Origin of the sequence: Shewanella inventionis, assembly GCF_019931735.1 — a bacterium.
GTDB lineage: Bacteria > Pseudomonadota > Gammaproteobacteria > Enterobacterales > Shewanellaceae > Shewanella > Shewanella inventionis.
The window spans coordinates 1787816-2249188 of record NZ_CP082926.1; the positions used below are offsets into that span (position 1 = coordinate 1787816).

General features: G+C 42.9%; 387 protein-coding genes, 7 tRNA genes, 1 other RNA gene and 5 pseudogenes (1 of these 400 running past the window's edge). 267 read left to right on the forward strand and 133 right to left on the reverse strand.

Annotated features, from left to right (window positions below):
- Positions 1-2029, forward strand: the 3' portion of a protein-coding gene (locus K8B83_RS08095) for a conjugal transfer protein TraG N-terminal domain-containing protein (protein ID WP_223419541.1). It extends 1541 nt beyond the left edge of the window; only the last 2029 of its 3570 coding nucleotides appear in the window; its start codon lies beyond the left edge, outside the window; the stop codon is at positions 2027-2029.
- A 32-nt stretch (positions 2030-2061) separates the two neighbouring features.
- On the opposite strand, the gene eexS is transcribed toward K8B83_RS08095, so the two are convergent.
- From eexS to K8B83_RS08130, 7 genes are read right to left on the reverse strand one after another with little or no spacing between them, the layout of a single operon-like run.
- Positions 2062-2493 carry an entry exclusion protein EexS gene (eexS, locus tag K8B83_RS08100; protein ID WP_223419543.1) on the reverse strand — a complete coding sequence of 144 codons (432 nt, stop codon included), beginning with the start codon at positions 2491-2493 and terminating at the stop codon, positions 2062-2064.
- Between the two features lie 54 nt (positions 2494-2547).
- Positions 2548-3081: a FlhC family transcriptional regulator gene (locus K8B83_RS08105; protein WP_000566753.1), complete on the reverse strand. Its 534-nt coding sequence runs from the start codon at positions 3079-3081 to the stop codon at positions 2548-2550.
- A complete protein-coding gene (locus K8B83_RS08110) occupies positions 3078-3377 on the reverse strand; it encodes a flagellar transcriptional regulator FlhD (protein WP_000210563.1) in 300 nt (99 codons plus the stop codon). The genes K8B83_RS08105 and K8B83_RS08110 overlap by 4 nt, the downstream gene beginning before the upstream one ends.
- The gene (locus tag K8B83_RS08115) at positions 3374-3922 is read right to left on the reverse strand and encodes a lytic transglycosylase domain-containing protein (RefSeq protein ID WP_223419544.1); all 549 of its coding nucleotides are present in this window, start codon (positions 3920-3922) and stop codon (positions 3374-3376) included. Before K8B83_RS08115 ends, K8B83_RS08110 begins: the two co-directional genes overlap by 4 nt.
- Positions 3909-4571, reverse strand: coding sequence for a DUF6475 domain-containing protein (locus K8B83_RS08120; RefSeq protein WP_032081042.1), 663 nt, complete (start codon positions 4569-4571; stop codon positions 3909-3911). The genes K8B83_RS08115 and K8B83_RS08120 overlap by 14 nt, the downstream gene beginning before the upstream one ends.
- Complete coding sequence (locus K8B83_RS08125) at positions 4558-5427, reverse strand: hypothetical protein (protein WP_223419546.1); 870 nt, start codon at positions 5425-5427, stop codon at positions 4558-4560. The genes K8B83_RS08120 and K8B83_RS08125 overlap by 14 nt, the downstream gene beginning before the upstream one ends.
- Before the next feature lie 55 nt (positions 5428-5482).
- Positions 5483-5734, reverse strand: coding sequence for a helix-turn-helix domain-containing protein (locus K8B83_RS08130; protein ID WP_000451746.1), 252 nt, complete (start codon positions 5732-5734; stop codon positions 5483-5485).
- Between the two features lie 117 nt (positions 5735-5851).
- Here K8B83_RS08130 and K8B83_RS08135 point away from each other — a divergent pair, with 117 nt between their 5' ends.
- The 9 genes from K8B83_RS08135 (at position 5852) to deoD (ending at position 16658) form a co-directional block, all read left to right on the forward strand.
- The gene (locus tag K8B83_RS08135; RefSeq protein WP_000854920.1) at positions 5852-6499 is read left to right on the forward strand and encodes a LexA family protein; all 648 of its coding nucleotides are present in this window, start codon (positions 5852-5854) and stop codon (positions 6497-6499) included.
- Positions 6500-6755: 256 nt separating this feature from the next.
- Positions 6756-8342, forward strand: coding sequence for a peptide chain release factor 3 (gene prfC / locus K8B83_RS08140; protein WP_188738637.1), 1587 nt, complete (start codon positions 6756-6758; stop codon positions 8340-8342).
- 246 nt (positions 8343-8588) lie between these two features.
- A complete protein-coding gene (locus tag K8B83_RS08145; RefSeq protein ID WP_188738640.1) occupies positions 8589-9350 on the forward strand; it encodes a TatD family hydrolase in 762 nt (253 codons plus the stop codon).
- A 177-nt stretch (positions 9351-9527) separates the two neighbouring features.
- Complete coding sequence (locus K8B83_RS08150) at positions 9528-10787, forward strand: NupC/NupG family nucleoside CNT transporter (RefSeq protein ID WP_188738642.1); 1260 nt, start codon at positions 9528-9530, stop codon at positions 10785-10787.
- Positions 10788-11147: 360 nt separating this feature from the next.
- Entirely contained in the window at positions 11148-11987 is an 840-nt protein-coding gene (locus tag K8B83_RS08155; protein ID WP_059746464.1) for a nucleoside-specific channel-forming Tsx family protein, read from the forward strand.
- Positions 11988-12365: 378 nt separating this feature from the next.
- Complete coding sequence (gene deoC, locus K8B83_RS08160) at positions 12366-13139, forward strand: deoxyribose-phosphate aldolase (RefSeq protein ID WP_188738644.1); 774 nt, start codon at positions 12366-12368, stop codon at positions 13137-13139.
- Positions 13140-13284: 145 nt separating this feature from the next.
- On the forward strand, positions 13285-14616 hold the full coding sequence (gene deoA / locus K8B83_RS08165; protein WP_188738646.1) for a thymidine phosphorylase: 1332 nt from the start codon (positions 13285-13287) through the stop codon (positions 14614-14616).
- Between the two features lie 11 nt (positions 14617-14627).
- Positions 14628-15845, forward strand: a complete 1218-nt coding sequence (locus K8B83_RS08170) for a phosphopentomutase (RefSeq protein ID WP_188738648.1) — start codon at positions 14628-14630, stop codon at positions 15843-15845.
- A gap of 102 nt (positions 15846-15947) precedes the next feature.
- Positions 15948-16658: a purine-nucleoside phosphorylase gene (gene deoD, locus K8B83_RS08175; protein ID WP_188738650.1), complete on the forward strand. Its 711-nt coding sequence runs from the start codon at positions 15948-15950 to the stop codon at positions 16656-16658.
- A gap of 358 nt (positions 16659-17016) precedes the next feature.
- Here deoD and K8B83_RS08180 read toward each other — a convergent pair whose 3' ends face one another.
- Entirely contained in the window at positions 17017-17700 is a 684-nt protein-coding gene (locus K8B83_RS08180) for an AhpA/YtjB family protein (RefSeq protein WP_188738652.1), read from the reverse strand.
- Positions 17701-17863: 163 nt separating this feature from the next.
- Here K8B83_RS08180 and serB point away from each other — a divergent pair, with 163 nt between their 5' ends.
- Both serB and K8B83_RS08190 read left to right on the forward strand, forming a co-directional pair.
- Entirely contained in the window at positions 17864-18850 is a 987-nt protein-coding gene (serB, locus tag K8B83_RS08185) for a phosphoserine phosphatase SerB (protein WP_188738800.1), read from the forward strand.
- A gap of 164 nt (positions 18851-19014) precedes the next feature.
- Complete coding sequence (locus K8B83_RS08190) at positions 19015-19923, forward strand: alpha/beta fold hydrolase (protein ID WP_188738654.1); 909 nt, start codon at positions 19015-19017, stop codon at positions 19921-19923.
- Positions 19924-19948: 25 nt separating this feature from the next.
- Here the strand turns inward: K8B83_RS08190 and K8B83_RS08195 are convergent, their stop codons facing one another.
- A complete protein-coding gene (locus K8B83_RS08195) occupies positions 19949-22342 on the reverse strand; it encodes a PilZ domain-containing protein (protein WP_188738656.1) in 2394 nt (797 codons plus the stop codon).
- A 377-nt stretch (positions 22343-22719) separates the two neighbouring features.
- On the opposite strand from K8B83_RS08195, the gene radA reads away from it, so the two are divergent.
- Positions 22720-24099 (forward strand): DNA repair protein RadA, encoded by a 1380-nt coding sequence (gene radA / locus K8B83_RS08200; protein WP_188738658.1) that lies wholly within the window; start codon positions 22720-22722, stop codon positions 24097-24099.
- Between the two features lie 235 nt (positions 24100-24334).
- Here radA and K8B83_RS08205 read toward each other — a convergent pair whose 3' ends face one another.
- The 4 genes from K8B83_RS08205 to ubiU all read right to left on the reverse strand — a co-directional run bounded on the left by K8B83_RS08205 (position 24335) and on the right by ubiU (position 28541).
- Positions 24335-24700, reverse strand: coding sequence for a PilZ domain-containing protein (locus tag K8B83_RS08205; protein ID WP_188738660.1), 366 nt, complete (start codon positions 24698-24700; stop codon positions 24335-24337).
- A gap of 166 nt (positions 24701-24866) precedes the next feature.
- Positions 24867-26219 carry a YjiH family protein gene (locus tag K8B83_RS08210; protein ID WP_188738662.1) on the reverse strand — a complete coding sequence of 451 codons (1353 nt, stop codon included), beginning with the start codon at positions 26217-26219 and terminating at the stop codon, positions 24867-24869.
- A 391-nt stretch (positions 26220-26610) separates the two neighbouring features.
- Positions 26611-27522, reverse strand: a complete 912-nt coding sequence (locus K8B83_RS08215) for a U32 family peptidase (protein WP_188738664.1) — start codon at positions 27520-27522, stop codon at positions 26611-26613.
- Between the two features lie 17 nt (positions 27523-27539).
- On the reverse strand, positions 27540-28541 hold the full coding sequence (gene ubiU, locus K8B83_RS08220) for a ubiquinone anaerobic biosynthesis protein UbiU (protein WP_188738666.1): 1002 nt from the start codon (positions 28539-28541) through the stop codon (positions 27540-27542).
- A 140-nt stretch (positions 28542-28681) separates the two neighbouring features.
- On the opposite strand from ubiU, the gene ubiT reads away from it, so the two are divergent.
- Entirely contained in the window at positions 28682-29191 is a 510-nt protein-coding gene (ubiT, locus tag K8B83_RS08225; protein WP_223419548.1) for a ubiquinone anaerobic biosynthesis accessory factor UbiT, read from the forward strand.
- Between the two features lie 44 nt (positions 29192-29235).
- On the opposite strand, the gene K8B83_RS08230 is transcribed toward ubiT, so the two are convergent.
- Together K8B83_RS08230 and trhP are read right to left on the reverse strand one after the other, a co-directional pair.
- Positions 29236-29484, reverse strand: a complete 249-nt coding sequence (locus K8B83_RS08230; protein ID WP_188738669.1) for a YfhL family 4Fe-4S dicluster ferredoxin — start codon at positions 29482-29484, stop codon at positions 29236-29238.
- A 5-nt stretch (positions 29485-29489) separates the two neighbouring features.
- The gene (gene trhP, locus K8B83_RS08235; RefSeq protein WP_223419550.1) at positions 29490-30854 is read right to left on the reverse strand and encodes a prephenate-dependent tRNA uridine(34) hydroxylase TrhP; all 1365 of its coding nucleotides are present in this window, start codon (positions 30852-30854) and stop codon (positions 29490-29492) included.
- A 240-nt stretch (positions 30855-31094) separates the two neighbouring features.
- Here trhP and K8B83_RS08240 point away from each other — a divergent pair, with 240 nt between their 5' ends.
- Together K8B83_RS08240 and K8B83_RS08245 are read left to right on the forward strand one after the other, a co-directional pair.
- The gene (locus K8B83_RS08240; protein ID WP_188738672.1) at positions 31095-31937 is read left to right on the forward strand and encodes an HDOD domain-containing protein; all 843 of its coding nucleotides are present in this window, start codon (positions 31095-31097) and stop codon (positions 31935-31937) included.
- Between the two features lie 190 nt (positions 31938-32127).
- Positions 32128-33549, forward strand: coding sequence for a putative bifunctional diguanylate cyclase/phosphodiesterase (locus K8B83_RS08245; protein WP_223419552.1), 1422 nt, complete (start codon positions 32128-32130; stop codon positions 33547-33549).
- Here the strand turns inward: K8B83_RS08245 and K8B83_RS08250 are convergent.
- From K8B83_RS08250 to ettA, 10 genes and pseudogenes are all read right to left on the reverse strand, one after another.
- The gene (locus K8B83_RS08250; protein ID WP_188738676.1) at positions 33537-33986 is read right to left on the reverse strand and encodes a thioesterase family protein; all 450 of its coding nucleotides are present in this window, start codon (positions 33984-33986) and stop codon (positions 33537-33539) included. The genes K8B83_RS08245 and K8B83_RS08250 overlap by 13 nt on opposite strands.
- Before the next feature lie 23 nt (positions 33987-34009).
- Complete coding sequence (locus tag K8B83_RS08255; protein ID WP_223419554.1) at positions 34010-34711, reverse strand: substrate-binding periplasmic protein; 702 nt, start codon at positions 34709-34711, stop codon at positions 34010-34012.
- A 271-nt stretch (positions 34712-34982) separates the two neighbouring features.
- Positions 34983-38777 carry an EAL domain-containing protein gene (locus tag K8B83_RS08260; RefSeq protein ID WP_188738682.1) on the reverse strand — a complete coding sequence of 1265 codons (3795 nt, stop codon included), beginning with the start codon at positions 38775-38777 and terminating at the stop codon, positions 34983-34985.
- A 167-nt stretch (positions 38778-38944) separates the two neighbouring features.
- The gene (locus K8B83_RS08265) at positions 38945-39418 is read right to left on the reverse strand and encodes a LabA-like NYN domain-containing protein (protein WP_188738684.1); all 474 of its coding nucleotides are present in this window, start codon (positions 39416-39418) and stop codon (positions 38945-38947) included.
- Positions 39419-39435: 17 nt separating this feature from the next.
- Positions 39436-41922 (reverse strand): annotated as a pseudogene (locus K8B83_RS08270) (efflux RND transporter permease subunit); the annotation flags it as partial.
- A 6-nt stretch (positions 41923-41928) separates the two neighbouring features.
- Complete coding sequence (locus tag K8B83_RS08275) at positions 41929-42960, reverse strand: IS630 family transposase (RefSeq protein WP_188741280.1); 1032 nt, start codon at positions 42958-42960, stop codon at positions 41929-41931.
- Positions 42961-43018: 58 nt separating this feature from the next.
- Positions 43019-43639: pseudogene (locus K8B83_RS08280) on the reverse strand (efflux RND transporter permease subunit); the annotation flags it as partial.
- Positions 43639-44739, reverse strand: a complete 1101-nt coding sequence (locus K8B83_RS08285) for an efflux RND transporter periplasmic adaptor subunit (protein WP_223419555.1) — start codon at positions 44737-44739, stop codon at positions 43639-43641. The pseudogene K8B83_RS08280 and the gene K8B83_RS08285, both read right to left, overlap by 1 nt.
- A 246-nt stretch (positions 44740-44985) precedes the next feature.
- A complete protein-coding gene (locus tag K8B83_RS08290; RefSeq protein ID WP_188738690.1) occupies positions 44986-46224 on the reverse strand; it encodes a hypothetical protein in 1239 nt (412 codons plus the stop codon).
- Positions 46225-46545: 321 nt separating this feature from the next.
- Positions 46546-48213: an energy-dependent translational throttle protein EttA gene (gene ettA / locus K8B83_RS08295; RefSeq protein WP_188738693.1), complete on the reverse strand. Its 1668-nt coding sequence runs from the start codon at positions 48211-48213 to the stop codon at positions 46546-46548.
- Between the two features lie 249 nt (positions 48214-48462).
- Between ettA and glyA the strand changes: the two genes are divergently transcribed.
- The 9 genes from glyA to K8B83_RS08340 all read left to right on the forward strand — a co-directional run bounded on the left by glyA (position 48463) and on the right by K8B83_RS08340 (position 55951).
- Positions 48463-49716 carry a serine hydroxymethyltransferase gene (glyA, locus tag K8B83_RS08300; protein ID WP_188738696.1) on the forward strand — a complete coding sequence of 418 codons (1254 nt, stop codon included), beginning with the start codon at positions 48463-48465 and terminating at the stop codon, positions 49714-49716.
- A 109-nt stretch (positions 49717-49825) separates the two neighbouring features.
- Positions 49826-50275 (forward strand): transcriptional regulator NrdR, encoded by a 450-nt coding sequence (gene nrdR / locus K8B83_RS08305; protein ID WP_188738698.1) that lies wholly within the window; start codon positions 49826-49828, stop codon positions 50273-50275.
- A gap of 78 nt (positions 50276-50353) precedes the next feature.
- Positions 50354-51499: a bifunctional diaminohydroxyphosphoribosylaminopyrimidine deaminase/5-amino-6-(5-phosphoribosylamino)uracil reductase RibD gene (gene ribD, locus K8B83_RS08310; protein WP_188738700.1), complete on the forward strand. Its 1146-nt coding sequence runs from the start codon at positions 50354-50356 to the stop codon at positions 51497-51499.
- 64 nt (positions 51500-51563) lie between these two features.
- Positions 51564-52220 carry a riboflavin synthase gene (locus tag K8B83_RS08315; protein WP_188738703.1) on the forward strand — a complete coding sequence of 219 codons (657 nt, stop codon included), beginning with the start codon at positions 51564-51566 and terminating at the stop codon, positions 52218-52220.
- Between the two features lie 64 nt (positions 52221-52284).
- Entirely contained in the window at positions 52285-53388 is a 1104-nt protein-coding gene (gene ribBA / locus K8B83_RS08320; protein WP_188738705.1) for a bifunctional 3,4-dihydroxy-2-butanone-4-phosphate synthase/GTP cyclohydrolase II, read from the forward strand.
- A 123-nt stretch (positions 53389-53511) separates the two neighbouring features.
- Positions 53512-53988 (forward strand): 6,7-dimethyl-8-ribityllumazine synthase, encoded by a 477-nt coding sequence (gene ribH, locus K8B83_RS08325; protein WP_160053672.1) that lies wholly within the window; start codon positions 53512-53514, stop codon positions 53986-53988.
- A gap of 13 nt (positions 53989-54001) precedes the next feature.
- Positions 54002-54406, forward strand: a complete 405-nt coding sequence (nusB, locus tag K8B83_RS08330; protein WP_188738707.1) for a transcription antitermination factor NusB — start codon at positions 54002-54004, stop codon at positions 54404-54406.
- A gap of 87 nt (positions 54407-54493) precedes the next feature.
- Complete coding sequence (thiL, locus tag K8B83_RS08335) at positions 54494-55450, forward strand: thiamine-phosphate kinase (RefSeq protein ID WP_188738709.1); 957 nt, start codon at positions 54494-54496, stop codon at positions 55448-55450.
- 9 nt (positions 55451-55459) lie between these two features.
- The gene (locus K8B83_RS08340; RefSeq protein WP_188738712.1) at positions 55460-55951 is read left to right on the forward strand and encodes a phosphatidylglycerophosphatase A family protein; all 492 of its coding nucleotides are present in this window, start codon (positions 55460-55462) and stop codon (positions 55949-55951) included.
- A gap of 100 nt (positions 55952-56051) precedes the next feature.
- Here K8B83_RS08340 and K8B83_RS08345 read toward each other — a convergent pair whose 3' ends face one another.
- The 6 genes from K8B83_RS08345 to barA form a co-directional block, all read right to left on the reverse strand.
- Positions 56052-57188 (reverse strand): hypothetical protein, encoded by a 1137-nt coding sequence (locus tag K8B83_RS08345; protein WP_188738714.1) that lies wholly within the window; start codon positions 57186-57188, stop codon positions 56052-56054.
- Positions 57189-57254: 66 nt separating this feature from the next.
- Positions 57255-58913: a DNA repair protein RecN gene (recN, locus tag K8B83_RS08350; protein ID WP_188738717.1), complete on the reverse strand. Its 1659-nt coding sequence runs from the start codon at positions 58911-58913 to the stop codon at positions 57255-57257.
- A gap of 127 nt (positions 58914-59040) precedes the next feature.
- On the reverse strand, positions 59041-60009 hold the full coding sequence (locus K8B83_RS08355) for an AEC family transporter (RefSeq protein WP_188738720.1): 969 nt from the start codon (positions 60007-60009) through the stop codon (positions 59041-59043).
- A gap of 151 nt (positions 60010-60160) precedes the next feature.
- Entirely contained in the window at positions 60161-60334 is a 174-nt protein-coding gene (locus K8B83_RS08360) for a DUF3319 domain-containing protein (protein ID WP_188738721.1), read from the reverse strand.
- 93 nt (positions 60335-60427) lie between these two features.
- Entirely contained in the window at positions 60428-61024 is a 597-nt protein-coding gene (locus K8B83_RS08365; RefSeq protein ID WP_188738723.1) for a YjaG family protein, read from the reverse strand.
- Positions 61014-63869, reverse strand: coding sequence for a two-component sensor histidine kinase BarA (gene barA, locus K8B83_RS08370; protein WP_188738725.1), 2856 nt, complete (start codon positions 63867-63869; stop codon positions 61014-61016). The genes K8B83_RS08365 and barA overlap by 11 nt, the downstream gene beginning before the upstream one ends.
- A gap of 102 nt (positions 63870-63971) precedes the next feature.
- Here barA and rlmD point away from each other — a divergent pair, with 102 nt between their 5' ends.
- The 13 genes from rlmD (at position 63972) to rpoS (ending at position 78236) form a co-directional block, all read left to right on the forward strand.
- Positions 63972-65339, forward strand: a complete 1368-nt coding sequence (rlmD, locus tag K8B83_RS08375) for a 23S rRNA (uracil(1939)-C(5))-methyltransferase RlmD (protein WP_188738727.1) — start codon at positions 63972-63974, stop codon at positions 65337-65339.
- A gap of 182 nt (positions 65340-65521) precedes the next feature.
- The gene (gene relA, locus K8B83_RS08380; protein ID WP_188738729.1) at positions 65522-67729 is read left to right on the forward strand and encodes a GTP diphosphokinase; all 2208 of its coding nucleotides are present in this window, start codon (positions 65522-65524) and stop codon (positions 67727-67729) included.
- Between the two features lie 95 nt (positions 67730-67824).
- Entirely contained in the window at positions 67825-68637 is an 813-nt protein-coding gene (gene mazG, locus K8B83_RS08385) for a nucleoside triphosphate pyrophosphohydrolase (RefSeq protein ID WP_188738801.1), read from the forward strand.
- Between the two features lie 114 nt (positions 68638-68751).
- Positions 68752-70389: a CTP synthase gene (locus K8B83_RS08390; RefSeq protein ID WP_188738731.1), complete on the forward strand. Its 1638-nt coding sequence runs from the start codon at positions 68752-68754 to the stop codon at positions 70387-70389.
- A gap of 276 nt (positions 70390-70665) precedes the next feature.
- Complete coding sequence (eno, locus tag K8B83_RS08395) at positions 70666-71967, forward strand: phosphopyruvate hydratase (protein ID WP_223419557.1); 1302 nt, start codon at positions 70666-70668, stop codon at positions 71965-71967.
- A gap of 100 nt (positions 71968-72067) precedes the next feature.
- Positions 72068-72367, forward strand: coding sequence for a cell division protein FtsB (gene ftsB / locus K8B83_RS08400; protein WP_188738735.1), 300 nt, complete (start codon positions 72068-72070; stop codon positions 72365-72367).
- A gap of 61 nt (positions 72368-72428) precedes the next feature.
- Positions 72429-73133 carry a 2-C-methyl-D-erythritol 4-phosphate cytidylyltransferase gene (gene ispD, locus K8B83_RS08405; protein ID WP_188738738.1) on the forward strand — a complete coding sequence of 235 codons (705 nt, stop codon included), beginning with the start codon at positions 72429-72431 and terminating at the stop codon, positions 73131-73133.
- A gap of 32 nt (positions 73134-73165) precedes the next feature.
- Positions 73166-73651 (forward strand): 2-C-methyl-D-erythritol 2,4-cyclodiphosphate synthase, encoded by a 486-nt coding sequence (gene ispF / locus K8B83_RS08410; protein ID WP_188738740.1) that lies wholly within the window; start codon positions 73166-73168, stop codon positions 73649-73651.
- Between the two features lie 22 nt (positions 73652-73673).
- A complete protein-coding gene (truD, locus tag K8B83_RS08415; protein WP_188738742.1) occupies positions 73674-74768 on the forward strand; it encodes a tRNA pseudouridine(13) synthase TruD in 1095 nt (364 codons plus the stop codon).
- 3 nt (positions 74769-74771) lie between these two features.
- Positions 74772-75521 carry a 5'/3'-nucleotidase SurE gene (gene surE / locus K8B83_RS08420; protein ID WP_188738743.1) on the forward strand — a complete coding sequence of 250 codons (750 nt, stop codon included), beginning with the start codon at positions 74772-74774 and terminating at the stop codon, positions 75519-75521.
- On the forward strand, positions 75518-76153 hold the full coding sequence (locus K8B83_RS08425) for a protein-L-isoaspartate(D-aspartate) O-methyltransferase (RefSeq protein WP_188738745.1): 636 nt from the start codon (positions 75518-75520) through the stop codon (positions 76151-76153). Before surE ends, K8B83_RS08425 begins: the two co-directional genes overlap by 4 nt.
- Positions 76154-76254: 101 nt before the next feature.
- Entirely contained in the window at positions 76255-77187 is a 933-nt protein-coding gene (locus tag K8B83_RS08430) for a peptidoglycan DD-metalloendopeptidase family protein (protein ID WP_373284893.1), read from the forward strand.
- Between the two features lie 77 nt (positions 77188-77264).
- Positions 77265-78236 carry an RNA polymerase sigma factor RpoS gene (gene rpoS, locus K8B83_RS08435; RefSeq protein WP_188738749.1) on the forward strand — a complete coding sequence of 324 codons (972 nt, stop codon included), beginning with the start codon at positions 77265-77267 and terminating at the stop codon, positions 78234-78236.
- 86 nt (positions 78237-78322) lie between these two features.
- Here rpoS and mutS read toward each other — a convergent pair whose 3' ends face one another.
- Complete coding sequence (mutS, locus tag K8B83_RS08440; RefSeq protein ID WP_188738751.1) at positions 78323-80899, reverse strand: DNA mismatch repair protein MutS; 2577 nt, start codon at positions 80897-80899, stop codon at positions 78323-78325.
- A gap of 286 nt (positions 80900-81185) precedes the next feature.
- Here mutS and recA point away from each other — a divergent pair, with 286 nt between their 5' ends.
- The 18 genes and pseudogenes from recA to K8B83_RS08535 all read left to right on the forward strand — a co-directional run bounded on the left by recA (position 81186) and on the right by K8B83_RS08535 (position 97331).
- The gene (gene recA, locus K8B83_RS08445) at positions 81186-82250 is read left to right on the forward strand and encodes a recombinase RecA (RefSeq protein WP_223419558.1); all 1065 of its coding nucleotides are present in this window, start codon (positions 81186-81188) and stop codon (positions 82248-82250) included.
- Positions 82251-82924: 674 nt separating this feature from the next.
- Positions 82925-85549 (forward strand): alanine--tRNA ligase, encoded by a 2625-nt coding sequence (gene alaS, locus K8B83_RS08455; protein WP_223419560.1) that lies wholly within the window; start codon positions 82925-82927, stop codon positions 85547-85549.
- A gap of 445 nt (positions 85550-85994) precedes the next feature.
- On the forward strand, positions 85995-86192 hold the full coding sequence (csrA, locus tag K8B83_RS08460; RefSeq protein WP_188738756.1) for a carbon storage regulator CsrA: 198 nt from the start codon (positions 85995-85997) through the stop codon (positions 86190-86192).
- Positions 86193-86438: 246 nt separating this feature from the next.
- Positions 86439-86530: transfer RNA gene (locus K8B83_RS08465), tRNA-Ser, on the forward strand.
- Positions 86531-86552: 22 nt separating this feature from the next.
- Positions 86553-86629: transfer RNA gene (locus K8B83_RS08470), tRNA-Arg, on the forward strand.
- A gap of 26 nt (positions 86630-86655) precedes the next feature.
- Positions 86656-86732: transfer RNA gene (locus K8B83_RS08475), tRNA-Arg, on the forward strand.
- A 25-nt stretch (positions 86733-86757) separates the two neighbouring features.
- Positions 86758-86834, forward strand: a tRNA-Arg gene (locus K8B83_RS08480).
- 7 nt (positions 86835-86841) lie between these two features.
- Positions 86842-86933 (forward strand) — tRNA-Ser (locus tag K8B83_RS08485).
- Between the two features lie 67 nt (positions 86934-87000).
- Positions 87001-87077, forward strand: a tRNA-Arg gene (locus K8B83_RS08490).
- A gap of 967 nt (positions 87078-88044) precedes the next feature.
- Complete coding sequence (locus K8B83_RS08495) at positions 88045-88287, forward strand: OadG family protein (protein ID WP_188738758.1); 243 nt, start codon at positions 88045-88047, stop codon at positions 88285-88287.
- Positions 88288-88300: 13 nt separating this feature from the next.
- Entirely contained in the window at positions 88301-90100 is a 1800-nt protein-coding gene (gene oadA / locus K8B83_RS08500) for a sodium-extruding oxaloacetate decarboxylase subunit alpha (RefSeq protein WP_223419562.1), read from the forward strand.
- A gap of 9 nt (positions 90101-90109) precedes the next feature.
- Positions 90110-91240 carry a sodium ion-translocating decarboxylase subunit beta gene (locus K8B83_RS08505; protein WP_188738762.1) on the forward strand — a complete coding sequence of 377 codons (1131 nt, stop codon included), beginning with the start codon at positions 90110-90112 and terminating at the stop codon, positions 91238-91240.
- Between the two features lie 387 nt (positions 91241-91627).
- Positions 91628-92827 (forward strand): annotated as a pseudogene (locus K8B83_RS08510) (CmpA/NrtA family ABC transporter substrate-binding protein); the annotation flags it as partial.
- A gap of 57 nt (positions 92828-92884) precedes the next feature.
- Positions 92885-93916 carry an IS630 family transposase gene (locus tag K8B83_RS08515; protein ID WP_188741280.1) on the forward strand — a complete coding sequence of 344 codons (1032 nt, stop codon included), beginning with the start codon at positions 92885-92887 and terminating at the stop codon, positions 93914-93916.
- On the forward strand, positions 93876-94115 hold the full coding sequence (locus K8B83_RS08520; RefSeq protein ID WP_223419565.1) for a hypothetical protein: 240 nt from the start codon (positions 93876-93878) through the stop codon (positions 94113-94115). The genes K8B83_RS08515 and K8B83_RS08520 overlap by 41 nt, the downstream gene beginning before the upstream one ends.
- 18 nt (positions 94116-94133) lie before the next feature.
- Positions 94134-95117 carry an ABC transporter permease gene (locus K8B83_RS08525; protein WP_188738766.1) on the forward strand — a complete coding sequence of 328 codons (984 nt, stop codon included), beginning with the start codon at positions 94134-94136 and terminating at the stop codon, positions 95115-95117.
- Positions 95118-95127: 10 nt separating this feature from the next.
- Positions 95128-95997 (forward strand): ABC transporter ATP-binding protein, encoded by an 870-nt coding sequence (locus tag K8B83_RS08530; RefSeq protein ID WP_188738768.1) that lies wholly within the window; start codon positions 95128-95130, stop codon positions 95995-95997.
- A 62-nt stretch (positions 95998-96059) separates the two neighbouring features.
- Entirely contained in the window at positions 96060-97331 is a 1272-nt protein-coding gene (locus K8B83_RS08535) for an alginate export family protein (protein ID WP_223419567.1), read from the forward strand.
- A gap of 66 nt (positions 97332-97397) precedes the next feature.
- Here the strand turns inward: K8B83_RS08535 and K8B83_RS08540 are convergent, their stop codons facing one another.
- Entirely contained in the window at positions 97398-98654 is a 1257-nt protein-coding gene (locus tag K8B83_RS08540) for a dicarboxylate/amino acid:cation symporter (RefSeq protein WP_223419569.1), read from the reverse strand.
- 312 nt (positions 98655-98966) lie between these two features.
- Between K8B83_RS08540 and K8B83_RS08545 the strand changes: the two genes are divergently transcribed.
- Entirely contained in the window at positions 98967-99386 is a 420-nt protein-coding gene (locus K8B83_RS08545; RefSeq protein WP_188738775.1) for a YqaA family protein, read from the forward strand.
- An 87-nt stretch (positions 99387-99473) separates the two neighbouring features.
- Positions 99474-102329, forward strand: coding sequence for a M16 family metallopeptidase (locus K8B83_RS08550; protein ID WP_398410642.1), 2856 nt, complete (start codon positions 99474-99476; stop codon positions 102327-102329).
- 118 nt (positions 102330-102447) lie between these two features.
- Here the strand turns inward: K8B83_RS08550 and K8B83_RS08555 are convergent, their stop codons facing one another.
- On the reverse strand, positions 102448-103209 hold the full coding sequence (locus tag K8B83_RS08555) for an IS5 family transposase (protein ID WP_223417353.1): 762 nt from the start codon (positions 103207-103209) through the stop codon (positions 102448-102450).
- A 361-nt stretch (positions 103210-103570) separates the two neighbouring features.
- Here K8B83_RS08555 and gshA point away from each other — a divergent pair, with 361 nt between their 5' ends.
- The 3 genes from gshA (at position 103571) to K8B83_RS08570 (ending at position 106384) form a co-directional block, all read left to right on the forward strand.
- Entirely contained in the window at positions 103571-105196 is a 1626-nt protein-coding gene (gene gshA / locus K8B83_RS08560) for a glutamate--cysteine ligase (RefSeq protein WP_223419571.1), read from the forward strand.
- A gap of 50 nt (positions 105197-105246) precedes the next feature.
- Positions 105247-105648, forward strand: coding sequence for a hypothetical protein (locus K8B83_RS08565; protein ID WP_223420029.1), 402 nt, complete (start codon positions 105247-105249; stop codon positions 105646-105648).
- 136 nt (positions 105649-105784) lie between these two features.
- Complete coding sequence (locus K8B83_RS08570; RefSeq protein WP_188738779.1) at positions 105785-106384, forward strand: transglycosylase SLT domain-containing protein; 600 nt, start codon at positions 105785-105787, stop codon at positions 106382-106384.
- A gap of 68 nt (positions 106385-106452) precedes the next feature.
- Here the strand turns inward: K8B83_RS08570 and purK are convergent, their stop codons facing one another.
- The gene (gene purK / locus K8B83_RS08575) at positions 106453-107535 is read right to left on the reverse strand and encodes a 5-(carboxyamino)imidazole ribonucleotide synthase (RefSeq protein ID WP_223419573.1); all 1083 of its coding nucleotides are present in this window, start codon (positions 107533-107535) and stop codon (positions 106453-106455) included.
- The gene (gene purE / locus K8B83_RS08580; RefSeq protein WP_188738783.1) at positions 107535-108026 is read right to left on the reverse strand and encodes a 5-(carboxyamino)imidazole ribonucleotide mutase; all 492 of its coding nucleotides are present in this window, start codon (positions 108024-108026) and stop codon (positions 107535-107537) included. The genes purK and purE overlap by 1 nt, the downstream gene beginning before the upstream one ends.
- Positions 108027-108314: 288 nt before the next feature.
- On the opposite strand from purE, the gene K8B83_RS08585 reads away from it, so the two are divergent.
- The 4 genes from K8B83_RS08585 to K8B83_RS08600 all read left to right on the forward strand — a co-directional run bounded on the left by K8B83_RS08585 (position 108315) and on the right by K8B83_RS08600 (position 115051).
- Positions 108315-110138 carry a vWA domain-containing protein gene (locus K8B83_RS08585; RefSeq protein ID WP_223419574.1) on the forward strand — a complete coding sequence of 608 codons (1824 nt, stop codon included), beginning with the start codon at positions 108315-108317 and terminating at the stop codon, positions 110136-110138.
- A gap of 91 nt (positions 110139-110229) precedes the next feature.
- A complete protein-coding gene (locus K8B83_RS08590; RefSeq protein WP_223420031.1) occupies positions 110230-110775 on the forward strand; it encodes a sigma-70 family RNA polymerase sigma factor in 546 nt (181 codons plus the stop codon).
- Positions 110775-111632: a hypothetical protein gene (locus K8B83_RS08595; RefSeq protein WP_223419577.1), complete on the forward strand. Its 858-nt coding sequence runs from the start codon at positions 110775-110777 to the stop codon at positions 111630-111632. The genes K8B83_RS08590 and K8B83_RS08595 overlap by 1 nt, the downstream gene beginning before the upstream one ends.
- A gap of 134 nt (positions 111633-111766) precedes the next feature.
- The gene (locus K8B83_RS08600; RefSeq protein WP_223419579.1) at positions 111767-115051 is read left to right on the forward strand and encodes a S41 family peptidase; all 3285 of its coding nucleotides are present in this window, start codon (positions 111767-111769) and stop codon (positions 115049-115051) included.
- A gap of 126 nt (positions 115052-115177) precedes the next feature.
- Here the strand turns inward: K8B83_RS08600 and K8B83_RS08605 are convergent, their stop codons facing one another.
- Positions 115178-115618: an OsmC family protein gene (locus K8B83_RS08605; RefSeq protein ID WP_188738788.1), complete on the reverse strand. Its 441-nt coding sequence runs from the start codon at positions 115616-115618 to the stop codon at positions 115178-115180.
- A gap of 442 nt (positions 115619-116060) precedes the next feature.
- On the opposite strand from K8B83_RS08605, the gene K8B83_RS08610 reads away from it, so the two are divergent.
- Entirely contained in the window at positions 116061-119021 is a 2961-nt protein-coding gene (locus K8B83_RS08610) for a TonB-dependent receptor (RefSeq protein ID WP_223419581.1), read from the forward strand.
- Between the two features lie 84 nt (positions 119022-119105).
- The gene (gene pulA, locus K8B83_RS08615; RefSeq protein WP_223419584.1) at positions 119106-123443 is read left to right on the forward strand and encodes a pullulanase-type alpha-1,6-glucosidase; all 4338 of its coding nucleotides are present in this window, start codon (positions 119106-119108) and stop codon (positions 123441-123443) included.
- A gap of 79 nt (positions 123444-123522) precedes the next feature.
- Here pulA and K8B83_RS08620 read toward each other — a convergent pair whose 3' ends face one another.
- Positions 123523-124173: a DsbA family oxidoreductase gene (locus tag K8B83_RS08620; RefSeq protein WP_223419587.1), complete on the reverse strand. Its 651-nt coding sequence runs from the start codon at positions 124171-124173 to the stop codon at positions 123523-123525.
- 415 nt (positions 124174-124588) lie between these two features.
- On the opposite strand from K8B83_RS08620, the gene hpf reads away from it, so the two are divergent.
- Positions 124589-124945: a ribosome hibernation-promoting factor, HPF/YfiA family gene (hpf, locus tag K8B83_RS08625; protein ID WP_188738792.1), complete on the forward strand. Its 357-nt coding sequence runs from the start codon at positions 124589-124591 to the stop codon at positions 124943-124945.
- Between the two features lie 74 nt (positions 124946-125019).
- On the opposite strand, the gene K8B83_RS08630 is transcribed toward hpf, so the two are convergent.
- A complete protein-coding gene (locus K8B83_RS08630; RefSeq protein WP_188738793.1) occupies positions 125020-125745 on the reverse strand; it encodes a YebC/PmpR family DNA-binding transcriptional regulator in 726 nt (241 codons plus the stop codon).
- Between the two features lie 414 nt (positions 125746-126159).
- Between K8B83_RS08630 and K8B83_RS08635 the strand changes: the two genes are divergently transcribed.
- Positions 126160-126408 carry a TIGR02922 family protein gene (locus K8B83_RS08635; RefSeq protein ID WP_188738794.1) on the forward strand — a complete coding sequence of 83 codons (249 nt, stop codon included), beginning with the start codon at positions 126160-126162 and terminating at the stop codon, positions 126406-126408.
- A gap of 60 nt (positions 126409-126468) precedes the next feature.
- On the opposite strand, the gene K8B83_RS08640 is transcribed toward K8B83_RS08635, so the two are convergent.
- Positions 126469-127053 (reverse strand): TetR/AcrR family transcriptional regulator, encoded by a 585-nt coding sequence (locus K8B83_RS08640; protein ID WP_223419590.1) that lies wholly within the window; start codon positions 127051-127053, stop codon positions 126469-126471.
- Positions 127054-127198: 145 nt separating this feature from the next.
- Between K8B83_RS08640 and K8B83_RS08645 the strand changes: the two genes are divergently transcribed.
- From K8B83_RS08645 to K8B83_RS08660, 4 genes are all read left to right on the forward strand, one after another.
- Positions 127199-128242: an alkene reductase gene (locus tag K8B83_RS08645; RefSeq protein WP_223419593.1), complete on the forward strand. Its 1044-nt coding sequence runs from the start codon at positions 127199-127201 to the stop codon at positions 128240-128242.
- Positions 128243-128469: 227 nt separating this feature from the next.
- Positions 128470-129795: a protein kinase gene (locus tag K8B83_RS08650; protein ID WP_223419596.1), complete on the forward strand. Its 1326-nt coding sequence runs from the start codon at positions 128470-128472 to the stop codon at positions 129793-129795.
- A 134-nt stretch (positions 129796-129929) separates the two neighbouring features.
- The gene (locus K8B83_RS08655; protein ID WP_188738798.1) at positions 129930-130121 is read left to right on the forward strand and encodes a ribbon-helix-helix domain-containing protein; all 192 of its coding nucleotides are present in this window, start codon (positions 129930-129932) and stop codon (positions 130119-130121) included.
- Positions 130122-130320: 199 nt separating this feature from the next.
- Entirely contained in the window at positions 130321-130665 is a 345-nt protein-coding gene (locus K8B83_RS08660; RefSeq protein WP_188738799.1) for a zinc ribbon domain-containing protein YjdM, read from the forward strand.
- Positions 130666-130920: 255 nt separating this feature from the next.
- On the opposite strand, the gene K8B83_RS21635 is transcribed toward K8B83_RS08660, so the two are convergent.
- On the reverse strand, positions 130921-131052 hold the full coding sequence (locus tag K8B83_RS21635) for a hypothetical protein (RefSeq protein WP_263283591.1): 132 nt from the start codon (positions 131050-131052) through the stop codon (positions 130921-130923).
- 1653 nt (positions 131053-132705) lie between these two features.
- Positions 132706-133101, reverse strand: coding sequence for a phage integrase (locus K8B83_RS08665; RefSeq protein WP_449618989.1), 396 nt, complete (start codon positions 133099-133101; stop codon positions 132706-132708).
- Positions 133102-133642: 541 nt separating this feature from the next.
- On the opposite strand from K8B83_RS08665, the gene K8B83_RS08670 reads away from it, so the two are divergent.
- Both K8B83_RS08670 and K8B83_RS08675 read left to right on the forward strand, forming a co-directional pair.
- Positions 133643-133822, forward strand: coding sequence for a hypothetical protein (locus K8B83_RS08670; RefSeq protein ID WP_223419600.1), 180 nt, complete (start codon positions 133643-133645; stop codon positions 133820-133822).
- The gene (locus K8B83_RS08675; protein WP_223419602.1) at positions 133816-134349 is read left to right on the forward strand and encodes an acetyltransferase; all 534 of its coding nucleotides are present in this window, start codon (positions 133816-133818) and stop codon (positions 134347-134349) included. Before K8B83_RS08670 ends, K8B83_RS08675 begins: the two co-directional genes overlap by 7 nt.
- A 13-nt stretch (positions 134350-134362) precedes the next feature.
- On the opposite strand, the gene K8B83_RS08680 is transcribed toward K8B83_RS08675, so the two are convergent.
- The 3 genes from K8B83_RS08680 to smpB form a co-directional block, all read right to left on the reverse strand.
- Positions 134363-135250: a BRCT domain-containing protein gene (locus K8B83_RS08680; protein ID WP_223419604.1), complete on the reverse strand. Its 888-nt coding sequence runs from the start codon at positions 135248-135250 to the stop codon at positions 134363-134365.
- A 492-nt stretch (positions 135251-135742) separates the two neighbouring features.
- Positions 135743-136098, reverse strand: a transfer-messenger RNA (tmRNA) gene (ssrA, locus tag K8B83_RS08685).
- A 136-nt stretch (positions 136099-136234) separates the two neighbouring features.
- Positions 136235-136732, reverse strand: a complete 498-nt coding sequence (gene smpB / locus K8B83_RS08690; protein ID WP_188741221.1) for an SsrA-binding protein SmpB — start codon at positions 136730-136732, stop codon at positions 136235-136237.
- 265 nt (positions 136733-136997) lie between these two features.
- On the opposite strand from smpB, the gene K8B83_RS08695 reads away from it, so the two are divergent.
- On the forward strand, positions 136998-137435 hold the full coding sequence (locus K8B83_RS08695) for an SRPBCC family protein (RefSeq protein ID WP_188741222.1): 438 nt from the start codon (positions 136998-137000) through the stop codon (positions 137433-137435).
- Positions 137425-137760, forward strand: coding sequence for an RnfH family protein (locus K8B83_RS08700; RefSeq protein ID WP_188741223.1), 336 nt, complete (start codon positions 137425-137427; stop codon positions 137758-137760). The genes K8B83_RS08695 and K8B83_RS08700 overlap by 11 nt, the downstream gene beginning before the upstream one ends.
- A 71-nt stretch (positions 137761-137831) precedes the next feature.
- On the opposite strand, the gene K8B83_RS08705 is transcribed toward K8B83_RS08700, so the two are convergent.
- Complete coding sequence (locus tag K8B83_RS08705; protein ID WP_188741224.1) at positions 137832-138335, reverse strand: outer membrane protein assembly factor BamE; 504 nt, start codon at positions 138333-138335, stop codon at positions 137832-137834.
- Positions 138336-138766: 431 nt separating this feature from the next.
- Here K8B83_RS08705 and K8B83_RS08710 point away from each other — a divergent pair, with 431 nt between their 5' ends.
- From K8B83_RS08710 to K8B83_RS08735, 6 genes are all read left to right on the forward strand, one after another.
- The gene (locus tag K8B83_RS08710) at positions 138767-139600 is read left to right on the forward strand and encodes an SAM-dependent methyltransferase (protein WP_223419607.1); all 834 of its coding nucleotides are present in this window, start codon (positions 138767-138769) and stop codon (positions 139598-139600) included.
- A 43-nt stretch (positions 139601-139643) separates the two neighbouring features.
- Positions 139644-139853, forward strand: coding sequence for a hypothetical protein (locus tag K8B83_RS08715; protein WP_188741226.1), 210 nt, complete (start codon positions 139644-139646; stop codon positions 139851-139853).
- 42 nt (positions 139854-139895) lie between these two features.
- Complete coding sequence (locus K8B83_RS08720) at positions 139896-141629, forward strand: tetratricopeptide repeat-containing diguanylate cyclase (RefSeq protein WP_223419610.1); 1734 nt, start codon at positions 139896-139898, stop codon at positions 141627-141629.
- A 1056-nt stretch (positions 141630-142685) separates the two neighbouring features.
- Positions 142686-144332 (forward strand): malate synthase A, encoded by a 1647-nt coding sequence (aceB, locus tag K8B83_RS08725; protein WP_223419613.1) that lies wholly within the window; start codon positions 142686-142688, stop codon positions 144330-144332.
- Positions 144333-144422: 90 nt separating this feature from the next.
- Complete coding sequence (gene aceA, locus K8B83_RS08730; RefSeq protein WP_223419616.1) at positions 144423-145739, forward strand: isocitrate lyase; 1317 nt, start codon at positions 144423-144425, stop codon at positions 145737-145739.
- A 349-nt stretch (positions 145740-146088) separates the two neighbouring features.
- The gene (locus K8B83_RS08735) at positions 146089-147552 is read left to right on the forward strand and encodes an HDOD domain-containing protein (RefSeq protein WP_398410662.1); all 1464 of its coding nucleotides are present in this window, start codon (positions 146089-146091) and stop codon (positions 147550-147552) included.
- Between the two features lie 68 nt (positions 147553-147620).
- Here the strand turns inward: K8B83_RS08735 and K8B83_RS08740 are convergent, their stop codons facing one another.
- The 4 genes from K8B83_RS08740 to K8B83_RS08755 all read right to left on the reverse strand — a co-directional run bounded on the left by K8B83_RS08740 (position 147621) and on the right by K8B83_RS08755 (position 150374).
- Positions 147621-148220, reverse strand: a complete 600-nt coding sequence (locus K8B83_RS08740) for a nuclear transport factor 2 family protein (protein ID WP_188737348.1) — start codon at positions 148218-148220, stop codon at positions 147621-147623.
- 64 nt (positions 148221-148284) lie between these two features.
- Positions 148285-149109 carry a M90 family metallopeptidase gene (locus tag K8B83_RS08745; protein WP_223419618.1) on the reverse strand — a complete coding sequence of 275 codons (825 nt, stop codon included), beginning with the start codon at positions 149107-149109 and terminating at the stop codon, positions 148285-148287.
- A 157-nt stretch (positions 149110-149266) separates the two neighbouring features.
- Complete coding sequence (locus K8B83_RS08750) at positions 149267-149668, reverse strand: CopG family transcriptional regulator (protein WP_188737344.1); 402 nt, start codon at positions 149666-149668, stop codon at positions 149267-149269.
- Positions 149628-150374 carry an AAA family ATPase gene (locus tag K8B83_RS08755; protein WP_188737342.1) on the reverse strand — a complete coding sequence of 249 codons (747 nt, stop codon included), beginning with the start codon at positions 150372-150374 and terminating at the stop codon, positions 149628-149630. The genes K8B83_RS08750 and K8B83_RS08755 overlap by 41 nt, the downstream gene beginning before the upstream one ends.
- Positions 150375-150834: 460 nt before the next feature.
- Between K8B83_RS08755 and K8B83_RS08760 the strand changes: the two genes are divergently transcribed.
- Entirely contained in the window at positions 150835-151008 is a 174-nt protein-coding gene (locus K8B83_RS08760; RefSeq protein WP_188737340.1) for a DUF3820 family protein, read from the forward strand.
- A 51-nt stretch (positions 151009-151059) separates the two neighbouring features.
- On the opposite strand, the gene K8B83_RS08765 is transcribed toward K8B83_RS08760, so the two are convergent.
- The 4 genes from K8B83_RS08765 to K8B83_RS08780 form a co-directional block, all read right to left on the reverse strand.
- Positions 151060-151575: a GNAT family N-acetyltransferase gene (locus K8B83_RS08765; RefSeq protein WP_188737338.1), complete on the reverse strand. Its 516-nt coding sequence runs from the start codon at positions 151573-151575 to the stop codon at positions 151060-151062.
- Positions 151576-151632: 57 nt separating this feature from the next.
- Positions 151633-151935 (reverse strand): NrfJ, encoded by a 303-nt coding sequence (locus tag K8B83_RS08770; protein WP_188737336.1) that lies wholly within the window; start codon positions 151933-151935, stop codon positions 151633-151635.
- A gap of 112 nt (positions 151936-152047) precedes the next feature.
- The gene (locus tag K8B83_RS08775) at positions 152048-153790 is read right to left on the reverse strand and encodes a bifunctional metallophosphatase/5'-nucleotidase (protein WP_188737334.1); all 1743 of its coding nucleotides are present in this window, start codon (positions 153788-153790) and stop codon (positions 152048-152050) included.
- Between the two features lie 116 nt (positions 153791-153906).
- Positions 153907-154965 carry a CNNM domain-containing protein gene (locus tag K8B83_RS08780; protein ID WP_188737332.1) on the reverse strand — a complete coding sequence of 353 codons (1059 nt, stop codon included), beginning with the start codon at positions 154963-154965 and terminating at the stop codon, positions 153907-153909.
- Positions 154966-155324: 359 nt separating this feature from the next.
- On the opposite strand from K8B83_RS08780, the gene K8B83_RS08785 reads away from it, so the two are divergent.
- The 9 genes from K8B83_RS08785 (at position 155325) to K8B83_RS08825 (ending at position 164579) form a co-directional block, all read left to right on the forward strand.
- Positions 155325-156446 (forward strand): bifunctional tRNA (adenosine(37)-C2)-methyltransferase TrmG/ribosomal RNA large subunit methyltransferase RlmN, encoded by a 1122-nt coding sequence (locus tag K8B83_RS08785; protein ID WP_188737330.1) that lies wholly within the window; start codon positions 155325-155327, stop codon positions 156444-156446.
- A 31-nt stretch (positions 156447-156477) separates the two neighbouring features.
- Entirely contained in the window at positions 156478-157263 is a 786-nt protein-coding gene (gene pilW, locus K8B83_RS08790) for a type IV pilus biogenesis/stability protein PilW (RefSeq protein WP_188737328.1), read from the forward strand.
- On the forward strand, positions 157263-158354 hold the full coding sequence (locus tag K8B83_RS08795; protein ID WP_188737326.1) for a RodZ domain-containing protein: 1092 nt from the start codon (positions 157263-157265) through the stop codon (positions 158352-158354). The genes pilW and K8B83_RS08795 overlap by 1 nt, the downstream gene beginning before the upstream one ends.
- A gap of 31 nt (positions 158355-158385) precedes the next feature.
- Positions 158386-159501, forward strand: coding sequence for a flavodoxin-dependent (E)-4-hydroxy-3-methylbut-2-enyl-diphosphate synthase (ispG, locus tag K8B83_RS08800; RefSeq protein WP_188737324.1), 1116 nt, complete (start codon positions 158386-158388; stop codon positions 159499-159501).
- Between the two features lie 91 nt (positions 159502-159592).
- Positions 159593-160867 (forward strand): histidine--tRNA ligase, encoded by a 1275-nt coding sequence (gene hisS / locus K8B83_RS08805; protein ID WP_188737321.1) that lies wholly within the window; start codon positions 159593-159595, stop codon positions 160865-160867.
- 14 nt (positions 160868-160881) lie between these two features.
- Positions 160882-161502 (forward strand): tetratricopeptide repeat protein, encoded by a 621-nt coding sequence (locus K8B83_RS08810; protein ID WP_188737320.1) that lies wholly within the window; start codon positions 160882-160884, stop codon positions 161500-161502.
- 11 nt (positions 161503-161513) lie between these two features.
- Positions 161514-162746, forward strand: coding sequence for an outer membrane protein assembly factor BamB (gene bamB / locus K8B83_RS08815; protein WP_188737318.1), 1233 nt, complete (start codon positions 161514-161516; stop codon positions 162744-162746).
- A 103-nt stretch (positions 162747-162849) separates the two neighbouring features.
- Positions 162850-164316, forward strand: coding sequence for a ribosome biogenesis GTPase Der (gene der / locus K8B83_RS08820; protein ID WP_188737316.1), 1467 nt, complete (start codon positions 162850-162852; stop codon positions 164314-164316).
- Positions 164317-164372: 56 nt separating this feature from the next.
- A complete protein-coding gene (locus K8B83_RS08825; RefSeq protein WP_188737314.1) occupies positions 164373-164579 on the forward strand; it encodes a DUF3565 domain-containing protein in 207 nt (68 codons plus the stop codon).
- Here the strand turns inward: K8B83_RS08825 and K8B83_RS08830 are convergent.
- Entirely contained in the window at positions 164572-164976 is a 405-nt protein-coding gene (locus K8B83_RS08830) for a hypothetical protein (RefSeq protein WP_188737311.1), read from the reverse strand. The genes K8B83_RS08825 and K8B83_RS08830 overlap by 8 nt on opposite strands.
- 137 nt (positions 164977-165113) lie before the next feature.
- Here K8B83_RS08830 and K8B83_RS08835 point away from each other — a divergent pair, with 137 nt between their 5' ends.
- The 7 genes from K8B83_RS08835 (at position 165114) to K8B83_RS08865 (ending at position 170918) form a co-directional block, all read left to right on the forward strand.
- Positions 165114-165680 (forward strand): cytochrome b/b6 domain-containing protein, encoded by a 567-nt coding sequence (locus K8B83_RS08835; RefSeq protein WP_188737309.1) that lies wholly within the window; start codon positions 165114-165116, stop codon positions 165678-165680.
- A 162-nt stretch (positions 165681-165842) separates the two neighbouring features.
- Positions 165843-166280, forward strand: a complete 438-nt coding sequence (locus K8B83_RS08840; protein ID WP_373284874.1) for a TlpA family protein disulfide reductase — start codon at positions 165843-165845, stop codon at positions 166278-166280.
- Between the two features lie 4 nt (positions 166281-166284).
- Positions 166285-166524 carry a DUF4266 domain-containing protein gene (locus K8B83_RS08845; RefSeq protein ID WP_188737307.1) on the forward strand — a complete coding sequence of 80 codons (240 nt, stop codon included), beginning with the start codon at positions 166285-166287 and terminating at the stop codon, positions 166522-166524.
- The gene (locus tag K8B83_RS08850) at positions 166515-167813 is read left to right on the forward strand and encodes a DUF3570 domain-containing protein (RefSeq protein WP_188737305.1); all 1299 of its coding nucleotides are present in this window, start codon (positions 166515-166517) and stop codon (positions 167811-167813) included. The genes K8B83_RS08845 and K8B83_RS08850 overlap by 10 nt, the downstream gene beginning before the upstream one ends.
- A gap of 75 nt (positions 167814-167888) precedes the next feature.
- Positions 167889-168764 (forward strand): FAD:protein FMN transferase, encoded by an 876-nt coding sequence (locus K8B83_RS08855; RefSeq protein WP_223420034.1) that lies wholly within the window; start codon positions 167889-167891, stop codon positions 168762-168764.
- A 6-nt stretch (positions 168765-168770) separates the two neighbouring features.
- A complete protein-coding gene (locus tag K8B83_RS08860; protein ID WP_188737303.1) occupies positions 168771-169430 on the forward strand; it encodes a response regulator in 660 nt (219 codons plus the stop codon).
- A 99-nt stretch (positions 169431-169529) separates the two neighbouring features.
- Entirely contained in the window at positions 169530-170918 is a 1389-nt protein-coding gene (locus tag K8B83_RS08865; protein ID WP_188737300.1) for an ATP-binding protein, read from the forward strand.
- Between the two features lie 81 nt (positions 170919-170999).
- On the opposite strand, the gene K8B83_RS08870 is transcribed toward K8B83_RS08865, so the two are convergent.
- The 4 genes from K8B83_RS08870 to K8B83_RS08885 all read right to left on the reverse strand — a co-directional run bounded on the left by K8B83_RS08870 (position 171000) and on the right by K8B83_RS08885 (position 174997).
- Positions 171000-172496, reverse strand: a complete 1497-nt coding sequence (locus K8B83_RS08870; protein WP_188737298.1) for a DUF3300 domain-containing protein — start codon at positions 172494-172496, stop codon at positions 171000-171002.
- A 151-nt stretch (positions 172497-172647) separates the two neighbouring features.
- Positions 172648-173976, reverse strand: a complete 1329-nt coding sequence (locus tag K8B83_RS08875; protein ID WP_188737296.1) for an ATP-binding protein — start codon at positions 173974-173976, stop codon at positions 172648-172650.
- The gene (locus K8B83_RS08880; protein WP_188737294.1) at positions 173969-174652 is read right to left on the reverse strand and encodes a response regulator transcription factor; all 684 of its coding nucleotides are present in this window, start codon (positions 174650-174652) and stop codon (positions 173969-173971) included. The genes K8B83_RS08875 and K8B83_RS08880 overlap by 8 nt, the downstream gene beginning before the upstream one ends.
- 3 nt (positions 174653-174655) lie before the next feature.
- Entirely contained in the window at positions 174656-174997 is a 342-nt protein-coding gene (locus K8B83_RS08885; RefSeq protein ID WP_188737292.1) for a PepSY domain-containing protein, read from the reverse strand.
- A gap of 259 nt (positions 174998-175256) precedes the next feature.
- On the opposite strand from K8B83_RS08885, the gene K8B83_RS08890 reads away from it, so the two are divergent.
- Positions 175257-176132 (forward strand): choice-of-anchor H family protein, encoded by an 876-nt coding sequence (locus K8B83_RS08890; protein WP_188737289.1) that lies wholly within the window; start codon positions 175257-175259, stop codon positions 176130-176132.
- Between the two features lie 86 nt (positions 176133-176218).
- Positions 176219-176896, forward strand: coding sequence for an OmpA family protein (locus tag K8B83_RS08895; protein WP_188737287.1), 678 nt, complete (start codon positions 176219-176221; stop codon positions 176894-176896).
- A gap of 99 nt (positions 176897-176995) precedes the next feature.
- On the opposite strand, the gene xseA is transcribed toward K8B83_RS08895, so the two are convergent.
- Positions 176996-178342 (reverse strand): exodeoxyribonuclease VII large subunit, encoded by a 1347-nt coding sequence (gene xseA, locus K8B83_RS08900; protein WP_188737285.1) that lies wholly within the window; start codon positions 178340-178342, stop codon positions 176996-176998.
- Between the two features lie 118 nt (positions 178343-178460).
- Here xseA and guaB point away from each other — a divergent pair, with 118 nt between their 5' ends.
- From guaB to tadA, 3 genes are all read left to right on the forward strand, one after another.
- Positions 178461-179927 carry an IMP dehydrogenase gene (gene guaB / locus K8B83_RS08905; RefSeq protein ID WP_188737283.1) on the forward strand — a complete coding sequence of 489 codons (1467 nt, stop codon included), beginning with the start codon at positions 178461-178463 and terminating at the stop codon, positions 179925-179927.
- A 92-nt stretch (positions 179928-180019) separates the two neighbouring features.
- The gene (gene guaA / locus K8B83_RS08910) at positions 180020-181597 is read left to right on the forward strand and encodes a glutamine-hydrolyzing GMP synthase (protein ID WP_188737281.1); all 1578 of its coding nucleotides are present in this window, start codon (positions 180020-180022) and stop codon (positions 181595-181597) included.
- Positions 181598-181695: 98 nt separating this feature from the next.
- A complete protein-coding gene (tadA, locus tag K8B83_RS08915; RefSeq protein ID WP_188737279.1) occupies positions 181696-182268 on the forward strand; it encodes a tRNA adenosine(34) deaminase TadA in 573 nt (190 codons plus the stop codon).
- Between the two features lie 294 nt (positions 182269-182562).
- On the opposite strand, the gene mltF is transcribed toward tadA, so the two are convergent.
- Positions 182563-183999, reverse strand: a complete 1437-nt coding sequence (mltF, locus tag K8B83_RS08920; protein ID WP_188737276.1) for a membrane-bound lytic murein transglycosylase MltF — start codon at positions 183997-183999, stop codon at positions 182563-182565.
- 360 nt (positions 184000-184359) lie between these two features.
- On the opposite strand from mltF, the gene purL reads away from it, so the two are divergent.
- The 4 genes from purL (at position 184360) to cydX (ending at position 192396) form a co-directional block, all read left to right on the forward strand.
- Entirely contained in the window at positions 184360-188241 is a 3882-nt protein-coding gene (gene purL, locus K8B83_RS08925; RefSeq protein WP_188737381.1) for a phosphoribosylformylglycinamidine synthase, read from the forward strand.
- 1315 nt (positions 188242-189556) lie between these two features.
- On the forward strand, positions 189557-191113 hold the full coding sequence (locus K8B83_RS08930; protein WP_223419624.1) for a cytochrome ubiquinol oxidase subunit I: 1557 nt from the start codon (positions 189557-189559) through the stop codon (positions 191111-191113).
- Between the two features lie 15 nt (positions 191114-191128).
- Positions 191129-192268 (forward strand): cytochrome d ubiquinol oxidase subunit II, encoded by a 1140-nt coding sequence (gene cydB, locus K8B83_RS08935; protein WP_188737274.1) that lies wholly within the window; start codon positions 191129-191131, stop codon positions 192266-192268.
- Between the two features lie 17 nt (positions 192269-192285).
- Positions 192286-192396 (forward strand): cytochrome bd-I oxidase subunit CydX, encoded by a 111-nt coding sequence (cydX, locus tag K8B83_RS08940; protein ID WP_059747876.1) that lies wholly within the window; start codon positions 192286-192288, stop codon positions 192394-192396.
- An 87-nt stretch (positions 192397-192483) separates the two neighbouring features.
- Here the strand turns inward: cydX and K8B83_RS08945 are convergent, their stop codons facing one another.
- Entirely contained in the window at positions 192484-195555 is a 3072-nt protein-coding gene (locus tag K8B83_RS08945; protein WP_188737273.1) for an efflux RND transporter permease subunit, read from the reverse strand.
- On the reverse strand, positions 195552-196673 hold the full coding sequence (locus tag K8B83_RS08950) for an efflux RND transporter periplasmic adaptor subunit (protein ID WP_188737270.1): 1122 nt from the start codon (positions 196671-196673) through the stop codon (positions 195552-195554). Before K8B83_RS08950 ends, K8B83_RS08945 begins: the two co-directional genes overlap by 4 nt.
- Positions 196674-196898: 225 nt before the next feature.
- Between K8B83_RS08950 and K8B83_RS08955 the strand changes: the two genes are divergently transcribed.
- Positions 196899-197549, forward strand: a complete 651-nt coding sequence (locus tag K8B83_RS08955) for a TetR/AcrR family transcriptional regulator (protein WP_188737268.1) — start codon at positions 196899-196901, stop codon at positions 197547-197549.
- A 93-nt stretch (positions 197550-197642) separates the two neighbouring features.
- Complete coding sequence (locus K8B83_RS08960) at positions 197643-198569, forward strand: TonB-dependent receptor (protein WP_188737266.1); 927 nt, start codon at positions 197643-197645, stop codon at positions 198567-198569.
- Between the two features lie 83 nt (positions 198570-198652).
- Here K8B83_RS08960 and K8B83_RS08965 read toward each other — a convergent pair whose 3' ends face one another.
- Positions 198653-199102, reverse strand: coding sequence for an LPP20 family lipoprotein (locus tag K8B83_RS08965; protein ID WP_188737265.1), 450 nt, complete (start codon positions 199100-199102; stop codon positions 198653-198655).
- Entirely contained in the window at positions 199099-199809 is a 711-nt protein-coding gene (locus K8B83_RS08970; protein ID WP_188737263.1) for a FlgO family outer membrane protein, read from the reverse strand. The genes K8B83_RS08965 and K8B83_RS08970 overlap by 4 nt, the downstream gene beginning before the upstream one ends.
- Positions 199810-200091: 282 nt before the next feature.
- Between K8B83_RS08970 and K8B83_RS08975 the strand changes: the two genes are divergently transcribed.
- The 6 genes from K8B83_RS08975 (at position 200092) to K8B83_RS09000 (ending at position 205693) form a co-directional block, all read left to right on the forward strand.
- Positions 200092-201297: a flagellar assembly protein FlgT gene (locus tag K8B83_RS08975; protein ID WP_223419627.1), complete on the forward strand. Its 1206-nt coding sequence runs from the start codon at positions 200092-200094 to the stop codon at positions 201295-201297.
- Between the two features lie 158 nt (positions 201298-201455).
- Positions 201456-201531, forward strand: a tRNA-Arg gene (locus K8B83_RS08980).
- A gap of 329 nt (positions 201532-201860) precedes the next feature.
- A complete protein-coding gene (locus tag K8B83_RS08985; RefSeq protein WP_223419630.1) occupies positions 201861-202586 on the forward strand; it encodes a hypothetical protein in 726 nt (241 codons plus the stop codon).
- 59 nt (positions 202587-202645) lie between these two features.
- Positions 202646-204247 carry a hypothetical protein gene (locus K8B83_RS08990; RefSeq protein ID WP_223419633.1) on the forward strand — a complete coding sequence of 534 codons (1602 nt, stop codon included), beginning with the start codon at positions 202646-202648 and terminating at the stop codon, positions 204245-204247.
- A 336-nt stretch (positions 204248-204583) separates the two neighbouring features.
- Positions 204584-205063 carry a DUF2947 domain-containing protein gene (locus K8B83_RS08995; RefSeq protein WP_188737255.1) on the forward strand — a complete coding sequence of 160 codons (480 nt, stop codon included), beginning with the start codon at positions 204584-204586 and terminating at the stop codon, positions 205061-205063.
- Positions 205064-205132: 69 nt separating this feature from the next.
- Complete coding sequence (locus K8B83_RS09000) at positions 205133-205693, forward strand: chalcone isomerase family protein (RefSeq protein WP_188737254.1); 561 nt, start codon at positions 205133-205135, stop codon at positions 205691-205693.
- 172 nt (positions 205694-205865) lie between these two features.
- Here the strand turns inward: K8B83_RS09000 and K8B83_RS09005 are convergent, their stop codons facing one another.
- From K8B83_RS09005 to flgA, 3 genes are all read right to left on the reverse strand, one after another.
- Positions 205866-206291 carry a flagella synthesis protein FlgN gene (locus K8B83_RS09005; protein WP_188737251.1) on the reverse strand — a complete coding sequence of 142 codons (426 nt, stop codon included), beginning with the start codon at positions 206289-206291 and terminating at the stop codon, positions 205866-205868.
- Between the two features lie 96 nt (positions 206292-206387).
- Positions 206388-206717 carry a flagellar biosynthesis anti-sigma factor FlgM gene (flgM, locus tag K8B83_RS09010; protein ID WP_223419636.1) on the reverse strand — a complete coding sequence of 110 codons (330 nt, stop codon included), beginning with the start codon at positions 206715-206717 and terminating at the stop codon, positions 206388-206390.
- Positions 206718-206791: 74 nt separating this feature from the next.
- On the reverse strand, positions 206792-207499 hold the full coding sequence (gene flgA / locus K8B83_RS09015; protein WP_188737247.1) for a flagellar basal body P-ring formation chaperone FlgA: 708 nt from the start codon (positions 207497-207499) through the stop codon (positions 206792-206794).
- Positions 207500-207852: 353 nt separating this feature from the next.
- Between flgA and K8B83_RS09020 the strand changes: the two genes are divergently transcribed.
- From K8B83_RS09020 to K8B83_RS09265, 50 genes are all read left to right on the forward strand, one after another.
- Positions 207853-208773, forward strand: coding sequence for a chemotaxis protein CheV (locus K8B83_RS09020; RefSeq protein ID WP_188737245.1), 921 nt, complete (start codon positions 207853-207855; stop codon positions 208771-208773).
- A gap of 62 nt (positions 208774-208835) precedes the next feature.
- Positions 208836-209669 (forward strand): CheR family methyltransferase, encoded by an 834-nt coding sequence (locus tag K8B83_RS09025; RefSeq protein ID WP_188737243.1) that lies wholly within the window; start codon positions 208836-208838, stop codon positions 209667-209669.
- 136 nt (positions 209670-209805) lie between these two features.
- On the forward strand, positions 209806-210204 hold the full coding sequence (gene flgB, locus K8B83_RS09030; protein ID WP_188737241.1) for a flagellar basal body rod protein FlgB: 399 nt from the start codon (positions 209806-209808) through the stop codon (positions 210202-210204).
- A 2-nt stretch (positions 210205-210206) separates the two neighbouring features.
- A complete protein-coding gene (gene flgC / locus K8B83_RS09035; protein WP_223419639.1) occupies positions 210207-210623 on the forward strand; it encodes a flagellar basal body rod protein FlgC in 417 nt (138 codons plus the stop codon).
- A gap of 23 nt (positions 210624-210646) precedes the next feature.
- Positions 210647-211426 (forward strand): flagellar hook assembly protein FlgD, encoded by a 780-nt coding sequence (gene flgD / locus K8B83_RS09040; RefSeq protein ID WP_188737237.1) that lies wholly within the window; start codon positions 210647-210649, stop codon positions 211424-211426.
- 59 nt (positions 211427-211485) lie between these two features.
- Positions 211486-212859: a flagellar hook protein FlgE gene (flgE, locus tag K8B83_RS09045; RefSeq protein ID WP_223419642.1), complete on the forward strand. Its 1374-nt coding sequence runs from the start codon at positions 211486-211488 to the stop codon at positions 212857-212859.
- A gap of 247 nt (positions 212860-213106) precedes the next feature.
- A complete protein-coding gene (gene flgF, locus K8B83_RS09050; protein WP_188737233.1) occupies positions 213107-213850 on the forward strand; it encodes a flagellar basal-body rod protein FlgF in 744 nt (247 codons plus the stop codon).
- 11 nt (positions 213851-213861) lie between these two features.
- Complete coding sequence (gene flgG, locus K8B83_RS09055; RefSeq protein ID WP_188737231.1) at positions 213862-214650, forward strand: flagellar basal-body rod protein FlgG; 789 nt, start codon at positions 213862-213864, stop codon at positions 214648-214650.
- Between the two features lie 9 nt (positions 214651-214659).
- Positions 214660-215337, forward strand: a complete 678-nt coding sequence (flgH, locus tag K8B83_RS09060; protein WP_188737228.1) for a flagellar basal body L-ring protein FlgH — start codon at positions 214660-214662, stop codon at positions 215335-215337.
- A gap of 10 nt (positions 215338-215347) precedes the next feature.
- Positions 215348-216445, forward strand: coding sequence for a flagellar basal body P-ring protein FlgI (locus tag K8B83_RS09065; RefSeq protein WP_188737226.1), 1098 nt, complete (start codon positions 215348-215350; stop codon positions 216443-216445).
- A 17-nt stretch (positions 216446-216462) separates the two neighbouring features.
- Positions 216463-217599, forward strand: coding sequence for a flagellar assembly peptidoglycan hydrolase FlgJ (gene flgJ / locus K8B83_RS09070; protein ID WP_223419645.1), 1137 nt, complete (start codon positions 216463-216465; stop codon positions 217597-217599).
- Positions 217599-219521 (forward strand): flagellar hook-associated protein FlgK, encoded by a 1923-nt coding sequence (flgK, locus tag K8B83_RS09075; RefSeq protein ID WP_223419647.1) that lies wholly within the window; start codon positions 217599-217601, stop codon positions 219519-219521. The genes flgJ and flgK overlap by 1 nt, the downstream gene beginning before the upstream one ends.
- A gap of 10 nt (positions 219522-219531) precedes the next feature.
- Positions 219532-220737: a flagellar hook-associated protein FlgL gene (gene flgL / locus K8B83_RS09080; protein WP_223419649.1), complete on the forward strand. Its 1206-nt coding sequence runs from the start codon at positions 219532-219534 to the stop codon at positions 220735-220737.
- A gap of 240 nt (positions 220738-220977) precedes the next feature.
- Positions 220978-222519 carry a flagellin gene (locus K8B83_RS09085; RefSeq protein ID WP_223419652.1) on the forward strand — a complete coding sequence of 514 codons (1542 nt, stop codon included), beginning with the start codon at positions 220978-220980 and terminating at the stop codon, positions 222517-222519.
- 217 nt (positions 222520-222736) lie between these two features.
- Complete coding sequence (locus tag K8B83_RS09090) at positions 222737-224275, forward strand: flagellin (protein ID WP_223419654.1); 1539 nt, start codon at positions 222737-222739, stop codon at positions 224273-224275.
- A 223-nt stretch (positions 224276-224498) separates the two neighbouring features.
- Complete coding sequence (locus K8B83_RS09095) at positions 224499-224915, forward strand: flagellar protein FlaG (protein ID WP_223419657.1); 417 nt, start codon at positions 224499-224501, stop codon at positions 224913-224915.
- Positions 224916-225015: 100 nt separating this feature from the next.
- Entirely contained in the window at positions 225016-226377 is a 1362-nt protein-coding gene (gene fliD / locus K8B83_RS09100; RefSeq protein ID WP_223419660.1) for a flagellar filament capping protein FliD, read from the forward strand.
- 125 nt (positions 226378-226502) lie between these two features.
- Positions 226503-226823 (forward strand): flagella biosynthesis chaperone for FliD, FliT, encoded by a 321-nt coding sequence (locus tag K8B83_RS09105; RefSeq protein ID WP_223419663.1) that lies wholly within the window; start codon positions 226503-226505, stop codon positions 226821-226823.
- Between the two features lie 8 nt (positions 226824-226831).
- Entirely contained in the window at positions 226832-227236 is a 405-nt protein-coding gene (gene fliS / locus K8B83_RS09110) for a flagellar export chaperone FliS (RefSeq protein ID WP_223419666.1), read from the forward strand.
- Positions 227237-227854: 618 nt separating this feature from the next.
- Positions 227855-229288 (forward strand): sigma-54 dependent transcriptional regulator, encoded by a 1434-nt coding sequence (locus tag K8B83_RS09115; RefSeq protein WP_223419669.1) that lies wholly within the window; start codon positions 227855-227857, stop codon positions 229286-229288.
- 222 nt (positions 229289-229510) lie between these two features.
- Complete coding sequence (locus K8B83_RS09120) at positions 229511-230707, forward strand: sensor histidine kinase (protein WP_223419671.1); 1197 nt, start codon at positions 229511-229513, stop codon at positions 230705-230707.
- Positions 230700-232049 (forward strand): sigma-54-dependent transcriptional regulator, encoded by a 1350-nt coding sequence (locus K8B83_RS09125; RefSeq protein ID WP_223419674.1) that lies wholly within the window; start codon positions 230700-230702, stop codon positions 232047-232049. Before K8B83_RS09120 ends, K8B83_RS09125 begins: the two co-directional genes overlap by 8 nt.
- 187 nt (positions 232050-232236) lie before the next feature.
- Positions 232237-232578, forward strand: coding sequence for a flagellar hook-basal body complex protein FliE (fliE, locus tag K8B83_RS09130; RefSeq protein WP_188737203.1), 342 nt, complete (start codon positions 232237-232239; stop codon positions 232576-232578).
- Positions 232579-232650: 72 nt separating this feature from the next.
- Positions 232651-234330 (forward strand): flagellar basal-body MS-ring/collar protein FliF, encoded by a 1680-nt coding sequence (fliF, locus tag K8B83_RS09135; RefSeq protein WP_188737375.1) that lies wholly within the window; start codon positions 232651-232653, stop codon positions 234328-234330.
- A complete protein-coding gene (gene fliG / locus K8B83_RS09140; protein WP_188737201.1) occupies positions 234323-235369 on the forward strand; it encodes a flagellar motor switch protein FliG in 1047 nt (348 codons plus the stop codon). Before fliF ends, fliG begins: the two co-directional genes overlap by 8 nt.
- An 82-nt stretch (positions 235370-235451) precedes the next feature.
- On the forward strand, positions 235452-236522 hold the full coding sequence (gene fliH, locus K8B83_RS09145) for a flagellar assembly protein FliH (RefSeq protein ID WP_223419676.1): 1071 nt from the start codon (positions 235452-235454) through the stop codon (positions 236520-236522).
- Positions 236519-237859: a flagellar protein export ATPase FliI gene (gene fliI, locus K8B83_RS09150; protein ID WP_188737197.1), complete on the forward strand. Its 1341-nt coding sequence runs from the start codon at positions 236519-236521 to the stop codon at positions 237857-237859. The genes fliH and fliI overlap by 4 nt, the downstream gene beginning before the upstream one ends.
- A gap of 3 nt (positions 237860-237862) precedes the next feature.
- Positions 237863-238309: a flagellar export protein FliJ gene (gene fliJ, locus K8B83_RS09155; RefSeq protein ID WP_188737195.1), complete on the forward strand. Its 447-nt coding sequence runs from the start codon at positions 237863-237865 to the stop codon at positions 238307-238309.
- A 234-nt stretch (positions 238310-238543) separates the two neighbouring features.
- Positions 238544-240310, forward strand: a complete 1767-nt coding sequence (locus K8B83_RS09160) for a flagellar hook-length control protein FliK (protein WP_223419679.1) — start codon at positions 238544-238546, stop codon at positions 240308-240310.
- 98 nt (positions 240311-240408) lie between these two features.
- A complete protein-coding gene (gene fliL, locus K8B83_RS09165) occupies positions 240409-240933 on the forward strand; it encodes a flagellar basal body-associated protein FliL (protein WP_223419682.1) in 525 nt (174 codons plus the stop codon).
- A gap of 29 nt (positions 240934-240962) precedes the next feature.
- On the forward strand, positions 240963-241991 hold the full coding sequence (gene fliM / locus K8B83_RS09170) for a flagellar motor switch protein FliM (protein WP_188737191.1): 1029 nt from the start codon (positions 240963-240965) through the stop codon (positions 241989-241991).
- Positions 241992-242001: 10 nt separating this feature from the next.
- Positions 242002-242385 carry a flagellar motor switch protein FliN gene (gene fliN / locus K8B83_RS09175; RefSeq protein ID WP_160054621.1) on the forward strand — a complete coding sequence of 128 codons (384 nt, stop codon included), beginning with the start codon at positions 242002-242004 and terminating at the stop codon, positions 242383-242385.
- Between the two features lie 81 nt (positions 242386-242466).
- Complete coding sequence (gene fliO, locus K8B83_RS09180; protein ID WP_373284873.1) at positions 242467-242859, forward strand: flagellar biosynthetic protein FliO; 393 nt, start codon at positions 242467-242469, stop codon at positions 242857-242859.
- Positions 242859-243620: a flagellar type III secretion system pore protein FliP gene (gene fliP / locus K8B83_RS09185; RefSeq protein WP_223419688.1), complete on the forward strand. Its 762-nt coding sequence runs from the start codon at positions 242859-242861 to the stop codon at positions 243618-243620. The genes fliO and fliP overlap by 1 nt, the downstream gene beginning before the upstream one ends.
- A 9-nt stretch (positions 243621-243629) precedes the next feature.
- Positions 243630-243899, forward strand: coding sequence for a flagellar biosynthesis protein FliQ (fliQ, locus tag K8B83_RS09190; protein ID WP_188737186.1), 270 nt, complete (start codon positions 243630-243632; stop codon positions 243897-243899).
- 2 nt (positions 243900-243901) lie between these two features.
- Positions 243902-244705 (forward strand): flagellar biosynthetic protein FliR, encoded by an 804-nt coding sequence (gene fliR, locus K8B83_RS09195; protein ID WP_188737184.1) that lies wholly within the window; start codon positions 243902-243904, stop codon positions 244703-244705.
- A gap of 9 nt (positions 244706-244714) precedes the next feature.
- Positions 244715-245848, forward strand: coding sequence for a flagellar biosynthesis protein FlhB (gene flhB / locus K8B83_RS09200; protein WP_188737182.1), 1134 nt, complete (start codon positions 244715-244717; stop codon positions 245846-245848).
- Between the two features lie 105 nt (positions 245849-245953).
- Complete coding sequence (gene flhA, locus K8B83_RS09205) at positions 245954-248053, forward strand: flagellar biosynthesis protein FlhA (RefSeq protein WP_223419690.1); 2100 nt, start codon at positions 245954-245956, stop codon at positions 248051-248053.
- Between the two features lie 29 nt (positions 248054-248082).
- Complete coding sequence (flhF, locus tag K8B83_RS09210; RefSeq protein ID WP_188737178.1) at positions 248083-249471, forward strand: flagellar biosynthesis protein FlhF; 1389 nt, start codon at positions 248083-248085, stop codon at positions 249469-249471.
- Positions 249472-249475: 4 nt separating this feature from the next.
- The gene (locus K8B83_RS09215) at positions 249476-250357 is read left to right on the forward strand and encodes a MinD/ParA family protein (protein ID WP_223419693.1); all 882 of its coding nucleotides are present in this window, start codon (positions 249476-249478) and stop codon (positions 250355-250357) included.
- On the forward strand, positions 250350-251069 hold the full coding sequence (locus K8B83_RS09220) for an RNA polymerase sigma factor FliA (RefSeq protein WP_188737176.1): 720 nt from the start codon (positions 250350-250352) through the stop codon (positions 251067-251069). Before K8B83_RS09215 ends, K8B83_RS09220 begins: the two co-directional genes overlap by 8 nt.
- A 45-nt stretch (positions 251070-251114) precedes the next feature.
- On the forward strand, positions 251115-251498 hold the full coding sequence (gene cheY / locus K8B83_RS09225; RefSeq protein WP_115134899.1) for a chemotaxis response regulator CheY: 384 nt from the start codon (positions 251115-251117) through the stop codon (positions 251496-251498).
- A gap of 13 nt (positions 251499-251511) precedes the next feature.
- Positions 251512-252249 (forward strand): protein phosphatase CheZ, encoded by a 738-nt coding sequence (locus K8B83_RS09230; protein WP_188737174.1) that lies wholly within the window; start codon positions 251512-251514, stop codon positions 252247-252249.
- A 15-nt stretch (positions 252250-252264) separates the two neighbouring features.
- The gene (locus K8B83_RS09235; RefSeq protein ID WP_223419695.1) at positions 252265-254508 is read left to right on the forward strand and encodes a chemotaxis protein CheA; all 2244 of its coding nucleotides are present in this window, start codon (positions 252265-252267) and stop codon (positions 254506-254508) included.
- 27 nt (positions 254509-254535) lie between these two features.
- Complete coding sequence (locus K8B83_RS09240; protein WP_223419697.1) at positions 254536-255741, forward strand: protein-glutamate methylesterase/protein-glutamine glutaminase; 1206 nt, start codon at positions 254536-254538, stop codon at positions 255739-255741.
- Positions 255734-256189, forward strand: a complete 456-nt coding sequence (locus K8B83_RS09245; RefSeq protein WP_317846453.1) for a membrane anchored protein in chemotaxis locus — start codon at positions 255734-255736, stop codon at positions 256187-256189. Before K8B83_RS09240 ends, K8B83_RS09245 begins: the two co-directional genes overlap by 8 nt.
- Before the next feature lie 37 nt (positions 256190-256226).
- Complete coding sequence (locus tag K8B83_RS09250) at positions 256227-257021, forward strand: ParA family protein (protein WP_188737167.1); 795 nt, start codon at positions 256227-256229, stop codon at positions 257019-257021.
- A complete protein-coding gene (locus K8B83_RS09255; RefSeq protein ID WP_223419700.1) occupies positions 257005-258063 on the forward strand; it encodes a chemotaxis protein CheW in 1059 nt (352 codons plus the stop codon). The genes K8B83_RS09250 and K8B83_RS09255 overlap by 17 nt, the downstream gene beginning before the upstream one ends.
- A 2-nt stretch (positions 258064-258065) precedes the next feature.
- Positions 258066-258560, forward strand: a complete 495-nt coding sequence (locus K8B83_RS09260; RefSeq protein WP_160054647.1) for a chemotaxis protein CheW — start codon at positions 258066-258068, stop codon at positions 258558-258560.
- Positions 258561-258642: 82 nt separating this feature from the next.
- On the forward strand, positions 258643-259041 hold the full coding sequence (locus K8B83_RS09265; RefSeq protein WP_188737162.1) for a DUF2802 domain-containing protein: 399 nt from the start codon (positions 258643-258645) through the stop codon (positions 259039-259041).
- Between the two features lie 117 nt (positions 259042-259158).
- On the opposite strand, the gene K8B83_RS09270 is transcribed toward K8B83_RS09265, so the two are convergent.
- Positions 259159-260520 (reverse strand): RsmB/NOP family class I SAM-dependent RNA methyltransferase, encoded by a 1362-nt coding sequence (locus K8B83_RS09270; RefSeq protein ID WP_223419702.1) that lies wholly within the window; start codon positions 260518-260520, stop codon positions 259159-259161.
- Positions 260521-260655: 135 nt separating this feature from the next.
- Positions 260656-261327 carry a DUF2461 domain-containing protein gene (locus K8B83_RS09275; protein WP_188737158.1) on the reverse strand — a complete coding sequence of 224 codons (672 nt, stop codon included), beginning with the start codon at positions 261325-261327 and terminating at the stop codon, positions 260656-260658.
- A gap of 888 nt (positions 261328-262215) precedes the next feature.
- Here K8B83_RS09275 and K8B83_RS09280 point away from each other — a divergent pair.
- From K8B83_RS09280 to K8B83_RS09295, 4 genes are all read left to right on the forward strand, one after another.
- Positions 262216-262647: an ATP-dependent zinc protease family protein gene (locus K8B83_RS09280; protein WP_223419705.1), complete on the forward strand. Its 432-nt coding sequence runs from the start codon at positions 262216-262218 to the stop codon at positions 262645-262647.
- Positions 262648-262651: 4 nt separating this feature from the next.
- Positions 262652-263557, forward strand: coding sequence for a 30S ribosomal protein S6--L-glutamate ligase (rimK, locus tag K8B83_RS09285; protein ID WP_188737155.1), 906 nt, complete (start codon positions 262652-262654; stop codon positions 263555-263557).
- Positions 263557-264567 carry a succinylglutamate desuccinylase/aspartoacylase family protein gene (locus K8B83_RS09290; protein WP_188737153.1) on the forward strand — a complete coding sequence of 337 codons (1011 nt, stop codon included), beginning with the start codon at positions 263557-263559 and terminating at the stop codon, positions 264565-264567. Before rimK ends, K8B83_RS09290 begins: the two co-directional genes overlap by 1 nt.
- Positions 264568-265166: 599 nt before the next feature.
- The gene (locus tag K8B83_RS09295) at positions 265167-266750 is read left to right on the forward strand and encodes a methyl-accepting chemotaxis protein (RefSeq protein WP_223419707.1); all 1584 of its coding nucleotides are present in this window, start codon (positions 265167-265169) and stop codon (positions 266748-266750) included.
- A gap of 77 nt (positions 266751-266827) precedes the next feature.
- Here the strand turns inward: K8B83_RS09295 and K8B83_RS09300 are convergent, their stop codons facing one another.
- On the reverse strand, positions 266828-268858 hold the full coding sequence (locus tag K8B83_RS09300) for a methyl-accepting chemotaxis protein (RefSeq protein ID WP_449618990.1): 2031 nt from the start codon (positions 268856-268858) through the stop codon (positions 266828-266830).
- A 202-nt stretch (positions 268859-269060) separates the two neighbouring features.
- Between K8B83_RS09300 and K8B83_RS09305 the strand changes: the two genes are divergently transcribed.
- The gene (locus tag K8B83_RS09305; protein WP_223419713.1) at positions 269061-269750 is read left to right on the forward strand and encodes a fumarylacetoacetate hydrolase family protein; all 690 of its coding nucleotides are present in this window, start codon (positions 269061-269063) and stop codon (positions 269748-269750) included.
- A gap of 75 nt (positions 269751-269825) precedes the next feature.
- Here K8B83_RS09305 and K8B83_RS09310 read toward each other — a convergent pair whose 3' ends face one another.
- From K8B83_RS09310 to K8B83_RS09335, 6 genes are read right to left on the reverse strand one after another with little or no spacing between them, the layout of a single operon-like run.
- The gene (locus K8B83_RS09310; RefSeq protein ID WP_188737146.1) at positions 269826-270083 is read right to left on the reverse strand and encodes a hypothetical protein; all 258 of its coding nucleotides are present in this window, start codon (positions 270081-270083) and stop codon (positions 269826-269828) included.
- Positions 270084-270110: 27 nt separating this feature from the next.
- Entirely contained in the window at positions 270111-271739 is a 1629-nt protein-coding gene (gene pfaD, locus K8B83_RS09315) for an eicosapentaenoate synthase subunit PfaD (protein ID WP_223419715.1), read from the reverse strand.
- 18 nt (positions 271740-271757) lie between these two features.
- Positions 271758-277538, reverse strand: coding sequence for a hotdog fold thioesterase (locus K8B83_RS09320; RefSeq protein WP_223419720.1), 5781 nt, complete (start codon positions 277536-277538; stop codon positions 271758-271760).
- Entirely contained in the window at positions 277535-279610 is a 2076-nt protein-coding gene (locus K8B83_RS09325; protein ID WP_223419723.1) for a PfaB family protein, read from the reverse strand. Before K8B83_RS09325 ends, K8B83_RS09320 begins: the two co-directional genes overlap by 4 nt.
- Positions 279607-287427 (reverse strand): type I polyketide synthase, encoded by a 7821-nt coding sequence (locus K8B83_RS09330; RefSeq protein WP_223419726.1) that lies wholly within the window; start codon positions 287425-287427, stop codon positions 279607-279609. Before K8B83_RS09330 ends, K8B83_RS09325 begins: the two co-directional genes overlap by 4 nt.
- Entirely contained in the window at positions 287411-288268 is an 858-nt protein-coding gene (locus K8B83_RS09335; RefSeq protein WP_223419729.1) for a helix-turn-helix domain-containing protein, read from the reverse strand. The genes K8B83_RS09330 and K8B83_RS09335 overlap by 17 nt, the downstream gene beginning before the upstream one ends.
- A gap of 319 nt (positions 288269-288587) precedes the next feature.
- Between K8B83_RS09335 and K8B83_RS09340 the strand changes: the two genes are divergently transcribed.
- Complete coding sequence (locus K8B83_RS09340; protein ID WP_223419731.1) at positions 288588-289181, forward strand: class I SAM-dependent methyltransferase; 594 nt, start codon at positions 288588-288590, stop codon at positions 289179-289181.
- 450 nt (positions 289182-289631) lie between these two features.
- Here the strand turns inward: K8B83_RS09340 and K8B83_RS09345 are convergent, their stop codons facing one another.
- The 15 genes from K8B83_RS09345 to K8B83_RS09415 form a co-directional block, all read right to left on the reverse strand.
- Positions 289632-290606 carry an AgmX/PglI C-terminal domain-containing protein gene (locus K8B83_RS09345; protein ID WP_223419733.1) on the reverse strand — a complete coding sequence of 325 codons (975 nt, stop codon included), beginning with the start codon at positions 290604-290606 and terminating at the stop codon, positions 289632-289634.
- A gap of 1 nt (position 290607) precedes the next feature.
- A complete protein-coding gene (locus K8B83_RS09350; RefSeq protein ID WP_223419736.1) occupies positions 290608-291141 on the reverse strand; it encodes an ExbD/TolR family protein in 534 nt (177 codons plus the stop codon).
- Positions 291138-291692 (reverse strand): biopolymer transporter ExbD, encoded by a 555-nt coding sequence (locus K8B83_RS09355; RefSeq protein ID WP_223419739.1) that lies wholly within the window; start codon positions 291690-291692, stop codon positions 291138-291140. Before K8B83_RS09355 ends, K8B83_RS09350 begins: the two co-directional genes overlap by 4 nt.
- Before the next feature lie 5 nt (positions 291693-291697).
- Positions 291698-292351: a MotA/TolQ/ExbB proton channel family protein gene (locus K8B83_RS09360; protein ID WP_223419742.1), complete on the reverse strand. Its 654-nt coding sequence runs from the start codon at positions 292349-292351 to the stop codon at positions 291698-291700.
- Positions 292352-292459: 108 nt separating this feature from the next.
- Positions 292460-292807: a hypothetical protein gene (locus tag K8B83_RS09365; RefSeq protein WP_223419745.1), complete on the reverse strand. Its 348-nt coding sequence runs from the start codon at positions 292805-292807 to the stop codon at positions 292460-292462.
- Entirely contained in the window at positions 292808-293593 is a 786-nt protein-coding gene (locus K8B83_RS09370; RefSeq protein ID WP_223419748.1) for a tetratricopeptide repeat protein, read from the reverse strand. It abuts the gene before it with no gap.
- Positions 293580-296600: a tetratricopeptide repeat protein gene (locus K8B83_RS09375; RefSeq protein ID WP_223419751.1), complete on the reverse strand. Its 3021-nt coding sequence runs from the start codon at positions 296598-296600 to the stop codon at positions 293580-293582. The genes K8B83_RS09370 and K8B83_RS09375 overlap by 14 nt, the downstream gene beginning before the upstream one ends.
- Positions 296600-298693, reverse strand: a complete 2094-nt coding sequence (locus K8B83_RS09380; protein WP_223419753.1) for a tetratricopeptide repeat protein — start codon at positions 298691-298693, stop codon at positions 296600-296602. Before K8B83_RS09380 ends, K8B83_RS09375 begins: the two co-directional genes overlap by 1 nt.
- Before the next feature lie 48 nt (positions 298694-298741).
- Positions 298742-299293 carry an AraC family transcriptional regulator gene (locus K8B83_RS09385; RefSeq protein ID WP_188737120.1) on the reverse strand — a complete coding sequence of 184 codons (552 nt, stop codon included), beginning with the start codon at positions 299291-299293 and terminating at the stop codon, positions 298742-298744.
- Between the two features lie 65 nt (positions 299294-299358).
- A complete protein-coding gene (locus tag K8B83_RS09390) occupies positions 299359-300513 on the reverse strand; it encodes a DUF3570 domain-containing protein (protein WP_223419755.1) in 1155 nt (384 codons plus the stop codon).
- Entirely contained in the window at positions 300500-300760 is a 261-nt protein-coding gene (locus K8B83_RS09395) for a DUF4266 domain-containing protein (protein WP_188737361.1), read from the reverse strand. The genes K8B83_RS09390 and K8B83_RS09395 overlap by 14 nt, the downstream gene beginning before the upstream one ends.
- Before the next feature lie 7 nt (positions 300761-300767).
- A complete protein-coding gene (locus tag K8B83_RS09400; RefSeq protein WP_223419757.1) occupies positions 300768-301286 on the reverse strand; it encodes a TlpA family protein disulfide reductase in 519 nt (172 codons plus the stop codon).
- A 57-nt stretch (positions 301287-301343) separates the two neighbouring features.
- Positions 301344-302006 carry an outer membrane beta-barrel domain-containing protein gene (locus K8B83_RS09405; RefSeq protein WP_223419759.1) on the reverse strand — a complete coding sequence of 221 codons (663 nt, stop codon included), beginning with the start codon at positions 302004-302006 and terminating at the stop codon, positions 301344-301346.
- The gene (locus K8B83_RS09410; protein ID WP_188737115.1) at positions 301976-302716 is read right to left on the reverse strand and encodes an outer membrane beta-barrel protein; all 741 of its coding nucleotides are present in this window, start codon (positions 302714-302716) and stop codon (positions 301976-301978) included. Before K8B83_RS09410 ends, K8B83_RS09405 begins: the two co-directional genes overlap by 31 nt.
- Before the next feature lie 55 nt (positions 302717-302771).
- The gene (locus K8B83_RS09415; RefSeq protein ID WP_223419760.1) at positions 302772-305429 is read right to left on the reverse strand and encodes an HzsA-related protein; all 2658 of its coding nucleotides are present in this window, start codon (positions 305427-305429) and stop codon (positions 302772-302774) included.
- A 387-nt stretch (positions 305430-305816) separates the two neighbouring features.
- Here K8B83_RS09415 and K8B83_RS09420 point away from each other — a divergent pair, with 387 nt between their 5' ends.
- The 6 genes from K8B83_RS09420 (at position 305817) to K8B83_RS09445 (ending at position 315182) form a co-directional block, all read left to right on the forward strand.
- Positions 305817-307025, forward strand: coding sequence for a hypothetical protein (locus K8B83_RS09420; protein ID WP_223419762.1), 1209 nt, complete (start codon positions 305817-305819; stop codon positions 307023-307025).
- A gap of 2 nt (positions 307026-307027) precedes the next feature.
- Positions 307028-309466, forward strand: a complete 2439-nt coding sequence (locus K8B83_RS09425; RefSeq protein WP_223419764.1) for a LamG domain-containing protein — start codon at positions 307028-307030, stop codon at positions 309464-309466.
- 103 nt (positions 309467-309569) lie between these two features.
- Positions 309570-311147, forward strand: coding sequence for a general secretion pathway protein GspF (locus K8B83_RS09430; RefSeq protein ID WP_188737108.1), 1578 nt, complete (start codon positions 309570-309572; stop codon positions 311145-311147).
- 1084 nt (positions 311148-312231) lie between these two features.
- Positions 312232-312720: a hypothetical protein gene (locus K8B83_RS09435; protein WP_223419766.1), complete on the forward strand. Its 489-nt coding sequence runs from the start codon at positions 312232-312234 to the stop codon at positions 312718-312720.
- Between the two features lie 240 nt (positions 312721-312960).
- Positions 312961-314499 (forward strand): transposase, encoded by a 1539-nt coding sequence (locus K8B83_RS09440; protein WP_188737102.1) that lies wholly within the window; start codon positions 312961-312963, stop codon positions 314497-314499.
- A 218-nt stretch (positions 314500-314717) separates the two neighbouring features.
- Positions 314718-315182, forward strand: coding sequence for a hypothetical protein (locus tag K8B83_RS09445; protein ID WP_223419768.1), 465 nt, complete (start codon positions 314718-314720; stop codon positions 315180-315182).
- Between the two features lie 73 nt (positions 315183-315255).
- Here the strand turns inward: K8B83_RS09445 and ltrA are convergent, their stop codons facing one another.
- A complete protein-coding gene (ltrA, locus tag K8B83_RS09450; RefSeq protein WP_188739590.1) occupies positions 315256-316605 on the reverse strand; it encodes a group II intron reverse transcriptase/maturase in 1350 nt (449 codons plus the stop codon).
- Positions 316606-317229: 624 nt separating this feature from the next.
- Here ltrA and K8B83_RS09455 point away from each other — a divergent pair.
- Positions 317230-317691 (forward strand): hypothetical protein, encoded by a 462-nt coding sequence (locus tag K8B83_RS09455; RefSeq protein ID WP_223418770.1) that lies wholly within the window; start codon positions 317230-317232, stop codon positions 317689-317691.
- A 95-nt stretch (positions 317692-317786) separates the two neighbouring features.
- The gene (locus tag K8B83_RS09460; RefSeq protein WP_188739589.1) at positions 317787-318173 is read left to right on the forward strand and encodes a hypothetical protein; all 387 of its coding nucleotides are present in this window, start codon (positions 317787-317789) and stop codon (positions 318171-318173) included.
- An 81-nt stretch (positions 318174-318254) separates the two neighbouring features.
- On the opposite strand, the pseudogene K8B83_RS09465 reads toward K8B83_RS09460, so the two are convergent.
- Positions 318255-318413: pseudogene (locus K8B83_RS09465) on the reverse strand (group II intron reverse transcriptase/maturase); the annotation flags it as partial.
- Positions 318414-318848: 435 nt separating this feature from the next.
- Here K8B83_RS09465 and K8B83_RS09470 point away from each other — a divergent pair.
- Together K8B83_RS09470 and K8B83_RS09475 are read left to right on the forward strand one after the other, a co-directional pair.
- On the forward strand, positions 318849-319424 hold the full coding sequence (locus tag K8B83_RS09470) for a hypothetical protein (RefSeq protein WP_188739588.1): 576 nt from the start codon (positions 318849-318851) through the stop codon (positions 319422-319424).
- A gap of 221 nt (positions 319425-319645) precedes the next feature.
- Positions 319646-319975: pseudogene (locus K8B83_RS09475) on the forward strand (transposase); the annotation flags it as partial.
- Between the two features lie 688 nt (positions 319976-320663).
- Here the strand turns inward: K8B83_RS09475 and K8B83_RS09480 are convergent.
- Positions 320664-321647: an FAD:protein FMN transferase gene (locus tag K8B83_RS09480; RefSeq protein ID WP_188739586.1), complete on the reverse strand. Its 984-nt coding sequence runs from the start codon at positions 321645-321647 to the stop codon at positions 320664-320666.
- A 175-nt stretch (positions 321648-321822) separates the two neighbouring features.
- Here K8B83_RS09480 and K8B83_RS21695 point away from each other — a divergent pair, with 175 nt between their 5' ends.
- Positions 321823-322743 carry a 4'-phosphopantetheinyl transferase family protein gene (locus tag K8B83_RS21695; RefSeq protein ID WP_283104422.1) on the forward strand — a complete coding sequence of 307 codons (921 nt, stop codon included), beginning with the start codon at positions 321823-321825 and terminating at the stop codon, positions 322741-322743.
- Positions 322744-322845: 102 nt separating this feature from the next.
- On the opposite strand, the gene queF is transcribed toward K8B83_RS21695, so the two are convergent.
- Positions 322846-323703, reverse strand: a complete 858-nt coding sequence (queF, locus tag K8B83_RS09490) for an NADPH-dependent 7-cyano-7-deazaguanine reductase QueF (RefSeq protein WP_188739585.1) — start codon at positions 323701-323703, stop codon at positions 322846-322848.
- A gap of 54 nt (positions 323704-323757) precedes the next feature.
- Between queF and syd the strand changes: the two genes are divergently transcribed.
- On the forward strand, positions 323758-324408 hold the full coding sequence (syd, locus tag K8B83_RS09495) for a SecY-interacting protein (protein ID WP_223419770.1): 651 nt from the start codon (positions 323758-323760) through the stop codon (positions 324406-324408).
- Positions 324409-324485: 77 nt separating this feature from the next.
- Here syd and K8B83_RS09500 read toward each other — a convergent pair whose 3' ends face one another.
- Entirely contained in the window at positions 324486-325259 is a 774-nt protein-coding gene (locus K8B83_RS09500) for a Zn-ribbon-containing protein (protein ID WP_188739583.1), read from the reverse strand.
- A 3-nt stretch (positions 325260-325262) separates the two neighbouring features.
- On the reverse strand, positions 325263-325619 hold the full coding sequence (locus K8B83_RS09505) for a hypothetical protein (RefSeq protein WP_188739582.1): 357 nt from the start codon (positions 325617-325619) through the stop codon (positions 325263-325265).
- 154 nt (positions 325620-325773) lie between these two features.
- On the opposite strand from K8B83_RS09505, the gene K8B83_RS09510 reads away from it, so the two are divergent.
- Positions 325774-326157: a DUF3192 domain-containing protein gene (locus K8B83_RS09510; RefSeq protein ID WP_188739581.1), complete on the forward strand. Its 384-nt coding sequence runs from the start codon at positions 325774-325776 to the stop codon at positions 326155-326157.
- Positions 326158-326186: 29 nt separating this feature from the next.
- Here K8B83_RS09510 and K8B83_RS09515 read toward each other — a convergent pair whose 3' ends face one another.
- Positions 326187-326417, reverse strand: coding sequence for a DUF2789 domain-containing protein (locus K8B83_RS09515; protein ID WP_188739580.1), 231 nt, complete (start codon positions 326415-326417; stop codon positions 326187-326189).
- Between the two features lie 174 nt (positions 326418-326591).
- Between K8B83_RS09515 and K8B83_RS09520 the strand changes: the two genes are divergently transcribed.
- The 3 genes from K8B83_RS09520 to K8B83_RS09530 all read left to right on the forward strand — a co-directional run bounded on the left by K8B83_RS09520 (position 326592) and on the right by K8B83_RS09530 (position 330007).
- Positions 326592-327233: a GNAT family N-acetyltransferase gene (locus K8B83_RS09520; protein ID WP_188739579.1), complete on the forward strand. Its 642-nt coding sequence runs from the start codon at positions 326592-326594 to the stop codon at positions 327231-327233.
- A gap of 33 nt (positions 327234-327266) precedes the next feature.
- Complete coding sequence (locus tag K8B83_RS09525) at positions 327267-327590, forward strand: DUF962 domain-containing protein (RefSeq protein WP_188739578.1); 324 nt, start codon at positions 327267-327269, stop codon at positions 327588-327590.
- Positions 327591-329452: 1862 nt separating this feature from the next.
- Complete coding sequence (locus K8B83_RS09530) at positions 329453-330007, forward strand: hypothetical protein (protein ID WP_223420140.1); 555 nt, start codon at positions 329453-329455, stop codon at positions 330005-330007.
- 519 nt (positions 330008-330526) lie between these two features.
- On the opposite strand, the gene K8B83_RS09540 is transcribed toward K8B83_RS09530, so the two are convergent.
- Complete coding sequence (locus tag K8B83_RS09540; RefSeq protein WP_223419771.1) at positions 330527-330916, reverse strand: DUF3301 domain-containing protein; 390 nt, start codon at positions 330914-330916, stop codon at positions 330527-330529.
- Positions 330913-331926, reverse strand: coding sequence for a DUF3549 family protein (locus tag K8B83_RS09545; RefSeq protein WP_188739573.1), 1014 nt, complete (start codon positions 331924-331926; stop codon positions 330913-330915). The genes K8B83_RS09540 and K8B83_RS09545 overlap by 4 nt, the downstream gene beginning before the upstream one ends.
- Before the next feature lie 93 nt (positions 331927-332019).
- Here K8B83_RS09545 and K8B83_RS09550 point away from each other — a divergent pair, with 93 nt between their 5' ends.
- Together K8B83_RS09550 and truC are read left to right on the forward strand one after the other, a co-directional pair.
- On the forward strand, positions 332020-332337 hold the full coding sequence (locus K8B83_RS09550) for a YqcC family protein (RefSeq protein WP_188739595.1): 318 nt from the start codon (positions 332020-332022) through the stop codon (positions 332335-332337).
- A gap of 40 nt (positions 332338-332377) precedes the next feature.
- A complete protein-coding gene (gene truC, locus K8B83_RS09555) occupies positions 332378-333253 on the forward strand; it encodes a tRNA pseudouridine(65) synthase TruC (protein WP_188739572.1) in 876 nt (291 codons plus the stop codon).
- Between the two features lie 38 nt (positions 333254-333291).
- Here the strand turns inward: truC and K8B83_RS09560 are convergent, their stop codons facing one another.
- Complete coding sequence (locus tag K8B83_RS09560; RefSeq protein ID WP_223419773.1) at positions 333292-333453, reverse strand: hypothetical protein; 162 nt, start codon at positions 333451-333453, stop codon at positions 333292-333294.
- 175 nt (positions 333454-333628) lie between these two features.
- Here K8B83_RS09560 and K8B83_RS09565 point away from each other — a divergent pair, with 175 nt between their 5' ends.
- The 5 genes from K8B83_RS09565 (at position 333629) to K8B83_RS09585 (ending at position 338650) form a co-directional block, all read left to right on the forward strand.
- The gene (locus tag K8B83_RS09565) at positions 333629-334093 is read left to right on the forward strand and encodes a flavodoxin (protein ID WP_188739570.1); all 465 of its coding nucleotides are present in this window, start codon (positions 333629-333631) and stop codon (positions 334091-334093) included.
- A complete protein-coding gene (locus tag K8B83_RS09570) occupies positions 334045-335523 on the forward strand; it encodes a PTS transporter subunit EIIC (RefSeq protein ID WP_188739569.1) in 1479 nt (492 codons plus the stop codon). The genes K8B83_RS09565 and K8B83_RS09570 overlap by 49 nt, the downstream gene beginning before the upstream one ends.
- Before the next feature lie 165 nt (positions 335524-335688).
- A complete protein-coding gene (purU, locus tag K8B83_RS09575; protein WP_188739568.1) occupies positions 335689-336558 on the forward strand; it encodes a formyltetrahydrofolate deformylase in 870 nt (289 codons plus the stop codon).
- 196 nt (positions 336559-336754) lie between these two features.
- Entirely contained in the window at positions 336755-338161 is a 1407-nt protein-coding gene (locus K8B83_RS09580) for an HD domain-containing phosphohydrolase (protein WP_223419775.1), read from the forward strand.
- 27 nt (positions 338162-338188) lie between these two features.
- Positions 338189-338650 (forward strand): CBS domain-containing protein, encoded by a 462-nt coding sequence (locus K8B83_RS09585; protein WP_223419777.1) that lies wholly within the window; start codon positions 338189-338191, stop codon positions 338648-338650.
- 47 nt (positions 338651-338697) lie between these two features.
- On the opposite strand, the gene dapD is transcribed toward K8B83_RS09585, so the two are convergent.
- From dapD to map, 3 genes are read right to left on the reverse strand one after another with little or no spacing between them, the layout of a single operon-like run.
- Positions 338698-339522, reverse strand: coding sequence for a 2,3,4,5-tetrahydropyridine-2,6-dicarboxylate N-succinyltransferase (gene dapD / locus K8B83_RS09590; RefSeq protein ID WP_188739566.1), 825 nt, complete (start codon positions 339520-339522; stop codon positions 338698-338700).
- A gap of 60 nt (positions 339523-339582) precedes the next feature.
- Positions 339583-342156 carry a bifunctional uridylyltransferase/uridylyl-removing protein GlnD gene (glnD, locus tag K8B83_RS09595; RefSeq protein WP_188739565.1) on the reverse strand — a complete coding sequence of 858 codons (2574 nt, stop codon included), beginning with the start codon at positions 342154-342156 and terminating at the stop codon, positions 339583-339585.
- A gap of 18 nt (positions 342157-342174) precedes the next feature.
- Positions 342175-342972, reverse strand: a complete 798-nt coding sequence (map, locus tag K8B83_RS09600; protein ID WP_188739564.1) for a type I methionyl aminopeptidase — start codon at positions 342970-342972, stop codon at positions 342175-342177.
- Between the two features lie 372 nt (positions 342973-343344).
- Between map and rpsB the strand changes: the two genes are divergently transcribed.
- The 18 genes from rpsB (at position 343345) to K8B83_RS09690 (ending at position 364770) form a co-directional block, all read left to right on the forward strand.
- On the forward strand, positions 343345-344073 hold the full coding sequence (gene rpsB, locus K8B83_RS09605) for a 30S ribosomal protein S2 (RefSeq protein WP_188739563.1): 729 nt from the start codon (positions 343345-343347) through the stop codon (positions 344071-344073).
- A gap of 117 nt (positions 344074-344190) precedes the next feature.
- The gene (gene tsf, locus K8B83_RS09610) at positions 344191-345042 is read left to right on the forward strand and encodes a translation elongation factor Ts (RefSeq protein WP_188739562.1); all 852 of its coding nucleotides are present in this window, start codon (positions 344191-344193) and stop codon (positions 345040-345042) included.
- Positions 345043-345110: 68 nt separating this feature from the next.
- Positions 345111-345848, forward strand: coding sequence for a UMP kinase (pyrH, locus tag K8B83_RS09615; protein WP_188739561.1), 738 nt, complete (start codon positions 345111-345113; stop codon positions 345846-345848).
- Positions 345849-345982: 134 nt separating this feature from the next.
- Complete coding sequence (frr, locus tag K8B83_RS09620) at positions 345983-346525, forward strand: ribosome recycling factor (RefSeq protein WP_283104423.1); 543 nt, start codon at positions 345983-345985, stop codon at positions 346523-346525.
- Positions 346526-346606: 81 nt separating this feature from the next.
- Complete coding sequence (gene uppS / locus K8B83_RS09625) at positions 346607-347431, forward strand: polyprenyl diphosphate synthase (RefSeq protein ID WP_188739559.1); 825 nt, start codon at positions 346607-346609, stop codon at positions 347429-347431.
- A gap of 21 nt (positions 347432-347452) precedes the next feature.
- Entirely contained in the window at positions 347453-348310 is an 858-nt protein-coding gene (locus K8B83_RS09630) for a phosphatidate cytidylyltransferase (RefSeq protein ID WP_223419779.1), read from the forward strand.
- 5 nt (positions 348311-348315) lie between these two features.
- Entirely contained in the window at positions 348316-349506 is a 1191-nt protein-coding gene (gene ispC, locus K8B83_RS09635; protein WP_223419781.1) for a 1-deoxy-D-xylulose-5-phosphate reductoisomerase, read from the forward strand.
- A 12-nt stretch (positions 349507-349518) separates the two neighbouring features.
- Entirely contained in the window at positions 349519-350889 is a 1371-nt protein-coding gene (gene rseP, locus K8B83_RS09640) for a sigma E protease regulator RseP (protein WP_223420040.1), read from the forward strand.
- 31 nt (positions 350890-350920) lie between these two features.
- Positions 350921-353404 (forward strand): outer membrane protein assembly factor BamA, encoded by a 2484-nt coding sequence (bamA, locus tag K8B83_RS09645; protein ID WP_223419782.1) that lies wholly within the window; start codon positions 350921-350923, stop codon positions 353402-353404.
- Positions 353405-353468: 64 nt separating this feature from the next.
- A complete protein-coding gene (locus K8B83_RS09650) occupies positions 353469-353966 on the forward strand; it encodes an OmpH family outer membrane protein (RefSeq protein WP_160053907.1) in 498 nt (165 codons plus the stop codon).
- Positions 353967-353971: 5 nt separating this feature from the next.
- Entirely contained in the window at positions 353972-354997 is a 1026-nt protein-coding gene (lpxD, locus tag K8B83_RS09655) for a UDP-3-O-(3-hydroxymyristoyl)glucosamine N-acyltransferase (RefSeq protein ID WP_223419784.1), read from the forward strand.
- A gap of 30 nt (positions 354998-355027) precedes the next feature.
- Positions 355028-355489 carry a 3-hydroxyacyl-ACP dehydratase FabZ gene (gene fabZ / locus K8B83_RS09660; protein ID WP_188739554.1) on the forward strand — a complete coding sequence of 154 codons (462 nt, stop codon included), beginning with the start codon at positions 355028-355030 and terminating at the stop codon, positions 355487-355489.
- The gene (lpxA, locus tag K8B83_RS09665; RefSeq protein ID WP_223419786.1) at positions 355486-356256 is read left to right on the forward strand and encodes an acyl-ACP--UDP-N-acetylglucosamine O-acyltransferase; all 771 of its coding nucleotides are present in this window, start codon (positions 355486-355488) and stop codon (positions 356254-356256) included. Before fabZ ends, lpxA begins: the two co-directional genes overlap by 4 nt.
- An 8-nt stretch (positions 356257-356264) precedes the next feature.
- Positions 356265-357413: a lipid-A-disaccharide synthase gene (gene lpxB / locus K8B83_RS09670; RefSeq protein ID WP_223419787.1), complete on the forward strand. Its 1149-nt coding sequence runs from the start codon at positions 356265-356267 to the stop codon at positions 357411-357413.
- A gap of 18 nt (positions 357414-357431) precedes the next feature.
- Positions 357432-358073 (forward strand): ribonuclease HII, encoded by a 642-nt coding sequence (gene rnhB / locus K8B83_RS09675; RefSeq protein WP_223419789.1) that lies wholly within the window; start codon positions 357432-357434, stop codon positions 358071-358073.
- A gap of 108 nt (positions 358074-358181) precedes the next feature.
- A complete protein-coding gene (dnaE, locus tag K8B83_RS09680; RefSeq protein ID WP_223419791.1) occupies positions 358182-361658 on the forward strand; it encodes a DNA polymerase III subunit alpha in 3477 nt (1158 codons plus the stop codon).
- Between the two features lie 8 nt (positions 361659-361666).
- Complete coding sequence (gene tilS / locus K8B83_RS09685) at positions 361667-363127, forward strand: tRNA lysidine(34) synthetase TilS (RefSeq protein ID WP_223419793.1); 1461 nt, start codon at positions 361667-361669, stop codon at positions 363125-363127.
- Between the two features lie 62 nt (positions 363128-363189).
- On the forward strand, positions 363190-364770 hold the full coding sequence (locus K8B83_RS09690) for a M28 family metallopeptidase (RefSeq protein WP_398410730.1): 1581 nt from the start codon (positions 363190-363192) through the stop codon (positions 364768-364770).
- Positions 364771-364994: 224 nt separating this feature from the next.
- On the opposite strand, the gene K8B83_RS09695 is transcribed toward K8B83_RS09690, so the two are convergent.
- Positions 364995-365951, reverse strand: coding sequence for an IS1595 family transposase (locus K8B83_RS09695; RefSeq protein WP_188738175.1), 957 nt, complete (start codon positions 365949-365951; stop codon positions 364995-364997).
- 523 nt (positions 365952-366474) lie between these two features.
- Between K8B83_RS09695 and K8B83_RS09700 the strand changes: the two genes are divergently transcribed.
- The 3 genes from K8B83_RS09700 to K8B83_RS09710 all read left to right on the forward strand — a co-directional run bounded on the left by K8B83_RS09700 (position 366475) and on the right by K8B83_RS09710 (position 369993).
- Positions 366475-366621 (forward strand): hypothetical protein, encoded by a 147-nt coding sequence (locus K8B83_RS09700; RefSeq protein ID WP_223419797.1) that lies wholly within the window; start codon positions 366475-366477, stop codon positions 366619-366621.
- Between the two features lie 230 nt (positions 366622-366851).
- On the forward strand, positions 366852-367793 hold the full coding sequence (locus K8B83_RS09705) for a HamA C-terminal domain-containing protein (protein WP_223419799.1): 942 nt from the start codon (positions 366852-366854) through the stop codon (positions 367791-367793).
- A 1-nt stretch (position 367794) separates the two neighbouring features.
- Positions 367795-369993: a DEAD/DEAH box helicase gene (locus tag K8B83_RS09710; protein ID WP_223419801.1), complete on the forward strand. Its 2199-nt coding sequence runs from the start codon at positions 367795-367797 to the stop codon at positions 369991-369993.
- Between the two features lie 646 nt (positions 369994-370639).
- Here the strand turns inward: K8B83_RS09710 and K8B83_RS09715 are convergent.
- Complete coding sequence (locus K8B83_RS09715) at positions 370640-371743, reverse strand: GNAT family N-acetyltransferase/peptidase C39 family protein (protein ID WP_223419803.1); 1104 nt, start codon at positions 371741-371743, stop codon at positions 370640-370642.
- A 73-nt stretch (positions 371744-371816) separates the two neighbouring features.
- On the opposite strand from K8B83_RS09715, the gene K8B83_RS09720 reads away from it, so the two are divergent.
- Positions 371817-373268 carry a RimK family protein gene (locus K8B83_RS09720; RefSeq protein ID WP_223419805.1) on the forward strand — a complete coding sequence of 484 codons (1452 nt, stop codon included), beginning with the start codon at positions 371817-371819 and terminating at the stop codon, positions 373266-373268.
- A gap of 163 nt (positions 373269-373431) precedes the next feature.
- On the opposite strand, the gene dgcS is transcribed toward K8B83_RS09720, so the two are convergent.
- The gene (dgcS, locus tag K8B83_RS09725) at positions 373432-374313 is read right to left on the reverse strand and encodes a diguanylate cyclase DgcS (RefSeq protein WP_223419806.1); all 882 of its coding nucleotides are present in this window, start codon (positions 374311-374313) and stop codon (positions 373432-373434) included.
- A gap of 160 nt (positions 374314-374473) precedes the next feature.
- On the opposite strand from dgcS, the gene K8B83_RS09730 reads away from it, so the two are divergent.
- The 4 genes from K8B83_RS09730 (at position 374474) to K8B83_RS09745 (ending at position 381557) form a co-directional block, all read left to right on the forward strand.
- The gene (locus K8B83_RS09730) at positions 374474-376426 is read left to right on the forward strand and encodes a monovalent cation:proton antiporter family protein (protein WP_188739542.1); all 1953 of its coding nucleotides are present in this window, start codon (positions 374474-374476) and stop codon (positions 376424-376426) included.
- A 689-nt stretch (positions 376427-377115) separates the two neighbouring features.
- On the forward strand, positions 377116-377448 hold the full coding sequence (locus K8B83_RS09735; RefSeq protein ID WP_188739541.1) for a hypothetical protein: 333 nt from the start codon (positions 377116-377118) through the stop codon (positions 377446-377448).
- A 302-nt stretch (positions 377449-377750) separates the two neighbouring features.
- Positions 377751-380957 carry a DEAD/DEAH box helicase gene (locus K8B83_RS09740; RefSeq protein ID WP_223419808.1) on the forward strand — a complete coding sequence of 1069 codons (3207 nt, stop codon included), beginning with the start codon at positions 377751-377753 and terminating at the stop codon, positions 380955-380957.
- A 243-nt stretch (positions 380958-381200) separates the two neighbouring features.
- Positions 381201-381557: a hypothetical protein gene (locus K8B83_RS09745; protein ID WP_223419810.1), complete on the forward strand. Its 357-nt coding sequence runs from the start codon at positions 381201-381203 to the stop codon at positions 381555-381557.
- On the opposite strand, the gene K8B83_RS09750 is transcribed toward K8B83_RS09745, so the two are convergent.
- Both K8B83_RS09750 and K8B83_RS09755 read right to left on the reverse strand, forming a co-directional pair.
- A complete protein-coding gene (locus tag K8B83_RS09750) occupies positions 381558-382556 on the reverse strand; it encodes an NADH:flavin oxidoreductase (protein ID WP_223419812.1) in 999 nt (332 codons plus the stop codon).
- An 8-nt stretch (positions 382557-382564) separates the two neighbouring features.
- Entirely contained in the window at positions 382565-383179 is a 615-nt protein-coding gene (locus tag K8B83_RS09755) for a LysE family translocator (protein WP_188739537.1), read from the reverse strand.
- A 181-nt stretch (positions 383180-383360) separates the two neighbouring features.
- Between K8B83_RS09755 and K8B83_RS09760 the strand changes: the two genes are divergently transcribed.
- A complete protein-coding gene (locus tag K8B83_RS09760; protein WP_223419814.1) occupies positions 383361-383864 on the forward strand; it encodes a DTW domain-containing protein in 504 nt (167 codons plus the stop codon).
- A gap of 48 nt (positions 383865-383912) precedes the next feature.
- On the opposite strand, the gene K8B83_RS09765 is transcribed toward K8B83_RS09760, so the two are convergent.
- The 9 genes from K8B83_RS09765 to K8B83_RS09805 all read right to left on the reverse strand — a co-directional run bounded on the left by K8B83_RS09765 (position 383913) and on the right by K8B83_RS09805 (position 397222).
- On the reverse strand, positions 383913-384638 hold the full coding sequence (locus tag K8B83_RS09765; RefSeq protein ID WP_223419816.1) for a DUF6445 family protein: 726 nt from the start codon (positions 384636-384638) through the stop codon (positions 383913-383915).
- Positions 384639-384646: 8 nt separating this feature from the next.
- Positions 384647-386134: a tryptophan halogenase family protein gene (locus K8B83_RS09770; RefSeq protein ID WP_223419817.1), complete on the reverse strand. Its 1488-nt coding sequence runs from the start codon at positions 386132-386134 to the stop codon at positions 384647-384649.
- Positions 386135-386170: 36 nt separating this feature from the next.
- Positions 386171-387130, reverse strand: a complete 960-nt coding sequence (locus tag K8B83_RS09775) for a cupin-like domain-containing protein (protein WP_398410856.1) — start codon at positions 387128-387130, stop codon at positions 386171-386173.
- A 104-nt stretch (positions 387131-387234) separates the two neighbouring features.
- A complete protein-coding gene (locus tag K8B83_RS09780) occupies positions 387235-387957 on the reverse strand; it encodes a SapC family protein (protein ID WP_188739533.1) in 723 nt (240 codons plus the stop codon).
- A gap of 106 nt (positions 387958-388063) precedes the next feature.
- Positions 388064-389644, reverse strand: a complete 1581-nt coding sequence (locus K8B83_RS09785; protein ID WP_223419819.1) for a tryptophan halogenase family protein — start codon at positions 389642-389644, stop codon at positions 388064-388066.
- Between the two features lie 337 nt (positions 389645-389981).
- The gene (locus K8B83_RS09790; RefSeq protein WP_188739531.1) at positions 389982-392936 is read right to left on the reverse strand and encodes a TonB-dependent receptor; all 2955 of its coding nucleotides are present in this window, start codon (positions 392934-392936) and stop codon (positions 389982-389984) included.
- 459 nt (positions 392937-393395) lie between these two features.
- On the reverse strand, positions 393396-394397 hold the full coding sequence (locus K8B83_RS09795; protein ID WP_223419820.1) for a LacI family DNA-binding transcriptional regulator: 1002 nt from the start codon (positions 394395-394397) through the stop codon (positions 393396-393398).
- Positions 394398-394463: 66 nt separating this feature from the next.
- Complete coding sequence (locus tag K8B83_RS09800; protein WP_188739529.1) at positions 394464-395792, reverse strand: glycoside-pentoside-hexuronide (GPH):cation symporter; 1329 nt, start codon at positions 395790-395792, stop codon at positions 394464-394466.
- Between the two features lie 98 nt (positions 395793-395890).
- On the reverse strand, positions 395891-397222 hold the full coding sequence (locus tag K8B83_RS09805; RefSeq protein WP_188739528.1) for a GH1 family beta-glucosidase: 1332 nt from the start codon (positions 397220-397222) through the stop codon (positions 395891-395893).
- Positions 397223-397607: 385 nt separating this feature from the next.
- Between K8B83_RS09805 and K8B83_RS09810 the strand changes: the two genes are divergently transcribed.
- The 8 genes from K8B83_RS09810 (at position 397608) to K8B83_RS09845 (ending at position 407909) form a co-directional block, all read left to right on the forward strand.
- A complete protein-coding gene (locus K8B83_RS09810) occupies positions 397608-398918 on the forward strand; it encodes a sugar MFS transporter (RefSeq protein ID WP_188739527.1) in 1311 nt (436 codons plus the stop codon).
- Between the two features lie 9 nt (positions 398919-398927).
- On the forward strand, positions 398928-401564 hold the full coding sequence (locus K8B83_RS09815) for a glycoside hydrolase family 3 protein (RefSeq protein ID WP_223419822.1): 2637 nt from the start codon (positions 398928-398930) through the stop codon (positions 401562-401564).
- A gap of 141 nt (positions 401565-401705) precedes the next feature.
- Positions 401706-403781: a glycoside hydrolase family 16 protein gene (locus K8B83_RS09820; RefSeq protein WP_223419824.1), complete on the forward strand. Its 2076-nt coding sequence runs from the start codon at positions 401706-401708 to the stop codon at positions 403779-403781.
- 352 nt (positions 403782-404133) lie between these two features.
- The gene (gene cysQ, locus K8B83_RS09825; protein ID WP_223419826.1) at positions 404134-404934 is read left to right on the forward strand and encodes a 3'(2'),5'-bisphosphate nucleotidase CysQ; all 801 of its coding nucleotides are present in this window, start codon (positions 404134-404136) and stop codon (positions 404932-404934) included.
- Between the two features lie 59 nt (positions 404935-404993).
- A complete protein-coding gene (gene mak / locus K8B83_RS09830) occupies positions 404994-405899 on the forward strand; it encodes a fructokinase (RefSeq protein WP_188739523.1) in 906 nt (301 codons plus the stop codon).
- A 123-nt stretch (positions 405900-406022) separates the two neighbouring features.
- Positions 406023-406802, forward strand: a complete 780-nt coding sequence (locus K8B83_RS09835; protein ID WP_223419828.1) for a YdcF family protein — start codon at positions 406023-406025, stop codon at positions 406800-406802.
- Positions 406803-407501, forward strand: a complete 699-nt coding sequence (locus K8B83_RS09840; RefSeq protein WP_223419831.1) for a DUF2982 domain-containing protein — start codon at positions 406803-406805, stop codon at positions 407499-407501. It abuts the gene before it with no gap.
- Positions 407502-407507: 6 nt separating this feature from the next.
- Positions 407508-407909 carry a GFA family protein gene (locus tag K8B83_RS09845; protein WP_223419833.1) on the forward strand — a complete coding sequence of 134 codons (402 nt, stop codon included), beginning with the start codon at positions 407508-407510 and terminating at the stop codon, positions 407907-407909.
- 24 nt (positions 407910-407933) lie between these two features.
- Here the strand turns inward: K8B83_RS09845 and K8B83_RS09850 are convergent, their stop codons facing one another.
- From K8B83_RS09850 to galE, 3 genes are all read right to left on the reverse strand, one after another.
- Positions 407934-408317: a bactofilin family protein gene (locus K8B83_RS09850; protein WP_223419835.1), complete on the reverse strand. Its 384-nt coding sequence runs from the start codon at positions 408315-408317 to the stop codon at positions 407934-407936.
- 90 nt (positions 408318-408407) lie between these two features.
- Positions 408408-408887 carry a ferredoxin-type protein NapF gene (napF, locus tag K8B83_RS09855; RefSeq protein WP_188739518.1) on the reverse strand — a complete coding sequence of 160 codons (480 nt, stop codon included), beginning with the start codon at positions 408885-408887 and terminating at the stop codon, positions 408408-408410.
- Positions 408888-408959: 72 nt separating this feature from the next.
- On the reverse strand, positions 408960-409982 hold the full coding sequence (gene galE / locus K8B83_RS09860; protein WP_188739517.1) for a UDP-glucose 4-epimerase GalE: 1023 nt from the start codon (positions 409980-409982) through the stop codon (positions 408960-408962).
- 296 nt (positions 409983-410278) lie between these two features.
- Here galE and phhA point away from each other — a divergent pair, with 296 nt between their 5' ends.
- From phhA to ompW, 6 genes are all read left to right on the forward strand, one after another.
- Positions 410279-411082, forward strand: a complete 804-nt coding sequence (gene phhA / locus K8B83_RS09865) for a phenylalanine 4-monooxygenase (protein ID WP_223419836.1) — start codon at positions 410279-410281, stop codon at positions 411080-411082.
- Positions 411083-411129: 47 nt separating this feature from the next.
- A complete protein-coding gene (locus tag K8B83_RS09870) occupies positions 411130-411468 on the forward strand; it encodes a 4a-hydroxytetrahydrobiopterin dehydratase (RefSeq protein WP_223419840.1) in 339 nt (112 codons plus the stop codon).
- Positions 411469-411628: 160 nt separating this feature from the next.
- Positions 411629-413167, forward strand: a complete 1539-nt coding sequence (tyrR, locus tag K8B83_RS09875) for a transcriptional regulator TyrR (protein WP_188739514.1) — start codon at positions 411629-411631, stop codon at positions 413165-413167.
- A 240-nt stretch (positions 413168-413407) separates the two neighbouring features.
- Entirely contained in the window at positions 413408-414394 is a 987-nt protein-coding gene (locus tag K8B83_RS09880) for a fumarylacetoacetate hydrolase family protein (RefSeq protein ID WP_188739513.1), read from the forward strand.
- A 92-nt stretch (positions 414395-414486) separates the two neighbouring features.
- On the forward strand, positions 414487-415137 hold the full coding sequence (maiA, locus tag K8B83_RS09885) for a maleylacetoacetate isomerase (RefSeq protein ID WP_223419843.1): 651 nt from the start codon (positions 414487-414489) through the stop codon (positions 415135-415137).
- A 319-nt stretch (positions 415138-415456) separates the two neighbouring features.
- On the forward strand, positions 415457-416104 hold the full coding sequence (ompW, locus tag K8B83_RS09890) for an outer membrane protein OmpW (RefSeq protein ID WP_188739511.1): 648 nt from the start codon (positions 415457-415459) through the stop codon (positions 416102-416104).
- Between the two features lie 91 nt (positions 416105-416195).
- Here the strand turns inward: ompW and K8B83_RS09895 are convergent, their stop codons facing one another.
- Complete coding sequence (locus K8B83_RS09895; protein WP_223419846.1) at positions 416196-416939, reverse strand: SDR family NAD(P)-dependent oxidoreductase; 744 nt, start codon at positions 416937-416939, stop codon at positions 416196-416198.
- Between the two features lie 320 nt (positions 416940-417259).
- On the opposite strand from K8B83_RS09895, the gene metA reads away from it, so the two are divergent.
- From metA to K8B83_RS09965, 14 genes are all read left to right on the forward strand, one after another.
- A complete protein-coding gene (gene metA / locus K8B83_RS09900) occupies positions 417260-418207 on the forward strand; it encodes a homoserine O-acetyltransferase MetA (protein ID WP_188739509.1) in 948 nt (315 codons plus the stop codon).
- A 293-nt stretch (positions 418208-418500) separates the two neighbouring features.
- The gene (locus K8B83_RS09905) at positions 418501-419691 is read left to right on the forward strand and encodes a thiolase family protein (RefSeq protein WP_223419849.1); all 1191 of its coding nucleotides are present in this window, start codon (positions 418501-418503) and stop codon (positions 419689-419691) included.
- 145 nt (positions 419692-419836) lie between these two features.
- Positions 419837-421330, forward strand: a complete 1494-nt coding sequence (locus K8B83_RS09910; RefSeq protein WP_188739507.1) for a CoA-acylating methylmalonate-semialdehyde dehydrogenase — start codon at positions 419837-419839, stop codon at positions 421328-421330.
- Between the two features lie 183 nt (positions 421331-421513).
- The gene (locus tag K8B83_RS09915; RefSeq protein ID WP_223419852.1) at positions 421514-422671 is read left to right on the forward strand and encodes an acyl-CoA dehydrogenase family protein; all 1158 of its coding nucleotides are present in this window, start codon (positions 421514-421516) and stop codon (positions 422669-422671) included.
- A gap of 65 nt (positions 422672-422736) precedes the next feature.
- On the forward strand, positions 422737-423519 hold the full coding sequence (locus K8B83_RS09920) for an enoyl-CoA hydratase (RefSeq protein ID WP_223420044.1): 783 nt from the start codon (positions 422737-422739) through the stop codon (positions 423517-423519).
- Positions 423519-424637, forward strand: coding sequence for an enoyl-CoA hydratase/isomerase family protein (locus K8B83_RS09925; RefSeq protein WP_223419855.1), 1119 nt, complete (start codon positions 423519-423521; stop codon positions 424635-424637). Before K8B83_RS09920 ends, K8B83_RS09925 begins: the two co-directional genes overlap by 1 nt.
- Before the next feature lie 14 nt (positions 424638-424651).
- Positions 424652-425551 carry a 3-hydroxyisobutyrate dehydrogenase gene (gene mmsB / locus K8B83_RS09930; RefSeq protein WP_223419857.1) on the forward strand — a complete coding sequence of 300 codons (900 nt, stop codon included), beginning with the start codon at positions 424652-424654 and terminating at the stop codon, positions 425549-425551.
- Positions 425552-425563: 12 nt separating this feature from the next.
- Positions 425564-426322 (forward strand): SDR family oxidoreductase, encoded by a 759-nt coding sequence (locus tag K8B83_RS09935; protein WP_188739503.1) that lies wholly within the window; start codon positions 425564-425566, stop codon positions 426320-426322.
- A gap of 175 nt (positions 426323-426497) precedes the next feature.
- On the forward strand, positions 426498-426704 hold the full coding sequence (locus tag K8B83_RS09940) for a hypothetical protein (protein ID WP_188739591.1): 207 nt from the start codon (positions 426498-426500) through the stop codon (positions 426702-426704).
- A 22-nt stretch (positions 426705-426726) separates the two neighbouring features.
- On the forward strand, positions 426727-427677 hold the full coding sequence (locus tag K8B83_RS09945; protein ID WP_223419858.1) for a DMT family transporter: 951 nt from the start codon (positions 426727-426729) through the stop codon (positions 427675-427677).
- The gene (locus K8B83_RS09950) at positions 427674-428594 is read left to right on the forward strand and encodes a M14 family metallopeptidase (protein ID WP_223419860.1); all 921 of its coding nucleotides are present in this window, start codon (positions 427674-427676) and stop codon (positions 428592-428594) included. Before K8B83_RS09945 ends, K8B83_RS09950 begins: the two co-directional genes overlap by 4 nt.
- A gap of 265 nt (positions 428595-428859) precedes the next feature.
- A complete protein-coding gene (locus K8B83_RS09955) occupies positions 428860-430452 on the forward strand; it encodes an ABC-F family ATPase (protein WP_223419863.1) in 1593 nt (530 codons plus the stop codon).
- 118 nt (positions 430453-430570) lie between these two features.
- A complete protein-coding gene (locus K8B83_RS09960) occupies positions 430571-430936 on the forward strand; it encodes a hypothetical protein (protein ID WP_188739499.1) in 366 nt (121 codons plus the stop codon).
- Positions 430937-430953: 17 nt separating this feature from the next.
- Positions 430954-431511 carry an alpha/beta fold hydrolase gene (locus tag K8B83_RS09965; RefSeq protein ID WP_223419866.1) on the forward strand — a complete coding sequence of 186 codons (558 nt, stop codon included), beginning with the start codon at positions 430954-430956 and terminating at the stop codon, positions 431509-431511.
- On the opposite strand, the gene K8B83_RS09970 is transcribed toward K8B83_RS09965, so the two are convergent.
- Positions 431512-432538, reverse strand: a protein-coding gene (locus K8B83_RS09970; RefSeq protein ID WP_223419869.1) for an IS630 family transposase whose coding sequence is annotated in 2 segments (ribosomal slippage) — positions 431512-432081 and positions 432083-432538 — 1026 coding nt in all. Because the reading frame shifts where the segments join, the coding sequence is not laid out codon by codon here.
- Positions 432539-432613: 75 nt separating this feature from the next.
- Between K8B83_RS09970 and K8B83_RS09975 the strand changes: the two genes are divergently transcribed.
- Both K8B83_RS09975 and K8B83_RS09980 read left to right on the forward strand, forming a co-directional pair.
- Positions 432614-432868 carry an alpha/beta fold hydrolase gene (locus tag K8B83_RS09975; protein WP_223419871.1) on the forward strand — a complete coding sequence of 85 codons (255 nt, stop codon included), beginning with the start codon at positions 432614-432616 and terminating at the stop codon, positions 432866-432868.
- Between the two features lie 203 nt (positions 432869-433071).
- Positions 433072-435072: a methyl-accepting chemotaxis protein gene (locus K8B83_RS09980; protein ID WP_223419873.1), complete on the forward strand. Its 2001-nt coding sequence runs from the start codon at positions 433072-433074 to the stop codon at positions 435070-435072.
- A 1285-nt stretch (positions 435073-436357) separates the two neighbouring features.
- Here K8B83_RS09980 and K8B83_RS09985 read toward each other — a convergent pair.
- The 8 genes from K8B83_RS09985 to K8B83_RS10020 form a co-directional block, all read right to left on the reverse strand.
- Positions 436358-437461 carry a Fic family protein gene (locus tag K8B83_RS09985; RefSeq protein ID WP_223420045.1) on the reverse strand — a complete coding sequence of 368 codons (1104 nt, stop codon included), beginning with the start codon at positions 437459-437461 and terminating at the stop codon, positions 436358-436360.
- A 327-nt stretch (positions 437462-437788) separates the two neighbouring features.
- Complete coding sequence (tnpC, locus tag K8B83_RS09990; RefSeq protein WP_223419875.1) at positions 437789-439417, reverse strand: IS66 family transposase; 1629 nt, start codon at positions 439415-439417, stop codon at positions 437789-437791.
- A 23-nt stretch (positions 439418-439440) separates the two neighbouring features.
- Entirely contained in the window at positions 439441-439758 is a 318-nt protein-coding gene (gene tnpB, locus K8B83_RS09995; protein ID WP_086904928.1) for an IS66 family insertion sequence element accessory protein TnpB, read from the reverse strand.
- On the reverse strand, positions 439755-440114 hold the full coding sequence (locus K8B83_RS10000) for a hypothetical protein (protein ID WP_086904927.1): 360 nt from the start codon (positions 440112-440114) through the stop codon (positions 439755-439757). Before K8B83_RS10000 ends, tnpB begins: the two co-directional genes overlap by 4 nt.
- 420 nt (positions 440115-440534) lie before the next feature.
- Entirely contained in the window at positions 440535-441083 is a 549-nt protein-coding gene (locus K8B83_RS10005) for a DUF1415 domain-containing protein (protein WP_223419877.1), read from the reverse strand.
- 22 nt (positions 441084-441105) lie between these two features.
- Positions 441106-441711, reverse strand: a complete 606-nt coding sequence (locus K8B83_RS10010; protein ID WP_188741079.1) for a LysE family translocator — start codon at positions 441709-441711, stop codon at positions 441106-441108.
- Between the two features lie 160 nt (positions 441712-441871).
- Complete coding sequence (locus tag K8B83_RS10015) at positions 441872-442690, reverse strand: DUF2797 domain-containing protein (RefSeq protein WP_188741078.1); 819 nt, start codon at positions 442688-442690, stop codon at positions 441872-441874.
- A 108-nt stretch (positions 442691-442798) separates the two neighbouring features.
- Positions 442799-443296: a glycine cleavage system protein R gene (locus K8B83_RS10020; RefSeq protein WP_188741077.1), complete on the reverse strand. Its 498-nt coding sequence runs from the start codon at positions 443294-443296 to the stop codon at positions 442799-442801.
- A 273-nt stretch (positions 443297-443569) separates the two neighbouring features.
- Here K8B83_RS10020 and K8B83_RS10025 point away from each other — a divergent pair, with 273 nt between their 5' ends.
- The 6 genes from K8B83_RS10025 (at position 443570) to K8B83_RS10050 (ending at position 450418) form a co-directional block, all read left to right on the forward strand.
- Positions 443570-445825, forward strand: a complete 2256-nt coding sequence (locus tag K8B83_RS10025; RefSeq protein WP_223419880.1) for an ABC transporter permease subunit — start codon at positions 443570-443572, stop codon at positions 445823-445825.
- A gap of 58 nt (positions 445826-445883) precedes the next feature.
- On the forward strand, positions 445884-447545 hold the full coding sequence (gene pstA / locus K8B83_RS10030) for a phosphate ABC transporter permease PstA (RefSeq protein WP_223419882.1): 1662 nt from the start codon (positions 445884-445886) through the stop codon (positions 447543-447545).
- A 28-nt stretch (positions 447546-447573) separates the two neighbouring features.
- On the forward strand, positions 447574-448392 hold the full coding sequence (pstB, locus tag K8B83_RS10035; protein ID WP_188741074.1) for a phosphate ABC transporter ATP-binding protein PstB: 819 nt from the start codon (positions 447574-447576) through the stop codon (positions 448390-448392).
- Positions 448393-448443: 51 nt separating this feature from the next.
- Entirely contained in the window at positions 448444-449148 is a 705-nt protein-coding gene (phoU, locus tag K8B83_RS10040) for a phosphate signaling complex protein PhoU (protein ID WP_188741073.1), read from the forward strand.
- Between the two features lie 197 nt (positions 449149-449345).
- On the forward strand, positions 449346-449924 hold the full coding sequence (locus K8B83_RS10045; protein WP_223419884.1) for a DUF502 domain-containing protein: 579 nt from the start codon (positions 449346-449348) through the stop codon (positions 449922-449924).
- 131 nt (positions 449925-450055) lie between these two features.
- Positions 450056-450418 (forward strand): YajD family HNH nuclease, encoded by a 363-nt coding sequence (locus K8B83_RS10050; RefSeq protein WP_188741071.1) that lies wholly within the window; start codon positions 450056-450058, stop codon positions 450416-450418.
- A 1006-nt stretch (positions 450419-451424) separates the two neighbouring features.
- Here K8B83_RS10050 and K8B83_RS10055 read toward each other — a convergent pair.
- Positions 451425-451655: a DUF1289 domain-containing protein gene (locus tag K8B83_RS10055; RefSeq protein ID WP_223419886.1), complete on the reverse strand. Its 231-nt coding sequence runs from the start codon at positions 451653-451655 to the stop codon at positions 451425-451427.
- Positions 451656-451733: 78 nt separating this feature from the next.
- On the opposite strand from K8B83_RS10055, the gene K8B83_RS10060 reads away from it, so the two are divergent.
- The 8 genes from K8B83_RS10060 (at position 451734) to K8B83_RS10095 (ending at position 460933) form a co-directional block, all read left to right on the forward strand.
- The gene (locus K8B83_RS10060; RefSeq protein ID WP_223419888.1) at positions 451734-453041 is read left to right on the forward strand and encodes a methyltransferase; all 1308 of its coding nucleotides are present in this window, start codon (positions 451734-451736) and stop codon (positions 453039-453041) included.
- A 253-nt stretch (positions 453042-453294) separates the two neighbouring features.
- A complete protein-coding gene (locus K8B83_RS10065; RefSeq protein WP_188741012.1) occupies positions 453295-454344 on the forward strand; it encodes a 3-oxoacyl-ACP synthase III in 1050 nt (349 codons plus the stop codon).
- 58 nt (positions 454345-454402) lie between these two features.
- Entirely contained in the window at positions 454403-455278 is an 876-nt protein-coding gene (locus K8B83_RS10070; RefSeq protein ID WP_223419890.1) for an alpha/beta fold hydrolase, read from the forward strand.
- An 81-nt stretch (positions 455279-455359) separates the two neighbouring features.
- Positions 455360-457054, forward strand: a complete 1695-nt coding sequence (gene oleC / locus K8B83_RS10075; RefSeq protein ID WP_223419892.1) for an olefin beta-lactone synthetase — start codon at positions 455360-455362, stop codon at positions 457052-457054.
- Positions 457042-458118, forward strand: a complete 1077-nt coding sequence (gene oleD, locus K8B83_RS10080; protein ID WP_223419894.1) for a 2-alkyl-3-oxoalkanoate reductase — start codon at positions 457042-457044, stop codon at positions 458116-458118. Before oleC ends, oleD begins: the two co-directional genes overlap by 13 nt.
- 125 nt (positions 458119-458243) lie before the next feature.
- Entirely contained in the window at positions 458244-459428 is a 1185-nt protein-coding gene (gene megL / locus K8B83_RS10085; protein ID WP_223419896.1) for a methionine gamma-lyase, read from the forward strand.
- A gap of 729 nt (positions 459429-460157) precedes the next feature.
- On the forward strand, positions 460158-460712 hold the full coding sequence (locus tag K8B83_RS10090; RefSeq protein ID WP_188741070.1) for a hypothetical protein: 555 nt from the start codon (positions 460158-460160) through the stop codon (positions 460710-460712).
- Positions 460713-460768: 56 nt separating this feature from the next.
- Positions 460769-460933: a hypothetical protein gene (locus K8B83_RS10095; protein ID WP_188741069.1), complete on the forward strand. Its 165-nt coding sequence runs from the start codon at positions 460769-460771 to the stop codon at positions 460931-460933.
- The last annotated feature ends 440 nt before the right edge of the window (positions 460934-461373 follow it).

A 461373-nucleotide genomic window follows, 5' to 3' on the forward strand; every position in this document is an offset into this window, starting at 1 on the left:
ATCCATGACTCAGGCAACTCAAGCCTTTAGCCGTCAAGTTGGCAATACCATGAGTCGAACTTTTGGTGAAAAGCTAAGTTACGACAACCTTTCTTCGGTTGGACGTCAGATCGGTTCTTCGAATTCCGCATCTAGCGCCGTTGTTAATCAGGTTACTGATGACCTGCAAACACGGTATGGTTTCGGAGACGATAAAAAAGACGCTGTACGTGGCTTGGTATCGGGCGTGCTATCGGGAGGCCTAAGGGTCGGTGGCGATGGAACTATTACTAATCCCGGTGAGAAAGAAGTTGCTGATAAGGGCTTTCTTGGAAGGCTTCTTGGTACTGGCGGCAATGATTCTCCACAGGGCAACTTGCCAGGAGTCGATAAGCCAGACTCATCTCGTGTACCAAAACTATCAAGGGTACGAGCAGGCTTGGATTTAGGTGGTAACTTTAGTGGCCAAGTTGAGTCATCAGAGGGCAGTTCTCGATCTACGACCGCAAATACGCTCACTGGGGAGATGCGAAGCTTGGCATCAAGTGATTCACGACGTGCTGAGTTTCGCGATGCGATGGTTAAGGACCTTTCAGATTCAAGACGCTCTGGCGTTGAGATGTCGTTGTCTAATCAAGACTATCAGTCACTTCAGAGTTCAGCACAAGACGTTATCACGGCATCAAACCGCTTTAGTGAGCTTGATCAGGCCAGCTACAGTCTATCAGGACAAAGGAACACGGATGGTGCGACGTTAACTCGATTAGCAGCGGATAATCCTGAAGTCATGGATTATTTAGGTCGCTATATGAACCAGCATGTTGAAGCAGGTAACCGATTACGTGAAAACCTTCCAATGTATCAGCGCTTGCTACCTGATGATAATCAGGCGTATGTGGCCGCAGCTATGGAATCTTTAACCTATAGCAACTCCTCGACGCCCGCTGAACGAGACAATGACTATCAAGCAGCAATGACTGTTATGGCCATGGCTACCGGAGCCGATTTACGATCTATTCAGCCACGCTCTAATGAAGGCTTGTCATCAACTGCACCTACTTTTGGTGGCACTCAAAGCCAAGTTGAATCCGGTGTATTGGGCGGCTACGAGGATGCTGCAACTGTTCAAACTCAGTTCAACGCAGCTCAATCGGCTTACCAAACTAATTTGTCTGGTGTTGATGGACAACTAAATGCGCATCAACAACAAGCCCAACAGACCGTAGTTTCTGACACAAGTACCTATCAATCTGGACTAAACAGTGAAGCTGGCTCTCAGTGGCGATCTCGCATTATGGCTGATGATAGCGGAGTTTCTGGTGCTGAAATGTTCTTCAACAGCGCCAGTGCTATTGGTGACTTCAGTGGCAAGCATACTGATGCAGCACTGCATACCTTGAATCACTTTGGCGAAGACTATGAGAGTTACAAGGAGCAAGCACTTGCAGAACCTGGCTCACGAGGTTTCTTGCACAATGCAACTGTGGCCAGCAAATCAACATGGGATGGGTTAAAAGCAGCCGTTGATGCCGGAACCTCTTTGGAAAACCCATTGACGGCGTTTAATGATGCATACAGTGGATCGAGTTCGCAGTATGCCTCCGAAGTAAACTGGGGTACTAAGTCTGAAGCCATGTTGGCTGGGGCATTCGGTGCGGCAGTTAACAATCGATATGGTGAGTTCTTAGAACAGTACGCCGATGATTTTAAACAGGAAGCATACAGCGAAGGGCAGAGAATGGGATTGACCCCGATTCAAAGTCAAGTGTTCGCTCAAGCTTTCAATGAAGGTTTGGCGGGGCGCGTTTTCAACTCTGAAGACTCATCGAGTTGGTCGCCTGAAATGCTTGATCTAAGGGAGCAAATGCTAAATGACTATCGTCAAAAGGATGAGAGTGGCGCTTACATCCCTGACAGTGTGTCCGAAGAAGATAAAGCATTTGTGGATAAGCAGATAGCGGTGATCTCAAATGCATCCCTTGCGGGAGATTATGCTCAGAACAACTTGATCGATATTAGAGCCTATAACCAGGCATCAGGAAGGAACTGAAAATAGAAGGTAGCCGGCTTGTGGTGGGCTGGCTATTTTTTTGGCTTTTTGGGATACCTTGGATAAAAGCCATCAAAAAACGAATGGAGCTTATACCAATACCATTTTTCTTCAATGCTCAAAGTTCTACCCGAATCTTTAACTTGGCTGCTCAAGAATCTAATTCCAGTACAAATAGCTATGAAAAAGAGTCCCAAACCAACAATTGTCCAACTCGCTTGCCAGTATGCGATTGCTAAAAGCATCGTGATGATGGCTATTAGGCCGATGGGGTTACAGGTCGCTTTGAATCCCAAGTAGCCGAAAAAAACGACGGTGCAGAACAGAAATGGTAAAGCCGCTAACTTGGCTGATGCTGTTAATATTTCTGATGGGAAAAAATGAGCCGTAGCCAAAGTCGCCAGAAAAAGCCCCAGTGATATAACCCAGCAGCGTGCTGGTAAAGATTTAAGTAAGTTTGTCATCTTAGTACTCTCAAAGTGCACGGGCGGTGCACAATCAAATCATGCATCAGCATGTTAGTTCTCAAAAAGTGCTCTAGTGGTTTGCTCTGCCATAATCTCACACACAGGGCATTTAAGCTGAATGCGCTGTTGTGATACCGTCAAATACAGACTGCCGCATCGACACCGGTGTAAGGATGCAAGCTGTGATCTTAAATCACGAGCTAGAACCCAACCTTCATTGATGGTCAGTTTTTTCCAGGGGATCTCAGCAGGAAGATCTGCTTCTTCTCTTGCAACCAAGTACGCATCATAAGCCTTCATCAAAGCATCTATATTTAGTTGCTTGTAGACATTATCACCACCAATATTGACATAAAGCGCCATCAGCAGGGAGCCTTCAACTAAGGCTCTTCTGCTTTTAACAATGGCATCAGATTCAGGTAATTGACCAGGACAAGGTGATTTGCCAGTCACTTCTTTGTGAAGCCTTCTGATAATGTGGATTGGCAAACCAGTATCGAGCGCGATAATGGTTGTTCGAAATCCGTATTTAATAAGTAGCGAGGCTCGGGTAAACAGCTCACTTTTGGACAGGTTATCAATCATGCATCCCCCTTGTTGTTTAGGGTTGATAATAAATAAGCGATTCTTGGGATACCTGTGCCTTTGCTCTTCACCATCTCAATCAGTTGGCTTTGGTTACCCCTTGGTTGAAACAGCATGAATGATGAGGTCGCCACTCGTTGCAGGTCATCAACACCAGCATTAATCAAAGCATCAACCACGTCGCGTGTAAGTCCAAAGCGCAAGACGGCCTCTTGCGGATCAATTCGCGCTAATTCTCGTGCTGCGTGTAGGTACGCCAAATTTAATTGATAGAAGTCTTGTTGATTGGTTGTCATTGACGGACCTCCAGTTCATGTAAAATATTGCGATAGATAGAAAGCACTCTTTGCCCATACCAGCGTGCACGCTCTTCGTTCCAACTGTGATAGCGGCCTATGCCAAGCTCTAAATCATTTGGTGAAGACTTGATTGCTTCGGCCAAAATACTTGAGCCGACGGTAAGGTTGGTGATGGGGTCTAGCAGTTCCGCTGCTGAGCTCACTCGATGCCCATGCCAATGCAAATTGATTTGCATTAGGCCAATATCGAGCTGATATTTTTCAGTCTCTTGCAGTGCTTGGTTTAACAGTTTCTCTGCTTCTGTCTTAGATTTGGCATAGGTTGCGTTTGAACCATTGCGAATTGCGTATGGCCATGGACTGGTCATGTTGAGACCTCGATTTGAGGCCGACTCAGCCAAGGCAACGGCGTAGAGCATGACTGGATCAATACCAACGCTTTGTGCTGCTTTTTCCCACTGATAGCCCGGAAACGCATAAACTGAAGTGCTTGCGGACATGGCTATCACTAGGGCAATGGTTTTTGATTTAATCGTTTTCATTTTTGTCCTCTAATTGATTTCCGAGAAGCGCCTGAATGGCTTTCGGGCTTATTCTTTTTAATGGCACTGCGCTAAAGTCGGTGATGCCTCTTGTATAAACTTGTGCTGCTTTTGACCAGTCGCCCACGGCAACCGGCGCTTGCATATCAAATCCTTTTTGCTGGTTCTGATGGTCTGCAATACCTTGTAATAGCCTTGGGTATTCACCCACTTCGTCCCGCAACAAGTAAGCCTGGTAGCGTGTTAAAAACTCTTTTTGTTTAAAGGGGTATTCCCTGTCATCTACCTTGCAGAGTTCAACCCATCCCCCCATGTCTGAAATAACGCGGTGAATAAGCGCATCGTCAAACATCACGGATGTCCAAGCGCCAACCTGACGAACAGCCTTGTCAACTTTGTTCCAAGCAACCATGGCTCTTGAACCCGAGTTGCCATCGATATGCTTGATGACGTCAGCGGGCTTTGGAAAAAATTGCCCAGTATCCGGTGATTGAATATGCCGAGTCAGACCGATTCGCACTTCTTCAATGCTATAAGCACGAAGGGCTTCAAATGCGATGGATAGCAATTGTGGTGATACGCTTTTGCCATACATGGCCCAAGCAGCTCCCCAAACTTCAGCAAACTCGCGTTTATCAACCTCCTGCACTTGAACGAACCTCCCGAATACCTGGTCCGGCCCAGCTTTCAGCAATGCGGCGATTGCTTTCTTCAATGTTCAACTGGTGATTGCTGCTCTTTAGGCTCGTCGATGATTGCTGTACTTCATCAATGCGAACGTACTCGTCTTCCCATTGCCGGTTTAAAAGCCAGTTATGTGGCATAGGGGTCTTAGTCCGATCTTGATACTGCAATCGGTTGTCTCGTTGCTCTTTCCAGCGTGTTAGCACTTCCAAGGCGAGTTCATGGTCTTCATTGAGGCCCATGCGTAGCCATTCTTCTTTGGCTTTCGCTTTTTTTTCTTTGCGTATTTGTACATCCCAGAAGTCTTCAAACTGTATGTGGTCAACAGTTTTAACTGTTGCTTTATTGCTTCTCTCAGAGTCATCCGACCGTTGAGAGTCCCTTACCGGGTTGCCATCAGGCATAAACAATGATGAAAATTCTTCTGGTAGCCGAGCTTGAAAAGCGGCAAGAGATTTCAAAAGCGATGCCATACCAATGAAGTCGGCAGGTACATCTTTAAGCAACCGAAAGGCTGCCTTACCTTGGTTTGGGTTTTCGATTGGGTTGTGCTTCAGAAAGCTTCGAATCAAAGTCCAACCAGATTCCTCGCAACGAATCAGGAACTGATCTTGTTCTAACTCACTTAACGCCTTGGCAACCTGTTGCTCATCCCAGTTCAAGTCAGAAGCAACGTAACCAATCGGCAGTCGAAAGCAGCCAAGCAAATTACAATGCGGGCATGTAAGCAAGTACAGTCCTAGCAACTTCGCTGAGTCACTCCAGGACAAAACATTTTGCTTTAGCCAAAAGCGGGTATAGACCTTGCCATAATCACGCATGGAGGTACTCGCTTTTGTGTTTACGTAAAATGCTGACCATTACTTGCCCTTAATCCTACTGGTTACTGGCTTTCAGCTCGCTTGGGCATTCGGGGTAGATGTCCGGTCTTAACTGGGATCGGGTTACCTGTCCTTGCGTAGCTTGTTCGATGGGTAAAACGAATTCAGCGGGAACACGCCCTGATTTATTCAACCAAAACCAGACGTTTTGCTGTTTTGAGTTGATGGCTCGTGCTAATGCTGATTGCCCGCCGACCAAGTCAATGGCACGGCGGAGATGTTTTTGTGTCGTGTTGAACACTTCCATACCGTCTCCTGTTACAATAATAACTGTTACAAGATTGAATGTTACAGTTTAAACTGTAGATAAGTCAACAGTTAAAATTGTTGAAAGGCTACAGTTTTATTTGTAGAATACGGGCTTATGAAAACTTTATCCGAACGACTAAACCATGCCTTGCAGCTTACTGGGGTGACTCAGTCTGAGTTGGCTCGACGCATTGGTATCAAACAGCAGTCGATCAGCCAGATTTGCTCTGGTAAATCGGCTAGGTCTCGTTACACCATGCAGATCGCGGAGGCGCTTCGCGTGAATGCTCATTGGCTCGCCACAGGTGATGGCGAGATTGGCTTGGGGGTCGGTAATGTAGAAGTTGGGCCTGACATTAAGGGAAGAATTCCTCTCATTAACTGGGTTCAGGCCGGTGATTGGACTGAAATAGCGGAGGGATTTGCCCATGAAGATGCTGAGGAGTGGCGTGAAGTCACTGGGAAAGCACATGAGGGTTGTTTCGCACTTCGCGTAAAAGGCGACAGTATGGAAAATCCAAGCGGAAAAAAATCCATACCTGAGGGGGCAGTGATCGTTGTTGATCCTGAGTTACCTTACTCTTCAGGTTCATTGGTTGTTGCGCGTTTGGATGATTCGAAAGAAGCAACCTTTAAGCAGTTGGTTATTGATGGTGAACAGAAGTATCTAAAACCTTTGAACCCGCAATACCCTGCAATACCGATCAACGGCAACTGCACCATCATCGGTGTAGTACGACAAGCTATCATCGATTTCTGGTAGCGAAGGAATTTGTGGTTTAGCCACAGTTGTTCATTAGCTGAAGAAGCAACGATTGCAAACAGCTACAACTGAGCATTGGTGCACGCTGAGAGTAAATGGTAACCGATTAGATAACCATTGATTGTTTATAAAGTCAAGATCAGCGAAAATAGCGGCCAATTACGATTAACACGACGGATTTGACAAGCGAAGAACTGAAAAGAGAGTACTTCCAAAAGTGTGTACAAATCCGTGTACAAACTAAAAGAATTTATACATGGCAAACCAAGATTTTCTTAATGAAATCAATAAGCGAAGGACCTTTGCTATCATCTCGCACCCCGATGCGGGTAAAACCACCATCACCGAAAAGGTACTATTATTCGGACAGGCTTTACAAAAAGCCGGTACGGTAAAAGGTAAAAAGTCAGGTCAACACGCTAAATCTGACTGGATGGAAATGGAAAAAGACCGTGGTATTTCGATTACTACGTCTGTGATGCAATTTCCATACGGTGGCGCACTTATCAACTTACTTGATACACCTGGTCACGAAGACTTTTCGGAAGATACTTACCGTACTCTTACCGCTGTAGATTCTTGTTTAATGGTTATCGATTCTGCTAAAGGTGTTGAAGACCGAACCATTAAGCTGATGGAAGTGACTCGCTTACGCGACACGCCTATTGTGACATTTATGAATAAATGTGACCGTGATATTCGTGATCCGATTGAGTTGATGGATGAAGTTGAAGACATTTTAAAAATGGCTTGTGCACCTATTACCTGGCCTATTGGATCAGGTAAGGACTTTAAAGGTGTTTATCATATTTTACGTGATGAAGTGATTTTGTACCAAAGTGGTATGGGACACACTATTCAAGAAGAGCGCATTATTAAAGGTTTACATAACCCGGAATTAGATAAAGCGCTTGGATCATATGCTTCAGATATTCGTGATGAAATGGAGTTGGTGGCTGGAGCTTCGCACGTTTTTGATCAAGAGGCATTTTTAAAAGGTGAACTCACACCTGTGTATTTTGGTACCGCGTTAGGTAACTTTGGTGTTGATCATATACTCGATGGTATTGTTGAATGGGCACCAAAACCTTTACCCCGTGAAACTGATGTCCGTGAAGTGTTGCCCAATGAAGAGAAATTTTCAGGATTTATTTTTAAAATTCAGGCAAACATGGATCCTAAGCACCGAGACCGTGTTGCATTTATGCGAGTGTGTTCAGGTCGATATGAACAAGGCATGAAAATGCATCATGTGCGTATTGGTAAAGATGTTAACGTGAGTGATGCGTTAACCTTTATGGCGGGTGATCGAAACAGGGCTGAAGCGGCATATCCTGGTGATATTATTGGTCTGCACAATCACGGTACCATGCGAATAGGCGATACATTTACCCAGGGCGAAAAAATTCGTTTTACTGGCGTGCCTAACTTTGCGCCAGAAATGTTCCGCCGAATTCGATTAAAAGATCCATTAAAACAAAAGCAATTGCTAAAAGGCTTAGTGCAGTTATCTGAAGAGGGCGCTGTACAGGTATTTAGGCCCATTGACTCAAATGATTTAATTGTTGGTGCTGTTGGTGTTCTTCAGTTTGAAGTGGTTGTTGGACGCTTAAAAAGCGAATATAACGTTGAAGCGATTTACGAAGGCATTAGTGTCAGTACTGCCCGTTGGGTTTACTGTAAAGATGAGCGTAAACTTGAAGAGTTTCGTCGCAAGTGTAGTGCTAACCTTGCACTCGATGGTGGCGATAACTTAACTTATATTGCACCGACTATGGTTAATTTAAACCTGTCGATGGAACGCTACCCTGACATTGAGTTTGCTAAGACACGTGAACACTAGTTGTTAAGTTTTATGTTGAGTTAATGTAAAAAAGGTGGCTTTGCCGCCTTTTTTATTGTGTTTTTAAGGGGCCTGTCACAGTAATTCTTATAGTTGTGTGAGGTGAAGATAAATAATCGGTACTTATAGAATATTGACAAGATTTGCACGGTTCAATGTTCGATTCATTTCTATTTAAAGCTGCGCTTATCGTGCCAATGTATTTTGTGCTAGTTTAGCGCTAATCATAATAATAGTAGATGCAATATGATCGATACCCACGCACATCTGGATATGGCTGATTTTGATCAGGACCGAGACGAGCTTGTTGCTGAAATGAGCAAACAGGGCATTTCATCTGTGATTATCCCTGGCGTTGCTGCTGATAAATGGCAGCATCAATTAGACATCGCCGATAAATATCAATGGTATTTCGCCCTTGGGATCCATCCTTGGTATGTGCCAGATGAGATTGACCGAGCTATTGTTCTGCTTGACGCTATGTTGCAACAATATAGGGAAAATAAGCGTTTGGTGGCAGTTGGAGAGTGTGGTTTAGATAAATTACACTCTTGGTCAAATAAACAATTGTTGTTATTAGAAAAACAATTACACCTAGCGCAAACTTACCAATTACCTGTCATTTTACATGCGGTGAAAGCTCATCAAGAATTAATCACTCTTCTGAAACGATGTAGGCTAGAGCGTGGCGGGGTAATACATGGTTTTTATGGTAATCGGCAAATTGCCGAGCAATATATAGATCTCGGCTTTAAATTAGGCGTTGGTGGATTATTGCTCAATCCTAGTGCGAAAAAGCTTCGCCAAGCAGTGACCGAATTACCATTGGAACACTTTTTATTGGAAACCGATTCGCCCAGTATGAGCCCTTTTGATCAACCTAAAACACGTAATACCCCACTAATATTAAGTCGAATTGTGTCCGAAATCTCATTTTTAAAGAAAAATGAGACTGTCTGTATATTAGAACAGTTTAATAAAAATACTGTGCAACTGTTTGAGCTTTAATTGTTTTTTTTGAAACGAGTTGCGTAATGTTGAGTTTTATTGCTTAAGAGATTGAAATTAAACTCTAAAAAGTTGATCAAAACGACGCTTTTCGTTTCACGCTCAGTTATAATCATCAACGGAAATTAGGTGAGTTAACAACATTCAAAAAAACTGTTAACAAAAGGGTGATGATTAATGGATATTTTAATGAGTTTAGTAGGGGTGGTCGTCCTACTTGCGATAGGTTTTTTACTATCAACTAACAAAAAAGCAATTAATGTACGTACCGTTGGTGGTGCTTTAGCTATTCAAGCATTCTTCGCTGGTTTCGTATTATATGTTCCAATCGGTAAAGATATTCTGAAAGGTGTATCTGACGCTGTATCAAGTGTGATTAGTTACGCACAAAGTGGTATCAGCTTCTTATTTGGTGATTTAGCTAACTTCAAAGTTGGTTTTATTTTCGCCATTAACGTATTACCCGTCATTGTATTCTTCTCTTCTTTAATTGCAGTGCTTTACTACTTAGGCATCATGCAGTGGATCATCCGTATTATCGGTGGTGGTTTACAAAAAGCATTAGGTACAAGCCGTACTGAGTCTATGTCTGCAACCGCAAACATCTTCGTTGGTCAAACTGAAGCGCCTTTAGTTGTTCGTCCATTTATTGCGACAATGACTCAATCTGAACTATTCGCCATTATGGTGGGTGGTCTTGCTTCTATTGCAGGTTCTGTATTAGCCGGTTACGCGCAAATGGGTGTTCCTATTGAATACTTAGTTGCAGCGTCATTCATGGCGGCACCAGGTGGTCTATTAATGGCTAAACTGATGCACCCTGAAACTGAAACCGCTATCAACGAAATGGATGACTTACCAGAAGACCCAGATAAACCAGCTAACGTATTAGACGCTGCTGCTGGCGGTGCTTCATCTGGTATGAGCCTAGCCATTAACGTTGGTGCAATGTTGATCGCATTCGTAGGCTTAATCGCTATGATCAACGGTATCATCGGTGGTGTAACAGGTTGGTTTGGTTTAGAGGGTATCACTCTAGAACTTATCCTTGGTTACATTTTCATGCCTTTAGCTTTCTTAATCGGTGTACCTTGGAACGAAGCATTAGTTGCTGGTTCTTTCATCGGTCAAAAGATTGTTGTTAACGAATTCGTTGCCTACTTGAACTTTGCTCCATACCTAAAAGATATTGCCGATGGCGGTGTGTTAGTTGAAGCAACTCAAGCTGTCATGACAGATCGTACTAAAGCGATTATCTCTTTCGCATTGTGTGGATTCGCTAACTTATCTTCTATTGCAATCTTACTTGGTGGTTTAGGTGCTATGGCTCCTTCACGTCGCCATGACCTTGCAAAATTAGGTATCCGTGCTGTTATCGCTGGTTCATTAGCTAACTTAATGAGCGCGACATTAGCCGGTCTATTCTTAGCTATCTAAGTTAAGAGTTAATCTAGAGGGTAAAACCTCAATCACTGGGTCTTTAGTGAGTCAATGTTAAAGGCCCAGTTTGTAAGACGTTGTTATTGATTTTTGTGTTAATCCACCATTTCCGATGCGAAGTTATAGGCTAGTTGAATACTGTACAAAGAGGATGTATTAAAGCCGCTGCTCAGTATTCATCAGTTTGTTTGTTAATAATGTGTAGACAAAAAGTCGCGACATTGTTCACAAAAAAGAATTTTGTATTCGTTTTTTATCGATTAAATATTGAGATTTATATCAGTAACGGTAAAATACGAATGATTAAAAAGAAGTGCTATCCAAGAAGATAGTTAAATAATATACATGGGGTTGATGATGAAAAATGTAAAAATGTTAGCTTTAGCGGGTGCAACAGTTGCTGCTATTTCTGGTAATACTTTCGCGGCAGATCGTACAGATCTTCACGCTACTGATTATAAATGGTTGCAGTTTAATGCGATGTATTCTATCGGTGAAAAGCCTGATAACCCAGCATCTGGCGATCAACATAACTACTTAGAAATGGAGTTTGGTGGTCGTTCTGGTGTTGTTGATCTTTATGGTTATGTTGATGTGTTCAACTTAGCAAATGAATCTACTGACAATGGTGACAAAAACCCAGGTTCAGGCACTAGTAAAATATTCATGAAGTTCAATCCTCGTTTCTCTATCGATGCGATTACTGGTAAAGATTTATCTTTTGGCCCAATCCAAGAAGTATATTTCTCAACTTTGTTCAACTGGGATGGTCTTAACGGCGAAGGCGTTAACTCTACATTCTGGGGTGTTGGTGCAGACGTAAACGTACCTTGGTTAGGCAAGACTGGTATGAACCTTTATGGTTACTACGACATGAACGCTAAAGAGTGGAACGGTTATCAGTTCTCAGCTAACTGGTTCAAGCCTTTCTACTTCTTCGACAACAAGAGCTTCTTATCATTCCAAGGTTATATCGATTACCAATTTGGTGCTGACGAAGACGACAACATGTTCGTTCCTAAGACTTCAAGCGGTGGTAACATCTTCTTTGGTCTATACTGGCATTCAGATCGTTACGCGCTTGGTTATGGCTTAAAAGGCTTCAAAGACGTATACCTACTTGAAGATGAAGGCGGATTGGTTGGCCTAGAATCTACTGGTTGGTCACATTACCTATCTGCAACTTACAAGTTCTAAGATTGGTATAGTGAATCTGTTGGAGCCGCATTTGCGGCTCCATATTTTATAATAAAAGTAACATCGAACTTTCATTTAAAATCATTGTCTAACAAGAGTGTTTTTATATAAAAGTTTGTACTCTACAAAGTTTTATTTTTACGCGCTAAAAAGGATTTTTCGCGGAACAGTTGAAACAAATATCTTTGTTTTATCTTTTCCGGTCTTCAAGGATTCAAGTCGTGGTACTCGTTATCAGATTGAATACTTAGGTTAGTAAATAGCAGCAAGATTTACTGGCAATACTGAAGGCCCGGCCATAATTATAATCATATAGCCAGCTATAGTGTTGCCTGAACAAAATTTATCGACTTTGATTTTTCGTTTCGGAGAGCAATTATGACTGATTTAAAAAAAGCGGCGCAACTTGGCATTTCATTAATGGATTTAACGACGTTAAATGATGATGATACCGACCAAAAAGTGATTGAGTTATGCCACAAAGCTAAATCTGCTGCGGGTAATACTGCCGCAATCTGTATTTATCCTCGTTTTATTCCTATTGCACGTAAAACATTAAATGAACTTGATTGTGAAGACATCAAAATCGCCACAGTAACCAACTTCCCACATGGTAATGACGATATTGCTATCGCAGTATTAGAAACCCGTGCAGCTGTTGCTTACGGTGCTGATGAAGTGGATGTGGTATTTCCATACCGTGCATTAATGGAAGGTAATGAGACCGTTGGTTTCGAACTCGTGAAAGCCTGTAAAGAAGAGTGCGGTGAAGACGCAATTTTAAAAGTGATTATCGAATCTGGTGAATTAAAAGATCCTGCATTAATCCGTAAGGCATCAGAAATTTCAATTGATGCTGGCGCTGATTTTATCAAAACATCTACGGGTAAAGTGCCAGTTAATGCGACGCTAGAAGCTGCTGAAATTATGCTAACTGTCATCAGTGAGAAAAACCGTAACATCGGTTTTAAACCAGCAGGCGGCGTACGTGATGCTGCTCAAACAGCAGAGTTTTTAGGCTTAGCGGCGCGTATTTTAGGTGACGACTGGGTTACACCACAAACATTCCGTTTTGGTGCATCAAGCTTGTTAAACAGCTTGTTGCACACGCTAGAATTGACTGAAGCGCCAAAAGCAACTTCTGGTTACTAATGGCAATAGCCTAGCAGAGCTCTGTTAGGCTTTATTTTCACTTTAGGTGGCGTATTACGCGTCATCTAAAGACACTATCATACGATAGTATTCCTATATTAATGGCGATCCTAAAGGTGATGGGTTGCCTAAAAGGGGACGTATTATGTTTCTTGCTCAAGAAATCATTCGTAAAAAACGCAATGGCGAAGCGCTAAGCACAGCCGAAATTCAATTTTTTGTTAACGGAATCACCCACAATACAGTATCAGAAGGGCAAATTGCTGCTTTTGGTATGGCGGTTTATTTTCAAGACATGAATATGGATGAGCGTATTGCATTGACTAGTGCCATGCGTGATTCTGGCACGGTTTTAAATTGGGATGCATTGCGTGTAAACGGTCCTATTATCGATAAGCACAGTACCGGTGGTGTAGGTGATGTTATCAGCCTAATGCTTGGCCCTATGGCTGCTGCGTGCGGTGGTTATGTGCCGATGATTTCTGGACGTGGTTTAGGCCATACCGGTGGTACACTTGATAAATTTGATGCCATTCCTGGGTATCAAACCGAACCTTCGAGTGAGCTTTTCCGCAAAGTCGTTAAAGAGGCTGGAGTAGCCATTATCGGTCAAACTGGCGATTTAGTGCCTGCAGATAAACGTTTTTATTCTATTCGTGATAACACGGCAACTGTTGAGTCTATTGGGCTTATTACCGCTTCAATTTTATCGAAAAAACTGGCAGCTGGTCTTGATGCGTTAGCTATGGATGTCAAAGTGGGTAGTGGCGCGTTTATGCCAACTTATGAAGCATCAGAAGAATTAGCCCGCAGTATTACTGCAGTTGCCAACGGTGCAGGCACTAAAACCACAGCGTTATTAACTGACATGAACCAAGTGTTGGCATCTTGTGCCGGTAATGCTGTTGAAGTGCGTGAAGCTATCCAGTTTTTAACCGGTCAATACCGTAACCCACGTTTATACGCTGTCACCATGGGATTATGTGCAGAAATGCTTATTTTGGGCGGTATTGCACAGAATGAAACCGATGCGCGTAATAAACTAAACGCTGTATTAGATAATGGTAAAGCGGCAGAGGCATTTGCTAAAATGGTCTCTGGTTTAGGCGGTCCTACCGATTTTGTTGAGGCATATGATAAGTATTTACCTCACGCGAAAATCATTCGCCCTGTTTATGCCAATACTTCCGGCTTTGCTTACCAAATGGATACCCGTGAGCTTGGTTTAGCTGTAGTTACCTTAGGCGGTGGTCGCCGTAAGCCTGGTGACGCACTCGATTACAGTGTCGGATTAACTCAAGTTTGCGCATTGGGTCAAGAAGTTAACAAAGATGTACCGTTAGCCATGATCCATGCTCAGTCTGAAGACGCCTTTGCTGAAGCTGCAGCTGCAGTGCAACAGGCTATTGTAGTGAGAGATAGCGCGCCAGAAAAGACGCCAGAAATTTATCGCTATATTCGCGCTTCAGATTTATAAAGGAAAACATAATGAAACGTACTTTTATCTTAATGCTAGACTCATTTGGTCTTGGCGCTGCAACCGATGCTGAGAAATTTGGTGATGTCGGTTCTGATACCTTTGGCCATATTGCTCAAGCATGTGCAGAAGGTAAAGCCGATATTGGTCGTCAAGGTCTGCTAAAACTTCCTAACTTAGCAAAGTTAGGTTTAGGCCATGCGGGATTTGAAAGCACAGGTAAATTTGCTGATGGTTTCAGTGATGATGTTGAAGTGATTGGTGCTTATGGCCATGCCGACGAGCTGAGCTCAGGTAAAGACACTCCAAGCGGTCACTGGGAAATGGCGGGTGTTCCTGTGCTATATGATTGGGGTTACTTCAGTGATTTAACCAACTCCTTTCCTAAAGAATTGACAGATAAAATTCTTAAACGTGCAGGCTTAGATGGCTTTTTGGGCAATTGTCATGCGTCGGGTACTCAAATCCTTGAAGAATTGGGTGAAGAGCACATGAAAACGGGTAAGCCTATTTTCTATACTTCTGCTGACTCAGTATTTCAAGTGGCTTGCCATGAAGAAACATTCGGTTTAGAGAATCTGTACAATTTATGCAAAATTGCCCGCGAAGAGCTTGAACCATACAACATTGGTCGTGTTATCGCGCGTCCATTTGTGGGCACAGGCCCAGCTGATTTTGCTCGCACAGGTAATCGACACGATTATGCTGTACTTCCTCCTGCGCCGACGGTGCTTGATAAGATGAAAGCGGCCGGTGGTGAAGTGGTCAGTATTGGTAAAATTGCTGATATTTATGCTCATAGTGGCATTACTCAGCAGTTTAAAGCTACTGGTCTTGAGGAGCTATTTGACGAAACTTTAGCGCAGATAAAACGCGCGGGTGATAACACTATCGTATTCACAAATTTTGTTGATTTTGACTCTCATTATGGCCACCGTCGTGACACTGCCGGTTATGCTAAAGCACTTGAGTATTTCGATTCTCGTTTGCCTGAGCTTTTTGCCATATTACAGCCAGATGATTTAGTGGTGTTTACCGCTGATCATGGTTGCGACCCAACATGGGTAGGTACTGAGCATACTCGTGAGCGTGTACCGGTTCTGGCTTATGGAGCAGGTTTACCGGCAGGATCGTTAGGTCGCCGTCAGTCTTTTGCTGATATTGGTCAGTCAATTGCGAGTTATTTTAAGTTAGAACCTATGAGTTATGGCGAATCTTTTATTAATTAGTCACATTTTCAAACGACGGTTCTATATAAAAGTTAATGCTTTTGCTAAACTGCACACATTATTAAGCAAGACCAAATAAAATAGAAACATAGGGGTTATATCATGGCTACACCACATATTAATGCTGTTGAAGGTGCGTTTGCTGAAACAGTGCTTTTCCCTGGCGATCCATTACGTGCTAAGTACATAGCTGAAACATTTTTAGAAAATGTTGAGCAAGTGACTGATGTGCGTAACATGCTAGGTTTTACAGGAACTTACAAAGGTAAGCGTATTTCGGTAATGGGTTCAGGTATGGGTATTCCATCTTGTTCGATTTATGCTCACGAACTTATTAAAGATTATGGTGTTAAAAACTTAATCCGTGTAGGAACTTGTGGCGCAATTAGCACTGATGTAAAAGTACGTGACGTGATCATTGGTATGGGTGCATGTACTGACTCTAAAGTGAACCGCTTACGCTTTAAAGATAACGATTTTGCAGCTATTGCTGACTTTAGCTTACTGAGCGCAGTGGTTGACTCTGCTAAAACTCACGGCACTAAAATCCGTGTAGGTAACGTTTTCTCTGCTGATTTATTTTACACACCAGATCCACAAATGTTTGACGTGATGGAAAAAATGGGTGTACTAGGCGTTGAGATGGAAGCGGCTGGTTTATACGGTGTTGCGCACGAATTAGGTGCTAAAGCATTATGTGTTGTGACTGTATCTGACCATATCCGTACGGGTGAAAAAACCACATCTGATGAGCGTCAAACGACTTTCAATGACATGATTATCATGACTTTGGATGCAGCGTTAACACTGTAAACTATAAATAGTACGATAATCAGTACTGTTTAACACTATCATACAGATGATGATTAAAAGGGACGCCAAAAAGCGTCCCTTTTATATTTTGTGTTATACCATTTCCATTAATTATGTGACCAATCAGAGTCGCTCAGACTGTTCAGTTTGAGGCGCATTGTTGAAATAATGGTTATTCCCTTCTAAAGCAATGCAACAAAGAAATGGACTGTCTGAGCGTCTCCTACAAGGCGGGTTTCTGTGCCTTCTATGCTGCTTAATAGTATTTTGACGTAGAGCAACTATGCCTACAATCCTATTACTTGCCTAGAAGGCACTGAATTCCCGCTGAATGACCAGATAATTAGTGGAATTGGTATTAGTTTTTATCTTCTTTTTCGTCTTTATCTTCTGCTTTTTCACTGCCTGACACTAACGCGATCCTTTTAGGCTTTTTACGTAACTTTGCTTGCGATTTTCTGCGATCAAAATCGGCACGTTTAAAGGATAATGCACGTGACAGTAATAAACCGATGAAACCAGCAACAATTAACATCATCTGCTGTAATTCCATGTTTTGTTCATGCAACACTTTAATTTCATCAAAAAAGATATCAAGGTTTAGCCGAACTTCTACATAACCTAGGTTGTTGTCATCTTGAATCACATTTTCGATTAAAGGAGGGTATGGCTTTAATAAGCCCTTTAACGCGTCTGAATCGGCTTCTAAGTCTTCAAAAGACACGCTTTGAGCAAAAGCCAGTCTTACCCCTTGAGAATTATATATGTTAACTGACATCACTTTAGGATCAGCGGCTAATGCAGACGCTAACCATTGAAGTTGCTCATCATTTTGTAAATACATTGCTGGTGCTGCACCATTTGCTGCTTGTTGAGCCAGTAAACGTGCCATCACTTTAGTTTGTGAGTTAAGCAAGTTTTGGCCATTTCTAAGGCTAGCTTGCCATAAATGTATAAGACCAAAAATGAGCGAAATCGCGATAACAATTTGTATTATCCGGCTAAATTTTTGTCTTTTCTTAAGACCTTTAACAAAAATCACTTTAATCCTCAGTGTTTTTTCTATTTAATTGGATGCTGATTTAGGGTGATCGTTGTAACTAGGTAACACTCAGCGGTAGTCCAATAACAGAGAATCATCAAAAAGCTATACTAATCGAAAAATTTGTCAGTAGATAGTCGGAACATACTAAGAGGCCGTATTGATGCAACAACAAGGTGAAAATGTTTTACTAAATTGGTTATTTTCAGAGGCTTGTGAGACTTATCAGCATCAGGGCCGTGTGTTATATCGTTATGAAGAGCCTGAGTACCCAATAAGTTTGCAATCTGATTTACCCTACCGTTGTCGGGTTATCTTTTCCTCACATTGTTCTGCTGATATTGAAGCTTGGCTGTGTTCCATTTCAATCAATATGCATATTGCGCAGCTTAAACGGCAAAATGATTTGTTAGGATTTGAGTTGTCAGCTCAAGTCGCAATTGATGAGTGGATAGCTGCTTTTCCGCAAAATATTGCCGCTGAGATAGTACTTATCCAGCAGCCTTTGGCACGTTTGAATCATCCGGGGTTATTAGTGATGGACATGGATTCAACCGCCATTCAAATAGAGTGTATTGACGAGCTTGCTGCAATGGCCGGTGTCGGTGATGAAGTTGCAGCCGTAACAGCCAGTGCCATGCGAGGCGAATTAGATTTTGAGCAATCGTTAAGGCAGCGAGTGGCTAAGTTAGCAGGAGCAGACGCTGCAATTATTAAGCAATTATGCGACGGCTTACCTTTAATGCCCGGTATAGAATCTATGGTTGCAGAGCTTAAAGCCCACCAATGGAAACTTGTGGTTGCATCAGGCGGATTTATTCCGTTTGTAGAGCATCTAAAGCACTTGCTAGGGTTAGATGCAGCCTATGCGAATGAGTTAGTGGTTATCAACGGTAAATTGACTGGCGAAGTCACTGGAGAGGTTGTTGATGCACAATACAAAGCCAATGTCATTGAGCGCTCGGCGCTGCAATGGGGCATTGCGTCAGGACAACGTGTTGCTATAGGTGATGGCGCCAATGATATTCCTATGATCCAAGCTGCTGATTTAGGATTGGCGTTTCATGCTAAGCCCAAGCTTGTTGCTGCTGCAGATGCAGCTATCGATCGTCTTGATTTACGCGCGCTAGTATTTTGCTTGCAGGCTTAATTGTTGCGATCAGACCTATGGGTGTGGCTGGATTAAGACTTTGACGTTAGATTTTGTCATGTTTTTGGTAGCCCAACATAACACTTAAGTTTTTGCTCTAATTTGTTTGTATTTGTTGGCAGTAATGATAGTTTAGTTTTAAATTTCTATTATTTCTGCCAACTGTGAACACTGATATTCAACAAGATTCGCTTTTTATTCCTTATCGTGACGGTCGTTTACACATAAGGCATATTGCTCCTACTACTGCCAATGGCGCCAATATTCCCATTTTAATGTTACATGGTGCCATGTCCAATGGCCGTGTTTTTTACAGTGACTCAGGTCGAGGGCTTGCTTGTTTTTTAGCCCGGGCTGGTTTTGATGTCTATGTGATGGATACTGCCGGTCGCGGGTTAAGTGAGCCGAAAATTCACCGTGATTTTGCGTTAGGTCAAGGGGAGGTCATTCGGGAACAGTTACCTTTGGTGCACCAGTTTATCTTGCAGCGTCATCCATTAGTAAGTCAGGTGCATTGGTGCGCACACTCATGGGGCGGTGTGCTAATGGCCAGTAGCTTGACGCGCTTTAGCCAGTTACAACACAGTGTCGCCTCCTTGTTAACTTTTGGTTCTAAACGTACGATAAAAGTACGCTCGTTTAGAAAGTGGCTCATGGTCGATTTTTTTTGGAATCGTCTAGCGCCATTTTTGGTATCAAGACAAGGGTATTTAGATGCCCATCGTCTTCGTGTCGGAATGGATAATGAAAGCCGCGCCTCGTTATTGCAAACCATTGATTGGGTTCGGGGAGACTGGGTTGATCATGATGATGAATTTGATTATGGTCACGCTGCCACTAATACTCAATGGCCAATCAGTTGGTTTATTGCCGGTAAAAATGACCGTGTGCTAGGTAATCCATCTGATGTGCGTGACATGATTGCTGAATGCGGCATAGGTAAAGTGAAGTATACGCTTTTGTCTAAAGAGCAAGGTAACCTATTTGATTATGACCATGCTGGCATGTTAACCAATAAACAAGCTGAACAAGATCATTTTGTTGCGATTAAAAACTGGTATTTAGCCTTGTAAGCTAAGTTGTTATCCAGCGTTCAGGTTACTTAGGTTTGTCGACCATGAGAAGGCTGGGATAACGAATTTCCACTTCGGCAGTAATATCCAGTAACTCACCTGAACCGATAACTTTCCAAAGCTGCTCTTCGAGCTGTTTTGCTCGATGGTTTGCATGAATATGAATGTATTCTAGTTCACGTCGAATGTAACTCATGTCGGGCTTATCTGTGGCACCACGATAGACTCTTAATGCCATAAATCGGCCTACTTTTTTACTTTGTTCAATAAAGGCTATTTGATTGTCTCTACCGCCTAATTCCGATTTGAGTATGCACTTTATTTGCACTGTGCCCCTTGGTTGGCGTACCAATTGGATAAATACTTCAAAAAAATCCATATCATGGCTGGGTTTCATTGATTTTATGGGGTCAATGATTTGTTGTTTTAACACATTATTATCTAACAAAGGCATTAAGTTGTATTGCAACACTTGATCTGTGTCTTGTGCGAACAAATGGCTTATTTCATCTGTGGTTGTGCCAATACCAATGCACGCCATTTGGGCTGATTTGACTGTTTTTTCTATAAAATAAGGCACGCCGGGCAATTGGCGCATAAATAGGTTCTTTAGGCCATCAGCCAGTTCTTTGAGTTGACCTTCGTTGTCAGATAATTGCTCTAGCTTTTGTTTGTTGTGGGCGATAAGTTTATTTAAAAACTCGACCCCTTCATGGGGGGAGTGTCCAACTAATGCACTTAAGTGTAATGTGAGGCCGTTCATGCGGCTGCGGATCAGTTGGTATGGCAAATTTGATAAGTTGGTTTTGCCAGCAGCGGCCTGAAGCCTTGGAAAGGATAACGTAACTTGAGCTGGCTCTGTAAAATCAACTGCGTGCTCCAGTATCAGTTGTAATCCTCGGCTAGAGATATCATGAGTAATACCTGTGGCTGTTTTATCGCCTTGCTGGATGACTACTGTGGTTTTAAAGGCAAATCGTGCCTCATGACGACGTTCACTAAATGGCATCGACACTTTTTTAATGCTGTGGTTTTTTACTTTGGCTTGAGCAAAAATTTTTAGTCCATTGACGTCTTCTTTGTTAAACCATTGCTGGTAATCTCGGCGAACTTCTTCATTGGTTAAATCAATAAGCTGTAAAATATGACTGAACTGGGCGAGTTGCTGCTCTGTTAATGCACTATAACGAGCATCATCGCCCGGGAGTGTTGAGGTTTTATAGTTTTTATTATGATCAATAGGTTGAGCAATTAATTTAAAAACCCGCCAACTGGCTTTAGTTGCAGCAAATCCAAGAAATAAATTGAGGTTTTTGGTGGCTTTTAACTCGGCTAATGTCGCTGAATAATAGTGCAGCTTACCTTGTGCATTATGGGTAAAACTAAAGAGCAGATTATGATCCGTGTCTGCGTTATTTTTGAGGAGCTGAGTCAGACGTCGAGTATTGATAAAGCTGGGTAATTGGCTGACGTGATTTTCATCTTGAAAGTAGTGTTGTATTGGTTGGTTGCCGCGACCAAGCAATTCGTAGCTAATGTGTGGTACATCGTCTTTGAGTGTGACATATAAGGGTAAATGTGTAAGCAATGGCAAGTAATGGCGTTCATATCCTAGGCCAGTTGCGGTAACAATGACATCGTTTACATCGACTTTATAGCGAAATTTATAACTTCGTATAACTTTGGTTAGCAGTTTGTCTAACGCATCACCACCACTTAACCGTTTAAGCCTTAAAATTGCGTGGCCATCTTTGTTTTGTATGTCTACTATTTGATAATCAACTCCATGTTGTAGATCATCAATGTAGAACTCTTCACTGAGCTCAAGCAGTTTGAGTTTAATGGGCTTATCTGGGTCTAAATGATGTTTAACGGGCAGTTTTACTCGTGCACCGCCAACGGAAAGATCCAGGGTCACACCGCTAATTTCATTGAGGTTTGATTGAGTCACAGCAATACGTATGCTGTAATTCATCCGTTCTTCGCAACGGTTAAAATAACTGCCAAGTACAACACCAGGGACTAAATATGGGTTTTCTTGGTTGAGGATGTCTTCTTGTTCAATATTACGCAGCTTTAAGCGGCGTAGTTTGTGCGCTTTTACAACCTGTTCGTAAACCCCTAAGGTGTATTTGTTACGATACAAAGGCAGGGCGTTAATGAGTGATTCTTTTGCTGGTTCGTCCAAAAAGTGCCGCTGGTTGGCAATCACAACTTCTTCACAGGGGAGTTCAGTTTTGTCGCGTAAGTCGATAATACGAGTGCATTGTGATGAAATACGATTAAGCTCCATTTTTAATAAAAAACGGGTTGAATTTGACTCATCAGCAGTCAGCCGCTCAAAAATGTCCTGAAAATCAGGCTCCATCAAGAGTGGTTTTAGTTGTTCAATTAATGCACTGTGGTTATCTAAACTCATTTTTGTTGTTTTTTGTCGTCTATTTAGTGAGTCTTATCGACATAGTATCGGCAAGAAAGTGCTGTTCTTTATGGCATTATTCATTACTAATCCATACTCTGTAAGTTAATATGGTTAGTCTATTTATTAATTAGCAGTTGTTACACGCTAATTAACAATCAGTTTGAACAAGATTGTAACTATTGGCAAGGTTCAAGATAAATATCGTTGTTATTTATCTCATTTTATTAACTTATTTAATCAGCCAACCTTGCTTTTGTCCATTTCCATTGATGTAGAGTAAATCACTGCGTTTTGTTTTAATGTGTTGGTCGATTTATCTAACATCCTCTTTATCGCAAGATGTTGAGTATATAAGTAAAATAGTAGGAAGTAATATGGCTAAAGCTCCAAAAATGGCATTTGTTTGTGACGATTGTGGCATGGATTATCCGCGTTGGCAGGGGCAGTGTCGTTGTGGTGCCTGGAATACCTTGGTTGAGGTTCGTTTAGCGAGTACTAAAACCGTCGCGTCGCGTCCGGCGGTATTAGGGTATGCCGGTGCGTCTGGTGGCGGAGCTAAAAAGCTCAATGATGTTGAGTCCGTTGAGGCTGAAAAAAGATTAACGGGAATTGGTGAGCTTGACAGAGTGCTCAGTGGTGGGCTTACAACGGGCTCTGTGAATATTATTTCAGGCGACCCTGGTGCGGGTAAAACCACATTATTGTCGGATTTAGTTGCACGTATGTCGCAGTCGACAGCATCACTCTATTGTACTGCTGAGGAGTCACTGTCCCAGTTTAAAAATCGAGTAAATCGTTTAAAGCTTAACTATAACGAAGATAATTTATATTTATTATCTGAAACCAGCGTTGAGTCGATAATTGAAGAGCTTGAAGCTAAGCAAATAAAATTTGCGGTTATAGATTCAATTCAGGCAGTGATTACCGATAATGCGAATGGTAGCCCAGGCTCTCCCTCTCAAGTGAAAACCGCAGCGCAAGCATTTACCCAATATTGTAAAAAAAATAACGTTACCATGTTCATTATTGCTCATGTGAATAAAAATAACGAAATCGCAGGGCCGCAAACCTTAGTGCATATTGTTGACGCGTTATTACATATCGATACCAACGATGGTCAAATTCGAACCTTAAGGGCGAATAAAAATCGTTTTGGTGATGTTGATACCGTGGGTATTTTTCGCATGAGCGAGCGCGGTATGCTGAGTGTCGATAACCCCAGCGAGATCTTTTTGTCAGGGTCGACCACTGAGTCGCCAGGTTCTACTATTACCTGTATTCGTAAAGGTAATCGCAATTTATTGCTAGAGATCCAATGTTTAACCACAGAGACGGAGTCAGAATTTCCTCAGCGAGTGTGTGTAGGGTTAAATATGAACCGGATTAAAATGTTGACGGGCATTTTACGCAAACACACAAAGACTAAAATTTTCCATGATACTTTTTTTAATATTGTGGGGGGGTTGAAAATCGATGAGTCTGAAACCTGTATCGATTTGGCATTAGTGACGGCGTTACTGAGCAGTTTAAATGACTTTGTTGTCCCGCGTACCACCTGCATTATGGGGGAGTTAAGTCTTAACGGTGATGTAAGGCCTATCGATAGTGGTGTACCGAGAGTGAAAGAAGCGGCGCAACACGGGTTTACCGAGATTTTTATTCCTTATCGCAATTACCATAAGTCAATGGAAGGCTTAGGAGCTAAAATTACCCCGGTAAAAACCATTCATGAATTACTTGAGTTGATTAATTAATACCGAGCAGCAAAAGAATGTACTCATGCTTACTGGTTAATATCGTTTATCACGTCGTTAGACATTTTGAGGATAAAACAACGAGATCGCTGCAATTTCGTCTTATTTTAAGCGATTTTATCTATGCAATTTCTAATCACTTATTTACCCTGATTGTTATCACTCAAGGAAATATAACAAAATGGCAAGCTTAAAAGCTTGCCATTTTTATTGCTGAAAAAGTAACAATTAAACGCTAAGGCGTTGGTGTCACGAGTGAATTAAGCTCACGGTCTAGCAACTCTGCATCGCCTAAATTGAGTTCAATAATACGGCGCAAATGAGTAATACTCTCAAGGTCAATATGCACACAGTTAAGCCCAAGGTGCTCTGGGGTTTTGTGAACAATGGCCGCCTGCATTTGCAGTTCAATGTCTGAGTCTGGCAACACAAATGCTAAGGTGACAATGGTATTAAGTTGCCCGGTGTAACCTGCTGGTAGTTCAACTAAAGCCCCATTGAGACTTAAATCTAAAATTTTTGTGCGCCAAGTTTGTTCGGTTTGCTGAATATAAGCACTAGCAGCAAATAAGATACGAGAAAACTTACGTCTGTCGTCCATGGGGTACCCTTATGAATTTATAATAACGGGATACTGCCCGTTGCCAATGAGTATGTTGTTATGCATTAAGCATACTTGATTTTTATCTTTTTCGCTGGCTTTTTAAACGAAAAAGGAGCGCGTTGCGCTCCTCAGGGGATTTAACCTATCTGTTATGCTGTGAGGCTTATATCAGTAAGTGTCCCATTAATGCGATTACTGGTAATGTTACTAAGGTGCGTAAGATAAATATGACAAAAAGTTCAAAAAAGTTAACCGGAATTTTACTACCAATCAGTAATGCCCCCACTTCGCTCATGTAAATTAATTGGGTCACAGATAATGCCGCTATCACAAAACGGGTTAAATCTGACTCAATAGAGCTGGCTAAAATAGAGGGGATAAACATGTCTGCAAAACCAACAACAATTGTTTTTGATGCGTCGACCGCTTCAGGGATTTGCAATAACTCTAACAACGGAATAAAGGGCATGCCGAGGTAATTAAATAAGGGGGTATGCTCAGCAAGTACCAATGCCACTGTGCCAATGGCCATTACCACAGGGATGACGCCAAAAATCATTTCAACAACGTTTTTGACCCCTTCAACTAAGACATGCTTAACACCGCCAGCTGAAGATGCTCTTTGCATTGCTTGCTCAAAACCCCATGAAAATACCCCATGATTGTTTGGTACGCTTTCATCGTCGTCATGTCGTGGTGTGTTGTCAATGTAGGTGTCTTTTTTCCATGATAATGGCGGAAGCTTAGGTACAATGACTGCTGCCACTAATCCGGCTAAACATACGGTCAGGTAAAATGGCACAAATAAATGTTCAAGTTTGACCTGCGAAATCACCACAAGGCTAAATGTAATTGATACAGCCGAAAATGTTGTGCCAATGACCGCTGCTTCTCTTTCAGTATAAAAACGAGTTTCATACTGCTTATTGGTCATTAAAATACCAACGCTGCCATCTCCTAACCATGAAGCCATACAATCGATTGCGCTGCGACCCGGAAGGTTGAATATGGGGCGCATTACTTTGGTCAACAAGGTGCCAAAAAATTCAAGTAAGCCGAAATTTAAAAGAAGTGGTAATAGCATTCCGGCAAAAATAAATACTGAAAATAACACTGGGACTAGGTCATTGAGTACCAGTCCTCCGGTTGCAGACGACGTGATCATCTCAGGGCCGACTTGCAAGTAAACCATGACAATAAATACTGCGCCCAAAATCCGGGTGACCAGCCAGAATAAATTCACTTTTAACAAGGTGCGTAAAAAATGATTCTTACGGACAAATTGAGGATTAACTATGCGAGTTAATAAAGACGCTATAGCCATAAATACGACAATACCAGCCACAATTAACTGAATTGAACTGCCCAGACTGGTTTGTAGTGCTTTAGAAATAATCGCAATTGGGATGGTAATTGCACCGTCAACACTGATAGGCGTCATAAACAGTAATAGACCAATCAGTGATGGGACGATAAAGGTAAGAATTGTTTTAATGTTATGTTGTTTGTGTGTCACGTTAAATACACCTTACGTATGTGCTTTAAAGTGGGCTTAAAGGGCAAGACCACTGTTGTAGATGGACGCTAAATGAATGTCCATTCAATTGTGCTTTTTAGGGAGGCAAGGTTACCTCCTTATTTGCAGTATGTAAAATGATTACTTAAACGAATAGATATTTGTTAAATGTGGGTAGATATACGCATTTGGATTTTTAATGACTAGATGGATAAACGTCAAATTAATCATTGTGTTGCGCTTCTGTTATTGGGTTGTTTTCTAGTTGTTTTTGAATTGTTTTTTTACTCAACAGTAAGATTAAATGGTTCAGCATTATGGCCTGATCAGCATTGCTGAACCATTGCTCAAATAGATACAAATTAGACGTAACACACACGACTAACGTCGATTAAAATGAGGCGTTATTGGCTTGTGGGTTGTAATCCATTCCCGGTAAACCTAACCAGTAGCCATTACAGTCTTTGGATTGGGTGTTCGTGATAGCAACTTGTGCTAGATCATTGAATTGAGCCTTATTAAGCAAGTTGGTTAAGGTGTCTGCGAGCGCAATATCGGCTAGTTTATTGGGTGAAATCCGCCAGTAATCAACACCCATATTGATCATGGTGGGTATTTGGTTTATCAGATTTACCTGTGCCGCTGATTGAGTTTGAATGCCGTTTAATCTTAATAGAGGTTGTGACTCTTGAGTTTGTGCTAACAAGCCTTTGCTGTGTCGTTGGCAAATGGTTTGGCAACTGTCTTTTGGTAACTGGTAATGCTTGGCAGTAAAACAGCGAGCAGAATGCGCTAATGGCATATATCCGTGTCCTAACACTTCTATTTCGAATGAGGGTTTCGTGTCTGTGTTGATCACTGCTTGCAGCCAATCTTTTGACAGTTCACATGGCATAACAAAGCGGAACATGCCTTTTTGGTGCAATAAATCTAAGCTGGCGCGATTATAGTTGTTAATTGTCGGGCCACACACAAAAGGCACTTTGGCTTGGTGAGCATAATACACGCCGGCCATATCGTTTGCTTCAATACAAAAGTCACCATTATTGATAGCGCGTGTTAATTCATGCAATTCTGATTGCGCTTCGACTAATGCCATGGTCGACAATATCACTTGTTTACCATGAGACTTAAGCATATTGGCTAACGCTAAATAGTCAGAAAATTTTAATTCGCGGCGGCGACTGCATACCGTTTCACCGAGATAAACGGTATCAATATTGCTGGTGGCAACAGCCTGGTAGAAGGTTTCTACGTCGGATTTAGACCAGCAATAACTGATAGGTCCTAGAGATATTTTCATTGTTGTCCTTATCGCTTTTATTGCCACTGGCGCTCGTAAGCACCTAATGTGGTAATTTGCCCTTCTGACACTTTGGCTAATGCCTGTGACCATTGAGCCTGTTCTGCAAACTCGTTAGGTGCTGCCAGATAAGTATCTATTGCGCTGCGCCACACTTGAGTGACCTGGCTAACATAGGCTGGGCTTCGTTGACGGCCTTCAATTTTAAGTGACGCTATTCCCGCTTGTGCTAACTGCGGTATCAGGCTTAATGTATTTAAGCTGGTGGGGGACTCGAGTAAATATTTGGCGTCTTGATCATATTGCGCCACATAGCGACCTTTACACACAACGGGGTAGCCAAGTTGCTGATGTGCTTGTGCTTTATCGATTAACACATTATTTAATCGAGTTAATTTATCAGTGCCACTGTCTTGCCAACGAACGTGGTTAGCAGGTGAACATGAGCCGCCAGTATTAGGAGATTGCCCGGTGACGTACGAAGATAAATGACAACGACCTTCAGCCATAATGCATAGACTGCCAAACGCAAATACCTCTAAGTCTACTGGGCTAACTTTGGCAAGATCCCTTACCTGTTTAATCGACAACACGCGAGGCAGTACGGCTCGTTCTATGTTAAATGCTTCTTTATAAAACGATAACGCCCCTAAATTGGTGGCACTGGCCTGTACAGATAAGTGTAAAGGCAAGTGTGGATGGTGCTGATGTGCGTAATTTAATAATGATAAATCTGCCACTATAAGTGCATCCATATTCAATTTCGCAGCTAAATCAACGGCCTGATACCAGCGTTGTTCATGGCCCGGTTTAGGGAAGGTGTTTATCGTTAAAAAGACTTTACGACCTTGACTATGAGCTAGCGTAGTGGCTTGTGCTAGCTGTTCTGCCGAAAAGTTTAACCCTGCAAATGACCGTGCGTTAGTGTCATCTTTTAGTCCCAGGTATACCGCGTCGGCACCCGCATTTAAGGCTGCTTTTAACGAGGCTAAATTACCTGCTGGGCATAAGAGTTCCATGTTAATGCTCTCATTATTTTAAAAGAACAGGAGTGTAAATGTGATTGAGTTAACATGAATTGATTTAAAACAGGTTTCGCTTGATAAATTGCCAGTAAACTAGCTTGCTAAATGGCGCTTTTTGCAGGTAGGAACCCTTAATGGCTCAAATATTACAACAACGTTTATCAGGATTTATTTTAGATATCGCCCCACAGTTTAGCCGACGTTCGTTAGCGCTCGTACCAAACAAACTGAAAATGTCTTTGATTACTCAAATGCTTAATTTAGTTCTGTCGGAGCAGCTTCGCGCAGGTGAATTAGTGTTTTTAAAAGATAAATCTGTAGGCATTTGTGTTGACGACATTGATTTGCAATTTCAAGTGGCCTTTGATAGCAAACTTCAGGCTTTGCCAATGACTAATCCGAATGTGATTTTTAGCGCCAACGTGCCTGAACTCTTGTTAGTCGCTGCGGCTAAAGAAGATCCGGATACCTTGTTTTTTCAACGCAAACTGCGTATTGAAGGTGATACTGAATTAGGCCTTGAGGTGAAAAATATGTTGTTATCAATAGAGCTTGATACGCTGCCAAGGCCAATAAAGTTAACAGTAGACAAGTTGGCGTGTATGTTACAAGCATTAACCCTAGGGTCTGAAACGGCTAAATAACCCATATAACAATAAAAACGGCGCATCGCGCCGTTTAGGGGGGGTTACCGCCCCGTAATGGCGGCATATTTAACTAGCAATTCATCGTGAGACTCAGCATGCAATGGGTCAGGATCAATGCAGTCGATAGGGCAAACCGAAACACAGGTTGGCTTGTCATAATGGCCAACGCATTCGGTACATAATGCCGGATCAATCTCGTATATTTCTGCCCCCATCGTTATTGCCTCGTTAGGGCATTCGGGTTCACACATGTCGCAATTGATGCAGCTATCGTCAATGATTAAAGCCATTTAAATTAGCCTGGTTGGTGAGGGTTTCGAGTATCAACACCCTCAGGTAAATTACGCATTAACATGGCCTTGTTTACATCAATGTTCTCTGGAATAGGCATAAATACAAAGTGCCCAGACCCAAGCGCGGCCTCTATTGGTTGGTTTTTTCGATTCACTAATGATTCGATAGTGATAACAAAATTACCTTCAGTTGTCATGACCTCAACACTGTCGCCTACCGAAAATTTATTTTTAACATCAACTTCAGCAAGGCCCTGTTCATTTCGTTTACCTGTAAATTCACCCACAAATTGCTGGCTATTACTGACTGAGTGACCGTATTGATAATTTTGATATTCGTCATGTACGTGACGGCGTAAGAAGCCTTCAGTATAGCCGCGATGAGCTAAGCCTTCTAAATTACTCATTAAGGTGCGGTCAAAGTCTTTACCTGCAGCGGCATCTTCAATTGCTTGACGGTATAATTGCGCGGTGCGAGCCACATAATAAAATGACTTTGTTCGACCTTCAATTTTTAATGAGTCGATGCCCATGCGTGTTAAACGGTCTACGTGTTGAATGGCGCGTAAATCTTTTGAGTTCATAATGTAGGTGCCGTGCTCATCTTCAAATGCCGGCATGTATTCGCCCGGGCGCCCGGCTTCTTGTAATAACACAATTTCACTCGTTGGCTGCCCAGCGCCTAATGTGGGTGTTTCTATTTGTACCTCAGGATTGAGGGCGATAACGTCACCTGTTTCAGTTTGTGTTGCGGGATGCACGTCATATTTCCAGCGGCAGGCGTTAGTGCAAGTGCCTTGGTTTGGATCACGTTTATTGATGTAACCAGATAATAAACACCGCCCAGAATAGGCCATGCATAATGCGCCATGGACAAACACTTCAAGTTCAATATCTGGGCTGCGTTGACGAATTTCTTCTATTTCATCTAATGACAGTTCGCGAGATAAAATAACGCGTTTAATGCCTTGTTGTTGCCAAAACTTTACCGATGCCCAGTTTATGGCATTAGCCTGCACAGAGAGATGCACAACCTGCTCGGGAAATGCCTCACGTACCATCATGATTAACCCTGGATCTGACATGATGAGCGCATCAGGCTTCATGGCAACAACCGGTTCCATGTCATTTATATAAGTTTTAAGTTTAGCGTTATGCGGCGCAATATTACTGACAACATACAGTTTTTTCCCTAATGCATGTGCTTCTTCAATCCCTGTGGCGAGGTTTTCCATTTTAAAGTCATTATTTCTCACCCGTAAGCTGTAGCGTGGTTGGCCGGCATAGACCGCATCTGCGCCGTAAGCAAAGGCGTAACGCATATTTTTTAATGTACCAGCAGGGGATAATAATTCAGGTTTAAACATAGTTTTCTCGGTTTACATCTGGGTTGACATCGATAGGGGGTGAAAGCTTACTTAAGGACATTAGTGGGTACAAATATAGCCTTGTGAAATGTGATGTGGGTTGTACTTTTGTGGGGAGTGCATCACAAATATTCAAAAATGCGAATTAATTGACTTGGGGGTTTTTGAGTCGTCGCAAATAATATGCATTTGGGTATATAATCTTGGCATCAGTAAATCATTATTTTTTATGGAGAGCGCATGTCTACCGAACATCAACTCTTGGTTGGATTATTAAAGAAGCTTAAAGACGATGCGTTGGTGTTACCAACATTGCCAGAAGTGGCTATGAGAGTTCAAGAGGTGGTAGCGCGCAAGGATTCCAGTCTCAAGCAGGTTGGCGATGTTATTGGTCAAGATGCTGCCATTTCCGCCCGTATTATTAAAGTGGCAAACAGTGCATTGTATTCTCGCGGTAATAAAGCAGAAAACATCAGTGCCGCCGTTAATCGTATTGGTTTAGTGCAAATTAAATCTATTACCACATCTGTTGCCATGGAGCAGTTGTTTATCTCTACCAATGAAATGGTATGGGAAGTGATGGATGAAGTGTGGAAAACCTCAATTGAAGTTACGGCATCTTCTTGTGCCATGCTAGAAATCTACAATAAACGTAATCCAACGAAGCGACTTGATCGTGAAACCTTAACCTTAGCAGGCCTGGTGCATAATATTGGTGCCTTACCCGTGTTAACCGAAGCCGAAATTCACCCTGAGCTTTGCAGTAAAATTGAACAGTTACGCAGTCTTGTGCGCAAAATGCAAGGGCCTATCGGCCGCGCTGTATTAAAAACATGGGACTTTGCCCCTGAGGTGATGGAAGTGGTCGAACGTTGGGCTGACTTGCATTACATGCCAGAAAAAGTCACATACCTTGATTTTATTCGCTCGGCAGCGTTTTATACTGGCGAGTTACGTGCAGGTGAAGAATTAGAGGAGCGACTTGGTGTGTTTGCCCAAAGGGGCTTGCCAGTGACGCCAGAGGACTTAGCCAGTGATGAGTTTATTGATATGTACCATTCAATAAAACAAAGTTATGAATAGACACTAATTACTGAATTATCTCAGCAATGGCAAAAATATCGACGATAATGAATGCAGTGAGTCGTCGATATGTTCTATTAAGCATAAACTCACTGATAAAGCGATATAGAGTTAACCTGTTGATGATGATATTTGAATGAATAGTCTGCTGATACTTTTGCTATTTTTAGCTGTTAGCCTGGTGTGCATAATGGCATTTGTGTATTGGCGTCAGCAAAAATTGATACACCAGTTAGCTCACTCATTAGAATCGCAATTTTTAAACCAAGACGAACTCACGCTTAAAGCACCATCATCACTTCAGCCCCTTGCTGAAGTACTTCAACAGCTACATCAATCAAGCCTTTTTAGTGCCGAACGAGACAAGTTAACCGGTCTTGCCAATCGAGTGGGTTTTAAACGTAAAATGCTGGCCAGAATGCCTGTTCATGCAGGAATGCTTGTGCTGGTTGATATAAGGCAGTTTAGGTTTGTAAATGATTTATTCGGTTTTTTATTTGGTGATAAATTGCTTAAAGCGTTTGCTAAACGATTAGAAAATTTAAGCTGTAAACCATTATTTATCGCCAGAATGAATGGCAATGAGTTTCTGTTATTTTTTCCTCAACCTATCACTCATGAGCAGTTACTCAAGATCAAAAATGACTTACAAATGTCATTTGAAATTGAGCTTCAACCTATAAGTATCAAAATACAATTGGGCGTGCTGTCATTAGCTGAGCATCATGCTGATGTGAGTTTAATGCTCAGACGTTTAGATTTAGCACTTAAAAAAGCGAAAAACTTAAAGCAACCTATCGCTTATTATGATCAAGACGATGATAAAGTTCAGTACCGTGAATTATTGATTATTAATGGGCTCCCAAAAGGGTTGAAGCAACAGCAACTCTTTATGGTTTATCAGCCTAAGCTCGATATTAAAAGTGGTTTATGTCAGCAAGTAGAAGCGCTGATCCGTTGGAAACATGAAGGTTTAGGATGGGTATCTCCGAGTGAATTTATTCCTCTGGCTGAACAAACCGGCATGATAGATTTATTAAGTTCGTGGGTATTAGAGGCGGTTATTTCGCAACAAGCTAACTGGCGTGACAAGGGGCTATTCGTCAATGTCGCGCTTAACTTGTCTCCGACTGATCTTGATAACCCTCAGTTGGCTAATAACGTGGCCACAATATTGGCTCAATACCGTGTTCCTGCCGAGTGTATTATTATTGAGATCACTGAAAGTGCGTTAATGGTGTCGTTAGAGCAAACTATCATAACGCTTAATCAACTGCGTGCTATCGGATTAAAAATTGCAATTGATGACTTTGGCACAGGTCATTCATCACTCGCTTATTTACGATTTTTGCCCGTCGATGAAGTTAAAATAGATAAAGCATTTCTAAAGGATTTTGAAACCTCAAGTGCAGCTAAACAGATAGTTAAAACCAGTATTGAACTGGCCAAAAGTTTAGGTTTTGAGGTTACAGTAGAAGGAGTTGAAACTAAGTCTGTGCTTAATACCTTACGGGATTTTGGTGTTGATACCATTCAGGGGGATTATTTTGCAAAACCGGCCACTGCAGATGAGTTTGAGTGTATTTATCCGCAGTTAAATCATTGTTTTTGAGTGATACCGGTTTCTTGCGATAAGCGTTCAATAAGTTGTAATGGCATGGCAGCTAGCTGTCGCTTTTGGTTCATGCATACCATTTCGATGGTTGCAGTCACTGCGGCTTTAGTGGCGTTGGGGCGCCAAATCGATTGTTGCCAAACAGTACGAAACTTACTTTCAAAATAAAACTGGGTTCTCACTTCAATAATGTCTGCAAACTCAACCCCTTCATGGCATACCATGTCGGTTCGGTATACGGCAAAGCCTAATTGTTGCTGTTGCCATAATTCGTTGAGTACATTTGCTCCAATCACATGCTCTCTGGCTCGTTCAAAATATTTTAAGAAATTAGGGTGATATACCACGCCCGAAAAGTCAGTATCTTCATAGTATATTTGTACTTTAAAGATATGTTCAGGGCTACTTTTAGTCGATATTGCAGTTGCGCTCATTTTACTATGACCTTGATGATGTATTAATCGAGTGGCACAAGTAATTGTTGATAATGCCCCTGTTGCTTTAATTGCAGTAAGCCTTTGTCTAACAGTAAGCTTAGTTGAGACGCTTGAGGGTTATGTTTTGAAAACGCGACGAATATTTCGCTAGTGTGGTTATTGAACTTGGCGCTAATATCTTGTTTTACACCCATCTGTTCAATATAAATATCTGCGACTAGGTCGAACATTATCGCCGTGTCTATACGGTCTACTAGCAGCAAGTTAATGAGTTGTCGTTGGCTGTTTACTTTCACAATTTTCAGTTGACGCTTATCAATTAATTGCAGTAATTCATCACCATATTCGTAACCGTCAATAATACCCACAAGGCTGCCAACAGGGAGTTGCCACTTGTTGTTGATGTCTACCGTTTTTGAGTTGGCGAAAAAAAATGATGCATTGGCTGTAAATAAAGGCACATTACCAAAAACAAATCGCTTTACTGTGCTTTGTTCTTTGGTGACGTTAAACGCACCGTCTACAGTGCCTCGTTCTGTCATGATCAGTGCACGAGTATATGGCACCACGATGGTAGAGACTTCTACATCGACCTGTTTAAATGCTTGCTGTATTAGCTTATGAGATATACCACTGCCAAACTCATCGGCAAAAGGGGGCCAACCGTCTTCAGCGGCTAACGTAATTTTTAAGGGTGCTGCTGTAAGTGAGTAAGAAAGCATGCTAAGACAAATGATGGCCAAAAAGTAACGCACGACTTGGGATAATACACGAGTGCAATAACGAGAGATAAAACGACACGGGAGGCTTGCTGGGCAACCAATCAACAACATATCATCCTTTGCTTATATTCCTAATTTGATAAGCGCATAGTAACATCTTTATGACTAAAGTGATATTTGCTGCTAAGGGTAAATTGGTTTTATATAGCCACCCTATGATATTGCCTAAGCAGCATAACCCTGTTTGATAGTTGATTAGAGATAAATGCCGTTAAGGATAGGCGGCCTCTAATTTGTCATTCATTATGCTGTTTTGTAACAGTAAGTTTTCAGTTCCGGCAGGGTTTAGTGCTGGGCTAAACAAAAAGCCTTGTACAATTTTGCATTGATAATGTTTTAACTTGATGAGTTGTGCGTGAGTTTCAACGCCTTCAGCAATCACATCTAATTCAAGTTCACTACCAAGTCTTATAATGTTTTTTAATACAATATTGCTGGTTTCTTTGGGGAGCATTGAATTGATAAATGCTTTGTCGATTTTTAATGTATCGATAGGAAATTGGGTTAAATAGTTAAGTGATGAATAGCCTTTGCCAAAGTCATCAAGGGCAATACGGACGCTAAGTTGTTTTAATTGATTTAGCACTGCTTTGGCGGCTTTGATGTCTTTGATTAATAAAGATTCAGTGATTTCAAGTTCTAACATGTGCGCGGGAAATTGGCTTTGCTGTAAAATATTGGCAATGTCGTTAACAATGCTGGGCTGTGAAAGTTGTAACGGCGAGATGTTGACTGAGATATTTCCTTGTAAAATACCTTGTTGATACCACTGATACCCTTGTTCACAGGCTTGTTTTAATACCCATAAGCCAATTTCGATGATCAAGCCGCTGTCTTCTGCTTCATCAATAAATCGATTGGGCGATATCATTCCTTGTGTTGGGTGATCCCACCTTAGTAAGGCTTCTAAGCCTAAAATGCTCTGTGTTGTGACGCAACATTTGGGCTGGTAGTACACCGCAAGCTGTTGAGCAGGTAATGCATTATTTAATTGGTTTTTAATCAGTAGCCGCTCTAATAGTGCAGTTGACAGTTTTTCATTAAAAAAGTAGCTGCCATTGCGACCATTTTGTTTTGCAGCGTACATAGCGGTATCAGCATGTTTTAACAAGGTTTTTGCATCAGTGCCATCGTTAGGATAGCAAGCAACACCAATACTGGCTGAACTGTGTAACCAATGTTCATTAATTTGATAACCAGCATTCAGTGATGTTCTGATCCGCTCAATAATATTGACTAAATCTTGATTAACTTCATCTTCTGAAGGTTCGTATTGAATGATTAATGCGAACTCATCACCGCCTAAACGGGCAAGTACATCCTGTTGTTTTAAACAGTGTTGTAAGCGCTTGCCAACCTGGATAATGAGCTCATCGCCTATATCGTGTCCCATCGAGTCGTTAACCTCTTTGAAATGGTCTAAATCGATGAACACAATGGCGGCTGATTTTTGTGGATTATTGACCAGTAATGACAATTGTTGGTTAAAGTTAAACCGATTTGCAAGCCCTGTGAGGCTGTCATAATTAGCCCTGTTACTTAACTCTTTCATTTGCTTAACGCGAGAGATAATAAACAATATAACCACCAGTAAGATGGTTGCAGCTGAGGCGATTAAGGCATAAAACCACCAAGCTTTTTTGATAGTGAATGCAAACTCAGCTTGTTGTGGGCTCCACATTCCATCGCTGTTTGTGCTTTGGACTTGGAACACATAATCTCCCGCGGCAAGGTTAGTGTACATTGCGTTGGGTTGCAAAGTGGTGGTCCAGTCTTTATCAAACCCCGACAATTTAAAGCGGTAGATATTGCGTTGTGGTGCGGTATAGTCCAATGAAGCAAACGAGAATTGGATCATATTATTATCGTAAGCGACACTTGCGGCTTTAATCAGTTTATTGGTATTAATTTGGGTGTAGGTGGTATTAGCGATTTTTGCGGATGTAATATGCACCGGCGCAATAAAATTATTTTGGCTAATATGTTGGGTATCAACCTGAATAACACCTTTATTGGTGCCTAAAAGTAATTGGTTGTTTTTAAGCTCAATTGCCCCTTCATTGAAGGTTAAGTTTGCGTCATTTATTGCACTTGGGTAATCGGTCATACGATTGGATTTTATGACGTATTTGGTTAATACATGCCGGCTTGTTAACCAAAGGTTTCCTTGGTCATCACCCGTGACAGCCTTGATTCTATTGTCTATTAAGCCTTGTTTTCGCGTAATATATTCAATGTGGTATGGCGTTGCTGCATTGGGCGTTGGGGTTATTTTTGCTAACCCAAGCCCTTGGGTTGCCGCCCAGAAAACCCCTTGTTTATCTTGATAAATTCCGCCAATGCGAATATTTTCTCGCTCATTACCTAAACTTAAATGAGTGGTCGTGTCTGATTGGGGATCGATAATAAAAATGCCATTGGTGGTAGCAAGCCATAGTTCGCCATTATTGGCGATTAGTGAGTCGAATGTGAAATTGCCACCTGAGGTATACAGATTATTATTGTCATTAAAATAATGCTTTAAAAGCCCTTGGGTTGGCGAAAATAGCATAACTCCAGCATCTAAATAGCCGGTTATCCATACATTGCCCTTGTTATCTGGATTGACAGTGTAGAAGTCTGTGTCTGGGAAACCGTAAGGATTACCCTGCTTATTACTGAAGTGACTGAGCTGTTGAGTTTGATTATCAAAATAACTCACACCATGAGAATGTGAAATCCATAAATTGTCTGCGCTGTCAGCTTTAACATTCCAAATATTACCCGTTAATCTTGTGTCACTGGCTGTTGTAAAAGGCGACAGTACTACGGTTTTATTTTGGGTATTAATTTTATCAAGCCCCTGGTTATTGGCTATCCATGCGTTGCCTTTAGTGTCGATACTAATCGCATAGGTATTGGATCCAGATAGCTCAGAATGGGTGGCTAATGGTTTGTAAATTCTACTTGGTTGCGTCAGTGGGCTGTAATAAGCGGCTCCTTGACTGGTTGCAAACCACACAAGCCCAGATGAGTCGATAAATACATCGTCGACAAAGTCTGTTGGTATGGTGTGTTCATTAAATGCTTGCGATTTAATTTGATCAAACAGACCATGTTTAACTGATAAAACAGCGGCACCCTTGTCAGTACTAATCCAAATATGATCTGAAGTGTCGATGGCTATACTTGTCACGTAGTTACTTGGAATATCATTGTGCTTATCGTGATTGTCATTGCCTGCGTGTTGCTGGCTTGTTGTTGCGTATTGACGGTACTGGCCTGTATCTGGATTGAAATGAATTAACCCTGAATGTTGGGTGCCAAGCCAAAGTTGTCCGTTTGGGTCTATTTCGCTGGTGAGAAAATAATCTTTGAAAATATCGGCGGCATTAAACGCTGACTGATAAGACTTTGCTGTTTTGGTGTTAAACAACTGCAGGCTATTTTGGCCTGGCTCCATGACGGCGAGGCCGTAATCAGTGCCAACCCATAACCTGTGTTGTTTGTCTGCCATAATGCTGTAAATCGATGTTTCTACAGGCTGGTTTTTTGAGTCGATATACAAAGGAATTGAAATGAATTGCTCTGAGCCTTGTGCTTTAAATTGTAATCCGCTGCCTGTACCCACCCATAAATTGTGGTGATTATCTTGGTACAGTTTCATTATCCAGTTGGTATTTTGGTGAAAGTGGGTTTGCGAAAGCGGGATGATACTAAGTTCATCAATAAGGTTCAGTTGATTTAAACCATCTTCAGTGGCAAACCAAATATTGCCCAGGCTGTCTTCGATAATGTCGGTGACAAAGTTATTTGAAATGTGTCTATTTGTACCTGGCGCAAACTGAAAGTTAACAAATTCTTGCCCGTCATAGCGGCTCACGCCGGCATCTGTTGCAAACCACATGAAGCCATTTTTTTGCTGGTAAATCATTGTTACCATCGTAGACGGTAGACCATTAGCGACATTCAGGCGTTCGATTTGATATTGTTTGGCATTGGTTGAGAATACCAGGGTAAATGACAACGCTAATCCTAAAAGGCAATTGACTACTTTGTGTAAAGGGAAAAACATGACATACCTTTTATTGGGTAAACATGGCTTAGATTATTCAAATACTTAACCATACAGGATTGAATATCGTAAAAAACAGTGGCTAAGTTGTATCTGAATTAACGCTTTTGATCAAATGTTTAAAGTAATAATGTGTTGTCTATGGGAGTGTATTTCTGACATTGATCAATAAGAGACTTGGCCGTTAATCGTTCAACGCTAATTACATGGGTGTAACATTGGCTGCTTTGGTTAATTTTTTTAAGAAGTAAATCAAAATCGCCATCGCCAGACAATAATATGACCTCATCAACCTGCGGCGCAATATCTAGCATGTCTATAGTGATCCCCACATCCCAATCGCCTTTGGCTGAGCCATCGCTTCGTTGAATATATGGTTTAGTTTTAACGGTAAACCCAATGTGCTTTAACGCGTCTTGAAACTTAACCTGACCGTCGTCAGCGGGGGCAATGGCATATGCAACTGCATGATTAATGTGACCGCGCTGTGTTAATTGCAGGTACAGAGCGCGGTAATTAAATGATCGCCCAAAGCCCTGTTTACAGGTGTAATAAATGTTTTGTACGTCTACAAATACTGCAAGGTTGGTCATTATTACACCTGTGTTAATTATGGCTGCTGTGACTGCTGCGCAGCAATGGCGTCATTGAGTTGGGCTTCAACATATCCTGGCGAATGCGTAGAAGCTGAGATTAAGCGATACATTGCTGGTATCACTAATAGGGTAACAAACGTGGCAAATGCCATGCCGGAGAATATCACAGTTCCCACGGCAATACGGCTTTCGCTTCCTGCTCCCGTAGACATAATCAGCGGAATTGCACCAATAAGCGTGGTAAAAGCGGTCATTAGAATGGGGCGTAAACGACGGGCTGATGCATCAATAATGGCGCTATCAAGCGGTAGGCCTCGGTCACGCAGTTGGTTGGCAAACTCAACAATGAGAATGCCGTTTTTAGTCACCATGCCGATAAGCATAATCATGCCAATTTGGCTGTATATGTTTAGGCCCTGGTTGGTCAAAAACAACCCGATAAAGCCCCCTAAAATCCCCATTGGTACTGTAAACATCACAACTGCAGGATTGATAAAACTTTCAAACTGTGCAGCCAGAACCAGGTAGGCGATGAGTATGGCTAGTCCAAATACAATTAAGACTCCTGATTGATTTTCTTTAAAGTCTTTTGACTCACCTGTATAGGCAATAGAAATGTCACTAGGTAATAAACTGACGGCACGTTGCTCTAAAAAGTCTAGCGCTTCGCCTAATGTGTAGCCAGCCCCAAGATTGGCTTTTATGGTGATCGATTTTTGCTTATTGGTGTGGCTTAAGCGTTGTGGTGAGGCGATTTCTTCAATGTGAGTAACGGTATCTAAGGTGATTAATTCGCCTTTAGCGCTTCTGAAATAAATTTTACTGAGATCAGTAACGCTATCAAAACTATTTTCATCGCCTCGAAGATATACATCGTATTCCTCACCACGCTCTACAAAGGTGGTTTCACTGCGACCGCCTAGCATGATTTCTAGCGTGGTTGAAATCTCTGACACGCTAATGCCTAATTCTGCAGCGCGTTGTTTATCGACGCTAACAACCAATTCCGGTGTGGTTTCTGCATAATCTAAATCTGCGCCCTCTAACATAGGACTTGCATCGGCTTCTTGTTGGAGAATTTGCGCCCATTTAAATAATTCTGGATAATCAGAACCGCCTAAAACAAATTGTACAGGCTCACTCGATTGACCTCTAAAACCAGGCAACATAGGCCTTACCATTACATCGGGGATATCTTTTAAGGTTTGGCTGATTAAGCCTAATGCCTGTTTTATGTCGGTATCTCGAACTGCCCAATCTTCCAACTGAATAATGGCAAAGCCTGTTTGATCGCCTGCACGGCCTCCAAAGGCGGGTGCTTCTACACTAAATGATTTTACAACCCCTTGACCTAACAGCGGCATTAACCTGCTTTCTACAATGTCCATATTGGTAATCATACGGTTATAGCTGGTGCCTTCTGCGCCCTTGATAAAGGCAAATAACACCCCACGATCTTCTTGAGGCGAGAGTTGCGATGGCACATGTTGCATCAATAGATAGCTTCCGCCGATACAGGATATTATCACCACCGGGGCTGCCAAACGCCACTTAAGCGCCCAAGCCACCATGTTGCGATAGGTTGTTTCTAAGCGTGCAAAACCATTATCGATCCATTGATTAAAGCGATTTTTTTTGACGTTGGCTTTAAGGAGTTTACTGCCCATTACAGGAGTAAGTGTGAGTGCAATGAGCGATGAGAAAATCACCGACATGGCCAACATGACTGAAAACTCGGTAAACAGAAGACCGACCATACCATCCATGAATGAGATAGGTAAAAAGACCATTACCAAGACAAGTGTGGTGGATATCACCGCAAATCCGACTTCTCTGGTACCTTTATAGGCTGCTAATAAAGGCTCTTCTCCTTTTTCGATATGATGGAAAATGTTTTCTACCACCACAATGGCGTCATCAACCACCAAACCAATGGCTAGAATTAACGCCATCAAGGTTAACAAGTTTATGGTATAGCCTAAACTGTAAGCTGCAATAAATGCAGCAATTAATGATACGGGTACGGTTACCGCTGGGATTAATGTAGCTCTAACCTGGCCAATAAAAATGTACAACACCAGTACAACCAACACCCCGGTAATGAATAGTGTGTTGTAGACTTCGTTAATTGAGCGGTCAATAAATACGTTAGCATCATAGTCGACGACAAGTTTTGTTCCTTGTGGCAAAAAGCTTTGTACTTTGTCGACTTCTTGTTGGACCAGCCTTGAGATCTCTAATGGATTGGCATCGGACTGAGGCACAATACCGAGACTGAGATTAACAATGCCATTGCTCTTAAAGGTAGAGTTTTCATTTTCGGCGCCAATAAAAACATTCGCTACATCTTTAAGGTAAATTGGAGTGCCATCTGGCGCTGTATGCACGACGAGGTAATTAAAGTCTTCGGGGCTAAAGTATAAGCGTTTAGTTCGAACAGACATGACCGTGGTGTCGTTACGAACTTCACCGCCAGGTGTTTCAAGGTTTTCGGTATTTATACCCAATCAACTTGAAGATGCGGATTGTAACATCTGAAAATTGTCATTGATCCGCGACGTCAAATCGCCACCCATTTCCGGCAGTGTTTCTTTAAAAAATTTTGATAGAGCGGCCCTAAATTCGCGCTTACTTTTGAAATAAACGCTGTTTCTGGCATGCTCATTCATCACCTTCCACAGCCGCTCTATTGGGTTCAGATTTGGGCTATAAGGCGGTAAATAATGCAGCTCTATCTTAAGCAAATCGGCCATTTCTTTGACCTTCTTTGAGCGATGATAACCTGCGCCATCTAAAATGAGATGCAACGTGTGAGGTGGTGGATATTTCTCCCTTAACACCTCAAAAAATTGAACAATACTGTCGCCATTAACATAGTCATATTCGTTAACCGTTGCGTTAGCGATATCATCAAGGTCAATCGCACCAATCAGATTGATACGTGTCCGACTACCAGTGGTTTCAACGGGTTTATCTTGTCCTGTGCGGATCCAGCCATGCGATATTTTTGTCGCTTGGGTAGGATGAACTGCGTCGATAAAGAGAATAGTCGAATCCTCGCCACAGCTGGCTTTAAGGTTTTCATACTGCTCAACAAAAGCCTGTTGCTTTGCTTCATCAAACTTATGCGGCACACCTTTAGGCTTTTTGTAGCTAAAGCCATTTTTATGCAGCCACTTGTGCATGCCAGCGACAGTATATTTAACACCGAACTGCGCTAACACATAGCCGACAATTTGATGGTTATGCTGGTAAGTATGGGCAGTTAAATGGGTAATTAACTCCGCCGTTTGCTTAGCGGATAAATGGCTTTGTGAGCCGCCATTTTCAGGCTTGAGTTTATCCGACAAGGTATAGTCTGCAAGATGTCGCAGCACGGTGGATTCGTGAATGCGTAGCGCTTGAGAAATCATAACCGTAGACCAGCCTTCTGAGGTAAGGAGGACGGCTTTGATGCGATCACGAACTCGCCCATCGCGCGCTTGAGCATGCTGGGTTTCGAGCTGTTTCTTCTGGTCATCGGTGAGGTATATTTTCATGAGGTGTAGCATGATCCTGATTTGAAATAAAATCAAGCACCTTCAATGATCACCGGTATAATGCGCTGATAATGTCACTGGTGGTGACATTTCTGCCAGCCATTAATTGTGGTTTTAATTGGACATACATGACCTTGTACAGCCCACCAGAAATATTGACGGAGCTGACACCAGTAATAAGACTAAACCTGTCTTCTAATACGCGCTGGGCATAGTCCGTTAATTGAGTACGGTCCATGTTTTCAGAGCTTAAATTGACATAGATTGAAGGTTCGCCCGTGCCGTTATCTTTAGACACTATGGGGTCATCTGCTTCATCTGGTAAACGGCGCTGTGCTTTGGCTACCGCATCACGAACATCGCTAACCCCTTCGGTTAAATCCCAACCGAGTTCAAATTCAATGGATATTCTAGACATGCCATTTCGGGTCGTTGAGGTGATTTCATCAATACCACTTATCCCGGTCAGCTCGTCCTCGAGGGTTTTGGTTACTTTACTTTCCATAATGGTTGCCGAAGCACCACTGTAGGTGGTCATAACGGTAACCACAGGATTTTGTACGTCGGGCATTTCTCTAACGGCAAGTTTTGAAAATGACACCATACCAAACACACAAAGCAATAAGCTTAAGACGATGGCAACCACTGGGCGCTTTACAGCAGTATCACTTAGCCACATTATTTACGCTCCTGTATTGAGGCTGCATTGCTGTTTTTTTCAGGCGTATTTTGGCCGGCAAGGTCATTCACTTTTACACCGTCACGCATGTTCACTAAGCCTTGAACCACAATGTGATCGCCAATATTAATTCCAGACTCAATCAATACTTGATCTTTAATTCGCGCGCCCAATACCACTTCGGTGCGCTTGGCGATGTTATCTTTGTTAATGACGTATACAAATCGTTTTGTTCCTGAGTATTCTAACGCTTGTACTGGCACGATTGGCGCTGAAACACTTGGGAAGGTGAGGGTTGCCGACATCATCATGCCTGGCTTTAATTTGCCGTGTTGATTATTGAATTGGCTTCGAACTTTAAGGTTAAGTGTTTGCTCGTTCACGCGGGGATCTATGGCGATAATATTGCCTGTAAACTGTTCATTTTCCCATGCTCGGCTTGTTGCGCTGACCGGCATGGCTGTGCTGAGTTGGGCTAAATATTGCTCGGGCACCTGTAAATCTAATTGCAGAACTGACAAATCGTCTAATGACAATAACTCTTCATTCATGCTGACCATTTTACCGCGGCTAAAATTAATTAAGCCGGTATGACCGCTAAAAGGTGCTGTGAGGGTGTGGTAGGCCAAGTCTGTTTGAGCAGATTGCAGGCGGGCGAGGGCTATGTCAACACTGGCTTTTTGGGCTTCAATTTCGGTCTGGGTGATGGCGTTAACGTTAATCAGCTTTAAAAATTCGTTTAGTTTACGTACTTCGTCATTGTGATATGCCTGTGCTTCAAGAACACTGGCTTTCGCTTTGCTGTCGTCCAGGGTTAATAATACCTGGCCTTTATTAACATGCTCATTAGATGTCACTTCAATTTTGTTTATCTTGCCGTCCACTTGCGGCGCAATCATGACGGAATGAGTCGCGGCTAATTTACCAATAAGCGTAATAGATTGAGATAACTCATGTTGCTCTACATTTGAAGTCACCACTGGGACAATTTTTTCGGCTCGTTGTGGCTGAGGTGCCGCATAAGCATGGGTGCTCAATACGCTGGTGGTAAAAATCACTAAGGCTGCTGAAAAAGTATTCAAGCCATGTTTGTTTATCATTTTGGGTGATCTCTATAAGCAATGCGCGGGGATCCGCTTAGGGTGTGTTAGCTTTTACGAATATTGTAATTATATTGAGCAAAATTAAGCGTAAAGTAATGTAAAGCTTTTAGTTTGTTTGTAACAAGGCGCTAATAGGTTTTTGTTGAACCCGTTGTCATGAACTGTGTTTGTGTGAATATAAAAAAAGCCATATCAATTGATATGGCTTTAACTGGCTCAATAACGAGATAACAAAACGCGAGTTTATTTTTCAATAGGCTCGTTAGTAAACTCTATGTTCTGTTTTTTAGTGGCTGGAGATACACCCATAAAATATTCATAGCCTTTATCATTTGACGTTTTTTTAGCATCATCGTCACTTAACTTAATGCTAGTTTGGTCAGAAAACAGCGTGTATTTGGCTTTCGGTTTTTGAACTTCAGGTTGCTGTGCTTGTTTTGCCGAGGGCTTAAGAATGCCTTTTGGCACTTCAGCAACCACTATAGGTTGTTTAGTAACGGGTTTCTTAGGGGCGCTGACATTAGAGAATTTGTAATTAAATACTCCATTGCCTTCAATATTTTCTACACTCGATTGGTCTTGGTTTTGGTAAGAGGCTAAAATGCCATGCTTGCCTAGCGGAATTTCGTGGAACAGCTTTTTACCTGTACCTATTTTTACGCCGTTAACAAACCAGTCTGCAGGTACGTTACTGACTAACGTTACCATTGCTGATTTCAACCCTAATTTTTCATTTAACATTTCGTCGATTTTGTTGTTATAAGATGGCTTAAATTTCATCGCCACTTTATAGTTCAAATCGCCTCTCATGTTCATGTTTGCGTCGATGACTTCATAAGATAACAATACGCTCTTGTCGTTTAAAAAAGGCGATTCGTTACGAGTATTGCTTACAATGCTGCTTTGTGATTCTTTTAAACACGCGGCAATTGTTTGATATTTTGAGCACTCTGTTGAGCCATTGATATTGACCGGAAGGGTACTGCTTGATTTTGATAGATCAGCAATTAATCGATTAGTAATGTCCGTTTTTAGTTTAAATAACTGTTGGCTCTTACTTGCACGTTGTTTGTTGATTTTTTCGTACTCAGACAAGATTTCGACTTTTTCAGTTTCAAGGCGTTTGCTGTCTTCTTCCGCTTTTAGGGTTAACTCATCAACCAAAATAACTGACTCTTCAATTTGCTTGTAAGTGTCAGGTAGGGCTGTTTTACTGCGAATAGCCTGAGGTAAACCTTCAATTAATGCATCATAACGAAGTTGCTCTGATGCAATGGTCTTTTTCAGGCCTTCGACGTCATAGGCTTTTTTGTTGAGTTGAGAGAATTTGTCATTCACATTTATCAACAAACTATCGATATCATATTCGGTTTCGATTTGGTTTAGTGTCTGTTGTTCTGAACTGGTGATGACTTCGAGTGCCGCAAATGAATTGCTTGCATATAAGCACAATAAAGCAAGGCTAATTGAACCGTATCTCACTGATCTCTCCATAATATTTCTTTACAAGCTGGAACCATCGACACTCTGTAATGCGCTGAGTGTTATCAGCAGAGCAAAATAATCCGTTAATAATTTATAATACTGAAGTTATTTTTGCTTTACAAACAGATTGTGGTGCATCGCTCACAATAAATTGACAAATTTTTGACACTTTTAGATGTAAAAACGAGTTTATATTGAAATGGCATAAATATAAACGAAAATCAGTCTGATAAAGCAAAACAGAGACGAATCGTCTCTGTTTTGTTTTTCATTGTGACCGTGATTTGTGTTTTAAGCTAACACAAGGTTGTCGCTTTATTACTTGCTAATACGTTTGTATTTTAAACGATGTGGTTCTACTACGTCTGTGCCTAATGTTTCTTTAAGCCATGTTGAGTATTCGGTGTAGTTACCTTCATAGAAGTTCACTTTACCTTCATCACGGTAGTCAAGGATATGAGTAGCAATACGGTCAAGGAACCAACGGTCATGCGAGATAACCATAGCGCAGCCTGGGAACTCTAATAGTGCCTCTTCTAATGCGCGTAAGGTTTCAACGTCTAAATCGTTGGTGGGTTCGTCGAGTAATAATACGTTACCGCCAGCCTGTAGCAATTTAGCTAGATGGACACGGTTACGCTCACCACCTGACAATGTACCAATAATTTTTTGTTGATCGCCACCACGGAAGTTAAAACGGCCTACATAAGCACGGCTTGGAATTTCGGTGTTGTTGATCCGCATAATATCTTGGCCACCAGAAATTTCCTGCCATACGGTATTTTTGTCGTCCATTGAATCACGGAACTGCTCAACTGAAGCAATTTTAACAGACTCCCCGACAGAAATTGAACCACTGTCTGGCTGCTCAGCACCCGATATCATTCTAAATAATGTTGATTTACCCGCACCGTTAGCACCAATAATACCGACGATTGCTCCTTTAGGTACCGAGAATGTTAAATCATCAATCAACACTCGATCACCATATGACTTGGTGAGGTTGGTAACTTCGATGACCTTGTCGCCTAGGCGAGGTCCTGGTGGAATAAGCAGTTCGTTGGTTTCGTTACGCTTTTGGTAATCGTTGGTGTTCAATTCTTCAAAGCGAGCCATACGGGCTTTACCTTTTGATTGACGACCTTTCGCACCTTGGCGAACCCATTCTAATTCTTTAGCAATGGTTTTTTGACGTGCACTTTCTGTAGAGGACTCTTGCTGTAGACGTGCATCTTTTTGCTCAAGCCATGATGAATAGTTGCCTTCCCACGGGATACCTTCGCCGCGGTCAAGTTCTAAAATCCAACCCGCAGCATTATCTAAGAAGTAACGGTCGTGGGTAATGGCTACCACTGTGCCGGTATATTCTTGTAAGAAATGCTCTAACCATGCCACTGACTCAGCATCTAAGTGGTTGGTTGGTTCGTCAAGTAACAGCATTTCAGGTTTTTCAAGCAATAAACGACAAATTGCCACTCGGCGACGTTCACCACCCGAAAGCACTTCAATTTTTGCATCCCATTCAGGTAAACGAAGTGCGTTTGCTGCACGTTCAAGAATGCGGTCAAGATTATGAGCATCTTGTGACTGAATAATGGCTTCTAATTCGCCTTGCTCTTTAGCTAGTGCATCAAAGTCAGCATCAGGTTCAGCATATGCGGCATAGACTTCATCTAGGCGTGTTAAAGCATTTTTTGCTTCACTTACCGCTTCTTCAATGGCTTCACGCACAGTTTGCTGCTCATTTAAACGAGGTTCCTGGGGTAAATAACCAATTTTAAGCCCAGGCATAGGGCGTGCTTCACCTTCAATCTCGGTGTCAATACCCGCCATAATGCGTAATAGTGTTGATTTACCTGATCCGTTTAAACCGAGTACACCAATTTTGGCACCGGGGAAAAAGCTTAATGAAATGTCTTTTAAAATTTGCTTTTTCGGTGGAACAATCTTACCCACACGAAGCATGCTGTATACAAATTGAGCCATGTTTATTCTGTCTAGTTGTCAACAAAGATAGCGATAATTCTACTGTATTATTGGCTGAACTCAACAGGGGATTGCCGGAAATAATTTTACCGTCTTAATGGGGTTATAAAAGGCCGAGACAAGAATTAACATCAATCGTTTTGTATTCAGAACACAGTGAATTTCATGTTGTTTCTACTGTGAATCATCATCGTTGCAGAGTAGAATACGCCGCAACCCTACTATAAAGATATTGATGTTGGAGCTACCATGTTGAAAAAAGCGATGAATATTGCGGATTACGATCCAGAATTATTTAAAGCCATTGAAGATGAAACTTGTCGTCAAGAAGAACACATTGAACTAATTGCGTCTGAAAACTATACCAGTCCACGTGTAATGGAAGCGCAAGGTTCTCAGTTAACTAACAAGTATGCTGAAGGTTATCCAGGTAAGCGTTACTATGGTGGGTGCGAATACGTTGATGTAGTTGAGACATTAGCCATTGAACGTGCAAAAGAATTATTTGGTGCCACTTATGCTAACGTGCAACCACATTCTGGTTCACAAGCAAACAGTGCTGTATTCATGGCGTTGTTGCAGCCAGGTGATACTGTATTGGGTATGAACCTTGCACACGGTGGTCACTTAACCCATGGTTCTCCAGTTAACTTTTCTGGCAAACTTTATAACATCATTCCTTATGGTATCGACGAGTCTGGCAAAATTGACTACGACGAAATGGAGCGTTTAGCCATTGAGCATAAACCTAAGATGATGATTGGCGGGTTTTCTGCCTATTCAGGTATTGTTGACTGGGCAAGAATGCGTGAAATTGCCGACAAAATTGGTGCCTATTTATTTGTTGATATGGCACACGTTGCCGGTTTAATTGCTGCAGGTGTTTATCCTACGCCAGTGCCACACGCACACGTTGTGACTTCTACCACACATAAAACCTTAGCTGGCCCTCGTGGCGGTATTATTATTTCAGCTGCTGACGATGAAGAGTTATACAAAAAGTTAAACTCTGCAGTATTTCCTGGTGGCCAGGGTGGCCCATTAATGCATGTTATCGCGGGTAAAGCAGTAGCATTTAAAGAAGCATTAGAGCCAGAGTTTAAAGTATACCAGCAGCAAGTAGTTAAAAATGCCAAAGCCATGGTTGAAGTATTTTTATCTCGCGGATATAAAATCGTCTCAGGTGGTACTGAAAACCACTTAATGTTGGTTGATTTAATTGGTCGTGATTTAACCGGTAAAGAAGCTGACGCGGCGTTAGGCAGTGCCAACATTACCGTTAACAAAAACTCAGTGCCTAATGATCCTCGTTCACCATTTGTTACATCGGGTATCCGTATTGGTTCACCAGCCATTACTCGCCGTGGCTTTAAAGAAGCTGAAGCAAAAGAGCTGACAACCTGGATTTGTGACATTTTAGATGATGCATCTAACACTGCTGTTATTGAGCGCGTTAAAGGCCAGGTGTTGGCATTGTGTGCTAAGTTTCCAGTATACGGTTAATCACTATTGTTTTAGGTGTTGAGGTTTAGGTTAACCTTATGCCACAAATAGGATAAACTTTGATGGCCGCTAATTTTTAGCGGCCATTTTGTTTTCTGCAGGAGGTTCAATGCATTGCCCTTTTTGTAGCGCGACCGACACCAAAGTTATCGATTCTCGATTAGTGGCCGATGGCCATCAAGTTCGCCGTCGCCGGGAGTGTACCGAATGTCATGAACGTTTTACCACGTTTGAGGGGGCTGAATTAGTGATGCCCAGAGTGATAAAGCGTGATGGCACCAGACAGCCGTTTGATGAAGATAAACTGCGTGGCGGTATGTTGCGAGCAGTGGAAAAGCGTCCGGTATCAATTGACGAGATAGAACAAGCCCTTACTAAGATTAAATCAACACTGCGCGCAACTGGCGAGCGTGAAGTGGATTCTGAAATGATTGGTAATCTGATGATGGAGCAGTTAATGACGCTAGATAAAGTGGCTTATATTCGTTTTGCTTCGGTTTATCGCGCTTTTGAAGATGTCTCGCAATTTGGTGAGGCTATTGCCAAGCTACAAAAATAATCACATATGTAAGACCATGCTCTTCTGTTTAGACGATTTTCTACAGGATATATATGGCAGTAAACGAGGTTAACAACCATGTCTAACTGGTCTAGTGTTGATATAGAAATGATGAGCCGAGCAATTAAGCTGGCTGAAAAGGGGCGGTTTACTACTCGGCCCAATCCTTGTGTCGGTTGCGTAATTGTACGCGATGACCACATTATCGGCGAAGGTTATCATCAACGAGCGGGTCAAGGTCATGCAGAAGTTAATGCGCTTAAGATGCTTTATGATAAAAGCCAAACCGCGCAAGGTGCGACTGCTTATGTCACACTTGAGCCTTGTAGTCATTATGGCCGTACGCCGCCATGTGCATTGGGATTAATTAATGCCAAGGTTGCCAGAGTTGTGGTGGCTGTGACCGATGCTAACCCAGAAGTTTCTGGGCGTGGTATCGCCATGCTAAGAGAGGCGGGTATTCAAGTGGATGTCGGTTTACTCACAGATCAAGCATATGCATTAAACCTTGGTTTTATGAAACGCATGAAAACAGGTTTACCCTGGGTAACGGTAAAGGTGGCTGCTAGTTTAGATGGAAAAACGGCGTTATCTAATGGCGTGTCAAAATGGATTACCGGCACTGCAGCTCGTGCAGATGTGCAAAAGTATCGTGCCAGTCATTGTGCGTTAATTACCGGCGTTGAAACCGTGCTAGTTGATGATCCGAGTTTACATGTTCGCTTTGAATCATTAGGTGAATTAACCACCCGACATACTCCAGATGAGATTTTTCAGCCTCTTCGAGTGGTACTAGATAGCCGCGCGAGATTAACGGCAAATCAGCAACTTTTTTCAATTGAAAGCCCAATATTATTGGTGTCAGGGTGTGATTATCCTGCACACATCAAAGCGACATTACCAGCGCATGTGTCTTTTTTAGTTTTAGAGTGTGACTCGTCAGGTAGAATCCCGTTACTGCCCTTGCTAACGTATTTAGGCAGAACGGCAAACTCAGTGTTAGTTGAAGCTGGAGCTACGCTAGCGGGCGCGTTTGTCTCGCAAGGTTTAGCGGATGATATTGTGCTTTATCAGGCGCCTAAGTTACTGGGCAGTCATGGGCGTAATATGCTGCAATTACCCGATTATACCGCAATGGATCAACCCCCTGAATTGCAGTTAATTGATGAGCGCCACGTTGGACAAGATAAGCGTTATATCCTTAGATATAATAAATCCTATTAATTCGTTGTAGCCAAACTTAAAAATCTGAGCAACAGCAAAGTATAAACGTTAAAAGTGAGTCATTATGTTTACTGGGATAATCGAAGCCCTTGGTACATTACGTAAAATTGATCGTAAAGGGAACGATATTCGCTTAACCGTTGCCAGTGGTAAATTGGATTTAAGCGATGTGAAATTAGGTGACAGCATAGCAACTAACGGCGTTTGCTTAACAGTTGTGGCGTGTTTACCTGATGGTTACGTTGCCGACATATCCGCTGAAACGGTTGCGTTAACGGGTTTTAGCCATTACCAGGTGGGTCAAAAAGTAAACCTTGAAAAAGCTGTGACTGCTTCAACTAGGCTTGGCGGACATATGGTCAGCGGCCATGTCGATGGCATTGCCACCGTTGAGCAGTGCGCTTACAGAGGTAAGGCGCTTGAGTTTTGGTTATCTGCGCCTGTTGCGCTAAGTCGTTATATTGCACACAAAGGCTCAATTACCATCGATGGTGTGAGTTTAACGGTTAACGAAGTCGATGGTCACCGTTTTAGATTAACCATTGTGCCTCATACCGCGGGCGAAACCACATTAGTCACATTAAAAGTTGGCGATAAGGTTAATATTGAAGTGGATTTAATTGCCCGATATTTAGAGCGGTTAATGCAGCCTGAGGCAAATCATGAGCCCACATCTGGGGTCACAATGGAGCTGCTCGCTAAATCTGGTTTCTTACGCTAACTAGATGTAAATACCTGTACCCAACATATTCAAATACTATAAATCGATAATTAAAGGTCTGACAATGGCGCTACATAGCATAGAAGAAATCATTGAAGATATTCGTCAAGGTAAAATGGTTATCTTGATGGATGATGAAGACAGAGAGAATGAAGGCGATTTGATCATGGCCGCTGATAAAGTGACGCCAGCAGCAATCAACTTTATGGCAACCTATGGCCGTGGACTCATTTGCCAAACAATGACGAAAGAACGCTGTCAGCAACTCAATTTGCCACTGATGGTAACTAACAATAACGCCCAGTTTTCAACAAACTTTACGGTGTCTATTGAGGCCGCTAAAGGTGTTACCACTGGGATATCTGCTCATGACCGCGCTGTAACCGTGCAAGCTGCGGTTGCTAAAGATGCCAAAGCGTCAGACTTAGTGCAACCTGGTCATATTTTTCCATTAATGGCCCAAGAAGGTGGGGTGCTTACGCGTGCAGGTCACACTGAAGCCGGTTGTGATTTAGCTCGTTTAGCAGGCTGCGAGCCATCGGGGGTGATAGTCGAAATTTTAAATGAAGATGGCACCATGGCGCGCCGACCTGATTTAGAAATCTTCAGTGAAAAGCACGGCATTAAAATTGGCACTATTGCTGATTTGATTGAATACCGTAACACTAACGAAACGACAGTTGTGCGAGAAGCAACCTGTAAATTACCGACTCGTTTTGGTGAGTTTACTATGGTGACTTTTAGAGACACGATAGATAATCAGTTACACTATGCTTTGATTAAAGGTGATGTGCAGCCAAATTGTTTAGTACGTGTGCATTTGCAAAATACCTTTAACGATTTATTGCACTCTGAGCGTGACCAAAAGCGCAGTTGGCCATTAGAAAAAGCCATGGAGCGCATTGCAGCTGAGGGCGGCATTTTAGTGTTACTGGGTAATCAAGAACACAGCAGTGATTTGCTCGCAAAAGTTAAAGCGTTTGAAGCTGAAGACAATGGGCAACTACCTGCGCCAGCAATGTGGCAAGGTACTTCACGTCGTGTTGGCGTAGGCTCACAAATATTAGCGAGTATAGGCGTGACGAGTATGCGTTTATTAAGTTCGCCAAAGCGTTACCATTCACTGTCAGGTTTTGGTTTAGAAGTGACTGATTACATAGCCGAATAATTTTGGTCTATGGTAAATTTAACAATTTCATTAATTGCATAGCGCTCAGGGCTAATGGCTGTGATATCATAGCGCCTCTTTTTGCCCCGAGCCGGGTGCTTTAGCTAATTTAGGTAAGATAGAATGAACGTAGTTCAAGGTAATATCGAAGCGAAAAATGCCAAAGTGGCGATCGTAATATCGCGATTCAATAGTTTTTTAGTTGAAAGTCTGCTTGACGGTGCAATAGACACATTAAAGCGTTTCGGTCAGGTAAGTGACGACAACATCACTGTTGTGCGTGTTCCTGGCGCAGTTGAATTACCGCTAGCAGCAAAACGTGTTGCTGCAAGTGGCAAATTTGACGGCATCATCGCACTCGGTGCAGTGATCCGTGGCGGTACTCCTCATTTTGATTTTGTTGCCGGCGAATGTAACAAAGGTCTTGCGCAAGTTGCTCTAGAATATGACCTACCTGTTTCATTTGGTGTATTAACGACAGATACCATCGAACAAGCCATTGAGCGTTCAGGTACTAAAGCAGGTAATAAAGGCGGCGAAGCTGCACTTGGCTTGCTTGAAATGGTTAATGTACTGCAACAACTAGAACAACAGCTGTAATAGTAGGAAAAGTATGAAACCTTCAGAGCGCCGTAAGGCCCGCCGTTTAGCCGTTCAAGCCATTTATTCATGGCAGTTAAGTAAGAACAATGTTGCTGATGTAGAACATGAGTTTTTAACTGAACAGAGCACAGACGGCGTAGATGTTGCTTATTTTCGCGAGTTATTGTCGGGTGTAGCGTCAAAAACTGCACAGATTGATGATTTGTTGAAGCCACATTTAGATCGTGATTTCGAAGATGTTTCACCAGTTGAAAAAGCAATCGTTCGTTTGGCAACCTATGAGTTGACCTTTCGTAAAGATGTGCCGTTTAAAGTGGCAATTAACGAAGGTATCGAATTAGCGAAAGCGTTTGGCGCCGACGACAGTCACAAGTTTGTAAATGGCTTGCTAGATAAATTAGTGAAACATAAGTAATACCAGAACGGTATCTTCGGATACCGTTTTTCATTTCTATTAATTGTTTCTAAATTAAGGTGGTCGGTTTACCGAACCAAACTGAATGTGAAAGAATTTCAACTCATCGAACATTACTTTCGTAATAAAGGCCAAAAAAGACGCGATGTAGAGCTCAGCATTGGCGACGACTGTGCTTTGGTTAATCCAGCAGACAACAAATCGATTGCGATTTCATGTGATACTCTCGTAGAAAATGTCCATTTTTTATCAGACATGCCTGCCCATGCACTGGGTTATAAGTCTTTGGCTGTGAATCTTTCTGATCTTGCGGCCATGGGAGCCGAGCCTGCCTGGTTTACCCTTGCTTTAACAATGCCAAGTGTTGATGAGTCTTGGTTAGCTAGCTTTAGTACGGGTTTATTTGAGATCGCAGAGTACTATGGTATCGCTCTCATTGGTGGAGATACGACCCGGGGCCCGCGTAGCACAAGCATTACCATTAATGGCCAAGTGATTAAGGGCACTGCATTAACTCGTTCGGGGGCTAAAAATGGTGATTGGATTTATGTTACGGGTACATTGGGTGACTCCGCGTTAGGGTTAGATGTGCTACGTGGCGTAAAATCTGTATACACAGAAGATAAAGAATACCTGATAAATCGCCATTATTACCCCACACCAAGAGTGTTAGCGGGGCAGGCATTGAGAACCTTAGCTACCAGTGCAATCGATTTGTCTGATGGGTTAGTGTCCGATATTGCTCATGTGCTTAAAGCCTCCAAAGTGGGGGCGATTATCGATGTTAATCTGATCCCATTATCTAACTCGTTAAAAGCCAATTTGAGCCGCGAAGATGCACTAAGCTATGCGTTAACTGGCGGCGAAGATTATGAGCTGTTGTTCACTGTGCCAGAATCACAACGCGGTGCTATTGATACAGCGCTTATTCACGCTGGAGTTAAGTTTGTCAAAATAGGCCAGATATGTGCTGGTGATAAACTTAAGTTTGTCGATGATGGCAAGGCTTTTATTCCTGTTTCTCGCGTTTTTGAGCATTTTTAACAAAGGCCTATGAAACTATTTACTCAAGATAAATTTGTAAAAAAATTGTCTCTTGCTAACCCTATTCATTTTTTAGCTTTGGGTTTTGGTAGCGGGAAAGTGGCCAAAGCGCCTGGTACTTTTGGCACCCTAGCAGCCGTACCTATAGTGCTCTTAATGCAACAATTAAGTTTAACTCCCTACTTGATGATCACTGTGCTCAGCATGCTTGCCGGTTTTTATATTTGTGGTAAGGCCGCAAAAGATATGGGCGTTCATGATCATGGTGCAATTGTGTGGGATGAAGTGGTTGGATTGATGATCACCATGATCGCCGCGCCAGTAGGCTTTGTGTGGTTACTACTTGGTTTTATATTATTTCGATTTTTTGACATCATTAAACCCTGGCCAATTCGTTGGTTAGATGCAAAAGTCCATGGTGGTTTTGGGATTATGATTGACGATGTTTTAGCTGGTATATTTGCATTAATGGGTGTGCAGCTTGCGGTTTATTATTTATAACGTTGCTTTAAATACCATAACACCAAATATAAAAAAAGAGCGCAATGTGCTCTTTTTTTATATTTGATCCTTGTGTTTGCACACTTAATGATACTGAAATTTATTGAGTCATCATTAAATTGCTGCGTAGTTGTTCAATCTCATTATTCATTTTGACGATGCGCAACTTAAGATCTGTTTCATAATATGTGCAGCTTAATACTTTACCGATCGGGTTATAGCGTAATTGCCATAACTGCATCAAGCTATTGTCGTTATCGCAATATTCTGGCTTTTTAAGCATAAGTGATGCATCGGTTGATACAGGCGCATTAACCATGTTGACGAAATATTCAGCGCGTAAATTATCATCATCAATGGGTTTAATAAACATGTCAGCTAACCATTGTTCGTAAAATGGTGCAGTATCCTGTTTAGCTTGCATTACAATTTTCAGCATGGCGTTGTGACCAAAGAGCCATTCACCTGAAAATATTCGCTTAAAGTCGCTTTGAGTTAATATGAAAGGAGATTGCCAGGTGCTAACTTTTTTCGAAAATTCTTTGTTTTCAGGGCTAATAGAGTTAGCCAGGTTTAACTGTAACTTGAGCATGTTATAGGCAATAGTATGAGTCATTAACGAGCGAGAAGAGTGGTATACATTATTCCAAAAATGAGCGTCTCTATCTAAGAATGCTGTAACACCATCAATATCGATTATACTTGCATTAGCGTTAACTCCTTTTGCCTCTGCCAGTATGCTTAAATCTCTAAGTTGAAAAAGTTTACTCCAGTGGATTTGCTTCTGATGTGTCAGAGACTGCTCACTTTCTTGCCAATCAGGCATGCTTAATAAAGTATTGTATTGCTCTATTTCAGCCTTGTATTTACCTACAACATCCTGAATATAAGTATCGTTATCATTTATAAATTGATTACATGTGACGATATCAGTTTGATAACAAGCGGTTTTAAAACCACGGGTTAACTCAACTTCTTCTGTATTCAGGGCCAACAATGATTTTTGTTTAAGCGATGCATTATCTTCAGTAGTGCCAACGATAGTTTTGGCATATTCAAACCCGTTTACGCTCGATGCAACGGGTTGTTGTTTTAGCCAGCTGTCTACGAATAGTGTATTTGGCGATTTTGTTCTGTCAGATGCGTTGATTGCCACTAAGCAAACAACGGCAAATACCAATAAGCTGCTGATTAAGCCAACTAGCACGCCTATTATTTTGAGAAAAGTCATCAACATTATTTATCCGTGAAGTCCGTTTAACACAATAGTAACATGTTGCTGGCATTTGATAAATCATCAGCTTTATTGTAATAACTCTCGAGCGTTGGCTAAGGTGTTTTCAGTAATCACATCGCCACCTAATAAACGTGCTAGCTCATTGACCCGCTGATCTTTATCTAATGCTTGCATGGTGGTTTCAGTGCTACCGGCTTTATTAAATTTATTGACGAACATATGCTGGTGGCCATTACCTGCCACTTGCGGTAAGTGGGTTACACACAACACCTGAGTTGATTCTCCAAGGCTGCGGAGCATTCTGCCAACAACAGATGCTGTTGGACCTGAAATACCCACATCAACTTCGTCAAATATTAGTGTTGGAGTGGCCACTTTTTTAGCTGTTATTACTTGAATACCCAAGCCTATGCGTGATAATTCACCACCTGAAGCGACCTTTGAAATGGGTTGTAAAGGTTGCCCCGGGTTAGTTGTTACCATAAATTCGACACTATCACAGCCGTTAACGGAGATATTGTCAGGGTCATGATTCACTTGAATGCTAAATTTACCTTTAGGCATATTGAGTTCATGAATCGATTGAGTGACTAACTTATCTAATTCTTTAGCGTAGCGACTGCGACTTTGACTGAGTTTTTGTGCACTGGCTAAATAGGCTTTTTTGCTGGCCTCTAATTGCATTCTTATTTCATCAAGCTTACTTTCATCCCCTGCAAGCTCGTTTAATTCGGCCATCAATTCTTGATGATGTAACGCCAGCTTGTCTGGGCTCACATGATGCTTACGAGCGAGTTGCATTGCTGTTGATAAGCGTTTTTCAAGAAAGGCAAAGTGCTCAGGGTCGAGTTCTAAGCGACTTAAATAACTTTCGATTTCACTGGCGCTTTCTTGCACTTGAATAAGCGCTTCATTTAGCATGCTGCTAATTGGAGTAAGTGATTCATCATAACTTTGAAGAGTTTCTGCTATGGTGACGACTTTGTTTAATAGTGATTCGATGTTGCCTTCATCGCTTTCAGTGAGCAAGTGTAATCCAGCCTGGCATCGCTCTATTAAATCTGTGCCATTGGCTAAACGCTTGTGCTCTTGTTCTATTTCGTCAAATTCTTCTATGCCTAGGTTAAACTCGTTAAGTTCTTCGACCTGATATTGCAGCAACTGTTGACGAGAGATACGTTCATGTTGCGCTTGCTCAAGTTGTTTAAGCTCATTTTCAACCTGCTTGCATCGCATGTAACTGGCGCTGACATTGTCTAACAATAATTTATGATTGGCATAGCTGTCGAGCAGGCTTAATTGATGCTCACTTTTCAGCATGGCGTGATGTGCATGTTGGCCATGAATCCCAATTAATAATTGCCCAATGGCTTTTAACTGTGTAACAGGTACGGGATTGCCATTGATATAAGCACGTGACCGGCCATCATTATTGATTGTGCGGCGCAAAATGCATTCGTCGTCAGCATCTAGGTCATTGTCTTCAAGCCAACGTTTAGCCAATGGAACATCATGTAAAGTGAAGCGAGCACTGACTTCGGTTTTACTTGCACCTGGCCTTACTGTATTGGCGTCACTGCGATTACCTAAACATAACCCCAGAGCATCGATTGCAATCGATTTACCTGCACCGGTTTCGCCGGTGATGCTTGTCATACCGGCTTTAAAGTCGAGTTCTAAAAAACGTACGATAGCAAAATTGTTAATGCTGAGTTGGCAAAGCATAATGAGTTCCTGTCAATAACACCACAAACCACTGTATTGATAAACAGTATATACTGATTTTTTATACAGTAAAGTGGTTGGCAGAAAATTATCGTTGCTGGTTTTTTACTCTTGATGTGTACATTACTTAAGCATAAGTTTTCAATAAAGATTCTATTATCGGTAAGGTGATAAACGTCATTAAGGTGCCATATAAAATTGCCTGTGCACTCACATTTGCGTGTACCTGGTAGCGGTCTGCTAGTAAGTAAACGCTTGCCGCGGTAGGCAGTGATGCCAATATTACTCCCATGATTAGCCATTGAGTTTCAACACCCAATGCGGTAAGTAAACCAAAGGCGATGAGTGGCTGAATAATAAGCTTGAGTAGATTAATGACATTAAGCTCGGTTATTAAACCTGCGGTAAATAGATTACTGCCTGTTTGTTGTCGTAATGCTTTGACCAAAACCATTCCAATAGCAAAAAGCGCGCAAGGGCTTGAGGTGTTGCCAACTTGATGCAACATAAGCGAAAAGCTATCTGGTAGGTTAATTTGACTGGCTGATAATGTGATACCTATGGCGCTGCCGAGCACTATTGGATTTTTTCCTAACGCATTTACCATTATCAATATTGCTGGCTGATTAGATTGTTTGCTTCTACTGGCCAGCTCAATTGACACTAAGGCAAAGGCGAACATAATCACAGATAATAAACTGGCAATGGCTGCGGCAACTAAGGCCATTTTGTTGCCTGGAAAAAGCAAGCTCATTAGCGGAATACCAATAAATGCCGTATTGCCAAAGGTGGAATTTAGTGCGCGCATTGCCGCGATTGCTTGCTGCTTGGGAGCTTGCCATAAAGACAGGCAAATCACTAAGGCGTAGGTAATTATCATGGCTAAGCTAAACCCGGCAATAAACCCCCATTGGGCAATATCTTCTATCCGGGTTTCTGCCAAAACGATGAGTAAAATGGCAGGAAAAGCCACGTAATAGACAAATTGATTGAGGACCACATCTGTATCTGCTGGCAGTACTCTCAATTTTTGAACGATGCTGCCAAGCAGCATAATGGCGCAAACAGCGATTAGCGGGGTAAGAATACTCGACATCCCTCGCAATTCCTTAGCAAAATGATAATGTTATCACTTTACTGCTTTTAATAGTGCCGATGCAATTAGACTTAGGCTGAAGTTAACACTTTATAAACGGATAAGTGGCTTGGCAGTATAGTTTGGTCGGGGGATAAAATAGTTTATTGCATTATTTAGTGATCTTGGGCGGCGGTAAAACGCCCAATTCAGTAAAAAAGTGCACTTGGCGTCTTAATTCGAATAGTGAACCAACTCTAACTTGGTTACCTATTACTAGTGTCCAATTATCGGTTTTACCGTTTGAGTTAGTAAAAGTGAACCCTTGATAGAAAATTTTTTTCATCGTTTAACACTAAATAAAGCCTGAATGACTCAGGCTATTCTGATTAAGCTCAACTCGGGTTAAGAGGCTGTTGACTGAAATAAAATGCCTTGGTTATTCGCTAATCCCGATGTTTGAAACGCCTGCGTCAATAATATCCTTTCGTAAACCTTTAACCAGCTCAGCGGTAATATCAGGATTGGCTTCAATAATATCAAGTAGCATGGCTTGAAGCTCTTTTTCCTCTTCCATAACCGGGTGTGAAAACACAAAATCATCGAGTTCTTCATCCATTAATGAATCATCACTGATGGCTTCAATGTAGTTGGCGACGGTACTTGATGACAACTTACTGATATTGGTAATGTCTTCTTCAACTTTGCTGTCTATTGCACTCATTAATGTGGCAACAGCAACGGCTGCATCCATTGCAGGGTAAGCGCCATAGGCCTCGAAATCACTTGGGTCGGGCGTATTTTCGTCAAGACGTTGCAAATGTACATCGATGTTAAACTTGAGTTTTTTATCGTACTGGCTTTGCCATAATAACTCTAATGCTGTACTGAGAACCTGAGGCTCACCGAACTCACATACTTCTGAAAACAATTTGTAATTAGGTAACATGCGTTGGCATAGCGCGATTGCAAAAAGCTGTTTTTGCGGTAAAGACAATGCCTTAAGACGTTTAAAAAAGCCGGGTTTACTGGTCATTAGGAATATCCACTGATAGCTGGTTTATCACTTGATTTGCTGCTGATTCTACCTTAGTTAACTCGTCAAGTAACTCAAGTATTTCAGGTTCGAGATCATCGATGTCAATTTTATGTTTTAACCCTGACTCAATAGCTTGGCAGAGTTTTTGTGTGGTAGGAACACCGCAATAACATGTAGCACCATGAAGCTTGTGTACAGTTTGTAGCAGGCTGCTGGCATCGCGTTGTGTCAGAGCATGGTTAATATTTTCAACGGTTTCAGGAATGGAGTTGACAAGCATTTTAAGCATGTCTAGTGCTAAATCAGGCTTTTGATTGGCTTGAGTTAGGCATAAATCCCAATTGATTATTTGATTATCAAAATGGGTAAATTTAGGTTTAGTTACCCAGCGATTGATGACGCCTTTTAATGACATTTCGTCAATCGGTTTTGGCAAGAAGCCATCCATACCACAAGCGAGTATTTTTTCACGCTCTTCAGCAATAGCATGTGCAGTGACCGCAATAATGGGGGTATTGCGGTTAAGCGACATTGAACGAATTTGCTGTGTGGCGGTTATGCCGTCGATACCAGGCATTTGAATATCCATAAATATTAAGTCAAATGCTCGCTCTTGAGCTTGTTTTATCGCGTCATTTCCATTGTTCACTGTAACAACATTAACCACTAACTCTTTTAGTAATGTGTCGATAAGTTTTAGGTTAGCGTTATTATCGTCAACTGCAAGTACTGACGCTTTTATGCGTTGAGAGTCAGGTATAATCGGCGCTTCAGGTAAGCTTGCTAGGGAGACTGGCGTTGGCGGATAAATTAAATGGCGCGCTAACGTTAAGTCGCTTATGGGGGTATTAAGCAGCACATCGGCATTGGCTTTTAGTACATTAATTATCACATCTTGATCGAGGCAATCGTGTAACAACACCAGACAGTCAGTATGTTGTCGTGCTTGCTGTAATAGATGAATGAGCTCATCGTTATCAACAAATCCATGGCAACTCATAATAATATAATCGTACTTGCTGTTTTTACTGTTAAGTACTGAGGTTAAGTTTTCGGGGTTGGTCGCATTGGTGATGATTAATTGCCAAGAAACTAAACGACGGTTTAATGTATCGCGAGACAATTCTCGTGGTTCGTATAACAGCACTGATTTGTGCTGCAAAACATTAACCGGTAGTACTTCACCAATTTCAAATTGACTGAGCCCAAGTGGGAGTATAAACCAGAAATTTGACCCCTTATTAGGCGCAGATGTAAAGCCAATTTGGCCGCCCATTTGGTTAATTAGGCGTTTGGTGATCACCAGGCCTAACCCTGTACCTCCAAAGCGACGTGATATTGAAGAATCTGCCTGACCAAATGCCTGAAATAAATATTCTTGCTGACTCTCATCAATGCCGATACCGGTATCAATCACTTCACATCTTAGGGTGATGTTGTCATCTTCTTGACTCACCAAATGAATTTTTAATACCACACTGCCTATGTCGGTAAATTTAATCGCGTTCCCCATTAAATTGGTAATGATTTGGCTAACTCGCATCGCGTCGCCACTGACACTTTCGGGGACATTGCTATCAATATCGATAACGAGCTCAATGCCTTTTTCTTGGGCGCTACCGGCAATAATGGTTAAGGTTTCAGCCAAGGTTTCACGTAGCGCGAACGGCATTTTCTCAAGCACCATTTTACCCGCTTCGAGTTTAGAAAAATCAAGAATATCGTTAATGATCCCCAGTAAATTACTTGCGCTGCGCTCAATGGTTTTAATGTAGTCAAGTTGGCTTGTGTGTAGCGGGGTTTTTAACAATTGCCTTGCAAAACCGATGACACCATTAAGTGGCGTACGTAACTCATGGGACATATTGGCTAAAAACTCAGATTTAATTCGGCTAGCTTCTAATGCGCGTTTTTTAGCGAGGTCTAATTCAACGTTTTGAATTTCAATTTGCTCTAAGGTTTCTCTTAAGTCTGACGTGGCTTGATCAATATTTTGTTGCATTTCGTCATGATATTCAGACAAGGAGCCGGCCATGGCATTAATACCTCGCTTGAGTAAATCAAGTTCGCCAATTAAGTTTCCTTCAAGGCGAGTATCGAGTTTACCCTCACGAATTTTGGCCACCACTCGAACCATTTCGGTAATAGGGTGGTTAACATGTTTGACTAATCTGAAAGTGAAAAATAAATTAAATTGCACCCCAATCAACACGATAATAAATGCTGCAATGGCCGCTCGATGTTGTTCTAATAAGGCGTTTTCTTTGTTAAGTAAGACAGAAATATAACCAAGGATTTGCTCCTGCTGGTCATTGTAAAGCGGCTCGATTGTATGTTGGCTTTGCGGCGTATCTTGGTTTTTGTCGTTAACATTATTTAAACGACTCAACAGTAACGATTCCAACCCTGTGTGAGAGATAATGGGCACCCTGATAACCATGGTGTCGCCAATCGTTTCGTTTTCTGTTGCTGTTAGAGTGGTTAACGGTTTTTTATAGCGCATCGTTTCAAAGTCTTTGTGATAGTGCGATGTCACAAATAACTGATTTTCAGCGTCAAAAACTGCTATTGAGTGAATTAACGCTGCATTGTTGATTTGAGAGGCGGCAAGAAGACGTTTTGTCGAATCGCGATCTTGATTGATGATGCCAAACTCACTGGCAATGGCCAAAGGCTCAACAATATTGCTGCCTTTTATGATTAAGGTGTCTTCTAACTCATAAAAGCGGTTTATCGTGAAATAACTTCCAAGTAGAATACCCACGACAATCGTGGGCGCTAACGCTAGTACCAGAACCCAAGAACGCAGGCTGTAGTTGGTCATATTGTTGGCACTTTTCATGGCTGTTAGGTGTGTTCCTGATGCTAAATCGCTATTATTGCGTCTAGACTGCCAGAAACAGCGCACTCTTGACTAGTTTTTTATTCGACATCTGAGGCCGAAATGGCACAATTTTTCAAAGAAAAACCAAACAAATCTAAACAATTATCGGCCAAGCTAACGCTAGATATCACTCAGTTAGATCATCTAGGTGCAGGTATTGCTCAGCATCAAGGTAAGGTTGTATTTGTCCCTGGCGCGTTACCTGGCGAGCGCGCAACCGTGCAGTTGGTTGAGCAAAAGAAAAGTTATGCCAAAGCAAAATTAATCAAGATTGATACGCCATCTACTCGTCGCATTAACCCACATTGTCCGCATTATGTGCAATGTGGCGGTTGTGATTTACAACACATGGACTATCAGGCTCAACACGACCATAAGCAAACGGCATTAGTTGATTTGATTACTAAATTATCCAGTGCTGAAACTGTTACAGATAACCTTGTTGCCACACCCATTGTTGATAATGCCTGGCATTATCGCCGTAGAGCGAGACTCGCAACCGTATTTGACAAAAACACTCAGCGCTTACAGTTGGGTTTTCGTGCTGCAAACAGCAATAAAATTGTTGAAATTAACCAATGTCCGGTGCTTGCTGAGCCTTTGTCTGAACTTATTACACCGTTGGCGGTCAATTTAAACCAGTTAAAAGCCAAAGCCAGTTTAGGCCATGTGGAATTAACCCAAGCTGACAATGGCCGTTTTGCTGTGCTAAGGATAACGAAAACCTTACCTAATTCAGATTTACGTTGGTTGAGTGGTTTTGCTGAAAAGTACCAATTAACGATGCTGTTGCAAGATGACTCGGGCCAATTAACTCAGCTTTATCCAGCATTACCCTCCAACGAAAGTGACGCGACGTTACCGTTTTACCTACTTGCTGATAACAGCGTACGATGCTCGTTTACACCCGGTAACTTTGTTCAGGTTAATGGTGTGATAAACCATGCCATGGTTGAACAAGCTGTAGCTTGGCTTGATCCTCAATCTGGTGAGCGGATCCTTGATTTGTTTTGCGGAGTGGGCAATTTTAGTTTACCGCTAGCGAAAAAAGCGGCACAAGTCATTGCGGTTGAAGGTGTAGTTGAAATGGTTGAGCAAGCAAAACAAAACGCACTCGATAACCAATTAACTAACGTAAGCTTTTACCATGCTGATTTGAGTGCTGATTTGTCTGAGCAAACTTGGCTAGGTAAAATTGACAAGCTGTTGCTTGATCCAGCCAGAGCTGGTGCTTATGAAAGCCTGCAATGGCTGCAAAAAATGCAACCCAAAAAGGTGGTTTATGTATCTTGTAATCCGGCCAGTTTAGCCCGTGACAGTAGTGTATTATTAGCGAACGGTTATCGCATTGCTAAAGTCGGTTTAGTTGATATGTTTCCACAAACCCATCATATCGAGGCAATGGTCTTGTTTGAGCTGGGTAAATAGGTGTTGTTTTTTCAATATTATCAACTGGTATGCTATAAATTTGTTCAACTAAACATGTTTGAATTGACAAACGTATTTAGGGCTTCAAGATAACGTACTCAGTTGTCGTTTTTCCTTCATTTCGCCATGAATCAGCGAAGTGACGGTGGGTAAAAGTCGGTCATGCGGCTAAGGAAGGGTTCATGGTATCTGTTCGCGAAGCACATTTTAATACGCAAGCATTCCAATTAGATGAGTGGGTCGCCCGTTATATTGACGATAAAGACGATGCTCAAACACTATTAGCGTTGATCCAGCAAGTTGAGGCCTTACCGGTCAAAAATAAGCTGGCTCACACCGAATTGCTTGCGCGTGCTCGTGAAATGATCGAGATTTTAGCGCCCCTTAACATGGACATCGAAACGCTACAGGCAGCAGTGCTGTTTTTAATGCATGAGGCGGGTGTTTTAAACGACGAACAATTAGCTGAAAAATATGGCAATAATTTAGCAAAACTGGTCGCCAGTGTGGTGACCATGAATGCCATAGGCGCGCTAAAAGTGAGTGAGAACTCGCGTGATGCCGAACCGCAAATCGACAACATTCGCAAAATGTTATTGGCCATGGTCGAAGACGTACGTGCAGTGGTGATTAAGCTTGCCGAGCGTGTATGTTTACTACGCGCGGTAAAAAATGCCGACGAAGAAACACGTGTATTATTGGCCCGTGAAATTGCCGATATATACGCGCCATTAGCTAACCGTTTAGGTATTGGGCAGCTAAAATGGGAACTTGAAGACATCTCGTTTCGCTATTTGCACCCAACCGTTTATAAAGATATTGCCAAACAACTTGATGGTAAACGTGTTGATCGCGAAGTATTTATTGAAAAGTTTGTTTCTCAGCTACAGCAACGTCTAGACAACGACCAGATCCGTGCCAAAGTCTATGGCCGCCCTAAGCATATTTACAGCATTTGGCGTAAAATGAAGGGTAAAGATCTTAAGTTTGATGAACTGTTTGACGTACGTGCAGTGCGGATCGTGACTGAGCGATTACAAGATTGTTATGGCGCGTTAGGCGTAGTGCATGATCTATGGCACCACATTCCACGTGAGTTTGATGATTACGTCGCCAACCCTAAACCTAATGGATACCAATCAATACATACCGTAGTGGTTGGCCCAGAGGGTAAAACCGTTGAAATTCAAATCCGAACCGAAGCCATGCATCAAGACTCTGAGCTTGGTGTGGCTGCGCATTGGAAGTACAAAGAAGGTGCGGGTAACGCCAAACAAACCGGTTATGAAGAAAAAATTAACTGGCTACGTAAAATTTTACAGTGGCAAGAAGATGTGGCCGAAAGCGGCAACCTTGTAGATGAAGTTCGCAGCCAGGTATTTGAAGACCGAGTTTATGTGTTTACCCCTAATGGTGAAGTCGTTGACTTACCTTTAGGCTCGACCGTGCTCGACTTTGCTTATTATATTCACTCTCAGGTGGGGCATAAGTGTATTGGTGCCAAAGTTGATGGCCGTATTGTGCCATTTACCTACCAGGTTGAAACGGGTGAACGTATTGAAATCATTACATCAAAAACGCCTAACCCTAAACGTGACTGGTTAAATCCTAACTTAGGCTATATCAAGTCGTCTCGTTCACGCTCTAAAATACAGCATTGGTTTAAACAGCAAGATCGCGACAAAAATATTGCTGCGGGTAAAGAGATGCTCGAGTCTGAGTTGTCGCGTGTGGGATTAAAAATTAAAGATGCTGTAGTTGCAGTAGAGCGTTTTAACCTCAATAGCATGGATGATATGTTAGCCGCTATTGGTGGTGGTGACTTACGCTTAAATCAAGTGGTGAACTTTACCGAAACGAAAGTGCGTAAAGTTGAAGATACTGACGAAGATTTAGTCGAAGACATCCTTAAAAAAGCGTCCCACAAACCTAAAAAAACCGGTAAAGGCCAGGTTGAGGTTAACGGTGTAGGCAACTTAATGAGCCATATTGCGCGTTGTTGCCAGCCTGTACCTGGCGATGAGATTTTTGGTTATATCACTATGGGCCGTGGTATTTCAGTACATCGAAGTGACTGTGAACAAGTTAAAGAGCTAATGCGCGCGCATCCTGAACGCAGCGTTGATGTTATTTGGGGTGAGAACTATTCAGGTGGATACCGTATAAGAGTAAGAGTATTAGCTCATGATCGCAGCGGCTTATTGCGCGATTTAACCACGGTATTAGCCGCAGAAAAGTCTAATGTCATGGCAATGAGTTCATCCTCTGATGTGAAAACTCAAACCGCGACAGTTGAGCTTGAACTTGAACTATATAATCTTGACGGTTTGTCACGCATTATTGCCAAATTATCGCAAGTTGATGGGGTTGTTGAGTCTCGTAGACTGTAATGTAAACAAGACCATTCAATGTGAAAGGCACCTTAATCCAGGTGCCTTTTTAATTTTAGTGCAGGGTAAAATATGAGGATATCAATGTGGCACCGATGCAATCATTGTTAGAGATTATGAAGCAATTACGCGATCCAAAAACTGGCTGCCCTTGGGATCTTGCTCAAGACTTTGCCACCATAGTGCCCTTTACCTTAGAAGAAGCCTATGAGGTGGTCGATACCATAGAGCGTAAAGCGTGGCAGGAATTACCCGATGAATTAGGTGATTTGTTATTTCAAGTGGTGTTTTATTGCCAGCTTGGCCAGGAACAAGGCATGTTTGACTTTGCAACCGTGGTTGAACGCATCAGCGATAAATTAACCCGTCGCCATCCTCATGTGTTTGGCATAGCAGATGAACAAGTGAGCGGCTCGATTACCAATACCCAAGAATTAAGCCAAGCTTGGGATAAACTCAAAGCCAATGAGCGCCAACAAAAGCAACTTCACTCCGCATTAGATGATATTCCACATGCATTACCCGCGTTGTCTCGTGCACGTAAAATTCAACACAGGGTGGCAAAAGTCGGCTTTGACTGGGCCGAACTTGAGCCTGTGGTGGCAAAAATCCATGAAGAAATCGATGAAGTGCTTGTTGAGGTGAACAAGAGTCAGGATGACCCCACCTATTCTCAGGCACATATTCAGGACGAAATGGGCGATTTATTATTTGCGGTGGTCAATTTAGCCAGGCATTTAAAGGTCGACCCTGAACAAGCCTTACGCCAAGCCAACAACAAATTTGAGCGAAGATTTAGAGGCGTAGAACAGTATGTTGCCGACAGCACAAAAGCCATTGAGCAGCATACGTTAGCTGAATTAGATAGCTACTGGGACAAAGTCAAACAAGACGAAAAGGCAAATTAAACCAAAATTAGCGTGTTTAAGTTTGTCGAATCGCAGTGGCTTTGATATACTATCGCCCCGTCCTAGTGCTTTCTTACAAGCACGTATTTTCCAACACATTTTCTCAGGTTCAGCATGACTACAAGGTATATCTTCGTTACTGGTGGCGTTGTTTCATCACTAGGTAAAGGCATTGCAGCGGCGTCGCTAGCAGCAATTTTAGAGGCTCGTGGCCTCAATGTAACCATTATGAAACTGGACCCATACATTAACGTCGATCCAGGTACCATGAGCCCTACTCAGCACGGTGAAGTATTCGTGACTGAAGATGGCGCTGAAACCGACCTCGATTTAGGTCACTACGAGCGTTTTATTCGCACTAAAATGAACCGCCGCAATAACTTCACAACAGGCCGTATTTATGAAGAAGTACTTCGTAAAGAGCGTCGTGGTGATTATTTAGGCGCAACCATTCAGGTTATTCCGCATATTACTAATGCGATTAAAGAAAAAGTGCTTGAAGGTGGCGAAGGCCACGATGTGGCAATCGTAGAAATTGGCGGCACAGTGGGTGATATTGAATCATTGCCATTCCTTGAGTCTATTCGTCAATTAGGTGTTGAGCTAGGACGCGAACGTACCTTATTTATGCACTTAACTTTAGTGCCATTCTTAGGTGCCGCAGGCGAAGTTAAAACTAAGCCAACACAGCATTCTGTGAAAGAGTTACGTTCTATTGGTATTGCGCCAGACGTATTGGTTTGTCGTGGCGATCGTGCTATTCCTGCCAACGAAAAAGCTAAAATCTCGTTATTCTGTAACGTTGAAGAGCGCGCTGTTATTTCTTTAAAAGACGTAGACAGTATTTATAAAATCCCAGCTTTATTACGTTCGCAAGGCTTAGATGACTTAGTGATTAAGCGTTTCCATTTGGATTGTAACGAAGCTGATTTGTCTGAGTGGGAAAACGTAATTTATCAAGAAGCCAACCCTAATGGTGAAGTGACCATTGGTATGGTGGGTAAATACATCGAACTACCCGATGCCTATAAGTCAGTTAACGAAGCATTAAAGCATGCGGGTTTAAAAAATCGCGTGACTGTGAATATCAAATATATTGATTCACAAACCGTTGAAGCTAAAGGCGAAGAAGTGTTACAAGGCTTAGATGGTATTTTAGTACCAGGTGGTTTTGGTGAGCGTGGTGTTGAAGGTAAAATTTTTGCAGCGAAATTTGCCCGCGAAAATAACCTGCCTTACTTCGGGATTTGTTTAGGTATGCAAGTTGCGCTAATCGAATTTGCTCGCCATGTAGCGGGTCTAGAGGGCGCACATTCTACTGAATTTAACTCGCAAACACCTTATCCTGTTGTAGGCTTGATTACCGAATGGATTAACGAAGATGGCGATGTTGAAAAACGTCATGAGTCTTCTGATTTAGGCGGTACTATGCGTTTAGGTGCTCAATTATGCCACTTAAAAGAAGGCTCTAAAGCGGCAACTGCATATAACTCTACAACCTGTGTTGAGCGCCACCGTCATCGTTACGAAGTGAACAACAACTACATAGAGCGTCTTGAAAAAGCCGGTTTGGTGTTTAGTGGTTTGTCTTCAGATCGTAAATTAATTGAAATGATCGAATTACCAAATCACCCTTGGTTTGTTGCCGGTCAATTCCACCCAGAATTCACTTCAACGCCACGTGATGGACACCCATTATTTGAAGGGTTTATAGCTGCATCAGCAGCGTACCAAAAACGTGACTTAAGTTAATTGACGCTAGCCGCTAATGTTACTGCATTAGCGGCTTTTTTGTTTAAGATGTATGCGTTAGATCAAATAATCGTCTTACGGATACCTTGTCAAAGTTAAAACTAAGTTGAAGCTAAGACCAATTCGATTTATCCTAAGCCTAGATAGAATAAAATTACTAAACTGAAAGTTACATACCAATAAATCGGCAATATCGATACTTAATGAGTGGTTTATTGTTATTGGCTTTTAACTTTTATCAAATTTTTTAATTTACTGACACAGTACGAGGATATTATGGCTAACATTATTAAAGTGATTGGTCGCGAGATTATGGATTCGCGTGGTAACCCAACCGTTGAAGCAGAAGTGCATTTAGAAGGCGGTTATGTAGGCATGGCTGCTGCACCGTCTGGTGCATCTACTGGTAGTCGTGAAGCGCTAGAACTTCGTGACGGCGACAAAGCACGCTATTTAGGTAAAGGCGTATTAAACGCTGTTGCTGCGGTTAATGGTCCAATTGCTGAAGCCCTAAAAGGTAAAGATGCTTTGGCTCAAGCTGAAATTGACCAAATCATGATTGACTTAGATGGCACCGAAAACAAAGCTAAATTTGGCGCTAATGCAATTTTAGCCGTATCACTTGCCACTGCCAAAGCTGCAGCTGCTGCAAAGCACGTTCCATTATATGCTCACATTGCTGACTTAAATGGCACACCAGGTGTGTACTCTATGCCATTGCCTATGATGAACATCATCAATGGCGGTGAACATGCAGACAACAGTGTTGATATTCAAGAGTTTATGATCCAACCTGTTGGCGCTAAAAACTTCCGTGAAGCTTTACGCATGGGCGCAGAAGTATTCCACAGCCTTGCTAAAGTATTAAAATCACAAGGCCATTCAACTTCTGTTGGTGATGAAGGTGGTTTCGCACCAAACCTAGAGTCAAATGCTGCTGCACTTGCTGCGATTAAAGTGGCTGTATCAAATGCCGGCTATGAACTAGGTAAAGATATTACTCTTGCTCTTGATTGTGCCGCTTCTGAGTTTTACAACAAAGAAGAAGGTATTTACGATCTTAAAGGTGAAGGTAAGCAATTTACTTCAGAAGAGTTTAACTACTTCTTAGAAGATCTTGTAAATCAATATCCAATCGTGTCTATCGAAGACGGTCTAGATGAATCTGATTGGGATGGTTTTGCTCATCAAACTAAATTGTTAGGTGACAAAATTCAGTTAGTGGGTGACGATTTATTTGTAACCAACACTAAAATCCTAAAACGCGGTATCGATAACGGTATTGCAAACTCTATTCTGATTAAATTCAACCAAATCGGTTCATTAACTGAAACTTTGGCAGCAATCAAAATGGCTAAAGATGCAGGCTTCACTGCTGTGATTTCTCATCGTAGCGGTGAAACTGAAGATTCAACCATTGCTGACTTAGCTGTTGGTACTGCTGCTGGTCAAATCAAAACGGGTTCTTTAAGCCGTAGTGACCGTGTTGCAAAATACAACCAATTGCTTCGTATTGAAGAAGCATTAGGTGCAAAAGCGCCATTTAATGGTCTAAAAGAAGTGAAAGGCCAAGCATAAATTTTTGCTATAGCTTAAAAAAGGCCACCACTAGGTGGCCTTTTTTGTTGTACTATATCCAACATACATTTTAAGGGTTAACACAACGTAACTTAATATTATGAAACAATTAATATTACTAATGATTGGATTACTGGCTGTATTGCAATATCGACTATGGCTTGGGGATAACAATTTATCTGAATATTTCGTGCTGCAGACCCAAATTGAAGCGCAGCAGCAGAGTAACGAAAAACTCGTGGCTCGCAATCAGATCCTTAAAGAAGAAATCATTGATTTAAAAAGTGGCACCGAAGCCATTGAAGAGCGTGCCCGAAACGAACTTGGCATGGTCAAAGAAGGCGAAACATTTTATCGTGTTATCGGTACCGATTCTCGCGAACAACCGTTCAATCCATAGTTTAACGTGTGGCAACTTATGTGCGTTAAACTAGCTATAATTATTTTCAGACTGGTTTACTATGCAAAACAACCCTAAATCCATTATTGCCATTGTTCCCGCTGCAGGTATTGGCAGTCGTATGGGGGCTGATAAACCAAAGCAATATTTAATGCTTGGTCAACAGAGTATTTTGGCACATACACTCGATGTACTGTTATCTCATACAGATATCTCGCAAGTTATCGTCGCTTTACACCCACAAGATCAGCATTTCAAACAATTACCCCAAGCAACACACCCCAAACTGAGTCTTGTTATAGGTGGTGGCGAACGAGCTGACTCTGTACTTGCAGCACTTGATTATGCGTTAGCTATTAATCCTCAGGCATGGGTGTTAGTGCATGATGCAGCAAGACCTTGTTTGCGTCATGAAGATATCAACAAATTGATTGGTTCAGTGGAACAACACCCCCAAGGTGCAATTTTAGCCGCACCTGTGCGTGACACCATGAAGCGTAGCGACGCCAGTGGTCAAATCACAAGTACCGTGGACCGCGCTTTATTATGGCATGCATTAACACCGCAATTTTTCCCTATAACAAGCTTGCATCGCAATTTATCTCAGGCGTTAGCCGCGAAAGTGAGTATTACTGACGAGGCGAGTGCAATGGAATGGGCAGGGGTTCGTCCTGGTTTAGTTAATGGCCGTGTTGATAATATAAAAGTGACTCACCCTGATGATTTGCAACTTGCCGCTTTATTTATCTCGCAAGCACAACAATGACATTGTAAAAAAACCTTATTACAAGGATTATCATGAATATACGTATTGGTCATGGCTTTGATGTACATAAGTTTGGTGGTGATAAGCCGCTTATTTTAGGCGGCGTAGTTGTCCCATATGAAACTGGATTAATCGCCCATTCTGACGGTGATGTGGTGTTACATGCCGTAAGTGATGCTATTCTCGGAGCAATGGCGCTAGGCGACATCGGTAAGCATTTTCCTGACACTGACGCTAACTTTGCGGGTGCTAATAGCCGTGAATTGTTAAAGCATTGCTATTTACTCGCACGTAAAAAGCAGTATGTTATTGGCAACTTGGATGTCACAGTTATTGCTCAAGCGCCAAAGATGGCGCCGCATATTGAAGCAATCCGATTATGTTTAAGTGACGATTTACAAACGGATATCGATAACATCAATGTGAAAGCCACTACTACTGAAAAATTGGGTTTTACAGGGCGTAAAGAAGGTATTGCTGTTGAAGCTGTGGTACTGATGGTAAGCCAATCGCGTTAATAATATAGAGAATCTGTATCAGATGAACGAATTACATTACCTTTTGGGTAAACCGTTAAGCCAAGCCGATTTACGTACTCACAATAGCGATTTTATTGTCAAAGAAATTTTGCCTTTTACCCCAACAGGAGAAGGCGAACACCACATGCTGCATATTCAAAAAAATGGCTTGAACACAGTATATGTCGCTGAAATAATTGCCAAGTTTGCAAAAGTGCATCCAAAAGAAGTCACCTTCGCAGGGCAAAAAGATAAAAATGCCATTACTGAGCAGTGGTTTGGTGTACGTATACCCGGTAAAGAAACTCCTGAGTGGGCGCAATTAAATAACGATAAGCTCACGGTGTTATCGAGCAGTCGTCACAGCAAGAAATTACGAATAGGTGCATTGCTCGGAAACCGTTTTGTATTGACCTTGCGCAATATTACCGATATTGCAGACCTTAAGTCTCGGTTAACGCATATTGCTGCCACCGGAGTACCTAACTATTTTGGCGAACAACGCTTTGGACATGATGGCAAAAACCTAGTGATGGGGCGTCAAATGCTAAACGGCGGCCGCAATGTTAAAGATCGCAATAAACGCAGTATGTATTTATCAGCTGTTCGTTCAAACATATTTAACCTGGTCGCATCTCATCGTTTAGCCACACATCAAACACAACCATTAGTCGGTGACTGTGTAATGCTTGCTGGCAGTAAAAGTTATTTTACTGTTGATGCTTGGGACGATGTACTTAACCAGCGCCTTGCTGAAAAAGACATACAATTGTCTGCACCATTATGGGGGCGAGGAACTCCTTTGGCTAAAGAGACCGCTCTTGAAGTCGAAATGGCAGCGTTAACCGATTATGCAAATGATTTGTCTGGGCTTGAAAATGCCGGTTTAAGCCAAGAAAGACGACCTTTGTTACTTGAACCACAAGGAATGAAATGGCAATTTGATGCCGATGTGTTGACCCTTGAGTTTATGTTACCTGCAGGTAGCTATGCGACATCTGTTTTGCGTGAACTTGCTGATTACCAAGATGTTCAAGAACAACAAAGACAAATAATGGTGGCAGAACAGCAAGCCCAGCGTTTATTAGAAGAATCACAACAAAATAACGAGTCGTAAGTCATGATCAATATTTTAGTCAGTAATGATGATGGTGTAAGTGCCCCAGGCATTATTGCATTAACTCAAGCCTTGAGTGAGTTTGCTCAAGTGGTGACCGTCGCACCCGATCGAAATTGTTCAGGCGCGAGTAATTCATTAACCTTGACTAACCCATTAAGAATTAATAACTTAGGAAATGGTTATATTTCCGTTAATGGTACACCAACTGATTGTGTCCATTTAGCGATCAGGCAGTTATGCCCAGCAGAGCCCGATATTGTGGTCTCCGGTATTAATGCAGGTGCCAACATGGGAGATGATACTCTCTATTCCGGTACGGTTGCTGCCGCAATGGAAGGGCGTTTTTTAGGGTTACCTGCAATCGCGATTTCATTAGTCGGAAAGTCGTTAACTCATTATGATAGTGCTGCTATTTATGCGGCTAAAATTGTAAAGGGGTTATTAGCACACCCGATAAATAGCGATCAAATATTAAATGTCAATGTCCCCGATTTGCCTTTAGAGCAAATTAAAGGAATTAAAGTCACACGCTTAGGGGCAAGACATAAAGCCGAAGGCATGATAAAAACCCAAGATCCAGCTGGAAAAGATATTTATTGGCTTGGGCCAGTTGGTCGTGAACAAGATGCCGGTGAAGGTACCGATTTTGGTGCCGTTGCGGCAGGTTATGTATCAATTACACCGTTAACAGTAGATTTAACCGCATATAATCAACTACACGGATTAGCTGAGTGGGTAACAAAAATATGACTAGGGTAGCTTCAACATCAGCAATAAACTTGGCAAAAAAGTTGTCTGATGCAGGGATCCGCCACCCAGCGGTATTGCACGCAGTTGCGAATACACCGCGTGAGTTATTTCTTGACGACGCCCTAGCTCACAAAGCATATGAAAACACCGCACTTCCAATTGGGCAGGGGCAAACGATTTCCCAGCCATATATTGTTGCGCGTATGACCGAGCTTTTACTACAACATAATCCGCAAAAAGTACTCGAAATTGGTACCGGTTCTGGTTACCAAGCTGCTGTGTTGGCATCAATTATTCCGCAGTTGTTTACTATTGAACGCATTAAAGCATTGCAAATCCAGGCTAGACAACGACTTAAACGACTCGATTTGCACAATGTTTCATTTAAGTACGGTGATGGTTGGCAAGGTTGGTCTAACCGAGGCCCATTTGACGGTATTATGGTTACAGCTGCCGCGGCGTCGGTCCCGCAAGCTTTACTTGAGCAACTTGCTGATAAAGGGGTGCTGATCATTCCGGTTGGAGAAGACACCCAACAACTGCTAAAAATTACTCGAATAGGGACTCAATTCCATTCAGAGATAATAGAGGCTGTTAAATTTGTACCATTAATCAATGGTGAATTAGCCTAAAATACATGACTTCTGCTTCATGTAAGTCTGCGCAATATAGATTATCGTGTAGAATAACGTTTGTTTGTATTTTCCCTGTGTATTTTCCTTAAGGACATTGTTTGATGAATAGCGGTTGGCCAAATGGTTTGGTCTTAGCAATCATGCTCACAGGATGTAGCTTTCAAGCTGAACGTCCTGCGCCGGTTGAAAGTTTATCATCAAAAAATCACGGTCCTCGCTACCACAAAGGTTCGCTTAACACTCATCAATATAGAGTAAAAAAGGGTGACACTCTTTACTCAATAGCTTGGGGAGCTGGGCGACATTTTATTGAACTTGCTCGAGACAATAACTTACAGGCACCATATACGATTTATCCTGGGCAAATTATTCATTTATCCAGCCCAAATCGTTCTGTAGCAACACAGGTTAATTCAGCCCAATCCAACAAGTCTAATGTACAAACTCAGGCTGTCACTCAACCTTATTCATCAGTTTCTAATCGTTCTGATTTAAAAATAATTAAGCCAGCTGTTAGCGAAAAGCCCCAGCCACTGGTCGTATCAGACAGAACGAAAAAAGATCTTGATCACAAAGTCGAGCCTGCGTATTCTGTAACAACTACCCAACAAAAAATTAACCAAAATGCAAGCGGACCAGTTGTTAACTTGCCACAGCAAGTTCAGCAATGGCACTGGCCAGTCAGAGGCCGAATCATTGGATATTTTTCGGTATCTGAGCAAGGTAATCAAGGAATTAAGATTGCTGGCAATCGCGGTGATGTCATAAAAGCCGCTGCAGATGGGAGAGTCGTATATGCGGGCAATGCGCTTCGGGGATATGGCAACTTAGTAATTATCAAACATAATGATGATTTTTTAAGTGCTTATGCTCATGCAGATACGATAACGGTTAAAGAAAAGCAATATGTTAGTGCAGGGCAAACAGTTGCAAAAATGGGCAGTACAGGGACAAACCAAGTGATGCTTCACTTTGAAGTGCGTTATCACGGTAAGTCAGTCAACCCATTACGATATCTACCTAAACAGTAATTGTTTAGCAATATAAATAACGGAGGATAAGCAGTGCAGTAGATTACATATCACATATTAGGTTTGGGAGAGCAATTATGAGCCGCAAAAACAGTACTGCTTCAGCAGAACAAATTGTCGATCTAGCTAAACAACCACAAGAGGTTGCAACCAAAAATGGCGATTTGGTACAGCAACTCGAAATTGAAGAAAAAGTCCAAGATGACTTACAAAAAAATCTCGATGCCACTCAATTATATTTAGGTGAAATTGGTTTTTCTCCGCTGCTTACTGCAGAAGAAGAAGTCTATTTTTCACGTAAAGCCCTCAAAGGCTGCGAAAAATCTCGCAACCGAATGATAGAAAGTAATTTACGTCTAGTCGTTAAAATTTCCAGAAGATACAACAATCGCGGATTAGCTTTGCTCGATCTTATTGAAGAGGGCAATTTAGGCCTGATAAGAGCGGTTGAAAAGTTTGACCCTGAACGCGGTTTCCGTTTCTCAACTTATGCTACATGGTGGATTAGGCAAACTATTGAACGTGCCATTATGAATCAGACTCGCACGATCCGACTTCCTATTCATGTGGTAAAAGAACTTAATGTTTACTTGCGCACAGCAAGGCAACTCGCGCAAAAACTTGATCATGAACCCACAGCTGAAGAAATTGCTGAAAAACTCGATGTGTCAACGGGCGACGTGAGTCGTATGCTGAAACTGAATGAGCGAATTACCTCTGTTGATTCACCCATTGGAGGCGACAATGAAAAAGCATTGTTGGATGTAATTGCCGACGACGATTCAGTTGGACCTGATCATAGAGTGCAAAACGAAGATTTATCTAACTCAATTGTAGGTTGGTTAAATGAACTCAACACCAAACAACGTGAAGTATTGGCAAGACGTTTTGGTTTATTAGGATATGTGCCATCAACACTAGAAAACGTCGGTGCTGAAATTGGGTTAACCCGTGAGCGTGTTCGTCAAATACAGGTTGAAGCATTAAAACGTTTAAAAGATTTATTGGGTTCTCAAGGGTTGTCAGTTGAAGCGCTTTTTAGAGACTAATACCCACTTAAATTTACATGAGTTTCTGATGCAATAAATAATAAAAGGACACAGTTAGTGTCCTTTTTATATGGTTAATTTTATGATTAATTTACTAGCTTTTTCAGTTCATACAATAGGTCTAATGCTTGCTTTGGGGTAAAGTCATCGGGGTTTATTCGTGCCAATTTATCCAGTGCAGGAGAGGTCTCAGGCATTGGCGTAAGTAAATTCATGCTTACTTGATGAGGTATGTGCTCGGTCGCAGTAATATCGCGGTTTTCGAGTTGATGCAATTTATGCTTGGCAGCGTTAATGACTTGATTCGGAACACCAGCCAAAGCCGCGACCTGTAAACCATAGCTTTTACTTGCTGCCCCTTCCTGTACTGCGTGCATAAATGCAATAGTATCATCGTGTTCAATGGCATCTAAATGAACATTAACCACCGCGGGCAATAATTCAGGCAGCTGGGTAAGTTCAAAATAATGAGTCGCAAATAACGTCAGAGCACTGACTTGCTTAGCAAGATATTCTGCAGCTGACCAAGCAAGCGATAAACCATCATAGGTTGAGGTTCCGCGGCCTATTTCATCCATTAATACCAAACTGTTTGCTGTGGCATTATGTAAAATATTAGCGGTTTCAGTCATTTCCACCATAAAGGTTGAACGACCTGACGCCAAGTCATCCGAGGCGCCGATACGGGTAAATATGCGATCTACCTCGCCAATTTTTGCCGAGCCAGCAGGCACAAAACAGCCGATATGAGCCATTAGAGTAATTAATGCCACTTGGCGCATGTAAGTCGACTTACCCCCCATGTTAGGGCCTGTAACTATCAGCATTTTTCGTGATGGCGACAAGTCTACAGGGTTAGCGATAAATGCAGATTGACTGACTTGCTCAACAACGGGGTGGCGGCCTGCATTAATATGGATCCCAATCTCATTGGTCATTTGCGGGCATTCATAATTGAGTGTTTGTGCACGTTCGGCAAAGTTACTCAATACATCTAACTGTGCTGCTGCGGTAGCAAAAGCTTGTAACTCATGCAGTTTAGGTAACAATAAATCGAACAGTTGCTCCCACAGTTGTTTCTCAAGTGCTAAGGCTTTACCTTGGCTTGAAAGGACTTTTTCCTCGTATTCTTTTAGCTCAGGAGTAATATAGCGCTCTGTACTTTTTAATGTTTGGCGACGCTGATAGCTCAACGGCACTCTATCAGCTTGTAAGCGGCTCACTTCTATGTAGTAACCATGCACTCGGTTATAGCCCACTTTTAATGTGCTTATACCGGTTTGTTGTTTTTCTCGGGCTTCAAGCTCAACTAAATAATCATTTGCACCTTCACTGAGTTTACGCCATTCATCTAACTCTTCGTGGTAACCCGTTTTTATTACCCCGCCATCTCTAATTAACATTGGAGGGTTATCTATAATGGCCCGTTCAAGCAGGTCATGTTGCTCAGGAAACTCGCCTAATTGGGTTGCTAATGTCATCATTTGTGGCTGTTGACATTGAGACAATGTTTGCTGAATTGACGGCAATAATGCTAACGCTTGCTTTAAACGTGAAAAATCCCTCGGCCTTGCACTGCGCAGTGCTAGGCGGGCCATAATGCGCTCAATATCGCCTAAACTTTTGAGTTGTTCATGAAGAGTATGGTAAAGGTCTTGTTCAATTAATTCATTTACAGCGCTATGGCGTGATTGAATTGCATGACGATCACGAAGTGGCTCATGGATCCAACGTTGTAACATGCGGCTACCCATTGGGGTTGCAGTATTGTCTAGCACCCAAGCCAGGGTATTCTCACGTCCACCAGATAGATTTTGTGTTAGCTCTAAATTACGGCGAGTAGCGGCATCTAAAATGATTGATTCAGACTGGTTAAATCGCACAATTGAATTAATGTGCGGTAGCGCCATTTTTTGGGTGTCTTTAACATACTGCATTAAGCAGCCTGCAGCTTGTAATGCTAAGCGAGCATCACTAATGCCAAAACCATGTAGATCTTTGGTGCCAAATTGATTAAGGAGTAAATTAACGCAGGTATCATAATCAAATTCCCACTCTGGACGGCGGCGTATTCCCTTCATATTGTTAATTAACAACATGTCGGTGAAATCTTCGCTGTACAGTAATTCAGCAGGATGAGTGCGCTGGAGTTCGGCTTCTAATGCTTCACGAGTTGGGAGTTCGGCGATGACAAATCGGCCCGATGAAATATCGAGAGTGGCATAGCCAAAGCCGGTTTTACCCTGGTAAAGTGCTGCAAGTAGATTGTCTTGCCTTTCCTGTAATAAGGCTTCATCTGTTAATGTACCAGGAGTAACAATACGTACAACTTGGCGCTCAACGGGACCTTTAGAGGTTGCCGGATCGCCAATTTGCTCACATATAGCCACTGATTGGCCAATTTGCACCAACTTAGCTAAATAACCTTCCACAGCATGATAAGGAATACCCGCCATAGGAATTGGATCACCGCCACTTTTACCGCGAGCGGTTAATGAAATGCCTAATAGTTCAGATGCTTTTTTTGCATCATCATAAAATAATTCGTAAAAATCACCCATACGATAAAAGAGCAACATGTCAGCATGAGCGGCTTTTAAGCTCAAATATTGTCGCATCATAGGGGTATGTTTTTCTAAATCACTGGTATCAATTGCAGTCATTATGGACATTTCACTTTTATCTATCTTGAGATGTGGTTCTTTATGGCGCTAATCTTAACAATTTTTATCATCGGGGTATCAACCAATTATTAATAAAAATTGATTGCTGGGTAAAATATTGATGTAAAAAGGCAAATTAACGCAACATAAAAAAAAATACCCACAGCACTTGATACTGTATGACTATACAGTATACTGGTGGACATATTGAGATGCGTTACAACATTTCACCTAAATACAAATTGCATTTTACTAAACGTATTGAATGCCTTAAGAGGGTTTTACAATGAAGGTTGATCCAAATAAAGAGAAAGCACTAGCCGCCGTTTTAGGCCAAATTGAAAAACAATTTGGTAAAGGCTCAATTATGAAATTGGGCGAAGATCGCACAATGGATGTTGAAACTATCTCTACCGGTTCACTTTCGTTAGACGTAGCGTTAGGCGCTGGTGGTTTACCAATGGGTCGTATCGTTGAAGTGTACGGACCAGAATCATCAGGTAAAACCACATTAACACTTGAAGTGATTGCAGCAGCTCAACGCCAAGGTAAAACCTGTGCCTTTATTGATGCAGAGCATGCATTAGATCCTATCTATGCTAAAAAGCTAGGCGTAGATATTGATAACCTACTTTGTTCACAGCCTGACACAGGTGAGCAAGCATTGGAAATTTGTGATGCGTTAACACGCTCTGGCGCAGTCGATGTCATTATTGTTGACTCAGTAGCTGCACTTACACCTAAAGCTGAAATTGAAGGCGAAATCGGTGACTCTCACATGGGCTTAGCGGCACGTATGATGAGCCAAGCAATGCGTAAACTTGCAGGTAACCTTAAGCAATCAAATACTTTGCTTATCTTCATTAACCAAATTCGTATGAAGATTGGTGTGATGTTTGGTAACCCAGAAACCACTACAGGTGGTAACGCGCTTAAGTTTTATGCCTCAGTACGTTTAGATATTCGCCGCACAGGTGCAGTAAAAGAAGGTGATGAAGTTGTTGGTAACGAAACTCGCGTTAAAGTCGTAAAAAACAAAATTGCAGCTCCTTTTAAACAAGCTGAATTCCAAATTTTATATGGTCAAGGCATTAACCGTACTGGTGAATTGGTTGATTTAGGTGTACAGCACAAAATTGTTGATAAAGCCGGTGCATGGTATAGCTACAAAGGTGAGAAAATTGGCCAGGGCCGTGCCAATGCGGGTAAATTCTTAACAGAAAATCCAGCTATTGCTGCTGAAATTGATGCAACATTACGTACCATGCTACTTGCAGGCGGTGCTGCTAGCGCGTCAAGTGCTGATGACGGCGATGAAAACATTGATTTTGAAACAGGCGAAGTTTTTTAAACTAGGTTATTAAGTTTTAAAAAGTGTTAAACCTAATTAAGTAAGTCGCGGTAGCAGGCATCTGCACCGCGATTTTTTATTTCTTCAGCAAACCTTAGGGTCTGTTGAACTTTGCTGTTTGAATTTTGTTCGAGTTAAAAACGTTTTAATCGAGACGAATGGATTGATGCCTAGTCATCTAAGCAATATCCATTCAACAAAGAGTAAAACGTTTTTAGCCGAACCTTTCAGGCAGCGTTTGTTGGCCATTTTTACTGCGTTATCTACTTTTTATGTAGAATAACTACACCTCAAAGTCTCTGCCTTGTATAAAAGACCAACAATTCGCTGCAAAAACAATCTTGAAAGATCAACAGACCCTCGGCTTGCTCTTATATCGTTAATTCACACCATGTCTAAACTCAGATAAGTTCTTACTGAGGTTGACCATCATCAGGTTGATTGGGTTTAAATACGTAATAATCAGTATAAATGAGTGAACAGAGGTTGCTGATTGGTATAACAACAAGCAGATTTCTGAACACATCAATCTTGGTTTTCAATCGATTTTGCTTCAAATCATAATCGGTTCGCTCGTCTCGCTTCTTTCGTTAAATTCAGTATATAATGCCTACATTTACTGGCTTGTTTGGCAAGCTGGATACTTATGTATTTTTCTACTTCAGGACCATTTCATGTTTCAGACTACAGCAGAGTTAAGAAGTGCTTTTTTAAAGTATTTTGAAGATAACGGACATCAGGTTGTTGATAGCAGCTCGCTCGTTCCCGCAAACGACCCAACACTGTTATTTACCAATGCAGGTATGAATCAGTTTAAAGATGTGTTCCTTGGTATGGATAAACGTAGCTACACTCGTGCCGTATCGTCACAACGCTGTGTGCGTGCCGGTGGTAAACACAATGACCTTGATAACGTGGGATATACCGCACGTCACCATACTTTTTTTGAAATGCTCGGTAACTTCAGTTTTGGCGATTATTTCAAAGAAGAAGCCATTCGTTTTGCTTGGACCTTTTTAACTGAAACCTTAAAGCTGCCTAAAGAGCGTTTATGCGTCACCATCTATGAAACTGATGATGAAGCTTATGACATTTGGACTCAAAAAATTGGTGTGCCAGCAGAAAGCATGATCCGCATTGGCGATAATAAAGGTGCTGCATTTGCCTCAGACAACTTCTGGCAAATGGGTGATACAGGACCATGTGGTCCATGTAGTGAAATTTTCTATGATCATGGCGATCACATTTGGGGCGGTCGCCCAGGTACTCCAGAAGAAGATGGCGATCGGTTTATTGAGATTTGGAACATCGTATTTATGCAATATAACCGTCAAGCAGACGGTGAAATGTTACCACTTCCTAAGCCGTCAGTTGATACCGGTATGGGTATTGAACGTATTGCAGCCATTATGCAAGGCGTACATTCAAACTACGAAATCGATATTTTTAAGCAATTAATTGCTAAAGCGGCTGACGTTATCGGTGTGTCTGATTTAGAAAACAAATCATTACGTGTAATAGCTGACCATATTCGTTCATGTGCGTTTTTAGTTGCCGATGGTGTGATGCCATCTAACGAAGGTCGTGGTTATGTGCTGCGTCGTATTATCCGCCGTGCCGTGCGTCATGGTAACAAGTTAGGGGCTACAGAAGCCTTTTTCTATAAATTAGTACCAACGCTGATTGACGTGATGGGTGATGCTGCAAACGGCTTAAAAGCCATGCAAGCGATAGTAGAAAAAGCATTAAAAGCTGAAGAAGATCAATTTGCTCGTACCTTAGAGCGTGGCCTTGTTATTTTAGATGGTGCATTAAACAGCCTTAAAGGTGACACGCTAGATGGTGAAACAGTATTTAAACTGTATGACACTTACGGCTTCCCTGTCGACTTAACTGCTGACGTTTGTCGCGAGCGTGATATCAATGTCGATGAAGCCGGTTTTGAAGCTGCAATGGCCGAGCAAAGAAGCCGGGCACAAGCCGCGGGTAACTTTGGTGCAGACTATAATAGCAATTTAATTATTGATGCTGAAACTGCGTTCTGTGGCTACACTGAGCTAAGTGGTGAGTCGACAATAACCGGTTTATATGTTGATGGTAAAGCGGTCGACACCGTCACTGCAGGTCAAAAAGCCATAGTGGTGTTAGCTAATACCCCATTTTATGCTGAGTCAGGCGGTCAAGTTGGTGACCAAGGGGTATTATCTGCACAAGGTATCGAGTTTGCAGTAAACGACACACAAAAGTTTGGTCAGGCTACAGGGCATCAAGGTGAATTGATTCAAGGCCAATTAGTGGTTGGGCAGACCTTGTCAGCACAAGTGGACAAAAAATTACGCCACCGTACTCAGCTAAACCATTCTGTGACTCATTTATTGCATGCAGCGTTGCGTAAGGTATTAGGCGCGCATGTGACGCAAAAAGGCTCGTTAGTAAACCCAGAGCGTTTACGTTTTGACTTTTCACATTTTGAAGCGGTAAAACCTGCTGAGTTAAAAGCCGTTGAAGAATTAGTTAACACACAAATTCGCCGCAATCATCAGTTAAAGACAGCTGAAATGGCTATCGATGAAGCAAAAGAAAAGGGTGCGATGGCACTCTTTGGTGAAAAATATGATGATCAAGTCCGTGTGGTAACAATGGGTGATTTCTCTATCGAATTATGTGGTGGAACGCACGTTGGACGTACGGGTGATATTGGTTTATTCAAAATTACCACTGAAGGTGGTATTGCTGCCGGTGTTCGTCGAATTGAAGCCGTAACGGGTGCAGCAGCTATTGCTTACGTTGCTCAGCAGCAAGCCATGTTAGATGAAGCCGCGCAATTACTAAAATCTGATAATGCGTCAGTCGTGGCTAAATTAAAAGCACAACTAGATAAAGTGAAGCAACTTGAAAAGGATTTATCGCAACTTAAAGATAAACTCGCGGCTGCAGCAAGTGCGGATATGGCCGGTGATGCTATTTATGTCAATGGTGTGAAAGTGCTGGTTAAAATGCTTGAAGGTGTCGATCCAGGTTCACTGCGTGGTTTACAAGATGAGTTAAAGCAAAAACTTAAATCGGCTATTATCGTACTGGGTACAGCAAAAGACGGTAAGGTAAATTTAATTGCTGGTGTAAGTAACGACTTAACCAAGCAAGTTAAAGCTGGTGAGTTGGTTGCTATGGTGGCCCAGCAAGTGGGCGGTAAGGGCGGTGGTCGTCCAGATATGGCGCAGGCGGGTGGTACTCAACCAGAGAACCTAGCAGCTGCTTTAGCGTCTGTTGAGCCTTGGATTGCTGAACGATTGAGCTAACCAATATGTAAATTTGCACGTTAATTGGCACTTAAGGCATAAAGTCTAAGATATTCAGCTTTATAACTTGAGTGCCATCAGTAGATTTGGCATAGTGAAGTAACTCACTAACAGTAAAAAGCGTAAAAGGGATTGCTTGGGTAAAATGGTGATTGCAAATTCGTGTGTTAACACAAGGTCTGTAACGTTTTACTCCTGTCGTTTTGTTATTGGTTTTGCTGTTTAGATTTATTTAATACAGTGCTTAGTTCAAATATGATGAATTTGTGACTTATCACTTATTGGTAGATGTTTTTCATTGGGCTTTAGAACTTCCGAATAGATAATGCCTTATAAGCAGATGTATTTTTAAATAGATACTATGATTTTATTAAGCGCAGACCTTATAATAAACGCATATTACGGACAAAGCGTGTTATGCAGATTGAACTAAAGGAGCAATCGAATGCTAATTTTGACTCGTCGTGTAGGCGAAACATTAATGATCGGTGACGAAGTCACTGTTACTGTATTAGGTGTTAAAGGTAATCAGGTGCGTATTGGTGTTAATGCACCTAAAGAAGTCTCTGTGCACCGTGAAGAGATCTACCAACGTATTCAATCTGAGAAGTCAGATTCACCTTCTGAAGGTGGAAACTACTAATTTCGGCTAATTTGTCCGATATTAACTAAGTCAGCTTGTGCTGGCTTTTTTGTTTTTAAGAACCTGTGTTTTTTAACCTATCGTCAAATAGGCTTTTAAAATAATATTCGTAAAAAAGAATACAGTTTTCGGGCCTTTTTGAAGCTATTATCTTCAATGTGATTAAAAACAGTTCAAATGAAGATAGGTTTCCTAAAAAGGGTTTGACTTATTTTCGTCAAACAGTAATATGTGCGCCAAGAAAACGGAGAGGTGGCCGAGTGGCCGAAGGCGCTCCCCTGCTAAGGGAGTATGGGCTTTAACTCCCATCGAGGGTTCGAATCCCTCCTTCTCCGCCATTTCTTACCATAGTTAAACGATGCGGATGTAGCTCAGCTGGATAGAGTACCTGGCTACGAACCAGGCGGTCGGAGGTTCGAATCCTCCCATCCGCACCATTTACTATGATGCAATAACCATGAATGCGCGTGTAGCTCAGCTGGATAGAGTACCTGGCTACGAACCAGGCGGTCGGAGGTTCGAATCCTCCCACGCGCACCATTCATGTATGTAAATCCCAAATTTCGCGCGTGTAGCTCAGCTGGATAGAGTACCTGGCTACGAACCAGGCGGTCGGAGGTTCGAATCCTCCCACGCGCACCATTTTTGCGGAGAGGTGGCCGAGTGGCCGAAGGCGCTCCCCTGCTAAGGGAGTATGGGCTTTAACTCCCATCGAGGGTTCGAATCCCTCCTTCTCCGCCATTCATTGTTTTGTCTATTAGCTATAATAGTAACGATAAAATATTGATTGGCATGTTGTACCGATTTTGCGCGTGTAGCTCAGCTGGATAGAGTACCTGGCTACGAACCAGGCGGTCGGAGGTTCGAATCCTCCCACGCGCACCATAATAGAAACGCCCTGTATAATTACAGGGCGTTTTTTTATGGATAAAATTAAAGTTCGAATTGTTGCACTTGCCTCGACTGAAGCATTGGTATGAGTATTCACAGCAATTAGCGCTTCAAAACTACCGCTTAAACTATCGCTTAAACTATCGCTTCAAACTTTCACTTCAATTTAGCGCTTCCAACTACAGATCCAAATTACCGCTTCAAAACTATCGCTTCAAACTTTCACTTCAATTTAGCACTTCAATTTAGCACTTCAAATTAGCGCTTCAAACTGTCACTTCAAATTAGTGCTTCCCAATCAACAGTTCCAATTAGCGTCAGCTAATACCTACATTACCCTCATTTTATGCTCTATTGCCCTCTGTAATGCCTTTTGGCCTAACTATTCTGTTTACAAATCGATCATGCCATACGAGTGTTTAAATGATACCTGGGACTAAAAAGGGGCAACACAGAGTTTGTGTGGATTTGTATTCACATAAAATGAGTAAATAAACATTTGTTGGCTTGAGTAGAAATTAATGTGCACCATGTTGTTATGTTATTTAATCGTTAATTTTAACGATTTTATTGTGTATCAGTAAAAAAAGGCTTGGATATTGTGGAATCTTTATTTTTATGGTGTTTATTTTGGGTTTTATTAACCTGCACCGATGTTGGGCGTTTATTATGGTAAGACCAATTTACAAAAGGATAGTATTGTAGTCATTTTTTGTTTATATTTTGTGACAAGATTTTGGGTTTGACGTGTTTAAATAAGCCGTTTAACTCAGATAAACCACGGTGTTGAATGACGTTTGATTTGAATATTTATGCTTGCTTAATTAGCTTGCTGTTAATGTTGGGGGCAATGTGTGATTTTTTTGAGAGTTAACTGCGGGATAAATATCCATATCGCATTGATTTAAAACATATTGCTCAAATCTGCTGATTTTAATTGTTTGATAAAAAGTGAGGAAACATGACATCGATATCTGAGCAATTATCGGATGCGCTGGGCATCATGATAATGGGCATGGGCTTAGTGTTTACTTTTTTAAGTATCTTAATCGTAGGTATTGGCATTGTTGCAAAGCTTTTTCCTGCACCGGTAGCAGACATTGCTGCACCGCAAGCACCTTCTCGTACAGCACAAGCGACTAGCTTAGATCCTAAGTTAGTGGCAGCAATCACCTCTGCGATACATCAATACCGCGCTAAATAATTTTGGAGTCATTATGAGTAAGCCATTAGCATTAACCGATGTCGCACTGCGTGACGCCCATCAATCACTACTCGCAACGCGTTTACGTATTGACGATATGTTGCCGATTGCTCCTTTGTTAGACAAAGTTGGATACTGGTCACTTGAGTCTTGGGGCGGAGCGACCTTCGACTCTTGCATTCGTTATCTTGGAGAAGATCCTTGGGATCGCATTCGTGAATTAAAAAAAGCCATGCCAAATACGCCGCAGCAAATGTTATTGCGTGGGCAAAATCTTTTAGGCTACCGTCATTATGCCGATGATGTAGTAACTCGTTTTGTTGAGCGCGCTCATACCAACGGTGTGGATGTGTTCCGTATTTTTGATGCAATGAACGATGTGCGTAACCTTGAAACCGCTGTAAAAGCGGTTAAAAACGTTGGTGGACACGCCCAGGGCACCATTTCATTTACCACAAGCCCAGTGCACACCATAGATACATGGGTGGATATGGCTAAGCGTTTAGAAGACATGGGCGCAGATTCGTTATGTATTAAAGACATGGCTGGCTTGCTTAAGCCTATGCAAGCCTATGAGCTCATTAGCCGCTTAAAGTCGCAAACCGATTTAATGGTCTCAATGCATTGCCATGCTACAACAGGTTTAAGCACGGCAACCTATCAAAAAGCTATTGAGGCAGGAGTCGATGTTTTAGATACCGCGATATCATCAATGAGCCAAACCTATGGTCATAGCGCCACTGAAACGCTTGTTGCTATGGTAGAAGATACCGACAGAGCTACCGGCTATGACATGGTGTTGCTTGAAGAAATTGCCGCTTATTTCCGAGATGTTCGTAAAAAGTACGTCCGTTTTGAAGGTGCATTAAAAGGAATTGATTCACGTATTTTACGTGCTCAAGTGCCGGGCGGCATGTTAACCAACATGGAAAACCAATTAAAAGAGCAGGGCGCAGCAGACAAAATGGATGCCGTGCTTGAAGAGATCCCACGGGTACGTGAAGATCTTGGCTTTTTACCTTTAGTGACACCCACATCACAAATCGTTGGCTCTCAGTCAGTGATTAACGTATTGATGGGTGAGCGCTACAAGTCGATGACTAAAGAGACCGAAGGAGTATTAAAAGGTGAGTATGGCGCAACGCCAGCGCCGGTTAATGCTGAACTGCAAGCACGCGTATTAAAAGGCGAACAGCCTATTACCTGTCGCCCTGCAGATTTAATTGCTCCAGAGCTTGATAAATTGCGCACAGAATTAGCAGAAAAGGCCAAAGAGCAAGGTTTTGCGTTAGCCACTGAATCAGATGACGATGTAATGACCTATGCACTTTTCAATCAAATTGGTTTGCAGTTCTTAAAAAATCGCGGCAATCCAGATGCATTTGAACCTGTGCCGAGTGCGGACGATTTGCAAGTGAAAGCAGACAAAGGGCCACAAACCTATACGGTCAACGTTGAGGGGCAAAGCTTTGTAGTTGAAGTGAGTGAAGGTGGCGACATCAGCCAAATTACTCCAACTGCCGCACCCGTTGCAGCAAGTGCAGCAAGTGCAGCAAGTGCAGCACCAGCGCAAGCAACTCCAGCACCTGTCGGTGAAGTTAAGTGCAGTATGTCAGCGCCTCTCTCAGGTAATATTTTTAAAGTGCTCGTAAATAATGGCCAAGCGGTTAAAACCGGCGAGGTGTTAATTATTTTGGAAGCGATGAAAATGGAAACTGAAATTCGTGCTCCACAAGATGGCGTGATAACCCATCTTGCGGTGAAGCAAGGCGACAGTGTAAATGTCGGTTCTGCATTACTTGCATTAGCATAAGAGGTCAAAATGGAAGGATTAATGGCCTTTTGGTCTGAAACGGGGATCGCAAATTTCTCTGGTGGGCAACTGCTGATGATGGCAGTTGGATGTTTGTTATTGTTTTTAGCTATTGCAAAAGGGTTCGAACCACTATTGTTGTTGCCGATTGGTTTTGGTGCAATTTTAGCTAATATTCCAAATGCAGGTTTTACAGAAGAAGGCGGTTTACTTTATTTTGCCTATCACGTAGGAATTGAGACTGGAGTATTCCCTCTGCTGATATTTATGGGTGTTGGTGCATTAACTGATTTTGGTGCATTAATTGCCAACCCTAAAACCTTGTTATTAGGCGCAGCGGCACAGTTTGGTATTTTTGCCACCTTGTTAGGCGCAATTGCACTTAATGCGGTACCTGGTTTTGCGTTTACCATGCAAGATGCAGCTGCTATTGCCATTATTGGTGGTGCAGACGGCCCAACCGCGATTTTCTTAGCCTCTAAGCTGGCGCCAGAATTGTTAGGTGCTATTGCGGTTGCCGCATATTCTTATATGGCACTGGTACCGCTGATCCAGCCACCGATAATGAAATTGCTGACAACCAAAGCGGAGCGCGCCATCAAAATGGAGCAGCTGCGTGAAGTGAGCAAAAAAGAAAAAATCATATTTCCATTAATGGTATTGGGGATGACCATTCTGTTTTTGCCAGCTGCAACGCCTTTAGTCGGGATGTTTTGCCTGGGTAATTTAATGAAAGAGTCGGGTGTGGTTGATCGTTTGTCTAAAACAGCGCAAAACGAATTAATCAACATTGTGACGATATTTTTAGGGCTCGCAGTGGGCTCTAAATTATCCGCAGATCAGTTTTTACGCATTGAAACCTTCGGTATTTTAGTACTAGGTGCAGTGGCATTTAGTATCGGAACAGCTGCCGGAGTGCTCATGGCAAAGCTGATGTGTAAGCTTTCTGGCGGAAAGGTTAACCCATTAATAGGCGCAGCAGGAGTCTCAGCAGTGCCTATGGCTGCAAGGGTAGTTAACAAAGTCGGTTTAGAGTCTAATGACCAAAACTTTTTATTGATGCATGCGATGGGCCCAAATGTGGCTGGTGTACTCGGCAGTGCCGTTGCTGCTGGGGTATTGCTTGCGGTACTTGGTTAACAACAAGTGTCGATATAACCATAAATTGATATTTAGGTAGTTTTACTGATTAAAAAAGCCAGTGCCAACGCACTGGCTTTTTGTTTTTTGATATACCTCTTTTGGAACATGTTGGTGCGTTATAGTTGTAATGTTGCACTATTATGGTATTACACCCTGTGAGCGAGTTTGTGAATATTTAAATTAAATCAGTGTGTTAAAAGGTTGGCACGAATGATGAATATTAAACAATACACGTTATAAGAGTTATATAGTTGCATTAATTTCATTAAGTTATTGATATGTAACGTGTAAAAACTAATTTTTAGCAAAGGCGCTATCGAGATATTCCTTTATGGATATCCGGGCGCTTTTTTTGTGGCCAATTTTCATCAATGGGGAATTAACATGACTTGGACAACATCGGTAACACAGCATTTACTAAAACCGCTCATCATAGGGATAACAATAGGTACTAGCTTGTGCATAAGTTCTGTTAGTGCAGAAGTGGGCTACCCAGAAAAAGAAGAACTTAAGTTTGGTTTCATTAAATTAACTGACATGGCTCCTATCGCGATTGCTTATGAAAAGGGCTATTTCGAAGAAGAAGGTTTGTACGTCAGCATCGAAGCACAAGCCAACTGGAAAGTCTTGCTTGATGGCGTCATCGATGGCCGTCTTGATGGTGCGCATATGTTAGCGGGTCAGCCGATTGCTGCCACTATAGGGTATGGCACTAAAGCTCATATTATTACTCCATTTTCAATGGACTTGAATGGTAACGCGATTACGGTATCAAATGATGTGTGGGCCAAAATGAAGCCTCATATTGCAAAGCAGCCTGATGGTTTTCCAGTTCACCCGATTAAAGCCGATTCGCTTAAACCTGTCGTAGAAGAATTTAAAGCCGCAGGTAAGCCTTTTAATATGGGGATGGTATTTCCGGTGTCGACTCATAATTACGAGCTTCGTTATTGGCTAGCCGCAGGAGGTATCCACCCAGGATTTTACGCACCGCACAAGGGTGATACGTCAGGGCAAATCGATGCACAGGCGCTCTTGTCGGTTACGCCGCCGCCACAAATGCCATCGACACTAGAAGCGGGAACGATTAATGGCTACTGCGTTGGAGAGCCCTGGAATCAACAGGCGGTGTTTAAAGGTATTGGGGTACCTGTCGTCACTGATTATGAGATCTGGAAAGATAACCCTGAAAAAGTTTTTGGCATTACTGCTGAGTTTGCTGAAAAATACCCAAACACCACAATACGCTTAACACGCGCACTTATTCGAGCTGCAAAATGGTTAGATGACAATAACAATGGTAACCGTCCAGAAGCGGTAAAAATATTATCGCAACCTAATTACGTTGGGGCAGACTATGACGTGATTGCCAACAGCATGACAGGCACCTTTGAATATGAAAAAGGCGATAAGCGTTCAGTACCAGACTTCAACGTATTTTTTAGACATAACGCCACTTATCCTTACTATTCAGATGCCATTTGGTATTTAACTCAAATGCGCCGTTGGGGGCAAATTGAGCAAGATCAGTCAGATGAATGGTACAAAGATATTGCCACAAAGGTATACCGTCCAGATATCTATACCGGTGATCATTGAAGGTGCTTGATTTTATTTCAAATCAGGATCATGCTACACCTCATGAAAATATACCTCACCGATGACCAGAAGAAACAGCTCGAAACCCAGCATGCTCAAGCGCGCGATGGGCGAGTTCGTGATCGCATCAAAGCCGTCCTCCTTACCTCAGAAGGCTGGTCTACGGTTATGATTTCTCAAGCGCTACGCATTCACGAATCCACCGTGCTGCGACATCTTGCAGACTATACCTTGTCGGATAAACTCAAGCCTGAAAATGGCGGCTCACAAAGCCATTTATCCGCTAAGCAAACGGCGGAGTTAATTACCCATTTAACTGCCCATACTTACCAGCATAACCATCAAATTGTCGGCTATGTGTTAGCGCAGTTCGGTGTTAAATATACTGTCGCTGGCATGCACAAGTGGCTGCATAAAAATGGCTTTAGCTACAAAAAGCCTAAAGGTGTGCCGCATAAGTTTGATGAAGCAAAGCAACAGGCTTTTGTTGAGCAGTATGAAAACCTTAAAGCCAGCTGTGGCGAGGATTCGACTATTCTCTTTATCGACGCAGTTCATCCTACCCAAGCGACAAAAATATCGCATGGCTGGATCCGCACAGGACAAGATAAACCCGTTGAAACCACTGGTAGTCGGACACGTATCAATCTGATTGGTGCGATTGACCTTGATGATATCGCTAACGCAACGGTTAACGAATATGACTATGTTAATGGCGACAGTATTGTTCAATTTTTTGAGGTGTTAAGGGAGAAATATCCACCACCTCACACGTTGCATCTCATTTTAGATGGCGCAGGTTATCATCGCTCAAAGAAGGTCAAAGAAATGGCCGATTTGCTTAAGATAGAGCTGCATTATTTACCGCCTTATAGCCCAAATCTGAACCCAATAGAGCGGCTGTGGAAGGTGATGAATGAGCATGCCAGAAACAGCGTTTATTTCAAAAGTAAGCGCGAATTTAGGGCCGCTCTATCAAAATTTTTTAAAGAAACACTGCCGGAAATGGGTGGCGATTTGACGTCGCGGATCAATGACAATTTTCAGATGTTACAATCCGCATCTTCAAGTTGATTGGGTATATGCTAAAGCTGCAAAATCTTTGATAGACGATAAATTAATCCCTGCCAGTGCGTTTCCAGACTTTAGTAAAGAAACGGGTTTCAAGGCGCCACAAACTCACTTTATTGACAATTTAACCTATGACGGTACTCAGCCCAATGCTTATATCAATTCATTTACGATTGGTTTAAAGCAAGGCGATAAATTGTAACAACCAAAGGAGTACTAGATGAACAGTCTTACATCGATTGCCCCTAATCGCCTACTTGAACAAGGTCGAAAGGCAGCTGTTATGCTAAAAATATCTGAACTAAGTAAAGTGATCTTATTACCGTTTATTGGCATTGCTATCTTTTTAGTGATGTGGACCGTGACAGCAAACAGTATTGACACCTCACTAGGGAAATTTCCTGGTCCTGTGGCTGTGGTTGAGCAATTTGAAAACTTGTACTCAGAGCATGTCACAGAACGCGAAAAAGCACAGGCATTTTATCAACGCCAAGATGAGCGAAATGCGGCTAGGTTGGCAAAAGATCCCAGCTATGAAGTCAAAATCCGCAACTACACGGGTAAAGAAACCTTTTGGGATCAAATCGTCACTAGCTTAGTGACAGTGATGAGCGGCTTTATATTGGCAGCCGTTATCGCCATCCCTTTAGGTATTTGGATGGGGCTGAGCCGCAGTTTACAAGCGGCAATCAACCCTATTATTCAAATTTTTAAACCGGTATCACCACTTGCCTGGCTGCCTTTGGTCACAATGGTGGTGAGTGCGGTGTATGTGTCGCCAGATCCTATGGTGTCTAAATCGTTTATTAATTCAATGCTAACGGTCACCTTATGTAGTGTGTGGCCGATGATAATTAATACCGCAATAGGGGTGTCGAGCATCGACAATGACTTGATTAATGTGAGTAAAGTGCTGCGATTATCGGCTATCACCCATGTGCAAAAAATTGTGTTACCTGCCTCCATCCCAATGATATTTACCGGGATGCGTTTATCCCTTGGTGTTGCCTGGATGGTATTAATTGCCGCTGAAATGTTAGCCCAAAACCCAGGTTTAGGTAAGTTTGTTTGGGATGAGTTTCAAAACGGCAGTTCTGATTCATTAGCTCGGATTATGGCTGCTGTTGTGGTGATAGGCTTTATCGGCTTTTTACTCGACCGGGGTATTCTCGCATTACAACGCTGGGTGTCGTGGGACCAATAAGGAAAACACTATGAGTTCATTTTTAGAAATTAGCGGCGTTGACATGGTGTTTCCAACGCCTAAAGGATCATTTACAGCCCTAAAGGATGTCAATTTAAAGATTAATAAAGGCGAGTTTGTGTCATTAATTGGCCACTCAGGCTGCGGAAAATCAACGGTATTAAATATTGTTGCAGGTTTATATCAAGCCAGTTCCGGTGGGGTGATTTTAAAAAATGCAGAGGTGAAAGAGCCCGGGCCTGAGCGAGCTGTGGTGTTTCAAAACCATTCGTTACTGCCATGGCTAAGTACCTACCAAAACGTTGAACTGGCAGTGAAAAAGGTATTTTCCGGCAAAATGAGCAAAACGGAAATGAAGCAGTGGATTGAACACAATTTGCAATTGGTTCACATGGATCATGCAATGCACAAACGTCCGGGGGAGATTTCTGGTGGTATGAAGCAAAGAGTCGGTATTGCTAGGGCACTGGCTATGCAACCAGAAGTATTACTCATGGATGAACCCTTTGGCGCGCTAGATGCGCTCACAAGGGCACACATGCAAGACTCTCTGATGGAAATTCAGAGCCAGCTCAATAATACCGTGATTATGATTACTCACGATGTCGATGAAGCCGTGTTGTTGTCTGACAAAATTGTCATGATGACCAATGGACCAGAAGCAACTGTGGGTGAAATCTTATCAGTTAAACTTGAACGTCCCAGAAACCGCTTAGCCTTAGCTCAAGATACCGAATACAACCGATTGCGTTCTGAAGTGCTTAAATTTTTGTATGAGAAGCAACGCAAAGTTCAATCTTTTACAAATAAACAAGCATCTAAAATGCAGGGTATGTCACAACAAACAAGTCATAAAGCCATTAAAGTGATCAGCAGTTAACTTGCTGGTCGTGCGATTACGCTTTAACGCGTGTAAATAACTTAAAAAATAAGGGATGTAAGATGAATAAAAAACTGCTTGCTAGTCAAGTTGTGGGTAAGGTTTGCCTAAATTCAACCATGACTAAAAAAATGGCCTTATCAGCGTTAACTTGTTCATTATTATTTGCGATGAGCAATGCGACAGCCGCAGACACTTCAGTTACCTCAATTGCTGACGCCGTGACTCAAGGTAGTGCTAATGTTGATTTAAATTTACGTTATGAGTCAGTTGACCAAGACAATGCCTTAGAAAATGCAGATGCGCTAACTTTACGCACTCGTTTAACTTTAGCGACAGCGGCTTATAATGGCTTTACAGCGTTAGTTGAATTTGAAGATTCGCGCAGTGTTGCTGGCGTAAATGATTACAATGACACTAACGGTAATAATGCTGATTATTCTGTGATTGCCGATCCAGAAACAACTGAGCTAGATCAGGCTTTTTTACAATATAAATATGATGGCTTTACAGCTAAAGCTGGACGCCAAGTGATTGCAATTGATAATCAACGTTTTATTGGCCCTGTGGGTTGGCGCCAAGACCGTCAAACATTTGATGCTGTCACCATGCAATATGCAGCAGATGCCTTAACCTTAGATTATGGTTATTTATACAAACGCAATCGTATCTTTGCCGAAGTAAAAGATATCGATGCAAAAGATCACATCATTAATGCATCGTACAATTTGGCGTTGGGTAAGTTGAGTGCATACGGATATTTGCTCGAAGAAGATACCAATGTCGACAATGGGATTGATACTTACGGTGTTCGTTTTGCAGGTGCAAAAGACATCGACAACATTAAATTGCTGTATACCGCAGAATACGCCACTCAAGATGCCGACACCGCAACCACATCATATTCTGCAGACTATTTGTTAGGTGAGCTTGGGGTGGTATTTAGCGGCTTAACCGTAAAACTAAGTTATGAAGTGCTAGGGTCTGATGATGGCGCTTATGGATTTGCAACACCACTTGCTACGTTACATGCGTTTAATGGTTGGTCAGATCAATTTTTAGCTACACCAGCACAAGGTCTAGTTGATACTTATGTGTCAATTGGCGGCAGTGTTGTAGGCGGTAGCTGGGCATTAATGTACCATGATTTTACAGCTGATGAATCAAGCGCAACAGTGGACGATTTAGGTGATGAGATTGATGCAGTATTCACACTGCCAATCGATAAAAACTATACAGTAGGCGTCAAGTACGCGGTTTATTCTGCTGGCGATGCTGGTGCGGGTAAAGTGGATGCCGACAAAGTATGGCTTTGGGCAAACGCTAAGTTTTAACCTGTAATATTACAAAAAAGCGAGCATCAATTGATGCTCGCTTTTTTTTAAGTGTTACAAGTACTTTTAAGAGCCAGCCTGAGTTTGCGCTGTGTTTACGTCATCTGCGTAAAATTGCTCTACATCCAACTGGCCTTCACTTTTACCAATCACTACAGCTGTCATCATGTCGCCGGTAACGTTAGTGGCGGTGCGGATCATATCAATAATACGGTCAATGGCTGCAATAAAGGCAATGCCTTCAAGGGGTAAACCAATAACGCCTAATGTGACAGTTAACATCACCATTGCACTGCCTGGCACGCCAGCCGTACCCACAGAAGCAACTGTTGCTGTCACAGCAATCAGCATGTAATCGGTCATGTCTAAAGGAATACCATAAATTTGCGCAATAAATATTGCTGCAATAGCAGGGTAGATACCGCCACAACCGTCCATGTTCATGGTCGCGCCTAATGGCAATACAAACGCACTGTAACGTTTAGACACACCCATGGATTCTGAGCAGCGAGTGCTGGCGGGTAAAGTGCCAAAACTAGATGCAGTACTGAATGCTACTACCTGAGCTGGTAAGGCTTTACGGAAAAACTGTAAAGGACTTAACCCCGCGGCAAATTTCACAAGGCCGCCGTAGACAAAAATAATGTGGATTAGCGCAGCGATATAAATTGCCATAATAAACTTACCTAATGGCAACAGCGTGCTTAAGCCATACTCGCCAACAACCCAGGCCATTAAACCAAAAACACCAATAGGGGTTAACTTAAGTACCATGCGCGTTAACTGAAACATCACCTCGGCGCCAGCTTCAAAGGTATTTTTTAATGCCAGCGCTTTTTCGCCCACAGCATTAATTGCAATACCGACTAATGCTGCAAACACAATAATTTGCAGTACATTTCCATTAGCCAACGATGCAAATGGATTCACTGGGATCATGTTTAGTAGCACTTGAGCAAAGCCGGGAATGTCGCGCTCACGCACTTCACTTGTGGCTAACGACAGGTTGCCACCCATATCAATTAGGCTACCAATTGCGAGGCCAACAAACGAAGCAATTGTGCCAGTAAGCATAAACATGGCCAGAGTTTTAAAGCTTAAGCGTTTTAAATTACCTTGTGTTCCAAGCGAGGTAATGCTGACCACAATGGCGCAAAATACCAGTGGGGCAACCAGCATTTTTATGGCGCTAATAAACAAATCACCAAGCGGTTTTAATATGATGGCGGACTCACCTAAGCCTATGCCGGTGAGTGTTCCTAAAACAAAACCAGCAACGACTTTCTGCCAAAACGGAATACGGTTGAGCGTTTGCAGTATCATGTCAATTCCAAGTGTAAGCCCACGCTGTAATACCTAGTGGATGGCATATTAATGGGCTAAATAGCGGCGTGTGGCGTTACAAAACGTCCAGTCATTCCGCATAAGGTTAATAAATATTAATCGCATTGTATGAACTGAACTGATAGCAGACAACGTCATTTTGTTATAACTTATAAGAATAAGTATTTTTGTTATTATAACTTTAAATTTTTTACTGTTTTTTAACCAAAACCCATAACAAAAGCGGTTTTTGCAGGTCGAAGCTATGACCACCTTTCCCATAACCTCTTTTTTGAGACGATAAAATAAGTCATGACAAGTTTGTGGATGATGTTCTCGGGTGCTTTTTTAGCGGCCACTTTATTACCCGGCGGATCAGAAGTTTTGCTGGTGGCGTTTCTCAATGATGCGCCCTCAACGTGGTGGCAATTGTTATTAATGGCTACGCTAGGTAATACTTTAGGTGCAATGACCAGTTATGGTTTAGGGCGTGCAGGGCGGTTAGCTAAAAATCCGCAAGACATCCAGAGCAAATCTCACCAAACAGCCTTAAAGTGGATTGAACGTTATGGAATGTGGGCGCTGTTATTATCTTGGCTACCGCTAATTGGAGATGTGTTATGTCTGCTTGCAGGCTGGTTAAAGTGGCCTCTGGTGGCTTCAACATTACTGATATTTGTTGGAAAAATATTACGTTACAGTGTGATTGTTTTCATCTTTATGTCGGTGTGACAATATAAAATGAATCTCGGTTTACTCAGCTAATGCATAACAAGTTCATTGGGCATTAGTCGCTTTGTTAAAAGGAAGGACTCGATTTTGAAATTACATTTACAAAAATGGTTGTTGGCCAGTGCCATTAGTGCTGCATTGGCAGGCTGTGCCCACGAAGTACAACAACTCTCGGCATTACCTCAAGGTGTGAGTTTAGTCGACACTGTCTCTCAAACAGAAAATCAAGTCAGTATCCCTTATAAAAAATATCAACTTGCAAATGGCCTAACGGTGATTTTACATCAAGATAAATCAGATCCATTAGTGCATGTTGATGTGACTTACCACGTTGGCTCAGCCCGTGAACTAGCTGGGCGCAGTGGTTTTGCCCATTTATTTGAACACATGATGTTTCAGGGCTCACAACATGTGGAAGATGAACAACACTTTAAAGTCGTCACAGAATCTGGCGGTACGCTTAACGGCACCACAAATACAGATCGCACTAACTACTTTGAAACTGTTCCTAGTAACCAACTTGAAAAAATGCTCTGGTTAGAGTCTGATCGCATGGGGTTTTTACTGCCGGCATTAACCGACAAAAAATTTGAAGTGCAACGTGAAACGGTGAAAAACGAACGTGCACAGCGCATTGATAACCGCCCATATGGCCGTTTAAATGAACGTTTTAATCAAGCGCTGTATCCTGCTGGACACCCTTACTCGTGGCCAGTGATTGGTTGGCCAGAAGATTTAGACCGTGCCACCGCAAATGATGTTAAACATTTCTTTCAGCGCTGGTACGGACCAAACAATGCCACCTTGACCATTGGCGGTGATTTTGACGAAGCGCAAACCTTAGCCTGGATTAATCAATACTTTGGTGAAATTCCGCGCGGCCCAGAGGTTAAAGCAGATGAAAAAACGCCAGTCACCTTAGATAGCACCCGTTATATTTCAATGGAAGACAAAGTCCATTTGCCGTTACTTTATATCGGTTTTCCAACGGTATATGCGCAACACCAAGATGAAGCCCCGCTCGACTTGCTGGCCAATATTTTAGGGGGTGGCAAAACATCACTTATTTATAAAAATTTGGTTAAAGAAGGTTTTGCAGTACAAGCCGGAGTCAGTCACCCATGTCAGGAGCTTGCATGTCAGTTGTCGTTATATGCTGTTGCCAACCCGGGCAAAGGCGGCAACCTCGCTGACATTGAAACTAAAGTTAACCAGACCATCGCTGAGTTTGAGCAACGTGGCGTAACCGATGACGACTTACAAAAAGTGAAGGTGCAGTTTGAAGCCGACACTATTTTTGGCATGCAAAGTGTGCAAGGCAAGGTGTCGACATTAGCAGCCAACCAAACCTTTTATGGTAAACCAGACATGGTGGCCTCGGATTTAGCGCGATATGCCAACGTCACCAAAGCCGATGTTATGCGGGTATTTAATACCTACATAAAAAACAAACCTATGGTGGTGATGAGTGTGGTACCTGAAGGGCAAACACAGTTAGTTGCCCATGCAGATAATTTTAAGCCTAAAACCTTGCCAATAGCGCAAGATGCCGTTACCGGTTTAACGACCACCGCGGCTGCTAAGTCATCTTTTGATCGCAGTATAATGCCAACAGCTTCAGCAGCACCTTTATTAACTGTGCCGCAACTTTGGCAAGCCAAGCTCGAGAACGGCATCAGCGTGATGGGCACAGAAAGCAACGAAACGCCAACCGTTGAGCTGTTAATTTATCTTGATGGTGGCAGTCGTTTAGCTTCAATTGATAAAGCTGGTGTTGCCAATTTAACGGCATCTATGCTTAACGAATCAAGCAGTAAACGCAGTAGTGAGGAGCTTGCTGGTGCATTAGACATGCTAGGCTCAACCATTAGTTTTGACGCGAGTAGTTCTCAAAGTTACATCAAGGTGTCTAGTTTAACTGAAAACCTCGATGCCACATTAGCACTGGTTGAGGAGCGCTTATTTAGCCCTGGTTTTTTACAGGCAGATTTTGATCGCGTAAAACAACAAGCTATACAAGGCCTACAGCATCAATTATCAGACCCTAACTATATTGCCAGTAGCGGATTTAATGAATTACTTTACGGGCGTCAAAGCCCAATGGGAGTAAGCAGTAGTGGTACGGTCGCATCACTATCGGCAATCACCTTAGATGATGTAAAGCAGTTTTATCAGCAGCAATATCGGGCAGGTAATGCGCAAATGGTGGTTGTGTCGGATTTAAATCAACAACAAATACTGCCTAAACTCTCGGTGTTTTCACAATGGCAAGGCGATGCTATTGCCGTTGCTAAGTTGCCTAAAGCACCAATACATCCTAAAAACACCGTTTATTTGATTGATAAACCCGGTGCAGCACAATCTGTTATCACCATAGGGAAACCCTCGTTAACTTATGATGCAACGGGCGATTACTTTAAAGCATACCTAATGAACTACCCATTGGGCGGTGCATTTAATAGCCGTATCAACTTAAATCTTAGAGAGGATAAAGGCTATACTTACGGAGCAAGAACCATGTTTAATGGCTCTGAAGACGCTGGCGAGTTTATGGCTTATGCAAGTGTTCGTAGTGATGTAACCGCAGAGGCTTTAGTTGAATTTGTTAAAGAGTTAACCGCATACCAAAAGCAAGGCATGACAGAAGATGAGCTAGATTTTATGCGTAACTCAATCGCTCAAAGCCAGGCACTTGAGTATGAAACGCCGTATCAAAAAGCCGGCTTTTTGCGGATGATCCAACGTTATCAGCTTGATCAAAATTTCACCTCAACACAAGACGAAATCGTTAACACCGTTTCAATAGGTGAACTCAATCAATTGGCAAATAAGTTATTGCATATTGACGATATGATTATGCTGGTTGTGGGAGATAAAGTGAGTGTTGAGCCGGGTTTACGTGCTCTGGGGTATCAAGTTGAAACAGTAACACTTGCCGAGTAGTTGAACACTTGATACGCTTTGGTTAACTCTGGTACTTGAAATAACTCAGTGTTAACCTCATATTGTAAAAATGAGCCAGCTTACTAGGGTCTGTTGATCTTTGCTGTACACATTTTATTCAACAATACATCGGCAGCCACATTATAGTAAACGCCAGTGATACCATACTGGCGTAATTTCTTGCTAACTTATCATATCTTGTTGATATTGCTCGGAAGTGCTTTATCCTCGCGAAAGCATTCTCAACCAAATGTCGATACTTGTAGAGACACCAATCCATGCTTTCTTTGTCGATATCTTGCCCATAATTTCGCTTCGGTATAACGGTTTTGCCACCTTTAGAATTGACATATGCCCTTAAAGCGTCGCTGTCATAGCCTTTATCAGCGATAAATACGTTGACCTCCTTAAGGTGGTCAACAAGACTCTCGGCACGAGCAATATCATTTCTCTGGCCTTCTGATAGCTCGAAATAGATTGGTAATCCACCGCTATCCACGACCAAATGAATTTTCGTTGAGTTACCGCCGCGACTCTTTCCAATACACTCATTATCTGGTGTCGCAGCTCCTGCGCTATGCTGATGAGCTTTGACTATTGAGCCGTCTGCAAACACCCAATCATAATCGGAAAGTTTTGATAACTCTTTGAATAGTATATCTAACAGGCCTTTTTTAGACCACAGATTAAAGCGACGATAAACAGTGCTCCAGTCCCCAAACTCTGTTGGAAGATCACGCCATGGAACTCCTGTTCGCAAGCGGTAAAGAATTCCTTCAAAGGTCATTCTATGTTCAGATTTATTATAGATGCGGCCAGTGTTCTTCATCAGTTGAAGTAGCTTTTGCCACCACTTATCAGTTAGCATTAGTCTCGGCATGGTATGGAGTTATCGTTTATTTTTGGCGAAACAAATTATAACGCCTTACCATGCTGCTTAAAAAGCCATCACGAAAGATCAACAGACCCTAAGTTAGCTGGCTTTTTTAATGTAATCTACCAAACTGTATCGGTACCAAATTTCTCTTAAATGTGTAAGTTGAGGTTAGATTGTTTAGGGATTACACAAACCATTTTAATGACTTAGATCTAATGAACGGTAACCGTAACGTGTTGCCGTTTTTATTTAACGATGTTTAGCTGACGTAGTGATACATTTTTTGCGAAATTAGTAACAATATCCTTTATTATCAGGTCTAGCTGTTTACTCGCAATGCGAATCCATAAAAGAGAGTAATAAATTGAAGTCTTTCAATGAAAAAGTCGAACACTTAAGCGACACTCAAGGCCGTGAGGCATTATTGGGCATGTTACGTGGTATTGAACGTGAAGCATTGCGTATTGACGAAAAAGGTCATTTAGCTCAAGACGAACACCCAAAAGCATTAGGCTCAGCCCTAACTAACTCGCGTATTACCACAGATTACAGCGAAGCATTGCTCGAATTTATTACCCCAGTAAATCACAATATCGACAATTTGCTCGAGGGGTTAACCCAAACTCATGCCTACACAGTGCGCAACCTTAATGGCCAAAAACTGTGGCCAGTGAGCATGCCTTGTTATGTGGGCGATGTTGCCAATATCCCTGTTGCGCGTTATGGCAATTCTAATACCGGTAAAATGAAAACTCTGTACCGTAAAGGGTTAACCCACCGTTACGGCGCGTTAATGCAAATTATTGCCGGGGTGCATTTTAACTTTTCGGTTTCAAATGAGTTATGGCAACGTTTATATGACGACAAAATTGCTAACGGCAATGGCAATGCTTGCTGTAGTAAAAGCATTACTTTTGAAGACTTTATCTCTGAATCTTATTTTGGGCTCATCCGCAACTACCGCCGCCTAGTATGGGTATTACCGTATTTATTTGGATCATCCCCCGCGTTATGTGGATCGTTTATTAAAGATCAAGAAGTTGATTTTGAGTTTGAAAAAACCGGAAAAGGCACTTTGTATTTACCTTATGCCACCTCATTGCGCATGAGTGATTTAGGCTACACCAATAAAGAGCAAGACACCCTAAATATTAGCTATAACTCACTACCTGAGTACCTTGAGGGTGTGGGCGCTGCGATTAAAATGCCGTCGAAAAAATTTGCCCAAATTGGGGTGAATGTCGACGGTGAATTCCGTCAGCTTAATAGCAATATTTTACAAATTGAAAATGAATTTTATGCGCCAATTCGCGCAAAACGTGTGACGAAAAAAGGCGAAAAACCATCGCAAGCATTAGCACGTGCAGGTGTGGAGTACATAGAGGTTCGTGCATTAGATGTTAACCCGTTTAGCCCAGTTGGCATTGATGCTACTCAGGTACGTTTCCTCGACTTATTTTTATTACATTGTTTATTGTCACCTTCAGAAGATACCGATGCCGAAGGCGAAGCTGAAATCGCAGCAAACTTAAAAGCAGTCGTGCTTGAAGGACGCAAACCGGGTTTAACATTACAACGTCATGGCCAAGCCATTGGTTTAAAAGAGTGGATGCACGAGTTATTTGCTGAGCTATCCACTCTTGCGGTATTACTTGATGGCGAAGACAGCCATGCTTATCAACTTGCATTGGCTCATTGGGCTGAAGCAATAGATGATCCGGATAAAACCTTGTCTGGACGTGTGATCCACGAAGTGGTCGTTAAAGGTACTGATCATAGTATTTGGGTTAAGCAACTTGCTGACGATTATCATGCGTTTTTAACCCATTACCCATTAAGCGAAAACGTAGAAAAGAGCTATGTTGACGAAGCTAAAGCATCATTAATTGAACAGCAACACATAGAAGAGTTGCCGCAAGATACCTTTAGTGAATTTTTAAAACAGTATTTTAAAGATGTTGTCCCAGCGGGTACCTTTGAGGCAAAGTAAGCATGGTTGGCAGAGTGTTATCTAGACACCAACGAGTGACAAAATTGGCAATGTTTTTGTCACTTGCTGCATTGCATGGCTGTGCATCTGCGCCAGCTGATAGTGTTAGTTGTGGTACTGTTTCGAGCTATTTAGCGCCCGACAACAGTGCCCAGCTTTACCGTGTAGTGGTGACTCATCTTGACGGCGTTCCGGTTATATCGAGACCCAATTACCCACTCTCTCCAGGCAAGCATGAATTTACCGTGGCTGAATTAATCAACGCTCCAGAGCTCAAAGTATCATTGGCTGCGCGTAAAGTGAAAGTGCTTACTGTCGATGTTAGCGCAGATCAGCGTTACCATATTGCAGCCCAGTTTAATACTGATCGTATTTATATCGGTTCAAATCAAGGATATTGGCAACCCATTATTTGGCAAACTGAGGTACATGAATGCGAAATGAAGCCATAACCTTAATTGCATTAACGGCTTATTGATGTAAAACTCATCGTATCATCTTAGGCTGTTGAGGGCGTTGTTTACCTCTGTGCCTTAATTGTTTTTGGGTTAGCGACAACCGTTAGCCTCACGTGTAATCCGAGGTGTTATGAAGCGTTTTTTAGCTGTTGTTAGCTCTATCTTGTTACTGCAACTGTCAGGATGTGCCACCTCTCCACCGCAACAACCAGATAATATCTGCGCTATTTTTGAAGAACACGATGATTGGTACGATGCCGCCGTTGACACCCAAGAAAAATGGGGCGTTCCTGTACATGTTCCATTAGCAATGATGTACCAAGAAAGCGGCTTTAGGCACAACGCTGCGCCACCAATGGAGTATTTTTTAGGCTTTATTCCAACGGGAAGGGCCAGTGACGCTTATGGGTATGCACAAGCTAAAAATATGACCTGGGATGATTACGTTAAAGAGACAGGAAATAGCTGGTCAAGCCGCAGTGACTTTGATGACGCCATGGACTTTATGGGCTGGTATATTTATAAAACCCATAAAATAAACGGTGTGTCCAAGTGGGATGCAAAAAACCAATATTTAAATTATCACGAAGGTTGGGGCGGCTATAAACGCGGCTCTTACAAAGCTAAGGCGTGGTTAATACCTGTGGCTAACAAAGTGGATCAGCGTGCTAGGCGCTATGCTGCTCAGTATGGTCAATGCAAAGACGATTTAGACTCATCTTGGTGGTGAGCAGGTTAATAATGTTTTTATAACAAAAAAGGAGCTATAGCTCCTTTTTTTGTCGTTAATCAGATGTGTTATGCAAACTCAGCCAAAATCCAATCTAGCGGTGCCTGGTATTGCTCTGGCATCCAATCTTTAAGCTGTTTAATGCTGTCATCTAACATGAATTTGTTGTGTACAGACAAGTTTAAGTGGCCCACTTTGCGGCCAACTCGCACTTCTTTGTTGTACCAAAATAGCTCTGCATTTGGCAGGCTTAACCAGCGGTCATCTTTGTCGACACCAATTAAGTTAACCATTACACATTGAAAGTTCACCTGAGGCTGATGTACAGGTAAATCACACAATGCGCGTAAATGCAGTTCAAACTGATTGATATGACAGCCTGCCTGGGTCCAATGGCCTGAGTTATGCACTCTTGGTGCAAGCTCGTTAACCATTAAGTGCTCGCCAACTCTAAAGCATTCCATTGCCATCACGCCCACATAATTAAGGCCATTCATCACCTTGCTTAACATGGTTTCAGCTTCAGCTTGCAGGGGTGCTAAACGGCTCAGTGGCGCAATTGATGCCATTAAAATGCCATCTTGATGCAGGTTAAGTGTTAGCGGATAAAACAAGCAGCGTCCATCCTGGGTGCGTACGCCCACTAACGATACTTCTTCATCAAAGTTAATCGCTTGCTCGGCAATGGCTTCATTGCGCCAATCATCAGGAATCGTGGTTGTTTCAGCCTGTTTTAACCAGTGTTGACCTTTGCCGTCATAACCGCCAGTGCGGCGCTTTAACAATACTCGGTCACCATAAGCACTGTGTAGTGCGTCGGTACGGGTATTGTCATCGACAAGTTGCCACGGCGAAGTGGCTACCGATAATTCATCTAACAGACTTTTTTGAGTAAAACGGTCGGCTAAACGGCCAAACACAGGGCCGTTAATAAAATGTGGGTGCTGGCTTAATTGCAAACTCAGTTGCGATTCTGGCCACTGTTCACGTTCAGCTGTGATGATGTCGTCTGCCAGTAACGGCAATTGCGCATCAGTTGGGGTCATAATATCAACCGGACGCACATTAATGCCCAGTGGCTGGCCTGCATGGCTGAGCATGGCACCTAATTGACCATCACCCAATACCCAAAGATTTTTTGGCAAAGTCATTAGTCTTCTCTCGGATCGGGATTATCAAGAATAGCGCGAGTCTGCTCATCACGAAATGCGTCTAAACGTGCGGCTAAATCAGCGTCGGTGACCGCCAAAATTTGGCTCGCCAATAAGCCTGCATTAAATGCGCCTGCCGTACCAATGGCTAAAGTGCCCACAGCAATACCTTTAGGCATTTGTACTATTGATAATAGGCTGTCCATGCCAGATAACGCCTTGCTTTGTACTGGCACACCGAGCACTGGCAAACGTGTTTTAGAGGCGATCATGCCGGGTAAGTGGGCTGCGCCGCCTGCGCCACCAATAATGACCTTATAGCCTTTATCTGCAGCAGAACTTGCAAATTCCATTAGCTTGTCTGGCGTTCTGTGAGCTGAAACAACTTCAACATGATAAGGCACTTGTAGCTTATCCATTATTTCTGCGGCGGCTTCCATTGTCGGCCAATCACTTTTCGAACCCATCACAACAGCAACTAGGGCTTGCATGTTAACTCCTTAACGTACTTATTCTATTGGTATATTTTGTTAATGTACTGCGAAAAGAACTCGAGTCATTAACCTCAATATTAAGGCGGTAAAAAAGGGGCTAGATAATAGCATAACCCACGCGCAATTGGCTTTAGTTCAGTGTTTCATGAGGCTAACACTCAGTTTCTAAAAACGAAAACTCTTTTGTTGTATTCATAAATGGCAAAAAAATACCATGTAAATAACCCTTTTTATATTTGGGCTCGTTAATAGCGATATAACACATCCATTAAAAAGGGCACAAACATGAAGGATTATCAGCAAGCATTTAACTATCGTCTATTGGCGTTAACCCTCTGCGGTATTATGGTCGGCGGCTGCGCACAAGAGTCAAATGATGAACCTGAGCAAGTAAAAAACCACGCACAACCCATGAAAACCGAACGCTTAGCAGAGCAAAAAAGTACTTCAAAAGGTCAAAGTCAACGGGCCGTGAGCGACAATCAACTAAGCCCACAAACGGCAGAAATCGCTGCTATACCAGTAAATCGCACAGTAAAACAGTATCAAAATCCAAGCCAGGCCAAATTAATGCAAAGTGCAATGGCTTATGCACAGGTATCGGCCGATGTTAATTCAGCACAGGTAAATCAAGATAAATTTGCTACTGTGGTGCAAAACGGCAATATGGTTGCCGCTGAAACACCGGTATCAACCTTTTCTATTGATGTTGATACCGGCAGTTACAGCACCACCCGCAGATTAATTAATCAAGGCCAATTACCTGCTAAAAATAGTGTGCGAGTGGAAGAGCTGATTAACTACTTTAGCTACGATTACCCCGCGCCAAGTGATGTCGACGTGCCCTTTAATGTCACCACTGAATTGGCACCATCGCCTTATAACCAAGACACGCAGCTATTACGCATTGGCATAAAAGGCTTTGACATAGCCAAAGACCAACTTGGTGCCAGCAACCTGGTGTTATTGTTAGATGTGTCGGGATCAATGTCGTCAAACGATAAATTACCTTTGCTAAAGCAGGCGCTATTGATGCTCAGTCAGCAATTGTCGGCGCAAGATAAAGTCTCGATTGTGGTTTACGCTGGTGCCAGTGGGGTGGTGCTTGATGGGGTGGAGGGCAATGACTTTGCTGCAATCAGCCACGCACTAGAACAGTTAAACGCGCAAGGCGGCACCAATGGTAGCCAGGGCATACAGTTGGCGTATCAAATAGCGCAAAAGCATTTTATTGAACATGGCATTAATCGGGTTATTTTAGCCACCGACGGCGACTTTAATTTGGGGATGACTGACCATCAACAGCTGGTTGATTATGTCGCCACGCACAGTCAAAAAGGAATAGGTTTGTCGACATTAGGTTTTGGCTTAGGCAACTATAATGACCATCTATTGGAGCAGTTATCAAATAAAGCCAATGGTCAATATGCCTATATCGATACGTTAAATGAAGCGCGTAAAGTCTTAGTGGACCAACTTAGCGCAACATTGTTAACCATTGCCCATGATGTCAAAGTGCAAATTGAATTTAATCCCGCAGTGGTATCTGAATACCGTTTAATTGGTTACGAAAACCGAATGCTCAATCGCAGCGACTTTAACAATGACGCCGTTGATGCGGGCGAGATTGGTGCCGGCCACAATGTCACTGCACTTTACGAGTTACGCTATAACGATAGCCAAAATAAGTTGATTGAACCGCTTAGATATCGCGCCTCAACAACGCTGCACGATGACAAAGCAAGGTCCATTAGTGATGAAGTGGCTTTTTTAAAATTGCGCTATAAAGCCATTGGCGGTCAAGCCAGTCAATTATTAACTTACCCGATTACTAAACAGCAGCAATTAAGCCATTTGCACCAAGCCAGTGATGACTTTCGTTTTGCCGCTGCAGTGGCGGGGTTTGGTCAATTACTCAACCATAATCATTATGTTCACGATACTGATTATGCTAAGTTAATTACACTTGCCGAATCCGCAATGGGCCAAGACCGTTTTGGCTATCGTCATGAATTTGTACAACTATTAAAAACTGCCAAGGTGTTGTCGATGCAGCCTATGCAGGCGCGACCATCAAGCCAGATTGCTCAGCAGGTTAACCCACATTAAGGATAAAATGGTGTCAACACTCACACAGCAAAAGGATGCACAACCAAAGGATGACAATTTAGTGCCACAAGTCGGCAGTGACGAGCAGCTCATGCTCAACTATCAAGCCGGCGACATTACGGCATTCGAAGCGTTATATCGTAAACATAAAGGCCCTTTGTACCGTTATTTTGTCCGCCAAATACATGACAAGCAACTGGCAGAAGACCTATACCAAGATACCTGGAGTAAGGTGATTAATGCGGCGGCTCAATATCAGGTAAAGGCTAAATTTACCACCTGGCTGTATAAAATTGCTCATAACTTGCTAATTGATCATGTGCGAGTGGTTAAGCCACTCGATAACATCAACCCACTGGCCGATGAGCAGCAAATGGATAGCATTGAAGCTGATAACCTCAAGGCGCCAGAGCCACAATTACAGCAACAGCAACAGCTTAATATGATGAAGTCTTGCATTGCCGATTTGCCAGCGGTGCAAAAAGAAGCATTTTTACTCAATATTGAAATGGGCATGTCGGCTGCAATGATAAGCGATATTGCCAATGTGACCTTAGAAGCAACCAAAAGTCGCATTCGTTATGCTTATCAGAGTATTAAGCAATGCATTGCCAATAAATTGCAGGAGACAAGCTAATGGCTCAGCAACAAGATGATGCAGCGTTCACTGCACTACAAACTGAAATCAAACAAACTTATCACCAGCAAACGCTAGAACAGCCATCAGCAGAATTAGACGAGGCTATTTTGGCAAAAGCAAAGTCTGCCCGCCATGCTGTGGCTAAAAACAATAAAGGCGAGCCTGCTATGTGGCGTCGCAATGCCTGGTTATTTTCAACTGCGGCATCAGTCGTGTTAGTGGCTGGTTTGTTTATTTTAAGCCCGAGTTTACAGCAGCAAGCTGGGATCAACCTTGAAAAAGGATTGCCTAAACAGCAGATGGACGTTCAATCGCTTGACTCTGAAACTGTGATGCCACTATCTACAAGTGACATGTCGGCAGATGTTGCTGAGGCACAATTGAATGAAACACAAGGCATGTCTATATCAGCCGACAGCTTAAAGCCTGAACAGGCTATGGCGGCGCCTGCAAGTGTTGAAGTCTTAACCGATAGCTCATTTAGCGACAAAATACCGATTCAGAACCGCTCTCAACAAGCGTTAGCAGAATCACAACAGCAAGCCCAAGCGACTAAAAAGGTTGCCGACGCTGAAGCGGCGCAGCGAAAGGCCGCAGCTTTGCCGATACGCCAGCAAGAAAAAGAGCTTAAACTGATGAAGCAACAACTCGAAAATCCCTCAAAAGGTACTATAGAGCTTGATACCGCAGAAGCCGCTTTTGCGCGATTACAGGCGTTAATGGCAGACAATAAAATCAAGCAGGCTGAAGGTTATATGATCACCATGGAGCAACGCTTTCCTGAGCTTTTGAGCCCAGCGCATCCGCTTTATGAGCAATATCAAAAAATTAAAGTGCAGCTCACCTCGCAGTAATTCTCTCCCAACGGCTAAGCGCATAATGCTTAGCCGTTTTTCGTTACACTTTTACGCTGCAAAAAATGACATAACTCTGATAACGTGAACAAACAATGATAAGGCCTTAGATTTAAACAAAGGAAATACCTCACATGAAACTTCGCCGCTCAGTAACGCATTGCATGTTAGCTTTAGGCACCTTAGCCTGTTCATCAATGATCTTCGCCCACGCCTCAAATCAAGGCTATTACCGCGCGCCTGCACTGCATGACCAAACGCTAGTCTTTACTGCAGAAGGCGACTTGTGGACAACAACGCTTAATCAAACCAAAGCTAGCCGTTTAACTAGCCTCACCGCTGAAGAGCTCGATGCCACAATTTCTAAAGACGGCAAGTGGGTGGCATATACCGCCAATTATGAAGGCGCAAACGAAGTGTATGTGATGCCGATTGCGGGCGGTGTGGCCAAGCGAGTCAGTTTTGAAAATAGCCGAGTGCGCCTGCAAGGTTGGACCGCTGCAGGTGACGTTTTATATTCAACCGACAATGCTTTTGGTCCTGCTAACTTTTGGGTGCTCAAAACCGTTAACCCGCAAACATTAGCCGTTACTGATCTGCCATTAGCCGACGCCGTTGAAGGCGTCATCGATGATAAAGGCGAGTATGTGTACTTTACTCAATTTGGCCTGCAAGTGAGTGGTGACAACGCCAAAGTGTATCGTGGCGGCGCCAAAGGTGAAATTTGGCGTTATAAACTGGGCAGCAAGCAAGAAGCAGAGCAATTAACCACGGCTCATGAAGGCTCTGTAAAACAGCCGATGCTATGGCAACAACGAGTGTATTTTGTCAGCGATCAATCCGGTAACGACAACATTTGGTCAATGAGTCTTGAGGGCAAAAATGTTAAACAGCATACCCAATACACCCAATGGCAGGTGCGCGATGCCCAGCTAGACAATGGCCGCATTGTATTTCAACAAGGCGCCGACATTAAGTTACTCAATTTAGCCGACATGGCCGAAACTACCCTAGATATTGAGCTCACCAGTGACTTTGCTCACCGCCGTGAGCAATGGGTTAATGATCCAATGGAATACGCCACCTCGACTGTGTTTGCTCATCAAGGTGACAATGTGGTGATTACTGCTCGCAGCCATGTGGCCATTGCCAGTAACGATGGTCGTCGCCTGGTACAAATAGACTCACCGGCCAACAGTAGACTTCGTGATGCTCTATTAAGTGACGACGGCAAATGGGTTTATGCCATTAGTGATGCCTCTGGCGAACAAGAAATTTGGCAATACCCAGCAGACGGCTCAGCAGGGGCTAAACAACTAACCAAAGATGGTAGCACCTTACGTACCAGCTTATCGTTATCACCCAATGGCCGCTATTTAGTGCACGACGACTATATGGGCAATGTATGGTTACTGGATTTAACTCGCAGCAACAACCAAAAAATTATCGAAAATGGTGAGGGGTTAGGCCCTTATCAAGACATTAAATGGTCTGCCGACAGCCAATTTTTAGCGTTAACCAAATCTGAAATTGGCAAACAACGCCCTCAAATTGTGTTGTATTCCATTAACGAGTCTAAAGCGCAAACCTTAACCACAGACAAATACGAGTCGTTTTCACCCAGCTTTAGTCATGACGGTAAATGGCTTTATTTCTTGTCTAACCGCGAGTTTAAAGCCAATCCAGGTTCGCCTTGGGGCGATAGAAATATGGGGCCTATTTTTGACAAACGCACCCAAGTTTTTGCCATCGCGCTAGAGGCTAAAGCGGCGTTTCCATTTGCCAAACCAACAGAGCTAACGGTGAATAAAGGCGATAAAAAAACAGAATCAAAAGATCAAGACACTGCCATGAAAACCAAAGTGGAGTGGGACGGACTATCTCAACGCTTGTGGCAAGTTCCGGTTGATGCAGGCAATTACACCAGTTTAACGGCCACCAAAGACAAGCTGTATTTACTGGATGGCAACCAAGATAAAAGCGAATTAAAGCTAATTAAGTTTGATGCACAACAACCCAAAGTAGACACATTTAGCGACGATGTTGGTCAATACGCATTAGCAAAAAATGGCAGCAAACTTATGCTGCGCAAAAAATCAGATCCTAAAAACATCATGATTGTCGATGCCGGCGATAAACTGCCCAGTGATGTGTCAAACGCTAAAGTGAGCACAGATCAATGGCAGTTAAGCATTTCACCGCAACAAGAATGGCAACAGATTTTTGAAGACGCCTGGTTAATGCACCGCGACTCATTTTTTGACCCTAAAATGCGTGGTGTTGATTGGCAAGCCGCCAAAGCAAAATACCAGCCATTGGTCGACAGGCTCACCGACCGCAATGAACTCAATGATATTTTTGTGCAAATGATGGGGGAGTTGAATTCACTGCACTCACAAGTGCGTGGTGGTGACATTGACCAAGATAAAGATGCAGCGAAAGCCGCAGCGTTAGGCGCACGATTAACGCAAACGGATAAAGGCGTGGTGATAGGCCATATTTATCAAACAGATCCAGAGTTACCTTTGTCTGGCTCACCGCTAGCTCGCATCGACGTTGATGCAAAACAAGGCGATATTATTACTCATATTAATGGCAAAAAAGTGGCTAACATTGCTGATGTGACACAATTACTGCGTAACCAAGGCAATAAACAAGTGTTAATTTCATTACAACGTGGCAAAAGCACGCACAACACAGTGGTGACGCCACACGACACGGCAACAGATGCCAAGTTACGCTACCTTGACTGGGTTGAGCACAATGGCGCTAAAGTCGAAAAAGCATCAAACGGGAATATTGGTTATCTGCACTTGTATGCCATGGGCGCTGGCGATATTGAAAGTTTTGCTCGAGAGTTTTATACCAATTACGACAAAGACGGGCTCATTATTGATGTTCGCCGTAATCGTGGCGGTAACATTGACAGCTGGATTATTGAAAAGTTATTACGTCGTGCATGGGCATTTTGGCAGCCAACTCATGGCAGTACTCATGCCAATATGCAGCAAACGTTTAGAGGTCATTTAGTGGTGTTGGCCGATCAAATGACTTACTCAGACGGTGAAACCTTCTCTGCGGGTATTCGTGCGCTGAATATTGCGCCAATTATAGGTAAGCAAACGGCTGGTGCCGGTGTGTGGTTGTCGGGACGAAACGCAGTGACCGATAACGGTATGGCTCGAGTGGCTGAATACCCACAATATGCTATCGATGGACGTTGGATTGTTGAAGGTCATGGTGTTGAACCAGACATTGAAGTGGATAACTTACCTTACGCGACCTTTAATGGTAACGATGCCCAGCTTGAGGCGGCAATGAGTTATTTAAAAGATGAGCTGTTACAGCAACCTATCACACCTTTGCAAAGTTTACCTATGCCCAAAACAGGTAAAGCGGACGACATCCAAGCAAAGTAGTGTTGGAGTTCGCTCAAGGTTATTAGCTCAAGTCAAAAATGCCCCTGCCAAAACTGGTTTGTAGGGGCATTTTTATTAATAACACAGATGAGATTGGCGCTAAAACTAACGCTTCATCATAGGTTTTTAGCTTGTTTTAATTTCAACTTCACAGGCAATTGAGTTCGCAATAAAGCAGTTTGCGTGTGCTTTTTCGTGTATTTTTTCTAATGTGTCTTGGTCGACTTCAACGCCTTCAGCAAAGGTGACAGTTGGCTCAAGTGTCATCTTCACTACCGCCACTTTACCCGCTTCATTTTTACCTAAATCCGCTGTGGCATTGTCGACATAGCTGGCGACAGGCAGTCGTTTTAAATGGGCAATCGCTAAAAATGTCAGCATGTGGCAAGACGACAATGCCGCTAATAAGCTTTCTTCAGGATTCACTTTTTCAGCATTGCCTTTGTACTCAGGTGCTGATGATGCTTCGATAGTTTGCCCTGTACCAAATTTGACCTGATGGTCACGATTAAACTCACCCTCTTCACTGGGTGAAGATTGCCAATTTACCGTCGTTTTAAACCCCATTATGTACTCCTAAAACTAAATGAATATGGCGTATAACCATGTCGTATCAATGAAATGCCCATAACGTATCTGGCTAAATAAAATTGAAACAACGTCATTGATTCAACACCAAGCGCAACAGAAAGTCCATGTATTTGCTACAAATCATTAAACTTTACCCTCTCAGTATAATGAATGACATTTTTACAATGAGATTGCTGACACGGCTAATAATCTCAAAAAGTAAAAATTCGTATAAAATCAATGGTTAGCTTTGTTTTTGTGTGGGTATTGCAATTAAGTATATGTTATCAATTTGTTATGAATACGTATGCATCGTGTTGTGTATTATTCAGGCAGATGACTAGTATATCCGAATAATAAATGTCCAATATTTAGCATCTTCAGCATGAATAAACTGAGTGTTGGATCACTAATAAACGAGATGGTGAGGGAATAACCAATGCTTAAAAGCAAACCCAATGTCTTAACATTAGCGTTAGTTGCCGCCGGTCTGAGTGTGATGTTTATGCCTCAAGCGGTAAAAGCTAATGATAAGGTTGAACAGCCAACCGATACTAAACAAAGTATTGAATTGAATAAGCCCGTGACAAATGCAACGGATATCACGGCCAACCAGACAACAGATGAAGCAGACGCTGAGCCTATTGAACGTATTTTGGTTAAAGGTTACAGCCGCAGTTTAATTGATTCACTTAATTCAAAACGCTTTGGTGACACGGTATCTGAGCAATTATCTTCAGATGATTTAGGCGCGCTACCCGATGTGTCAATGGCAGATGCACTGACTCGCTTGCCAGGTATTTCGGCCGTAAGAACCGGTGGGCAGGCCGCCGAAATTAACATACGTGGTATGTCTGGCGGGTTTGTATTTTCAACCTTAAATGGCCGTGAGCAGGTTTCTACTAGCGGTTCTCGCAGCATTGAGTTTGACCAATACCCCTCCGAATTAATTAGCTCTGCAGCAGTATATAAGTCGCCTAAAGCATCGCTTATTGAAGGTGGCGTTGCCGGTACCGTTGAATTGCAAACGGTCAGCCCGCTAAGCATTGATAAAGACCACAGCTTTGTGGTTAATGCCCGTGGTATGCATAACGATCGTGCCAGCGAAGTGTTTGGCGCAGAAGAATATGGCAGCCGCTTAAGCTTTTCTTATCAAGGTAAATTTTTAGAAGACACCCTAGGGATTGCGGTCGGTTATGCCCGTCTTGAACAGCCCAGCGTGGCCACTCAATTTATAGGTTTAGCCTACAACGATTCTAAAGAGCTTGATGGATTAGCAAACGACACTAATGGCCCCATCGATAATCCTGACTTTGAATACATCAGTGAAGGGTTTGAAATGCAGCACTTAGGTGGTGTTGAAACTCGAAATGGCTACATGGGAGCCATTGAATGGGCTCCAGTTGACAATCTTGTGGTTAAAGCCGATGCGTTTATGTCGCGTTTTGACAGTGAGTCGTTTGCGCGTGGGTTTAGGGCTAAATTAGGTGGCCGCAATGCCAGTGTTGCTAACCCAGTGTTTGATGGCAACAGCATGATTGGGGGAACATTTAATCGTACTTCTAAAAGTTATACACGGGTTGAGATTGTTAACGACGACAACCAAGACTTTGACGAAGTAAACAGCTTTGGTGTTAATGCCGACTGGCAAGTTACCGACAGGTTAAATGTCAACCTTGATGTATCGTTATCGTCAGCCAAAAGCGATTTTCGTAACGGGTTGTTGTGGTCAAATGTTGCTGTTGACGCCAATGCCGAAACGCCAATATTTGATGAAAATGTGTCGATTAGCTATTTGCTCAATGGTCTAGATTTACCTGATGTTGGGTTTAATCAAGCCGATGCTTTTTCTGATATCAATCGAGTTATGGTGAGTAAATACGGTATTTATCCTTTTGTGAATGAGGATGAAATGAAAGCATACCGTATCGATTTTACCTATGATTTAAATACTGACTTTATCTCGAGTATTGAATTTGGTGCCCGTTTTTCAGACCGGACTTATTCTAACGACCGCTCGGTATTTGAATACGGTAACGATGGCGCGTTCTCAAAATCAGAGCCGCCACTAAAACTCACCGAAGACATGACTACCGTTGTTGATTGGCAAGGAGACTTTAGCTATTTTCCCTCTTATTTAGCCATCGATTTGGACGCAGCGTTAAATGCCTGGTTCCCTAATGGTATTCCACAACCGGTACAAACCTGGGGTAATGCTGATGGCGTTGTTGATCCTCAAGGCTATACCACTAACTACTCCTGGAGTGTGCTGCAAAGCGGTGAAGTGTATGAGGAGGTGATATCTGCTTATGTTATGGCCAATATCAATACCGAGATAGGCGGTTTGCCTGTAACGGGTAATATTGGCGTTCGTATGGTCGATACCGACCAATCAGCGACTATGCTGCAAAATGTAGATGGTGACATTAATCTTGGTGCACAAAACATTGCTGACAGTATTGGTATTATTAACCAAAACTATGTATCAACAGTGCAGGGTGTCAGCTACACCGACTACCTCCCTTCAATTAACTTAAACTTTGCCATTACCGACGACTCACAAATTCGTTTCGCAGCAGCAAAAGTCATGTCTCGCCCACCAATTAACAGATTAGCGGGTGATATCAGTGCCTCAGTGTCAGACGATGGAAAAATTAACGGTTCCAGCACCAACAATCCATTTTTAATGCCGTTTTATGCTGATCAGTATGACTTATCTTACGAGCGATACTTTGACGAAGGCGCCTTTGTTGCCGCGGTGTTTTATAAGAATATTGACTCGTTTATCGACACCATCGCCATTGAAAACTTCGATTTTAAAGCAAATGGTTTTAACGTACCTGATTACATAGTCGACGAAGTCAGTGGTGAGCAAATTGCGACAACGAATGGCACTTATACCACTGCTGTAAACAATGCTGAAGGCGGCTATATTCGTGGGATAGAGCTGGCATATACCCAGGTTTTTGCCTCTTTGCCTGATGCATGGTCGGGACTTGGATTTAATGCCAGTTACTCCTATACCGAATCTGAAGTGCAATCCATTACCAGTCTAGGCGGTGATACAAGCACGCAAGACCTACCAGGTTTATCAAATAATGTTGTCAGCGCGACGTTATTTTACAGTTATGAAGGTTTCGAAACCCGTGTGAGTGCAAGGTATCGAGACGAGTTTGTTTCTGAGCAGGTAGCGATTAACGAGCAAGTGGTGAACTTTGACGCCGAAACCGTTATCGATTATCAAGCCTCCTACCAAGTTAACGACGGCCTAGGTCTTTTATTTCAAGTCAATAACCTCACCGACGAGCCGACAAAGAGCTTTTTTGGCAATCAAAACAAAACCGGCACATTACAATATTTTGGCCGCCAATTTTATCTGGGGTTCACCTATGCCATGTAAACAACAGACAGGTTTATTACTCATAACAATAATTAAAAATCATCTCATTGCCAAAGGGCAATATGCGATAGGGAGAAGTCAGCTATGATGACTAAATCAACAATGTCGACATTAAGTGTATTGGCGCTGAGTGTTGTCACATTAATGGGATGTGGTGGCGATTCATCATCCCCAGGCGAAGTGTTACTAACCTGTAACGTACCTAATGTACCAAATGCAGCCGGTACCGAATGCGTCGCACCACCGGCATTGAGTTGCCCAGCCCCTAAGTTTCCTGATGCGAAAAACGAAAGTTGTATTGTAGGTTATAACCCCGACTTACCCCTTCCTACGGTGTTGGCTGGGCCTAACCAGGCTGTACTGTATTACAACCGAATTAAAGATAAAGACAACAGCAGCAGTAACCCCAATTACCCAGGCTATAAACTCCATACCTGGAACAACGACACCTGCGATGCCTATGCACCACCATTTGACTCAAGCGACTGGGCAAATGGTCATCCGTTTGATGGTATCGATCCCAATTATGGGGCGTATTGGGTGATTAATTTAAAAGACGGTTACAGTGATTGCGCAAACTTTATTATCCATATTGGCACTGAGGGTTCAGGCAAAGCATTGGGCGACTCTGACTTAACCATGAGCCTTAAAGCCTATGAGGATGATAGTGCCCCTGAAGCACAATTTAACCGAACTAACTTTACCATTCATGGTGAAAGCGATGTGTATGATTATCCTATTTTAGATGTTGGATTTTCTATCGACGGTGCCAGTGCGCACTGGTTAGATCAACACACATTTGTATGGAATGAGCCTAGCGATGGTGTTGCGAAATTTGTATTACATCACTCATCTAGCGCTGGTATTGAGGCCGATAACGATGGCAATATAAGTGGCATGCAAGTTGAACTGCTTGACGCTCAGTTAAGCGATGCACAAAAAAAATTAGTGCCTCATTTGGCTTCATGGCCGGCGTACCAGGCTAACTTTACCGCTGACGAAGCCAAAGCCATGGCGAAAGAGCAGTTGGTACTGGTAGCTTATGACAGTGACAATAAACCTACTGCAGCAACTTATGTGCAAGTGGCAAAAGTGCTCGATGATTTGTACACCCAAGGTGAAAATGACGCAGATGAGGCAGAGCTTGGGGTCATTTATGATGGCAACACTATCAGCGCCAATGTGTGGGCACCTACCGCAAAGTCAGTCAATTTAAAGGTGTTTGACAGCACTAAAAAACTCACTACCACTCATGCAATGAACTTAAATAACGACACGGGAATTTGGTCATATAGCGGCGACATGAGCTTAGACCGCCAATATTACCGATATGAGTTGACCGTGTATCACCCGGTATCAAAAAAAATCGAAACACTAGAAACAACCGACCCTTATTCACTTAACGTGTCTACCAATGGGCGATACAGCCAGTTTATAAAGCTAAGTGATGATGATTTAAAACCTGAAGGTTGGGACGGTCACACTGTAATGACCGTTGAAAATCCAGAAGATATCGTTATTTATGAAGGTCATATTCGCGATTTTAGCGCAAGAGATGAAAGTACCTCTGAGGCTAATCGAGGCAAGTATTTAGCCTTTACCGAGACAGGCAGCGCTCCGGTTGAGCATTTACGCAAATTGGCCGAAACTGGGGTAACGCATTTTCATGTATTGCCAACCACAGATATCGCCACTATCGAAGAAGATGTCACTAAGCGTATCGAAATCACCGACACATTAGGCAAGTTATGTACGCAAATTAATGACTCTGCCAATGCCTGTAAAACTCAAGATAAAAGCGCCACAATTGCGTCAATATTAGCTGATTTTTTACCCGGCTCTGCAGATGCACAAGATTTAGTGGGTGCACTTCGCAGTTATGACGGTTTTAACTGGGGATACGACCCGCATCACTTTATCGCGCCTGAGGGCAGTTACGCATCGAGCTCTGAGGGCACTGCTCGTGTTAAAGAACTACGCGCAATGAATCAAGCATTACACGAGCTTGGCTTACGCGTGGTGCTTGACGTGGTATACAACCACACCAGTGCTTCTGGTCTGTGGGACAATTCAGTGTTTGATAAAGTGGTGCCGGGCTATTACCACAGATATAACGAGATCAGCGGTAAAATTGAAACATCAACCTGCTGCGACAATACCGCCACAGAACACCGCATGATGGATAAGTTTGTTAGCGACTCTTTGGTTATTTTAGCCAAAGAATACGGCTATGACGGCTTTAGATTTGACGTGATGGGTCACATGCCTAAAAGCAGTATTTTAGCCGCCCGTGAAGCGGTGCAAGCGTTAGATCCTGATAATTACTTTTATGGTGAAGGTTGGAATTTTGGCGAGGTTGCCGACAACCGCTTATTTGAGCAAGCTGTTCAGGCGAATATGGCGGGGACAGACGTTGGCACCTTTAATGATCGCATTCGCGAGGCCGTTCGTGGCGGGGCGTTATTTGCCACCGACAAAAAAGATGACTATTTACGCGATCAAGATACCTTACGCTTATCAATGGCCGGTAACTTACAAGATTACGTGTTAAAAGACTTTAATGGTAATTCAGCCAAAGGCAGTAGCTTTAGTTGGAACAGCCAACCAACGGCTTACGCATTAGATCCTGCAGACAGCATCAATTATGTGTCTAAGCACGATAACGAAACGTTGTGGGATATTTTGCAATACAAACATGATGTGGGTTTATCACTTGAACATCGCGTGCGAGTGCAAAATATTGCAGCAACAATTCCATTAATGAGCCAGGGTATTCCATTTTTACAAATGGGCGGCGATATGTTGCGCTCTAAATCAATGGACAGAAACACCTATGATGCCGGCGACTGGTTTAACTGGGTCGACTTTAGCAAAACCAGCAATAACTGGAACGTAGGCTTACCGCTTGCGCAAGACAACGAAAGCAAATGGAGCGTCATTAGCGGAATTTCGGCTAATCCGAATGCGGCAGCATCAGCTTCTGAAATTGAATTTGCCTCATCGGTATTCAATGAGTTTTTGGCGATTAGACAAAACAGCAAATTGTTCAGATTAACCACCTCACAAGATATTATCGACCGGGTGGGATTTCATAATATTGGTAAAAATCAAAAGCAAGGCGTGATTGCCATGAGCATTGACGATGGCCTAGGATTAACCGACATCGATCCTAATGTGGATGCCATGGTTGTGATAATCAATGGCACAGCCCAAGAGCAAACTCAGGCTATTGCAACTGCTAGCGGTTTTAGCCTGCATGCAGTTCAACAAATGTCTATTGATAATGCGGTGCAAAACGCCAGCTTTACACAAGGTGATGGCAAAGGAGAGTTTACTGTACCGGCATACACCACCGCCGTATTTGTTAAATTGCAGGGCGACACACAAGGCGAGGGGTTAAAAGCTAACGCAACAGCAGGCGCTCCCGATGTGGTGCCATTTGGCAGCACGGATATCTTTGTGCGTGGCGACATGAACGGCTGGGGTGAAGTAGATAAATTAACCTATGTCGGCAATGGTGAATACCGTCTTGCTATTTCGCTTACCGCCAATAGCTATAACTTTAAAATTGCCTCAGCAGACTGGAACACCGTCGATTTTGGTGCGGTATCAGGTGACGTTGCCGTTGTTGAAGAAAACATTGAAGAATTACTGCTAGCAAAAGGGGCTAATATGACCTTTACCGCCAGCCGTGATGCAACCTATGTGTTCTCGCTCAATGCTGCCGACAAGCTCAACCCAGTATTATCGGTTTATAACGAAGAGCCTTTTGTTGATACCCCGGTTTATTTACGCGGTGATATGAATGGTTGGTCAACAGATAATGAAATGGTCTACTTAGGTGGCAGTTTATACCGCGCTGAAATCATGTTAACCGCTGGCGTTAAAGGTTTTAAAATTGCCTCTAGCGACTGGAGTACGGTGGATTACGGTAGTTTAGATGCTGACGGAAGCGTTCAGCTTGGTATTGAAAAAGCATTGGCTGAAAAAGGTGGTAACCTCAGTGTTAATGTTGCTTCTGATGCTATGTATAGCTTCACTTTTGACATGAGTAATCGTAATGCGCCGCAGTTGAGTGTTGACAAAACGGACATGTTTGCTGGAAACACGGTTTATGTGCGCGGCGGCATGAACGGCTGGGGCGAAGTAGACATGTTGGTTTATCAGGGCGCGTCGGTTTATCATGTTGATATTGCCCTGACAGCAGGTGATCACGAATTTAAAATCGCGACGTCAGACTGGTCAACAGTTGACTTTGGTGCCATCGCCGGTGATGAAATAGTGGCAGAAGGCATGTTAAAAACCTTAGCTAAAAAAGGCGCTAACATGCACTTTAGTGCACCAACAGCTGGTACTTATCGCTTTACGGTAACTGGGCCAAGTGCTGAATCGCCGACATTAATGGTGACAAAAATAAACTAGGGTCTGGCGTTAACGAACCAGCATTTACTGATAAAACCCAGCTCACGCTGGGTTTTGTGTTTAATGTTATGGGGATAGGCTAAGCCGCTGTGGTAGTGAGCTTGGTAATAAGTTCTGCTATGGTGGCGGGCTCTTGAGCGCCGGACACTAAATACTGCTGATTAAACACAATGGCTGGCACAGCTTGAATACCGCGGCTTATCCACAATTGCTCTTCTTGTTTGACCGCTTTTTCATAACGTTTGTCAGTTAATACCTCGCGGGCTTCATTTGCATCTAGCCCAACGCTGGTGGCCGCATCGACTAACACCTCAATATTATCTGGGTTGTTCTGCTCGGTAAAATAGCTCTTGAACAAGGCCAATTTTAATTCAGTTTGCTTGCCAGAGTCAGCCGCCCAATACAGTAATTGATGGGCAAGTAGGGTGTTATAAATTCGTGATGAGTCAGAAAAATTAAACGTAAACCCTAAGTCGGCTCCCATTTGGGTTAAACGTTGACGGTTTTGTGCGCTTTGCTCAGGTGTTGAACCGTATTTTTCTGCAATGTGCTCGCCTAAATGTTGGCCCTCTGGTCCCATTGATGGATTGAGCTCAAAAGGGTGCCATTGTACTGTCACATCTAGGTCGTCAAATTGGCTTAATGCTTGTTCAAGACGACGATAACCCACAATGCACCAGGGGCACATTACGTCTGACACTATGTCAATTTGGAGGTGTTTTGTTGCCATTTTGAGTCCTATTATTCATTAATTCGACTTAATTTTAACGATGAAAAAAAATTTAAATCGGCATATTTATTTATAAATTAACTGCTTTTGAGTAAAAGTTGATGGCTTTATCACCATTTAAGCGATCTGCCTAAAAGTTGCAGCCAATATCGTTAAAAATGTGTCTATACTTAAACAGTAATCTGATGTTTAATCAATGTAAGGGTTAGGTCGATTTGACATAGTCCATTCGAGTTGGTTTTAAACACAATTGCCGGTGATACAAAGTCACTTATGATTTTACCACTTGTGATTTCACCCACATGCCCCATGTCTAATTATGTAAGCATGCATTTGTACTAGTCTGTTATTTATGTCAGCATGCATTTGTACCACGCGATAAATTTGGCAAGTAAAATTCTGTTAAGGACAATCTATGAAAATAAATCTTTCTGGTCACCATGTTGATGTTACTGATACTGTCAAACAACACGTAGAAGAAAAATTCGCAAAAATCGCTAGCCATTTCCCAACGCTTATTTCGCTAGATATCATCATTGCTAAAGAGCATGGTGAATTTGATGTTGAAATTCGTACCAATTATGAAGGTACTCGAATTGCTGCAAAAGGTAACAACGCAGTTATGTATCCAGCCATTAGCAGTGCCGCTAAAAAGTTAGATGCAGCATTGAAACACCGCAAAGGCCAATTAAAAGCTGATTTACATGATAAGCCAGATGTAACCGCGCCTGAAATCGCATACGAAAAAGTACAAGAGATGGACCTACGTTAATCGTGATTAACTTGGTTTAGTTCAATAAAAAACGCAGCGTAATGGCTGCGTTTTTATTTGTTGCTTTAAATTGTTTATGCTTCGTCAATTTCAGCGTTGTGATAAATATTTTGTACATCATCACAGTCTTCTAATGCTGCAATAAACTTATCAAACGTTTCAATGTCTTCACCGCTAACGGTTGTCATTGTTTGTGGTACAAACGATAAGTTTTCAACTTCAAACTCGATGTCTGGGAAGGCTTCTGTTAACGTGGTTCTAATGTTGTTGAATTCGGTAATAGGTGCAAACACGCTAATCATGCCGTCTTCTAATTCAACGTCTGTAACATCAATTTCAGCCATCATCAGTAACTCAAGAATGGCTTCATCGTCTTCGCCTTTAAAGACAAATACGGCTTGATGTTCAAACATATGGCCTACAGTGCCTGGGCTGCCTAATTTGGCATCATTTTTAACAAAAGCCTGACGAACCTGAGTGAATGTGCGGTTACCATTGTCAGTTAAGCAGTCAACAATCACCATACAACCGCCAGGGCCAAAACCTTCGTAACGTGCAGTATCGTAATCTTCACCACCACCGCCACGTGCTTTTTCAATTGCACGTTCAATAACGTGTGCTGGCACCTGGTCTTTCTTGGCGCGTGAAATTAAGCTGCGTAACGCTAAGTTGCCATCAGGATCAACACCGCTTTGTTTGGCACAAATGTAAATTTCTTTACCGTAGCGCGAATAAAGTCGAGTTTTTTGGCCTGCTGTCTTAGCCATTGATTCTTTACGGTTTTGGTATGCTCTGCCCATCTTGATCTCGTTATATTTCGGAAATGGAAGTCGTAAAATTGTCGCCGATTCTAGCAGGAATAAGCAGATGTGTTTAGGTGTAGAGCATAAATATTGTTGAAATACTGCTGATAACGCGATAACTGTCATCATTTCGGGCTGTGTGTTGCAATGTGAGTTTGCTCGAAATACTAATATTTACACATCAGATGTGTTAACTTTATGTTTCAAGTGCAGGTGATCGGTAATACAATTTAACGATATGGTATCGTTTGCTGCCAATAATAAAAATCAAAGAGAAAGGACTTCTCTGTGGTAATGCTCAAGGGCGCTTGCCTGAGGTTATTGCCATTTATTCTGAGTTGATGTTGGTATTTTACAAGTATCAATATCATTTCTACACTTACTAAGTATGCTAGAAATGAGAGTCCAAATATGAAATCTGAATCTGCTGATGCAGGTCAAGCACAGAGTGCAACAGTCACTGTACTGTTTTACGAAGCTCCCGCTGGTCTTGAAATGTATAATGCCGTATTAACCGACCTTGAGGTGAGCAAAACGGGTCGAGTGATGATCCCTGAGTCATTTCGTCGTGGTAAATCCATTATCGCGGTACTTGAAGGGGAGTGCAAAATATTAAACGCATTAGGCGAGCGAGTATATTCGCAGCGCACTGTCGGTTAATCACTGCCTGTTAAACATAAAGTGAGTTGCAATCAATAAAAAGACACTAGCGTGTCTTTTTTATTGTCTGATTAAATCCGCAAGCAGTTTGTCTGCTAAAGGTTGCAGCACGTCAATATCAGGTTGTGTGCTGGCAACGGTTCGTAAACCATAAATCCCCATGACCAAATATTGCGCTAAAAATTGGCTGTTGCTTTGTGCTGAAATTAGCTTTTGCTGTTTTGCTGTTTCAAATACTTGCGCTAAAGCCAGATGCCATGACTGCAAAAAATTACATGCTATTTGCTTAATCTGTTCATCTTGTTCGCCCATTTCACTTAATGACTTAGTTAATAAGCAAGATTGGGTGGCATCACAACTTAATCCTTCTTGCACAATTAATGCGAGATAACGGCTCAGATTATCTAGAGCAGAATGTTCATTGGCAAATAGTTGCTCAAACTGTTGAGACCGATCCTGTTGATACTGCTCAATTGCCGCAATAAATAAGCCTCTTTTATTGTCAAATGCGCAATAAATTGACCCAGGATGTAACCCTGTCGCTTTGGTGAGATCTTGCATGCTAGTTTTTGCGTATCCGTTTACCAAAAAGGTACACATAGCAGCACGTAAAACTTTTTCTTTGTGAAATTCAGCATGTCTCATACTTGGCTACTTTTGGTCAACAATGAAGCGTAATAACTCATATCGTCTGAGTCTAACTAAATTTATTCGAGTATTCAAAAAATACTTGAATGTATGTTCAATAAATAATATTCTTGAATGCATATTCAATAAAGGAGATCGTCACATGACGGCCAATTTATTTACACCTTACAAACTCAATGACACCCTAACACTATCAAACAAGATTTTAATGGCGCCATTAACGCGTTGTATGGCTGATAATGACTTAGTGCCGACTCAGCAAATTGCCGATTATTATGCGCGCCGTGCAGAGGCTGGCTTAATTATTAGCGAGGCGACGATTATTCGTGCTGATGGTCAAGGTTATCCAAACACTCCTGGTTTATTTACTCCAGCGCAAATAGATGGCTGGCGTGTGGTTACAGATGCAGTGCATAAAAATGGTGGCAAAATTTTCGCCCAACTTTGGCATACCGGCCGTGTAGCTCACCCACACTTTTTTGGTGGGGGTGAGGTGTTATCAGCTTCTGCACAAGCGGTTGAAGGTACCGTGCCAAGAATGCGTGAATTGGTTTACCAAACACCAAAAGCGGCAACGTTAGAAGACATTAAACAGTTAGTGAACGATTATGCTCAAGCGGCTGCAAATGCAATCGATGCCGGCTTTGATGGCGTTGAAATCCATGGTGCCAATGGCTATTTAATTGATCAGTTTTTACATCATGACAGCAACCGTCGTGATGATGAATACGGCCAAACGCCTGAAAACATGTCTCGTTTTGCACTTGAAGTTGTCGATGCCGTTATTGCTCGTATTGGGGCTGATCGTACTGGCCTGCGTGTATCTCCTGGTGCCTACTTTAATATGGCTGGCGATTCACGTGACCGCGCCGTATTTGATTACCTATTACCCGAATTATCAAAGCGTCACTTAGCGTTTTTACACGCTGGTATTTTTGATGACTCAATGCAATTTGATTATTTAGGTGGCAGTGTGTCTGCATACATGCGCAGTGTTTACACAGGCACTTTAGTGGGTGTAGGCAGTTATAGCGCTGAAACAGGTAGTGCAGCTATTGAGGCCAATAAATTTGACTTATTAGCCGTTGGCCGTCCATTTATTGCTAACCCAGACTATGTGGCTAAAGTACGCGATGGTGTCGAACTGGTGCCATATGCCGAAAGCATGTTAGCCGAACTGATTTAAGTTTGTTGTTTGCCTATAGGCTCTATATTGAGTGCTGGTAGGCGTTTGTAGGAAACTATTTTGTGATCTCATTAGAGACACTAAGTAGCGCTAAATAATCAACCCCAATTTGTGTTTTTAGCATCCGTCTTGGCCACAGTTTTTACTGTGGTCTTTTTTTGCCATAAATTTGTCTCCCTGAGTGCAGTCTATTACTATGTCGGCAATTTTAGGTACAGAGAAGCGTTATGCACACACTAGAACAACTCAATGATGGTTTATTGCACGGACAAACACGAGTCAAAATCGCGCAAGGACTGAGTGAGTTCCCAGCTAAATTATTTGAGTTAGCAGATACGTTAGAAGTGCTTGATTTAACCGACAATCAATTGTCGTCGCTTCCTGACAATTTTGCTGATTTACATCAACTTAAAATTCTGTTTTTGTCGAACAACCAGTTTACCTATTTACCGGATGTATTAGGTCAATGCCCTAATTTAGAGATGATTGGCTTTAAGGCTAATCAAATTAAACAGGTGTCAGAAGCATCAATTCCAAAACAAACCCGCTGGTTAATTTTAACCGACAATCAGATAGTGCAACTGCCAGACAGTATTGGTCAATGTTATCGTCTTGAAAAGCTCGCGCTTGCAGGTAACCGACTTACGTCACTGCCGGAGAGCATGGCAAATTGTCATCAACTTGCATTAATTCGCTTGTCTGCCAATCAACTTACCACGTTACCGGACTGGTTATTTAGCCTGCCTAATTTGGCATGGCTGGCTTTTTCCGGAAATGCATTTAGCCATGTAGAGCATTGCGAAAATACCCGTGTCCCTATTGTTAAATTATCCCAGTGCCAGCTAGGTAAGCTGCTAGGGCAGGGGGCCTCTGGTTTGATATACCAGGCACGATTACATACTGAGTTACTGCCTGCTGCGTTAACTGCACTTGCCGATAACGATGTGGCAATAAAATTATTTAAAGGTATGGTAACCAGTGATGGCTATCCTGCAGATGAGCTCGATTGTTGTTTAAGTGCTGGTGAACACCCAAATTTAATCAATGTGGTGGCTCAGATTAATCAGCCAGAGCAGTTGGGGCTAGTCATGGAGCTTATTCCTGCCGACTACGCCAACCTAGGTTTGCCACCTTCGCTGCAAACCTGCAGCCGCGATACCTTTGAGCCAAACACACGCTTTAGTGAGTCATGTATCATTAAAATCGCGACTCAAATGGCCGATATTTTGGCGCATTTACATCAAAATGGGATAAGCCATGGTGATATTTATGCTCATAACACCATGATAAACAAACAAGACAATGTGCTATTTGGTGACTTTGGCGCCGCATCTAACTTAAGGCAGTTTAGCCCAGAGCGTCGTGGGTTAATGCAAGCTATTGAGGTAAGGGCATTGGGTTACATGATTGAAGATATGCTTAATCTGATTGATCACCTTGTTAGCCCTAAGGCAGAAGCGTTACATCAATTAGTGCATGATTGCTTGCATGCTAACTTAAACGCCAGACCGAGTTTTAATGAGCTTAAACAACAGTTAGCCAGCATGGCATAAACTGCCACTGTAATTTTGCTTAGCGATGCGACTTGTATTGCTAAGCACCCTTGAATATCGGTTGTGAAATATGGCCTTTAACCTATCACTGCATTATAATCAAATTATCATGTTGCAATTAAAGGTCATCACCAGTGGAAAACAAAACTGCCCGTTTTACTGTTTTAATGGACCCGCTAAAAAAGCAGGCATTTGAACAACTCTGCGCCGCACAAGATTTAACGCCATCTCAAGTCACGCGTCAGCTTATTCGTGAATACCTTGAAAAACACGATGTGAGTTTTGGTGACAATCAAGGTCGACCCAACCCACAAGTGAAAAGCTAATTCATCGTCTTTAGTCCCAAATAGTGAAACCACTTTGCGGCCTAGGCTAGTTAATTTGTGATAATGACATTATAATACTATTACAATCTAGGTGGGGTGGTTGTCATTACCATCTCATGCCAATCGAAAATGCTTTTAGAACAATATATTGCTACCTCAGTGTTGTTTTATTTAAGCTAAATATACAGAGAATGAATTTATGAGTGATGTCATCCCGCCATGCCCAAAGTGTGAATCTCCTTACGCTTATTCTGATGGTACGTTATTAATTTGCCCAGAATGCGCTAATGAATGGAACCCAAATGAAGAAGTGGTTGACCCAGATGCCATTATTTTAAAAGATGCCGTGGGCAACTTGTTAGCAGAAGGCGATAAAGTCACTTTAATTAAAGATCTTAAAGTGAAAGGCACGTCACTGGTGCTTAAAGTGGGCACTAAAGCAGTTATCAACCGTTTTGTCGCCGGCGATCATGACATTGACTGTAAAGTTGATGGCAACGGCCAAATGATGCTGAAATCGCAGTTTGTTAAAAAACAAAGCTAAGCGATTGAGTGAGTGACTTTAGCTTAGCAACAAATGAGCTAAAGCCCGATGCATAATAATCCCCGCTGATAGCAATATCACCGGGGATTTTTGATGGACGCCAGTTCCCCCCTGTGTCAGGGTAGTTGCCGCCTCATTAAATCAGTGTACTAAGCAACCGTTGATAATTTAAAAAAGCTTGTTAACCCCTTCCCGTCGTCCTGGCAATGCTTTTGACCCGGGATCCAGGAGTTTGCTTTTTATGGTTTTCGGCCATTAACACTTCAGGCTGCAATTCCAACCTGCACGGCCAAATACGACGTCGTCCCGGCAATGCTCTTGAGCCGGGATCCAGGTGTTTTGCTTTTTATGGTTTTCGGCCACTAACACTTCAGGCTGCAATTCCACCCTACGCGGCCAAATACGACGTCGTCCTGGCAATGCTCTTGAGCCGGGATCCAGGAGTTTGCTTTTTATGGTTTTGGGCCACTAACACTTCAGGCTGCAATTCCAACCTGCGCGGCCAAATACGACGTCGTCCCGGCAATGCTTTTGAGCCGGGATCCAGGTGTTTTGCTTTTTATGGTTTTCGGCCAAACCAGATCAAGAGTGGCCAATGGAAATAGGCCAGATAGAGCTATTAACTCAAACAAAAATAAGATGTTAGGCAACGATACTCAATGAAATCACTTCTATGACACGCGGTAAACCCATCCATGGGCGCTCTGCGAAAACATCCATGTTTTCGAAGGTCATAGCCGCGATGACATCCGCCGTATGGGTATCTTCGATTCAACCTTGTTTGTATTTGTGTTTGTAATTGAAAGATTTAACGCATTTCAGGATAGGGATGTTTTATAACATTTAACTCAAAGAAACTAAGGTGTTAGGTATCGATACTCAATGAAATCACTTCTATGACACGCGGTAAACCCATCCATGGGCGCTCTGCGAAAACATCCATGTTTTCGAAGGTCATAGCCGCGATTGCATCCGCCGTATAGCTATCTTCGATTCAACCTTGTTTGTATTTGTGTTTGTAATTGAAAGATCTAGCGTATTTTTTGATAAATACTTGTCAGCTACTTTTAATTGTCTCTACTCTCGTCGTCCCAACTCTCACGTCGTCCCGGTAATGCTTTTTAGCCGGGACCCAGGTGTTTGCTTTTTGCTTATTCACTTATGGCCTGCGGCCACTAACGTTGTGGCCCTTCGCTCACACCAAGTATGAGTGTCAAATGAGAGTAAGTCGCTACTTTAGATGCTATCTAACGCATTTTGGGATGGAAAATTTATAAAAATTCAAATAAGACTAAATTATGGTGTTAGGCAACGATACTCAATGAAATCACTTCTATGACACGCGGTAAACCCATCCATGGGCGCTCTGCGAAAACATCCATGTTTTCGAAGGTCATAGCCGCGATTACATCCGCCGTATAGCTATCTTCGATTCAACCTTGTTTGTATTTGTGTTTGTAATTGAAAGATCTAGCGTATTTTTTGACAAAGTCATGTTAGCTACTGTCTTATGCACCTAACTTTAATATCGTCCTAACTCTCACGTCGTCCCGGCAATGCTCTTGAGCCGGGACCCAGGTGTTTGCTTTTTATGGTCTTCGGCCACTAACACTTGAGACAGCAATCCCCCCCTGCGCGGCCAAATAGGACGTCGTCCCGGCAATGCTTTTGAGCCGGGATCCAGGTGTTTTGCTTTTTATGATTTAGGCCAAACGAGATCAAGAGTGGCCAATGGAAATAGGCCAGATAGAGCTATTAACTCAAACAAAAATAAGATGTTAGGCAACGATACTCAATGAAATCACTTCTATGACACGCGGTAAACCCATCCCTGGGCGCTCTACGAAAACATCCATGTTTTCGAAGGTCATAGCCGCGATTACATCCGCCGTATAGCTATCTTCGATTCAACCTTGTTTGTTATTTAAAGATTTAACTCATATATGGACAGAAATTGGTTTGAGGGACAAGTATTGAAGTGTTTTTATAAAAGTTTACCCTGACCCCACTAAATTTAATTTTTTAAATTTTTAGACCCCACTAAATTTTTAATACTATGGGTATTTCTTCAGGGTAAAGGTAGGCAAGTTCAGTATCTTCAATTTTAAACTGAGGTAAACCTTCAAGCGGGTTAGGGTGAGTCCATTCGCCTAAGCGCTTTAACTCAGAAAACACTGCGTTCAAATAGGCATGTTCGTGGTTAATCGTGTTTGGCTTAACCTTGGATTTTTTACCTTGAAAATCTTCTATCTCACCATCCAGTCGCATTTGTCGATAATTGGCAAAGTGGTTAATGGTTATCTTGCTGGCAACGGGATCCCCCATACCATGACAGGTTAACTGTAACTTTCTTAAACGGGTTTCAGGTTGTGCGAGTTGCTGGCCATGTAACTCACACCAACGCTTAATCAGTTCCGATAATTTACGATTATCAATTTTTCACCCAGCCACGGTTTTTCGTCCACCTTTTTCATTGTGTACAGTTCAAAAGCTGTCGCTTCACCTTTAGTGGCAACTTCTTACGGATGCGTTTAGCATCACGACCATTAGGATAGCACTCGCAAATCCAAGGTTTGTCGCTACCGTCTTTTAGGTTTCTAACTGACATAAAGACCTATCAATGATCATTTTGAGGGATGAAGATATTTTGGGGGTGGTAAAAATAACAAAGCCCTCCAAAAAAGAGGGCTATCAGCAGCGCCATATGGCTTTCCATCGCCATTTATGGGCTGGCTACTCACATGTAATAGTCTCGAGTGCCCCGTACTAGATGAACTAGTGAAGCTATAACAAGAATCTCTTAACAAAATATTTCCTACACGCAAGATTAAACAGTTTTAAGGTTTCACATTGTGCACCATCGACACTGTACAACACTTATCGACACAAAAGGTTGTATTTGATTTACAAAATTGTATAATTGACGAACAGGTCAATATTGACCTTGAAGCAATATTAATCAAAAGAGGTGGTAGCTATGGCAACTGCGTCATTTAACAAAGATTTTGTTGTTACTGATAGAAAAAGTGTACAACAATTAAAAAGCGACTTTAACAACCCGCATGTGGTTACTGTAAAAGTACGTGATTATAAAAAAGATAAAGTCAAAGGAATCAGCTTATTAAGACAACGGTTGTCCACCTTGGAGACTTGTTAAAAGAGTTTGGGAAAGAAGAAACTTCCAAGCTCTTTTCTGATTTTACCTGCCCTAAAAATCCCGACGTAGAAGAATTTATACGCTCACCTAACAAAGCTATTCGGTTTGAAGAAAGCGATCAATCCAGAACATACTTAATTCTTGATGACGAAACTGGTTTTATATTGGCTTATTTTTCAATTTCATTTAAAGAATTGTTTTTAGGCGGATTTGATGTGCCTAAAGCTCAGATAAAAAAACTCGACGGTATGCGTAAAGATGTAGAGCGTATCCGCGTGTTTCTTATCGGTCAACTAGCCAAAAATTACACTGTCAAAAGTAACCCACTAGCATTAGAAAACATTCTTGACGAAGTGTACTCTGTCATTGATCAAGTCAGAACATTAGTGGGCGGTAGAGCCATTATTTTAGAATGTGAAGATAATGCTAGGTTAATTAACCTATATCTACATCATGGGTTCAAAGTGTTGAACACTATCGAAGACACCGATCGACTTATTACAATGTACATCCACATTAGTAAATAACGTTTCATCAAAGTTAAATAGCGGCTAACCACTGATCTTCTGAAATAATATAAATCTTGTGTCCTTTGGCCTGCATAGTTTTAGCCAGCTCGATTTTACGTCCATGGCTTGAATATGCCCAATCGCGACTTGATAGCGAACCTACTACGACATAGTGTGTTGCGAGGGTAGGTGTTTTTTTAATAACGATAGCACCTAGGTTACTGGCCTTTGTTTCTATATCGCTGCGGGTGCCACTTCTAAACTTACCAGTAAAACAGAAGCCATAATCTTTATGAGTGATAGTTTCAACAATATCAAACAGCTGAGTAGGGTTGTCAGAAGCATCACCCGTTTCATTAAAGTCATTACCGGTGATTAAATTGACTAACTGATAAAGCTCTGCTCGCTCTTTACTGGTGATAATGCCATCTTCCAGTATTTCGGCAATTTTGGTAGTTAACAGTGGTACAGGCCAAACATCACTAATATCAGGGTTGCTTGATAACCATTTTTCTAGAAATAACACCTCTGATTCATTAATCTCTTCATCAGCACTAATCCCTTTCAAAATACCTAAAAGAACATTGACATGGTCTTTACAACAAGAGTTATCTAACTCTTTATAAGCAATCACATCTTCAACTAAACAAAAAATATCTTCATGTTCTTCATCAGTCATAATGCCATCTTCAAGTACATCTTCTAGCGCATCTATTAAATCAACCGAATCAGGGTCATCATGTAAAAACTCATGGTCTTTTAACCAGGCGTTCAAAAATAGTAATTCGGTTGGCTTTAATTTTGTATCACAGACGATGCCTGTTAACAGCCCTTTTAATGAGCAAAGTGCTTTTTGTTTATTACCTTTAAAGTTCATACGGCTATATGGTTGGCCGTCTTTATCTAGTGTTGTTGTCATATTCACTTCCTTGTGTTGTGTTAAATTTAGGCCTTATAGCCTCTAGGTCGAATTAAACTAATTGGGGTTTGCTTTAACGTAGCAGCGACCTTGCCAACAATTTGTGTCACTGATTCATCTACCATAATTAGTTGCGTCAGAGTAAACTTTAAAAAGGGAGCTTATGGGCACATGCTATTGAACGGCTTTTTCTTCCCTAAATGGTGCACTTGATGATTGTGCTCGAGGTTACCTAACTTTGTCCTTAAGTTTGATACTTTAATCTACTTTATGTTTTTAATTCAATTTTTTAAAACAAGTCGTATTGGTCCGATTGGGTAAGTCCGTAACTTCAATCTAATCAACAGCCTGCCACAGGTACAAAGCAAACGCCTGGATCCTGGCTAAAAGCATTGCTGGGACGACGATTAAATTAACCGCCTCATTGTGGGCATTTTGCCGCCACTTACAAAGAAAAAGGGCTTAGCATTGCTGCTAAGCCCTTGTTTTAATTGGTGGAGGCGGCGGGACTTGAACCCGCGTCCAGAAAGCCTACATCCTCGGCGCTACATGTTTAGTCTCTCTTTTATTTAACCAAGCAGTCTCCGAAAGACAGGATGCTACTTGGTGAGTCCGGTACTGTTTCGCGGTTCACCCCCGGACGGAGTTCCCTCGCTAGCACAATGTAAGGTGACCATCAAAATCCACTGCCCAAGTGCTAAACGTGTGGCTGATGGCTAGCTAGCCTAAGCTGCTAGAGAGTAGTTAGAGTCGTTTGCAACTATAACGGTGCGGCTTTTTACGAGGCCAACCGCCCCTCGACATGCTCCTTGGGTTTCGTGAATCCTGTCGAATCCAGAATCGCCCCCAATTAAGTTAATCATAACGTGTTGTTTGACGAATACCTAGTGTCCATTAACAAATTATAATCGTTTGTTCACAATCTGTGCGAAATAGCCTTTGTATACGTATAAATTGATGTAGTTCAAAGGGCTATTAATAAAACTAGCCGTTGGCTTTGTCTTTTTTCATCACGCGAGCTTTTTCAATTTTCCACTCACGCTCTTTGGTGTCTTCACGCTTATCGTGGTCTTTTTTACCTTTACCTAGGCCAATTTCTACTTTTACCCAAGCGCCTTTGCGCCAGTACATGGATAGCGGTATTAAAGTGTAACCCTGACGCTCAATTAAACCTGCTAATTTGTCTATTTCGCTGCGTTTTAATAGGAGTTTTTTAGTGCGGATTGGATCACAAACCACATGGGTTGACGCGGTATTAAGCGGTTGAATAGTACAACCGTGCATAAACGCTTCACCCTCTTTTATGTATACATAACAATCAGCTAAGTTTACTTTGCCCATTCGTATGGATTTGACTTCCCAACCCATAAGCTGCAATCCCGCTTCTATTTTGTCTTCGATGCGGTATTCAAACGTGGCACGTTTATTTCGTGCGATAGTTGCTGGGGCATTTTTTGCTGATTTTGAATTCTTTTTTACCATTCTATTTACCGTTGTGATTGTCGCTATGGCGCTCTTTGCGTAAGCAGACAGTCAGCAGTTAGCCCATTTAATAAACGCTATTATATTAATGTTATAAATTTACACCATTGATATAAGAGATATGGGGGAGATTTATGATATTTCAACGATTATACCCAGTTTATTGCCCATTGTGCTATCAACCATGAGATTTAGCGCCTTGGCGGATGCCTTTTTTGATTAACGTGATAAAATCGGCTAATTGTTTTATTTATAGTGATGTCAGATGCCCAAAATTTCCAAAAGTATGCTGGTTAGGTTTAGTGCTAAAGAGATGTATGATTTAGTCAATGATGTTGAGTCGTATCATATTTTTTTACCCGGATGTGTTGGGGGGAAGGTACTTGAATTTGACGGCAAAACCATGGTGGCATCGGTTGATGTAAGTAAGGCTGGGATCAGTAAAACCTTTACTACACGTAATCAAGTTGTTGACGCTGAAACCATTACACTTGAACTTGAAAATGGTCCTTTTAAATACATGCATGGTTTATGGCGGTTTACTGCGCTGACAGAAGATGCCTGTAAGGTTGAGTTTAATTTAGATTTTGAATTTTCAAATATGTTGGTTGATATGGCATTTGGAAAAATCTTTAAAGATCTTATGTCATCGATGGTGATGGCATTTACTGACAGAGCAAAGGTAATTTATCGTGACAAGTGAAACAGAAAAATTTGCAGTTGATGTTATTTATGCATTACCTAAGCAGCAAAAAATCATCACGGTTATGGTTGCTCCAGGGACGACTTTTATTGACGCAGTAGTGCAGAGTAATATGGTTAAGTTTTTTCCTGAAATTAATCTTGATGACATCAAATTGGGTGTATTTAGCCGTGTGGCAAAACATGATGAAGTACTCGTACCTGGCCAGCGGGTTGAAATATATCGACCATTGATTGCTGATCCTAAAGATGTGCGCCGTAAGCGAGCTGAAAAAGCTAAAGATGAAGGCCGGATAAATAAAATTACCGGTGCTAAGGTCAGTTAATCTTGAGCGTGATTGATAACAAAAAAGCAGAATCAAATGATTCTGCTTTTTTTGTTGGCATCGGTTAGCGGTTAACCAGGCTCATTGGTTTGTTCTGGTTGATTAGTTAACGTTGGGCGGTTTTCTTCAACCAATGGTTTTGCATCTGGGCGCTCTTCTGGCAGTAACGGCTTTAAGTCAGCCTCGCTTACCGAAGGTAAAGAGCTAAGCTCAAGCGGAGTATAAAACTCGCTGCTTAAATCATAATCGCCTTTTACACTCGATATTTTATTGTCAGTGAAATGAACAATTAACTCTTTATGAGTGATTTTGGCATTTCGGCCACTTTTGAAATGGTAAACGTAATACCAAGTGTCATCTGCAAAGCTGTCACGTAAAACAGGACGACCTAAAATGTATTCAGTTTGCTCTTTGGTCATGTCGATGCGAAGTTTTTCAACTTGTTGCGTCTCCATGTAGTTACCTTGCGGAATATCAGGCTTGTAAATTAGCCAATCGAAAACACTGCATCCGCTCATAGATAATGAAAGCGCTACTGCGCTTACAAGGGTAAGACTTTGTTTTTTGTTTATCATTGTCTGCGCTACTTCCTAAATTCTGTCGGTCATCATACCCAAGCTGTCCCTATGCTGACAAGGGCCGATGATAAGATGTTGTGTTTTTGAGTGAATATCGAGGAGTTAGTTCCGTTATTTTGCCAATAAATTGAACGTTCAACCTTTTTTGCCACAATTATACTCATCACTGTTTCAAAGCACTTATGCCTGCTGAACATTTAGTATCTATTGATTTTATATTAATTTGTTCATCGTTTTAAAGGCTCCAACTAGGCTAAGTTGTGCTGATCAATACAAGTGGCTTTACCGAATTGTGTAGTAGTAATGTTGGCAAATAGTCATTAAAGTGTTTAATTTAAACGGTAGCATGAACATTAATCAAAGGGTTAACTCGAGTGTTCTTTTGAATGCTCAGTTTTTTAAACAAGCACCAATAAGAAGATGCAACCATGCAAATCAAGCCACTTTCATCCTCTTTAGATCCTGCAAAAACCGGCCAATTAATTTTTGTCGGCACGGGGATCCAACTGGCCGGGCAAATAGGTAAACTCAGTGAGAGTTACATTCAGCGTGCTGATGTGGTGTTTTCGTTGGTGCCAGATGGTTTTGCCCAACGATGGTTGCACACGCTCAATAACGATGTGCGTTCATTACAGCCTTATTATGCTCAGAATGGTGAAACTAAAAATCGGCGTGATACTTATCAGCAAATGGTTGACGTGATAATCACTGAAGTTAACGCCAATAAAAAAGTGGTATGCGCTTTGTATGGCCATCCAGGTGTGTTCTCCTGCGTATCGCATATGGCCATTGAGCAAGCTCGCCTTGAAGGGTTTACAGCAAAAATGCTTCCAGGGGTGTCTGCAGAGGCATGTTTATGGGCAGATTTAGGGATAGACCCTGGACGTTGTGGCCATCAAAGTTACGAAGCAACCCAGTTTATGTTGTACTTGCACCAACCTGACACTAGTGCGCATCTTGTATTATGGCAAATAGCCTTAGCGGGGGAGTACACCTTAACTCAATTTGGCACCACAAAGGCTAAAATCCAGTTATTGGTTGATCATTTAAGCCAGTGGTACAGCCTTGAGCATAAAGTTGCGATTTATGAAGCGGCAAATTTAGCGGTTCACGCCCCCAGAATTGAATGGGTGAAACTGGCTGATTTAGTCCATGTAGCCTTAACCACAATCAGTACTTTACTTATACCACCGAGTAAAGCATTGTCATTAAATTATGACATGTTAGCTAAATTAGCGATAACAGAAACAGATCTCGGATAATATGATGTTTGGTAGACAAAAAACTAAAATATAAGGACATAAAATGTCTAATTTAAGCCAATTTTTTACTCAATTAGGGACCGACTCAGCCTTATTAGAAGCATATTTACAAGATCCTGAAGGCATAATGAGGGCTAATGGCATAACCGATGCTGAAATCGCTGCTGTGATGTCAGGTGACAAAGCGCTGATCCGACAATTAGCTGGAGACGATGAAATGCAAATGTTTCAAATTGTCACGACACCAAATTAGGCTAATACCTTGAAAGTTTGTTATATAAAATGGTTTTTTGCCGTGTTATTCATCGTTAGTGCGGCGCTATCTTATGCAGATGAAATGGATGCAGAGCTTGATCTTGCCGAAAACTTTATGCATACCGATACTCAAAGTGCCATTGCTAAACTCCATTCAGTGCTAGCGCTTGAGCCTTCTTTATCAAATACACAAAAAAGCCGTTTACACATGCTAATGAGCCTTAAACACATATATTTGGCTGAATATAGTGAGGCTGATAACGCGTTAGACAGAGCCCTATCTTTTAATCCACCAGATGACATTTTAACCCGGATTTATTTGTATAAAGTCACGGTGAGTATCGGGCTTAAGGATTATAAAAAAGCCTTTAGCCAATTAGAAACTAACCTGGCCCGTATACAAAGTTATCAAGACAATAGTATTAAAATTGCTACCTATAATCGACTCTTAAATGTGTATTTAGAGCTAGAGGCTTATGATGAAATGTTACGAATTTCGCAGTTAGCCATGGCGCTGAATCAAGGCAAAAGCCCCAAAAATCAGTGCTATTCAATGCTCTATTATTCAGTGGCCAATTTGCGTTTAAAGCAATTTAAACAAGCATCTAGTTTGTTTACCGAAACAGAGCAATATTGCCGTGAACAAGGTTTTCCACTTATTGCTGTTATGTCGGTTAAAGGGCGAGGCATTGTTGCATTTGAGCAGGGCGAATATCCTAAAGCTGAAAGCTTGTTTTTAACCGCATTAGAAGGATATCAAAAGTTTAAATTTGAGGTTGAAATTAATGAAATACACTCTTATTTAGGCATGACGTATTTTTATTTAGACAGGTTTCAACAGGCTGAATTTTTTGCTGGAAAAGTGAATGAGTTGCCCTTAGCGCCCAATAATCTTTTAGTGAAAAAGCGGGCTAACGAAGCTTTGTCGTTGGTGGCGGGTAAACGCGGGCAATTTGATAAAGCTTATCAATACCAAGTGGTGGCAAATGCGCTGAGCTTGCAGATTTTAAACGAGCAAAAAGTAAAGGAAAATGCGTATCAAATGGCTCGTTTTGACAGTGTTGAAAAAAACAGAGAAAACACCAGTTTAATTCAGGATCATGAGTTATTGATGCAACAAAAAGATCTCTTTATGAAAGAAAAGAGCTCATCAATCATGTTTTCAACCTTACTTGTGGGCGTTTCAGTTGGATTATTACTGTTACTTATTTCAGCATGGATGCAACGTAACCAATTTATGAAACAAGCGCAATGTGATGGTTTAACGGGTATTTTTAATCGCCGAACAGGCCAGGAGTTGGCCGAAAACGAATTTATAGAAGCACAAACTGCAAGAGAGCCATTTTGTGTGTTGTTAATGGATTTGGACTTATTTAAAAATATCAATGATCAGTTTGGTCATGCTACAGGTGATTGGGCACTTAAAAAATTCACCGCGGTGATAGAAGCGTTATTACGCCCAAACGATATATTTACCCGCATGGGTGGCGAGGAGTTTGCCATCTTTATGCCGAAAATTGATAAGCTTAGCGCCATGGAATTTGCAGAGCGCATACGCATTGAAGTATCGCAAATTAATACTCGTTACTCTGGTCATGAGTTTGCGATTACCGTTAGCGGTGGCGTGAGCTATGCAAACAAGGACGATCTTAGTCTAGACCCTCTTATCCAACGTGCAGATTTAGCGCTTTACCGTGCAAAACACAATGGCCGAAATTGTGTTGTGTGCTATGACAATTCATTCGCACCTCATACCCCCTCTGATCCAGCTTAATACTAATCAGCAAAAAAATGTGATCATTCTTACGGATCCACATCGGCTATAACTTCTCTACTCGACATCTTGAAAGTAGAACAACGAGTTTGCTGCAATTTCTGACTTATTCTAAACGACTTTTTCTACGCAATATCTGATCACACATTCTTAAGGGGGTAGAGGTGGCAATTGTTCGCTGCGCTTAATCCGTTTTATATTGAACAACATTCAACCAGCAAAGATCACCAGGCTCGTTTTTTTTAGTTTCTACTCCAACTGATATGCACCATTTAGAACCTTAATTACCATTGAAATGCACCAACCTAGAGATTTTGTTATTGTTTTTTGAAAAAAATTGCATTTCTTTTCAAAAAAACCAATTAGTCAGCCCTTGTTGATCGGGTGACGTAACTCACGTTTTTAAGCCTAAACCCGCTCCTTCTTCTTACGTTTACGTCAACGTAGTATTTAAACGGTTGTTTGAATCAAGGCTGTTTTCGAAGTATGTTATCCATATGTTTTTATTAATTATAATTGCTTTCCCTAGAGGTAAGCTCAAAACGTGGCCAATTTGTTTGACTTATATATTTAGACTAAAGTTGTGTAAATTAAATATTACACCATGTAATATTATAACAACTTATTTTACCATTATTGTTTACTGGTAAATTGGTAAGATGAATTTTAAGTTCAACATTTAGAGTATAAGTTCTAAAATTAAAATATCATATAAAACAGCTATTTGTTATGCTTTTGTATTATTGGTCATACCAATTTACTCAGGTGTTTTAGCACGGATAATATTGGGTTTGGTCAATTTCAAACTGTTGCAATTACAAACATTTCTGGTTAGTTTTTAGTACGAAACAAACATTTGAAAGTGTTAATTTGTGATTTAACAAATAGACAACAAGAACAATTTAAAAATGAGCCGACGCACTCAAAGCGGCGCATGTTGCACCAAAGCTTGTGGAACCAAAGTAAGTAACAAGCAAAGAAACGCTTAGTGCAGATGTTTGAGTTGTCACTTTGATAATGATCAATAAAAAAATGCAGTGCTTAGGGATCCATATTATGACGGCAGAACAATTGGTAGCTCAATACAACAAAACAACAACTGATGATGCGGTAACAACCGACATTACTTTTGTTGGCCCAAAAATAGAAGGTCAGCAGCAAGTGTTCAATACCGGTGCTGTGGCCTTTTTAAATTCTTTGTGTGCAAAGTTTGCGGCAGAAGTACCAGATTTGTTGGCTAAACGTAAGCAAAAGCAAGCGCGAATTGATGCGGGTGAATTACCTGATTTTTTACCTGAAACCCGTGCTATTCGTTATGGTGACTGGACCATCCGTGGCATCCCTGAAGATTTAACTGATCGTCGAGTCGAGATAACAGGTCCTGTAGACCGCAAAATGATCATTAATGCCCTAAACGCCAATGTAAAAGTGTTTATGGCAGACTTTGAAGACTCGTTAGCGCCAAGCTGGCAAAAAGTGGTTGAAGGGCAAATTAACCTGCGCGATGCCGTAAACGGTGATATTTCATTTACTGCACCAGAAACGGGTAAACATTATTCGTTAAACCCAGATCCAGCAGTGTTAATTGCTCGTGTTCGTGGTTTGCACTTAATTGAAAAGCATGTGCTTTATAAAGGTGCCCCTGTGCCTGGCGCTCTTGTTGATTTTGCGATGTATTTTTATCACAACTATCGCCAGTTGTTAGCAAAAAAATCAGGGCCATACTTTTATATTCCTAAGTTAGAAAGCCATGTTGAAGCGCGTTGGTGGGCAAAAGTATTTGCGTTTGTTGAAGAACGTTTTTGCTTAAAGCCTGGCACCATCAAATGTACCTGTTTAATTGAAACCCTCCCTGGCGTATTTGAAATGGAAGAGATTTTATATGAACTTCGCTCAAATATTGTCGCACTTAATTGTGGCCGTTGGGATTATATCTTTAGCTACATTAAAACCTTAAAAAATTACCCTGACCGAGTACTCCCAGACCGTCAGGCAGTAACAATGGACACTAGGTTTTTAAGTGCTTACTCACGTTTACTGATTAAAACCTGTCATAAGCGTGGCGCATTAGCCATGGGCGGTATGGCTGCGTTTATTCCGGCTAAAGATGAAGACACCAACGCTAAAGTATTGCAAAAAGTGCGTGGTGACAAAGAGCTAGAAGCGCGTAATGGCCATGATGGTACCTGGGTTGCACATCCTGGTTTAGCCGATACCGCCATGCAGATTTTTAATGATTACATTGGTGGCGATAAAACCAATCAACTGCATATAACCCGCGATGTAGATGCGCCAATTTTAGCCAGCGAGTTATTAGAGCCTTGTGCTGGTGAGCGCACTGAAGAAGGGATGAGACTCAATATTCGTATCGCGCTGCAATACATTGAGGCCTGGATCCAGGGTAATGGTTGTGTACCCATTTACGGCTTGATGGAAGATGCTGCAACAGCAGAGATTTCGCGTACATCGATTTGGCAGTGGATTAAACATCAAAAGAGTTTATCGAATGGCAAATTAGTCACTAAAGCTTTGTTCAAAGACATGCTCAAAGAAGAAACCGCCAATGTGAAAAAAGAGCTCGGTAGCGAACGCTTTAACGCCGGTCAATTTACTCAGGCAGCTGCATTGTTTGAACAGATCACAACCTCAGATGAGTTAGTCGACTTTTTAACCTTGCCTGGTTACGAATTGTTAACGGCGTAAAGACGGCTTTTAACCCTTTTATATACAAACATAGCGCAAGGTTGAATCGATTGACTTTGCCAACTTAATTACTCAGGAAGGAGTGACATTATGACGACACAATTAACTCGCCAGCAACAGATTGATGCGATTAAAAAAGACTGGGCTGAAAATCCACGTTGGAAAGGCGTTAAACGTCCTTTTACAGCTGAAGAAGTGGTGGCATTACGGGGATCTATCGTTCCAGAAAACACCATTGCACAACGTGGTGCAGCTAAATTGTGGGAGCTGGTCAACGGCGGTGCTAAAAAAGGCTATGTTAACTCGTTAGGTGCACTTACTGGTGGTCAAGCGGTTCAACAGGCAAAAGCGGGTATTGAAGCCATTTACCTTTCAGGTTGGCAGGTTGCGGCAGATGCAAACTTAGCGGGCACTATGTACCCAGACCAATCGTTATATCCAGCAAACTCAGTACCTGCTGTTGTTAGCCGAATTAATAACTCGTTCCGCCGTGCAGATCAAATTCAATGGAGTAAAGAAGTTAACCCAGGTGATGAGAACTACACTGACTACTTTTTACCGATTGTTGCTGACGCAGAAGCCGGTTTTGGTGGCGTATTAAACGCATTTGAATTGATGAAGTCGATGATCGATGCTGGCGCTGCAGGTGTTCACTTTGAAGACCAATTAGCGTCTGTTAAAAAATGTGGCCACATGGGCGGTAAAGTATTAGTACCGACCCAAGAAGCGGTGCAAAAACTGGTTGCTGCACGTTTAGCGGCTGATGTGAGTGGTGTACCAACGCTTGTTATTGCGCGTACTGACGCCAATGCGGCAGATTTAATGACGTCTGACTGTGACGAGTACGACCGTGATTTTGTGACGGGTGAGCGTACAAGTGAAGGTTTTTACCGTGTGAAAGCTGGGTTAGACCAGGCCATTTCTCGCGGCCTTGCCTATGCACCTTATGCTGACTTAATTTGGTGTGAAACGGCTAAGCCATGTCTTGAAGAAGCGAAAAAATTTGCTGAGGCAATTCATGCTCAATATCCAGACCAATTACTGGCTTATAACTGTTCTCCTTCATTTAACTGGAAGAAGAACCTAGACGATGCAACGATTGCTAAGTTCCAACAAGAGCTATCAAACATGGGGTACAAGTACCAGTTTATCACGTTAGCGGGCATTCATAACATGTGGTACAACATGTTCGATTTAGCCTATGACTATGCGCGCGGTGAAGGCATGAAGCATTATGTCGAAAAAGTGCAAGAAGTTGAATTTGCGGCAGCGAAAAAAGGCTATACCTTCGTGTCGCACCAGCAAGAAGTGGGTACAGGCTACTTTGACCAGGTGACTAACTGTATCCAAGGTGGTAAATCTTCGGTAACGGCTTTAACAGGGTCAACTGAAGAAGAACAGTTTTAAATGTTAGTTTTACCGATTTACAAGTTTGGCCACTTTGTGGCTGTTGTAACCCCGTGCGACTCACCTACAGGTCGCACGGGATTTTTATCCAATGTGTTAGATCATAAGCTTTTGCTTAGTTGTTGATGTTAATTTATTGGGTACTTCCTACCCGTAAGCTTTCCAACCACATCATTGTGATTGCGGCTCATTTGAGCCGTTTTTTTTTATTGGTGGTTCAAAAAGCAATCAATAACGTTCAAAGTACAATCTTTTTTTAGACATGCGTACAATAAAAAAAAAACAGCAAGCAATGTTTGAATAAAATTGAGTATACTCAAATCAATACTTGTTACAGTTAGGTTAATTCTTGAAACCCACAACACAGCCAAAAGGGGCTGATTACTGGACTAAACGCATCAGTGATCAAGAAATGCCCGCGTTATGTTCAACGGTTCGAAGCTTAGAAAAGTTAGCAAAAGATGATGTGTCCTCTATGGCGTTACTCGGCCGCAGCGTGATGCATGATAATGCGCTCACGTCACGTATTTTACGTGTCGCGAACAGTGCTATTTATAACAAGGGGATTAATCAAGTTTCAACAGTGAGCCGCGCAGCGGTGGTGCTAGGCTTTGATACTATCCGCAATATTTGTATTACCGCCAAACTATTGACCAGCTTGCTAGAAAATAAACACTTGTCTGAAGGCGTATATCAGCGGTTATTAAAACTCATGGCTCAGTCGTTTCAAGCGGCTATGCTGGCGCGAATGATGATGAATGGCAGAGGCGATGCGTTACGCGAAGAAGTGTTTATTGCCTCGTTGTTATATCGAATTGGTGAAAGTGCCTTTTGGAGTATGGGGGGAGAGTTTACCGATTCTCTTGACCGTAAATTAGTCAGCGTGACCGATAAAACGGAGCAAAATTTTATTATTCGATCTGAGTTGGGCGCCTCATTTTTGCAACTTACCCAAGGTATTGCTCGCAGTTGGGGCTTAGGTGAGGTATTGCAAAAGTCACTTTTGCAACCCGATGAACGTATGCCCGAAATTCGCTGTGTTTTTATTGCCGATAAGTTGTCTGAAGCGTTAATTCAGTCTGATGTTAACCCAAAAGAATTGCAAAAATACCTCACGCAGGCAGCAGAGTTAATTGATGTGAATGTTGAAGAAATGACTAAACGAGTCATGCATTGCAGTGAGAATACACAAAAATTGGCGGTCGCTTATGGTGCCAAAGCAATAGTGTCCTATTTACCGGATACGACTTGTTTACTCGAAAGTGACAGCTCGCCTGAGCAAGGTGTGTTAATACGCCAGACAGATCAAGGCTATCAACTTAGCAAGTTACGTCAGTTAACCCAATATGCTGTCGTTAAAACAGACTTTAACCAAATTATGCAAGCGACCCTAGAAGGTATTTTAACGGGCGTTGGTGTCGACCGTTGCGGGGTTTTATTATTATCACCTAGTCGTAAATTGCTTCAGCCTAGAGTTATGATGGGCGAAGATGCAGAAATGCTTAAGCAAGCGTTTGTGATTGAGTTAAATGATCCCCAATCAGTATTTAGCCAATGTATTGAACAAAAACGAAGTATTTGGGTTAACGCGCCTTCGTCGCAGGACTGCAAAGTTCAATTAGACGATGCGCTAGTCGAGAAGTTATCATCGTTTGGTTTTTTAATCGCACCACTGACTGTCGGTACTAAAGTGCTCGGGTTATTTTATGCCGATCGGCATGTGAGTAGTCGGCATTTTGAACAACAAGATAACGACAGCTTTACTCATTTTTGTCAGTTAGCGAATGTGTGTTTTACCGTGTCGATGAGCTGATGTTAGGGCGTGAATAAAAAAGAGATGGCTAATGGCCATCTCTTTTTTATTGCCTTGCAACTGTATTACTACTGCATAATTAAGCTGGTGATACGTTTCGCTTTATCATTAGGGATTGGAAAACTTAAATGGTATTGAGCTATTTTCCAGCCTTGCTCTGTGTTAACTAGCGCGCCTGTGCCACGGCTAACGCCATACGCTGAACTATACAATTGCTCGTCAAATAAAATCGTATCATCGATTTGTAATAAGTGGCGAGATTGAAGCTCATATCGCCAACCTTTGGTCGGTTTAGCATATCGCTCAAATTCAACCATATTCCACCGTTCTGAGTTATCTGTGCCAATAAATACCGCCTGTGGATGGTATAAACTGAAATAGGTGCTCCAGTCGGCGACAGCTGCACTTTCATGTAATTTGTTGAGTATTGCGCTTACGGCCTGGCTGTTTTCTGCTGATAATCCCTGGCTATCGACCAAGTCTGTTTTGTGGTTAAGATCGTTAATAACAGCCTGGCTTTCTGAACTCACATGCTCGCTCACGGCAATATTTTTTTGCTCAGTTTGGTCTGGGGTTTGTGCATTAGCCTGTGCTGCATGTAAGTCAAATGCCGCAGCTGTAGTGACTAACATAGCGATAAAACCAAGTCGGTGAATAATCGATTGCATAGTGTCCCTTAGATTATTGATGTTGTTTTTGTGTCAATTCAATTCAATTCAATTTAGTTAAGTGTTAGTGCCAATGCATTGGATCTAAGTGATAAAACTGGCTTAACTCCTGATACAGTTTTTGGTGTTGCTGGTAAAACTCAACTGGACGTTCAAAAAACGTTTCACTGATCACGGCAAAAAACTCTGCTGGATTAGTGGCACCATAATAATTAAATAATGACGGTTTATGGTGAGCTGCGCAATGCTGAAGTTGTTTAAATTCTTCGCCTAATGTTTGCGACCATGAACGGTATGACGTGATGTCGCGAAGCGGTGGTGCACCATTAGCGCTGCCATCTTCTTGATCCAGTTGGTGTGCAAATTCGTGGATCACAACATTACTGCCGTCAAAGGGATCTGCGGCGCCTTCCAATGTGCTGTGCCATGACAATACTACTTTGCCATATTCCCAAGACTCACCTAGTAAAATATTGCGTTGGGTCGATTGAACGCCAGCCATATCAGTTCGATTTTGCTCAACAATAAACGCGGCGGGGTAAACAAGGATTTGTTTCAATTTGGGGTAATAGTCTGTTTGGCGATTAAGCAACAATAAGCAGGCCTGTGCGGCAATGGTTACTTTTACTTCGTCATTGATGGTAAAGCCATTGCAGCCCACAAATTGCTTTTCTTCAATAAACACCTGGATGTGCTTTTTGAGCTGTAACTGTAGATCGGTTGGCATGGCTTTAAAATATGGAAAACGAGCTTTAAGTATTGCGCGCCATGCATGTGGAAAGGGCTTAGAGGTAATGCGTTTTCGTTGCCGCTGTTTACGCCAGCGGCTAGTGCCAATCCATGCGATCGCTAATAGTGACACAATGACGACAAGTACAATCGCTAGCATTGGTTTTCCTAATGATAACAGCCATAAACTCTTTATGGGGGAGGATTGGGTTAAATTCAAGCAAGGGAGAAAAATACTGGCATACAAATAAAATGGCTCAATTTGCTGCCAGCAAAGGGTGGGGATAGACTGTAAAAGCGGTAAATTTGAGTTGAGTTTAGTCGTTAAAATTTGCGTCGATACGTTTTTGCTGTTCAGGCGTTAGTGAAAAATAATGTGCTATGAGTTGCCTAATAAGCTTGGATTTTGCTACTTGTCCTGTTTGGCTCAATGTTGTTAGTTGTTCTATAGCAGTCTCACTTAAGGTAAAAGTACAACGCTTGTATGGCTTTTTGGGCACAGGCGATGTTTGCGTCATGGTATTGTGCTGTTGATATTTTCTCTGTAAAAAATCCACTACGTTGGTTGGCTTGGCAATGGCGTTAATGCAATCCGAAGAGCGCGTGTTAAGCCCTGCTGCATACAAGTCGGCTGCGGCAATAAAGTCATCTACTGTAATCGCAATGGGGCGGTCGCTCTTACATAACGAAGCGTTTTTCTTGAGATCGGCTAGTCCCATAATTTCCTCTCAAAGTGTTCACGTTAGTGATATTATTGCGTTGTTCAATTAGTTGTTTTGCATCTGTTATGCCTAGTAATTCGCAGGCAATGCTGCGCATTTCTTCTGTTGCTTTACCCTTAGGTTCTAACTCGAACACCGATAATCCAGATTCTTCGCTGTCGTCATAAATATTTCTACTGTAGTTGATCGCGTCAAGTACATTAACGTTGTATGTACGGCATACTTCTTTCGCTTCTGTAATACGGTTCGCTTGGTTCGGTAAACTCGGGCATTGGGTAATGACAAAAGATGCTTGCATTTTTGGGTTTATCATTAAGCAAGTAGAGATAATATCGTCCATGTGGCTAACGGTTTTTAAATCACGGCGCTTGGGTCTTAATGGCATTAGTACATGTGAGGCGACCGACATTGAAGCGCGTAGGGCAAGGTTATCTTGACCGCCACAATCGACAATGACATAGTCGTAGTGCTGCTCTAGGCTTAGTAAGTCATTACGAATTTTGCCATATAATTGCACGCAGTTAATGGTTGGCAAATCTGGGTTATTATTGCGTGCCTGGATCCAATCTGATGTGGTGCGCTGGGGATCGCAATCTACCATAATGACACTGGCGTGAGCTTCTGTAGTTAAAAAAACCGCAATGTTTTGCGCTATGCAGCTTTTACCACTGCCGCCTTTTTCTCCACCGACTAATATAATCATCAACATTGTCCTCTATATCGGGCAACAGTAGGGCATACCATGGCCAAATTTTGTGCTTAATATAACTGTATGTTGTTGTGTGGCTTTCGTCAATTAGCTGATTTTTGACGTTTTTTTGTAATTGTCAGTACGCTTTTTTATTGACGCAAATACTCAAAATGGCAGAAAGTTGACAGTCATTAATTTGAGGTGTCAATGTTACTTAAAAGTTAAATATGATAATTACTTACTGCGTTTTTTTGATGACTAACAGCAATGAGAGATGTGATGTCAGTGGTGTTATCTGCCGTGTCACTGAATGTTATATTGCTAATATTTCTATTTAACTTGTTTGATATAGCCAATTGATATAATGAATATGAAGAATCCCCTTGGCTAAAACGTTAAATGCGTGTGTTAAAATCCATTAACAATAGATCTAAGGACTAGCTGATGCACGAACAACAAGATTAATCAAACGATGCCTTTTGGAAAGTATGCCGGGCGTAAGTTGTTGCAATTACCTGAACCTTATTTGGTGTGGTTTCATGCAAAGGGTTTTCCAGAGGGGAAGCTCGGTGAACAGTTAGCCTTGATGTACGAGGTTAAACTCAATGGCCTAGAAGAAATGTTACAACCGCTTTTGAAACGATAATTTCACTTTGCCAGCAGTGCGAACTGACCTATTGCCGTTTTGTGTTTACTCCTAATTTGCTAAGTCTGTTAGTTGTTTTTGCATGTAAAACCCTGTGAAGGTTTGGCCGCGTTTTAACTGGTAACTAACGTGATTTAGCGTAAAGCCATTTTTTTCAAACAATCCTTTAGATAAATATGACGCGTCAACGGTTAGTTGGGGGTAGTCTTGCTGTTGAGCCCATTGCACTAATTGTTGAAACAGTGCCTGAGCAATACCACGATGTTGATGTGTTGGGGCAACATACAGGCAGTCTATATAGCCTTGATGCTTAAATTGGGTTTCGATACTGATAAAGCCTATTACTTTGTTTTGATGATTTAACGCGAGCCAGGCTTTATTGCGTTGGTATTTTAATTGCCAAAACTTAGTTGAGCGAGGCGCTTCTGACCAAGCGTTTAATTTAGCTTGTGGGTATCTTGGGTGGTCAATATGCTGTACGGCAGAGTGGTAAAGCTGGCTCACTTCGCTTGCAAAGCGAGGTGAAAAATCAACTATGCGGCAGTGCAGTATGTGGGAGTTTTCCATAAAAAAGACCAATCTTAATGATTGGTCAATTATGTCGACTTTTACTGTTTTAAAGAACTACTTTTTACTGATATTGCCCACAAACATGATTTTATCAAATGTTCTATTTAAGCTTGAGCTAGCAAAATCGGTCATCCACATTTGTTCGGTCACTTCAACCGTGTCACCTTTTTTAACCTGTGCTTGTGGCCCTGCAGCCCAGTATGTTTTGTCTGCTTCTTTAATCTGCACATAGGTATACCCACCGCCATTCATGGTGTCGAGTACTTCACCTTGATGTAATGCACCTTGAGCCCATACAGAAGAAATCCCTAATGCTAGGGTGGTAGCGGCAGCAAGCGCAATCAATTTAGCTTTCATATAGTGTCCTGTCATACAATTTAAAAGAGATCCTCAAGGGATTACTTCAGCATTTAAGCATGTAAGGAAGATGGGGTCTGTGATCTACCCCATATTATCACTGTCGGTTTAGTTAGGGGTCACGATGGCTAATGTAGTGAACATTCGCAAAAAGTTGCCCGCCAATTAAATGTCCGTGCTGGCTAACAAAGTCAACAAAGGCTTCTGGCAGCGTTTGGTGCTCAATAGGTTGCTGCCAGTGAGCATGTAATAAGGCATCGTAACCTTCTTTACCTGCTGCGGTATAAGCGCTAGAAACGCCAATATACAGTTTATCTTCCTGTAAGGGCTGCCAGGCATCTTGTTTATAAATTTCAATTTGAGTAATGCGCTGGCCTTTGGCTTTTTTACCATCGTAAAAGTAGCGCAGTCCGTAAGGGTAGGGGAAGCTTCCGGCTCCTGTTCCCATAATGCCGTTATTTGTGGCGCAGTTAATCGATGATTCTAGTGCTTCGATAATGTATTTACCCATAATTTGATACAGGGTGAGTGGAAGCTCAAAGGGCAAAATACGTCCTACTACATCAGCTAAAGACAGTTGGCCTTTGTTTAAAGACTGCCTGACACCGCCAGCATTATGTAATGCAAAATCAATATTAGGCTCTATGCGTTTAGCCGATTTGTACATGCTTCTGCTAACCCAAGGTGCAATTTCACTGCCGTGAGGCAAGTGTTTACTCGGTAATCGAGTATGGATAAAGTCGCGGGGAATATGGGCTAATATTTGGTTTTCTAATGCATCCAAAGATGGTCGATATTGAGTGTGGATCACTTGATGTATATGTTCATCGTGTTGGGCTCCCCTAATACTTGGGTGAGCAAATAATTGCTTAACGAGTAGGTTAGAGGTAGTGATGTCAACTGTGCTGTGGTTAACCGCATGTGTTACGGTTATTTTGTCATCGAGCATAAAGTAATTATTACCCACAAGCTGTGTGACAGTGCCGTGTTGGTCAAATATTACCTCGGCCAAACCCAGTGTTTCGGCATATTTTCCCGCATGCAGTATAGGAGTGTTATTAATGGTTTCGGCATAAGGGATATCGCTCAGGCCTATATCACGCATTTGACCTTGTAACGTATGTGAATGGCCACCAATGATAATACTGATGCCGTCTACTTGCTCGGCTAATTCGCGGTCTTGATCTAACCCTAAATGACTTAACACAATAATGTGCTTAATGCCTTGCTGTGTTAAACGGGCGATGGTTTTTCGCGTGGTATCAATCGCATTGACAAAATGGGTGTCAGGATCGGGGCGGGCGATTAAACGCATTTGATCTAAGGTGATGCCAATAATGGCCATTTTTTTGTCGTGAAAGGGCTTAATTAACACTTTAGCTGTTTCGCTGGTGTCATCAAAATCGTACAGCATGGGGTGACCATATAATCTGCCCGTTTTTAGTCTATCTTCATGGCTTAAATCCATGTTGCCGGCCAGTACTGGAAAATTAATCCGATTCAAAAAAGCTTGAACTGGGCTGTTACCAGCATCAATTTCATGATTGCCTAAAACCATGGCGTCAGGCTTGAGTAAATTAAGCAAATGAGCATTAGCGGCGCCTTGAAATTCGCGAAAATACAAGGTGCCCTGAAAGCTATCGCCTCCATGTAAAAATAAAAAAGGGGTTTGCTGCAATGCAGCTTGCGCTCTTGCCTGCTCTATTTGAAAACCTAAACGAGCATAACCACCAGAATGTCCTTCCAACTTATAGGTTTGTTGGTTTGTCGTTAACGAAAATTGGACGGGGCTTGGTTCAAAGTTAGAATGTGTGTCGTTGATATGAGCGATGGATAAACGATAAGAATTTTGCATTAGTTCCCTCTGTGTAATGTCACTATCTTAACGTATCGGGCATCACGCTGTCATCCGTTGAACAAATAGCCTCACCCAAGCAATAGGGAGAGGCTAATCATTATTAAGGCTGTGATCTAATTGGTTTCGGCGTCAGCGTAAATGACCAGCCCCTTGCTTTCAATGCGGCGTTGCCAGAGTTTACGGGCAAAGGCTTGCATATCAGGGGCAATGTCTTTTGAGTCAACAATTTCTAGGCCAATTAACGTTTCAATAATATCCTCAATGGTCACAATTCCTTCACTTGAGCCATATTCATCAACGATGAGAGCTATTTTACTGTTGCGTTTAATCATGGTTTGGAACAAAGGCAACACGTCTACGGATGAGGGAACAACCAGCAGGTTTTTGACAAAATCGCCAATCGCTGTTTGCGGGGCCGATCTGGCATGTAAAATAATGTCATTGCGATTGATATAACCGATAACGTTGTCTCTATCGTCTTGGTAAACAGGTACGCGAGTAAACGGGCTGCTCAAATGTTGTTCAACAAATTGTTGGTTTGTCATGTTGGTTGGCAATTTAAAAATCACTGTACGTGGCGTCATAATGTGGCTTACAGGCATGTCTTTCATTGCCAACATCTGGGTCAGTATTTGTGATTCGTGCTCACTGAGCTCACCGCTGTCTTTAGCCATTTGGTTCATGGCGCTCAATTCTTGGCGCATGTATAAATTTTTATCGCCTTTACCTAATAACCCTGTGACTTTTTGCGACAACCAAATTAATGGCAACGTGAGTTTTTCCATCCAATATAAGCATAGCGATACCGTAGGCGCTAACTTTCGCCAGTGATTTGCTCCAATAATTTTGGGGATGATTTCAGAAAAAAACAAAATCAAAAAAGTAAGCACTGCAGAAAACACACCAAGCATTTCACTGCCAAAAATGATGGCGGCTTGTGCGCCAGCAACAGATGCACCCATAGTGTGGGATATTGTGTTAAGTGTGAGAATTGAAACTAATGGTGAGTCAATATTTTGTTTTTGCTTGTGCAATCTAGCAGCAATATTTGGCGAGTGTTCTTTTAGATTAGCAATATAGCTTGGCGTGACGGAAAGAAGCACGGCTTCAAAAATACTGCATAAAAATGAAATGGATATAGCAAAAAATACAATTAATAAAAGGGTTATCATACAGTGAAAGTAAATACTTCCTCATGGCAGGCCACATGGCCCAGCGCAAGAATATCACAAGCATTGTGAATATAATCTGAAATTTTCTCTGTATTTTAATTAAGTTAACTTATGTTAATCGTTAGGTGAAATCACTTGTTTATATTAAGGCATTTGCTGTTGTTATCATCATTTTTTACCGCTATCTGGTGAGCATAAATTGCGGTCATCAAAACGCTTAAAACCAACTACTTTTATGGCGAAAGAACATGAGTATTAAAACCTACGACGCTTAATTTAGATATACTGGCTAAAACACCATGCTACCTGTATAATTTGCCGCCCTGTTGCAGGTTTTGGTGTTTTTTGAGGTTAGGCGGATGAGTGTGAAAAAAATCAATTTATTAGATCTTGATCGTAAAGGACTGCGAGCGTTGTTCAGCGAAATGGGTGAAAAACCGTTTCGTGCCGATCAATTAATGAAGTGGATTTATCACTTTGGCGTCAGTGACTTTGAAGAAATGAACAATATTAACAAAGTGTTGCGAGCTAAGCTTGCCGCTAAATGTGAAATTGTTGCACCAGAAATTTCAAGTTTTCAAAAATCCAATGATGGCACCATTAAATTTGCTATCAATGTCGGCCAAGGCCAAGAAGTTGAAACTGTGTATATACCTGAAGAAGACCGCGCGACATTATGTGTGTCTTCTCAAGTGGGTTGTGCACTCGAGTGTACTTTTTGCTCTACCGCACAACAAGGGTTCAACCGTAACCTAAGCGTGTCTGAAATTGTGGGCCAGGTTTGGCGAGTGTCGCAGTTTTTAGGGTTTCACAAAGACACAGGCGACCGCCCAATTTCGAACGTTGTAATGATGGGCATGGGCGAGCCCTTACTCAATCTTGCTAACGTGATCCCTGCAATGGATATTATGTTAGATGACTTTGGCTTTAGTTTATCTAAACGTCGTGTGACCTTGTCAACCTCTGGTGTTGTACCTGCCTTAGATAAACTTGGCGACGCCATTGATGTGGCATTGGCTGTGAGTATTCACGCCCCTAATGATGAATTACGTAACGTTCTTGTGCCTGTAAACAAAAAGTATCCGCTACAAGAGTTTTTAGCGGGTATTCGCCGGTATTTAGCGAAATCTAACGCCAACCGTGGCCGAGTGACAGTTGAGTATGTGATGCTCGATCATATCAACGACAGTACAGATCAGGCGCATGAGTTAGCTAAGCTAATGAAAGACACGCCATGTAAAATTAATTTAATTCCGTTTAATCCATACCCGGGTTCGCCCTATGGCCGATCATCGAATTCTCGCATAGACCGTTTTTCTAAAGTATTGATGGAGTACGGTTTAACGGTTATTGTTCGTAAAACTCGTGGCGATGATATTGATGCAGCTTGTGGTCAATTAGCGGGTGATATTCGTGATAGAACAAAGCGTTTAGCAAAAAAACAAATGCAACAAAACCAGATTTCAGTCACAATGGATTAACTCTTTGTTTGTATAGATAATAGGCTTATAAATGAAGCACGGATTGCAAAAAGTTTTAGCGATTACTATTGTGGCGCTGTCGGTTAGCGGATGTGTAACCGAGCGCACCTATAGTGGAACCGATACCCCAGTTGCTGAACGTAAGTTTGACAAGGTAGGCGCTGCACGTGAGCGTATGCAACTTGGGTTAACGTATTTAAATCGCGGTAATAGCGAGCAGGCAAAATATAATTTAAACAAAGCCGTAGAATATGCCCCAGACATGAGCGAAGTGCATGTGGCTATGGCTTATTATTACCAAACTGTAGGGGATATAGCGCGTACAGAAGAATCATACCGACGTGCAATAGGGCTTAGTGATGCGACAGGAGATGCACGAAACAATTTTGGTGTATTTTTGTGTCAGCAACAAAAATATTCTGAGTCTGAAACCATGTTTTTAGCCGCGATTAATACGCCTAAATACACCCGTACAGCCTCAAGTTATGAAAATTTAGGTGTATGTAGCCGTAAAGCCGGTAATAAAGAAAAAGCGCGACAGTATTTTAATATGGCGTTAAAGTATGACCAAAGAAGAAAAGTAACCTTAATAGAATTAACCGAGTTAGCCATGGAAGAGGCTGACTACGGCGATGCGCGCGAACAACTCGCAAGATACCATCGAGTTGCTAGTGAATCAGCAGAAAGTTTAGCCTTAGGGATCAAGATTGAGCAGGCGGCAAATAACCCGGAAGCCGTAAAACGATTTGGCATTTTATTAATTGCGAAGTTTCCTGCATCTCCACAAGCCAAAAATTATAGAGCTAACTTGAATTAATGACTAAAGAATTCGAAGTAAAACAAGACGCTGAAAAAGCGGCATTGTTAAAAGATGTTGTTACCGCTGGCGCTATTTTAAAGGCGGCTCGTGAAGCGAAAGGGCTGTCAATTGAAGCGGTTGCAGCACAGCTGCATTTGCGACCAGGCATTATCAGTGATATTGAAAAAGACATTTTTGACAATATAGCCTCGACAACTTATGTTCGAGGTTATGTTAAAAACTATGCACGTTTTGTCAATGCTGACAACAGTGAAATACAGCAATGTTTAAATCATCAATTGCCCGAAATTGTCCCTCCGGCAATGCAAAGCTTTTCGCGCAAAACCACCCATCAGGCTCGTAATAGCCGTCTTAATTTAGTGACTTACTTAATTGTGACCATATTGATTGCGATGTTGGTGCTTTGGTGGGTACAAAAGTCGTCATTATTAACTGATGTTGACGTTTCGCTACCAACGGCAGAAGAAATTGCTGCAGACACTAACATGGCAGAGCCACAACAAATTATTCGACCTGCGGATGAACAAGCAGAACCTGACACCCAAGTTACCCAGGACAATAACGCGGCTTCAGCGATAACGTCAACTAACAATGGTGCCTCTACAGAAGTAGCCGCTCCAGCAACCGGTGCCCTAGTTACGGGTGATACGCCTACAGCAACAAGTCTTGATGTGCCTAATAGCGCTTCAACGGTAACGAATCAATTAACTACAAGCACGCTAGACCCTGCGCCAACCAGTACCCTCAATCAACCAAGTGTTGAGTCGGTATCATCGGCGGCTAATTCAGCGAGTAACAATAAACCTGTTAGCACAAATAGTGCCTCTGCTAATACAAGCTCAGAAGGTACATTGACCATTGAATTAACAGGCGATTGCTGGATAAACGTCATTGATGCTAATGGTAAAGTACTAGTTGATGGTGTAAAAACTGCTGCCAATACGGTTGAAGTGCGTGGTGTAAAACCTTTTAAAGTGATTTTAGGCGCACCACAAGTAGCCAATGTTAGCCTTGACGGAAGCAAAATCAGCCTGGCTGAGTTTGCCAACGGTAGAGTCGCCAGATTAACCCTGCCTGAAGCTGAATAGGCTTTAGCAACTAGCAGTAGAGTGTAATTGCATGTATAACGAATCCCCAATTATTCGCCGACCTTCCACTCGTATTTATGTGGGCAATGTGCCTATTGGTGATGGTGCACCGATTGCTGTGCAGTCGATGACCAATACTCGAACCACTGATGTTGCTGCCACTGTTGCTCAGATTAAAGCGCTAGAAAAAGTCGGTGCAGATATTGTTCGTGTTTCTGTGCCAACAATGGAAGCTGCTGAAGCATTTAAAATCATTAAACAATCGGTGACAGTCCCATTAGTTGCCGACATTCATTTTGATTACCGTATCGCCTTAAAAGTGGCTGAATATGGCGTAGATTGCCTACGCATTAACCCGGGTAATATAGGTAATGAAGAACGCATTCGCAGTGTAGTTGAGTGTGCTCGTGATAAAAATATCCCTATTCGCATTGGTGTTAATGGTGGGTCGCTAGAAAAAGACTTAATGGATAAATACCGTGAGCCAACGCCAGAAGCTTTGCTTGAGTCTGCAATGCGACACGTGGATATTTTAGATAGGTTGAACTTTGACCAATTTAAAGTCAGCGTTAAAGCCTCTGATGTATTTTTAGCGGTTGAGTCATACCGTTTACTGGCCAAGCAAATCCGTCAACCTCTGCATTTGGGCATTACTGAAGCAGGTGGAATGCGCTCTGGTTCGGTTAAATCTGCTGTCGGGTTAGGCATGCTGTTAGCCGAGGGCATTGGTGATACGATTCGTATCTCGTTGGCGGCCGATCCGGTTGAAGAAATTAAAGTGGGATTTGATATTTTAAAATCGCTGCGCATTCGAAGCCGCGGGATCAACTTTATTGCGTGTCCATCTTGCTCACGTCAAGAGTTTGATGTTATTCAAACCGTTAATGAACTTGAGCGTCGTTTAGAAGATGTAACAACCGCGATGGATGTGTCAATCATAGGTTGTGTGGTTAATGGCCCTGGTGAGGCGTTAGTGTCTCATATTGGTTTAACGGGCGGTCATGCAAAGAGCGGTTATTACGACGATGGTGTGCGCCAAAAAGAGCGTTTTGACAACAACAATATTGTTGATGGCCTTGAAGCCAAAATTCGTGCTAAAGCCGCTATGATAGCTAACCGTATTGAAATAGCCGACAAAACAGAATAATTCTCTAACTTGCTCGTTATGCTTACGCATAGTTTGAGCGGGTAAATTTACATTTATTAGTGCAAGCTAATTTGAAATTGGACAAGTAACAGTGGCAAAGCAAATCCAAGCAATTCGCGGAATGAACGATATTCTGCCAACTCAAAGCCCCATTTGGCAAAAAGTCGAAGCAGTATTGCGTTCATCTGTGAGCGCATTTGGTTACAGTGAAATTCGTACTCCAATCGTTGAAAGCACCGATCTCTTTAAACGTTCAATTGGCGAAGTAACCGATATCGTCGAAAAAGAGATGTACACCTTTGAAGACCGTAATGGCGACAGCTTAACATTGCGCCCAGAAGGAACCGCCTCAACTGTACGTGCAGGCAATGAACATGGCTTGCTTTATAACCAAGAGCAACGTTTGTGGTATATGGGTCCTATGTTCCGTCACGAACGTCCTCAAAAAGGTCGTTATCGTCAATTTCATCAATTTGGTGTTGAAACCTACGGGATTGGCAGCGCTGATATTGATGCTGAAGTGTTAATGTTGTCAGCTCGTTTATGGGATGAGCTTGGCATTAAAGAGCATGTAGCACTAGAGCTAAATACCTTAGGCGATCCCGCTGAGCGTGCTGCGTATCGCGATGCATTAATTGCCTTTTTAGAACAGCACAAAGACATCTTAGATGAAGACAGCCAACGCCGTATGTATTCAAACCCGTTAAGGGTATTGGATACCAAGGACCCACAAGTACAGGCGGTTTTATCCGATGCGCCAAACTTAATGGATTACTTGGGTGAAGAGTCGAAAACACATTTTTCAACTTTATGTGAACTCTTAGACGCGGTTGGTATCCAATACACAATCAACCCGCGCTTGGTGCGTGGATTAGATTATTATAACCGCACAGTTTTTGAGTGGGTAACCACAAGCTTAGGGTCTCAAGGCACTGTGCTTGCCGGTGGTCGTTATGATGGTCTTGTTGGCCAACTTGGTGGCAAAGATACACCCGCGGTTGGATTTGCAATGGGCTTAGAGCGCATTGTATTACTGCTTGAAACCTTAGGGCTAACCAGTGATATAGCTGCTGAAGTCGACGTATACGTGACCGCAATGGGTGATAATTGCGTCGTTGAAGCCATTAAAGTGGCGGCAGAGTTGCGTCAACAGTTACCAACGCTTAAAGTCATGAGTCATTGTGGTGGTGGTAACTTTAAAAAACAAATGAAGCGCGCAGATAAAAGCGGTGCTCAATATGCGTTGATTATTGGCGAAAACGAAGTGACTAACAAACAAGTTGCTATTAAGCCTTTACGCAACAACAACGAACAACAATTAGTGAGCCGTACTGAACTGGTCGCTAAAATTGCAGAACTGATTTAAAAGGGGAAGTGCAAGTGGAAATTTATAGCACAGAAGAACAACAAGTAGATGCTATCAAGCAGTTCGGAAAAGATTATGGTGTTTCTATTATCGTAGGTGCAGTGGTTGGCCTAGGTGGTTTATATGGTTGGAATGAATATTCAGCCATGAAAGTGGAGTCAGCTGAACAAGCTTCTCAGACTTTTCAATCAATTGCAGAGCAATCGAGCAACCCAGCGGCGTTTTTAACGCAAGCAGAAACCTTTACCTCTGAGCACGACCAAGCTGGATATCAAGCTTTGCTTGAGTTATTGGTGGCTAAAGCTGCGGTTGATGCCGGTGATCTAACCAAAGCCGAAACTGCGTTAACCAAAGTGATTGCAGCTAAGCCTGGTTCAGGTATAGAGACGATTGCAACCATTCGTTTAGCACGCATCCAAGCTGAGCAAAACAATCTAGGTGTAGCACTTGCAACACTTGAGCAGGTGACAGACACAGCGTTTGCTTCGCAACGTGAAGAATTAAAAGGCGACTTATTAGTGCGTCAAGGTGATTTGGATAAAGCCAAGTTAGCTTATCAAGCAGCAGTAGATAATGGCGGTGCGTTAACCAGTCCTGCGCTAACAATGAAACTAGACAACCTAAACAAGGCATAAGGAATTAGCCAATGAAGTCGTGGTGTAAAAATCTGCTTGCCGTTGGGCTGAGTGTTGCTTTTTTATCTGCTTGCTCTTCAAGTGATGTTGAAGAAGAGCCTGTGAGTGAATTAGTTGAAATTAAAGCAACCGTGTTTCCAGAGATCAGCTGGGACACTAATGTAGGCGAAGGCGTAGGTGATTATTACTCGCAACTTCGTCCAACCGTGCGTTATGGCAAGTTATTTGTTGCAGATCGCAGTGGTGTGGTTGTTGCGTTTGATGAAGCAACAGGTGAAGAGTTATGGTCGCAAAACTTTAACGATGTATTTGAGCAAAAGCTTAAAACAAAAACCAAAGGCATGCGTTTAGCTGCTGGAGTGACTGCCGCTCGTAACAAAGTTTTTGTAGGTGGCGAAACTGGATTATTGGTTGCTTTAGATGAAGCAACGGGTGAAGTACTGTGGTCATCTCAAGCCAATGGTGAATTACTGTCTACTCCTACTGTTGCCGAAGATGTTGTTGCTGTGAATACCGCTAAAGGTGCTTTTGAAGGCTTTAATATTGATAGCGGTGAAAAGCTATGGACATATGAAAGCCAACTGCCTAACTTAACATTGCGCGGAACCTCGTCAGCCGCTTATGAAGCGGGTGGTTTTTTTGTGGGTACCGCTGACGGTAAAGTTGCTGTTGTGGTTAAAAACAATGGCCAAGCTGCGTGGGAACAACCTGTTTTCACTCCAAGTGGCGGTAATGAGTTTACCCGTATGGCCGACGTTGACATGACGCCATTAATTTTGGGTGACAATCTCTATGTGGCAAGTTACAACGGTAATCTAGTGTCGATGGAGCTTCGTAGTGGTCGGATAATTTGGTCGCGTAAATACTCAAGTTTTAACGATCTTGCCGAAGCGGGTTTAAGCTTATACCTAGTGGATGACCGTAGTCGCATCTATTCTGTAGACCGTCGTAATGGTTTAGAACTATGGAGTAACTCAACCCTTAAAAATCGTCAATTGACAGCGGCAGCAGTGATTGACAATTATTTAGTGGTTGGTGACTTAGAAGGCTATTTACATTTTATTGACCGTAATAACGGTGATGTAGTTGGCCGAATTCAAGTCGACAGTGACGGCTTATTTGCTCAGCCATTAGTGGTTGATGATAAAATCTATGTTCAGGGTCGAAGCGGTAAACTGGCTTCAGTCACCTTAAGCAGTGAGCAAGCGAATGTTGAGGAAGATACTGACGCCAGTGCGGAATAAGTCTTAGGATCATTTCTGCATTAATTAAGGTATAATATCTTCACTAGAGCCCCTGGAAGCGTTCCGGGGGCTTTTTATTGAAAAGTTTTTTAGAGGCAAAATCATGATCCCTGTAGTGGCCCTTGTGGGGCGACCAAACGTCGGTAAATCGACATTATTCAATCGTCTTACACGTACTCGTGATGCGTTAGTCGCTGACTTTCCTGGCTTAACACGTGACCGTAAATACGGCCGTGCCTTTTTGGCGGGTTACGAGTTTATCGTTGTTGATACCGGCGGTATTGATGGCACCGAAGAAGGGATCGAAACTAAAATGGCTGAACAGTCATTAGCCGCGATCGAAGAAGCGGATGTCGTGTTATTTATGACCGATGCTCGCGCGGGCTTAACTGCCGCAGATTTAGCTATCGCGCAACACTTACGCAGCCGTGACAAAGTGACTTTTGTGGTGGCTAACAAAGTAGATGGTATCGACGCAGACTCAGCCTGTGGTGAGTTTTGGTCTCTAGGCCTAGGTGAAGTTTACCAAATGGCTGCGGCTCAAGGCCGTGGTGTGACCAACATGATTGATTATGCACTCACACCTTATGCAGAAGCCATGGGCATTGAGCGTGAGCTTGACGAAGAAGGTGAGCAAGTAGAGCGCGAATATACCGAAGAAGAAGCAGAAGCTGAACAAACACGTTTGCAAAATTTACCCATTAAGCTGGCCATTATTGGTAAGCCTAACGTGGGTAAGTCGACACTGATTAATCGTATTTTAGGTGAAGAGCGTGTTGTGGTTTATGACGAGCCTGGCACTACTCGCGACAGTATTTATATTCCTATGTCTCGTGAAGGCCGTGAGTATGTCTTAATTGACACAGCCGGTGTACGTCGTCGCAGTAAAGTGCATGAGGTTATCGAAAAGTTCTCGGTAATTAAAACCTTAAAAGCAGTTGAAGATGCAAACGTTGTATTATTAGTGATTGATGCTCGAGAAGGTATTGCAGAACAAGATTTAGGCCTACTTGGCTTTGCCTTAAACGCTGGCCGGGCATTGGTGATAGCTGTTAATAAGTGGGACGGTATTGATCAAGCTGTAAAAGATCGCGTAAAAAGTGAGTTAGATCGCCGTCTAGGTTTTATCGACTTTGCGCGTATTCACTTTATTTCTGCACTGCATGGCACTGGCGTAGGCCATTTATATGAGTCAATTGAAGAAGCGTACGACAGTGCTACACGCCGTGTTAGTACGTCAATGCTGACCCGTATTATGCAGATGTCACAAGACGATCATCAGCCGCCTTTAGTTAATGGTCGCCGCGTGAAACTCAAATATGCTCATGCTGGTGGTTACAACCCACCGATCGTTGTTGTGCATGGTAATCAGGTGAGTAAGCTACCAGATTCTTATAAGCGCTATATGATGAATTATTTCCGTCGTTCGTTAAAAGTGGTTGGTACGCCAATTCAATTACGATTCCATGAAGGCGCTAACCCGTTTGAAGGTAAAACAGAAAAGTTAACCTTAGGGCAAGAGCGCCGTCGTAAGCGTGCAATGACCCATATTCGTGACCGTAAAAAATAGCGATAATTAATAAAAAAGCCTGACTCGTTCAGGCTTTTTTATACACAGAGAAATGCATGCATCAGCCAATAGTTGGTTACCACCTAGATGAAGAACAGCTTTGGGTTGCCGAGCTTGTATGTGGGCATTTTCAACATGTACGTCATGATCCACCCTGGACTGTCCGTGAATGGATCACAACAGAGCGGGGTCGTGAGCAACATTTAGGCATGCAACTTAACTGCAAAAAATGTGATCGTAAAGAACCTGTAGATACTATATGAGCGTATTCGTTTTCGCCTGCCTAAAGCTTAATAGATAAGCCGCAATATACAGACAAATAACACTGTCCATTGCCATGGATAACCAAAAGCCATTAGTAAAAGGTTGGCTTGAATAACCAATAACTAAACTGACAAAAAATAATTTTTCAATTAATGCCACCCAAAACACTGGGATAATCCAGTCATTACGAAATATCGCAATAAAAAAGCTGCATCCCATCATCAACACCAAGAAGCCCCAATGCTGGATAAATATCGTGTCGCTAGCAATATAGGGTAATTGGTTTAACTGCGCCAAAGCCCATTGAGGCGCAACAGTGTAAAGTCCACCTAGCGATGTACCAAAGCCAGCAGTAAATAATGCAAGCCTTTGAGTTCGTTTGAAAAACTCTGTCATGATAACGTCCTATTCATACATCCCTTTTAAGTTCATCTTGTCGCTCAGCCATATTGAGCATAAAACCATAAACCGTAAGTGATTGTTAAGGTTACGGGGCAATAATGCTGTGGTTATCTTAATCTATCGAGGTTTATATGCGTACTCAAGTTCATTTTCCGTTACTCCATCGTCTGCTGCATTGGGGATTAGCCCTAACCATGATGGTGATGTTACTCACAGTGCTGTTACGCCTCGGGTGGATGGAAAAAAATCATATGGCAGCCGTGATCACTCAAGGCTTAGCCAATATGGATATCATGATCACCGATAAACAAGCTGTAAGTATTGCAAAAGGGATCCGTGGGGTAATGTTTAATTGGCATATTTATTTTGGCTATGCAGTAAGCGTTTTAGTTGTTGCTCGTTTTGCGTACATGAGTAAATTTGGCCTGCATTACCAGTCTGCGTTTTCAGCTCAGGCGACAATTAAACAAAAATTTCAAGCCTGGGTGTATTGGCTATTTTATGCCGGTGTTGCCTTATCGGTGATTACTGGGTTGGCAGTTAAATTTGGGCCTGAGGCCATAGAACATCAAGCAGAAACAATTCATAAGCTGGCATTGTGGTACTTCATTCCATTTATTAGTTTGCATTTGGCGGGCATTTTACTGGCCGAGAACGGCCAAAATAAAGGCCTAGTGTCGAAAATGATTGGTGGCTAATGCTTGGTTATTTTGAGCAATTGCTTTTGTTGCTTAAGTAAACCTTAAGATTGGTGGCCTAGTGTGTCTCACATCTAGTCATTGGGTGTAAATATGATGTCAAAGCAATTTTTTTCAAACGTAGTTAACCTAAAAAATGCCTTTGTTACTTTAACGATAGCAATGAGTTCTGCGGTTTATAGCGCACCTTCGTTGGACCACGTTGTGTTAGATGGTAAAGGGCAATCGGTCAGCTTACAGCAATTTGCTGGCAAGGTTGTGTATGTTGACTTTTGGGCCTCATGGTGTGGCCCATGTCGTAAATCATTTCCTTGGATGAATGCCATGCAAGCCAAATATCAACAACAAGGCTTAGAAGTGGTAGCCATCAATCTTGATGTTGATACTGCGCTTGCTCGTGAGTTTCTTAGTAAGTTACCAGCACAATTTAATTTACGGTTTAACCCAGAGGGCGATGTAGCGAAAGCCTATGATTTACAAGGAATGCCAAGCAGTTTTTTGTTTAATCGCCAAGGTGAATTAGTGCAAACCCATGTCGGATTTTTTGAAGAAAACATTCCAGCCTACGAGCAAGAAATTCAAGTGTTGTTACAGGAGTAAACATATGACAACTGTGTGTTATCGTCCGTTAGTTAAGATCGCAGTGACATTTGCGATCGCAAGTGGTTTGCTAGGCTGTTCAAGCCTTGGTGTTCAACCATGGGAGAAAGATCAATTTGCCCGAGCAGACATGGCCTTAAACAGTGAGAAACTCGATTTAGCTTTAGATGATCATATTTACTTTAGCAAAGAGGGTACCAGTGGTGGACGTTCGCTAGCGGGTGGAGGTTGTGGATGCAACTAACATCAAAACAACATATCGCCAGTGCGTTAGCCATTGCGAGTTGCAGTTTGATTGGTCAGCAGGCGTATGCCGCTGATCCTCAATTAACCCAAGATGATTGGAAGGTGGATGCCGCGATAATGTATTACGGTGAGCAAGACCGTGTACAAGCCGCAGAAGCTATTGGCAATGTGCAAAAAGCATTTGGCGATACATCGTTGCTCGACATGAAAATTGTTGTCGACAGCTTAACCGGAGCGTCTGCATCTGGTGCTGTGGCGCAAGCAGAAAGTCAAACGTTCACTCGCCCATCAGGCAAAGGTGAGTACACCATTAATGCAGGTGATACACCGTTAGATGATACTTTCCATGACACACGGGTTCAGTTAAGTGCTAATTGGCAAGAAGTGCTAAATCAAGATTGGACTACCAATGTTGGCGTTTATGCTTCGAAAGAGTTTGATTACCTGTCAATGGGTGTTAACGCGGGTCTTGAACGTAGTTTGAATAAAAATAATACCACTTTGTCATTATCGGCTGCGTTTACCAACGATATCGTTGATCCAGTTGGTGGCCGCCCTATGGCAATGTCGCAAATGGTATTTAGAGACAATTATGAAAGTGATGCAGACTATCAGGCGGCATTTGATCAAACCCGTTTAAGCGGTGATGATACAAAGCAAACAAGCGATATTATGTTTGGGGTCACTCAAATTTTGAATCGCAATTGGTTAATGCAAGCCAATTATGGTTTATCAAGCGTGTCTGGTTACATGACAGACCCGTATAAAATACTCAGTGAAGTCGATCTCAACGGTCAAACTCAGGCATATCGATATGAAAATCGCCCAGACTCTAGGTTGAAACACAGTGTATTTGTGATGACTAAAGGGGCTCTTGATTCAGGTGTGGTTGATTTTTCATATCGATACAGTACTGACGACTGGGATATTCAGTCACATACTCTAGAAACACATTATCGCTATAATCTAAGTCCGACCATGTATGCACAATTGCATTTACGGTATTACCAACAACAAGCGGCTGAGTTCTATCAACCTTTCTTGCTCAGTGGTGAAGATTTACCTGAATATGCCAGTGCCGATTATCGTATTGGTGACATGACCGCATACACTGTAGGGGTTAAATTTGGTCAACGATTATCTAACGGCCATGAGATGAGTTATCGTTTAGAGTATTACCAGCAAAATCCTGACAATAATGGCACGGTATTGCCTGGGCAGTTACAACAATATGATTTGTTTCCTTCTGTAAAGGCAATTGTGGCTCAAGTGAGTTATTCGTTCTAAGATGAATGACTTAGCAAATACGAGTAAGTTAATTTGACTAAACCGATAAGTCGCAAATTAACAGCCCCAACAGCGATGAGTTTACAGCCTCGTCCTTGGGGCTTTTTGGGCTCATTTACTGCCATGGCCAGCCCCTGTGAAATATTAATGCAGGTCAGTGATGAGTATGTAGCAAAGCAAATGTTAACCCTGGCTTATGATGAAGCCAGGCGGATAGAGCAAAAATTCAGTCGATTTATTCAAGGCAATGCTGTTTGGCATTTAAACCATGCACAAGGAGAAAGCCGATTAATTGACCTTGAAACCCTGCATTTACTTCAATTTGCCGAAAAGTGTTATGTGTTAAGTGATACGGCATTTGATATCAGTGCCTGTCCATTAATGGCTTTATGGCGCTTTGAAGGGCAGCATCGAATTCCCGAACAGGCTGAAATAGATGATGCCTTAAGCCATGTCGGTTTCAACCGCATCACATTCACCAATAATACTTTAACCATGCCAGCAGGCATGAGTGTCGACTTTGGTGGTATCGCGAAAGAATATGCTGTTGATCGCACTGCACAGTTATTGGCTCAGCGCTGGCCTCATGCGGTTTTGGTTAACTTTGGCGGTGACATAGCATGCCCTGTTATAAACAAAGATGGTTGGCAAGTGGGTATTGAAAACCCTCATAAACTTGATAACGCCGCTGCGCTTTTGACTATTAGACAAGGTGCTTTAGCGACCAGTGGCAACACTCGTCGCTATATTGAAGTGGCAGGTAAACGTTATGGACACATTATTAATCCTAAAAATGGTTACCCAGTAGAGCAGGCGCCATTATCGGTGACAGTGCTGGCGCCCAATTGCGTTATGGCGGGGATGTTAGCGACTATGTCGATGCTCAAAGGCGCGCAAGCTGAAGATTTTTTACAGCAGCAAGGTGTCGATTTTAAGGTGTTTCGAGGGTAACAACATATGCGTGTATTGCTGGTTGAAGATAATAAATTATTAGCTCAAGGTGTGGTAATGAGTTTGGCAAAAGAGGGGATTCAGGTCGATCATTTACCTTCTTATAAACAAGCTCAGGCTGCGCTCAGTAACGAAGACTTTAGCGCTATTATTCTTGATTTGGGTTTGCCCGATGGTAATGGTGCAGATTTGTTAAAACAATGGCGTCGCAGCGGCGTATCGTTACCTATTATTGTGTTAACTGCCAATACTGATTTTGATACCAAGCTTGCCTGTTTAGATATAGGCGCTGACGATTATCTGAGCAAACCTTTTGATGTAAGGGAATTAGTTGCCAGGCTTAGGGCGATCATTAGGCGTCAACATGGTTTAGACAATAATCAATTTCGTTATGGCGCTTTAGAGATAGATTTTACTCGCTGTGAAGTGCATTTTCGTGGCGAGTTAGTGACATTGTCACGACGTGAATATCAATTGCTTTTAGAGTTTGCTCAATCTGCAGGGCGTGTGTTGACTCGTAATCAGCTTGAACAGTTAACTTATGGTTGGGATGAGGTTGGCAGTAACTCAATTGAGGTACATATTCATCATTTGCGTAAAAAAATGGCCACAGAATTAATTAAAACGGTAAGGGGAATTGGCTATATTTTAACGGAGACTATCTAATTCTTTATTAGAATGATGGTATTTAACGATATGACCGCCACGCTACTATTTTTAACCGGGCTTGGTAGTAGGCATTAATTGTCAGTTTAACAGGAAAATATGTTCTCTCTTCGTTTGTTGTTTAGTTTGCTAATGTTGTTGGGTATTGTGCTCACTGTGACTTTTTCGAGCATATTAAGCTCTCGAGATGCAATGCACGAAGTCGAAGAACTGTTTGATGCGCAAATGGTTCAAACGGCAAAAGTGCTTGAGCAGTTTTATGTTAATCAGTTAACCGAAGAGGAACTTGAACAGTTAGTTAAACGACCTATTTTGTTTCATGTTGCTGATTCCAATATTGAAACATTTGCTGAACAAGCCAACCCGATAACCCTATCTTATGAGCATAAGCTCTCTTTCCAGCTGTTATCGACTACAGGGCAAATACTTGCTTATTCAGACAGCTCAGGCGAGCAAACATTAACCCACTTTACTCAAGGTTATGATACGCGATACATAGGTAGTGATTTGTGGCATGTTTACAGCTTTTTTTCACAACCACATCAAGTTTGGATTGTGACCGCTCAACGCGATGATGTAAGGCAGGAACTGGTCTCTCTTATTGTTCGTAACACATGGCATTCTCCATTAATTATTACGCCAATCATGATGTTTGTTATGTTGCTGCTAACCTATTTTTTATTCAAACCACTCAAATTACTCGAGCGTCATTTAGATAAGCGACCCGCTCAAGATCTTACTCCAATAAACTTTAAATTGCCCAGTGAGTTAGCCGCAGTGCAAAAAGCGCTCAACAGCTATTTATTACGGATCGCAGACACCATGATGCGCGAGCGTCGATTTAGTGCAGATGCGGCTCACGAGCTTAAAACGCCATTAGCCATTATTAAATTACACAGTGATGGTTTAGTTGATGTGTTATCGGCACAAAACAAGGATGTACAACAAATCTCTTTGCCATATATTGATGCCATCGGTGAGGGGGTAAACAGAATAAATCACACCGTAGAGCAGCTACTTTTATTGTCGCGTGTTGATGCATTAGAGGTGTTAAATCGTTCAGACTGTAAGCTGCAAAGTTTGGTCGACAATGTCATTAATCAGTTATTACATATTATTGCTGATTATGAATGGAGCATTGATATTCCTGCTGACATGACCATCAATGCTGATCCGTTTTATCTTGAGTTAGTGTTAAAAAACATTATCGAAAATGCTTGTAAATACAGCCCTGTAGAGTCGTTAATTACCATTAACGCTTTTAACAATGGATCGCACTCTTATATAGAAGTGATTGATCAAGGTTGTGGTATGACGACAGAAGAAATCGCATTAGCCAAAAATCGTTTTTATCGTGCCGATGAAACCACAGCTCAAGGTGCGGGGCTTGGTTTGTCTATTTGTCAGCATATTATGAGTTTACATCAAGGTGAGTTGTGTTTTGAGCGCGTTGATCCCCATGGGCTTAAGGTTACTTTACAGTTGTAGCCATGGCGTTATATTTGGGTATAAAAATGAGCAACAAAAGTTGCTCATTCTTGGTTGGGTTTATCGTTATTGCCTTTCTAGTTATTGCCTTTCTCGTGATGGCTTGATTTCGCGAGAATGGTTGTTTTGGCGGGCAGAATTATCCCGTTGTTGACTCATAGAGCGTGACGCCTGTTGCGGCTCGTTTCTGCGCTGTTGTTTAACGTCCTGTTGTATACGTACTGGCTTAGCTTGTGACTCACGCATCTTTTCAACTTGTGTACTGCGCTGTACTTGTTGAATTTCTTGATTGCGTGGCTTGTTTACCGCTTGGCTTGCCGGTTTGTGTTCGTACTTTGCTGTTGTCTTATTAACCTCTTGCTGGCGACTCACCGGCTCATTGTTACGGCTATAAGTAGATCTTGTTGGCTCACTTTTGCGTTCAAACGACTTTGCTTGCGATACCGGTTGACGCTGTTGGCTCAACTCACGTTTTAGCTGGGCGCTTTTGTGCTCAACGGGTTCGTTACGACTCACATTTTTAACAACGACTCGTTCGTTGCGATTGTCTTGTTTGGTGCTGTGGGTAATGTGCTTACGTGGCTCATTATTGTTAATTACAGCATGTTTAGAAGACACATGGCGTGGCTCATGATTTTGTTGACGTTTAGGCTCATGTGAATAGCTCACAGGCTTATTGCGTTTTTCATAATGGCCATTGTAACGTTTACTGATCACCTGGCTGCGATAAGCCACACCTTTACGGTGTTTAGGTTTGTGCTGCCAGTGCTGTGCACCATGGCTGTAACTGATTCTACGTGGTGTGTAGTAACGGTAGTTTTTGTGCACCGGTACTGCAATTACCCTGCGGTCATGCCAATGAAACCCGCTAAAGAAGAAGTTAAAACTAATGCGTACACCGCTATCCCAAATTATTGCACTGTGATTTGGGCGGTAATGAACATAGTTTGGCGCATGCCAATAAACCGGTGGGTAACGGTTCCAGCGCCAGTGACCATACACTATGCGGCTGTCATAGTAAGGCACGTACACAATCTCAGGTCTTACAGACTCAATAATAATGCGTCGCTCAACCCGTGAAACTTTTACCTGTTCAAGATCGGCTAGGTTATTGGCTTCATCTGCTTGTTGTCTTAATGCTTGAATTGTATCAAGCATGCGCCCTTCGTCTTGTAAAAACGCATCACCTAGGTTTTGGGTCCAGACTAAATCGGTGTTTAAACGCTCCAGCACATTAGGAAAAGCCACCAATGCTTTTACGCTTGGATCCCAGTCTTGTGATTCAACTTCAGCCATAATTTGCTTGGTATCGCGATTGCCTTGATTAACTAACCAACGCTGAGCTTGTACGATTTCAAGCGGGTATGTTGACGCAATCAGGATGTGGGTTAGCAAACTGTCTGGATAGAGCGCAATGGGGGCCAGCATTTGTGCCAACTCAGCATCACTTACCGCATCATCGGCTACGCTGTAGGTATTCGATTCAGTTGTTTGTGCGGCTTGTACACTTGCAAATGGCATACAAACCAAGGCTAAAGCGAATAGTGCTTTAACGGGTGTTTGAATGGCTTTTTTCATGTTAACTCCAGTGTCATTGATGACTGTTAAGCTCATCATAGCGAGCTGAAGATGAACATAAGCTGAAAGCGATATTAATGAGTGAATGTTTTTAGCGATTATTTTAGTGGGTTATAAAATAGGTGAATCGACAATAAGTTCAGAATTGAGGTTAATGAGTAAACTCAAACTCAAATTTGGCACCGCCTAAAGTGTCAGAGCTCTGCACCGTTAAGGTGCCATGGTAGCTGTCGACTAAATCTCGCACAATGGCTAATCCTATACCGTGGCCCTGCTCGTAAGTATCGGCCCGCATACCGCGTTCAAAAATCTGTTGCTGTTTGTCTTTTGGTACTCCTTTACCGTCGTCTTCAACACTTATTTGTAAGCTGCTTGGTAATTGCTTAACCCGAATGAGGATGTGATTGTTTGCTGCTTTACATGCGTTGTCTAAAACGTTACCGAGCATTTCGGTTAAATCTGATTCATCGCCTTTAAAGCGGGCATTAACATCACCTTGATAGTCAATATTAAGATGTTGTTGTTGGTATATTTTGCCTAAGGTTCTCACTAAGCGCGAAGCGATGTCATCGACACTGACCCCTAAATGCCAACCAGTGCCTGCAGCACTTTGAGCACGCTTTAATTGATAAGCCACAATGTGGTTAATGCGATTAATTTGTTCTATTGACGTGTCATTTAAATTTGCCTGGGTTTGCATCACCGCCAAAGGTGTTTTGAGGCTGTGGGCTAAATCGGCGAGGGCATTGCGGTAGCGTTTGCGCTGGTTTTGTTCAGTTTGCAGTAGCGTGTTGAGCTGTTTGGCCACGTTTTGTAACTCAATGGGGTAGTCGGTACTGAGTTGCATTGACTTACCTTGCTCTACGGCGCTGAGTTCTTGACTGAATTTACCTAAAGGTTTTAGCGTCCATAATAACCAACTTAACTGTACGCTTAATAACAGTGCCATTAAGATGAGTAACCAGGTCCATAATGTATTGGAAAATTGTGTGATTTGTTGTTGGTATTCATGCTGATTTTTAATGATGTGCAGTGTCATGGTAAACGGGCGTTCGCTGGTGGCAAAACTAACACTGTAGCTATAAATTAATTGTGGATTGTCATTAATTAAAATGTTGCCGTAGCTGTTGCGTCCAGTGGCCGGTTTGGGCAAATCCATTGGCATATTTAAGCCCAAAAAGGAGTTGGAGGTCCAAAGTAGCTGATTATCTTTGGTGGTGATTAACGCATAAAGCCCAGATCCAATGACATTAAATTGATTTTCGAGCAGGTGTTCTGGCATTTGCAGTTCACCCTCTTCAACTTCAGCCATGGCTAAAACAGAATACACATAGGCTTTTAGTTGATTTTTGGCCGCGACATTAATTTGGGTTTCAAAAGCGTTGTTAACTGTGATGCCAATGATAGGTAACAACACTAAAATAAGCAGTAATGCACTAACGACGATGCGTACCTTGAGAGAACCAAGTAACTTATTCATTTTGTCCTAACTGGCGTAAACGATAACCTTGGCCACGTAAGGTTTCTATCAGTTGATATTGATTGTCTGGGTCGAGCTTTTTACGTAAGCGGCGAATAAACACTTCAATCACGTTTGAATCTAGGTCAAAGTCTTGATCGTATATATGTTCAATAAGGCTGCTCTTAGAATGCACAGACCCTGGGTGGAGCATAAGGTATTCAAAGAGTTTGTATTCCGAACCGCTTAAATTAATGACTTGCTGATGTATTTTAATTTCGAGGCTGCGGGTATTAATGCTAAAAGGACCATTTTGAATCACAGGGCTTGCTTTACCTGCTGAGCGGCGGATAAGTGCATTAATGCGCGCAACTAATTCTTCTAACTGAAACGGTTTACTTAGGTAATCATCTGCACCGGCATCAAGGCCAATGACTTTATCTTGCCAGCTGTCTCGAGCGGTTAAAATGATAATGGGGTAGCTAATATCTTGTTCGCGCAGTTGGCTAATTAGCGACAAGCCATCCAACTTTGGCAAGCCTACGTCAATGATGGCCACATCGTATTGATACTCTTGGGCTTGAAACAATCCCTCTTCGCCATTAGACGCGACATCGACCGTGTATTGCGCATTAATAAGATGCTGTTTAACGTTTTCTTGCAGGGCTAAGTCATCTTCAACCAGTAATAATCTCATGTGCTAGTTCCTTGATACAGAGCCGTTAGTTGCGTCAACAGAAACATAAAAAATGACGCCATCATTGGTGAGTAATTTAACTCGATATCCCGGATTGCCATTGACGCTACTCGACTGGACTTTTAATACCTTGCCCGAATAACTGCGTTTGGCAATTTGTATAGCTTGCTGGGCGCTGGAAACCACTAAATTTTTACTTTGGCGATTGTCTTTTGGGCCAGGAACAAGCTGAAAAGGTGCCACTATACTTGAGGTTGCCACAAGCGAAGTGCCAGCAACACTGTGTGATGAAATCACTAACATTAAGCCTAAAAGAATGGCGTTGAGCTTGAGCATACGCTGCATAGTGTTAATCCTATTTACCTCATTGCGACCAGTGTAAAAGATCCTTTTATATATAGAAACATCTACTTAATAAATTGCGCTGCGAGTGGGTGCAAATTTACCTAGTTCAGTATACCCAGACACAGATGAACATTAACTGAATGACAATAAGGGGATGTCGATAAGATAGCGCGAGATATTAACTGTTTGTTCATGTTCAGCTTGTGTTCATTTTGAGTGGGTTTTAATGATTGCAACATTTAGGTTGTAAGGAATCACCATGAATCAATATTCAAATAACACCAGCGATATTAAACCCTCATTTAATCCCGTTAAACTAGGGTTAAGAGTATGTGTTACCTGTGCTTTGGGATTGAGCTCAATGAGTGTAAGTAGTGCCGAAGTGTCTGCAAGTCAGGTTGGAGGAGCGATTAGTCAGTCAAGGCTGTTAACGCAGCCTGTCAGTAGTGACAATGACGTGCAAACCCGAGTTGTTGAGTTACATCAGCAAGCTCAGTTACTTACGGGCCAGGCAGATAGCAGCACCAAGGTGACCCGTGAGCAACGCATGGCATTACATCAAAAAGCGGCTGCGACACAAGCCAGTAAGCAACAACGCGCTTTAGCACAACAAAACCAAGTGATTTATTATGACTTTTCATTTTATGACGCTCAAACGCGTTTGTTTGAAGATTACGATTACGACGGTTTTTATCAAACCTTTAGCGTGACCTTTGACGCTGACATCAATAGTAGTGGTGGCGATGTTCAAGCGGATGTGTTTGCAGAGTTATATTTAAGCCAAAACGGTGGACCCTGGATCCATTATTACTCGACAGATGTATTTACACTGAATGCCGATTCTAGCTTTGATGATTATGAAGTGCTCACCACATTAGCTACCGGATATCAAACCGACCATTATGATGTGCTTATTGATTTATACGAGTTAGGTTATGCCGACCCAGTTGCGACCATTAGTAGTGATGAGCTAGATAGCTTGTATGCCTTGCCACTTGAAAGTAGCGATCGTGACGCTGTATATGTAGAAGAAGTTTACGTAGAAGAGGCTCACGGTGGTGCATTAGGTTGGTTAAGCTTAAGTTTATTGGGCACTTTTGCCTGGATACGTCGTAGTTTGATGAACAAAAAATAACGAAATGTTTGCCTTTTCATAGGGTAGAATTGCGTTTTTAAGCTTCCTTTGTTTTTTACTTATTAAATAAGTAATTAGGAGAATGTATGTTAGTGAACGTTAATGCATCCTTGTTATGCAGCTCTTTAATCGCCTCGGCACTGTTGTTGTCTGGTTGTCAATTACCTAATCCTTACACAGGCGAGTCTGAAAATGCTAAAGCCACAAACGGCGCCATAATTGGTGCCATTGGTGGTGCAGCAATAGGAGTGGCTTCTTCAAGTAAAAAAGATCGCGGTAAAGGCGCATTAATTGGTGCTGCATCTGGCGCTGCCGTAGGTGGTGGTATTGGTTATTATATGGATGTGCAAGAAGCCAAATTACGCAAGCAGCTACAGTCTACCGGGGTGAGTGTTACGCGAAGTGGTGACAATATTATTCTTAATATGCCAAACGAAGTGACATTTGCAGTTGATCAAACTGTACTAAGCGAGCGCGCTAAATCGGTATTAAACAGTGTAGTTTTGGTTGCTAAAGAATACAGCGATACACGCTTAAACGTGATTGGTTATACCGACAGCTCAGGTTCAGACTCATACAATTTACGTTTATCGCAAGTGCGTGCCAGTGAAGTGGCGCAGTATATCACTAGCCAAAATGTAAATGGTTCTCGCGTGTCGTCAACGGGCATGGGCGAAGCCAATCCGATAGCGAGCAATAATAGTGCTGAGGGCCGAGCTCAAAACCGCCGTGTTGAGATAGTATTAACTCCCTTGGGTAAGTAACCCAGTGACAATCGTTTCAGCCTCGATAATGATAATCGTGTATTGATTCGATTAGAGATTGATTAAACAAAAAGCCATCGCAAGATGGCTTTTTGGCTTTTAGGTATTCGGGCCTGATATTTTCGTCACGGTCGAGGTGATTTCACCGTGTTTTAAGCGAGTATAGATCACATCACCTTTATTTAGTTGTTCTGCTTTATCGATAACCTGATTATTGAAACTTGTAATGGAATAGCCGCGGCTTAATGTGGCAAGTGGGCTGACGGTATCAAGCATATGAGCGGCTTGAGTTACCCGTAATGCTGCTTGCTTAAAGTAGTCGCTGCTAGCGTCGTTAAATCGTTCAGTTAAGTACTGCAAGCGCTGTTTTTCCAGATTTAATGTGCTGGCCGGAGAGCGTTGTTGCAGACGGTTATGCAGTTGCTGGTGGCGCATAGTTAAGCGACTGAGCTTATGCTGTAAGGCATGTTCTAAACGCATTTGCATTTCATCAAAACGTTGTTCAAATTGTTGCAGTTTACGTTGAGGCTCATGGCGTTGCAGCTGATGGACTAATTGATTTAAACGCCCACTTTGTTGTAACTGATAATGCTTCATGCTTTGTTGTAAGCGGGCTCGCAATAATATGAGCTTTTCGGCTTTGTTGCCTTTGTCTTTAGACAAGAGTTCTGCACCAGCGGAAGGAGTCGGGGCGCGCACGTCTGCAACATAGTCGCTGATGGTAGTGTCTATTTCATGGCCAACCGCGCTCACCACCGGCAAGGCACTATTGTAAATGGCATGGGCTAAATGCTCATTATTAAAACACCATAAGTCTTCTAATGAACCGCCACCACGAGTGAGCAGTAGTACATCCACTTCAAGCCGCTGATTTGCGGTGGCGATAGCCTGACAAATTAACTGGCTCGCCGCTGCGCCCTGTACTTGGGTTGGATAAACAATGACTTCAATTGATGGGTCGCGTCTTGCTAATACGTGCAAAATGTCTCGAAGCGCTGCACCAGTGGCTGAGGTTATCACTCCAATACGTTGAATATTATTTGGCAGTGCGCGCTTTGTTTCTGTGGCAAATAGACCCTCTGCGGCCAATTTTAACTTTAATGCTTCAAATTCTTGCGCTAATAGTCCGTCACCAGCAGGCAACATAGACTCTAATAGCAGCTGATAGTCGCCGCGAGGCTCGTAAACACTGATGGCACCTTTAACTAACACTTGCTGGCCATTAACGGGTTTAAAGCGTACAGATTGATTACGGCCTTTAAACATGGCGCAACGAATTTGCGAGTGACTGTCTTTTAAGGTGAGGTACCAATGGCCTGAGCTGGGCGAAGAAAAGTTTGATATTTCACCATTTAACCAAATTTTACCTATTTGACCTTCAAGAATATGCCTGACTTCGCCGTTTAATTGCGAAACAGTGTAAACATTGTTTTTTGTGGCACTCATGAATGTTCTCATTCTAAAGGTAATAAAAATCTATTTTCCATTTACCAACCGTAATATGCAAGGTATAATCTCGCCGCAATATTTCACCTCAAATCCTACTTACTAGGGAGATGTTGCCATGCTACGTTTACTGAAAGATGCACTAACCTTTGATGATGTGTTGTTGGTTCCTGCCCACTCGACCGTACTCCCTAATACCGCTGTTCTCAAAACACGTTTAACCACCAAGATTGAATTGAATATTCCGCTGGTATCTGCCGCGATGGATACCGTCACCGAGTCACGTCTTGCTATTGCAATGGCGCAAGAAGGTGGTTTAGGTTTTATTCATAAAAACATGAGTATTGAGCAACAAGCCGAAGAAGTTCGCAAAGTTAAAAGCTATGAAGCGGGGATAGTACAAGACCCTGTTACAGTCACTCCTGCAACAAGTTTAACCGACCTGCGTTTACTCACTGAGCGAAATGGCTTTGCTGGTTACCCTGTGGTGAATGATGCACACGAACTTGTGGGTATTATTACCGGCCGTGACGTACGCTTTGTAACAGACTGGAGCAAAACCGTTGCCGACATGATGACCCCAAAAGATCGTCTCGTGACAGTAACTGAAGGCACCAAGTTAGATGAAGTGCAAAAGTTAATGCATTCTCATCGCATTGAAAAAGTCTTAGTGGTTGACAATAACTTTAAACTTAAAGGCCTTGTCACTGTAAAAGATTTCGAAAAAGCTGAGCGTAAACCTAATGCCTGTAAAGACGAGTTAGGTCGTTTACGTGTTGGTGCAGCAGTTGGTGCCGGTCCTGGTAACGAAGAGCGTGTTGATGCCCTTGTTAAAGCCGGTGTAGACGTATTATTAATTGACTCATCACATGGTCATTCTGAAGGCGTGTTACAACGCATTCGTGATACTCGTGCTAAATACCCTGACTTACAAATTGTGGGTGGTAACGTTGCTACCGCTTCTGGTGCACTTGCGTTAGTCGAAGCGGGTGTTAACGCGGTTAAAGTGGGTATTGGCCCTGGTTCAATTTGTACCACTCGTATTGTAACTGGTGTTGGTGTGCCGCAAATTACTGCGGTGTCAGATGCAGCAGAAGCCGTGCTTGCGTTAGGTATCCCTGTCATTGCCGATGGTGGTATTCGTTTTTCTGGTGACTTAGCTAAAGCATTAGCTGCAGGTGCATCATGTATTATGGCGGGCTCTATGTTTGCCGGTACTGAAGAAGCCCCAGGCGAGACAGAACTTTACCAAGGCCGTGCGTATAAATCATACCGTGGTATGGGGTCTCTTGGCGCAATGGGCCAGGCTCAAGGTTCATCAGACCGTTACTTCCAAAGTGATAACGCCGCTGACAAGTTAGTGCCTGAAGGTGTTGAAGGTCGCGTACCTTACAAAGGTAAGTTAAAAGAAATCATTCATCAGCACATGGGCGGTTTACGTTCATGTATGGGATTAACAGGTTGTGCCACCATTAAAGATTTAAATGAAAAAGCACAGTTTGTTAGAGTGACTTCAGCTGGCATGGGCGAGTCACACGTTCATGACGTGACCATTACCAAAGAAGCACCTAACTATCGTTCATAATTACCTCAAGGGCGACGTTTGTCGCCCTTTTGTTACACGCATGATGGCCAATGTATTGGCCATGGCATTTAATCAATTTGTAAAGGTTACCCATGATTAATATTCATGATCATAAGATTTTGATCCTCGATTTTGGTTCTCAGTACACTCAACTTATTGCCCGTCGTATTCGCGAGATTGGCGTGTATTGTGAGTTATGGGCCTGGGATGTGAGCGAAGCTCAAATTCGTGAATTTGCTCCTAATGGCATCATTTTAGCCGGTGGCCCTGAAAGCGTAACCGCTGATAACTCACCTCGTGCACCAGAATACGTGTTTACTGCAGGCGTGCCTGTTTTAGGCATTTGTTATGGTATGCAAACCATGTCAGAACAGCTTGGCGGAAAAGTGATTCAAGGCGTGGGCGAGGGCGAATTTGGCTATGCTCAAATTGAACTGCAAACCACTTCTGCACTATTCAAAAGCATAGAAGATGCCGTAAGCGCAGAAGGCAAGCCATTACTTGATGTATGGATGAGCCATGGCGATAAAGTATCGGTGATCCCAGAAGGCTTTGTGGCTGTTGCTAAAACGGCAACCTGTCCTTTTGCTGCAATGGCGAATGAAGAAAAACGTTTTTACGGCGTACAATTTCACCCAGAAGTGACCCACACTCGTCAAGGTCAACGCATGCTTGAGCATTTTGCGCTAGACATTTGTGGCTGTGAAGCTAACTGGAAACCTTCATCTATTATTGAAGATGCCATTGAACGTTTAAAGCAACAAATTGGCGACGATGAAGTGATCCTTGGTCTTTCTGGTGGTGTTGATTCATCGGTTGTGGCTATGCTTTTACACCGTGCCATTGGCGACAAGTTAACCTGCGTGTTTGTTGACAACGGTTTATTGCGTTTAAACGAAGCCGAGCAAGTATTAGAAATGTTTGGTAATCATTTTGGACTAAACATAGTTCATGTTGATGCTGAAAACCGTTTCCTCGATGCAATGGCTGGCGTTGCCGATCCAGAAGCCAAACGTAAAATTATTGGCCGCGTGTTTGTTGAGATTTTCGACGAAGAATCAAAAAAATGCGTTAATGCAAAATGGTTAGCTCAAGGTACCATTTACCCTGATGTGATTGAATCGGCAGGCAGTGCTACCGGTAAAGCGCATGTGATTAAATCGCACCATAACGTAGGTGGTTTACCTGACGATATGGCGCTTGGTTTAGTTGAGCCGCTACGCGAGTTATTTAAAGATGAAGTGCGTAAGATTGGTTTAGAGCTAGGCCTACCTTACAACATGCTTTATCGCCACCCGTTCCCAGGGCCTGGTCTTGGTGTGCGTGTGCTTGGTGAAGTGAAAAAAGAATACTGTGATTTATTACGCCGCGCTGATGCTATCTTCATTGAAGAATTGCACAAAGCTGACTTATATAACAAAGTCAGCCAGGCATTTACCGTGTTTTTACCGGTTCGCTCTGTGGGCGTAATGGGTGATGGCCGTAAATATGATTGGGTTGTGTCGCTACGTGCGGTAGAAACTATCGACTTTATGACCGCGCATTGGGCTCATTTACCCTACGACTTTTTGGGGCGTGTATCGAATCGCATCATTAATGAAGTCGATGGTATTTCTCGTGTGGTGTACGATATTTCGGGTAAGCCACCGGCGACGATCGAGTGGGAATAATCCAAGCGGATTAATCTTCTGGTTCTATAAAAAAGACGCCTCGTCGTCTTTTTTATTTGTTAGAATAGCCGCGTAGACTGGTTATTTAGGCTAATTGCATGACTGATATTCCAAAGGCTGATTGTTTAACTGAATTAGCACCTAATACTTCCTCTGATGTTGTCGACAGTGCTCAACTCGCCATTGATCAACAATGGATGCGCCTAGCAATGCAATTGGCACAACAAGCTGAGTTAAAAGGTGAGGTGCCCGTTGGCGCGGTATTAGTTAAAGATGAGGTGATGATTGCCAGTGGCTTTAATTTAAGTATCTTAAACCACGACCCAACCGCCCACGCTGAAATGGAGTGTATCCGCCAGGCGGGTAAGGTACTCGAAAACTATCGCATGTTAGGGACAACCTTGTATGTCACTCTTGAGCCTTGCGCAATGTGTGCCGGTGCTATGGTGCATAGCCGAATTGAGCGAGTGGTTTATGGTGCCGATGATTTAAAAACTGGTGCTGCAGGTAGCGTGATTAATTTATTACAACACCCTGTATTTAACCATCAGCTTAGCGTTACTTCAGGAGTGTTAGCTGACGAGTGTGCAGGGCAGCTCAGTGCGTTTTTTAAGCGCAGACGAGCCGAAAAAAAAGCCCTTAAACAGTTAGCTAAACAGCAAACTGATTAAAGGCTTTTTAGGATTAGCCGTTAGCGTGAACCCAAAGTGAGTAAACTTAAATTAGCTCTCAGTTTGAACCAATAAAAAATGGGCACGTTGACGATTTAAAATGCGGCTTTTTTGTACTTTTAGCATGACGCGACGACGTGACATAGTGTTGCTTATTGCTCTTCTTCTCATACCGGTATCCTTTAAATCATTCTTGGTTGTATTGAATGTAAGCTGATATCTCATTTTACATGATGACACAATAACAAGAGATAACTGTTAATGGGTCATCATTTTTATTTTCCGCTTATGCAGTTAGGGTTTCTGAGCCGATACATTGGTATTAATGTTAACCTCTTCGGCGATGATCTCCATGCTATCACTTTCGTCAATCACGTCCATTTGTTTAGTTTGATTATCAACCCAAACTAAGGTGTCGTAATATCGGCGTATGCTATCAACATAGTGTACCGCTTCACTACCACGGGCATAGCCATAGCGGGTTTGTTTGTAATATTTAGACTGCTGTAACAGGGGCAATACCTTTTTTACATCACGCCAGGCGCTAGGGTTCATTCCCATTGACTCTGTTAATTTGCGCGCATCTTCCACATGGCCTAAACCAATATTATAAGCGGCTAAAGCAAACCAAATTCGTTGCGATTCTGGAATCGATTCTGATAAGCGATCCATCATGTCTTTGAGGTAAAATGCTCCACCGCGAATACTTTGCTCTGCGTCTAAACGATTATCGACACCCACATAGGTAGCTGTAGGTTGAGTTAGCATCATCATGCCACGTACGCCAGTGGGGGAGCGTGCTTTAGGGTTCCAATGCGACTCCTGATAGCTGGCGGCAGCGAGCTTACGCCAATCTAAATCACCTGCGTACTCTTCAAACATGCTGCGGTATTCAGGCAAAATATTGTCAATAGCGCGGATAAAGGCACGAGTGTCAACATAATCAAAACGTTTCACATGGCCAAAATATTTTTCGTTTAAATGCTCAAGGGTGCCGGCACGTTTCTCTTTATGCCAAAAGGCTAAAAGCTGACTCATTAAACGGTCGCTGTCTTTGGGCGGTAACAGCCAAACAACCTCAATTTTTTCTTCTAAAATCATTCCTGCTCGTAACTCAGGTAAAAAACGTTGGTTAATTAACAGGCTGTTTGAGTCTGATATTGTGTAGTTCAATTTACCTTTGGCAACCAGTGCGAATAATTCTTCGTTATCCTTGTCGTCAACTTGGTTCCACATGAGTTCTGGGTGGTCTTTTTGCAGTTGAGTTAAGGTATTAACCGACGATGAGTTTGCCATTACGGTTATTTCGCCAGACAGGGTGCCAATGTCTTTGGGTTCTGGCGTGCCTTCTTTATATACCAGTACCTGGTTGACTTTATATAAGGTCGGCCCAAGTTTAAATTGTTTGCTGCGATTAGGGGTTTTCGCAATACCCGCAGCAATAATGTCGATTTCGTTATTTTTTAATGCTTTAAATAAAGCTTTCCTGTCTGTATAGGGGATCATCTCTAACGGCACGGATAAATAATCAGCAAAACGTTGTGCCATTTCGAAATCAAAGCCGGTTTCGCCTAACTCTGAATTAAGGTAAATCTGAGGTCCATAAAGTGTACCCACCTTGAGGACAGTGCGTTTAGGGGCGGGCGCAGCAATATCTACCTGTTGAATATCAACTGGTTGGCAAGCGCTCAATATGCCTAAAAGAAAAATGATAAATAAGGTTTTGATCATATTTATTAACTGGTTATCTTAAGTTGTATCGTTAATGTTCACGAGAGTAATACGAGAAAAACGAGTGTAATACCTGTCGAATAGCCTTTAAATATGTAGGGAGTTGGTGTTTTTTTTCGCATACTTTATCAGGAGTTTTCCTAAACGCCTAGGCTTGTATAAAAAAGCAGCTAAAGCTGGCGGGTTTGTGCTCGATTGTAAAGTGAGCCTGTTATCCACTGTAGCATTATTCCCGCGGGATATTTTCCCTATCAGGAAACACTGTTTTCACCTGTGCTTGAACGTGATTTGTATTGTGCAATTCCCTATAATAGCGCCAATTCTGACCCTCCTATATAAATTATAAGGTGAATAGACGTGATGGAAATCATTCGCGGAGCCCCTGCACTATCTGCATTTAGAGTTCAAAAACTCATGGAGGCTTGCGAAAACGCATCGCTTCCTGTGTCGCAAATTTATGCCGAATATGTGCATTTAGCTGATTTGACTGAATCTCTTGATGATAATGAACGTCTACAGCTAGAAACGATTCTTACCTATGGTCCTGCGATTGAATCGCATGCTCCTAAAGGGGCGTTACTGTTTGTTACCCCGCGTCCAGGTACTATTTCTCCTTGGTCATCTAAAGCGACTGATATTGCTCATAATTGCGGCCTAGATAAAGTCAAACGTCTAGAGCGTGGTATTGCTTACTATGTTGAATCAGCCACATTAACGGCTCAGCAGCAAAAGCAATTGCAAGGTTTACTGCACGACCGCATGGTTGAAGTGATATTGCCAACGTTTGCTGACGCAAGCGTACTGTTTGCCCGTACAGAACCTGCCAAGTTTAACAGCATCAATATTTTGGCTGAAGGTCGTCGCGCTCTAGAAGTTGCCAACGTTAAGTTAGGTTTAGCATTAGCCGATGATGAAATTGACTATTTAGTTGAAAACTTTGTCCGCTTAAAACGTAATCCAAACGACATTGAACTTATGATGTTTGCTCAGGCTAACTCAGAACATTGTCGTCATAAAATTTTTAATGCAGATTGGACAATTGACGGCGAAGCACAGCCTAAATCTTTGTTCAAAATGATTAAGAACACCTTTGAAGTAACACCTGACTATGTGTTATCGGCTTATAAAGATAACGCTGCGGTAATGACAGGCTCAGTTGCAGGGCGTTTCTTCCCCGATCCAGACGGTGTGTATAACTACCACACTGAACCTATGCATGTATTGATGAAGGTTGAAACTCACAATCACCCAACCGCGATTAGCCCATACCCTGGTGCTGCTACCGGCTCTGGTGGTGAAATTCGTGATGAGGGTGCAACCGGTCGTGGTTCTAAACCTAAAGCAGGTTTAAATGGCTTTACGGTATCTAACCTTAAGATCCCTGGCTTTGTACAACCCTGGGAAGGTCAATACGGTAAACCTGATCGTATCGTTACCCCGTTAGAAATCATGCTCGAAGGCCCATTAGGCGGCGCGGCATTTAACAACGAGTTTGGTCGTCCGGCCTTGACTGGGTATTTTCGAACTTACGAGCAAGAAGTATCGAGCCATAATGGCGTTGAAGTGCGTGGATATCACAAGCCGATCATGATTGCCGGTGGTTTAGGTAATATCCGTGAAGAGCACGTGCAAAAGGGCGAAATCACCGTTGGCGCTAAGCTGATTGTATTAGGTGGCCCGGCAATGAACATTGGTTTAGGTGGCGGCGCGGCCTCTTCAATGGCATCTGGCCAATCAAGTGAAGATTTAGATTTTGCTTCTGTGCAACGTGAAAACCCTGAAATGGAACGTCGCTGTCAAGAAGTCATCGACCGTTGCTGGCAACTTGGCAGCGCGAACCCTATTCAGTTTATTCATGATGTGGGCGCAGGTGGTTTATCAAATGCATTCCCTGAATTAGTGAATGATGGTAATCGTGGTGGGGTGTTTAATTTACGTAACGTGCCATCAGACGAGCCTGGCATGAGCCCGCTTGAGATTTGGTGTAACGAGTCACAAGAGCGTTATGTATTATCAGTAGCACCTGAAAACCTACAACAGTTTGCCGATATTTGTGCCCGCGAACGTGCTCCATTTGCGGTAGTCGGTGAAGCGACTGAAGAAATGCATTTAACCCTTGCCGACAGCCATTTTAATAACAAACCAATCGATTTACCGCTTGAAGTATTATTAGGCAAAGCACCGAAAATGAGCCGTGATGTGGTATCGGCTAAAGCGGTATCGCCAGCGTTAGACCAGTCTAAAATTGACTTAAACGAAGCGGTCAAACGTATTTTGACTTTACCCACTGTTGCCGACAAAACCTTCTTAATCACCATTGGCGATCGCTCGGTGACTGGTTTAGTGAATCGTGACCAAATGGTTGGCCCTTGGCAGGTACCGGTTGCAGATTGCGCTGTCACTGCATCAAGCTATGACAGCTACACTGGCGAAGCCATGTCGATGGGTGAGCGCACACCGTTAGCATTGTTAGACTTTGATGCCTCTGCCCGTATGGCGGTTGCTGAATCGATTATGAACATTGCTGGTGCTGATATTGGCTCGTTCAAACGCATTAAAATATCGGCTAACTGGATGTCACCAGCAGGTCACCCAGGTGAAGATGCTGGTTTATATGAAGCGGTTAAAGCCATCGGCGAAGACTTATGCCCAGCACTAGGCATTACTATTCCTGTGGGTAAAGACTCGATGTCGATGAAAACCGCATGGGAAGACAACGGCGTTAAGAAAACCGTTACATCGCCAATGTCGTTAATCATCACCGCATTTGGTGTGGTACAAGATATTCGTAAAACGATTACGCCAGAGCTGCGCTCAGATAAAGGCGATAGCACATTGTTGATGCTGGATTTAAGCAATGGCCAAAACCGTTTAGGCGGGTCTTGTTTAGCACAGGTTTACAGTGAGCTTGGTGATATTGCGCCAACACTGGATAACACGGCTAACCTTGCAGGATTTTTTGAAGTCATGCAGCAATTAGTGGCTGAGCAGTCGGTAATTGCTTATCACGATCGCAGTGACGGTGGTTTGTTTACAACCTTAGTTGAGATGGCATTTGCCGGTAATACGGGTTTGCAAATTGATTTAGCCGCGTTAAAAGGCACAGACATAGAGCGTTTATTTAACGAAGAATTAGGTGCAGTTATCCAAGTTAGCAGCGAGCAGGCTGATGCCATTGCGGCACAGTTCATCGCTAAAGGTGTGACGTGTCATCAGATCGGCGGCCTACAAGCAGTTGATCAAATCACTATTACCGATGGCGAGCGCGTTATTTATACAAATAGCCGTACTGCGCTACGCACGTTATGGTCAGAAACCACCTATCGCATGCAAGCACTTCGTGATAACCCTGAATGTGCTGCAGAAGAGTTTGCGCTTAAGCAAATTGCTGATGCACCCGGCTTAACCGTTAAATTAGGTTTTAACCCGAATGAAGATGTTGCTGCACCTTATATTTTAAAAGGCGCAGCGCCTAAAATGGCTATTTTACGTGAGCAAGGTGTTAACTCGCACATTGAAATGGCAGCCGCATTTGACCGCGCAGGTTTTGAAAGCCGCGATGTGCATATGTCTGATATTTTATCGGGCCGTATTAGCCTAGAAGAATTCCAAGGTTTAGTGGCTTGTGGTGGGTTCTCGTACGGTGACGTTTTAGGTGCCGGTGAAGGTTGGGCTAAGTCCATTCTGTTTAACAACCGTGCACGTGATGAATTCAGCCGTTTCTTTGAGCGTGATTCGAGCATTGCGTTAGGTGTGTGTAACGGTTGTCAAATGTTATCTAACCTAAAAGAAATCATCCCAGGTAGCGAGCATTGGCCGCACTTTGTGCGTAACCGTTCGGAGCGTTTTGAAGCGCGTTTCAGTTTGGTTGAAGTACAGCAAACTCCGTCAGTGTTCTTCGAAGGAATGGTGGGTTCTCGTATGCCTATCGCTGTGTCACACGGTGAAGGTTTAGCTGAATTTGCCAATGCACAAGCATTAGCTAAAGCAGAAGCCTCAGGCACCATTGCACTACGTTATGTAGATGGCCACGGCCAAATTGCGACGCAATATCCACTTAATCCTAATGGCTCGCCAAATGGTTTAACTGGTATTTGTACAACCGATGGCCGCGTGACCATTATGATGCCGCACCCTGAGCGTGTATTCAGAACCGTTGCCAACTCATGGCATCCAGACAACTGGGGCGAAGACAGCCCATGGATGCGCATGTTCCGTAATGCGCGGGTAAAAATTGGCTAAGATTATAGCTGATAGGTCAATCAACATGGCGGCTCAATTGGGTCGCCATTTTTTATATCGGCAATAACGAGATCAAAAAGCCCCACAAGTGTTCACTTGCGGGGCTTTTTATGTATTAAATTGCGCTAACGCGCGAAACCGTAACTTACTAACTCAGGTTATTTAGTTTCTTTGGCGGTAAACATGTCTGAAAAGGCACGTTTATATAAATTGGCAATATTTTCAAATAATAGCGTCATATCTATCTCTTTGGGGATCTGGGGGGGATTAAGACTACGACGCAGTAGGATATTCGTGTTCTTAACTGTTTAATAATTATACGGTGGTTATTATTTGCACTCAAACAAGAAAAAATGATGTTTTAGATTAGTTTTATTTATGCATTATTCCGTTTGTAATATTAGGTTTGTTTTGTTGATTTTTTTAAATTGCTGATATTTATGGATATTGTTTTTATGGATTGATTATTTATAGATAAATGGTTTTTATCGCGAATTAAATACATTGAGATTTTTAACGACGTATTAACACATTGGGTTGGTCTTTATGTTTGGTCACTTTTATTATGGTAAGTCATCATTCCTAACGGGCTGTTGATTTTTGCTGTTTGACTTTTGTTCGAGTGACACGCCTTCTTATCGCGGTACTAGGTGCACTGCCTAGTAATCTAAGTAATGCTTTATTTGCAAAGCGTCATTCAACAAAGGTTCATTCAACAAAGAGTAAGCGTTTTTAGCCCAATCCACGCTGGCTGCGTGTGTTGGCCATTTTTACTGCGTTATCGACTCTTTATGTCGAATAACAGCACCTCAAAGTCTCTGCCGCGCGGTTTTATATGTGTGTAATGACCAACAATTCGCTGCAAAAACAAACTCGAAAGATCCGCAGCTCCTAGCAATTGCACTTTTTTTGTCAATACCTCTTGCGAGGGTGGGGAGGGGCGAATTTGCATTAATGTTGATTTTTTGGGCATAAAGAGGTTGTGTGAACGTCACAAAAATGATTTTTTTATGCGTTGTAGCACAAGTGTGAAAAACATAAGCTGTTGATATTAAAGCGCTAAAAAATATTCATGCAAAAAATCTAATGAAGGTCACATATTTAATTAAAAAACATGATCTCTTCAATCAATTTACCGTAAGATATATCAGGTTTAGGAATGGACTTGAAATCATAAGTTGTTGGGTTTATTGAATACTTTTATTGTTAAGTTAATCAACTTTGCAAATTATATTTCTGGGACAATATCATCAATTTGGCAATGCTTTATTGCCGTGTCGCATTTGGTCGAACTGAATGAAGTAAGGAGTCGCCAATGATTATCGAAGAGGTTGTTGAGCTATCGCGTTTTCAATTTGCGTTGACAGCCATGTACCACTTTTTATTTGTTCCGCTTACCCTGGGATTAGCCTTTATACTGGCCATTATGGAGTCAGTTTATGTAATGACTAATAACCAGATTTATAAAGACATGACCAAATTTTGGGGTAAGTTATTCGGTATTAACTTTGCCCTAGGTGTGTCTACTGGCTTAGCAATGGAGTTCCAGTTTGGTACTAACTGGTCTTATTATTCGCATTATGTTGGTGATATCTTCGGTGCGCCATTGGCGATTGAAGGATTGATGGCATTCTTCCTGGAATCGACCTTAGTGGGTATGTTTTTCTTTGGGTGGGATCGTTTTAGTAAGCGTCAGCATCTTGCAATAACCTGGTTAGTGGCTATTGGCTCTAACATGTCTGCATTGTGGATTTTGATTGCAAACGGTTGGATGCAAAACCCCGTTGGTTCAGTGTTTAACTACGAAACCATGCGCATGGAAATGACTAACTTTGCCGAAGTGGTATTTAACCCTGTTGCGCAGGTTAAGTTTGTGCATACAGTGGCTTCTGGCTATGTAGCTGGAGCAATGTTTGTTCTCTCGATTAGTGCTTACTACATCCTCAAAGGCCGTGATTTACCCTTTGCTCGTCGCTCGTTTGCCATTGCAGCCAGTTTTGGTATGGCGGCGATTTTATCGGTTATCGTATTAGGTGATGAATCAGGATACGAAGTGGGTGAAGTTCAACGTGTTAAATTAGCGGCAATTGAAGCTGAATGGCACACAGAACCCGCACCAGCAGCGTTTACTGCGGTTGGTTTCCCTAATCAAGAAACCATGCACACAGATTATGCTGTTAAAATACCGTACTTAATGGGAATTATTGCAACACGTTCTTTAGATGAAGAAGTAACAGGAATACGAGATCTTGTTAAAGAGCATGAAGTGAGAATTCGTAACGGTATGGTGGCTTATGCGTTACTTGAAAAACTGCGTGCAGGTGATGAAACCCCTGAAACTCGTGCACAATTTGAAGCGACAAAAGGCGATTTAGGCTATGGCTTCTTACTAAAACGCTACACAGATAACGTGGTTGATGCGACAGAAGAGCAAATCATTGCGGCCTCTTTCGACTCTATTCCAACGGTAGCGCCAATGTTCTGGAGTTTTCGTTTAATGGTGGGTTGTGGCGTGATTATGTTGTTTGTGTTTGCTGCTGCGTTTTGGCAAAGCACACGTCATAAAATTGCTGAGAAAAAGTGGGTGTTGCGAGCAGCACTATACAGCTTACCGCTACCTTGGATTGCCATTGAAGCAGGGTGGTTTGTATCAGAGTTTGGCCGTCAACCTTGGACCATCTCAGAAGTGCTACCTACCTTTATGTCGGCATCGAGCTTAACGCCAGCTGATCTATGGTTCAGTATTATTTCGATTACGGTTTTCTATACCATTTTACTGGTGATAGAGGCTTTCTTAATGTTCAAGTTCGCACGTCTTGGCCCAAGTAGCTTAAAGACTGGTCGTTATCACTTTGAAACCCAAGATGCCTAATCGGAGGACCTGATTATGTTTGATTATGAAGTATTAAGATTTATCTGGTGGGCATTAATCGGCGTGTTATTTGTCGGTTTTGCTGTCACCGACGGCTTTGATATGGGTGTTGGCGCGTTATTACCGATTATTGGTAAAGACGACACCGAACGCCGTATTATGATTAACTCCATTGCCCCTCACTGGGACGGTAACCAAGTTTGGCTTATCACCGCAGGTGGTGCCTTATTTGCTGCTTGGCCTATGGTTTATGCAGTGTCGTTTTCTGGCTTTTATGTGGCAATGATGTTGGTGCTGTTTGCCCTTTATATGCGTCCTGTTGGCTTTGATTATCGTTCTAAAATTGAAGATCCAAAATGGCGTAAAACCTGGGATTGGGCTTTGTTTGTTGGCGGTTTTGTACCACCACTGATCATTGGCGTTGCATTTGGTAACTTACTGCAAGGTGTGCCATTTAACTTTGACGAATACCTACGTGCAACTTATCACGGCGGGTTATTTGGCTTGTTAAATCCCTTTGGATTATTAGCCGGCCTTGTCAGTGTTACCATGTTTATGATGCAAGGCGCATCCTGGTTACAAATGAAAACCGAAGGCGAGTTACGTGTGCGCAGTGCTAAAGCATCGCAAATATGTGGTGGTTTACTGTTTGTACTATTTGCGGTTGCAGGCGTTTGGCTTGTTAATGGCATTGATGGTTATGTGATTACATCAACGCTTGACCTAGCTGGCCAATCAAACCCTACCACCAAAACCGTTGCTGTTGAGGCCGGTGCTTGGTTAGCCAATTACGACAAATATCCAGTGACCATGTTATTCCCTGTATTGGGCTTGTTAATGCCAATTTTAGTGATTTTAGCTAGTCGCTTTAATCGTAGTGGCTTTGCATTCTTGTTTAGCTCGCTTGCTATTGCTGGTGTGATTGTGACTTGCGGTGCAGCCATGTTCCCGTTTGTAATGCCATCATCATTAGAGCCTAATGTGAGCTTAACCATGTGGGATGCAACAGCGAGTCAAATGACGTTAAAAGTGATGACATTTGCGGCTATTATTTTCGTACCAACGGTATTAAGTTACACCATTTGGACTTATTACAAGATGTACGGCCGCTTAAATCGTGCGTTTATTGAAGACAATAAAACGTCACTTTACTAGTTTAAGGAGCGATATCTATGTGGTATTTTGCGTGGATTTTAGGTGTATTACTGGCATGTTCATTCGGTATCATCAATGCGTTATGGCTTGAAAATACTGAAAACATGGATCGTCAAAGCGAAGATTAATCTTCTACTATGCCCATCAGTAACAAAAAACCGCTTTAGTGATAAAGCGGTTTTTTTTTGGTAGTTATTATGAGTAACTTGTTACCGCTAACTCGTTACCGCTTTTCCTTGTAGAATTGTTCTTCGCGGTTTCATCAGCAGCAGGTACATTACTGGCACCCACATTAATGACAGCATTGTGGTCAATAAAGTACCGCCGGCAATGGCGATGGCAAAGGGTGGCCAAAAACCGCCGCCTGCAATGATTAATGGTAAAAAGCCGCCAATGGTGGTGATGGTGGTTGAACCAATATGGCGCCCGCAGCTGCTAACGGTATCGATAATTAACCTAATATTACCTTGCTTGGCATCGGGTACATCTTCAAGTTCAGCTAAAATCACAATGGCAGCATTAATGGCTAATCCCATTAACCCCAACAAACCGATAATAACGGTAAACCCAAATGGATAACCAAATACAAACACCGCAAGCAAGCCTAATCCTGCCGATTGGAATGCACTAAGCAAAATGATGGCTGTTAATCTAAATGAGTTAAATGACAGTACAACAGTGGCCAAAAGTAGGGTTACCACAAGCACAATATTAGACATCAAGTTACCCACAGCCTCATTGCGCTTGGCACTTTCACCACCAATTTCAAGATGATAACCTGCTGGAAGTGCTAGTTGTTCAACTTTTTCTTTTGCATCGTTTAACACCTGAGCCGGCAGTACGCCACTGGTGATGTAGGCTTCAATGGTGTTGACCCTCTCACCATTACGGCGTGGGATTGCACCGCGGCTCACATTGACTTCATTATAAGATAATGCCGATAGTGGAATTCCAGATCCAGATGCCGAGACCAAGTTTATTTCGGCTAATCGGGTTGCCTGTTCACGGCTAGAGTCGCCTAAACGGACTCGTACAGGTAGTGATTCTGTTTGCTCTAAAATACTGCCGCCAATAATCCCAGTAGTGGCCATTTGTATTTGGTTGGCAATGTCGCTTAAGCTCAAGCCGCTCATTAAGCTGGCGTCTTCATTTACCTGTAACCACACTTTAGGCGCACCAGAGCTTAAAGTTGCACGAGTATGAATAACATCAGGCGTGGCATTTAAAATGCCTCTCACTTGTTCGCCTAATACTTTTAATGTGTCTAAATTAGGGCCATAAATGCGTAACTCTACAGGGGCATTAAATGGTGGGCCTTGTTCTAATTTGCGCACCAGTATTTGTGCTTGTGGGTATTCGATATCAAGCTCTTTTTGTAATTGCAAAATAAGCTTGTTAGCGGCAACAAAATCGGTCACTTTAATCATCGCCTGAGCGTAATTTGTTGCCCCTTGCTGGCGTTGAGTGAGGTTGTAATAAAACGATGGCGTGTTACCTCCAACGACCCAGGAGGCTTCGAGTATTTCATCTATTTTTTGTAGCTTGGTGTCGATAAGCCTCACTTGTGCCAACGTATTTTCAATACTCACGTGTGGCGCTAAATACACCTCTATTTGAAACATGTCTCTATCTGAAGGCGGGAAAAACTGCTCTGTCATTTTACCTGCGGCAAAAAAGCCTACTACAGGCAAAATGCCGATGACAATTGCAGTTAATAACGGACGATGAAGCGCAAAATGCAAGCTGGCGGTAAAGGCCTGGCTGATACGTGGAAAAGCCATTCCTTGTTGATACCATGCGCTTGGTTTTTCACTGCGGCTAAAACGACCCGCAAGGCCAGCAATAATCGTGTGAGAAATTATATAAGAGCCAAGCAGGGCAAACATAACCGAAATAGCAATGCCGCCCACAAACTCACCGGCAGCACCTGGCATTAATACAATGGGAGCAAAAGCCAGCATGGTGGTGATGGTTGAGCCCGCTAAAGGTAGCCATAAATGGTGTAAGGTTTTAGTGACGGCCTCAAGTTTCGTCATGCCTTGTTGGCGCCGCTGGGCAATGGCATCGACGATGACGATTGCGTTATCGACCATAATGCCTAAGGCCACGACTAAACCTGTTACCGACATTTGGTGAATAGGCAGCCCGGTATATTTCATACAGGTTAGGGTAAACAATGCTGTTAACGGTAGTGATATTGCAACAATTACGGCATTGCGCAGCCCTAAAGTAAGCATTAATACCACAAGGATTATAATAAAACCTTGCAGTAAGTTAACCACTAAATCACCCAATCTATCTTGAGTATAACCTTGCTGATCAAACAGCCATTGCACCTTAATATTGGCGGGTAAATTGACAGAGAATTGCTCAATCGTGCGGTTAACTTGTTGTTGCCATATATCAACTCGGTTGTTGTCGAGCATACGCGCAGAAACCAGTATACCTTGTTGGCTATCGATTAAGGCGACGCTGCCTGCCGGGGTTTTGCTTTGGCGAGTAATAGTTGCAACATCGCCAAGGCGAATAATTTGCCCATATTCATCAACTTTTAACGGCACTTGCCTGATGCGGTGCTGCGAGTCAAGTTCGCCAGACACTTCAACTAGGGCTCTAAATTGGCTGTTATTAATTTCGCCTGCTGAAATTTTACTGTCTGCATTTGATAAAATGGCAGCAATACTGGCAGGTGTGAGATGAAGCTGGCTAATTTTATTGCCGTCCAGCTCTACGAGTATTTCTTCTTCTGGTGCGCCATAGAGTTTGGCAAAGTCAGTGCCGGTTAATAGGCGTAAGCGGCTTTGTAACTCTTTGGCGTAGCGATTGAGAATATCGGCTCTAACAGGTGAGTCATCAGCCCACACAAGCCCTAAAATGGCAGTGCTAGCGTAACCTAGTTGATCATCTAAAATGCCATTTTGAGCCGCATCGGGTAGCAAGTATTTGCTGTCTGCAAGCAAATCGCGCGCGCGCGACCAAACCGGATCTGTATCTGTAACCGTATCTTTTAATTCGAGCTGAATAACTGAAATACCAGGTCTTGAAGTCGATTGAACCAGTTTTAAATCTTCTAAACGACGTAATTGGTTTTCGAGCACCTCGGTCACTAGTGCTTCAACCCTTTCGGCAGATGCGCCTGGATATTGAGTAATAACAGAAGCAAAACGGTTGGTAATGTGCGGGTCTTCAGTGCGCGGCAGGCTCGATATCGCCCCAAGCCCCGCAACGATTAACAGTGCGATAAATAAACTGGTTAAACGACCATTTTCAAGAAACGCTTTAATCATAGCGCCTCCCCACGAGTATTTTGTGCCAATATCACATTTTGGCCAACAACGACTTTATGTAGCCCATCTACGACGATTTGCTCGTTAGCTTGTATTGCGCCTTTAATAAATGCCTGCTGTTCATTTGTGTAAATGATTTCAACATCTCTGCGTTCAATTTTATAAAGTGGTGCATCATCTTTTACTACAACATACACATTCCAAAGACCTCTCACGCCATCGGTTAATGCTGACATTGGTACCCAATAACCTGCTACGAAATGATCTTGCTGATAAACCAAATAAGCAATTTCACCATTGATTGCCCTTGCTGATTCAGGCAGTTGGATCCTCAGTTGCACTGTGCGGCTTGTTGGGTTTACCTCGGCGCTTATCCCGGCAATTTGAGCGGTAAACGTTTGCTTGCCAACGCGCACATCGACATGTTGCTGCGCCGTTAATTGCTGGGCAATATCGACTGGCACACCAATGTAGGCGACAGGTTGACTACTACCCACTAAATTAAACACTGCACTGCCAAGGGCTATTACTTCACCTAGGTTGTGATAGCGCTGACTAATCACACCATCAAATGGGGCGACTAAGGTTGATTTTTCAATTTTTAATTTTGCCGCAGTTAAGCTGGCTTCAATGCGTTTTTGATTGGCTTGTAAGCTAATAACCTGTTGTTGGGTTTCATCGAGTTGCTGCGCCGACACATAGTTTTGCGTTTTTAACTTTTGTGTGCGTGCTAAGGTGCTTTTTGCCAAGTCGATATCTGCTTGAGTTTGTAACAGGCTTGCTTCGAGTTGTTGTTTTTCGGCAATTAACAAGTCGGTGTCTAATTGCGCTAAAAGTTGGTCTTTTTTGACCACATCCCCGCTATCTACGGCAATACTATTGAGTTTACCCGCCAGTTCAAAACCAATGCCAGTGGTGTTTGCTGAGCGAATTGTGCCAGTATAAGTTTGTATTTTTTGGTAACGATCATTAAGCACTAATGGCTGAGTTAAAACCGATTGATACTCAACGGTTTGCGAATGTTCTTTAACTTCAGAGCCACAACCATTTAATGCGAAGATACTGATCCCGATAACCCAGAATCTAAGGCGTTGCGCAAGTGTGCTAACTGCAAACATAATTATTCCTTTAAAACTATATCTAATCAGGTGATGACTCATCTCGCGCTCTGCTTAAGGTGTTACCTGTAACCATACCGTAAGATGTAATTTATTTGTTAACTAGACTCGGTAGTCTAATTTTATAAAACTAGACTGACTAGTCTATTTTTGGGTATTATGAATTAATGATATCGAAAAATATCGATGCTGAACTTTGCAATAGGGTTAACCTACGGATTTCACATGACAGAAAATACTTCAGGCATAAATAATGATGAACAGGCCAACTTAAGTCGCAGTGAGCAAAAGCGAATGCAAGTGCTTGAGTCGGCAATGGAATTGTTTTGCCAAAAAGGCTTTCCACTTACCAGCATGGATGAGGTGGCTAAACATGCGGGGGTTTCCAAACAAACTGTGTACTCGCATTTTGGCTCTAAAGATGATTTATTTGTTGCAGCCATTGACTCTAAATGTGTTGTACATCAGCTCACTGGTGATATTTTAACTGATGCTCGTGATCCCCAAAGGGTGATATTACTATTTGCCAAACAATTTGGTGAGTTAATTGTGAGCAAAGACACCATGACAGTATTTAAAACCTGTGTCGCACAAGCCGATACCCACCCAGAGGTGTCTAAATTGTTTTACGACGCAGGGCCAAAGCACATATTGGGATTAATTCGTGATTACCTTACCAAGGTGAATCAACATGGCCAATATTACTTCGAAAATCCACACGACAGTGCTGTAAGGCTGTGTTTAATGTTATTTGGCGAGCTTAAGTTACGCCTTGAACTTGCGTTAGAAACCGAGCATTTATTGTTAAGCAGGCCGCAATATCTACAAGATACCGCAGAGATGTTCTTGCGGGCGCATAAGGTTGCAATAAAATAATGCATAAGATTTGAACTGAAGTATTACTTAATTAGTATTGGTTCAGACAGTTTATGCTACACACCATATTATTTCGAAAGGATGCACATGATTATGACGTCTTTTAACGGCTCTAACTTTACGCGCAATACACTGAGTTTATCGATTAAATCGTTATTATTAATCCCAGGGCTATTACTCAGCCAACAGGCCTTAGCTGCACCTGAACGTTCGCCATTTTCGCTGACTGTTGCGCGTACTTCTGCGGTTACGGCTAATGTGGGGCAGGGGGATGAAAATCAATTACAGCGAGATGCGTGGAAAACCAGTTTTTCAGCAGCCATGCCGTTAAATAGACAATGGTCAATTGGCGCCAGTGTCGGCTACGATAACCATGATTACGACTGGCGTATTAACCAGGCAACGCCGTTACGTTTAAGCGAACAGGATTGGTCAACCGTACATCAATACAGTGCCGGGCTATCATTAACTTACCGGCCAGATAATCACTGGATGTTTATAGTTGCTCCTAAATTGCAATATGCCTATGCCGATACCGCCTCATCGTCAAATGCGCAAAGCTACGGTGTTGTTGCATCGGGCATGTACCGTTTTAACTCAGGTAATATGCTTGGGTTAGGCGTGGCTTATTTGAATGACATTTCAGAAGTACGCACCGTACCTTACTTAGCCGTGCGCTGGCAAATCAACGACAAGTTAGTGCTAGCTAACCCGTCTCAAGCCGGTTTTAGTGGCCCAGCAGGTTTAGAACTGAGTTATCAATATAAGCCTGATATTGATTTTGGTATTGGTAGCTCAAAACGAACTGAACGCTTTTTAATTGCCGATGATGATCAAACCATCGAGATTGACGAATGGGTGGGCTTTGTTCGTGTAGGCTGGAAAGCGACCGACAATGTGAGTGTCAATGCTTATGCCGGTTACTATTTTGGCGGCGAAATGGAGCTTAGTGAACCCGATGTTACCGAAGACATTGAAAACCAAGCCGCGTTTGGGCTAGCGTTTAAATTAGCTTTTTAAATTAATGTGTTAAGCTATATTTAGTCCAGCTTATAAAATAAAAAATGCCGCTGACATCAGCGGCATTTTATCAATCATATGCTTTAAAAATAAGTGACGTCTTTAACCCGTTTAGGGCGATTTTGTTGTTCGTACAATTGCCACACTTGCTTAAAGTCTAACGCTAACTCAGTGACATAAAACTCACCAGAAGGATAGGTTTTCACCACTTTCGCACCGCGAATAATACCACTCACGCTTGACTTAACATTATCGTCAGTTAATAACCACTCACTGACATCGCTATTCGCTGAAATTTTTTGGCCGTAAACTTGCTCAGCCAATTCACGATAGGCTGCAATTTTAGACGCCTGCATTGCCATTAAAATACGGTGCGATGGTTCAGGGCTTGGTTGAGTGGCTAATGGGGCATAACCTACCGCCGTTAAAGTCGGGAAGGATGTTGGCGCCTCCGTTTCCCACTGCACATATTTATCTTTACTCACACAGCCACTGAGTAACACCAACATCATTGTTAATATGAGTGTCCTCATAGCTTTTCTCCTAATACGGTATAACGGCTGTCGCCTTTTTTCTCATGACGGTATAACAAGCCATCACGAGACTCGATAATTTCAGACTCTTGTAAATATCCAGATAAACTCGACGCCGCAACAAAAGATTGCACTGCAGATAGCACACGGTTATTGGTTACGTTAACCACCCGACCATTAAACACTATACCTTCAGGGGTCATGGTCATTGTAGACACTAATACATGTGACACGGGCAGATCTGATGGCAATAATTCCCAATTACGGCTTAACATAAATTCGCCTTGCTCAGTTGCACGCAAACTGATGGCAACATTCATATCAACTAAATTAAATTCATGCGCATGAAACGCCGCCAATAAACCTTGCTGTAATTGTAAGGCTAGCTCATTGGTCGCATTTAAATTATTAGCCAGTACCGGAGTTGTGATCAGCAGGGGTTGATCAGGCCGTAAGGCGTCATTTTGTAAAACTAATTCATTGACCAGTTTTTCGGCCCACACATTAATTTGGCCTTTTGGCGCTAATCCAGCGGCTTGAATATCGTAAACCAACTGATCATGATAGACATCGTTTTCATCAGCCACTTTGACGTATTTACCGTTATTGTTAAACGCTAAATTATTTGCCGGGTTAGGCGTTTGGCTACATGCTGCGATAGTCAGCATCGCAAACACTGCCGTAGTGGGGATAAGCCTATTAATCATGATGATTCCTTAAAGAGTGTCGCCGGTGCTCGCGATAGCATGTCGGGCGTAAAAGCCGAAAATACCCAACGGCTCTGTTAGTTATAATGCGCCACGACCAAGCCGCTATTAAGCTATAAACCTTTATCGGCACTGGGCTAAAAAGCTTTACTAGATTTAACCAACAAACAAAGCACTCAGCAGTGGCGCAATTTTTGCTTACTAAATTATATCGCGTCAGTTGATTCATTTTATATGCTAAAAGAAGGCAAAACTGACGACTTTTTGACATTAGGATATCGTATGCCGGCGCCAATTTACTTTAAAAAACCTGTTACCAGCCAACACAAGCTAGCCCTTGTCGTGTTGATATTGATGAGTTTATTTCAGGTGCCTGCCGCTTTGGCTGAGCAGGTTGAAGTCACTGGCAGGGCTAAAATTGTCAATGGCGATATCGATAAAGCCCGCGAAGATGCAATCAGTCAGGCGTTAAATTATGCCAGCTTAAAGGCTGGAGTTAATTTTTCGAGCGAGCAGTCAATCGACCAGGGGCGGCTCACTCAAGACACCTTTCAAATGCAGCGCATGGGCACAGCAAACAATGTTGAATTAATGAGTGAAATGATCAGCCAGAACACCATTACAGTGGTGTTACAGCTAGAGTTAGCAGAACCCGAACCTAATGCTCAATGCAAAAGCCAATTATTAAAAGCTTCAATTATGTTGCCGCAATCTTACCTGCAAGAACGAGAACAACTGCGCTATGGGCAATTAGCTAATTTCGAACAGCAAATAACGCTGCAATTGGGCAAAGTGATTAACTCACAATCTCGACATAGCTTTGCTCGCGTCCATGCCGATGAAAAAATTGATAACACCAACCAGCTTGTTAACTTCAGGGGGTATCGCATTCCCACATGGTTAGGTGAAATTACAGAAAGTCAGTATATATTGCAGCCAGATATTATTGATATTTCAACAGAGCCAGCAGAAAGTCGGTTTTTTGGTTTGAGTGAAGACTATCCACAAAGGCAGTTTATGATAAAAATGACGCTTTACCATGCGATTAGTGGCGAAGTGGTCTGGACCGAAACCTTTACCACATCAGCGCCGTGGGAATTTGAAAAACAAGAAGTGGTATCACCAGCTAATCAACGCTTTTGGCGTTCATCTTATGGCCAGGCCATTAGTGAGATCTTTCAGCAAAGTGTGTTAACGCTTGATAACCAGTTAAATTGCAGACCATTATTAGGGCAAATAATAGCAAGGCAAGGGGACAGATTAATCATTAATCTTGGTCGTAAAAATGGTGTAAAAATGGGTGATAAGTTCCAAATTGTGCTGCAAAAAAATATCCCCGATCGCCTAAACACTATGCGCCCCATCGCCAGTAAAAGTCGTGCAAGTGTAGTAATAGAGCAAGTTAGCGAAGACAGCGCAACAGCTGTATTTGAAGGAATCGATGCAGCAGATAATATTCAAGTGAACGATATTGCGATTAAAAACTAATCATCAATAATATCTAAGTGAGTTTAGCAGACCATTAACGCCGTTTTAAGCTGAAGATGTGGTAAATATTATCCGTATACGTCATTAACTCGGCTAAGATTTAAGCAATTAAATTTAAAGGCTTTAAATCAATTTTAAACTCAGTATAATCACAGGGTCTCTCTATAGCTCAACAGGATAGAGCAGCCGCCTCCTAAGCGGCCGATCGGGGTTCGAGTCCCTGTGGGGAGACCATAACACCTATTTTTATATTTAAAATCAATAACTTAATAAAATAGTCAAAAATTGTGCCGCCTATGTGCCGCCTATGTGCCGCCTCTGGAAACCACTTTTTTGGAATTTTTTTTTAAGCATTCTTCAAAACTCCGCTTTTCGATAGTTTGAACTCAATCATGGACATTTAAACGTATTTCCAATAGTTTTCTATTAAAGCTAAAACATGGAAGTATTGTGTAATGAACCTCAAGAAAGAGTCTAACCTACAAACTAAACCTCACTAGTCTGAAGTCGATAATCAGTTAGAAGAACTTCTAACCGAAATGCCTGAAGCGCTGAAGTTGCAAATGGTTAATATTTTAAATTCGTCAGAACATGCTAATCAAAAGCTGAAAGCCGATTTTTTAGCCAGCTTACAGTCATTCGACATGCTCACTCAAAAAGATTCAGCCGTTAGACCTTTTCTTCCAAAAGGCACTAATGAAGAGTCTTTAGCCAAAGCGCTTTCGAAAGTTGATAACAGTCAGTCAATACTTGAGACTGAACAGCTTGAAGGCGCAGATATTTTTACATCATTATTTGAGTCAATTGCCGCAGAGCCATGTGATGACATTAATGAGATCAGACAATTTGCCAATGCTGCCAACTTACATGAAGCATTTGGTGAAGAAGGTAGTGAAGCTCTCACATTTCTAAATGCGATTCCACAAGACAGTGCTGAGCTTATTCATGGTGCTATAGCTTGTCAAATGGCTGGTATGCCTAAGCAAGCCAATTTATTGTTTGAATTATTTGCTAAACGTCAATTTATCGATGCTAATGATGGGTATCAGTCACTTCAAACAGAGATAACAAAACATAAAGGTTATGCAGAAGCTTCATCAAAAGCTGGAAAAGCAGGTCGAGATAAGCGTTATGCTAAAAAAGATAAAGTAGAAGCTTTTGCTATACAGTTTTATACTCAGAAAAATTATGCTAACCCGCATCAAGCTGCGCAAGCTATTGCTGAGAAAGTGTTAAGTTTTGAGGAGAGTATCAATTATTCTTTTACTTCTTCCTACCAAGCAATCTGAACAATCAACTCTTGGCTGAGCAAGCATATTAAATCAACTAAATAAAATGGATTTTTACTGTGGTTAAAAATACCTCACAAGCTAAATTGCTTTTTCCAAAACCTCAATATCCAACACACAGAGCTTATATTGATCTATTTATTAGAATGCTTAATAAAGACAAAATTTGTGTTCTTGAGCGAGATTTAGAGATCTTGTCTATAGGATTAGGTAAAACCGCTCATAAGCTATTTCAATCAGTGGTGGAAAAAGAAACCTTATTCGAGCAGGTTGATGCTTTATTGCTCGGTTCTCTAAAACTAAAAGTTGAAGTGAAAAAAAGATTAGCTGAGTTTGGTGTTGAGCTATTAGATGATTCAAATCACGCTGTAATTGACTTGATTTTTGCACAATACAACGTAAAGCTTGATAAGGTTCAAGTAACTAAAAACAAAACGAACTTTAAGATTGAAATTGAGAAGATTAAAAAGTCAAAAGCTACAACCGAAATTTTAAATAAACCACGATTAGTACAAAGCGTACAAAACACTAAGCAACAGGTTGATAAACATTCAACGGATATGTTTAAAGCAAAGATTATTCAAGCTAGAGCATTATTTCCTGAAGATATTTACCCCAATTATCGAACTTTTACAGACTCTCTACTTCAACAGGTTACGAGTGATCCACTACGAATTTCAGGTGCTGATATGGAAAAACTATCAAGTGCATTTGGTTCAGAAGAACTAGCTTTATTCGCAAATCTTAATAATCATAAAACAATTGAAGAAAAGCTAAAACACATTGTGTTTGGTTTACTTCAGTTAAAAATTTCAGTGAAAAAAAGGCTTAAGGACAATGGTTGCGAGCTTTCCGTAACTGCTAACGTAACCGTTATCAAAAATATTAAGGCGCAATATCAATCAAAAGTGGAGGCTATAGAAGCTAAAAAACAACATGATTTAGAAGAAAAAAGACAAGTTATAGAATCTGAAAGATTAAGAGTTATACAAAAGGCTGAAGCTGAAAGGATAAAGCATTTTTCTGACTTTCCTAAATTGGGTGTAAAAAACATTCCGAAAAACTCTCATGCTGAAAAGCTTTTAAATAAACTAATGAGAAGACAAATCAGTCTAGATGAAAAAAAATGGTTAAATAGTGAAGGTATTATTTCAGAGCTTATCGATAAAATGTATTACCTTCAGTTAGCTCATCAACATTTTCAAAATTGGAAACAAAAAAGCCGACCTTGGGAATTGGTTAATGCCAGTGCTGCTTATAGAAAAGCGGAAGTACTGACCAAAATAAAAAAAGCGTTAGATGAGTCATATCCGTTTAATATTCCTAAGAATGAAAAGAAATTAAAATCTGCTTTATTAACCACATACGGTGGCGTTTGTAGAGACTTAAAGGATTATGTGAATTCAATTAAACTTGGTTTAGAAGCACATAAAGTGACACCGTTAAATTTCATGCCATGTACTTTGCTAGGCGCTGTTTATCTTTCAACGGGTGAATTTGACTTAGGCCATGAGTGGTATGACAAAGCAAAAGAACGAGGATTTAGCCAAGACGCTTACGATAATGATATTAAATCTGTTTATTTTAGGGCAAGTGATGAAATGAAAAATAGGTTAAAACAAAACCTCGTAGCTACTGGTCACAAATATAAATGGTTATAAATCTATACCGTCGCACCCTGTGACGGTACTTTTACACCCCAAGAAATACCTTCACACCCTGTGGTGGCGACAACTACCTTGAAAAACGCCGTGACTAATTTACAGTAATTTTGGTTAATGTCAAAAATGCAATTATCGATTAAAGTTGTTGATAAATAACATTTAGTTGATTTTGGTTGACTTTGGTTAAATTCAACCAAACTCACCTGTGGGGAGACCATATCTTCTTTTGTTTTATTAAAATCTTTGTCTTTATTTTCTCTGTTGCTCTATCGCAGTTGACCTCGTTTTAACGCTATAATTGCAATCTCATTTTAGTTTGCCAGGAGCAGTTGTTTGTCACACTCATATATTCCATTTGATCTTTATAAACGTAAGTGGATTTTTAACCATAAAGATTTGCCTGTAGCAGATGCTGACAAGGCGTTGATTAAGCCATTGGCTGATAAAAGTGCCATGGAAGTCTGGAATAAGTGGATAAGCAATAAAAGCAGCCGAGCAGAGCTATTTGAGAAAGGCGATTGGCCAGCAAAGCAAGATGCCTGGAGTGCAACTGAACATTGGCAGTCGGCGTGGGATTCTCATGATAATGCACTGCCTGAAGCCATTTTAGAACACATTCAATGGCCAGATGATGCTGTGATTTATTTTTGTTATGAAAAATATCAAGTGTTAGAAACTCGTTGGGATGTGTTTGTGCGCAACTGGAAATGCTTTTTGTTTTTTGATGACGGCCCTATTTTAATGGCGCCAAAACATAAACAAGCATTGATGTTTGAGCAAAACGGCCAATTTAAATTGGGCATGCGTGGCTAACCCCTTTGTCGCCTTTAAGGCGCTTTTATCCCACCGAAAACATAAAATTTTTAGTTGTAACGAGAATATATGAAACTTAATCAATTAATTGGGTTCGCGTTTGCTGTGTTTTTGCCAGTTGTTGCTCAGGCGAAAATGGTTGCTGAAGTTAATGTTGCCGACGAAGTGACTTTTGCAGATCACTCTTTATTACTCAATGGTGCAGGTATTCGCAGTAAGTTTTTTATGGACCTTTATGTCGGCAGTTTATATTTACCTGCTCGCGCACAAGAGTTAGATGCCGTGCTTGAGTTACCAATCGCCGTTATTCAGTTAACCATTACCTCTTCAATGATTACGTCTGACAAAATGCGCACAGCTATTGAAGAAGGCTTCGATTCAGCCACTGATAATAATATTGGGTCTATTAAAAAGGATATTGAACACTTTACACAATTGTTTGCCGACGAGATTGTTGAAGGCGATCAATTTACCTTTATTACCCAAAAGGGCAAGGGTGTTACCAGTTTAAAAAATGGCCGGGTTCAAGGTGACATTGCCGGAGAAGCATTTCGTCAGGCTTTATTAAAAATTTGGTTGGGCGATAACCCTGCACAAGACAGTTTAAAACAAGATATGTTAGCGCAGTAAATCAATTGCTAGGTTCTAGGGCGGACTGCGTCCTGCGAGGTTCTAGGTTCTAGAGCGGATGACTAACTAAAAGATACTCTGCGCGACTTGAGCTGTTATAGTTTCTAGCCGCGAAGCGCCCTAGCAGCGCAGCGCGCAAGGCTGTTTTTAGTACCAAGGCCTCTAGAATTTATTAGGCCGTAAAGTCGTTACCTAAGGTTGAAATAGTCGAGGTTTTGCCTTTGTCATTATAAGTCAGGCTTGTTGCATTGCGGCTGATTTGTAATGCCTGGGCTAAGCGGTTTATGGTGGCGATATTGTGCTCAATTAAGCTAGAGTTTTGAGTGTTAATGTGTTTGCACTCGGCAAGCAAAACTTTAGCGGCTTCGACTTTTTGAACAAATTCAGGTAATGACGTGAGTTTGTCTTGCTCAGGATGAGCAGCTAACTTTTCATCGGTGGCCTTAAGTAGGCTCATTCGTTGCATTTTATCTTTAGCAAGTGTAAGCAGCTTGTCTGCATCTTGCTTTAATAATGCTTCTTTTTCTTCAGTGATAAGTTGTTTGAGCTGCGTCAGTGTTTGGTGTTGGGCATCAAGTAGTACAATTAAGTTGGTCATATATTACTCTTAGATTTATGTAATCAACACTTCTTCACAATGCCATAAGGCACCGATAAAGAAAAATTGAAATACAATAAAGAGTAACGGACTAGGCTACTCTTTATCGAATGATAAGCCACTCAGTTCAGCTTCAAAACTAGCGATGTTAGCGGCTAATTTTTCAGGATCAACTTTATAGCGACCCTCTGATATAGCTTGTTTAATTTCGGCGACCTTTTTTTGGTCAACTTCAGGTAATGCTGCCATTTTGGCTTGAGCACCTTGCAGCTGTTGAGCTTGAGAGGTAATACTTACCGAATCGTTTTTAACTGGTGTTGCCGATTGTTGAGGCGCTTCAGTCTTTGATTGCGAAGTTGACTGCGTGTCACGTGCTGTTCGCATCTGTGTATTGGTCGCAGTATTGTTTTTAATATCAATTGCCATTTGAGGCTCCAGCGTAATGTATCAGGTTTTCCTTATCTTGCTATCGGCGTGCTAGGAAAAAACTTTAGCCTATTTTACATTCTTACTTCAACTTCGCCAACGGCAATTACAACAGCTTCTAATTGCTTGTTACTTTGATTGTTTTTAACTCGAATGGCTTCGCCAATATTGCCATCACGCAAGGCTTCACCTAGGGTTTTGATTTGTATGTTTGCAGTATTTGCATAAATGGACACCATGTCGCCCTTACATACAAAACATAAATTTTTATCTGTAATGGGGGAGTCTTTAGCGACTCTGCGCTTAACGCGTGAACCCATTAAACTTTGAACATCTGAAAAATACTGGCCTTTCAAACTGTATTGATCAACAAACATAATGGTTAAATGTTGATTGTCGAGAATGTCATTGGGTGCCAGTAATTGTGTGGCGACCACGACGGGGTATTGCACATCCACTCTAACTGAAAGATACATTTGCCAGGGGTAGTCATAATCTGGGGTGTTACAACCTATTTTTACGGTATTGTTTCTGCTGATCTCTCTATCACTGGCGAGCTCAACTGATATTGGAGGGTAACATCGTGGTGGAGTTAATCGACCTTCTAGGTTTTGTGGGGTAATGTCGACCTTAGCATTTGACTCTACATCAATTTTTTTCTCCACCGCCTCTTTAGCTAATTGATAAATGGTCGATAGTGAAGGAGCAACAGCTTGCTCATTAGCCATTGCCGATGAAGAAAGCGAGAGAATGCACAAAAAACATAAAAAAAATACTTTCATAATGAAGATACTAGCTTGTTTTGCCAGAATACACCTATACTTTGAAAAACGATAAATACACACAATATGTGAACGTATTGAGTAAACTAATGACTGGTTAGTATGGCGGCGAATCATTTTCATTACCCTCCGTCAAAAAACTACCACATGGTCTAGTGAGTTTATCTAAGCAAGTTGTATGCCTATTGTGGCAAGGCATGTTGGTTTAGTTGGCAGCCATGCAATGTTTACGTTGTGTTAGTTGTCGGTAAAATGTGTTAATAACAAAGTATCAATTACAGTAAAACTTGGTTTACTATAATTTAAACAACTAATTTATCCTTTTGGGTCACAGTTAACTACAAGGCCGTGTTATGTCGAGCATTTTAGATTCAGTCAATAAACGTACCCAACTTGTTGGGCAAAACAGATTAGAGTTGCTGCTATTTAGGCTTAATGGTCGTCAACGCTTTGGTATTAACGTGTTTAAAGTAAAAGAGGTGCTGCAATGTCCTCCATTAACTACGTTACCTAAATTAAACCCATTCATTAAAGGTGTTGCTCATATTCGTGGCTCAACAATTTCTGTAATTGATTTGAGTGCTGCGACAGGTGGCCGTCCACTGGCCTCTACTGAAAATTGTTTTATCATCATTTCTGAATACAACCGTAGCGTGCAAGGGTTTTTAGTGAGCTCTGTTGAGCGCATTATTAACATGAACTGGGCATCAATTATGCCACCTCCGCAAGGTGCTGGTCGTTATTCATATTTAACTGCGGTGACAGAGATTGAAGGCGAGCTAGTAGAAATTTTAGACGTAGAAAAAATCCTTGATGAAATATCACCGGTTAAAACGGCTATCAGTAAAGAAGTCAACGAAACACTGACAATAGATAGAGAGCAGCATTACCATATTATGGTTATTGACGACTCAGCTGTGGCACGTAAGCAGATTATTAGGTCATTAGAGTCATTAAATTTACAAATCGATACGGCAAAAGACGGTAGAGAAGCACTCGATAAACTTAAGAGCATTGCCGCAGAAATGGATGATGTGTCGCAAGAGATCCCGTTAATTATTTCTGATATCGAAATGCCTGAAATGGATGGTTATACCTTAACGGCAGAAATACGTGACGATCCGAAACTGAAAAAGATTAAAGTGGTTTTGCATACTTCACTCAGTGGTGTGTTTAACCAGGCGATGGTTCAAAAGGTAGGGGCAAACGATTTTATTGCAAAATTTAATCCAGATGAATTAGCGGCTGCAGTCAATAAACATTTGAGCTTATAACTGTTTATAATGACAGAGAACAAAGTGCAAGCATGTTAAAGCTTACTTTTTAGGATAATAATGTGACAGATAAATCACTTGCTGAAGCAGAGTACAATCAATTTAGGCTGTTTTTAGAGCAGCACAGCGGTATTGTGTTAGGCGAGAATAAACAATATTTAGTGCGTAGCCGTTTAGCGCCTCTGATGGGCAAGCATAATTTGCCATCATTATCAGAGGTGGTTAAAAAGTCGATGAAACCGACTGAAAGACAACTGCGCGCCGAAGTGATTGATGCAATGACGACTAACGAAACGTTATGGTTTCGTGATCGTTACCCTTTTGACTTATTGCAAAATACCTTGCTACCTGAATACAGTAAACTGGGTCGCCCGATAAAAATTTGGTCTGCGGCGTGCTCCTCAGGGCAAGAACCTTATTCTTTAGCGATGACAGTGTTAGAGTATCAGCAGCGTAAGCCTGGTGCATTACCGGGGGGGGCAACTATTCAGGCAACTGATTTATCTCCGTCAATGCTTGAACGTTGCAAAAATGCAGAGTATGACAGTTTAGCATTGGCTCGTGGTTTGTCTGATGAGCGTAAGCGTCAGTTTTTTGATGCTTTACCGTCAGGCAACATGAAAGTAAAAGACAATGTAAAACGGTTAGTTAACTTTAGGGCGCACAATCTGCTTGAAAGTTATAGCTTATTAGGTAAGTACGACATTATTTTTTGCCGTAATGTGCTGATTTATTTTGCACCAGAGGCAAAAGCTAAAATTTTGCGGCAATTTGCTGCCGCACTTAATCCTAAAGGAATTTTGTTTCTGGGTGCGTCAGAATCTATTGCGGGTTTAACCGAAGAATTTAACATGGTGCGTTGTAACCCTGGGATCTACTACCAGAAAAAAGTATAGAAAAAATAATAGTTTACTTTGCCTTTCATGCCGGCGTTCGTCGGCATGTTCGTTTTTACTCTCCTTATACACATTATTTTTATTGTTGGCATAACCTTTGCTTTAATTCTATCAGTTAGCTGATGGAGGCAATTTTATGGCGATTAATTTCGATAATGCATTAGGTGTTCACCAATATTCATTGGGCGTGCGTGCTCAACGAGCAGAAGTGATTTCAAGTAATATCGCCAATGCCAACACACCTCATTACAAAGCGCGAGATGTCGACTTTGCATCAGCAATGCAGGCCGCAAGCTCTCATCAAAAGGGCTTGAGCATGAGCCAAACCACAGAAAAGCACTTTGACCTAACATCGTTAACTCAACAGCACGTGCAATACCGAGTGCCAGAACAACCTGACACAGGTGATGGAAACACAGTAGATACCCAAAAAGAGCAATCTGCATTTATGCAAAATGCGCTCGAATATCAAATGTCTTTAGGGTTCCTTGAAAGTAAATTTACTGGCATGCGTAAAGCACTGCGAGGTGACTAATCATGAGTTTATTTAATATCTTTAATGTTTCGGGTTCTGGTATGTCGGCGCAATCTGTCAGGCTCAATACCACCGCCAGTAACATTGCCAACGCAGATTCAGTATCAAGTAGTGTCGATAAAACCTACCGCGCACGCCATCCTGTGTTTGAAGCAGAATTAGCCAAAGCAAGTAGCCAACAAAATCAATCTCCTGGCGTGTCGGTCAAGGGCATTGTTGAGAGCGATAAACCTTTGATTAAAGAGTACTCGCCAGACCATCCATTAGCCGATGGTGACGGTTTTATATATAAGCCTAATGTCAATGTGATGGAAGAAATGGCCGATATGATTTCAGCATCGCGTTCTTACCAGATGAATGTTCAAGTAGCCGATGCAACAAAGTCGATGCTTCAACAGACACTGAGAATGGGTAAATAGTTTGATTTTTCAAGGAGGCCGCTATGAGCCTAATTAATTCTTACAGTCAGTCGTTGCCGCAGGTCTCTAGTAGTACGTCAAATACAAGCGCGGTCACTAAGAGCTCAGTACAAAGCACCACAACCATAACCGGTAACTCTTTTTTAGATTCGATTCGTTTACCAGAAGAAAGCGTAGTGCCTGAGGCAAATGATCAACTGCTAAAGCAAGAAGACTTTTTTGCTTTACTCAGTCAGCAGTTGTCTATGCAAGACCCTTTTGAACCTGTTGATAATGATCAAATGATTGCCCAAATGGCATCGTTTTCAACCGTTGATGGTATTTCAAACCTCAACGAAGAGATTTTAAACCTCAATACCGTGATGAGTTCAAGTCAGGCGTTACAAGCATCTGGTCTTGTTGGCCGTAAGGTGTTAATTCCGTCTGACACTGGCGCCATTTCGGCTGAAAGTTCAAGCATGAATGGTGTTATCAGTACGCCTTCTGCTATCGATACTATTTCAGTGAGTGTGCAAGATGCAACCGGACAGGTCATTAAAACCTTCACTGTCGATGGTAGTGCTGGCGGTAACATTGATGTGTCTTGGGACGGACTCGATAAAGATGGCTTGCCCGTTGAAGAGGGGTTGTACTCTATAAAGGCAAGTGGAAAAGTTGACGGTGAATCTCAAGATTTAGCCGTATCTACCTATGCTCATGTGAGTAGTGTGTCGTTAGGCACCACTGCAACAGGAGCTATTTTGAATTTGCGCGGTGTCGGCGGTATTAAGTTATCTGACGTACTCGCTGTATCTGAAACTTAACATTATCTGTGGTTTACGAAATAAACTTGTAGATTATGAATTAAACTTTGAGGTGAATTATGTCATTTAACATTGCACTGAGTGGTATTTCTGCCGCGCAAAAAGACTTAAACACAACAGCAAATAACATTGCTAACGTTAACACAGTCGGTTTTAAAGAGTCTCGTGCCGAATTTGCCGACGTGTATGCCAACTCGATTTTCTCTAACAGTAAAACGGCTGTTGGTGGCGGGGTGACAACCACCCAGGTTGCCCAACAGTTTCATCAAGGCAGTCTACAATTTACCAGTAACTCGCTTGATATGGCCATTAGTGGCGGCGGATTTTTTGTCACATCTTCTGGTGTGGGCACACAAGATTTGTCTTACACGCGTGCAGGTGCGTTTAAAGTTGACTCTGATAATTATATGGTCGATGCCGCTGGTAACTTTTTACAAGGTTTCCCTGTAGATGACGAAGGTAATTCAACCTCGGTTAGTTTAACCACCACCCAGCCTATCCAAATTCCTGACACTGCGGGTAGCCCGGTTAAAACTAGCCTTATTGAAATGCAAATGAACTTAAACGTGGGTGATGAAGCGTTAGACCCAGCTAGTTTTGACCCTGATAACTCAGACACTTATAACAACTCAACCTCAGTGACCATTTACGATTCACTTGGTGAGTCTCATATTATGACCACTTATTTTGTAAAACCCACTAACGCGTCACTTACAGGTGAAAGTAACTGGGTGGCATTTTATGCGGTAGATGGAGAGCCTGTAAGTGTGGATAGCGCCGGCACCTATAACATTGACGCTGATGGTGATGGTGCAGCGGACGCTACTCAAGCTACTGCTAGTGCAACAACCTCAGCTGGTGCCGCGTGGAATGGTTCGGTGATCACTTTTAACGACGTAGGTGCTTATACTGGTAGCAGTCCAAATCCAATCACAACCGTTACGCTTGGCTCTACTGGTGCCGGAGTATTGGATCCGGGCGCCGATGGCACTCAAACCATTGAAGTCAGATTTGATAACCCAACGCAATATGCATCACCTTTTGAAGTCACATCCCTAAGCCAAGACGGTATTACCGTTGGCCGTTTAACCAACGTAGGTATTGGCTCTGATGGCTTAATCACCGCAAGTTACAGTAACGGTTCAACCGTGCCATTAGCCCGCGTAGCGTTAGTGCGCTTTGCTAACGAGCAAGGCTTAACTCAGGTGGGTAACACGTCATGGAAAGCCAGTTTAGACTCAGGTGAAGCGTTAGCAGGTGAAGCTAACAGTGGTACGTTTGGTAGTATTCAGTCATCAGCACTTGAGCAATCAAACGTCGATTTGACCACAGAATTGGTTGATTTGATTTCAGCGCAACGTAACTTCCAGGCTAACTCGCGTACCCTTGAGGTGAACAACACACTAAACCAAACCGTGTTGCAGATCCGCTAAAAAATTAACCTAGTGTTACCGCTCTACAAGGTGTTGCCGTTGTCGGCAACACCTTGCCTGTTAAATTCTCCTCTCATTTATTTGCTGCAACTTTGTTGATTTTTTGACAGTTCGTTATCAACGCGTCTAATTTTTACCTATTTACATTCAAAAGCTTAAGTCTAATAAAACGCAAACAATACCTTTGGCACGATGCTTGCTTTGCTTTATGTATATTATTTTTGCAGAAAGTTTGACGGAGCAGCAAATGGACAAATTTCTTTATGTTGCCATGAGTGGCGCTAAGCAAGGCATGAACGCTTTGGCTGTGCGCGCTAACAACCTTGCCAATGCCAATACTGACGGTTTCAAGGCTGACATGACTCAAGCTCGCTCTATGCAGGCATTTGGCGAAGGTTTACCGAGCCGTGTTTTTTCAATGATTGAAAGCCCAGGTAGTAACTTTGAAAGTGGCCCAATAGTCACAACCGGCCGCAACCTTGATGTTGCCGTAAAAGGTGAGGGATGGTTAGCGGTTCAAGCAGCTGATGGCAGCGAAGCCTACACCCGAGCAGGCAGTTTAAAATTTGACAGTACAGGACTACTGCTTAACAGCAGCAACCGTCCGGTGATGGGCGATGCAGGGCCAATTGTATTACCACTGCCTATTGAAAAAGTCGAAATTGCCGCCAACGGGATTATTTCGGTGAGGCCACAAGGTGCGACCGCCGAGGTGATTGAAGAAGTCGCCCGGATCAAACTGGTTAACCCTGGTAATGATCAAATGATGCGTGGCGAAGACGGCTTGTTTCGTCTCATGGCGGGTGGTAATGCGCCAAACGACCCTAATGTTGAAGTAGAAAGCGGCGCGGTTGAAGGCAGCAACGTAAATCCTGTACATGAAATGGTTGCAATGATCGATATTCAGCGTCAATACGAGATGCAAGTCAAAATGATGAAGAACGCCGAAGAGATAGATCGCTCGTCGACTTCCTTGATGAGAATTAGTTAGGAGTAATTATTATGATTCCAGCGTTATGGATAAGTAAAACAGGTGTTGATGCCCAGCAAACTAACATCTCGGTGATTTCTAACAACGTGGCTAACGCCAGTACGGTTGGATTCAAGAAAAGTCGCGCGGTGTTTGAAGACTTACTTTATCAAACGGTTAATCAGGCCGGTGGTATCAGTGCTGACAATACAAAACTGCCTAATGGCTTAAACATTGGCGCGGGTACTAAAGTTGTCGCGACTCAAAAAATGTTTACCCAGGGCAGTATGTTAACCACCGACAACTCATTAGATTTAATGATTGAAGGTTCAGGTTTTTTTGAAGTACAAATGCCAGACGGTACAGCAGCCTATACCCGTAACGGTCAATTCAGCCTAGATGATACCGGCCAAATCGTTACCCCAGGTTCTGGTTATGTATTACAACCGCCAATAACAATCCCTGATGATGCGACAAGTATTACAGTGTCTGCTGAAGGTGAAGTGTCGGTGCAAATACCGGGCACCGCAGAAAGCCAGGTGATTGGCCAGCTCACCATGACCGACTTTATTAACCCATCTGGGTTAGATCCGCTAGGACAAAACCTCTACACAGAAACCGGTGCCAGTGGCACGCCTATTCAAGGTACAGCATCGCAAGATGGCCTAGGGTCAATTCGCCAAGGTGCGTTAGAAACCTCTAACGTCAACGTGACAGAAGAGCTAGTCAACTTAATTCAAGGTCAACGTATTTATGAGATGAACTCCAAAGTCATTTCAGCCGTTGATCAAATGCTGTCTTACGTTAATCAGAACCTCTAAGGAGTTATCATGATTAAATACCTAGCATTAACCTCGGTGGTGTTGTTGGCAATGGGTTGTAACTCAACCCCTAAAAAGCCGATTGCAGATGACCCTTATTATGCGCCAGTTTACCCAGATGCGCCGCCAACACAGGTGGCCGCAACAGGCTCGATTTATTTAGATACTCAGGCGTCGAGTTTGTACTCTGATATTCGCGCTCATCGAGTAGGTGACATTATTACCGTCACGCTTAAAGAGTCGACTCAAGCTAAAAAAAGCGCCAATAACGAAATATCTAAAGGCAGCAACCTCAGCGTTGAGCCGGTTTATGCCGGTGGTAAAAATGTGTCAATTAATGGCATACCGCTTGATCTCGGGTACACCGACAGCATGGACACCAAGCGCGAAGCAGATGCCGACCAATCTAACAGCCTCGATGGCAGTATTTCGGCAAACGTTATGCAAGTGCTTAGTAACGGTAACTTGGTTATTCGCGGTGAAAAGTGGATTTCAATCAATAACGGTGATGAGTTTATTCGCGTTACCGGCATAGTGCGTAGCCAGGACATCAACCCAGACAACACCATAGATTCAACCCGTGTAGCTAACGCACGTATTCAATACAGTGGCACCGGCACATTTGCAGACTCACAACAAGTGGGTTGGTTGAATTCGTTTTTCATGAGCAGCTGGTGGCCTTTTTAAGGAGTAATACATGAAAATCAAATTGTTGGTGTCGCTAATGACGTCGCTGTTAATTCTAACAGCCCCAGTACATGCCGAGCGCATTAAAGATATTGCCAATATTCAAGGCGTAAGAAGTAACCAGTTAATTGGTTATGGCTTAGTTGTTGGTTTACCTGGCACCGGTGAAAAAACTCGATATACCGAGCAAACTTTTCGCACCATGCTTAAAAACTTTGGCATTAACTTACCCGACACCGTAAGACCCAATTCAAAAAACGTGGCTGTTGTGGCTGTTCATGCCGACATGCCTGCGTTTATTAAGCCGGGTCAAAACCTTGACGTTACCGTGTCGAGCTTAGGTGAAGCCAAAAGTTTACGCGGCGGAACACTGATTCAAACCTTCTTAAAAGGGGTTGATGGCAACGTTTACGCCATTGCCCAAGGTAGCCTTGTGGTGAGTGGTTTTAGTGCCGAAGGGTTAGACGGCTCACAAGTGATTCAAAATACCCCAACTGTTGGACGCATACCCAGCGGCGCAATTGTTGAGCGCAGTGTGGCAAGCCCATTTTCAAGTGGCGATTTCCTCACATTTAATTTACGCCGTGCAGACTTTTCAACGGCTAAACGCATGGCCGACGCCATTAATGATTTACTTGGCCCAGACATGGCTCGCGCCATTGATGCAACATCAATTCAAGTAAGTGCCCCGCGCGATGCATCACAACGGGTGTCGTTTTTATCTACCCTTGAAAACATTGAGGTAGAACCAGCAGACGAGTCAGCCAAAGTCATTGTTAACTCACGTACCGGCACCATAGTTGTGGGCCAACACGTTAAATTATTGCCTGCTGCGGTGACTCACGGCGGGTTAACCGTCACGATTGCCGAAGCCACCCAAGTGTCACAGCCCAATGCGCTAGCTGGCGGCGATACCGTAGTAACCACCAACAGTACGATTGATGTGTCAGAAAAAGATCGTCGTATGTTTATGTTTAATCCAGGCACCAGCCTTGATGAGCTTGTAAGAGCCGTTAATTTAGTGGGCGCCGCACCATCTGACGTACTTGCCATACTCGAAGCATTAAAAATGGCAGGCGCTTTGCATGGTGAACTTATCATCATCTAAAAATTGTCGGTATGACTATGGAAAAGCTGTCAAATTCATCGAACTTTCTGGATCTAGGAGGACTAGATTCACTTCGTGTCCAAGCCCAGAAAGACGAGAAGGGGGCACTTAAAGAAGCGGCAAAGCAATTTGAAGGTATTTTTATTCAAATGCTGATGAAAAGCATGCGTGATGCCAATGCCGCGTTTAAGTCAGACAGCCCGATGAACAGCCAAACCACAGAGTTTTTTGAACAAATGCGCGACCAACAAATGTCGGTCGACTTGTCAAACAAAGGCATGCTAGGCCTTGCAGAGCTTATGGTGCAACAACTTGACCCTAATAACAGCCCTGTTACGCCTGCGTCGGTATTACGTGGCGACAGTGACAACAAAGTTAACCCTAGCATGTTTGTGCCACAGCCAAGCGAGCTTGATCAAGACACGTTAGACAGCATTTTACCAGCACAGCAAGTGGCAACGTCACATCATGCCATTAACCAAAACGAAATGGCGTCGGCTATGCCACAGCAACTTGCCAGTGTATTACGTGGCGAGCAATTAGCTAGCCAATCATTTGCAGATAAACAAACTGCAAAACCGACTACAGCTGCAATCAGTGCTGGCAGTAGTTTGCCGCAAGAGACCAACAAACTTAAGCAAAAAGGTGAGCCAGTCAGCGAATTTACCAGCCCACAGCATTTTATTTCTGTGTTATATCCGCATGCTGAAAAAGCCGCCAAAACATTAGGTACATCGGCAGAAGTGTTAATTGCTCAGTCTGCACTCGAAACCGGATGGGGTCAAAAAGTGGTTCGCCGTAACGACGGCACAATGAGCCACAACTTATTTAATATTAAAGCCGACAAACGTTGGCAGGGCGAAAAAACCTCAGTTAACACCCTAGAGTTTGAAAAAGGCATCCCGGTGCAGCAAAAAGCAGACTTTAGAATGTACGACGACCTCGAACAAAGCTTTAGCGACTTTGTGTCGTTTATTGGCCAAGGCGATCGTTATGAAGACGCCCGCAAAGTGGCAGCAGAACCCACGCAGTTTATTCGTGCCCTGCAAAAGGCGGGTTATGCCACCGACCCACAATATGCCAACAAGGTCATTAACGTGATGAAGTCGGTAAAAGAAGGCCTTAAATCCGTATTACCCCTGGAGACTAAATAATGTCGATTGATCTACTCAGTATCGCACGCACGGGTGTTATGGCATCTCAGTCTCAACTTGGGGTAACCGGTAATAACATCGCCAACGCAAATACCGAAGGTTACAACCGCCAAACGGCCACGCAGGCCACGTTACAATCGCAACGTATTGGCGATAGCTTTTATGGTACAGGTACGTATGTATCTGACGTTAAACGTGTTTACAATGAGTTTGCCGCGCGCGAGTTACGCATTGGCCAAACCAGCATGAGCGCGGCAGAAACCACCTATTCAAAACTCAGTGAACTAGACGAGTTGTACGCACAAGTAGGCAGCATGGTGCCTAGCAGTATTAATGAGTTTTTTGCCAGCATTAACAGCGTGGCAGACTTACCAACAGATTTAGGTATTCGTAGCAGCGCCTTAGGTACTGCTGAGCAACTGGCTATCAATATTAATCAAATGCAATCGCAACTTGATAATCAGGTTAAGCAAACCAACAGCCAAATTGAGTCAGTTACCACCCGAATTAATGAAATCAGCAAAGAGCTGGCTAACATTAACCTAGAGTTAATGAAGTCGCAGCAAGACAACAACGAGATTTTAGACAAGCAAGATGCCCTTATCTTAGAGCTCAGTGAATACGCACAAGTGAACGTGATCCCATTAGATACAGGTGCTAAATCAATTATGCTTGGTGGCTCTGTTATGTTGGTGTCGGGCGAAGTGGCCATGAGCATGGGGGTGACGGCTGGCGACCCGTTCCCCGCAGAGCCTCAGCTAACAGCATCCATTAGTGATAAAACATTAATTGTTGACCCAAGTAAATTAGGGGGGCAATTAGGTGCCTTGTTTGATTATCGCGACGACACCTTAATACCAGCAAGTAACGAGTTAGGCCAGTTAGCGTTAGGCGTAGCCGATACCTTTAACCAAATGCAATCAAGTGGTTTTGATTTAAATGGCGAAGTGGGCAGTGATATTTTTCGCGATATTAACAGCTCGTTAATGTCATCTGGCCGTGCTGGCAGTTATTCAACTAACACCAGTTCTGTAGCTTTGTCAGTCAATATTGACGACGTGGGCGCACTATCTGGTAGCAGTTATGAGTTAAGTTACACCACAGCTGCAGGCTATGCATTAAAAGATAATCAAACCGGTGAAGTATCAACCCTGACACTATCGGGCACCGAACTTACCAGTAGTGCAGGTTTTACTATTAATATCGCAAATGGTCCAATTGCTGATGGCGATAAATTTGAAATCCGCCCAACAGCAGGTGCTGCAACGGGTATCAGTGTCGTCATGACCGACCCTAAAGGCATTGCCGCTGCAGGGCCAACCTTAACCGCTGACTCAGAAAACTCGGGCAACACCACAATTAGCTTAAACAGCATGGACTCAAGCGCCACCGGTTTTCCGGGTACTGCAACGGGTTCATCAATTACGTTTGCGATTGATACCGCCGCCAATACTTATCAAGCATTTGACAGTGCTGGCACTTCATTAGGCGCAGGCACAATTACCAACAACAACATCAATGCCTTTGGTATGGACTTTGACATTAGCACTAGTGGCACCGCTGTTAATCCAGAGACCTTTACTTTCGATCTCGCCTTTGCCGAAGGTAATAACAGCAACGCAGTTGAAATGGCCAAATTGTCGGACGTCAAATTAATGAACAACGGCACTGGCACCTTAACTAGCGTATTTGAAAACACCAAATTAGATATTGGTAGCCAAACTAAAGCGGCAGAAGTGCGAGTTGACTCGGCAACGGCTATTTATCAGCAAGCCTACGACAGAGTGCAAAGCGAGTCAGGCGTTAACCTAGACGAAGAAGCCGCCAATTTATTGCGCTTTCAACAGTCTTACCAGGCCGCCGCGCGCATTATGTCTACCGCGCAAACTATTTTTGACAGCTTGTTAAGCTCGGTTCGTTAGGAGATAAGCCATGAGAATTTCTACCGGACAAATTTTTCAGCAAAGTACCAACAGTATTTTAGAAAAGCAGTCTGCCACTAATAGCATTATGGGGCAGATCTCCAGCGGTAAAAGAGTCGAAACCGCAGGCGACGACCCAGTAGCGGCCATTGCGATTGATAACCTTAAGCAAAGGAACACCCTGGTCGATCAATTTGTTAAAAATATCGATTACGCCACCAATCATGTTCAACAAACCGAAAGCCAGTTAGGCCAGGCCGATGATTTAGCCGCCAGCATGAAAGAATCTATACTACGTGCAGCAAACGGCAGCATGACTTCCGCAGAGCGGCAAGTGATTGCCGATGACATGCGTCAAAGTCTTGAACAATTAATGTCCATCGCTAACACCAAAGACGAGTCGGGCAATTATATTTTTGGCGGCACTAAAACTAACGATATTCCATTTGCGTTCGACAATAACGGTCAAATTGTTTACAGCGGCGACTCAGGTATTCGTAAAAGTAATATTGCCACCGGCGTACAGGTGAACACCAATACCCCAGGTGATGCCGCCTTTATGAACGCGCCCAATGCAATGGGTGATTATGGCGTCAATTATTCGTCGTTACAACAAGGTGACTTTGTGGTGACCAGTGCCAAAATCATTGATTCGACAGCCTATACGCCTGGTACTTATAGCGTTAGTTTCGCCGACGACGGTGCGGGTGGGCTTAATGTTTCAGTGACCGACAGTGCAGTTCCCCCGGTTACCACGGTAGCGGCTTTTGACGCATCGCAGCCGGTCACCGTTAATGGTATTGCTATTAATATCGATGGCGAGCCACAAGCTGGCGATAGTTTCAGCATTGATGAAGTGGCACAAGTCAGTATTTTCGATACGTTCAGCAAGGCTATCGCCTTATTTGAAAGTGGCGAAGATACACAAACTCCGGCAGGGCAAGCAGAGTTGGCACAACTATTGAATAATTTAGACAGTGGTGTCAATCAAATGAGTCAGCAGCGCAGCTACACCGGCAACAGCTTAAAAGTGTTGCAACAGTACAGCGACAATCACACTGACGAAAAGATTATTAACACCTCGGCATTATCGAAGTTAGAAGACCTAGATTTTGCCTCAGCGATTACCGAGTTTGAAAAACAGCAGTTAGCGCTTAATGCGGTATCAAGTTTGTTTACTAAAGTCGGCACGCTCAGTTTGTTTGATTATATATAACACGTTTACCCAGGCTTTTAATGATGGTTTTCTATTGACCCTAAATTAACAGCTTGTAGTTCGAAGCATATGCTTAAAGTAACTTAAGCGTAAAAACTGTAGCGCAAAACAACTGGCTTGTTAGCTGTAAAACTACAGTTATTGGGCGCTAGTTTTAAAAATACACATTAAACAGTTTACATGATTAACCGTTTAGCCAAGCTCCGAGTCTTGGCGTTTAACTAAGAAGAGGATTTACATATGGCTATTTCAGTTAATACCAACGTCACATCGATGAAAGCGCAAAACAATTTAAATGGCGCGAACAGCAAGCTTTCTATGTCAATGGAGCGTTTGTCTTCAGGCCTTCGTATCAATAGTGCAAAAGATGATGCGGCTGGTTTACAAATTTCAAACCGTTTAACCAGTCAGATTAACGGTATCGGTGTCGCAATGCGTAATGCTAATGATGGTATTTCGATGGCGCAAACCGCAGAAGGCGCCATGCAAGAGTCAACCAATATTTTGCAGCGCATGCGTGATTTATCATTGCAATCTGCTAACGGCTCAAACTCTGCAGAAGACCGAGCAGCAATGCAAAAAGAGATGTCTGCATTACAGACGGAATTAACCCGTATTTCTGATACAACCTCCTTTGGTGGGCAGAAATTAATTGATGGTAGTTTTGGTACTAAGTCGTTTCAAGTTGGTGCCAACTCGAATGAAACTATTTCAGTATCATTAAACAGTGTATCGGCAGACAAAATAGGCCTTTCAGGCAAAGCTTTATCAATGACTTCTGTTTTGTCGGGTTTTGCTGGGTCAAGCACAACAACAAAAACATTTGCAGCTGCTGATTCCTTGGTGATGCAAGCTGGCCCTAATAGTAAAACTATTTCACTAACAGATGGTATGAGTGCAGCTGATTTAGCTGGACAAATCAACAGCACAGAAGGTGTTGTTGGTGTAAAAGCTTCAACTTCAGCGTCAGTCTCTGTTGGTGCTAACACCACAGGAGGTGATGCTATTTCATTAGATGTGGATGGGGTTCAAATCAGCTATGCCACAGTAGGCACCACGACAGCTGCTCAAAGTAATGATGCATTATGGGCGGCTGTGAATAATACTACAACAGCTGAAACCCTCGCTGCTCAGAATATTGTTGCTACGCAATCTGCCGCAGGTGAAGCAGTAATTTTCACCAAAAGTACTGGTGAAAATATGTCAATATCCGCTTCAGTAACTGGTGGTTTAGTTGATGGCGCTGCAGTTACAATCCAAGGGTTAGAGAATGATAAAACAACATCCGCAGGCTCGGCGATAACTGCTACTGGAGGGATATCGACTTTAGGAAAAGCAAGTGCATCAGTGACGGGTAATCTAGATTTTACAGATGCCGTCATTGACAGTAAGTATGCAACAGCCTCGTTAACTGCTACAGGAGCTTTGAGCGGTGGTGGTGCTGGAGTATTAGGCGCAACTAAGCTAAGTACTATCGAAGATATCGATATTGGCACTGCTGGTGGAGCTCAAAATGCGATTGATGTGATTGATGCTGCTATTGCAAATATTGACGATCAACGCTCAAGTTTAGGTGCGGTGCAAAATCGCATGAGCTTTACAATCAGTAACTTGAGCAATATACAATCAAATGTATCTGATGCGCGTAGTCGTATTCAAGATGTTGACTTTGCTTCTGAAACAGCTGAGTTAACTAAGCAGCAGATTTTGTCGCAAACATCATCGGCTATGTTAGCCCAGGCAAACCAAATCCCTCAGACAGCATTGTCATTGTTGGGATAATCAACCTTACAGAGTTAATACAACTACAAACAGGCCGATAGGCCTGTTTTTGTTTACTGATTTACAAAGAATTTTTATGTTAGTAAACGGAGTTGCAAAATTAATCTAAATTTGTCCTAAAGGTTTTTTCTTCCACGCCGTTACAGTGTATGTAGAAAATAAACTTTGCCTGACACAATTGACAGGCACTATTTAAGTTAGGTAGAGGGCAATAATTATGGCTATTTCAGTAAACACCAATGTCACATCAATGAAAGCACAAGGTAACCTAAATAGTGCTAACAGTGGCTTACAAACGTCTATGGAGCGTTTATCTTCAGGTCTTCGTATTAACAGTGCTAAAGATGATGCTGCAGGCTTACAAATTTCAAACCGCTTAACTAGTCAAATTAACGGTATCGGTGTTGCAATGCGTAATGCCAATGATGGTATCTCGATGGCGCAGACCGCCGAAGGTGCGATGAGTGAGTCAACCAACATTTTGCAACGTATGCGCGATTTATCTCTTCAATCTGCTAACGGTTCTAACTCAGCAGAAGACCGTGCGTCGATGCAAAAAGAGATTAGTTCTTTACAGACTGAGTTAACTCGTATTGCAGAGACAACGTCTTTTGGTGGGCAAAAATTGATAGATGGCAGCTTTGGCACTAAATCGTTTCAAGTCGGTGCTAATTCGAATGAGACTATTTCAGTATCATTAAGTAATGTGTCGGCAGATAAAATAGGCCTTTCAGGCAAAGCTTTATCAATGACTTCTGTTTTGTCGGGTTTTGCTGGGTCAAGCACAACAACAAAAACATTTGCAGCTACTGATTCCTTGGTGATGCAAGCTGGCCCTAATAGTAAAACTATTTCACTAACAGATGGTATGAGTGCAGCTGATTTAGCTGGACAAATCAACAGCACAGAAGGTGTTGTTGGTGTAAAAGCGTCAACTTCAGCGTCAGTCTCTGTTGGTGCTAACACCACAGGAGGTGATGCTATTTCATTAGATGTGGATGGGGTTCAAATCAGCTATGCCACAGTAGGCACCACGACAGCTGCTCAAAGTAATGATGCATTATGGGCGGCTGTGAATAATACTACAACAGCTGAAACCCTCGCTGCTCAGAATATTGTTGCTACGCAATCTGCCGCAGGTGAAGCAGTAATTTTCACCAAAAGTACTGGTGAAAATATGTCAATATCCGCTTCAGTAACTGGTGGTTTAGTTGATGGCGCTGCAGTTACAATCCAAGGGTTAGAGAATGATAAAACAACATCCGCAGGCTCGGCGATAACTGCTACTGGAGGGATATCGACTTTAGGAAAAGCAAGTGCATCAGTGACGGGTAATCTAGATTTTACAGATGCCGTCATTGACAGTAAGTATGCAACAGCCTCGTTAACTGCTACAGGAGCTTTGAGCGGTGGTGGTGCTGGAGTATTAGGCGCAACTAAGCTAAGTACTATCGAAGATATCGATATTGGCACTGCTGGTGGAGCTCAAAATGCGATTGATGTGATTGATGCTGCTATTGCAAATATTGATGATCAACGAGCAGACTTAGGTGCGGTACAAAACCGTATGAACTTTACCATTAGTAACTTAAGTAACATTCAATCAAATGTAACCGATGCTCGTAGCCGTATTCAGGATGTTGACTTTGCATCAGAAACTGCACAGTTAACTAAGCAGCAGATTTTATCGCAAACCTCTTCTGCGATGTTAGCTCAGGCTAACCAGATCCCTCAGACTGCATTGTCACTACTGTAATAGACGCTCAATATAGCAACTACTATTAATAGCGATGAGCTAGTGTAAAGGTAACAGACAGGGAGGATCGCTTGCGATACTCCCTTTTATGTTTTAAAAACTAGAAATAAAGTAATATTTACCCTAATGTTGATGGTTCGAGTTAACGGAATATTTAACCATCAAGGCAATTAAAAACTGGTGTGAAATTTGCTTTGTTTTATTAGGTCAGTTGAGGTGTATCATGGATGTCAATGTAACAGCATCGAACAGTAATCTGCATAAAGACGGTTTAGTCAACTCAGTGAGTCGGCCAGTGGGCAATCAGATAGATGCTCAGTCTAGTGCGACTAATTTAGGTTTACCTGCCGACGGCATTCAAAAAGCCGCTGACAGTGCCCGCAGCACAGAGCAAGTGAATGCAGCAACTCAAGTGGATGCAGAAGAGCTTAACCAAGCAGTAAATGACATTACTGAAAGCATGAGCATGATGCAAAAAGGTTTAGCCTTTAAAGTGGATGAAGATTTAGGCATACAAGTGGTTAAGGTGATTGATGTCGCCACTGGCGAGTTGATTAGGCAAATGCCTAATGAAGAAGCCTTAGAAATTGCCAAAAAGTTAAACGAAGTCACTGGTTTGCTAATGAAAACTGAAGTGTAGTTTTAAAGAACATAACAATGTAACTTTTGTTACAGCCGTAAAGATTACCGTGACACCAATGAGTTTTATCGATAACCGTATATTGTAAGCAGAGGGTATTATGGCATTAACATCAGTTGGTATTGGTTCAGGCATTGATATCAGCGGTATTGTGACCGCGTTGGTTGATGCCGAAAGCGCCGGTAAAATTGCCCAGTTTGATGCTAATGAAGGTATTATTACTGCAAAAATATCCGGTATAGGTGCGCTCAAAAGTGCCATGTCTGAATTTCAAACTAAACTTGCCACCTTAATGGAGGCTGATACTTTTGGCAGTCAAAAGGTTGCTGTATCAACTAAAGATTATCTTAGTGCAACAGTTGATGAAACAGCGGTGTCGGGCAGTTACCAGGTAAAAGTGGAGCAGCTGGCTCAAAGCCAAAAAGTGAGCACGGCAGTAGTCGCCGATAACGCTACTACAATTGGTACAGGCTCATTAGCCATAGCCGTTGGCAGCAACAGTTTTAATATTGATGTTGAAGCGACTGACACCTTAACTGAAATCATGAACAAGATTAACAGTTCAGATGATAACGATGATGTTACCGCCACCATCATTAATGGCGAATTAGGCCCGCAATTAGTCTTAGGCTCTAAAACCACAGGCCTAGACAGCACCATTAGCGTGACTGCAACAGATACTGATGGCAATACCGGCTTAGCCGATACCTTTACTATGACAGAAGTCACCCCGGCTAAAAATGCCATTGTGTATATTGACGGTGTAAAAGTGGTGTCGCAAGAAAACACCATTGAAGAGGGTATCACTGGCGTGTCGTTAACATTAACGGCTGCCGACATTGATAAAACCACCACGTTAACAGTAAGTAAAGATACTGCAAAAACCAAAACGGCAATTGAAGGCTTTGTTGAAGCTTACAACAGCGTTATGACTACCATTAAAGATTTAAGCAGTTATGATGCCGATACCGAGCAAGCAGGTATTTTACAAGGTGACTCGTTACCCCGCAGTATTCAAAGCCAGATGCGTAATATGTTATCGAGCCAGTACAGCACCTCTGACGGCGATAAAATGCTCGCAAACCTTGGTATTACAACGACTACAGCAGGTTTGTTAGAAGTTGACTCAACCAAACTGACAGAAGCGATTGCTAGTGATACTGGCGCCATAGCTGAAATGTTCAGTACCGAAGATACTGGCCTTGCTAGCAGAATGTCATCGTTAATGGACGGTTATGTTAAATCTGGTGGTGTTCTAGATAGCCGTGATTCATCGTTAGATGATCAGTTAAGCCGCTTGACCGATAGCCGCGAAGCTTTAGCAGCGCGCATGGCTGCTTACAGTGATCGCCTCTATGCTCAATATAATGCTATGGATTTGATTGTGGCCAGCTTAAACAGTACTTCAAGCGATTTACAGTCACGACTAGACTCTTTACCTGGTTTGGTGAATAACAACTAGTATTGATAAGTTACATTAAGGGCTTGTGAGTTAGCAATTGCAATGTGTGTGCGTTGCAAATAGATTTAAATATCAACCTATAGATAAAGCTAATCGATTAAAACGAGGTTTTTTTGGCAAACTCAATGACCGAAATTAATGCTATTAATAATAAGTTGATGCTTGTTATTGATAAAATTGAAAAATCTAAGCCAGAAGATGAGTCAGTTACAGATTTGGTATCAGAATTGCAAGTACTGATTGAGACGCGTCAAAAGTTATTGCACGCCCTAGTGTCTGACACAAATTTTACTGACAGAGAAGTACTTGAACAACAGTTTGATTTGACCCAGACATTCATTAAGCGAAGTCGAAAAATAATGGATTTTAGACAATCCTTGTTGCAGACAGGCAATACCACAAAACGCCAAATTAATGTTTATAAAGCAATAGATTCAAATAGGTAGGTGTAAATATGCGCGGTTCAATGCAATCATATCGTAAGGTTTCTGTTGACAGCAACTTGGCTGTAGCAACACCACATCGTATTATTCAAATGTTATTAGCGGGTGCTTTAGAGCGCCTAGCTCAAGCCAAGCTAGCGATGGAAAAAGGTGACATTGCCAATCGTGGACTATTAATTGGTAAAGCTATTGGTATTGTTAATGGGTTAAATGGCAGTTTAAACATGGATGCGGGCGCTGAAGTTGCGGGCAATTTAACTCAGCTTTATGACTTCATGCTAATGAGAATGACGGAAGCTAACGTCAATAATGACCCACAAGCAATTGACGATGTGGTGTCGATTTTAAAAACCATTAAAGAAGGTTGGGATGCTATTCCGCAAGACCAACATCACTTGACCTCTGAGGCAAGCTAAACGTAATCGAATACAATTTACCGCATACAGTATGTAAACTCAAAAAGGCGCTTAGCGTCTTTTTTGTTATCTAGCGTTTGGCGCCTACCTCTTGAATTAACCCATTAGGTTACCGGTTGTGATTTACGTTACACTACTTGGGTAAAATCTTAATTTTTTGACTTAAAAAACAACATTTTCATTAAAAATGTGGCTTGATGTAGATAAAATGTAACTGTTACTTGCTTCTTACCTGCTGATAATACAATATTTAACTGCAACTCCGGTTAATGTGTACAAATGTGAGGCAAATGGCAACATTGGTCTTGGCATGTTTAATTTCGGTTGGGCTACTTATGTGCATTTGAGCGGCAATCACAAGCCTTTTGCCTTTTAAACCCTCAAATTACAAGGTGATCAGCTGTTTAATAACCTTATAATGTACCGAGTTGAGATGACTTTTACTAAGCTTCGTTTTTCTTGGCAGTATGTCACTGATGAGCAAATAAAAGTTAGCAATAATGATAGAATAATGCCAATGTTGTCAGTTTTTTGGCTACAATGTATTTAGTTTTGTTGCTTTTTTGCAGCGTAACTTTTCCGGGTAAAAACCTATAACAAGAGCTTTTGGCCTTCTGAATGATGCAAATAGAACAAAGAATTTTAATTGTCGGTACCCCATCAGAGCGCGTAACTCGTTTGTGCTGCATTTTTGAATTCTTAGGTGAGCAGTGTGAAGTTGTCTCTAATGAATCTTTAGTGGCGTTAATTGAGCAATCGCGCTTTCGCGCGGTAGTGATAGTGACCGACAATACGCTTTCTGACGACAGCATTAAAAACATGGCCTCAGTTGCGCCATGGCAGCCCATACTGTTGCTTGGCCGCAGTGATGTGCATTTATCAAATGTGCTTGGGCAAATAGAAGAGCCGATTAACTACCCTCAATTAACTGAACTGTTACATTTTTGTCAGGTTTTTGGCCAGGCTAAAAGAGAACATACATTAACCAGCGGTAATCAAACCAAATTATTCCGCAGTTTAGTGGGGCGCAGTGAAGGTATTGCTAATGTTAGGCATTTAATTAATCAAGTGTCTGGCTCAGATGCAACTGTATTAGTGCTAGGACAGTCTGGTACCGGTAAAGAAGTTGTCGCACGCAACATTCACTATTTATCTGAGCGTCGTGATGGTCCGTTTATTCCGGTCAATTGTGGCGCTATTCCACCAGAACTACTTGAAAGCGAACTGTTTGGTCACGAAAAAGGCTCGTTTACCGGCGCAATATCTGCCCGTAAAGGCCGGTTTGAGTTAGCCGAAGGCGGCACGCTATTTTTAGATGAAATTGGCGACATGCCTTTGCAAATGCAAGTGAAGTTATTACGTGTGTTGCAAGAGCGCGTGTTTGAGCGTGTCGGTGGCAGTAAAACAATTGCAACTGATGTGCGTATTGTGGCCGCAACGCATCGTGATTTAGAAACCATGATCGCTGACAACGAATTTCGCGAAGACTTATTTTATCGCCTTAATGTTTTCCCGATCGAAATGCCCGCCTTGAGTGAGCGTCGTGATGACGTGCCCTTATTATTACACGAGTTAGTTAATCGGGTATTTAATGAAGGCCGTGGCAAAGTGCGTTTTACTCAACGTGCGATAGAATCCTTAAAAGAACACAACTGGTCTGGTAACGTGCGTGAGCTTTCTAACCTCGTTGAACGTTTAACCATTCTTTATCCAGGCGGTTTAGTAGATGTAAACGATTTACCTCATAAATACCGTTACATCGAGGTGCCCGAGTACTGCGTTGAAATCAGCGAAGAGCAACTCGAACGGGATGCGTTAGCGTCAATTTTTAATGATGATGAACCAGTAGAGTTACCTGAAGCCCGCTTCCCAAGTGAATTACCGCCAGAAGGGGTAAACCTTAAAGATTTACTGGCAGAGCTCGAAATTGACATGATCCGCCAGGCATTAGAGCAACAAGATAATGTCGTCGCCCGCGCCGCCGAAATGCTCGGCATCCGCCGGACCACATTGGTTGAAAAAATGCGCAAATACGGCATGAGCAAAGAATAACATTAGCTTTGCAAGAACTTTATAAAACACATCTTCGGATGTGTTTTTTCGTTGCAAGACCCAGCCCCTATCTAGAACCTAGAACCTAGAACCTAGAACCTAGAACCTAGAAGGACGAAGTCCGCTCTCTGGCGAGCCTGCGAGTTCCTAGCCCCTAGAACCTCACCTTGGCACACTTAATGCATCTTGCTGATCAAATGTAATTCTTTTGACGGAGTAGCCATGTATTCAGCTCGAGTGTTATCAAATCCGCGTATGGCGGAGGTTGAGTTGCCGATGACAGCATCGTTTACTACTACAGGTTATACAGCGTCTCGGCCAAACTATCGGCCGAGTGACAGTGCCATTCGTCAAAGCATTGCGCTTGCTAAAGCGCCGGTATTTACGCCGGCGGTAAGCGCTTATTCAAGTAAGGCTGCCAATATGTCTAATCAAATGGCGCATATTCTTCAGGCTATGCCGTCAGGCGTGGTGATTATTGATGGCGATGGCGTAGTCACCTTGGCTAACCCTGTTGCTACTGAGCTTTTGGGCCGACCTTTACAGGGCGCTCGTTGGTTTGACATTATTCATCGCGCATTTGCGCCACAAGATGATGATGGCCATGAAGTGTCGCTTAAAAATGGCCGTAGGGTTAAATTGGCGATTACGCCGTTAGCACCAGAGCCAGGGCAGTTAATCGTGATAACAGATTTAACTGAAACCCGTTTATTACAAAAGAATTTATCACACTTACAGCGTTTGTCTTCATTAGGCAAAATGGTGGCAACCCTAGCGCATCAGGTGCGTACACCATTATCTGCGGCCTTGTTGTACGCCTCAAATTTAGCTAGCCCTAAATTAACTGAGGCTGCAAGAACAAAGTTTCAGTCTAAATTGGTGGATAGGTTAAACGAGTTAGAGCGTCAAGTTAATGACATGTTGCTAATGGCTAAAGGTCGTCAAGACAGTATGGCTGAGTCGATTAACATGGGTGATATTATTACCCAAGTGATGGCCAGTTGTGAGCCAATAGCAGATAGAAAACAATGTGAGTTAGTGTGGGAAGATACGTCACACTCAAGTATGTTAGCTAACGCCAATGCGTTAAGTTCTGCAGTAAATAACTTGGTGATGAACAGCATTGAAGCAGGCGCGACAAAAATTAAAGTTTGTGCAAGTGAAACTGCAGTCGGCCTATTATTAGATGTGATTGATAATGGCAAAGGGCTCGATCCTGTGATGCAAAAGCAAGTGCTTGAGCCGTTTTTTACCACTAAAAGTCAAGGAACAGGCCTTGGGTTAGCTGTGGTTCAATCTGTTGTGCGTAATCATGGTGGGCAAATTCAGCTATCGTGCAAACCCGGTATGGGTTGCCATATTCGATTGATTTTCCCCCATGGGAAAAAAGCACAACATCAGGAGGTGACACATGGCTGAAGCACATATTTTATTGGTTGAAGATGATGCTGATTTACGTGAGGCATTACTTGATACTCTTTTATTAGCTCATTATGAATGTGTTGATGTGAGCAGCGCAGAAGAGGCCATTATTGCATTAAAAGCAAATCAGTTTGATATGGTGATCTCAGACGTGCAAATGGACGGTATTGGTGGTTTGGGCTTGCTAAATTATTTGCAGCAACACCAGCCTAAAGTACCTGTGTTGTTGATGACTGCCTATGCAACCATTAATAGTGCCGTGAGCGCAATGAAACTTGGTGCAGTTGACTATTTAGCCAAACCCTTCGCGCCTGAAGTGCTGCTAAATCAAGTCTCTCGCTATTTACCGTTAAAACAAAACCACGACAACCCTGTGGTGGCCGATGACAAGAGTTTAGCGTTATTGGCGCTGGCACAACGTGTTGCTGTGTCTGATGCCTCTGTGATGATCATGGGCCCAAGCGGCTCCGGTAAAGAAGTGTTAGCACGATATATTCACCAAAATAGCCAACGTAATGGTCAGCCGTTTATTGCGATTAACTGCGCAGCTATTCCAGAAAACATGCTTGAAGCCACACTCTTTGGTTACGAGAAAGGGGCGTTTACCGGTGCCTATCAAGCATGCCCGGGTAAATTTGAACAAGCCCAGGGCGGCACGTTATTGCTTGATGAAATCTCTGAAATGGAACTTGGCCTACAAGCCAAGTTGTTGCGCGTATTGCAAGAGCGTGAAGTTGAGCGCTTAGGAGGTCGTAAAACCATTAAGTTAGATGTGCGTGTTTTAGCCACGTCAAACCGCGATCTTAAAGCCATGGCTGCATCGGGCGAGTTTAGAGAAGACTTATATTACCGAATTAACGTGTTTCCATTAACCTGGCCTGCGTTGCATCAACGCCCGGCAGATATTTTACCGCTTGCTCGCCATTTGTTGGCTAAACATGCTAAAGCATTAAATATGGCTGAAGTGCCTAAACTCGATGAGGCTGCCAGTCGGCGTTTATTAACTCATCGTTGGCCGGGTAATGTGCGTGAGCTTGATAATGTGATCCAGCGGGCACTTATTTTGCGGGTTAATGATGAGATAAGTGTTAATGATATTATTATTGACTCTGCTGATGTCAATCTACTGGCAAATGATGTACCTGAAAATGCCAAATCAGCAGATGTTGAGGGCTTAGGTGATGAACTTAAGGCACAAGAGCATGTGATTATTTTAGAAACCTTAAATCAATGTCAAGGTAGTCGAAAAAAAGTCGCTGAAAAATTAGGCATTAGTGCCCGTACCTTACGTTATAAAATGGCAAAAATGCGTGATATGGGTATTCAACTACCTGCGTAATACACGCGTGTTTTACTTTAAGTTACTGATTAAAATAATTTTAAAAAAACAACTTATCAGCATTTAATGCGATAAGTTGTTTTTGTTGGTATTACTCCCTTCAATTTTACATGTTGGCATTTATATTGCTTTAACTCCTTATAAGATTATTGTTGTCGTCAAAAAGCCGACGAAAGGGAGTGACATCATGCAGATCAGCGCCAATCCATTATTACAAGAAATGCAATCGCTTCGTGGCGAAATCGCCCCTTCTATTGGTTCATCTATTGCTCCTAACTTAACGCAGCAAGTCAATAACACCACGGGTGCCGATTTTGGTCAGTTATTATCGCAGGCGGTGGGCAGTGTTAATGGATTGCAACAAACATCGTCCAATTTAGCGTCTCGATTAGACATGGGCGACACGACTGTGTCCCTATCAGATACCGTTATTGCCCGTGAAAAAGCCGGTGTAGCTTTTGAAGCCACAGTGCAAGTGCGTAACAAGTTAGTTGAAGCGTATAAAGAAATCATGAGTATGCCTGTTTAGCCGCTTTGGGTGTTAAGCGCTAGGTAATTTTAAACATCAGACATATAGCAGGTACAAATTGTGAGCACAGACATAATGGTAGGTTCAGATTCAACAGTTGACGCCGGAGTCCAGCAAGAGAATAAGTCTGGGCTAATGGGCAACGTCGGCGGGGCTGACATGATGCGCCAGGTGATCATGATTTTGGCGCTGGCTGTGTGTCTTGCGTTAGCTGTTTTTGTGATGATGTGGGCGCAAGAGCCGGAATATCGTCCGCTTGGTAAAATGGAAACGGCTGAAATGATCCAGGTGCTTGATGTACTGGATAAAAACCAAATTGATTATCAAATTAATGTTGATGTTGTCAAAGTACCTGAAGACAAATATCAAGATGTGAAATTACTCTTAAGTCGTGCAGGTATTGAAAGCAGCACTCAAACAAATGACTATTTAAGTCAAGACAGTGGTTTTGGTGTAAGCCAGCGAATGGAGCAAGCGCGTTTAAAGCATAGCCAAGAGTTAAACTTAGCACGCGCCATTGAAGAGTTAAAAAGCATTAGCCGTGCCAAAGTGATTTTAGCCCTGCCAAAAGAGAACGTATTTGCCCGTAATGCCTCAAAGCCGAGTGCAACTGTGGTTGTTAATGTGCGCCGTGGCGGATTAGGCCAAGAAGAGATTGACGCCATTGTTGATATTGTTGGCTCGGCAGTACAAGGGCTTGAACCATCACGTGTCACAGTAACCGACTCAAATGGCCGCTTACTCAATTCAGGTAGCCAGGATGGTACGTCAGCGAGAGCTCGCCGTGAGCTCGAACTGGTACAACAAAAAGAAGCAGAATATCGCCGTAAAATTGAGTCGATTTTAATGCCGATTTTAGGCCCAGAAAACTTTACCTCGCAAGTGGATGTCAATATGGACTTCACTGCAGTAGAGCAAACCGCGAAACGCTTTTCACCTGACTTACCCGCAATTAGAAGCGAAATGACCATTGAACGTAACTCTTCAGGTCAAACTTCTGGCGGTATTCCTGGTGCATTGAGCAATCAACCGCCAATGGAATCAGACATACCAGAAGTTGCAGGCGAGGCGGGGACGTCAACTGTTTCTGGTGATATGTCTAAAGAAGCGACTCGTAACTACGAGTTAGACACAACGATAAGCCATACTCGCCAGCAAATTGGTGTGGTGCGCCGTGTGAGTGTGTCGGTAGCGATTGACTTTAAACCGGGTCAGGTAGATGAAAATGGCCAAGTGTCGCGGGTGCCACGCACCGAAGAAGAATTAACCAATATTCGTCGTTTACTTGAGGGCGCGGTAGGCTTTAGCACTCAACGTGGTGACGCACTTGAGGTGGTAACAGTGCCATTTATGGACCAGTTAATTGAAGAGTTACCTGAGCCAGATATGTGGGAGCAACCCTGGTTTTGGCGCGCAATTAGGTTGGCGTTAGGCGCATTGCTCATTTTAGTGTTGTTTTTAGCTGTGGTTCGCCCAATGCTGAAAAAGCTGACTAATCCACAAGGCACTGACATGCCAGCCGAAACACGTCCTGGTCATGAGTTGGCCGAAATTGAAGATCAATATGCTGCTGATACCTTAGGTATGCTTAATACCAAAGAGGCTGAATACAGTTATGCAGATGATGGTTCAATTCAAATACCTAATTTGCATAAAGATGATGATATGATTAAAGCAATTAGAGCACTCGTGGCCAATGAGCCTGAGCTTTCCACTCAAGTAGTTAAGAATTGGTTACAAGACAATGGCTAATGAAAAAGACAAAGAAAAAGCAAAACCCGCAGCATTTGACCCAGAGTCATTGACTGGTGTTGAAAAAACCGCGATTTTGCTTCTCAGCTTAAGTGAGGCCGACGCCGCTTCGATTTTAAAACACCTAGAGCCTAAGCAAGTGCAAAAAGTGGGTATGGCGATGGCGGCAATGGATGACTTTGGCCAGGAAAAAGTCATTGGTGTGCACAAGTTATTTTTAGATGATATTCAAAAATTCTCTTCAATTGGCTTTAACAGCGAAGAGTTTGTGCGTAAAGCATTAACCGCCGCATTAGGCGAAGACAAAGCCGGTAATTTGATTGAACAAATCATTATGGGCAGCGGTGCTAAAGGCCTTGATTCGTTGAAATGGATGGATGCCCGCCAAGTTGCGACCATTATTCAAAACGAACATCCGCAAATCCAAACGATTGTGTTGTCGTACCTTGAGCCCGATCAAGCTGCAGAGATTTTTAGCCAGTTCCCTGAAAATACCCGCTTAGATTTAATGATGCGTATTGCCAATCTTGAAGAAGTGCAACCCGCTGCACTGCAAGAGTTGAACGACATTATGGAGAAACAATTTGCTGGTCAAGGTGGTGCTCAAGCGGCGAAAATGGGTGGCTTAAAAGCCGCTGCAAACATCATGAACTACCTCGATACCGGTATTGAGAGTCAAATCATGGAAACCATGCGCGAGTCTGACGAAGAAATGGCTCAGCAAATTCAAGATATGATGTTTGTGTTTGAAAACCTTATCGATGTTGATGACCGCGGTATCCAGGCCTTGTTACGTGAAGTACAGCAAGATGTGCTTATGAAGGCACTTAAAGGTGCTGACGAAGCCTTAAAAGAGAAAATTCTTGGCAATATGTCTAAACGTGCTGCAGAATTATTACGAGACGATCTTGAAGCCATGGGGCCAATTCGTATCAGTGAAGTCGAAGTGGCACAGAAAGAGATTTTATCTATTGCGCGTCGTCTCAGCGACAGTGGTGAAATTATGTTAGGCGGTGGCGGTGGCGACGAGTTCTTATAATCGTGAAGCCCAAACGGCTTTATAGCAATTGATTGCCGTTATTACCAATAGCTAATTTATTCAACAATACAAGTGATTGATTATGACTGAATCCAAATCGTCTAAAAATGTCCTCAGTGTCGATGATGAGGTTGAGTTCAGTCATTGGCAGCTTCCTGATATTACACGGGATACTAGCCAAGAGCCTTCTAACATGTTTGGTCAATCTTCAAAACCTTACCAGGCAAAGCCCACCACACCTGAAAAATCAATGTCTCCGCCAACCATGGCGCAAATTGAAGATATCAGAGCCGCGGCAGAACAAGAAGGGTTTGAACAAGGTAAACAAGAGGGATACCAACAAGGGTTAGAGCAAGGGCGATTAGAAGGCTTAGAGCAAGGCCACTCTGAAGGTTTCACTCAAGGTGAGCAACAAGGTCTTGAAGCCGGAGAAGTGGCGGTTAATCAATTAATAGAACAACTTTCACAATTGATCAGGCAGTTTGAACAGCCATTGTCTGTGTTAGATGCTGAGATTGAAGCTGAGTTGTTAGCAATGACAATACAATTAGCTAAATCCGTTATTGGCCATGAATTAAAAACCCATCCTGATCATATTTTAACTGCACTTCGTCAAGGTGTTGACGCCCTGCCGCTAAAAGAACAAGTGGTAAAGCTTCGTTTAAATCAGCACGATGCCGAAATCGTGTCGAACAGTTATCCAACTGAACAGCTTGAGCAGCATCAATGGCAAATCGATATTGACCCCACATTATCCAATGGCGATTGTGTTATAGAAAGCGTTCGCTCGTCGGTAGACTTGCGCGTAGAGCAGCGCATTGAGCAAGTATTTGGTGAATTAGACGCACAGGCAAATCAACTGGCTAAAAATGCTCAACATCTCAAATTGAGCACTGAGAATTATCAAGTATCTGAAGTTGAAGATTTATCTGCTTATAAGCACTCTACAGCCAATGAACCAGCAGATGATGCCGAGTCTGCAGTATCGTTAGCGCCTAATGAGCAACATACTCCCCCAAAACCTGATACGGCCGCCGAACAAGAGCAGGCTTCAGATACCTCCATACAAGATGCAACCCTTCCTGATGACGCTGCGCAAGATGAGGCTGTCGAAGCAACTGAGCAAGATGATATCGCTAAGGATAACGGATGACGTCTCGTCAACAACAGCTGCTGAATAAATTTGCTGTTCATCATAAAAAAGTATCGCCAGTGCGCCCAGTTGCCAGTGGTCAATTGGTCCGCGTGGTGGGGTTGACGCTTGAAGCGACCGGATGCCGCGCACCTGTAGGGAGTTTATGCTCTATCGAAACCATGGCAGGAGAATTGGTTGCCGAAGTGGTAGGGTTTGATGACAAACTACTCTATTTAATGCCAATTGAAGAGCTTCGCGGAGTATTACCTGGTGCACGAGTTAAGCCGCTAGGTGAACAATCGAGTTTACATGTTGGCTTATCCTTGCTTGGGCGAGTGCTCGATGGCAGTGGTTTACCACTAGATGGTTTAGGCCCACTGAACACAGACCAACAAGCTGCTCGCCATGGGCCGAACATTAATCCTTTATCTCGCAGAGCGATCACCGAACCTTTAGATGTGGGTGTTAGGGCCATTAACTCAATGCTCACTGTTGGTAAAGGCCAACGGATGGGATTATTTGCAGGCTCTGGTGTGGGTAAAAGTGTGCTGTTAGGGATGATGACCCGTGGCTCTACCGCCGATATTATTGTGGTGGGGTTAGTCGGCGAACGTGGCCGTGAGGTTAAAGAGTTTATTGAAGAAATTTTAGGCGAAGAAGGCCGCGCGCGTTCGGTTGTGGTTGCCGCTCCAGCCGATACATCACCATTAATGCGTTTGCGGGCCTGTGAAACATCGACTCGGATTGCGGAGTATTTTCGTGATTTAGGTTATGACGTATTACTGTTAATGGACAGCTTAACCCGATATGCACAAGCGCAACGTGAGGTGGCGTTAGCCGTTGGCGAACCGCCAGCGACTAAAGGTTATCCACCGTCTGTGTTTGCTAAGTTACCTAGGTTAGTAGAGCGAGCGGGTAATGGCGGGCCAGGGCAAGGTTCAATAACTGCATTTTATACAGTGCTCACCGAAGGTGATGATCAACAAGACCCGATAGCAGATGCATCGCGGGCTATTTTAGATGGTCACGTTGTGTTGTCTCGCCAACTGGCTGACTCTGGGCATTATCCTGCTATTGATGTGGAAGCGTCAATTAGCCGTGTTGCCCCTATGGTGATAAGTCCAGATCATTTAGAAGCCATGCGCCGGGTAAAACAAATGTATTCGTTATACCAGCAAAATCGTGATTTGATTTCTATTGGCGCTTATGCGCAAGGCAGCGATCCGCGTATCGATAACGCGATCCGTTTACAACCTGCTATGAATGCGTTTTTACGTCAGGGCTTTAAAGATCCAGTGAGTTTTGACGACAGCAAAACAATGCTGAAGCAAATTGCCGCTCAGTGTCAGGGTTAATGTATGGCTAAAACGGATCCTTTAGTTACTGTACTCAAATTAGCGGTTGCCGCAGAAGAAAAAGCGGCTTTGCAATTAAAAGCCGCTCAATTTGAGAGGCAAAAGCGTCAAGGACAACTTGATGCATTAAATAACTACCGTTTGGATTACATGAAACAAATGGAAGGCCATACTGGCACCACATTGCGTGCTAATCAATATCATCAATTTCATCAATTTATTAAACAAGTCGATCAAGCGATTAACCAACAACTTGCCGTGGTAAAAGACGGCGAAAAGCAACTTGGATATCGCCAGCAGCACTGGCAAGAAACCCAGCAAAAGCGCAAAGCGGTTGAAATGCTGTTGGCCAAAAAAGCTGATAAAGCCTTAATTGCAGAGACTAAGCGCGAGCAAAAAATGTCTGACGAGTTTGCCATGCAACAGTATTTTAGAAACAAAATAAAGTAACAGTTAGTTATTTTCTATCTCCTGCCAATATTGTTTTGTCTTACACATTCGCGTAAATGGCATTTAAATTGCTTAATACTCTTTAATGAAAATATTCGTCATGGAAGTGACAGTGATCAGAGCGGGTATATTTGCCATTTTGAGTGCTGTTAGGCTAGATAACACCATTTGTGTCGCCTGCCCAATGCGTGATGAAAACACACCAAACTTGATCTGATATAAGTGGAGCCGATTATGCAGCAGATGAGCAATATCTTACTGAGCAACAGCAATCAAAATGCTGATGTAGGTGCAAAGATTGGCAAGCAAGATGTTGAAAACACGTCATTCTTATCTGTTTTTAATCAGGCGAGTGAGCAAAAAAACTCTTTTAAACCTGCAGCAGACGAGCTTGCTCCTGCGCAGGCAGAACAACAGATTGAAGATGTAGATATTGAAGTTGAACTCAGTGAAAGTGCTGAATCATCGCAAGATAATACTGATGCAGAGATGATTTTTGCTCAACTGAATATGGCTGACTCATTGGGGAAGCGCCATCATCGTGACGGTAATGAATTGCCGCTTATTGACAAGCAAGGCAATTACATCGGAAAAAACTTCACATTGGAACCCATTGAAAATGGCCTTGAAGTCATAGATACAAAGCTTGAAGTCATAGATATAAAGCTTGAAGTCATAAATACAAAGTTTGAAGCCGTAGATACAAAGCTTGAAGTCATAGATACAAAGCTTGAGCCTTTAAATCTCACATCAATAGAGCTAGAGCAAATCGATCTTGAACAAATCGCGCTTGAACAACACAATATTGATTTTGCTGATTCAGCATCAACTGAGGCCGATGAGTTATTTACAGAGACTATCCACCTAGACAGTCATTTTACTAGCTCTTCACAGGCCATCGCTACCCTTAATTCTGAGCAAATATCCAGTTTAACCACTTATAGTCAACTTTCAGTTAAAGAACTTCAAGCGCTTGATATAAAAGAACTTAGCGAGCTAGTTAGCGACTTTAATTTACAAGCTCCAGTGATTGATGAATCTATTTTAGCGATGGCAGAATTAGCGCAGGCAGAGTTAGCCCATGATGATATTGCCAGTAGCGTGCTTAATCCTCTCCAACAAAGCGAGCTAGACAATGTGCTTGCCGCGAGTGTGCATAACCCAAACCAAGCCATGAATATGAGCAACACGGCAAAACTGAATCCTGCATTGCAGCCAACAGCAAATGATCCACAACAATCAGCAGCGTTAATGACATCAAGCTTATCTGTTGAGTCACAACATATTTTGGGTGATAAAAGTCGTATTGATGGCAATATTCAGCCTGATCTAGCAGGTGTAAAATCGCTTGAAAAAGCTGACTTTTCTGTCGTGTTAGATTCTGTTGCTGGAAAGCGTGTTGGTGAGTCGGCCGTCAACATTAATTCGGCTTCAGACGGATTTGAGTTTTTTTCCGATACAAGTGAGGTTGAGAGCAAATCTCTTCAAAATCAAAGCAGTTTTACCCCTGTACATAAAAGTGACGTACCACAATTTCAATTGTCGTTAAGGCCGCAAGCTCAAGGCGAGGCAGGTGCGCAAATGCAGGAGATGATCCAGAAGTTTTCACCGGTGATGAAGCAACAATTAATCACCATGGTGAGCAATGGCATTCAGCAGGCTGAAATTCGTCTTGATCCACCAGAGCTCGGTCATTTAACGATTAAAATTCAAATTCAGGGTGATCAAACCCAGGTACAGTTTAACGTTGCCCAATCTCAAACCCGTGATTTAGTTGAACAGGCTATCCCTCGTTTACGCGATATGCTTGCCAGTGAAGGGTTACAACTAACAGACAGCCAGGTGTCGCAAGGCGGTGGGGGACGAGATCAACAACAAGAGCAATCAGAGTCACAGGGTCACACATCTGATGCACAGTTGGATGAAATATCAGCACAAGAGGCTAGCTTGATGACAAATACATCAAGGAGTTTACATTCTGCTATAGATTATTATGCTTAAGCAGGTAACCTATACACATATGAGATAATACAATTTTTTAATAACAAGGGTGATTGAGTTTGTCATCATGTTAGTCGCATTGTTGGTTGGGGACCATTATGGCTGAAGAAGAATTAGAGTTAGAAGATGCCGCAGCTGGCGGAAAAAAGAAGAACAAATTGGTGTTATTTGGTGGTATTGGTCTTGTGGTCATTCTATTAGCTGCAGGCGGAGCGTGGTTTTTTATGGGCTCTGATGAGCCAGCTGCTAACAGCGACAGTCCTGATGCGCCTAAAACTGAAACTGCTGAGCCAGCCGTTGCTGCACAAGCTGATTATGTTGGTATGCCAAGGCCTTTTTTATTCAACTTACCCGGTGTAGACCGTGCGCGTTTAGTTGAGATTAAAGTGCAATTGATGGTGCGCGGTGAAGAAGACAGCATTTTAACCAAAAAACACATTCCTTTAATTGAAGATGCATTGCTAACAACCTTTAGTAGCGCTGATGTGCAAAAACTCAGTACTCAAGCAGGTAAAGACGAATTACGTCAATTAGCATTACTTAATGTGCAAAATACGCTGCAACCGGTTACGGGCAAAAAAGTGGTAGAGAAAGTCCTGTTTACTGGTTTTGTGATGCAATAACCAAATGCATTAACTGCTAAGGCTACGATGTGAGTGATTTATTAAGCCAAGATGAAATCGATGCGCTACTGCATGGTGTAGACGATGTTGATGAAGATGAAATTGATGAGAGTAGTGCTGATGCGCGATCTTACGACTTCTCGTCTCAAGACAGAATTGTCCGTGGTCGTATGCCCACGCTTGAAATCGTTAACGAGCGTTTTGCCCGCCATCTTCGAATAAGCATGTTTAACATGATGCGCCGTGCGGCTGAAGTGTCAATTAATGGCGTTCAAATGCTTAAGTTTGGCGAATATGTGCATACGTTATTTGTACCAACCAGCCTCAACATGGTGCGTTTTAGCCCATTAAAAGGCACAGCACTTATCACCATGGAAGCACGTTTAGTGTTTATATTGGTGGATAACTTCTTTGGTGGCGATGGTCGATTCCATGCCAAAATTGAAGGCCGTGAATTCACCCCAACAGAGCGGCGTATTGTTCAATTACTATTGAAAATTATTTTTGAAGATTACAAAGATGCTTGGGCGCCGGTCATGGATGTCGAGTTTGAATATCTAGACTCAGAGGTTAACCCGGCAATGGCCAACATTGTAAGTCCAACTGAAGTTGTGGTGATTAATTCATTCCACATTGAAGTTGACGGCGGCGGAGGTGACTTTCACATCACTATGCCATATTCGATGATTGAGCCTATTCGTGAGCTTCTTGATGCGGGTGTACAAAGTGACAAACAAGATACCGATATGCGTTGGTCACAAGCGCTTCGCGATGAAATTATGGATGTTCAAGTCGGCTTTGATGCCAATATTGTTGAACATGAAGTGACATTGCGTGATGTGATGGGGTTTAAAGCAGGTGATATTATTCCTATCGAATTACCTGAACATATTCTGATGCGAATTGAAGATTTACCGACTTATCGCTGTAAACTCGGTAAGTCACGCGATAATTTAGCATTAAAAATCAGTGAAAAAATAGCTCGACCTGAAACAGTAAAATCAGAACTACAACTGGTGACACGTAAAGGTAAGTCTCGGGATATTGCAGATTTATAAGGTGATGTAAATGAGTACAGAAGATACGGGTGATGATTGGGCAGCAGCAATGGCTGAGCAGGCCCTAGAAGAAGCGCAACAAGTTGAACTTGACGAATTAGTTGACGATTCTAAGCCAATTACTAAGGAAGAAGCCGCTAAACTGGATTCGATTTTAGATATTCCGGTGACCATATCAATGGAAGTGGGTCGCAGTTTTATTAGTATTCGTAATTTATTGCAGTTAAACCAGGGCTCGGTAGTTGAACTTGACCGCGTTGCCGGTGAACCACTTGATGTTATGGTCAACGGGACGCTTATCGCCCACGGTGAGGTAGTAGTTGTAAACGATAAATTTGGTATTCGTTTAACTGACGTTATCAGCCAAACTGAGCGGATTAAAAAGCTTAAATAATGATTGTTAGCAAAACTGGTGTGATACTGGTTTTGCTAGCCGTTAACAACACAAGGAATCACAGTGGCAAATATAATATCAATGCTCAGTGTGATGGCCCAAGCATTGACCGATGCCGATGTGCCTAACGCTTCTACTACCGCTGTACTGACCCGCACTTCTGAAGTGTCTAATACTGCAACCCTAGCCAATATGATTGGTGGGTTAATTGTGGTATTGGCGCTAATCTTTGTATTGGCTTATATCGTTAAACGCTTAAATCTTGTTCCGTCTAATGGTGGTGTGGTCAAAACGCTTGCGGTAACCCCAATTGGTCAACGTGAGAAAGTGGTGTTGATTGAGGTGAACGGTCAACAATATTTGCTCGGTGTAACAGCACAACAGATTAATCTTATTGATAAATTAGACCATTCTGTCGACATTCCAACAACATCATTTGCGAGTCGATTAAAACAAGCCAAGGAACAGCAGTAATGACTAAATACACCGGTATGTTGGTGCTAACCATCATTGCAATGGTTGGGCTGTTTGTCACCCCTGATGTATTTGCGCAAGATGGCATCTTGCCCGCAGTTACTGTAACAACAGGTGCTGACGGAGCGACAGAGTATTCTGTAACCTTGCAAATATTATTGCTTATGACAGCAATGAGCTTTATTCCTGCAATGGTGATAATGCTCACATCATTTACGCGTATTATTGTGGTGTTGTCGATATTAAGGCAGGCGTTAGGTTTGCAGCAAACCCCATCGAATCAAGTGCTTATTGGTATCAGTTTGTTTATGACGTTTTTTATTATGGCGCCAGTGTTTGACAAAATTTATGTCGAAGCTGTTGAGCCATATGTAAACGAAACTATGACTCTCACCCAGGCCTATGATGTTGGCAAAGAGCCCATTAAAACGTTTATGTTGTCTCAAGTGCGTACAACAGATTTGCAAACCTTTATTGAAATATCAGGTTATAAAGATATTCAATCGCCTGAACAGGCGCCAATGAGTGTTGTGATCCCTGCGTTTATTACCAGCGAGCTAAAAACCGCTTTCCAAATTGGTTTTATGTTATTTGTGCCATTTTTAGTGCTAGATTTAGTGGTCGCCAGTATTTTAATGGCAATGGGTATGATGATGTTATCTCCCATGATTGTGTCACTGCCGTTTAAGATAATGTTATTCGTGTTAGTTGATGGTTGGGGCCTTGTCATGGGCACATTAGCCAATAGCTTTGGCATATAAGGCCTATTTATGTCTCCTGAAGCGCTCATTGATATTTTTAGAGAAGCACTATCAGTCATTGTACTGATAGTGTCGGCAATTATTTTGCCGGGCCTATTTATTGGTTTAATCGTGGCGGTTTTTCAGGCGGCAACCTCCATTAACGAACAAACCTTGAGTTTTTTACCTCGCTTGTTGGTGACCTTATTTGCCTTGATGTTTTTAGGCCATTGGCTGGTACAAACTATGATGGATTTTTTTCTTGAAATGGTGAACCTTATCCCTGTGGTAATAGGTTAGATATGGACATTTTGTTTGATGAAATCAGTCAAACAATTGCAGCTTATCTTCTGCCGTTTTTTCGTATTTCATCAATGTTAATGGTGATGACAGTATTTGGGGCAAATACTACACCTTCACGTGTTCGCTTGTTATTGTCTGTTGCCATTACTATGGCTGTCGCTCCAGTGTTACCTCCCATTGCAGCCATTGAACTTATCGCTTTTAGTTCCGTTTTTGTGATTGCGCAGCAAATTCTTATTGGTGTATCGATGGGGTTTGTGACGTTAATGGTAATGCAAACATTTGTGTTAACAGGACAAATCATTGGTATGCAAACCAGTTTAGGTTTTGCTTCTATGGTGGACCCTGGTTCTGGCGAGCAAACTCCTGTGGTGAGTAATTTCTTTTTATTACTCGCTACTTTAATTTTTTTGGCAGTTGATGGCCATTTATTGATGTTTAGAATGCTGGTGGCCAGTTTTGAAACCATTCCGATTTCAAATCAGGGTATTTCAATTGCCAATTATCGCGCTTTGGCAGAGTGGGGCAGTTTTATGTTTGGGTCGGCATTAACCATGTCTATCTCTGCGATTGTTGCATTACTACTCATCAACCTTTCGTTTGGGGTAATGACTAGAGCCTCTCCTCAGCTTAATATTTTCTCTATTGGTTTTCCTGTAACTATGGTCAGTGGTTTGCTTATTTTGTTGCTCACCTTAGGTCCCATCATGGCGCATTTTGATGAAGTCTGGCAGGCGGCACAGTTGTTAATGTGTGATTTGTTACTACTTCAATGTCAAACCGACGCAGCAATCGTGTTCTAAGGAGGGGAAATGGCCGAAAATGACAGCAGTCAAGAACGCACAGAAGAACCCACCAGTAAACGACTTGAACAGGCGCGTGAGAAAGGTCAAGTCGCTCGCTCAAAAGAGTTAGGCACCGCAGCGGTATTGCTTGCTGCATCGGTGGGTTTTGCCATGACAGGACCATCAATCGCCATCAGTTTGTACACCATGATGAAACAAATATTCACTATGGAGCGCGATCAAATATTTGATACCAACTCCATGTTTCGTGTTTGGGGGGTCGTCGGTAACGAACTTGCCTGGCCTCTGCTCAGTTTTATAGCCTTGTTGGCGTTTGTGTCTTTTTTGGGCAATATTGTGTTGGGTGGTATGTCGTTTTCGGTTAAAGCCTTTATGCCCAAAGGCAGCAAGATGAACCCGATGAATGGCTTTAAACGTATGTTTGGTACTCAAGCACTCGTTGAGTTAACCAAAGGCATTGCTAAATTTTCTGTTGTTGCCTTGTCGGCTTATTTTTTATTGCGCTTCTACTTTTACGATATTTTGATGTTATCTAACGATCACTTGCCCGGTAATGTTTATCACGCGTTAGATCTTTTGGTGTGGATGTTTATCTTACTGTGCAGCTCTATGCTATTTATTGTGGTGATTGATGTGCCTTTTCAGATCTGGAATCACAATAAACAGCTTAAAATGACCAAACAAGAAGTCAAAGACGAGTACAAAGACACTGAAGGTAAACCGGAAGTAAAAAGCCGTATCAGGCAAATGCAGTATGAAATGGCGCAGCGCAGAATGATGTCCGAGGTTCCTAAAGCTGATGTGATTGTAGTTAACCCTGAGCATTATGCTGTTGCAGTAAAATATGATGTTACCCGTTCATCTGCGCCATTTTTAGTCGCCAAAGGTGTAGACGATGTCGCATTCAAAATACGTGAAATTGCCCGTGAACATAACGTCGCGATTGTCTCTGCACCACCGCTTGCCCGAGCCATTTACCATACGACTAAAATTGATCAGCAAGTGCCCGAAGGCTTGTTTACTGCGGTGGCTCAGGTACTCGCTTATGTATTTCAACTTAGGCAATATCAAAAAGGTAAGGGGCGTAAACCCAAACCTATTCCGTACAATCAACCTATCCCAGATGATTTGAAATATTAGCCTTGCAAGTGGATTTATTTGTGGCTTGATTCTTGCTTTGTCAGTTTATTCGCGTCAATTATTAGTTCATTGACGCCGTAGACTGACAGTAAGGGTTCATCTTTTATGGATGCAAAAGCAGCTTTTGGGCAATTTAAACAAATAAGACCATCTACGTTTAAGGGTATTGGTACGCCTTTGCTCGTATTGGCTGCCTTAGGTATGGTTGTTTTACCTATTCCGCCTTTTCTACTGGATATCCTATTTTCGTTTAATATCGCGTTAGCGTTAGTGGTATTACTCGTTGCGATTTACACCGACAGGCCACTCGATTTTGCTGCTTTTCCAACTGTACTACTTGTCGCGACACTCTTACGGTTAGCCCTTAACGTTGCCTCTACTCGAATTGTATTACTTGAGGGACACAATGGCGGCGACGCTGCTGGTAAAGTCATTGAGGCCTTTGGCTCAGTGGTCATTGGCGGTAACTATGCTGTGGGTTTAGTGGTCTTCTTGATTTTAATTATTATCAACTTTGCTGTTGTCACTAAAGGTGCTGGGCGTATTTCTGAGGTGAGCGCCCGCTTTACCCTAGATGCCATGCCAGGCAAGCAAATGGCCATTGATGCCGATTTAAATGCCGGTACATTGACTCAAGATCAAGCGCGTATTCGCCGTGCTGAAGTGACCCGAGAAGCCGACTTTTACGGTGCAATGGATGGTGCCTCTAAGTTTGTTAAGGGTGATGCTATTGCCGGTATTATGATCCTAGTGATCAACATTTTAGGTGGTTTTGTTATTGGGATAGTGCAACACGACCTTGATTTTTCGAGTGCAGTTGAAATTTATACCTTGTTAACTATCGGTGATGGTCTGGTTGCGCAAATACCGGGTTTGCTATTGTCGATTGCTGCGGCCTTAATGGTCACGCGCCAAAATGAATCTGGTGACATGGGTCAGATGATGATGAGTCAGATGTTTGACAATCATAAGTCATTAGCCATTGCCGCGGGTTTATTGTTTATCATGGGGATCGTGCCTGGCATGCCTCATGTGGCATTTTTAACCTTCGCTTTTATTACTGCAGGTGCTGCATATTTTGTTTATAAGCGGAACATTGATAAAAAACAGGCTGCGTTAGCTGTTGCAACCAAAGGCCCTGCTGAAATCAAAGACAAAGAACCTAAAGAATTAAGCTGGGATGATGTTCGTCATGTAGACACCATTGGGCTTGAAGTTGGCTACCGATTAATTCCGCTGGTTGATAAATCACAAGGCGGTGAATTATTGGGCCGCATTAAAGGTGTACGCAAAAAATTATCTCAAGAGTTAGGTTTTTTAGTGCCAGCAGTTCACATTCGTGACAATCTAGATTTGTCGCCCAATGCTTATCGTATTTCTTTGATGGGGGTTGTGGTTGGTGAAGCTGAAGTGAGGAATGATTGCGAATTGGCAATTAACCCTGGTCAGGTTTATGGCAAACTTGATGGTATTGAAACCCGCGATCCTGCTTTTGGTTTAGAAGCTGTGTGGATTGCGCCTGAGCAACGTGAACATGCTCAAACATTAGGGTATACCGTAGTCGACACTGCTACAGTAGTGGCGACTCATATTAGCCAATTGCTGAGCAACAATGCCGCTAAATTATTAGGCTACGAAGAAGTTCAACAGCTTATGGATATGCTTGCTAAACATTCTCCTAAGCTGGTTGATGGCTTTATTCCTGACATTATGCCATTAGGCTCTGTGGTTAAAGTGATGCAAAACTTACTCAACGAGGGGGTGTCGGTACGTGACTTGCGCACAATAGTGCAAACCTTGTTGGAGTATGGCAATAAGAGCAATGATACCGAGGTATTGACAGCCGCGGTGCGTATTGCGCTTAAACGGATGATTGTCCAGGAGATCTCTGGGCCTGAACTGGAAATTCCTGTCATAACATTGGCGCCTGAGTTGGAACAGATGTTGCATAAGTCTATGCAGGCGACAGGCGGAGAAGGGCCAAACATTGAACCAGGCCTTGCAGAACGCATGCAGCAGTCACTTTTAGACGCTGCACAGAAACAAGAAATGGTAGGACAACCAGCCATATTATTGACATCTGGTATGCTAAGATCCACTTTGTCACGATTTGTTAAATACACTATTCCAAATTTACGGGTGATTTCTTACCAAGAAATACCTGATGAGAAGCAAATTAGAATTGTTTCTGCAGTCGGCCAATAGTGATAACGTCAGTTTAAAGAGGTGCGTACGTGAAAATTAAACGATTTTTTGCCAAAGATATGCGTGCAGCATTAGCACAAGTCAAAGACACTCTAGGGTCTGACGCTGTCATTATGTCGAATAAAAAAGTGACTGGCGGCATCGAAATCGTTGCCGCAGTTGATTATGACGAGCCAAAAGCCGCAATTGCTTCACAAGCGCCAACAAACAGTTTTATGGATGTAAGCGAAGACAAAGTATCGCTAGGGGCTAAACCTGCTGTCAAAGCACATTCAAAAGTCAGCCCGCCTCCAGCTGCAGACTCATTACAAGCCTTGCTTGAAAAACAACATAACCGCATGACTCAGCAAATGACAGCAACTCGTCATGATGAGCCAGAACTTCCTGAATGGGCGCGCCAATTACAAGGTGCGAAAACGCCTAAGCCAACGCAAAGTGCTCCAACTGCAAATCATGTTGATAAGTCAAATAAAACGAATAAAAATCAATCAGCTGAGCTGGATTTACTGCGTGAAGAAATGGCATCGTTGAGAAGCCTACTAACACATCAAGTCTCGTCATTAATGAAGGATCACAAAAAACGTTCAGATCCTGTCGGAGCTATGTTAGAAAGTAAATTACTGGCGGCTGAGTTTTCTCCTGCAGTTGCTGCTAAACTAGCAGGGTTAAGCCAACATTATACGCCAGCAGATTTAGTAAGAGCCTTACCGCAAAGTTTAGCTAACCTACTAGATAACCAAGGTGATGATATTGTTAAACGGGGTGGTGTGGTTGCTTTTGTTGGTCCAACGGGTGTGGGTAAAACCACTTCGCTAGCCAAAATTGCCGCGCGTTTTGCCGCACACCATGGCCCAGAGCAAGTGGCATTAATCACGACCGATCATTATCGTATTGGGGCATATGAGCAGTTAGCAACATATGGTAAAATTATGGGCTGCCCTGTTAAGCAAGCACATGATTTAAGTGAATTAGAACAAATTTTGTATCAATTTAGAAATCGCAAGCTAGTGTTAATTGATACTGCTGGTATGGGACAACGTGACATGCGTCTATATCAACAACTTGATAATTTGACAGCAAATAGTAGGATCCCTATCCGCAGTTACTTAGTGATGTCTGCCACTGGCCAACGTCGCGTTCTGCAAGATGCGGTTGAACACTTTAAACGTATTCCATTATCGGGCGCAATTTTGACCAAATTAGATGAATCAGTATCAATTGCAGGTGCATTGAGCGTATTGATTCAAAATGAGTTACCATTGAGTTATGTGACCGACGGTCAACGTGTGCCAGAAGACATGAAAGTGGCTGATACATTAGCATTAGCCAAACAAGCGCTAGCAGCATTAAACGAAACAGAACAACCAACGTCACAAGACACGGCATGGTCAAATGACACTGCCTATGCATTTGAGTAAAGATATGACTCGGGATCAAGCAAGTGGTTTACGTATGATGAATCAACCAAATAACGATAAAGTTAAAGTAATTGCCGTATCCGGTGGTAAAGGCGGGGTAGGTAAAACCAGTGTGTCCATTAATACCGCAGTTGCATTGGCCGAAAAAGGCAAACGTGTACTTGTGCTTGATGCTGACTTAGGTTTAGCCAACGTTGATGTGATGCTAGGGATCCGTGCTGAGAAAAATTTATCTCATGTATTGTCTGGTGATGCTGAACTCGATGATATTATTGTTCGAGGACCTAAAGGCATTGGTATTGTGCCCGCGACGTCAGGCACTCAAGCCATGGTTGAGTTGACTCAGGCACAACATGCGGGCTTAATACGTGCATTTAGTGAAATGCGCACTCAGTTTGACATATTAATTGTTGATACTGCAGCGGGTATTTCTGATATGGTGCTGAGCTTCTCTCGTGCCTCACAAGATGTATTAATCGTTGTGTGTGATGAACCTACATCGATAACCGATGCGTATGCATTGATTAAAATTTTAAGTCGTGAGCACGGTGTGTTCCACTTCAAAATTGTGGCAAATATGGTGCGCAGTTTACGCGAAGGCATGGAATTATTTGCTAAACTCAGTAAAGTGACGGATAGATTTTTAGATGTGGCGTTAGAGCTTGTTGCTACCGTTCCTTTTGATGAAAATTTACGCAAAGCTATTCGTAAGCAAAAATTAGTTGTTGAAGCTTTCCCTAAGTCACCTTCAGCGATTGCTTATCATGGATTGGCCAATAAAATTATGACTTGGCCTGTACCACAGCAACCCGGTGGACATTTAGAGTTTTTTGTTGAACGTTTAGTGCAACGTAAGCCCGTTGAAGAGGGGAGAGCGAGTGAATAAAGCCGCAGCGTATACTCAGTTCGATAATAAAACATCGATTGTTGAACAGTATGCACCGTTGGTGAAAAGAATTGCTCATCACATGTTGGCAAGGCTGCCCGCATCAGTGCAACTGGATGATTTATTACAAGCAGGTATGATGGGGCTTCTTGAAGCGTCATCAAAATTTGATGGCAGCAAAGGGGCTAAATTTGAAACCTTTGCTGGCATTCGTATTCGTGGCGCAATGATAGATGAAATTCGCCGCGGTGACTGGGTTCCACGCTCAGTTCATCGTAATAATCGCCGTGTAGCCCAAGTTATTGACGAACTAGAACAACTGCTAGGGCGCGATGCACGAGACACAGAAATTGCTGAAAAACTTGATATGTCTCTCGATGAGTACCATCATATCTTAAATGATGTTTCTGTCGGTAAAATCATAGGCATAGAAGATCTTGGTGTTTCTCAGGATGTGTTAACCACAAACGACGAATCCCCAGATGAAGCATTTGATTCTCTTGCTGAGACTCAATTCCAATCTGCACTGGTTGAAGCAATCAAAACCTTGCCAGAAAGAGATGCTTTAGTGCTGTCGTTATATTATGACGAAGCGCTAAACTTAAAAGAAATTGGTGCCATCCTTGAGGTAAGCGAGTCACGAGTGAGCCAGATATTAAGTCAGGCCATGCTCAGACTAAAAGCCAAGCTCAAGCATTGGACACAAGAATAATAACTAATTATAGAGCAAACGAGTGTCAGCTCACCGGAGGAAACCTTGGACAAGAATATGAAGATTCTTATTGTTGACGATTTTTCAACAATGAGACGTATCATTAAGAACTTGTTGCGAGACTTGGGATTTAATAATACCCAAGAAGCAGATGATGGCTCAACAGCCCTACCTATGTTACAAAAAGGTGACTTTGACTTTGTTGTAACCGACTGGAACATGCCTGGAATGCAGGGTATTGATTTACTCAAAGCTATCCGTGCAGATGATTCACTTAAACACCTACCTGTTTTGATGGTGACCGCTGAAGCTAAGCGCGAACAAATCATTGCGGCAGCCCAAGCCGGTGTGAATGGATATGTTGTAAAACCTTTTACCGCCGCCACGTTAAAAGAAAAGTTAGATAAAATCTTTGAACGTCTCGGATAAGCAAGGATAAGTCATGCAGGCATCATTATCGGGGTTAATCACTCTCGAACAGGCCCAGCAACTTGTTGAACTGCTATCGGCGGGAGAGCAAGATAAAGCTGACGACATAATTAGAGAGCTCGCTTCTCCACTACAACGCGAGTTGTTTGAAGAAGTGGGTAAGCTCACTCGCCAATTACACAGCGCCCTCAAAGATTTTCAAATCGATAATCGTTTATCTGAATTAGCCAACACCGAAATTCCGGACGCTAAAGAAAGATTGAACTACGTCATTGATATGACCGAGCAAGCTGCTAATAAAACCATGGATGCGGTTGAAGAATGTTTGCCTTTGGCCGATACCATTATAAGCAATATTCAGTCTGTAACACCGATGTGGGACAAATTGATGCGTCGTGATATTGAGCTTGGTGAATTTAAGTCACTTTGCCACGATGTTCAGCAATTTATGTCTAACAGTGAGCATGACTCAAACCGTCTTCGTGAATTGCTCAATCAGATATTAATGGCACAAGATTTCCAGGATTTAACCGGCCAGATGATCCGCCGCGTGATTGAACTAGTGCGTGAAGTCGAAAATAGTTTAGTGTCGATGTTGACCGTGTTTGGTGAGCATACAGCTGAATCATTACCTACGATTAAAGATAATAAGATAGAGGCAGAAGGCCCAATCATGAACGCTGAATTACGCGAAGACGTGGTCACGGGTCAGGATGAAGTTGATGATCTGCTATCAAGTCTGGGTTTCTAATTAGGAGTCAATTTAATGTCCTTTGATGTTGATGAAGAGATACTCCAGGACTTTTTAATTGAAGCTGGCGAGATTTTAGAGCTTCTACAGGAGCAGTTAGTCGCTCTTGAAAATAATCCTGATGACAGTGATTTACTAAATGCCATTTTCCGTGGATTTCATACTGTAAAAGGTGGTGCTGGATTTTTAAGTCTGACACCAATGGTTGATGTTTGTCACGAAGCTGAAAACACCTTTGATCTTTTACGTACAGGTAAACGCAGTGTCAATGCCGAGTTAATGGATATTATTTTGCAGGCTGTTGATGCAATTAATACCATGTTTGCTCAAACTCAACAGGGACAACAACAAGATCCTGCTGACTCAGACTTGCTTGCAAAACTAAAACTATTAAGCTCCGGTGCTCCTTTGCCATCTGAAATGGGCGAGTCCGCCCCTGAGCCAGAAATCATTGAAGACGTTGCAGATAATATTGAACCTGAATACGTAGAAGATATCAGCCCTGAGGTCGCCGCTTCATCCAATTCGGCCGGTATTGATGAAATTGACGAGTCAGAATTTGAAGCACTACTCGATGCTTTGCACGGCAGTGGTAAAAGCCCTACATCTGCACAAAGCCCTTCAGAAAATAAAGACACTTCAGCGCCTAAATCAGCCTCTTCATCTTCGACAAGTAGTGATGAAATTACCGATGATGAATTCGAAGCCTTACTTGATGAGCTGCATGGTTCTGGATCGTTTAAAGCGAAAACAGAATCGGTTGCCGAAAAAGTAAAACCAGCAGAACCCATTGTTGAACCCTTGGTTGATTCAGACGAAATTACCGACGATGAGTTTGAACGCTTACTTGATGAGTTACATGGAAAAGGCGGTGCACCTGTAGCGGTGTCTACACCATCTGCTGCAAAACCTACTGCTGCCAGAGCGGCAGAGCCCGTACCACCTAAAGCGACCGAAACGCCAAAACCGACTCCCCCAGCGCCAGTGGTTAAACCTGTTGCGGCCCCCGCACCTAAAGTTGATGCTGTTCAAGATAAAGCTCCTGCACCCGCGCCAGCTAAAGCCAATGCAGTACCGCAAGGTGAAACCACAGTTCGCGTTGATACTGCACGCCTTGATCAAATTATGAATATGGTCGGGGAATTAGTATTGGTACGTAACCGTTTAGTGAGCCTTGGTATTACTCGCGAAGACGAAGAAATGTCTAAAGCGCTTGCTAACCTTGATCTTGTTACTGCTGATTTGCAAGGTGCGGTAATGAAAACCCGTATGCAGCCAATTAAGAAAGTATTTGGCCGTTTCCCGAGGGTTGTGCGCGATCTAGCACGAACGTTAAACAAAGAAATTGATTTAGTCATGATTGGTGAAGAAACCGATCTTGATAAAAACTTAGTTGAGGCGCTGGCTGATCCACTTGTCCACTTAGTGCGTAACTCAGTTGACCACGGTATTGAAATGCCAATCACTCGTGAAGCCAATGGTAAGCCACGCTCAGGAACCATCACACTCTCTGCAAGTCAAGAAGGTGACCATATCCTTCTCAAAATTGAGGATGATGGCGCTGGTATGGACCCAGAGAAGCTAAAGCAAATTGCTATTTCTCGTGGCGTACTAGACGAAGATTCTGCTGCAAGAATGACAGATAACGAAGCGTATAATTTGATTTTTGCGCCAGGTTTTTCCACCAAAGTTGAAATTTCAGATATTTCAGGCCGCGGAGTGGGTATGGATGTGGTTAAAACCCGCATTAACCAGCTAAATGGTACTGTTCATATCGACTCGATGAAAGGCAAAGGCACTATTCTTGAAATTAAAGTGCCGTTAACGCTAGCCATCATGCCAACATTAATGGTTGACGTTTCTAAACAAGTCTTTGCATTGCCGTTATCAAGTGTCAATGAAATATTTAATCTGGACCTAAGTAAAACCAATATTGTTGATGGTCAGTTAACCGTTATTTTCCGTAATAAAGCCGTGCCATTGTTTTATCTCGAGCATTGGTTACATATTAAAAAAACCAAGTTTAAGCATGGCGATAAAAAACATGGTCATGTTGTGATTGTGCAGCTAGGTACAATGCAAATTGGTTTTGTGGTTGATGCGCTCATCGGCCAAGAAGAAGTGGTGATTAAGCCGTTAGGCACTATGCTGCAAGGAACGCCAGGTATGGCAGGTGCAACTATCACTTCAGATGGTGGCATTGCATTGATTCTTGATATTCCTGGGCTACTTAAACATTACGCCAAAAATAAAAAATAATAAAAGTTCCATTATTTAAGGAATTCAATGGCCATAAAAGTATTAGTTGTAGACGATTCTAGCTTTTTTCGACGACGAGTCAGTGAAATTGTTAACCAAGATCCTGAGCTCGAAGTTGTTGCTGTTGCTGTTAATGGCAAAGAAGCGATTGATATGGCTGCAAAATTTAAACCTCAAGTGATCACGATGGATATCGAGATGCCGGTTATGGACGGTATTAGTGCTGTGCGTGAGATTATGGCGAGCAATCCTACGCCCATTTTGATGTTTTCTTCGCTAACCCATGATGGTGCTAAAGCAACACTCGACGCGCTAGAAGCTGGCGCTCTCGACTTTTTGCCTAAACGTTTTGAAGACATCGCTACCAACAAAGATGATGCGATAAGTTTGCTTCAGCAGCGCATAAAAGCGTTGGGGAAAAGACGGGTATATCGACCAAGCCCTGTGTCAACTAACACTCTGGACTCGCGGCGTCCTGCCAGCTTATCACAAAGTAGTCTAAGAGAACCGCACCGTCCATTAAGTTCAAGGCTTAATAGTGGTTCTTTAACGCAAGCTGGATCGTCATTGCCTACTCGCAGCCAGTTAAATTCTACGCTCGAGCGCCAGCCTGCGCCGGCGGCCCAATCATTATCAACTATCAGAGCCAGTGGTAAACAATACAAAGTACTACTTATTGGGACCTCCACAGGCGGACCGGTGGCACTGCAAAAAGTATTGACGGCATTTCCAGCAAATTACCCGCACCCCATAGTACTTATTCAGCATATGCCAGCGGCTTTTACCCCAGCGTTTGCTGCACGCTTAAATACCCTATGCAAAATTGAAGTTAAAGAAGCACAAAATGGTGATGTGTTACGAGCTGGTTGTGCCTATCTTGCACCTGGTGGAATGCAGCTAATGCTTGAACGTGCAGGAATGACTGGGCGTTTAAAAGTTGTTGCAGGCACGAGTGACATGAATTACAAGCCGTCGGTTGATATTACCTTTGCGTCGGCATCTAAAGCTTTTGGTGGTGATGTATTGGCTGTCGTATTAACAGGGATGGGGGCAGATGGCAGAGAAGGTGCCAGAATGCTTAAGTCCGCTGGAGCCACTATTTGGGCTCAAGACGAAGCCAGTTGTGTTGTTTACGGTATGCCACAAGCAGTGGCATCTGCAGGGCTTGCTGCGCATTCAATTGCGCTTGAAAACATGGCCGATGCGATATTAAAAGAAACCAGTCGTGGCTAATTCGTCGACGTCATTAACGACTAAGCTAATGTTAGGCTTGTTTTTGTGTGTTATTGCCATTGTCGTTTTAGGCAGTTTATATCTTGACTCGCAGCGTAAAATGGCCGTGCTTACAAAAGAAATTGAACACTTAAAAGCATCGCAAGTGCTCTTGATGGTACCTGAAGAACAAGCTGAAAATATTGCTAATTGGTTGTTAACGCATCCAGAACAAACCCAGGCTATGATAAACCAAACCGCAAAAGATGAGGCGCGCAGCGTGTTAATTGGCCCAGGTGCTATCGAAACTGACACCGCAAAAACACCAGAGAGTGTTAACCGTTCACAGACACCGCCAACTCAAGAAGTGATAGTGTCAGAGAATGCTCAGGGCGTTAAGGTCATCAGCCTACCAAATGGCGGTATTAGAGTTACAACCCGTGATGACAAACAGCAAAAACAACAATGAGCATTACATTAGATAATGATAAGTTGAGAGGCTATTTTTGAAAGTATGGACAGTTGCAAATCAAAAAGGTGGAGTAGGTAAAACGACCACAGTTGCCAGTTTAGCGGGAGCTATCGTTAAACGTGGTCAACGAGTGTTAATGATAGATACCGATCCTCACGCTTCATTGGGTTACTATTTGGGTATTGACTCTGAAGAAGTGCCAAGCTCGCTTTATGATATTTTTGTTAATCATCAGGCGTTGACACAAGAATTGATCATGCAAAATGTCATTCCTACTCAAATTGAAGGTCTAGACATCATACCGGCTAATATGGCTTTGGCGACACTTGACCGCTCATTAGGGCATCAAGAAGGCATGGGGTTAGTGTTACGTAATTTATTGGCACTAGTTGAAGACAAGTACGATGTGGCAATCATTGATTGTCCTCCAGTACTGGGTGTTCTCATGGTTAATGCATTAGCTGCTAGCCAACATATTATTATTCCAGTGCAAACCGAATTTTTGGCGATTAAAGGCCTTGAGAGAATGGTTAAAACCATGGAGATCATGGGACGTTCTAAAAAAACACGTTACAGTTACACGGTATTACCAACCATGTACGATAAACGGACGAAAGCATCACCCATTGCTTTGCAGTTCTTACAAGATAAATACGGCCAAACTTTGTGGCCTAATGATGTGATCCCAGTGGATACTAAATTTAGAGATGCCAGCTTAGCTCACCTACCGGCATCACATTATTCTGCGACTAGTCGTGGAGTTAAAGCTTATAATCGTCTACTTGATTTTTTATGTGCTCGGGAGTTTGCTCATGTCAAAATCGGTTGATGAAACTGTTTTTGATTATTTCAGTCTTTTATTACAGGAACCGCCAACAAAACCTGTTATTGAAGCTGATACTAAGCCGATATTAGAATCAAAAACAGCCCAAGCCGTAAAGGACACTTCGCCTATTAAGGATACAACCCTTGTTGGCCAGTCTTCTTCGTCATTGGTGTCTCAAACTGCGCAATCAAAAGTTGAGGCGCCTCGACGCTTTGCCGAACCAAACACTCAAGTAGATAAGTTAGCCCTTGAAAAGTTATTATCTGCAGTTTCACATGCAAATAAAGATAATGACATTCAAAAGCAAATAAAGGCAAGTGCAGAGCGAGTTCGCATAGCGATCAGTGAAACTGAGGCTTCTGTTAGTGTTCAACCTAACGTTGACGACACGCCTTTACAAAAAAACACCTTAACAAATAAAGAAATCAAATCGTTAGTCGATATAAAAACTGACAATAGTGCGCTAGCTGAGCTAAAAGACGCTATTATTAAACATGATAAGATTGCTGAAGAAAAAGCGGCTCACCAATTACAACAAACAGGGGCAACTCCACCTAGCATTACTCAAAATTTGCAAGAAGTGTTAGATGATGAGTTTCAAGTATTGTTTTTTAATGTGGCGGGCTTAACTTTAGCCGTGCCATTAGTGAGTTTAGGTGGCATCATAAAGATAGAGAAAATTAATCACCTTATAGGCCGTCCATCGTGGTTTAAAGGTGTGCAAACTCATCGTGACACAAAAATTAATGTTGTTGATACCTGCGCCTGGGTTATGCCAGAAAAATACACACCAGAGCTGGCGCAATCAGTAAATTATCAATATCTTGTTATGCTAGAAAACAGTGCTTGGGGATTAACCTGTGAGTCATTGGTTAATGCCGTTAAAATAGATAAATCACACGTCAACTGGCGTGAAAAACCGGGTAAGCGTCCATGGCTTGCTGGGGTAGTAAAACAACAAATGTGTGGCATTTTGCATGTACAAGCATTAATTGAAATGCTTGATGCAGGTTTAGGTTGTCAGGATTCGATTGACCGAGGTTAACTATGAGCGATTCTAGAAGTGTAGCAGCGGTTGCTGCGGGTAAAGACGATGCGGTTTTACAATGGGTAACATTTAAGTTAGACCATGAAACCTACGGTATAAATGTTATGCAGGTACAAGAAGTATTGCGTTATACCGAAATAGCTCCAGTACCGGGCGCGCCTGATTACGTACTCGGTATTATTAACCTTCGTGGCAACGTGGTTACTGTGATTGATACTCGCTCACGTTTTGGCCTGCAATCTGCTGAACTTGACGACTCAACTCGAATTGTTATCATCGAAGCTGAAAAACAAGTGATTGGTATTTTGGTAGATAGCGTTGCTGAAGTGGTTTATTTACGTCGCTCAGAAATTGATAATGCACCCAATGTCGGTACCGAAGAAAGCGCGAAGTTTATTCAAGGCGTGAGTAATCGAGATAATGAATTATTGATTTTAGTCGACCTAGATAAGTTGTTGTCAGACGACGAGTGGGTTGAGTTAACGCAACTCTAAAACAGACGTTGTAATCCAAAAGCCAACTCTGATATGTTGGCTTTTTTGTTTTGCTCTATGTTTTGGCAAAATAGGTATATTGATGGGTGATGAATTTTTAATTGCAGCTCTAGTGTACGTAGTAGCTTGCCTAGGTTTAGTGCTTTATCTTCAAAAACAATCACGTAAGTTAAAGACCAAAGTTGACGCATTAACGGTACTGGTTAAAGAGAGCGATCGTCAGCGTGAAGCCGTAAAGCGTGAGTTGCATGAGCTTCGCAGTGGTACTATTGGTGTTGGCCGTCGAGTTGTTGAGTTAGAAAAAAAACTATCTCAGCAGTCTGATATGATTGAAGAAGCCAGTCAGCAAGACCCTCAAGCTAAACTTTATTCTCGGGCGGTTAAAATGGTTGGGCTTGGCGCAGGGGTTGAAGAGTTAATGCAAGAGTGCGAGCTACCCAAGGCAGAAGCTGAATTAATTTTAAGATTGCATCGAAAGTAATGAATTATTACAACGATTTAAACTTAAACAAAAACGCCATCTAATTAGATGGCGTTCTTGCTTATGATTAAGCGGTAATTGTTGTGTTAACTCATAGGGCATTGAATTAATTAGATTTTATTTTCGGCGCATTTTAGCGACAAACATCCCATCACTATCTGCAACTTGCGGCCAAATGGTAAGCATGCTGCACGATCCACCTGTAAATGGGTGGATCACAGGTACTAATTCGAATTCATTAGTTTGCGCTAAAAACGCCTCAACAACGTGTTCATTTTCACTTGGTGACAATGAACACGTTGCATACACTAATTGCCCACCTGATTTCACCGCCTTAGCACTGCGGGTTAAAATATCTAATTGCAGCGTTGGTTTATCACTCACCGCGCTTGCATCATCTAACCAGCGCATATCTGGATTGCGTCGCCAAGTGCCTGTGCAACTGCACGGCGCATCAACTAACACACCGTCAAACATGTTGGCATTAACGGGTAGGGCATCTGATTTCCATGGCGCAACACTAATGTTGTTAAAGCCCGCACGGCTTGCTCGTTTGTTCAGTTCTTCTAAAGGCTTATGGCGAATGTCTGAGGCAATAATGCTGCCACTGCTTTGTGGGTGTTGTTGTAGCATTAACGAGCGTAATTGTAAGGTTTTACCACCGGCGCCACTGCACGCATCCCACCATCGTTCATCAGCATTAGGTTGGCAAACTTGGCCAATAACTTGAGAGGCAAGATCTTGAATTTCAAGATGACCTTGCTTATAAGTTTCAATCTCATTGAGGTTGATGCTCTTATTGCCCAGACTTATGGCGTCAGTAAAGTATTGACTGGCCACGGCGTCAACACCGGCGTTATTCAGTTGCGCAATGGCAGTGGCAGTCTTTATGCTCTGTACACGAGCCCAAATTGGCGGGCGACTGGTCATTGCTTCAACTACAGCGAGTTGTTCTGCTGGTGAAACCGGGCAGGTTTGCCAAAACCAGCTGGGCAGTAAATCGCTAAGTTGACAATCGGTTAGACCAGATAACGACATAAATAACGCGAGTTTGTCATTAATACTGTCGCTGTTTGTAGGCGGTACTTCTGTTGGCGTCCATGCGGCTATCGTGTCCCATGCTTGAGTAATATCTTGCCATGTATGCTGCTCAAGTGCAGCACAAGCCGTTAACTGTCTAAACCAAGTTACGTGAGGTTGTGGTGCTTGCAATTGTTTCAGCCAACCCCACCAACGAAATAATCCAAATAACGTTTCGCGGATCACTCGTCTATCTTTTGAACCGTGCTTTTTATGTTCACGAAAATATTGGCCAATAATTCTATCAGCCGGCATTTTGGTGCTCATGACCTGGTTAAACAGCATTTCTATCGTGGTGGCATAACTCAGTGCACGTTTTTGTGCGGGAGTACTGGCCTCAATAACAATGCTGTCATTAAATACTGACAGAAAGGGTTTAGCAGAATGTGTTTGACTCATTAAATAACCTGATGTGGCGAAATAGCAAAAATATTGGTGCAACTTAATGCAATATGGCGCTAGTTTACCATGCCTTGAGGCGAAAACCGCATAGGTCAGCGGAGTTAGTTTTTACTGCTAAATATGTTGTTTGCGTTAAAAATCTAAAGACAGTGCAAAGCACAGATAAGCCATTAATGAACGAGTATGTTCAAACTCTTTACTGCAAAATTCGACAAAATGCTCGCTACACACTTGCTCAATGGTGATGGGCTTGATTGCGATAAAATCTTTACGTTTAAGCTCATCAATTAGTGGATGCTGGCTATCAAATCCCCGTGGCGGCCTGAGTAAACTGTCGCCCGTTAATTCAAACCCAGCTTGCTTTAACGTCGCCAAGGCTTTTTTGTAGCTGTTTGGGTTTTCATCGATACAATGCCTTATCGCATTAAGCGCTTTAGATTCAGGGTGCCAAATACCCGCGGCAATAAAACATTCATCATTGGCTATATGCACATAAAACCCAGGGGCATGAACATCTTTTGCTTGGAAATGCCTAAACTGAATGCCTACATTGGTTTTATATGGGGTTTTATCTTTACTAAAACGGCTATCACGTTGTGGACGCATTAAGCTACCACCGACCTTTTTAGGAATGGCTGTAAATCGAGGTGATAAGGCTAAAATAGGCCCTTGCATTGCGTCAATAAATTGTAGCGCTGGAGTACGAACATTATCTTCATAATCGGTTTGATTAGCTTTAAACCATTCCCTGTCATTATGAGTGGCCAGTTGTTGTAAAAAATGAAAGCTATGAGAGCTAAACATGGTAATACCTTTTATATCGTTAATCCTAAATGATAACCGTGAGCGTGTTTTGGGTTTATGAGGCACATGTCCATGTGGCAATGTGAAATACGACTTAGGTTTGGGTATATCAATGATATCGTAAATCGGTCCTGTTTATCATTTACGTTATGATAAAGAACCTGTCATTTTTATGATCATTTGGGTCTAAAATAACCTGTACTATTATATACACACCAACAGATTTTGATATGAGTGTTATTTAACCTTTTATATTTTTTCGTTAGTGTTTTAAAGTATATTTTTAAAGTTAAGTCACCTTTTTGTCGCTTTGGATATGGTGTGTTTTTTTTGTAACCTACTGAGTTAAAGCTTTAATTTTTGTTGGTGTTCAATGTTAGTTTGATATAAATAGCATTTTTGTGTTAAAATTGCTTTAAAGGTTGTTTTATCCCAGTCTTGTTATTTTGTTTTTTATCAAGCATCTTGTTTGTATCTTCCCTAAATCGCATTCATTCACAATGACACAACATTTTCCGGATTAACATGTTAGTGTACTGAGAGTGACTGGCTGACGACTAAAACCATCGGTTATTAGTCTATATCTTGACTAGAATACATTGAACAAGGTCACATTGATGGCAATAAAGTCACAGTTTGGCGATATCACAAGATACCAATCAGGATAAATAAGTTATCAGAGGTTACGTAGGGAAATCGCTTAGAATTAAGGTAGGGGTTGCAGCTAACTAGTTGTTCTACCTTGAAAATGTCTAGCAACCTTGTAAGCGATGTTAACCAGTAAGAATGATCACATTCTTGTACTGATTGGTATTACATAATCATAAATAGATTTTATGGATAGATTACACTCTGGAATGAAAATTCCTCTACAAGAAAGGATCGACCATGACTGAACACTCCCTCGGAATAGTGGGTTGGCGAGAGTGGGGCACTTTTCCTGAAATTGGCAACGAAAGAGTCAAAATCAAAGTGGATACTGGCGCAAAAACGTCTTGTTTGCACGCATTTAAAATTAAACCGTTTCAAAAAAATAAACAAAAGTGGGTTCGAGTCTGGCTTCATCCGGAGCAAGATTCTGATCGTGAAGTAGTGTGCGAATTCCCTGTATTTGATCGCCGAGCTGTAAGTGACTCCGGCGGACATGTGACTAACCGCTACGTGATAAAAACGCCGATTATTATCGGTGACCAACAATTCGATATCGAACTGACCTTAACAAACAGAGACAACATGACATTCAGAATGTTGCTTGGCCGGCGCGCATTAGAAGGGCGTTTTTTGGTAAATTCAGCAGAGTCATATTTAGCAGGAGAATAGCAAAATGCAAATCGCCATTATGTCGAGAAATCGCAATCTTTATTCAACAAGTCGACTTAAAGAAGCGGCTGAAGCACGTGGTCATGAAGTTAAAATTGTTGACCCACTAAAGTGTTACATGAACATCAATATGAACGCGCCTAGCATCCATGTTCGCGGTGAAGAGCTGCCAAAATTTGATGCAGTTATTCCGCGTATTGGTGCCTCGGTCACGTTTTATGGTACAGCCGTTTTACGCCAATTTGAGATGATGGGAACACACCCATTAAACGAATCCGTTGCCATTACTCGTTCACGCGATAAATTACGTTCGTTACAGCTTTTATCTCGTAAAAGTATAGGTTTGCCAATAACGGGCTTTGCTAACCAACCAGCAGATGTGCCAGATTTATTGGACATGGTGGGCGGTGCGCCTTGTGTCATTAAACTGCTTGAAGGAACTCAAGGGATCGGTGTAGTGCTTGCTGAAACGCGTAAAGCGGCAGAGTCAGTTATTGAAGCGTTTATGGGCTTAAAAGCCAACATCATGGTGCAAGAATATATTGCTGAAGCAGGTGGTGCAGACATTCGTTGTTTTGTGATTGGCGATCGCGTGATTGCAGCAATGAAACGCCAAGCATTACCGGGTGAGTTTCGCTCTAATTTACACCGTGGTGGTTCAGCCAGCATTGTTAAGTTAACGCCAGAAGAGCGCTCTACAGCGCTTAGGGCTGCGAAAACAATGGGCTTAAATGTTGCCGGTGTTGACATTTTACGTTCTAAACATGGCCCGTTAGTAATGGAAGTGAACTCTTCTCCTGGCCTTGAAGGTATCGAAAAAGCAACTGGGATTGATGTTGCAGAGAAGATCATTCAATTTATCGAAAAAAATGTTAAGCCTACTAGCGCAAAAACCAAAGGAGTCGGTTAATGGCAAAAAAGCACGAACCGTTTGTTATTGGTGATGTATCTGTTACCGCTGGGACACAATTAAGTGTCAAGCTGCCTGCTGCAAAACTGTATAACGACACACCAATGGATTTGCATGTTGAAGTATTTCACGGCACAAAACCTGGGCCTACGTTGCTTGTGTGCGCGGCCATTCATGGTGATGAGTTAAATGGCATTGAGATATGTCGACGTTTGCTCGGTCGTGTGAATGCTAAAACCTTAACCGGCACCTTATTAGTGGTACCGATTGTGAATGTGTTTGGTTTTATCCAGCAATCACGTTACCTGCCTGATCGCCGTGATTTAAATCGCTGCTTTCCTGGGTCTGCTAAAGGTGCTTTAGCCAGTCGTTTAGCACATTTGTTCAGCAGTATGCTGGTAAAGCGTGCAACGCATATTGTTGATTTGCACACAGGTGCTATTCATCGTGAAAACTTACCGCAAATTCGTTGTGATACAGACGATGAAACCATGCTAGCGATGGCAAATGCTTTTGGCGCACCGGTGGTGATGTCATCAAAAGCGCGTGATGGTTCGATGCGTGGTTATGCAAATAGCCTCGAAATCCCGTGTATTTTATACGAGGCAGGTGAAGCTTTACGCTTTAGCGAGCTGTCGATTAAATCCGGTTTAAATGGTGTATTAAATGTGATGCGATGCATTGGCATGCTTAAAGGTAAAATAAAACCGACAGCATCAGTTAATGCCAGCCGCAGTTATTGGGTACGCAGTGAAGCGGACGGTTTAGTTAATATTAAACTTAAACTCGGTGAGCGCGTATCGAAAGGCCAAGTACTGGCAAACATAGTCAATCCATTGGGCGGTGAGCCTTATGCATTGTTAGCGCCAAGTGACGGGATTATTATCGGTAACAGTAATATACCTGTGACAAATGAAGGTGAAGCCTTGTTCCACATTGCCCAATTTAGTGGCGATGAGATTGAAATTATCAACGATAATCTCGATGATTTTATGCAGGAATATGCATAGCTTGAGTTATCGCTGTGAATGATTGTGACTCAAATGGCGTGGAATCGTATTCCGCGCCATTTTTTTAGGGTAGTAAAAAGCGTTAATACCATTATTTCAACACTGCGCCTCAAACTGAACTGTCTGAGCGACTCTGATTGGTCATATAATTAATGGAAATGGTATAAGATTGCGTAAGAAAAATTGCTTAGAATAAGGCTGAAATTGCAGCGAGTTCGTTGTTTTACCTTCAACATTTCTAACGAAATTATAAGCGATGTTAACCTGTAAAAATGATCACATTTTTGTGCTGAACGGCATAACTCTAGATAACCTCTGCGTCATTTATTCGCCTCTTAAAAGCTTAAGTTAAGTAGGCTCTTATCGTTTGTCATTCGGTATAAACTCAGCTGGTTATTTGTAAAAATTCAGATAGATACTATATTTAAACCTAATAAATGTAAGGTTATACATTTATCTGTATTCACGCTATATTATTAATCGTTAATTAAGCTTTTCGATATAGTCTTTTGTATCATCTAATGATGCTTTACGTGCTTTATTATCGATGACAAAGGATTAATCCTTCACAATATTTAAAGACAAGGAAGTCAGTGCCTATGCGCAATAATCAACCCGTCACCCAAAAACAATTTCACTTTGATGAAAATACACGTCTTATTTCTGGGACAGATTTACGCGGACATATAACCTATTGTAACGATGCTTTTGTTGAGGTTAGCGGTTTTGACAGAGATGAATTAATCGGTAAACCGCATAATCTTGTGCGTCATCCAGATATGCCAAGTGATGTATTTAACGGCATGTGGAAGTGTATCTCTAGCGGTAAGGTGTGGATGGGGCTAGTAAAAAATAGACGTAAAAATGGTGATCATTACTGGGTAAGTGCATTTGTTACGCCGGTATTTGAACACAACAAAGTGGTTGGTTACGAGTCGGTTAGGGTGGTCGCTCTACCTTCAGAAATCGCTCGAGCCGAAGCCGCTTATGCACGAATTAGAGCTCAAAAAGCACCACGACCTTTATCTGCAAAGCTAGCTCACCATGCTATTAAGCTACTCCCAGCCTGGCTGCCAATGTTGATTTTATCTGGCATATTAATGGCATTTTGGGGAGATAGTGCGGGTGCTTTAGGCTTATTAACCCTAATACTAAGTACAGCTTGGTTAGGTTATAAACAGCAGCAGGATTGGTTTGAAGTGGTCAAACTTAATCCAGAATCTTTTAGCGATTTAACGGTTGCTGAAACGTATTTTGCCGACTTTGGCGCTAAAGCTCAGGCTAAATTAGCCCTTGGTTGTGAGGTTGCGCGTTGCCGCACCGCAATGACACGTATTGAAGATGCAGCCAAGTCATTAGATGGCATAGTTGAGCATACGCAAGTTGAAGCGGAATCCACCGCAAAAGCCGTTTCGCTTCAAAGTGTGTCAACACAGCAAATTGCGTCAGCGATTACCCAAATGTCGACAGCGATCCAAGAGGTGTCAACCAATGTTGAGCGCAATGCCGAAAGTGCCAAAGATGCTTTAGATAATGTTAGCGAAGGCGCTAAGCTTGCCGATCAAGCAAAGCATTCTATTGATGAGTTAAATTTATCTGTTGCCGACATTGCTACAACCGTCCGTGAGCTTTCAGAGTCAACGATTGAGATTGGGCAAGCTGCCAGTTTAATCTCTAGTATTGCTGACCAAACCAATTTACTTGCCCTTAATGCTGCAATTGAGGCCGCCAGGGCGGGTGAACAGGGACGAGGTTTTAGTGTGGTGGCTGATGAAGTGCGCTCATTGGCGTTAAAAACACGTGAGTCTACAGATAAAATTCACGGTATAGTCAACGTGTTAACCAAGCGGGCTGAAAACGCGGTGCAAGTGTCTATTAAAGGTGAAATGGCGGCGAGCAAAGGCGTTGAAATTGTCGATAAAACGAGAAACGCATTGGCATCGATTAATCAATCAGTCGAGCAAATTACTCAATTGACGTTAGATATGTCTGCTGCTGTTGAACAACAAAGTGCGGTCGCTGAGCACATTAATCAACAAATTATTGATATTGCTGATTCAGCCGAAATCACTAAAGAGTCATCACAAAAATCGTTACATAACAGCAGCGAACTTGGGCAAGCCGTGTTGATGGTGCGCTCAATTATTCGCCGTTTTGCTGTGGGCACCTTAGGTAAAAAATAACTCGGCATTAACGAATATAAATGGCCAAGCGGTTAGCGTTTGGCCTTTTTTGTTGGTGCGATTTATAAACAAGGATATTATAACTTAAAGCGCTCTACTGATGTGGTTAGCGAATGCGCTAGCTGGTTTAATTGCTGACTACGTTGAGCCATGGTCGTCGACTCCTCGGCATTTTGCGTGGCGGCATTTGCGGTTTCTGTCATGGTTTGTTCAATGGACTGGCTATAATTGACTTGCTCATCTGCAGCTTGGGTAATGCTTTGGCTCATGCCATTAATAATGCTTAGTGCGGATTCAATTTGTTCGATGGCATTATTGAGTGATTGGCTTTGCTCAACACACTCATTAGCCTGGGTTTGCCCTCGATAAATCGCATTCACCGCGTTATTGGTTTCTTGTTGAAGTGCGGTAATCATCGTTTGAATTTCAGCCGTTGATAATTGGGTGCGTGAAGCCAGTGAGCGAACCTCATCGGCAACGACAGCAAAACCGCGGCCATGTTCGCCTGCTCTTGCAGCTTCGATGGCTGCGTTTAATGCCAATAGGTTGGTTTGATCTGCAATGGCGCTAATGGTGGTTAAAATGCCGCCAATATTATCGCTGTGCTGACTCAGTTTAGTCATAATATTGACTGAGTCGCTTAATCCTTTTGACAAGGCAGCTATACGATTGCGGTTATCGTTAGCAATTGTTTTTACTTGAGCCCCTTGTGTTGAGGCTAGTTTAACGTGTTGCTCTGATTCTAAAGCTTGCTCATTTACCGTCATTGAGCTGTGGTGTATTTGTTCTGCCAATTGTTTAGCTTGGTTTATGTTATCGATTTGTCCTAATGCAGAACGTGATATTTTTTGGCTTTGATCTTGAGAACGAATAGCAGCATCATCGAGTAAATGTGCATCACGGGTTATGTCTTGCAGTAAGTCAGTTAAGTCATCAGACAGTTTATTGATGTTATCCATTAGCTCACCAAACTCATCGTTATTTCGTTTTGTTAAGCGTCGCGATAAATCACCACTAGCGATACGTGATAGTGCATTATTACTGGCTTTTAATGGTCCGAGCATGGCGTTAGAGGTGAAGTAATAAATAAATCCTGCCATTAATACAAATACAACAGCCATGACGATAGCCAATGTTTTTGCCGTGTTGACCTCATCGATAGCGAGCAGTTGCATATCGTTAAAGCCTTGGTTGGCGAGTTGAACAAGCTGATCTAATTGCTGATTTGTTGATTCAAATAGCTGGTTCGATTTTATATAACTGGATTCAGCTTGTTGAAATTGCTCAACCACTTTCATTTGTGCCTTGTACAAGTCTCCAGGAGTATCGACCAAAACCAAGAGTTTAGCTAAATTGGCATCGAAGTCGCCTAGTAATTGTGCAACAGGCAACGTTGCTGCTTGTTGCTTGAGATAGTCAGTGTTAGTGGTGATATTGCCAAGCAGCATAGCAACATCTTGCTTATGTATTTCTACGGCCTCGGCGGTGGTTAAACGTCCTAGCTCGGTGACAGTGTTGCCTAGGGTAAATAGCATGTCATCGATACGAACTCCTGAACCGATAACAGCTTCGAGTAATTGTTCTTCACCTGCTGGTGCTTCAACAATTTCTAAGTCGATCATATTATTGCTGGCATCGATTTTAAGATTATCAAATTGATTTTTAAGGGAACTGAAATTATTTTTACTTTGTTCAATGGCCAATTTGGCACTAAACATGGTTTGAGAAACATCGGCATATTGCAGGTAGACATTTTTTGCTTGGCTGAGGGCTTTATCCATTTGAGGATGGTTTGCCACTTTTGCAGATAAATCCGCTAATGCATTCGAAAAATCTTGCTGCAAAGCCGTAAATTGCTTAAAACTGATTGTAATATCGTCGTTACTTATTTGTGAGTATGCCAAGCTTTCTGTTTTGGCCATTTTCAGCAAGGTAATTTGTAACGCCGTAGATTGGTTTTGGACAGGTACTGCTAACACTTCAATATTACTATTCGCGGTTTGAATTTCACTCAGTGACCGGTAAAAAAAACTACTTCCAGCAAGTAATAAAATGCCTATTGAAGCAAACCCCAGTGCAATTTTTTGTTTAATGGTAAGTACAAGCATGGTCATTGAGTGTCTCTTGTTATTTTCGCTGTCTGAGCAGTGAATATTTATTGTGTAACACTTTTTATGTTTTTGTTAATTAAATGTAATTGCTGTTGTAAGGTAATGCAATCTGATAACGCGATTAATTAACACGTTATCATTGCCGTTGGGTGAGTTTGGGTGAGTTTGGGTGAAATAAGAAATAAAAGTCGAGGTTAATGTGAGCTTACAACAATTGGTTTTAAAGCAACAAAATGCAGATGTATTAATAACGCCATCCAAAATTGTGTGTATTGGGCGTAATTACGTTGACCATATTCATGAACTGGGCAATGACGTGCCTGATGAAATGGTGGTGTTTTTAAAACCTAATTCTGCCATTACTGACACCTTACACAGTGAAATGGGTGAACCCCTGCATTATGAAGCTGAGCTGTGTTTTATGGTTCAGGATGGTCAATTTAGCGCTGTAGGTGTTGGACTGGATATGACTAAGCGTGAATTACAGGGCAAACTCAAAAAGCAGGGTTTACCGTGGGAGCGCAGTAAAGCATTTGACGGTTCAGCATTGTTTAGCGAATTTATTCCCATCACATCAGCGCAGCAAGATTGGTGTTTTCAATTAACCATTGATAACGTGGTGTCTCAACTTGGGCACCAGCAATTAATGACTTACCAGCCCAATGCCATGTTTGCCGCCATCAATGAGTTTATGAGTTTGAATGACGGCGATATTGTGATGACAGGTACCCCAAAAGGCGTTGGCGCTGTCTGTGGTAACACTTCGTTTGAAATCAGCCTGTGGCCAAATGTGCCGTTTGAGGTATTTGAATCGGCGCTGTGTGGCGATAAATCGATGGTAGAGCTTTGTGGTCAAGCCATGTTAGTTAAACAGTGGAAGGCAGTTTGACAGTCGGTGTATTAAAAGCAAAAAGACCCTCTACGTAGAGGGTCTTTTTTATTCATTGCTAATATCAGTTCGGCATTATTTCAGTAATGCAACGGCTTCCATATCTAGCTCAATATCGGTACAGCCTTTCGCGCAATAAATGCCGGGTGCTTTAGCGGTCGGCTTGGCATTTTTACTGTTAGGTGGCAATTGCAATGTGAGTGGTTTATTGCAGTCGGCACACGTGGCGCTGTTGCCTTTTAGCATGCGTTTGATCAGGTTTTTTTGCTGGTTGAATGACGCCAACGTTGAACCATTTACCGCTGAAAAATCGAGTTTTTGTGTGTCGCTCATTATCGTTCCTATTATCTCGAGTGCAGGCTACTTCACTTGATCTGCAGGGCGCCAGCGCTGTAAGGCAACTGGTAGGCTAACGCCTTGAGCCGTTAATAAGTTTACTCGTGCTAAGTAAGCTGCGCCATGCATTAAGTGTTTGGCTAAATCGACTGCATGTCGTTGAGTATAGTCATCTAAATAACTGCCTTTTGCCCAGGCGTTAAATGCGCCAAGGGCTGGGCCTGCCCAAATTTGATAATCCATTTCACGGCCGGTTTCACCTGTGTTTGACCAGCGGCTTGACAGCCCAAGGTACCAGCGGAAAATTAATGCCATTTTGCGCTTAGGGTTATCTTTAGCGCGCTCGATTTGCTTAGGGTCGCGCTCATTAAAATGCGCCACGGTACCGGCCCAAATATCATCTAGGCTTGAGCGAAATACTTGTTTTTCAAGCTTTTCACGCTCATCAACCGGAATGGCTTCTATTGAGTCATAACGAGTGTAAATCTCGTACAGTTTGTTAGCGCGCATCGGGAAGAGGGTGCCGCGTTTCACCACTTGCAGTTTAACGCCCATTTCGAACATATCTGCCGCAGGTGCCATGGTCACATCGGCCATTTCTGTGGTGGCCAATAATTTACGGGTATGTTCACTGGCGCCGGCTTCTACGCAAGCCTGGTTAATTGAGCCTGTGACAATAAACGCCGCGCCCATGTTAAAGGTTGCCAAAGCCGCATCGGGCGTACCCACACCACCACCGGCACCGACGCGAATAGGGGTTTTGTAATTGTATTGTGCTTGGACTTCGTCTTTTAGCGCCAAAATGGTGGGCAGTAACGTCACTAATGGACGGTTATCGGTATGACCACCGGAATCGGCTTCCGCGGTAATGTCATCGGCCATCGGCACTAATTGGGCTAACTCCATTTGCTTTGGTGTGATAAGGCCTTCATCCACTAGTTGTTGCAGTATTTTGGCCGGGGCAGGCTGCATAAACTTAATTGCCACTTCGGTGCGGCTAATTTTGGCGATGACTTTGTTGTCTATTTGAATGTCACCTTGAGCATCACGGCTTAAGCCTGCTGCGCGGTAATAGACAATTTGCGGTGTTAAGCCCAAAAAGGCAGAGGCTTCTACGGTGCGCACTTTGTGTTTTAAAAATAGCTCTACGCTACCGCGCTCTAGGGCGGGCTCACTTGGGCTATGGATTAAGTTAAACGCATAGGGCCCATTTGGCAGGGCTGCTTGAATACGCGTAATGGCTTGCTCAACCCGAGATGGGATAAGCCCTGCTGCGCCAAATGAACATAAAATACCCGCCTGGCCTAATGCGATAACCAGCTCTTCTGAGGCAATACCGTTGGCCATGGCTCCAGCGTAATAGGCGTATTTAACCCCGTGCACTCTGCGGAAATTACTGTCGCCTAAACTTTGAGTGCCAAGAGCTGGGGCAAAGGCGCTAACAGGCAGGGCGTTAACGGCGGTGATTGCATCGGTCACTACTTGAGCTTGTTGTGCAACACCTAAACCTTGCTGAGCATCGTTCACCACATAACAGGCTTGCGATAAGTCTTTAAGCTTTTTGTTCATCCCTGCAGGGTCAAAACTGACGTGCTGTTGGCTCACTTGCCAAGGCCATGGAGAAAGCTTTTCGTTTTTTATTTGGGTTGTCATTATCTTTTCCTTGAAAAGCTAGGCTTCTTCAATACAAATCGCGATGTCTTTTACTTCGTAAATACGTAAACCATCTTTACTTAAATTGGCATCACCGACGATGATGCGTTTACCGTTTTCGTCTTTTACTGCGCTGATGTGCACATCTAACGACATTTGCTTGTTAAGCGGATTAATTTGGCCGCGGTATTTCCATTTAATATCAGACAAAATCTGGCCGAATTTAGGATTGGTAAAACCGGCACCTAAGTCGTTAGTAATCGCGTAAGTTTGCATTAACTCGATGATAGCTTCAACGCCTAATGAACCCGGCATCACCGGATCTTGATGGAAATGGAATTGGAAGAACCAATCACTTGGGTCAATGGTGCGTGATGCTGCCAAATAGCCTTGATTGTATTTACCGCCATTGTTAACGATTTCAGCGGTGTCGATAAAGTTAAGCTGACCACCCGCTAAGCGGTAATGCGGCTGGTGCGCGGGTGCATTAAACACCCGCGATTGTTTGTCTAGCAAGTTGACTACCGTGTCGGCTGCGACATTGTTGTCGACATGCCAGGGTTGGGTAATTTTACCGTTGTCGATGCCAAGCTGGTTTTTAAGCGCGTCAGCTTTAAAGTAGCCAAATACAGCGCCACCTGTGTAAAACGGTTCACCATCGACGCTTAAATCAAAGGTAAAGTTTTGAATAATATTGCTGCCCGCAATCACGGTAGACAGTAAACGTGAGTCGTTAACGATGGTCTTGCCGCGTAAGTCCACATGGCGTAATAAGGTGCCATGACCATCTAGGTTGCGGAAAAACAACTCCTGCCCAGGGAAGCCCAATGTGGTGCCCATGTAACCTGAAATAAAGCCATTAGGTTGTAATGAGATTTCCATTAACACCGAATATGGCATTACCGCCTGGTGGCTGTTTTTGGCAAAGTACCATGCATCTGTTGGCACTTCATATTCAGCAATACACGATGATGGTTTTTTCAATTCGCCGCGCTTACCATTAATGTCGATAACACGGGTGGTTAACTGCAAATCACCGCAAGGAGTACGCGGCGGAATTAGCCCTTTATAGATGCTAAAGTCTGGCCCAAAGCATTTTTCAATATCGCCAGTAGCAAATTCAAACATATGATACGGCGTAAATGGCACGGTATCAGGCACGCGGTTTGCGTATTTAGAATTAGCGCTGACTTGCGGTGCTTCAACATGTTTAAGCGGTATAACACCTTTATTGGTTGGCGCACTGGTGTCGGCTATTTTCGCCATTAACGGGGCGATATCTTGCTGGCTGTCGGTGTTGTTTAGGTTTACGCCAGCCACCTTGGCAGGCTTGATACTTGAGTTATGTGTGCTGGAATGACTTAAGTAGCGGGTGCATTGGGCTTCTTCTTTTATCATGACCCCAAGGTTTTGAAAATCAACCACCACTTTGCCATTAAGCAAAATATCAATATTGGCTTTAGCATATGGACGTGGCGAAATACCTATTTCGGTGACTTCCATCCGGTAAGTTAATTCACCGTGTTGCGGTAACACCTGGCCACGACAACGCACTTTTTGTGAGGCATTTTCGAGCGGCTGGAAACGGCCGTTTTCAACTAACGTATGCATACCAATATGCAACATAAAGAATTGCAGTAATTGGCCACAGCCTTCAGCCATTAATGAGCCAGCCATTACCTGGTCGCCTTTAAAATGACACGGGAAATACCAATGGTCTGGGGCTAATTGTTTGTGGCCTTCAACTAACCCTAGGCCCCATGTGCCGCCGCCCACTTGTAAGTTGCTTACGCGCTCAATCATTAAGAACTTTTCAGATGCAAAACACAGTGACTTTTGCATGCCCGTTTGCAGCTGGTGGACAACGTGTTCGCCGCCAAAACAGCTGCCAATATCGCCAGTTAATAAATGGTGGATTTGACCATAATCAAAAGCGGTTTGTGCGCAGTGTAGTAAGGGTGCAAATGTCGGTTTATTGGGGTTGTTAAGCACTTTTTGGCGCAGTTTAAGCTCATCTTCGGTTTGGATAACGCCCTTGCCATCAGACAATTCTTTATCGGTAAAGAAGCCTGCGCAGCCGCCGTCCATTTTTAAAATCATCTTGTCGCCAACGAAACATTCGTACGAGAAGAAAAACAACAAGGTGTCGCCATTGCGTGCAAAGTTGTTGATTTTAATGTCATAACGCAAAGTGTCGCCACCACGGGGTAAATCCCCTAAAAAGGTAAGCGTGCAGTCGAGTAAGCGATAAACGCGCTCGCCTTTGTTTTCAAAATCGATGCCTAAATAGCTAATCAGCATTAAATCGCACTGGCCAGACTCAACCGCCACAGCCCAGGGGATTTGACCGTCAACCAGATACGGCGCATCAACCGGGATGTCATATTCTGTGGTCATTGAGCAAGGTTTGTATTGATTCATAGTGGCATCAAGTTTTGTTACTCGAGACACCAGTAAGTAGTCGGTTGTGGGTAAGCGCACGCGGCGTGAGTAGCTGTCGATGATGGCATAATCTGGGCCAAATACTTTGGCGATATCACCTTCGGCATATTCCACTAAATCGGCGTAGTTCCAAATACAGGGTTTGTTCGCTGGAATGGGGGCGGTGTAAGCCGGAACCTGAGCATGATTAGGCTTACGCTCTGCCAGTACCGGTTGAGCTTCAACATAATGTTCAACTGGCACTTTGGCTGTTAACGCAGGTGCTATTGTTTGTGCGTTTGTGGTCGATGTAATTGAAGTCAGTTGAGATTTTAACAAACTGTCGGCGACTTTTAATCCCGCCTCGCGACTGGCTAAAAAGGCTAAATGGGCTTGTTGTGCTAGCCATTGGTTTTGCTGAAAAGCCGTTAAGTGCGCGGGTGGCGTTGCCTGGCTCATTGCTTGAGTCGAATGAGTCTGATTTTCTGTTTGCGGCTGCATACCTGGTTTATGTGCGAAATGGCTTGCGGGCATAGTGGGCTCGTTTATATTCATTTTTGTTGGGGCTTGTTGCACTGAAACGGGTTTAATCGACGCGCATTGGCTAACAATGTTATCGATAGCAGCAACTGGGCTGTCGACAATATGCTGATAGATATCGCGGCCACCTAAACTGACTTGTTTAATCAAGCTAAGCTTGGCACTTTGCGTTAGTTGTTGTGTAAGTGGCAGTGTTACGCGGCTGGCAAGCGCCTGTTGCTGTAATGTATTGAGCGATAAACCAATGCGTGAGTATTGATTTTCACTGGCACTAATCACCTGTGCACTAATGTCAGCTTGTTGCAATTGCTGGCTTTGCAAAAGTGCATTAAGCAAGCTTGCCATGCCAGAGGCGGCAAAGGTATGGCCTAATATCTCTTGTGCGCTTGAAAGGCTATTGGGCTTAGCCAATTGAGTTAACTGGCGAGTGAGTTGCTGGCCAAAATCAGACTGATGGCAAAGCGGAGCCATGTTAAGTTCGTTAATATCGCAGGTTTGCTCGAGCTTGAGCTTATCTTGCTTGGCAAACTGCACTGTATCAATACTGGCAAAGCTTTCAGTTGGATGATTTTGTTGTAATACAATCGCACCAGCACCTTCACCTAAGTGGGTTGTGCTTGCCTGCATTCCTGCGGCTTGCAGGTGTGCATTGTTGAGTAGGCAGTTTTCAATGCTGCCAGATAAATCAACCGCTGCAATAATCACTGCATCTAATGGCTCTTGTAGTGAGCCCATGGCAAATAGGTTTTGGGCCACATCAATACAGCGATTAACTGATTGCTCTGCAGCCGAAATGGTAAAGGCTGGGCCGTTAAAGTCCCATAATGATGAAATCCGCGACGCCATAATATTGCCAATAAAACTGGTGTACTGGTTTAATTTGGCTGCATCGAGCACGCTGTCCATGGCGATGGCTTCTAGTGCCTGGTATTCATCGTCACTGAGCTTAATGCCTTGTGCAGCTAAGCTTTGTGCGAGCTGGCTGTGTAAGTTTACTCGTCCACGGAATTGATGTAATTCTAGCTCGGTTTCCATGGCCACTAGCACGGCCACTTTGCTGCCGGGTTTGAGGTTGGCATTCACAATGGCTTCATCGGCGACTTTTATCAGTAACAGTTGCTGCGAAATGAGTCTGTCGTCTTCATTGGGCGGCACTTTGAAACGTAAAAAATCAAAGTCGAATTGATCAATGTAAGCGCCATGAGGCACCTGCTCAATACCGTATTTTGCCAATAGCTCTGGATGCTTGTTGATGCCTTTCCAGCGCTGAGTCGGCAATGGCGTAAACAAGCTTTGCTTGGCACGAATACGCTCAGCAAGCTGATTAATGCTACTGCACTGGCCAAAATGAGCTGCCATACCGGTAATGTGCATCGGCTTTTCGCTTGCATTGATCACTTGAGTCGGTTGTTGCGATGTTGCTGTGTTATCGGAATAAGACTCTAATAACAAGTGTGCGTTACAGCCACCAAAACCAAAGACTGACACACCAGCATGGCGGGCGTTATTGCCCGCTTTATCTGGCCAAGGTTGCACTTCATTTGGCAAGGTTGCTTGACCAAATAAACCGTTAGGCGAGCTAATAGGCGCGCTGATATTAATACTCGGGGGTAACACACCTTCACGCATGGCAAAAATCATTTTCATGATGCCTGGCATGCCTGCTGCAGTGAGTAAGTGGCCCAAATTAGATTTTGCCGAGCCAATCAGTGGTGTTGCGCTGCCATTGAGTTTGCCTTCAAAAAAGCGCTCCATTGAGGTCAATTCAACTTTGTCGCCTAATGGCGTCCCGGTGGCATGGCATTCAATCACTTCAATGCTGGCAGCGGTAATGCTTGAGTCAAATGAGGCGGCTTCACGGTAGGCTCGTTCGAATGCTTGCACCTGGCCTTTGCTGTTTGGGCTAAGCACAAACTGGCCTTTACCATCGTTTGATAAGCCAATGCCGCTGACGAGGGCATAAATATGGTCGCCATCACGCTTTGCATCTTCAAGGCGTTTTAGCACTAATACGCCAGCACCTTCACCGGCAAATAAGCCTTTGCTGTTGCTGTCAAACGGCGCTGAAATGCCGTGGTCTGGATAGGCATGAAATATCGAAAAGCCCATATTGATAAAAAACGGATCTGCGCCCGATACCGCACCAGCCAGCATCATGTCGGCTTTGCCGGTATGTAAATAATCACAGGCCAGCTTTAAAGCATAAACCGAGCTAGCACAGGCGGCATCTAGGCTTAATTGCGCGCCGCCAAGGCCTAAAGCATCTGCCACAAGTTTTGAGGCATTGTGAGCCACTGCGCCATTACGCCAATTATATTGCTCGTTTTGTGCGGCTAAACCAAAATCTTGCAACACAAAGTTGGGCTGCTGTAGTTTGGTTTGTAAGGCTTTTTCGACCACGCTGTGGTAAAGCGGTACAAACAATTGGTTTGATTTTGCCGTTGGAAACGACAAGGTGCCCATCACAATACCTGTGCGCTGTAAGCCTGGATGATTAAGATCGGTAATCCCTGCATCTGCTAACGCATTACGTGCCGTATCTGTTGCCCATAAAAAGCTGTCGTCTAGGCCGTCAAAAGCATTGCTATCGATATGATAACCTTCAGGATTAAAGCGAAAGTTTTGAATGTAGCCGCCTTTATCGCAATAAAAACGGTCAGATTGCCCCTGTACGCCAATATAATCATTAGGTGATGCGTTGAGCTTTTGTGCCGTAATTTGACTGCGAGAATCTTTTTTATCGAGTAAATTTTGCCAAAACTTTGCCGGGGTGTCGGCATCGGGATATTGATTGGCTAAGCCTACAATGGCGATTTTTGGGGTAGCTTGAGAACTCAATGAGGTTCTCCTTCTAATAAAGTGTCATCCAAACCCATCAATGGGCTGTTGGTGTCGATAAGTAATGTTTGTTGTTCAATTGCGCTGTTTAGGCTTTGCATAAACGGGGTTAATGACATGGGCACTCTGTGAGTCATTAACTGGGCTAAACATTTTAATAAGCTGGTAATGTCGTCTGCACCTTTGGCATTAACCGCCAATGCTTGTGCCTGCACATCGCTTGTTTGTTGGCCAATAATTTTATCGATTAACGTCGCAGTTTGTCTGTCGGCGCCGACTTCAACAAATAAACGGCAGCCCTGGCTAATTGAGTCGCTGATAAGCTTGCTAAAGTCCAGCGGATGACAAAAAGTGTCGGCAATCGACTGGGCAATAGCGAGCGACGTTAATTCAACTGGCTGTGTTTGCGCGGCCGATAAAAACTGAGTCGAAGTGGGCAACGCTGCTGCTAATGGCTGTAAATAAAACTGCTTTACATTGTCAATAATATTGAGCGCAACAGGGGTGTGCATTGCGGTGACTCTATTGGCGGCAATGCCACGTTTCCCGGCTTGTTTAAGTAATGCTTTACAGCTTTGCTCGCAGCCGGCTAACACTAAGCTGTCGCCCTGAATAATGGCAATGTAAGCGCGAGGATAATCGGCTAAATGCGGGCTAAGGTCGGCAACGGTAGCGCGGGTAACAAAACTGTTCCACACAATGGGTTCATCATTGGCTAATTGCCAGGCTTGTCTCACACAGTGCAACTCGCCTGAAATGTCTTGATTAAAAATACTGCTGTTTTGGGTGGCTTCAATCAATTTTTGTGGTGCTTGCCATACGCCTAAACTGGCCCACATGGCGGCTTCGCCCATTGAATAACCTAAAGCGAAGCGTGGTGTTATGGCAAATTCATCCTGCAATATTTTACTCAACATGTAACTTGCGCCAACACCGGCAATGGCAAGCTCACTGAGGCTCATGTGGTTGCTGTTTTTCTCATTCGTCGTATAAATCGCTTGGCTTTGCAGCATTGCAGGCAAGTCACCTTGGGCCTCTAAGCTGGCAAAGACTTGAGGGAACACATGGCCTAATTGGCTAAACATCTGCGGGTAAACCGTGCCGACACCTGGGTAAACAAAACTCAGCCCGTTGGCGCCTAATGGCGAAGCGGTAAAGCAACTGCCTGCTGGCGTTTTGTAGTGAAACGTTTTGTTAAGCGTTGTCGTATTTTGTGTTTGCTGCGCCTCAATTGCCGCGAGGAGGGAGCTGGCTTCTTGTTGTAAACTGCTTTGATTCGTCGCCATTAACACCAAGGTATAGGGTGCTTGCGATTGGTATTGTTGCCATTGCTGGCGAATAAATTTAAGCAAGTTTAGCTCATCGCGTGGCTCGCTTAGTATGTCGCAAACTGCGGTTAACTGTATGTGTAACTGGGCAGTATCGTGTGCTGATAATGGCAACATTAATCGGTTAGCTGCTAATAACGGTTTAGCACTACGCAATTGACTGCCCTGTGTAAGTACTAACGCGAGCACACCGATGTTGCTTTGGTAACATAGGCTGGCAACGCGGCTTTGGTGAGCTGGTGTAAACCAATAGTCTTGGCTGTTGGGCAAGCGTCGATAGGCAATGTCTTCGATAAGCGTGACTAATGCATTAAATGCATTATTAGCCTGAGTTAACTCTACAGCTTGAGGTTGAACATGTTGTCTTTTGGCATGATCGAGTGCTTGAACTATGGCTTGCTCGGTGTTATCACCACAACCTATGCCGTTTAAATATGCATGGGCATGAATGCCATTTTTTGCAGCCGTCATTGCTGACATAAACCACAGATTATCGCCGATATTGACGATATCGCAGTGATGATGTGCAATAAGGCTTGCGGCATCAAGCAAAAGCATCTCGAGTGGCCCAGATGCTAATGCAAGATGCGTTATGGACAGTGTGTTGTCATTGGAGAGTGCTGGCGCAGCCAACAACAAGGCCAAGCGCATTGGCTTGGCTTGTTGTTGTTTGAGATCAACGGTTAACTGTTCGGTTAACGCTGCTTGCTGATCTACGGACATCGCATTTACTGAAAAGGTCACACGCTGTCCTTGCTGTGCTGGTTTGCTGGCTGATCCTCATGCTGATTAATAAAGGCCTGATTCAGGGTTTTGCTAATGGTGATTTTGGCATCACGCATTTGGCAACTTAAACGTCCATCTTGATGATACAAGCTCACATTGGCCATTAACATTCTGCCGCTGTGTTTTAACACCTCAAGTTGAATGTAACCCTTATCGCCACTGACAAAAGGCGCTACCGTGATAAATTGCCCCATTGATGATGGCAAACTGGCAGCATCGTACTTGAGCCTTGCCCAAACCAACATGGCCTGTAACAGCAAATCTTCGGCAAACAGTTGGCTGCCACCCGCGACTGATGATGGCGCAAAGCCGGGGCAGTCGGCAAGTTCGATGAGCGGTAACTTAACCTGGCACAACAGCTGTTCATCATCAAAACTCAACACTTGCTTAATACCCTGCAAACGCGGCCCATGGAACAAGGTGCCATTTTGATACAAGCTATTGCCTTGGTGTATGGCGGTCATTTGTGACAAATTTTGCAGTACCGTTGCAGGTAATCTTGATGCAGTGATGGCCGAGTCTGTTAACGCGTCATTCGCGACTAAGGTAGCCTGATATTGTGGCTTCATCGCCGAGTTTGGCTCGTTTAACAAACGGCTCATTATTAACGCGCTTATGCCCGCGTCAGTTTGAGTGAGTTGCAACTGCAGTAAATGTGGCTGGTCGGTGTCAAAAATAACCCCTTTGAGCAATTTGTAGTCAGCAATAGACACTGGAATATGGCACAAGGTTTGCGCGGTTTCACGCATCCACTGCATAGCGCACACCGTCGGCAACACTGGGTTGCCGGCAATGCGGTGATCGTTTACAAATTCCAGCTCACTACGCTGAAGCACACGAGTTACCGTAATGATTTTGCTGTCTGTAGCCAAATATGGCGCAGAAAACGTCAGCGAACCCTCTGCGTGCGGCAAAGTGTTCGCATTAGGCTTTTTTGCAGTAGCATCCTGTGAAGCTGAGCCTTGCATATCTGAACCAATTAGCATTTGCACGCCTTGCGAGCTTAATAAGCTATGAGCAAATAAGTTGGCACCAGCTTCAAGCGGGATCACGTATACGCCACGTTCAACAAACATCTTTTTCAGTGCTGAGCTCACCATACCGCCGTCCCATGGGCCCCAGTTAAAGCTCATGACTTTGGCTTGTGGCAATTGTGAGGCCAATTTTAATGCGGTTTTATTAAGAATTTCATTCGACATCGCATAGTCGCTTTGACCTGTATTGCCATAAAACCCTGCCGCCGATGAGAACATGGCGACCAATTTGATCTCTTGTGGATCAAGCGCATTAATGATGCTCGTGATGCCAGTGACTTTAGTGCTGTAAACGCGATTCAGTTCATCTAAGGTTTTGTCTTGAATGTGCTTATCTGCCAATACGCCAGCGCCATGAATGACGCCATTGATGACTAACTTTTTATCGTTAGCATCAGTTAACGCTGCCAGTGCGTCGATAACGCCTTTAGCATTGCTGACATCCATCGCCACATATTGCGCGCTGGCGCCTACCTTGGTAAAGGCGGCGAGGGCACGGTCAATTTCTAAGCTACTTTGTACTGGCCACACTAATGCATCTATTTGCTTTGGTGTGGGTTTTTCGCCTTGAGATTGAATGTAACTAATAGCGGCGGTTTTCAGCTCTGAGGCTTGTTTACCTTGGGCCCAAGCTGGCATGTTATTGCCAAGGTGCTGACTACGACCAGCAAGTACAAAGTGCGATTGACACTGCTTGGCTAAGGTAAGCGCACATTCAAAGGTGACACCTTTAGCGCCGCCAGTGACCAATATGTTGTCTTGTTGGGTTAACACTGCTTCTGGGTATTGCGAGCTGCCAGTTTTTGCTGCAATTAATGTTGCGCGGCCTTGCTGGCTAATGCCCACTTCGGTAATGCGTTTAGCACTGGGTGCTTCACCATTAACATCAAACAGTTCAGCAATAATGGCATTGGCAAACGTTTTGGCATCAATGTTATTGGCGATATCAAGCGCACGGCAGAACACATTTGGCCATTCATGGCTTAAGGTTTTGGTGAGGCCAGACAGTGCAGCTTGGTTTAATTCAGCTTTACTAAGCGCTGCGCTATCTAGGTAGCCAAATCCACCGTCAATACGGCTTACGGTAAAGTAACTTAAGCGTGATTGCAGGGGTTTAGCAAATTCAGCATGCAGATGTTTCGCCCATAAAAAGGCGTTATCAACAGCGGATTTTGCCGCCTCATTGCAGCTGACGAGGTTTTGGGTGTTGAGCTTAAATTGAGGCTGTAAATGCACAAAGCCCGCAATAGGGTGCTTAGCACTTATCTCGCTTACCACTTTGGCAATGCTTGCATCATCAATGCTGTTAAGCACATAGCTGCTGATGTCGCTGCTTAAAGGCGAGTGAGCAGCGCTGATGCTGTCTGGGTTACGAATAACGGCGACGGTTAATCCTTTTGCATGAAGTTTCTCAGCAAGTACACCTGCGTTATGGCCATCATCTGTGATGATAATGCAGCTGTCTGTTGAATAACATGCTTCTAGTTTATCCGCCGCTGGCAACTTTTTTAGTGCTACCCCGATGTGTGGTGGTAAATCTGATGTATCGATAACTTCAGTACTCGATTTTGCCGTAACGGTAGCTGAGGCTGGTGCGCCTAGCTTACCTTGCATATAGCTGACGATTTCACCTAAGGTGCGACACTCGGCTAAATCTTCTGGGTTGAGTTCTGGTAAGCCCGGTAGCTCATCTTGCACTGTGCCTAAAATCTCTACGCGCTTGATGGAGTCGATACCTAAATCGGCTTCCATGTCCATGGTCAACTCGAGCATTTCGGCTGGGTAACCGGTTTTATCGGCAACCACTGACATCATGGTATTCAGTACGGTTTCCGCGCTTAAGTTTGATGTTGGCGCTGATGTTTGAGCTACTGATGCTTTAGCAGGTGATATTTGGATAGTTGATCCCTGTACTGGTGCAAGCTTTGATTGCATATAATCAACAATCTCACCCAAGGTGCGACACTCAGCCAGGTCTTCTGGGCTAAGTTCTGGTAAGCCCGGCAGTTCATCTTGCACTGTGCCCAAAATCTCCACGCGCTTGATGGAGTCGATACCTAAATCGGCTTCCATGTCCATGGTGAGCTCAAGCATTTCTGCTGGGTAACCGGTTTTGTCGGCTACCACTGTCATCATGGTATTCAGTACGGTTTCCGCGCTTAAGTTTGATGTTGGCGCTGATGTTTGAGCTACTGATGCTTTAGCAGATGACGTTTGGACAGTTGATCCCTGTACAGGTGCAAGCTTTGATTGCATATAATCAACAATCTCACCCAAAGTGCGACACTCAGCTAAATCTTCTGGATTGAGTTCTGGTAAACCCGGTAGCTCATCTTGCACTGTGCCTAAAATCTCCACACGCTTGATGGAGTCGATACCTAAATCGGCTTCCATGTCCATGGTGAGTTCAAGCATTTCTGCTGGGTAACCGGTTTTGTCAGCGACTACTGCCATCATGGTGGTCAATACGGTTTCCGCGCTTAAGCCTGAGGCTTGAGCTGGAGACGTTTGGACTGTTATCGCTTGAGTTGATGCGGCCACTGGGGCTGGCACAGTTGATCCCTGTACTGGTGCAAGCTTTGATTGCATATAATCAACAATCTCACCCAAGGTGCGACACTCTGCTAAATCTTCAGGGCTAAGCTCTGGTAAGCCCGGCAGTTCATCTTGCACTGTACCTAAAATCTCTACGCGCTTGATTGAGTCGATGCCTAAATCAGCTTCCATGTCCATGGTGAGTTCAAGCATTTCTGCTGGGTAACCGGTTTTATCGGCTACCACTGTCATCATTGTCGTGAGCACGGTTTCCGCGCTTAAGCCTGATGTTGGCGCTGATGTTTGAGCTACTGATGCTTTAGCAGGTGATGTTTGGACAGTTGACCCCTGTACTGGTGCAAGCTTTGATTGCATGTAGTCAACAATCTCGCCCAAGGTGCGACACTCAGCTAAATCTTCAGGGCTAAGCTCTGGTAAGCCCGGCAGTTCACCTTGCACTGTGCCTAGAATCTCCACACGCTTGATTGAGTCGATACCTAAGTCGGCTTCCATGTCCATGCTAAGTTCGAGCATTTCAGTTGGGTAACCGGTTTTGTCGGCAACCACATTCATCATGGTGAGCTGCACTGCATCTGCCGATAAGCCTTTAGATGCACTTGCTACTGGTGCCGTTGCAGGCATCGGTGCTGCTGGTTGAGCCTCTTGAGCTATTGGCTCTGATACTGCTGCGGGTGTCGGTGCTGGTGTTGTGGCAGCGGCTTGAGTCATTACTGGTGTTTGGGTTGCCGCAACAGGTGCTGTAACTGCTTGTAGCGCTGCAAGGTTATTGGCAAAGGTATTTACAGGAGCAGGTGCTTGCCCTTGTAACATGGCAAGAGCAGCCTGACTGGTTTGCCCTTGCAGTGCTAAAAACTGTGTGTGACTTTGCAGTGTTTGCGCTTGATGCTGGTGGAATAGTTCCATCGAGCGTTGCAAGCTTTCGGGGATAGCAACCCCTGATGATGCCATTTGCGCCTGGGCTGTCATCAAGCTATTGAACGTATCGCCATATTGCTGTGGAATGGCTAAAAACTGTTGATGTAAGGTGGCTGTTTGTTGCTGTGCTGCAAAAAATGCACTTAAACTGTCGTTACTTACCTTTGTGTGTGTTTGCGCCTGAGCTGATGTTTGACTAGCTTGCGCAGATGCCGTAGGTGCAGTCGCCACTTCAACATATTCGGTTTTGATCACTTGTTTTTCCACTATTTTTTCCACAATTTTCTCGACAGGCACTTCCACTGTCTTGCTGGTGACTTCGCCGCTTTGCAATGATGTTTGCATCTTGGCTTGTGTGCTTGGGCTGATGTAGTTTTGCGCCGTCAGTTTGACGTTCATCGGTGATACTTTGGCCAGCTCTGCTAAAGGTGCCTGGTAAGGGTCAACCTCAGTTAATGCAACGCCTAATACTGCAAGTTGGGTTGCTGCTTGACGCAATTGAGTGTCGCTACTGCCTTTCGGGTTAGGGTTTAGACTAACAACACTGACCGCTTCAGGTTTGTTGCTCAATGTGGCTTCAACCAGCTTTTGTAAAATGTTTTTAGGCCCAAACTCAACAAAAATACGGGCGCCAGCATCATACATTGCAACAAGTTGCTCACTAAAACGCACCGATTGCAGCATGTGTTCACTAAAGGCGGCTTGAATCGCTTTGCCGTCGCTTGGGTGAAGCTTGCCTGTACCGTTGGCGTATAACGCCACGTTAGGCTTAGCAAACTTAACCTTGCTAATTGCTTTGGCAAACGGCTTTTGCGCGTGGCCAACTAAAGGAGTGTGGAACGCACCTGATACTGGCAAGGCAATGGCTTTAAAGCCTAACTCTGCAGTAATGGCTTTTGCTGCATCAGCACAAGCCTCTGTTGGGCCTGCAATCACTAATTGCGTTGGCGCATTGTAGTTAGCGACTTTTACGCCATTAAAGGTACTGATACAGTTTTCTAACTGACTAACGCCTTGTTCGGCTGCTTGTGGCGGCACAATGATGGCGTACATGGCGCCTGGGTCTTGATCGGCAGGTGTAGCCGCCATGGCCTGGCCACGAGCAAAGGCTAATTGATAATAATCATCCTGGCTGATAACCCCAGCCGCACACAAGGCTGACAGTTCACCAAAACTGTGGCCTGCTATCATGTCAGGACTAAAGCCAGCTTGAGTGAACAGTGCGTATTGGCCCATGCTGACCGCACCAATGGCGCTTTGAGCATAAGCTGTGTTGGTTAATGCGGCTTGCTGCGCGGCAATGTCTTGCGCCTCAAAAGCCGGAATAGGGTAGATAATTTGCGATAATGGCGTTTGTTTATGCTTGGCAAACACTTTGTCTGCTTGCATTAATTGCTGACGCATTTCAGGGTAGTAACATGCAAGTTCGGTGGCCATGTTGACATATTGTGCCCCTTGGCCTGCAAACAATGCTGCCACTTTCGCTTTCGCGTTTTTATGCACTAGGCTGGCACTGCGATAACTTGCGCCAGAGGGTAATTGCCAATTATTGGCATCATTGTTAGTTAACTGGCCAAGGGCTTGAGTAAGCTGCACTGTTAAGTCAGCAATTGACGTCACAACTAGGCCTAAACGTGCTGCAGTTGGCGCGATCTCAGAAATGACAAAGCGCTGGGCTAGCTCGGTTAATGCCAATTCTTGACTATTGGCTTTGCTGGTATCGATGGCGGCTATTTCAGCTTGTAGCTCGGCCAATTTACTTTGCAGTGCAGCCTTGTTATCTGCACTGATCAGTAAGCTTTGTGGCACCGCGCGTTGACGGTATTTGTCATTACGGGCGTGTTCTTGACGGTACTCTTCCAATACGATGTGAAAGTTAGTGCCACCAAAACCAAACGAGCTAATCCCGGCGCGACGCGGCGTGTCGTCAGGGCGAGGTAACCAAGGACGCGTTTCGGTATTGAGATAAAACGGTGAATCATTGATGCCCAATTTGGGGTGTGGCTTACTGACGTTAATCGTTGGCGGTAACACTTTGTGATGCAAAGCTAATGCAACTTTGATTAAGCCTGCCGTGCCTGCGGTAGACTTAGTATGACCGACTTGAGACTTAACCGAGCCTAGTGCAATGTGCTGTTTTGTTTGGTTATCTTCAGCAAAAACGGACGTTAAGCCATTAAACTCGGCAACATCACCTGCAGCTGTACCTGTACCATGGGCTTCAATGAGTCCTACTGTATGCGGGGCAAACCCTGCGTCATCATAAGCACGCTTTAATGCTTTAGCCTGGCCTTCTGGGCGCGGAGCATAAATACTTTTAAATTTACCGTCAGACGATGAGCCAATACCTTTAATTACCGCATAGATTTTATCGCCATCACGTTCAGCATCTTCAAGGCGCTTAATGGCGATCATGCCAATACCTTCACCGATCATCATGCCTTTTGAGTCGATATCGAAAGGTTGAATTGTGTCGTTAGTGGTAAAGGCTGGGGTTTTTGAAAAACTCATGTACATTGACGGCGAGTTGTCGGTACAAACACCGCCGGTGATCATCATGTCACTGCGCCCTTCAACCAGTTCGGTAATCGCCATGCGCATGGCCGCAAGTGAGCCCGCACAAGCCGCATCGACAACACAGTTCATGCCGCCTAGGTCAAAACGGTTAGCAATACGGCCAGCAATCACGTTACCGAGTGACCCTGGGAACGAGTTTTCTTCCCAGTGGATATATTGATCTTGAAACTTCTTAATCAGCATTTCGCTGTCGGCGTCACTAATACCACTGTTTTTGAATACTTTCTTGAGTACTGGGTATTGTAAGCGGCTGCTTAAGCTGTGGTTAATTTTTTGTCCGCCACCCACACCAAGGGTAATCCCGATACGGTCGGTATCGTATTGCGCATCGATTCCGGCATCGGCTAACACTTCTTTAGCGACCACTAACGACAACAGCTGCGAGGTGTCGGTGAGTTCTAAAATGTTAGGTGGCAGGCCAAATTCCATTGGGTTGAAATCAACTTCAGGTAAAAAACCGCCGCGTTTGCAGTAGCTTTTATCGGGCGCAGATTTATCGGGATCGTAGTAATCGTCGGCGTTCCAGTGACTGTCTGGAATATCAACAATGGCGTCGATTTTTTCGCTGATTAAATCCCAAAATTTGTTCAGGTAACGCGAATTGGCAAATATGCTCGCCATGCCAACAATGGCAATGGGCATGTCTTTTAAGCGCTTGTTAAGGCGCTTATCATGATTATTGGATTGGCTCATTTGAGTCTCCGTTTGATAACTGAGGATCAGCTACCTGATGTTGGGGTTCGGCTGCGCTTGCGGCTGATTGACTTACTCCAGGAAAACGAGCAAGAAAAGTGTGATAGTTGCGTACTAATAATTTGCGTAGATGAAACGGTCCATGCTTAAGCACGTAAGCCATATAGCGGTTGCTCGCTTGAGTATGGCTGTCTTGATAAATGTCTAAATAGACCCAGTCGGTGTCTGCATCAACACCCAATAACACTGAATAAGCTTGTTTGGGGCTGTATTGTTTGGGAATACTTAATGATTCTACCTGCACCACATTGTCGACATTGGGAATGGCTAAGGTGTCAGCCAATGTTTGTGGGTTAACGGCATAGGTAACGATGTCTGTGCCCTGAGTAATAGGCAGTTGGTTAAAATAACGTTCTGGTACAAATGCACTGTCTACGTCATCGAGTTTAGATACGCCGTGACGTTTTAAGCAGCGGGCTAGGCCGGAGCGAGATACATTTGGGTTAATAAACTTTTGGGTAATATTTAATAGCCTGTCTAGCGGCATTTTAAGTTGATAGCGCAAACCAACCACGACATATTCTTGCATGGGAGAGAGCGTGGTGTTGAGTTTATGCGGGGTGTTCGGCGTATTATCTATTGAGTCACGTTTGCGCCATTTACGCACAGTGGCTTCACTGATATTAAGTATTTTAGCTAATTGGCTCACGCTATATTCGGATTGCTGGATAAATTGGCGCATCTCTGGCGTCGTGGTCGCATTACGGTGTTTTACCGTTTTAGGACGTGGCCGAACCTCAGTAGACTTAGGCTCAGGATGTGAATTTATCTTTTTTGTCATCTAGACAGGGGTTCCAAATAATCTGTTGGGACGTTTGCTTTCAAGACTTGCTCAAATTAGCTAAATATCCATTTATTATATTAACAACAAGCAGATTACATGAGGTTTCAGTTCGATACAATCACCCGAGACTAAAAAGAATGTGACAGGATGCATCAGTCATGATGCTAGTGCCTTAGCGCACTTATTTAGTGACTCAGTAATTGACGGAATATTATATAAATAGATTGTCTTTTGGTCAGATTACTATAGTTTGGTCAGTCTTACGTTTTGTCAATTATCTCAGATATTTGGCCGAGCACCACAACAGGGCCGCCAAATGACAAATTTACGCTTAAGCTACCAAACGGTCGAGTTTGGTCACATTGATATTCACCTTTGTACGTTACGTGATAAACAAGAGTTTTTCGATCCAGATGGTGTGGCTAATAAGCTTGGCATTTCTTCAGCCAATTGGCCTCTTTTTGGCGTTATTTGGCCTTCTAGCCTAGTGCTTGCGCATCATATCGATGGGTACCAAACTGGCAGTAAGCGTATTCTTGAAATTGGTTGTGGCATGGCATTGAGCAGTTTGTTACTAAACAAACGCCATGCTGACATCACCGCGACTGATTACCATCCTGAAGTGGGTAAGTTTTTATTGCGTAATACAGAGCTAAATCAAGACAAACCGATTCATTATGAACAAGCTGACTGGGCCAGTGATCAAGATCATTTGGGTTTATTCGATTTAATTATTGGCAGCGATTTATTATACGAAGATGAGCATGTTGAGTTGTTAGCTCACTTTATTAATGCCCATGCCAATGATGTTTGCGAAGTGATTTTAGTGGACCCTGGCCGCGGTAAAAAAAATAAGCTGTCAACCAAAATGATTGAGCTAGGCTTTATACCATTTCCATTAATTATGTGACCAATCAGAGTCGCTCAGACTGTTCAGTTTGAGGCGCATTGTTGAAATAATGGTTATTCCCTTCTAAGGCAATGCAACAAAGAAATGGACAGTCTGAGCGCCTCCTGCAAGGCGGGTTTCTGTGCCTTCTATGCTGCTTAATAGGATTTTGACGTAGAGCAACTATGCCTACAATCCTATTATTTGCCTAGAAGGCACAGAATTACCGCTGAATGACCAGATAATTAGTGGAATTGGTATTAGTTCTGTTCATCAAAAACCATTACACACAGATTATTTACCAGAAGCATTTAAAGGTCATATTTTGACATTTTTACGATAATTTGCCTGTGTTCTCGAGTAACCTTTTAAATGTCGCTCGTGTTAACTCAACTTATTGACCTGTACATCAAGCGTTAAAAGCAGGTGATGAATATATCATTACCTGCTTTTAGTGTGGGTGTCGCTCACTTAACTTGGAAAGAAGTCAATGGCCCATATGGTGGTCATTACCGCAACACTTTCTGCTGGGAAAGTAATTGAACGGAGCACCAAGGTTAATTGACGCTCTAATTTTGCGTCATTTAGCTCGCTAGATTTAATGCTCACTTTGCTGATACTGCCATTAGGTTGAATGACAATTTCAAACATCACTTTGCCTTTTAAAAAGGGATCTTTTCTTAAGGCGCGGTTGTAGAGCGAATAAAGCCGAGATTTATTAGCCTCTAGAGTACGTCTAAGCGCAGCTTCTGAACGTTGCCCCCCTTGGCTTGCTTGACTGGACTTTTCTGCCACGGCGCCTTGGCTGGCTAACACTTCTTCTTTTGCGAGACGAATTTGTTGGGTTTCGTTACCGCTCAGCGAGCCAGATGACACCGTTTGGCTAATGGTTGATTTTGCCAAACTGTCGGTTTGCTTATTAGCCGCGCCGGCAAGTAAATCGCGTTTTACTTTAACCTCTTGGCTGGTGGTCTGCTCAAGTTTACGCTGTGCTGCTGGTTGAACATCAAAGGCTTCACGCATTGAAAATAGCTCATCTTTCATAGCGGCCAAGCCTGATGTGCTGGCTTTTTCTTTGGCGGCCTCACGGGTTGTGGGTTGCACAACTTGAGGTGTTACCACTGGCTCTATTGGCTTTTCTAAAGCTTTTTCTTCTGGCGGAGCCTGTTCTGGCTCAGGCGGTTTTACCTCAGGTTTTACCGGTGGCGGTAGTTGCTTTTCTTGTAAGATGATTTTCGCCAGTTGTGGCGGCACTTGCTCTTTAACTTCTCGTGGCAGTTCAACTTGTTCAAGCATGGGCACCACAACGGCAAACACCAAATAAACCAACAACAGCACCCACAAAATCAGTTTAAAGAGTTTGTCTTGTTTGCTGGGTTTAAATAAGTCGCCTAAATCATTAAAGCTATTTGTTGTTTGATGCGGGTGAAAGGTCGCTGTTGTCATATTAGCCCTCACCATTAACTTGTTTTGCTTGTTGTTCAACCGCTAACGATATATCTCGATATCCCGTTGCAGCACAGGCTGCCATTATTTGCTTTAACACCACATAAGGCGTTGACGCATCGCCTATAATGGTAACAGCTCGGCCGTTTTGCTGTTCGGTTTCAGTCAGTTCGGTGCGCTTACTGGCCTGGTAGGTGAGTTCAGTGGTTAAGGTTTCAATAAACTCAGGGTTTTCTTGCTCAGTGAGTCCTTGTCCATCTTCACTTTTTTGCCAAATAGCCCGCTCTTGTACTAACACAGTGTCGGCAATGACTGTGATAACCAGGTTTTCAACGGGCAAGGTTTCAGCGACTGACACCGGTAAGCTAAGCTTTTCGATATTTTGCAAAACCCGAACTTCAGATTGATTCACAATTAAGAAAAATACCAAAATTGTGAAAATGTCCATTAACGCGACAAGGTTAAGCTTGCTACCCGCTTTTAAGCGTTTGTGATGTTTAACTAATCTGCGGCTTCTGGCCGATTGTTTCATCATTGCTTGGCTCCTATCGGTTGTCCAATAGTGGACTGTGACTCTGAGTCACTGACCGCGGGAGCATCGCCAAGCGAGATCATTGGAAACAATTCAGCATCTACCAAATTAGCGGCAACAACAGCTTTAAAAGAACGAACCGTGTCCATGGCTGATACGATGGTTTGATAGTCAATGGCTGGGTCTAGCAGCAACACAATATCGTTTTTCTCTATGCCCTGTTGCTGAAATGTCAGCTTTAAATCTTGCAGGTACACTGATAGGGCTGCAAAGTCATAACCTGTGTCTGTCACATCAAAGCGTTTAAGTGACATGCCAGCGGGGTAGTTTAATTCCAGGCGAGCAGGGGTGATAACAAGTTCGAGTATTTTAGGTTCTTGCTCATCTTGCGCTTGTTCAGCCTCAGACAAGACCGGCAATTGTAGATTCAAAATACGCACTTGTGAGAACACCAAACTTAGCAGTAGCACCGGCACTAACACGATCATTAAATTCATAAATGAGGTGATATCCAGTTCTGCATCTTGGGTATTAGGGCGACGGTGGCGTCTCATACTCATTAGCCTCGGTTGTTATCCGTTTGCTTGTTAAATGACAGTGAATTGAGCAGTTTGATCCCTGCCATTTCTATTGAGTCAACAATGGTGGCCGTTTTAGTTTGTAGGCTCGAGTGAAATAAAATCAGCGGTATAGCGGTGATCAAACCAAATGCGGTGGTGTTCATCGCCACTGAAATACTCGATGACAATAAGTTGGCTTTTTCTGCTGGGTCGGCGCTAGCTACTGCCGAGAATGCCGCGATTAAGCCCATAATGGTACCTAACAAACCGAGTAACGTTGCGATATTGGCCAGTGTGGCAATAAAGGGGGTGCGTTTTTCTAGGCGCAGCATGTATTCCATGACGGTTTCTTCCATGGCGTATTCAACATCTTCGCGGCGGCTGGCACTTGATATGCGCGCAATACCTGACTGCAATACATCAAACACGGGTGCTTTATGGTTTTGTGCATGTTGGCTTATGGTATTGATGTCGCCGTTTTTTAGGGCGTTTTTAATTAATGCAAACGCTTGCTGATTAGTGCGATGCGCTGAGCTTAAATATAACCAGCGCTCAATGGTAATGGCCAAACCAACTACTAACACCAATGCGATAGGGTAGATAAATGGGCCGCCATTTTGTAAAAACGCAATGATATGGTCGGTAAAACTCATGTGATGTTCCTTCTATTTTTGTTGTTTGAATCCACGGCATTTTGGCTACATGGTTCAGTTGTTTGGTTGTTGGTGACTCAGCGACACTGTTTGGTTATTTTTTTCTGATTATTTCTCGGTAGTTTGGCTGCTATTGGCAAAATCTCTCACCTGTTGCTTAAATGCCTTGGGGTTAATGGGTTTAAATTCAGGCAGGGTGAGCCGCATGTCTTTATTATTAATGTCTATTGGGCTGGTTATTCCTTGCCAGGGCATAATGTAAAGCACTTTAGGTTGCTCTTGTGAACCCGTTACCTGGCTTTCAATCACCACAGGCTTATTGCTTGAGTTCGCCTTTTGCGGTGTTACCTCATCATTAGCCATTACCTGCGCTGAAACACTGAGCAGCAAGGCTGTGAATACTGATGTTAATTTGTTTAGGCAAAATGTGGTGTTAGTCGCTTGTAAAGTATCCATTTAGCCTGCTCCGTTACTGTCGTCGGGTAAGGTTAGGCCCGCGCGTTGTATTTTTATTTCAACCCCTGCTAACCAGCGCTTTGCTTGTTCATCATCTGGTTGGTTGGTCAAATATGCCATGTAATATTGGCGAGCTTGCAGTAATTTACCGCGATACAGTTCTAATAGTATGGCCAGATTGAGTTGTGCTTGTGGGTATTGCGGCCATAGTGTAAGCGCTGTTAAGTAACCTTGTTCTGCCTGCTCATATTGGCCTTGTAGCCTGGCAATATTCGCTTTAATTTGGTGTGCATAAGGATTGCTATTATTAACGGTAATGCCTTGGTCAAGTAGCGCATCGGCTTGGGTTAATTGCTGCTGATTAATGGCAATAATGGCTTTATTGACATAAGCACCAGATAATTGAGGCTCTGCAGCAATCACCTTATCAAATAACGTATTAGCTGTTTGCCATTGCTGGTTTTTCATTTGCTCAATGGCTTGTTGATATTGACTTAACACCGACTCAGGCACGCCCTCTAAACGCTGTGAGGCTTGCTCTAGATACACATTACGCTTGTCGGTTGTATTGGCACTGCTGCTGGTGCTGGTATTAGCGCGTTGCGCATTAAGACTGACCATGTCGACAATGTCATTGTCCATGCCATTTAGGTTTTTATCGGTAGTACTTTTTGTTGCTGTACTGCCTGTTGATGAGCTACAACTGGGTAACAGCACTAGACTCAATAACGCCATGGCTGCAAGTTTAGTTGCTGATGAGGTAAATAATGGCTTAATGGATAGCATCGACGACCTCATGCATTAACTCTTGTTTTTGATAAAGGGCTGGCGACATTTGTGCTAGGCGTTCAAAGCTTTTATCTATCCACTGATCGGCAATATTATCCCATGCTCTTTGAGTATTACTGATGTGAATTTCGATGGCTTTTTCTTCAAATGGATAGGCCAATTCTTCAAGTAAAATCTCGTATTCTTCTAATGCTAATTCATCTAAGTCGCCAGGGCGCTGAGAACTCATCATGTCACTGGCGAGTTGGCGATACATTTCAGCAAGGTTGTAAGTGGCGTGGGGTACGTATTTAGCCAGTTGAAAGTCGAGTACCTGTTGGTAATAACCAATGGCTTTTTTCATGGCGTCTTGTTTACGCTTTAAGCTTTTTTGCAGTGGTGCATTGAGTTTTATGGCGGCAAAACTGCGCTGCTCTGCTTCGCCTAACGCAAAGGCGGCAATAGAGGCGAGTTCAGCTTGTCGAGTTTGAATGGCATTGGCATCAGTTTGCAATTGCTGGCGATCAAAGCTAAGTATTTGTCTAAACCAGTAATATTGCTTATTGGCGTCGCCACTATGACGGTAAAACTCACTCATTTTAAAGCGTACTTCTTGAGCCACATCAAATGGCTGCGGGTAAGTTTTGGCATACGTTCTAAAGGTGTTGAGGGCGTTGTTATTATCGCCGGCCTTTAAGTAATATTCGGCAGCTGTGTATAAGGCTTCACGCTTAAGCGCGCCAGAGTCCTCCTTAGCGACAATCAACAATAATTGCTCTGCAGCTAAATCCCACTGGCCAAGCGCTTCGTATGATTGGGCTAATTTTGCCGGAATAGCCGCACTAAACTCATGGTTTGGATGTCGTTGCTGAAAGTGCTTTAATACATCTATGGCGTCTTGCCAGCGTTGTTGTTCAAGTAAAAGGTTGGCTGCGTCAAGTTCTGCGTTGAGTGCGTATTGTGATTCAGGCACGGCTTGCGCGACGCGTAATAACTGGCTTACAGCAAGCGAAGGCTCAGTGTGTTTAACTGCCTTGGCCTGAAAGTAAATACTGGAAGCCAGCAGGTTACGCATTTCAGTCCAGGTGTCGGTGCGCTGATCTGTGTATTGCAGCGCTAAAGTGTAGGCATCTTCTGCCTGTGAGTACTGTTCTTGTTGGTATAGACTATTGGCATAAAGTTGGCTAACAAACTGAACTTGTTTACGGGCAGCGTCAGAAAGTGGCTTGGCGGTTTGTACTGAATTTGATGAGTTTGCAAGCGGTGCAATGCCATAAGCTTGCAAGACAAAATCGGTATAAAATTTCAAGTAGGACATGTCTTGGCTGTCAAATGAATACTGCGCCGCATTACTGGCTAATTGTAAAGCGCGTTCATCTTGTGGATATTGGGTAATAAACTGTTTGTCTAATTGATTGCGCTTGGCTATGAGTTCTGCCATTTGTGGCTGATGTTGTTCAATAAGCTCACGTATTGTTACGGTTGTCGCATAGGCAGATTGTTGTTGGATTTTAGCTAACGCAGCAGTGTGGTTCGCTTGGGTGTTTTCATAAGCAATAACATAGTAGCTGTCTAATGCAGCTTGATACTGCTGAGCCTCAAAGTTGGCGTCGGCAAATAAGTATTGGTCGTTCACAATATCTTTGCTAAGTAGTGCCTTAGCTTGGGGTAATGTGGCCAGCTGTAAGTAGGTGCTAAGAGCTGAAGCGGCTTGAGAAAACGCCAAGACCCGTGCCTTACCCTGTTGTGTTTGCGCATCAGCATATAAACGGCGGCTGTGTTCGTCGCTAAAGTTGAGTAAATGCGGCAGCAATTCACTTTGGTGCGCCGTTGAAGCATTTAGCCAAAAGGCGCTGTTTAAGCCGTATTGATGAACATAAACATTTTTAAGCTTATGCATGGCGGCAAATTTACCCTGACGCTGGTACAAATCAAGTAAGTCGAGTGAAAAGCGCGCCGCCCAAATATGATTTGGGGCAAAGTCTATATAAGCCTGGTAAGTTAACTGCGCATCATGGTCGAGCTTTTTGTCGAGTAAAAAGGTGGCTAAATTGGCAAATAACACATGTTGATATAAACCAATATAGGGTAGAGATTGATTGTCATTCACCAAGGCAACTAATGATTGAGATTGCAGCTGTTGGCTTAATGAAATACTCAGCACTCTTTGCGTGTCGATGGCGAGGTTTTGCGCCCGGCTACTTAGCTTGTCAAATGCAAAATTATCGGCGGTGAGCTGTGCTGATTTCAGCTGGTTTTGTTCGCTGGCGATAATCGCTTCAAACACTTGTAAAAAGGCGTTATCGGCATTGGCAAGCCGATTAAGTTTAAACTCAGACCAACCGAGCATATATAAACTGTTGAGTTGGTACTTTTGATTATTATCTGCCGTTAACACTTGCTGGTAGGCCGAAATTGCTGCTGAGTAATTTTGCAAATTGTAGTAAATTTCACCGCGCCTAAAATTAAGCTCAGCCAGATAACCCGTTTGTGGATACTGTTGCAGTAATGATTCAACCTCAGCCAGGCTTTCATCCTGTTTGCCTTGCAAATCCAGTGCTTTAGCTAATTGATATTGTATGTGCTCGTTTTCTGCTCGCTGCGGATAACCTTGCAATAGTTGCCGATATTGATCGATTAATTGTTGCAGTGCAGCATCGTTTTTTGTCAGTTGCGCCAATACTTGGCTGTCTGCCAGTGATTCATCATCTAAGTCTGCATAAGATTGCGCTTCAAATGACTCGGTATTAATTTGTGCTAAACGATATTCCACATGAGTTCGCACTTCAGGATCAGGCTCTAGCGTCAGTAGTTGCTGATAAATACTGGCCAACGCAGTAGCGCGTTGCTCTTGAGTCATGGCTACTGAGGGGACATGTTTATTTGAGGATTTATTGGCCATATCACTTAAGCTGGCACGTTTACCTTGTTGAGTTAACTCTGCTTGCCCACTGCTAAAACAACCCGATAAAAAGAGGGTGCAACCAATCATTAATGCGCTTGAAACATGAGATGAGGCAGACATTAGCGCACTCCTTGTGAAGTGGGTTCAATGCTTGGCGCAATAGGATTTGAGCGCTTGTCCGCTTGCGACATTTGCTCCAATACACTGGCCATTTGATGACGTGTCGTGAGCAATAATTGCTGCAGAGTGTATTGCTGTTGTTGAGTAAAAATACTCAGTTTACCTCGTATATCCCGGTCGGTTTTATCGCGCAGCGCGCCAATATTACTCTGCATGGCTGTAATGTCTAATTGGGTTTGTTGTTGGCGCGCCTCAAAATCAGCCAAAAGGCGTGGATTATTTGATAAATCACTAAAGCGGCTGGCTTGTAGTTCAAGCAAGGTGAGCTGTTCAGTGAGTTGTTTCAGGCTTTGTTTATGTTGCCATAATCGCTGAGGAAAGGTGCTTTGTAACTGCCATTGCAGCACCCCTTTAATTCTGTCCAGCCTTTGTTGTTCATCATCGGTATTGCGTTGGCCTGCTAATCTATTGAGTGTGTTTTGGCTGTCATTAATCCGGTTTAACCATTGTTGTTGGTTTGGATCGGCAAAGACTTGGGCATCTTGTTGGGCTTGAGCCTGCTCAATAATGGTGGCAATACGTTGTTTTTGCGTGTTTAGGTTGTTGATTAGCTCTTTGTAGGCAAGCTTTTTTTGCTGCTCAATAACCTTGGCCTGGCGTTGGGCATTGAGCGCTAAGGTGCTCTTTAGCCATTGGCTATTTGCTTGCTGCTTTTGTACGTTATTAGCAAGTAAATCAAGGTTTAATAATGTGTGGTAATCGGTCACTAATTGCGGATCGTTTAAGGCTTTTTTTAACCAAGGGGCGTCTGTGTTAAACCGCTCTGTAAGGATCAGGGCTAATGCATCTGATTTTGGCGTTAAGGCCGTGGTTTGCTGAGCCTCAGATTGAGTGGCAAAATCGGTGACATTGTTAATGGTGCTTACGGTTTCTGCAAAGGCTTTAATTTCAGCCATTTTTTGCAAATACAACTGCTCAGCTTGCTGATAAAGCGTTAACCCTTGAGCTAGCGACTGTTGCTCGCTAACTTGTTTTGCTGTTAAAAGCGCAGCTTGCCAGGCTAAATTAGAATAAGGATATTGCTGCTGTAATAGGGTGAGCAAATTAAACGACATGTCGAATTGCTGTTGTTGCTGGGCAGAATAGGCAAACAAAAATAATGCTGATTCGGCATAAGGGCTTTGCTCAGGGAAATCGGCCAATTCGTTATAGGCTAAATCGTATTGCTTATTAGTGACATACAACTGAGCTAACAATAATTTTGCATAATCATTAATCGCCTGTTGTTGTAATAAGGCGTCTTTGACTTCAGGCAATAGTTCGTCGTTGTCATCAACAATTTCGGGCTGGGCAAAAGGGTTGAACAGGCGTTGCCAAAAATTGACTTCAGGTGGTTGCCATTGTTGCTCTTTGAGTTCAACTAATATGGGTTGAGCCTTGTCATACTCTTGTTGTTGCATATGCAATAATGCCTGGTTTAAGGCGATATACGCGGCAGCTGAATCAGCGGGTTGTGTCTCATCTGTTAGGCTTTTTTGTTGAACTTGAGCGCTTAATGGCGGCGTTTCTGGCCAATAAGCTAACTGACTGAGTACGTGGTACTGTTCAACATAAGACGGCAAAAGGGTGGTAATTCTGGCTAACGTGAGTTTAGCGGTTTCAATGTCGCCTTGATCAATTTGTTGCTCGCTCAGTTGCAATAATGCAATGAGTAACAGTTCGCCAGGCGATGCGCTTGATGTGGTTTTGCTGGTGTGGAGTGTGGTATTGGCCTGATTTTGCTCAAAGCGGATTAATGTTTGTGTGGCCTGATCGTGTAAACCAATAGCCACTTGCAACCCGGCTTCAAACAGCTGGCTGCGATCTGAGTCAATGCCTTTACGTTGGCGATTAAGACTAATTTGTCTTAAAGCTGCGCCATAATCACCGGCAAAGTAAAAGTACAATGCTTGGCGATAAAATTTGTCTTCAAGATCTGTGGTCGTGGCAGATTGGCGAGAGTTTTCTGCAGCCTGCAGTGCCCCTGAAGTAAACAGTGTTAAGCAACAACACATTACAGTTGCACAGAAACCGGCTGTGAGTCGACGACCCATGCAAGTTAGCCCTGTGCTAATTAATTGAGTATTAAAGGCCATTATGGTTTACAGCACCCATTGTTCGACTTTGATATCAGCACGATAGCTTGATTCGCTGTCTTCAACTTTTAGCTCAATCATCACGGTTTCATCGTCTTTATCGAAGTTGTGAGTGATCGCGCGTTGCACTGTGCGACCTTCTGGATCTTTACCAGTAAAAATGGCGGTTAGCAGGTGAGGGCCTGTTTTAATATTGCCTAAATAAATACGTTGAATGCCGCCTTGTTCAAGTGCTTTTCGTTGACGTTCGGTATACAAAAAACCGCTGACATTATTGTCGTCAATTTTAAGTTCTACACTGTCAAGTTTAAGAAAACGCCCTACATCAACCGACACGAACACCGCAATTTGAGTGCTGGCAGGAAACAGTAAATCTTCTTCTAAAATAAACAAATCGCGATTGAGCTTTAACACCTGACTTTTAATGTCTTCAAGCTCAGATGCCAGTGCGCCATTACTGTCTTGAGCATGTACAGGTACAGACAACAAGCCTATCAGTAGCGTTGTTAGAGCAAAGATACGGAGTAAAAAAGCACAAAAGTTATGCGCGATAGTCATATGGTTAAGGCCCTGGTAAATGCGTTGTAGGTTCATTTTTTTATCAATAAAGTTAACTATAAACATTAAAAATACACGCTAACAAAGGCGCGGATCACATTGGCCGAAAAGCCATAAAAGGGTTCGTTACCGACTCCGCCTTCTGCATTAGGGTTCCTAAAGTTATTGTATTGAAAATCAATATAATCCCATTGTAAGGAGGCCTCAGAGCGAGTGTCGGCAAATGACATTGATGCCGGCAGTAGGTAAGTTATCCCTAAACCATAAGTCACATCACTAAAATCACTTAACTCTTTGTCGCGCGCCATGTAATTTTGTGCGTCACGGTAGGGGAATAAATCGCTGTAAAATTCTGCTTGAGTTTGTTGGTAGTAACGCACTTTAAGTTCGAGTTCTAAACTGTCACCTAGCGGGTGCCTGTAGCCTACTTCAACATCGCTGGCGGTAATTTCCCAACTGTCGTTAAAATGGCGGTAGTGAAAAAACAGCGCCGCGCGGTAGGGTAAAAAGTAACTGGCCGATAATTTTGCCGCAAACGAATTGCGGGTTTCTGGATACACTTCGGCTTGATAACCCACCCCAGATGGAATGCTGTTGTCGACATAGCGCACGGTGCGGTAAGGATTATTTAAATAACCACTGTCGGCAATCGCTTCAACGTTGAGGCTAGCGGTGAGGTTGCGGGTTAAAATTTGATTGATGCCTGCACGAATACGGTATTGCTCACTTTGCTCTTCAAAAATATCGTCGCCATTGCGTTTAATTTCGTTATCGCCGTACGATAAACCCAAATTAAGATTGGTTAAGTCGCCAAAGGTGTCTTGCGACACATTAATGCTGAATGACTGGGCTAAATAATCGTCTTCATTGCTTTGACGCAAATTAAGTGACATTAAGGTTTTGTCGTGCAGGTATTCAACGCCAACCTGGCCTTCGTGGCGTTTTTCAGTGTATGGGCTGGCGGTACTGATCACATCAACAGAGGCTGATGAAATGCTGTCCAAGTAATAGTAAGCGGTAATAGCGACCGATTCAGAGGCTTTTTTTCGCAGCATCACTGACGGACCATCAATGGTCATGCCGCCACCTTCATAGCTGTGATACAACACATCAGCGCGGTCAGGATCGAGCACTGCAGCTTGAGCCATTAAGCTAGTTACCCCCAGGCATATTGCCGCGAAGAGTTTGACGCTGTTATTAAACCATTTAGTTACAACCACAACCACCTCCTCCGGTGCCTTCAGCGCCACGAGCTGATTCACGGCCTTCAAGTACGTGAGCCACATGCATACTGGCGCTTGGGTGACGATTCATGCGCATGATTGGGTCAGCTAGATTTTGGCGCTCGTAGGGCTTAACCCAGGGTTCAATGCCCATGCTCGAGCAACCACTAAGTCCAATAAGGCTGAGTAGCGCGATGCCTTTAAGCGACAAGGCGGTGAGGCGAGGTGATAAGGTGGATGTCATCATCGATTTACTCTCTGATCAGCTGTTTAATGGCGGCGGCGTATTTTTTTTCATAACCATCTTGATAACCTTGAAACACAAAACGCACTTTACCGTTGCGATCAATCATCACTGTGGTTGGCATGGCTTCAACTTGGTATGTTTTAGACAAGGAGTTAGTTTGGTCAAAAAAGATTGAGAAGCTCAAATCAAGATCGGCTAAAAAGTCTTTGCCTGCCTGGTTTTCTTGCTCAACGTTGACGCCCCACACTTGCACGCCTAGGTCTTGATATTTGTCTTGTAACTTTTGCAGTACCGGCATTTCTTTACGGCAAGGTCCGCACCAGGATGCCCAAAAGTTGATTAAGATTATCTCACCGCGTTGTTCGGTTAAGTTAAGGTTAGTACCTTGTTGGTTTTTTAAGGTGAAGTCGGGTGCAGTGTCACCAATAGTGAGGGCATGAGCCTGCATCGACATTACCTGCATAGCCAAAAGTAATGCCCCTAAGGCAATAAGACATTTACCGCTTAATCGACTGAACAACATTGTATTTCCTTATTAGTTTTTTACTGCTTTTGTTACTGTTTTTGCTGAGCAATAAATTTAAAAATAAAACGACACACCGGTGGCAAAATTCAAGTTGTGCGTGGTTTTAGATTCGCCAGTGACCTCAGTGTTAAACAAATAATCACTCATGCTTAAGTCCCATGCTATCCAGTCGGTTAAAAACACCCGATAGTTGGCGGTTAAGTTAACGGTAAATTGCTCGTCACCGGCAAACTCAGTATTGCCGCCACCTAGTTCAATTGAAAACACACTGTTAAACACTGTGTCTTTACTGAAAAATATTTCACCAGGTAGCAAGTTATAGCCAATGTTTAAGCCGTAATACGTTAACTCTCGCTCTGCATCGGTTAACAGCGGCGCTGCATTGGCGAGTTTTTCAAAACTGGTTTCACCGGCTTTAGCCTGAGCATAACGGGCTTTAACATAAAAATGCTCGCTAATGTGATAGCCAAGATGCGCACTCACCCAAGGGCTAGATTCAAAATCTTCAATCGACATGATGCCGCCTTGAATTCCGACTTCAAAATTTTCAGTGTCGAGCACATCGTCGAGTACATCTCGGCGCTCTACATCTGCTTTAACTGTGGTGGCAGTATCGTCAGCAGCAAAAGCGACTGAACTTGGTGTTAATGCGGTCAATGCCAAGGCACTGGCGGTCAATAACGGCATTAAAAAAATACGCTGAATCCTATTTTCCATGTTTGGATCTCTTCATTTTCATCTCGGTCGGTTAAGGCTATCGAGAGTTTGTATTCGGCGCGTAATATAAAATTACGGGCAAGGTGATATTTAACGCCAGCGGCGGCGCTCATTAGTGTACTACGACGTGATTCTGTGTCAGCTAATACACTGTGTGGTTCGGTATTAATGACTCCAGCGCCAACGCCTAGGTAGGGTACAACGAGCCAATCGGGTATTGGGTGGCTGAGTAACATGACTTCAAATACATCGCTGTCAGAGATGCTGCCTAAGGCTTTACCCGCCGATAACTCGGCGCTAAAAACTGGGGTAAAAGCATAACCTGCAAACAGGTTGTAAAAATTAGCGCCTTCTAGGTCGCCGTACATTACGCCTGCTTCAAATTGACGGTTTATCACGTCTTGTTCTGTGATTTGTGTGGTGTTTATGGCTTGACCGTTTTGAGATAGGCCTAATAAATCATCCTCATGAAACCAGCCTTCAATGCCGCGTTTGTCTTTTACTTTTATCCAGGCAGTACGTTTAAGTAATACGCTGACTATTTCATTTTTTTCAATGACAGATACCACTGGATAACCCGCACTCGGGCCTGATCTGAGTTCAACAAAAGGCACCTCAATACGTAAGTTTGGGTTGTCGTTAGCCTGCAATATTGGGCTTAAGCACAATAGTGTCAGTAGCAGGCAAATGTTGCGTATAGTAGTCAGCATAGTTCCCTTTAATAAAGTCTCATGAGTTCAACGTATTGTTTGCGCTGTGCTTTACTCAATCCTGCGAATAAAATGGCGTGTTGTAATATTGCGCGCCTATGTCTAACCATTCGTTGATCAGCTTTAACTCGTCAGCAGACAACATATTTTGGTGAGTGGTGTTATTCATCACCTCAAAAAAATCACTACTAGAACGAGCGCCATTCGTCGACAATATTGCAGGCACATTGACGGTTGTAAGCACCGGAATAGGGTTTCCATCTGCGTCAAGGATCGGCTCGCCATTGCTGTCGACTTGGTAAACTACGTTGCCATCTGCATCAAGTACTTCAACTAATCTGTCGATTAAAATGCCGTCGACTTCTTCTTGTTCTACATCGTTAAACAGCAACTCGCGGTACGAGGTTAAGTGTGCGGCTTCGTCTGTTGATACTGTGTTTGCTAATGACAGTTGCCCTGCGGGAACTTGCGTGACGCCGTCGGTATCGACAATATTGTGGCAACTGGTACAGGTATTGTCGGCAATGATCATTTGAGTTGCTGTGTCGACAACAGGCCTTGCAAGATCCCACAGAGGTTGAATGTGCTCAACATAATTGATTTGTATGCGGCAGTATGCGGTCCAGTTATCAAAGCATTCGCTGCCGGTTGGAGCTGGCGTGGCTAAATTAGCGTAACTGTATTCGACACTTGGATTGACTGTCGATAAAGCCGGATTGGTCCATATGTCGGTGTATTTTATGCTGGCGCTAAGTTCTGCTAGGCCATTAACCATTTCATCGGCTTCGGCCATGGTTTGGCCTTGTTCTGGAATAATATTGCTGCTGGCATTGGGGTAGGCAAAACCACCTACCGCGCCAGGGTTAATACTGGCAGCTTGGGCGTCTAATCGGCCATGAGGTAATTGGCTGTTGGCGGTATGGCAACCCACACACTCTAACGTTTCACCTGGTTTGAGTGTGATCCATTGGCGATGACGGCCGCCGATACGCTGGCCATTAATATCTAACACGCTGATGGCGAGCGGTACGTTTGCAGGCACCTTTATTTTAACCGAGCCATCGGGTTGAATTGGGCTATAGCCAACAATTTCGCGCATAAGTTGGTTGTTGCTGCGTCCAAAATCTGTGTTAGGAATATCGCGAACGTCATCTGGTGGCATAGGCACACCACGAATAACACGTAAAAAACGCGCTGGTAAGTTTGCCGCAGGTGTTTGTGTTGGGTCACTTAAACGACTGATGCCGCCAGCATTGGCTGTGCTGTCTGTGCCGTCAAAGTCATACACACTACGAATGTGGATTGACCCTGCTAACGCTTGGCTGAGCTGTGAGTCTAACTCATTGCCGACTACTTTATCGGCAATAAAGGTTTTAGACTGCGAGCTTGGTTGCAATACCACTGACTCAGTTAACACGGTACCTTGGGTGGTTGTGGCGACTAGCTGTTGAGTATTTTCGGCATTATCGAGTAGCCATAATTCATATAAGGGATCAGCTTGAACTAGGTTTTCATCGGCCAGTTGCTCTGCAGTTAATTGGCCACAAGCACGGATAATATCATTGACCACAACACGGCATAAATCCCAGCTCATTAAGTAACGTTGGCTCGAGTCTGGCAGTGGAAACAAATGATTTAATCTACCGGTGAGTGCCAAATCGGTTGAGAATGAAAAGTTAAAGTCGGCCAGTTCAACGTCAGTAATGGCATCGCCCTCGGCTCCTGATGTGGCTGTTGCTTGCTGAGCATCAATATAGTCATCGATATTAATGACCACAGGACGCTTTTGAATTACGCTGTCATCTTGTGAGGTTAACAGCATCAAAATGTCGCCGTTAGGTAATTGTTGTGGCTTGATAAAATCAATTGATTCCGTTTGCCCATCTAAATTGAGTTGATGTGAATGCCAACCAAACACGAGTTCATTGTCGCTGCCATCGGGATTCATGCGGTATAAGTTTACCCCATGGTCGGCGCCCATCCTGTCCCATCTGCTGTATAAAATTTGCCCGCTTTGCAATACTAAAGGATAAAAATCGTGGCTGAGATTAAACGTAAGTTGCGTAATGGCGCTGCCGTCTGGGTCCATTACATGGATGTTAAATGTTTCATTAGAGCGGCTTTCATCGAGTGCAGTGTATTGTGGTTTACCTTCATCAAGCAAAATAGCCCGTGATAAACGCTGGCGAGTTGAGGCAAACACAATTCTGCCGTCGGGCAAAAAGCTTGGCATAAGGTCGTCGCCTTGCTCTGCGGTCACATCACTAGTTATTACGCGTTCTAATGTTTCAGTGGCAACCGTGTAACGCCAAATGTTCCATGTAGGCTGCTCATCGTCGTCTACACCTTCAATTTCAGGTGCTCTAATCGCCATTAGCATTTGCTGGCCGTCGTCTGAAACCGAAAGATCGCGGATATCAATGAGCTGATCTTCACCGAATAAAGTGGCGGTTAAATTGGTGGCAGGTGAATCGGCAAAGGCATTGCGTTTGATTAATAATTGCGCGCCGGGATTAAAACGGGCGGGGTTGAGTGTTTCAAATTGTGCCGTTGTCTCGTCGACTGCGACTAAGTTGCGCTCGATATAGGCCACCGGATATTCCACAAGAACAGGATCAGGTTGCTCATCTTTAATGGCAGTTTCAGTATTACATCCTAGTAACAATGTGATTACTGTAAACAGGATTATGTTATAGCCTGATATCGGCCTCATGTGTTTTCCTTAACCGTTTATTCTTGTTATTTGGGCATGAGTCTAACCCGGCGATGCTTGACATTATTGCCTTGTAGGCTCAGTGTTTCAACACTTTTTATTAAATAGTTGCAATACTTTTTTTTGACGCTTGGGGGCACTTTTTTGACGTCAAGTAATTGGCTGGGAGTGTCAAAAAAATTAACAAAATAAATACTTTTATTGTGCTGCATTGAATGCTTTAATCAGCAGCAAAGAACAACCTAATTGTTTAAAAAATATTCCATTAGGCTCCACAAGGCCAACGTCATTTTTTTGCAAGGCAGTTAAGTGTGACAAGGAGAGAGTATGAAGGAGCGGCTTCGTACGATAAAAAGCCTCAGCTTATTATCTTATTTGGGAACAATCATGTCAGTTAAGCATGTTATTAATTTATTGACGCTTGGGGCGTTAAGCTTATTGTCGGTGAATGCATGTGCCGGCAGTTTAGAGCAAGCAAAACAATTACACGACCGTATTGCCGGTGTTGCTGCCTCTGAGGCTACGTTGCTGAGTATGGCTGCGTTATTGGATGATGGAAAACCTATTGAAGCTGCCTATCTTGCCATGGAAACCCCTGCATTTTACTCCACTACACTTAAGTTATTTGCCACACCTTGGACTAACATTGACCAAGATATTTTTGCGCCATTAAATGACTATTCGGCCACTGTGATTGGGGCTGTGCGAGACGATGTTGATTTTAGAGAAATCTTGCAAGCTGACATGGTGTATGTGGGCAATAACAGTTTAAATTTACCTGCTTATAATCGTAATAACAACGATCACTATCAGGCCTTGGAAGATCAATTTATTGATTTAAAAGATGGGCTTCAGCGCACAACTCAATCGAGTTTAAATGGGTTGCCTTCATCAGCCACTGCCGGTGTGTTAACCAGCAGAGCGGCCGCCAAAGAGTTCTTTTATTTGGGGACAAACCGAGCGATGTTTCGATTTACCTTAATGAACCATTTGTGCACCGATTTAGAACCACTAAAAGACAATACTCGTCCAACAGATCGTATTCGCCAAGATGTGAGCCGTAGCCCTGGTGGCGATAGCCGTTTGTTTATTAATAACTGTTCAAGTTGTCACAGTGGTATGGATCCTTTAGCCCAGGCGTTTGCTTACTATCAATATGAGTTTAACCTCGAGCAAGACCCTACAGGGGAGAATGGGGCTATTGCCTACAATACCAGTGGTCAAACTGACCCTAATACCGGCACTCGCGTTCAGGGTAAATATCATATCAACTCAACCAGTTTTCCTTATGGGTTTGTGACGCCTAACGATGATTGGCAAAACTACTGGCGTGAAGGGCCTAACCAAAAATTAGGCTGGGACAGTGGTTTACCCGGCCAGGGCAGTGGTGCTAAGTCGCTAGGTCAAGAGTTGGCGAATAGCCATGCTTTTGCTCAATGTCAGGTTAAAAAGGTATTTAAGTCAGTATGTTTGCGTGACGCAGAAAGCCAAGCCGATATTGCACAAATTAGCGCAACTACAGCCTCATTTAAGCAGAATGCTTATCAACTTAAGCGAGTATTTGCCGAAGTTGGCAACTACTGCATGGGAGAATAAACATGAAGCATTTACTGTTTAAACGCCTTGTTTTTGTCTCATTGTTTTTGGGCTTAAGTGCCTGTGGTGGGGGGGATGTTGAAGAAAATCCGCCAACTGAGCAAACTCCTACATCGGATGTGTATACCGGGCCTGCAGCGGCAACGGCCGATATTCAAAAATACAAATCTTCGCTTTGGGACAATATTTCAACGCAAGATAAATGCGGAGCCTGCCACACTGAAGGTAGTCAGGCGCCTTATTTTGCTAGCCGTAATGATGTTAACGATGCTTATGCAGCAACAAACCCTTTAGTTGATTTAACCGACCCTAAAGTGTCGCGTTTGGTTACTAAGGTTGCAGGTGGACATAATTGCTGGCTTGCCAGTGACTCTGCTTGCGGCGAAACCATGACTCAATGGATAAAATTGTGGGCCGACGAGCGTGTCAGTACGGCTAATACCATTGAGTTAACCGCACCGGTTATTCGCGACCCCGGTGCGAGCAAAAACTTTCCAGATGACAGTAGTTTGTTTAGTCAGCATGTTTACCCACTGCTGAATCAATATTGTGTCTCCTGCCATAACGAAGGTGTGCCAGCTGCACAGTCACCGTTTTTTGCCAGTAATGACATTGATGTGGCTTATGAAGCGGCAAAAAGCGTCATTAACTTAGATGAGCCAGCCTTATCAAGGCTTGTTGTGCGTTTAGGATCTGAGTTTCATAATTGTTGGAGTCAATGTGCCGACGACAGTATTGAAATGCGCGATGCCATTATGGCTTTGAGTGATGGCATTGAGCTTGATGAAGTCTCGCCTGATATGGTGGTATCTAAATCGTTGCGTTTAACCGACGGTATTACTGCATCAAGCGGTGGGCGTTTTGAAACCGACGTGATTGCACTTTATCAATTTAAAACGGGTGAGGGCACCATTGCATATGATACATCGGGCATCTCTCCTGCTGCTAATTTAACCCTCAGCGGCGATGTAGACTGGCTAGGTAGTTGGGGGCTGTCGTTTACTAATGGTAAAGCCCAAGCGAGTACCGCAAACAGCAAAAAATTACATGATTTAATTACCGCGACAGGGGAGTTTTCGGTCGAAGCCTGGGTAACGCCTAATAATGTCACTCAAGAAGGACCAGCCCGTATTGTGACCTACTCCGCGGGTGACGACGCACGTAACTTTACCCTTGGGCAAACACTCTATAATTATGATTTTATGCTGCAAACTGACGCATCAAACAGTAATGGAGAGCCTGCATTAAGCACCCCTGATGCCGATGAAGTATTGCAAGCCACTTTGCAACATGTGGTGATGACTTATAACGCTACTGATGGTCGCCGTATTTATGTGAACGGTCAGCTAATTGATGTAGTGGATGAAGATATTGCGCCATTAGCCAACTGGGATGACAGCTTTGCGCTAATTTTAGGCCGCGAAGCGTCTAATCAACATGTGTGGCAAGGCGATATTCGTTTATTAGCCATATACAATCGTGTATTAACATCTGAACAAGTACAGCAAAATTATGAGGTTGGTGTAGGCGAAAAGTTCTTTTTACTGTTCTCGATAAGCCATTTAGTTGACCTGCCTAATACTTACGTGATGTTTGAAGTGAGTCAGTTTGATAATTACAGTTATTTGTTTAGCAATGCCGCCATTGTCAACATTGATGGCACGCCTGTGAGCACCGGGTTTGACGTAAAAGGATTACGCATCGGGATTAACGGTAAAGAAAGTGCGCAAGGTCAGTCTTATGTTAATTTGGATTTGTCACTTTCGGCAGGGCAAGACATTGCTGAGCCATTTTCAATCTCGGCACTTGGCACCATTATCGCGCTCGAAAAAGGGGTTAATCAGGACGAGTTTTTCTTAACATTTGAGCAATTAGGCGAGCATACCAATGTGGTATTACCTAGCGTATTTGTTACTCCCTCAGAGGTGCCTGCGAGCACTGAGTCGGCGCAAATTGGTGTGCGTAATTTTGCTGAGATTAATCACAGCATGAGTGCATTAACTGGAGTGTCTCAACAATCGACTAAAGTGTTTGACACCTATGAGCTGGTTAAACGTCAACTGCCCAGTATTGAAAACATTGAAACCTTTATTTCAGCGCAGCAGATGGGTATTACCCAATTAGCGATTGCTTACTGCGACTCGGCAATTGAAGATAATACTATTCGAGGAAATTGGTTCCCTGATGTTGATTTTACCGCTGTGCCTAGTGAGGCATTGAGCACTACTCAGAGGGGCAATTTACTGAACCCATTAATTAATCAATTAATGCCGTTATCATTGAGCAATCAGCCTAATCAAAGTGCTATTTATGCCGAGCTAGACAGCTTAGTTTCTGGTTTGTCTGTGTGCAGTGGTGCCTGCGATGCTGAGCGCACAAGAACGATTGCCAAATCGACATGTGCAGCGGTACTTGCTAGTGCCGTGATGCTAGTGCAATAGGAGCTGCTGATGACATACTTATTACCCAGTGTGCAACTAATGTTACCGCCATTGATATTCGCAGCCGATGTGAGTGTAAAACCGATACAACAAGGAAACAACAATGACTAGACCAAAGCATTTTCACCCAGACAGTCCATTGTTGTTTGCTGATCACCGTAAACCGATGACTCGTCGTGAGTTTATTTCAACGGGCTTATACAAAGGCGGTGCCGCTGTGGCGGGCTTATCTTTGTTTAGCATGTTTGCTAGCCCTAACAATGCTCATGCCGCTTTATCGCCAGATCTTGAGGCATTAAGGGGCTCCTGTGGTATTAGCGTGCAGGGGGCAGGCAAAATTCCGTTTATTAGTTTTGATTTAGCGGGCGGTGCCAATATTGCAGGTTCTAACGTATTAGTTGGCGGTGCTGGCGGTCAGCAAGATTTTCTATCTACAGCGGGTTATAACAAGCTAGGCTTACCCGGTGATATGGCGCCCTCTATCGCTAATCCAAATGCAGGTATGTCTGATTTTATTAATACTGACTTAGGCTTAGCATTTCATTCTGACTCGGCGTTTTTACGTGGTATTTTAGAAAAAGTGTCTCCTGATACGGCATCGCGCATAAATGGTGCCGTGATCCCTAATCGTTCAGACAACGACACGGGCAATAACCCACATAACCCTATGTATGCCATTGCAGCGGCGGGCGCGAATGGTTCGTTAATGCCGTTGGTGGGCTCGCGCAATTCAGATTCGGGCGGTAATTCAATGGCGCCCACAAGCTTTATCGATTTAAGTAAGCGGCCAACTAAAATTGACCGTCCGTCAGACGTGACAGGTTTGGTGGATGTGGGGGACTTATTCAGTTTATTGTCGCAACGTGACGCTGTGGCGGTAATGGAAAGCATTCAACGTATTAGCGCGCAAAAAATGGCGGCGGTGAATACCCAGGTCACACGTGATGATGTGATTAAAGATCTGGTTAATTGTGGCTATGTGAAAAGTGCTGATTTAGCAGATCGCTTTGGTGATCCTTCAACCTTAAATCCGTTATTAGACCCTGATATTGTTGGCCCTGGTGGTATTTTTGGTATTAATGAGTTTGATTCAGAATCAGAGTTTCAAAAAACCGCGTCCATCATGAAACTAGTGGTGAATGGCTTCTCTGGCGCTGGTACCGTGACCATGGGCGGGTTTGATTATCACACTGGCGAGCGTGCAACAGGTGAGTTACGTGATTTACGTGCTGGGCGCTGTATGGGTGCATGTTTAGAGTATGCTTCACGTCGTAATATGCCGTTAATGTTATATGTATTCAGTGATGGCTCAGTTTCAAGTAATGGCCGTATTGATGACTCGATGGAAGGGCGCGGTAAAGGTGAATGGACAGGCGATAATTCGTCAACGGGAGCCTCATTCTTTTTGGTGTATAGCCCTTCAGGTAAGCCGCAGTTAATGGGCGGGACTGCCGATCAAATGGCCCAAAAACAACAGATTGGTTTTATGCGATCTGATGCCTCTGTTGATACCGCGTCGGCACCGTCTGCTAATAACGTGAATTTGTTAGTGGAAACGGTACTGCTTAATTACATGGCACTACACGGTGAACAAGGCCAATTTACCTCTGTTGCACCAGGGCAAGGATTAGGTAATGCCACTATGCTCGATTCGTTAACTGCGTTTCAACCGATAGTGTAGTTTGGCTATTTGTAAGAAAATCAAAAGACAAAGGGATTGTTGATATTGATCTAGCATGGATGCGGCTGAGTCACCTCAAATGCAAACACTTCAGTGACACGCTGCAAGTACATCCTTGTAAGCTCGGCTATCTGTGCGTTGCTGGTGGTGTATCGGATTGATGTGTAGCTAAATATTAGTTCATGGATGCGGCAGAGTTACCTCAAGTGCAAACTCTTCTGTGACACGCTGCAAGTACATCCCTGTAAGCTCGGCCATGACGTCCATGTCATGGACGGTCACAGCCGCGCTTGCACCCGAGATTCGATTTCTTCGTTGCTGGCATTGTATTGGCACAGATGCGTCGCTAAATTTTGGCTCATTGATGTGGCTGAATCACCTCGTGATCAAACACTTCTGTGACACGCTGCAAGTACATCCTTGTAAGCTCGGCCATGACGTCCATGTCATGGACGGTCACAGCTGCGCTTGCACCCGAGGCTCTATTTTTTCGTTGCTTGCTGTGTATTGGCACAGATGTGTCGCTAAATATTAGTTTATGGATGCGGTTGAATCACCTCGAGTTCAAACTCTTCTGTGACACGCAGCTTGTACATCCTTGTAAGCTCGGCTATCTGTGCGTTTATCTTAAAGTTTGATCATTTCTGTACCAAGGTGCATTTCAATGAGAGATAAACTCGGGCAAGGAGGAAACCCTTAACCCCAACAGCCACATGCTGCGCATGTGAAAAAGCCAAAAGAGTGAAAGATAAAATCAACTGGGACACTTTTATATGATACGCACTGTTTTTATGTACAGTTATAATGGGATTTCATCGATTTACAACTAAAAAACGATTTAAAATCGTTCTTTAGTTGTATCGTATTAAAAATAGAAAAACCGTAATCATCTGATTTTATTGGATTTAATTTTTAGTGTACTGAGCCAAAATTCTACTTTACGCGCAAGCTCGGTTTGTTTTTGTCTGTTAGGCACAATTAATTGCTTTGCTTCAATAAGATAGCAAATGTAGGATGTTAATAATCAATAAGTTAAAGGGCGACTTTAATTTTCATTTGCCCTTCAATAAGCTGTTATATTTTTATGATAAATCGAGTTTTAATTGCATTTTTAATTATTTTTTCAGGAGCACTTAATGCAAGTGTTCAATTGAATTTTAAGTTTTTGCCACCGAGTAAAATCACCTATGAGGTGAATATACCGTATCCATTCGGGGCGACAAAATTAGAGTTCTACCCAACAACTGATTCATCCAGAACGCTTAAAGAGCTAAGAATTTCTACAGCTAACCATGGTTGGATAACTCCAAATATTGAGGCGTTAAAAAAAGAGACGTCAGTACAAGTAAAAGATATTGAATTTATTATAAAAGATTCTGCTTTGAATGAAGATGGCAGTCCTAAATATTTTGAGTTTAATATCTATTACGGAGCTCCAAATAAGTTTGATTGTAATGGTAGAGCTGAGTATGTCCCAAATAGTAAATTAATTAAGGTGTATGCTGACGGTTCGCTTTCAATAACTGAAGATAGAAGTTATTTTGAGTTATGCGAATCATTAAACAAAATATAACAAGCGCCTGAATTTGCTCGTAAACTCGCTCGGACAATTAACAATGGGCTATTGTCGCTGCGCTCAATAATTTTAGCCCATTGTTAAATTGCCGCTTAGGCGGGCGTTGAGGCTGTAGAATTTCTCCAAAATAGACGTTTTTAACGTCTATTTACTAAAAAACAAATTGGTTGTTTTTTGAGCTTGCGGTGTGTCGATGCCTGTGATCTAATAGATATTATTCACCTACAGTAAATTGTTATGGCCAACTACAAGCCTGACTTATCCTGCCAAAGTAAATTCATTCCCATCAATTTTTCAGAGCAAATTTTGCCTGGCACATTCGAGTATGCCCTTTGTTATATTATCGAAAATAAACTCGATTTATCGGGGTTTGATGCTTGGTATCACAATGATAAAACGGGGGCGGCAGCGTATTCACCAGCAGTGATGCTCAAAATTATTTTACTCGGGTATGCGCATGGGTTAATTAGCAGTCGACGCATTGCTAAGGCGTGTGAAAACAATATTTTGTTCATGAGCGTGGCGGGTGACGTTCAGCCACATTACACATCCATAGCCAGTTTTGTGGCTAAAATGCATGAACAAATAGAACCCTTATTTACTCAAGTGCTGCTGATTTGTGATGAAGAAGGGCTCATTGGCCGCAATATGTTTGCCATCGATGGTTGTAAGTTAAAGTCAAATGCGAGCAAAGAATGGAGTGGTACATTTGATGAACTTGGCCGTAAAAAAGCAAAACTAGAACGGGCAAGTAAACGCATTATTGAGCGTCATCAAGCGCAAGATGGGTTGAGTGAAGAACTCGTCACACAAGACTTAAACCAAAAAAGAAAGTTAGATAAAAGTGCGGATAAAATCACGGCATTCCTCGCATCACACCAAGAAAAAATAGGCAGCCAAGGTAAGCCTGTGAAAAGCAATATCATCGACCCTGACAGTGCAAAGATGACCACATCGAAGGGCACCATTCAAGGCTACAATGGTATTGCGATAAACGATGATAAACATCAAATTATCTTACAAGCACAAACGTGGGGTTCGGTCGGTGAGCAGCAAACACTCCAGCCAGCAGTCACGCAATTAAAACAACAACTCGATAAGCTCAATCCTGTTAACCCCTCAAGCGAGCACACCATAAAATTTACCGCAGACAGTGGCTTTAACAGTGAGGCTAATCTGGCATTTATGGCACAAAGTGGCTTTGATACCTACATCGCAGACAATCAATTTAGAAAACGAAACCCGTTGTTTCAAGAAAGTGAAACTTACGAAACCGAGGAAGAAAAACGCAGATTAAAACGACGTAATGGCAAGCCTCGATTGTTTACTTCAGATGATTTTCATTATGACGAAGCAACGCAAACTTGCCGATGTCCGGCAGGCAATGAGATGTGGCGAAGCGGCATCAATGTCAAAAGTTATCACCAAGAATACACTCGATTCTGTGGTTATTTAAAAGATTGTAAAACTTGTCCGTTGCAACAGCAATGCATGCGAAAACCGCCGATAAAAACGGGTCGGCAAGTGCAGTTTAAAAATGATGCCTCACGGAAAAAACTGAGTTACACCGACAAGATGAAAGTGAAAATAGACAGCCCAATGGGGCGGCGGCAATATAGCAAACGACTGGGCTGTATCGAACCGGTATTTGGCAATATTACGGTCAACAAAGGGATGAATAAATTGACCTTACGTGGCCAAGCCAAAGTGAATGCCCAGTGGCAACTGTACTGCCTTGTTCATAACATAGAAAAGTTGCAACACACGATGCACTAAGAAGGGGAAGCCCTTTTTACCTCAAAAAACGCTACAAACCGGCCTCAATCCCCCCTAAAGCACACTAAAAAAATCAACAAAACTGCATGCTAAATAATAATCTAAACACCACTAAATAATTGAATCAAAATATAAACTCAGATATTGTTTATTCATTAATCAAAATAAATTTAACAACGAGTAATTCTACAGGCTCGTTATACGAAAAGGAGATTCAATTGAAATCAGCGTTAATATTAATAATCGCAACGTTTTTAAGTTCTTGTGCATCACAACCAAAAAATGTCGAGTATAGTACTTCTCAGCTAGTAGGAACTTGGGAGCTAAAATTTGACGGCCGTTACCCTTACTGGTTTAGCCAAATTGGTTTCACTGAGAATGGACGTAAATGTGTATTGTCTTATGAGTTTGACTCAAAAGGCAAAGTAGACATCACTTACTACGCAAACAGATATAAAATTGAGAATGGGCATTTAATAAGTACGGTTGATTTCAGTACTACAAAATACGTTCCAAAAGGCTACGTCATCAAAGACCGAATAGATAACATTGGCGTAAATGACTTTGAGGTATTTATGGTTGGTCCATTAATGGGAAGTACTCCCGAAATACATCAGCGTTTAACAGATGTTGCTCCCGAAGAGATTTGTAAAATTGTTGATAATTTTCGTATAATCGGGTAGCCGGAGGTATCTAACCTCCAGCCCCCACACCACCCTGCATGCGGCTCCGCACAGGGCGGTTCATTTAGAACACCTAACTAGCTTTCTGGTTAGGATAATGAACTGCGATCCATCCATCTCTTAGTGAATATAATCCTGCTTTCTTCAGATACTCATTACTCAGTGCTTGCTGTATTCCTGGTGTCTTCGAGCTACGCCAAGGGCCTTTACTAGTGGTACCACAAGCAACAGCAGCTTGGATCCTGACGCCACGTTTTAATAAGTTTTGTACCTTAGTCCGTGGTTTTCGCCACTGACGCCAGTAGCACATACGCACACGACGTCGGATCCAGTGATCTAAATCGACACACCCTTGATAAGCGTTAGCGATGCCAAAGTAATTGATCCAGCCTTGCATGTACTGCCGCACTTTAAACAGCTGATAACTCATACTCACGCCCCAATTTCGGTTCGTTAGTCGCCTCATCTTTTGTTTGAAAATGTGCAATGTTTTAGCATGCCACTGGATTTTCCCGCGATTAAATGTGAAGCCTAGGAACTTGCTTTGACTTACCTTAACCACCTGGCTTTTCTGTTCATTAACAACCAGTTTTAGCTTAGTAGCAAGGTATTGAGTGATGCTCTTGAGTACTCGTTCTCCCGCTCGAATAGACTTTACCAAAATGATAAAGTCGTCCGCATAGCGTGCGAATTTATGCCCTCGGCTTTCCAGCTCTTTATCTAGACTATCCAACATAATGTTAGAGAGTAATGGTGAGAGTGGGCCGCCTTGAGGCACACCTTCAAAGCTTGCTTCAAATTGGTCGTTGACCATCACACCAGCTCGAAGGTATTTACCAATAAGCGCCAACAGACGCTTATCCTGCACCTTGCTCCTAAGTTGAGTCATCAAGAGATCATGATTAACTCGGTCAAAGAACTTAGACAGATCAACATCGACGGCAAATTTGCGTTTCTGTTTGATGGTATCCCTTACTTGCAGTACCGCTTGTTTGGCATTTCTGTTCGGCCTAAAGCCAAAGCTGTTAGTCGAGAAGAATGGGTCAAACAGTGGCGTGAGTATTTGAGCAATGGCTTGCTGTATCACACGGTCAATAACGTTCGGGATCCCCAATTTGCGTTTACCGCCATCGGGTTTGTCGATCTCCACGCGCCTGACCGCTGAGGGTTGGTATTCACCTCGTTCCAATTGAGATTTACACTGTTGCCAGCCGCCTTGTTGCATCCAGAGCGGGAAGGCTTCGATGGTCATGCCATCAATGCCCGCCGCACCTTTATTGGCTTTAACTTGACGCCAAGCTCGGTGTAGATTTTCAGGTTCAAGCAGTTGTTGAAATAGATCGCGGTTGAAGGCCGGTTGCATATCAATACGCTGCCGATAGTAATCGTCTGGCGACGTAGTGGGTATCGACAAGTTTGACAAGACTCCTCCTTCTTCTAAATGTTCAGGCCTTCACCATGTCCCAACCATTACGCTGGGCGTTGGGCTACTATGCCGTCTGCTGACTTCTGCTTAATCACATGCCAAGTTACCCCGTCATGCGCTATCGGTTTCCATCTAGTTCGCTCTTTTCAGTCGATGATGCTGAAAAGCCAAGGCACTTATAAACCAGAGCCTTACTGGTTAATGACCGATCGCGTGTTAAGCAGATCTCCCCAGATAAGAACATGAACTTTCTTTGCACTGCTGCATCATTTACGGTGGCCATTAGATCACGTGGTTTCGTCGTCTTGTACCCTTGCTTCACGGGGCAGACCCTGCCAACTCACCTCTAGCCTACGCCTCATATGATGTTCTTGTTCATCAGCTCGCAAATTTGCTAGCGGCTTCCTCCAGACCAAACCTTGCGATTAAGCCCTTGCCATTCGCTAGTAGTTAACGTTTAATAACAGTATGTTATTCTCTTTTAGAAAGAGTAACGGTGATCTTCCTACAGAGGACTTTCACCTCATTAGTTCATGCCCATGCTGGGCGTACACAAGTCAAGCAAGAAGGACGCGCTAATGCGCGCCTCTTCTTGAGGCGTTAGCTATCAAGGATAGAGTTGTGAAATTATCAGCCATATTGTTATTAACTTTTTTATTTAGTATACAGTCAATAGCCGAAGAGTTTGATGCAAAAGCCTTTTTTGAGTCCTCAATAGAGAATACAAAGGCGAAGGCACATGAGTTTGTTGATTTATACTTAATACAGAAAGACTTTAAAAAAGCGCATGAGCTTCTATGCTCTGATATTGCAGAAAGAACTCCTTTGTCAACTGTGGAAGCTGTTTATGAACAGCTAACTAAGTTCACTGATCTAAGTAAATTCAATAATCCGGAAATTATTGATGCAAATGTTCAATTAGATGAAACTGAGCCATACGGTTTAGTGAATTATGTTGTGGTATTGAAAGACAGTGATAATCAAAAGTTAACTGGTTCGGTGACTTTCAGAGCTAATGATACTTGTATGTGGGGTTGGCGTTTTCAACCTATGATTACGAAGTCATTTGACTTTGATAGCTAACAAGGCAAAGCAAAGGACTTAAAACAGTTTGCTGTTTCGTGCCTCAACATTTTAGCAAACAATTTTAAGCCTCTGTTTGAGGCGTTAGGCATTCGATGAAAACTAGACTTTCAATATTCATTATTTGCAGCTTGCTTTCAGGTTTGACAATTAGCACCTCTCTTGAGGTTCCTATTAATCAAATTGCAATGCTTATAGGAAAATTTGGGAGTTCTTGCTTAGGTAATAGCTGGTGCACTGAGAGGCTATATGTTTCAATTATTCGAGCTATATTATGGCCAACAGCTTGGGGATTCTATTTTATTATTAGCTATAGGTGGGTTCGCTTTGGATATGTGGGAAAAAAAATAAGGATTGCAGGAGCCGCTGTTGGGACTTGTGCTCTGCTTACATCTCATATATTCGGTATTTTTCTTACCTTACCGGCAATTATTCTTATGCTACATATCCACTTTAAGGTTCCGTATGGTCAACATGCCTAATCGGGTAGCCGGAGGTATCTAACCTCCAGCCCCCACACCACCCTGCATGCGGCTCCGCACAGGGCGGTTCATTTAGAACACCTAACTAGTTTTCTGGTTAGGGTAATGAACTGCGATCCATCCATCTCTTAGTGAATATAATCCTGCTTTCTTCAGATACTCATTACTCAGCGCTTGCTGTATTCCTGGTGTTTTAGAGCTACGCCAAGGGCCTTTACTTGTGATCCCACAAGCAACAGCAATATCATGGTCATTCTAGCTTACGGACACAGCCGCGCTTGCACTCGAGATTCGATTTCTTCGTTGCTTGCATTGTATTGGTAAGATGTGAAAAAATCAGCATGAATACTTTTATGTGGCATGTACTAATTTTATGTACAGGTATAATGGTCTCTCATCGATTTACGCTAAAAAATGATTGAAAATCGGTCTTTAGTTGTATCGTTTTAAAAATAAAGAAATCGTAATTGTCTGATATTGTGATCTTTAATTTTTCGTCAAGTGAAAGTGAATTCTACTTTACGCGCAAGCTTGGTTTTGTCTGTTAGACATAATTAATTGCTTTACTTCAATAAGATAGCAAATGTAGGATGATATTAATCAATAACTTAAACGGCCGACTATAAATTTATTTGGCTGTTCAATAAGCTGTTATACACCTAAGGAAAGTTTGGTATGAAGCTAACCATTATTTCACTAATCACTTTATTTTTACTCGGCTGTGCTGCGGCAGGTGTTCCATATACAAGTGATCCTATGACGAAACTTAATTACGCATATCAACTAATGGGAACTCAGGGTAGAGGGTTAGCTGCCGAAAAACTTGGATTAGAGGCGCTCGCTGATCTAGAAAAATCAAATAATATTTATGGTATGGCTGAAGCTCATACCTTTCTAGGTTTGTTTTATAAAAATAAAAGTTACCGTGAAAACAAAGACTTTTATGTGAAACACAATGAATATGATCCTACAGCATCAAAATCAATTAAGCACTTTGAATTAGCCGCAGAAGCATTTGAAGCAGACGGAGATTATTGGGGTGTTTCAAAGGCTTTGTTCTCTATGGGTAATGCCTACGGTACAGATAATGATTATGTAAATGGATGCATTAAGTTTAAAGAATCACTATCAGTATATAAAAGCGATAAAAATGTGTTCAAAGGTCGAACTCACCCACACAATCCAGCGTTTAAATCATTTGACGCAATGATTGAATCTTTTATCTCAAAGTATTGCGAAAGCGGTGTATAACAAGTCACTCAAAAGGACTAAAAACAGTTGGCTAGGTTCGCTGCGCTCACTATTTTAGCCAACAATTTTTAGCCACTTAGTGAGGCGTTGAGGCTGTAGAATTTCTCCAGAAAGACGTTTTCAACGTTTTTTAACAAATAAAGTTAATTGGTTTTTTTTTGAGCTTGTGGCGTATCGATGTCTGTGATCTAATAGATATTATTCACCTACAGTAAATTGTTATGGCCAACTACAAGCCTGACTTATCCTGCCAAAGTAAATTCATTCCCATCAATTTTTCAGAGCAAATTTTGCCTGGCACATTCGAGTATGCCCTTTGTTATATTATCGAAAACAAACTCGATTTATCGGGGTTTGATGCCTGGTATCACAATGATAAAACGGGGGCGGCAGCGTATTCACCGGCAGTGATGCTCAAAATTATCTTACTCGGGTATGCGCATGGGTTAATTAGCAGTCGACGCATTGCTAAGGCGTGTGAACACAATATTTTGTTCATGAGCGTGTCGGGTGATGTTCAGCCACATAATAATGGGTGGCATGGTTTTCTGTGAACAAGGCCAATTTACCTCTGTTGCACCAGGGCAAGGATTAGGTAATGCCACTATGCTCGATTCGTTAACTGCGTTTCAACCGATAGTGTAGTTTGCTTTTTTGCATGATAATCAAAAGGAATCGTTAATATTGTGCTCGCATGGATTCGGCAGAATCACCTCAAGTTCAAACGCTTCTGTGACACGCTGCAAGTACATCCTTGTAAGCTCGGCCATGACGTCCATGCCATGGACGCTCACAGCCGCGCTTGCACCCGAGGCTCTATTTCTTCGTTGCTGGCTGTGTAGCGGCACAGATGTTAAGAGCAATATCGGCTCATGGATGCGGCAGAATCACCTCAAGTTCAAACACTTCTGTGACACGCTGCAAGTACATCCTTGTAAGCTCGGCCATGACGTCCATGTCATGGACGGTCACAGCCGCGCTTGCACCCGAGGCTCTATTTCTTCGTTGCTGGCATTGTATCGGATTGATGTGTTGCTAAATATTAGTTTATGGATGCGGTTGAATCACCTCGAGATCAAACTCTTCAGTGACACGCTGCAAGCACATCCTTGTATGCTCGAGACTTAATCTCTGCGTTGCTGGCTGGTTATCGGGGAGTAATACATGACCACCTACTCCAGCTGGTTAAAAGTAATATATGGCAAAGTTTTCTCGCAAAGTTTGCTCAGAGCTATAGCATCAATCTTGCTGTAATCCCGTCGATACATGCAAGGTTTGTTGGTTATCGATAATAATGGCTTCGTATTCAGGTAACTCATTGATTAACGCCATACCTTGTTGTAATCCCATCACAAAAATGGCGGTGGAGAGGGCGTCTACGTAAGTTGGGTTTTTACCAATAATTGATACGCTCACCACATTGCGGGCGGAGTCGCCGGTTTTAGGATTAATAATGTGATGAAAACGCACGCCATCTTCAATAAAGTAACGTTCATAGTCGCCTGATGTGGATATCGATTCGTTGCTAAGTGGTAACTGCACCGCGGTTTTGTCTTCTGCGCGTGGGTGTTTTATACCCACAAACCACGGGCGGCCCATGCGATCACCTAGCAGTGTGGTGTCGCCGCCAGCGCTAATAAGTGCATGCTCAATGCCGGCTTTTTTAAGAATGGCGATACAGTTTTTAACCGCATGGCCTTTGGCAATTCCACCTAAATCAATTTTTACATCAGGGTGAGTAAAGCTTACCGAGATATTCGATTTATCTAATGTGATGGCGTGATAATTTATGGCTGGCAACGCTTTATTGATTGCTGCTTGGTCGGGTTTTAGGTGTTTACGGTAGTCATATTGATAACCTACTGAAGCATAGGTTATGTCAAACATGCCTTGGGTTAATTTGGCGATATCCTGGGCATCGATAAGTAAATCAAACAATTCCTGACTAACAATAACAGGGCGAGTTGCCGCATCCCGGTTAATCACGCTCAGTGCGCTAGTGGCAATATAAGGGCTCATGGTTTGATCTATACGCTGCATCTCTTGTTCAACGGCCACAATGAGTTCATCTGCCGTTGCTTGAGCTGCATCATCGTCTAGCCAAAATTCAACGTGGGCGAGGGTACCCATGACATGAAAACTCTTTTTATGCCAGTCAGCGAATGCCAAATGCGAATTGAATGCAAACAATATGATGACAATAACAGCACTAAATTTACCCATGAATCAATTGTCTCCTGTAAGACGGTAGCGCTGATTGTTGATTAAATGACATCAATCGGCAACAGTTTGGGTGGAAATAAGTGGTTTACAGACAAAATACTCGCTGATCTTAGGCGTTTAAGGTAGGTTAACACTATTATTGTTTGTTATTGATTAATTGAGTTTTGTTGTTTTAATGTCTATTCATAACGCTGTAAATACTTTGCATACTGCTGATGATCTACATGTCTATTTTATTCCTCTCAATGCAGAGTTAACGTCTGCAGACTTTGACATGGGCTTAGCCCTTGGTTGGTTAAGCCCTGATGAAGTGGCTAAAGTTGAGCGTTATAAAAGCCAGTCATCTCGACACAATGCGCTTCAGGTTCGCCTGGCTTTAAGGGCCATATTGTCACGTCACAGCGATGTGGCTCCCGCCCAATGGCAATTTACTTATGGTGCCAAAGGTAAGCCTGCATTAAGCGATGAGTTATTTGCGTCAACGGGATTACATTTCAATTTAAGCCACAGTGGCAAATGGTTAATGATTGGTGTTATTGAAGCCAGTCAATATAGTATTAGCGACGCTCCTGCACTGACGAGTGGCATGTTTTTTGGTGTGGATATTGAGCGTGAGCGCAGCAGTACCGATATTGTGCCGATTTTACATCATTATTTCACTCAAGCCGAAACCGACACGTTATTGCAGCTACCCATTGAGCTACAACGGCAACGTTTCTTTGATTTATGGGCGGTTAAAGAGTCTTATATTAAAGCGCGGGGTTTGGGGCTGGCCTTATCACTTAAGTCATTTTCGGTAGATTTTAGTCAAGCGGTATGCTGTGATGCAAAGTTAAAACGAGCAAACAAAAGTACTAGGCTAATTGAGATGTTTAAACCCATTCAGCTGAATTTTACGGATAACCAAGACACCATGGCATCTGATTATTATTGGCAAACGCTATTGGGCCGGTTGGATAATGAATACCGTTTTTCTATAACGTTGGGCTCGGCTAACTTGGTTTTTTCTTCAGCTGCTGTGCAAGCTCACAGCATATACAATACATTATCTTGTATGCAATTAACCCTCGATGATTTATTTTCTGCAAGAACGTAATACAGCTAATTGTGTTGTCACGATGTAGCAAAAAGACCAATCTATTGATTGGCCTTTTATTCTTTGTCACCGTAAAAACTGATTAACCTGAACTGAGGTTAATTACTGTCTGGCGAGACGGTTAGATTCTGGCGGGTTTTCAAAGTCACTGCGGTATGGGTTAATGTCTAAACCGCCGCGGCGAGTGTAGCGAGCATAAACTGTTAATTTAGTGCATTGGCAGTATTTTTTTAAGTCGACAAAAATTCGCTCAACGCATTGCTCGTGAAACTCATTATGCTGGCGGAAAGAAATTAAATAGCGCAGCAGTTTTTCACGATCAATCTTAGGCCCTTGATAACGGATCATCACACTGCCCCAGTCGGGTTGCGAGGTGATTAGGCAGTTAGATTTTAATAAATTAGAGTTTAATGTTTCAGCGACATTTTTGTCAGGATCTGTGCTGCCCACTAAATGATCTGGATTAAAATCGTATTCGGTCACTTCAATGTCTAAATCGTCAATGCAGGTGCCGGGAAGGTCAACAATTCGCTCTAGGTTAAAGTGTTTAGGCTCAATAACCTTCACTGTCACTTCACCTTCTGCACAAGCGGTTAAATCGCGGCTTAATGTGTCTTGCACATCTTCAACGCTATCAAACTTAGTTTGGTTGAAGCTATTTAAGTACAATTTAAACGATTTAGACTCAATAAGGTTTGCGCTGTTAATATCGAGTTGTACTTCTAACAATGCGACAACTGGCTTACCTTTGGCGTTTAACCAAGATAATTCATAACCTGTCCAAATGTCAGTGCCATGGAATGGGAGATCACCACTTAATTGAATTGCATCTCGATTAAGTTTACGTGGAACCCCTTGCAGCAATGATGCGTCATACTCAGCTTTATAAGACGTAGCATGGCCTAAAGTTAGGCCTTTAAGTGCTTGAGCATCACTATAAGGGTCGTGATTGTGTGTCATCTAATCGGTTTCCGTGTCAAAATATGGTTTTATTATAAACTACGAGTGGCTTAAGTGTCTTGTTCATCTGCATTAGATTGCTTCATAAAAAAATATCTTAAATCTTATCAAGATACTCTGTCTGAGTTTCCGCGCTATTATCCTTTGGGCGAAGATTCAATATGTATTCAAGGGACGTTAAATTCAGGCGTTGACGATACCGTATTCTGGCAACCGATGAAACGTGAAGTCTTGGCAGATTTTAGCAATGTGGAACATGCATTAAATATTCAATTACACCCAGATATCCATGCATTTTATGGTCAGTATTTTTCAGCTCCATTACAGTTTACAGCCTCGTTTGGTGATGGTGAATTATTACAAGTTTGGAATCAAGATGACTTTGAAAATTTGCAACAAAATGTGATTGGCCATTTGATTATGAAACAAAAGCTAAAACAACCCGCAACCTGGTTTATTGGCGTGCTAGGTGAGGGCGATGAAATGCTTACCGTTAATAATGACGATGGCAGTGTGTGGATTGAAATTCCAGATGAAAAGCAAGGTACAAAATTAGCTGAGTCGTTATCTGAGTTTTTACAGATTATTTCGCCCATGATTAAACCGCCGCAAAAGCCTGTTGAAGAGCATACACCTATTGTGGAACACCCTGGTATTTGGCAACGCATTAATACCATGTGGGATTATTTGTTACGTAAAAAGTAACCTCTTAGCGATTGAAGTACCAACGACCGGTACTTCAATGCAATGAGTTTTTATTAACACTTAAGCTCGTTAGGTCTTTACTGGTGATCCCAGGATATATTAGACACAATGCGGCATGGCTCGCAGCGAAAGTGAAACATGTCTAATAGTGGCTGATCTAGTTTCCAATCTTTTGAGCCGCATCTCGGGCAAGGGCGATTGAGCTCTGTTTGCAATGATTCTCCACCTACACGATATAAATAGTAGTATGTAGGCACTTTCGTTAAGTACTCAACTCGTCCGCGTAAGTCCCAACCACGTCTAAATAAATCACTATCGGTGCGAGTTATTTCATCCAATGCGGCAAACTCTGCTTTAGTGGCTGCTGCCATTTGTATTTCATCACAGGCTTGCCATTCAGATTGCCATTTTATTATCTGCTTATGATCGCCATTAAAGGTGGCGGGTAATCGATAAAGTGGAATAGGCAAAAGGTTATCACCACTGCGAAGTGGCGAGCACATGTGAACGTAACTGGTGTAGAGTAACTGCCAAGAAGGCGGCTCAATATTACTGACTTCTGAGTTAATGTCCTGACCGATGAGTTTCTCTCTTGGCGCGAGAAGTTTCGCTTGAGTTAATCCTTTAAGTGCTGATTTAACCCAAGGACTATTGAACCGATTAGATAAACTGATTTTTTCGGGCAAGAGTAGTCGAACTTTAAATTCACCATCGTTAAACGCGACGGCAAACTCACGCCCCAAAATTTGTCCATTAGCGCGTAGTGCCTCAAGTAATCCATTAATGGCTTTTTCGGCTGCATCGATTGTGGTGTCGGCAAAACACTCAAAGCGAAGTTCAAACACAAACATACGCTATTCAGCCTTAATATTTGGGGTTGTTGGGATATGTTGGCTGAACTGTTGTTCAAGCTCGGTAATTCGGCATGTTAGCTGGTTAATTAGTTGCGCCATGGTGTCGACTTGCTGCTGTAATTGCGCTACAGGGCTGTCGAGTTCATTACCTTGAGTGGCTGGCGCTGGAATATCAGCAAGTTCAGGTAAATTTTGCCATTCAGATTTTGGTAATGCTTTAAATTGCTGTAGTCCCTGGATTAAAACCGGCATTGGAAAACGGCTACCTAAACGATTTTTGATTAAGGCCAAACTGGGTGTGTGGCCATTGATAGCAATGGACTTCGCTGCGGCTAACACTTGTTCAATAGGACTCATTGTTGGTTAAATTCCTTAATTTTTTGTAGTAAGAATCACTACTGCTCCTGAGCTTAAAATTAAAATACAATAATTTCAATGCTTTAAGTTTTGGCATGATTCTAGCTTTAAGCACATCACAATGCGGATTATATTTTAACAAAAAGGATGCAACATGAAATCAAAACTTATCACGGCAAGTGTAGTGGCAGTACTCTCTTTAGGTTTAAGCGGATGTGTTATCAGCGTTGGCGATCATGAATCAGCTAAAAGCCACGAGTATTGGCAAGAACAACAAGATAAAAATCGCGCTTTGTTAGCTAATTTAGCGCTGGGCATGACGAGCGAACAGGTCGTGACCTTGATGGGTACAGCTGATTTTAGTGAAGCCTATACAAAAGCAGAGTCAACTGACAATCCACAAGCGATAAAAGTGTTATTTTATCGCACTCAGTGGGCAAAAGGTGATGGCAAAACCACTAAAGATGAGTGCACCCCAGTGGTTTTTAAAAACAACGTCTTAGTTGGCTGGGGTGACACCGCAGTCGCTCAAATATAAACCGCTGTTAGTCATAGTTTATATTGACCTTAAGCTCTCATCATTACGTCCAATTGGTCGATAATTTCAGACCATTGGGCGTCTTCGTTTAATGCCTCTTTTAAAAAAGCTCGTTGGCTGTGGTTCCAGCAGTCGGCATCAATTAATAGGGTATCTTTGTTCACTTTATTGCGGCTGACAAAGCTATCAATTTCTTGTTGTGTGTAACCTAATCCGAGTTGCTTAAATAAATGGCCTAAATCATTTTCTGTGGTATCCATTCTCACTACTCCCTATGTGACACATTGCAATTGTTCCAGTATTAATCTTCAACGCAAAAATTGCAAAAGAACTCTTCGATAAAGAGAGGTAAGGTAAACAGAACTTGTAGATTGTTTCAATCTTGTTAACTTGGTAAGTTAAGGTTGATGGTCATAATACAAGGAATAACAATAATGGATAACACTACCTTGGACACCCTGCGAGCAGTGTATTTAACTGCAGAAGACTTACGTGTGGCTGCTTCAATTATTTATAACGCTTATCATGATGATGCCTATTTTATTGAAGCATTAGGCCAGCAAGATACCCAACAGTATGAACAAAAACTTCGTGCTGCCATTCGAGAAGAACTCAATGATTTGTGGCAACAAGAACAACCCCTTATTGGCTTATTTGATCAAGAACGATTAATTGGGGTGGCGTGTGTGATCACTCAGCAAGTCCCATTAGGGGAGGCGCGCTATTGGCATTGGCGCTTAAAAATGGTGTTGGGCACTGGCTGGAAATCAACACAAAAATTAATGGAAAAGGAAACATGTATTCTTGAGCACCTGCCTTCAAATAAGTGCGGAATTTTGCAGTTTATTGCTTTGTCCCCTGCGGAGCAAAAAAAAGGCTATGGTACAAAATTAATTCAAGCAGTACTAAGTTGGTGCGATGAGCAACCAAATTTAGAAGGGATGGGGGTATTTGTGAATAATAGCCATCACCACTCAGCTTTTATGGCACAAGGTTTTATTAGTATTGCTGAGATTAATATTGGCGGTGTACATGGTGAAGTTTTGTTTTATGCGAAAAATAACCTTCAGTGTTAGGCACCCATTTTTACTTTTTAAAAGGACAAGGTAATGCAAGCCAAACGTTTTTCATCATTTGCTGAGTTTTATCCGTTTTATTTGTCACAACATCAAGATCCCGTTTGTCGAAAACTTCATTATGTCGGCAGCACGATTATTTTAGTCATTATTGTCAATACGTTCATTAATCAGCAATGGTGGCAATTACTCCTGTTACCTGTGGTGGGTTATGGTTTCGCCTGGTTAGGACATTTTATATTTGAGAAAAATCGGCCTGCCACGTTTACTTATCCACTTTATAGTTTGTGGGGTGATTGGGTAATGTATGGACAAATGTTGAAGCGACTATGGCGAAAAGTGCTTGGTAAAAAATAGTGCTTTAGCGCTAACTGTCTTATTGTTGTGTGAGCTTTATCCTACAAAGCTGTAAGCCATCTTATCTCAATTTGTCAGTGATGATCATTGGATTGAGGCTTAACTTTATTTATAACAAAGGCTTACTATTTATTGGTTGTTTTTTGATATGTGAAATATTTGTTTCAGTCGTTTTCAGTGACTTTTCACGTAGCACTTTTTAGATAGAATGTACTCATTGAAAGCAAATGATTAACCGGTTTTCTTAGGATGAGAAATAAATTGAGTTTGCTTGAGAGCTGAAACTAATTGCTAAAGTCGATCAATTGCTAAAGTAGATAGTTAGTACAGAATTTCAAGGATGATGCACAGGACACGCCCACGGAACTCGGCATAAGCTCGGTAAATGGATAACCGAATCAAGGATGGGTGGAGCGCAAGCGACACAAGGATAAATGGATAGGACCGCAGGACGCAGCAAGGATGACTCAATGGATTGAATGCTCAGTCGATGGATAGACTGTTCAATGGAATGATACTCATAAGACGCTTTGTTTTAACTTAGCATCACGGAAATGAGAACATGGAAATGGATGCAGGAAGCATGTTTGCAAGGACGATGCAGGGAGCAAACTTCAGCCGGATTGCTGACAAAAGTGTTAACGGGCGCAACCTTATAACTTAAGGTTGCGCCTTTTTGTTTTTACGACGTTCCATAAGAATGGTGTGATAATGGGCGTGTCAAATTTATTGACGGCATTGTCAATTGGCATTGGCAATTAAAATCAAGCTAGGCCAAGTATCGCTCTGTTGATTGTGTGTTAAATGTTATACCAATTCCACTAATTATCTGGTCATTCAGCGGGAATTCTGTGCCTTCTAGGCAAGTAATAGGATTGTAGGCATAGTTGCTCTCGGCAACTGCTCCTGCGTTGCTCTACCTCCTGCATCCATGCAGTCGTACGTCAAAATACTATTAAGCAGCATAGAAGGCACAGAAACCCGCCTTGCAGGAGACGCTCAGACAGTCCATTTCTTTGTTGCATTGCCTTAGAAGGGAATAACCATTATTTCAACAATGCGCCTCAAACTGAACAGTCTGAGCGACTCTGATTGGTCACATAATTAATGGAAATGGTATTAAATATTAACTTTGCTTTTACCTTTTTTGCCTTGCGCTTTGTGAGATATATCTCACAAAGCGTGTGAGACGAATCACCTATTTTAACAGCAATAAAACCATCTTTAACTCTAAGCTACTGATATTTAATGGTTTGCTGTTGTGTGCTTAAATTTTATTTGGTTTATTCATTTAGAGGTATCTGTTTACGCTAAGGTAAATGAATTATTATTTATCTCGTTCCTAGGACGGAACAATACAAGGAAGTCAGTAGGTCATAGATGACTCGATGTAAATGGATGTAATGGACGAATAATAGTTTCAGGATGAAACGCAAAACACGTTAAACGCTTTATACAGCACGACGGGTTTTTAACATTGTTAGGATGATAATGTTGCAGGACGCACAATACTCAGCAAATGATTTGCATCAGGATAAGTAAAGATTTCAAGGACGATACAAGGACACGCTTAGGATAGAGCAGGCTCGGTCAATGGATAATCGAGTAAGAAGGACAGTACGCAAGTACAAGGATAATCAAGGATTGAACACGGATAGCGCTGGATGCAAGTTATACGCATGGATGGTGCAGGGAGCACTGCAATAGCGGGAAAGCTTAACAAGAGATCAAAAGGCCGCGACAGTTTCTGTCGCGGCCTTTCTTTTTGCTTTTTTTAAGATTATGGAACTTTATCAGCATATGTTGTCAAATTGTAAACTGCATATATGCATGGGGAAAGTACACATGGTTGAGGAGATAGCATGAAAGGGTTTCAAATTGCACTATTGATGGGGTTTTCATTAGTTTGCTATAACGCCAATGCACAGGTGAGTGAAGAACAACTGCAATGGGTCGAACAAGCGTTAAACGAAATTAATAACAACACTGACGATACCAAAGTGCTTTGGCAGTACTCTCAAGAAACCGTTATGCCGGACATGATCCGGGTTGAACAGTTTAATGCGTCTTTACCCGGCTCAGAACGCTGGATCTTAGTGACTGAAAATGGTGAAACGCCTGACAAAAATCGTTTAAAAGAATACCGCGAAAATCAGCAAGAACTCCTGCAAGATAAAGACGAAAATACCCATGAATTAGCGTTTTCTGATCTGATTAATTTATCGACATTAACATTAGTGGATGAGGAGGGCGATAATGTTGCATTTTCGTTTACACCCAATATCGACAAATTAGATAATAATGCATTAACTGGGACTATTTACATAGGGTCTGTTGATCTTTCAAGGTTATTTTTGCAGCGAATTGTTGGACATTTGTACAAGGCAGAGACTTTGAGGTGTAGTTATTCTACATAAAAAGTCGATAACGCAGTAAAAATGGCCAACAAACGCTGCCCGAAGGGTTCGGCTAAAAACGTTTTACTCTTTGTTTAATGGATTTTGCTTAGATTGCTAGGCATCAATCCATTCGCCTCGATTAAAACGTTTTTAACTCGAACAAAATTCAACCAGCAAAGATCAACAGACCCTAGATAAGAGCTCGAAGCAGTTACGCAAAATTCTAATCAGCAATACCGACGAATTAAACCCTGCATTTTCAGTCACCCTTACCAAATTTGAATTGGAGTTGGGTTTTGATGTGTTTGAAGGATTGGTGATGCCTGCGCGCACTTCAACCACCATTAATGGTACCGCCGCGATTTTTAAATCATTAGATAGCATACATAAAGTGACGTATAGCGAGTATAAAATATTGGATAAGCCACAAACCTAATCCAATAATCTAAGCAAAAAAAAACGCTATTTTGATAAAAATAGCGTTTTTTTGTCAGCTTACTGCTGAACTGTGGTAATAAACGGTGCTTCAATGCTGAACTAGTGGCACTTACCAGAGTTACAACTTTGGCTTGATGAACCACATCCACCAAACTTACCGCTAGCCATAGGTGCGTCCATCCACTCAGGCTCAGGGAAAATAGGCCATTCTATCTTTTTGGCGCGGTTGCCATGCATCATAATATGACCACGATATTGATTAATGCCGTCGGTGCTAAATTCGAACATAAATGTGGCTTTCCAGCAAATGCCTGTGCTGCCACCAATACTTGGGCGTGCAGACTCCATCGCAATCGCCAATAATTGCACATTTTGTTTTTTACAGGCCTGTTCGGCAAGTACTCGACTCAACTCTGCCATCTGTCTAAGCTGCCAAAAAAATGCGCCAACAACGATTAAAGCAACAAATAATAAAAAATCACTCATCATAGGCTGGTTGCCTTAAATAATCCGCCAATAGCGGTTGCTAATTGAACACTGCGTTCAGGATGACGTAAATCGCTCAGTAATCCATGGCGCAAGCTGGGTATTGCCACGATATCAGCAAACACTTGGTTAAAGAAGTGTTGTGGCTGTTTTGCTAATGCTTCTAAATAGACTTTACGACATGTGTCATCTTTTAGTGCCAACCAATTGCGCGCTGCAATGGTAATCAAACTATTGTCGTTTAATAATTGCTGTTCATCCAGTTGCTTAATCGCCGCCATACTCAATGGGGTATTGGATGCAAGTGCAGCTAAATACATCACTTTTAAGTCTGGTTCTGCTTGTGACATTTTTGCAAATAATCGTTCGGCTAAACGTGTATCAACAGTGATATGTTCAAGGCACTGACATAATGCCGCTTGCACCTCTACTGGCACATTTTCAAACGCGTTAATAATGTCATTTAGATGATCAAATTGATGTGCGCGAACGCAAATATCTGCTAAACCTTGTAAGCCTAATTGCTGCCAAGTCTCTGTTGGCGCCTGCCCTGATAAATATTGTGCCGCAAATTCATATTGGCTCGAGGCTGCTTGCCCTAATTGCAGCCTCACTAAAGCATTAAACAGTGCCAGTTTTTGTTGATTAGGCTTAAAACTGAAAGGATGGTTAGCAAGTTGTTCTTGCTGCTCATCGGTTAATGTTTGGGTTGGATCGCGTCCCAACGCCTCTAAAATCATTTTAATAAATTGGGTGCGTGGCGCTGGCGACAATAAACCTTGTTCGTCTAATGGCAGTTTTACAAACCAGATATACGGTTGCTGTTGTTGCTGCCAAAATACGATGGCAAACTGCGCATGCCCTTGAATAGGATAAGGGTATGGAGCTAATAACGAATCGATTTGGTGAAAAGCCAACATATCAATATGCTGAACCCGGCGGCCTAAATCATAAATGTGGAATTGAGTGTTCGCCGTGGTCAGAAATTGGCTTAAGGTGGTTATTTCGGTCATGGTGTCTTCACTAAATCAAACGAGTTGGATGGGTATTCAAGAAGCTAAATGATATCATAATCCGACTCAGCCTCGATAATGTCGTTCATGTTTATGCTTTATTTAACCTGTAAAAATCATTTAATTATTTTAGAACAAACACTTAAACAGTGTTCCTTGTGGTCGGATGATGCGCCTAGTAAAGAGGCTATGGCAAGCTCTGCTCCTTTCGCTTGTGACACCATGGCGTTCGAACAATGGTTACAGTTTATTTTTATTCCCAAAATGACTGAATTAATTCAGTTACAACAACCTTTGCCTTCGTCCATGGCTATTGCCCCTATGGCCGAGCATGTGTGGAAAGGTATGGCTCAGCGTCAAATCTTGATCACTCACTTACAATCATTTGATGCCTTATTGAATCAACAATAAGCCAAATTTGCTTTTATTTTTAAACCCAGGTGAAAACAAGATGAATGCTAACGATAGCTTGATACCGCAAACAATTGATAATGATGAGTTATATGATCCACATTTTGTTGAGGAAGCTGAAGCGCAAATTGAATGTGATGCAGAGCTCGACGAGCAACCGCCAGAGATTGAAGTGTTGTTTGAAGATGAGTATATCGTGGCCATTCATAAACCAGCAGGGCTGTTGGTTCATCGCAGTTATTTAGCGCGTAAAGAGCGTTTTTTTGCCATGCAAATGACACGCGATTTAGTCGGTTGTCATGTATTTCCTGTTCATCGTTTAGACAGGCCCACCTCGGGTGTATTGCTCTTTGCTAAATCAAGTGAAGTAGCAAGGCAATTGTGCGAGCAATTTGCAGACCACAGTATTAAAAAGCAGTATTTGGCCATTGTTCGCGGCAATATGCATGAATCTGGCACGTTAGATTACGCGCTTAAACAAGAGTTTGACGATATTGGTGACAAGCACGTAGATCCCAATAAAGCCGCACAAGAGGCAGTGACAGATTACCAACCACTGTTAAATACTGAAATTCCATTTAGCTCAGGTCGCTACCCAAGTAGTCGCTATGGGTTAGTGCGTTTAAGTCCACACACTGGGCGAAAGCATCAATTACGTCGCCATATGGCTCATCTTCGTCACCCAATAGTTGGTGATACAACCCATGGTGATGGTAAACAAAATAAATTTTTTAGGGAGCATTTTGCTATCAACCGCTTATGGCTAATTGCTAAAAGTTTACAGTTTGTGCACCCTGTGACTCAGCAACCAATGCATATTGAAACCGAATTAGAGCCAGAGTGGTTAACCATTTTTAAGGCGTTTGGATGGGATGATGAACAGTTATCATTGATGCCAAGCATATTATTGAGTTAAGCCTTTTTATGAAAAGCCAACTAATGAAGGTTTTTGGGTTATTCCATATGCTCAGCAATCGCTTTTTTGAGCTGTTCAAATTCAGCAATCGGCGGTATTAACTGGTGATTTTGTTGCTCAACATGAAAATAATAATTACGGCGTATATGAGCAAACTTATGCTGTAGTTTGAGTTTTCGCTTTCTGCTGACTTGTCGCATAATACGCTTCCGTAATGTATTTAATAACTTAGAAATACCAATCCGCATCAGCATTTGCACATTATATATTCAACACGCGTGATAAAAGAAACTTGCGATGAACTTAATGAATAAAGTAAGTTATTTACATTCAACGCATTTTTATATCGTATTTCATTTTAGGGGATAGTATACCATGAAAAAGGTCAATGTTGTTTTTGGTACTGTTTATGGTAGTGCACAATTTACTGCCGAAACCATTATAAAGACCATTGCAAAATTAGGCTTTAGCACTAAACTTTGGCAGCCAAACGAATTGCAAGGTTATATACCCGCGCAAGATGAGTTATTAATTGTGGTGTGCTCCACCACAGGCCAGGGTGATATTCCAGAAGACATCGCTCCCTGGTTTAATGAATTAAAGACTAATGCCCCTTATTTGCCGTCACTTAAATACAGTTTAATTGGTTTAGGAGATTCAAGTTATGAGACATTTTGTGGTGCCATAAAACAATTTGATGAGTTGTTTACCGAGCTAGGTGCCAAACCATTACTTGATAAACTTGAAATTGATGCATGTGAAACAATGGAACCCGAAATTGAAGCAAATACATGGATAGCCAGTTGGCACAACGCGGTCACATCGGCAAACGCAGCCTAAGTTTTTTTACTCAGCAATGGTTTAAATTTGCACAGCGCTTAAGCCAAGCGCTGTTGATCCCTATTGCTATTTTACCTGCTGCAGGGGTAATGCTTGGCCTTACGGTTAATCCGTTACCTTTTATTCCTGATGATCTTAATATCGTACTCTCAGCCGTCGGCAATTTAGTGTTTACCATGATGCCGCTTCTGTTTAGTGTGGCGATTGCGATTGGTTTTTGCCGCGATCAAGGGATTGCGGCGTTTTCTGCCGTATTTGGTTTTGGGGTATTTTTATCTACCATGGGAGCACTTACCGATATCTATGGTTTAGTGTCACGCCCATTGTGGGGAATGCAAACCATTGACACAGGTATTGCTGGCGGCATGTTAGTTGGGGCGATAACTTGCATTGCCGTTAATTTGAGTCAGCATGTAAAGTTACCGGCAATTTTTTCATTCTTTGAAGGCAGACGCAGCGCGCCGATTATTGTTATTCCTTTGGCTATGCTGCTGGCTTATGTATTGAGTCACGTTTGGCCGCCGTTATCTTTGGTTATTGAGCAACTTTCTGACTGGGCTGTTTACCAAGACCCTGCTCTTGCTTTTGGTGTATATGGCACGGTAGAGCGTTTGCTTATTCCGCTTGGTTTGCATCATATTTGGAATGCACCATTTTATCTAGAAGTGGGCCAATACATCAATCAAGGTAGTGTGGTTAGAGGTGAGGTGGCTCGTTATTTAGCGGGTGATCCTCTTGCGGGCAATCTTGCTGGTGGCTATTTAATTAAAATGTGGGGGTTGCCTGCCGCTGCATTAGCCATTTGGCGTTGTGCGGATAAAACGGAGCGTAACCGTGTTGCGGGTATTATGTTGTCTGCTGCCACGGCAAGTTGGTTAACGGGGGTTACTGAGCCAATTGAATTTGCTTTTATGTTTATTGCGCCCATTCTGTTTATTGTGCATGCGTTGCTTACGGGCATTGCTTACAGTGTGTGTATTTTATTAGAAGTGCACCACAGCATAGTATTTTCACACGGATTGGTGGATTTTAGTTTGCTCTTTTCGCGATCGGCTAATACCCATTGGATTTGGATGCTAGGCCCTCTCACAGGTATTATTTATTATGCGTTATTTCGCGCCAGCATTTTAGCCTTTAACTTAAAAACACCCGGAAGATTAGAACAAGCCGACCAGATTTCTGAGCCAAAAGAAAGCTTACGTGCCATGATTTCTGCGCTGGGGGGGCGCGAAAATATTGTTGAAATCAACGCCTGTCTAACCCGTCTACGCATCAGTGTAAAACACGCAAATCTAATTGATAAAGCGCGTTTAATGCGCTTAGGTGCCAAAGGCGTGGTGGTCATGGGGAAAGGGGTTCAGGTTGTGTATGGTACTAAGGCTGAATCGTTACGAAAACTGCTACAAAAATACCTCGATTCTCGTAAATAACGTTGCTTTAGTTAACAAATATTTCATGGATGTTTAGCAAATTGTGTCTAAATACAATTATTTTAGTATTTATGAGAATTTATCATTAAAAAACCTCCCCCAAGATGTATTTTCAATGGCAAACTGACGACAGTCTATTTAAGCAGTACTTTTGGAGTCGTAAGCGTGAGTTATCAATCGAATACAAACAGTTCAACCCCGTTACAGCGCAAAGTGTTAATTACTGATTGTGCTGATGCAAAAGGTTTAATTGCAAAAATTACCAGTGTGTGTTTTGCCAATGAGCTTAATATCATTAAAAACACTGAGTTTGTCGATCATGCTCAAGGCCGATTTTTTATGCGTGCAGAGCTTGAAGGGCAGTTTGACGATGAACGTCTATTAAACGAATTGCGTGAAGTGCTGCCTGCTCAAAACCACATGAAACTGGTTGATATGTGTACAAAGCGAATCGTGATCATGGTAACCAAAGAAGCCCATTGTTTGGGTGATATTTTAATGAAATCTTATTACGGCGGTTTAGATGTCGACATTGCCGCAGTCGTCGGTAATTACGATGTGTTGCAGCCATTAACTGAAAAGTTTGATATTCCGTTTCATTATGTCAGCCACGAAGGTTTAAATCGTCAGGAGCATGAGCAGGCCATGCTTAAGGTGATTAAGCCCTATAATCCAGACTTTGTGGTACTAGCGAAATATATGCGAGTGCTCACACCTGAATTTGTTTCAGCGTTTACTGATAAAATCATTAACATTCACCATTCATTTTTACCGGCATTTATTGGGGCATCGCCTTATAAGCAAGCGTGGGATCGCGGTGTTAAAATCATTGGTGCTACAGCGCATTTTGTAAATAATCATCTCGACGAAGGGCCAATTATTAAGCAAGATGTGATATCTGTTGACCACAGCTACAGTGCAGAAGAATTGGCGCATAACGGCCGAGATGTAGAAAAAAGTGTACTGAGTAAAGCATTACAACTGGTACTTAATGAGCAAGTTGTGGTTTACGGCAACAAGACGGTTGTTTTTTAGTATTTTAACGGGCATAACCTCAGTGTGATGTAGATTTACAGGCTAGGCTTTTAGTAAGTCTTTCGGCTTGAGTTATGCCCTATTATGGATGATGCTTATCCTGTGCTATTGTTAATTAGATGTAATACTTTTTTAGCTGTTGGCCTGATAATAATTTGCCTAAACGGTTCATTTAATATTGATTAATAGGTGCGAGATGTTGCAAAAAGCGGATTTCTTTTTAAAACCTTCCGAAATGCCTAAAAGTGCAGCATTGTGTTGGGGCATTTTAAACGATCGGCTTGAATTAGTTAAACTAAGTGAGCCTCTCTATAAGTTAGTCAAAAAGCCGATTTCAGCAATATTAAAACAACCCATCGTTAATGCCTTTCCGACGATTCCGCTAGACGGAATCGATTTTGGAGATCGTAAAAAAAGCCACGTGATTAACTTTGTCGACGATAAAGGTCATGCGCTACAAGCAAGAGTCACCCCAGTAGATGAAAGCAGTGAACACTGGTGTATTTCGATAATTGAAATTGAGTTAGATAAAGCTTGGTTAAATGAGCTGCATCCCGATTATCATCAGGCGATACAATCAAGTGATGATTGGCTTGAACAAATAGAAGAAGTCATAAATGCAAGCGGTGATCAAGTCTTTGTTACCGCAATTAAGCAAGGATTAGCATTAACCAAGTCAAAAGTTGGTTATGTTCATATTTACAACGAAAAATCGAAACAAATTGTTAAAACGGCTTGGAATGATGAGGCTGGGGATTATTTTACTATTTCCAAGCAGCAAACGTATAAAGCGGATTCAGGTATATGGGCCGAAACGGTCAAAACTCGCAAACCTGTTATTCATAACGATTTAACAGAGCTTGTTGCCAATAAAAGTCAAAAAGACGGTTTTTTTGCGTTTAAAAATCATTTGTGTATTCCAATTCATTACCGTAAAAAATTGGTGGGAATTATCGGGGTCGGCAATCGTGATACTCCGTATACCCAGGTTGATGCTAAATCATTAACCATTTTTGCGACGATTTTATGGCACAGCGTTGAACTTCCCAGAACGATGAAAGCTGTGTCACACCAATCAAGCATTATTAAAGCTCAAAAAGAAAAAATGACGCTTATTTTAGTGCAATTGATTGGCGCTATTTCTGAAGCGCTTGAACTCAAAGATGCCTATACTGCAGGGCATCAAAAGTCAGTAGCACAATTAAGTTATCTGATGGGCGAAAAAATGGGGTTGTCTCCTGAATGCCTTGAGGGGTTAAAATTAGGTGCGCTGATCCACGACATTGGTAAACTTGCACTACCGAGCCAAATTTTATCTAAACCTTCACGCTTAACCGATGCCGAATTCGAATTAGTGAAGCAGCACCCTGAGCAAGGGGCATTGATTGTCGATGAAGTGGATTTTCCATGGCCAATTAAGCAAATGATTTTGCAACATCACGAGCGTTTAGATGGCTCAGGATACCCAAAAGGCTTAAAAGGTAAGGACATTATTTTAGAAGCAAAAATCATTGCGGTGGCCGATATTGCTGACTCGATTTTAAGCCATAGACCTTACCGTCCGTCATTGGGTATGGATGCATTAACTCAAGAGCTAATGTAAGGCCGTGGTAAAAAATATGATGCAGATGTGGTCGATGCGTGTTTAGAAATTTTAGCTGTAGAAGATTTTAAAGAAGAAGAGTATGTGTCAGGTTTATCTTTGGCGCCTGTGGTCTTTTTAGAAGAGTACCACACTCTTGAGCACGCTGAAGCGATGATGAAAAAGGCGAAAATGGCAGTGGCTGTGGTGCTTTCTGAAAAAGAGCGCAAACCGATTGGTGTAATAGACCATCAAATATTGGCGTTTTGGCACAGTCCATTTATCGATACCGCTGCTGAGCGTGCCGCAGACCGGAGTTTACTGAATAAGCGTGCTCATCAAATTATGGCGCACAAAATGGATTTAATTAATGGCCACACTATTTTAAATGATGCCAAAATAACTCTGGAAAAAACGAACGCAAATTATTTACTCGTTCAAAATGATAAAGAGCAGATCATTGGTATGTTAACGTGGCAGATTTTAGCCAATGCGATCCTTAAAAAATAACCCAATATAAAAGGCGCTCAAAGCGCCTTTTTTGTGTCTTAATGCGATTAATCTACGATACGCAGTAACTCATTAATACCCACTTTACCGCGAGTTTTAGCATCTACCTTTTTAACAATAATGGCAGCATACAAGCTGTATTTACCGCAAGCAGATGGTAAGTTGCCTGATACAACAACAGAGCCCGCTGGTACTCGGCCATAATGAACTTCGCCAGTTTCACGGTCAAAAATACGTGTGCTTTGGCCAATGTAAACGCCCATTGATATCACGCTGCCTTCTTCAACCACGACGCCTTCAACGATTTCACTGCGCGCGCCAATGAAGCAGTTGTCTTCAATAATGGTTGGGCCGGCTTGTAATGGCTCTAATACGCCGCCAATTCCCACACCACCAGACAAGTGAACATTTTTACCAATCTGTGCACATGAGCCAACAGTTGCCCATGTATCAACCATAGTGCCCTCATCTACATAAGCACCTAAGTTTACATAAGATGGCATTAGTACGGTGTTTTTTCCGATAAACGAGCCTTTGCGAACTGTGGCTGGTGGTACAACACGAATACCTTCTGCTTTAAAGCGTGCTTCATCATAGTCTGCAAACTTTTGTGGTACTTTATCAAAGTATTTGGTGTCTCCACCGTCAATCACGCCATTATCAAAAATGCGGAAAGACAATAGCACGGCTTTTTTAAGCCATTGATGAACATGCCATTCACCATTAATTTTCTCAGCAACGCGTGCTTCGCCTTTGTCTAACATGTTGATGACAGTTTCAACATCTGCACGTACACTTGCGTCGACAGTCGATGGTGAAATGTCTTGGCGTGCTTCGAATGCTGCTTCAATGCGTTGGCGTAAAGCCTCCATTGTGTTCTCCCAGTAGGTAATGATTAGCTCAAAATTAGCATAAACATTGAGGTTAAAAAATTAGTTAGCGGATTTAAGTGCCAAAATAAGGGCATCTGATAATTGTTGTTGCTGTTGTTCGTCTAACGCAGCGCCGCTTTGAGTCTGCAATATAAAGAAATCCTCAGCACGCTCGCCAATAGTGGTAATTTTAGCGGCTAACAAGGTCACATTGCAGCGGTAAAATGTGTCACCGACTTTGGCCAATAAGCCTGGCGTATCTAGGGTGATTAATTCCATCATACTTGTACCATGGCGGGCACTGGGTAAGAAACTCACATGAGTGGCAACATTAAAAGGTTTCATGATCCGTGCGAGCTTTCTAAATTTTGGCAATTTAGGATTTTCACTGGCAAGGGCTTTTTCAAGCGCTTTTCGGATACTTTGAATACGTGATAACTGAATGATAGGTTCGCCATCTTGCTCTAGGATCACAAAGGTATCGAGAGCGAAGTTATCTTTTGACGTCATAATGTTTGCATCATGGACGTTGATGTTTTTATTGTCTAATACGGTCATTACCGTAGCAAACAGTTTGGGTTTATCTTTGCTGTAAATAAATAATTCTGTGCCGCCGCGAGTGGTGTGTTTAGACATCAACACGATTGGCTCGTCGTTATTGTGTTTTAAAATGGCTTCGGCATGCCAGGCGACTTGATTTGGCTGATGCCGCAAAAAATAATCATTTTTAAAACGCGACCACAATGCGTCCATGTCTTTTTCTTTTAAGCCACGACGGATCAACTCTTTTTTGGCCTTAGCTTGAATTTCGTTTACCCGGGCTTTAACGTCGACGGGTTTTTCTTTACCACGGGCCAATACACGCTGTGTCGAAAAATATAAATCGCGCAGTAGTGACGCTTTCCAGTTATTCCAGGTTTTTTCATTAGTGGCACAGATGTCGGCAACAGTAAGGCAATACAGATAGCTTAAATGAATGGTGTCATGGACTTTGTCGGCAAATTCTGCAACCACTTCAGGATCTGAAATATCACGTCTTTGTGCAGTAACAGACATCACAAGATGATTTTCAACTAACCAGGCCACTAAACGGCCATCATGGTCATTCATTCCATGTAATTTACAAAAATCGATGGCGTCTTTTGACCCAAGCTTACTGTGATCACCTCCTCGACCTTTTGCAATATCATGAAATATTGCCCCAAGCACTAATAAGCCTTTTTTAGGTAACTGGTTGATTAATATTGCCCCGAGAGGGAATTCATCTTTTTGTTCAGCTTGTGAAAAACGCTCAATATTAAGCAGTAATCTGTGAGTGTGCTCATCGACGGTATAAGCATGGAATAGGTCAAACTGCATTTGGCCTTCAATTTTACGCCAGGCGGGTAAATACGACGATAAAATACCGTGCTTATGCATAAACGATAACGCTTCAATGCCTCGTGGATGTTTTAATATTTCCATCAGCACTTTGCGGCAAGCCGGGTTGTCTTGCAAGGGGGCGGTTAAACCACGGCGCGCATTACGCAGTAAGCGTAAGGTTGGGGCGTAAATATCTTGGATATTTGAGTTTTTCGCGATCATTAAAAATAAGCGTAAAATCTCTTCATTTGCGCGAGTAAATAATTCATCGTCAAGGACTTCAATATAGCGACCACGGCGCTGAAATTGGTTGTTGATAGGCTGAATTTCTAATGCTTGAGTGTGCCCTAGCGTGGCGCGTTTAAATAATTGCAGAAGCATTTGATTAAGTTCCATCACGCGGCGCACCGTGCGATAGTAGCGTTTCATCATTTGCTCAACAGCGAGCTGTGTTGCGTCTTCATAACCAAGTAAGCTGGCAATTTGGCGCTGTAAATCAAACAGCAATCTGTTTTCATTGCGATTGGCCGTGATGTGCAGCGCAAAGCGGATTTCCCACAAAAAGTTTTGACACTCAAGAAGTTCTTCAAGCTCTGCTGGCGCCAGAAAGTCGTGCTCAACCAATTCTTCTAGCGTCGCTGCATCAAAGTGGCGCATCGCAACCCAGGCTATGGTTTGAATATCACGCAATCCGCCAGGGCAGGTTTTTATATTAGGTTCTAAGTCGAAAGCACTGGCTTTACTGTGACGATTGCTTTGTTCATCTTTTTTTGCATTATAAAAATCATACGATGGCCAAAAGTCGTGCTGGCGGATGTTGTCGTATAGTAAGTCAAATAAGTGCTCATTACCGGTTAATAGCCTTGCCTCAATTAAATTAGTGGCTATGGTAATGTCTAATTTACCTTGTTCAATGGTTTGCGCCACAGTGCGAACGCTGTGGCCAATTTCAAGGCCGGTATCCCACAGATAGGTAATAAACTGACTTAGTTGGCTTTCTAGTTCTGCCGAGAGCGGTTCGTCGCTGATTAAAAATAATAAATCAATGTCTGAATGGGGATGCAGTTCACCGCGGCCATAACCGCCTACCGCAACCAAGGCAAGTGCATCGGAGAGTAATGCAAAATCTTGCCATGCTTGGGTCAATAAGGAATCAACAAACTGACTGCGATGTTTAACAATATCAGCAATAGGATGCTTTGCTGTGTATTGCTCAACTAAGCGCTGGTTTAAATCGATTAATGCATTTTTGGCGGCCAGCGCTGTATTCATTGAAAACCTTTTTGTTTATTAGTGATTAATGATTCGAGGGAAGTCTTCTTCATCGCGTAAAGTTAATACTTCTACACCCGTTTCGGTAACCAGTAGTGTATGTTCCCACTGTGCAGAATTTTTACCATCAGATGTGGTGACTGTCCAATTGTCGTTTTTATCTAGCACGGTTGTGTGACGGCCAGCATTGATCATTGGCTCGATGGTAAAGCACATGCCTGGTTTAAGCACGGTTTTATCATTGTTTTTATAATGAACAACTTGTGGCTCTTCATGAAAACCCGCCCCAATACCGTGACCACAATAATCTTGCACGATGGAGTACTTATCAAGCCCTGTTTTGCTCGCTTTAATGAATTTTTCTATGGTTGTGCCTATTTCGCCTAATTTTAAACCAGGACGCACTTTTCTAATCGCCAAATATAAGCTTTCTTGGGCAATTCGGCTTAAGCGTTTGTCTTTTGCTGACACGTCACCTATTAAAAACATTTTAGACGTATCACCATGGTATCCGTCTTTGATAACCGTAATGTCAATGTTGATCATGTCACCTTCTTTTAAAACGTAATCAGAAGGAATACCGTGACACACCACTTCATTGACTGAGGTGCAAATTGACTTTGGAAATCCGTGGTAGTTAAGTGGAGCTGAAATGGCACCTTGCTCTTGTGTGTATTTAGCGCAAATGTCGTTTAATTCGTTTGTGGTGACACCCGCTTTAACAAACGGCGCTACCATTTCTAATACCTGCGCTGCTAACTTGCCCGCTGCACGCATTTTTACTATTTCGTCTGCACTTTTAATCACAATACTCATGAAAACTCTCTATCATTTAACGGTCAAAGTTGGCGGGTTTCAACCAAGTCTGTTGTGGCAAAAATTTGTATTTAGTTGCCGATTATGGTATAAAGCGCGCCGTTATGTATAAGATTGTTGTTGTACGGTTCGGGTTAATTCAATGTTGTTTGATGTTATTTGATGCTTATTTGTAGGCATTTTAAACAAATCATCACAAAGAGTTCGGCAAACCGTAAAATATGGCGGTCATTATACATGGCAATTAACTTAAATACTAAATCACACACGTGTCGACACATTTTTCGGGGTGCTTTCTAAATCATACTGTGATTAGAGAGTCGAAAACATGGGATACGTGGAGGTCTAACCCCTTACATTAAGGTATATACAATGACTACTGTTTCAATGCGCGACATGCTACAAGCTGGTGTTCACTTTGGTCACCAAACTCGTTACTGGAACCCAAAGATGAAGCCTTTCATCTTCGGCGCTCGTAATGGTGTACACATCATCAACCTTGAGCACACTGTACCAATGTTCAACGAAGCTTTAGCTTTCATTAGCAACGTTGCTTCTAAGAAAGGTAAAGTATTATTCGTAGGTACTAAGCGCGCTGCTGGCGAAGCTATCAAAGAAGCTGCAATTTCTTGTGACCAGTATTATGTTGATCACCGCTGGTTAGGCGGTATGTTAACAAACTGGAAAACTGTTCGTCAGTCAATCAAGCGTCTTAAAGAGCTAGAAAGCCAGTCTGTAGACGGTACTTTCGACAAGCTTACTAAGAAAGAAGCGCTAATGCGTTCACGCGAATTAGACAAGTTAGAAAAGTCTTTAGGCGGAATTAAAAACATGGGCGGTTTACCAGACGTATTATTCGTTATCGGTGCTGACCATGAGCATATCGCTATTAAAGAAGCAAACAACCTAGGTATCCCAGTTGTTGCAGTTGTTGATACTAACTCTGCGCCAGACGGTGTTAACTATATCGTTCCTGGTAACGACGACGCGATGCGTGCTATTCGTTTGTACACTACTTCTGTAGCTGCTGCTGCCAACTCTGGCCGTGGTCAAGATTTAGCTGTTCAAGCTGAGCAAGACGGTTTCGTAGAAGCTGTTTAATAAGGAGTGGTGCTTAGCATCTCCCTTATTTGCCAATAAGATAATTGGTGAACAGGGGCCTTTGGGCCCCTGTTTTATAAATGCAAAATTAGACGAATTAAATTAGAGGATTTAACAATGGCAATTACTGCTGCCCAAGTTAAAGAACTTCGTGACCGCACTGGCGCTGGCATGATGGACTGTAAGAATGCACTGACTGAAACTAACGGTGACATCGAATTAGCAATCGATAACATGCGTAAGAGCGGCGCTGCAAAAGCGGCTAAAAAAGCGGGTAACATCGCTGCTGACGGTACTATCCTTATCAAAAATGGTGAAGGTTTTGCTGCACTTTTAGAAGTGAACTGTCAAACTGACTTCGTTGCTAAAGATTCAAACTTCCTAGGTTTCGCTAACGCAGTGCTAGACGTAGCTGCTGCTTCTAAAGTAACTATCGAAGACTTAAAAGCACAGTTTGAAGAAACTCGCGTTGCATTAGTGGCAAAAATTGGTGAAAACATCAATATCCGCCGCGTTGAGTATATCGACGGTGCTAACCTTGCTTCTTACCGTCACGGTGAGCGTATTGGTGTTGTTGTTGCAGGTGAAGCTGACGAAGAAACGTTAAAGCACATCGCAATGCACGTTGCTGCTTCTAAGCCTGAATTCGTAAATCCTGAAGATGTACCAGCTGAACTTGTTGAAAGAGAGCAAGCTCTACAGGTAGAAATCGCCATGAACGAAGGTAAGCCACAAGAAATCGCTGAGAAGATGGTTGTTGGTCGTATGAAGAAGTTTACTGGTGAGATCTCTCTTACTGGTCAAGCTTACATCATGGAACCAAAGAAAACTGTTGGCGAAGTGCTTAAAGAGAAAAAAGCTTCTGTGTCTAACTTTATTCGTTTAGAAGTTGGCGAAGGTATCGAGAAGAAATCTGAAGATTTTGCTGCAGAAGTCGCTGCACAAATCGCTGCAACTAAAAAAGCGTAATCGCTTTTCTTTCAGTACCCTAAGACCGCAGCAATCGCTGCGGTCTTGTTATAATTAGGACGAAAATTATGAGCACCAACCCAAAACCAGCATTTAGACGTATTCTGCTTAAATTAAGCGGTGAAGCATTAATGGGTGACGAAGGCTTCGGCATCGACCCCAAAGTACTTGATCGTATGGCTCAAGAAGTAAAAGAGCTTGTTGAACTCGGCATTCAAGTTGGAGTGGTGATTGGTGGTGGTAATCTGTTTCGTGGTGAAGGCCTTGCACAAGCAGGCATGAACCGTGTGGTGGGCGATCACATGGGGATGCTGGCAACCGTAATGAATGGCTTGGCTATGCGTGATGCCTTGCACCGTGCATATGTTAATGCTCGCCTTATGTCTGCCATACCGCTTAAAGGTGTGTGTGATGACTATAATTGGGCTGAAGCGATTAGCTTATTAAAGTCTGGCCGTGTCGTGATTTTTGCAGCTGGCACAGGTAACCCATTTTGTACAACTGATTCTGCGGCCTGTTTGCGCGGTATCGAAATTGAAGCTGAAGTGGTTCTCAAAGGAACAAAAGTAGACGGTGTGTATTCTGCAGATCCAATGAAAGACCCTGAAGCCGTTAAATATGATACGTTGACCTATGCTGAAGTCCTTGAATCAGAATTAAAAGTAATGGATTTAGCAGCATTTACTATGGCGCGTGATCATAATATGCCTATTTTAGTGTTCAATATGAACAAACCCGGCGCACTTCGCCGTGTGATTATGGGTGAAGATGAAGGCACTGTTATTAGTAGTAAACAGCCTGCCTAATCACAGAAATAAAAAATAGTGATACCAAATAAATTAACTGTTTGAGCTGTTTCATAGCTTGTGTCATTCTTAGACTAAAGCTCAAGCACACATGAATTTGAGACAAAAAGGAAATTATTGTGATTGATACAATTATGTTAGATGCGCAAGAGCGCATGGGTAAGTGCGTTGATGCAACTAAAAATCAAATGGCTAAGGTTCGTACTGGTCGTGCACACCCAAGTTTATTAGATTCTATTCAGGTGTCTTATTACGGTTCTATGGCACCACTTAAGCAAGTTGCCAACGTCGGTGTTGAAGACTCTCGTACATTAACCGTTACTGTGTTTGATCGCACTATGGTTCAAGCTGTTGAAAAAGCCATTATGAGCTCAGATTTAGGTTTAAACCCTATGTCTGCCGGTGCAACGCTACGTATCCCGCTACCTGCGTTAACGGAAGAACGTCGTAAAGACTTCATTAAAGTGGTTAAAAACGAAGCAGAAAACGGCCGTGTTGCTATCCGTAACGTTCGTCGTGATGCAATCAGTGAAGTTAAAAAGCTTGAAAAAGCAAAAGAATGTACTGAAGATGATGTTCGCCGTAGTGAAGAAGAAGTGCAAAAACACACCGATTCGTACATCAAAAATATCGATACCCTTTTAGCGGCTAAAGAAAAAGAGTTGATGGAAGTATAATCTGTCAATATAGACGCTAGAGTTAACACGCCGTGTAAGGGTATACTACACGGCGTTTGTTTTTATAAAGGATTGCCGTAGATGTCGTCTACAGTTGAGTTTGAATCAGACCCTAATAACGAGTCGGAGCAAGTCGCTTCACAATTGTTGCCGGGACAATTATCTGATGTGGTTAAACAATCTCTACCTAAGCATGTTGCAATTATCATGGATGGTAATGGTCGCTGGGCGCAATTACAGGGCAAAGCTCGTGTGTTTGGCCATAAAGCCGGGGTTAAAGCGGTGCGTCGTGCTGTTAGCACTGCAAGCCAGTTAGGGATTGAATCGTTAACCTTGTTCGCGTTTTCGAGTGAGAATTGGCGCAGACCAGATAAAGAAGTCAGTTTATTGATGGAACTGTTTTTTACTGTGTTACAGCGTGAGCTTAAATTGCTCGACAAAAACCAGGTAAAACTGAATATTATCGGCGATACCAGTCGATTTTCTGCCCGTTTACAGCAGCAGATTGCAACAGCTCAAGAGAAAACCGCAGCCAATACCGGATTGATATTGAATGTTGCGGCTAACTACGGTGGGCGTTGGGATATTTTACAAGCGGCACAAAAATTAGCCGAAAAGGTCGCAACTGGCGAAATCAACAGCAGTCAGATGACAGAAGATGCACTAAATGCACATTTATGCATGCATAATCAGAGCGAAGTTGATTTAATGATCCGTACTGGTGGGGATTACCGCATCAGTAATTTTGTTTTATGGCAGGCCGCTTATGCCGAGTTGGTGTTTACTGACACCCTGTGGCCTGACTTTGATGAGCAAGCATTTCGCGATGCCCTTGCTATTTTTGCCGGTAGGCAGCGCCGTTTTGGTTTGACTGGAAGTCAAATAGAACAAATACGCGCAATATAAGAATATTAAGAGGATTAGTTTTTGCTAAAACAACGAATAATAACAGCATTGTGGTTAATCCCAATTGTACTCGGGGCGATTTTTTTACTACCAGCTCACTTTTTTGCATGGATACTCGTGCCGGTTTTTTTAGTTGCTGCAAAAGAGTGGGGCAGTTTTATTGATCCAGAATGTAATGTGACTCAGTGGTCTTTTACTGCAACCTTAGGTGTTTTGTTAGTTGCGCTTAACTTAGCAGTACCTGTAGATGTGTTATGGTTTAAAGGTCAGTTGCACCCCATGTACCTTGCTATAATTAGTATTGGTGTGTTTTGGTGGTTGGTGAGTAGTGTATTGGTGATGAGCTTCCCTAATAGCGCTAAATACTGGAAAACCAGTCCAATGTTAAAGTCCATGTTTGGGCAATTGACATTAGTCCCTTGCTTTGCCTCGCTTATTGCACTTAAGTCACTCAGTTATAATGTTGAACCCTATTACGGTGGCGCGTTAGTGTTTTTGGTTATGTTGGTGGTGTGGGCAACAGATACAGGCGCTTACTTTGCTGGCCGTACACTTGGCAAACATAAATTAATGCCTAGCGTTAGCCCTGCTAAAACCTTAGAAGGCTTAGCTGGTGGGTTGTTAACGACAATGGTGGTAGTCGCTGGAGTGATGTATATTGCACCAGAACAAGAATTAGGTTTACTTGTCGTTGTGACGTTAGTGACTGCACTTGCCTCTGCATTTGGTGATTTATCTGAAAGTATGTTTAAACGCGCTGCAAACATAAAAGATTCGGGTACCATTTTGCCAGGCCACGGCGGCATTTTAGATCGTATTGATAGCTTAACCGCTGCATTTCCTGTGTTTACCTTTATTTATATTGCCATGGGGATGTGATTCCTATGCAAAATATAGTGATATTAGGGGCAACTGGCTCTATAGGGGCAAGTACCCTTAGCGTAATAGCAAACAACCCTAGCCAATTTACCGTTTTTGGGTTAGTGGCTCATGCCAGCGTTGATAAAATGCTTGCCTTGTGTATTGAGCATCAACCGCAATATGCACATATGGTTGATGATCACGCGGCTATGCAGCTTAAAGCTCTACTTCCCGTTGATTGTGTTACTGAGGTTACGTCGGGTGCACAGGCGCTTAATGCGCTTGTTACAGATAGCCGAACCGATACTGTTATGGCGGCCATTGTTGGTGCAGCTGGGTTAGTGCCCACGTTTGATGCCGTAAAAGCAGGTAAGCGCGTGTTACTTGCAAATAAAGAAGCTCTAGTTATGTCTGGTGAGTTGTTTATGGCTACGGCAAAGGCTTCTGGTGCGACTGTATTACCGGTAGACAGCGAGCATAATGCGATTTTTCAATGTTTACCCGTGCAAGTTCAGGGGCAACTTGGCTACTGCGACCTTGGCCAACATGGCATTTCACATATCTTATTGACCGGTTCAGGCGGTCCGTTTTTACAAACCGATTTAACCACCTTAAGTGGCATGACACCAGCCCAGGCTTGTAAACATCCTAATTGGTCAATGGGGCCCAAAATCTCTGTTGATTCTGCCACAATGATGAATAAAGGCTTAGAGTTCATAGAAGCTCGTTGGTTGTTTAATACCCAAAAAAATCAGCTTAAAGTGGTTATTCACCCTCAGAGTGTCATTCATTCTATGGTGCAATATCGTGATGGCTCTGTTATCGCACAGATGGGAAACCCGGATATGCGCACGCCAATTGCTCATTGTATGAGCTATCCGCAAAGAATTGACGCTGGTGTTGAACCTTTAGACTTTTTCAAAGTCGGACAATTAAGCTTTTGTGAACCTGATTTTAATCGTTTTCCGTGTTTGCGTTTAGCAATGCAAGCTTGTGAACAAGGTCAGGAGGCCACGACAGTTTTAAATGCAGCCAATGAAATCGCTGTCGATGCTTTTTTAAAAGGTCAGATCCGTTTTACCGATATTGCTGGTGTTAACCATCATTGTTTGGCGTCGGTACAACAAACACGTTTAGCCAGTATTGACGATATTTTACAGCTTGATAACCAGGCGCGAAATACGGCAAAGTCGTTTATCAACGCGCTTAATTAATTCAGGGGAATGATGATAGATTTTTTGTGGAGCCTAGGTTCATTTATCGTAGCATTGGGCATTTTAATTACAGCTCATGAATACGGCCATTTTTGGGTTGCCCGCCGCTGTGGCGTAAAGGTTGAGCGTTTCTCTATCGGTTTTGGTAAAGCCATTTGGCGCAAAATGGGCCAAGACGGCACCGAGTATGTGGTGGCAATGATCCCATTAGGTGGTTACGTTAAAATGCTTGATGAGCGAGTTGAAGACGTGCCAGCTGAATTAGTTGACCAGGCTTTTAATCGCAAAACCGTTTGGCAGCGTATCGCCATTGTTTCAGCAGGTCCAATAGCTAATTTTATTTTTGCCATTATGGCGCTGTATGTCATGTACATGATAGGTACGCCATCATTGAAACCCGTCATTGATAGTACCCAATCAAATAGCCCAGCAGGTATTATCAATGTGGTTGAGCCACAACAAATTTTAGCGGTTTCGGGTCAAAAAGTACGGACATGGGAAGAAGTTAATCTGGCGTTAGTAGGGCACATTGGTGACAGCAGTCTTAGTTTAACCCTGGCACCATTACCGACATTATCTGGTATGGACATGCCAACTAAAACGGTAACTCTAGACACCAGCGATTGGAAATTCGACCCAGAAAAAACCTCACCTATTACGTCATTGGGGTTAGGTATTTATCGCCCTGGTATTGATCCAACCATCGCCTTAGTCTCGCCAGATAGTGCGGCAGAACAGGCTGGTATTGTCGTTGGTGATACATTGACAGCAATTAACGGCGAACCTTTCAATGATTGGAAAGCCTTTGTTGATGTGGTACAAGCGTCAGCAAATAAAACGTTAACCATGACATTAATCAGAGATAACCAGATGATTAATGTGGATGTAACACCCAAAGCCCAACAAAACGCAGATGGACAAACCATTGGAATTGTTGGCATAAGCCCTACACAAGCGCCTTGGCCTGACAATATGCGCTTTGAGCTTGAGTATGGCATAGTAGATTCTTTCATCGCTGCAACAGATAAAACCTGGCAGCTGGTTGTTGTCAGTTTTAAGATGATTGGAAAATTATTTACCGGCGATGTGTCGGTGAAAAACTTAAGTGGTCCTATATCAATTGCACAAGGTGCTGGCGCCAGTGCAAGTTACGGTTTAGTGTACTTTCTTGGGTTTATCGCGCTCATCAGCGTTAATTTAGGCATTATTAATTTAATGCCTTTACCCGTGCTTGATGGTGGACACTTGCTGTATTACTTTGTAGAAGTGATTACTGGTAAGCCTGTACCCGAAACGGTGCAGGAAATAGGTTTCAGGTTTGGCGCAGCTCTGCTGCTAATGTTGATGGGTGTCGCCCTATTCAACGATTTTGCCCGACTCTGAGCAAGGACAGACTAATAATTAGAAGTGCTCTATGAGATTTAATAAAATTTTTGCCTCGATGTTATTCGTCGGCGCGTCTTTTTCAGGGAATGGTTGGGCAGAAACTTTCCAACCTTTTGAAGTGACCGACATTCAAGTAGAAGGTTTGCAACGAGTTGCTCTCGGTGCAGCGCTATTAAGTTTGCCTGTGAAAATAGGTGACACAATAGATGAAGTTAAATTACAGCAAGCCATTAAGAGTTTATATGGTTCAACTAACTTTGAAAGCATCAACGTAAGCCATGAAAATGGCATACTGTACGTTGTTGTTAAAGAGCGTCCAACGATCAGTGTTATCTCGTTTGAAGGTAATAAAGATATTAAAGACGAACAGTTACAAGAAAGTCTTGATGGCTCTGGTGTTAAATCGGGTGAGTCGTTAGATAGAACTATGTTGTCAGGCATTGAAAAAGGCCTGCAAGACTTCTATTACGGCGTGGGTAAGTATGGCGCTAAAGTTGAAGCGCAAATTATCAATTTACCGCGTAACCGAGTAGAACTTAAATTTAAGTTTACAGAAGGCCTAGCGGCAGAAATTCGCCAAATTAACGTTGTCGGTAACACAGTGTTTTCTGACTCCGAGCTGATCAGCATGCTTGAGCTTAAAGACTATGTTGCCTGGTGGGATTTATTTGGCGAACGTCGCTATCAAAAGCAAAAGTTACAAGCCGATCTTGAAACCATTAAAACCTATTATCACAACCAAGGCTATATTCGCTTTGAAGTGACTTCAACTCAGGTTGCGATGACCCCAGACCGTAAAGGTTTGTACATCACAATCAATGTTAAAGAAGGTGAAAAGTACAAGATTAAAGAAGTTAACCTCGTCGGTGATTTAATGGGCCGAGAAGAGTTAATGAGATCTATTTTGCCGATTAAAGCTGGCAATATGTACAACGGCGCAGATGTGACATTTACAGAAGAAATGTACAGTAAATACCTTGGCCGTTTTGGTTACGCTTATCCTGAAGTGAAAACTTACCCTGAAATTGATGATGAAAACAAAGAAGTTGTATTAAACATCAATGTTAAGCCAGGTAAACGTGTTTATGTACGCTCCATTAACTTTACGGGCAACACTGTCACCAAAGACGAAGTGATGCGCCGTGAATTACGCCAAATGGAAGGCGCTTGGTTAAACTCAGCGCAAATTGAACAGTCTAAAACGCGTCTTAACCGCTTAGGTTATTTTGAAACGGTAGAAACTGAGACAATACAAGTACCAGGTAGTGACGATCTGGTGGATGTGGCCGTAACCGTAAAAGAACAGCCATCTGGCTCGTTTAATGCCGGCGTGGGCTATGGTACTGAGTCTGGCGTGAGCTTACAGTTTGGTATTGAGCAAAATAACTTCCTTGGTACAGGTAACCAAGCAGGGATCAGCATCAATACAAACAAGTATTCTAAAAGTGCTACCGTGTCTTATACCGACCCCTATTTTACTAAAGACGGTGTTAGTTTAGGCGGCAGTGTTTACTGGAACGAGTTTGATGCCAACGAGGCTAACCTTGAACGCTACAAGAATAAATCTTACGGTGTTGCGTTAAACTCAGGTTTCCCAATTAACGAATCTAACCGCTTAAACGGTGGTATTGGTTATCGTCATAACACGATTTCTGAAATTTCGTCATATGAGCAGGCCGTACGTTTTTACAATATTTACCGTGAAAACGATGAAGTAGATGCCGATTTAAGTTTTGATAACTTTGAATTGACAGCTGGGTGGTACAGAAGCACGCTTAACCGTGGTACGTTCCCAACAGACGGTTCATCTCAGCGTTTGAGTGGTAAAATCACGGTTCCAGGATCTGATTTACAGTATTTTAAAACAGATTTTGATACGAACTATTATTTCCCACTAACTCGCCAACACGGATTTGTATTATTAGCCCGTGCGCGGTTAGGTTATGCAAACGGTTATGGTCAGTTTAACGACAATGATCAAATTTTACCGTTTTGGGAAAACTACTATTCAGGTGGCTCAAGCTCTTTGCGTGGCTTTAAGTCTAACTCAGTAGGTCCTCGCTCATTCTATCTATATCGTGGTAGCACCGCTTGTTCACCTGATCCATCAGGTGATGGTTGTAGTTTACCTGGTGACATAGACACGGTTTATGTTAGCGAAGGTAACTCTATTGGTGGTAACGCGATTGCTACAGCAAGCTTAGAAATGATTGTACCAACGCCATTTTTAGATGAGGCTTACACAAACTCAGTACGTACCAGTTTCTTTTTAGATGCGGGTAACGTATGGGATACCGAATTTGACTATGATGGTTATCGTTATCTTCCAGCCGATCAATTTTCGCAGTTAAGTGATTATAGCGACCCTGAACGCATCCGTGCGTCATGGGGTATGAGCGTTCAGTGGCTATCACCAATGGGCCCTATGGTGTTCAGTTTAGCCTGGCCGATAAAAGAATATGAAGACGATGAAACAGAGATTTTCTCGTTCAATATTGGCAAAACGTTCTAAAACAAATACACTCGGCAGGTTTTGCTGATAACAACAAATTTAATAGGAGTCTACTTTGAAAAAGATGGTAAATCGCGCACTAGTAACATTGGCATTAATCGCTACGCCTATGCTTGCACACGCAGAAAAAATTGCTGTGGTTGACATGGGTGAAGTGTTTGAGCAGTTGCCGCAGCGCGAGCAAATTTCTAAATCATTAAAAGCTGAGTTTGGTGATCGTGTTGCTGAAGTTCAAAAAATGCAGGAAGAAATGCGTTCTTTGGTTGAAAAGCAGCAACGTGACGGCGCGTTGATGAGCGATACACAAAAAACTGAACTAGTACGTAAAATGGATTCGTTAAAATCAGAATTCCAATTAAAAGGCAAAGCACTTGATGAAGACATGCGTCGTCGTCAAGGTGAAGAGCAAAATAAGCTATTAGTTCAAGTTCAAAAAGCCATTAACACTATTGCTGGCAAAGAAAATTATGACCTAGTACTACAACGTGGTGCGGTGATTTTTGTTAAGCCAGAAGCTGACATCAGCGGCAAAGTGGTTGAAGCCTTAAGCAAAGGCAAATAAGTAATATGCAAAAAGTGACTTTAAAAGAGCTAGGCCAATTACTGGGCGCAACAATAAAAGGTGATGCATCATTGGAAATCACCAGTGTCGCTACCCTTGAAGATGCGGCCCAAGGCCAACTCTCTTTTTTAGCCAATAGTAAATATCGTGCACAGCTTGAGGCGACTCAAGCTAGCGCGGTATTGCTAAGTGAAAAAGATGCAGAGTTTTATCAAGGTAACGCCCTAATTGTAGGTGATCCATACGTAGCGTTTGCCCGCGTGGCTCAGTTACTCGATACCACACCAAAACAGGCGCTAGGTATTCATCCATCTGCGCAAATAGACCCATCGGCTATTATTGGTGAGGGTGTGGCAATTGGTGCAAATGCAGTGATTGATGCGGGCGTCATTTTAGGTGAAAACGTTCAAGTTGGTCCCGGTTGTGTGATTGGCCAAGACTCCATTATTGGTTCTGGCTCACGACTTTGGGCTAACGTAACGATTTATCATGACGTTCATATGGGGCAAAACTGTCTTGTTCAGTCTGGTACCGTTATTGGTTCTGATGGCTTTGGTTATGCCAATGAACGCGGTAATTGGATTAAAATACCCCAAACGGGTGGTGTACGGATTGGCAATAATGTTGAAATCGGTGCATGTACCAGTATTGACCGTGGGGCATTATCCCATACCGAAATACACAATGGTGTGATTATCGATAACCAAGTGCAAATTGCGCATAATGTGGTGATTGGCCAAAACACTGCAATGGCTGGCGGTTCTATTATTGCGGGCAGTGCGACAATTGGTAAATATTGTATTATCGGTGGTGGTTGTGCTGTTGCTGGGCATCTTAGCATCGCAGATGGTGTTCATATTTCAGGTGGTACTAATGTTACCAGCACAATTCATGAAAAAGGCGTCTATTCATCTGCTACAATAGCGATGGAAAACAAGCTTTGGCGTCGTAATACTGTACGTTTCCGCCAATTAGATGAACTATTTAACCGAGTTAAACTACTCGAAAAAAGTGCCAAGGGCGACGAATAACCCAGTGTAGCCTTGATTAAGGAATGTAGTGTGTCAAACCAATTAAACACCATGGATATTAAAGAGATCCTTAAGTATCTGCCTCATAGATATCCATTTTTGTTGATCGACCGTGTTTTAGATTTTACCGTAGGTGAGCAATTACACGCGATTAAAAATGTAACCATCAATGAGCCTTTTTTTCAAGGCCATTTCCCTGTGCAACCTGTTATGCCTGGTGTATTGATTTTAGAAGCTATGGCGCAAGCAACAGGATTACTGGCTTTTAAAACCATGAGCACAGAGCCGTCTCCAGACGTATTGTATTATTTTGCTGGTATCGATAAAGCGCGTTTTAAACGCGTTGTTGAGCCAGGCGATCAATTACATTTCCACGTTAAAATGATTAAAGAGCGCCGTGGTATTGGTGTATTTATTGGTGAAGCATTGGTCGATGGTGAGCTAGTTTGCTCTGCCGAAATCATGTGTGCACGTAGAGAGATTAAAAAGTGATAGATAAATTAGCGTTTGTTCACCCTACTGCAAAAATTGGTCAAAACGTGACTATTGGCCCTTGGACTTATATCGGCGAAAACGTTGAAATTGGGGATGATAACTGGATCAGCTCACACGTGGTCATTAAAGGCCCAACTGTGATTGGTAAAGGTAATCGCATTTTTCAATTTGCTTCAGTCGGTGAAGAGTGCCAAGACAAAAAGTATGCTGGCGAACAAACTCGCTTAATTATCGGTGATAACAATATTATCCGTGAGTCTGTCACCATTCACCGCGGAACTACCCAAGACAACAGCGAAACACGCATTGGTTCAAATTGTTTGTTTATGGCTTATGTCCATATTGCGCATGATTGTGTTGTGGGTAATAACGTGATCATGGCAAACAATGCCTCAATCGCTGGCCATGTTCATGTGGGTGATTGGGTGATTCTTGGCGGTATGACGGGTGTTCACCAGTTTGTGCGTATTGGTAATCACGCTTTTACTGCAGGTGCCTCGCTTATTTTGCAAGATGTGCCTCCATTTGTCATGGCTGCGGGCTCTCCTGCTGTGCCGCGTGGCTTAAACCTTGAAGGCTTAAAACGTCGTGGTTTTACCAAAGAGAGCCAACGCGCGATTTTAAATGCGTATAAAGCAGTGTTTCGCAAGAGCTTAACCATTGAAGAAGCCAATGCTGAAGTTAGCGAAATGGCAGAAAAAGATGAAAATGTAAAAGCCTTTATGGCGTTTATTAATCATCCTGGTCGCGGCATTATTCGATAGAAGATACGATGACACAAGGTACTCAAAAAGTATTTGCCATTGTCGCCGGAGAAATCTCCGGCGATATTTTAGGTGCGGGTTTAGTTAATTCGCTAAAAAAACGATATCCCGATGCCCGTTTTATTGGCATTGGTGGCCCACGTATGCAAGCGCTCGGATTTGAAAGCTTATTTTCAATGGAAGAGTTAGCCGTAATGGGCCTCGTGGAAGTGCTGTCGCGCTTACCTCGATTACTTCATATTCGTACAAGTTTGATCAAACAAATAACTGAATTAGCACCCGATTGTTTTATTGGTATTGATGCGCCTGATTTTAATATTGGCCTAGAGCTTAAGTTAAAAGCTAAAGGCATTAAAACTGTGCATTATGTTAGCCCCTCGGTATGGGCATGGCGGCCGAAACGCATCTTTAAAATTGCCAAAGCCACAAATATGGTGTTGTCGTTACTGCCGTTTGAAAAAGCCTTTTACGATAAACATCAGGTCCCTTGCACATTCGTTGGCCACACGCTAGCCGACGATATCCCAATGCAAAGCGACAAATTAGCCGCTCGTTTAGATTTAGGCCTCGACCCAACAGCAGAATACCTAGCTGTGTTACCTGGTTCTCGTGGTGGTGAACTTGCGCAACTGGCAGAGCCTTTTATCAAGGCAGCCGTGTTGGTTAAGCAAGCATACCCAGACATTAAGCTGGTTACTCCGGTTGTCAATGAAGCAAGGCGAAAACAGTTTACCGATGCATTACAACAATTTGCTCCAGATTTAGCCATTCACCTTGTTGATGGTAAATCGCGTGAAGTCATGGCAGCAGCAGATTGTATTTTATTGGCATCAGGCACAGCTACCTTAGAAGCGATGCTAGTTAAACGCCCTATGGTGGTTTCGTATCGTGTGAGCCCAATCACCTATGCGATTGCTATTCGTATGATGATGATTAAGAACTACTCGCTTCCCAATTTATTGGCAAACGAAACAATTGTGCCTGAGTTGATGCAAGCTAATTGCCAACCTCAACTTATTGCAGATGCGATAATTGATCAGCTTAATAAAGATTTTGCACCGTTAAATGCCCGTTTTGAGCAACTGCATCAATTGCTTAAATGTAATGCCAGTGAACGCGCCGCCGATGCCGTAGATGCTTTACTCGTAACGCAATAAGCATTAAGGAATTGATTAATGAGCCTAAACACGCTCCCTGTAGTAATAAAAAACATCACACCAGAGCAAGTAGTGATAATAACAGATGGTATTGTTGCTGGCGTTGACGAAGTCGGGCGTGGACCACTGGTTGGGGATGTCGTGACCGCTGCAGTGATTTTAGATCCTAATAAACCGATTACAGGATTAAATGACTCTAAAAAGCTCAGTGAAAAACGCCGTAATGCGTTATATCACGATATTATCAACAATGCGCTGAGTGTCAGTGTTGGCCGTGCTAGCCCTGCAGAAATTGATGAGCTAAATATTTTGCATGCCACCATGTTAGCCATGCAACGTGCGGTTGCTGGGTTAACTATTCAGCCAAAACGTGTGTTAGTTGATGGTAATCGTGTACCTGATTTTGGTATTGCCAGTCATGCGGTGATTAAAGGTGATGGTTTAGTGGACGCCATAAGCGCTGCATCCATTATTGCTAAAGTGACCCGTGATGCCGAAATGGATATCTTAGACAGCCAATATCCTCAATATGGCTTTGCTAAACATAAAGGTTATCCGACAAAAGCGCATTTTGAAGCCCTGGCATTGCACGGTGTGTTGGCTGAGCATCGTAAAAGTTTTAAACCTGTGGCTGAGCGTATGTTGCTCCAAGACAAATAAACATTCCCTTATAGCCTAGTTTTCGTTGGCGAAACTAGGTTAGTTTGATAGTCTAAATCCTGCTTTTTCATGTTATTACATTCATCTTTTTCGAAGAATAATTAATCTATGTCCGATCCTCGTTTTGTTCATTTGCGCGTCCACAGTGATTTTTCAATGTCAGATGGCGTTGCCAAAGTGAAACCTATTATTGCCACCGCCGAAAGCATGGGAATGGCAGCAATAGCGTTAACCGATCAAAACAACTTTTGTGGTCTGGTTAAGTTTTATGGTGGCTGTCATGGTGCAGGGATTAAACCGATTGTCGGTGCAGATTTTTGGGTACAAACACCAGGGTTTGATAAAGAGTTTTGCGCATTAACCATTATTGCAATGGACAATGAAGGCTACCAAAATCTGACTCAGTTAATCAGTGAAGCCTATTTGCGTGGGCAGATCGATGGCCGGGTGGTGATTGATCAAGAGTGGCTGGTTAAGTTTAATCGTGGTTTGATTATTTTGTCGGGTGCCAAAGAAGGCGATGTAGGTAAAGCGTTATTAAAAGGCAACCAAAATCAAGTTGACTCTTTAGTGAGTTTTTACCAGCAACACTTTAATGACCGCTACTATTTAGAATTAATCCGAACGGGGCGGGCCGACGAAGAGCGTTACCTGCACATGGCGGTTGAGCTTGCATCAAGTCGAGGCCTACCTGTTGTTGCCACTAATCAGGTCGTTTTTTTAAAAGCAGACGATTTTGAAGCCCACGAAATCCGGGTCGCAATTCATGATGGCTTTACCTTAGCCGACCCTCGTCGCCCAAAAAAATACAGCGATCAGCAATATCTTCGCACTGAAGATGAAATGATAGCCTTGTTTGCTGATATTCCATCAGCAATTCAAAATACCGTTGAAATAGCCAAACGTTGTAACGTGACGATTCGATTACACGAGTATTTTTTGCCGAATTTCCCAACGGGTGATCTGTCGATTGAGGACTTTCTTGTTGAAGTGTCTCGCAAAGGCTTAGAAGAACGCTTGGAGTTTCTGTTTCCAGACCCTCAAGTGCGCGCACAAAGACGTGGCGAGTACGACGAGCGTCTTGATATTGAACTTAAAGTCATCAACCAAATGGGTTTTCCGGGTTACTTCCTTATCGTGATGGAATTTATCCAATGGGGTAAAGACAACGGCATTCCGGTTGGGCCAGGACGTGGTTCTGGTGCTGGGTCATTGGTTGCTTACGCCCTTAAAATTACCGACTTAGATCCACTTGAATACGATTTACTGTTTGAACGATTCCTCAACCCTGAGCGGGTATCCATGCCCGACTTTGACGTCGATTTTTGTATGGATCGTCGTGATGAAGTTATCGACCACGTTGCTGAATTATATGGCCGTGAAGCGGTATCACAGATTATTACTTTCGGTACCATGGCGGCAAAAGCGGTAGTACGCGATGTAGGCCGTGTTTTAGGGCATCCCTATGGATTTGTTGACAGGTTAACCAAGATGATCCCAGCAGAGCCTGGGATGACGCTGGCCAAAGCATTTGAAGTGGAGCCAGCATTACCAGAAGCTTATGAAGCAGATGAAGATGTAAAAGAGCTTATTGATATGTGTCGCCGCTTAGAAGGGGTAACACGTAACGCCGGTAAACACGCCGGTGGTGTGGTAATTGCTCCCACACGTATTACTGACTTTGCACCATTATATTGCGATGCAGAAGGGCTAAACCCGGTTACTCAGTTTGATAAAAATGACGTAGAAACCGCAGGTTTAGTTAAATTCGACTTTTTGGGCTTACGGACCTTAACCATTATTGACTGGGCACTGCAGATGATTAATCCGCGCCTGGTTAAAGAAGGTAAAGAACCTGTTCGCATTGAAGCCATTTCATTAACCGATCCAGCTTGTTTTAGATTACTACAACGCTACGAAACCACCGCGGTATTCCAGCTTGAATCCCGTGGTATGAAAGACCTCATTAAGCGCCTACAACCCGACTGTTTTGAAGACATGATTGCACTGGTGGCACTGTTTCGCCCTGGGCCGTTACAGTCAGGCATGGTTGATAACTTTATCGAACGTAAACACGGCCGCGAGGTAGTGTCTTACCCTGATTCGCAATACCAACACGAATCGTTAAAAGAGCTGTTGTCGCCCACCTACGGCATTATTTTGTATCAAGAGCAGGTGATGCAGATTGCTCAGGTACTTTCTGGTTATACCCTAGGCGGCGCGGACATGCTGCGCCGAGCTATGGGTAAAAAGAAACCTGAGGAGATGGCTAAACAGCGCAGTATTTTTAAAGAGGGCGCGATTAACAACGGCGTTGATGGCGAGTTGTCGATGAAAATCTTCGACTTGGTTGAAAAGTTTGCCGGTTACGGTTTTAACAAGTCGCATTCAGCCGCTTATGCTTTAGTGTCCTATCAAACGTTATGGCTTAAAACTCACTACCCAGCGCAATTTATGGCCGCGGTAATGTCTGCCGATATGGACAACACAGACAAAATCGTCACCCTGGTGGATGAATGTGAGCGCATGGGCTTACCGCTTATTCCGCCAGATGTGAACAAAGGTTTGTTTAAATTTACCGTAGATGACGATTTGAATATTGTTTACGGCATTGGCGCCATTAAAGGCGTAGGTGAAGGCCCGGTAGAGTCTATATTAGAAGCGCGTAAAAACGGCCCATTTGTCGATCTTTTCGATTTTTGTGCCCGTGTAGACTTAAAAAAACTCAACAAACGCGTCATCGAGAAACTCATTTTAGCAGGGGCGTTAGACACCCTAGGGCCGCACCGTGCATCAATGATGGCTACCTTACCAGAAGCCATCAGCGCAGCAGCGCAGCACGCAAAAGCCGAAGCCATTGGCCAACACGATATGTTTGGTTTACTCAATAGCGAACCAGAAGACAGCAAACAAAATTTTGTGCAGTGTACGCCATGGCCAGACAAAATTTGGCTAGAAGGCGAGCGCGAAACCTTAGGACTGTATTTAACTGGACACCCGATTAACCAGTACTTAAAAGAGCTTAAGCAGTACACCAACGGCCGTTTAAAAGACATACATCCAACCGAGCGTGGCAAAACCGTTAAGGCCGCTGGGCTGGTTGTCGCAACCCGAGTGATGATCACCAAGCGTGGTTCTAAAATGGGCTTAGTGACGCTCGATGATAAAAGTGCCCGTTTAGAAATCATGCTGTTTACCGAGCCGTTTGAAAAGTTTGGACATTTACTTGAAAAAGATCGCATTTTAATTTGCGAAGGTGATGTCAGCTTTGATGATTTCTCTGGCGGCAACCGCATGAATGCCCGTAATGTGATTGAGATTGGCGAAGCCCGAAGCCACTTTGCCAAAGCGGTTGAAATTAATGTTCAAGGCAATGAAGTGACGCCTGAATGGCTTGAACAATTTGAGCAAACCTTAACACCATGGCGAAATGGCGCTGTGCCAGTAGTTATCAATTATGTTAAACCAGAAGCCAGTGGCAAAATTACCCTAGGCGATGAATGGCGAGTCAATCCAAGTGACGAGCTTATGCTAGCGTTAGAGAGTATGCTTGGCTCTAATAACGTTAAAATTACGTTTAATTAAGGTACGTTATGACAGCAGAACAGCTTTTATTGTTATTGGAACAGGCCGTTTTGCCACTCTATCCTCAAGGCATTTCTCAGGGGCAACAACAGCCTAAGTTAGTGTTAGCTTACAGTGGCGGTGTTGACTCAGAGGTTTTAGCCTTCGGGCTAAGTCGTTTTAGTCATCAATACCCGCACATTGCCTGTTTGCTTATTCATGTTCATCATGGCCTTAGTGACAATGCCAACATTTGGGTGCAACACTGCATTGCCCGTGCAAGCCATTATCAACTGCCAATACAAATAGAACGCGTTAATGTTGAAAAAGGTGCTAGACAAAGTTTAGAGGCTAAAGCGCGTGAGGCGCGTTATCAAGCATTTGATCGCTATCTTAATCCGGGTGATATTTTACTCACCGCACACCATCAAGACGATCAACTCGAAACCTTATTGCTTGCGTTAAAGCGAGGTCAGGGCCCAAAAGGCTTAGCTGCAATGGGGGCGCTGCAAACTTATAAGCAAGCTTGGTTAGTGAGGCCGTTATTAGACATAAGTCGCGAGCAAATTGAGCAATTTGCAGCCCAAAAGCAGTTAGTTCATATTGAAGATGAAAGTAACCAAGACGACAGCTTTGATAGAAACTTTTTACGCCTTGATATTATTCCACGCCTAAAACAACGTTGGCCCGGCATTGCCACTACCGCCGCCCGCAGCGCGGCATTATGTGCAGAGCAACAACAGGTGATAGACAATGAAGTGAGTCATCGCTTACCTCAGTGGTTAATACAGCCAACTGATCCCAAGGCGCTAGTAACCGAATCCACCGGGTTTGTATTAGCAGGCTTTGCACAATTAACGCCCGCCTGGCAGGCATTGCTCTTTCGTGGGTATTTAAGTTATTGCGACGTGAGTTTACCGTCACAATCACAATTGCAGCAAATACTGTCGCAACTGCTTGAGGCAAAAGATGATGCTAATGTGGCAATTCAATGGGGCGACTTTCAAATTAAGCGTTTTGCCGGTATAGCCTACGTACTCAGTAACTCAGCGCTTGAGCCATTACCTGTCAACGCGTTGCAACACGATATTCGTGCGGTATTGTTAGGCGAGCAAAATCAAGCCTCAGGCAGAGTAGGGCAACTGGCATTTGTAGTGCAAAAACAGATGCAGGCGCAGATACAACAGGGTGTTTCAACATCTTCATTTCCTTTACTTGCTTTGCCAATTGAGCATGTACAAGTCACGGTAAAGTTTGGCGCAGCTGGCTCAATTAAATGCCTGCCACAGTTTGCGTCAACGCAGCGCAGCAAACCACGTGAGCTTAAAAAATTGTGGCAGGAATGCCATATTCCGCCTTGGCGTCGCCAGCAAATACCATTAATTTTTTACGGTGATGTGTTAGTTGCCGCCATTGGATTATGGATAGACCAACGCTACCTTGCTGCCCCTGGGCAAGCTGGGCTTAGCTTGCCGCTGTTGAATAGCTAAAGCGTGTCGATAGTCGTAATACGTTTACAATTATTTTTAATATTTAACAAAGGATGTTGTCTATGAATACCTTTCGTTTATTAGCGCTGTTTGGTGTGTTGTTACTGCCAAACGTGAACGCTACCCCCTTTCAATTTGATGAAAAAACCTACCGCCAAGATGTAGAAACCCTCGCCAGTGATAAATTTGAAGGCCGGGGGCCTTTGTCTCAGGGCGAGACACTGACCGTTGAATATTTAGAAAAAGCATACAAAGCAATAGGGCTCAAACCGGGCTTTGGTGACAGTTACCGTCAAGCCGTGCCTATGGCTAAAATTACGGCCGATCAAACCATGCAGCTAACCATTGCAGATGTGGTGTTTAATAATGGTCGCGATTTTACCGCCCGCACCGAACAAATTCAGCCACAAGTGTCATTAGATAACAGCGATATTGTATTTGTGGGTTACGGAATTAATGCCCCAGAATACCAATGGAACGATTACGCTAACATCGACGTAAAAGACAAAACCGTCATTGTATTAGTTAACGACCCAGGCTTTGCCACACAAGACCCAAACGTGTTTAAGGGTAATGCCATGACTTATTATGGCCGCTGGACCTACAAATACGAAGAAGCCGCAAGGCAGGGCGCCAAAGCCGTGTTTATTGTGCACGAAACCGCGCCAGCGGCTTATGGCTGGAACGTGGTTGAAAACAGCAATACCAATACCAAATACACTTTGGTAGATGATCAAAATAATCAATCACACATCGGTGTAATGGGCTGGATACAACACAGTACAGCACAAACGGTGTTCCAAAAAGCCGGCCTTGACTTTGATAAAGTTAAACTGACCGCTGCCAAGGCTGGTTTTAAAGCCATTGCGCTCAACCTTGAAGCGAATTTAGTGGTAAAAAACACCATTGAACTTGCTACATCTTATAACGTTGCAGGCTTGCTACCGGGTACGAGCCAATCAGATGAATGGCTCGTGATGCACGCCCATTGGGACCACTTAGGCAAAACCGTTCAAGACGGTAAAACGGTTATTTTAAACGGTGCCGTCGACAATGCTTCAGGTGTTGCAGGCGTCATGCAGTTAGCGCGTCATTTTAACGCGCAAGATAAAGCCCCTAAACGCTCTATTCTATTTACAGCCTTTACAGCAGAAGAAACAGGCCTTATTGGCGCACAATACTTTGCTGCTAATCCTCCTGTGCCCACAAAGCAATTGGTGTCATTTTTAAACATCGATGGCATGAATGTCGGTAAAGGTGTTGATTACATCCTGCGTTATGGTCATGGTGTATCTCAACTTGAGACGTATTTAGATGATGCCGCAATAGCACAAGGGCGCACAGTTAAAGCTGATCCTCGTCCACAAAACGGCCTTATGTTCCGCTCAGACCATTTTGCCTTAGCACAACAAGGAGTTCCTGGATTATTGTTTATGAGTTTAGGCGATACCGACCCAGACTATATCGCGCATAAATATCATCAAGGTGCTGACGATTATAATGCCAACTGGCATTTAGGTGGGGTAAAACAGGATCTTGCTTTAATCAGCGACATCATTGAAAAACTTGCCAATAACAACGACTGGCCAAAATGGCTAGAAGAGTCAGACTTTAAAAAGCGCAGAGCACAAGACGGTAAATAGTGTTGCTAGTTTAAGAAAGAGAGGAGGCGGAAGTCTCCTTTTTATTAGATATGACATACGGCCACTAACGTCGTAGCGCTTCACCCAGCTCCTGACTGCATTTTAACAGGCTTACAAATGTCGGATAGCTATCCAGTTGCAGCTAGTCTCTCACCTTTATGTGGTGTGTACTGTGTATAAAAAAGGGCTATCCACTTAGCACAACCAACCACTATATATTGTGGTTATCGATCTTTAATTGATTGGTACGTTATCGGCTTAGAACGCACTGCTTGTTCAAGCAGCCTGTAGAATAATAATCCCCGAGAATCTGACTTTCTTCTGTTGAAGCGAAATGTAAACTCATCTAAATAATAATCAAGTTGCTTAGCCTTTACCGCGCCTTGATATGTACCTAAAAGCCATCTTTTACATAATGATGAGACTCGATGTACCCCAGCCATTGTTTCATGTGCAGGTACAGATGAACCTAAATGCACTATTCGGTTATGCTTATATCCTTTCTTGTCTATTTGTTTGTATGCTTGAGAGCCATCACTACAAATTGTACTACCAGGTTCAATTACATCTTGAATGAATTGATGGATATGTTCTTTAGTTGCACTTTCCACTTGCCTTAAACGTATCCGACCAAATCCAGAGGGTGATAGCAGCTCAACAGCGACCAAAACTACAGCCTTACGCTTACCCTGTTGATTTTTAATAGATGATTGCGGAACGACGCCACCTATTAGTGTTTCGTCAACCTCTACGATGCCGGATAACTTATCCCTTTCAGGATCAACCATGGCATGTCTTAACTTGTGCATTAATGACCAAGCGGTTTGATAACTCCCAAGACCTAATAGCCTTTGAACTCCAAGAGCGCTGACACCATTTTTTTGATTTGTAATAAACCAGACCGCAGCAAACCAACTTTTCATGGGGGTTCTTGTTTTGTCAAAAAGTGTACTTGATGTTACTGAACACTGAGAACGACAAGCATGACATTTTAACTTGCCATTACTTAACTGATAAGGTGATTGATGGCTTGAACAGCTTGGACAAATGAATCCGTTTGGCCAACGAAGTGCGTAAAGGTAGCTGATGCAAGATTGTTCATCATGAAACCAATCTACAAACTCGTCCCAACTTGTAGGGTAATCAACGCCAGCTTTTAATAAATACGATGAAGTTTTCATTACTACATATTGACACTGGTGGCGCTAAATGGATAGCCCTTGTATAAAAACAGTTGTAATGGTTTTTTTGCGTATTTTTAAGTTTAATCGGTTGATAAGTAAACTAAAGTAGTACGAGTAATAATTCACGAACCCCCTAATGCATTGATATTAATGTCTTTTAATTTATTTTCGATTATTGGGTCCACTTTTAACGCGCAAGCTCGCTTTTATGTGTCACTGGCGTTAAATAAAACTGCTTTACATCAATAAGATAGTAAATGTAGGATGATATTAATCAATAACTTAAACGGCCGACTTTAAATTTATTTGGCCGTTCAATAAGCTGTTATGCACATGTCTAACTTAAAACTTAATCTTCAACACACCTTGAGCTTAACCATTCAAAGGTGTTGTATACGCCACACTGTCACAAGCAGTGTCCCATAAACCCCAACACAAGGAGGTGGATCATACACCAAGTTGGTTTTAACACTGGTTATCGTGGTGGCTCTGACTAGTCTCAACGACTAGGATTACAATCATGATTGAGTTGAACTTTGTTCTTGAATTAGCCATCAACATAAGCATTCAAGACTTAGTTCAAGTTATCAGCACTCTAGCCAGTGCGTACAAAGATTATGCCTCTGCCTTGTTTATAATTGCGGCAAGCAAACGTCTGTACAAGTAACTTGAATAACAAAATAGTTTTACCCAAAACTCAGAATCCTAACTGTAAATAGGTACTAGAAAATAAATTTTAAATTAGTAGCGTCTTACCCTCACTTGATTGCTTGAGTTTGGCGCTCATGTGCATAACAAGACAATTTAAAGGACTCGCTACGCTCACCTATAATTGTAGCGTTAAACGTCTATGTGCAAAATCTCTACATCATCAACTAACAAAATTATGGATTTTTTATGAAAGAAGAACCTTTCGGATCAAGGAATGTTATTGAATCAAAAATATCAGAAGATCAACTGAAAAGCTTCTTAGTGGGTTTTGACTTAGATGATGATGGGGTTAGTAAATATAGATGGTCACAGCTGGTAACAAAAATTACAAATGTCATTCATGAGTTTTCATTCGGTTTTCATGAGGGCACAAGTACAGAAAACACACAGACTCTTGAGAAAATCATAGAAGCCGCAAACTCAGTTTATAAGATCGATGAATTTCAGAAAGTAAGAGACATTTATAAAAATGAAGGGCATATCGACGATGATCTGGATGATAAATATCTAAGACGGGGAGAATTTGGGGAGTTAATACTTCATTTAATACTTAGAGATCACTTCAACACAATACCTTTACTTTCAAAAATATATTTTAAGGACTCACTTGGTCATACAGTTCATGGTTTTGACTGTGTACATATTGAGCCTGAAAGCAAAACACTTTGGCTTGGAGAATCTAAACTCTATCTTGACCCAAAACGTGGGTTGAGTGAGCTTATAAAAGATATAGAAGAGCACTTTAAAATTGATTATTTGGATTCTGAATTTGGACTAATTGCAAAAAAAATAAAGCACTTTAATAATATACCTGAATCTGAGCACTGGAAAAAATTACTGTCTTCAACAACGAAACTTAAAGATAAACTGAATGAAATATATATTCCATTATTATGCACATACAGTTGTGATTTATTTACAAAGTACGATGATGAAGGCAACTCTGACTTTATCAACGAGTACGAGAATAAAATAAGAGGGTTGCAAAAGTACTTCGAAGAAAGGAACAATCACCCACTAAAATCAAAGTTACGGATAATAATAATTCTTCTTCCCGTACAGTGTAAAAAAACTCTGGTTAAGAAGCTACATCATAAACTCTCTCTGCTACAGTCTATTGGAGAGTAAAATGACTGAAATACTCAATAAAATAAAATCAGCAACTGAATTCAATAGTTCAGAAACATTTGATATTTATCGTCACTGTGCAGCAACTTTGATCCAAAATGAAGAAGAAGGTTCGAATCTTCTAATTCACATCCTTAATTCCAGAGTTAAGTTCTCCAGTTCGCTAGATGAAATGCTTGCGGACTTAGTTGAATCTATAGGATTTTATCCATACCTAAAGAAAGAGAATTTAAACCTTTCGTCAACAAGTTCAAAAATAAGGCAAACATCAAGTTTATCTGAAAACATTCATGATAAGTATTTTCACGAAGAACAAAAATATGTTCTTGAACTATTGAGTTCGAATAAAAACATAATTGTCAGCGCACCGACAAGCTTTGGGAAAAGCTTACTTATTGAAGAAATTGTCGCATCATACAAATATCAAAATATTGTCGTAATACAACCAACGCTAGCGCTTTTAGATGAAACTAGAAAAAAACTTTCTAAATATGAAGAAAATTACAAAATAATTGTTCGTACATCCCAAGAAGCTTCCTCAGAAAAAAGTAATTTATTTCTTTTAACCGCAGAAAGGGTCAATGAATATCAAAATCTTCCAGACATTGATTTTCTGATTATTGACGAGTTTTATAAATTAAGCTCAAAACGGGATGATGAACGATCAGATTCTCTAAACAATGCCTTTAGATACATTTTAGAAAAATATGATCCTAAGTTTTATCTTCTAGGGCCTAATATAGAAGGTATATCTGACGGGTTTTCTGAAAAATACAATGCAATTTTTTACAAAACAAAATACAGCTTAGTTGGCTGTGAAGAAGTGGATATATACCAAGATCATAAAGGGAAGTTTGGTAGTCGAGGTGAAAAGAAAAAGTACAAGGAGAAAGTGTTATTTGACCTGCTTTATGATCTTAGAATTGATAACACCATAATTTATTGCTCATCACCAGCAAGATCACGATATCTGTCAGTTGAATTTTTAAAATATCTCATTTCAAAAAATGAAGTACCAAAAAACAAAAAACTATCAATCATTGACTGGATAGAAGCTTATGTTTCCGAAGATTGGAGTCTTATTGATTGCTTAAAATATGGCATTGGATTTCATGATGGTGCGCTACAGAAACATTTAACATCTTCTATAATTGATTATTTCAACAGCGGAATACTAAAAACATTATTTTGTACGGCAACAATTATTGAAGGTGTAAATACTGCTGCAAAGAACGTAATATTTTTTGATTATAAGAAAGGAAAGGATACTCCAATAGACTTCTTTGATTATTCAAACATTAAAGGTAGAGCTGGCCGTCTAATGGAGCATTATGTTGGTAGGGTTTTTAATTTCAACCCAACTCCAAAGTATGATCAAGTATATATTGACATTCCATTTTTTGAACAAAACCCTATATCTGATGAAGTATTGATAAATATCAGCAATGAAAATATTCTTGATAAAGAGAGTGAGCAATATCACTACTTATCGAGCCTTCCTGAAAATGAGAAGGAAATATTTTCTAGAAATTCCCTTTACATAAGAGGACAAGATTCGCTTATTTCAAGAATTCGACAAGATATAAAAAGTAATTATGATTTGATCTTTTGGGATTCCACTCCTAAATATAAGCAGCTTGAATACTGTCTAGGTCTTGCTTGGGATTACCTTATAAAACCAGGTGAAAACCTTAATCCAATGACAAAGAAAAAAATTGTTAAGGTTACTTTTGATTATGGTATCAACAAAAGTATAATCGAGTTAGTAAATAACAACTTAATATATAAGAAAAACCTCGAGCGTTATGATAACTGGAGTGATAAAGAAATTCTTGATGAATCGATACGTGATAGCTTTCAAATCCTCCGCCACTGGTTTCAATATAAAATTCCTAAATGGCTGCTCGTTGTAAATGAGCTTCAAAGATATGTTTGCAGTGAATTAGGGGTAAGGCCTGGCAACTACACCTTCTATGCAAGTTCTATCGAAAGTGATTTTATACGAGAGAACCTCACTATTCTTGCAGAATATGGTGTGCCACGATCAGCAATAGATAAGATAGCGAAATATATTGATAAAGATCTCAATCAAGATTTGGTGATCCAAGAAATTATTAGTAAAGGAATTCATAAGAAACCTGAGTTTTTGAGCTATGAGCGTGAAAAGCTAGTATCCAACTATACAACGAAAAACGTTTAATCGGGTAGCCGGAGGTATCTAACCTCCAGCCCCCACACCACCCTGCATGCAAATTTAGTTGGGTCAGGGTAAACTTTAAGAAAAAGATAATTTCTAACCCACTTTTGTTTAAAACGTGTTTTGTTTTCTTGAAAATATTCAAATTCAACTCTGAACTTGAGGCTGTTGAAGAAAATAGCGTGAAGCTCACATGGATGTGAGCTTAGCTTTCGCGGTACAGGATGTACCATCGGAAGCGTTAGCATTTTCATTCTTTACCATAAAGAGGTGGCCGAAGAACACCAAAACGAAGTTAAAAGCAGGATCTGACCACGTCGCGAAATTATCGCAGCTATCGTTTGGTAACAAGAATGATAATTTTGATGTGGCGGCTGGGCCAATTCTTTTATAAAGAGTAAAGAGGGAACAGCCGTTGGTTTCCTCTTGGTCTGGTGTGGGCGAAGCGCCACGACGTTGGTGGCCGCAGGCCATTAGTACAAAAGCATAAACAGCAAAAGAAACACCTGGATCCCGGCTCAAAAACATTGCCGGGAAGACAAATATAAACTAACAGACTCATTTAGATATCTTGAATCAAAGTAACGTGTATTGATAATCTGGCGCTAGCGAAGCGCCACGACGTTAGTGGCCGCAGGCCATAAAAAGCTTAACCATCTTTTGCCAAAGATGACTCAACCACTAAACAAGACACCAATTTCTGCTTTCCATATTGCATCACTTTGGTAAGCTCTGCCTGGCTGATGGGCACGTAAGCGGCATTAATGGCATCTTTTTGCGCGACAACAAATGGGTCGTGGATAAACATAAACTGCTCGTTATAGCCACTCAATACCACCCAATGTGGGCCTTTTTCACCATTAAAACGATAGGTGCTGATCATTAACAGCACCACATATCCTTGGTCAATCCACTGCTTTAATTGCACTATATTGGGTGAGGCATTGTGTATCTCTACACCATGCGAAGCCAATTGCTGGCAAAAATCATGATGTACTAAAGTGATCACCGCCTTTTTGTTTTTATCACGTACACTGTCGATAAATGGTATCGACGAAGATTGGCTATAAACCCTTATCTGTAGTCCTCGGTTTATCGCGGCTAATGCTAAGCCATGTACACTGCACCCGCCATGACCACTGGTCATAAATATGGTAGTGGCTTCGCGCCAAATACTTAACTCATCGACTCGGCTAGGCCGATAGTTTGGCTTAACAGCATTGATTGCCATCATTAAACACGCTGCGCCGCAAGTAAAGGGCGTGGTTTGCACATACAAAGGCATCTTAATAACCTTGCTTGGTCCTGGTGGGTCTAGGCGTTTATGCATTCGCACGCCATCGGCCAGGTCATCGTAATAATGCACTAAGGTTTTTAATACCTTATAACCCATTTTTACATAAAGATTTTTAGCGGCGATATTGTCGTTTCTCACTTCAAGGCGTAATGTAATAAAGCCTCGTTCGACCACAATTTTCTCGCAATGAGTGACAAGTTCAAAGGCAATGTTTTGGCCTCTAAACTCGGATGCAACAGCGATAGAGTAGAGTCTTGCTAGGCGAGTACCACGATGAAATAACACCAATGCGTAGCCTGCAAGAGTACCGTCTATTTCTGCAACGAGTAAGCAGTCTAGCGGCGAATTGATAAAACGCTTCATTTGTCGAGCATTGATTTTATCGCCGCTAAATGCATTGTTTTCGATGTTGATGAGTTGCGATAAATCGTTAGAAATAGCTTGGCGAAGCAGCATGAGTCGGCTCGAATTGGCAAACATGATGGTGGTTAATTTACGCGCTAAATTGCATAAGAGGCAATAGATTTTTATGGCTCAGTTTTTAATTGTCACCGACGATATCGATGATTGGCGGCCTTACTTGCCAAGTGACAACCTTGTCACGGTTCATGACTACCTTGAGATGGGAGCATTTGCAGATCAAAATGCAATGCAAGTGATTAACCTGTGTCGTCGTTACGATTACTTGAGTACAGGATATTATTGTTCACTGATGGCGGAGGCGCGTGGTCATCGAGTCATTCCTAAAGTAATGACCATTAATGATTTATCTCAAGACCGTTTTTTTAGCCTGCCACAAGCAGGGTTAGATAAATTGCCTGCCAGTGTGACTGACATTGCGATGAAAGTGTATTTTGGCTATTGTGACAATCCAGCATTAGATAAAATTGCTCGTAAAATTTTTGAACGTTTTACTGTGCCAGTGTTGCAAGTCAATTTACTTAATATTTCTGGTCGATGGCAGGTTGAAGTTATTGAACCAGTGGCTTTTCAAGACTTATGTGAGTCAGAGCAAGACTTATTTGCTAAATACCTTGAAGTGTTTTCTCAAAAAGTATGGCGAGCGCCTAAACCTTTTAAGCGTTATCGATATGAAATAGCCATGCTAGTCGACAATAATGAAAAAATGCCCCCCTCAGATAAAGCCGCGTTGAAACTGTTTACAAAAGCCGCTAGTCGGATTGGCATGGATTTAGTGCAAATTGGTAAACATGATTTATCTAGACTAAGTGAGTTTGACGGTTTGTTTATTCGCTCAACCACCAACATCAGTAACTTTACCTATCGGTTTGCCAAAGCCGCTGAGCAATTAGGTTTAGTGGTGATGGATGACCCTGAATCGATAATGAAATGCACTAATAAAGTGTTTTTAACTGAATTACTTTATAAACACAAAGTGCCTGTTCCAAAGAGTATTATATTTAAAGCATCTGATAAAAATTGGGCTGACAAAGTCATCGATGCAATTGGTTTACCTATCGTACTTAAAGTGCCCGATGGTGCATTCTCACTTGGGGTTGTTAAGGTTAAAGACCGCGCTATGCTAATAGAGCAGGCTGAACAGATTTTTAAGCACAGCGCATTAATTTTGGCACAAGCTTTTATGCCAACCGACTATGACTGGCGCATCGGCGTGTTAAATCGCCAACCTATTTATGCTTGCCGTTATTTTATGAGCCGTGGTCATTGGCAGATTTATCAGCACCACCAGAGTGGTCGTGTGAGTAGTGGCGACTTTGACTGTATCGATTTAAAAATGGTACCGCACAATATTGTCGACGCAGCGGTAAAAGCATCAAATTTAATTGGTGCAGGTTTATATGGCGTAGATTTAAAAGAAATCGATGGTAAGGCTTATGTCATCGAAGTCAATGATAACCCGAGCATAGATCACGGTGTTGAAGATTTATTTTTAGGTGACTTAGTTTACGATCGGGTGATGACTGAATTTTTAAGGCGAATTCAATTACGTGGTCTGTAGTGAGGTTGATTTAAAGTTTAATATCTTAATTAGCCTCAATACAGGACAAAAGCCGGAAAAAGCCCTTATTCGAATTGACTAAGGGCTTTGTGCTCATTAATTAGTTGTCTATCCAAACCAACGCTATGGTGCTAGTACCTGCGTGATTTTTTAACCTGCATTTTTAACCTTCACTAATGCGATAACAATTGCGCCCAGCTGCTTTGGCTGCATACATGGCTTTATCGGCACGATCATACAAGTTGTCTGCATGTTGCTCTGGTATCGCCTCTGCAATACCCAAACTGCATTGTATATCGTATTCGGTTAATTGGGCATGTTTTGGCATCATATCAATAATACGCTGGCAAACAATTTCAGCCGCTTGCGTGTCGCCTTGAGCAATAATAACAAACTCATCACCGCCAACTCTAAAAGCCTGGTCGGTATTGCGGATCGCTTCATTAATGAGTTCGGCAAATTCAACTAATACATAATCACCTGCTTTGTGACCATAGATATCATTAAGTTGTTTAAACTTGTCTAGATCGATTACCACTAAAGACACTTTACCTTGGTGACGGTTAGCACGTGCTAATGCTGTACTGATCACTTGGGTATAATAATAGCGATTACCCAGACCCGTCAGTGAGTCAAACATAGCTTGCTTAGACATGTTTTGATACTTTATCGCATTACTTAGCGGCTGGATCAATATCGCTTCTAACCGGTTTAACGTTGCCGTTTGTGTTTTGCTTAGCGGCATGGCTAATTGGTAAGTCATGTTAAATTGGTCTTGTTTATCTGCAATAGTGCGTTGCAGTTCAATACCGTAATGACGTCCCCAGACAAACTTTTGTTTTTCTAGGGTCAACTGCAATCCTTTAACCGGCAACTGTTGTCCTAGTATTTTGCCGAAACAGGCAAAAACTGTCCTAGGATCTAAACTTCCATGTAGTTGTTGAATCACTTGAACAAGATCGAGTTCTAAGTCCATGTTCAAGTAAGCGTCTGAACGGTACCAGTAGTCTTCAGGATACAGCTCTGATGTAGATGCGAAATCCATTGTGTTTGCTCCAGTACGTAACAACTAATTACTCTGTTTAAAGCAATATTCGTGCCTATGAAAAAATTCTATAGTTATTAGTTGCTTGATGATTTACTGTAGAGATTAGATATTCGTAAATTCCCTATCGACATTTTTTTGACAAGGAGCCTATACCGTAATGGAACACAGCATTTTTATTCATATTCTTTCAATGCTTGTGATTGCGATTGTGGCGATTGCATTGCTTAGACGAGTTGGTTTGCCGGCTATTTTGGCTTATTTGTTAACTGGCGTGGTGAGTGGACCTAGTGGTTTTCATTGGTTTACCCAGTTACAAATGCAGTCTGTGGCCGAGCTAGGCGTAGTGTTGCTGATGTTCACACTCGGGCTTGAGTTTTCGGTACCTAGGCTGTGGGCGATGCGCCGTACCGTGTTTGGTTTAGGCAGTGCGCAAATGATTATCACTGCCTTTGTGGCAGGTGCAATAGCCATGCTTATTGGCCAGGATTTAGTGGCTGCAGTGGTGATTGGCTCAGCAATTGCCTTGTCGTCAACTGCGATTGTGCTCAAACTCCTAAATGAACAAAACTGGTTGCGCCGACGTCACGGCGAGCTGTCAGTCAGTGTATTGCTATTTCAAGATTTAGCTGTGGTGCCTTTACTTATTTTAATGCCGTTACTGGCCAATGATGGTACCCAAATGAGTTTTAACGGCATCGCTTGGGGCTTGCTCACCGGGATTTTGGCCTTTTTAGGCTTAATGTCATTTGGCAAATGGATTTTACCGCGAATATTTGATGAAGTTGCGCGTTCGCGTTCAAACGAGTTATTCGTATTGTCTACTTTGGTTGTGGCGTTAGTGACGGGTGCATTTACTCAGTGGCTTGGTTTGTCGATGGCATTAGGCGCATTTATCGCCGGTATGTTGTTAGGTGAAAGTCAATACCGTAGACAGTTAGAAGCCGATATTAGGCCGTTTCGCGATTTGCTTATGGGGCTGTTTTTTATCTCGATAGGCATGTTGCTCGATTTTAATTTAGTAATGCAGTACTGGTGGCAAGTGCTGTTGCTTTTGTTCGCCGTGGTGATAACTAAGATTTTAATTGTTCATGGCATTCTTAAATTAGCAGGTGAAAACAGTAAAATCTCACTCAGCACAGCCATTAGTCTTGGGCAGGTGGGAGAGTTTAGTTTTGTATTGCTCGCCCTTGCAGTGAACTATCAATTACTTGAAACCGAAGTCAGTACAGTGTTGGTTGCCGTTGCCGTGCTTTCTATGTCAATTGCACCTTGGTTAATTCGCCACAGTGTCGATATTGCTAAAAAGATCAGCGGTAGCAATAAAAAACCAGAGTCTGAACCGATTGATATTGTATTGCCCAACACAGACGAAAGCGATTTAGTCTTGATTTTAGGTTACGGACGCGTTGGACAAACTATTGCCCGTTTTTTAAAAACAGAAGCGGTACCGTATTTAGTGTTAGACATCGACCCTACTAGGGTGACCGAAGCAAGAGCCGCAGGCGAGAACATTCATTTTGGCGATGCCTGTAGAATGGCATTGTTGAAAAAAATGGGGATTCGCCAGGCCAGCCTTGTCGTGGTGACGTTTTGCGAGCCAAGGCAATCAGAAGAATGTTTAGCCGTTGCACGCAAATTAGCACCCGATGTGAAAATTTTAGTGCGCACTCGCGATGATGCTAATTTACATGAGCTTAAAGAGGCAGGAGCAACCCAAGTGATCCCTGAGTCTTTAGAGGGTAGCTTAATGTTGGTGTCGCAAGTGTTATTTAAATGCGGAGTACCGTTAGCGCGGATTATTAAGCGCTTAGAGTCAGAGCGTCGTAATCATTACCAATATTTACACGGCTTTTTTTCTGGCACAGAAACCGACTTTACCCTCGATTTATTGCACGCTGTATCATTGGCCGCTAGTGCGAGTGCCGTGGGGAAAACAGTAGCCGATATTCCGTGGCAAACTCTTGATGTAGAGCTTCGCGCCGTGCGTCGTCGCGGCGAAGAAATTGACCCTCCGCCACCAGAGTGGATATTAAGACGCAATGATATTTTAATGTTGGTGGGCAAACCGCGCAGCATTGAAAAAGCAGAAGAATATTTACTGCAAGGCTAAATCGATGGATTAACGCTAACTTATTATACCATTTCCATTAATTATGTGACCAATCAGAGTCGCTCAGACTTTTCAGTTTGAGGCGCATTGTTGAAAGAATGGTTATTCCCTTTTAAGGCGATGCAACAAAGAAATGGAAAGTATGAGTGTCTCCTGCAAGGCGGGTTTCTGTGCCTTCTATGCTGCTTAATAGTATTTTGACGTAGAGCAACTATGCCTACAATCCTATTACTTGCCTAGAAGGCACAGAATTCCCGCTGAATGACCAGATAATTAGTGGAATTGGTATTATGTCATCAGCACAAGAATGCTCACTTATTTCCCTGATTGGTATAACTGAACATTGAACATGACTGAGATGAGCCTGATATTCAATCACTGTTATTAAATGGGCTTAATGTTCACTTGATGCGTATATTTTTTATGTGCAAGCTAATTAACTCGATTGGGGGCCATCGTCATTAGGCTAAAAATTGAAATATGGCCCATAAACACAATTTCGCTTAAGTGATAACCGCTTGATATGGTTTTTATGACTGTGAAATGAACTTGGTGTGACTCTATTTGTCTTAGTGTTTGTATTGCTTGCCTTATTGATGATAACCATTCAATAAAATGTGTGACTCAGGTAATGTTATTGATTGTTTTTTAGCTGTGTGGGGATGTGATTTCTGTAATAAGGAGAGAGAATGCTGATAATGAGTTGGATAGCGTTAACCGCGATATCATTCGTTTTTTTTATTTATCGATTAAATGGCGTCACCCATCATATTTGTCATTACATTAAACGCAGTTACCCTAAGGTTTATGAAGAATGCGAGCGCATTGGCAGTAAAATGGGTGATGCTAAAAAAGGCACCGAGGTCATGTTGATGGAGTCGTTTAATACCGGTGATATCTCTCACCTAAACGATGCTAATTTACAGCAATTTCGGCAACAACTTACCCGATTAAAAGTCAGTCTTGCTATCTCGCCCTGGTTACTAATGGTTTTAATGGATGTGCTAAGTGGATACTGGTAACCGGCAGGTGGGTAATTGACCAAACTTGGTCGATTAATGACATAATCGAACGTCTATTTTTACCAACAAAAAGAACCATTTCTCGTTTTACGTTCCAAGTAAACCTTTCATCAACTTGTTTCGTATCAAGGTATTGCACCTTACGCTATGACTTTGCACTGACTATTGGCATCATTTTAAGCAAGATTTACCTGCAAATGTTAGGCAAAAGCTAGATATTGCATGCTTTCTTCCATAGAATGGTAAGTTAACTTTTTATCAGCAGTGATGATTTTTCTGCTCGGTTTTTATTAGGTATATTGATGTCGGCGAAACTGTTTAATCTCCCCATTAAGCTTTCATTAGAGATGATTGCGAAACTGTTTTCGGCCACGCAAATTCAAAAAGCACAAAACTACTTGATCCAGGGTCGAGTACTTGAAGTGACCGCCAGCAGCAACAACCATGATATCGAAGCTTATGTCGAAGGCTCTGCTGATGAGCCTTACCGTCAAGAAATCACCCTTGTTAATGTTAACCACAAAATTGTGATGCGCTCGCATTGTACTTGCCCAGTGCGCACCAATTGCAAACACGTTGCAGCAGCCATGCTGGCGCTAGTGGATAAAAAGCCGGTAGAAGAGCAACGCATTCACCAGTGGTTACGCCAGCTTGACGATCAAAAAACGGCCAGTGAATATGACGATGATCAAGAAGAGAAAGACCGAATTATTTATGTATTATCCAATGATCCCAATGGGATTTTTGTCGAATTCAAACGCAGTAAACTCAACAAAAAAGGCCAGTATAATAAAGGCAGCAAGCTGGCGTTAACCGATATTCGTTATAGTATGCCTTGGTGGATTGACCCTGAAGATAAACAAATCATTAGCTTGTTATTGTCGTCAAATAACCAGGGATCAAAAATTTATATCGACGGTGAAATATCCTATTTAGCTTTAACCAAAATGCTCGCAGATCAAGTGTGCTTTTGGGAAGAAAATCGCACCCCGTTAACCTGGGCTAAATCCATTGCGCCAGAATTTATTTGGTGCGAGCTTGATAAAAAACACACGCAAATGCAAATGCGCATGCCCGGCCTTGAAAACTGGGAGTTTGTCGCCACCGAACCACCACTGTATGTTGAATTAGATTATTTACGTTTAGGTAAAATCGACACCGATTTATCGGCCAAAAAGCTCAGTTTATTACAACATATGCCGCCTGTACCGTTGGCGCAAGTTGACCAAATTAGCCACAAAATGCTGCAACACTTTTCGCCAAAAACGGTGCCTGTGCCAAGTGAAATTGATTTTTGCGAAATCAACGATCCTTTAAAAACCAAATTGATTTTTACTCGCGAAATTTATGCCAATAATCCTGTATTACAGCCGGTTATTAGGGTAGAGCAGCACTATGGAGAGGTGAGTTTTAACGCATCCCTTAAACCTGAACGTATTAGCCTGGTTAAAAAAGGCAGTGTGCAATATCAAGTGTATCGCAATGTTGAACAAGAATTAGCCACATTACACGCGTTGACAGAAGCTGGCTTAGTGAGTTTTATTCCGAGTGAATATGCCAATCAACCTGAATACTTTTTAAGTGTTGGTTTGTTACCAGAGTCGATTTTTGAATGGTCTAATTTAACTGAAAATGGCCTTGATGCATTAACTGCGTTGGGCGTTGAAATTCAGTTTGAAGATGACTTTGACTTAAACATTGTCGATGCACAGTTAGATGTAGATTTGGTTGACGATGACGAGTCTGGCTGGTTTTCGCTGTCGTTGAGCGCCGATATAGACGGCCAAAATGTGCCTTTATTAGCCTTGGTCGCCCGCTGGTTACAACAAAATGGTGAGCCGGCAGATGACGATGAATTAATTCTCCCTGGGCCTAATGGCGGTTTTATTAAAATTAAAGCCAAAACCATTAAACCTTTGATTTCTATCATTCAAGAGTTGTTTAACCGCAACTCAGGCGACCAAATTGCCATACCGCGTAACCGAGCCCACATTCTTAATGATTTATCTGCCAGCGATGTGCGTTTGCTCAATGGCGAGCGGGTACGTAATTTAGCCGCTAAATTGGCCGAGTTTAAAGGCGTTACGTCGGTTGAGTTACCAGCAGGTTTAAATGCCACATTGCGCGATTACCAAAAACAGGGTTTTGACTGGCTGTGTTTTTTAAAAGAATACCAACTTGGCGGGATTTTAGCCGATGACATGGGCCTGGGTAAAACCATTCAAACCTTGGCCTTTTTACTTAAAGCTAAGCAAGACGCCAAGACGCATCGCACCAGCTTAATTGTATGTCCAACCAGTTTGGTGGGTAACTGGCTTAAAGAAGCCAACAAATTTGCCCCGTCACTCAATGTGGTGGTTATTCATGGTAATAAACGCCAGCCATTGTTAGAGCAAATCGATGACTTTGATGTGGTGGTAACAACGTACCCGTTAATGCTGCGCGATGAAGCCATATATAGCGATTATGTATTTGACCATATCATTTTAGATGAAGCCCAGCAGATCAAAAACGCCCAGGCTAAAGTGACCCAGGTGATTAAAACCTTAAAGGGTCAATTTCGCTTATGTTTGTCGGGTACGCCGCTTGAAAACCATTTAGGCGAGCTTAAGTCATTGATGGATTTTTGCTTACCGGGCTTATTAGGGCAGCACACTTACTTTAATAAAGAGTTTCGTGGGCCGATTGAAAAGCAAGCCGATGTTGAAAAGTCAGTCTTGCTGAGTAAGCGTATTTCACCGTTTATGCTAAGGCGCACCAAAAAAGAGGTGGTGTCAGAACTGCCAGAGAAAACCGAGATTATCCAAACACTGGAGCTTGAGAAAGATCAGCGTAATTTGTATGAGTCTATCCGCTTAGTCATGGAGAAAAAACTGCGGGAACTGTTTGCTAAGAAAGGGGTGTCGAGCAGTCATATTGAGTTTTTAGATGCATTATTAAAGTTACGCCAGGCCTGTTGCGATCCCCGCCTTGTTAAGCTTGAGCAAGCTCAACACGTGAAAGACAACGCCAAGCTCACTTGGTTAATTCAAAACCTGCCTGAAATGATTGAAGAGGGCCGTAAAATCCTTATTTTTAGTCAGTTCACCGGCATGCTGGCGTTGATTGAAGATGAACTTAAAACGCTAGAAATTAGTTACAGTAAATTAACCGGCCAGACACTCGACCGTCAACCTCAGATAGATGCATTTCAAGAGGGCGACAACTCGGTGTTTTTAATCAGCTTAAAAGCCGGTGGTACTGGGCTTAATTTAACGGCGGCAGATACGGTTATTCATTTCGACCCATGGTGGAACCCTGCTGCAGAGCGCCAGGCAACTGATAGGGCTCACCGCATTGGTCAGCTTAATCCGGTATTTGTGTATAAGCTAATTGCCCAGGGGACGGTCGAAGAAAAAATTCAAGAAATGCAGCAGCATAAACAAGGTTTAGCTGACAGTATTTTATCCGATGGCACTCAAGGCCCATGGCAAGGCAACGCCGATGATTTATTGGCGCTGTTGAGTTAATCACCTGATTGACCTCAACGCTGGATAAGAGATGTATTGATAACGATATAAATCAATAGATTGACTAAAATCCACTGTCAAGCTTGTGATTTGTTTTGCTAACAAGGCGAATTAACGCGTCAATAGCTAGCCTATTGCAAGTTAATTCAACGCAGTGAGGAAGGCAAAGGACTGCTTGAAAGGCGTTTGTTATCCAGAGCTGAGGTTAATTGAGTAAACGCGAGTTAATTTGAGGTTACAACATTGCCTGCAATGTATTTTAAACGAGGCTCAGGTGCGCCCAGGACAAGACGTGGCAATCGTGCTACACCTGCGCTGCACCTGGACTATTTTGAGCAAGTGTTTGCCGAGCTTCGCCGTCATCCTGAAAAAATCGCCATTGTGAGACACAACATTGCGCAGTTTCAGGCGCAGCCTTTTTTGAAAAAAGGCTTACATACTGCCATTGACAGGTTGCTACTGGTGTTTGAAGACAATGATGATATTGAATTGCTTTACAGGCAGGTGATGAGCGACGATATTGGTCAGCGAGTAAGACGCTACCCGCTGATTTTTAAAGGCATAATATCGCCTACAGCCAATGCAGTAGATGAGCTGTAACTAGCCTTGCATCACCCTGTGAGCAAATTCACTTGGGCCTGCTAAAATAGCCCGACCAACAGCGACTAAATCCACTTGCTTGGTGGCTAAAATGGTTTCAATATAATCCACGCTTTCAATACCGCCGACACCAATAACCGCCGCAGTGGTTTTGCCGGTTAACGGCGCGGCATCTTCAACCAAAAAGCCTTCGCCACGTTTATCTTTAGGCCGATTCCAGCCGCCAATACCTGACGATACATTGAGTATTTCAACACCTGCTGCCACTAACCATTGGCTCACTTGCGCCATGTCTGCATGAGATAAACCGCCAGGGTAGCCATCTTGGCCAGGAATGCGAGTCATCACCACTAACCTCGGCGCCGCTTGTTTAATTTGAGTCACAATCTCAATTAATATTCTGGCGCGGTTTTCAAGCTTACCGCCGTAGATGTCTTTGCGCTGATTGGTTAAGGGTGATAACCACTGATTAATGCCGTAACCGTGGGCACAATGGATTTCAACTAAATCAAAACCGGCTTTGTCGGCACGTATTGCCGCTGCTACAAAATCCTGTTGCCATTGCTTGATATCATCCATTGTCATAGCCCTTGGTGTAGGTAATACACGGTCGTATGCGGGCACAGTAATGCCAGTTGGCCCCATAACATCAGCGCTTATGCCGGCACTGTCTTTGCCGCCGCAATGGGTAATTTGTAAACCGGTTTTCACGTCAGCCTTATGCAGCGTTGTAGCGATTTGGCTTAAGCCAACTAAACAAGCATTGTCATGTGCTCCAAGTTGATTAGGTTCACTACGACCAGCCAAATTCACATGGCTGTACTCCACCATCACAAGGCCTGCGCCCGATTGGGCAAGGTGTTGATAATGCGCAATGGTGGCGGGAGTTGCTAAGCCATTTTCATCAGCGGTTTGTGATGCCATGGGCGGCACCACTATACGGTTTTTAAGGGTTAATCCGCTGGTTAAGGTTAACGGGGTAAAACGAAGTGCAGTCATTGAAAATCCTATATCGTAATGGCAACCCATATGCCTGCAAGCAACATAATGCTGCCAGCGGTGCGATTAATTATATTGGCCGCTTTGGTTGAGCTAAATACCCGTTTAGCACTTGATGCTAAGTATGCATAAGCAAGGTTTATTGAGCCAAAAGCAGCGGTGGCAATGGTTAAAATAATGGCAACATCGATTAAGCTTACTTTTGTCATGGGCACAAATGCAGGGAAAAAGCTCACATAAAAAATCAGCGCTTTGGGATTGCCTAAAGTGATCACAATGCCTGTGAATATGTTTTGGCTGATACTGACATTGGGCGGCTCAACGAGTTGAACGCCATGGGCGGTTGCACGCAGCATAGTTAAACCGAGCCAGCACAAATACAAGGCACTGGCATATTTAATCAGTTCAAATGTGGGTCCCATCGTATTGGCGATGGCAGCCAACCCAAACAAAGCCAATAAGATATACAGAAAGTCGCCAAGCAGTACGCCAAGTGTTAACGCTGCGCCATGCTCAAAACCATTAGAGAATGAGCGTGACACCACCGCAAATACGGCAGGTCCGGGTACAATGGCCAAAATAACCATAGTAAAAAATAACGCGACAATGTGTTGGTAAGCCATGAGTGATCGTTAATTACGGTATTGGGATGCGAGTTTTATAAGGGCGATTATATCGTAAATTCATATAAAGTATGGCCAGATAGCATATCTATTATGTAATCCATTATGTCTGCTGACAGCCTTATAAATGTGTTACATTGTGTGATTATTCAAGCCTATAGCAATCTTTGTCGGGAGTGTTGTGCAGTTTATTTTATTAACCCATCCAAGAGAGCGACTTCGCATCACTAACACCGGCCAATTGGTGTTGCAAGTGTTAGGTGAACGCGCCCGTGTAATTGAGTGGCACCGTAAGCAGCCAGATCCTGCATTAATTGCCGCCATTGATGCAGGACTTGTAGGTTTAGTGTTTCCAACAGATGATGACACGCCACTTGTGAGCTCAAACTCTGCTGATAATGTTAAGGCATCTGCAAAGGAGTGTACGCCACCTTTTGAATATTTGCTGTTGATTGACGCCACCTGGCAAGAAGCACGTAAAATGTATAATCAAAGCCCATATCTTAAAAGCTTAATTAAAGTGGGTTTGCAGCCAACACATGCCTCTATTTATCCCCTAAGACGTAATCAACTCGAAGGCGGATTATGCACCGCAGAATGCGTGGCTTTATTGCTTGAACAAGCCGGAGAGCCTGAGTTGGCACAACAACTGACTGTACGCTTAATGGGATTTATTGAGCGCTAGTTTCCCCTTTTATGAACCACCGCCTCGGCACGGAGTTATAAATCTAGCTTACTGAAAGTCGATAAATATATTTGCCGTTAGGCGGCCGGTTTGCGGGTTTGCATCGATGTCGGTTTTTGGGTCCACTAGGGTTGAGTGCAACAAGTTGCCGGGATAAATCACCAGACGATTGGGTTTATATTCTACTTGATGATACAAGTCGTAGTGATCGTTGCTGGCAACGCAATAGCGTGGGTTTGACTGAGTGATGTAATCGACAAAAGGTTGCGCCTTGGCAAAATATTGCTCGATATTGTGGTTGTTTATTCGCTCAAAGCCGCTGCTTTTGTGCCTAAAGAATCCTGTGTTGCCATGGGGGGCGTCATTAAGATAATGCAAAATGGCAAAATAATACGGATTAGGGGTGTCAAAATGTGGCATGCATTGTAATGGTACAAGCGCTTGTGGTTGGGTATCGATAAGTGAAAATACGCATTGTTGCGGTTTTAAGCGCCGAGTTGTTGGAATGCGGTACACATCGTAAATCATTTGGAACACGGCATTGATCACATCGATAATATACTGCCTTGGTAGTGCGGTACGTTGCCCTGGGTAAAACGAGTTTTTGTCTTGATTAAATTCACTGCTATTAATCGCGATATCAATCAGTTGATTGATATCGTCTGCAAAGTTATCAATCACAATAACTGGGGTTCGTTGTTGGCCAATCAATTGTACCTTAGGCACAATATGATTGACCTTGATGATGGATTTTGTTGTTTGCGGCGTTGGCATGGTTAGCCTTACATTGCCGTTGATTTACAATAATGCTGCACAAAATCATTATGCGCGGGCAAACTGTCAACTTTACGTTTAACCGTTGCTTTAATGTTGTTTAAAAAGCTTTGTAGTTCGGCAGGCTCCATTAAATCAACAATTGGGTGATATTCTTTAGGTATTAATCCCTGTCCCATCATGACCTGGATCCACGAACTTTCGCCAAACAGTTCATTACCATATTTGTACACTTTGCCAGATTGACTAAACATGTCGATACGGTGCTGCAATGAGGCGGGGATTGGCATGTTTTTACAGTAGCGCCAAAAACGGCTGTCTTCGCGGTCGGTGACTTTATAATGCAAAATAATAAAGTCGCGAATATTGTCCATTTCTATTTTGGTTTGCTGGTTAAATTCATCCACATCGGCTTGTATGATGCCGTTTGATGGAAATAGTTGCAGTAGGCGCACGATGCTGCGCTGGATCAAATGAATGCTGGTGGACTCTAACGGCTCTAAAAAGCCAGATGACAATCCTACTGCCACACAGTTTTTGTTCCAGTGTTGACGACGGGTGCCGGTTTTAAACTTAATCACTCGCGGTTGATTAATCGGTTTACCTTCAATGTTATTAAGCAGTAATTCAGTTGCGTCTGCATCCGAAATATACTTACTGCAAAAAACCATACCATTACCGGTTCGAGGTTGCAGTGGGATTCGCCATTGCCAGCCAGACTCGTGGGCAATTGAGCGAGTGTAAGGAATGGGTTGCTGTACGGCTTCAGTTTGTACGGCAATAGCACTGTCACACGGTAACCAATGGCTCCAATCATCAAAGCCAGTATTTAATGTTTGCTCGATTAATAAGGCTCTAAATCCGGTACAGTCGATAAATAAATCGCCTTCAATAACCTCGCCATTCTCAAGCTGTAATGCTTTAATTTCGCCAGAGTCATCATGTTGCAACACATCGGCAATTTTTCCTTCAATGCGTGTCATACCATGCTGCTCGGCAAATTTACGTAAAAATTTAGCGTATAAGCTGGCGTCCATGTGGTAAGCATGGTTGTAGTCTTGGTTGGGTAATACCGCAAACCGCCCCTGGCGAGCGGCCAAATGCTCAGTGCAATAATCACCGATCTCACTGACTATATTTTGTTGCATTCCTTTGACCCAAAAGTGCTGAAAGCCGCAGGCCCAGCAGTCTTTACCTAGAAATCCAAACGAGTGCAAATAGTCTTTATTCACGTCGTGCCAGTTTTCAAACTGAATGCCCAACTTAAACGTGGCATTGGTGGCGGCCATCACATCTTGCTCTTTTAAACCCAGTAGGCGATGAAAAAGATGCAGGGTAGGGATGGTCGCTTCACCAACGCCGACGGTGCCGATGTCGTCAGACTCCACTAATACTACGTCAAGGTTTTTGCCCATGAGTTTGCTAAATGCGGCGGCGGCCATCCAGCCTGCCGTGCCACCGCCTGCTATGACAACTTTTTTGATTGATTTATTCATCTTGGGCATCCTGTTTTATGTTTGCTGTGTTCAGCATTATCGTTTTAATTTATTAATTAACTCTGCGCGTAATTTACGGGCGTTTAATTCATCTAAAGGTTTGCTTAGCATGCCTTTAGCATCGTCTGGCATGTAGCTATCGTCTACTTCATCATGCTCAAAAATGTAATGGTCAAATATTGCTTTCCAGGCCTGGCGCTGCGCTTTTGGCAGTGAGCGTAGGCTTAACACACTGTGCAGGAGTGCGTTATTAGGGCGACCTAAATGCCCCGGCGTGTTGCGCCACCAATGAGTAATCAGTACGTTAATATCGTCAATACCGCGCACATGATGCCACCACATACTGGGAATAAATAACACATCACCTGGTGTCAGCTCAGCTGTTAATGAGGCCGCCAGTGCGTGTTTAAATTTAGGAAATAGTTCAAAGTCTGGCTTATCAAAATCCACCATGCTGATGTCTTGCCCGCCAGGAGCAAACTCCATCGGCCCGACATAGAGGTTACTTATTTGCTCTGGCGGAAAAAGAGTAAAAGTGCGTTTACCCACTACGTTACAGGCGAGGTTGAGCGGAAAGTCAAAATGAGCGGCAACCTTGGTTTTGTTGCCTAGCCAAATACTGGTAAGCGGGTTGATTGGGCTAATATCAAGGCTATTTTGCTCTCCAAGACCGGGCAAAAAGTGATGGATATCTGTCGAGCCCATGTAAATGCCTGCCGGCGTTGGGCTGGCATTTTCTTGTTGTAAGCGGCTAACTAACTGATTGAAATCTAAACGTCCTGCTTGATAATTAAAGCCATTGAGTTGTTCATTGTAAAAAACGCGCCCTTGCTGCTCTGGTGGCAAGTAATAAGCCGTTACGGCATTGCCTTGATAAAACTGGCGTAAATAATCTAACGCTTTGTCAGCAGACTCTAGCCCTGCTTGTACAACAGGCCAATGATGACATAAGCCTTTAAACACCATGGGTTTGTTGGCGTTTTTAACATAGTCCATCACCTGCGCTAACGACCAACCGCTCACACTGTCGACGGTTTGCATTGTGCCTGTGTGTACTGAGGCTTGAGCCTGGTTGCTGTGAGACATCAGCTGGCTTCCTTTTATCCTTGTGCGTTTTTAAGGTTAAGTAAATCGCGTACTTTGCTTTGTGAGGCAAGGGCCATGAAAATGGCTTGCAAGTAACCTTGTTGATGCAATGTCGCTAAGGTGTCTGCTGATAGCGTCGCTAGGGTGTTTTCGTTAATGGTATAAAAGCCGATCATTTGGTGTTTTTTACCGTTGTCGAGTTCGATGTCAAGGGTGAACGACTCAAGCAACTCATGCTTAATTAGCGCTTCAATAAACTGTTGGTTGTCGATAAGGCCATGGTGAATGAGCTCTAGCATTTCGCCGACTTCATCTAATAACGGTGTATTACCGCCATAGGGTAAAAATAGCGCTTCGCCTTCGGTTTGGCTCACTCTAGGATGATCTAAATCAATATGAATAACGCGCTGCTGACGTTCAACACCATCTTCGCGCACGGTTTGTTGACCAATTAAAAAAGGTTGGCGACGAACTGTGAGCGGAATATAAGATGCGTTCCAACCCTCATTTGATAAAAACAGGTTTTCATTTTGGGTAAACCCAAACAGTGCCACCGAATAAAACTGGCCTGTTGTTGCATCTTTGTGGAAGAAAATAGGGTAGTGAGCTTGAATACTGCGAAACTCTTGCGGAAAGGTCACGCTGTACCATAAGTTGTCGCCTAAAGCGGCTGAGCGGCTTGTGTTTATCTTTAAGTCTTTATGATCGATGCTATTAAGTAATACATGCTGAGTCATATTGTGTCCTATATTGTTCGTTCAAATACGTTATGTTGTTATGATTTTTATACGTGACGTCATCTTCAATTTAACAAGTGTCTAACGGAAACCCTCTGCCGTATTATCAAAGCTTTGGAAATCCATATTGTGCCACCTTATCGAGTAAAGCCCGGTTAGTCGGTAAGCTTTTACTCAATGCTTGTGTGCGCTGCTGGTTATCGGTAAACAGTCGCTGAGCCAGTTGCTGTAAAGACGGTTTAACCTGGCTAGGTAACTGGGTTTGAAACCCCATGCCATAAAGCACATATTGAAAACTGGCCGCAGGGAAGAGCGCTTCTTTATAGCTAATATCGTGTTGGCTTGGAGCCTGGTAACGCCATAATTCAAGCTGTGCCTGTAAGCGTTCAGGTATTGAGCTGTTTTGGCGATGGTCGCACCAATAGTCGTCGGCGTCTCGTTGGCTAATAACATAATGCAGCTTTAAAAAGTCAATAATTTGCTGCCAATGCTGCTGATAACGTAGGTTTACTCTATCTGCAATGGTGTCCATTACCTGACGATTGGGCGGTAATTGTTGGGCGAGTGTAGATGCTGTCCACTCGATTAACGCAAGGGCTGATGCTTCTAATGGCTCGATAAATCCTGCGGCCATGCCAATGGCAATACAATTATTTTGCCAACATTTAGCATGATAGCCAGGGTTAATATTAAGCTTGCGTAGCTCAAGTTGCGAAGCAAGCTTGTCGCTTGTGCCATTTGCAGTAATATAGCGCCGCAATACTTGCTCTGCCTGGGTGTCGTTACTGTGGCTTGATGAATAAACATATCCAACGCCTTTTCGGGTCGGTAAGCCGATATCCCAAATCCAACCATTTGGCTGCGCGGTTGAGTGAGTGCAAGAGGCGATGGCGGTTGCCGGATCTTCATAAGGTACTTGTACGGCCAAGGCGCTGTCGTTAAACAAAACCGATTTTTGGCATAAAAACGGCACGTGCAAGTGCTCACCTAATAGCAATGATTTTACCCCAGTGCAGTCGATAAATAATTGCCCTGAAATCTCACCATGTTGCTTGGTTATCAGCTTTTCAATGTCGCCTTGTTCATTATTCACAATCTGTTCGACATGATCGTAAATATGATTAACACCGAGTTTTTGAGTGCAATGTTCTGTCAGTAACTGGCTAAATTTGCCCGCATTAAGGTGGTAACCATAGTTATTTTGAAAGTGATATTGCGCCGTTGATATGGTTTTAGGAGCTAAACCAAGCTGAGATACGACGTCCTGGTTACTCACGGCCTTAGCAAAGCTTACGTGTTGTGCATGAGGCAACCAAAATGGGCATAAATCGAGTTCTTGATGACCATGAGGTAGGCTAAATGGATGCAAGTAGCTGTTTGAACTGTCTGGGGTATCATTTCGCCAATGAATAAAGCGAGAGCCTTGCTTAAAGCTTGCATCACAACGGCGAATAAAGTCATTTTCATCAATGCCGATTTTGCTCAAGGTTGAGCGCATTGAAGGCCAGGTACCTTCACCTACACCTATGGTGGCTACTTCGGGCGATTCAATTAAGGTGATGTTGAGTTTAGGCGAGTGAGCCAATACGCCCTTGTCGACATTATGCTCGGCGGCGAGTAGTCCTGCCGTTATCCAACCGGCTGTGCCGCCACCAACAATGACTATTTGGGTGATTGGTTTTTGCATAATATCTACCTACGCTTTGGGCGTTATTGTTATTTTGATAATGTTGCAACGTTATGACGTAAAATGAGCATCACTACATCATAAGTAGAAATTTATAAAATGTAAGCACTTTCATGTTTTGATTATCACATTGTGTTTTTTAATACTTTGATTTTAAAGCTCGGTGTTGTGCTATCGCATTGTGGTCAGTATTAAAAAAGCAGTAACGTCCTTGTCACTTAATATATACAGATAAAAAAAGAGGTGCCAAAGTTTGAGCACCTCAACGACCTAAATAGGGCTTGATGTATCCCGCTAACACTGGGGGAAAGCGGGATAACATCAAGTGAGATACAACTTAGAAGGTGTAACGAGCACCAACGCTGTAGCGAGCACCTGTTTCGGTTAGGTTTAACACTTGCTCGTCAGCACGACCGTGAACTCGGGTATATTCTTCGGTAATGTTAAGCCCTTCGAAAAATACCGTTAGGCCTTCAACTTGCTCGATGTCATAACTGACAGATAAGTCAATTTGCGAGTAAGCTTCAGTGTACTGAGGGTTAGCACCAGTATCTTGACCGCGAGAGTTTAAGAACTCGTCACGCCAGTTGTAAGCCACACGAGCTTGGAAGCCGTAGTTTTCGTAAACTAATACCGCGTTTGCCGTATCACTTAGACCGATAAGCGCAGGTTGGTCTTCGAGTAAGAAGTTGTCATATTGGTCATCGCTATTAACGATGGTGTAGTTGGCAATAACACCAAATCCGGTTTCACCGAAGAAATGCTGTACCGCAAACTCCCAACCATCAATTACTGAGCTACGAGAGCTGTTAGATGGTGTGTCGATGAAAAACTCTAACAGTTCATCGTTATTAGCCGCACTACCTGCAATGGTCCCATTAGCGACATCTACAGCTGCATTATCGGCAAAGTTGTCGAATATGTATTGACGAACAATACCTGCATCAGACGAACCAGTTGCTTGAACCGCAGCTTGATATAAATCACCTGTTGCTGGGTTGTACATGCCATCATAAGTCGTAACAACGTTGGTGTTACTGATAAAGTTCTCAGTATCTTTATAGAAGTAACCCACAGAAACATAACTTGACGGTGCGTAATACCACTCTGCTGAAAAGTCGTAGTTTTTTGACTCTAAAGGTAACAAACTTGGGTTACCCGCTGAACCACCACCATTACTTTGGTTTGCAAGCGTGCTACGAACTGTACCACCTTGAATAGAGGTGTAGTCAGGACGACCTATGGTTTCGCTGAAAGCGGCACGCAGCATAACATCTTCAACTACTTCAATATTAAAGTTAATATTTGGTAGTAAGTAATCATAATCACCTTTTTGGGTTTCAAATACGCGATCGCCAGATGCCACGAGTGCGATTTCAGTATCACCCACCCAACTTGTGCCGTTATATCCCGCAACCGCTGAAGTTGATGTGACGTCAGTTTTCTCGTAACGTAACCCTACGTGGACATCATATGGCATGTCGCCAATTTCGCTGTCATAGTTGTATTGTACGTATACCGCTTGAGATTCTTCTTCGGTAAAACGGTCAACGTCAGACGCGTAATCTGTAGATGGGCAGAAACCGTTACCGCAATCACCCATAACAGATGAGGCGTAATTTGCAGCCGCGTAATCACGTACAGCATCAAAATCCCACACAAACATGGTGTTCAAAATGTCGTAAGTGCCAGTGCCATCAGAGAAATCGCCACCGTTAGCACTGAATTTATCGTGAATGGTGTCTGCAGGGAACCAAGCATCATCTAAATCACCAGGGCTACCCACACCACCCCAATCGTTACGCTGGACGTTAACTGATTGCGAATGGTTATTTACTGTGGTTAAAGCTAAACCAAAATCGATACTGCCAGCGTCTTCAAATACGTATTCACCGTCAAGTTGATATTGATCAATTTCTGATTTATTACGTGCATTACCAAATACAGAACCTGTTACCACCATGTCAGCAGGTGTAATGGCGTTACCACCACCCACGGCTAATACTGGTAAATCGCCACTGAAATCAGTCGCGGCACTAGTACGAACAAAACCTGCGGTACTTAAGGTATTGCTTGAGCCGTAAATGCTATTTGGTTTGTTTTCTGCCACAGAGCTGTGCGCATCGAATGTCAGTGTTAGGTCTTCATTGGCTTGCCACTCGATGTTAAAACCAAGTGAGCCACTTTCGTTTCTTACGCCATAATCACCAGTCGCCATTGATAAATCTTGAGCGCTTGCATAGGTTTCTGAATAGATTAATGGAGAAGAAATTGGGCCATCAGTCCAAACGTTTTCTGAAGGAGCAAACGTAAACCAGGCTGATACGTCATTGTATTGAGTATCAACGTCATTACGCATGTAGGTGTAGTCTAACGTAGTGGTAATAGAATCTACCGGACGATATTGTAAAACTAGCTGACCGTTAGTACGTTGACGTTGTTGTTCTTCAAAACGGTAAATGGTGGTTTGCGGTACAGAGTAGATATCACCTTCACCTGGGCGATTGACTTGACCGTCTTGTGGTACACCACCCCATTCAGCGGTACCTGCACCCCAGTCGTTATCAACTGTGCCAGGAAAGCTGCGCCAGCCGGTACCGACTTGAGCTTGAGCGTTGCCTGATTCACGTTCTTGGAAACTGGCAGAAATCGAAATACCAAATTTATCATCGGCAAAGGTATTAGAGTACAAGCCTGATAACTCAGGAGTCATACCGCCTTCACGCGTTGATTTGTCATCCATGGCTTTTGCGCCAAAGGTGGCTTTTAATCCAGGAGAGCTCAGTGGCTTATGGGTTAAAATATTGATGGTAGAACCAATACCACCCGTTGGGTTTTCTGCTAACGCGGTTTTAAAAACTTCAACGCCGCTAATACTTTCTGAGGCGATGTTAGCAAAATCAAATGAGCGTGAACCTGTTGTTACCGGCATTTGGCGGCCGTTCAGTGTTACTAGGTTAAAATCTGGACCAAAACCACGTACTGTAACTTTACTGCCTTCGCCGTTGACACGGTCAATCGAAACACCACTGATACGTTGTAGCGATTCGGCTAAGTTAGTGTCTGGAAACTTACCGATATCTTCTGCTGAAATAGAGTCTACAACGCCGTTAGAAGAACGCTTTACATCCATTGATTTAATTAAACTACCGCGAATACCAGTCACCGAAATGACTTCGATATTCTCGTCATTGGTTTCTTCTGCAGCATGAGCAGGTAGAAAAGTGCTCATACCAAGCACAAGCGATAAACTGGTCGCAAGCTTGGTTTTGTTAAATGTTCTTGTTTTCATCTAGGAAATCCCCATTGACTAGATTTTATGTCTTTCAATATTGCGAGTTGGGCGCAAATCGTTTTTGTAATTCTCCATCGGCGCTGTGATCATTATTTATAAATTGTTGTCATATAAAACAGCTAATGTAAGCGCTTACATAAAACTAGTGTAAATATTGATCTTAGTCAATAAAAATGATTAATAATTATTACATTTTGTTAACCGTCGTGATAGGGGATAAATGGTGGTAACTGTTAGCACCTGATTTTTATGTGTTTATTTTTATCGCGATAAATTGGTATGAAATGTAAGCGCTTTCTTTTGTTGCGAGAAATGTTGCTAGTTTTGGGCGTATTTATCCGATAAATACGTCAGTATAGCGGGGTGATATTGATAAGCCGGTAGGTGGTGGTTGGGCATTGTTTTCAAAATTGAGTCAAAAACAATGCCATCACGAGTAAAAAACGCGATACTGGTTTAGTCTATGGCTTTGGTTGAGGTACGGATAAACAACTCTGGCGAAAACGAGCTTTCTACCAGGATTTCAGTGTCGTTATATACGTGCTGTAGTACCCATCTTGCTGCCATTTTACCCATTTCATGAATAGGGTTACTTACCGTAGTTAACTTAGGTGAAATATACTGCGGAAACGGGATATTGTCGTAACCAATAAATGAGATGTCTTCAGGCACTCGTAAACCATGTTCTAAGCAAACTGATATTGCCCCAGATGCCATTTGGTCGTTGGCACACACCACAGCGGTAATTGGCTTGTTTAGCGATAACAAATGCTCCATAGCCTCGCTTCCGCCCGCTTCTTTAAAATCGCTTTCGTAGTAGAGGGTGTCATCAAAGTCTATATTGTATTGCTTAAGTGCGCGTTTATGGCCTTTTAAGCGATCCCTTACGTCGAGCTTAAATAACGGCCCTGATATGTAGGCAATGTCTTTATGGCCAAGGGATAAGATGTGGTCGGTGGCCATAAAGCCACCTTGTTCATTTTCAAGGTAAACACAACGCTCTTTAATAGCGTCGATGTAGCGGTTAATAAACACAATCGGAGTAGGACCTTTGCTGAGCTCAATTAAGTACTCATCAGAGACGGCTTCAATATCTAAAATAAGTGCATCACAGCCACGGCTCATCAAAAAATCGACACTGTCTTTTTCTTGAATTTCATCACTGTGGCCTGCTGCAATAATAACGTGCTTGTTGGCGCCACGCAGTACGGTTTCTATTTCGGTCATCATAGGGCCGTAAAACGGACCATCAAGTTGCGACACCAACACACCAATGCTATTGGAACAATTAGATGCTAAAGACTGTGCAATGGTATTGGGGCGATAGCCTAAAACTTGCATCGCATCCAATACTTTTTGTTTGGTTTTGTCACTGACTTTGGTGTTGTTGTTCATGACTCTAGAAACTGTTGCCAGAGACACTCCCGCCATTACCGATACATCGTAAATTGTTGCCATATATTCATTTCACGTTATTAAATTCAAATTAGCCTTGGAACATAAGGCGCCAAGACTAACATGATTTTATTTTACTTCTCTATTTAATTCTAAGTGAATGCGATCAACTTGTTGATTATCGAGGATGTACCAACGCATCACAAACGCCACCAAAATAGAGCCAATGGCGGGGTAAATAGTAAAGGATAATAAAATGCCTTGTTGGGTTTCGGCTGTTTGAGCTGTATCAGCTTGATATCCGTAACCAGCTAACAACCAACCGGCTGCAGCACCACCAATGGCAACACCTAACTTGATGAAGAAAATAACAGATGAATAAATCATCCCTGTGATGCGAACGCCATTTTTGTATTGACCATAATCGACCACGTCGGCCATTTTTGCCCACAATAGCGGTGTGGCCATATTAAAGGTAAAGCCCCAGGCGATAAACATAAAGAAGGCTAAAACGACTTGTTCGCTTGGTACAAAATAACTTAACACACACAACGCAGCGGCAATAATTTGTAACCCTATATAGGCTTTTACTTTACAGATACGTTTAGCAAGAGGCTCTGCCAAAATACACCCAAAGATATTACCCACCATACCAAGAGTGATAAATAAGGTGATTGAGTCAGGCATATTAAGGTAATACTTAACATAATAAATGGCTAAGCTAGTACGCAGCACCATGCCAGATAATAAACACACGGCGGCAACAGCAAGTACCCGCCATTGATCATTTTTTAGCATGTCGCCAAAATCTTTTTTAAAGCTAGATTGTTGATCCACTGGTGGGTGTAAACGTTCTTTTGTGCCCCAAAAACACACTAAAAACATCGCTACACCTAAAATACTCATAGCGGTAATCGTCAGTTGATAGCCTTTGGCTTGATCGCCCTGACCTAAGAATTCAACTAAAGGCAATGTGAGGCCTGATACAAGTAGGCCACCAATCATGGCAAACACAAAACGGTATGATTGTACTGATACTCGCTCTCTTGGATCGGCGGTTAATACGCCACCTAGCGCACAGTAAGGAATGTTAATTGCGGTATACACCATCATCAATGCTGTGTAAGTGACAAAAGCATAAATCATTTTGCCATCTTCAGTTAAATCTGGCGTGGTAAATGCCAACACACTGATAAAGCCAAAGGGCAGAGCAAACCATAATAAGTAAGGCCTAAATTTACCCCAACGGGTATTGGTTCTGTCTGCAAGTGCTCCCATTAAAGGATCGGTTACCGCATCAATTAAGCGTACGGCTAAAAACATGGTGCCGACAAACGCCGGTGAAATACCGAAAATATCGGTATAAAAAAAGGTTAAAAACAGCATCACCGTTTGAAAAACGATATTACTGGCGGTATCCCCAAGCCCGTAAGCAATTTTTTCTTTAATACTGATCATACTTGCCTCAATAATTGTGTTTTTTGTTTTAATATGATGCGACTAGATGACTAAAATAAAGCCGTTCATAGATTAGGAACGGCTGTAACAGCTTTTTTTTATTTTCTATTAGCAATTAAGTCTTTGTAAGCGTATGCACTTGATTTAAGTGTTCGTTTTTGTGTTGCGTAATCGACATACACAATACCAAAGCGTTTTAAATAACCTTCTGCCCATTCAAAGTTATCCATTAAACTCCAAGCAAAATAACCTACAATATTAACGCCTTGTTCTATTGCATTATTTACAGCATTTAAGTGGGCGTCATAATAGGCGAGTCTGTCTTGATCATCCACTTTTCCGTCGATTAATTTGTCTGCCATCGCTGCACCATTTTCGGTGATGTACATCGGCGGTAATGGGTACAATTTGTGTAGTGAGGTTAATAAGTCAGTAAAGGCTTGTGGGTAAATTTCCCAACCAATATCGGTTTTAGGCTTATCGACCATATCAATTTGGCTAAAACCAAGAGTCGCATCAGCTTTATATACTGCACGGGTGTAAAAGTTAATGCCCAAAAAATCGATGGGTTGCGCAATAATGTCAAAGTCGCCTTCTTCCATTACTGGTACATCTTGCGGGTCAAAATCATTAATGATCTCTGGGTAGCAGCGGTCAAATAGTGGCTTGATGTACCATTGATTAAAATATTGATCGGCTTTGCTGGCTGCTTGCACATCTGCTATTGAGTCTGTTGCGCTGTAACACGGGGTAAAGTTAAGTACGATGCCATTTAGGGTGTTAGGGCTGTTTTTTTGCAGTACTTTCATTGCTAATCCGTGTGCTAGCAATAAATGGTGAGCAGATTGGCGACCATAAGACTTTTTGGCTAAACCGGGTGCGTGAACGCCAATTTCGTAGCCTAAATATGAGCTACAAAAAGGCTCGTTAAATGTGGCATATGAATACACCCTATCACCTAAAGCTTGAGTAATTTTGTCGGTGTAATCGGCAAACAAGTAGGCAGTTTCGCGATTTAACCAGCCACCATTGTCTTCAATGTGTTGTGGTAAATCCCAGTGGTATAAGGTCACAAAAGGTTTAATACCGCGACGATTCAACTCATCTAATAAGTCGATGTAAAACTGCACACCTTGCGCATTTACACTGCCGTCTTTGTGCAATACACGTGGCCAAGAAATCGATAAACGATACGCATCAACGCCGAGTGACTCAATTAGGTCAATGTCTTCTCGCCATAGTTTAACGTGCTCACAAGCTTGCTCACCGTTTGAACCATCACGGATTTTGCCTGGCGTGGCGCAAAAGGTATCCCAAATACAGGCTAAACGAGAATCTGCTGCCCCTTCAATTTGAAACGAAGCTGTTGCCACACCATAGGTGAATGCTTTTGATTGCATTTTCGAGTTAGCTGGTAACATTATTTTCATATTAATTTTCACTTAGTATTGATTAAATTTGAGTCTTTGTTATTGAGAGTTTTTTGCGCTGAAACACCCGTTATAACGCGCTTGTCCCGATTTTCTCAATGATGAAAATATCTATTAGAGTACTTAAAAATCGTTGACATCAGTTATCGATATGTTAAAAATGAAAGCGCTTACATTGAGATTAGTGATTAATTACTCAAAGGTCAATAATTGATTTTGCAAATTAGTGGTTACCAGCCCGTAGGGGAGATGATTAACTTAGCTGAATTGGGTTAATGATTTATGGGCATTGTATGTTGCTATTGATTTAGCGATTGAACGGTAGCGATTAATCATCATTTATTGATAACAACCCAATATAACGATTTATAACATAGGGAATGTCATGGCGACTTCACATCAACCAGAATTAACGCATGTTGATTCGACCCATCAAATCGGGGACTTTCGCTTTGCGTTAGTCGCGTTAACCTCTTTATTTTTCATGTGGGGGTTTTTAACCTGCCTCAATGATATTTTAATTCCATACCTAAAAAACATGTTTGAGCTTAATTACACTCAAGCCATGTTAGTGCAGTTTTGTTTCTTTGGTGCTTACTTTATTGTGTCGATTCCCGCTGGCGCACTAGTGGGTAAAATTGGTTATCAAAAGGGGATTATCACTGGTTTAGTGATTGCGTGTGTCGGATGTTTATTATTCTATCCTTCAGCGAGTTACGGCTCTTACAACATGTTCCTTTTTGCTTTTTTTATTCTCGCTTCTGGCATCACTATTTTACAAGTATCTGCTAACCCTTATGTCAGTGTACTTGGCCCTGCTGAGACGGCATCTTCACGATTAACCTTAACCCAAGCCTTTAACTCTCTTGGTACAACCGTTGCGCCTTTCTTTGGCAGTTGGTTAATTTTATCAACGGTAGAACACGATGAAAAATTAACTGAAGTGGGTGAGGTGATTGGGCAGTTATCTGTACAGCAGCAAGCAACAGCAGTACAAACGCCCTATTTAATTTTAGCGGGCGCCTTATTTGCCCTAGCGCTTATTTTTATGCTGTTAAAACTGCCGCTATTAGGCAAAAAAGTGCTGAGCACAAACAGCGAGCCTGCTGGCAGTGCATGGCAGTATCCGCATCTAGTGTTAGGCGCCGTAGGTATTTTTGTTTACGTGGGTGCTGAAGTCGGCATTGGCAGCTTTTTAATTAGCTTTTTAACTCAAGACGACATAGGTGGGTTATCTGAGTCACAAGCAGCTAACTATATCGCCTACTATTTTGGTGGTGCCATGGTGGGCCGCTTTATTGGGGCGGCTGTGATGCAAAAAGTGAGAGCGGGTAAAGTATTAGCCTTTAATGCGCTTTGTGCTTGTGTATTGGTGGTTGCAGCCATGTTTAGTGCAGGCAGTGTGGCAATGTGGGCTTTATTGTTTGTAGGGCTGTGTAACTCGATCATGTTCCCGACCATTTTTAGCTTAGCGTTACAAGATTTAAAACAACATACAAGCCAGGGCTCAGGTATTTTATGTTTAGCCATTGTCGGCGGCGCCGTTTTACCTTTATTGCAAGGTGTTATGGCTGACAGTTTTGGTATTCAATTAGCCTTTATTGTGCCATTAGTTTGCTATGGTTTTATTGGCTACTACGGTTTAGTGGGCTGCAATGCAAAGCGTCCTCAGTTTAATGCACAGCAGCAGGGATAAGGAAACACAATGAACACCAATCAATTTATTAACGGATTTACGTCAGGTAAATTAGCTTTGCCACTGAGTACAGTAAGTTTAGCTGTGATTTTAAGCTTAACTGGGTGCAGCGATTCGACTCCTGTTGAGCAAGTTCCTGACACTTCTGCGGGAGTTGTTGAGGACACAGCGGTAAAATCTGGCATTGATTTATGGCCAGCGCTGACTCCTGCTATTGCGAAAGATGCAGCGCTTGAAGCTAAAATTGCGGCATTGGTTGCAAAAATGACCGTAGAGCAAAAAGTGGCTCAGATGATCCAACCCGAAATCCGCGACATTACCATTGAAGATATGCGTAAGTATGGATTTGGTTCATACCTTAATGGCGGTGGCGCTTACCCAAATAATGATAAACACGCCACACCAGCGGACTGGATTGCCTTAGCTGAAGCCTTATATCAAGCGTCTGTCGATGATTCTGTCGATGGCATTAATATTCCGACAATGTGGGGTACCGATGCGGTACATGGTCACAACAATGTGATTGGCGCGACATTATTTCCGCACAACATCGGTTTAGGTGCAGCCAATAACCCTAAGTTGATTGAACAAATTGCAGCGATTACAGCAAAAGAGGTGATGGTAACGGGTATCGATTGGGTATTTGCACCTACAGTTGCTGTGGTTCAAGACGACCGTTGGGGCCGCAGTTACGAAGGCTATTCAGAAGATCCTACCATTGTAAGAGATTACTCATTTGCCATTGTTGAAGGATTGCAAGGTGCTGTAAATGGCGACTTTTTATCGGATCAACGCGTGTTATCAACGGTTAAGCACTTTTTAGGCGATGGTGGCACAGAAAAAGGCATCGATCAGGGCGACAATATTGCCAGTGAGCAAACATTGGTTGATGTGCATGCTCAAGGTTATGTTGGCGGTTTAAATGCAGGTGCGCAAAGTGTGATGGCTTCATTTAACAGCTGGCATGGGGTTAAAAACCATGGCAATAAATACCTGCTGACAGATGTGTTAAAAGACCGCATGGGCTTTGACGGCTTTGTGGTAGGTGACTGGAACGGCCATGGACAAATTCCGGGCTGTACCAACGAGTCTTGTGCTCAGGCTGCCAACGCTGGCTTAGATATTTTTATGGTGCCAACTGCGGCATGGAAACCCTTATTTGAAAACACTGTGGCGCAGGTTAACAGTGGTGAAATTAGCCAAGCCCGATTAGATGATGCCGTATCACGTATTTTGCGGGTTAAATTTAGGGCTGGTTTATTTGATAAGCCAAGCCCTGCTAAGCGTCCATTATCAGGTAAAACAGAATTAATAGGCCAAGAAAGTCATCGTGAAGTTGCACGTCAAGCTGTGCGTGAGTCATTGGTATTATTGAAAAATAATCAAAAGTTATTGCCACTGTCACCCAAATCAACTGTTTTGGTTGCGGGTGACGCTGCAGATAATATTGGTAAGCAGTCTGGCGGTTGGACCATTACCTGGCAGGGTACTGACAATCAAAATGCTGATTTCCCTGGGGCAACCTCAATTTACTCTGGTATTGAGCAAGCCGTTAAGCAAGCGGGTGGCCAGGCAATATTAAGTCCTACTGGCGAGTTAACCACGCAACAAAAACCTGACGTGGCCATTGTGGTTTATGGAGAAGAGCCATACGCAGAAGGTAACGGTGATATTGATAATTTAGAATATCAACGGGGTGACAAACGCGATTTAGCCTTGTTAAAACAACTTAAAGCACAAGGTATTCCTGTTGTGTCGGTATTTATCAGTGGCCGCCCAATGTGGGTAAATCCTGAATTTAATGCATCTGATGCTTTTGTTGCAGCATGGTTACCTGGCTCTGAAGGTCAAGGGATTGCCGATGTGTTGTTTACCGATGCCAACGGAAAAGTGCAGCATGACTTTGTGGGTAAATTGTCATTCTCATGGCCTGCAACACCACAACAAACCACAGTTAATGTGCCGCTACAAAGCGCATCAGCTGAGCAAAAAGCACAATACAAGCCGCTTATTCCATTTGGTTATGGGCTAAATTATCAGTCAGATGTATCGAGCGCTGTCGTGTTAGATAGCTTGTCTGAAGACAACCTAGCGGCTGAGCAAACCATTTCTGACTTGGCTTTGTTTGAGCGCGCAGTGAAATCTCCTTGGTCTATGTACATTGCCAATAGCGTAGAGCGTCAAGGTATGTCGAGCAGTGTGGCCAAAAATAGCGCGTTAACTATTCGCACCATGGATCGCGTCGTGCAAGAAGATGCTCGTTTAGTGTCATTTAATGGCAGCGAACAAGGTATTGTTGGTTTAGTGAGTAATTTCCCACGTGACTTTAGAGCCTACAGTAACAGTGATTCAGCATTGTCGATAAGCATCAAGAGTTCGGCCGTGCTTGAAAAACCGTTGTGGCTAGGTATGGCTTGTGAAGGAGACTGTCGTAAACAGCTTGATATTGCTCAGCAGGTTAATAGTCAGTTGGGTGAGTGGCAAACCTTAAGCTTTTCACTGGCATGTTTTGCAGATGAGCCTATGGACTTTGGCAAAATCACCATGCCGTTTTACCTAGCGACCGACGCTAAAGTAGACATCAGCTTTAGCGATGTGGTGATCAAGTCTCAGCCGAGCGAAAACACAGTCACTTGTAAGCAATAACCAAAGCGTTACCTAAGTTAGGCTCATCTATTTTAGATGAGTCTAGCTTAACTCAACCCAAATTTGTGCCAAGTGATGTGGTTAATGGTGTTTTAGACACTGTTATTTGCAAAGCGCGAAGAACCATAAATGAGGAAAACAATGAGCTACTTTAATAATAAATATTCATTTTTGCTTTGTTTAACCACACTGGTATTAATGCCGGGGTGTTCTGACGATGACGCCATTATCACTCAAGAAGATACCAGTATTGCTGATAGTTCTGATAGCGGTTGGAATATGGTTTGGCAAGACGAATTTGATGGCAATGCAGTCGATAGCAACAAATGGAGTTTTGCTGTTGACTGTTATGGCGGCGGTAATAACGAAGCTCAATGTTACACAGCCAGAACAGAAAACGCCTCAGTTGCCGATGGCATGTTAACCATAACCGCCATCAAAGAAACGTATTCGGGCCCAGCGGTTAACGACTCAGACCCAAGCTATGATATTAACGATACCTCCAAAACCCTTGACTATACCTCTGCACGGTTAGTGTCTAAAAATAAAGGTGATTGGAAATACGGCCGTTTTGAGATCCGTGCCAAGTTACCTCAAGGCCAAGGTACATGGCCAGCAATTTGGATGCTTCCAACCGATTGGGTATATGGCCCATGGGCTGGTTCAGGTGAAATTGACATCATGGAAGCGGTGAATCTTAAGGTAGAAGTCGACGGCGAAGCGCCAGTGGCGGCGATCCACGGCACTTTACATTACGGTAAGCAATGGCCAAACAATGTTTACACAGGGCAGGAGTACACCTTACCTGACGGGGCCAATCCAGCAGATGACTTTCATGTGTATGCCGTTGAATGGCAAGAAGATGAAATACGCTGGTATGTTGACGATGTACACTTTGCCACCCAACAATCTTCTGGCTGGTATAGCCAATACGTAGACGACGAAGGCCAATTAGTTAACGCACCAGATGATGCACCCTTTAATCAACGTTTTCATATGTTATTAAATCTTGCTGTGGGCGGCGCCTGGTCGGCAAACGTGCATAACACAGGTATTGATCCGTCAGTATTTCCGCAATCCATGGTAGTGGATTATGTTCGCGTTTATGAATGTGCGCAGTCGCCAAGTACTGGCGCGGGGTGCGAAACCATTGACGAAACCGTCACAGTAACGCCAGGGCAAACAGCACCAGAGATTGTTATCCCCGACACCAGCTTTGGCCAACAATCACCATTAAACCTGTTTAGTTTTGGCGATCAAGATGCTTTAGCAGCAGGATTAATTTTTAACAGTTACAACCCTGATAATGCCATAAGTTATCAAGTGATAACGGACGACACCCAGGGAAACGTACTACAGATTACTAAAACGGGCGATACTGGTAATCTGTATTTTGAGTACAGCCCAAGAGCCGATTTAAGCCACTGGCAGGCATTAGGTGCGTTAGTTTTTGATATTAAAGTATTATCTATTGCAGACGGTACCGAAGTATTGGTTAAAGCTGACAGTGGTTGGCCAAATGTCGGTGATGCAACCATAGAATTACCAACAACGCTTGAACAGTGGCAGCAAGTGAGTGTGCCACTGGCAACACTTGTGGCTAATGGTAACCGTTTTTCACCAGGTAGTACGGTCAACTTTGCTGATATCGTCAACCCGTTTGTGATTGAACCTACAGGTCCGATTGAGTTTCAAATAGATAATGTTCGTTATCAATACCAACTAGATAACCAAACTCAACTGAGTGTGTATGACGACGCTACAAATGCGCCTTTTGCCTACGGTCAATATGTTGCTTCTGGAGAACTTGCAGAAGCACAGGTAGATGTTGGCGGCGAACACAACATGGTGACTCAATTAACCTTTAACACTAATGAGGCTGTTGGGTATTTTCAAAGCCCTACCGTGTTTGATTTAAGTGATTTTACCACCTTATCTTTTGACTTATATGTGGTATCAGATCCAAGAGCGTCACGTTCGTTAAACATTAAAATGGATTGTCAGCACCCATGTAGCTCTGGTGATTTTGCCATTAACGCACCCGAGATAGGCGTATGGACACATTATGATATCAGTTTGACTGGTCTACAAAATAATACCGGCTCAACTCTGGATTTAACCAAAGTGGATACGCCCTTAGTGATATTCCCTAATTGGGGAGATCAACAAGGTGTGGTGTTACAAGTAGACAATATAAAAATAACCAAAGCGCTATGATATTTGGCCTTTTAGAATTATTAAAAGAGAAAAGGGAAGATGGAAAAGGCTGCTTGTTCGACAAGATTCATTGCCTTTTCAATGTATTCTCAGCGTTTTAGTGAAATATTGCTTATGCCAATGATTGAATACGAATGCAGAAATGCACAGTTTGCTTTGCGCCTTGTAGTGCTTAGCTTAGTATCAACAGGCAGAGGTTGTTGCAGGTATGTTGTTTGATAGTGAGCGTTAATAAAGCAATGTTAATCCTAATTGGCTTAACTTCGATGAAATCAATATATCAGTTTATGACGTGAACGATGGCATAATGCAAAAATGTTACATCGAACCGCTATAAATTTAAGGAATAGATTTGTCGAATTTTACATTTTCGCTCACTGATTTAGAGCACATAGTCACACTGGCCAAAGACGCCGGTAAAGCCATAATGCAGGTTTATGCTAAAGCTGATTTAGGTGTTGAAGTTAAACAAGATGACAGCCCAGTTACTGCTGCCGATATTGCTAGTCATAATGTGATTGTGGCTGGGCTCAAAACGCATTTTGCTGATATTGCCGTCATGAGTGAAGAAGCCGCCGACATCAGCTGGACCGAAAGACAAACATGGCAAACATATTGGTTAATTGATCCACTTGACGGCACCAAAGAGTTCATTAAACGTAATGGTGAGTTTACCGTTAATATTGCGTTAATTCATCAAGGAAAGGCAATTGCGGGGGTGGTTTATGCACCCGTTTTAAATAAATGTTACAGCGGCATATTAGGCCATGGAGCCTGGCTTGAGCATGAGGGTATTGTCACCGAACTTGATATTAGTTCACGTGCAATAAATACCCCTCCGGTCGTGGTTGGTAGCCGTTCTCACGTGAGCCCCGATGTGGCGTTATATCTGGAGCAGCTGGGTGAGCACACTATGCTCAGTGTCGGTAGCTCGCTAAAGTTTTGCATGGTGGCAGAAGGGCAAGCTGATGTGTATCCAAGGCTTGGATTAACCAGCGAATGGGACACCGCAGCAGCGCAAGCAGTACTAGAAAGTGCAGGTGGGGTTGTGTTGGCTTATCCAGCCATGACACCACTTGAATATAATCAAAAAGAAACGATTTTAAATCCATATTTTATTGCTGCGTCTAAGGCGTGGTTAGCAAAAAATTAGGTTTATCCTGAGTTTGCAAGTATGGACAAAACTTAACACGAATAATGGAGAGGCTAGTTATGATGCGCATGGGCGTCGATCTCGGTGGGACCAAAATTGAAATAGTAGCGTTAGCAGATGACGGTGCTGAAATATTCAGAAAGCGCATTCCTACGCCAAGAAACTACCCTGATACAGTGCAAGCTATTGTCAGTTTAGTAGCGGATGCTGAAGCAGCAACAGAGCAAACGGGTTCTGTAGGGATAGGTATTCCTGGTGTGGTATCACCGTTTACTGGGCTAGTTAAAAATTCAAATTCAACCTGGATTAACGGCCATCCATTAGACAAAGATTTAAGTGATGTTTTACACCGTGAAGTGCGTGTAGCTAACGATGCAAACTGTTTTGCGGTTTCAGAAGCCGTTGACGGCGCAGCAGCCGGAAAGCGTGTCGTATTTGGTGGCATTATCGGTACAGGTTGCGGTGCAGGTGTATCAATTAACGGAACAGTACACGGTGGTGGTAATGGCATTGGTGGTGAGTGGGGGCATAACCCGCTACCTTGGATGACACCCGATGAGTTTAATACCACTACGTGCTTTTGTGGTAACCGCGACTGTATTGAAACCTTTATTTCTGGCACTGGTTTTGTGCGTGACTTTCGTGCTGCCGGTGGCGATGCCACCAGTGGTATTCAAATTGCTGAAATGATGCAGCAGGGTGACCCATTAGCAACAGCAGCGTTTGAGCGTTTTATCGATCGCTTAGCACGTTCACTTGCTCATGTGATAAACATGATGGACCCAGATATGATTGTCTTAGGTGGCGGCGTATCCAACATCGAAGCCATTTATACCGAGTTACCTAAAGTGCTACCTAAATATGTTGTGGGCCGTGAGTGTGGCACGCAAGTTGTTAAAAACAAATTTGGTGCATCATCTGGCGTACGTGGCGCTGCATGGCTTTGGGGCAAAGACGAAAAGTAGGTTTACCCCAATTTGCGTGGTATCTAAACGGCACTTAATAGTGCCGTTTTTGTTTTGCGTAGACTAAGTTACACTAGCACTAATATTGAATCTAAGACTGAATAAAGATTGAGTGAATGATTGATGTTTTGGTTTAAAAAGCTCTTGTCACAATTAGTGATGCCCATTCCGTTAACTGTGTTGCTGTTGTTGTTAGCCGCGTTATTATGGCGCAGTCAAGGCCAATGGTTGCTTAAGCTTGGTAAAGTCAGCTTATCACTCGCTATAGCTGTGTTGTTTTTGTGCAGCCAATCGCAGGTTAGCTATTGGTTATCCGACTCATTAGAGTCTCGTTTTCTCCCTAATAACCAAAATATGGCACAAGGGTGCGTGGTGATGGTATTAGGCTCAAGTAATACCGAAAAGCCAGGCTTAACTGCTGTGCAGCAGTTATCTGCCACCGCATTAGCACGCTTAAGTGAAGGAATAAGGCAACTGAGTTTAGGGCAACAATGCACATTAGTGGTGAGCGGTTACAGTGGCGGCATACAACCGACACCACACGCCAGTATCATGGGCAACGCAGCGATTGAACTTGGGGTAAACCCGGCCAATATCATTAAGTTTGACCAGCCTAAAGATACCATAGAAGAGGCTTACGCTCTGCAGCAGTTGATTGGTTCACAACCTTTTAAACTGGTGACATCAGCAACACATATGCCGCGTGCAATGATGATTTTTACTCAAATAGGCATGCAGCCGCAAGCAGCGCCAACCGATTTTATTGCTCGTCAGAGTTTTTGGTGGAGACTTGATGCAGACCAATTATTGGCTTCTCAACGTTCCATTCACGAATATGTGGGTATGTTGTGGCTCAACATTAAATTTATATTACACCCGCCCATCGCCAAGGAGACACGCTAAATGATCGATGAGCTATTGATCACCCCCTTTTCAAAACGCAATGGGATTACGCTAACCTTATTTGGTTCGATTAGCCTGTTATCAAGCTTAGTGATTTTTATTGGCTTTGGCAGCTTGTTTGCGCTTGGCATGATGTTGTTTGCGCTGGGATCTGTTGGGTTAATTTTAGGCATAGCCAAAGTGTATCAACCCGCAGTTAGCTTTAAATTAACCGCCCAAGGAATGTGCTTTTTTCATCGTCGGGGGCAGGTATTTATTGAATGGTCTAATATACAACGTCTTGACAATGTAAGAGTTAATCAAAATATGGAGTTGATTGAATTGCCCTACATTGGCGTTAAGCTGAAACAAATTAACCCTATTTTAGATTGTATTTCGCCGCGTTTAGCCACAGGCTTGCTAACCGAGCAACGACCGCTATTAATGACGGCAGCTACACAAGATGAAGACTTACAAAGTTTAGAAGGCTATTTAGGCACAGAATACACGCCGTTAATTGTAAATGGCGACCGCTATCGTGGCGTATTAGCCATGTTTGGACACCGCTGCCAAACCTTAAATGAGCAACTGGGTTATCATCTTTATTTATCGACAGACAGTATTGATCGCGACCCAAAAGAGTTTGTTAGCTTGTTACGCCAATGGCAGCAGTCGAACCAAGCCGCCACGTTGACTGAGGTGCATTTACAAGGGGAATAATTAACCATGCTATTAACAGGCGGGTGTTTATGTGGCGCTATTCGTTACCAGACAACTGACATGCCATTTGATGCCGATCATTGCCATTGTAGCCAATGCCGTAAAAGTGCAGGTGCGGTGGTGATGAGTTGGATGGATTTTAATACCGAACAGGTAACATGGCTGCAAGGGCAGATCACAGAGTTTGCTTCTTCTGCTGATATTCGTCGTGGTTTTTGTCAGCAATGTGGCACCAGTATGACCTATAGACATGTGGATTACCCGCAGTACTGCACTTTGTCGATAGCATCACTTGATGACCCTAACAAAGTGCAACCCACATATCATATTTATACCAATGAGCAGGTCAGTTGGTTAACCATACAAGACACTTGTCAGCGTTTTAACACCAACAAAACCAGCACATAACCAAAGTGTTAACTCAAATATAACTTAAGCTTTATCAGCGTTTTTTGCGTCTGTATTGGCTGATGAGGTCGAGAGTGGGTCGCGGTGACGATAGCCTAAAAATTGGCCGCCATCTAAAATTTCAATGTTTTCGCAATAAGCATCACCCTCAAAAACGCCTTGTTCATGAAGGGTGATTTTTTTACAGCGAGCTTCTCCAGACATTTGGCCTGCTATTTTCAATTCGCGACATAAAATATCACCCTCAACTGTTCCTGAGGGTTCTATCGTTACATTACCCTGTGCCTGAATATCGCCATTAACATGACCTGCAATCAGGACATCACCACTAAACATCAATTTTCCTGTTAAATGACATTCTTGTGCAATAAAACTTAATGGGTTAACAGGCTTTTTTTGGCCAAACATCGCAGTGCCTTGGGTATATGGTTAAATAGGGGTGCTAATATAGCGTTAAAGACAACATAACAAAACGATAAATTGTGGGTTTTATTAACCCTATGGCATCAATGTGATCGCATCTGACGGACAAGGTGAAACACAAGCGCCACATCCTGTACATGCTTCTGTGTCTATTCGTGGTTTGGGCACTTGGCCTACCGCCATGGTAAAGCTAATAGCGCGGGGGTCGCAGGCATCTTTACAGCTTTGACACCATACGCCTTTCTCGGTTAAACAGTTGTCTTTTATACTGGCAACTATGTTCCACGGTAACGTTGCACTGGTATCAAAAACAGGTTCAGGACACACCTCAACACATTGTTTGCAAAATGTGCATTCATCCTGGCTAAAGTCAATTTCAGGAAAACCACCTTCACCACGTTTAATGATTTGTGTGTCACACGCATTAATGCATTTATCACAACGGGTGCAATTATCCGTAAAGGTTTGCTCGTCTTTACTCCAGGGCGGGCGGATCACATTGGTTTTACGGCGGCTAAAAAGATTACGGCGGCTTTGATTAATACCTTGGGTCATTATTTGTCCATTTGGCTTTATTATTTGCTGCAACTAACAGCCAATATTAGCATTAGCTGCAGCAAAAAATTGTTAAGCGCTTGGCATTTTATACCCATCAGGGTTATTTGATTGCCATTTCCAGCTGCTGCTTGCCATATCTTCTACGCTGTGGGTGGCGCGCCAGTTTAATTCTGTCGCTGCAAAGCTTGGATCTGCGTAACAGGCGGCAATATCACCTGGGCGGCGAGGGCTGATTTGATAAGCAATGGTTTTGCCACAGGCTTTTTCAAATGCTTTTACCATATCTAACACACTGTAACCTATGCCAGTACCTAGGTTATAAGTGACTAACCCTGGCTTAGTTTGCAATTTTTTGAGTGCCTGCAAGTGACCAATAGCTAAATCGACCACGTGAATATAATCACGCACGCCAGTACCATCTGGGGTGTTGTAATCATTGCCAAACACACTCAATTGCTCACGTTTACCTACAGCAACCTGGGCAATAAATGGCATTAAGTTATTAGGAATGTCGTTAGGGTCTTCACCAATTAAGCCACTTTCGTGGGCACCTACAGGGTTAAAGTAACGTAAACGAGCGATATTCCAGCTATTATCCGAGTGATGTAAATCAGCCAGAATGTGTTCTACCATTAATTTTGACTGACCATAAGGATTGGTTGCACCGGTAGGGAAATCTTCTTTAATCGGTAAGCTTGCCGGGTCGCCATACACAGTAGCTGATGAGCTAAATACCAAGTTTTTAACGTTATTTTCAGCCATTACCTGGCATAAAATAATGGTGCCTGTAACGTTGTTTTCATAATACTTCAGCGGCTTAGCAACCGACTCACCAACGGCTTTTAGGCCAGCAAAATGAATAACAGATTCGATACTATGATCGACAAACACTTTTTGCAGTAACGCTTTATTAAGAATATCACCCTGGTAAAACGTGACATCTTTACCAGTAATGGTTTTTACACGAGCTAATGCTTCAACACTTGAGTTCGATAAATTGTCTACGATGACCACTTCCTGTCCAGCATTTAGTAGCTCTACTACTGTGTGCGTACCTATATAGCCTGCGCCACCGGTTACCAAAATTGCCATAGTTTAATCGTCCTGTGAATAAATGAGTCATGTTCTGTCTACATTGTAAATTATCACAGCTCAAGTTCCAGCGAAATTATTGATATTGATTGCAAAATTATACTGGTCAGCTTTGCATCAATTTAGTCAACTTCGCACAAAATGAGCAAGCGATTATGGCTAAGATTTGTTGCCATTGTATTAATTTGTTTACAAATAGTGCAGCTTTATCATGAGACAATAAACTGTGAAGTAGTTAACAAAACGTTCACCTTAGCACACTATGTAATAAGTGAAGTTTACGTAAAGTGGAACCTATGACTACAGCAACAAAGTATATTGCCCATCAACCTGACGCCCAAGGCTACATTGATTACTCAGAACACGAGAATCAACTATGGCAACAGTTATATCAGCGCCAGGTGACTAATTTGCCTGGGCGAGCTTGTCCGGCTTATTTAAAAGGTCTAGATGCGCTTGGGATGTCGGTTGATCGGATCCCACAATTACCTGAAATAGACAGGGTACTGCTACAAGCTACAGGGTGGAAAACCGCTGCTGTACCTGCACTTATCTCGTTTGGTCGTTTTTTTGAACTTTTAGCGAATAAAGAATTTCCGGTAGCAACCTTTATTCGCACTAAAGAAGAATTCGACTACTTGCAAGAGCCAGATATATTTCATGAAATCTTTGGTCATTGCCCTTTGTTAACCAATCCTTCTTTTGCCCATTTTTCCCATATGTACGGTCAATTAGGCTTGGCGGCAACCAAAGAGCAACGGGTGTTTTTAGCTCGTTTGTATTGGTTTACTATCGAGTTTGGCCTGGTGCAAGCAAAAGATGAGCCGTTACAGATATACGGCGGTGGTATTTTAAGTTCCCCCGGTGAAACCATGTATGCATTGAGCGATAAACCTGAGCGTAAAACCTTCGATTTACTTGATGTACTGCGTACGCCATATCGCATCGATATTATGCAGCCTATATATTATGTTATTGAAAATATAGACTATCTAGATGAAATTGCCCGTATGGACATTATGGCTATGGTCAGTAAAGCGCAGCAGTTAGGCCTGTTTGAACCTAAATTTGAGCCAAAATCTGTTAACCCCAGCGTGTAGTTATCATGCTGCAAGCACACAAGATTAAATTAAGCCAAGGAGTATAAATGAGCGCATTAACCGAGATGAAATGTGAAGCATGTCAAGCAGATGCACCTAAAGTAACTGATGCAGAGTTAGCGGAGCTTATCGGTATGATCCCAGACTGGGGTGTCGAAGTTCGAGATGGCATCATGCAGCTTGAGCGAGTCTATAAATTTAAAAACTTTAAATTGGCTATGGAATTTACCAATAAGCTAGCCGATTTGGCCGAGGCAGAGTTTCATCACCCTGGAATTTTAACCGAATGGGGTAAAGTAACTGTCACTTGGTGGTCGCATTCAATTAAAGGCTTACATAAAAATGATTTCATTATGGCAGCCAAGACAGACCAGTTGTTAGATTAAATATTATCACATCGATTTCAGCATGTTACGTTAACGTAACATGCTAAATACGTTATCTGTTACAATTCTGCTGTAAACTTCACTTGCCACTGAGGCAATATCCATCTAACGTTGTCACTAATTTCCGCAACATAACTTTAATAATAGGGAATCGTTACATATGCGTTTGGAAGTCAGTTGTATTGATCGCGTTGGTTTAGCGAAAGACATCCTCGTCGTGCTTGAAAAACATGGCATTAATTTAATCGCCATTGATGCCAGTAATAAAGGGTTCCTATTTTTGCAGTTTGCAGAAATCAGCTTTGAAACCTTGCGTGAACTGATGCCACAAATTCGTAAAGTTGAAAGTGTACACGATGTTCGCACCGTATCTTTTATGCCATCAGAACAAGAGCACTACGCACTAAAAACCTTGCTTAAAACGTTACCTGATTCTGTTTTCTCAACCGACACAAAAGGGCGTATTCGTATTGCCAATGAGTCTGCCTTACTCACTCTAGATATGGCAGAACATGAAGTAGTAGACGAGTCACTTAACCACTGGGTACAAGGTTTTAATTTTGCCCGTTGGATGAGTGAAACCCCAGTGTTAGCTCAAGCAACTCGAGTGCAAATCAATTCCAATGAATACTTAGCAGAAATGCTTCCTATTTATCTTCCTGACGATAATGACACGACTATTTTAGCCGGTGCGGTAATATCGCTTAAATCCCCCGCCAGAGTTGGCAAGCAATTTAATGCTTTGCAAAATCAATCAACAGGTTTTGATAATGTGTTAGCCAACAGCGACAAAATGAAAGACGTGTTAAAGCAAGCTAAACGTATGGCTCAGCTCGATGCGCCGCTGTTAATTACCGGCGAAACAGGCACAGGTAAAGAACTGATGGCCCGCGCGAGCCACGACGCCAGTATGCGCCGTGAACATCCTTTTATTGCCATTAACTGCGCCGCTTTGCCAGACAGTGTGGCAGAAGAAGAGCTCTTTGGTTTTGTCACTAACGGCACAGTGGTTAAACGAGGCTTATTTGAAGAGGCCAAAGGCGGTACGGTGTTTTTAGATGAAATTGCCGAAATGTCTAAAGCAGCTCAGGTTAAGTTGCTGCGTTTATTACAAGACGGTACTTTTAGGCGCATTGGTGGCGATGTTGAAGTGCGAGCCGATGTACGCATTATTTGCTCGACCCAGAAAAACCTCGCAGAGCTTTGTCAAACGGGCGAGTTTAGAGAAGATTTATATTATCGCATTCACGTGCTGAGCTATCACATGCCATCGCTACGTGAGCGAAGAGTCGACATTATCCCATTGACCGAAATGTTTTTAGAGCACTACAGTCAACAATTATCCAGCCCGCTTAGACGTATTTCTGCCAGCTGCCGTGACTATCTGTTTACTTACGCCTGGCCAGGTAACGTGCGTCAGCTTAAAAATGCCATTTTTAGAGCCGTGTCGATGTGGGATGGCTCTACCGAGTTGACCGTTGAGCAACTTAAACTGCCGTCTTATGCTGAAGGCTTTGGTTATTTTGACGAAGAATTTGAAGGCACCCTAGATGAAGCAATGAAAGAATACGAGGCCGGTTTATTACGCCGCTTGTATCCTGCTTACCCAAGTACGCGGCAATTAGCCAAAAAACTGGGTGTATCTCATACCGCCATTGCCAATAAGTTACGCGATTACGACATAAGTAAGAAAAAGTAATGTAACGATTTACTGCCAGTTAACTGCTGGCAAATTGGCCATTGTCAGTGCGGTAAACCAGCATTGTTGTGGCTTTTTTATCGTTGTAAATAATAATGTACAAATCATGATTTGCCCCGGCAAAACGTGATTTGCCGCACACTCTAGGATTTTTCGCCTTTCTATGGTCAAAATGAGTGAGTTAAGCCATTCAAGCTAATGAGACTCAGCGCGAATGCCACCCAGAATTTAGGAGCAATAATGAAACTTGCAAGTTATCACAACGGACGTCGCGACGGCCAATTGATGTTAGTTAGTAAAGATTTGACCAAAGCGGTAGCTGTGCCAGCCATTGCACATACCATGCAGCAGTTACTAGATGCTTGGGATTTATTGTATCCGCAACTGAGCGAGCTATATGACGCGCTAAATGACGGTCAAATGGACAACGCTATTGCCTTTGATGAGTCACGTTGTTTATCGCCATTACCTCGCGCTTATCAATGGGCTGACGGCAGTGCTTACGTTAATCATGTTGAGTTAGTCAGAAAGGCACGTGGTGCTGAAATGCCAGAAACATTTTGGACAGATCCATTAGTGTATCAAGGTGGCTCAGACAGCTTTATCGCACCTAAAGCCAATATTGAAATGGCCAGTGAAGAATACGGCATCGATTTCGAATCGGAGATTGCCATTATTACTGATGATGTGGCCATGGGCGTGTCGAGTGACAATGCTGCTAAACACATCAAGTTGCTGATGCTAGTCAACGACGTGTCACTGCGTAACTTGATCCCTGGCGAACTTGCAAAAGGCTTTGGCTTTTTTCAATCTAAACCATCAAGTGCGTTTTCTCCTGTAGCTATCACTCCTGATGAACTTGGAGATAAGTGGCAAGACAGCAAGGTGCATTTACCGCTGGTTACGCATTTAAATAACGAATTATTTGGTCGTCCAAATGCCGGTGTTGATATGACATTTAACTTTAGCCAGTTGGTGTCTCATGTGGCTAAAACACGTCCTTTAGGCGCGGGTGCTATTATTGGATCAGGTACGATTTCTAACTATGACCGCAGCGCTGGCTCAAGTTGTTTAGCCGAAAAGCGCATGCTAGAAATCATCGCCGACGGCAAAGCATCAACCCCATTTATGCATTTTGGTGATACTGTTCGAATTGAAATGTTTGATGAAAATGGCGTGAGCATTTTTGGTTCTATCGACCAAAAAGTTGTTGAATATAAAGCATAAAATAACTCAATACTCATCACGAAATAAGGCAGTAGCGAACCCTCGTTATTGCCTTTTTATTTTTAGTAGAAAAAATCAAATAGGAAATCGATATGAAACTCTATGGATATTGGCGCTCAAGTGCGGCGTATCGTGTGCGTATAGCGTTAAATTTAAAACAGTTATCAGCAGAGCATATTTCAGTTCATTTGGTCAATAACGGCGGTGAGCAGCACTCTCAAGCATACCATCAGTTAAATCCGCAACACTTAGTGCCAACCTTAGTGGATAATGGTGCTAACGGCGAACTTAATTTATCGCAATCATTAGCCATCATTGAATACCTAGAAGAAAAATACCCACAAACCCCTTTATTGCCCAGTAACATTGAGCATCGCGCCATCGTGCGAGGCATGGCACAAGCCATTGCTTGCGAAATTCATCCGTTAGATAACTTACGCGTCTTGCAATACCTTGTGAACGAAATGGGCGTGTCTGACACAGACAAAATGCGCTGGTATCATCACTGGATCGTCGTGGGATTTACTGCGTTAGAGGAGCAGTTATCACAGCATTCGGGCATTTTTTGTTTTGGCGACACGCCAACGCTGGCCGACATTTGTTTGGTACCACAGGTATACAACGCAAAACGTTTTAATGTACCGCTTGATAACTTTCCTAACATTGTCCGCATTGCACAAACTTGCGACCAATTAGCCGCGTTTGCCAATGCCGCGCCAGAACAACAACATGACGCCAGTTAGGTTTTGCTACAAGTATTAGTCTTCTTCCGCAACAGTATTAACTAACGATGGCATGAGTGGTTGTTAATTGTATCCTCATGCCATCGTCCCCCCGTGATCTCCACCCAATAAGCTAACTTTTAAATGCATCTTTTATCTCTTTTGCTGTTTTTTTGTGATCTGCATCATGTCTAATGCAAGCATGGTGGTACCCACATAGAGGTACTGCAGCTTTATTGATCTAAATCAATAATGTTAATGAACAACTTAGGTAGGTTAGCGGCAATTGTTAAGAATGTTACAGAGTTTCATCTGATTATTGCTGTTATGGAGTGTTAAAATGAATAATAAAATTACCCTAGGTTTAGTTGCTGCTTCGTTGCTTTGTGCTGGTTTATCTTTTGGTGTTGCCGCTCATCAAGCTGGAGATATTATTGTACGTGCAGGTAGTGCAACGGTTGCCCCAAGTGAGTCAAGCCCAGTCGTTGCGGGTATCGCTGAGTTTAGTGTGAATAACAACACACAGTTAGGCCTAAACTTTGGTTATATGCTCACTGATAATGTTGCGGTTGAGCTATTAGCGGCGACGCCATTTAGTCATGATGTGTCCCTTGGTGAGTTAGGTGTGATTGCAAACACCAAGCATTTGCCACCCACGTTAGTTGCTCAATATTATTTTGGCAATGCTCAGTCTGCGCTTCGTCCATATGTTGGTGTTGGGGTTAATTTTACTAACTTTTTTGACAATGATTTCAATCAAGGTGCCAAAGATTTAGGGTTAGATAATTTGTCCATGTCAAATTCTTGGGGCGTGGCTGCACAGGTGGGGCTTGATTATCAAATTGATAAAAATTGGTTGGTTAACGCATCTGTATGGTATGCGCAAATTTCTACTGATGTCAGTTTCGATTTGGGTGCCGATCATGTGGTTGTTGAAACCGATATCGACCCATGGGTGTATATGGTTAGTGTGGGATATACCTTCTAACTGTAGTTGATTAGCATCAGCTATTCGTTGCAACAAAAACAGGAACCCGCAGGTTCCTGTTTTGTTATATACCTATATTATATCATTCAGATTAACCGCGTTTCTTTCTTGGTTTCCAATGGCGGGTATTGTAGATATATTCAGGCAACATTCTGTTTATCCACGCCACAATACGCCAGCGCTTGGTAACATACACTCGGCGTTTTCCCTTTTTCAGTGCCGTTAATATTTGCTCGGCTACGTTATCAATGGGCGACAATAATAACTTGGTATTTAAGTGCACCGCTTTATCAAATAACCCAAGCTGAATATCGCTGATGGTCACAGGCAATTTTAAGCGCTGCGCGTGCATACTTAACCCTTGCAGATAGTTTGCAGCAAATGCTTTAGAAGCGTGATAAGCCACATTAGGGCCTCCGCGTTGTCCTGCAATAGAGTTTATTGCTGCTAATTGGCCATAACCTTGCTGACACATCAATTTAAAAATACACTGGCTCGCAGCGGCAAAGCCCATCACATTAACGTCAATCGTATGTTGGTCAATAGACCAGGGCAAAGCAGGGTCATATTCGTTAACGCCCGTATTGACTATCACTAAATGGGCACCGTTATGCTTCTCCCATGCCTGGTTAAGCTGCGCAATTAAAGTGTGTGGCTGGTCGATAGTTAATGGATATATGCTGACTTCACCAGGAAGACTTAAGCTAAATGGTTTAATCGCTTCTGGATCATTAACAAATAGCACCAACGACACATTTTGTGCCGATAATTGCGCCGCAAGTGCTTGGCTAAGTGCAGAGCTTGCACCAATAATCATTGCTGTCGCAGCAGACATAGTTAACCTCATTATTATCAATGGCTCATAATAGAAATATTGCCGCTTGATAACAAGAACGAAAAAAATTCAACTTAAGACGTGTAGACTTCTAGACATCCTTGTGTATGATTAACAAAATAAATGACAACGTGTGTCACTATTGATGTTTAGCCGTTGTGCTTAACAGATTAAGCCATTAAAACACCTTGGCAAAGTTAACTGATGCTCAGATGTGCAGAATGTAAATTTGTGATCTGTTCCACACAGTCATTTGTTTAGTTAAACGTTATTACCAATGCACCCGTTGTTTGTGTTCCATTAACCCAAAGGTGAGTCGTATGCCGGTTCGAATTCCAGATAATCTCCCTGCTGCAGGTATTTTAGAGTCTGAAAATATTTTCGTGATGTCTGAAACCCGAGCGGCTAATCAGGACATTCGTCCAATGAGGGTATTAATCTTGAATTTAATGCCCAATAAAATTGAGACAGAGACCCAACTGCTTAGGTTGTTAGGCAATACTCCTTTGCAAGTCGGCGTGGACTTATTGCGTATTCACGACAAAGAGTCAAAGCATACTTCGGTTGATCACATGAACACCTTTTATCGTGACTTTGAAGATGTTCGTCATAATAATTACGATGGATTAATTATTACCGGCGCCCCCTTAGGGCAAATTGATTTTAAAGATGTGGTGTATTGGGACCATATCCGCGAAATTATTGATTGGTCACAACATCACGTGACTTCCGTTTTATTTTTGTGTTGGGCTGCTCATGCCGGTTTGTACCACTTATATGGTTTAAAGCGCCAACTGCTACAAAATAAACGCTCAGGGGTGTTTAATCACACTCGCACCAGCGATCCACACCCTTTGCTTAGAGGCTTTGATGACGAGTTTTATGCGCCTCATTCGCGCTTTGCCGAAATGAACATAGAAGAGCTTCGTCAACATGCTGATATTGAAGTGTTAGCTGAGTCAGAGCAAGCGGGCGCCTATATTGTGTTAAGCCGTGACAATCGCAATTTGTTTGTAATGGGCCATCCTGAATATCAAAAAGGCACATTAAATGATGAATATAATCGCGATTTAGGCCAAGGGTTAAACCCTGATATACCGCAAAATTATTACCGAAACGATGACCCAACCCAAGAGCCTATTGCACGTTGGCATAGCCATGGCAGTTTGTTAGTGAGTAATTGGCTGAACTATTATGTGTATCAGTTAACCCCTTATGATTTAACCGACATGAGCGCAAAAACCCCCTGGGAAAACAAAAAAGCATAATCCTTGTGTAAATTCAAAGCCGCAATACTCGCGGCTTTTTTATGCCTGTAGACTAAAGTGTAAACGGCCCTTAAATTCACTCCCCCATTAAAACCTTGATGGTTTTATCTTCATTAAAACATAAGCTTATCTACAACAATTCTGATTTTACCAACAAGTGTAAATCTTCAATGACAACCTCATAAGATCAACATTACAAATTTGATCACTTTTTACTTGCTTTACGTTAGCGTCAACGTCAAAGTGGTGTAATAGTGTTGTTGATTTTTATGTGCACAGATTTAGGAGTGGTTATGAGTACAGAACAAACAGGTCAAGATATCGTTATTGTTGCAGCTAAACGTACCCCAATGGGTGGGTTTCAAGGTGCGCTGTCTGAAGTCGCATCACCCGTGTTAGCCGCTAATGCTATCAAAGGCCTTTTGGCACAAACGGGTATTAAAGCCGACAGTATTGATGAAGTACTTATGGGCTGTGTATTACCAGCAGGCCTTGGCCAGGCGCCTGCTCGTCAAGCAACACTAGGCGCAGGCTTACCCTTAAGTGTTGGGGCAACCACTGTCAATAAAGTATGTGGTTCTGGTATGAAAACCGTCATGTTAGCCCATGATTTAATTAAAGCCGGTAGCAGTAACCTTGTTATCGCCGGCGGCATGGAAAGCATGAGCCAGGCGCCATACTTGCTAGATAAAGCCCGTAGCGGTATGCGTATGGGTCACGGCAAGGTGATGGACCATATGTTTTTAGATGGTCTAGAAGACGCTTATACCGGTGGCGCGATGGGCACGTTCGCTCAAAAAACGGCCGATGATTTTGGCTTAACTCGCGAGCAAATGGACGCGTTTGCATTAAGCTCGCTTGAAAAAGCCAACGCAGCAATTAACTCCGGTGCGTTTAAAGATGAAGTGGTTCCCGTTACTGTGACTACGCGACGTGGCGATATTACCGTCGACACAGATGAACAACCTGGCAATGCGCGTCCTGAAAAAATCCCCACCTTGCGCCCAGCATTTGCCAAAGACGGCACCATCACCGCAGCTAATTCAAGCTCAATTTCCGACGGCGCAGCAGCCTTAATGCTAATGACTCGCGCCAAAGCAACAGAGTTAGGATTAACGGTTATGGCAACCATTAAAGGCCATACAACGCATTCGCAAGAACCGTCTCTGTTTACTACCGCTCCAGTTGGCGCCATGCAAAAATTGTTCGATAAAGTACAGTGGAATAAAGACGATGTTGACTTATATGAAATCAACGAAGCCTTTGCCATGGTGACCATGCTAGCGGTATCTGAGCTGGGGTTAGATGCCAGTAAGGTCAACGTTAATGGTGGCGCATGTGCGTTAGGACACCCAATTGGTTGCTCAGGAGCGCGATTACTCGTCACCCTAATTTATGCACTAAAAGCACGAGGCCTTAAGCGCGGCGTTGCTTCACTGTGTATCGGTGGCGGCGAAGCAACAGCCATGGCCATTGAAGTGTAAATAAACACGTTCAACAAGACCGCTGTACAGGTAGACGTAATACAACCACGTTAATGTGAGTAAAACAATAATCACGTCACCTGTGCAGTTACTCAATATGCGTGAGCCTAGCTCACCAAACAGTTCAAGGATCGAGGAAAGCAAAATGATCACACAAGTTAAGCACTACATTGATGGCGAATTTACTCATGGCAGCGGCGAGCGCAATATTGATGTGACAAACCCTGCTAATAACAGCGTTATCGCTAAAATAAATTGTGCCACTACCGCCGAAGTTGAGTTGGCCATTCACAGTGCCAAAGAAGCCTTTAAAACCTGGAAAGAAGTGCCTGTCTCAGAGCGTGCACGCGTGATGTTGCGATACCAGCATTTACTCAAAGAGCATCATGACGAACTAGCAACTATTTTAGCCCAAGAAACCGGTAAAACCTTTGAAGATGCCAAAGGCGATGTGTGGCGCGGTATTGAAGTGGCTGAACATGCCTGCAACGTGGCGTCATTAATGATGGGCGAAACAGTTGAAAACGTCGCACGTAATATTGACACCTACAGCTACACTCAACCATTAGGTGTGTGTGCAGGTATTACCCCGTTTAACTTCCCCGCGATGATCCCATTATGGATGTTCCCATTATCCATCGCATGCGGTAACACGTTTATTTTAAAGCCTTCTGAGCAAGATCCTATGACGCCACAGCGCTTAGTTGAGCTGTTTGTGGAGGCGGGCGCGCCTAAAGGCGTATTGCAGCTCATTCATGGAGACAAAACAGCTGTAGACATGTTACTCACTGATCCTGCCATTAAAGCCATATCGTTTGTCGGCTCAGTAGGCGTTGGCCAATATATTTATAAAACGGGCACAGACAATCTAAAACGCGTGCAAGCCTTTGCTGGCGCCAAAAACCACTGTGTCATTATGCCAGATGCTAACAAACAGCAAGTCATCAACAATATGGTAGGGGCTTCAGTAGGGGCGGCTGGTCAACGTTGTATGGCGATATCGGTTGCCGTGTTTGTTGGTAAAGCTAAAGAGTGGATCCCAGAGTTAAAAGAGGCGCTTGCTAAAGTTCGCCCAGGATTATGGAACGATAAAGATGCCGCTTATGGCCCAGTAATCAGCCCTGCCGCCAAAGCGCGCGTGTTAAAACTCATTGCTCAAGGTAAAGCTGAAGGGGCTGAGTGTTTACTTGATGGGAGTGACTTTACGGTTGCCGGTTACGAGTCTGGTAACTGGGTTGGACCAACCATGTTTACCAATGTCACCACAGACATGAGCATCTACAAAGAAGAAATTTTTGGCCCTGTGTTGTGTTGTATGGAAGCCGAAACATTAGACGATGCCATCGAGCTTGTGAACAACAGCCCATACGGCAATGGTACTTCAATCTTTACCGCATCGGGTGGCGCAGCGCGCAAATACCAGCATGAAATTGAAGTCGGCCAAGTGGGTATTAACGTGCCCATTCCTGTGCCATTACCCTTTTTCTCTTTCACTGGCTGGAAAGGCAGCTTTTATGGTGACCAACACGCTTATGGCAAACAAGCGGTGCGTTTTTGCACAGAAACAAAAACCATCACAACCCGCTGGTTCGACTCAGAAGCCGTTAGCGGCCCTAACATGAGCATCAACCTTAAATAAGCGTCATATATGCCGCGATATATTTTATTTATCGCGGCAAACATTATTGGCTAAACACAACAAGACCTGCTTGATTTGCCCATAGTGTTACTGCTCAGTAATACATGCTAAGCCGCTTAAGCGGTAGGTGAACAAGCCATAAAGTGACCCAAGAGTCATCCAAAACAATATTAGGAGTCCAACATGGATTTTAATTTAAACGAAGATCAGCGCCAGTTTGCTGACTTAGCCCGCCAGTTTGCCGCAGAAGAACTCGCTCCATTTGCCGCCAAATGGGATGAAGAACACCATTTCCCCAAAGATGTGATTCAAAAAGCAGGTGAGCTGGGTTTTTGTTCTTTGTACTCGCCAGAGTCACAGGGCGGTATGGGCTTATCTCGTTTAGATGCTTCCATTATTTTTGAAGAACTATCCCAAGGCTGTACGGCCACCACTGCCATGTTAACTATTCATAATATGGCGACCTGGATGGTAACCACCTGGGGCAGCGAAACGCTACGTAAACAGTGGTCAGAAGGCTTAACCACAGGTCAACTGTTAGCCTCATATTGCTTAACTGAGCCTGGTGCGGGCAGCGATGCAGCCTCACTGCAAACTAAAGCCGTGCGAGAAGGCGACGACTACCTGATCACGGGGTCAAAAATGTTTATCTCAGGTGCTGGCGAAACCGAGTTACTTGTTGTGATGTGCCGTACAGGTGAAGCCGGGCCTAAAGGCATTTCTGCCATTGCGGTACCGGCAGATGCCGCTGGCATAACCTATGGCAAAGCCGAAGATAAAATGGGCTGGAACGCCCAACCAACCAGACTAATTAGCTTTGAAAACGTGCGTGTACCTGTAGCCAACTTACTGGGTGATGAAGGCCAGGGCTTTACCTTTGCCATGAAAGGCCTCGATGGTGGACGTATTAACATTGCCACCTGTTCTATTGGCACAGCTCAGGCCGCATTAACGCGCGCGACACAATACATGAACGAGCGTAAGCAATTTGGTAAACCGCTTGCGGCGTTTCAAGCCCTGCAATTTAAACTGGCAGACATGGCCACCGAGTTAGTGGCTGCTCGCCAAATGGTACGTTTAGCGGCATTTAAACTCGACACACAAGACCCTGAAGCCAGCGCCTATTGCGCCATGGCAAAACGCTTTGCGACCGATGTAGGTTTTCAGGTGTGTGACAGTGCCCTGCAAATCCATGGTGGTTATGGCTACATTCGTGAATACCCACTAGAGCGCCATTTCCGTGATGTTCGAGTTCATCAGATTTTAGAAGGCACTAACGAAATTATGCGCCTGATTATTGCCCGTCGTTTACTCGATGAAAACGCTCATCCGATTTTGTAATCGATTAACGACTCACAATACCAAGATTTCATCACCTTCTTAGGTGAATATAAGGACATAATATGATGACAGCAAACACCGCAATCATTGAACATATTGTTGGCCATACGGCCATCTTGACGCTCAACAACCCGCCAGCCAATACCTGGACAGCAGACAGTTTGCAATTGCTAAAGCAAACCATTACTAAGTTAAACCAAAACAAAGACATCTATGCGCTTGTTATTACAGGTCAGGGCGAAAAGTTTTTTTCAGCAGGGGCAGATTTAAATTTATTTGCCGATGGCGATAAAGGCAATGCAGCCACCATGGCAAAACATTTTGGTGAAGCCTTTGAAACCCTTAGCGCGTTTCGTGGTGTGTCTATTGCCGCCATTAACGGTTATACCATGGGCGGCGGCCTAGAAGTGGCCTTAGCGTGCGATATTCGCATTGCAGAGTCACAAGCGCAAATGGCACTGCCTGAAGCCACCGTAGGGTTATTGCCCTGTGCTGGTGGCACCCAAAACCTCACAGCATTAGTGGGCGAGGGCTGGGCTAAACGTATGATTTTATGTGGTGAACGCATTGATGCAGCCAAAGCTGAAAAAATTGGTTTAGTAGAAGAAGTGGTTGAAAAAGGCCAGGCCCTTGATGCTGCAGTGGCACTTGCCGCTAAAGTGGCTAAACAATCACCTAGCAGTGTGAGTGTGTGCAAAACCTTGATTCAAGCTGGGCGACATATGCCGCGCACTCAAGCATTACCCCTTGAGCGAGAGCTATTTGTGGGGTTATTTGACACAGAAGATCAAGCTGAAGGTGTGAACGCCTTTTTACAAAAACGCGCCCCAATTTGGAAGAACCGCTAATGACTCAAGACGTAATATTTCAAACATTAGGCACGCTTTCTGGCCAATCAATTGGCATCGTGACCCTTAATATTGAAAAAGCACTCAATGCATTAACCCTTGATATGGTTGCGGCAATGCAAACCCAATTAACCCGCTGGCAATCTGACAACAGTATTGCCTGTGTGGTGTTACAAGGTGCAGGCGAAAAGGCATTTTGCGCCGGCGGCGATGTGCGCGCGATTTATCATGCATCGATTGCTAATCCTAACAATATCACTGATGAAGCCTGTGGGTTTTTCACTCAAGAATACCAACTCGACTACTTACTGCATCAATTTGGTAAGCCTGTTTTGGTGTGGGGCGACGGCATTGTGATGGGCGGCGGCCTTGGATTAATGGCAGGGAGTAGCCATCGCATCGTGACCGAACGCAGCCGAATTGCCATGCCAGAAGTCACCATTGGTTTATATCCAGATGTAGGCGGCAGTTACTTTTTAAATCGCATGCCAGGTAAAACGGGGCTGTTTTTAGGCTTAACCGCTTACAATATGAACGCGAGCGATGCCTTGTATGTTGAGCTCGGTAATCATTATTTAAACAGTGATGAAAAAGAGCCATTATTTGATGCCATGGCCGAACTTAACTGGAGCCAAAACAGTCAACTCAACCACCAAATATTAACCGATTTGTTAACCCAAATGACTGCGCCGCATTTAGCAACGTTACCCAAAAGCCATTTACAGCAATTTCAAGTAGAAATCGACTTGTTAATGTCGGGTGATATACACGATGTTCATCACCAATTATCCAGCTTAAATACAGAACTTGAATGGCTACAGCGGGCTCAAAAAACCGCTTTAGCCGGCAGCCCATTGAGTTGGCATTTAATTTTTGCTCAAGCTCAACTTGGTACAGAGCTTAGTTTGGCACAATGCTTTCAGTGGGAGCTTGGCGTGAGTGTTAATTGTTGCTCAATGGGAGACTTTTGCGAAGGGGTTCGAGCATTACTCATTGATAAAGATCGCCAACCTAAATGGCTATTTAGCGACGTTAATGCGGTGCCGCAAACTAAAGTTGAGCAATTGACTTGCTCCCCTTGGCCCGCCACTAACCACCCATTAGCTGACTTTACTTAATAAGGATTATTATCATGGCAACAGTAGCATTTATTGGTTTAGGTAATATGGGCGGCCCAATGGCAGCCAACTTAATTAAAGCGGGCATGACAGTCACAGTATTTGACTTAAACCCAGCAGCAGTAGACGCGCTCACTTCTCAAGGTGCATTAAGCGCCAAAACCGCCTGTGGCGCGGCGGCGTCAGCTGATTTTGTCATTACCATGTTGCCAGCAGGTAAACATGTGCGAGGTTTGTACATAGGCGATGATGACAACAAAGGTTTACTTGATGTGGTGCCCAAGCAAGCCTTATTAATTGATTGCTCAACCATTGATGCAGACAGCGCGCGTTTAGTGGGTGCTAAAGCTGCTGAGAAGGGCATAGAGTTTATGGATGCGCCAGTCTCGGGTGGTACAGCAGGGGCGGCGGCAGGTACACTAACCTTTATTTGTGGTGGTTCTGATAATGCTTATGCCAAAGCGCAAACTGTGCTGAAGGTGATGGGCGGCAATATTTTTCATGCAGGTAGCGTTGGCGCTGGGCAAGTTGCCAAAATTTGTAATAACATGCTGTTATCGGTATTAATGGTGGGCACTAGCGAGTCAATCCAATTAGGCTTAGATAATGGCTTAGATCCTAAAGTATTGTCTGATATCATGAAAGTCAGCAGCGGCGGTAACTGGACACTTGAAAAATACAACCCATGTCCAGGCGTGATGGAAAATGTGCCGTCATCTAAAGACTATCAAGGCGGCTTTATGGTCGACCTTATGGTGAAAGATTTAGGCCTATCGCAACAGGCTGCACTTGCATCTAACTCAAGTACCCCAATGGGCTCTCTTGCCCGCAGTTTATATGTAAACCATGCTCGCCAAGGTAATGGTAGTCGAGATTTTTCGAGCATTTTTGAACAGTTTTCAAAGAAAAAATAAAGGATTCAGTTGATGGAATTAAAAGATAAGGTTGTCGTCATTACTGGCGGAGCGGGTGGTTTAGGTCTGGCTATGGCCCATGATTTAGCTGCCCAAGGGGCTAAATTGGCGCTTATCGATGTTGACCAAACCAAGCTTGAGCAAGCTTGTGCTGATTTAGGCGCAACGACTGAAGTACAAGGCTATGCCTTAGATATTACCGACGAAGAAGATGTGGTTGCCGGGTTTAAATATATTGTTGAAGACTTTGGGCAAGTCAATGTGCTTATCAATAACGCCGGCATTTTACGTGACGGCTTAATGGTTAAAGCCAAAGATGGCGTCGTTACCGACCGCATGTCATACCAACAATTTCAGTCAGTCATTAATGTTAACTTAACGGGCAGTTTTTTATGTGGCCGTGAAGCCGCAGCAGCGATGATTGAAACCAAGCAAGCCGGCGTTATCATTAACATTTCTAGTCTGGCTAAATCTGGCAATATGGGTCAATCAAATTACTCAGCCTCTAAAGCTGGCGTGGCGGCAATGTCGGTGGGTTGGGCAAAAGAGCTAGCGCGTTATAATATTCGCAGCGCCGCAGTCGCCCCCGGTGTGATTGCCACAGAAATGACCGCAGCCATGAAACCTGAAGCGCTAGAGCGCTTAGAAAAAATGGTACCAGTAGGGCGTTTAGGTCAGCCAGAAGAGATTGCCTCAACGGTTCGTTTTATCATTGAAAATGATTATGTTAACGGCCGCGTATTTGAAATTGATGGCGGTATCCGTTTATAGAACGGTGGTATTTGGCTTATACCATTTGTTATGATGCAGTCACGCCGAGCTTATGCTCGGCGTGACTTTTTCATTTTAGAGATGAATCAACGAATGAACGTGGATTTTTATACATCTCTTATCCTGAGTTGAGGTTTATCACGTGGCAAAATTAGAACAAATATTAAAAAAGATCATGCTTATCGTGGGGATCTTAGGGGTATTGATTATTTACTCAGGTTTTTTGTACCTGTTTTTTTCGGGACGCTCCACCGCCACGTTACCTTGGTTTTTACTGATATCACCGTGGATTTGTATTTATTTTGGTTTAACGCAGGCACAGCAAATCGCTGTTATTTATTGGTTCGTCAATAAATTTAGCTTCAAAAAAAAGACTAAATAACCTCAACTCTGGATCCATATTCATGCCGTCACTTACGCCTCTTTCCCGTGTTGCAGTGGTTTGTTATACCATGATGGCATTAATCGCTTTTGCGGCTAACTCCGTATTAGCTCGAATGGCATTATCAAGCGATAACACCGCAACGTTAATTGACCCCAGCAGTTTTACCGCTATTCGTTTGGCCTCTGGGGCTATAGTGTTAGGGGCGATAATGTTGCTAATGCCATCAACATCATCAAAGCCAACAGTTGCTCATGCTAGCAATCTTGCTCCGTTGCTGTTGTTTATTTATGCCATTGCTTTTTCGTACGCTTATGTGTTGCTCGACACTGCAACAGGCGCGCTTATTTTGTTTGCAGCAGTCCAGATAAGCATGATGTTGATAAGTTACATACAAGGACACCGCTTAAACCGGCTAGAAATCCTTGGCGCATTAGTTGCGTTTGGCGGTTTTGGCTATTTAGTCTGGCCGAGCGTGGGGGTAACTAATGGCGAGTTATCAATCACTGGCATGGTGCTTATGGCTATCAGTGGTTGTGCATGGGGCGGTTATACGCTGTTAGGTAAAGGCGCTACTCGGCCACTGTTTACTACAGGTGTTAATTTTATTTTAACCTTGCCCTTGGTGCTGCTAATGATATTGACCGTCTGGCTTATACAAGTGTTTACCCCTGTTGAAAATAACATATCTGTGCAACTCAGTGGCAAAGGGGTGCTGTTAGCCATACTTTCTGGTGGCCTAGCCTCCTCAATAGGGTACGCATTATGGTATCAAGCATTACGCGGTCTACACTCCACTCAGGCTGCGGTATTGCAACTGAGCGTACCGATTATTGCGGCACTGGGTGGCGTCATCTTTGTTGGCGAGCAACTGAGCGTTCATCTAATAATGTGCGCCAGCATTATTTTATTTGGCATTTCTCTGGTCATATTGACCAAGCCTAAATCTACAATTAAAAAAGAGGTTTTATGACACAATCGACCGTATACCCAATCGGCACACCAGGACAAAAATGGACCGATGCAGACAAAGCCCAATGGCTAGCCCAAGTGACTATTAAGCGCTCATATCAAGACGAAGTGGTTAGCAAATTAACGCCGCTCGCAAACCAGTTTGAACAAGTGCAATACGGCGCATTATCTTATGATGCTGACAAATATCCGTTATTTGGGTTTAAATCGCCTAACTGGGACAGCAACAAAAAGACCGTTTTAGTCACCGGCGGCGTACACGGGTACGAAACCAGTGGCGTTCATGGTGCAATCCAATTTTTAGCCACCAAGGCTGAGCATTACAGTCAGTATTTTAATATAGCCGTGGCACCGTGTGTCAGCCCATGGGGATATGAAACCATTAACCGCTGGAACCCAAAGGCGATAGATCCTAATCGCTCATTTTATGCCAATAGTCCAGCCGAGGAGTCGGCCAATCTTATGGCATTTGTAGCCACATTAGGCGAGGTTTATGCTCATATTGATTTGCACGAAACCACCGATACCGACGAGTTAGAATTTAGACCTCTACTGTCAGCCCGTGATGGCGTTGAATACGAAAAAGGCATTATTCCTGATGGTTTTTATTTAGTGGGCGACAGCGATAATCCCACCCCAGAGTTTCAAAAAGCGATCATTGATGCGGTAGCAAAAGTGACCCACATAGCACCAGACGATAACGGCCAATTGATTGAAGTGCCAATAGAGCAGTTTGGGGTGATAAATTATCCGGTAAAAAAACTCAGCCTGTGCGCAGGCATTACCAACAACCACTTTAATACCACCACAGAGGTCTACCCAGACAGCCCACACGTTACCGAGCAGCAATGTAACGACGCACAAGTCGCCGCAATAACTGGCGGACTTGATTATATTCTTAATTATTTAAAGGCTTAAAAGCCGTTACTTTGCTGGTGCGGTTTTTATTGCACCAGCAAAGCATGTTGATAGGTTGATAAATAAGCCAGAAATCCTTACAATATCGCGCTTTATATATACCCCATCGGCGATGCCGTATATCAGTTTAAATCTCATTATTATTTGTTTAGCAAGTGCGCTACATTTGTTTGGGTAATGACCTGCGTCATACAGATGTCAACTCGAACCATTACGCTAAACGTTAATACTCGTTTAAACACACAACACGATTTGGAATTTCACTTTGATTACAACAGCTAACATCACAATGCAGTTTGGCGCTAAGCCGCTGTTTGAAAATATCTCTGTCAAATTTGGTGGCGGGAATCGCTACGGTTTAATTGGCGCGAATGGTTGTGGTAAATCAACCTTTATGAAAATCCTTGCCGGTGATTTAGAGCCTTCAAGCGGTAACGTGTCACTAGACGTTAATGAGCGCATGGGTAAACTAAACCAGGACCAGTTTGCATACGAAGCCTTTTCAGTCGTAGACACTGTGATCATGGGTCACCGCGAGTTGTGGAAAGTAAAACAAGAGCGCGACCGCATTTATTCGTTGCCAGAAATGAGCGAAGAAGACGGCATTAAAGTTGCTGAACTTGAAATGGAATTTGCTGAAATGGACGGTTACACTGCCGAATCTCGCGCAGGTGACTTACTACTCGGCGTAGGTATTGCTACCGAGCAACACTTTGGCTTAATGAGCGAAATCGCACCAGGTTTTAAACTGCGAGTATTGTTAGCCCAGGCGCTGTTTTCTGATCCAGATTTACTGTTACTTGACGAACCAACCAACAACTTAGACATCGACACCATTCGTTGGTTACAAGACATGTTGAACCAACGTAACAGCACCATGATCATCATCTCGCATGACCGTTACTTCTTAAACTCAGTGTGTACTCACATGGCTGACTTAGACTACGGCGAGTTACGTGTTTACCCAGGTAACTACGATGAATACATGATGGCGGCACAACAATCGCGCGAGCGCTTAATGAGCGACAACGCCAAGAAGAAAGCCCAAATTGCTGAGCTGCAAACCTTCGTAGCCCGTTTCTCAGCTAACGCATCTAAAGCTAAGCAAGCGACATCGCGCGCCAAGCAAATTGAAAAAATTAAGCTAGACGACATTAAAGCGTCTAGCCGCGTTAACCCGTTTATTCGTTTCGAACAAGAAAAGAAATTGTTCCGTAATGCACTCGTGGTTGAAAACCTAGCAAAAGGTTACGACACGCCTTTATTTAGCAAGTTTGATCTTATGGTTGAAGTGGGCGAACGTATTGCTATTTTGGGTCAAAACGGTGTGGGTAAAACCACATTGCTACGTACCTTAGTGCATGATATTCCACAAGATGAAGGTACCATTCACTGGTCAGAAAACAGCAACATTGGTTATTATGCTCAAGATCACGAAGCTGATTTCGCCAATGATATGTCACTGTTCGAATGGATGAGTCAATGGCGCAAAGAAAACGATGATGACCAGTCGGTTCGTGGCATTTTAGGTCGTATGTTATTCAGCGCAGACGACATTAAAAAGTCAGTTAAAGTGCTATCTGGTGGTGAAAAAGGCCGTATGTACTTTGGCAAACTTATCATGCAAAAGCCAAATATATTATTACTCGACGAGCCAACCAACCACATGGACATGGAATCAATCGAGTCCTTAAACAACGCGCTAGAAAAATACGAAGGCACACTAATGTTCGTCTCTCACGACCGTGCATTTGTATCGTCACTGGCCACGCGTATTTTAGAAATTACCCCAGAAGGCATTAACGACTTCAAAGGCACGTACGATGAGTTTCTTGCTAGCAAAGGTATTGAAGGTTAATTTAACCTCAGTAAATTAACCATCGCCTCTTAAAGCCCTGAACATATGTTCGGGGCTTTTTGTTTTTATATTATTGATTTAGCCATATACTCACATAAAATAACTATAGGCAGCTACTATGAGCATCACCCTTGATCAAGCTTCATCAACCTTGAATGAACTTAAATGTCGTACTAATTTTAATATTAAGAATGTCACCGAATACATGCTCCCAGAGCTAAAAGAACCCGTCTATCTGCACGTTGAAGGTAAAACACCTTTACTGATAATTCGTCCAGCATTTGAAGTTTTTTCAACTGAGTTAGCCACTATTGACGGAGTGCATGCCAAATACGATTATTATCACAACGCCCAAATGACGCGTTTTCCGACACGACAATACAAGGGCTTAAATGAAACCCATTATGGATTGGCATTTAGATTTGACAATGTTGAAGCCATTAAATTGTTTATTAACCGCTTAATCGAAATCGTAAAAGGATAAAAGGAGAACACCTCACCATGACAGAGCAATTTAATATTAATCAGTTTAATTGTTCCATTAGTGGTAAAGGCAGCACTCTGGTGTGGGCCCACGGATTATGTGGCTGTATGCAGAGTGAAGATGCCATAGGCTTATATGCATGGCATCGATTTCCTAAAAAATTACAGCTGATCCGTTATGATGCAATTGGCCATGGGTTATCTGCCCAAGGCGACAGTGTCGATGATTACCTCTGGCCCAATCTAGCCAAAGACATGTTGCGTGTTGCTGCTCATTATCGTGCACCGACACCGTTGATCCTTGGCGGCCAATCCATGGGGAGCGCAACTAGTTTATATGCTGCATTAGCTCAACCTGAACTAGTAAAAGGTTTAGTGTTGATGACACCACCCATTGGTTGGCAAGCAAGAGCTGCACAGGTGGATTACTACCATAAAATCGCCAAAGCGGCGCGCATTCTGGGTGGTAAAGGCTTAGCGCAAATGAATGCCAAGCATTTAACTAAAATGCTGCCAAGTTGGTTGGTTAATGCTCATAAACACAGTGTGCTGGGTATGTTATACCATTTACATTAATTAACTGGTCAGCTTTGTCCAGCTTCTAGTGCATAATTTAATGACCCTTTCAGGCTCTGCAATAAAGTTATTCCATGCGATTGAGCATTGTTCAACAATATCGTCATATCCACTAAAACAACGATTGGCAAGTTCATTTTGACGAAGCCATTGCCACACTTGTTCTACAGGATTGAGTTCTGGGGAATAGGGAGGAAGTTTAAGGATACTTAAGTTATCAAAGCCCTCCGTCAGTTTTTGTTGATGCCAACCTGCACCGTCCATAATGATCAGAGCATAGCGCCCAAATTCAGTCGCTTCTGAAATTAATTTCAAATGCTCTAACATATATTCACTATTGGCATACGGAGCAATAATTGCCTCTGTCGCGCCTGTAGCAGGACACACTGCACCATAAAAATAGGCTGATTCAAACTGTTGTTGCCTTACTGACCGTGGGCGGCTTCCTTTTAATGCCCAAATATGAGTGGTGGTATTTTGCTGGCCGAATCTGGCTTCATCTTGAAACCATACATCAATGCGATCTAACGATACATGACCAGGGGTGTTAAGGATCGTTGACAGTTGGAAGTTTTTTAAAAGCGTCCTGAACATCTTGAGACTGTTTTGGATGACGAGAGCGAGTTGTTATCCATGAAAAGCCTAGTTGATGGAGTATTCTGTATATGTTGGCCTGCTTAAAGGTCACGTTAAATTCAGATTGAATATAAAGACAGACATCTCTCGTCATCAATCTACCGCCACTCTCAGATAAGCTTTGAGCTTGTATAAACTCTTTAAGACTTGCCTGTTGTTTCGCTGACAATTGTGCGGGTCTACCAGGATTAGGCTTATCATCTAGGCCATTGATACCATGAGTTAAATAGTTTGTAACCCAGGCATTTACACTTGTTCTACTGACCTTCAACATATTAGCAATCGCAGTGCGGGAATGACCTTCGGTAAAGTGGAGTAAGGCGAGATAACGCATACGTTTGCGAGCGCTTTTTTCGGATTTAGCTAATGCGGTAAGATTGATATTATTCATAAATATTGAAATAAGAGAATGACGATTAATTAGATCATATATTTAATGTAATTGGTATTAGATGGCTTAAAGTCAATGAAGCGCCAAACATTACATCAGCTGTTTACCGCAGCAGCCCACAACGATTTACCCAGTAAACAACAACTCGCCACAATTAATGTACCTACACTTATTTTAGCGTGGGAGGGCGATGATGCACACCCAGTAGCATCAGCAAAAGCATTACATAAAGCATTGCCCCATTCGACTTTGCATGTCGCTAGCAAAATGGACCATGTCGATGAATGGCCTGAACTTATCAGTGAGTTTTGTCTTGCTTTGCAGTCATAGCAGACTAAATTCATGTCAACTTAAGTCATTGAATGAACCGATTATCTCTTTGTGGGTATATAACGAAAATTAGATCAACAAGGGCTAATTTAGCTGTGAGCAATGTCTGAGTTTGGATTGTCAATTAATGTAAATTTTTTTAATTCGTTTATGGTTATTGCAGACATAACTGAGTATCAAATAATTTGACATAAGGCTCCAATATGAACTGGCAATGGATAAGCAATCTTAAAATATCGCGTAAACTTGCGTTGTTGGTGTTACCCCCTTTATTGACCAGTATCTTGTTTGGTGGCATGTATGTTCATAATGAGTATCGTACACAGCAACAACTCGCGTTAGTCATCGACTTATCTAATGTCGCCATTATTAATAGTGCACTCGTCCACGAACTGCAAAAAGAGCGCGGCATGAGCGCAGGTTTCATTGGTTCTAAAGGGCAATCATTTAACGATGCACTGCCAAGTCAGCGTAATCAAACCGACAGTCGCATAAACCGCTTTGAACAATTTGCCCATGACGACGATTTTCCCGTTCAATTACAAACTACTTACGATAAAGTCGTGTCGTTACTCACTCAGCTAGATGCTATGCGCGGTAAAGTGAGCAATTTAACCGTAGCAGTGCCTGAGCAAGTCAGCTTTTACACTCAAATAAATACCTTGTTGTTGTCGATGGTCGATGAGGCCGCAAGTCAAAGTTTAGACAGTGAATTGTCAATGAGATTAAAGGCGTTGTCGGCATTTTTGCAGCTTAAAGAGCGTGCAGGCATAGAGCGGGCTGTATTGAGTACAACCTTTGGTCACAGCGAGTTTGCTCCGGGAATGTTTCGTCGTTTTGTCACCTTATATGCAGAACAACAAACCTATGCAGAACGTTTTATAGCCGCAGCCACCACCCACAATATCAATGTATTTAAACAAGCTCAGCAATCTTCTGCCATGTCAGAGGTGCAAGCGTTACGTGAAGTCGCCTTTGCTCAAAATGCTACGGCATTGTTGGCTCAAAACCCAGAGGCGTGGTTTAAAAAATCAACCGAATGGATATCGGTGTTAACGAGTTTAGAAAAACAATTTGCCGACGAACTCCTGCAACTGAGCCAAGATAAGCTCGCCAACGCCACACAACATATGTACTACACCGTATTGCTACTCTTGTTAGCACTGTTGTTTGTCATTGTGATAAGTGTCAGTGTGTCAGGTTATTTACATCGCAGTTTAGGGGGATTACATAAACAAATGCTCCACGCAGGCACTCAATTTGACTTAACCACACGGATACAACATCAGTCAGACGATGAATTTGGCCAAATCTCGCAAGCCTTTGATCAAATGATGAGCGAGTTTGAAGAAATTATTAGTCAGGTTCGTGTCAATGCCATTAACCTCGTTAATGCCGTTGAACAAATGAACGGATATACACGTTCAATGCAAAGCGATGTGCTACAAGGCTCGTCAGAAGCGGAGCAAGTTGCCTCAGCAATGACACAAATGAACGCCACAGTTCACGAAATTGCCGCCAACGCAGTACAAGCATCCGATGCGTCTGCAAAAGCAAATTTAGAGGCCAAAAGTGGCGAAAGCGATGTTAACAAAACCGGCGATGCCATAGAGTTATTAGCGAACGAAATAGCCGATGCAGCCGAGGCAATTTCACGGTTAGATGTAGATGTTCAAAGCATAGTCACCATTCTTGATGTTATTAGTTCAATAGCAGAGCAAACAAATTTACTGGCACTTAATGCCGCCATCGAGGCCGCAAGAGCAGGTGAGCAAGGCCGAGGTTTTGCCGTTGTAGCAGATGAAGTAAGAACCCTTGCACAACGCTCACAAAGCTCAACCGAAGATATAAAAAATATGACAGAGCGTTTAAAAGCCGGAGCCGCTACCGCAGTCAGCGCCATGAAACGAGGTCAAGCACAGGCACAGCTAAGTGTTGAAGAGTCAAAACATGCTGGCAGTGAGTTAAAACTCATCGCTGAACATGTCAGTGTTATAGACAGCATGAACGAACAAATAGCAGCATCGACTCATGAACAGTCAGCCGTAGCAGAAGAAGTGAATCGCAACGCAATGAAAATCACTGAAATCTACCATCACACACAAGAGATCTCCCAACAACTTGCAATGCTCAATGATAATTTACTTAACGATGCCAGCAACATGTCACGCCAAGTCAGTAAATTTACCTTATCTAGCCACTAGCAGGCTCGCCTGAGAGTTCCTAGAATCGAGAGTCGAGATTCTAGAGTCTAGAATCGAGAGTCTAGAATCGAGAGTCTAGAATCGAGAGTCTAGATTCTAGAATCCTCGATAAAAGCACTCGAGGACAGAGCATAGAGCCTAGAATCCTTGATAAAAGCACTCGAGGACAGAGCATAGAGCCTAGAATCCTTGATAAAAGCACTCGAGGACAGAGCATAGAGCCTAGATTCTGCTTCCTCGCCCGTCATCTTTTCGCCGTCATCCCTGAGATCTTTTATAAGGGATCCAGGTGTTTCTTTTGACCTTGTGTACAAGCGTAAAACCCAACACCTGGATTCCTGCTCAAAAACGTTGCAGGAATGACAGATTTAACACCTGGGTCCCGGCTCAAAAACGTTACCGGGACGACAAATTAAGCCACAATATTGCCGTTATCGCTTTTATCTAGATTCAAGCAGGACGAAGTCCGCTCTCAGGCGAGCTTGCGAGTTCCTAGGGCCTAGGATCTAAAACCCAACACCTGGGTCCCGGCTCAAAAGCGTTACCGGGACGACGTAGTAGTGGGCGGTGTTGCTTAGATTCTAGCAGGACGAAGTCCGCTCTCAGGCGAGCCTGCGAGTTCCTAGAACCTAGAACCTAGAACCCAAAGCCAACACCTGGGTCCCGGCTCAAAAGCGTTACCGGGACGACGTAATAGTGGGCGGTGTTGCTTAGCTTCTAGCAGGACGAAGTCCGCTCTCAGGCGAGCCTGCGAGTTCCTAGGACCTAGGACCTAGGATCTAAAACCCAACACCTGGGTCCCGGCTCAAAAGCGTTACCGGGACGACGTAGTAGTGTGAGGTGTTTGGGATAGGTGGCCGTTCGCTTTGCCGTAATCTTTATGCCTTTATCTTTTACGCCGTCATCCCTGAGATCTTTTATCAGGGATCCAGGTGTTGCTTAGATTCTAGCAGGACGAAGTCCGCTCTCAGGCGAGCTTGCGAGTTCCTAGTACGTAGAACCTAGCTCCTGTATTCCGTAAGCGAAGCGTTCCGTACACCGTTAACCGTATACCGTTATCTAGATTCTAGCAGGACGAAGTCCGCTCTCAGGCGAGCTTGCGAGCTCCTAGGGCCTAGAACCTAAAACCCAAAGCCAACACCTGGGTCCCGGCTCAAAAGCATTACCGGGACGACGTAATAGTGGGCGGTGTTGCTTAGCTTCTAGCAGGACGAAGTCCACTCTCAGGCGAGCCTGCGAGTTCCTAGGGCCTAGAACCTAGACCCTAGTACCTAGAACCTAGCCTCTATGATCTCGCGAGCTTATACCGAGTGCTCCTTCCTCCGGCTTCACTTTTTACCAAGCAACCAAGCTCTACCAAAGCCGCTAAATGACGAGAAGCGGTTGGCTTGCTGACTTTTGCTACTTTATGATATTGCGACGTATTAATGCCTTGGTCAAAATCCCCATCAAGCATTTGATTGAGCACTTTTACTTGTTCCGAGGTCAGTCGCGTTTGATCGACATTTCGCCAGAAGTGTGTTTTAAAAACTGTTTGGTCGATTTCTTCAAGCACATGGGTGAATGTGTCACCCAAGGTATTTAAAAACCAAATTAGCCACTCGGTAATATCAAGCTCACCTTTCTGGGATTGCTCTAATATTTCATAGTAGCTTTTACGATTGGCTAAAATCGCCACTGACATCGCATAGAAACGAACTGATTGACGCTCAGCCTGTGCCAGTGCCAAATCAGTAAGTAAGCGGGTGATCCTACCATTGCCGTCATCTAAAGGATGGATCGTCACAAACCATAGGTGTGTTATCGCGGCTCTAAGCAAAGGGTCTAAAGCATAGTCCTCACGAGATTCATTAAACCAGCCAATAAACACGTCTAGTTCAGATTCAAGCACATCTCGGCTCGGCGCTTCAAAATGCACCGTGGGTTTATCAATCCTACCCGATACAACCTGCATAGGCTCATCCCCGCGTAACTGCCCCCCTATAACAGGGTTGAACAAGGTGTAACCCTCAGGAAACAGCCGTTCATGCCATTGTAATATTCTCTCAAGTGAGAGCGGCGAGTCTAAATTCTCCACCGCATCTAACATTATTTCTGCTAGGCCATCTGTGCGTTCAGTGGTTGGAAAGGGTTTTTCTTCAGAAAGACCAAGTTTATTAGCCAACGACGAACGAACAGAAAAAGCATTGAGCTTCTCACCTTCAATGGCACTCGAATGAATAATGTTCGCCAATAGCGTGTCTAACATACTTTGCTTTTGGTCTTTAGCTTGGTTCAACATCTTGCCCAACAACATTCCTTGGTGAAAGCGAATGCCTCGTAACTTGGGTTCAATGACTTTTTCATCCCAGATAAAGTTTGGCCAATCAGCTCGTTGCCAGATCCACATATTGTCGCCCTTTGATGTAAATAACAGCATATTCATATCATATCATGATTCGAATAAAGCCCATAATCGAATCTGATTATGATGTGAATAAGCCAGATATTCATATCATCTCTTGCAGGCGAGCTTGCGAGTTCCTAGGACCTAGATCCTAGAACCTAGCTCCTGTATTCCGTAAGCGAAGCGTTCCGTACACCGTTAATCGTGAGCTTACGGCAGCATGGCGTGACATAAGTAATAAAGCAAAAAATCTGGTTTCTTAAATTTCAGGCACGGCAATACTTAGGCCACTGGCCCAAGCATTGCTTGATTATGAGCGGTTTATTATTGCTATTGGTCGAGATAATTCCAAGGTAGGTATTTTTCAGGATGCTTTTTTGCATCATCCGCATCTCGTTGCAGTCGCGTAAAGTAATCAAATACATTGATGCCTGCTTCATTGCCTGTTGCTATCATCGACGTGATAACATCGCCAATGTTCGCACCGAGTAAGCTTTTACGAAACATCGCATTTTTTCTATCTCGCACCACTATTTTTAACATCGATTCTATGCGGTTATTATCTATTTTTACCCCTTCGTGATGGCAAAATAAACTCAGCCCGTCATAGTGTTTTAAAAAATAACGGATAGCTTTGCCTAGACCGCTATTTTCTTCAATGCTTTCATTAGTAAAGTGCTTTTCACCCCAACTTTTAATCGCTTCAAGTATGGGTAATGAATGTTGCTGATGGTACTCAAGTCGCTCGCGTGCGGTGAGTTCACGTTCAATGGTTGTCTGTTCATTGCGCCAAACTTCACCATAGAGTGTGAGTATATTTTCAACCTCTTCGGGGAAATGATTAATGACATCGACAAACTGGCGCCTTGCATGGCTATTACAAAGTGATGTTTCAACCTCGCAAGTACTTGGCTGATTACTGGCGAGCGCATCACTCATTAATATCGGTGCGACAGTGACTTGTCGTTTGTAGAGTATGCGGTCGATAAACTCACCTGCGTGCCCAATATTGGTTTCAAATAACACAATATCATGGCCCGTTTTTAAGCTGGCAATCACTCCTGATGTATAAACACCTGAGCGCAAGCGTGTTTTCTCGCTATTACGTACTTTCTTTTCAACTGGCTTGGCGTCAAGAATACGGTGGGTGGTGTCATCTAAGTAATAGTGCTTTGCATCGCCAGCCAACTCAAACAAGTGCTGGTAAACAGGATAAATCGCATCACAGACAAGCTCTACTTGGTCAAACACCGTCGACGCAGTGATGTTGACGCCCAATAGCTTTTGGATGTTGCCTTGACGATAAAAAGGTAGCCCTGCAAAGTATTTATAAATCGCCATTAACGCACGCGCAGAGTAACCATATTTTTGATGACTATTACCGTCATGTAATACTTCATCGGGCAGGTTTGCCGTGAAATAGGCACCACACGCATTGCAACGCAAGCGCTCCATAATATGTTGCTCTGGGGTAAAAGGGGTTTGCCCTGTAATGCGCAACAAACTGCCAGGCTCGACTTTATAGACCTTACCTTTCAAACATTCTGGGCAGCTATCCCCTTTATTTACTTCGTTTAACGCATGTTTGATGATAACCGGTTTGACCTGTGTAAAGTCTTCATCCTGTGTTTTTGGTTTTTTACTTTTCTTGCTGGTTTTTTTCTGTGCTTTACACAGGTCGCTTTGTTTTTCTGATGATTTTTCAATCCCAAGTAACTTACGTAATTTATGCACGGTGATACCGTGGTCAGCTAGCTTGTTTTGTGTTGTTGTTAATGTCAGTAACGCATCAAGCAATAACTGATAATCATCAGCGCTAAGCGCAAGATTATTTTCTTTGGCTTCAATCACTCGCTTGATTAAATCATCGAGAGATTGTGCATCGATATCGTTAAAAGGTTTTGCCACAATAAGCCTTTTGCCTGCGGGAATAAAAAAGAGGATGGAGTATGATCCCATTTAAAATGAAATCAAGCGGTTATTTATAATGGGTGGTAATTCCCGCTGAGCAATTGCCGTAAATGTTTGGCGTCCACGGACGTCATGGCACTATTAATGGTTGGCCAGCCAGAGAACTTGCCCTTAGATAAACGCTTTGTCATCAACCAAAAACCGTTATTTTCATAAGCGAGTGCGCGCACCATGGTTTTGTTACGATTAATAAAAACAAACAAGGTACCAGAGCGAGGCTCACAATGAAGGCGTTGTTTACACAGCGTAGCTAACCCATCAATGCCTTGACGAAAATCAGCGGGCTGGGTAGCAATCAAAATGTCGCTATGACGGGTTAAATGGATCATGATTTTATGGCCTCAATTAACTGAGCAAACCGTGTTTCGCTGACTTCGCCAGATACGGCTAAAGAATTGCCATTGTTGAACTTCAGGGAGATAGAAAGCGACTCGGTTATCGGCGTTGCATTGGGTAGTGAAATAAAGTGATTGGATACATCACTTGATGAGTTGGCGGTAAGCCAAGTATTGAATTGCTCATGACTAATACGCAACTTTTTAACAATGGTTGTTTTTGAATAATGCGGTAAAAGGGCGATCGCTTGCTGGCGCAAATTTTCAGGGATTGCACTACCTCGAGAAGGTTTATTGCTTCGCCACTGTTCAAAGTTAGCGAGGGTGTTAAGGAGTTTATCTGGCATCATTGTGACCGGGTTGATTTAGTTACAATGATTAAATCAGGTTAATTGAAATAAGTTGAGCTACGCTGCCGTAAGCTCACCGTTAATCGTATACCGTTATCTAGATTCTAGCAGGACGAAGTCCGCTCTCAGGCGAGCTTGCGAGTTCCTAGTACGTAGAACCTAGCTCCTGTATTCCGTAAGCGAAGCGTTCCGTACACCGTTAACCGTATACCGTTATCTAGATTCTAGCAGGACGAAGTCCGCTCTCAGGCGAGCTTGCGAGTTCCTAGTACGTAGAACCTAGCTCCTGTATTCCGTAAGCGAAGCGTTCCGTACACCGTTAACCGTATACCGTTATCTAGATTCTAGCAGGACGAAGTCCGCTCTCAGGCGAGCTTGCGAGTTCCTAGGGCCTAGAACCTAGAACCTAGAACCTAGAACCTAGATCCCTTTATTACAGTGCTGCAATAACTTGACAAAAAACTCACTGCCTTTGCGTTGTGCAAATGCAATATTTCGCTCGGGTATTGACTCTGGGTCTTTGTAATTGGCTAAGGCGATTTCCATGCTGGCTTCGCGAATAATGTGTAAGGTTGGGTAGGGGGCTCGGTTGGTATAATTTGCTGGGCTGTCTTGGGCTTCGCCATCAAAACAGTAGTCAGGGTGAAAGGTCGCAAGTTGGTACACGCCTTCATAATCGTTATCAACTAATAAGTCAGTTGCGTCGTCTACCAGATCTAAATAGGCATAAAACCCTTCAAAACCTCGCGGTAAAATAAACAAGGTGGTTTCAGTATCTGGGTGCTCATCAAGATATTGGCATTCTTCTATAAGCGCTTTTAATACGGCTTTGACTTTAGTTTCTTCAATCGCCACATAACGAATACTGGCCCGCTCAACCTCACGACGAGCAAACGGGCAGATATTGTACTTCATGATAACATCCACAACCCATTTCTCAGTATGGGCGAGGCATTCATGTGGTTGCATAGCGTAAGTAACCTTTGAGCAATTAATGTGAAGAGGCTGGAAGCACCATAGGAATAATCGATGCCACAAGCAATAACGCCATCGAAACGTTAAAAATACGTTGTTGGCGTTCATTTTTTAAAAGTCGTTTTAATGCTACGCCAAATCCGAGCCACACAATCGCACAAGGAAATGCGACACAGAGAAATACGCTAGCAATGGTAATTACCTGGGTATTGAGCTCTTGCTGCACTGAGGTAAACGTTGCTATGGCACCAACCGCCATAATCCAGCCTTTGGGATTCACCCATTGAAATGCCGCAGCCTGAATAAAGCTAAAAGGCTTACTAACGTGTTTGCCCTCCATTTTACTGCTGCTATTAGCAATTAACCACGACAAATAAAGTAAATAGGTAATGCCGACGACTTTGATTACCGTATGAATAACAGGGTAAGCCTGGAATATGGCGCTTAATCCTAATCCAACGGCTAAAATCATGGTAGGAAAACCTAAACTGATCCCCAACAAATGCGGAATGCTTCGTTTAATGCCAAAGTTAACTCCAGATGTCATCAACATAATATTGTTGGGACCAGGGGTTATTCCGGCAGAAAAAGCAAACAAGGCAATGGCGAACACTAACTCCATGAATAGGTCTCTTAGGCTTATGTTTTAGTAGCAGGATTTTAGGGGAATTTAATTGTTAGCCACAATGATTTTTTTAACAGTTGTTTAAATTAACCGTTCTAAAATAAAAACAACAGGCCTGCAGCCAGATTAAACAGTCAATCCAACCACAGGCTAATGGTTAACTCTTTACTTCAACTTCATAAGATGAAAACTTACGAATATTAATCACGCCGGTATCAAAAATAAGATATTGGCCTTTAATGCCTTGTAAAATTCCAGACACTTCAGCCACTTTATCAAAGTTATGCGACTTCACTTTGCTAGGAAACTCAGTAATAGGATAACGAATGGTCTGAATATTGGCATCTAAACGCTCAATCACAATATCGTCATGCTCAGTGGCAAGCGCTTGCAATTTATCTTCAATTAACGGAATTAACTGAGCCGCTTGCTCAACCAGATCAATATCATCGTTATGACCTTTTAGCATGGCTTGCCAGTGAGTTTTGTCATTGATGAACTTGGCTAATTCAATTTCAATTAACCCCGACATTTTGCGAGTGGAAACTTTAAAAATAGGTAAGCCTTGCGTAGCGCCTTGATCTATCCAACGTGTAGGGATTTGTGTGTGGCGAGTAATGCCCACTTTTATACCAGAGGTATTAGACAAATAAACGTAATGAGGCACAAAACAATGTGTCATGGCCCATTCTGGTTCACGACAGGTGCCCTGGTCAAAATGGCAGGTTTCAGGTTTCATAATGCACATATCACAACTGGCCAGTTTGCTCATACACACATAACAATGGCCTTGCGAGTAACTTTTTTTGGTTTTTTTACCACAGCTACTGCAAAAAATATTACCTGTGTGTGTCATGGTAAGTGTTTTACCAATTAATGGGTTTAACGCCAGGCGCTCCTCACCCACAGGTAAATAATACTCCACCTCATGATGTTCATTGAGGTGGGTTTTTAGTTTTGATAGCGTTCCAAACATAGCCAATCCGTTTTATCTGTATTATTGGCTGGCAGTTTAGCAGATGATGCACACGTATTTTAGGCTTAATTTAGCCAATACTGTTTATCTGTTGACGGTTTAAGCGAATTAACTGAGTTTGTCTAATACCACATCATCGCCCATTTCATACAATGATGTTTTAATTTGTTCTTCTTGTGACAAATCGGTCAACCCTAATTCCATTTTGGCTCTAAACAAATCAATACCGGTATGGCTAGCGGTTTCGTATTGGCTGCTAAACTTTTCAATGTTAATGCCTAATGCATTCATTTTATTAGAAATATGTAACACAATGCCTGGGCGATCATAGGCCACAAGTTGGTAACTTAGCTGCTTAATGGGTTTGGCGCTCAAACTGGTTTTTGAGAAGGTTAAGGTTAAGCCATCAATGCATTCAAGGGCGTCAACAAGCTCATCCCATTTCAGCGCGGGTACTTCTAATTGTAATATTGCGGCAAAAACACCATCAATATGACGCATTTCAGAGTCTAACCAGTTACCATTATGGCGGCTAACTACATTGGCGATTTGTTCTACTAATCCTTTTCTATCAGGAGCTTGCAAAGTGATAAGGTAACGCATCATACGATATTTCTCCTATAAACATTGGCTGTAACACAACTGTCATCTTTACGTCATATAATCGCAGCCACTTAAGATTGCGTTATGGCTTTACTGTTGTTTTACGACAATTTATATATGCATCTAACGGCGGTTAACGAGTTAATAATCGAGCAGTATAAAACCTCAAGATTAGTTGTTAATTTAGCTATTTAGTCATAAATATTTATTGTTAGCACAGTACACTGCACAATCAAAGCGCTAATTATGGCATCGATTAATTATTAGAGGTTCTTAATGGAAAGTCAGGTAAATCAACCTGGTTCTACTGAAAAAAGTTTACTCGCGGGTAAGCAAGCATCACGTAGAGCATTTAAGGATAAAGCAGCACAGTTCGGGATAACCGTCGGCGGCACCATGGTGTTTGTCGCGCTGTTATTGATCTTTTTCTACTTGCTGTATGTCATCAAGCCCATTTTTGATGGGGCACACATAGAACCCGTTACCAGCGTGAGTTACCAACATGCTGATGCTAATACATTAATGATTGGCAGCGACGAACAAAATGAAGTGTTATATCGCGTAACACAGCAAGGCAATGTCGACTTTTACTCTGCTGTCACTGGCCAGCTTATTTCTTCATTTTCAGCAAAGTTACCTGAAGGCGCCATCATTACTAGCAGTGCTAAATCTAGCCCAAGCGAGCAACGCTTTGCATTAGGTTTGAGTAACGGACAAGTTATCGTAATGGGAGTCGACTTTTCGGTTTCTTACCCAGATAACAAGCGCCAAATTACGCCTAAAATAAATTATCCAATTGGTGATGAGCCGCTAATCATTAACCAAGACGGTGCCGTTCATAATTTGGTATTCGACTACAGTGGTAGTCGCATGAGCTTTGCCTATCAAGATGACAATGGCGCCTGGAAACTCAATCGCCAAGAAGGCGAAGAAAACATGATGACCGAAGAAGTTGAATGGTCTTCTGTTGAAGTGTTCATTGAAGATGCACCTAAGCAAGTGGTGTCACAATTAATGACACCCGATCATCGCCAACTTATTCTTAGCACCACCAACAAATTGTTTGTGTACGATATTCGTTATGCAGATGAAGTTGAGTTACTGCAAGTCATCGACGTTAAAAAAGGTCAGGCAACCATTAAGCAAGTTAACTTACTTGCCGGTGCCAGCTCTATTATGATCAGCTACGACAGTGGTGTAATTAGCCAATATTTCCAGGTTAATGGTGACAAAGGCCGTTTATATCAGCTAATACGTGAATTTGACGATGTGGCGCCAGTTAGCACTATGGCGACAGAGTTTTACCGTAAAAGCTTTGCAGTATTAAGTAAAAGTGGCGAACTCACGTTGCTTTACACCACAAGCCAACGCAACTTGTTTGACGAAAAGTTTGACCTTAGCAATCCTGGCTTAATGGCTTTTAGCCCACGTTCAAATGCACTGATTATTGAAGCCGATAACAAGCTAAATTTGTACTCGGTTGAAAATGAACACCCAGAAGTGTCATGGAGCGCATTATGGCAAAAGGTGTGGTACGAAGGTTACCCAGAGCCGCAATATGTATGGCAATCAACGTCTGGTTCAAACGACTTTGAAGCTAAGCTAAGCTTAATGCCATTAGCGTTTGGTACTATGAAAGCGGCATTTTATGCCATGCTTTTTGCTGTACCATTAGCCATTGCCGGTGCTATTTACACCGCTTACTTTATGACACCAAAAGTGCGTAACGTGGTTAAGCCTACCATTGAAATTATGGAAGCATTACCAACGGTTATTTTAGGTTTCCTTGCTGGTTTGTGGTTAGCCCCATTAATTGAAGATCACTTGCCAGGTATTGTCGTGTTGTTGACCTTGCTGCCGATTTCCATTTTGGTCACAGCATTTGCATGGAATTTAATGCCGCAAACATGGAAGCAGCGCTTACCAGAAACCTATCAAGAGCTAATGCTTTTACCTGTAATTGTTTTTGTAGGTTGGTTCTCGTTTGAAATAAGCCCAGTGATTGAAGTGGCATTTTTTGATGGTAACACCCGTCAATTTATCACCAACGAACTTGGCATCACCTTTGACCAGCGTAACGCATTTGTTGTAGGCATTGCGATGGGCTTTGCGGTTATTCCAACCATATTCTCAATTGCAGAAGACGCCATATTCTCTGTGCCACGCCACTTATCAAACGGCAGCCTGGCACTTGGTGCAACTAACTGGCAAACACTAACACGAGTTGTATTGTTAACAGCAAGCCCAGGTATTTTCTCAGCCATTATGATGGGCCTTGGCCGCGCAGTTGGCGAAACCATGATTGTACTGATGGCAACCGGTAACACCGCTATTTTAGAGTGGAGTGTGTTTGAAGGTATGCGTACTTTAGCAGCTAACATTGCCGTTGAAATGCCAGAGTCTGCCATTGGTAGTTCGCACTATCGTGTGTTGTTCCTTGCGGCCTTTGTACTGTTTATATTTACCTTCTTCTTCAACACCATTGCAGAAGTCGTACGCCAGCGTTTACGCGACCGTTATAGCTCACTGTAAGGAAAGATGATGACTCATATATTGATTATTTCGCCAATCGCCTTGAGAGGTTTGTGCAATGGGTAAGTGGTTTAAATCAGGCTCACCGTGGATTTGGATGACAGGTGGTGCTGTAAGTATCAGTTTAATTGCCGTGTTAGGCTTATTACTGTTAATCGCATGGCGTGGCCTAAGTTATTTTTGGCCAGCCGATATTTACGAATGGCAATTAGAAAACAGTGACGGCGTAAAAACCACCTTAATCGGTGAAATTTACGACCGTGAAGAAGTGCCAACAGAACGCTTAATCTCAGCTGGCCACAAGTTCACAGAACACCCAGGTGAGTTTGTGACTCGTTACCTAGTTAAAACAGGTAACCGTGAGTTTGTAGGCTTAGATTTTCGCTGGATCCTGGCCACAGATATCATTAGCCGTACAACGCCAGCAGACGTGGCTAAGCTTGAACGTACCAAAAATGGTAACTTCTACGGGTATCCTGTTGCTGTTATTGAAGATGGAAAACGTTTAGAGCTTAAAACCGAAGCCGACATAGAAGCCTCATTGTTTAGCCACATTGACCGAGCAGTAGAGATTTCTGAGCAGGCATTAAGCTTACAAAAGACAGAAATTGGCGCAATTAACTACCAAATTGAGCGTTTACGTTTAAAAGAGCGTGGTTATGAATTAGACGGTGAGCTTACCGACGAACGTAAAGCCGACATTAAGGCGCAAATTGAGCAACTAAACCAAGACTACTTGGTGCTAGAAAAAGACCTATTTGCACTGCGTGATCAGGCCGCTCGTGACTCAGTCGTTGTACGTGATATGCGTGGCCAAGAGGTGATACTCAAGTTAGACTCTATTTTAGATGTCAGCTACGTCAACCACATGAACGTACTACAAAAAGTAGGTCATTGGTTTGTGGGCATAGGCCGCTTTATTAACGACGACCCACGTGAAGCTAACACTGAAGGTGGGGTATTCCCAGCCATTTTCGGTACAGTGTTTATGGTGATGTTAATGGCTGTCATTGTGACCCCATTTGGTGTAATCGCAGCAATCTATTTGCACGAATACGCTAAAAAAGGCCCAATTACCAAAATGATCCGCATTGCGGTGATTAACTTAGCCGGTGTGCCATCAATTGTGTACGGTGTGTTTGGTTTAGGCTTCTTTGTTTACATGATGGGCGGCTCAATTGACCAATTGTTTTTCCCTGAGGCACTACCTGCACCCACATTTGGCTCGCCAGGGGTGATTTGGTCAGCACTTACATTGGCTATTTTAACCTTACCTGTTGTAATTGTATCAACAGAAGAGGGCTTAAGCCGTATACCGAGTGCGGTTCGTCAAGGTAGTCTTGCATTAGGTGCCACCAAAGCAGAAACCTTATGGCGCATTGTTATTCCAATGGCAAGTCCAGCCATTATGACAGGTTTGATTTTAGCGGTAGCTCGTGCCGCCGGTGAGGTAGCACCGTTAATGTTAGTGGGTGTGGTAAAATTAGCGCCAACGTTACCCATAGACATGAACTTCCCGTTTGTGCATTTAGAACGTAAGTTTATGCACCTAGGTTTCCATATTTACGATGTCGGCTTCCAAAGCCCTAACGTTGAGGCTGCACGCCCATTGGTGTACGCAACATCGTTCTTATTAGTATCTGTAATTGTTGCACTTAACTTAACCGCAATTAGCGTGCGCAACCATTTACGTGAAAAATTCCGTTCGCTAGAACACTAATTAGCGATATCCTGAAGGAAAGAAAAAAATGATTTCTATTGATAGTTCAGCAATGCAAACAGAAGCAGTTGATTTAGTTAACTTACCAGAGCAGGATACCGCACTTGAGATCCGTAACCTCGATTTACGTTACGGTGAAAAACAAGCGTTATTTGATGTGTCGATGAAAATCCCTAAAAAGAAAGTCACGGCATTTATTGGCCCAAGTGGTTGTGGTAAATCAACATTATTGCGTTGCATTAACCGCATGAACGATTTAGTTGATACCTGTAAAATCAACGGTGAAATTTTGCTCCACGGGCAAAACATTTATGACAAAAATGTTGATGTAGCATCATTGCGTCGTAACGTAGGCATGGTGTTTCAGCGTCCTAACCCATTTCCAAAATCAATATACGAAAACGTCGTATACGGTTTACGTTTACAAGGGGTGAATAACCGCCGTGAGTTAGACGAAGCCGCAGAGCGCTCACTGCGTGGCGCTGCAATTTGGGACGAAGTTAAAGACCGTTTGCACGACAACGCATTTGGTTTATCGGGCGGTCAGCAACAACGTCTTGTGATTGCTCGAGCCATTGCTATTGAGCCAGAAGTATTGTTACTTGACGAACCAACATCGGCGTTGGATCCCATTTCAACTTTAACGATTGAAGAGCTGATCACCGATCTTAAAGAACAATACACAGTCGTGATAGTGACGCATAACATGCAGCAGGCTGCACGTGTATCAGATCAAACCGCCTTTATGTACATGGGTGAATTGGTAGAATACGCAGACACAAACACGATTTTTACTACCCCGAAAAAGCGTAAAACTGAAGATTATATTACCGGTCGTTACGGTTAATCCTTCATCACATCGCTTTTAATAAACCAGACAAGAATTTAGGTGGGTATTATGGAAAAAATGAATTTAAACAAACATATCTCAGGCCAGTTTAATGCTGAGCTTGAAGATATTCGTAACCGCGTATTAGCCATGGGCGGTTTAGTTGAGCGTCAACTTGAGCAATCACTCGACGCACTAACATCGCTAGACGCAGAGCTTGCACAACAAGTCATAGACGGTGACCACAGAGTTAATGGCATGGAAGTGTCAATCGACGAAGAATGTACACGTATCATTGCAAAGCGTCAGCCAGCAGCTAGCGACTTACGTATGATTATCGCCATCTCTAAAACCATTGCCGATTTAGAGCGTATTGGTGACGCCTGTGTGCGTATTGCCAAAGCCGCATTAGAAAAGCGAGTTAACACTCAGCAACCGCTATTAGTTAGCATTGAAAGCATGGGCCGTCATGCAACGCGTATGTTGCATTCAACGCTTGATGCCTTAGCACGTATGGATGCAGAGCAAGCTATTGAGTTGCATAAAGAAGATGCCAAGCTAGACAAAGAATACGAAAGCATTATTCGTCAGCTAATGACCTACATGATGGAAGACCCTCGCTCAATTCCAGGGGTGCTCGATGTATTATGGGCAGCGCGCGCCGTTGAGCGAGTCGGTGACCGTTGTAAAAACATCTGTGAATACGTTATTTACTATGTAAAAGGTAAAGACGTTCGTCATACAACCTACGAAGACATGGAAAAAGATCTATAACCGCAAACGGTTAAGATCGTTAATTTCGTCAAACGCCCTATGTTGTACTGTTTTTCATAAAACAGTTAAACTTAGGGCGTTTTTGTTTAACTACCGTCAGGTTAAGTTTTCAGGTATAAGTTAACTGATCAGAGATTACTGATTGGTATACACTCATCAAATTTGTCCAAGTTCGATACAATCTAATAGAGCGAACAATGAAAAAGACGTTAGCACGAGGTTTAATGAATTTATTGCCAATGGTGTTATCCATCTGGCTTTTTTGGTCGTTATTTATTTCACTCGATGAGCTCGGTAAATTATTACTCGAACTTGTTGGCGTTACCCCTATATTTATCGGCGCCGGTTTTGGCCTGGTTGCCAGTCTGGTATTTGTTGCCGGGTTACTCTTTTCAGTCAGTCCAGTTGCATGGGTGTATGGTTGGATAGAGCGCCAACTCATGAAATTCCCACTGTTTAAATCTGTGTATGGCAGTATTCGAGACATTGCCAGTTTAATGAACCGTGATGGTCAGCCTAAAACTCAAAAAACCGTATTAGTTAAACAAGCTAATGGTGGGTATGTTGTTGGGTTTATTATGAGCGACTCAGCACCACAGCCATTAGTCGATGCATTACCAGAAGGCGACTGGGTGCCTGTGTTATTTCAGCTCAGTTATCAAATGGCAGGCGTCACCAGTTTAGTCAAACGCGACGATTTAATATTTGTCGATTGGTCATTTGAAGATGCAATGCGCTTTAACCTCACCGCAGGTATTAATACCATTGCGCGTTAGGCCTAAAGCACGTTATTTATCGAATTCTACGCCAGACGCAGAATAAAAGATAAATAAGCTAAGACAAACAATTGCCCCAAGCGATAACAGTGATTATCCTTGGGGTAATTTTTTTGTCAAAGTGATGCATCATGTCAAACAATCAAAATGCAAGTAAATTAGATAAAGTCTTAGCCGAAGCCAGAGAATACAAAGCCACCCGCGAAAAAGGCTATCGTGAACAAGCACTCAAACTATACCCATGGGTGTGCGGCCGCTGCACCCGCGAATTTACCCATAAAAACTTATCAGAATTAACCGTGCACCATCGCGATCATAACCACGACAACAACCCATCAGACGGTTCAAACTGGGAATTGTTATGCCTATACTGCCACGACAACGAACACTCACGCTTTGAAGAGCTAATACGCTACGGCAGCACCAAAGAAGCAAAACAAGAAGCCGCCACCTACAACCCATTCGCAGACCTAAAAGCCATGATGAAAAAATAAAAACATCATCGCGGAAAAATACGGCCCACTACTACGTCGTCATTTGCTCATTCGTAACCAACACCGCCCACTACTACGTCGTCCCGGTAACGCTTTTGAGCCGGGACCTAGGTGTTGGCTTTTACGCTTTTGAGCCGGGACCCAGGTGTTGGCTTTTACGCTTTTAAGCAAGGTCAAAAGAAACACCTGGATCCCCAATTAAAGCATTTGAGGATGCCGGGCGAAAGGTCAAAATCAACAGAAACACCTGGATCCCTGATAACAGATCTCAGGGATGACGGCATAAAGATAAAGGCATAAAGATAAAGGCATAAAGATAAAGGCATAAAGATGAATGCTTACTTCGTCATTTGCTTATTCGTAACCAACACCGCCTACTACTACGTCGTCCCGGTAACGCTTTTGAGCCGGGACCCAGGTGTTGGGGCTTAGGTACTAGGTCCTAGGTTCTAGGAACTAGGTTCTAGGAACTCGCAAGCTCGCCAGAGAGCGGACTTCGTCCTTCTAGTGGCTAGATAACAGTGTACTGAACGCTTCGCTTACGGTTTTAGGCTCTAGGCTCTGTCCTCGAGTGCTTTTATCCCGGCTTTATAAGAGTTACCGGGATGGATTCTTGATTCTAGATTCTCGCTTCTAGGTTCTAGGTTCTAGGTTCTAGGCCCTAGGAACTCGCAGGCTCGCCTGAGAGCGGACTTCGTCCTGCTAGAATCTAACCAACACCGCCCACTACTACGTCGTCCCGGTAACGCTTTTGAGCCGGGACCCAGGTGTTGGCTTTTATGCTTTTAAGCAAGGTCAAAATCAACAGAAACACCTGGATCCCTGATACAAGCACTCAGGGATGACAGCAAAAAGATAAAGGCATAAAGATGATGCCAACTACCACGTCGTCATTACTCATTCGTAACCAACACCGCTCACTACTACGTCGTCCCGGTAATGCTTTTGAGCCGGGACCCAGGTGTTGGCTTTGGTTCCTAGCACCTAGCACCTAGCCCCTCGCACCTCATCTATTCTTTATACGCTTTTCTGCTTTTAACCATTGGGCGCGGGTTAAATTTTTATTATTAGTGTCGCCAATATACAGTTGTTTTCTGTCGTCTAACTTATCCCAAATTTGTTGTTTTTGGGCATCGGTTGCTTGTGACCAAATCACAATCTCATCAATATGGCGAAAACATCCCATACAATAATCGTCATCATTTAGGCCGCAGCGGGCGACACAGGGCGAGTGCATAGTTTACAATTCCGGTTTAGGCAGATAATGCTCGCATCCTATCATTTCAATCGGCTAAGGTTAACCGTAATACTCACTATGTCAGCAATCGATTATCAACATACTTTCAAGTCACTCGACTCATTGCTTGAGGCGTTAAGTCCCTTGTGGCAGCTGGTGGCGTTTGAGTGTGACCACTTACCCTGGCAGCAAGCATTTCCGCATTTAGCACAAAAAGTATGGCAAATACCCGATACAGACATAGACACAATTGATGCCGATCAGCACTTGCTTGTACATACGTTGCTGCCAAGCTTAATCACAGATCTAAAACAAAGCTCACATCCACACCTTGCTCACATCATTGAGCACTTAAGCTTGTTAGTATTTACTTTGCCCCAAAGCACCATTAACCCAAGCATTCCCCAACAATTTGCACAACAATCTGCCCAGCAACAGAATGATTTAGCCCATTTTAGTGCTCATATTAAAGGCAGAAAGTGGCAACAAATTACGGCATTTGCAGCGCAAATCGACCCACAATTGCAAACCAAATTAACCGCGTTACCCATATTAGAATGGTGTGCAGGCAAAGGGCATTTAGGTCGGTTAGTGGCTAAACAGCAACAGGTAAACGTCACCAGCCTTGAGTGGCAAGCCAACTTATGCGAACAAGGGCAAGCATTTGCTAACCAATGGCAATTACCACAACGGTTTATCTGTGCCGATGCATTTGCGCCACTAAACCCCAATGACAAGGTGTTTTACCCACAGCAACATGCCATAGCACTGCATGCCTGTGGTGACTTACATGTACGGCTAATCCAGTTAGCTACTCATGCAAACACCCAGGCCATTTCAATGTCGCCTTGCTGTTATCACTTAATTCAACATTCGCATTACCAGCCACTGTCAACTCAGGCTAAAGCCAGTAAACTCAAGCTTGCCAGACATGACTTGCAATTACCCCTCCAGCAAAGCGTCATTGCCAGCCCCAAACAACAAGCACTGCGACTGCAAGAAGTCGCATGGCGTTTAGGGTTCGACACTTTGCAGCGCCAAATTAGGGGTATTAATGCCTATTTACCCGTACCCACCATTAAACAAAGTCAATTAAGTGGCAGCTTTGCCGACTTTTGCCTATGGGCAGCAAATCAAAAACAACTACAAATACCAAACGATATTGATTTTGACTCATTTTTACAAAGCGGTATCGCCAGGCAGCGGCTAACAAAACGCATCGATCTTGTCGCGCATTTATTTCGTCGCGCCCTCGAGGCATGGTTATTACTCGACCGGGTATGTTTTTTACAACAACAGGGATATGAGGTTTCACTGAGCGAATTTTGTGCAAACAGTGTTACCCCCAGAAATGCCTTTATCCAGGCAATTAAAACAACGGCTTAACAACATTCATCAAGCATTTATGTATTAAGCCATTGTTAACGCTATTGTATTTAACGTAAGTCTGTAATAAACGAGCAGCCAGTTAATCAACAGCGCTGACCAAGCCGTAAAAAAAACGTCAAATAAGCCAGTCTTACAGCGGTTTTTGATTGAATAATTAAGCCATTCTTGTTCAAATGGCGGGTTAATAACGACTAACAACTAATCTAGCGCATGTGAGTGCTTGCTAGAGCGAAGCGAATAATACGGTTTAATGAAATATTCACGCGTCTTTATCAATAGTCTGGCCTATGAGCTAGCACCACAGGTAGTGTCCAGTAGCGATTTAGAATCTCGCTTAGCACCCCTATATCAAAAGTTTCGCATTCCAATGGGGCAACTTGCCGCATTAACCGGAATCACCGAGCGTCGCTGGTGGCCAAAAGGTCATCGCCTATCAGACGGTGCCATTGCAGCCGCCCGCAAAGCCGTCAACGAAACCGGCATTGAGATCAGTGAGCTAGGTGCCGTGGTTTACACCGGCGTATGTCGTGATCAGCATGAACCAGCAACAGCATGTCGTATTGCTGCAGAGTTAGGTGTGTCAAAAGACACCGCAATCTACGACATCAGTAATGCCTGTTTAGGGGTGTTGTCGGGTATTTTAGATATCGCTAACCGTATCGAGCTTGGCCAAATTAAAGCCGGTATGGTGGTGTCATGTGAGTCGGCGCGCGATATCGTCGATGCCACAATCGATCACATGTTAGCCGAACCTACAATGCAAAATTTTGCGCAGTCTTTAGCAACCTTAACCGGTGGCTCAGGCGCTATCGCTGTCATTTTAACCGACGGTACCTTACCGCTTAAAACCACGCGTCAGCATCAGTTATTAGGTGCAAGCCACTTGTCTGCACCAGAGCATCATCAATTGTGTCAATGGGGCCTGCAAGAAGCAGGGCACTTATTGTATCGCGAGTTTATGCGTACCGACGCCGTCACCCTACTTAAAGAAGGCGTTGAGCTGGCCAAACACACCTGGGAGCATTTTTTAGCTCAGCGCGATTGGGTTGTAGAGCAGGTCGACAAAGTAATTTGCCATCAGGTAGGTGCGTCTAACCGTAAACAAGTGCTTAATGCGCTCAATATCCCACACGAAAAAGAATACCCAACCTACCAAAAGCTCGGCAACATGGGCACAGTATCGTTACCCGTAACCGCTGCAATTGCTCATGATGAAGGTTTTTTACGTGTTGGCGATCAAGTCAGCTTTTTAGGAATAGGCAGTGGTTTAAACTGCATGATGTTAGGAATAAAGTGGTAAGCCCAAGGCTGCACTGACGTTTTTGCATTACATTATAAAATAGTTTACAGGATGCATCATGCTAGACAACTTACTGCCATTTAAAAGTCATTACCTCGACCGTAACGGCAATAAACTGCACTATATCAACGAAGGTCAGGGTGAGCCTGTCGTCATGGTGCACGGTAATCCTAGCTGGAGTTACTACTACCGAAACTTAGTAAGTGCGTTGAGCGACAATCATCAATGCATAGTGCCAGACCACATTGGCTGCGGTTATTCAGACAAACCCGACGACCCACAATACGACTACACATTAACCAGTCGTATCGACGATTTAGAAGCATTATTAGACAGCCTAGACGTTAAACAAAACATCACACTGGTGGTGCATGACTGGGGCGGAATGATCGGCATGGGCTTTGCGGCTCGCCATCCTGAGCGCATAAAACGCATTGTGTGCTTAAACACAGCAGCATTTCATTTGCCAAAATCTAAGCCGTTTCCATGGGCATTATGGATATGCCGCGAAACCTTACTCGGCACCTTGTTAGTTCGCGGTTTTAATGCGTTTTCATCTGCGGCATCCTACGTGGGTGTTAAGCGTAAACCCATGAGCAACGAGGTTCGCCAAGCCTATGTTGCGCCGTTTAACTCATGGAAAAACCGCATTTCAACATTGCGTTTTGTGCAAGACATCCCCTTAAAGCCGGGCGATCGTAATTATGATTTAGTGACCCATATCGGCGACAGCTTAAGTCAGTTTGCAACTGTGCCGACCTTGATTTGTTTTGGTTTACAAGATTTTGTATTCGACAAACACTTTTTAGCGCAGTGGCGTCAACGTATGCCCCATGCGACAGTGCACGAGTTTGCAGACTGTGGCCATTATATTCTTGAAGACGCCAGCGACGAAGTCATCGCGTTAATTAAAGACTTTATTGCCCAGCATTAACAATCCAAAAGGCTCATTTGAGCCTTTTGTTGTATACAGCCAGTACTATAAATTAAACCTATGTAATAAAGCCGAGTGATTATGACTCAAACAACAGTAGATACTAATGCCAATATTTGCGTGCACCTCCAACGTGCAGCGCATACCATGCCAACTGAGTTAGCTGTTGCAGTACAACAGGCCAAAAATGGCACATTTGTCTACCAAGAAATCGACTTTAACAGATTACATCAACAGTCAGACACTATTGCAAAAGGGCTGCTCCAATACGGAATAAGCCGCGGCAAAAAAGCCGTACTCATGGTAACCCCAAGCATTGAGTTTTTTTCGCTCACCTTTGGTTTATTTAAAGCCGGTATTATTCCTATTTTGGTCGACCCAGGGATGGGCATCAAAAACCTCAAACAATGCTTTGCCGAGTCACAGCCCGACGTGTTTATAGGTATACCTAAAGCCCATATCGCCAGGCGGGCTTTAAGCTGGGGCAAAGGCAGTGTCGAGCAAGTCATTAATGTGGGCGGCACAAGGTTGCAACGCTGGCTAACCAACGCAACCCAGCTCGAAACCATTATTCAAATTGGTAGTCGTAACACGCAAATTTTCGACATGGCAACGCCAGATAAAGACGACATGGCCGCCATTTTGTTTACCAGTGGCAGTACCGGCACCCCAAAAGGCGTGGTATACAGCCACGGCATGTTTCAAGCGCAAATTAACGCCCTAAAGCACGATTATGGCATTACTCCCGGCGAGCGCGATTTAGCCACTTTCCCGTTATTTTCGTTATTTGGCCCAGCGCTTGGCATGGCATCCATTGTGCCAGACATGGACGCCAGCAAACCCATTACCGCTAATCCCGCAAACTTATTTGCCGCCATTGAGCAGTATCAATGCAGCAACATGTTTGTTAACCCAGCATTGCTGGAACGTCTAGGCCAAGCAGGCGAGCAAACTCAGCATAAACTCAATAGCGTACAAAGAGTGATTTCAGCCGGCGCGCCAGCCACCATTAGCGCCATTAAACGCTTCAGCCAAATGCTCAACCCTAATGTGCAAGTGCTTAACTCTTATGGCGCAACCGAGTCGTTACCCATTAGCATGATAGGCAGCCAAGCCTTATTTAACACCAGCGATTTAACCGATCAGGGTAAAGGCATTTGTGTAGGCAAGCCTATCTCGTCAGTTGATATCGGCATCATCGCCATCACAGATAACCCAATCGAAGATTGGGACAACGTTACCCCATTACCAGCAAATCAAATAGGCGAAATCGTTGTCAAAGGCCCAATGGTTAGCCAGGCATATTATCGCCGACTTAAAGCCACTGAACATGCCAAAATTAACGACAATTATGTGTACCGTCACCGCATGGGCGATGTTGGGTATCTAGACGATGACGGCCAATTATGGATGTGCGGCCGCAAAGGCCATATCGTGGATGCAAAACGCGGTAAACAAAAGCTAAAACGCTATTTTACCATTCCTTGTGAGCGAGTATTTAACACCCATCCACAAGTGAAACGCTCCGCCATCGTTGGTGTTGAAGTCGCCGGCGATACCGTGCCCGTTGTTTGTATCGAACTCAATAAAGAGGTTGTGTGTTCAAACAGTAAAGCGCTATACCAAGCTTTAACAGCACTTGCAGAACAATACCCGCACACCCAAGGCATTAACCGTTTTTTAATTCACCCAGACTTTCCGGTAGATGTACGTCACAACGCCAAAATATTTAGAGAAAAGCTTGCCGTTTGGGCACAGCGCAAATGGCGAGAATAGGACCTAACACCATGCTATTAACCGATTTTACACTCGAAGAGCAAAACGCACTCACTTTGCTTGCCACTAAGGTTAACAAAGTATTTGTTACCGGGGCAGGTGGCTTTTTAGGGTTTGCCATTTGCCAACGTTTGCGCGCTGCCGGTATTGAGGTTGTTGGTTTTGCCCGAGGTGATTACCCTAAACTTGCCATGCTAGGTGTCGATATGCATCGTGGCGACATAAGCGACTTTACCAGTGTTAAAAATGCCATTCAGGGCTGCGACATGGTATTTCATGTAGCCTCAAAAGCGGGTGTATGGGGCAGTAAACAAAGCTACTATTCGCCCAATGTTGACGGTGCAAATAATATTATCAAGGCGTGTAAAGCGCTCAATATTCACCACCTTGTGTACACCAGCACCCCCAGTGTGACTTTTGCCGGCATTGACGAAAATGGCATTAACGAATCTGCCCCCTATGCCAGCCAATACCTTAATTACTATGGCGAATCAAAAGCAATAGCTGAACAAAACATCCTAGCCGCCAACAGCGACAGCTTAAAAACCACAGCGCTACGCCCACACCTAATTTGGGGGCCAAACGATCCTCATCTTGTGCCGCGTGTTATTGAGCGCGCAAAAGCGGGTAAACTCAAGCTGGTAGGCTATCAAGACAAACTGGTCGATACCATTTATATCGACAATGCCGCATACGCCCATATCTTGGCCGGGGTCGATCTTGTCTATGCAGCCAAAAGTGCAGGTAAAGCATACTTTTTAAGTAACGATCAACCCATTACCATGGCCGCAATGCTCAACAACATACTGGCCTGTGCCGATTTACCCCCAGTAACCAAACGAGTACCAGCAGGCGTTGCCTACACTGCAGGCGTCGTGCTCGAGGCGATTTATGGCCTGCTAAACAAAACACAAGAGCCAATAATGACTCGCTTTGTTGCTCGCCAGCTATCAACCAGCCACTACTTTGACATCAGTGCAGCCAAACAAGATTTAGGTTACCAGCCCTTAATCAGCATAGAGCAGGGCATGCAACGACTAAAGCAGTCACTCACAAACATGTAACATTGTATTTACAATCAGCAAGCGGCTTATTTGGTATAAGCCACTTGGCTAAAACCCAAACCGCTGTATCTTAAAACCTGACCACAACCCAATAACTTAATAACAAAGTGGTTCAGGGAGAGACAATGTCACACAACAAGCAACATGCATGGAACCCAGCTACATTAGCCATTCATGGCGGCCACCAACGCGAAGCCTTCGGCTCACTCACAACACCCCTTTACCAAACCGCAACTTTTGTATTTGACAGCGCAGAACAAGGCGGAGCACGTTTTGCCGGCGACGAGCAAGGCTATATTTATACCCGTTTAGGCAACCCAACAACCGCAGAATTAGAGCGTAAAATGGCGCTACTCGAAGGCGCAGAAGACGCCGCCGCAACCGCATCGGGTATGGCAGCTGTATCAAGTGCATTGCTAACCCATTTGCACGCAGGCGATCATCTGGTTGCTTCTAAAGCGGTTTATGGCTGCACATTCGCACTCATGACCACCCAGCTCACGCGTTTAGGTATCACCACAACATTAGTCGACTTCACCGACATGCACGCAGTAGAGGCCGCAATCAAACCCAACACCAAAGTGTTGTTTTGCGAAACCCCAGTTAATCCACATCTGCAAGTGTTCGACCTGAGTAAAATGGCCAGCATCGCCAAAGCCCACAATCTAGTGTCCATCGTCGACAACACCTTTATGACCCCACTCTTGCAACAACCCATTGCTCTTGGCATCGACATGGTGATCCACAGCGCGACTAAATATCTAAATGGTCATGGCGACGTAATCGCAGGCATAGTGTGTGGCAACGCAGAGCACATGCACCGCTTAAAGTTTGAAATATTAAAAGACTTTGGCGGCGTAATATCACCCCACGACGCCTGGCTGATTTTAAGAGGTTTAAAAACCCTAGACGTCCGCTTAACCCGTCACTGCGACAACGCAGAAGTGTTAGCTGAATATTTAGATAAACACCCTAAATTCAGCCAGGTCTTTTACCCAGGTTTAGCCCACCACCAGGGCCACAGCTTTGTGGGTAAACAAATGAAACGCGCCGGCGGCGTCATCGCATTCGAACTAAAAGGCAACAAGCAAGACGCAATTAACTTCTTCAACCGCTTAAACCTATTCACCATCGCCGTCAGCCTAGGCGACGCCGAATCCCTCATCCAACACCCAGCGTCCATGACCCACTCACCCTACACCCCAGAAGCCCGCCAAGCCGCAGGCATCACCGACAACCTACTGCGCATATCAGTAGGCCTAGAAGACGTAAAAGACTTAATAGCAGACATAGAACAAGCACTGCAGTAGATTGTCTTTAGGTACTAGGTACTAGGTACTAGGTTCTAGGTTCTAGGAACTCGCAAGCTCGCCAGAGAGCGGACTTCGTCCTGCTAGAATCTAAGCAACACCGCCCGCTACCACGTCGTCATTACTCATTCGTATCCACACAGCTCACTACTACGTCGTCCCGGTAACGCTTTTGAGCCGGGACCCAGGTGTTGGGGCCGAGGTACTAGGTAATAGGTTCTAGGAACTCGCAAGCTCGCCAGAGAGCGGACTTCGTCCTTCTAGAATCTAGATAATAACGGAATACATAACGCTTCGCTTACGGTTTTTAGGCTCTAGGCTCCGTCCTCGAGTGCTTTTATCGAGGATTCTAGACTCTCGATTCTAGGGGGAACTCGCAAGCTCGCCAGAGAGCGGACTTCGTCCTGCTAGAATTTAGATAACGGTATACGGAACGCTTCGCTCACTTTTTGCCCCGAAATCATCTAAAGCAAAAGCTCATACACATTCTGTTAATGTACCTTTGCCCTACAAAAAGTTATCTGCATGCAGCTGTTTGAGAAATTATAATTCCCTGCTCAGTCTAATCTCTCAATATTGCCACTAACCTGATTATAAATTGAAGTGATAAATGAAAGGTGGCATTGTGTGATGATTAAAAGGTAATTGGTCGTCTTACTATCGTCATATGCCTGAACACCAAAAGCGTGACAACATCTTCCATCATTCAAAGTAAGTAGACATATAAGAATGAACAACCAAGTTATTTCTAATAAGTATCAAAAAATTAGACTTGCTGCATTAGCGCAGACTCAAAGTGATTTTGAACAATTCGAGCCAGACTTTATTGACCATATTGATTTAACTGAAATCAATGAATATGCTCTCCGTTCTCAAGATGAGTGGGAAATACCAGTGAATCGCCAAATAGGATGGGATTGGCGACAAGTACGAAATCAATATCGAAGAGACCATATGGCTAGAGTAGAGCTTGCTGTATGGTATGATGAAGAACTTTGTGGCCTTATGATCGGCAAAGCGAGTGATGGGAAGTTGGTTGTTAAAATCAACTATATTCAAGGCGGTCAAGCTGAAAACCCCTTAAAAGGGTTCATTGTTCCCATAGCTTCACATTGTGCAGAATTGTTTGCTGTTGCTGTTGAAGCCGATTGGATTGGGATTCAAGATCCAATAGATGACGAAGATTTGCTAAACTACTATCGTGCATTAGGCTTTGATGAGCGTGATCCATTTGATCCAAGGAACAATGCATTGTTCAAGCGCGTTGTGACAGATGAAGACTAAACCGCTTTCCAGCTGGATTATAATCGGTTATAGTTACAGTAACTAAGGGGGCTATTATGTTAAACGTAGCAACAAACAAAACAAATGATGTGAACGTAGACAAAGCTATCGAGCGTATGCAGGCTCACGCTTCTAAAAGTAAGTCATCATTTGCTAAAGCTTTAAAGGTAAAGGCTCCTAGTTCTGCTTATGGACGCCTTGCTGGGCCAGCAAAAGCATAGAAGAATTCAAATATTAAGCATCGCAATAGCGATGCTTTTTTTTGCCTGTTACCCAAAATCCAGCTAATCCAAACCTGTTGACGTAGGGCATTAACTCTAAGTTATTTCTGTCCAAAAAATCAGCTAGAACCCAAAAGAAGCAGCTAAATAAGACCCCAAAAAGTTTCGAACTTTAATGTCACAGTTTCAAACTTTAGTGTCGAGCTCTAATCTTTATTGTCCACCGACACCAGAAACACCTGGATCCCTGATAACAGATCTCAGGGATGACGGCAAAAAATGACAGCATAAAGATAAAGGCATAAAGATGAATGTCTACTTCGTCATTTGCTTATTCGTAACCAACACCGCCCACTACTACGTCGTCCCGGTAATGCTTTTGAGCCGGGACCCAGGTGTTGGGGCCGAGGTACTAGGTAATAGGTTCTAGGTTCTAGGAA

Coding starts and splice junctions, on each gene's coding strand:
- eexS (WP_223419543.1), bottom strand. CDS start 2,493: ATGACAAACTTACTTAAATCTTTACCAGCACGCTGCTGGGTTATATCA.
- K8B83_RS08105 (WP_000566753.1), bottom strand. CDS start 3,081: ATGATTGATAACCTGTCCAAAAGTGAGCTGTTTACCCGAGCCTCGCTA.
- K8B83_RS08110 (WP_000210563.1), bottom strand. CDS start 3,377: ATGACAACCAATCAACAAGACTTCTATCAATTAAATTTGGCGTACCTA.
- K8B83_RS08115 (WP_223419544.1), bottom strand. CDS start 3,922: ATGAAAACGATTAAATCAAAAACCATTGCCCTAGTGATAGCCATGTCC.
- K8B83_RS08125 (WP_223419546.1), bottom strand. CDS start 5,427: ATGCGTGATTATGGCAAGGTCTATACCCGCTTTTGGCTAAAGCAAAAT.
- K8B83_RS08130 (WP_000451746.1), bottom strand. CDS start 5,734: ATGGAAGTGTTCAACACGACACAAAAACATCTCCGCCGTGCCATTGAC.
- K8B83_RS08135 (WP_000854920.1), top strand. CDS start 5,852: ATGAAAACTTTATCCGAACGACTAAACCATGCCTTGCAGCTTACTGGG.
- prfC (WP_188738637.1), top strand. CDS start 6,756: ATGGCAAACCAAGATTTTCTTAATGAAATCAATAAGCGAAGGACCTTT.
- K8B83_RS08145 (WP_188738640.1), top strand. CDS start 8,589: ATGATCGATACCCACGCACATCTGGATATGGCTGATTTTGATCAGGAC.
- K8B83_RS08150 (WP_188738642.1), top strand. CDS start 9,528: ATGGATATTTTAATGAGTTTAGTAGGGGTGGTCGTCCTACTTGCGATA.
- K8B83_RS08155 (WP_059746464.1), top strand. CDS start 11,148: ATGAAAAATGTAAAAATGTTAGCTTTAGCGGGTGCAACAGTTGCTGCT.
- deoC (WP_188738644.1), top strand. CDS start 12,366: ATGACTGATTTAAAAAAAGCGGCGCAACTTGGCATTTCATTAATGGAT.
- deoA (WP_188738646.1), top strand. CDS start 13,285: ATGTTTCTTGCTCAAGAAATCATTCGTAAAAAACGCAATGGCGAAGCG.
- K8B83_RS08170 (WP_188738648.1), top strand. CDS start 14,628: ATGAAACGTACTTTTATCTTAATGCTAGACTCATTTGGTCTTGGCGCT.
- deoD (WP_188738650.1), top strand. CDS start 15,948: ATGGCTACACCACATATTAATGCTGTTGAAGGTGCGTTTGCTGAAACA.
- serB (WP_188738800.1), top strand. CDS start 17,864: ATGCAACAACAAGGTGAAAATGTTTTACTAAATTGGTTATTTTCAGAG.
- K8B83_RS08195 (WP_188738656.1), bottom strand. CDS start 22,342: ATGAGTTTAGATAACCACAGTGCATTAATTGAACAACTAAAACCACTC.
- radA (WP_188738658.1), top strand. CDS start 22,720: ATGGCTAAAGCTCCAAAAATGGCATTTGTTTGTGACGATTGTGGCATG.
- K8B83_RS08205 (WP_188738660.1), bottom strand. CDS start 24,700: ATGGACGACAGACGTAAGTTTTCTCGTATCTTATTTGCTGCTAGTGCT.
- K8B83_RS08215 (WP_188738664.1), bottom strand. CDS start 27,522: ATGAAAATATCTCTAGGACCTATCAGTTATTGCTGGTCTAAATCCGAC.
- ubiU (WP_188738666.1), bottom strand. CDS start 28,541: ATGGAACTCTTATGCCCAGCAGGTAATTTAGCCTCGTTAAAAGCAGCC.
- ubiT (WP_223419548.1), top strand. CDS start 28,682: ATGGCTCAAATATTACAACAACGTTTATCAGGATTTATTTTAGATATC.
- K8B83_RS08230 (WP_188738669.1), bottom strand. CDS start 29,484: ATGGCTTTAATCATTGACGATAGCTGCATCAATTGCGACATGTGTGAA.
- trhP (WP_223419550.1), bottom strand. CDS start 30,854: ATGTTTAAACCTGAATTATTATCCCCTGCTGGTACATTAAAAAATATG.
- K8B83_RS08240 (WP_188738672.1), top strand. CDS start 31,095: ATGTCTACCGAACATCAACTCTTGGTTGGATTATTAAAGAAGCTTAAA.
- K8B83_RS08245 (WP_223419552.1), top strand. CDS start 32,128: ATGGCATTTGTGTATTGGCGTCAGCAAAAATTGATACACCAGTTAGCT.
- K8B83_RS08250 (WP_188738676.1), bottom strand. CDS start 33,986: ATGAGCGCAACTGCAATATCGACTAAAAGTAGCCCTGAACATATCTTT.
- K8B83_RS08255 (WP_223419554.1), bottom strand. CDS start 34,711: ATGCTTTCTTACTCACTTACAGCAGCACCCTTAAAAATTACGTTAGCC.
- K8B83_RS08265 (WP_188738684.1), bottom strand. CDS start 39,418: ATGACCAACCTTGCAGTATTTGTAGACGTACAAAACATTTATTACACC.
- K8B83_RS08275 (WP_188741280.1), bottom strand. CDS start 42,960: ATGAAAATATACCTCACCGATGACCAGAAGAAACAGCTCGAAACCCAG.
- K8B83_RS08285 (WP_223419555.1), bottom strand. CDS start 44,739: ATGATAAACAAACATGGCTTGAATACTTTTTCAGCAGCCTTAGTGATT.
- ettA (WP_188738693.1), bottom strand. CDS start 48,213: ATGGCTCAATTTGTATACAGCATGCTTCGTGTGGGTAAGATTGTTCCA.
- glyA (WP_188738696.1), top strand. CDS start 48,463: ATGTTGAAAAAAGCGATGAATATTGCGGATTACGATCCAGAATTATTT.
- nrdR (WP_188738698.1), top strand. CDS start 49,826: ATGCATTGCCCTTTTTGTAGCGCGACCGACACCAAAGTTATCGATTCT.
- ribD (WP_188738700.1), top strand. CDS start 50,354: ATGTCTAACTGGTCTAGTGTTGATATAGAAATGATGAGCCGAGCAATT.
- K8B83_RS08315 (WP_188738703.1), top strand. CDS start 51,564: ATGTTTACTGGGATAATCGAAGCCCTTGGTACATTACGTAAAATTGAT.
- ribBA (WP_188738705.1), top strand. CDS start 52,285: ATGGCGCTACATAGCATAGAAGAAATCATTGAAGATATTCGTCAAGGT.
- ribH (WP_160053672.1), top strand. CDS start 53,512: ATGAACGTAGTTCAAGGTAATATCGAAGCGAAAAATGCCAAAGTGGCG.
- nusB (WP_188738707.1), top strand. CDS start 54,002: ATGAAACCTTCAGAGCGCCGTAAGGCCCGCCGTTTAGCCGTTCAAGCC.
- K8B83_RS08340 (WP_188738712.1), top strand. CDS start 55,460: ATGAAACTATTTACTCAAGATAAATTTGTAAAAAAATTGTCTCTTGCT.
- K8B83_RS08345 (WP_188738714.1), bottom strand. CDS start 57,188: ATGTTGATGACTTTTCTCAAAATAATAGGCGTGCTAGTTGGCTTAATC.
- recN (WP_188738717.1), bottom strand. CDS start 58,913: ATGCTTTGCCAACTCAGCATTAACAATTTTGCTATCGTACGTTTTTTA.
- K8B83_RS08355 (WP_188738720.1), bottom strand. CDS start 60,009: ATGTCGAGTATTCTTACCCCGCTAATCGCTGTTTGCGCCATTATGCTG.
- K8B83_RS08360 (WP_188738721.1), bottom strand. CDS start 60,334: ATGAAAAAAATTTTCTATCAAGGGTTCACTTTTACTAACTCAAACGGT.
- K8B83_RS08365 (WP_188738723.1), bottom strand. CDS start 61,024: ATGACCAGTAAACCCGGCTTTTTTAAACGTCTTAAGGCATTGTCTTTA.
- barA (WP_188738725.1), bottom strand. CDS start 63,869: ATGAAAAGTGCCAACAATATGACCAACTACAGCCTGCGTTCTTGGGTT.
- rlmD (WP_188738727.1), top strand. CDS start 63,972: ATGGCACAATTTTTCAAAGAAAAACCAAACAAATCTAAACAATTATCG.
- relA (WP_188738729.1), top strand. CDS start 65,522: ATGGTATCTGTTCGCGAAGCACATTTTAATACGCAAGCATTCCAATTA.
- mazG (WP_188738801.1), top strand. CDS start 67,825: ATGCAATCATTGTTAGAGATTATGAAGCAATTACGCGATCCAAAAACT.
- K8B83_RS08390 (WP_188738731.1), top strand. CDS start 68,752: ATGACTACAAGGTATATCTTCGTTACTGGTGGCGTTGTTTCATCACTA.
- eno (WP_223419557.1), top strand. CDS start 70,666: ATGGCTAACATTATTAAAGTGATTGGTCGCGAGATTATGGATTCGCGT.
- ftsB (WP_188738735.1), top strand. CDS start 72,068: ATGAAACAATTAATATTACTAATGATTGGATTACTGGCTGTATTGCAA.
- ispD (WP_188738738.1), top strand. CDS start 72,429: ATGCAAAACAACCCTAAATCCATTATTGCCATTGTTCCCGCTGCAGGT.
- ispF (WP_188738740.1), top strand. CDS start 73,166: ATGAATATACGTATTGGTCATGGCTTTGATGTACATAAGTTTGGTGGT.
- truD (WP_188738742.1), top strand. CDS start 73,674: ATGAACGAATTACATTACCTTTTGGGTAAACCGTTAAGCCAAGCCGAT.
- surE (WP_188738743.1), top strand. CDS start 74,772: ATGATCAATATTTTAGTCAGTAATGATGATGGTGTAAGTGCCCCAGGC.
- K8B83_RS08425 (WP_188738745.1), top strand. CDS start 75,518: ATGACTAGGGTAGCTTCAACATCAGCAATAAACTTGGCAAAAAAGTTG.
- rpoS (WP_188738749.1), top strand. CDS start 77,265: ATGAGCCGCAAAAACAGTACTGCTTCAGCAGAACAAATTGTCGATCTA.
- mutS (WP_188738751.1), bottom strand. CDS start 80,899: ATGACTGCAATTGATACCAGTGATTTAGAAAAACATACCCCTATGATG.
- recA (WP_223419558.1), top strand. CDS start 81,186: ATGAAGGTTGATCCAAATAAAGAGAAAGCACTAGCCGCCGTTTTAGGC.
- alaS (WP_223419560.1), top strand. CDS start 82,925: ATGTTTCAGACTACAGCAGAGTTAAGAAGTGCTTTTTTAAAGTATTTT.
- csrA (WP_188738756.1), top strand. CDS start 85,995: ATGCTAATTTTGACTCGTCGTGTAGGCGAAACATTAATGATCGGTGAC.
- K8B83_RS08495 (WP_188738758.1), top strand. CDS start 88,045: ATGACATCGATATCTGAGCAATTATCGGATGCGCTGGGCATCATGATA.
- oadA (WP_223419562.1), top strand. CDS start 88,301: ATGAGTAAGCCATTAGCATTAACCGATGTCGCACTGCGTGACGCCCAT.
- K8B83_RS08505 (WP_188738762.1), top strand. CDS start 90,110: ATGGAAGGATTAATGGCCTTTTGGTCTGAAACGGGGATCGCAAATTTC.
- K8B83_RS08515 (WP_188741280.1), top strand. CDS start 92,885: ATGAAAATATACCTCACCGATGACCAGAAGAAACAGCTCGAAACCCAG.
- K8B83_RS08520 (WP_223419565.1), top strand. CDS start 93,876: ATGACAATTTTCAGATGTTACAATCCGCATCTTCAAGTTGATTGGGTA.
- K8B83_RS08525 (WP_188738766.1), top strand. CDS start 94,134: ATGAACAGTCTTACATCGATTGCCCCTAATCGCCTACTTGAACAAGGT.
- K8B83_RS08530 (WP_188738768.1), top strand. CDS start 95,128: ATGAGTTCATTTTTAGAAATTAGCGGCGTTGACATGGTGTTTCCAACG.
- K8B83_RS08535 (WP_223419567.1), top strand. CDS start 96,060: ATGAATAAAAAACTGCTTGCTAGTCAAGTTGTGGGTAAGGTTTGCCTA.
- K8B83_RS08540 (WP_223419569.1), bottom strand. CDS start 98,654: ATGATACTGCAAACGCTCAACCGTATTCCGTTTTGGCAGAAAGTCGTT.
- K8B83_RS08545 (WP_188738775.1), top strand. CDS start 98,967: ATGACAAGTTTGTGGATGATGTTCTCGGGTGCTTTTTTAGCGGCCACT.
- K8B83_RS08555 (WP_223417353.1), bottom strand. CDS start 103,209: ATGCCGAGACTAATGCTAACTGATAAGTGGTGGCAAAAGCTACTTCAA.
- K8B83_RS08565 (WP_223420029.1), top strand. CDS start 105,247: ATGTTTTTGTCACTTGCTGCATTGCATGGCTGTGCATCTGCGCCAGCT.
- K8B83_RS08570 (WP_188738779.1), top strand. CDS start 105,785: ATGAAGCGTTTTTTAGCTGTTGTTAGCTCTATCTTGTTACTGCAACTG.
- purK (WP_223419573.1), bottom strand. CDS start 107,535: ATGACTTTGCCAAAAAATCTTTGGGTATTGGGTGATGGTCAATTAGGT.
- purE (WP_188738783.1), bottom strand. CDS start 108,026: ATGCAAGCCCTAGTTGCTGTTGTGATGGGTTCGAAAAGTGATTGGCCG.
- K8B83_RS08585 (WP_223419574.1), top strand. CDS start 108,315: ATGAAGGATTATCAGCAAGCATTTAACTATCGTCTATTGGCGTTAACC.
- K8B83_RS08590 (WP_223420031.1), top strand. CDS start 110,230: ATGCTCAACTATCAAGCCGGCGACATTACGGCATTCGAAGCGTTATAT.
- K8B83_RS08595 (WP_223419577.1), top strand. CDS start 110,775: ATGGCTCAGCAACAAGATGATGCAGCGTTCACTGCACTACAAACTGAA.
- K8B83_RS08600 (WP_223419579.1), top strand. CDS start 111,767: ATGAAACTTCGCCGCTCAGTAACGCATTGCATGTTAGCTTTAGGCACC.
- K8B83_RS08605 (WP_188738788.1), bottom strand. CDS start 115,618: ATGGGGTTTAAAACGACGGTAAATTGGCAATCTTCACCCAGTGAAGAG.
- K8B83_RS08610 (WP_223419581.1), top strand. CDS start 116,061: ATGCTTAAAAGCAAACCCAATGTCTTAACATTAGCGTTAGTTGCCGCC.
- pulA (WP_223419584.1), top strand. CDS start 119,106: ATGATGACTAAATCAACAATGTCGACATTAAGTGTATTGGCGCTGAGT.
- K8B83_RS08620 (WP_223419587.1), bottom strand. CDS start 124,173: ATGGCAACAAAACACCTCCAAATTGACATAGTGTCAGACGTAATGTGC.
- hpf (WP_188738792.1), top strand. CDS start 124,589: ATGAAAATAAATCTTTCTGGTCACCATGTTGATGTTACTGATACTGTC.
- K8B83_RS08630 (WP_188738793.1), bottom strand. CDS start 125,745: ATGGGCAGAGCATACCAAAACCGTAAAGAATCAATGGCTAAGACAGCA.
- K8B83_RS08635 (WP_188738794.1), top strand. CDS start 126,160: ATGAAATCTGAATCTGCTGATGCAGGTCAAGCACAGAGTGCAACAGTC.
- K8B83_RS08640 (WP_223419590.1), bottom strand. CDS start 127,053: ATGAGACATGCTGAATTTCACAAAGAAAAAGTTTTACGTGCTGCTATG.
- K8B83_RS08645 (WP_223419593.1), top strand. CDS start 127,199: ATGACGGCCAATTTATTTACACCTTACAAACTCAATGACACCCTAACA.
- K8B83_RS08650 (WP_223419596.1), top strand. CDS start 128,470: ATGCACACACTAGAACAACTCAATGATGGTTTATTGCACGGACAAACA.
- K8B83_RS08660 (WP_188738799.1), top strand. CDS start 130,321: ATGAGTGATGTCATCCCGCCATGCCCAAAGTGTGAATCTCCTTACGCT.
- K8B83_RS08670 (WP_223419600.1), top strand. CDS start 133,643: ATGGCAACTGCGTCATTTAACAAAGATTTTGTTGTTACTGATAGAAAA.
- K8B83_RS08680 (WP_223419604.1), bottom strand. CDS start 135,250: ATGACAACAACACTAGATAAAGACGGCCAACCATATAGCCGTATGAAC.
- smpB (WP_188741221.1), bottom strand. CDS start 136,732: ATGGTAAAAAAGAATTCAAAATCAGCAAAAAATGCCCCAGCAACTATC.
- K8B83_RS08695 (WP_188741222.1), top strand. CDS start 136,998: ATGCCCAAAATTTCCAAAAGTATGCTGGTTAGGTTTAGTGCTAAAGAG.
- K8B83_RS08705 (WP_188741224.1), bottom strand. CDS start 138,335: ATGATAAACAAAAAACAAAGTCTTACCCTTGTAAGCGCAGTAGCGCTT.
- K8B83_RS08710 (WP_223419607.1), top strand. CDS start 138,767: ATGCAAATCAAGCCACTTTCATCCTCTTTAGATCCTGCAAAAACCGGC.
- K8B83_RS08715 (WP_188741226.1), top strand. CDS start 139,644: ATGTCTAATTTAAGCCAATTTTTTACTCAATTAGGGACCGACTCAGCC.
- aceB (WP_223419613.1), top strand. CDS start 142,686: ATGACGGCAGAACAATTGGTAGCTCAATACAACAAAACAACAACTGAT.
- aceA (WP_223419616.1), top strand. CDS start 144,423: ATGACGACACAATTAACTCGCCAGCAACAGATTGATGCGATTAAAAAA.
- K8B83_RS08740 (WP_188737348.1), bottom strand. CDS start 148,220: ATGCAATCGATTATTCACCGACTTGGTTTTATCGCTATGTTAGTCACT.
- K8B83_RS08745 (WP_223419618.1), bottom strand. CDS start 149,109: ATGCTAGCGATTGTACTTGTCGTCATTGTGTCACTATTAGCGATCGCA.
- K8B83_RS08750 (WP_188737344.1), bottom strand. CDS start 149,668: ATGGGACTAGCCGATCTCAAGAAAAACGCTTCGTTATGTAAGAGCGAC.
- K8B83_RS08755 (WP_188737342.1), bottom strand. CDS start 150,374: ATGATTATATTAGTCGGTGGAGAAAAAGGCGGCAGTGGTAAAAGCTGC.
- K8B83_RS08760 (WP_188737340.1), top strand. CDS start 150,835: ATGCCTTTTGGAAAGTATGCCGGGCGTAAGTTGTTGCAATTACCTGAA.
- K8B83_RS08765 (WP_188737338.1), bottom strand. CDS start 151,575: ATGGAAAACTCCCACATACTGCACTGCCGCATAGTTGATTTTTCACCT.
- K8B83_RS08770 (WP_188737336.1), bottom strand. CDS start 151,935: ATGAAAGCTAAATTGATTGCGCTTGCTGCCGCTACCACCCTAGCATTA.
- K8B83_RS08775 (WP_188737334.1), bottom strand. CDS start 153,790: ATGCAAAATTCTTATCGTTTATCCATCGCTCATATCAACGACACACAT.
- K8B83_RS08780 (WP_188737332.1), bottom strand. CDS start 154,965: ATGATAACCCTTTTATTAATTGTATTTTTTGCTATATCCATTTCATTT.
- K8B83_RS08785 (WP_188737330.1), top strand. CDS start 155,325: ATGAGTGTGAAAAAAATCAATTTATTAGATCTTGATCGTAAAGGACTG.
- pilW (WP_188737328.1), top strand. CDS start 156,478: ATGAAGCACGGATTGCAAAAAGTTTTAGCGATTACTATTGTGGCGCTG.
- K8B83_RS08795 (WP_188737326.1), top strand. CDS start 157,263: ATGACTAAAGAATTCGAAGTAAAACAAGACGCTGAAAAAGCGGCATTG.
- ispG (WP_188737324.1), top strand. CDS start 158,386: ATGTATAACGAATCCCCAATTATTCGCCGACCTTCCACTCGTATTTAT.
- bamB (WP_188737318.1), top strand. CDS start 161,514: ATGAAGTCGTGGTGTAAAAATCTGCTTGCCGTTGGGCTGAGTGTTGCT.
- der (WP_188737316.1), top strand. CDS start 162,850: ATGATCCCTGTAGTGGCCCTTGTGGGGCGACCAAACGTCGGTAAATCG.
- K8B83_RS08825 (WP_188737314.1), top strand. CDS start 164,373: ATGCATCAGCCAATAGTTGGTTACCACCTAGATGAAGAACAGCTTTGG.
- K8B83_RS08830 (WP_188737311.1), bottom strand. CDS start 164,976: ATGACAGAGTTTTTCAAACGAACTCAAAGGCTTGCATTATTTACTGCT.
- K8B83_RS08835 (WP_188737309.1), top strand. CDS start 165,114: ATGCGTACTCAAGTTCATTTTCCGTTACTCCATCGTCTGCTGCATTGG.
- K8B83_RS08840 (WP_373284874.1), top strand. CDS start 165,843: ATGAGTTCTGCGGTTTATAGCGCACCTTCGTTGGACCACGTTGTGTTA.
- K8B83_RS08845 (WP_188737307.1), top strand. CDS start 166,285: ATGACAACTGTGTGTTATCGTCCGTTAGTTAAGATCGCAGTGACATTT.
- K8B83_RS08850 (WP_188737305.1), top strand. CDS start 166,515: ATGCAACTAACATCAAAACAACATATCGCCAGTGCGTTAGCCATTGCG.
- K8B83_RS08855 (WP_223420034.1), top strand. CDS start 167,889: ATGAGTTTACAGCCTCGTCCTTGGGGCTTTTTGGGCTCATTTACTGCC.
- K8B83_RS08860 (WP_188737303.1), top strand. CDS start 168,771: ATGCGTGTATTGCTGGTTGAAGATAATAAATTATTAGCTCAAGGTGTG.
- K8B83_RS08865 (WP_188737300.1), top strand. CDS start 169,530: ATGTTCTCTCTTCGTTTGTTGTTTAGTTTGCTAATGTTGTTGGGTATT.
- K8B83_RS08870 (WP_188737298.1), bottom strand. CDS start 172,496: ATGAAAAAAGCCATTCAAACACCCGTTAAAGCACTATTCGCTTTAGCC.
- K8B83_RS08875 (WP_188737296.1), bottom strand. CDS start 173,976: ATGAATAAGTTACTTGGTTCTCTCAAGGTACGCATCGTCGTTAGTGCA.
- K8B83_RS08880 (WP_188737294.1), bottom strand. CDS start 174,652: ATGAGATTATTACTGGTTGAAGATGACTTAGCCCTGCAAGAAAACGTT.
- K8B83_RS08885 (WP_188737292.1), bottom strand. CDS start 174,997: ATGCAGCGTATGCTCAAGCTCAACGCCATTCTTTTAGGCTTAATGTTA.
- K8B83_RS08890 (WP_188737289.1), top strand. CDS start 175,257: ATGAATCAATATTCAAATAACACCAGCGATATTAAACCCTCATTTAAT.
- K8B83_RS08895 (WP_188737287.1), top strand. CDS start 176,219: ATGTTAGTGAACGTTAATGCATCCTTGTTATGCAGCTCTTTAATCGCC.
- xseA (WP_188737285.1), bottom strand. CDS start 178,342: ATGAGTGCCACAAAAAACAATGTTTACACTGTTTCGCAATTAAACGGC.
- guaB (WP_188737283.1), top strand. CDS start 178,461: ATGCTACGTTTACTGAAAGATGCACTAACCTTTGATGATGTGTTGTTG.
- guaA (WP_188737281.1), top strand. CDS start 180,020: ATGATTAATATTCATGATCATAAGATTTTGATCCTCGATTTTGGTTCT.
- tadA (WP_188737279.1), top strand. CDS start 181,696: ATGACTGATATTCCAAAGGCTGATTGTTTAACTGAATTAGCACCTAAT.
- mltF (WP_188737276.1), bottom strand. CDS start 183,999: ATGATCAAAACCTTATTTATCATTTTTCTTTTAGGCATATTGAGCGCT.
- purL (WP_188737381.1), top strand. CDS start 184,360: ATGGAAATCATTCGCGGAGCCCCTGCACTATCTGCATTTAGAGTTCAA.
- K8B83_RS08930 (WP_223419624.1), top strand. CDS start 189,557: ATGATTATCGAAGAGGTTGTTGAGCTATCGCGTTTTCAATTTGCGTTG.
- cydB (WP_188737274.1), top strand. CDS start 191,129: ATGTTTGATTATGAAGTATTAAGATTTATCTGGTGGGCATTAATCGGC.
- cydX (WP_059747876.1), top strand. CDS start 192,286: ATGTGGTATTTTGCGTGGATTTTAGGTGTATTACTGGCATGTTCATTC.
- K8B83_RS08945 (WP_188737273.1), bottom strand. CDS start 195,555: ATGATTAAAGCGTTTCTTGAAAATGGTCGTTTAACCAGTTTATTTATC.
- K8B83_RS08950 (WP_188737270.1), bottom strand. CDS start 196,673: ATGTTTGCAGTTAGCACACTTGCGCAACGCCTTAGATTCTGGGTTATC.
- K8B83_RS08955 (WP_188737268.1), top strand. CDS start 196,899: ATGACAGAAAATACTTCAGGCATAAATAATGATGAACAGGCCAACTTA.
- K8B83_RS08960 (WP_188737266.1), top strand. CDS start 197,643: ATGACGTCTTTTAACGGCTCTAACTTTACGCGCAATACACTGAGTTTA.
- K8B83_RS08965 (WP_188737265.1), bottom strand. CDS start 199,102: ATGAGGACACTCATATTAACAATGATGTTGGTGTTACTCAGTGGCTGT.
- K8B83_RS08970 (WP_188737263.1), bottom strand. CDS start 199,809: ATGATTAATAGGCTTATCCCCACTACGGCAGTGTTTGCGATGCTGACT.
- K8B83_RS08975 (WP_223419627.1), top strand. CDS start 200,092: ATGCCGGCGCCAATTTACTTTAAAAAACCTGTTACCAGCCAACACAAG.
- K8B83_RS08985 (WP_223419630.1), top strand. CDS start 201,861: ATGGTTAATATTTTAAATTCGTCAGAACATGCTAATCAAAAGCTGAAA.
- K8B83_RS09000 (WP_188737254.1), top strand. CDS start 205,133: ATGAAACTTAATCAATTAATTGGGTTCGCGTTTGCTGTGTTTTTGCCA.
- K8B83_RS09005 (WP_188737251.1), bottom strand. CDS start 206,291: ATGACCAACTTAATTGTACTACTTGATGCCCAACACCAAACACTGACG.
- flgM (WP_223419636.1), bottom strand. CDS start 206,717: ATGGCAATTGATATTAAAAACAATACTGCGACCAATACACAGATGCGA.
- flgA (WP_188737247.1), bottom strand. CDS start 207,499: ATGAAAGTATTTTTTTTATGTTTTTTGTGCATTCTCTCGCTTTCTTCA.
- K8B83_RS09020 (WP_188737245.1), top strand. CDS start 207,853: ATGTCGAGCATTTTAGATTCAGTCAATAAACGTACCCAACTTGTTGGG.
- flgB (WP_188737241.1), top strand. CDS start 209,806: ATGGCGATTAATTTCGATAATGCATTAGGTGTTCACCAATATTCATTG.
- flgC (WP_223419639.1), top strand. CDS start 210,207: ATGAGTTTATTTAATATCTTTAATGTTTCGGGTTCTGGTATGTCGGCG.
- flgD (WP_188737237.1), top strand. CDS start 210,647: ATGAGCCTAATTAATTCTTACAGTCAGTCGTTGCCGCAGGTCTCTAGT.
- flgE (WP_223419642.1), top strand. CDS start 211,486: ATGTCATTTAACATTGCACTGAGTGGTATTTCTGCCGCGCAAAAAGAC.
- flgF (WP_188737233.1), top strand. CDS start 213,107: ATGGACAAATTTCTTTATGTTGCCATGAGTGGCGCTAAGCAAGGCATG.
- flgG (WP_188737231.1), top strand. CDS start 213,862: ATGATTCCAGCGTTATGGATAAGTAAAACAGGTGTTGATGCCCAGCAA.
- flgH (WP_188737228.1), top strand. CDS start 214,660: ATGATTAAATACCTAGCATTAACCTCGGTGGTGTTGTTGGCAATGGGT.
- K8B83_RS09065 (WP_188737226.1), top strand. CDS start 215,348: ATGAAAATCAAATTGTTGGTGTCGCTAATGACGTCGCTGTTAATTCTA.
- flgJ (WP_223419645.1), top strand. CDS start 216,463: ATGGAAAAGCTGTCAAATTCATCGAACTTTCTGGATCTAGGAGGACTA.
- flgK (WP_223419647.1), top strand. CDS start 217,599: ATGTCGATTGATCTACTCAGTATCGCACGCACGGGTGTTATGGCATCT.
- flgL (WP_223419649.1), top strand. CDS start 219,532: ATGAGAATTTCTACCGGACAAATTTTTCAGCAAAGTACCAACAGTATT.
- K8B83_RS09085 (WP_223419652.1), top strand. CDS start 220,978: ATGGCTATTTCAGTTAATACCAACGTCACATCGATGAAAGCGCAAAAC.
- K8B83_RS09090 (WP_223419654.1), top strand. CDS start 222,737: ATGGCTATTTCAGTAAACACCAATGTCACATCAATGAAAGCACAAGGT.
- K8B83_RS09095 (WP_223419657.1), top strand. CDS start 224,499: ATGGATGTCAATGTAACAGCATCGAACAGTAATCTGCATAAAGACGGT.
- fliD (WP_223419660.1), top strand. CDS start 225,016: ATGGCATTAACATCAGTTGGTATTGGTTCAGGCATTGATATCAGCGGT.
- K8B83_RS09105 (WP_223419663.1), top strand. CDS start 226,503: ATGACCGAAATTAATGCTATTAATAATAAGTTGATGCTTGTTATTGAT.
- fliS (WP_223419666.1), top strand. CDS start 226,832: ATGCGCGGTTCAATGCAATCATATCGTAAGGTTTCTGTTGACAGCAAC.
- K8B83_RS09115 (WP_223419669.1), top strand. CDS start 227,855: ATGATGCAAATAGAACAAAGAATTTTAATTGTCGGTACCCCATCAGAG.
- K8B83_RS09120 (WP_223419671.1), top strand. CDS start 229,511: ATGTATTCAGCTCGAGTGTTATCAAATCCGCGTATGGCGGAGGTTGAG.
- K8B83_RS09125 (WP_223419674.1), top strand. CDS start 230,700: ATGGCTGAAGCACATATTTTATTGGTTGAAGATGATGCTGATTTACGT.
- fliE (WP_188737203.1), top strand. CDS start 232,237: ATGCAGATCAGCGCCAATCCATTATTACAAGAAATGCAATCGCTTCGT.
- fliG (WP_188737201.1), top strand. CDS start 234,323: ATGGCTAATGAAAAAGACAAAGAAAAAGCAAAACCCGCAGCATTTGAC.
- fliH (WP_223419676.1), top strand. CDS start 235,452: ATGACTGAATCCAAATCGTCTAAAAATGTCCTCAGTGTCGATGATGAG.
- fliI (WP_188737197.1), top strand. CDS start 236,519: ATGACGTCTCGTCAACAACAGCTGCTGAATAAATTTGCTGTTCATCAT.
- fliJ (WP_188737195.1), top strand. CDS start 237,863: ATGGCTAAAACGGATCCTTTAGTTACTGTACTCAAATTAGCGGTTGCC.
- K8B83_RS09160 (WP_223419679.1), top strand. CDS start 238,544: ATGCAGCAGATGAGCAATATCTTACTGAGCAACAGCAATCAAAATGCT.
- fliL (WP_223419682.1), top strand. CDS start 240,409: ATGGCTGAAGAAGAATTAGAGTTAGAAGATGCCGCAGCTGGCGGAAAA.
- fliN (WP_160054621.1), top strand. CDS start 242,002: ATGAGTACAGAAGATACGGGTGATGATTGGGCAGCAGCAATGGCTGAG.
- fliO (WP_373284873.1), top strand. CDS start 242,467: ATGCTCAGTGTGATGGCCCAAGCATTGACCGATGCCGATGTGCCTAAC.
- fliP (WP_223419688.1), top strand. CDS start 242,859: ATGACTAAATACACCGGTATGTTGGTGCTAACCATCATTGCAATGGTT.
- fliQ (WP_188737186.1), top strand. CDS start 243,630: ATGTCTCCTGAAGCGCTCATTGATATTTTTAGAGAAGCACTATCAGTC.
- fliR (WP_188737184.1), top strand. CDS start 243,902: ATGGACATTTTGTTTGATGAAATCAGTCAAACAATTGCAGCTTATCTT.
- flhB (WP_188737182.1), top strand. CDS start 244,715: ATGGCCGAAAATGACAGCAGTCAAGAACGCACAGAAGAACCCACCAGT.
- flhA (WP_223419690.1), top strand. CDS start 245,954: ATGGATGCAAAAGCAGCTTTTGGGCAATTTAAACAAATAAGACCATCT.
- K8B83_RS09215 (WP_223419693.1), top strand. CDS start 249,476: ATGACTCGGGATCAAGCAAGTGGTTTACGTATGATGAATCAACCAAAT.
- K8B83_RS09230 (WP_188737174.1), top strand. CDS start 251,512: ATGCAGGCATCATTATCGGGGTTAATCACTCTCGAACAGGCCCAGCAA.
- K8B83_RS09235 (WP_223419695.1), top strand. CDS start 252,265: ATGTCCTTTGATGTTGATGAAGAGATACTCCAGGACTTTTTAATTGAA.
- K8B83_RS09240 (WP_223419697.1), top strand. CDS start 254,536: ATGGCCATAAAAGTATTAGTTGTAGACGATTCTAGCTTTTTTCGACGA.
- K8B83_RS09255 (WP_223419700.1), top strand. CDS start 257,005: ATGTCAAAATCGGTTGATGAAACTGTTTTTGATTATTTCAGTCTTTTA.
- K8B83_RS09260 (WP_160054647.1), top strand. CDS start 258,066: ATGAGCGATTCTAGAAGTGTAGCAGCGGTTGCTGCGGGTAAAGACGAT.
- K8B83_RS09265 (WP_188737162.1), top strand. CDS start 258,643: ATGGGTGATGAATTTTTAATTGCAGCTCTAGTGTACGTAGTAGCTTGC.
- K8B83_RS09270 (WP_223419702.1), bottom strand. CDS start 260,520: ATGAGTCAAACACATTCTGCTAAACCCTTTCTGTCAGTATTTAATGAC.
- K8B83_RS09275 (WP_188737158.1), bottom strand. CDS start 261,327: ATGTTTAGCTCTCATAGCTTTCATTTTTTACAACAACTGGCCACTCAT.
- K8B83_RS09280 (WP_223419705.1), top strand. CDS start 262,216: ATGACTGAACACTCCCTCGGAATAGTGGGTTGGCGAGAGTGGGGCACT.
- rimK (WP_188737155.1), top strand. CDS start 262,652: ATGCAAATCGCCATTATGTCGAGAAATCGCAATCTTTATTCAACAAGT.
- K8B83_RS09290 (WP_188737153.1), top strand. CDS start 263,557: ATGGCAAAAAAGCACGAACCGTTTGTTATTGGTGATGTATCTGTTACC.
- K8B83_RS09295 (WP_223419707.1), top strand. CDS start 265,167: ATGCGCAATAATCAACCCGTCACCCAAAAACAATTTCACTTTGATGAA.
- K8B83_RS09300 (WP_449618990.1), bottom strand. CDS start 268,858: ATGCTTGTACTTACCATTAAACAAAAAATTGCACTGGGGTTTGCTTCA.
- K8B83_RS09310 (WP_188737146.1), bottom strand. CDS start 270,083: ATGAGCGACACACAAAAACTCGATTTTTCAGCGGTAAATGGTTCAACG.
- pfaD (WP_223419715.1), bottom strand. CDS start 271,739: ATGACAACCCAAATAAAAAACGAAAAGCTTTCTCCATGGCCTTGGCAA.
- K8B83_RS09330 (WP_223419726.1), bottom strand. CDS start 287,427: ATGAGCCAATCCAATAATCATGATAAGCGCCTTAACAAGCGCTTAAAA.
- K8B83_RS09335 (WP_223419729.1), bottom strand. CDS start 288,268: ATGACAAAAAAGATAAATTCACATCCTGAGCCTAAGTCTACTGAGGTT.
- K8B83_RS09340 (WP_223419731.1), top strand. CDS start 288,588: ATGACAAATTTACGCTTAAGCTACCAAACGGTCGAGTTTGGTCACATT.
- K8B83_RS09345 (WP_223419733.1), bottom strand. CDS start 290,606: ATGACAACAGCGACCTTTCACCCGCATCAAACAACAAATAGCTTTAAT.
- K8B83_RS09350 (WP_223419736.1), bottom strand. CDS start 291,141: ATGATGAAACAATCGGCCAGAAGCCGCAGATTAGTTAAACATCACAAA.
- K8B83_RS09355 (WP_223419739.1), bottom strand. CDS start 291,692: ATGAGACGCCACCGTCGCCCTAATACCCAAGATGCAGAACTGGATATC.
- K8B83_RS09360 (WP_223419742.1), bottom strand. CDS start 292,351: ATGAGTTTTACCGACCATATCATTGCGTTTTTACAAAATGGCGGCCCA.
- K8B83_RS09365 (WP_223419745.1), bottom strand. CDS start 292,807: ATGGATACTTTACAAGCGACTAACACCACATTTTGCCTAAACAAATTA.
- K8B83_RS09370 (WP_223419748.1), bottom strand. CDS start 293,593: ATGCTATCCATTAAGCCATTATTTACCTCATCAGCAACTAAACTTGCA.
- K8B83_RS09375 (WP_223419751.1), bottom strand. CDS start 296,600: ATGTCTGCCTCATCTCATGTTTCAAGCGCATTAATGATTGGTTGCACC.
- K8B83_RS09380 (WP_223419753.1), bottom strand. CDS start 298,693: ATGGGTCGTCGACTCACAGCCGGTTTCTGTGCAACTGTAATGTGTTGT.
- K8B83_RS09385 (WP_188737120.1), bottom strand. CDS start 299,293: ATGACTATCGCGCATAACTTTTGTGCTTTTTTACTCCGTATCTTTGCT.
- K8B83_RS09395 (WP_188737361.1), bottom strand. CDS start 300,760: ATGACATCCACCTTATCACCTCGCCTCACCGCCTTGTCGCTTAAAGGC.
- K8B83_RS09400 (WP_223419757.1), bottom strand. CDS start 301,286: ATGTTGTTCAGTCGATTAAGCGGTAAATGTCTTATTGCCTTAGGGGCA.
- K8B83_RS09405 (WP_223419759.1), bottom strand. CDS start 302,006: ATGGAAAATAGGATTCAGCGTATTTTTTTAATGCCGTTATTGACCGCC.
- K8B83_RS09410 (WP_188737115.1), bottom strand. CDS start 302,716: ATGCTGACTACTATACGCAACATTTGCCTGCTACTGACACTATTGTGC.
- K8B83_RS09415 (WP_223419760.1), bottom strand. CDS start 305,429: ATGAGGCCGATATCAGGCTATAACATAATCCTGTTTACAGTAATCACA.
- K8B83_RS09420 (WP_223419762.1), top strand. CDS start 305,817: ATGTCAGTTAAGCATGTTATTAATTTATTGACGCTTGGGGCGTTAAGC.
- K8B83_RS09425 (WP_223419764.1), top strand. CDS start 307,028: ATGAAGCATTTACTGTTTAAACGCCTTGTTTTTGTCTCATTGTTTTTG.
- K8B83_RS09430 (WP_188737108.1), top strand. CDS start 309,570: ATGACTAGACCAAAGCATTTTCACCCAGACAGTCCATTGTTGTTTGCT.
- K8B83_RS09435 (WP_223419766.1), top strand. CDS start 312,232: ATGATAAATCGAGTTTTAATTGCATTTTTAATTATTTTTTCAGGAGCA.
- K8B83_RS09440 (WP_188737102.1), top strand. CDS start 312,961: ATGGCCAACTACAAGCCTGACTTATCCTGCCAAAGTAAATTCATTCCC.
- K8B83_RS09460 (WP_188739589.1), top strand. CDS start 317,787: ATGAAAACTAGACTTTCAATATTCATTATTTGCAGCTTGCTTTCAGGT.
- K8B83_RS09470 (WP_188739588.1), top strand. CDS start 318,849: ATGAAGCTAACCATTATTTCACTAATCACTTTATTTTTACTCGGCTGT.
- K8B83_RS09480 (WP_188739586.1), bottom strand. CDS start 321,647: ATGGGTAAATTTAGTGCTGTTATTGTCATCATATTGTTTGCATTCAAT.
- K8B83_RS21695 (WP_283104422.1), top strand. CDS start 321,823: ATGTCTATTCATAACGCTGTAAATACTTTGCATACTGCTGATGATCTA.
- queF (WP_188739585.1), bottom strand. CDS start 323,703: ATGACACACAATCACGACCCTTATAGTGATGCTCAAGCACTTAAAGGC.
- K8B83_RS09500 (WP_188739583.1), bottom strand. CDS start 325,259: ATGTTTGTGTTTGAACTTCGCTTTGAGTGTTTTGCCGACACCACAATC.
- K8B83_RS09505 (WP_188739582.1), bottom strand. CDS start 325,619: ATGAGTCCTATTGAACAAGTGTTAGCCGCAGCGAAGTCCATTGCTATC.
- K8B83_RS09510 (WP_188739581.1), top strand. CDS start 325,774: ATGAAATCAAAACTTATCACGGCAAGTGTAGTGGCAGTACTCTCTTTA.
- K8B83_RS09515 (WP_188739580.1), bottom strand. CDS start 326,417: ATGGATACCACAGAAAATGATTTAGGCCATTTATTTAAGCAACTCGGA.
- K8B83_RS09520 (WP_188739579.1), top strand. CDS start 326,592: ATGGATAACACTACCTTGGACACCCTGCGAGCAGTGTATTTAACTGCA.
- K8B83_RS09525 (WP_188739578.1), top strand. CDS start 327,267: ATGCAAGCCAAACGTTTTTCATCATTTGCTGAGTTTTATCCGTTTTAT.
- K8B83_RS09530 (WP_223420140.1), top strand. CDS start 329,453: ATGAAAGGGTTTCAAATTGCACTATTGATGGGGTTTTCATTAGTTTGC.
- K8B83_RS09540 (WP_223419771.1), bottom strand. CDS start 330,916: ATGATGAGTGATTTTTTATTATTTGTTGCTTTAATCGTTGTTGGCGCA.
- K8B83_RS09545 (WP_188739573.1), bottom strand. CDS start 331,926: ATGACCGAAATAACCACCTTAAGCCAATTTCTGACCACGGCGAACACT.
- K8B83_RS09550 (WP_188739595.1), top strand. CDS start 332,020: ATGCTTTATTTAACCTGTAAAAATCATTTAATTATTTTAGAACAAACA.
- truC (WP_188739572.1), top strand. CDS start 332,378: ATGAATGCTAACGATAGCTTGATACCGCAAACAATTGATAATGATGAG.
- K8B83_RS09560 (WP_223419773.1), bottom strand. CDS start 333,453: ATGCGACAAGTCAGCAGAAAGCGAAAACTCAAACTACAGCATAAGTTT.
- K8B83_RS09565 (WP_188739570.1), top strand. CDS start 333,629: ATGAAAAAGGTCAATGTTGTTTTTGGTACTGTTTATGGTAGTGCACAA.
- K8B83_RS09570 (WP_188739569.1), top strand. CDS start 334,045: ATGGATAGCCAGTTGGCACAACGCGGTCACATCGGCAAACGCAGCCTA.
- K8B83_RS09580 (WP_223419775.1), top strand. CDS start 336,755: ATGTTGCAAAAAGCGGATTTCTTTTTAAAACCTTCCGAAATGCCTAAA.
- dapD (WP_188739566.1), bottom strand. CDS start 339,522: ATGGAGGCTTTACGCCAACGCATTGAAGCAGCATTCGAAGCACGCCAA.
- glnD (WP_188739565.1), bottom strand. CDS start 342,156: ATGAATACAGCGCTGGCCGCCAAAAATGCATTAATCGATTTAAACCAG.
- map (WP_188739564.1), bottom strand. CDS start 342,972: ATGAGTATTGTGATTAAAAGTGCAGACGAAATAGTAAAAATGCGTGCA.
- rpsB (WP_188739563.1), top strand. CDS start 343,345: ATGACTACTGTTTCAATGCGCGACATGCTACAAGCTGGTGTTCACTTT.
- tsf (WP_188739562.1), top strand. CDS start 344,191: ATGGCAATTACTGCTGCCCAAGTTAAAGAACTTCGTGACCGCACTGGC.
- pyrH (WP_188739561.1), top strand. CDS start 345,111: ATGAGCACCAACCCAAAACCAGCATTTAGACGTATTCTGCTTAAATTA.
- frr (WP_283104423.1), top strand. CDS start 345,983: ATGTTAGATGCGCAAGAGCGCATGGGTAAGTGCGTTGATGCAACTAAA.
- uppS (WP_188739559.1), top strand. CDS start 346,607: ATGTCGTCTACAGTTGAGTTTGAATCAGACCCTAATAACGAGTCGGAG.
- ispC (WP_223419781.1), top strand. CDS start 348,316: ATGCAAAATATAGTGATATTAGGGGCAACTGGCTCTATAGGGGCAAGT.
- rseP (WP_223420040.1), top strand. CDS start 349,519: ATGATAGATTTTTTGTGGAGCCTAGGTTCATTTATCGTAGCATTGGGC.
- bamA (WP_223419782.1), top strand. CDS start 350,921: ATGAGATTTAATAAAATTTTTGCCTCGATGTTATTCGTCGGCGCGTCT.
- K8B83_RS09650 (WP_160053907.1), top strand. CDS start 353,469: ATGGTAAATCGCGCACTAGTAACATTGGCATTAATCGCTACGCCTATG.
- lpxD (WP_223419784.1), top strand. CDS start 353,972: ATGCAAAAAGTGACTTTAAAAGAGCTAGGCCAATTACTGGGCGCAACA.
- lpxB (WP_223419787.1), top strand. CDS start 356,265: ATGACACAAGGTACTCAAAAAGTATTTGCCATTGTCGCCGGAGAAATC.
- rnhB (WP_223419789.1), top strand. CDS start 357,432: ATGAGCCTAAACACGCTCCCTGTAGTAATAAAAAACATCACACCAGAG.
- dnaE (WP_223419791.1), top strand. CDS start 358,182: ATGTCCGATCCTCGTTTTGTTCATTTGCGCGTCCACAGTGATTTTTCA.
- tilS (WP_223419793.1), top strand. CDS start 361,667: ATGACAGCAGAACAGCTTTTATTGTTATTGGAACAGGCCGTTTTGCCA.
- K8B83_RS09690 (WP_398410730.1), top strand. CDS start 363,190: ATGAATACCTTTCGTTTATTAGCGCTGTTTGGTGTGTTGTTACTGCCA.
- K8B83_RS09695 (WP_188738175.1), bottom strand. CDS start 365,951: ATGAAAACTTCATCGTATTTATTAAAAGCTGGCGTTGATTACCCTACA.
- K8B83_RS09700 (WP_223419797.1), top strand. CDS start 366,475: ATGATTGAGTTGAACTTTGTTCTTGAATTAGCCATCAACATAAGCATT.
- K8B83_RS09705 (WP_223419799.1), top strand. CDS start 366,852: ATGAAAGAAGAACCTTTCGGATCAAGGAATGTTATTGAATCAAAAATA.
- K8B83_RS09710 (WP_223419801.1), top strand. CDS start 367,795: ATGACTGAAATACTCAATAAAATAAAATCAGCAACTGAATTCAATAGT.
- K8B83_RS09715 (WP_223419803.1), bottom strand. CDS start 371,743: ATGCTGCTTCGCCAAGCTATTTCTAACGATTTATCGCAACTCATCAAC.
- K8B83_RS09720 (WP_223419805.1), top strand. CDS start 371,817: ATGGCTCAGTTTTTAATTGTCACCGACGATATCGATGATTGGCGGCCT.
- dgcS (WP_223419806.1), bottom strand. CDS start 374,313: ATGGATTTCGCATCTACATCAGAGCTGTATCCTGAAGACTACTGGTAC.
- K8B83_RS09730 (WP_188739542.1), top strand. CDS start 374,474: ATGGAACACAGCATTTTTATTCATATTCTTTCAATGCTTGTGATTGCG.
- K8B83_RS09735 (WP_188739541.1), top strand. CDS start 377,116: ATGCTGATAATGAGTTGGATAGCGTTAACCGCGATATCATTCGTTTTT.
- K8B83_RS09740 (WP_223419808.1), top strand. CDS start 377,751: ATGTCGGCGAAACTGTTTAATCTCCCCATTAAGCTTTCATTAGAGATG.
- K8B83_RS09750 (WP_223419812.1), bottom strand. CDS start 382,556: ATGACTGCACTTCGTTTTACCCCGTTAACCTTAACCAGCGGATTAACC.
- K8B83_RS09755 (WP_188739537.1), bottom strand. CDS start 383,179: ATGGCTTACCAACACATTGTCGCGTTATTTTTTACTATGGTTATTTTG.
- K8B83_RS09765 (WP_223419816.1), bottom strand. CDS start 384,638: ATGCCAACGCCGCAAACAACAAAATCCATCATCAAGGTCAATCATATT.
- K8B83_RS09770 (WP_223419817.1), bottom strand. CDS start 386,134: ATGAATAAATCAATCAAAAAAGTTGTCATAGCAGGCGGTGGCACGGCA.
- K8B83_RS09775 (WP_398410856.1), bottom strand. CDS start 387,130: ATGGACTATGTTAAAAACGCCAACAAACCCATGGTGTTTAAAGGCTTA.
- K8B83_RS09780 (WP_188739533.1), bottom strand. CDS start 387,957: ATGACTCAGCATGTATTACTTAATAGCATCGATCATAAAGACTTAAAG.
- K8B83_RS09785 (WP_223419819.1), bottom strand. CDS start 389,644: ATGCAAAAACCAATCACCCAAATAGTCATTGTTGGTGGCGGCACAGCC.
- K8B83_RS09790 (WP_188739531.1), bottom strand. CDS start 392,936: ATGAAAACAAGAACATTTAACAAAACCAAGCTTGCGACCAGTTTATCG.
- K8B83_RS09795 (WP_223419820.1), bottom strand. CDS start 394,397: ATGGCAACAATTTACGATGTATCGGTAATGGCGGGAGTGTCTCTGGCA.
- K8B83_RS09800 (WP_188739529.1), bottom strand. CDS start 395,792: ATGATCAGTATTAAAGAAAAAATTGCTTACGGGCTTGGGGATACCGCC.
- K8B83_RS09805 (WP_188739528.1), bottom strand. CDS start 397,222: ATGAAAATAATGTTACCAGCTAACTCGAAAATGCAATCAAAAGCATTC.
- K8B83_RS09810 (WP_188739527.1), top strand. CDS start 397,608: ATGGCGACTTCACATCAACCAGAATTAACGCATGTTGATTCGACCCAT.
- K8B83_RS09815 (WP_223419822.1), top strand. CDS start 398,928: ATGAACACCAATCAATTTATTAACGGATTTACGTCAGGTAAATTAGCT.
- K8B83_RS09820 (WP_223419824.1), top strand. CDS start 401,706: ATGAGCTACTTTAATAATAAATATTCATTTTTGCTTTGTTTAACCACA.
- mak (WP_188739523.1), top strand. CDS start 404,994: ATGATGCGCATGGGCGTCGATCTCGGTGGGACCAAAATTGAAATAGTA.
- K8B83_RS09835 (WP_223419828.1), top strand. CDS start 406,023: ATGTTTTGGTTTAAAAAGCTCTTGTCACAATTAGTGATGCCCATTCCG.
- K8B83_RS09840 (WP_223419831.1), top strand. CDS start 406,803: ATGATCGATGAGCTATTGATCACCCCCTTTTCAAAACGCAATGGGATT.
- K8B83_RS09845 (WP_223419833.1), top strand. CDS start 407,508: ATGCTATTAACAGGCGGGTGTTTATGTGGCGCTATTCGTTACCAGACA.
- K8B83_RS09850 (WP_223419835.1), bottom strand. CDS start 408,317: ATGTTTGGCCAAAAAAAGCCTGTTAACCCATTAAGTTTTATTGCACAA.
- napF (WP_188739518.1), bottom strand. CDS start 408,887: ATGACCCAAGGTATTAATCAAAGCCGCCGTAATCTTTTTAGCCGCCGT.
- galE (WP_188739517.1), bottom strand. CDS start 409,982: ATGGCAATTTTGGTAACCGGTGGCGCAGGCTATATAGGTACGCACACA.
- phhA (WP_223419836.1), top strand. CDS start 410,279: ATGACTACAGCAACAAAGTATATTGCCCATCAACCTGACGCCCAAGGC.
- K8B83_RS09870 (WP_223419840.1), top strand. CDS start 411,130: ATGAGCGCATTAACCGAGATGAAATGTGAAGCATGTCAAGCAGATGCA.
- tyrR (WP_188739514.1), top strand. CDS start 411,629: ATGCGTTTGGAAGTCAGTTGTATTGATCGCGTTGGTTTAGCGAAAGAC.
- K8B83_RS09880 (WP_188739513.1), top strand. CDS start 413,408: ATGAAACTTGCAAGTTATCACAACGGACGTCGCGACGGCCAATTGATG.
- maiA (WP_223419843.1), top strand. CDS start 414,487: ATGAAACTCTATGGATATTGGCGCTCAAGTGCGGCGTATCGTGTGCGT.
- ompW (WP_188739511.1), top strand. CDS start 415,457: ATGAATAATAAAATTACCCTAGGTTTAGTTGCTGCTTCGTTGCTTTGT.
- K8B83_RS09895 (WP_223419846.1), bottom strand. CDS start 416,939: ATGTCTGCTGCGACAGCAATGATTATTGGTGCAAGCTCTGCACTTAGC.
- metA (WP_188739509.1), top strand. CDS start 417,260: ATGCCGGTTCGAATTCCAGATAATCTCCCTGCTGCAGGTATTTTAGAG.
- K8B83_RS09905 (WP_223419849.1), top strand. CDS start 418,501: ATGAGTACAGAACAAACAGGTCAAGATATCGTTATTGTTGCAGCTAAA.
- K8B83_RS09910 (WP_188739507.1), top strand. CDS start 419,837: ATGATCACACAAGTTAAGCACTACATTGATGGCGAATTTACTCATGGC.
- K8B83_RS09915 (WP_223419852.1), top strand. CDS start 421,514: ATGGATTTTAATTTAAACGAAGATCAGCGCCAGTTTGCTGACTTAGCC.
- K8B83_RS09920 (WP_223420044.1), top strand. CDS start 422,737: ATGACAGCAAACACCGCAATCATTGAACATATTGTTGGCCATACGGCC.
- K8B83_RS09925 (WP_223419855.1), top strand. CDS start 423,519: ATGACTCAAGACGTAATATTTCAAACATTAGGCACGCTTTCTGGCCAA.
- mmsB (WP_223419857.1), top strand. CDS start 424,652: ATGGCAACAGTAGCATTTATTGGTTTAGGTAATATGGGCGGCCCAATG.
- K8B83_RS09935 (WP_188739503.1), top strand. CDS start 425,564: ATGGAATTAAAAGATAAGGTTGTCGTCATTACTGGCGGAGCGGGTGGT.
- K8B83_RS09940 (WP_188739591.1), top strand. CDS start 426,498: ATGCTTATCGTGGGGATCTTAGGGGTATTGATTATTTACTCAGGTTTT.
- K8B83_RS09945 (WP_223419858.1), top strand. CDS start 426,727: ATGCCGTCACTTACGCCTCTTTCCCGTGTTGCAGTGGTTTGTTATACC.
- K8B83_RS09950 (WP_223419860.1), top strand. CDS start 427,674: ATGACACAATCGACCGTATACCCAATCGGCACACCAGGACAAAAATGG.
- K8B83_RS09960 (WP_188739499.1), top strand. CDS start 430,571: ATGAGCATCACCCTTGATCAAGCTTCATCAACCTTGAATGAACTTAAA.
- K8B83_RS09965 (WP_223419866.1), top strand. CDS start 430,954: ATGACAGAGCAATTTAATATTAATCAGTTTAATTGTTCCATTAGTGGT.
- K8B83_RS09975 (WP_223419871.1), top strand. CDS start 432,614: ATGAAGCGCCAAACATTACATCAGCTGTTTACCGCAGCAGCCCACAAC.
- K8B83_RS09980 (WP_223419873.1), top strand. CDS start 433,072: ATGAACTGGCAATGGATAAGCAATCTTAAAATATCGCGTAAACTTGCG.
- K8B83_RS09985 (WP_223420045.1), bottom strand. CDS start 437,461: ATGTGGATCTGGCAACGAGCTGATTGGCCAAACTTTATCTGGGATGAA.
- tnpC (WP_223419875.1), bottom strand. CDS start 439,417: ATGGGATCATACTCCATCCTCTTTTTTATTCCCGCAGGCAAAAGGCTT.
- tnpB (WP_086904928.1), bottom strand. CDS start 439,758: ATGATCCATTTAACCCGTCATAGCGACATTTTGATTGCTACCCAGCCC.
- K8B83_RS10000 (WP_086904927.1), bottom strand. CDS start 440,114: ATGATGCCAGATAAACTCCTTAACACCCTCGCTAACTTTGAACAGTGG.
- K8B83_RS10005 (WP_223419877.1), bottom strand. CDS start 441,083: ATGCAACCACATGAATGCCTCGCCCATACTGAGAAATGGGTTGTGGAT.
- K8B83_RS10010 (WP_188741079.1), bottom strand. CDS start 441,711: ATGGAGTTAGTGTTCGCCATTGCCTTGTTTGCTTTTTCTGCCGGAATA.
- K8B83_RS10015 (WP_188741078.1), bottom strand. CDS start 442,690: ATGTTTGGAACGCTATCAAAACTAAAAACCCACCTCAATGAACATCAT.
- K8B83_RS10020 (WP_188741077.1), bottom strand. CDS start 443,296: ATGATGCGTTACCTTATCACTTTGCAAGCTCCTGATAGAAAAGGATTA.
- K8B83_RS10025 (WP_223419880.1), top strand. CDS start 443,570: ATGGAAAGTCAGGTAAATCAACCTGGTTCTACTGAAAAAAGTTTACTC.
- pstA (WP_223419882.1), top strand. CDS start 445,884: ATGGGTAAGTGGTTTAAATCAGGCTCACCGTGGATTTGGATGACAGGT.
- pstB (WP_188741074.1), top strand. CDS start 447,574: ATGATTTCTATTGATAGTTCAGCAATGCAAACAGAAGCAGTTGATTTA.
- phoU (WP_188741073.1), top strand. CDS start 448,444: ATGGAAAAAATGAATTTAAACAAACATATCTCAGGCCAGTTTAATGCT.
- K8B83_RS10045 (WP_223419884.1), top strand. CDS start 449,346: ATGAAAAAGACGTTAGCACGAGGTTTAATGAATTTATTGCCAATGGTG.
- K8B83_RS10050 (WP_188741071.1), top strand. CDS start 450,056: ATGTCAAACAATCAAAATGCAAGTAAATTAGATAAAGTCTTAGCCGAA.
- K8B83_RS10055 (WP_223419886.1), bottom strand. CDS start 451,655: ATGCACTCGCCCTGTGTCGCCCGCTGCGGCCTAAATGATGACGATTAT.
- K8B83_RS10060 (WP_223419888.1), top strand. CDS start 451,734: ATGTCAGCAATCGATTATCAACATACTTTCAAGTCACTCGACTCATTG.
- K8B83_RS10065 (WP_188741012.1), top strand. CDS start 453,295: ATGAAATATTCACGCGTCTTTATCAATAGTCTGGCCTATGAGCTAGCA.
- K8B83_RS10070 (WP_223419890.1), top strand. CDS start 454,403: ATGCTAGACAACTTACTGCCATTTAAAAGTCATTACCTCGACCGTAAC.
- oleC (WP_223419892.1), top strand. CDS start 455,360: ATGACTCAAACAACAGTAGATACTAATGCCAATATTTGCGTGCACCTC.
- oleD (WP_223419894.1), top strand. CDS start 457,042: ATGGCGAGAATAGGACCTAACACCATGCTATTAACCGATTTTACACTC.
- megL (WP_223419896.1), top strand. CDS start 458,244: ATGTCACACAACAAGCAACATGCATGGAACCCAGCTACATTAGCCATT.
- K8B83_RS10090 (WP_188741070.1), top strand. CDS start 460,158: ATGAACAACCAAGTTATTTCTAATAAGTATCAAAAAATTAGACTTGCT.
- K8B83_RS10095 (WP_188741069.1), top strand. CDS start 460,769: ATGTTAAACGTAGCAACAAACAAAACAAATGATGTGAACGTAGACAAA.